General features: G+C 60.2%; 433 protein-coding genes and 12 pseudogenes. 194 read left to right on the top strand and 251 right to left on the bottom strand.

Annotated features, from left to right (window positions below):
• Window positions 1-130 precede the first annotated feature (130 nt).
• The 7 genes from pcaG to pcaR form a co-directional block, all read right to left on the bottom strand.
• Window positions 131-697: a protocatechuate 3,4-dioxygenase subunit alpha gene (gene pcaG / locus EXW71_RS08770; protein ID WP_123714963.1), complete on the bottom strand. Its 567-nt coding sequence runs from the start codon at window positions 695-697 to the stop codon at window positions 131-133.
• A gap of 1 nt (window position 698) precedes the next feature.
• Entirely contained in the window at window positions 699-1,403 is a 705-nt protein-coding gene (pcaH, locus tag EXW71_RS08775) for a protocatechuate 3,4-dioxygenase subunit beta (protein WP_134658033.1), read from the bottom strand.
• A gap of 24 nt (window positions 1,404-1,427) precedes the next feature.
• Window positions 1,428-2,633 (bottom strand): 3-oxoadipyl-CoA thiolase, encoded by a 1,206-nt coding sequence (gene pcaF, locus EXW71_RS08780; protein ID WP_177421588.1) that lies wholly within the window; start codon window positions 2,631-2,633, stop codon window positions 1,428-1,430.
• The gene (locus EXW71_RS08785) at window positions 2,630-3,409 is read right to left on the bottom strand and encodes a CoA-transferase subunit beta (protein ID WP_123714960.1); all 780 of its coding nucleotides are present in this window, start codon (window positions 3,407-3,409) and stop codon (window positions 2,630-2,632) included. The genes pcaF and EXW71_RS08785 overlap by 4 nt, the downstream gene beginning before the upstream one ends.
• Window positions 3,409-4,266: a CoA transferase subunit A gene (locus EXW71_RS08790; RefSeq protein ID WP_123714959.1), complete on the bottom strand. Its 858-nt coding sequence runs from the start codon at window positions 4,264-4,266 to the stop codon at window positions 3,409-3,411. Before EXW71_RS08790 ends, EXW71_RS08785 begins: the two co-directional genes overlap by 1 nt.
• Window positions 4,267-4,470: 204 nt before the next feature.
• Entirely contained in the window at window positions 4,471-5,811 is a 1,341-nt protein-coding gene (locus tag EXW71_RS08795; RefSeq protein ID WP_123714958.1) for an MFS transporter, read from the bottom strand.
• 144 nt (window positions 5,812-5,955) lie between these two features.
• Window positions 5,956-6,798, bottom strand: coding sequence for a pca regulon transcriptional regulator PcaR (gene pcaR / locus EXW71_RS08800; RefSeq protein WP_060753787.1), 843 nt, complete (start codon window positions 6,796-6,798; stop codon window positions 5,956-5,958).
• A 566-nt stretch (window positions 6,799-7,364) separates the two neighbouring features.
• Here pcaR and EXW71_RS08805 point away from each other — a divergent pair.
• Window positions 7,365-7,565: a hypothetical protein gene (locus tag EXW71_RS08805; protein ID WP_003172389.1), complete on the top strand. Its 201-nt coding sequence runs from the start codon at window positions 7,365-7,367 to the stop codon at window positions 7,563-7,565.
• 330 nt (window positions 7,566-7,895) lie between these two features.
• Window positions 7,896-9,371: an inorganic phosphate transporter gene (locus EXW71_RS08810; RefSeq protein WP_123714957.1), complete on the top strand. Its 1,476-nt coding sequence runs from the start codon at window positions 7,896-7,898 to the stop codon at window positions 9,369-9,371.
• 178 nt (window positions 9,372-9,549) lie between these two features.
• Here the strand turns inward: EXW71_RS08810 and ccoM are convergent, their stop codons facing one another.
• Both ccoM and EXW71_RS28765 read right to left on the bottom strand, forming a co-directional pair.
• Window positions 9,550-9,666, bottom strand: a complete 117-nt coding sequence (gene ccoM / locus EXW71_RS29215) for a cytochrome c oxidase subunit CcoM (protein ID WP_017137226.1) — start codon at window positions 9,664-9,666, stop codon at window positions 9,550-9,552.
• 143 nt (window positions 9,667-9,809) lie between these two features.
• Window positions 9,810-9,983: a hypothetical protein gene (locus EXW71_RS28765; RefSeq protein WP_167665837.1), complete on the bottom strand. Its 174-nt coding sequence runs from the start codon at window positions 9,981-9,983 to the stop codon at window positions 9,810-9,812.
• A gap of 132 nt (window positions 9,984-10,115) precedes the next feature.
• Between EXW71_RS28765 and EXW71_RS08815 the strand changes: the two genes are divergently transcribed.
• From EXW71_RS08815 to EXW71_RS08825, 3 genes are all read left to right on the top strand, one after another.
• Window positions 10,116-10,988, top strand: coding sequence for a LysR substrate-binding domain-containing protein (locus EXW71_RS08815; RefSeq protein WP_134658037.1), 873 nt, complete (start codon window positions 10,116-10,118; stop codon window positions 10,986-10,988).
• Window positions 10,989-11,078: 90 nt separating this feature from the next.
• The gene (locus EXW71_RS08820; RefSeq protein ID WP_134658039.1) at window positions 11,079-11,549 is read left to right on the top strand and encodes a RidA family protein; all 471 of its coding nucleotides are present in this window, start codon (window positions 11,079-11,081) and stop codon (window positions 11,547-11,549) included.
• The gene (locus EXW71_RS08825) at window positions 11,546-12,727 is read left to right on the top strand and encodes an aminotransferase class V-fold PLP-dependent enzyme (protein ID WP_134658041.1); all 1,182 of its coding nucleotides are present in this window, start codon (window positions 11,546-11,548) and stop codon (window positions 12,725-12,727) included. Before EXW71_RS08820 ends, EXW71_RS08825 begins: the two co-directional genes overlap by 4 nt.
• Here EXW71_RS08825 and EXW71_RS08830 read toward each other — a convergent pair.
• Window positions 12,724-13,065 carry an aspartate-semialdehyde dehydrogenase gene (locus EXW71_RS08830; protein ID WP_123714953.1) on the bottom strand — a complete coding sequence of 114 codons (342 nt, stop codon included), beginning with the start codon at window positions 13,063-13,065 and terminating at the stop codon, window positions 12,724-12,726. The genes EXW71_RS08825 and EXW71_RS08830 overlap by 4 nt on opposite strands.
• 219 nt (window positions 13,066-13,284) lie before the next feature.
• On the opposite strand from EXW71_RS08830, the gene rapA reads away from it, so the two are divergent.
• Entirely contained in the window at window positions 13,285-16,131 is a 2,847-nt protein-coding gene (gene rapA / locus EXW71_RS08835; RefSeq protein WP_134658043.1) for an RNA polymerase-associated protein RapA, read from the top strand.
• Window positions 16,132-16,278: 147 nt separating this feature from the next.
• Here rapA and EXW71_RS08840 read toward each other — a convergent pair whose 3' ends face one another.
• Window positions 16,279-17,625 (bottom strand): MFS transporter, encoded by a 1,347-nt coding sequence (locus EXW71_RS08840; protein ID WP_134658045.1) that lies wholly within the window; start codon window positions 17,623-17,625, stop codon window positions 16,279-16,281.
• Between the two features lie 253 nt (window positions 17,626-17,878).
• On the opposite strand from EXW71_RS08840, the gene EXW71_RS08845 reads away from it, so the two are divergent.
• The 3 genes from EXW71_RS08845 (at window position 17,879) to EXW71_RS08855 (ending at window position 23,046) form a co-directional block, all read left to right on the top strand.
• The gene (locus tag EXW71_RS08845; protein WP_134658047.1) at window positions 17,879-18,244 is read left to right on the top strand and encodes a YkgJ family cysteine cluster protein; all 366 of its coding nucleotides are present in this window, start codon (window positions 17,879-17,881) and stop codon (window positions 18,242-18,244) included.
• A 138-nt stretch (window positions 18,245-18,382) separates the two neighbouring features.
• Window positions 18,383-20,647, top strand: a complete 2,265-nt coding sequence (locus EXW71_RS08850) for a bifunctional diguanylate cyclase/phosphodiesterase (RefSeq protein ID WP_134658049.1) — start codon at window positions 18,383-18,385, stop codon at window positions 20,645-20,647.
• 203 nt (window positions 20,648-20,850) lie between these two features.
• Window positions 20,851-23,046 carry a hypothetical protein gene (locus EXW71_RS08855; RefSeq protein ID WP_134658052.1) on the top strand — a complete coding sequence of 732 codons (2,196 nt, stop codon included), beginning with the start codon at window positions 20,851-20,853 and terminating at the stop codon, window positions 23,044-23,046.
• Window positions 23,047-23,267: 221 nt separating this feature from the next.
• On the opposite strand, the gene EXW71_RS08860 is transcribed toward EXW71_RS08855, so the two are convergent.
• A complete protein-coding gene (locus EXW71_RS08860; protein ID WP_123714947.1) occupies window positions 23,268-23,570 on the bottom strand; it encodes a DUF2288 domain-containing protein in 303 nt (100 codons plus the stop codon).
• A gap of 354 nt (window positions 23,571-23,924) precedes the next feature.
• Between EXW71_RS08860 and EXW71_RS08865 the strand changes: the two genes are divergently transcribed.
• The 9 genes from EXW71_RS08865 to EXW71_RS08905 all read left to right on the top strand — a co-directional run bounded on the left by EXW71_RS08865 (window position 23,925) and on the right by EXW71_RS08905 (window position 31,605).
• Window positions 23,925-25,052: a branched-chain amino acid ABC transporter substrate-binding protein gene (locus tag EXW71_RS08865; RefSeq protein WP_123714946.1), complete on the top strand. Its 1,128-nt coding sequence runs from the start codon at window positions 23,925-23,927 to the stop codon at window positions 25,050-25,052.
• A gap of 228 nt (window positions 25,053-25,280) precedes the next feature.
• Window positions 25,281-26,204, top strand: a complete 924-nt coding sequence (gene livH / locus EXW71_RS08870) for a high-affinity branched-chain amino acid ABC transporter permease LivH (protein ID WP_123714945.1) — start codon at window positions 25,281-25,283, stop codon at window positions 26,202-26,204.
• Complete coding sequence (locus EXW71_RS08875; RefSeq protein ID WP_134658054.1) at window positions 26,201-27,454, top strand: high-affinity branched-chain amino acid ABC transporter permease LivM; 1,254 nt, start codon at window positions 26,201-26,203, stop codon at window positions 27,452-27,454. The genes livH and EXW71_RS08875 overlap by 4 nt, the downstream gene beginning before the upstream one ends.
• Complete coding sequence (gene livG, locus EXW71_RS08880; RefSeq protein WP_123714943.1) at window positions 27,451-28,218, top strand: high-affinity branched-chain amino acid ABC transporter ATP-binding protein LivG; 768 nt, start codon at window positions 27,451-27,453, stop codon at window positions 28,216-28,218. The genes EXW71_RS08875 and livG overlap by 4 nt, the downstream gene beginning before the upstream one ends.
• Before the next feature lies 1 nt (window position 28,219).
• Window positions 28,220-28,921 (top strand): ABC transporter ATP-binding protein, encoded by a 702-nt coding sequence (locus EXW71_RS08885; RefSeq protein ID WP_123714942.1) that lies wholly within the window; start codon window positions 28,220-28,222, stop codon window positions 28,919-28,921.
• A 221-nt stretch (window positions 28,922-29,142) separates the two neighbouring features.
• The gene (locus EXW71_RS08890) at window positions 29,143-29,448 is read left to right on the top strand and encodes a DUF2282 domain-containing protein (protein ID WP_123714941.1); all 306 of its coding nucleotides are present in this window, start codon (window positions 29,143-29,145) and stop codon (window positions 29,446-29,448) included.
• A gap of 26 nt (window positions 29,449-29,474) precedes the next feature.
• Complete coding sequence (locus EXW71_RS08895) at window positions 29,475-30,350, top strand: DUF692 domain-containing protein (protein ID WP_134658056.1); 876 nt, start codon at window positions 29,475-29,477, stop codon at window positions 30,348-30,350.
• Entirely contained in the window at window positions 30,347-31,123 is a 777-nt protein-coding gene (locus tag EXW71_RS08900; RefSeq protein ID WP_134658058.1) for a DUF2063 domain-containing protein, read from the top strand. The genes EXW71_RS08895 and EXW71_RS08900 overlap by 4 nt, the downstream gene beginning before the upstream one ends.
• Complete coding sequence (locus EXW71_RS08905) at window positions 31,120-31,605, top strand: DoxX family protein (RefSeq protein ID WP_123714938.1); 486 nt, start codon at window positions 31,120-31,122, stop codon at window positions 31,603-31,605. The genes EXW71_RS08900 and EXW71_RS08905 overlap by 4 nt, the downstream gene beginning before the upstream one ends.
• On the opposite strand, the gene EXW71_RS08910 is transcribed toward EXW71_RS08905, so the two are convergent.
• A complete protein-coding gene (locus EXW71_RS08910; protein ID WP_134658061.1) occupies window positions 31,596-32,510 on the bottom strand; it encodes a LysR family transcriptional regulator in 915 nt (304 codons plus the stop codon). The two genes, EXW71_RS08905 and EXW71_RS08910, sit on opposite strands and share 10 nt — an antisense overlap.
• Window positions 32,511-32,615: 105 nt before the next feature.
• On the opposite strand from EXW71_RS08910, the gene EXW71_RS08915 reads away from it, so the two are divergent.
• The 3 genes from EXW71_RS08915 to EXW71_RS08925 all read left to right on the top strand — a co-directional run bounded on the left by EXW71_RS08915 (window position 32,616) and on the right by EXW71_RS08925 (window position 35,703).
• Complete coding sequence (locus EXW71_RS08915) at window positions 32,616-33,215, top strand: short chain dehydrogenase (RefSeq protein ID WP_134658063.1); 600 nt, start codon at window positions 32,616-32,618, stop codon at window positions 33,213-33,215.
• Between the two features lie 96 nt (window positions 33,216-33,311).
• Window positions 33,312-33,983, top strand: a complete 672-nt coding sequence (locus EXW71_RS08920; RefSeq protein WP_134658065.1) for a COG3650 family protein — start codon at window positions 33,312-33,314, stop codon at window positions 33,981-33,983.
• A gap of 106 nt (window positions 33,984-34,089) precedes the next feature.
• On the top strand, window positions 34,090-35,703 hold the full coding sequence (locus tag EXW71_RS08925; protein WP_134658067.1) for an NAD(P)/FAD-dependent oxidoreductase: 1,614 nt from the start codon (window positions 34,090-34,092) through the stop codon (window positions 35,701-35,703).
• Between the two features lie 78 nt (window positions 35,704-35,781).
• Here EXW71_RS08925 and EXW71_RS08930 read toward each other — a convergent pair whose 3' ends face one another.
• Window positions 35,782-36,876 carry a PLP-dependent cysteine synthase family protein gene (locus EXW71_RS08930; RefSeq protein ID WP_123714933.1) on the bottom strand — a complete coding sequence of 365 codons (1,095 nt, stop codon included), beginning with the start codon at window positions 36,874-36,876 and terminating at the stop codon, window positions 35,782-35,784.
• 215 nt (window positions 36,877-37,091) lie between these two features.
• On the opposite strand from EXW71_RS08930, the gene nhaA reads away from it, so the two are divergent.
• The 3 genes and pseudogenes from nhaA to EXW71_RS29370 all read left to right on the top strand — a co-directional run.
• A complete protein-coding gene (gene nhaA, locus EXW71_RS08935) occupies window positions 37,092-38,267 on the top strand; it encodes a Na+/H+ antiporter NhaA (RefSeq protein ID WP_134658069.1) in 1,176 nt (391 codons plus the stop codon).
• Window positions 38,268-38,534: 267 nt separating this feature from the next.
• Window positions 38,535-39,299, top strand: a pseudogene (locus EXW71_RS29365) (MCP four helix bundle domain-containing protein); the annotation flags it as partial.
• A 258-nt stretch (window positions 39,300-39,557) separates the two neighbouring features.
• Window positions 39,558-40,157: pseudogene (locus EXW71_RS29370) on the top strand (methyl-accepting chemotaxis protein); the annotation flags it as partial.
• A 72-nt stretch (window positions 40,158-40,229) separates the two neighbouring features.
• Here EXW71_RS29370 and EXW71_RS08945 read toward each other — a convergent pair.
• The 6 genes from EXW71_RS08945 to dinG form a co-directional block, all read right to left on the bottom strand.
• The gene (locus EXW71_RS08945; RefSeq protein ID WP_060753814.1) at window positions 40,230-40,694 is read right to left on the bottom strand and encodes a glycine zipper 2TM domain-containing protein; all 465 of its coding nucleotides are present in this window, start codon (window positions 40,692-40,694) and stop codon (window positions 40,230-40,232) included.
• Between the two features lie 256 nt (window positions 40,695-40,950).
• Window positions 40,951-41,598 (bottom strand): pyridoxamine 5'-phosphate oxidase, encoded by a 648-nt coding sequence (gene pdxH / locus EXW71_RS08950; protein WP_123714931.1) that lies wholly within the window; start codon window positions 41,596-41,598, stop codon window positions 40,951-40,953.
• A 27-nt stretch (window positions 41,599-41,625) separates the two neighbouring features.
• On the bottom strand, window positions 41,626-42,804 hold the full coding sequence (locus EXW71_RS08955; RefSeq protein ID WP_134658073.1) for an OmpA family protein: 1,179 nt from the start codon (window positions 42,802-42,804) through the stop codon (window positions 41,626-41,628).
• A gap of 142 nt (window positions 42,805-42,946) precedes the next feature.
• Window positions 42,947-44,092 (bottom strand): serine hydrolase domain-containing protein, encoded by a 1,146-nt coding sequence (locus EXW71_RS08960; RefSeq protein WP_134658075.1) that lies wholly within the window; start codon window positions 44,090-44,092, stop codon window positions 42,947-42,949.
• An 82-nt stretch (window positions 44,093-44,174) separates the two neighbouring features.
• Window positions 44,175-46,472 (bottom strand): beta-galactosidase, encoded by a 2,298-nt coding sequence (locus EXW71_RS08965; protein WP_134658077.1) that lies wholly within the window; start codon window positions 46,470-46,472, stop codon window positions 44,175-44,177.
• Window positions 46,473-46,569: 97 nt separating this feature from the next.
• Window positions 46,570-48,714 carry an ATP-dependent DNA helicase DinG gene (gene dinG, locus EXW71_RS08970; RefSeq protein ID WP_123714928.1) on the bottom strand — a complete coding sequence of 715 codons (2,145 nt, stop codon included), beginning with the start codon at window positions 48,712-48,714 and terminating at the stop codon, window positions 46,570-46,572.
• Between the two features lie 99 nt (window positions 48,715-48,813).
• Here dinG and EXW71_RS08975 point away from each other — a divergent pair, with 99 nt between their 5' ends.
• Window positions 48,814-49,281 carry a CopD family protein gene (locus tag EXW71_RS08975; protein ID WP_123714927.1) on the top strand — a complete coding sequence of 156 codons (468 nt, stop codon included), beginning with the start codon at window positions 48,814-48,816 and terminating at the stop codon, window positions 49,279-49,281.
• Window positions 49,282-49,410: 129 nt separating this feature from the next.
• Here the strand turns inward: EXW71_RS08975 and EXW71_RS08980 are convergent, their stop codons facing one another.
• A complete protein-coding gene (locus EXW71_RS08980; RefSeq protein ID WP_123714926.1) occupies window positions 49,411-50,169 on the bottom strand; it encodes a collagen-like protein in 759 nt (252 codons plus the stop codon).
• Between the two features lie 141 nt (window positions 50,170-50,310).
• The gene (locus EXW71_RS08985) at window positions 50,311-51,006 is read right to left on the bottom strand and encodes an OmpA family protein (protein WP_134658079.1); all 696 of its coding nucleotides are present in this window, start codon (window positions 51,004-51,006) and stop codon (window positions 50,311-50,313) included.
• Between the two features lie 190 nt (window positions 51,007-51,196).
• Here EXW71_RS08985 and EXW71_RS08990 point away from each other — a divergent pair, with 190 nt between their 5' ends.
• The 4 genes from EXW71_RS08990 to EXW71_RS09005 are packed head-to-tail and all read left to right on the top strand — an operon-like array spanning window position 51,197 to window position 52,864.
• Window positions 51,197-51,694, top strand: coding sequence for a DUF6231 family protein (locus tag EXW71_RS08990; RefSeq protein ID WP_134658081.1), 498 nt, complete (start codon window positions 51,197-51,199; stop codon window positions 51,692-51,694).
• Window positions 51,695-51,698: 4 nt separating this feature from the next.
• On the top strand, window positions 51,699-52,169 hold the full coding sequence (locus EXW71_RS08995) for a YchJ family protein (RefSeq protein ID WP_123714924.1): 471 nt from the start codon (window positions 51,699-51,701) through the stop codon (window positions 52,167-52,169).
• Between the two features lie 21 nt (window positions 52,170-52,190).
• Complete coding sequence (locus EXW71_RS09000) at window positions 52,191-52,673, top strand: LEA type 2 family protein (protein ID WP_134658083.1); 483 nt, start codon at window positions 52,191-52,193, stop codon at window positions 52,671-52,673.
• On the top strand, window positions 52,670-52,864 hold the full coding sequence (locus tag EXW71_RS09005) for an SEC-C metal-binding domain-containing protein (RefSeq protein ID WP_134658085.1): 195 nt from the start codon (window positions 52,670-52,672) through the stop codon (window positions 52,862-52,864). The genes EXW71_RS09000 and EXW71_RS09005 overlap by 4 nt, the downstream gene beginning before the upstream one ends.
• A gap of 149 nt (window positions 52,865-53,013) precedes the next feature.
• On the opposite strand, the pseudogene EXW71_RS09010 reads toward EXW71_RS09005, so the two are convergent.
• Window positions 53,014-53,199, bottom strand: a pseudogene (locus EXW71_RS09010) (ATP-binding protein); the annotation flags it as partial.
• Window positions 53,200-53,203: 4 nt separating this feature from the next.
• Here EXW71_RS09010 and EXW71_RS29030 point away from each other — a divergent pair.
• The 12 genes and pseudogenes from EXW71_RS29030 to pdeM form a co-directional block, all read left to right on the top strand.
• Window positions 53,204-53,403: pseudogene (locus tag EXW71_RS29030) on the top strand (ABC transporter ATP-binding protein); the annotation flags it as partial.
• Window positions 53,404-53,508: 105 nt separating this feature from the next.
• Complete coding sequence (locus tag EXW71_RS09020; RefSeq protein ID WP_123714922.1) at window positions 53,509-54,153, top strand: glutathione binding-like protein; 645 nt, start codon at window positions 53,509-53,511, stop codon at window positions 54,151-54,153.
• 353 nt (window positions 54,154-54,506) lie between these two features.
• Window positions 54,507-56,948 carry a penicillin acylase family protein gene (locus EXW71_RS09025; protein ID WP_134658087.1) on the top strand — a complete coding sequence of 814 codons (2,442 nt, stop codon included), beginning with the start codon at window positions 54,507-54,509 and terminating at the stop codon, window positions 56,946-56,948.
• A gap of 131 nt (window positions 56,949-57,079) precedes the next feature.
• Window positions 57,080-58,084 carry a ligase-associated DNA damage response exonuclease gene (locus EXW71_RS09030; RefSeq protein ID WP_134658089.1) on the top strand — a complete coding sequence of 335 codons (1,005 nt, stop codon included), beginning with the start codon at window positions 57,080-57,082 and terminating at the stop codon, window positions 58,082-58,084.
• Complete coding sequence (locus EXW71_RS09035) at window positions 58,081-59,715, top strand: ATP-dependent DNA ligase (protein WP_134658091.1); 1,635 nt, start codon at window positions 58,081-58,083, stop codon at window positions 59,713-59,715. Before EXW71_RS09030 ends, EXW71_RS09035 begins: the two co-directional genes overlap by 4 nt.
• A 235-nt stretch (window positions 59,716-59,950) precedes the next feature.
• The gene (locus EXW71_RS09040) at window positions 59,951-60,730 is read left to right on the top strand and encodes a transporter substrate-binding domain-containing protein (protein WP_123714918.1); all 780 of its coding nucleotides are present in this window, start codon (window positions 59,951-59,953) and stop codon (window positions 60,728-60,730) included.
• Between the two features lie 59 nt (window positions 60,731-60,789).
• On the top strand, window positions 60,790-61,518 hold the full coding sequence (locus tag EXW71_RS09045) for an ABC transporter permease (protein WP_060754068.1): 729 nt from the start codon (window positions 60,790-60,792) through the stop codon (window positions 61,516-61,518).
• A complete protein-coding gene (locus tag EXW71_RS09050; RefSeq protein WP_134658093.1) occupies window positions 61,515-62,225 on the top strand; it encodes an ABC transporter permease in 711 nt (236 codons plus the stop codon). The genes EXW71_RS09045 and EXW71_RS09050 overlap by 4 nt, the downstream gene beginning before the upstream one ends.
• A 23-nt stretch (window positions 62,226-62,248) precedes the next feature.
• Window positions 62,249-63,367: a succinylglutamate desuccinylase/aspartoacylase family protein gene (locus EXW71_RS09055; protein WP_134658095.1), complete on the top strand. Its 1,119-nt coding sequence runs from the start codon at window positions 62,249-62,251 to the stop codon at window positions 63,365-63,367.
• A 13-nt stretch (window positions 63,368-63,380) separates the two neighbouring features.
• Complete coding sequence (locus EXW71_RS09060) at window positions 63,381-64,145, top strand: ABC transporter ATP-binding protein (RefSeq protein ID WP_123714915.1); 765 nt, start codon at window positions 63,381-63,383, stop codon at window positions 64,143-64,145.
• A gap of 55 nt (window positions 64,146-64,200) precedes the next feature.
• Window positions 64,201-66,681 carry a ligase-associated DNA damage response DEXH box helicase gene (locus EXW71_RS09065; protein ID WP_134658097.1) on the top strand — a complete coding sequence of 827 codons (2,481 nt, stop codon included), beginning with the start codon at window positions 64,201-64,203 and terminating at the stop codon, window positions 66,679-66,681.
• Window positions 66,681-67,331, top strand: a complete 651-nt coding sequence (pdeM, locus tag EXW71_RS09070; protein ID WP_134658099.1) for a ligase-associated DNA damage response endonuclease PdeM — start codon at window positions 66,681-66,683, stop codon at window positions 67,329-67,331. Before EXW71_RS09065 ends, pdeM begins: the two co-directional genes overlap by 1 nt.
• Window positions 67,332-67,347: 16 nt before the next feature.
• Here pdeM and EXW71_RS09075 read toward each other — a convergent pair whose 3' ends face one another.
• Both EXW71_RS09075 and dcd read right to left on the bottom strand, forming a co-directional pair.
• A complete protein-coding gene (locus tag EXW71_RS09075) occupies window positions 67,348-67,554 on the bottom strand; it encodes a hypothetical protein (RefSeq protein WP_060754062.1) in 207 nt (68 codons plus the stop codon).
• 107 nt (window positions 67,555-67,661) lie between these two features.
• The gene (dcd, locus tag EXW71_RS09080) at window positions 67,662-68,228 is read right to left on the bottom strand and encodes a dCTP deaminase (RefSeq protein ID WP_016973172.1); all 567 of its coding nucleotides are present in this window, start codon (window positions 68,226-68,228) and stop codon (window positions 67,662-67,664) included.
• A gap of 401 nt (window positions 68,229-68,629) precedes the next feature.
• On the opposite strand from dcd, the gene EXW71_RS09085 reads away from it, so the two are divergent.
• Window positions 68,630-68,839: a cold-shock protein gene (locus tag EXW71_RS09085; RefSeq protein WP_002554837.1), complete on the top strand. Its 210-nt coding sequence runs from the start codon at window positions 68,630-68,632 to the stop codon at window positions 68,837-68,839.
• A gap of 205 nt (window positions 68,840-69,044) precedes the next feature.
• On the opposite strand, the gene rpoS is transcribed toward EXW71_RS09085, so the two are convergent.
• The 8 genes from rpoS to EXW71_RS09125 form a co-directional block, all read right to left on the bottom strand.
• Window positions 69,045-70,049: an RNA polymerase sigma factor RpoS gene (gene rpoS / locus EXW71_RS09090; RefSeq protein WP_123714912.1), complete on the bottom strand. Its 1,005-nt coding sequence runs from the start codon at window positions 70,047-70,049 to the stop codon at window positions 69,045-69,047.
• Window positions 70,050-70,155: 106 nt separating this feature from the next.
• Entirely contained in the window at window positions 70,156-70,998 is an 843-nt protein-coding gene (locus EXW71_RS09095) for a peptidoglycan DD-metalloendopeptidase family protein (RefSeq protein ID WP_123714911.1), read from the bottom strand.
• Window positions 70,999-71,207: 209 nt separating this feature from the next.
• The gene (locus tag EXW71_RS09100) at window positions 71,208-71,843 is read right to left on the bottom strand and encodes a protein-L-isoaspartate(D-aspartate) O-methyltransferase (RefSeq protein WP_169850588.1); all 636 of its coding nucleotides are present in this window, start codon (window positions 71,841-71,843) and stop codon (window positions 71,208-71,210) included.
• Between the two features lie 41 nt (window positions 71,844-71,884).
• Complete coding sequence (gene surE, locus EXW71_RS09105) at window positions 71,885-72,634, bottom strand: 5'/3'-nucleotidase SurE (RefSeq protein ID WP_123714910.1); 750 nt, start codon at window positions 72,632-72,634, stop codon at window positions 71,885-71,887.
• Complete coding sequence (truD, locus tag EXW71_RS09110) at window positions 72,622-73,680, bottom strand: tRNA pseudouridine(13) synthase TruD (protein WP_134658101.1); 1,059 nt, start codon at window positions 73,678-73,680, stop codon at window positions 72,622-72,624. The genes surE and truD overlap by 13 nt, the downstream gene beginning before the upstream one ends.
• Window positions 73,677-74,150 (bottom strand): 2-C-methyl-D-erythritol 2,4-cyclodiphosphate synthase, encoded by a 474-nt coding sequence (gene ispF / locus EXW71_RS09115; protein ID WP_017844763.1) that lies wholly within the window; start codon window positions 74,148-74,150, stop codon window positions 73,677-73,679. Before ispF ends, truD begins: the two co-directional genes overlap by 4 nt.
• A gap of 53 nt (window positions 74,151-74,203) precedes the next feature.
• On the bottom strand, window positions 74,204-75,049 hold the full coding sequence (gene fghA / locus EXW71_RS09120) for an S-formylglutathione hydrolase (RefSeq protein ID WP_134658103.1): 846 nt from the start codon (window positions 75,047-75,049) through the stop codon (window positions 74,204-74,206).
• 88 nt (window positions 75,050-75,137) lie between these two features.
• Complete coding sequence (locus EXW71_RS09125) at window positions 75,138-76,250, bottom strand: S-(hydroxymethyl)glutathione dehydrogenase/class III alcohol dehydrogenase (protein ID WP_123714907.1); 1,113 nt, start codon at window positions 76,248-76,250, stop codon at window positions 75,138-75,140.
• 108 nt (window positions 76,251-76,358) lie between these two features.
• Between EXW71_RS09125 and EXW71_RS09130 the strand changes: the two are divergent.
• Window positions 76,359-77,255: pseudogene (locus EXW71_RS09130) on the top strand (LysR substrate-binding domain-containing protein).
• 67 nt (window positions 77,256-77,322) lie between these two features.
• Here the strand turns inward: EXW71_RS09130 and ispD are convergent.
• The 23 genes from ispD to rpsB form a co-directional block, all read right to left on the bottom strand.
• Window positions 77,323-78,030: a 2-C-methyl-D-erythritol 4-phosphate cytidylyltransferase gene (gene ispD, locus EXW71_RS09135; RefSeq protein ID WP_134658105.1), complete on the bottom strand. Its 708-nt coding sequence runs from the start codon at window positions 78,028-78,030 to the stop codon at window positions 77,323-77,325.
• Window positions 78,027-78,305: a cell division protein FtsB gene (ftsB, locus tag EXW71_RS09140; protein ID WP_057723188.1), complete on the bottom strand. Its 279-nt coding sequence runs from the start codon at window positions 78,303-78,305 to the stop codon at window positions 78,027-78,029. The genes ispD and ftsB overlap by 4 nt, the downstream gene beginning before the upstream one ends.
• Before the next feature lie 184 nt (window positions 78,306-78,489).
• Complete coding sequence (gene eno, locus EXW71_RS09145; protein ID WP_123714904.1) at window positions 78,490-79,779, bottom strand: phosphopyruvate hydratase; 1,290 nt, start codon at window positions 79,777-79,779, stop codon at window positions 78,490-78,492.
• A 157-nt stretch (window positions 79,780-79,936) separates the two neighbouring features.
• On the bottom strand, window positions 79,937-80,782 hold the full coding sequence (kdsA, locus tag EXW71_RS09150) for a 3-deoxy-8-phosphooctulonate synthase (RefSeq protein WP_134658107.1): 846 nt from the start codon (window positions 80,780-80,782) through the stop codon (window positions 79,937-79,939).
• A gap of 5 nt (window positions 80,783-80,787) precedes the next feature.
• Window positions 80,788-82,419, bottom strand: coding sequence for a CTP synthase (locus EXW71_RS09155; protein ID WP_123714903.1), 1,632 nt, complete (start codon window positions 82,417-82,419; stop codon window positions 80,788-80,790).
• Between the two features lie 273 nt (window positions 82,420-82,692).
• Window positions 82,693-84,012, bottom strand: coding sequence for a tRNA lysidine(34) synthetase TilS (gene tilS, locus EXW71_RS09160; protein ID WP_134658109.1), 1,320 nt, complete (start codon window positions 84,010-84,012; stop codon window positions 82,693-82,695).
• Between the two features lie 164 nt (window positions 84,013-84,176).
• The gene (locus EXW71_RS09165; RefSeq protein WP_060754049.1) at window positions 84,177-85,124 is read right to left on the bottom strand and encodes an acetyl-CoA carboxylase carboxyltransferase subunit alpha; all 948 of its coding nucleotides are present in this window, start codon (window positions 85,122-85,124) and stop codon (window positions 84,177-84,179) included.
• A gap of 128 nt (window positions 85,125-85,252) precedes the next feature.
• Entirely contained in the window at window positions 85,253-88,774 is a 3,522-nt protein-coding gene (gene dnaE / locus EXW71_RS09170; RefSeq protein WP_123714901.1) for a DNA polymerase III subunit alpha, read from the bottom strand.
• 76 nt (window positions 88,775-88,850) lie between these two features.
• A complete protein-coding gene (gene rnhB / locus EXW71_RS09175) occupies window positions 88,851-89,483 on the bottom strand; it encodes a ribonuclease HII (protein ID WP_134658111.1) in 633 nt (210 codons plus the stop codon).
• A complete protein-coding gene (gene lpxB, locus EXW71_RS09180; RefSeq protein WP_134658113.1) occupies window positions 89,480-90,619 on the bottom strand; it encodes a lipid-A-disaccharide synthase in 1,140 nt (379 codons plus the stop codon). Before lpxB ends, rnhB begins: the two co-directional genes overlap by 4 nt.
• Window positions 90,620-90,621: 2 nt before the next feature.
• On the bottom strand, window positions 90,622-91,398 hold the full coding sequence (lpxA, locus tag EXW71_RS09185; RefSeq protein WP_134658115.1) for an acyl-ACP--UDP-N-acetylglucosamine O-acyltransferase: 777 nt from the start codon (window positions 91,396-91,398) through the stop codon (window positions 90,622-90,624).
• Complete coding sequence (fabZ, locus tag EXW71_RS09190) at window positions 91,395-91,835, bottom strand: 3-hydroxyacyl-ACP dehydratase FabZ (protein ID WP_003172281.1); 441 nt, start codon at window positions 91,833-91,835, stop codon at window positions 91,395-91,397. The genes lpxA and fabZ overlap by 4 nt, the downstream gene beginning before the upstream one ends.
• A 111-nt stretch (window positions 91,836-91,946) precedes the next feature.
• Window positions 91,947-93,002, bottom strand: coding sequence for a UDP-3-O-(3-hydroxymyristoyl)glucosamine N-acyltransferase (gene lpxD, locus EXW71_RS09195; protein WP_134658117.1), 1,056 nt, complete (start codon window positions 93,000-93,002; stop codon window positions 91,947-91,949).
• A 3-nt stretch (window positions 93,003-93,005) separates the two neighbouring features.
• Window positions 93,006-93,509 carry an OmpH family outer membrane protein gene (locus EXW71_RS09200; RefSeq protein WP_003172279.1) on the bottom strand — a complete coding sequence of 168 codons (504 nt, stop codon included), beginning with the start codon at window positions 93,507-93,509 and terminating at the stop codon, window positions 93,006-93,008.
• A gap of 45 nt (window positions 93,510-93,554) precedes the next feature.
• Window positions 93,555-95,942 (bottom strand): outer membrane protein assembly factor BamA, encoded by a 2,388-nt coding sequence (gene bamA, locus EXW71_RS09205; RefSeq protein WP_123714896.1) that lies wholly within the window; start codon window positions 95,940-95,942, stop codon window positions 93,555-93,557.
• 74 nt (window positions 95,943-96,016) lie between these two features.
• Window positions 96,017-97,369: a sigma E protease regulator RseP gene (rseP, locus tag EXW71_RS09210; protein WP_134658119.1), complete on the bottom strand. Its 1,353-nt coding sequence runs from the start codon at window positions 97,367-97,369 to the stop codon at window positions 96,017-96,019.
• A gap of 53 nt (window positions 97,370-97,422) precedes the next feature.
• Window positions 97,423-98,613 carry a 1-deoxy-D-xylulose-5-phosphate reductoisomerase gene (gene ispC / locus EXW71_RS09215; RefSeq protein WP_134658121.1) on the bottom strand — a complete coding sequence of 397 codons (1,191 nt, stop codon included), beginning with the start codon at window positions 98,611-98,613 and terminating at the stop codon, window positions 97,423-97,425.
• Window positions 98,610-99,419 carry a phosphatidate cytidylyltransferase gene (locus EXW71_RS09220; RefSeq protein WP_134658123.1) on the bottom strand — a complete coding sequence of 270 codons (810 nt, stop codon included), beginning with the start codon at window positions 99,417-99,419 and terminating at the stop codon, window positions 98,610-98,612. The genes ispC and EXW71_RS09220 overlap by 4 nt, the downstream gene beginning before the upstream one ends.
• Window positions 99,420-100,175, bottom strand: a complete 756-nt coding sequence (gene uppS / locus EXW71_RS09225; RefSeq protein WP_134658125.1) for a polyprenyl diphosphate synthase — start codon at window positions 100,173-100,175, stop codon at window positions 99,420-99,422.
• A 17-nt stretch (window positions 100,176-100,192) separates the two neighbouring features.
• Complete coding sequence (frr, locus tag EXW71_RS09230; RefSeq protein ID WP_123714891.1) at window positions 100,193-100,750, bottom strand: ribosome recycling factor; 558 nt, start codon at window positions 100,748-100,750, stop codon at window positions 100,193-100,195.
• The gene (pyrH, locus tag EXW71_RS09235) at window positions 100,747-101,490 is read right to left on the bottom strand and encodes a UMP kinase (protein WP_047277210.1); all 744 of its coding nucleotides are present in this window, start codon (window positions 101,488-101,490) and stop codon (window positions 100,747-100,749) included. Before pyrH ends, frr begins: the two co-directional genes overlap by 4 nt.
• 211 nt (window positions 101,491-101,701) lie before the next feature.
• Window positions 101,702-102,565, bottom strand: a complete 864-nt coding sequence (tsf, locus tag EXW71_RS09240) for a translation elongation factor Ts (RefSeq protein WP_123714890.1) — start codon at window positions 102,563-102,565, stop codon at window positions 101,702-101,704.
• Window positions 102,566-102,767: 202 nt separating this feature from the next.
• Window positions 102,768-103,505, bottom strand: coding sequence for a 30S ribosomal protein S2 (gene rpsB / locus EXW71_RS09245; protein WP_003172263.1), 738 nt, complete (start codon window positions 103,503-103,505; stop codon window positions 102,768-102,770).
• 388 nt (window positions 103,506-103,893) lie between these two features.
• On the opposite strand from rpsB, the gene map reads away from it, so the two are divergent.
• The 3 genes from map to dapC all read left to right on the top strand — a co-directional run bounded on the left by map (window position 103,894) and on the right by dapC (window position 108,749).
• Window positions 103,894-104,676: a type I methionyl aminopeptidase gene (map, locus tag EXW71_RS09250; protein ID WP_060754035.1), complete on the top strand. Its 783-nt coding sequence runs from the start codon at window positions 103,894-103,896 to the stop codon at window positions 104,674-104,676.
• Window positions 104,677-104,739: 63 nt separating this feature from the next.
• On the top strand, window positions 104,740-107,442 hold the full coding sequence (locus EXW71_RS09255) for a [protein-PII] uridylyltransferase (RefSeq protein WP_134658127.1): 2,703 nt from the start codon (window positions 104,740-104,742) through the stop codon (window positions 107,440-107,442).
• Window positions 107,443-107,549: 107 nt separating this feature from the next.
• Window positions 107,550-108,749 (top strand): succinyldiaminopimelate transaminase, encoded by a 1,200-nt coding sequence (dapC, locus tag EXW71_RS09260; protein ID WP_134658129.1) that lies wholly within the window; start codon window positions 107,550-107,552, stop codon window positions 108,747-108,749.
• 12 nt (window positions 108,750-108,761) lie between these two features.
• Here dapC and EXW71_RS09265 read toward each other — a convergent pair whose 3' ends face one another.
• Complete coding sequence (locus EXW71_RS09265; protein WP_123714888.1) at window positions 108,762-110,405, bottom strand: Na+/H+ antiporter; 1,644 nt, start codon at window positions 110,403-110,405, stop codon at window positions 108,762-108,764.
• A 514-nt stretch (window positions 110,406-110,919) separates the two neighbouring features.
• Here EXW71_RS09265 and EXW71_RS09270 point away from each other — a divergent pair.
• Complete coding sequence (locus EXW71_RS09270) at window positions 110,920-111,249, top strand: hypothetical protein (protein WP_134658131.1); 330 nt, start codon at window positions 110,920-110,922, stop codon at window positions 111,247-111,249.
• Here EXW71_RS09270 and EXW71_RS09275 read toward each other — a convergent pair.
• The 31 genes from EXW71_RS09275 to EXW71_RS09420 all read right to left on the bottom strand — a co-directional run bounded on the left by EXW71_RS09275 (window position 111,230) and on the right by EXW71_RS09420 (window position 135,737).
• A complete protein-coding gene (locus EXW71_RS09275; RefSeq protein WP_134658133.1) occupies window positions 111,230-111,760 on the bottom strand; it encodes a lysis system i-spanin subunit Rz in 531 nt (176 codons plus the stop codon). The two genes, EXW71_RS09270 and EXW71_RS09275, sit on opposite strands and share 20 nt — an antisense overlap.
• A complete protein-coding gene (locus EXW71_RS09280) occupies window positions 111,757-112,290 on the bottom strand; it encodes a glycoside hydrolase family 19 protein (protein ID WP_134658135.1) in 534 nt (177 codons plus the stop codon). Before EXW71_RS09280 ends, EXW71_RS09275 begins: the two co-directional genes overlap by 4 nt.
• A 58-nt stretch (window positions 112,291-112,348) precedes the next feature.
• Window positions 112,349-112,909, bottom strand: a complete 561-nt coding sequence (locus EXW71_RS09285) for a tail fiber assembly protein (RefSeq protein WP_134658137.1) — start codon at window positions 112,907-112,909, stop codon at window positions 112,349-112,351.
• A 2-nt stretch (window positions 112,910-112,911) separates the two neighbouring features.
• A complete protein-coding gene (locus EXW71_RS28865) occupies window positions 112,912-113,673 on the bottom strand; it encodes a hypothetical protein (RefSeq protein WP_177421585.1) in 762 nt (253 codons plus the stop codon).
• 62 nt (window positions 113,674-113,735) lie between these two features.
• Window positions 113,736-114,434: a hypothetical protein gene (locus EXW71_RS09295; protein ID WP_134658139.1), complete on the bottom strand. Its 699-nt coding sequence runs from the start codon at window positions 114,432-114,434 to the stop codon at window positions 113,736-113,738.
• Window positions 114,435-114,768: 334 nt separating this feature from the next.
• Complete coding sequence (locus EXW71_RS09300) at window positions 114,769-118,698, bottom strand: phage tail protein (RefSeq protein WP_134658140.1); 3,930 nt, start codon at window positions 118,696-118,698, stop codon at window positions 114,769-114,771.
• Window positions 118,699-118,751: 53 nt separating this feature from the next.
• Window positions 118,752-119,339 (bottom strand): tail assembly protein, encoded by a 588-nt coding sequence (locus EXW71_RS09305; protein WP_134658142.1) that lies wholly within the window; start codon window positions 119,337-119,339, stop codon window positions 118,752-118,754.
• On the bottom strand, window positions 119,336-120,118 hold the full coding sequence (locus EXW71_RS09310; RefSeq protein ID WP_134658144.1) for a C40 family peptidase: 783 nt from the start codon (window positions 120,116-120,118) through the stop codon (window positions 119,336-119,338). The genes EXW71_RS09305 and EXW71_RS09310 overlap by 4 nt, the downstream gene beginning before the upstream one ends.
• 2 nt (window positions 120,119-120,120) lie before the next feature.
• Window positions 120,121-120,825: a phage minor tail protein L gene (locus EXW71_RS09315; protein ID WP_134658146.1), complete on the bottom strand. Its 705-nt coding sequence runs from the start codon at window positions 120,823-120,825 to the stop codon at window positions 120,121-120,123.
• Between the two features lie 54 nt (window positions 120,826-120,879).
• Window positions 120,880-121,224: a phage tail protein gene (locus tag EXW71_RS09320; RefSeq protein WP_134658148.1), complete on the bottom strand. Its 345-nt coding sequence runs from the start codon at window positions 121,222-121,224 to the stop codon at window positions 120,880-120,882.
• Window positions 121,224-124,223: a phage tail tape measure protein gene (locus EXW71_RS09325; protein ID WP_134658150.1), complete on the bottom strand. Its 3,000-nt coding sequence runs from the start codon at window positions 124,221-124,223 to the stop codon at window positions 121,224-121,226. Before EXW71_RS09325 ends, EXW71_RS09320 begins: the two co-directional genes overlap by 1 nt.
• A gap of 93 nt (window positions 124,224-124,316) precedes the next feature.
• Window positions 124,317-124,682, bottom strand: coding sequence for a hypothetical protein (locus EXW71_RS09330; protein WP_134658152.1), 366 nt, complete (start codon window positions 124,680-124,682; stop codon window positions 124,317-124,319).
• 80 nt (window positions 124,683-124,762) lie between these two features.
• The gene (locus tag EXW71_RS09335) at window positions 124,763-125,026 is read right to left on the bottom strand and encodes a hypothetical protein (protein WP_134658154.1); all 264 of its coding nucleotides are present in this window, start codon (window positions 125,024-125,026) and stop codon (window positions 124,763-124,765) included.
• 32 nt (window positions 125,027-125,058) lie between these two features.
• Window positions 125,059-125,394 (bottom strand): phage tail assembly chaperone family protein, TAC, encoded by a 336-nt coding sequence (locus EXW71_RS09340; protein ID WP_044275214.1) that lies wholly within the window; start codon window positions 125,392-125,394, stop codon window positions 125,059-125,061.
• A complete protein-coding gene (locus tag EXW71_RS09345; protein WP_134658156.1) occupies window positions 125,394-125,891 on the bottom strand; it encodes a phage tail tube protein in 498 nt (165 codons plus the stop codon). Before EXW71_RS09345 ends, EXW71_RS09340 begins: the two co-directional genes overlap by 1 nt.
• 64 nt (window positions 125,892-125,955) lie before the next feature.
• Window positions 125,956-126,321 (bottom strand): DUF3168 domain-containing protein, encoded by a 366-nt coding sequence (locus EXW71_RS09350; protein WP_134658158.1) that lies wholly within the window; start codon window positions 126,319-126,321, stop codon window positions 125,956-125,958.
• Window positions 126,321-126,803: an HK97-gp10 family putative phage morphogenesis protein gene (locus tag EXW71_RS09355; RefSeq protein WP_134658160.1), complete on the bottom strand. Its 483-nt coding sequence runs from the start codon at window positions 126,801-126,803 to the stop codon at window positions 126,321-126,323. The genes EXW71_RS09350 and EXW71_RS09355 overlap by 1 nt, the downstream gene beginning before the upstream one ends.
• Window positions 126,793-127,134, bottom strand: a complete 342-nt coding sequence (locus EXW71_RS09360; protein WP_134658162.1) for a phage head closure protein — start codon at window positions 127,132-127,134, stop codon at window positions 126,793-126,795. The genes EXW71_RS09355 and EXW71_RS09360 overlap by 11 nt, the downstream gene beginning before the upstream one ends.
• Window positions 127,134-127,610: a head-tail connector protein gene (locus EXW71_RS09365; RefSeq protein WP_134658164.1), complete on the bottom strand. Its 477-nt coding sequence runs from the start codon at window positions 127,608-127,610 to the stop codon at window positions 127,134-127,136. Before EXW71_RS09365 ends, EXW71_RS09360 begins: the two co-directional genes overlap by 1 nt.
• 2 nt (window positions 127,611-127,612) lie before the next feature.
• Window positions 127,613-127,873 (bottom strand): hypothetical protein, encoded by a 261-nt coding sequence (locus tag EXW71_RS09370; protein ID WP_134658166.1) that lies wholly within the window; start codon window positions 127,871-127,873, stop codon window positions 127,613-127,615.
• Window positions 127,874-127,923: 50 nt separating this feature from the next.
• Window positions 127,924-129,177: a phage major capsid protein gene (locus tag EXW71_RS09375; protein WP_134658168.1), complete on the bottom strand. Its 1,254-nt coding sequence runs from the start codon at window positions 129,175-129,177 to the stop codon at window positions 127,924-127,926.
• Between the two features lie 9 nt (window positions 129,178-129,186).
• Entirely contained in the window at window positions 129,187-129,888 is a 702-nt protein-coding gene (locus tag EXW71_RS09380; RefSeq protein WP_134658170.1) for an HK97 family phage prohead protease, read from the bottom strand.
• Complete coding sequence (locus tag EXW71_RS09385) at window positions 129,885-131,222, bottom strand: phage portal protein (RefSeq protein WP_134658172.1); 1,338 nt, start codon at window positions 131,220-131,222, stop codon at window positions 129,885-129,887. Before EXW71_RS09385 ends, EXW71_RS09380 begins: the two co-directional genes overlap by 4 nt.
• Window positions 131,215-131,379: a hypothetical protein gene (locus EXW71_RS28770; RefSeq protein WP_162834933.1), complete on the bottom strand. Its 165-nt coding sequence runs from the start codon at window positions 131,377-131,379 to the stop codon at window positions 131,215-131,217. The genes EXW71_RS09385 and EXW71_RS28770 overlap by 8 nt, the downstream gene beginning before the upstream one ends.
• A gap of 7 nt (window positions 131,380-131,386) precedes the next feature.
• On the bottom strand, window positions 131,387-133,114 hold the full coding sequence (locus tag EXW71_RS09390) for a terminase large subunit (RefSeq protein ID WP_134658174.1): 1,728 nt from the start codon (window positions 133,112-133,114) through the stop codon (window positions 131,387-131,389).
• Complete coding sequence (locus EXW71_RS09395) at window positions 133,114-133,599, bottom strand: phage terminase small subunit P27 family (protein WP_134658176.1); 486 nt, start codon at window positions 133,597-133,599, stop codon at window positions 133,114-133,116. Before EXW71_RS09395 ends, EXW71_RS09390 begins: the two co-directional genes overlap by 1 nt.
• 159 nt (window positions 133,600-133,758) lie before the next feature.
• Window positions 133,759-134,133, bottom strand: a complete 375-nt coding sequence (locus EXW71_RS09400) for an HNH endonuclease signature motif containing protein (RefSeq protein ID WP_134658178.1) — start codon at window positions 134,131-134,133, stop codon at window positions 133,759-133,761.
• Window positions 134,124-134,306, bottom strand: coding sequence for a hypothetical protein (locus EXW71_RS09405; RefSeq protein ID WP_134658180.1), 183 nt, complete (start codon window positions 134,304-134,306; stop codon window positions 134,124-134,126). The genes EXW71_RS09400 and EXW71_RS09405 overlap by 10 nt, the downstream gene beginning before the upstream one ends.
• A gap of 60 nt (window positions 134,307-134,366) precedes the next feature.
• Window positions 134,367-134,684, bottom strand: a complete 318-nt coding sequence (locus EXW71_RS09410; RefSeq protein WP_134658182.1) for a hypothetical protein — start codon at window positions 134,682-134,684, stop codon at window positions 134,367-134,369.
• Entirely contained in the window at window positions 134,684-135,055 is a 372-nt protein-coding gene (locus tag EXW71_RS09415; RefSeq protein WP_047711381.1) for a chemotaxis protein, read from the bottom strand. Before EXW71_RS09415 ends, EXW71_RS09410 begins: the two co-directional genes overlap by 1 nt.
• A gap of 118 nt (window positions 135,056-135,173) precedes the next feature.
• Window positions 135,174-135,737 (bottom strand): hypothetical protein, encoded by a 564-nt coding sequence (locus EXW71_RS09420; RefSeq protein ID WP_134658184.1) that lies wholly within the window; start codon window positions 135,735-135,737, stop codon window positions 135,174-135,176.
• 147 nt (window positions 135,738-135,884) lie between these two features.
• Here EXW71_RS09420 and EXW71_RS28775 point away from each other — a divergent pair, with 147 nt between their 5' ends.
• Complete coding sequence (locus EXW71_RS28775) at window positions 135,885-136,079, top strand: hypothetical protein (RefSeq protein ID WP_167665838.1); 195 nt, start codon at window positions 135,885-135,887, stop codon at window positions 136,077-136,079.
• Here the strand turns inward: EXW71_RS28775 and EXW71_RS09430 are convergent.
• The 7 genes from EXW71_RS09430 to EXW71_RS09460 form a co-directional block, all read right to left on the bottom strand.
• Entirely contained in the window at window positions 136,076-137,371 is a 1,296-nt protein-coding gene (locus tag EXW71_RS09430) for a site-specific integrase (protein WP_134658186.1), read from the bottom strand. The genes EXW71_RS28775 and EXW71_RS09430 overlap by 4 nt on opposite strands.
• Entirely contained in the window at window positions 137,368-137,670 is a 303-nt protein-coding gene (locus EXW71_RS09435) for a nuclease domain-containing protein (protein WP_134658188.1), read from the bottom strand. Before EXW71_RS09435 ends, EXW71_RS09430 begins: the two co-directional genes overlap by 4 nt.
• A complete protein-coding gene (locus EXW71_RS09440; RefSeq protein WP_134658190.1) occupies window positions 137,667-137,891 on the bottom strand; it encodes a DUF3310 domain-containing protein in 225 nt (74 codons plus the stop codon). Before EXW71_RS09440 ends, EXW71_RS09435 begins: the two co-directional genes overlap by 4 nt.
• Window positions 137,891-139,261, bottom strand: coding sequence for a replicative DNA helicase (gene dnaB, locus EXW71_RS09445; RefSeq protein WP_134658192.1), 1,371 nt, complete (start codon window positions 139,259-139,261; stop codon window positions 137,891-137,893). The genes EXW71_RS09440 and dnaB overlap by 1 nt, the downstream gene beginning before the upstream one ends.
• Window positions 139,254-139,955 (bottom strand): helix-turn-helix domain-containing protein, encoded by a 702-nt coding sequence (locus EXW71_RS09450; protein ID WP_134658194.1) that lies wholly within the window; start codon window positions 139,953-139,955, stop codon window positions 139,254-139,256. The genes dnaB and EXW71_RS09450 overlap by 8 nt, the downstream gene beginning before the upstream one ends.
• Window positions 139,952-140,176, bottom strand: coding sequence for a hypothetical protein (locus EXW71_RS09455; protein ID WP_134658196.1), 225 nt, complete (start codon window positions 140,174-140,176; stop codon window positions 139,952-139,954). Before EXW71_RS09455 ends, EXW71_RS09450 begins: the two co-directional genes overlap by 4 nt.
• 156 nt (window positions 140,177-140,332) lie before the next feature.
• Complete coding sequence (locus tag EXW71_RS09460; protein ID WP_134658198.1) at window positions 140,333-140,524, bottom strand: helix-turn-helix transcriptional regulator; 192 nt, start codon at window positions 140,522-140,524, stop codon at window positions 140,333-140,335.
• A 99-nt stretch (window positions 140,525-140,623) separates the two neighbouring features.
• On the opposite strand from EXW71_RS09460, the gene EXW71_RS09465 reads away from it, so the two are divergent.
• The 6 genes from EXW71_RS09465 (at window position 140,624) to EXW71_RS09490 (ending at window position 144,386) form a co-directional block, all read left to right on the top strand.
• A complete protein-coding gene (locus EXW71_RS09465) occupies window positions 140,624-141,265 on the top strand; it encodes a LexA family transcriptional regulator (RefSeq protein ID WP_256658207.1) in 642 nt (213 codons plus the stop codon).
• Between the two features lie 416 nt (window positions 141,266-141,681).
• Window positions 141,682-142,062: a LuxR C-terminal-related transcriptional regulator gene (locus EXW71_RS09470; protein ID WP_134658202.1), complete on the top strand. Its 381-nt coding sequence runs from the start codon at window positions 141,682-141,684 to the stop codon at window positions 142,060-142,062.
• A gap of 353 nt (window positions 142,063-142,415) precedes the next feature.
• Window positions 142,416-142,778, top strand: coding sequence for a hypothetical protein (locus EXW71_RS09475; RefSeq protein WP_134658204.1), 363 nt, complete (start codon window positions 142,416-142,418; stop codon window positions 142,776-142,778).
• Window positions 142,775-143,089 (top strand): hypothetical protein, encoded by a 315-nt coding sequence (locus tag EXW71_RS09480; RefSeq protein ID WP_134658206.1) that lies wholly within the window; start codon window positions 142,775-142,777, stop codon window positions 143,087-143,089. The genes EXW71_RS09475 and EXW71_RS09480 overlap by 4 nt, the downstream gene beginning before the upstream one ends.
• A gap of 91 nt (window positions 143,090-143,180) precedes the next feature.
• Window positions 143,181-143,528, top strand: a complete 348-nt coding sequence (locus EXW71_RS09485) for a hypothetical protein (protein ID WP_134658208.1) — start codon at window positions 143,181-143,183, stop codon at window positions 143,526-143,528.
• A gap of 42 nt (window positions 143,529-143,570) precedes the next feature.
• The gene (locus EXW71_RS09490) at window positions 143,571-144,386 is read left to right on the top strand and encodes a DUF2303 family protein (protein WP_134658210.1); all 816 of its coding nucleotides are present in this window, start codon (window positions 143,571-143,573) and stop codon (window positions 144,384-144,386) included.
• Between the two features lie 67 nt (window positions 144,387-144,453).
• On the opposite strand, the gene EXW71_RS09495 is transcribed toward EXW71_RS09490, so the two are convergent.
• Entirely contained in the window at window positions 144,454-144,942 is a 489-nt protein-coding gene (locus EXW71_RS09495) for a hypothetical protein (RefSeq protein WP_134658212.1), read from the bottom strand.
• An 83-nt stretch (window positions 144,943-145,025) separates the two neighbouring features.
• Here EXW71_RS09495 and EXW71_RS09500 point away from each other — a divergent pair, with 83 nt between their 5' ends.
• The 15 genes from EXW71_RS09500 to EXW71_RS09570 all read left to right on the top strand — a co-directional run bounded on the left by EXW71_RS09500 (window position 145,026) and on the right by EXW71_RS09570 (window position 154,675).
• On the top strand, window positions 145,026-145,883 hold the full coding sequence (locus EXW71_RS09500; protein WP_134658215.1) for a phosphoadenosine phosphosulfate reductase family protein: 858 nt from the start codon (window positions 145,026-145,028) through the stop codon (window positions 145,881-145,883).
• A 9-nt stretch (window positions 145,884-145,892) separates the two neighbouring features.
• Window positions 145,893-147,578, top strand: coding sequence for a DNA cytosine methyltransferase (locus EXW71_RS09505; RefSeq protein WP_134658217.1), 1,686 nt, complete (start codon window positions 145,893-145,895; stop codon window positions 147,576-147,578).
• Between the two features lie 44 nt (window positions 147,579-147,622).
• Window positions 147,623-147,934 (top strand): DUF4406 domain-containing protein, encoded by a 312-nt coding sequence (locus EXW71_RS09510; RefSeq protein ID WP_134658219.1) that lies wholly within the window; start codon window positions 147,623-147,625, stop codon window positions 147,932-147,934.
• Window positions 147,931-148,392, top strand: coding sequence for a hypothetical protein (locus EXW71_RS09515; protein ID WP_134658221.1), 462 nt, complete (start codon window positions 147,931-147,933; stop codon window positions 148,390-148,392). Before EXW71_RS09510 ends, EXW71_RS09515 begins: the two co-directional genes overlap by 4 nt.
• 46 nt (window positions 148,393-148,438) lie before the next feature.
• Window positions 148,439-148,828: a hypothetical protein gene (locus EXW71_RS09520; protein WP_134658223.1), complete on the top strand. Its 390-nt coding sequence runs from the start codon at window positions 148,439-148,441 to the stop codon at window positions 148,826-148,828.
• Window positions 148,825-149,226, top strand: coding sequence for a hypothetical protein (locus tag EXW71_RS09525; protein WP_134658225.1), 402 nt, complete (start codon window positions 148,825-148,827; stop codon window positions 149,224-149,226). The genes EXW71_RS09520 and EXW71_RS09525 overlap by 4 nt, the downstream gene beginning before the upstream one ends.
• A 49-nt stretch (window positions 149,227-149,275) precedes the next feature.
• On the top strand, window positions 149,276-149,611 hold the full coding sequence (locus EXW71_RS09530) for a hypothetical protein (protein WP_134658228.1): 336 nt from the start codon (window positions 149,276-149,278) through the stop codon (window positions 149,609-149,611).
• Window positions 149,612-149,674: 63 nt separating this feature from the next.
• The gene (locus tag EXW71_RS09535) at window positions 149,675-149,923 is read left to right on the top strand and encodes a hypothetical protein (protein WP_003215376.1); all 249 of its coding nucleotides are present in this window, start codon (window positions 149,675-149,677) and stop codon (window positions 149,921-149,923) included.
• A gap of 36 nt (window positions 149,924-149,959) precedes the next feature.
• Entirely contained in the window at window positions 149,960-150,187 is a 228-nt protein-coding gene (locus EXW71_RS09540; protein ID WP_134658230.1) for a hypothetical protein, read from the top strand.
• Entirely contained in the window at window positions 150,184-150,426 is a 243-nt protein-coding gene (locus tag EXW71_RS09545) for an excisionase (RefSeq protein WP_123365804.1), read from the top strand. The genes EXW71_RS09540 and EXW71_RS09545 overlap by 4 nt, the downstream gene beginning before the upstream one ends.
• The gene (locus tag EXW71_RS09550; protein WP_134658232.1) at window positions 150,407-151,510 is read left to right on the top strand and encodes a phage integrase Arm DNA-binding domain-containing protein; all 1,104 of its coding nucleotides are present in this window, start codon (window positions 150,407-150,409) and stop codon (window positions 151,508-151,510) included. The genes EXW71_RS09545 and EXW71_RS09550 overlap by 20 nt, the downstream gene beginning before the upstream one ends.
• A 50-nt stretch (window positions 151,511-151,560) precedes the next feature.
• On the top strand, window positions 151,561-151,923 hold the full coding sequence (locus EXW71_RS09555) for an ArsC family reductase (RefSeq protein WP_134658234.1): 363 nt from the start codon (window positions 151,561-151,563) through the stop codon (window positions 151,921-151,923).
• Window positions 151,924-151,955: 32 nt separating this feature from the next.
• A complete protein-coding gene (gene dapD, locus EXW71_RS09560) occupies window positions 151,956-152,990 on the top strand; it encodes a 2,3,4,5-tetrahydropyridine-2,6-dicarboxylate N-succinyltransferase (protein WP_123714887.1) in 1,035 nt (344 codons plus the stop codon).
• 69 nt (window positions 152,991-153,059) lie between these two features.
• Window positions 153,060-154,265, top strand: a complete 1,206-nt coding sequence (locus EXW71_RS09565; RefSeq protein ID WP_134658236.1) for an aminotransferase class V-fold PLP-dependent enzyme — start codon at window positions 153,060-153,062, stop codon at window positions 154,263-154,265.
• Window positions 154,262-154,675 carry a SufE family protein gene (locus EXW71_RS09570; protein WP_134658238.1) on the top strand — a complete coding sequence of 138 codons (414 nt, stop codon included), beginning with the start codon at window positions 154,262-154,264 and terminating at the stop codon, window positions 154,673-154,675. The genes EXW71_RS09565 and EXW71_RS09570 overlap by 4 nt, the downstream gene beginning before the upstream one ends.
• A 93-nt stretch (window positions 154,676-154,768) precedes the next feature.
• Here EXW71_RS09570 and tcdA read toward each other — a convergent pair whose 3' ends face one another.
• A complete protein-coding gene (gene tcdA / locus EXW71_RS09575; RefSeq protein ID WP_167665839.1) occupies window positions 154,769-155,578 on the bottom strand; it encodes a tRNA cyclic N6-threonylcarbamoyladenosine(37) synthase TcdA in 810 nt (269 codons plus the stop codon).
• 217 nt (window positions 155,579-155,795) lie between these two features.
• Here tcdA and EXW71_RS09580 point away from each other — a divergent pair, with 217 nt between their 5' ends.
• From EXW71_RS09580 to EXW71_RS09595, 4 genes are all read left to right on the top strand, one after another.
• A complete protein-coding gene (locus tag EXW71_RS09580) occupies window positions 155,796-158,387 on the top strand; it encodes a glycosyltransferase (RefSeq protein WP_123714883.1) in 2,592 nt (863 codons plus the stop codon).
• Between the two features lie 167 nt (window positions 158,388-158,554).
• A complete protein-coding gene (gene dapE, locus EXW71_RS09585; protein WP_123714882.1) occupies window positions 158,555-159,706 on the top strand; it encodes a succinyl-diaminopimelate desuccinylase in 1,152 nt (383 codons plus the stop codon).
• Window positions 159,706-160,515, top strand: a complete 810-nt coding sequence (locus EXW71_RS09590) for a putative RNA methyltransferase (protein ID WP_134658242.1) — start codon at window positions 159,706-159,708, stop codon at window positions 160,513-160,515. Before dapE ends, EXW71_RS09590 begins: the two co-directional genes overlap by 1 nt.
• Before the next feature lie 54 nt (window positions 160,516-160,569).
• Window positions 160,570-160,947, top strand: coding sequence for a hypothetical protein (locus EXW71_RS09595; protein WP_123714880.1), 378 nt, complete (start codon window positions 160,570-160,572; stop codon window positions 160,945-160,947).
• A 76-nt stretch (window positions 160,948-161,023) separates the two neighbouring features.
• Here EXW71_RS09595 and EXW71_RS09600 read toward each other — a convergent pair whose 3' ends face one another.
• Window positions 161,024-161,233, bottom strand: a complete 210-nt coding sequence (locus EXW71_RS09600) for a cold-shock protein (RefSeq protein WP_017844724.1) — start codon at window positions 161,231-161,233, stop codon at window positions 161,024-161,026.
• A 180-nt stretch (window positions 161,234-161,413) separates the two neighbouring features.
• Here EXW71_RS09600 and plsB point away from each other — a divergent pair, with 180 nt between their 5' ends.
• From plsB to EXW71_RS09615, 3 genes are read left to right on the top strand one after another with little or no spacing between them, the layout of a single operon-like run.
• Complete coding sequence (gene plsB / locus EXW71_RS09605; RefSeq protein ID WP_123714879.1) at window positions 161,414-163,918, top strand: glycerol-3-phosphate 1-O-acyltransferase PlsB; 2,505 nt, start codon at window positions 161,414-161,416, stop codon at window positions 163,916-163,918.
• Window positions 163,919-163,970: 52 nt separating this feature from the next.
• On the top strand, window positions 163,971-164,372 hold the full coding sequence (locus EXW71_RS09610; protein WP_134658244.1) for a YbaY family lipoprotein: 402 nt from the start codon (window positions 163,971-163,973) through the stop codon (window positions 164,370-164,372).
• A gap of 23 nt (window positions 164,373-164,395) precedes the next feature.
• On the top strand, window positions 164,396-165,085 hold the full coding sequence (locus tag EXW71_RS09615; protein WP_134658246.1) for a DUF4197 domain-containing protein: 690 nt from the start codon (window positions 164,396-164,398) through the stop codon (window positions 165,083-165,085).
• Between the two features lie 36 nt (window positions 165,086-165,121).
• On the opposite strand, the gene EXW71_RS09620 is transcribed toward EXW71_RS09615, so the two are convergent.
• From EXW71_RS09620 to EXW71_RS09635, 4 genes are read right to left on the bottom strand one after another with little or no spacing between them, the layout of a single operon-like run.
• A complete protein-coding gene (locus EXW71_RS09620) occupies window positions 165,122-165,715 on the bottom strand; it encodes a LysE family translocator (protein WP_123714876.1) in 594 nt (197 codons plus the stop codon).
• 48 nt (window positions 165,716-165,763) lie between these two features.
• Window positions 165,764-166,381, bottom strand: a complete 618-nt coding sequence (locus tag EXW71_RS09625; RefSeq protein ID WP_134658248.1) for a LysE family translocator — start codon at window positions 166,379-166,381, stop codon at window positions 165,764-165,766.
• A 22-nt stretch (window positions 166,382-166,403) separates the two neighbouring features.
• On the bottom strand, window positions 166,404-167,720 hold the full coding sequence (locus EXW71_RS09630) for a serine hydroxymethyltransferase (protein WP_256658208.1): 1,317 nt from the start codon (window positions 167,718-167,720) through the stop codon (window positions 166,404-166,406).
• Between the two features lie 32 nt (window positions 167,721-167,752).
• Window positions 167,753-168,517, bottom strand: a complete 765-nt coding sequence (locus tag EXW71_RS09635; RefSeq protein ID WP_134658252.1) for an ArpA protein — start codon at window positions 168,515-168,517, stop codon at window positions 167,753-167,755.
• A 165-nt stretch (window positions 168,518-168,682) separates the two neighbouring features.
• Between EXW71_RS09635 and EXW71_RS09640 the strand changes: the two genes are divergently transcribed.
• The gene (locus EXW71_RS09640) at window positions 168,683-169,138 is read left to right on the top strand and encodes an Lrp/AsnC family transcriptional regulator (protein ID WP_134658254.1); all 456 of its coding nucleotides are present in this window, start codon (window positions 168,683-168,685) and stop codon (window positions 169,136-169,138) included.
• Window positions 169,139-169,257: 119 nt separating this feature from the next.
• Here EXW71_RS09640 and EXW71_RS09645 read toward each other — a convergent pair whose 3' ends face one another.
• Together EXW71_RS09645 and EXW71_RS09650 are read right to left on the bottom strand one after the other, a co-directional pair.
• The gene (locus EXW71_RS09645; protein WP_134658256.1) at window positions 169,258-172,326 is read right to left on the bottom strand and encodes an efflux RND transporter permease subunit; all 3,069 of its coding nucleotides are present in this window, start codon (window positions 172,324-172,326) and stop codon (window positions 169,258-169,260) included.
• A 6-nt stretch (window positions 172,327-172,332) separates the two neighbouring features.
• Window positions 172,333-173,433 (bottom strand): efflux RND transporter periplasmic adaptor subunit, encoded by a 1,101-nt coding sequence (locus EXW71_RS09650; protein ID WP_134658258.1) that lies wholly within the window; start codon window positions 173,431-173,433, stop codon window positions 172,333-172,335.
• Between the two features lie 93 nt (window positions 173,434-173,526).
• On the opposite strand from EXW71_RS09650, the gene EXW71_RS09655 reads away from it, so the two are divergent.
• Window positions 173,527-174,162, top strand: coding sequence for a TetR/AcrR family transcriptional regulator (locus tag EXW71_RS09655; protein WP_134658260.1), 636 nt, complete (start codon window positions 173,527-173,529; stop codon window positions 174,160-174,162).
• Here EXW71_RS09655 and EXW71_RS09660 read toward each other — a convergent pair.
• Window positions 174,140-174,934: a class I SAM-dependent methyltransferase gene (locus EXW71_RS09660; RefSeq protein WP_134658262.1), complete on the bottom strand. Its 795-nt coding sequence runs from the start codon at window positions 174,932-174,934 to the stop codon at window positions 174,140-174,142. The genes EXW71_RS09655 and EXW71_RS09660 overlap by 23 nt on opposite strands.
• A gap of 96 nt (window positions 174,935-175,030) precedes the next feature.
• Between EXW71_RS09660 and EXW71_RS09665 the strand changes: the two genes are divergently transcribed.
• Window positions 175,031-175,651: an energy transducer TonB gene (locus tag EXW71_RS09665; protein ID WP_123714869.1), complete on the top strand. Its 621-nt coding sequence runs from the start codon at window positions 175,031-175,033 to the stop codon at window positions 175,649-175,651.
• Between the two features lies 1 nt (window position 175,652).
• On the opposite strand, the gene EXW71_RS09670 is transcribed toward EXW71_RS09665, so the two are convergent.
• The 6 genes from EXW71_RS09670 to ppc form a co-directional block, all read right to left on the bottom strand.
• Complete coding sequence (locus tag EXW71_RS09670; RefSeq protein WP_134658264.1) at window positions 175,653-176,480, bottom strand: oxaloacetate decarboxylase; 828 nt, start codon at window positions 176,478-176,480, stop codon at window positions 175,653-175,655.
• Window positions 176,481-176,506: 26 nt separating this feature from the next.
• On the bottom strand, window positions 176,507-177,367 hold the full coding sequence (locus EXW71_RS09675; protein ID WP_134658266.1) for a DUF72 domain-containing protein: 861 nt from the start codon (window positions 177,365-177,367) through the stop codon (window positions 176,507-176,509).
• Entirely contained in the window at window positions 177,367-177,669 is a 303-nt protein-coding gene (locus EXW71_RS09680; RefSeq protein ID WP_134658268.1) for a hypothetical protein, read from the bottom strand. Before EXW71_RS09680 ends, EXW71_RS09675 begins: the two co-directional genes overlap by 1 nt.
• 160 nt (window positions 177,670-177,829) lie before the next feature.
• On the bottom strand, window positions 177,830-178,516 hold the full coding sequence (tsaB, locus tag EXW71_RS09685; protein WP_134658270.1) for a tRNA (adenosine(37)-N6)-threonylcarbamoyltransferase complex dimerization subunit type 1 TsaB: 687 nt from the start codon (window positions 178,514-178,516) through the stop codon (window positions 177,830-177,832).
• Between the two features lie 90 nt (window positions 178,517-178,606).
• Window positions 178,607-179,254: an adenylate kinase gene (gene adk, locus EXW71_RS09690; protein ID WP_012722567.1), complete on the bottom strand. Its 648-nt coding sequence runs from the start codon at window positions 179,252-179,254 to the stop codon at window positions 178,607-178,609.
• Window positions 179,255-179,551: 297 nt separating this feature from the next.
• Window positions 179,552-182,179, bottom strand: coding sequence for a phosphoenolpyruvate carboxylase (ppc, locus tag EXW71_RS09695; RefSeq protein ID WP_134658272.1), 2,628 nt, complete (start codon window positions 182,177-182,179; stop codon window positions 179,552-179,554).
• Between the two features lie 184 nt (window positions 182,180-182,363).
• On the opposite strand from ppc, the gene EXW71_RS09700 reads away from it, so the two are divergent.
• From EXW71_RS09700 to EXW71_RS09710, 3 genes are all read left to right on the top strand, one after another.
• Entirely contained in the window at window positions 182,364-182,708 is a 345-nt protein-coding gene (locus EXW71_RS09700) for a pilin assembly protein (RefSeq protein ID WP_123714863.1), read from the top strand.
• Window positions 182,709-182,991: 283 nt separating this feature from the next.
• Window positions 182,992-183,417 (top strand): DUF4398 domain-containing protein, encoded by a 426-nt coding sequence (locus EXW71_RS09705; protein WP_123714862.1) that lies wholly within the window; start codon window positions 182,992-182,994, stop codon window positions 183,415-183,417.
• Window positions 183,418-183,473: 56 nt separating this feature from the next.
• Window positions 183,474-184,259, top strand: a complete 786-nt coding sequence (locus tag EXW71_RS09710; protein WP_134658274.1) for an OmpA family protein — start codon at window positions 183,474-183,476, stop codon at window positions 184,257-184,259.
• A 50-nt stretch (window positions 184,260-184,309) separates the two neighbouring features.
• On the opposite strand, the gene EXW71_RS28780 is transcribed toward EXW71_RS09710, so the two are convergent.
• The 15 genes from EXW71_RS28780 to EXW71_RS09780 form a co-directional block, all read right to left on the bottom strand.
• Complete coding sequence (locus tag EXW71_RS28780; protein WP_167665840.1) at window positions 184,310-184,450, bottom strand: hypothetical protein; 141 nt, start codon at window positions 184,448-184,450, stop codon at window positions 184,310-184,312.
• A 152-nt stretch (window positions 184,451-184,602) separates the two neighbouring features.
• Window positions 184,603-184,929 (bottom strand): hypothetical protein, encoded by a 327-nt coding sequence (locus EXW71_RS09715; protein ID WP_123714860.1) that lies wholly within the window; start codon window positions 184,927-184,929, stop codon window positions 184,603-184,605.
• Window positions 184,929-185,831: an alpha/beta hydrolase gene (locus tag EXW71_RS09720; protein ID WP_134658277.1), complete on the bottom strand. Its 903-nt coding sequence runs from the start codon at window positions 185,829-185,831 to the stop codon at window positions 184,929-184,931. Before EXW71_RS09720 ends, EXW71_RS09715 begins: the two co-directional genes overlap by 1 nt.
• Before the next feature lie 27 nt (window positions 185,832-185,858).
• On the bottom strand, window positions 185,859-187,136 hold the full coding sequence (locus tag EXW71_RS09725) for a flavohemoglobin expression-modulating QEGLA motif protein (protein WP_134658279.1): 1,278 nt from the start codon (window positions 187,134-187,136) through the stop codon (window positions 185,859-185,861).
• Between the two features lie 76 nt (window positions 187,137-187,212).
• A complete protein-coding gene (locus EXW71_RS09730; protein WP_123714857.1) occupies window positions 187,213-187,929 on the bottom strand; it encodes a TetR/AcrR family transcriptional regulator in 717 nt (238 codons plus the stop codon).
• 106 nt (window positions 187,930-188,035) lie between these two features.
• Complete coding sequence (gene lysS, locus EXW71_RS09735; protein ID WP_134658281.1) at window positions 188,036-189,538, bottom strand: lysine--tRNA ligase; 1,503 nt, start codon at window positions 189,536-189,538, stop codon at window positions 188,036-188,038.
• Window positions 189,539-189,632: 94 nt separating this feature from the next.
• Window positions 189,633-190,728 (bottom strand): peptide chain release factor 2 gene (gene prfB / locus EXW71_RS09740; protein ID WP_123714855.1). Its coding sequence is split into 2 segments (ribosomal slippage): window positions 189,633-190,655 and window positions 190,657-190,728, totalling 1,095 coding nucleotides; the frame shifts between segments, so codons are not numbered across the junction.
• 152 nt (window positions 190,729-190,880) lie between these two features.
• Entirely contained in the window at window positions 190,881-191,882 is a 1,002-nt protein-coding gene (locus EXW71_RS09745) for a PleD family two-component system response regulator (protein ID WP_123714852.1), read from the bottom strand.
• Between the two features lie 51 nt (window positions 191,883-191,933).
• Window positions 191,934-192,944 carry a chemotaxis response regulator protein-glutamate methylesterase gene (locus EXW71_RS09750; RefSeq protein WP_123714851.1) on the bottom strand — a complete coding sequence of 337 codons (1,011 nt, stop codon included), beginning with the start codon at window positions 192,942-192,944 and terminating at the stop codon, window positions 191,934-191,936.
• Window positions 192,941-195,196, bottom strand: a complete 2,256-nt coding sequence (locus tag EXW71_RS09755; protein ID WP_134658283.1) for a hybrid sensor histidine kinase/response regulator — start codon at window positions 195,194-195,196, stop codon at window positions 192,941-192,943. Before EXW71_RS09755 ends, EXW71_RS09750 begins: the two co-directional genes overlap by 4 nt.
• Window positions 195,193-195,894 (bottom strand): chemotaxis protein CheW, encoded by a 702-nt coding sequence (locus EXW71_RS09760; protein WP_134658285.1) that lies wholly within the window; start codon window positions 195,892-195,894, stop codon window positions 195,193-195,195. The genes EXW71_RS09755 and EXW71_RS09760 overlap by 4 nt, the downstream gene beginning before the upstream one ends.
• Complete coding sequence (locus EXW71_RS09765) at window positions 195,891-197,150, bottom strand: protein-glutamate O-methyltransferase CheR (protein WP_134658287.1); 1,260 nt, start codon at window positions 197,148-197,150, stop codon at window positions 195,891-195,893. The genes EXW71_RS09760 and EXW71_RS09765 overlap by 4 nt, the downstream gene beginning before the upstream one ends.
• A complete protein-coding gene (locus tag EXW71_RS09770; RefSeq protein WP_123714847.1) occupies window positions 197,147-197,659 on the bottom strand; it encodes a chemotaxis protein CheW in 513 nt (170 codons plus the stop codon). Before EXW71_RS09770 ends, EXW71_RS09765 begins: the two co-directional genes overlap by 4 nt.
• Window positions 197,659-199,281 (bottom strand): methyl-accepting chemotaxis protein, encoded by a 1,623-nt coding sequence (locus EXW71_RS09775; RefSeq protein WP_134658289.1) that lies wholly within the window; start codon window positions 199,279-199,281, stop codon window positions 197,659-197,661. The genes EXW71_RS09770 and EXW71_RS09775 overlap by 1 nt, the downstream gene beginning before the upstream one ends.
• 210 nt (window positions 199,282-199,491) lie before the next feature.
• Window positions 199,492-200,199, bottom strand: coding sequence for a tellurite resistance TerB family protein (locus tag EXW71_RS09780; protein ID WP_134658291.1), 708 nt, complete (start codon window positions 200,197-200,199; stop codon window positions 199,492-199,494).
• Between the two features lie 314 nt (window positions 200,200-200,513).
• Between EXW71_RS09780 and EXW71_RS09785 the strand changes: the two genes are divergently transcribed.
• Window positions 200,514-202,139 (top strand): glucan biosynthesis protein D, encoded by a 1,626-nt coding sequence (locus EXW71_RS09785; protein ID WP_134658293.1) that lies wholly within the window; start codon window positions 200,514-200,516, stop codon window positions 202,137-202,139.
• A 119-nt stretch (window positions 202,140-202,258) separates the two neighbouring features.
• Here the strand turns inward: EXW71_RS09785 and EXW71_RS09790 are convergent, their stop codons facing one another.
• The 3 genes from EXW71_RS09790 to EXW71_RS09805 all read right to left on the bottom strand — a co-directional run bounded on the left by EXW71_RS09790 (window position 202,259) and on the right by EXW71_RS09805 (window position 206,061).
• Entirely contained in the window at window positions 202,259-202,444 is a 186-nt protein-coding gene (locus EXW71_RS09790) for a hypothetical protein (protein ID WP_123714843.1), read from the bottom strand.
• A 482-nt stretch (window positions 202,445-202,926) separates the two neighbouring features.
• Complete coding sequence (locus tag EXW71_RS09800) at window positions 202,927-204,033, bottom strand: NADH:flavin oxidoreductase/NADH oxidase (protein ID WP_134658295.1); 1,107 nt, start codon at window positions 204,031-204,033, stop codon at window positions 202,927-202,929.
• A gap of 126 nt (window positions 204,034-204,159) precedes the next feature.
• The gene (locus EXW71_RS09805) at window positions 204,160-206,061 is read right to left on the bottom strand and encodes a potassium transporter Kup (protein WP_123714841.1); all 1,902 of its coding nucleotides are present in this window, start codon (window positions 206,059-206,061) and stop codon (window positions 204,160-204,162) included.
• Window positions 206,062-206,476: 415 nt separating this feature from the next.
• Between EXW71_RS09805 and EXW71_RS09810 the strand changes: the two genes are divergently transcribed.
• The 7 genes from EXW71_RS09810 to tsaA all read left to right on the top strand — a co-directional run bounded on the left by EXW71_RS09810 (window position 206,477) and on the right by tsaA (window position 211,310).
• Window positions 206,477-206,800 (top strand): type II toxin-antitoxin system RelE/ParE family toxin, encoded by a 324-nt coding sequence (locus tag EXW71_RS09810; RefSeq protein WP_134658297.1) that lies wholly within the window; start codon window positions 206,477-206,479, stop codon window positions 206,798-206,800.
• On the top strand, window positions 206,797-207,132 hold the full coding sequence (locus tag EXW71_RS09815; protein ID WP_134658299.1) for an addiction module antidote protein: 336 nt from the start codon (window positions 206,797-206,799) through the stop codon (window positions 207,130-207,132). Before EXW71_RS09810 ends, EXW71_RS09815 begins: the two co-directional genes overlap by 4 nt.
• Window positions 207,133-207,314: 182 nt before the next feature.
• The gene (gene rimO, locus EXW71_RS09825) at window positions 207,315-208,655 is read left to right on the top strand and encodes a 30S ribosomal protein S12 methylthiotransferase RimO (protein ID WP_123714838.1); all 1,341 of its coding nucleotides are present in this window, start codon (window positions 207,315-207,317) and stop codon (window positions 208,653-208,655) included.
• Window positions 208,656-208,765: 110 nt separating this feature from the next.
• Window positions 208,766-209,239 (top strand): GNAT family N-acetyltransferase, encoded by a 474-nt coding sequence (locus EXW71_RS09830; RefSeq protein ID WP_134658301.1) that lies wholly within the window; start codon window positions 208,766-208,768, stop codon window positions 209,237-209,239.
• A 71-nt stretch (window positions 209,240-209,310) separates the two neighbouring features.
• Window positions 209,311-210,021, top strand: a complete 711-nt coding sequence (locus tag EXW71_RS09835; RefSeq protein WP_134658303.1) for an rRNA pseudouridine synthase — start codon at window positions 209,311-209,313, stop codon at window positions 210,019-210,021.
• Window positions 210,022-210,091: 70 nt separating this feature from the next.
• Window positions 210,092-210,553, top strand: coding sequence for a DUF1456 family protein (locus EXW71_RS09840; protein ID WP_123714835.1), 462 nt, complete (start codon window positions 210,092-210,094; stop codon window positions 210,551-210,553).
• 61 nt (window positions 210,554-210,614) lie between these two features.
• Window positions 210,615-211,310: a tRNA (N6-threonylcarbamoyladenosine(37)-N6)-methyltransferase TrmO gene (tsaA, locus tag EXW71_RS09845; RefSeq protein WP_123714834.1), complete on the top strand. Its 696-nt coding sequence runs from the start codon at window positions 210,615-210,617 to the stop codon at window positions 211,308-211,310.
• A gap of 58 nt (window positions 211,311-211,368) precedes the next feature.
• On the opposite strand, the gene fpr is transcribed toward tsaA, so the two are convergent.
• Window positions 211,369-212,148 carry a ferredoxin-NADP reductase gene (fpr, locus tag EXW71_RS09850; protein WP_017529767.1) on the bottom strand — a complete coding sequence of 260 codons (780 nt, stop codon included), beginning with the start codon at window positions 212,146-212,148 and terminating at the stop codon, window positions 211,369-211,371.
• Window positions 212,149-212,272: 124 nt separating this feature from the next.
• Between fpr and EXW71_RS09855 the strand changes: the two genes are divergently transcribed.
• Window positions 212,273-213,199, top strand: coding sequence for a LysR family transcriptional regulator (locus EXW71_RS09855; protein WP_167665841.1), 927 nt, complete (start codon window positions 212,273-212,275; stop codon window positions 213,197-213,199).
• 3 nt (window positions 213,200-213,202) lie between these two features.
• Here the strand turns inward: EXW71_RS09855 and EXW71_RS09860 are convergent, their stop codons facing one another.
• From EXW71_RS09860 to EXW71_RS09870, 3 genes are all read right to left on the bottom strand, one after another.
• Complete coding sequence (locus EXW71_RS09860) at window positions 213,203-213,571, bottom strand: diacylglycerol kinase (protein WP_176159775.1); 369 nt, start codon at window positions 213,569-213,571, stop codon at window positions 213,203-213,205.
• Window positions 213,572-213,640: 69 nt separating this feature from the next.
• Window positions 213,641-214,291 carry a response regulator transcription factor ErdR gene (gene erdR / locus EXW71_RS09865; RefSeq protein ID WP_134658305.1) on the bottom strand — a complete coding sequence of 217 codons (651 nt, stop codon included), beginning with the start codon at window positions 214,289-214,291 and terminating at the stop codon, window positions 213,641-213,643.
• A 251-nt stretch (window positions 214,292-214,542) separates the two neighbouring features.
• A complete protein-coding gene (locus EXW71_RS09870) occupies window positions 214,543-215,262 on the bottom strand; it encodes a tRNA-uridine aminocarboxypropyltransferase (RefSeq protein ID WP_134658308.1) in 720 nt (239 codons plus the stop codon).
• Between the two features lie 178 nt (window positions 215,263-215,440).
• Here EXW71_RS09870 and EXW71_RS09875 point away from each other — a divergent pair, with 178 nt between their 5' ends.
• The gene (locus EXW71_RS09875) at window positions 215,441-215,881 is read left to right on the top strand and encodes a PA3611 family quorum-sensing-regulated virulence factor (protein ID WP_123714831.1); all 441 of its coding nucleotides are present in this window, start codon (window positions 215,441-215,443) and stop codon (window positions 215,879-215,881) included.
• 296 nt (window positions 215,882-216,177) lie between these two features.
• On the top strand, window positions 216,178-217,290 hold the full coding sequence (locus EXW71_RS09880; protein ID WP_134658310.1) for a TIGR00730 family Rossman fold protein: 1,113 nt from the start codon (window positions 216,178-216,180) through the stop codon (window positions 217,288-217,290).
• Between the two features lie 131 nt (window positions 217,291-217,421).
• Here EXW71_RS09880 and recX read toward each other — a convergent pair whose 3' ends face one another.
• The 29 genes from recX to EXW71_RS10015 form a co-directional block, all read right to left on the bottom strand.
• Window positions 217,422-217,889: a recombination regulator RecX gene (gene recX / locus EXW71_RS09885; RefSeq protein ID WP_134658312.1), complete on the bottom strand. Its 468-nt coding sequence runs from the start codon at window positions 217,887-217,889 to the stop codon at window positions 217,422-217,424.
• Between the two features lie 8 nt (window positions 217,890-217,897).
• Window positions 217,898-218,956: a recombinase RecA gene (recA, locus tag EXW71_RS09890; RefSeq protein ID WP_016970800.1), complete on the bottom strand. Its 1,059-nt coding sequence runs from the start codon at window positions 218,954-218,956 to the stop codon at window positions 217,898-217,900.
• A gap of 83 nt (window positions 218,957-219,039) precedes the next feature.
• Complete coding sequence (locus tag EXW71_RS09895) at window positions 219,040-219,540, bottom strand: CinA family protein (protein ID WP_134658314.1); 501 nt, start codon at window positions 219,538-219,540, stop codon at window positions 219,040-219,042.
• Window positions 219,541-219,622: 82 nt separating this feature from the next.
• Window positions 219,623-220,123: a lysis system i-spanin subunit Rz gene (locus EXW71_RS09900; RefSeq protein WP_134658316.1), complete on the bottom strand. Its 501-nt coding sequence runs from the start codon at window positions 220,121-220,123 to the stop codon at window positions 219,623-219,625.
• Window positions 220,111-220,668, bottom strand: coding sequence for a glycoside hydrolase family 19 protein (locus EXW71_RS09905; protein ID WP_134658318.1), 558 nt, complete (start codon window positions 220,666-220,668; stop codon window positions 220,111-220,113). Before EXW71_RS09905 ends, EXW71_RS09900 begins: the two co-directional genes overlap by 13 nt.
• A gap of 311 nt (window positions 220,669-220,979) precedes the next feature.
• Complete coding sequence (locus tag EXW71_RS09910; RefSeq protein WP_134658320.1) at window positions 220,980-221,837, bottom strand: putidacin L1 family lectin-like bacteriocin; 858 nt, start codon at window positions 221,835-221,837, stop codon at window positions 220,980-220,982.
• Window positions 221,838-221,846: 9 nt separating this feature from the next.
• Window positions 221,847-222,032 (bottom strand): Com family DNA-binding transcriptional regulator, encoded by a 186-nt coding sequence (locus EXW71_RS09915; protein ID WP_134658322.1) that lies wholly within the window; start codon window positions 222,030-222,032, stop codon window positions 221,847-221,849.
• Window positions 222,033-222,534: 502 nt separating this feature from the next.
• Entirely contained in the window at window positions 222,535-223,497 is a 963-nt protein-coding gene (locus tag EXW71_RS09920; RefSeq protein ID WP_134658324.1) for a hypothetical protein, read from the bottom strand.
• A 38-nt stretch (window positions 223,498-223,535) separates the two neighbouring features.
• Complete coding sequence (locus EXW71_RS09925) at window positions 223,536-223,694, bottom strand: Com family DNA-binding transcriptional regulator (protein ID WP_134658326.1); 159 nt, start codon at window positions 223,692-223,694, stop codon at window positions 223,536-223,538.
• An 87-nt stretch (window positions 223,695-223,781) separates the two neighbouring features.
• Complete coding sequence (locus EXW71_RS09930) at window positions 223,782-224,789, bottom strand: contractile injection system protein, VgrG/Pvc8 family (protein ID WP_134658328.1); 1,008 nt, start codon at window positions 224,787-224,789, stop codon at window positions 223,782-223,784.
• A 9-nt stretch (window positions 224,790-224,798) separates the two neighbouring features.
• A complete protein-coding gene (locus EXW71_RS09935; RefSeq protein WP_134658330.1) occupies window positions 224,799-225,011 on the bottom strand; it encodes a tail protein X in 213 nt (70 codons plus the stop codon).
• On the bottom strand, window positions 225,004-225,387 hold the full coding sequence (locus EXW71_RS09940) for a phage tail protein (protein WP_134658332.1): 384 nt from the start codon (window positions 225,385-225,387) through the stop codon (window positions 225,004-225,006). The genes EXW71_RS09935 and EXW71_RS09940 overlap by 8 nt, the downstream gene beginning before the upstream one ends.
• Window positions 225,387-227,054, bottom strand: coding sequence for a tail tape measure protein (locus EXW71_RS29040; RefSeq protein ID WP_256658210.1), 1,668 nt, complete (start codon window positions 227,052-227,054; stop codon window positions 225,387-225,389). The genes EXW71_RS09940 and EXW71_RS29040 overlap by 1 nt, the downstream gene beginning before the upstream one ends.
• A gap of 5 nt (window positions 227,055-227,059) precedes the next feature.
• Entirely contained in the window at window positions 227,060-227,185 is a 126-nt protein-coding gene (locus tag EXW71_RS29045) for a hypothetical protein (RefSeq protein ID WP_017844653.1), read from the bottom strand.
• On the bottom strand, window positions 227,182-227,754 hold the full coding sequence (locus tag EXW71_RS09950) for a phage tail assembly protein (protein WP_123714811.1): 573 nt from the start codon (window positions 227,752-227,754) through the stop codon (window positions 227,182-227,184). The genes EXW71_RS29045 and EXW71_RS09950 overlap by 4 nt, the downstream gene beginning before the upstream one ends.
• A gap of 178 nt (window positions 227,755-227,932) precedes the next feature.
• The gene (locus tag EXW71_RS09955) at window positions 227,933-228,439 is read right to left on the bottom strand and encodes a phage major tail tube protein (protein WP_134658334.1); all 507 of its coding nucleotides are present in this window, start codon (window positions 228,437-228,439) and stop codon (window positions 227,933-227,935) included.
• Window positions 228,439-229,605, bottom strand: a complete 1,167-nt coding sequence (locus EXW71_RS09960; protein WP_134658336.1) for a phage tail protein — start codon at window positions 229,603-229,605, stop codon at window positions 228,439-228,441. Before EXW71_RS09960 ends, EXW71_RS09955 begins: the two co-directional genes overlap by 1 nt.
• A 2-nt stretch (window positions 229,606-229,607) precedes the next feature.
• Complete coding sequence (locus EXW71_RS28785; RefSeq protein WP_167665842.1) at window positions 229,608-229,781, bottom strand: hypothetical protein; 174 nt, start codon at window positions 229,779-229,781, stop codon at window positions 229,608-229,610.
• 90 nt (window positions 229,782-229,871) lie between these two features.
• On the bottom strand, window positions 229,872-230,132 hold the full coding sequence (locus EXW71_RS09965) for a tail fiber assembly protein (protein WP_256658211.1): 261 nt from the start codon (window positions 230,130-230,132) through the stop codon (window positions 229,872-229,874).
• Window positions 230,133-230,750, bottom strand: coding sequence for a hypothetical protein (locus tag EXW71_RS09970; protein WP_134658338.1), 618 nt, complete (start codon window positions 230,748-230,750; stop codon window positions 230,133-230,135).
• 24 nt (window positions 230,751-230,774) lie between these two features.
• On the bottom strand, window positions 230,775-231,305 hold the full coding sequence (locus EXW71_RS09975) for a hypothetical protein (protein ID WP_134658340.1): 531 nt from the start codon (window positions 231,303-231,305) through the stop codon (window positions 230,775-230,777).
• Window positions 231,302-231,943, bottom strand: coding sequence for a phage tail protein I (locus EXW71_RS09980; protein ID WP_134658342.1), 642 nt, complete (start codon window positions 231,941-231,943; stop codon window positions 231,302-231,304). Before EXW71_RS09980 ends, EXW71_RS09975 begins: the two co-directional genes overlap by 4 nt.
• Window positions 231,940-232,935 (bottom strand): baseplate J/gp47 family protein, encoded by a 996-nt coding sequence (locus EXW71_RS09985; RefSeq protein ID WP_134658344.1) that lies wholly within the window; start codon window positions 232,933-232,935, stop codon window positions 231,940-231,942. The genes EXW71_RS09980 and EXW71_RS09985 overlap by 4 nt, the downstream gene beginning before the upstream one ends.
• A complete protein-coding gene (locus tag EXW71_RS09990) occupies window positions 232,932-233,264 on the bottom strand; it encodes a hypothetical protein (RefSeq protein WP_064450996.1) in 333 nt (110 codons plus the stop codon). The genes EXW71_RS09985 and EXW71_RS09990 overlap by 4 nt, the downstream gene beginning before the upstream one ends.
• A gap of 12 nt (window positions 233,265-233,276) precedes the next feature.
• Window positions 233,277-233,885: a phage baseplate assembly protein V gene (locus EXW71_RS09995; RefSeq protein ID WP_134658346.1), complete on the bottom strand. Its 609-nt coding sequence runs from the start codon at window positions 233,883-233,885 to the stop codon at window positions 233,277-233,279.
• Between the two features lie 3 nt (window positions 233,886-233,888).
• Window positions 233,889-234,404 carry a hypothetical protein gene (locus tag EXW71_RS10000; protein WP_134658348.1) on the bottom strand — a complete coding sequence of 172 codons (516 nt, stop codon included), beginning with the start codon at window positions 234,402-234,404 and terminating at the stop codon, window positions 233,889-233,891.
• Between the two features lie 22 nt (window positions 234,405-234,426).
• Window positions 234,427-234,765, bottom strand: coding sequence for a phage holin family protein (locus EXW71_RS10005; RefSeq protein ID WP_123714801.1), 339 nt, complete (start codon window positions 234,763-234,765; stop codon window positions 234,427-234,429).
• A 255-nt stretch (window positions 234,766-235,020) separates the two neighbouring features.
• Window positions 235,021-235,254: a hypothetical protein gene (locus tag EXW71_RS10010; protein ID WP_134658349.1), complete on the bottom strand. Its 234-nt coding sequence runs from the start codon at window positions 235,252-235,254 to the stop codon at window positions 235,021-235,023.
• Between the two features lie 118 nt (window positions 235,255-235,372).
• Complete coding sequence (locus tag EXW71_RS10015; protein WP_123714800.1) at window positions 235,373-236,107, bottom strand: XRE family transcriptional regulator; 735 nt, start codon at window positions 236,105-236,107, stop codon at window positions 235,373-235,375.
• Window positions 236,108-236,304: 197 nt separating this feature from the next.
• Between EXW71_RS10015 and mutS the strand changes: the two genes are divergently transcribed.
• Window positions 236,305-238,896, top strand: coding sequence for a DNA mismatch repair protein MutS (gene mutS, locus EXW71_RS10020; protein ID WP_134658351.1), 2,592 nt, complete (start codon window positions 236,305-236,307; stop codon window positions 238,894-238,896).
• A gap of 142 nt (window positions 238,897-239,038) precedes the next feature.
• Window positions 239,039-239,362 carry a ferredoxin FdxA gene (fdxA, locus tag EXW71_RS10025; RefSeq protein ID WP_123714798.1) on the top strand — a complete coding sequence of 108 codons (324 nt, stop codon included), beginning with the start codon at window positions 239,039-239,041 and terminating at the stop codon, window positions 239,360-239,362.
• Between the two features lie 491 nt (window positions 239,363-239,853).
• Here the strand turns inward: fdxA and apbC are convergent, their stop codons facing one another.
• Complete coding sequence (gene apbC, locus EXW71_RS10030; RefSeq protein ID WP_134658354.1) at window positions 239,854-240,948, bottom strand: iron-sulfur cluster carrier protein ApbC; 1,095 nt, start codon at window positions 240,946-240,948, stop codon at window positions 239,854-239,856.
• A gap of 171 nt (window positions 240,949-241,119) precedes the next feature.
• Between apbC and metG the strand changes: the two genes are divergently transcribed.
• From metG to EXW71_RS10050, 4 genes are all read left to right on the top strand, one after another.
• A complete protein-coding gene (gene metG / locus EXW71_RS10035; protein ID WP_134658356.1) occupies window positions 241,120-243,171 on the top strand; it encodes a methionine--tRNA ligase in 2,052 nt (683 codons plus the stop codon).
• Between the two features lie 167 nt (window positions 243,172-243,338).
• Window positions 243,339-244,493: an electron transport complex subunit RsxB gene (rsxB, locus tag EXW71_RS10040; protein WP_134658358.1), complete on the top strand. Its 1,155-nt coding sequence runs from the start codon at window positions 243,339-243,341 to the stop codon at window positions 244,491-244,493.
• A 102-nt stretch (window positions 244,494-244,595) separates the two neighbouring features.
• Window positions 244,596-245,234 carry an endonuclease III gene (gene nth, locus EXW71_RS10045; RefSeq protein WP_123714794.1) on the top strand — a complete coding sequence of 213 codons (639 nt, stop codon included), beginning with the start codon at window positions 244,596-244,598 and terminating at the stop codon, window positions 245,232-245,234.
• Window positions 245,235-245,341: 107 nt separating this feature from the next.
• Window positions 245,342-245,524: a PA3496 family putative envelope integrity protein gene (locus EXW71_RS10050; protein ID WP_134658360.1), complete on the top strand. Its 183-nt coding sequence runs from the start codon at window positions 245,342-245,344 to the stop codon at window positions 245,522-245,524.
• 82 nt (window positions 245,525-245,606) lie between these two features.
• On the opposite strand, the gene EXW71_RS10055 is transcribed toward EXW71_RS10050, so the two are convergent.
• The 3 genes from EXW71_RS10055 to EXW71_RS10065 all read right to left on the bottom strand — a co-directional run bounded on the left by EXW71_RS10055 (window position 245,607) and on the right by EXW71_RS10065 (window position 249,131).
• Window positions 245,607-246,239 (bottom strand): response regulator transcription factor, encoded by a 633-nt coding sequence (locus EXW71_RS10055; protein ID WP_060753953.1) that lies wholly within the window; start codon window positions 246,237-246,239, stop codon window positions 245,607-245,609.
• A gap of 624 nt (window positions 246,240-246,863) precedes the next feature.
• A complete protein-coding gene (locus EXW71_RS10060) occupies window positions 246,864-248,081 on the bottom strand; it encodes an argininosuccinate synthase (RefSeq protein WP_123714792.1) in 1,218 nt (405 codons plus the stop codon).
• A gap of 141 nt (window positions 248,082-248,222) precedes the next feature.
• Window positions 248,223-249,131 (bottom strand): OmpA family protein, encoded by a 909-nt coding sequence (locus EXW71_RS10065; protein ID WP_134658362.1) that lies wholly within the window; start codon window positions 249,129-249,131, stop codon window positions 248,223-248,225.
• A gap of 156 nt (window positions 249,132-249,287) precedes the next feature.
• Between EXW71_RS10065 and pyrC the strand changes: the two genes are divergently transcribed.
• Both pyrC and rnt read left to right on the top strand, forming a co-directional pair.
• The gene (gene pyrC, locus EXW71_RS10070) at window positions 249,288-250,334 is read left to right on the top strand and encodes a dihydroorotase (RefSeq protein WP_134658364.1); all 1,047 of its coding nucleotides are present in this window, start codon (window positions 249,288-249,290) and stop codon (window positions 250,332-250,334) included.
• Window positions 250,331-251,002: a ribonuclease T gene (gene rnt / locus EXW71_RS10075; RefSeq protein ID WP_060753949.1), complete on the top strand. Its 672-nt coding sequence runs from the start codon at window positions 250,331-250,333 to the stop codon at window positions 251,000-251,002. The genes pyrC and rnt overlap by 4 nt, the downstream gene beginning before the upstream one ends.
• Before the next feature lie 142 nt (window positions 251,003-251,144).
• On the opposite strand, the gene EXW71_RS10080 is transcribed toward rnt, so the two are convergent.
• Entirely contained in the window at window positions 251,145-251,747 is a 603-nt protein-coding gene (locus tag EXW71_RS10080) for a peroxiredoxin (protein ID WP_003172097.1), read from the bottom strand.
• Between the two features lie 244 nt (window positions 251,748-251,991).
• Here EXW71_RS10080 and EXW71_RS10085 point away from each other — a divergent pair, with 244 nt between their 5' ends.
• Together EXW71_RS10085 and bfr are read left to right on the top strand one after the other, a co-directional pair.
• Window positions 251,992-252,210 carry a bacterioferritin-associated ferredoxin gene (locus tag EXW71_RS10085; protein WP_123714789.1) on the top strand — a complete coding sequence of 73 codons (219 nt, stop codon included), beginning with the start codon at window positions 251,992-251,994 and terminating at the stop codon, window positions 252,208-252,210.
• 201 nt (window positions 252,211-252,411) lie between these two features.
• Complete coding sequence (bfr, locus tag EXW71_RS10090; protein ID WP_123714788.1) at window positions 252,412-252,882, top strand: bacterioferritin; 471 nt, start codon at window positions 252,412-252,414, stop codon at window positions 252,880-252,882.
• Window positions 252,883-252,973: 91 nt separating this feature from the next.
• Here bfr and grxD read toward each other — a convergent pair whose 3' ends face one another.
• Window positions 252,974-253,312, bottom strand: coding sequence for a Grx4 family monothiol glutaredoxin (gene grxD / locus EXW71_RS10095; protein WP_065906770.1), 339 nt, complete (start codon window positions 253,310-253,312; stop codon window positions 252,974-252,976).
• 86 nt (window positions 253,313-253,398) lie between these two features.
• The gene (locus tag EXW71_RS10100; protein WP_134658366.1) at window positions 253,399-255,507 is read right to left on the bottom strand and encodes a molybdopterin oxidoreductase family protein; all 2,109 of its coding nucleotides are present in this window, start codon (window positions 255,505-255,507) and stop codon (window positions 253,399-253,401) included.
• Window positions 255,508-255,944: 437 nt separating this feature from the next.
• On the opposite strand from EXW71_RS10100, the gene argF reads away from it, so the two are divergent.
• Both argF and EXW71_RS10115 read left to right on the top strand, forming a co-directional pair.
• Entirely contained in the window at window positions 255,945-256,865 is a 921-nt protein-coding gene (gene argF, locus EXW71_RS10110; RefSeq protein ID WP_123714786.1) for an ornithine carbamoyltransferase, read from the top strand.
• Entirely contained in the window at window positions 256,862-257,968 is a 1,107-nt protein-coding gene (locus tag EXW71_RS10115; protein WP_134658368.1) for an ABC transporter ATP-binding protein, read from the top strand. Before argF ends, EXW71_RS10115 begins: the two co-directional genes overlap by 4 nt.
• Before the next feature lie 7 nt (window positions 257,969-257,975).
• On the opposite strand, the gene ybaK is transcribed toward EXW71_RS10115, so the two are convergent.
• Window positions 257,976-258,446 (bottom strand): Cys-tRNA(Pro) deacylase, encoded by a 471-nt coding sequence (gene ybaK, locus EXW71_RS10120; protein ID WP_123714784.1) that lies wholly within the window; start codon window positions 258,444-258,446, stop codon window positions 257,976-257,978.
• 327 nt (window positions 258,447-258,773) lie between these two features.
• Between ybaK and EXW71_RS10125 the strand changes: the two genes are divergently transcribed.
• From EXW71_RS10125 to EXW71_RS10175, 11 genes are all read left to right on the top strand, one after another.
• On the top strand, window positions 258,774-259,628 hold the full coding sequence (locus EXW71_RS10125; RefSeq protein ID WP_134658370.1) for an MIP/aquaporin family protein: 855 nt from the start codon (window positions 258,774-258,776) through the stop codon (window positions 259,626-259,628).
• Between the two features lie 81 nt (window positions 259,629-259,709).
• Window positions 259,710-261,215, top strand: coding sequence for a glycerol kinase GlpK (gene glpK, locus EXW71_RS10130; RefSeq protein WP_123714782.1), 1,506 nt, complete (start codon window positions 259,710-259,712; stop codon window positions 261,213-261,215).
• 96 nt (window positions 261,216-261,311) lie between these two features.
• Window positions 261,312-262,067 (top strand): DeoR/GlpR family transcriptional regulator, encoded by a 756-nt coding sequence (locus EXW71_RS10135; RefSeq protein ID WP_123714781.1) that lies wholly within the window; start codon window positions 261,312-261,314, stop codon window positions 262,065-262,067.
• A gap of 273 nt (window positions 262,068-262,340) precedes the next feature.
• Window positions 262,341-263,879 (top strand): glycerol-3-phosphate dehydrogenase, encoded by a 1,539-nt coding sequence (glpD, locus tag EXW71_RS10140; RefSeq protein ID WP_134658372.1) that lies wholly within the window; start codon window positions 262,341-262,343, stop codon window positions 263,877-263,879.
• Window positions 263,880-264,195: 316 nt separating this feature from the next.
• The gene (locus EXW71_RS10145) at window positions 264,196-265,122 is read left to right on the top strand and encodes a glutamate/aspartate ABC transporter substrate-binding protein (RefSeq protein ID WP_134658374.1); all 927 of its coding nucleotides are present in this window, start codon (window positions 264,196-264,198) and stop codon (window positions 265,120-265,122) included.
• A gap of 194 nt (window positions 265,123-265,316) precedes the next feature.
• Entirely contained in the window at window positions 265,317-266,063 is a 747-nt protein-coding gene (locus EXW71_RS10150; RefSeq protein ID WP_134658376.1) for an amino acid ABC transporter permease, read from the top strand.
• Window positions 266,063-266,734 (top strand): amino acid ABC transporter permease, encoded by a 672-nt coding sequence (locus EXW71_RS10155; protein ID WP_134658378.1) that lies wholly within the window; start codon window positions 266,063-266,065, stop codon window positions 266,732-266,734. The genes EXW71_RS10150 and EXW71_RS10155 overlap by 1 nt, the downstream gene beginning before the upstream one ends.
• Window positions 266,731-267,465 carry an amino acid ABC transporter ATP-binding protein gene (locus EXW71_RS10160; RefSeq protein ID WP_060753935.1) on the top strand — a complete coding sequence of 245 codons (735 nt, stop codon included), beginning with the start codon at window positions 266,731-266,733 and terminating at the stop codon, window positions 267,463-267,465. Before EXW71_RS10155 ends, EXW71_RS10160 begins: the two co-directional genes overlap by 4 nt.
• Before the next feature lie 55 nt (window positions 267,466-267,520).
• On the top strand, window positions 267,521-269,422 hold the full coding sequence (locus EXW71_RS10165) for a sensor histidine kinase (protein ID WP_123714778.1): 1,902 nt from the start codon (window positions 267,521-267,523) through the stop codon (window positions 269,420-269,422).
• The gene (locus EXW71_RS10170; protein ID WP_123714777.1) at window positions 269,419-270,768 is read left to right on the top strand and encodes a sigma-54 dependent transcriptional regulator; all 1,350 of its coding nucleotides are present in this window, start codon (window positions 269,419-269,421) and stop codon (window positions 270,766-270,768) included. Before EXW71_RS10165 ends, EXW71_RS10170 begins: the two co-directional genes overlap by 4 nt.
• A gap of 10 nt (window positions 270,769-270,778) precedes the next feature.
• On the top strand, window positions 270,779-271,117 hold the full coding sequence (locus EXW71_RS10175) for a GlpM family protein (protein ID WP_123714776.1): 339 nt from the start codon (window positions 270,779-270,781) through the stop codon (window positions 271,115-271,117).
• A gap of 38 nt (window positions 271,118-271,155) precedes the next feature.
• On the opposite strand, the gene EXW71_RS10180 is transcribed toward EXW71_RS10175, so the two are convergent.
• The 6 genes and pseudogenes from EXW71_RS10180 to EXW71_RS10205 all read right to left on the bottom strand — a co-directional run bounded on the left by EXW71_RS10180 (window position 271,156) and on the right by EXW71_RS10205 (window position 277,516).
• The gene (locus EXW71_RS10180) at window positions 271,156-272,553 is read right to left on the bottom strand and encodes a sigma-54 dependent transcriptional regulator (RefSeq protein WP_134658380.1); all 1,398 of its coding nucleotides are present in this window, start codon (window positions 272,551-272,553) and stop codon (window positions 271,156-271,158) included.
• On the bottom strand, window positions 272,543-274,321 hold the full coding sequence (locus EXW71_RS10185; RefSeq protein WP_123714774.1) for a HAMP domain-containing sensor histidine kinase: 1,779 nt from the start codon (window positions 274,319-274,321) through the stop codon (window positions 272,543-272,545). Before EXW71_RS10185 ends, EXW71_RS10180 begins: the two co-directional genes overlap by 11 nt.
• A pseudogene (locus EXW71_RS29050) lies at window positions 274,318-274,451 on the bottom strand (GNAT family N-acetyltransferase); the annotation flags it as partial. The pseudogene EXW71_RS29050 and the gene EXW71_RS10185, both read right to left, overlap by 4 nt.
• Window positions 274,452-274,567: 116 nt before the next feature.
• Window positions 274,568-275,434 (bottom strand): carboxylesterase, encoded by an 867-nt coding sequence (locus tag EXW71_RS10195; protein ID WP_123714773.1) that lies wholly within the window; start codon window positions 275,432-275,434, stop codon window positions 274,568-274,570.
• The gene (locus EXW71_RS10200) at window positions 275,431-276,825 is read right to left on the bottom strand and encodes an aspartate aminotransferase family protein (RefSeq protein ID WP_123714772.1); all 1,395 of its coding nucleotides are present in this window, start codon (window positions 276,823-276,825) and stop codon (window positions 275,431-275,433) included. Before EXW71_RS10200 ends, EXW71_RS10195 begins: the two co-directional genes overlap by 4 nt.
• On the bottom strand, window positions 276,818-277,516 hold the full coding sequence (locus EXW71_RS10205) for an MtnX-like HAD-IB family phosphatase (RefSeq protein ID WP_123714771.1): 699 nt from the start codon (window positions 277,514-277,516) through the stop codon (window positions 276,818-276,820). Before EXW71_RS10205 ends, EXW71_RS10200 begins: the two co-directional genes overlap by 8 nt.
• Window positions 277,517-277,741: 225 nt before the next feature.
• On the opposite strand from EXW71_RS10205, the gene EXW71_RS10210 reads away from it, so the two are divergent.
• The gene (locus EXW71_RS10210) at window positions 277,742-278,512 is read left to right on the top strand and encodes a MipA/OmpV family protein (RefSeq protein WP_134658382.1); all 771 of its coding nucleotides are present in this window, start codon (window positions 277,742-277,744) and stop codon (window positions 278,510-278,512) included.
• A 3-nt stretch (window positions 278,513-278,515) separates the two neighbouring features.
• Here the strand turns inward: EXW71_RS10210 and EXW71_RS10215 are convergent, their stop codons facing one another.
• A complete protein-coding gene (locus EXW71_RS10215; protein ID WP_134658384.1) occupies window positions 278,516-279,169 on the bottom strand; it encodes a DsbA family oxidoreductase in 654 nt (217 codons plus the stop codon).
• 67 nt (window positions 279,170-279,236) lie between these two features.
• Complete coding sequence (locus EXW71_RS10220; RefSeq protein ID WP_134658928.1) at window positions 279,237-280,256, bottom strand: alpha/beta fold hydrolase; 1,020 nt, start codon at window positions 280,254-280,256, stop codon at window positions 279,237-279,239.
• 199 nt (window positions 280,257-280,455) lie between these two features.
• Between EXW71_RS10220 and EXW71_RS10225 the strand changes: the two genes are divergently transcribed.
• Window positions 280,456-286,071: a dermonecrotic toxin domain-containing protein gene (locus EXW71_RS10225; RefSeq protein ID WP_134658386.1), complete on the top strand. Its 5,616-nt coding sequence runs from the start codon at window positions 280,456-280,458 to the stop codon at window positions 286,069-286,071.
• 87 nt (window positions 286,072-286,158) lie between these two features.
• The gene (gene metR, locus EXW71_RS10230; RefSeq protein WP_034096103.1) at window positions 286,159-287,076 is read left to right on the top strand and encodes a transcriptional regulator MetR; all 918 of its coding nucleotides are present in this window, start codon (window positions 286,159-286,161) and stop codon (window positions 287,074-287,076) included.
• 49 nt (window positions 287,077-287,125) lie between these two features.
• Here the strand turns inward: metR and EXW71_RS10235 are convergent, their stop codons facing one another.
• Genes EXW71_RS10235 through EXW71_RS10245 form a run of 3 tightly spaced genes read right to left on the bottom strand, consistent with a single transcriptional unit; the run spans window position 287,126 to window position 289,349 of the window.
• Complete coding sequence (locus EXW71_RS10235; protein ID WP_134658388.1) at window positions 287,126-287,632, bottom strand: GNAT family N-acetyltransferase; 507 nt, start codon at window positions 287,630-287,632, stop codon at window positions 287,126-287,128.
• Window positions 287,629-288,039, bottom strand: a complete 411-nt coding sequence (locus EXW71_RS10240) for an NUDIX domain-containing protein (RefSeq protein WP_134658390.1) — start codon at window positions 288,037-288,039, stop codon at window positions 287,629-287,631. Before EXW71_RS10240 ends, EXW71_RS10235 begins: the two co-directional genes overlap by 4 nt.
• Window positions 288,036-289,349, bottom strand: coding sequence for an HD domain-containing phosphohydrolase (locus tag EXW71_RS10245; protein ID WP_134658391.1), 1,314 nt, complete (start codon window positions 289,347-289,349; stop codon window positions 288,036-288,038). The genes EXW71_RS10240 and EXW71_RS10245 overlap by 4 nt, the downstream gene beginning before the upstream one ends.
• A 253-nt stretch (window positions 289,350-289,602) precedes the next feature.
• Here EXW71_RS10245 and EXW71_RS10250 point away from each other — a divergent pair, with 253 nt between their 5' ends.
• From EXW71_RS10250 to EXW71_RS10280, 7 genes are all read left to right on the top strand, one after another.
• Window positions 289,603-291,477, top strand: coding sequence for a GGDEF and EAL domain-containing protein (locus EXW71_RS10250; RefSeq protein WP_134658393.1), 1,875 nt, complete (start codon window positions 289,603-289,605; stop codon window positions 291,475-291,477).
• Window positions 291,478-291,534: 57 nt separating this feature from the next.
• The gene (locus EXW71_RS10255; RefSeq protein WP_134658930.1) at window positions 291,535-292,461 is read left to right on the top strand and encodes a cytochrome-c peroxidase; all 927 of its coding nucleotides are present in this window, start codon (window positions 291,535-291,537) and stop codon (window positions 292,459-292,461) included.
• Window positions 292,458-294,272: a DAHL domain-containing protein gene (locus EXW71_RS10260; protein ID WP_134658395.1), complete on the top strand. Its 1,815-nt coding sequence runs from the start codon at window positions 292,458-292,460 to the stop codon at window positions 294,270-294,272. Before EXW71_RS10255 ends, EXW71_RS10260 begins: the two co-directional genes overlap by 4 nt.
• A complete protein-coding gene (locus EXW71_RS10265) occupies window positions 294,269-295,648 on the top strand; it encodes an ATP-binding protein (RefSeq protein ID WP_134658397.1) in 1,380 nt (459 codons plus the stop codon). Before EXW71_RS10260 ends, EXW71_RS10265 begins: the two co-directional genes overlap by 4 nt.
• A gap of 340 nt (window positions 295,649-295,988) precedes the next feature.
• Entirely contained in the window at window positions 295,989-297,608 is a 1,620-nt protein-coding gene (locus EXW71_RS10270; RefSeq protein WP_123714762.1) for an FMN-binding glutamate synthase family protein, read from the top strand.
• Between the two features lie 164 nt (window positions 297,609-297,772).
• Entirely contained in the window at window positions 297,773-298,903 is a 1,131-nt protein-coding gene (locus EXW71_RS10275) for an OpgC family protein (RefSeq protein ID WP_134658399.1), read from the top strand.
• A 128-nt stretch (window positions 298,904-299,031) separates the two neighbouring features.
• Window positions 299,032-305,481, top strand: coding sequence for an NEL-type E3 ubiquitin ligase domain-containing protein (locus EXW71_RS10280; RefSeq protein ID WP_134658401.1), 6,450 nt, complete (start codon window positions 299,032-299,034; stop codon window positions 305,479-305,481).
• A gap of 37 nt (window positions 305,482-305,518) precedes the next feature.
• Here EXW71_RS10280 and EXW71_RS10285 read toward each other — a convergent pair whose 3' ends face one another.
• Window positions 305,519-306,937 (bottom strand): amino acid permease, encoded by a 1,419-nt coding sequence (locus tag EXW71_RS10285; RefSeq protein WP_123714760.1) that lies wholly within the window; start codon window positions 306,935-306,937, stop codon window positions 305,519-305,521.
• A gap of 382 nt (window positions 306,938-307,319) precedes the next feature.
• Here EXW71_RS10285 and EXW71_RS10290 point away from each other — a divergent pair, with 382 nt between their 5' ends.
• From EXW71_RS10290 to EXW71_RS10300, 3 genes are all read left to right on the top strand, one after another.
• Window positions 307,320-310,403 carry a transglycosylase domain-containing protein gene (locus tag EXW71_RS10290; RefSeq protein ID WP_134658403.1) on the top strand — a complete coding sequence of 1,028 codons (3,084 nt, stop codon included), beginning with the start codon at window positions 307,320-307,322 and terminating at the stop codon, window positions 310,401-310,403.
• 130 nt (window positions 310,404-310,533) lie between these two features.
• Entirely contained in the window at window positions 310,534-311,472 is a 939-nt protein-coding gene (locus EXW71_RS10295; protein ID WP_123714758.1) for a tyrosinase family protein, read from the top strand.
• Between the two features lie 70 nt (window positions 311,473-311,542).
• Window positions 311,543-316,393, top strand: a complete 4,851-nt coding sequence (locus EXW71_RS10300) for an NEL-type E3 ubiquitin ligase domain-containing protein (RefSeq protein ID WP_134658405.1) — start codon at window positions 311,543-311,545, stop codon at window positions 316,391-316,393.
• Window positions 316,394-316,546: 153 nt separating this feature from the next.
• Here the strand turns inward: EXW71_RS10300 and EXW71_RS10305 are convergent, their stop codons facing one another.
• The 6 genes from EXW71_RS10305 to EXW71_RS10330 form a co-directional block, all read right to left on the bottom strand.
• Window positions 316,547-317,764: a hypothetical protein gene (locus EXW71_RS10305; protein ID WP_134658407.1), complete on the bottom strand. Its 1,218-nt coding sequence runs from the start codon at window positions 317,762-317,764 to the stop codon at window positions 316,547-316,549.
• A 67-nt stretch (window positions 317,765-317,831) separates the two neighbouring features.
• A complete protein-coding gene (locus EXW71_RS10310; RefSeq protein WP_134658409.1) occupies window positions 317,832-319,049 on the bottom strand; it encodes a hypothetical protein in 1,218 nt (405 codons plus the stop codon).
• Window positions 319,050-319,058: 9 nt separating this feature from the next.
• Window positions 319,059-319,547, bottom strand: a complete 489-nt coding sequence (locus tag EXW71_RS10315; RefSeq protein ID WP_134658411.1) for a CS1 type fimbrial major subunit — start codon at window positions 319,545-319,547, stop codon at window positions 319,059-319,061.
• Between the two features lie 22 nt (window positions 319,548-319,569).
• Window positions 319,570-320,310 carry a molecular chaperone gene (locus tag EXW71_RS10320; protein WP_134658413.1) on the bottom strand — a complete coding sequence of 247 codons (741 nt, stop codon included), beginning with the start codon at window positions 320,308-320,310 and terminating at the stop codon, window positions 319,570-319,572.
• 26 nt (window positions 320,311-320,336) lie between these two features.
• Window positions 320,337-322,859, bottom strand: coding sequence for a CS1-pili formation C-terminal domain-containing protein (locus EXW71_RS10325; protein ID WP_134658415.1), 2,523 nt, complete (start codon window positions 322,857-322,859; stop codon window positions 320,337-320,339).
• A 127-nt stretch (window positions 322,860-322,986) separates the two neighbouring features.
• Window positions 322,987-323,487, bottom strand: coding sequence for a CS1 type fimbrial major subunit (locus EXW71_RS10330; protein ID WP_123714752.1), 501 nt, complete (start codon window positions 323,485-323,487; stop codon window positions 322,987-322,989).
• 455 nt (window positions 323,488-323,942) lie between these two features.
• Here EXW71_RS10330 and EXW71_RS10335 point away from each other — a divergent pair, with 455 nt between their 5' ends.
• Together EXW71_RS10335 and EXW71_RS10340 are read left to right on the top strand one after the other, a co-directional pair.
• Window positions 323,943-324,485: a PadR family transcriptional regulator gene (locus EXW71_RS10335; RefSeq protein ID WP_123714751.1), complete on the top strand. Its 543-nt coding sequence runs from the start codon at window positions 323,943-323,945 to the stop codon at window positions 324,483-324,485.
• Window positions 324,482-325,249: a siderophore-interacting protein gene (locus EXW71_RS10340; protein WP_134658417.1), complete on the top strand. Its 768-nt coding sequence runs from the start codon at window positions 324,482-324,484 to the stop codon at window positions 325,247-325,249. Before EXW71_RS10335 ends, EXW71_RS10340 begins: the two co-directional genes overlap by 4 nt.
• Before the next feature lies 1 nt (window position 325,250).
• Here EXW71_RS10340 and EXW71_RS10345 read toward each other — a convergent pair whose 3' ends face one another.
• Complete coding sequence (locus tag EXW71_RS10345; protein ID WP_134658419.1) at window positions 325,251-325,874, bottom strand: Pr6Pr family membrane protein; 624 nt, start codon at window positions 325,872-325,874, stop codon at window positions 325,251-325,253.
• A gap of 4 nt (window positions 325,875-325,878) precedes the next feature.
• Complete coding sequence (locus EXW71_RS10350; protein WP_024073644.1) at window positions 325,879-326,112, bottom strand: VF530 family DNA-binding protein; 234 nt, start codon at window positions 326,110-326,112, stop codon at window positions 325,879-325,881.
• A gap of 212 nt (window positions 326,113-326,324) precedes the next feature.
• Between EXW71_RS10350 and EXW71_RS10355 the strand changes: the two genes are divergently transcribed.
• Window positions 326,325-328,343, top strand: a complete 2,019-nt coding sequence (locus EXW71_RS10355) for a TonB-dependent receptor (RefSeq protein WP_134658421.1) — start codon at window positions 326,325-326,327, stop codon at window positions 328,341-328,343.
• Between the two features lie 622 nt (window positions 328,344-328,965).
• On the top strand, window positions 328,966-331,383 hold the full coding sequence (locus tag EXW71_RS10360) for a glucose/quinate/shikimate family membrane-bound PQQ-dependent dehydrogenase (protein ID WP_123714747.1): 2,418 nt from the start codon (window positions 328,966-328,968) through the stop codon (window positions 331,381-331,383).
• A 63-nt stretch (window positions 331,384-331,446) separates the two neighbouring features.
• Here EXW71_RS10360 and EXW71_RS10365 read toward each other — a convergent pair whose 3' ends face one another.
• The 9 genes from EXW71_RS10365 to EXW71_RS10405 all read right to left on the bottom strand — a co-directional run bounded on the left by EXW71_RS10365 (window position 331,447) and on the right by EXW71_RS10405 (window position 341,673).
• The gene (locus EXW71_RS10365; protein ID WP_134658423.1) at window positions 331,447-333,783 is read right to left on the bottom strand and encodes a bifunctional diguanylate cyclase/phosphodiesterase; all 2,337 of its coding nucleotides are present in this window, start codon (window positions 333,781-333,783) and stop codon (window positions 331,447-331,449) included.
• Window positions 333,784-333,989: 206 nt separating this feature from the next.
• Window positions 333,990-335,165, bottom strand: coding sequence for a PotD/PotF family extracellular solute-binding protein (locus EXW71_RS10370; RefSeq protein ID WP_123714745.1), 1,176 nt, complete (start codon window positions 335,163-335,165; stop codon window positions 333,990-333,992).
• Window positions 335,162-336,136: a GTP-binding protein gene (locus tag EXW71_RS10375; protein ID WP_123714744.1), complete on the bottom strand. Its 975-nt coding sequence runs from the start codon at window positions 336,134-336,136 to the stop codon at window positions 335,162-335,164. The genes EXW71_RS10370 and EXW71_RS10375 overlap by 4 nt, the downstream gene beginning before the upstream one ends.
• Before the next feature lie 31 nt (window positions 336,137-336,167).
• Window positions 336,168-336,461: a hypothetical protein gene (locus EXW71_RS10380; RefSeq protein ID WP_134658426.1), complete on the bottom strand. Its 294-nt coding sequence runs from the start codon at window positions 336,459-336,461 to the stop codon at window positions 336,168-336,170.
• Between the two features lie 13 nt (window positions 336,462-336,474).
• Window positions 336,475-337,224: an SDR family NAD(P)-dependent oxidoreductase gene (locus EXW71_RS10385; protein WP_134658429.1), complete on the bottom strand. Its 750-nt coding sequence runs from the start codon at window positions 337,222-337,224 to the stop codon at window positions 336,475-336,477.
• A 46-nt stretch (window positions 337,225-337,270) separates the two neighbouring features.
• A complete protein-coding gene (locus EXW71_RS10390) occupies window positions 337,271-338,032 on the bottom strand; it encodes an SDR family NAD(P)-dependent oxidoreductase (protein ID WP_134658431.1) in 762 nt (253 codons plus the stop codon).
• A 10-nt stretch (window positions 338,033-338,042) separates the two neighbouring features.
• Window positions 338,043-339,383 carry an MFS transporter gene (locus EXW71_RS10395; RefSeq protein WP_134658433.1) on the bottom strand — a complete coding sequence of 447 codons (1,341 nt, stop codon included), beginning with the start codon at window positions 339,381-339,383 and terminating at the stop codon, window positions 338,043-338,045.
• A 68-nt stretch (window positions 339,384-339,451) separates the two neighbouring features.
• On the bottom strand, window positions 339,452-340,330 hold the full coding sequence (locus EXW71_RS10400) for a polysaccharide deacetylase (protein WP_134658435.1): 879 nt from the start codon (window positions 340,328-340,330) through the stop codon (window positions 339,452-339,454).
• Between the two features lie 11 nt (window positions 340,331-340,341).
• Window positions 340,342-341,673 carry an amidase gene (locus EXW71_RS10405; RefSeq protein WP_134658437.1) on the bottom strand — a complete coding sequence of 444 codons (1,332 nt, stop codon included), beginning with the start codon at window positions 341,671-341,673 and terminating at the stop codon, window positions 340,342-340,344.
• 336 nt (window positions 341,674-342,009) lie between these two features.
• Here EXW71_RS10405 and EXW71_RS10410 point away from each other — a divergent pair, with 336 nt between their 5' ends.
• The 6 genes from EXW71_RS10410 (at window position 342,010) to cmoB (ending at window position 348,555) form a co-directional block, all read left to right on the top strand.
• The gene (locus tag EXW71_RS10410; RefSeq protein ID WP_134658439.1) at window positions 342,010-342,999 is read left to right on the top strand and encodes a GntR family transcriptional regulator; all 990 of its coding nucleotides are present in this window, start codon (window positions 342,010-342,012) and stop codon (window positions 342,997-342,999) included.
• A gap of 157 nt (window positions 343,000-343,156) precedes the next feature.
• A complete protein-coding gene (lon, locus tag EXW71_RS10415; protein ID WP_123714736.1) occupies window positions 343,157-345,577 on the top strand; it encodes an endopeptidase La in 2,421 nt (806 codons plus the stop codon).
• 197 nt (window positions 345,578-345,774) lie between these two features.
• Window positions 345,775-346,164: a protease inhibitor I42 family protein gene (locus tag EXW71_RS10420; RefSeq protein WP_123714735.1), complete on the top strand. Its 390-nt coding sequence runs from the start codon at window positions 345,775-345,777 to the stop codon at window positions 346,162-346,164.
• A 1-nt stretch (window position 346,165) separates the two neighbouring features.
• A complete protein-coding gene (locus tag EXW71_RS10425) occupies window positions 346,166-346,822 on the top strand; it encodes a lysoplasmalogenase (protein ID WP_134658441.1) in 657 nt (218 codons plus the stop codon).
• A gap of 36 nt (window positions 346,823-346,858) precedes the next feature.
• Window positions 346,859-347,602 carry a carboxy-S-adenosyl-L-methionine synthase CmoA gene (gene cmoA, locus EXW71_RS10430; RefSeq protein WP_123714733.1) on the top strand — a complete coding sequence of 248 codons (744 nt, stop codon included), beginning with the start codon at window positions 346,859-346,861 and terminating at the stop codon, window positions 347,600-347,602.
• Window positions 347,599-348,555: a tRNA 5-methoxyuridine(34)/uridine 5-oxyacetic acid(34) synthase CmoB gene (cmoB, locus tag EXW71_RS10435; RefSeq protein WP_134658444.1), complete on the top strand. Its 957-nt coding sequence runs from the start codon at window positions 347,599-347,601 to the stop codon at window positions 348,553-348,555. The genes cmoA and cmoB overlap by 4 nt, the downstream gene beginning before the upstream one ends.
• A gap of 77 nt (window positions 348,556-348,632) precedes the next feature.
• Here the strand turns inward: cmoB and tadA are convergent, their stop codons facing one another.
• The 10 genes from tadA to lptF all read right to left on the bottom strand — a co-directional run bounded on the left by tadA (window position 348,633) and on the right by lptF (window position 359,146).
• Complete coding sequence (gene tadA / locus EXW71_RS10440) at window positions 348,633-349,130, bottom strand: tRNA adenosine(34) deaminase TadA (RefSeq protein WP_134658446.1); 498 nt, start codon at window positions 349,128-349,130, stop codon at window positions 348,633-348,635.
• A complete protein-coding gene (locus EXW71_RS10445; protein WP_134658448.1) occupies window positions 349,130-350,506 on the bottom strand; it encodes a multicopper oxidase family protein in 1,377 nt (458 codons plus the stop codon). The genes tadA and EXW71_RS10445 overlap by 1 nt, the downstream gene beginning before the upstream one ends.
• A 229-nt stretch (window positions 350,507-350,735) precedes the next feature.
• Window positions 350,736-351,479: a pyridoxine 5'-phosphate synthase gene (pdxJ, locus tag EXW71_RS10455; protein WP_123714729.1), complete on the bottom strand. Its 744-nt coding sequence runs from the start codon at window positions 351,477-351,479 to the stop codon at window positions 350,736-350,738.
• A 51-nt stretch (window positions 351,480-351,530) separates the two neighbouring features.
• The gene (gene recO / locus EXW71_RS10460) at window positions 351,531-352,214 is read right to left on the bottom strand and encodes a DNA repair protein RecO (protein WP_123714728.1); all 684 of its coding nucleotides are present in this window, start codon (window positions 352,212-352,214) and stop codon (window positions 351,531-351,533) included.
• Window positions 352,215-352,406: 192 nt separating this feature from the next.
• Window positions 352,407-353,309, bottom strand: coding sequence for a GTPase Era (era, locus tag EXW71_RS10465; protein ID WP_016978271.1), 903 nt, complete (start codon window positions 353,307-353,309; stop codon window positions 352,407-352,409).
• Entirely contained in the window at window positions 353,302-353,991 is a 690-nt protein-coding gene (rnc, locus tag EXW71_RS10470) for a ribonuclease III (protein WP_033902449.1), read from the bottom strand. Before rnc ends, era begins: the two co-directional genes overlap by 8 nt.
• A 152-nt stretch (window positions 353,992-354,143) precedes the next feature.
• Entirely contained in the window at window positions 354,144-354,998 is an 855-nt protein-coding gene (gene lepB, locus EXW71_RS10475; protein WP_123714727.1) for a signal peptidase I, read from the bottom strand.
• Window positions 354,999-355,003: 5 nt separating this feature from the next.
• Complete coding sequence (lepA, locus tag EXW71_RS10480) at window positions 355,004-356,803, bottom strand: translation elongation factor 4 (RefSeq protein WP_123714726.1); 1,800 nt, start codon at window positions 356,801-356,803, stop codon at window positions 355,004-355,006.
• 152 nt (window positions 356,804-356,955) lie between these two features.
• Window positions 356,956-358,035, bottom strand: coding sequence for an LPS export ABC transporter permease LptG (lptG, locus tag EXW71_RS10485; RefSeq protein ID WP_134658450.1), 1,080 nt, complete (start codon window positions 358,033-358,035; stop codon window positions 356,956-356,958).
• Window positions 358,028-359,146, bottom strand: coding sequence for an LPS export ABC transporter permease LptF (lptF, locus tag EXW71_RS10490; RefSeq protein WP_134658452.1), 1,119 nt, complete (start codon window positions 359,144-359,146; stop codon window positions 358,028-358,030). Before lptF ends, lptG begins: the two co-directional genes overlap by 8 nt.
• A 283-nt stretch (window positions 359,147-359,429) precedes the next feature.
• Between lptF and EXW71_RS10495 the strand changes: the two genes are divergently transcribed.
• The 5 genes from EXW71_RS10495 (at window position 359,430) to rlmF (ending at window position 366,027) form a co-directional block, all read left to right on the top strand.
• The gene (locus EXW71_RS10495) at window positions 359,430-360,920 is read left to right on the top strand and encodes a leucyl aminopeptidase (protein WP_123714723.1); all 1,491 of its coding nucleotides are present in this window, start codon (window positions 359,430-359,432) and stop codon (window positions 360,918-360,920) included.
• A 160-nt stretch (window positions 360,921-361,080) separates the two neighbouring features.
• Window positions 361,081-361,509, top strand: a complete 429-nt coding sequence (locus EXW71_RS10500) for a DNA polymerase III subunit chi (protein ID WP_134658454.1) — start codon at window positions 361,081-361,083, stop codon at window positions 361,507-361,509.
• Window positions 361,510-361,516: 7 nt separating this feature from the next.
• Window positions 361,517-361,903, top strand: coding sequence for a DNA polymerase III subunit chi (locus tag EXW71_RS10505; protein WP_134658456.1), 387 nt, complete (start codon window positions 361,517-361,519; stop codon window positions 361,901-361,903).
• 123 nt (window positions 361,904-362,026) lie between these two features.
• On the top strand, window positions 362,027-364,873 hold the full coding sequence (locus EXW71_RS10510; protein ID WP_134658458.1) for a valine--tRNA ligase: 2,847 nt from the start codon (window positions 362,027-362,029) through the stop codon (window positions 364,871-364,873).
• A gap of 134 nt (window positions 364,874-365,007) precedes the next feature.
• On the top strand, window positions 365,008-366,027 hold the full coding sequence (rlmF, locus tag EXW71_RS10515; protein WP_123714719.1) for a 23S rRNA (adenine(1618)-N(6))-methyltransferase RlmF: 1,020 nt from the start codon (window positions 365,008-365,010) through the stop codon (window positions 366,025-366,027).
• A gap of 79 nt (window positions 366,028-366,106) precedes the next feature.
• On the opposite strand, the gene EXW71_RS10520 is transcribed toward rlmF, so the two are convergent.
• Entirely contained in the window at window positions 366,107-366,388 is a 282-nt protein-coding gene (locus EXW71_RS10520) for an HU family DNA-binding protein (protein ID WP_005785131.1), read from the bottom strand.
• A gap of 398 nt (window positions 366,389-366,786) precedes the next feature.
• Here EXW71_RS10520 and yejK point away from each other — a divergent pair, with 398 nt between their 5' ends.
• Both yejK and EXW71_RS10530 read left to right on the top strand, forming a co-directional pair.
• Window positions 366,787-367,791, top strand: coding sequence for a nucleoid-associated protein YejK (gene yejK / locus EXW71_RS10525; RefSeq protein WP_123714718.1), 1,005 nt, complete (start codon window positions 366,787-366,789; stop codon window positions 367,789-367,791).
• Window positions 367,791-368,144 (top strand): glutaredoxin family protein, encoded by a 354-nt coding sequence (locus tag EXW71_RS10530; RefSeq protein ID WP_134658460.1) that lies wholly within the window; start codon window positions 367,791-367,793, stop codon window positions 368,142-368,144. Before yejK ends, EXW71_RS10530 begins: the two co-directional genes overlap by 1 nt.
• A gap of 101 nt (window positions 368,145-368,245) precedes the next feature.
• Here EXW71_RS10530 and EXW71_RS10535 read toward each other — a convergent pair whose 3' ends face one another.
• From EXW71_RS10535 to EXW71_RS29060, 3 genes are read right to left on the bottom strand one after another with little or no spacing between them, the layout of a single operon-like run.
• Window positions 368,246-369,223 (bottom strand): FecR family protein, encoded by a 978-nt coding sequence (locus EXW71_RS10535; protein WP_134658462.1) that lies wholly within the window; start codon window positions 369,221-369,223, stop codon window positions 368,246-368,248.
• Window positions 369,220-369,798 (bottom strand): RNA polymerase sigma factor, encoded by a 579-nt coding sequence (locus EXW71_RS10540; RefSeq protein WP_123714716.1) that lies wholly within the window; start codon window positions 369,796-369,798, stop codon window positions 369,220-369,222. The genes EXW71_RS10535 and EXW71_RS10540 overlap by 4 nt, the downstream gene beginning before the upstream one ends.
• 7 nt (window positions 369,799-369,805) lie before the next feature.
• Window positions 369,806-369,931: a hypothetical protein gene (locus EXW71_RS29060; RefSeq protein ID WP_256658214.1), complete on the bottom strand. Its 126-nt coding sequence runs from the start codon at window positions 369,929-369,931 to the stop codon at window positions 369,806-369,808.
• A 170-nt stretch (window positions 369,932-370,101) separates the two neighbouring features.
• Here EXW71_RS29060 and EXW71_RS10545 point away from each other — a divergent pair, with 170 nt between their 5' ends.
• The 3 genes from EXW71_RS10545 to fecA all read left to right on the top strand — a co-directional run bounded on the left by EXW71_RS10545 (window position 370,102) and on the right by fecA (window position 373,956).
• A complete protein-coding gene (locus EXW71_RS10545; RefSeq protein WP_134658932.1) occupies window positions 370,102-370,590 on the top strand; it encodes a sigma-70 family RNA polymerase sigma factor in 489 nt (162 codons plus the stop codon).
• Window positions 370,587-371,528, top strand: a complete 942-nt coding sequence (locus EXW71_RS10550; protein ID WP_134658464.1) for a FecR domain-containing protein — start codon at window positions 370,587-370,589, stop codon at window positions 371,526-371,528. Before EXW71_RS10545 ends, EXW71_RS10550 begins: the two co-directional genes overlap by 4 nt.
• A gap of 91 nt (window positions 371,529-371,619) precedes the next feature.
• Window positions 371,620-373,956: a TonB-dependent Fe(3+) dicitrate receptor FecA gene (gene fecA / locus EXW71_RS10555; RefSeq protein ID WP_134658466.1), complete on the top strand. Its 2,337-nt coding sequence runs from the start codon at window positions 371,620-371,622 to the stop codon at window positions 373,954-373,956.
• Here fecA and EXW71_RS10560 read toward each other — a convergent pair.
• Window positions 373,953-374,825, bottom strand: coding sequence for a LysR family transcriptional regulator (locus EXW71_RS10560; protein WP_123715209.1), 873 nt, complete (start codon window positions 374,823-374,825; stop codon window positions 373,953-373,955). The genes fecA and EXW71_RS10560 overlap by 4 nt on opposite strands.
• Before the next feature lie 106 nt (window positions 374,826-374,931).
• Here EXW71_RS10560 and EXW71_RS10565 point away from each other — a divergent pair, with 106 nt between their 5' ends.
• Window positions 374,932-376,440 carry an MFS transporter gene (locus EXW71_RS10565; protein ID WP_134658468.1) on the top strand — a complete coding sequence of 503 codons (1,509 nt, stop codon included), beginning with the start codon at window positions 374,932-374,934 and terminating at the stop codon, window positions 376,438-376,440.
• Window positions 376,441-376,492: 52 nt separating this feature from the next.
• Here EXW71_RS10565 and EXW71_RS10570 read toward each other — a convergent pair whose 3' ends face one another.
• Both EXW71_RS10570 and EXW71_RS10575 read right to left on the bottom strand, forming a co-directional pair.
• Window positions 376,493-376,903 carry an HPF/RaiA family ribosome-associated protein gene (locus EXW71_RS10570; RefSeq protein WP_134658470.1) on the bottom strand — a complete coding sequence of 137 codons (411 nt, stop codon included), beginning with the start codon at window positions 376,901-376,903 and terminating at the stop codon, window positions 376,493-376,495.
• Window positions 376,904-377,115: 212 nt separating this feature from the next.
• Window positions 377,116-378,063, bottom strand: coding sequence for a LysR substrate-binding domain-containing protein (locus EXW71_RS10575; protein WP_134658472.1), 948 nt, complete (start codon window positions 378,061-378,063; stop codon window positions 377,116-377,118).
• Between the two features lie 136 nt (window positions 378,064-378,199).
• Between EXW71_RS10575 and EXW71_RS10580 the strand changes: the two genes are divergently transcribed.
• The 3 genes from EXW71_RS10580 (at window position 378,200) to EXW71_RS10590 (ending at window position 381,541) form a co-directional block, all read left to right on the top strand.
• Window positions 378,200-379,576 carry an L-serine ammonia-lyase gene (locus EXW71_RS10580; RefSeq protein WP_134658474.1) on the top strand — a complete coding sequence of 459 codons (1,377 nt, stop codon included), beginning with the start codon at window positions 378,200-378,202 and terminating at the stop codon, window positions 379,574-379,576.
• Between the two features lie 61 nt (window positions 379,577-379,637).
• Complete coding sequence (locus EXW71_RS10585) at window positions 379,638-380,924, top strand: serine/threonine transporter (protein WP_134658476.1); 1,287 nt, start codon at window positions 379,638-379,640, stop codon at window positions 380,922-380,924.
• 299 nt (window positions 380,925-381,223) lie between these two features.
• Entirely contained in the window at window positions 381,224-381,541 is a 318-nt protein-coding gene (locus tag EXW71_RS10590; RefSeq protein WP_123714709.1) for a DUF3509 domain-containing protein, read from the top strand.
• Here the strand turns inward: EXW71_RS10590 and EXW71_RS10595 are convergent.
• The 3 genes from EXW71_RS10595 to EXW71_RS10605 form a co-directional block, all read right to left on the bottom strand.
• Window positions 381,538-382,026: a phosphate-starvation-inducible protein PsiE gene (locus EXW71_RS10595; protein WP_060755005.1), complete on the bottom strand. Its 489-nt coding sequence runs from the start codon at window positions 382,024-382,026 to the stop codon at window positions 381,538-381,540. The two genes, EXW71_RS10590 and EXW71_RS10595, sit on opposite strands and share 4 nt — an antisense overlap.
• A 168-nt stretch (window positions 382,027-382,194) precedes the next feature.
• Window positions 382,195-382,464, bottom strand: coding sequence for a type II toxin-antitoxin system RelE/ParE family toxin (locus EXW71_RS10600; RefSeq protein WP_123714708.1), 270 nt, complete (start codon window positions 382,462-382,464; stop codon window positions 382,195-382,197).
• Entirely contained in the window at window positions 382,454-382,642 is a 189-nt protein-coding gene (locus EXW71_RS10605) for an antitoxin (RefSeq protein WP_123714707.1), read from the bottom strand. The genes EXW71_RS10600 and EXW71_RS10605 overlap by 11 nt, the downstream gene beginning before the upstream one ends.
• Before the next feature lie 227 nt (window positions 382,643-382,869).
• On the opposite strand from EXW71_RS10605, the gene EXW71_RS10610 reads away from it, so the two are divergent.
• Window positions 382,870-383,130 (top strand): YebG family protein, encoded by a 261-nt coding sequence (locus EXW71_RS10610; RefSeq protein ID WP_003188807.1) that lies wholly within the window; start codon window positions 382,870-382,872, stop codon window positions 383,128-383,130.
• Window positions 383,131-383,185: 55 nt separating this feature from the next.
• Here the strand turns inward: EXW71_RS10610 and EXW71_RS10615 are convergent, their stop codons facing one another.
• Window positions 383,186-384,205, bottom strand: a complete 1,020-nt coding sequence (locus EXW71_RS10615) for a Glu/Leu/Phe/Val dehydrogenase dimerization domain-containing protein (RefSeq protein WP_134658478.1) — start codon at window positions 384,203-384,205, stop codon at window positions 383,186-383,188.
• 187 nt (window positions 384,206-384,392) lie between these two features.
• Here EXW71_RS10615 and EXW71_RS10620 point away from each other — a divergent pair, with 187 nt between their 5' ends.
• Window positions 384,393-385,196, top strand: a complete 804-nt coding sequence (locus EXW71_RS10620; protein ID WP_123714705.1) for a SirB1 family protein — start codon at window positions 384,393-384,395, stop codon at window positions 385,194-385,196.
• Here the strand turns inward: EXW71_RS10620 and EXW71_RS10625 are convergent.
• From EXW71_RS10625 to hmgA, 4 genes are read right to left on the bottom strand one after another with little or no spacing between them, the layout of a single operon-like run.
• A complete protein-coding gene (locus tag EXW71_RS10625) occupies window positions 385,193-386,560 on the bottom strand; it encodes an aromatic acid/H+ symport family MFS transporter (RefSeq protein ID WP_134658480.1) in 1,368 nt (455 codons plus the stop codon). The genes EXW71_RS10620 and EXW71_RS10625 overlap by 4 nt on opposite strands.
• Window positions 386,561-386,611: 51 nt before the next feature.
• A complete protein-coding gene (gene maiA / locus EXW71_RS10630; RefSeq protein WP_134658482.1) occupies window positions 386,612-387,256 on the bottom strand; it encodes a maleylacetoacetate isomerase in 645 nt (214 codons plus the stop codon).
• Between the two features lie 12 nt (window positions 387,257-387,268).
• Window positions 387,269-388,555: a fumarylacetoacetase gene (fahA, locus tag EXW71_RS10635; RefSeq protein WP_134658484.1), complete on the bottom strand. Its 1,287-nt coding sequence runs from the start codon at window positions 388,553-388,555 to the stop codon at window positions 387,269-387,271.
• Between the two features lie 3 nt (window positions 388,556-388,558).
• Window positions 388,559-389,842, bottom strand: coding sequence for a homogentisate 1,2-dioxygenase (hmgA, locus tag EXW71_RS10640; protein ID WP_134658487.1), 1,284 nt, complete (start codon window positions 389,840-389,842; stop codon window positions 388,559-388,561).
• Between the two features lie 120 nt (window positions 389,843-389,962).
• Here hmgA and EXW71_RS10645 point away from each other — a divergent pair, with 120 nt between their 5' ends.
• On the top strand, window positions 389,963-390,742 hold the full coding sequence (locus EXW71_RS10645; protein WP_123714701.1) for an IclR family transcriptional regulator: 780 nt from the start codon (window positions 389,963-389,965) through the stop codon (window positions 390,740-390,742).
• A gap of 1 nt (window position 390,743) precedes the next feature.
• Here EXW71_RS10645 and dacB read toward each other — a convergent pair whose 3' ends face one another.
• From dacB to EXW71_RS10690, 9 genes are all read right to left on the bottom strand, one after another.
• Entirely contained in the window at window positions 390,744-392,201 is a 1,458-nt protein-coding gene (gene dacB, locus EXW71_RS10650) for a D-alanyl-D-alanine carboxypeptidase/D-alanyl-D-alanine-endopeptidase (RefSeq protein ID WP_134658489.1), read from the bottom strand.
• A 52-nt stretch (window positions 392,202-392,253) separates the two neighbouring features.
• A complete protein-coding gene (locus tag EXW71_RS10655; protein WP_256658218.1) occupies window positions 392,254-393,294 on the bottom strand; it encodes a hypothetical protein in 1,041 nt (346 codons plus the stop codon).
• The gene (locus EXW71_RS10660; RefSeq protein ID WP_134658491.1) at window positions 393,294-395,708 is read right to left on the bottom strand and encodes a TonB-dependent receptor; all 2,415 of its coding nucleotides are present in this window, start codon (window positions 395,706-395,708) and stop codon (window positions 393,294-393,296) included. The genes EXW71_RS10655 and EXW71_RS10660 overlap by 1 nt, the downstream gene beginning before the upstream one ends.
• 108 nt (window positions 395,709-395,816) lie before the next feature.
• Window positions 395,817-396,752, bottom strand: coding sequence for a glutathione S-transferase family protein (locus tag EXW71_RS10665; RefSeq protein ID WP_134658493.1), 936 nt, complete (start codon window positions 396,750-396,752; stop codon window positions 395,817-395,819).
• A gap of 75 nt (window positions 396,753-396,827) precedes the next feature.
• A complete protein-coding gene (locus tag EXW71_RS10670; protein ID WP_123714697.1) occupies window positions 396,828-397,100 on the bottom strand; it encodes a GIY-YIG nuclease family protein in 273 nt (90 codons plus the stop codon).
• Window positions 397,101-397,136: 36 nt separating this feature from the next.
• The gene (locus tag EXW71_RS10675) at window positions 397,137-397,607 is read right to left on the bottom strand and encodes a nuclear transport factor 2 family protein (RefSeq protein ID WP_123714696.1); all 471 of its coding nucleotides are present in this window, start codon (window positions 397,605-397,607) and stop codon (window positions 397,137-397,139) included.
• A gap of 104 nt (window positions 397,608-397,711) precedes the next feature.
• Window positions 397,712-398,344 (bottom strand): DUF1120 domain-containing protein, encoded by a 633-nt coding sequence (locus EXW71_RS10680; protein WP_134658495.1) that lies wholly within the window; start codon window positions 398,342-398,344, stop codon window positions 397,712-397,714.
• A 210-nt stretch (window positions 398,345-398,554) separates the two neighbouring features.
• Window positions 398,555-399,181: a response regulator transcription factor gene (locus EXW71_RS10685; RefSeq protein ID WP_134658497.1), complete on the bottom strand. Its 627-nt coding sequence runs from the start codon at window positions 399,179-399,181 to the stop codon at window positions 398,555-398,557.
• Between the two features lie 183 nt (window positions 399,182-399,364).
• A complete protein-coding gene (locus tag EXW71_RS10690; protein WP_134658499.1) occupies window positions 399,365-400,198 on the bottom strand; it encodes a response regulator in 834 nt (277 codons plus the stop codon).
• A gap of 414 nt (window positions 400,199-400,612) precedes the next feature.
• Between EXW71_RS10690 and EXW71_RS10695 the strand changes: the two genes are divergently transcribed.
• The 10 genes from EXW71_RS10695 (at window position 400,613) to EXW71_RS10740 (ending at window position 409,581) form a co-directional block, all read left to right on the top strand.
• The gene (locus tag EXW71_RS10695) at window positions 400,613-401,254 is read left to right on the top strand and encodes a DUF1120 domain-containing protein (protein WP_134658501.1); all 642 of its coding nucleotides are present in this window, start codon (window positions 400,613-400,615) and stop codon (window positions 401,252-401,254) included.
• Window positions 401,251-401,892 (top strand): DUF1120 domain-containing protein, encoded by a 642-nt coding sequence (locus EXW71_RS10700; protein WP_134658503.1) that lies wholly within the window; start codon window positions 401,251-401,253, stop codon window positions 401,890-401,892. Before EXW71_RS10695 ends, EXW71_RS10700 begins: the two co-directional genes overlap by 4 nt.
• Before the next feature lie 27 nt (window positions 401,893-401,919).
• Window positions 401,920-402,543 carry a DUF1120 domain-containing protein gene (locus EXW71_RS10705; RefSeq protein WP_134658505.1) on the top strand — a complete coding sequence of 208 codons (624 nt, stop codon included), beginning with the start codon at window positions 401,920-401,922 and terminating at the stop codon, window positions 402,541-402,543.
• A 26-nt stretch (window positions 402,544-402,569) separates the two neighbouring features.
• Window positions 402,570-403,193 carry a DUF1120 domain-containing protein gene (locus EXW71_RS10710; RefSeq protein WP_134658507.1) on the top strand — a complete coding sequence of 208 codons (624 nt, stop codon included), beginning with the start codon at window positions 402,570-402,572 and terminating at the stop codon, window positions 403,191-403,193.
• A 32-nt stretch (window positions 403,194-403,225) separates the two neighbouring features.
• Window positions 403,226-403,846 carry a DUF1120 domain-containing protein gene (locus EXW71_RS10715; protein WP_123714689.1) on the top strand — a complete coding sequence of 207 codons (621 nt, stop codon included), beginning with the start codon at window positions 403,226-403,228 and terminating at the stop codon, window positions 403,844-403,846.
• Window positions 403,847-403,888: 42 nt separating this feature from the next.
• On the top strand, window positions 403,889-404,518 hold the full coding sequence (locus tag EXW71_RS10720) for a DUF1120 domain-containing protein (RefSeq protein ID WP_123714688.1): 630 nt from the start codon (window positions 403,889-403,891) through the stop codon (window positions 404,516-404,518).
• 2 nt (window positions 404,519-404,520) lie between these two features.
• Window positions 404,521-405,219, top strand: coding sequence for a fimbria/pilus chaperone family protein (locus EXW71_RS10725; RefSeq protein WP_134658509.1), 699 nt, complete (start codon window positions 404,521-404,523; stop codon window positions 405,217-405,219).
• A 120-nt stretch (window positions 405,220-405,339) separates the two neighbouring features.
• On the top strand, window positions 405,340-407,781 hold the full coding sequence (locus tag EXW71_RS10730; protein WP_134658511.1) for a fimbria/pilus outer membrane usher protein: 2,442 nt from the start codon (window positions 405,340-405,342) through the stop codon (window positions 407,779-407,781).
• 11 nt (window positions 407,782-407,792) lie between these two features.
• Window positions 407,793-408,920, top strand: coding sequence for a DUF1120 domain-containing protein (locus EXW71_RS10735; protein ID WP_134658513.1), 1,128 nt, complete (start codon window positions 407,793-407,795; stop codon window positions 408,918-408,920).
• Between the two features lie 10 nt (window positions 408,921-408,930).
• The gene (locus EXW71_RS10740) at window positions 408,931-409,581 is read left to right on the top strand and encodes a DUF1120 domain-containing protein (RefSeq protein WP_134658515.1); all 651 of its coding nucleotides are present in this window, start codon (window positions 408,931-408,933) and stop codon (window positions 409,579-409,581) included.
• A gap of 35 nt (window positions 409,582-409,616) precedes the next feature.
• On the opposite strand, the gene EXW71_RS10745 is transcribed toward EXW71_RS10740, so the two are convergent.
• Window positions 409,617-410,888 (bottom strand): CynX/NimT family MFS transporter, encoded by a 1,272-nt coding sequence (locus EXW71_RS10745; protein WP_134658517.1) that lies wholly within the window; start codon window positions 410,886-410,888, stop codon window positions 409,617-409,619.
• Window positions 410,854-411,063 (bottom strand): annotated as a pseudogene (locus tag EXW71_RS10750) (hypothetical protein); the annotation flags it as partial. The gene EXW71_RS10745 and the pseudogene EXW71_RS10750, both read right to left, overlap by 35 nt.
• Window positions 411,064-411,364: 301 nt before the next feature.
• Here EXW71_RS10750 and EXW71_RS10755 point away from each other — a divergent pair.
• Window positions 411,365-411,547 (top strand): annotated as a pseudogene (locus EXW71_RS10755) (methyl-accepting chemotaxis protein); the annotation flags it as partial.
• A 254-nt stretch (window positions 411,548-411,801) separates the two neighbouring features.
• Here EXW71_RS10755 and EXW71_RS10760 read toward each other — a convergent pair.
• The 4 genes from EXW71_RS10760 to EXW71_RS10775 form a co-directional block, all read right to left on the bottom strand.
• The gene (locus EXW71_RS10760) at window positions 411,802-412,566 is read right to left on the bottom strand and encodes an amino acid ABC transporter ATP-binding protein (RefSeq protein WP_134658519.1); all 765 of its coding nucleotides are present in this window, start codon (window positions 412,564-412,566) and stop codon (window positions 411,802-411,804) included.
• A gap of 10 nt (window positions 412,567-412,576) precedes the next feature.
• A complete protein-coding gene (locus tag EXW71_RS10765) occupies window positions 412,577-413,674 on the bottom strand; it encodes an amino acid ABC transporter permease (protein ID WP_123714681.1) in 1,098 nt (365 codons plus the stop codon).
• 10 nt (window positions 413,675-413,684) lie between these two features.
• Window positions 413,685-414,866, bottom strand: a complete 1,182-nt coding sequence (locus tag EXW71_RS10770) for an amino acid ABC transporter permease (protein ID WP_134658522.1) — start codon at window positions 414,864-414,866, stop codon at window positions 413,685-413,687.
• Between the two features lie 72 nt (window positions 414,867-414,938).
• Window positions 414,939-415,970 carry an amino acid ABC transporter substrate-binding protein gene (locus tag EXW71_RS10775; protein ID WP_053254520.1) on the bottom strand — a complete coding sequence of 344 codons (1,032 nt, stop codon included), beginning with the start codon at window positions 415,968-415,970 and terminating at the stop codon, window positions 414,939-414,941.
• 345 nt (window positions 415,971-416,315) lie between these two features.
• Between EXW71_RS10775 and EXW71_RS10780 the strand changes: the two genes are divergently transcribed.
• Complete coding sequence (locus tag EXW71_RS10780) at window positions 416,316-416,972, top strand: alpha/beta hydrolase (protein ID WP_123714679.1); 657 nt, start codon at window positions 416,316-416,318, stop codon at window positions 416,970-416,972.
• Between the two features lie 96 nt (window positions 416,973-417,068).
• Entirely contained in the window at window positions 417,069-418,538 is a 1,470-nt protein-coding gene (gene rhlB, locus EXW71_RS10785) for an ATP-dependent RNA helicase RhlB (RefSeq protein ID WP_134658524.1), read from the top strand.
• A gap of 60 nt (window positions 418,539-418,598) precedes the next feature.
• Here the strand turns inward: rhlB and moaE are convergent, their stop codons facing one another.
• From moaE to EXW71_RS10815, 6 genes are all read right to left on the bottom strand, one after another.
• Window positions 418,599-419,048 carry a molybdopterin synthase catalytic subunit MoaE gene (gene moaE / locus EXW71_RS10790; protein WP_134658526.1) on the bottom strand — a complete coding sequence of 150 codons (450 nt, stop codon included), beginning with the start codon at window positions 419,046-419,048 and terminating at the stop codon, window positions 418,599-418,601.
• A gap of 2 nt (window positions 419,049-419,050) precedes the next feature.
• A complete protein-coding gene (gene moaD, locus EXW71_RS10795; protein WP_134658528.1) occupies window positions 419,051-419,293 on the bottom strand; it encodes a molybdopterin converting factor subunit 1 in 243 nt (80 codons plus the stop codon).
• Window positions 419,290-419,763: a cyclic pyranopterin monophosphate synthase MoaC gene (gene moaC, locus EXW71_RS10800; protein WP_134658530.1), complete on the bottom strand. Its 474-nt coding sequence runs from the start codon at window positions 419,761-419,763 to the stop codon at window positions 419,290-419,292. The genes moaD and moaC overlap by 4 nt, the downstream gene beginning before the upstream one ends.
• Window positions 419,764-419,877: 114 nt before the next feature.
• Complete coding sequence (locus tag EXW71_RS10805) at window positions 419,878-423,597, bottom strand: autotransporter domain-containing protein (protein WP_134658532.1); 3,720 nt, start codon at window positions 423,595-423,597, stop codon at window positions 419,878-419,880.
• Between the two features lie 312 nt (window positions 423,598-423,909).
• Window positions 423,910-425,304 (bottom strand): PhoH family protein, encoded by a 1,395-nt coding sequence (locus EXW71_RS10810; protein ID WP_060753866.1) that lies wholly within the window; start codon window positions 425,302-425,304, stop codon window positions 423,910-423,912.
• A 347-nt stretch (window positions 425,305-425,651) separates the two neighbouring features.
• Window positions 425,652-426,776 carry a polysaccharide deacetylase family protein gene (locus EXW71_RS10815; RefSeq protein WP_134658534.1) on the bottom strand — a complete coding sequence of 375 codons (1,125 nt, stop codon included), beginning with the start codon at window positions 426,774-426,776 and terminating at the stop codon, window positions 425,652-425,654.
• Between the two features lie 120 nt (window positions 426,777-426,896).
• On the opposite strand from EXW71_RS10815, the gene yaaA reads away from it, so the two are divergent.
• The 21 genes and pseudogenes from yaaA (at window position 426,897) to EXW71_RS10925 (ending at window position 451,388) form a co-directional block, all read left to right on the top strand.
• Entirely contained in the window at window positions 426,897-427,676 is a 780-nt protein-coding gene (gene yaaA, locus EXW71_RS10820) for a peroxide stress protein YaaA (protein ID WP_134658536.1), read from the top strand.
• A gap of 824 nt (window positions 427,677-428,500) precedes the next feature.
• Window positions 428,501-429,817, top strand: coding sequence for a nucleotide sugar dehydrogenase (locus EXW71_RS10825; protein WP_123714671.1), 1,317 nt, complete (start codon window positions 428,501-428,503; stop codon window positions 429,815-429,817).
• A 103-nt stretch (window positions 429,818-429,920) separates the two neighbouring features.
• Window positions 429,921-431,390, top strand: coding sequence for a mannuronan synthase (gene alg8, locus EXW71_RS10830; protein ID WP_123714670.1), 1,470 nt, complete (start codon window positions 429,921-429,923; stop codon window positions 431,388-431,390).
• A gap of 37 nt (window positions 431,391-431,427) precedes the next feature.
• Window positions 431,428-432,594, top strand: coding sequence for an alginate biosynthesis protein Alg44 (locus tag EXW71_RS10840; protein ID WP_134658538.1), 1,167 nt, complete (start codon window positions 431,428-431,430; stop codon window positions 432,592-432,594).
• 8 nt (window positions 432,595-432,602) lie between these two features.
• Complete coding sequence (gene algK / locus EXW71_RS10845) at window positions 432,603-434,144, top strand: alginate biosynthesis TPR repeat lipoprotein AlgK (protein ID WP_256657117.1); 1,542 nt, start codon at window positions 432,603-432,605, stop codon at window positions 434,142-434,144.
• Window positions 434,141-435,628, top strand: coding sequence for an alginate export family protein (locus EXW71_RS10850; RefSeq protein WP_123714668.1), 1,488 nt, complete (start codon window positions 434,141-434,143; stop codon window positions 435,626-435,628). The genes algK and EXW71_RS10850 overlap by 4 nt, the downstream gene beginning before the upstream one ends.
• The gene (gene algG / locus EXW71_RS10855) at window positions 435,628-437,196 is read left to right on the top strand and encodes a mannuronan 5-epimerase AlgG (protein ID WP_134658542.1); all 1,569 of its coding nucleotides are present in this window, start codon (window positions 435,628-435,630) and stop codon (window positions 437,194-437,196) included. The genes EXW71_RS10850 and algG overlap by 1 nt, the downstream gene beginning before the upstream one ends.
• A gap of 11 nt (window positions 437,197-437,207) precedes the next feature.
• Window positions 437,208-438,656 (top strand): alginate O-acetyltransferase, encoded by a 1,449-nt coding sequence (locus EXW71_RS10860; RefSeq protein WP_134658934.1) that lies wholly within the window; start codon window positions 437,208-437,210, stop codon window positions 438,654-438,656.
• Between the two features lie 8 nt (window positions 438,657-438,664).
• Window positions 438,665-439,774 carry a mannuronate-specific alginate lyase gene (locus EXW71_RS10865; RefSeq protein ID WP_134658544.1) on the top strand — a complete coding sequence of 370 codons (1,110 nt, stop codon included), beginning with the start codon at window positions 438,665-438,667 and terminating at the stop codon, window positions 439,772-439,774.
• Window positions 439,775-439,929: 155 nt separating this feature from the next.
• Window positions 439,930-441,462 carry an MBOAT family protein gene (locus EXW71_RS10870; RefSeq protein WP_134658546.1) on the top strand — a complete coding sequence of 511 codons (1,533 nt, stop codon included), beginning with the start codon at window positions 439,930-439,932 and terminating at the stop codon, window positions 441,460-441,462.
• Between the two features lie 11 nt (window positions 441,463-441,473).
• Window positions 441,474-442,658 (top strand): alginate O-acetyltransferase, encoded by a 1,185-nt coding sequence (locus EXW71_RS10875; RefSeq protein ID WP_134658548.1) that lies wholly within the window; start codon window positions 441,474-441,476, stop codon window positions 442,656-442,658.
• Window positions 442,659-442,674: 16 nt separating this feature from the next.
• Window positions 442,675-443,331: an alginate O-acetyltransferase AlgF gene (locus tag EXW71_RS10880; RefSeq protein ID WP_134658550.1), complete on the top strand. Its 657-nt coding sequence runs from the start codon at window positions 442,675-442,677 to the stop codon at window positions 443,329-443,331.
• 120 nt (window positions 443,332-443,451) lie between these two features.
• Window positions 443,452-444,903, top strand: coding sequence for a mannose-1-phosphate guanylyltransferase/mannose-6-phosphate isomerase (locus EXW71_RS10885; protein ID WP_134658552.1), 1,452 nt, complete (start codon window positions 443,452-443,454; stop codon window positions 444,901-444,903).
• A 196-nt stretch (window positions 444,904-445,099) separates the two neighbouring features.
• Window positions 445,100-445,564, top strand: a complete 465-nt coding sequence (locus EXW71_RS10890) for a multidrug transporter (RefSeq protein ID WP_134658554.1) — start codon at window positions 445,100-445,102, stop codon at window positions 445,562-445,564.
• A 14-nt stretch (window positions 445,565-445,578) separates the two neighbouring features.
• On the top strand, window positions 445,579-446,391 hold the full coding sequence (locus EXW71_RS10895) for an SDR family oxidoreductase (protein WP_123714662.1): 813 nt from the start codon (window positions 445,579-445,581) through the stop codon (window positions 446,389-446,391).
• Window positions 446,392-446,399: 8 nt separating this feature from the next.
• Window positions 446,400-446,612 (top strand): annotated as a pseudogene (locus EXW71_RS29065) (MFS transporter); the annotation flags it as partial.
• On the top strand, window positions 446,609-447,010 hold the full coding sequence (locus EXW71_RS10905; RefSeq protein ID WP_134658556.1) for a DUF4440 domain-containing protein: 402 nt from the start codon (window positions 446,609-446,611) through the stop codon (window positions 447,008-447,010). The pseudogene EXW71_RS29065 and the gene EXW71_RS10905, both read left to right, overlap by 4 nt.
• 243 nt (window positions 447,011-447,253) lie before the next feature.
• On the top strand, window positions 447,254-448,600 hold the full coding sequence (locus EXW71_RS10910; protein WP_256657116.1) for an efflux transporter outer membrane subunit: 1,347 nt from the start codon (window positions 447,254-447,256) through the stop codon (window positions 448,598-448,600).
• Window positions 448,600-449,730 (top strand): FtsX-like permease family protein, encoded by a 1,131-nt coding sequence (locus EXW71_RS10915; protein WP_134658560.1) that lies wholly within the window; start codon window positions 448,600-448,602, stop codon window positions 449,728-449,730. The genes EXW71_RS10910 and EXW71_RS10915 overlap by 1 nt, the downstream gene beginning before the upstream one ends.
• Window positions 449,731-449,736: 6 nt before the next feature.
• Complete coding sequence (locus EXW71_RS10920; protein WP_134658562.1) at window positions 449,737-450,489, top strand: ABC transporter ATP-binding protein; 753 nt, start codon at window positions 449,737-449,739, stop codon at window positions 450,487-450,489.
• A complete protein-coding gene (locus tag EXW71_RS10925) occupies window positions 450,486-451,388 on the top strand; it encodes an HlyD family secretion protein (protein WP_134658564.1) in 903 nt (300 codons plus the stop codon). The genes EXW71_RS10920 and EXW71_RS10925 overlap by 4 nt, the downstream gene beginning before the upstream one ends.
• A gap of 35 nt (window positions 451,389-451,423) precedes the next feature.
• Here the strand turns inward: EXW71_RS10925 and EXW71_RS10930 are convergent.
• A pseudogene (locus EXW71_RS10930) lies at window positions 451,424-451,729 on the bottom strand (efflux transporter periplasmic adaptor subunit); the annotation flags it as partial.
• Window positions 451,730-451,866: 137 nt separating this feature from the next.
• Between EXW71_RS10930 and tnpB the strand changes: the two are divergent.
• Together tnpB and EXW71_RS10940 are read left to right on the top strand one after the other, a co-directional pair.
• A complete protein-coding gene (tnpB, locus tag EXW71_RS10935; RefSeq protein WP_256657115.1) occupies window positions 451,867-452,142 on the top strand; it encodes an IS66 family insertion sequence element accessory protein TnpB in 276 nt (91 codons plus the stop codon).
• 81 nt (window positions 452,143-452,223) lie between these two features.
• Window positions 452,224-452,703, top strand: a pseudogene (locus EXW71_RS10940) (IS66 family transposase); the annotation flags it as partial.
• Window positions 452,704-452,764: 61 nt separating this feature from the next.
• Here EXW71_RS10940 and EXW71_RS10945 read toward each other — a convergent pair.
• Window positions 452,765-453,097: pseudogene (locus EXW71_RS10945) on the bottom strand (transposase); the annotation flags it as partial.
• 205 nt (window positions 453,098-453,302) lie between these two features.
• On the opposite strand from EXW71_RS10945, the gene EXW71_RS10950 reads away from it, so the two are divergent.
• A complete protein-coding gene (locus EXW71_RS10950) occupies window positions 453,303-453,932 on the top strand; it encodes a dual specificity protein phosphatase family protein (RefSeq protein WP_134658566.1) in 630 nt (209 codons plus the stop codon).
• 115 nt (window positions 453,933-454,047) lie between these two features.
• On the opposite strand, the gene EXW71_RS10955 is transcribed toward EXW71_RS10950, so the two are convergent.
• Genes EXW71_RS10955 through EXW71_RS10970 form a run of 4 tightly spaced genes read right to left on the bottom strand, consistent with a single transcriptional unit; the run spans window position 454,048 to window position 458,823 of the window.
• The gene (locus EXW71_RS10955; RefSeq protein ID WP_134658568.1) at window positions 454,048-454,911 is read right to left on the bottom strand and encodes an HlyD family secretion protein; all 864 of its coding nucleotides are present in this window, start codon (window positions 454,909-454,911) and stop codon (window positions 454,048-454,050) included.
• Between the two features lie 10 nt (window positions 454,912-454,921).
• Window positions 454,922-455,122: a DUF1656 domain-containing protein gene (locus EXW71_RS10960; protein WP_060753889.1), complete on the bottom strand. Its 201-nt coding sequence runs from the start codon at window positions 455,120-455,122 to the stop codon at window positions 454,922-454,924.
• Window positions 455,112-457,301 (bottom strand): FUSC family protein, encoded by a 2,190-nt coding sequence (locus tag EXW71_RS10965; protein WP_134658570.1) that lies wholly within the window; start codon window positions 457,299-457,301, stop codon window positions 455,112-455,114. Before EXW71_RS10965 ends, EXW71_RS10960 begins: the two co-directional genes overlap by 11 nt.
• Window positions 457,302-457,311: 10 nt before the next feature.
• Window positions 457,312-458,823 (bottom strand): efflux transporter outer membrane subunit, encoded by a 1,512-nt coding sequence (locus EXW71_RS10970; RefSeq protein ID WP_134658572.1) that lies wholly within the window; start codon window positions 458,821-458,823, stop codon window positions 457,312-457,314.
• A gap of 183 nt (window positions 458,824-459,006) precedes the next feature.
• Between EXW71_RS10970 and EXW71_RS10975 the strand changes: the two genes are divergently transcribed.
• Window positions 459,007-459,975 (top strand): LysR family transcriptional regulator, encoded by a 969-nt coding sequence (locus EXW71_RS10975; protein ID WP_123714652.1) that lies wholly within the window; start codon window positions 459,007-459,009, stop codon window positions 459,973-459,975.

A 459,975-nucleotide genomic window follows, 5' to 3' on the forward strand; every position in this document is an offset into this window, starting at 1 on the left:
TGGGACTGCTGCGCAGTCCAACGGGAGCAAGCTCCCTCGCCACAAATACAGCGTTCACCCTTAACTGGCATTAGCCACAATCACCGCTTTTCCTTGAAGCTTGCAGCTTGTAACTCCCCACTGCTCCTGATCAATAATCGAAGAACACTGTTTCCTTGTCTGTGCCCTGCAAAATCACGTTCCACTGATGAACACCGTCTGCATCCTGCCGGGCAATCAAGGTACTGCGCCGTTCTTGCGGCACGCATGCCAGCAGCGGGTCATCGCCATTCATGACCTCGCCGTCAAAGTAAATCCGCGTCAGCAGGTGCTTCACCAACCCACGGGCAAACACCAGCACCACCAAGTGCGGCGCCTGGGTCGTGCCCTTCAGCCCGGGCACCGCGCCCGGCTTGATGGTGGTAAAGCGAAAGCGCCCTTCGGCGTCCACCGGTACCCGGCCGAAGCCTTCGAAGTTCGGGTCGACGGCTTTGTCCTGCTCGTCTTCCGGGTGGTCATATTTGCCCGCGGCATTGGCTTGCCATACTTCAAGCATGGCGTCGTTGACGGCATCACCGTTGCCGTCCACTACCTGCCCGCTGATCGCCACACGTTCGCCGAGGGTTGCCGGCACGGTCAGGTCTTCGCGGTTCAGCCAGGTCAGGCCGATGTGGTAATACGGCCCGACGGTGTGGGACGTGGTCGCGTTGAGTGTCATCTCATTTCTCCATCGGCGTAGCGTCGCGGCCGCGCAGGACGATGTCCCAGCGGTAGCCGAGGGCATAGGAAGGAATGGTTTTTTCCAGGTCAAAACGGGCGATCAGGCGCTGCTTGGCCGAGGTGTCCGGTACGCAGTTGTAGATCGGGTCGTATTCCAGCAACGGGTCACCCGGGAAATACATCTGCGTGACCAGCCGCGTCAGCACACTCGGGCCGAACAGCGAAAAGTGGATGTGCGCCGGTCGCCACGCGTTGTGGTGGTTGCCCCACGGGTAGGCACCAGGCTTGATGGTCTGGAACTGATACCAGCCATCGGCGTCGGTGACGGTGCGACCGGTTCCGGTGAAATTCGGGTCCAGCGGCGCGTCGTGCAGGTCGCGCTTGTGGTTGTAGCGCCCGGCGGCGTTGGCCTGCCAGATCTCCACAAGGATGCCCGGCACCGGCTGGCCGTTTTCGTCCAGCACACGGCCATGAATGATGATGCGTTCGCCCTGGGGTTCGCCTTCATGCTGGGCGGTGAGGTCGTTGTCCTTCGGGTTGATCCGCTCGGCGCCGATGGTAGGGCCGGTGATTTCCGACAAGGAATGGGGCAGGAACACCAACGGCTTGGACGGCGAACGCAGGTTCGTCGACTGGTAGGCCGGGTGCAGGTAATCAGGTTGAGTACCCGCTTGCGGGCGCCGGTAGCCGGGCTTGTCACTCATGGTGCAATCCTCTCTTATCAGATTTCAGATGCGTTCAATCGCCAGGGCCAAGCCTTGGCCGACGCCCACACACATGGTCGCCAGGCCTTTGCGCCCCCCGGTTTTCTCAAGTTGATGCAGTGCGGTCAGCACCAATCGCGCACCGCTCATGCCCAGTGGGTGGCCAAGGGCGATGGCGCCGCCGTTCGGGTTGACCTGGGGCGCGTCGTCGGCAATCCCCAACTCGCGCAACACCGCCAAGCCTTGGCTGGCGAAAGCTTCGTTGAGTTCGATCACGTCAAAGTCGGTGACCGCCAACCCCAGGCGCTCCACCAGCTTGCGCACCGCCGGCACCGGCCCGATCCCCATCACACGCGGCGCGACGCCGGCGCTGGCCATGCCCAACACACGGGCGCGCGCGGTGAGGCCGTGTTTTTTCACGGCTTCGGCGCTAGCCAGGATCAGCGCCGCGGCCCCGTCATTCACACCCGAGGCGTTGCCGGCGGTGACGGTCTTGTCGGGGCCGTTGACCGGCTTGAGTCTGGCCAGAGCTTCCAGGGTAGTGTCAGCTCGCGGGTGTTCATCCTGCTCGACGACGGTCTCGCCTTTTTTATGGGCGACGCGCACCGGCACGATTTCCTCGGCGAAGAACCCGGCGGCTTTTGCGACGGCGGTACGCTGCTGGCTGCGCAGGGCGAAGGCGTCCTGGTCGGCCCGGGACACCTGGTAGTCGTCGGCGACGTTATCGGCCGTCTGGGGCATGGCATCCACACCGTACTGCGCCTTCATCAACGGGTTGATAAAACGCCAGCCGATGGTGGTGTCTTCCAGTTTCATGTTGCGCGAAAACGCCGCATCGGCCTTCCCCATCACGAACGGCGCGCGAGACATCGACTCGACGCCACCGGCAATCGCCAACTCCATTTCGCCGCTGGCAATGGCGCGAAAGGCAGTGCCAATTGCATCCATGCCCGAGGCACACAAGCGATTGAGCGTTACCCCAGGGATACTCTCCGGCAGGCCCGCCAGCAACAGCGCCATACGCGCGACGTTGCGGTTGTCTTCACCGGCCTGGTTGGCGCAGCCAAGGAACACTTCATCCACTGCGGCCCAGTCCACCGACGGGTTGCGCTCGATCAAGGCCTTGATCGGCAGCGCCGCCAAGTCATCCGCGCGCACGGTGGACAGCCCACCGCCGAAACGGCCGATGGGGGTACGAATCGCGTCACAGATAAATACATCGCGCATCAGGCTTCTCCGGGTGCTTGGCCATGGGCGGCCGCCGTGCGTGCCTCAAGGTCACGCAGGGCGGTCAGCTCTGTATCAGTCGGTTCGGCAGTGGTGTCGACCTGGTCGGCAAAACGAACGGCCCAACCGGTCGCAGCCACTACTTGCTCACGGGTCACACCAGGGTGCAGCGCGGTGACCACGAATTCATGGGTGCCCTCTTCCGGTTCCATGATGCATAGGTCAGTAATAATTCCGACAGGCCCCGCACCCGGCAGGCCCAGGCGTTTACGCGAGTCGCCGCCTTCGCCATGGCCGACCGAGGTGATGAAATCCAGCTTGTCGACAAACGAACGCGCCGACTGCTTGAGGATGATCAACACGCTCTTGGCGGAACCGGCAATCTCCGGCGCACCGCCGGCACCTGGCAAGCGCACTTTGGGCTGGTGGTAGTCACCGACCACGGTGGTGTTGATATTGCCGAAACGGTCGACTTGGGCTGCGCCGAGAAAGCCTACGTCAATGCGCCCGCCTTGCAGCCAGTAGCGAAAGATCTCACCGGTCGGCACCACAGTGTCAGCGGTTTCCGCCAGCTCACCGTCACCAATCGACAGCGGCAATACCGAGGGCTTGGCGCCAATCGGGCCGGACTCGTAGATCAACACCACATCCGGCGACGAGGTCAGGCGCGCCAGGTTGGCGGCCTTGGACGGCAGACCGATGCCCACAAAGCAGACGGAGCCGTTCTTGAGACGGCGCGCGGCGGCGACGGTCATCATTTCATTGGTCGAGTAAGCCATTACTTGGCCTCCTGCGCGGTGGCCAGCTTGGCCTGGAATTCAGTGAAGTCGGCGGTACCGCGAATGTATTCATCGATCCACGCGGTAAAGGTCCCACGGTCGCGGGCGATTGGATCCCACGCTTGGTAGAAGCGGTTATCACGCTCGTTGTAGCCATGGGCGTAGGACGGGTGCGCACCACCGGGTACATGGCACACCGCAGTCAGGGCCCAGGTCGGCAAGACGCAGCTGTTCATCGGCGCGTTCAGGTCATCGACGATTTCTTCCACAGTGACGATGCAACGCTTGGCTGCCAGTGCCGCCTCCTTCTGCACCCCCAGAATGCCCCACAGCAACACGTTGCCCTTGCGGTCGGCCTTTTGTGCGTGGATCACGGTGACGTCCGGACGCACCGATGGCACCGCCGCCAGCACTTCCGCGGTGAATGGGCAGGTCACGGTCTTGATCAGCGGGTTGACCTTGGGCAGGTCGGAACCGGCGTAGGCACGCAGCACGGCGAACGGCAGGCCCGATGCGCCGGCGACGTAGGCATTGGCCAGGTCGGCATGACTGTGTTCTTCAATTTCCAGCGGTTGCGGCCATTGCTTTTCGACCGCATCGCGCAGCCGATGCAGGGAGCCCACGCCCGGGTTGCCGCCCCAGGAGAAAATCAACTTGCGGGCGCAGCCGGCACCGATCAACTGGTCGTAGATCAGGTCAGGCGTCATACGCACCAGCGTCAGGTCTTTCTTGCCCTGACGAATGATTTCATGACCCGCTGCCGTAGGGATCAGATGGGTAAAGCCTTCCAGAGCGACGGTGTCACCGTCGTTCACAAATTGCTTCACCGCGTCACGCAGCGCGAGAATTTCAGCCATGGGGTTAGGGCTCCCGATATGGATCGAAAAAGGCGCTGAGGTGGCGCCGAAGTGCTTGAAGATTAAGCCGGGAAAATACCCCGAACAATCCGATAATCGACTCAGCGTTCGATTATCGAACCAATTGTTACCTAGCTAATCTTTTCTGGCGCATCAACGAATGCGGGAGGGATCCACCCCTCCCCCATTTGGCCGGACCCGGACTCAGGTCGCGTCGGCGTGGCTGACCATGCCCTTGATCACTACAGCGGTGGTGGCCAATGCCGCCGGAATCACCAGGGCGGTCAGCACCTGCTCGAAGTTCCAGCCCAGGCCGAGCAAGGTCGCGCCCATCCACGCGCCGAGGATGGCACCGAAGCGGCCAATACCGAGCATCCATGACACGCCTGTGGCGCGCCCCTGGGTCGGGTAGAAACGCGCGGCCAGGGACGGCATCGCCGATTGCGCGCCGTTGACGCACATCCCGGCGATCAACACCAAGGTCGCCAGCAGCGTGATATTGCCCAGACTCTGCCCCACCGCGTAGGCAAACACCCCGGCCAACAGATAGAAAGTACCGATGACCTTGTGCGGGTTGAACCGGTCCATCGCCCAGCCCACACCGACAGCGCTCAGCACGCCACCGAACTGGAACAAAGCACCGATAAACGCCGCTTGCTCCATGCTGGCACCGCTGTCACGCATCAGGGTCGGCAGCCAACTGGTCAGCAGGTAAACAATCACCAGGCCCATGAAATAAGTCAGCCACAGCAATAATGTGCCGGCGCTGTAGGTGCCGGAGAAAATCACCGCGAACACGTTGCGCGCCTTGACGGTTTTCTGCTCGGGCACGCTAAAGCTGGTGGCCTGGGCGACCAGATGGGGCGCGATGGGAGACAAGGTTTTACGCACCTTGTCGCTGCCGCGATTGCGCACCACCAAGTAGCGCGCCGACTCGGGCAGCCATCTCCACAGCACGACCACCAGGATCAGCGGCAGGATGCCCCCCATCAGCAGCAGGCTATGCCAACCGAACGCCGGAATCAGCTTGGCCGAGATAAACCCGCCACCCGCCATACCCAGGTTGAAGCCGCAGAACATACTGGTCACCAACAGCGACTTGTGGCGTTCCGGGGTGTACTCGGACAGCAGCGTGGTGGCATTCGGCATGCCGGCACCCAGGCCCAGTCCGGTGAGGAAGCGCAATACCAGCAACTGGTCGACGTTGGTGCTGTAGGCCGATGCCAGGCTGAATGCGCCAAACACCAATACTGCGCCCACCAGCACCACCTTGCGCCCAAAGCGGTCGGCCAACGGACCGGAGCCCAACGCACCGAACACCATGCCGATCAACGCGGCACTCATCACCGGGCCGAGGCTGGCGCGGTCGATGCCCCAGTCCTGGGACAGCGCAGGTGCAATAAAGCCCATGGCCGCAGTGTCGAGGCCATCGAGGAAGACAATCAGGAAACACAGGATTACCACGCGCCACTGATAGCGTGACAACGGCTGGGCATTGATAAAGGACTGTACGTCCAGGTTAGTGCCGACAGAAGGCTGATTCATTATTGTTATTTCCACACCGATGGGCGGGTCAACGACCTGAGGCCGTCATTATTATTGGGGGCAGCGATAGCGCTGCCGCACATTAATAAGCCAAGGGAAATACCGTCAATTGATCAAGCCGGGATCTGTGCGGTCACCGAACACTTAGGCAAACAGCTGGGTGCTCAATTCGCGGCTGGCGCTGAGCATGCTCGGCAAGAAGCGCTGCTCCAACTCGTTGCGGCTGACCCGGCCGGCGTGGGTACTCACATTCAGCGCGGCCAGCACTTGGCCCGACGCGTCATACACCGGTACGGCAATGGAGCGCAGGCCCTGTTCCAGTTCCTGGTCGACAATGCACCAGCCCTGCTGACGCACTTGTTGCAGGCATTCCAACAAGGCTTGCGGTGTGGTCAGGGTACGGCTGGTCTTGGTTTGCAGGTCGGCGTGGTCGAGGTAGTCCTTGAGCGAGGAATCATCCAGCGCCGCCAGCAGGATGCGGCCCATCGAGGTGCAATAGGCCGGCAAGCGTCCTCCCACCGACAGGTCTACTGAGATCAAGCGCTGGGTGGTGGCCGAACGGGCGATATAGAGGATGTCGTCGCCCTCCAAGGTCGCCATGTTGCAGGCTTCGTGGAGTTGCTCGCTCATGCGGTCCAGATAGGGCTGGGCCGACACCGCCAAAGGCGTGGAGGATAAATAGGCATGGCCCAGGGTCAGCACTTTGGGCAACAGCGAGTAGGTGCGTCCATCCGTGGTGGCGTAGCCGAGTTTGATCAAGGTATGCAGGCAACGGCGCACGGCGGCGCGAGGGATTTCGGTGCGGTGACTGATCTGGGCGATAGTCAGGTGGCGTTTGCGCTCCTGGAACGCCTGGACCACGGCCAAGCCTCGGGCCAGGGACGTCATGAAATCCGGATCCCCCGTGAACGCCTGGATGCGCTTGGCCGGTGAGGCCACGATCGGCGGCGCCACTGATGCGAAGGAATTGCGCAATTGATCGTTCATTTCGAGGGCCCTTTATCTTTTTTAATCGCTGGGAGGGTTGGCTGCAATGAGCTATTACCAGCCGCGTGGCCCGATGCACAAGGTGGCCATGGCAACATTGGGCGATTATCGGACAACCAAGCGATTATCGCAATTTACCGGGTACATCAGTTCTTAACAGTGCGGGATGAATATGAAAGCCGCGCACTCGACAGGTATCTAGATGGCTGCAGATTTATAAAGCTATGTTTCGAAAAATCAGACGCAGACATGTAACAAAACTCTCACACGGCATAGCGTTTTTTTTAACTTCACAGTGATAGTGTTATTCGTACGCGTCGCTATAATGCAGCATGTACGGAGGTCAGCCCGGTAATGATGTCGGGATGGGAGCTCGTCAGGCGCTGCGGGTTGTATGCAGCGTCGGTAACCACAAGGTCACAACAAAAACAAATAGTCGCCAACAGATTCCGTCCTTTGGCCCTTCAAACTTGAACCGTCCTACTGTTCAAATTGACGTAGCCCGGGAACGACTTTCAGGTGCGACGTTGCACAACACATAAACTCAACTCAAATTAGGTAACACTGTGACGAAAGACGAACTGCGCGCGGAACTTGAGCGCCAGGAACAACGTTACAAGGACGTTTACGGCGGGGAAGTCACCACCTACGCCGCCCAACCTGAGCCGGAACGCAAGCCATGGCGCAAACGAGCCAGCCTGCTGGATCAGGCATTTGCCCAGGAAATTCAAAAGATTGAACAGGAGCTCAAAGCCGAAGAGCCATAAGCACTTCGACACGAGCTCTCAGGGTTTTGCTGTCTCCGCCGTTCTACCCGCGGCGGAGGGCACCCTCCTTCCTCCAATTGGTCAGGGTCCTGCTGCTGCCAACGAAATTTCATACAAATGTTTCAAACATGATATTTGCCTGAAAAAACCCGCCCTCGCCGACCTGTACTTTATAAATCAAAGACTTGCCAAGCCCCCGAAAACCCTGGGATGAACGCCCTTCTCGCGGTTTTTTTCAGTGAAGATTGTTACCGATGAGCAGCTAATGCATCGATTACCGAGGTTTTCTGGCATAATCGCGCCCCCTTACGACCGGGTCAGAAAACCTTCATGATCGATTTATTCAGCGGACTGGATGCTTGGGTTCTAGTGAGCCTGTTGCTCGCCCTGGCCTTTGTCCTCGCCTTCGAGTTCATCAATGGCTTTCATGACACCGCTAACGCGGTGGCCACAGTCATCTATACCAAAGCCATGCCGCCGCACCTGGCCGTGTTCTTCTCCGGGGTGTTCAACTTCCTCGGCGTATTGCTCGGTGGTGTCGGCGTCGCCTACGCCATCGTGCATTTGCTGCCGGTGGAATTGCTGATCAATGTGAACACCGGCCATGGCCTGGCAATGGTCTTCTCTTTATTGGCCGCGGCGATCACCTGGAACCTGGGCACCTGGTACTTCGGTATCCCGGCCTCCAGCTCCCACACCTTGATCGGCTCGATCCTCGGTGTCGGCCTGGCCAATGCCCTGATCAACGACATCCCCCTGGCCGATGGCGTGAACTGGCAGAAAGCGGTGGATATCGGCGCGTCCCTGGTGTTCTCGCCGATGGCCGGTTTCCTGGTCGCAGCCCTGGTGCTGATCGGCCTGAAGTGGTGGCGCCCGCTGTCCAAGATGCACAAGACCCCGGACCAGCGCCGCAAGCTGGATGACAAGAAGCACCCACCGTTCTGGAACCGCCTGGTGCTGGTGATTTCCGCCATGGCCGTGAGCTTCGTGCATGGCTCCAACGACGGTCAGAAAGGTATCGGCCTGATCATGCTGGTGCTGATCGGTATCGTGCCGGCACAGTTCGTACTCGACCTGGGCAGCACCACTTACCAGATCGAACGTACTCGCGACGCTACCGTGCACCTGAGCCAGTTCTACCAGCGCAACAACGCCACTCTCGGCGAGTTCCTGGCCCTGGGCAAAGGCGTGAAGGACGATCTGCCGGGCAAGTTCCAATGCAACCCGCAACAGACCGAGCCGACCATCAATGCCCTGATGGAAACCTTGAAAGGCGTCGCTGACTACCATTCGCTGACCGCCGAGCATCGTATTGAGGTACGCCGTTACCTGCTGTGCCTGGACGACACCGCGAAGAAAGTCGGCAAGCTGCCGGGCCTGGATGCGCGCGAGAAGTCCGACCTGGACAAACTGCGCAAAGACCTGACCGCCACCACCGAATACGCACCGTTCTGGGTGATCCTGGCCGTTGCCCTGGCCCTGGGCCTGGGCACCATGGTCGGTTGGAAGCGTGTGGTATTGACCATCGGCGAGAAGATCGGCAAGCAGGGCATGACCTACGCCCAGGGCATGTCGGCTCAGATCACCACGGCGAGCATGATTGGCCTGGCCAACATCTTCAGCCTGCCGGTTTCGACGACCCACGTATTGTCGTCGGGCGTGGCCGGGACCATGGTGGCCAACAAGAGTGGGCTGCAAGGCGGCACGGTGAAGACGATTCTGATGGCTTGGGTGTTGACCCTGCCGGCGACTGTGGCCTTGTCGGCCGGGTTGTTCTGGTTGGCGTCCAAGGCGCTGGGTAGCTGATCACCCGACGGTTGAAAAAGAAGGTGCGACCTCGATGAGGATCGCACCTTTTTTTATGGCCGTTCGATTGCGGGTATATCCGTCTTTGATAACGGACATGTACACAAACTAAAAAGCAAAAAAAAGGGCGACCGAAGTCGCCCAAAATGCCTTGCGTGCCCATGTAATCCAGAAAGACTTACGGTTCTTTACGCTTGTTAGCGTCTTTCCAGATAAAAATTCCAAACCCTACAAAGAACAACACCATGAGGCTTACAGTCAGCACTCCGGCAAACACCACATTATCGAAAAACATGACCGGCCTCCTGCTCGTGCCCTGTTGCGATAGGGCTAAGTTAAAGGAGAAGGCGAAGTGGAAAATTGACGGGGATCAATGTCGTACGCAACTGGGCGTAAAGGAGGGCAATAACTGACCTGCATCAACGGATGCCGGCCGTTTCAACGTTTTTTCGGATTATTCTTCGGCTTTTTCTTAACTTTTGGCTTTTTCAAGAGCAACGGCATCGCCTGTTCGAACGCCTGGCGAACTTCATTGAGGCGTTTATCATTCAGGTCATGTACACGTTTGGCACGTTCGGCATTCAGGTCGATCAGCTTGGCGTCTTCACTCATGGCTTGGCTTACGTCGTGGCGGGAATAGCTCAATAATGCGGCCTCCCCCGCTCCACGGCAAATCAACGGGCGACAAATGGCAGGTCATCGCCCAAAATCGACCCTTCCCCCAAGCCCCGGAGGCGTACCCAAGTGGCACTGCACAAGGACCTTCCGCCATTGCTGGCCCTGCGCGCGTTCGAGGCAGTGGCGCGACACTTGAGCTTTATCAAGGCGGCCAACGAGTTGTCGGTGACCCAAAGTGCCTTGAGCCACCAGGTACAGAAACTCGAACAGCACTTGGGCAAGCCTTTGTTTATCCGACGTACCCGTGCGATTGATCTGACTACCGACGGCGAGCATTACTACAACGAAATACGCCCCGCCCTGGACGCCATCGCCGCGGCGACCCGCACGCTACGGGTCGCCCCCAGCCACACCGTGTTACGCATCGGCCTGCTGGCCTCCTTCGCCACCCTGTGGCTGGCTCCACGCCTGGCCGATTTTCTCAACCGCCACCCGCACATTCAGGTGGAATTACTGCCCGCGATCCAACTGGCAAACGTCGCCGCCGCCGAGGTCGACCTGGCCATCCGCTATGGCAAGGGCGACTGGCCCGATGTGCACGCCGTGCGCCTGATGGATGAGGCGATCTCACCCGTGTGCAGCCCCGTATTCAAGGCCGGCCAACTGCGTAAAGGCCCGTTATTGATGGCCACTTCCCATCGACCGTTCGAATGGACCGATTGGTCCGCGCACTATCAGATCGAGCTCGCCGATCACCCCCGTGTCGTGCTGCATGACTACAACATCGTGGTCGAAGCCGCCGTGGCCGGCCAGGGGATCGCCATGGGCCGCCACCGTTTGATCGAGCGCAGGCTCCAGGACGGCAGCTTGGTGGAGGCGTTCGACTGGCCGCCTTATCGCAGCGACATCGGCTACTGGCTGATCACTCCCCACGGGCCCACCAGCGAAGCGGCCACGTGTTTCAGCCAATGGTTGAAGGAAGCCTGCGCACACGCATGAGCTTTTTCGATACGTCGAGTGAGATCTATCCGTTTGTCGCCCCTCGCCACGCCCCACATGCTGAAACCTCCCAATTCAAGAGGATTCACCATGAGCGACTCGATCCGCCAACGCGTGCACGCCCTCGGCCTGACGCTGCCAACGGCCAGCCAGCCGGCGGCCAACTACATCAGCCACGTCATCAGTGGGAATCAGCTGTTTGTCTCCGGACAAATTCCACTGATCGACGGCAAGCCCGCCTATGTGGGTCGACTCGGCGAATCCCTCAGCGACGAAGAAGGCACCCAGGCGGCGCAATTGGCGGCCCTGGGTCTGCTGGGGCAACTGAGCGACGCCCTCGATGATGACCTGTCGCGCCTGGCGCGCACTCTGCGCGTCGGCGTCTTTATCGCCGGCAGCGGCCACTTCAATCAGCAGAGTGCGGTAGCCAATGGCGCCTCGAACCTGTTGGTCAACGCCCTCGGCGACAAGGGTCGGCACGTGCGCACCGCGGTGGGTGTATCAAGCTTGCCGGCTGGCGTTGCCGTGGAGGTGGACGCCATTTTCGAGTTGCAGCCATGAGCCCGCTGGAAGTCCAGCACCTGCGGGACGAAACGCCGGGCTGCCAGTCGGGCATCGTGCACTTCAATCATGCCGGTGCCTCTTTGCCGAGCCGGGCGACCTTGGACGCGATCATCGACCAGTTACAACGCGAAGCCCGCGACGGCCCGATGGAAGCCGGCGAGCACGGCACAGTGCTGGTGGAAAAAGCCCGCCGCGCCGCCGCGCAATTGCTCAATGCACCGGCCTCCTCAATAGCGTTTGCCAGCAGCGGTTCGACCGCGTGGAGCATGGCGTTTCAAGCCTTGGGCGCCTGGCAACCGGGCGATCGCATTCTGGTAGGCCGACAAGAATGGGGTGGCAACCTCGCCAGCATGGATCTGGCCGTGCAAGCGGGTGCACGGGTGGAGGTCATCCCCTGCGATGAAAGCGGCGCGGTCTGCCCCGTAGCACTGGAGTCGATGATCGATTCAAACGTGAAGTTGATCGACCTGATCTGGCTTCCCGCCAACGGCGGTCTTATCAATCCCGCCCAGGCGATAGGAGTGGTGGCCAGGCGCCATGGCGTTCCTTACTTCATTGACGCAGGCCAGGCTGTCGGCCAGTTGCCGGTGGACGTGCAGGCGCTGCACTGCGATGTGCTCAAGTCGGCAGGTCGCAAACACCTGCGTGGGCCACGCGGTACCGCGCTGCTGTATGTACGACCGGACTTCCTGCAACGCTTGAACCCGGCTCAACGCGATGTGTTTTCGGCACCCTGGACCGCCAAAGGCTTCGACTTGCGCAACGACGCCCGCCGCTTTGAAACCAGTGAAGCGTCCTATGCCTTATTGGCGGGATTGGGCAATGCGCTGCAAGAAGCCAACCGTTTGGGTGTGGAGCGAACCTGGGAAAGGGTCTTACTACTCAGCAAGCAAATTCGTGAGGAACTGCGTGAGATCCCGCGCCTTTCCCTGCATGACTCAGGCACGGCTCATTCGGGTCTGATCGCCTTCAACCTCGCCGGCTGGGACGCCTTCGAGCTCAAGCGCCGCCTGGGTCTCAAGCGCATCAACATCGGCGCCAACGACGTGGCTTATACCCCTTTGGACATGCAGGCGCGCGGTCTGAGCAGCATTGCGCGAGTCTCGGTCAGCCCCCTCAACAACGAGCGCGACATCGAGTTGCTGATAGCGGCACTGCGAGAATTAAGCGACTAGACCTCGACGTCCACCCATAACCCCTGGCGCGGCGCATCTTCGATCAACGGGACGACCGGCACAGTGTTGTCGGCATTCAGTACATCGCCTGGAATCGCCAAGTGCTGTTCAGGATCTTCCTCGGCTTCGCGCCGACGCTTTTGTTGTTCTTGCTGGCGACGCTGTTCTTCGCGCAGCAGAAAGGTCGATTGCTCGGCATCGCCCTTTTTCAGGTCGATCGTGCTCTCGTTGGAGCCCGCTTGTACGGGCACCACCGGCGGGATATCCGGCTTCTGGCGCGCCGGATCGAGTTGTGACGTGACCGGCACAACACTGACGGGCAGCATGGGTGGCAACATAGGCTTTATTCTCCTGATCAACAGGCTGTCGGCGGGCTGCCGGGTGACTTGAGCACCCAGTCGCCAAGCTGTGACCCAGTCCACACTCGTGAGTGCCCGCCATCTGTCGATTCAACTTTCGAACCGCCGCTCAAACAGCGTAGTTTTTGTCAGAGTCCTTTGGCTGAGGGCTGTGTTCCGTTAAGATAGTCGGCTTTTTCACGGCGGGAGTCAGGCAGCATGGCGCAGCAGTATCAACCGGGGCAACGCTGGATTAGTGACAGCGAAGCAGAGCTGGGGTTAGGCACCGTTCTGGCACAGGACGGGCGCTTGTTGACCGTGCTCTATCCGGCCACTGGCGACACTCGTCAGTATGCGCTACGGAATGCGCCCCTCACTCGCGTGAGGTTTTCGCCGGGTGACACCATCACCCATTTCGAAGGCTGGAAAATGACCGTACAGGAAGTCGACGATGTCGACGGCCTGTTGGTGTACCACGGCCTCAATGGGCAGAACGAGCAGGTCACCCTCCCGGAAACCCAACTCTCCAACTTTATCCAGTTCCGCCTGGCCAGCGACCGTCTGTTCGCCGGGCAGATCGACCCGCTGGCCTGGTTCTCGCTGCGTTACCACACCCTGGAGCACACCAGCCGCCAATTGCAGTCCTCGCTGTGGGGCCTGGGTGGCGTACGTGCGCAACCTATTGCTCACCAACTGCACATCGCCCGTGAAGTCGCTGACCGTATCGCGCCACGGGTATTGCTCGCCGACGAAGTGGGCCTGGGCAAGACTATCGAAGCCGGCCTGGTGATCCACCGCCAACTGCTGTCCGGCCGCGCCAGCCGCGTGCTGATCCTGGTGCCGGAAAACCTGCAGCACCAGTGGCTGGTGGAGATGCGCCGCCGCTTCAACCTGCAAGTGGCGTTGTTCGACGAAGAACGCTTTATCGAAAGCGATGCGGCCAACCCGTTCGAAGACACCCAGCTTGCACTGGTCGCACTGGAGTGGCTGGTGGACGACGAGAAGGCGCAGAACGCGCTGTTCGCCGCCGGCTGGGACCTGCTGGTGGTCGATGAAGCTCACCACCTGGTGTGGCATGAAGACAAGGTCAGCCCGGAGTACGCGCTGGTAGAACAGTTGGCCGAGGTCATCCCTGGCGTGCTGCTGCTCACCGCCACCCCGGAACAACTGGGCCAGGACAGCCACTTCGCGCGCCTGCGCCTGCTGGACCCGAACCGCTTCCACGACTTGCAAGCCTTCCGCGCAGAAAGCGAGAACTATCGCCCGGTGGCCGAGGCGGTGCAGGAACTGCTGGACAAGGGCCGCCTCTCCCCGGCCGCGCACAAGACCATCCAGGGTTTCCTCGGCAACGAAGGTGAAGCCCTGCTCACCGCCGTCAACGATGGCGACACCGAAGCCAGTGCGCGCCTGGTGCGTGAACTGCTCGACCGCCACGGCACCGGCCGCGTGCTGTTCCGCAATACCCGCGCTGCGGTGCAGGGTTTCCCGGAGCGCAAGCTGCATGCCTACCCGCTGCCGAACCCGGACGAATACCTCGAGTTGCCGCTGGGCGAACACGCCGACTTGTACCCGGAAGTCAGCTTCCAGTCGCAGCCGGATGTCGAGGAAGACAATCGCTGGTGGCGCTTCGACCCACGGGTCGAGTGGCTGATCGATCAACTGAAAATGCTCAAGCGCACCAAAGTCCTGGTGATCTGCGCCCACGCCGAAACCGCCATGGACCTGGAAGACGCCCTGCGCGTGCGCTCCGGTATCCCGGCCACGGTGTTCCACGAGGGCATGAACATTCTCGAACGTGACCGCGCCGCGGCCTACTTCGCCGATGAAGAGTTCGGCGCCCAGGTGCTGATCTGCTCGGAAATCGGCAGTGAAGGCCGCAACTTCCAGTTCTCCCATCACCTGGTGCTGTTCGATCTGCCGTCCCACCCCGACCTGCTGGAACAGCGGATCGGCCGTCTGGACCGGATCGGCCAGAAACACGTGATCGAATTGCACGTGCCGTACCTGGAAACCAGCCCGCAAGAGCGCCTGTTCCAGTGGTACCACGAAGCGCTGAACGCCTTCCTCAACACCTGCCCGACCGGCAACGCCTTGCAGCATCAGTTCGGCCCGCGCCTGCTGCCGCTGCTGGAAAACGCTGACGACGCCGAGTGGCAGGCCCTGATCGACGAGGCCCGTGCCGAGCGCGAGCGCCTGGAAGAAGAGTTGCACACCGGTCGCGACCGCCTGCTGGAGCTCAACTCCGGCGGTGCGGGTGAAGGCGATGCGTTGGTGGAAGATATCCTTGAGCAAGACGACCAGTTCGCCCTGCCGATCTACATGGAAACCCTGTTCGACGCGTTCGGCATCGACAGCGAAGACCACTCTGAAAACGCGCTGATCCTCAAACCCAGCGAAAAAATGCTCGACGCCAGCTTCCCCCTGGGCGACGACGAAGGTGTGACCATCACCTACGACCGTAACCAGGCCCTGTCGCGCGAAGATATGCAGTTCATCACCTGGGAACACCCGATGGTGCAAGGCGGCATGGACCTGGTGTTATCCGGTTCCATGGGCAACACCGCCGTGGCGCTGATCAAGAACAAGGCGCTCAAGCCAGGCACCGTGTTGCTCGAACTGCTGTATGTCAGTGAAGTGGTAGCACCACGTGCGCTGCAACTGGGCCGTTACCTGCCACCGGCGGCCTTGCGCTGCCTGCTGGACGCCAACGGCAACGACCTGTCGGGCCGTGTGTCGTTCGAGACCCTGAATGACCAATTGGAAAGCGTGCCACGGGCCAGCGCCAACAAGTTCGTCCAGGCTCAGCGCGACCAGTTGACGCCACGGATCAACGCCGGCGAAGAGAAGATCGCCCCGCGCCACATCGAGCGCGTGGCCGAGGCCAAGCGTCGCCTGGCAGCGGACACCGAGGAAGAACTGGCACGCCTGACTGCGTTGCAAGCCGTCAACCCGACTGTACGTGACAGCGAACTGGTTGCCCTGCGTAACCAACGCGAGCAGGGCTTGGCCATGCTCGACAAGGCGGCGCTGCGACTGGAAGCGATCCGGGTACTGGTAGCGGGTTGATAGCCGTTTGAAGCAAAAAGAAGGCCCGCGCAATGCGGGCCTTCTTTCATTCGTCTTGAGGGGCTTATCGGGTGCAGGCCTCCTCCCACACATTGGAACCCATCCAATTGTGGTAGGCCGCGTACTCCCGATGGCGTTACCGCAGTATCAAACCGTGGCCGCCGAAGCCGGCACCTCAACCGCACTCAAGCCCTCTTTCATCCTCTTGGCATCCCGCACAAAGCTGCGCGAGGCCTGGAACAGAAACAGCATGGTCAGCAACAGCGCCACCGGGATCAGGTACATGGCGTCGTGCAGCCCCACCGCTTTATAAGCTTCGGTCATCTGCTGCGCCCCCGCAGCGTACATGGCCGAGTGGGCAAAATGGTCCGACAGGCCACCCACCACGATCGGCCCCATGCCACCGCCCAGCAAGTACAACCCGGCAAAGAACAGCGCCGTCGCCGTCGCCCGCAAACGTGGCTCGACCACGTCCTGGATCGCCGTGTACACGCACGTGTAGAAGTTATAGGCGAACAACCAGCCGACACTGAACAAGGCCACAAACACACCGATCTCGATGCGCCCGGCATGCAAGGCCCACGCGGTGGTCACGGTGGAAATGATCAGGCTGCACGCGGCAAACAACAGCCGACCGTTGGCGACTCGCTGATGGATCTTGTCGGCAATCCAGCCGCCCAGGGTCAGGCCCACCAGGCCGGTGAGACCGACAATCACCCCAGTGGCCACGGCCGCATCCTGCAATGGCATAAGGAAGTAGCGCTGCAACATCGGCACCAGGAACGAATTGCACGCATAGGTGGCGAAGTTGAAACACAGCCCGGCCAGCACCAGCCACAGGAAGGTCGGTACCGCCAGCACGCGACGGATAGGGCGATCAACACGCTCCTGGGAGACTTGTACGGTTTCCGCCGCGCCGCGCTTAGGCTCTTTGATATAGAACATAAACATCGCCAGGATCAGCCCCGGCACGGCTGCGATAAAGAACGGTGCGCGCCAGCTGTCGAAAGCCTTGACCATCGCGCCAATGGTGAAAAAGGCCAGCAGCAGGCCCAATGGCAGGCCCAACATGAAAATGCCCATGGCCCGCGCCCGACGGTGTGCCGGAAACAGATCGCCGATCAGCGAGTTGGCCGCGGGCGCATAGCTGGCTTCGCCGATGCCAATACCCATGCGCACCAGCAGGAAGGTCCAGAAACTACCGACCATGCCATTGATCGCGGTCAGCCCGCTCCAGGCGAACAGGCCCCAGCCCATCAGCTTGCTGCGTGAACCGGTATCGGCCATGCGCCCCAGCGGCAAGCCGGCGATGGCGTAGACAATGGTGAAGGCGGTGCCGATGATACCGAGCTGGAAGTCGCTGAGATGCCATTCCATGCGGATGGGTTCGATGATAATTGCGGGAATGGTACGGTCGAAGAAGTTGAACAGGTTGGCCAGGAACAGCAGGAACAGAATGCGCCAGGCATTCGCCGCTTGGGTCGAGTTCTGCATGGGTCCGTCTCTTTATTGTTATAGGAGCTGCGATGTCCGATGCATCCTGCTCAGGTACCTGCAACATAGTCAGGCTGGCCCTGGTTGTCTGTAATGATTCGTAAAGCTGATAGGGCATGATTTCGCCCGTGGCCATGGGACTTTGCCTACACAAAATATAAATGCGCCCCCTCTTCCCAACGGCTACGGCACGGATAGAATGGCGAGCCTTCCCCGAAACACCCTACTTCTACTTTTCTAATCGATGACGCCCATGTCCGAAGCCAGTCCGTGTCTGAATTGCGGTGCCTGCTGTTCATACTTTCGTGTGTCTTTCTTCTGGGGTGAGTGCGCCTCATCGGGGGGTACGGTCCCCGACGATTTGGTCGTACAGATCAACCCCACCCGCGTGGCGATGATCGGCACAGACCAGAAACCCGCACGCTGCTGCAGCCTCGAGGGTGAAGTGGGTAAAGAGACCCGTTGTACGATTTATGAACAACGGTCGAGCCCGTGCCGCGAGTTCGACGCATCGTGGAGCCAGGGTGAACACAATGTCGATTGCGACGCTGCCCGTGCGGCGTTCGGCCTGGCCCCACTGGAAGCACCTGTCGAGCAGGCGCTGCCCCTCAGCGCTTAGCATCAAACGCTATGGGTCAGATGCCAAAAAAATCAGAATCAAAGTGCCATTATCCATGGTGAATCCCTCGAAGCTTCTATACTCGCTTTCATAGGTCATCGCCTCAGGCTGTGACGTGACTCTATGACGGGACATGCTATGGAATGGCTTGGGTTGCATTTCTTTACCGACCTTCCGGAAAAAGGGCATTTATTACTCAATTGCAGTCATAACCCCTTTCTGGTGCTGTTGGCTTACCTGGTCGCTTGCGCGGCCGGGTTCGGCACGCTGGATATGGCCGAGCGGGTCGGGCATGTGGAAGACCCCACCGCCCGGCGGCATTGGCGCTGGCTGGGTGCCGGGTGCCTGGCGGGCGGAATCTGGTCGACCCACTTCATCAGCATGCTGGCTTTCCAGGCCCCAATCACTATTCATTACGATCTGATTCTGACGTTCGCCTCGTTGGCGATCGCCTTGATCGCTTCGCTATTCGCCATGCAAACCCTCAGTCACCCGCACCTGCGGTTCCATCAATACTTGCTGGCGTCGGCCTGGATGGGGCTCGGCATCGCCCTGATGCATTATGTCGGTATGTCAGCCATGCGCTCCCAAGCCCTGGTGTACTTCGAATCGGGGTTGTTCATAGCGTCGGTGGCTATCGCCATTGGCGCCAGCCTGGCCGCGTTGTTGTTGTCCAACTACCTGCGCAACGGCGCCGGCATGTTTCATCAATTGCTCAAGTACGCCGCCAGCCTGACGCTGGGCGCCGGCATTATCAGCATGCACTTCACCGGCATGGCCGCCATGCAGATGGTGATTCCCACTGGCGCTGATCTGTCGTCTCCGCTGGACAACAACCCCATTCAACTTGGCCTGTCGGTGGCGGTGATCACGCTGCTGGTCATCGGCAGCAGCATCAGCGCCGCCTTGGCGGACAAAAAACTGCAGCACAAGGAGCGCGACCTGCGCCGGGTCAACGCACTGCTCAGTGAACTCGACCAGGCGCGTGCGTCGCTGCAACAAGTCGCCCATTTCGACGCGCTGACCAGCCTGCTCAACCGCCGGGGGTTCAACCAGCTCTTCGCGGAGAAAGTCGCGGAAAAAACCGCAACCAAAGGCATGATGGCGGTGATCTTTCTGGATATCGACCACTTCAAGCGGATCAACGATAGCCTGGGGCACGATGCCGGCGACCAGCTGCTCAGCGTGTTGGCCGGGCATATCAAGGGCTCGGTGCGCAGTCATGAAGATGTGGTGGCGCGCTTTGGTGGCGATGAGTTCTGCATCCTGATCAACATCCACCACCGCGATGAAGCGCGCCACATGGCCCAGCGCATCATGCAAAAGATGAAAGACCCGATCGAACTGGCCGGGCGACGCATGGTAATGACCACCAGCATCGGCATCAGCGTGTTCCCCGATGATGGCCTGACCTGCGAAGAGCTGTTGAAAACCGCCGACCTGGCGCTGTACCAATCCAAGGATAGCGGGCGCAATAACCTGAGTTTCTTCAGTTCCAACCTGAAAACCCGCGCTTTCCTTGAGTTGCAATTGGAAGAGGAACTACGCACGGCCTTGCGTGCGCGCAACCAATTGGTGCTGTTCTACCAGCCGATCTTCGACATGAAGCTCGGCAAGGTCACTCGCCTGGAAGCCTTGGTGCGCTGGCAGCATCCGCAACACGGGCTGCTGGCGCCGGACCGTTTTATCGGCATCGCCGAAAGCAATGGGCTGATTGCCGAACTGGATCACTGGGTGCTGCGCCAGGCATGTCACGACCTGAGTTTGTTGTCCGACCGTGGCTACACCGGGCTGACCATGGCCGTGAACTGCTCAGCCTTGAATCTGGCCCGTGATGAATTGGCGGATGAGATCGAAGACGCCCTGCGCTTTGCCGGGATTGCCGCCAACCGCCTGGAGCTGGAGGTTACTGAAAATGCGTTGATGGGCAATATCAGCAGCACCCTGGCGCTGTTGCGGCAGATTCGAGCACTGGGTGTCTCCCTGTCCATCGATGACTTCGGCACGGGCTACTCATCCCTGGCCTACCTCAAGCGCCTGCCGTTGAACACCTTGAAGATCGACCGTTCGTTCATCCAGGACATTCCCAAATCCACCGCCGATATCGAGATCGTCCAGGTGATTATCGGCATGGCCCACACCTTGCACCTGCAGGTGGTTACCGAAGGCGTGGAAACCCAGGCGCAATTCGAACTGCTGCTCAAGCATGGCTGTGATTTCGTGCAAGGCTACCTGCTCAGCCCGGCGGTGCCTGCCAGTGACATCATCGGTGTGATGCAGGGCATCCAGATGCGCAACCCGCTCCACTCGCTTAGCGCGGAAGGTAACAAGGAGGCCCCCCCATCGAAAGAGCCCGCCCCGGGACGTACCGGCTCGACCTCTATCGTGAGGCCAATTCGCTGACGCCGACTATTTGGCATTTCGCCATCATTTGGTTAAAGAACGCCGACGAACGGCCGATTCATCAGAGTCCGGCCGGAATTCCCCTGTAAACACTTGGGCTCAACCTAGCCGCCCCGGACTCAGACGCACTGTAAAGTCGCGAACTCTCATTCCGTGATGGCTCCTCGATTTTTGCGGCCATCCGTCCAGGTACATGGCGCCCAATGACTTCCAAAAACAGCTCCGCCACCGTAATCCCCGACGTGTTGCCTACAGAGCCTGCGGAAAAGCCCGCCGGTTCCAAACCTGTGAACAGCGCCCGCCCGCTGGCCACCCAACAGTACTTGTACTTCACCGAGACCAATACCGATCGCATCCTCGACAACCTCGACGGCCTGCGCGACATGGTGTTCCCACGCCCGCCCCAGCAGGAAGGTGACGGTGCCCCGGGCCATGAGCAGGAATTCCCGTCGGCGTGCCTGATCGGCCTGGGCCGCTGCGGCTCGAACATTGCCTTGGACGTGGCGGAGTTGGTGTACAACGCGCGCAAGTTTTACTTGAACGAATTCAGTGCCGAGGATAAGCCTCAATTCAAAAAGAGCCCTGTAGACAAGGGTTACAGCCCAACCCAATGGATTCGCAACAACCTGCGCCTGGGCGGCGGCAAGACCACCAAGCCGGTCTTCCTGGTGGAACCCTTGGTGATGCTGGGCGACCTGGACAAAGACATTGCCGGGCGCATCCGTTTCTCGCGCAAAGGTGAGAAAAGCGGCTTTTTGCGCGACTACAGCAAGATGAAAATCATGGACCTGTCGGAAGTCCATGCCGGTGGCGCCGGTAACGCGCCGATCCTGGGCCAGTACCTGGCCAAGATCATCCTCAACAAAGACACCCAGCGTTTCTCCAGCCCCGACTGGAAGATGATTCACTCGTACCTGATCGACTCCTGCGGCATCAAGGCCAACCAGTCGCGCCTGTACTTCTCGATCTTCAGTGCCGGCGGTGGCACCGGCTCGGGCATGGCTTCAGAGTTCGGCCTGGCCCAGCAACACTCGTACATGAACAAGACGTTCGACACCAAGCCCGCCGACGAACACGACAGCAAGAGCGGCCATGCGTTTGTGTTCGAGCCGATCTTCACCAGTGGCATCTGTGTGCTGCCGAATATCTCCGACCACCGCAGCGAAATGTCCGAAGCCCTGCACATCAACGCCGGCCGGCTGCTGTGCAAGTATCTGTCAGAAGAGTGGGATTTCTCGTACAACTTCGCCAATGAAGACAGCAGCGAAGCCAGTGTGAAAGGTCGCATCCGCCCATGGAACGCAATGATGCTGATCTCCAACGACATCATGCGTTACGCCGAAGAGAGCGATGACGGCAATATCCAGAACATTGATGTCAATGCCATGGAAAAACATGCCAACCAGTACATTTCCCAACAGATCTTCAACATTCTCACCGCCCAGGCGGTGACCACCGACTACGACCAGAACTACTTCCGGCGCGCCGGGATCGACATCGGCGAGACCATTCGCCTGGATGCCAACGACCTGTTCATGAGCCTGGCCGGCCCGGTGGCGATTGCCTACGCCGAATCCGTGGTGCCGGAAACCCCGGTACCATCGAACGACAAGTTCAAGGTGTTCGACAAAGAGCCGCAGCGCCTGAACATCGATGACCTGTTTTTCCGCTCCATCGACCTGCCGCACTTCAACAAGGTCACCCAGGCCATCGAAGGCATCAGCCTGCTGCCGATTGAGTCCAAGCGTTATCGGGCGTCGCTTGAGCAATACAAGAATTCCGGCTATGACGCGGCGGCGCTACATGACCTGCACTTCTTCAAGAACTGCTCGTCGGTAGTCTCCATCGTATCGCTGCCCAAGGATTACAAGCTGTCCTACATGGACCTGAACCGGCTCAAGACCCATCTCAACAGCCTGTTTCCCAACACCACGCTCAAGCGCTATGCGTTGGTGATCGGCGCATCGGCCAACCTGTCGCTGACCACACTGATCGCCAAGAGCCCGTGCCTTTCGGATGACTTCCTGACGCTGATCGTCGCCTTTATCAAGCGCTGCTTTGCGCGTAATCCTTACCGCTTCGATGACACGCTGGACAATTCGATCCTGGACTTCATCATCCACGAGGACTTCGACGAAGACCGCATCGATGAGTTGCTCAATGAGTTCGAGAACCCAGCGAAAATCCTCGATACCAACTGGTATGCGATCAAGCCGATGTATGAGAAGAAATACCGCGAGTTGATCAACGACAAGGAAAAGTTCGTGTCGATCAACGACATTCGCCTGTCACGGGATTGCGTGAAAAAGGCAATCAAATATCTGCGTGAGATTTATCGTCACCGGATTGGCAAGACCAAGGTTATTTCGTTGAATAATCATACCGGCAAGACGGCTTAGGCTTTTGTGGTGAGGGAGATTGCTCCCTCACCACGATGATTTGCTCATCTTCTGAAACAATTCGCCCGGCACTCAGCCAGCGTCAAAACTGTTCCCGTGACGTTTACGTCACCCTCACCTGTGACCTTTCTCCACGGCAAGATGCCATCACCGTGTCAGCGGTTACTCGGCTACACACTTCACCCATGAAAAAACGCGCACCTTTTTCGTGCAGACTTTTCTTACGCCGCCCTTTCCTGGATCAGAATCCACGGCGAAACCACCACTGCCCACAAGCCCGGATCACGCGCGACCAGGTCCAATGCCCGCGTCGCAGACACTTCGCCCAGGCTCCCCGCAGCCAGCCAATCAGCGACTTTCTCGCGGTTATCCTCGGCCATTGCCTCGGCTGCCTCGATCAAATCCAGGCCTGCATCGACCCACAATAGGGCACCCTTGGCAAAGAACGGCTCAAGCTCCTTCCAGGAAATTTCGGCGGTTTCACCGAGCAGCTTGGCATAGAGGGTGCTAGGTTCTTGCGTCATGGGAATCCACCTGAAGAAAAAATCGGCGCAATCATAACGTCGTGCCTTTCGTATAAAAAGCCAGGTAGAAAAACCCAGTTGCAAATGAGGCATCGATAGAAAATGTCAGGAAAGCCAAGGATTGCCCGGAACTCTGGCATCACCGCGCCGCAATTCTGTCTTTTTCTTTCATTTAAGCGACACGCTCGAGCTTTGCCCCCAGCAGCCAGCTTTTCAAGCGATCAACCGGCGCTCTACACTGTACCGGTACAGTTGCCAGGGCACTGCCGGGGGATATTCGAGATATCCGATCCGGTTCTGCAGCTCACAAGGCCGCTAGAACTATAAAAAATACAACAGTAAGAGTGGAGCACTATGAATAAGGCTACTAAGCAGATTTCCAAACTGTTTGCCGCTATGGTCCTGGCTGGGGTTGCCGGCCATTCGTTCGCAGCCGACACCATCAAGATCGGCATCGCAGGGCCCAAGACCGGTCCGGTGACGCAATACGGCGACATGCAATTCATGGGTGCCAAGCAAGCCATCGCCGACATCAACGCCAAGGGCGGCGTAGACGGCAAAATGCTTGAAGCCAAGGAATACGACGACGCTTGCGATCCTAAACAAGCTGTTGCCGTCGCCAACAAAGTGGTCAACGACGGCGTCAAGTTCGTGGTCGGCCACCTCTGCTCCAGCTCCACTCAACCAGCCTCCGACATCTATGAAGACGAAGGCGTGATCATGATTACCCCGGCTGCCACCAGCCCGGAAATCACCGCCCGTGGCTACAAGCTGATCTTCCGCACCATCGGCCTGGACAGCGCCCAAGGCCCGGCAGCCGGCAACTACATCGCCGATCACGTGAAGCCGAAAATCGTCGCTGTACTGCACGACAAACAGCAGTACGGTGAAGGCATCGCCACCGCCGTTAAACAGACCCTCGAGAAAAAAGGCACCAAGGTTGCCGTCTTCGAAGGCCTGAACGCCGGCGACAAAGACTTCTCCTCGATCATCCAGAAGCTCAAGCAAGCCAACGTCGACTTCGTCTACTACGGCGGCTACCACCCTGAGCTGGGCCTGATCCTGCGCCAAGCCAAGGAAAAAGGCCTGAACGCCAAGTTCATGGGCCCAGAGGGCGTCGGCAACGACTCCATCTCGCAAATCGCCCAGGACGCTTCCGAAGGCCTGCTGGTGACCCTGCCTAAATCCTTCGACACCGACCCGGCCAACAAAGCCATCGTTGAAGAGTTCGCCAAGAACAAGCAGGACCCAACCGGTCCGTTCGTGTTCCCAGCCTACTCGGCCATTGAAGTGATCGCCGGCGGTATTACCGCTGCGAAGAGCGAAGACACCGCCAAAGTGGCAGCCGCCATCCACGCGGGCACCTTCAAGACCCCTACCGGCGACCTGAGCTTCGACGCCAAGGGCGACCTGAAGGACTTCAAATTCGTGGTCTACGAATGGCACTTCGGTAAACCAAAAACCGAAGTTTCCCCTCAGTAAGCCAGGCGTTACTGGTCCACAAGCCCACTGTGCAAGCAGTGGGCTTTGTTTTACGAGGTTTATGGGCCTGACACCCGCGATCCGGGCGCTGGCTCACCTGAAAATCTTAAAACCGTCACCAGCGGTTCGCTGGCAAACGCTCTGTGCAAATGTGCTCAAAGAACACAGCACGGGGCCGGAACATGACTCCACCAGTGAAATGCGTATCGGGTTTTTAGGAGCGCTGTAATGCCTGAGATCTATCATTTTTTCCAACAGCTGGTTAATGGCCTGACCATTGGCAGCACCTATGCCTTGATAGCCATTGGCTACACAATGGTTTACGGCATCATTGGAATGATCAACTTCGCCCATGGCGAGGTGTACATGATTGGTTCCTACGTGGCCTTTATCGCCCTTGCCGGGTTGGCCATGATGGGTATCCACTCCCTGCCGCTGTTGATGACCGCCGCGTTTATCGCGTCAATCGTTGTAACCAGTGCCTATGGCTACAGTATCGAGCGTGTTGCCTACCGTCCCTTGCGTGGCAGCAACCGCTTGATCCCACTGATTTCCGCCATCGGCATGTCGATTTTCCTGCAGAACACCGTATTGCTGTCCCAGGATTCCAAGGACAAATCCATCCCCAACCTGATCCCGGGGAGCATCTCCTTCGGCCCAGGTGGTGCGGAAGAAGTCTTGATTTCCTACATGCAGATCCTGGTCTTCATTGTCACCCTGGTGGCCATGCTGGGCCTGACCCTGTTCATCTCCCGCTCCCGTCTGGGCCGCGCCTGCCGGGCCTGCGCCGAAGACATCAAGATGGCCAACCTGCTGGGCATCAACACCAACAACATCATCGCCCTGACCTTCGTGATCGGCGCCGCATTGGCGGCTGTCGCGGCGGTACTGCTAAGCATGCAGTACGGCGTGATCAACCCCAACGCCGGCTTCCTGGTGGGGCTCAAAGCCTTTACCGCGGCGGTCTTGGGCGGCATCGGCAGTATCCCGGGCGCCATGCTCGGCGGGCTGGTGCTGGGTGTGGCCGAAGCCTTTGGCGCCGATATCTTCGGCGACCAGTACAAGGACGTCGTGGCGTTCGGCCTGTTGGTTCTGGTGCTGTTGTTCCGTCCGACCGGCATCCTGGGCCGTCCGGAGGTTGAGAAAGTATGAGCAGATATCTTAAATCGGCGTTTTTCAGCGCCTTGCTGGTATGGGCCGTGGCCTTTCCGGTACTCGGCCTCAAGCTGAGCATTGTCGGCATCAACCTGGAAGTGCATGGCACCGGTCCCGTGACGCTGAGCATCATCGCCCTGTGCTCGGTACTGATGTTCCTGCGCGTGCTGTTCACCCAGCAGGTCGGCGCCCTGTTCAAGGGCAACCGTGGGCCGTTGGTGTCGCCCAAGGTCAGCCAATTCCTGACCCTGCCGCGCACCCAACGCTACATCATCATCGGCCTGATCATCGCCGCCCTGATCTGGCCGTTCTTCGGCTCGCGCGGCGCGGTCGACATCGCCACCCTGATCCTGATCTACGTGCTGCTGGGCCTGGGCCTGAACATCGTGGTCGGCCTGGCCGGCCTGCTCGACCTGGGTTATGTGGGCTTCTACGCCGTGGGTGCCTACACCTACGCGCTGCTCTCGCATTACCTGGGCTGGAGCTTCTGGATCTGCCTGCCACTGGCGGGGATGGCGGCGGCGACATTCGGCTTCCTGCTGGGCTTCCCGGTGCTGCGTTTGCGCGGTGACTACCTGGCCATCGTGACCCTCGGTTTCGGTGAAATCATCCGGTTGTTCCTGCGTAACCTCACCGATATCACGGGCGGCCCCAACGGCATCAGCAGCATTCCCAAGCCGACGTTCTTCGGGCTGTCGTTCGACCGCACCGCGGCCGAAGGCATGCAGACCTTCCACGAGTACTTCGGGATCGACTACAACCCGGTGAGCAAAGTGGTGTTCCTGTACCTGGTCGCGCTGTTGCTGGCACTGGCGGCCCTGTTCGTGATCAACCGCCTGCTGCGCATGCCGATCGGCCGCGCCTGGGAAGCTTTGCGCGAAGACGAAATCGCCTGCCGGGCTTTGGGCCTGAACCCTACCGTCATCAAGCTTTCCGCCTTCACCCTGGGCGCCGCATTCGCCGGTTTTGCCGGCAGCTTCTTTGCGGCACGCCAAGGGCTGGTGACGCCCGAGTCGTTCACCTTCATCGAGTCGGCGATCATCCTCGCCATCGTGGTGCTGGGTGGCATGGGCTCGCAGCTGGGCGTGATCCTGGCCGCAATCGTGATGATCCTGCTGCCAGAAATGATGCGTGAGTTCAGTGAATACCGCATGTTGATGTTCGGCGCCCTGATGGTGCTGATGATGATCTGGCGACCTCAAGGCCTGCTGCCCATGCAACGTCCACACATGGAGCTGCGCAAATGAGCCGCGAGATCCTGAAAGTCGAAAATCTGAGCATGCGCTTTGGTGGCCTGCTCGCGGTCAATGGCGTGGCCCTGACTGTTAAAGAGAAACAAGTGGTAGCCCTGATCGGCCCGAACGGCGCCGGCAAGACGACGGTGTTCAACTGCCTCACCGGTTTCTACAAGCCCAGCGGCGGCAGCATCCTGCTGGATGGTCAGCCGATCCAGGGGCTGGCCGGCCACGAAATCGCCCGCAAGGGCGTGGTGCGCACCTTCCAGAACGTGCGGTTGTTCAAGGACATGACGGCGGTCGAGAACCTGCTGATCGCCCAGCATCGCCACCTGAACACCAACTTCCTGGCGGGTCTGTTCAAGACCCCGGCGTTCCGCAAGAGCGAGCGTGAGGCCATGGAATACGCGGCGTATTGGCTGGACAAGGTCAACCTCACCGAGTTCGCCAACCGCCCTGCCGGCACGCTGGCCTATGGTCAGCAACGTCGCCTGGAGATCGCCCGCTGCATGATGACCCGCCCGCGGATTCTCATGCTCGACGAACCGGCCGCCGGCCTGAACCCCAAGGAAACCGAAGACCTCAAGGCGTTGATCAGCGTGTTGCGTGAGGAAAACAACGCCACGGTGTTGTTGATCGAGCACGACATGAAACTGGTCATGAGCATTTCTGACCATATCGTGGTGATCAACCAGGGCACGCCGCTGGCCAACGGGACGCCGGAACAGATCCGCGATAATCCGCAAGTGATCAAAGCCTATCTGGGGGAAGCGTAAAATGCTGCAATTCGAAAACGTTTCCACTTTCTACGGAAAGATCCAGGCCCTGCACAGCGTCAACGTGGAAGTGCGCCAGGGTGAAATCGTCACGCTGATCGGCGCCAACGGGGCCGGCAAGTCGACCCTGCTGATGACCTTGTGCGGTTCGCCCCAGGCTCATAGCGGCAGCGTCCGCTACATGGGTGAGGAACTGGTGGGCCAGTCGTCGTCACAGATCATGCGCAAGAGCATTGCCGTGGTACCGGAAGGTCGCCGCGTGTTCTCGCGCCTGACCGTGGAAGAGAACCTGGCCATGGGCGGGTTCTTCACCGACAAGGGCGACTATCAGGAGCAGATGGATAAAGTGCTGCACCTGTTTCCCCGGCTCAAGGAACGCTTCAGCCAGCGCGGCGGCACCATGTCCGGCGGCGAGCAGCAAATGCTCGCCATCGGCCGGGCGCTGATGAGCAAACCCAAGCTGTTGCTGCTGGACGAACCCTCCCTGGGCCTGGCGCCGATCATCATCCAGCAGATTTTCGACATCATCGAACAACTGCGTAAGGACGGTGTGACGGTGTTCCTGGTGGAACAGAACGCCAACCAGGCGCTGAAGATCGCCGACCGTGCCTATGTGCTGGAAAACGGCCGGGTGGTGATGCAGGGTACTGGCGAGCAGTTGTTGACCGACCCGAAAGTGCGTGAGGCGTACCTGGGGGGTTAAGAAACGGCTCTGAATGTGGGAGTGGGTTTGCTCCCGATAGCGGTGTATCAGTCAATGCGCAACTGACTGAACCACAGCTATCGGGAGCAAGCCCACTCCCACTTTTTTTGCGCTGTCTGAAATTATTTTCGGCCGGCTTGTAACAAAAATCATTGTGCTACCTCTAGTGGAGTAAGCAGGCAATCAAGCCTGCCACAACCATCCACTGCTGGAGATACACCATGACCACCAAGACCCGTTCGCTGTCCGCCGCTACCCTCATTCTGGCCCTGGGCTCAGCCCTGAGCCTGTCCACCCTGGCCACCACCGCCCATGCTGCCGATGACATGCAGAAATGCTTCGGCGTCGCCGAAGCCGGCAAGAACGATTGCGCCGCGGGCGCCGGCACGACCTGCGCGGGTACCTCCAAAGTCAAGGATCAGGCCAATGCCTGGAAACTGGTCCCCGCCGGCACCTGCGCTAAAACCCCAAGCTCCACCTCGCCGACTGGTTTCGGCCAGGAAGCTGCATTCACCGCCAAGTCTTGAAACCCGCCACAACCTGAGTACGGACGATGACGCTTTCACACCAACACAGGGTCTCTCCCGCTCAGGTGCCCGGCCTTCCCCCCAAGGCCGGGCTGGGGCTGAAGAATGAGCATTTCATCGAAGTGCTCGAGACCTCGCCCGACATCGGTTTTTTTGAAGTACACGCCGAAAACTATATGGTGGCCGGCGGCCCGTTTCATCACTACCTGGGCTTGATCCGCGAGCAGTACCCACTGTCATTGCATGGCGTGGGGCTGTCCATCGGTGGCGAAGGCCCGCTGAACCGTGAGCACCTGGCACGGTTGGCCACGCTGATCGAGCGCTATCAACCCCACTCTTTTTCCGAGCACCTGGCCTGGTCCAGCCATGGCCCGGTGTTTCTGAATGACTTGTTGCCCCTGGCCTACGACACCGCGACCCTGAACCGGGTGTGCGAACACGTCGATCAGGTACAGAACGCTCTGAAGCGCCCCATGCTGCTGGAGACCCCGTCGACGTACGTGCAGTTCCAGCGTTCGACCCTGGACGAGGCGGACTTCATCAGTGAAATCATCCGTCGTACGGGCTGCGGCCTGTTACTGGACGTCAACAACGTCTACGTATCGTGCATCAATCACCAACGTGACCCGCTTGCCTACATCAACGCACTGCCGTTGCATGCGGTGGGTGAGATCCATCTGGCTGGTTTCGCCGAAGACACTGACAGCCTGGGTGATCGCCTGCTGATAGATGATCACGGCGCGCCCATCGATAACGCGGTGTGGCAATTGTATGAGCAGGTACTGACACGCACCGGCCCGATCGCCACGTTGATCGAGCGGGATAACCAGGTACCGGCCTTCCCTGTGCTGCTGGGCGAAGCGCAACAGGCCGAGTGGCATCTGTCGCAGGTCACCCCATGAGCCATCACGATGCGTTTACCCGTGCCCTGCTCTCACCGGACCTTGCCTGCCCGGATGGCCTGTTCAGCAGCAACGGCGCCGACCCGGCCAGCCGTTTTATGGTCTATCGCAACAACGTCCACAGCGCGTTGATCAACGCCCTGGTAACGGCTTACCCCGTGACGTTGCAATTGGTCGCAGAGGAATTCTTCCGTGCCATGGCCGGCCTCTTCGTGCAGGCGTGCCCTCCCACCAGTCCGCTGATCAGCGAATACGGCGGTGCGTTTGCCGCGTTCATCCAAGACTTCGGGCCGGCCGCCAGCGTGCCTTATCTGGCCGATGTCGCACGGCTGGAACGGCTACGGGTGCGCGCCTATCACGCCGCCGATGCCACGCCAATGGATCGACAAGCCATTTTGCTCGCACTGCAAGCTGAAACCGAATTGGGGAGCCTGCGTCTGCAACTGCATCCGTCCCTTGCCACTTTGGACTCTGCCTACGCCATTGTCGGCATCTGGGCAGCGCATCAGTCCGAAGAAGCTACTACCGACTTCAACCCCTGGCATGCCCAAAGTGCCTTGGTGTTACGCCAAGGGTTGTCAGTCAACGTGTTCGCCGTCGACCCAGCCACGGTCGCGTTCATCAACCATCTGAACCAAGGCGCGGAGCTTGAAACGGCAGTGGAATACGCCCTCGACGTGTCGGCCGAATTCGACCTGCACCAAAGTCTGAACCTGCTGATCAACCACGACGTCATCACTCATCTGCACACAAAAGAAAAGGGTTCGCCATGAACATATCCCCCTCGTGCCTGGTTAAACAGGTCATTGCGCTGTTCGAAAAAATCCCCTACAGCCTGATCGCTTTTCTCGCACGCTTCTCCATCGCTGCGGTGTTCTGGAAATCCGGGCAGACCAAAGTCGAAGGCTTTGCCATCGACCTGATCAGCGGCACCTTCCAGCTGGGCGAACCGCGCCTGGCCGCATCCACCCTGCCGCTGTTCCGCAGCGAATACCACGTCCCCTTGCTGTCGCCGGAGGTGGCGGCGCATATGTCTGCGTTTGCCGAACACTTCTTCCCGGTACTGATCCTGGTGGGTTTTGCCACGCGCTTCTCGGCGTTAGCGCTGATTGGCATGACACTGGTCATTCAGCTCTTCGTCTACCCGGAAGCCTATCCGACTCACGGCACCTGGATCGCGATACTGCTGTTGTTGGTCGCCAAAGGGCCAGGTCGCCTGTCCATCGACCACCTGATCGCCCGTCGCTACCGCTGAAGTCGATCCAGGGCCTGGCCGCTGCGCTTGAACCACTCCACCAGGTAATCGGCCAACACCTGGGTACGACGCGGCAGCCCGCCCTGGTAAGGATGAACCAGGTACATCGGCATACTGCGTGTCGAATAGTCACGCAGCAGCCAGCGTAAACGGCCGTCAGCTAATTCAGCAGGCAATACGTAGGACGGTAACCGCGCGACACCTGCCCCCACCAGGGCAGCCTTTTTCAGCAGGTTGTAGTGGTTGGAGGCGAAGGTGCCGCTGACCCGCACCCGCAACAGCTCGTGCTGCTGGTGGTACAACCATTCCTCACGCCCGCTGTAGTGGCTGTTGAGCAGGCAGGTATGTGTCGTCAGATCCGCTGGGGTCAACGGCTCACCATGCTGTTCCAGATAGGCCGGGCTGGCGCAGGTCATCTCGTGCCAGGCGAGCAAGGGCTTGGCCACCAAGCGTTCATTCTCGATGGCGCCCGAACGTACGCCCAGATCAAAACCGTCCCGGGCCAGGTCCCGATAGCTGTTGTTCAGTTCCAGCTCGATCTGCACCTGCGGGTATTGCTTGGAAAACTCCAGCAGCAATCCATCAAAGAAGGTTTCACCCAACGACACCGGAACCGTCATACGCACCGGCCCGGCAAGATCATCCTTGAGTCGCGCCAATGCCTGACGGGCGCGCTCCACTTGCACCACCAGCGCTTGAGCCTGCGGCAACAATGCCGCGCCGGCGGCGGTGAGGCTGAGCTTACGGGTGGTGCGATGCAGCAACACCACGCAAAACTGCGCTTCCAACTGGCTGATACGCTTGGACAGTTGGCCCTTGCTGCACCCCAACTGCTCGGCTGCCACGGTAAAGCTGCCGGCTTCGATCAGAACGGCAAACGCCGCCAGGTCATCCATCTCGCTCATGGATTGTTTCCATTTGAAAACCAAAGGTTGCCCATTAGCGCGTTTATCCACTCAAAAAGCCACACTAGACTGAACCTTCATTTATCTCCCCGGAGGAACAGCACGATGAAAATCCTATTGATTGGCGCCAACGGTACGGTCGGTTCAGCCGTCAAGGCGGAACTGGCGCAGCGTCACGAAGTGATCAGCATCGGTCGCAGCAGCGGCGACTTCCAGGTGGACATCAGCGACAGTGCGTCCATCCGCAAGCTGTTCGAGCAGACCGGCAAATTCGATGCGCTGGTCTGCGCCGCCGGCAGTGTGAGCTTCGTACCACTGGGTGAGATGAGCGAAAGCGATTTTGAACTGGGCCTGCGGGACAAGCTGATGGGCCAGGTCAACCTGCTGCTGATCGGTCGTGAATACGCCAACGACGGTGCCTCGTTCACCTTCACCAGCGGCATCCTCAACCGCGACCCGATCCGCACCGGAGCCTCGGCGGCGCTGGTCAACGGCGCACTGGATGCCTTCGTCAAAGCAGCCGCGATCGAATTGCCACGCGGCCTGCGCATCAACTCCGTCAGCCCGACCGTCTTGTTGGAAGCCATGGGCAGCTACGCGCCTTACTTCCGTGGCTACAAGCCGGCGCCTGGTGCAGATGTGGCACTGGCCTACGCAAAAAGCGTCGAGGGACTGCAGACGGGGCAGACGTTTATCGTCGGCTGATTTTCAGGTCTGTAAGAATCTCCTGAAGCAGGGCGCGGGACTTGTGATGCCGCCCCAGCCTGCGTAACGTGACGGCACTTGTCTGGAGACCCGATAATGCGCGCCGCCCGTACCCTCGCCCTGTTTGCCTTGCTTCCCCTGTTCGCCGCCTGCCAGATGTTCGAAAGCGAACCGGCCAAGCCGTCTACCGCCGGCCTGACCCGTATGCAGGGTGAATTGACGGCAGTAGACGGCAAGCTGTTGTTCCAGCCGTGCAACGACCAGCGCAACTATGTGGTCAATGACACCGGCGGTACCAGCGTGCTGCAGGAAGCCGCCTCGCTGGCCGGCCAGCAAGGTAAGCTGTTTGCCGACTTGCGCGGCAAGTTCTCCGGGGTTGCCAGCGGCACCCAGGGCTCGGTGGAACTGCAACAGCTCTATCGCGTCGAGCGCTCGACATCGGCCTGCAACGATCCGGATTTCAAACGCATGATCTTGCGCGCCAACGGCCATAAACCAGCCTGGGCCATGAACGTCACCGCCAAGGGCATGGTGCTTGAACGCGAAGGCCAGCCGCCCTTGGCGGTGCCTTATGTCGAAGAGCAGATCGGTGATGGCCGCTTCAACCTGATGACCGAAGCCAACAACCAGCACGTCGAACTATGGGTGGCACCGCAGCGTTGCGTGGACAGCGTCAGCGGCAGCCTGCAACACATGACCGCCGAATTGCGGGTCAACGGCCAGGTACAGCGGGGTTGTGCGGCGTTTGGTGGTTCGCGGGACGACTGATTCAGCCCTGCGCTGTTTTAACCTGACGGAAAACTGCCATTGGGGCTTATAATCGCCGGTTTGCAAAACAGCCGGCCTCCTTGCCCGCCGCCTACCGGACCCTGTCATGTTACGAATCACCGAACTCAAGCTGCCCATCGACCATCCCGAAGAAGACCTGCGGCTCGCCATCGTGCAGCGCCTGGGCATCGCCAGTGATGACCTGCTCGATTTCACCCTGTTCAAGCGCAGCTACGACGCGCGCAAGAAAACGTCGGAGCTGTGCTTCATCTACACCATTGACCTGAACGTAAAAGGCGAAGCCGCCCTGCTGCTCAAGTTCGCCGACGACCGCAACGTCAACCCGGCTCCGGACGTCAGCTACAAAATGGTCGGCCAGGCTCCACAAGACCTGGTCGAACGACCGATCGTGGTGGGTTTTGGTCCTTGCGGCATCTTCGCCGGCCTGCTGTTGGCGCAAATGGGCTTCAAGCCGATCATCCTCGAGCGCGGCAAGGAAGTCCGCCAGCGCACCAAGGACACCTGGGGCCTGTGGCGCAAAAGCGTGCTCAACCCTGAATCCAATGTGCAGTTCGGTGAGGGCGGCGCCGGGACCTTTTCCGACGGCAAGCTGTACAGCCAGATCAAGGACCCGAAATTCCACGGCCGCAAAGTGCTGCACGAGTTCGTCAAAGCCGGCGCACCGGAAGAAATCCTCTACGTCAGCAAGCCGCACATCGGCACCTTCCGCCTGACCGGCGTGGTGGAAAACATGCGCGAGCAGATCATCGCCCTGGGCGGTGAAGTGCGTTTCGAGCAGCGCGTCACCGACGTGTTGATCGAAAATGGCCAGTTGAACGGCGTGGTGATCGATGGCGGCGAGCAACTGCTCTCCAAGCATGTGGTCCTGGCCTTGGGTCACAGCGCCCGCGATACCTTCCGCATGCTCCACGAGCGTGGCGTTTACATGGAAGCCAAGCCGTTCTCCGTAGGTTTTCGCATCGAACACCCGCAGTCGCTGATCGATGCCGCGCGCCTGGGCAAATACGCCGGGCATCCGAAACTCGGCGCCGCCGACTACAAGCTGGTACACCACGCCAAGAACGGCCGTTCGGTCTACAGCTTCTGCATGTGCCCGGGCGGCACAGTAGTCGCAGCAACGTCCGAGCCAAACCGCGTGGTCACCAACGGCATGAGCCAGTACTCGCGTAACGAACGCAATGCCAACTCCGGCATCGTGGTCGGCATCACGCCTGAAGTGGACTACCCAGGTGGCCCGCTGGCCGGTATCGAGTTGCAGGAGCGCCTGGAGTCCCACGCCTACATCCTCGGCGGTAGCAACTATGAAGCGCCGGCACAGTTGGTGGGTGATTTCATCGCCGGCAAGCCCTCCACGGCCCTTGGCAGTGTGGAACCGTCCTACAAGCCCGGCGTAGCACTGGGTGATTTGGCCCTGGCCTTGCCGGACTTCGCCATCGAGGCCATCCGCGAAGCCTTGCCGGCATTCGAAAAGCAGATCAAAGGCTACTCGTTGCACGATGCGGTGCTGACCGGTATCGAGACCCGCACTTCGTCGCCGTTGCGGATTACCCGTAACGAGTCGTTGCAGAGCTTGAACGTAAAAGGCCTGTTCCCGGCCGGCGAGGGCGCAGGTTACGCCGGTGGGATTCTGTCGGCGGGTGTTGACGGCATTCGCATTGCCGAGGCGTTGGCCCTGGATATGTTGGCCAGCTCAGGCTGAAGTTGCGAGTTTTTAGCTGAAAGCTGCAAGTCAAAGCCGGTATTGAGCCTGTTCTTTCTTGCAGCTTTGCAGCCTTTCTCAGATGTTTGCGCGCAGGATGCTATCCGGCAACGGCTCGCCTCGCTCGACACTGGCCGCAACCGCGGCAATAAGCCCTTCCAATGCATATCCCTGGGCTGCCAGCCACGCTTGGTCGTAATACGTGGTGGCATAACGCTCTCCCCCATCGCACAAGATCGCCACGATCGACCCCGACTCTCCCGCCGCTTTCATCTGCTGCGCCGCCACCAGGGCGCCAACCAGGTTGGTCCCGCTGGAGCCGCCGACCCGACGCCCCAGACGCTCGGCCAGGTAATGCATGGCCGCCAGCGACAAAGCATCCGGCACCTTGACCATCGCATCAATCACCTTGGGCAAAAACGACGCCTCGACCCGTGGCCGACCAATCCCTTCGATCCGAGAGCCACAGTCCAGGCGCAAACTGGCGTCGCCACTTTGATAAAAGTCGAAAAATACCGAACGCTCGGCATCCGCGCACAGCACCCGCGTGCAATGCTGGCGGTAACGCACATAGCGTCCCAGCGTCGCGGTGGTGCCGCCGGTGCCGGGGCTTGAGATCAACCAGCTCGGTTCCGGGTGATGCTCGAAACGCATCTGCTGGAAGATCGATTCGGCAATGTTGTTATTCGCCCGCCAGTCCGTGGCCCGCTCGGCGTAGGTGAATTGGTCCATGAAGTGACCGCCGCTTTCCTTCGCCAGGCGTTCGGACTCGGCGTAGATCTGCGTCGGATCCTGTACCAAATGGCTTTTGCCACCATAGAAGGCGATCTGGGCGATCTTTTCCTGGGACGTGGTAGCCGGCATGACCGCAATGAACGGCAGGCCAAGCAGGCGGGCAAAATAGGCTTCCGAGATGGCCGTCGAACCGCTGGAGGCCTCGATCACCGGTGCGCCCGGCTTGAGCCAACCATTACACAGCGCGTACAGAAACAGTGACCGGGCCAGCCGATGTTTCAGGCTGCCCGTGGGGTGGCTGGACTCATCCTTGAAGTACAACTCGATACCCGGCAGCCCCGGCAATGGCAACGGGATCAGGTGCGTGTCGGCGCTGCGCTGGAAGTCCGCTTCAATGATGCGAATGGCTTCGCGGGCCCAGGTACGGTGGTCGCTCATAAGATGGTTCTCTAAAGATTTCAGCCGAATTCTAGGGGGTTTCCTACACTGCACACAGATACAGTGAGGACTCAATTAGACACACAATTGCTCGGCTTTGGCGCAGTACCGGTCCTGCCCCTCGCTTATAACAAATAAGAATATAACTTTTGTTTTAACAACTAACGGTACGGGTTAGGGTACCCACCTATTGACCCTTGGATTGGAGAGCAACCTTGCCTCTGCGTAGCACTTTCACCCGTTTCTTCCAGCTGGAAGCCGCCAGCGGCCTGTTGTTGATCGCCGCTGCCGCCTTGGCGCTGATCATTAACAACTCACCGTTGTCGCACCTGTATAACGCCTTTCTCGAGGTGCCGGTGGTGGCCCAGGTCGGCGCGCTGAAAATCGCCAAACCCGCCCTGCTGTGGATCAACGATGGCCTGATGGCCCTGTTCTTCCTGTTGATCGGCCTGGAAGTGAAACGAGAACTCCTCGACGGTCATCTGTCCAAGCCGTCGCAAGTGGTGTTGCCCGGTGCCGCGGCCATTGGCGGCATGGTAGTGCCGGCGCTGATCTACTGGGCGATCAACAAGGACTACCCTGCCGCCATGTCCGGCTGGGCGATCCCCATGGCCACCGATATCGCCTTTGCGCTGGGCGTCCTGGCGCTGCTGGGCAAGCGGGTGCCGGTGTCGCTGAAACTGTTCCTGATGACCTTGGCCATCATCGATGACCTCGGTGCCATTATCGTCATCGCATTGTTCTACTCCGCCGATCTGTCCGGTGCCTCACTGGCGGGCGCGGGCGCTTGCCTGATTGCGTTGATCGCGATGAACCGCCTGGGGGTGATCAAGCTGGGGCCATACTTGATCGTTGGCCTGATCCTGTGGGTGTGCGTGCTCAAGAGTGGCGTGCACGCCACGCTGGCCGGCGTGACCCTGGCATTCTGCATCCCGATGCGCACCAAAAATGCCGAACCCTCGCCCCTGCTGACCCTTGAACACGCCCTGCATCCCTGGGTGGCCTACGGCATCCTGCCGCTCTTCGCATTTGCCAATGCCGGTGTATCTCTCGCGGGCGTCAGCCTCGACAGCTTCACTCACCACGTACCCCTGGGTATTGCCGCAGGCTTGTTGATCGGCAAGACCCTGGGCGTGTTCGGCCTCACCTGGCTCGCCATCAAGACCGGCCTCGCCGCCCTGCCCAGCGGCGCCAACTGGGGCCAGGTATTCGGTGTGGCGATCCTGTGCGGCATCGGCTTCACCATGAGCCTGTTCGTCGGCTCCCTGGCGTTCGTGCCGGGCGCCAGCGAGTTCGCGGGTGAAGACCGAATGGGAATCCTGACTGGATCGATCCTGGCCGCCTGTATCGGCTATGCGGTGACGGCGATGGCCAGTCGCAAGAAAGCCTGAGCCCGTTGCAGGAGCCGGTAGCCGGCTCCTGCTCTCCACCTCTCCCCCCCTTCCGATCACATGTCCAGATGTTCACATAGCCCCGGTCGCGTGTTGTTTCACAAGGGCGCCGCGGCAACCTCGCACGATCTGCCGATGCTTTGCCTTTAAGGCCCTAAAGACTTCCCTCCTCCCGCCGACTATCTGATGTGGCGATCTTGCTGTTCCTCCCCGGGACACCCGCCCGACCCTGCTCTCCAACGCGTTTCCAGCCCGAGCGACAATCCCATGTTCCTGAGAAATATAAGAATCGCAGCCAGAGCCTTCATCAGCTTCGCTGCTATTGCGTCACTGAGTGTGTTTCTCGGCCTGTTCGCCCTCAAGCAGATCGGCGAAGTGCAGTCCCAGGCTGCCGACATACAGAACAACTGGCTGCAGCGCGTCCGACTGCTGGCCCTGGCCAATGCCTCGCTCGACCGTTTCCGCCTGGGGGAAATGGCGCACATCCTGTCCTCAAGCGATGCAGACATGCAGACCTACGAAGACAAATCCGCTGGGCGCCTGAAGGCCGTCAAGGAACAGTTGGCGCAATACGCGGGGCTCCTGAACACCGCCGAGGAGAAATCCCGCCTCGACGCTTTCAACCAGAGCCTGGAAGCGTATGCGAAGAACCACGCCGAGATGCTCAAGCGCTCACGTTCAGGCGACAAGGCCGGCGCCCGCGACTTTCTCAACAGCATCCGGGAAAGCTACGAGCACATGACCAAGAACTTCGACCAACTGATCGACCTCGCCAATAAAGGTGCGGAACAAGCGGGCTTGACCTCGGTTGACGCTTATCAACACGCCGTGAAGGGCATCGCACTCGTCATCCTGCTGGTGAGTGGCGGCACTTTACTGGTTGCCTGGCTGCTGACCCGCAGCATCACCAGCCCCATCAACGAAGCGGTGCTGGTAGCCGAAACCATCGCCAAGGGCGATCTCACCCAGCCCATCAACCCAACGGGCAATGACGAGGCCACTCGCCTGCTCAGGGCGCAGGAGACGATGCGTAACAACCTGGTGCAGACCTTGCGGCAAATTACCGGCTCATCCAGCCAACTCGCCGCAGCCGCCGAAGAACTGAATGCCGTGACCGCCGAAGGCAGCCGCGACTTGCGGCAGCAGCATGGCGAAATCGAACAGGCCGCTACGGCCGTCACCGAGATGACTAGCGCTATTGAGGAAGTCGCGAGGAACGCCGCATCAACTTCCGACCTGTCCCAGGAGTCGCGCAGCATTGCCTTGAAAGGCCAGCAACGCATGGTCGAAGCCCTGGATGCCATCCTGGCACTGACCCGTGGCGTTGAAGTCAGCTCCGAGCAAGTGGGTAGCCTGGCCGAACAGGCCAAGGATATCGGCAAGGTACTGGATGTTATCCGCACCATCGCCGAACAAACCAACCTGCTGGCGTTGAACGCGGCCATCGAAGCCGCCCGTGCGGGCGAGGCCGGTCGCGGTTTTGCAGTAGTCGCCGACGAAGTCCGCGCCCTGGCGCATCGCACCGCTCAGTCGACTCAGGAAATCGAACAGATGATCGGCAGTATTCAGTCCAACACTGCCAGCACCGTCAAGACCATGCTCGACAGCAGCAGCATGACCCAGCAAACCCTGTCACTGGCCGAGCTGGCACAACAGGCACTGGCGGATATTCTGGTAGCCAACAATGAGATCAACGACCGCAACCTGGTCATCACCACCGCTGCGGCCGAGCAAGCCGACGTTGCTCGGGCGGTTGACCGCAATTTGCTGAATATCCAGCAACTGTCGATTCAGTCCGCGGAAGGTTCGACCCAAACCACCAGCGCTTCGCAATCCCTCGCCAGCCTCGCGCATGAGCTGAATACGATGGTGAAACACTTTCAGGTTTGAAAGCGCGGCCCGCAAAACCAAAAAACCCCAACCGGTCACCCGGCTGGGGTTTTGTATTTCTGCAACCGGCGCTTACTGAGAAACGCGGCTTTGACCGTTAACACTCATGATGCGCACGCGTTGACCGATGCGGAAGATTTCATTCGGGTCAACGGCCTGGACGTAGGCGCGCATGCTGCCATCGTCTTCGCGAACGGTGATTTCGACGCCCTGGGTGCGGGTCAGGCCTTCTTCGGCAGCGGAACCCAGCAGGCCACCGGCAACCGCACCGATAACACCCGTGACGATACTGCCACGGCCACCGCCGATAGCACTGCCGCCAACGCCACCGACCACTGCACCGGCAACGCTGCCGATTGGGGTCTTGGTGCCTTCGATTTTCACTGGACGCAGGGATTCGATGGTACCCATGCGAACGGTTTGTACACGTCGCGCGTCATCACGGGAGTACGAGTCGCCGGTCAGACTCGAGGCGCAGCCACCCAACAGCAACGACAGGGTGGTAAAGCAGGCAACCAGTAAAACGGACTTACGCATAGCATCAACTCCAAAGGACAGGGTTTCATTAAACGCTGCGACTCGACGCCTGTCACGGCAAGCCCGGCAGAAAATTGCTTTCATTCAGCCCTAGTACAGACTGCCAGCACCATAAAAACCGACAAACGGTAGCAATTATCCTGTTCCAAGGAATGTCATGAAGGCGCGTTCATCAGTGTGGCTGCGCAGTCGCAAACACCTCAAGCCTCTTTAACCGAGGCTCAGGATGAAAGGGTAAACCCTCGGAACGGAGAGCTCAGGGAGCCAGGCGCTCACGCACCCAGTCGGTCCCTTGCAGGCGGTAATTCAGGCGGTCATGCAGGCGGCTGGCGCGGCCTTGCCAGAACTCGATGCGTTCCGGCAGCAAACGGTAACCACCCCAATGCTCCGGGCAATCGGGCTGGGTATCGCTGAAGCGCTGCTCGGTGACCTTGAGCAATTCCTGCAGTTCTTCACGGTCACGAATGACCTTGCTCTGCGGGGACGCCCATGCCCCCAGGCGGCTGCCCAACGGGCGAACCTGGTAATAAGCATCGGACTCTTCAGGCGTGACCTTCACCACCCGTCCTTCGATACGCACCTGGCGCTCCAGGGTCGGCCAGAAGAATGTCATGGCCGCGAAGGGCCGCGCCGCGAGTTGTTCACCCTTGGCGCTCTGATAGTTGGTGAAGAAGGTAAAGCCCTGTGCATCCAGGCCCTTGAGCAGCAGGATGCGACAGTGCGGGCGACCTTCCTGGTCAACCGTGGCCAAGGTCATGGCATTGGCCTCCACCGGTGGCTGCTCGGTCTTTACCGCCTCGCCGAACCACTGGTGGAACAAGGCAAACGGCTCGCCTGGGGCCTGGGCCTCACTCAAACCGTCCCTTGTGTAGTCACGGCGCATATCGGCCAGTGCCTGGGTCATGCGGCTTTATCCTTCTGGTTCACCGAATCAGTTCTTTGCCTGGTCGTTCGAAGCCGGTGCTGCGGCTTTGGCTGGGGCTGGCTTTTTAGCAGCGGGCTTGGCCGCTGCTTTCTTGGCAGCCGGTTTGGCAGCCGCTTTCTTGGCCGGAGCCTTTTTCGCCGGCGCTGCTTTTTTGGCCGCCGGCGCTACCGGTGCCGGAACGTCCTGCACAGCGATCATTTCAGCCTTCGGCGGGTTAGCCGAGTTGTACTTGCTCAACAACGCCAACATGGTGGTGCGCTGGGTGAACATGATTTCCATACGACGGTTCAGGGCGCGGCCCTGGTTGCTGTCGTTGGCGGCACGCGGCATCAGGTCACCCATGCCACGCAGCATGAGGCGGTCCTGCTTCAAGCCGCTGAGGCTGAAAATCGAGGCGATGGATTGTGCACGTTCCTTGGTCAGCGCCTGGCTTTGCGGTTCGGCACCGTTAGCGTCGACATGGCCCAGTACCAGCACGGCAGTCTTCGGGTCACCTTCAACGGCCTTGGCAACACGGGTGAACGGCCCCAGGGTCACCGGCAGCAACATGGCCGGGCGTTTCGGGTTATAGGAACCGTCCACCGGCGCGATGATCACCAACACGTTGTCGCGGCGCTCAAGTTGCAGGTTGCTGTCCTTGATCGCAGTGCGCAGGCGTGGCTCGTAGTCGTCGAGCCAGGCTTGGGTAATTTTCGGGTCAGGCATCGGCACGTTGGTCACATCGACCTTGGCCAGTGGTTTTGGCTTGCTTTCGAACGGCCACCACCAGTGAGCTTCGCTATCGGTCTTGGCGACGGCAGGTGCTGCAGCCGGCGTTGCTGTCGGCGTGGCGGCCTGCAGGTCGGCTTTCAGATCGGCCTTGGCATCGGCAGCTTTTTCATCGGCACTCTTGGAGGAGAACGGCCACCAGCTGGAACCCGTGTCGGCCTTGGCTACCGGGGCAGGCGTTGGCGCATTGGCTGCGGGGGCTGCAGGGGCTGCGGCGGCCACGGGTGCGGCAGGCTTGGCGCCAGCGGCAGGCTTGGCATCCGGTTTGGTTTCGGTTTGGGTCACTGCATCCTTGGTAGCGGCCTTGTCAGATCCAAATGACCACCAATGCCCACCTTCGGCATCATTTTGTGGAGTTTGTGCGCAGCCAGTAATAGTGAGGCACAGCGCCAGTGCCAAGGACTTGTTCGATAACATGAGATATCCACAAATGAGAAAAAACCGGAGGGTCTGGAGGACCCGTTAAACAGACACTTAAAGAACATTGAAGTTACTTCATTTCGTTCAGCGTCTTCTTATACATGCCTTTGTAACAAAAAATTGTGAAACAGCAAGCGGTTTACAGACAACCGGCCAATATTCCGACCAACTTCTGCGCACGCGGGTCCATAAGTACATAGGGGCCCAGCGTATTAGTCACAAAACCGAACGCTACATCATGTTCCGGGTCGGCAAAACCCACCGAGCCCCCTGCCCCAGGATGCCCAAACGCACGCGGGCCAAGGCCGAAGGTAGCGTTGGGCAACTGCGGTTGATCCAACATGCACCCCAGGCCGAATCGGGTTTGGGTCAATAAGGTTTTATCCGGCCCGATACTGTGTTCACGGGTCAATTGTTCGAGCATGTCGCTTTCCAGCAAACTACCGTCCAACAAACCGCTATAAAACCCTGCCAGGCTTCGTGCATTACCGTGACCATTTGCCGCTGGCTGCTGCATGCGTCGCCATTCAGGCTTATTAGTGCTGGTAAGAATAGACGGTGGATTGGCGAATGCGCGGGTCGTCATTGCCGCGGGTTCGCGCATCATTACTTGCAACAATCTTTGTGCCGCTTCGTCGCCCATGTTGCCTTTGCTGCGCGCTATATGGGCGACACGATAAAACTCTTCGTCCGCCAAACCTATATGGAAGTCCAGCCCCAGAGGCCGTGCAACCCGCGCCACGATGGATTCCCCAGGCCCGCGCCCGTCGGCACGGCGCAGCAGTTCGCCGACCAGCCAGCCATAGGTGATGGCTTCATAGCCATGTCCTTGGCCGGGCGTCCACCACGGGGACTCGGCCGCCAGGGTATCGACCATCAATTGCCAGTCGTACAGGGCCTCGGCAGGCAGCATTTCGCGGATCGCCGGCAAACCGGCCTGGTGGCAGAGCAACTGGCGCAACGTCACCGCGTCTTTTCCGGCGGCCGCAAATTCAGGCCAGTAGTCGGCCACGGGGGCGTCCAGCTTCAGCTTGCCTTCGGCCACCAGTTGCAAAGCCGCGACGGCGGTGAAGGTCTTGGTGCAGGAGAACAGGTTGACGATGGTATCGCTGTGCCAGGCCTCGGCCCCGTCCTTATCGGCGGTGCCGGCCCACAGGTCGACCACGGTTTCGCCACTGATCTGGATGCACAGCCCCGCGCCTCGTTCCTGCGGGTCATCGAACAACGCGGCAAACGCTTCGCGCACCGCTTCGAACTGGAGTTCGTAATGACCCTGAATCTGCACCTGAGCGCCCTCGAAAAACACTGTAAAAAGTGGCCGACATTGTTCCAGCCATTATGGGTTTTGTGAACCCGTCAACGCTCAATCAGTGACCATTTCCAGAGTGCCCGCCGGCATGCCCGGCGCCCTGCCCTGCACCTTTGCCCTCGTGCCCGGACTTGCCGCCTTCGCTTTCACGCACCGCGCTGTCCGCCTTGGCTTTCTGCGCCTCCTTGCCCAGTTGATCGACGGCCGCCAGGTTGCTTTTACGCACACTCTCGACAAAGCCCTGGTAGGGCACGTCAGTGATACCGACCAGGCCAAAATGGCCGTTCTCGCCGTCCAGCAAACGGCCGGTCACCGGTTGGTCCAGGTACTGGAACCAGTGCACACCGACGATCGACGGTTCGGCCATGGCCTGCTTGAGGAAGTTGCCGTACGCCGCGCCGCGATCGTCTTCCTTGGCCAGTTGCGTTACACCGCCCCAGAACGGACCACGGTCCGCCGAGCCGAAATTGAACTCTGTGATCAACACCGGCTTATCCAACGCACGCAAGGCGGCGAAGTCATAGCCGTCCTGGGGCTTGAGGGTGTACATGTTGAAACTCAGCACATCGCAATATTGCGCGCAGGACGCCACGGCTTCCGGCGTACTCACGGCGTAGCGACCGCCCAGCAGCAACTGGTTGGGGGCGTGCCATTTCAGCGAGTCGGAAATGGTCTTGAAGTAGGCGTCGGCGAAGGTCTTCTGGAAGTATTTGAAATCAGCTTCGATTTCCGGGTGTTCAGGGCTCGGCATCGGCGGTACGAAACCTGGGTCCTCCATCAGCTCCCAGCCGGTGAGGTGGATGCCCCAGGCTCTCGAAAGCCCCTCTTCGTTGCGATACTTGTCGCGCAATTGCTTGAGGAACGCGCGCTTGGCCGGCACGTCGGTGGTCAAGCGCAACGTGCCGTAGGCCAACGCGTAACGGGATTGCGGCGCATCTCCCGGGCCGGCCCAGGCCAGTTCGTTGTCGGCGAAGTAGCCGATCAACCAGGGGTCGTCACGATGATCACGTGTAGCAATGGCTACGGCACGTTCGGTGGCCATGGCGAAACGCGGGTCGAACGGGTCGGGCATACCGCCCCACCAGTCGGTGCCGGTGCTGATGCTGGCGTAATCGCCAACGATTGACAGCGGCAAGGTGTAAGGCACGCGATCAGCGGTGGCCAGGTCTGGATCGCTCCAGTTGCCTACGGTATTGAAGCCCCAGGCCTGCAGACGATCAAGGGTATGGCTGACCCAGCGCTTCTGGTCGAAACCTTCGGTGCCATAGGCACGTTGCAGGTTGGCACCATAGAAATCGTACCAACGCCCGGCAGCGAAGCCGCGGCCCTCACCCGATCCATTGGCGGTGCGGTTATCGCCGCGGCCGTAGTATTTGTCGAAGGGCTCGCCGGCCTTGGGCAAGGCGGCGAACATCCATTCACGACCGGCCACATAGGTCTGGCTGTTATCCGGCGCGACAGTGTTGACCCCCAAGGAGTAGAACGGGTGGCCTTCTGGCGTCACCAGATACCAGCGCCCGTCGCGTTTCTCCGTGCGGAAGAACCCACTGGCGTCGAATGTCGGGCCTTTGCTCCAGCCGCCATATTGGTCCAGGGAGGACTTGTCACGTTCCGCCAGCCACCCCTTGAGTTGCTGCTGCTCCCTGGCCACGGCGGCCTTGAGCTGTTCGTCGCTGCCGACCTTTTCCGGCCAGCGCGCACGGGTGGACTGGCCATAGGCATCCACCAGGTCACTGTAGGCCGCCTTGAGCACGGGCTCGCTGTCCTGCACGCCAAAACGTTCCAGCAGAATGCTCTGAGGCACATCGGGCTTGATCATCGACAGCGTCACCGATGCTACCTGGCTGCGGTCGATTTCGCCGGTACTGGCGGCCAGCAGCACACGCTGGCCATCCACGGTGATCGGCATCGGCGGGCCGGCCTTCATGCCCTGGCTCAGCGGCGAGTTGGCTTGCAGCGGGATCAACAAGGTCTGGGCTGGACCGGCCGGCAGATCAACGCGACTGACCAGGGTCTTGCCATCTGTACTCTGTACTTTGACGTAGAGCGTCAGTGCCCAGTCCATGGCACTTTGGATGCGCAGGCTCATGGCACTGTTCTGGGACCAGTCCCATACGCCGGCCTGTGGGCTGAGCACCAAACTCGGTTCCGCGACCGGGTTGAAGGTGATGCGGCGCAACACCTCGCCTTCGGGGGTTTGTTCGGCGTTGTATTGCGGCAGGCTGGCGTCCTGGGTCGCCACCTTGACCACATCGGCAGGACGGACGAAGTTGAACAGCGTTTGTTGCCCGGCAGGCGCGGCCATCAAAGGCGCAGCAAACAGCAGGGCAAAAAGGGCAGGCAGCGTGCGAATCATACGAACAAGACTCTCCAATCGGCCGGTGAATGGCCTGATGACTTAAATCGACAGCGTTGACATAGACCACGAAATGGGCGAATCCGCCCACAGTGGCTTAGGAAATTTCACGTCTGAACGGCGGTAAGGCATTCAGAATAGCCTTGCCGTAGCGCTGGGTGACCAGACGACGGTCAAGCAACGTGATGGTGCCCCGGTCCTGTTCCGTGCGCAGCAAGCGCCCGCAGGCCTGCACCAGTTTGAGGGAAGCGTCCGGCACCGAAATCTCCATGAACGGGTTGCCGCCCCGGGCTTCGATCCATTCGGCCAGCGCAGCTTCAACCGGATCATCCGGCACCGAGAACGGGATCTTGGCGATCACCACGTGTTCGCAGTAGGCGCCGGGCAAGTCCACACCTTCGGCGAAACTGGCCAGGCCGAACAGCACGCTGGAATCGCCGCCATCGACCCGTGCCTTATGTTTGTTCAGGGTTTCCTGCTTGGACAGGTTGCCCTGGATAAATACCTGCTTGCGCCAGTCGCGGTCGAGGCCGTCGAACACGTCCTGCATCTGCTTACGCGAGGAGAACAGCACCAGGGTGCCCCGTGAACCTTCTACCAGTTCCGGCAGGTCACGGATGATCGCGGCCGTATGCGCCGCCGCATCCCGTGGGTCAGCCTTGAGGTCAGGCACCCGCAGCACACCCGCGTCGGCGTGATGGAACGGGCTCGGCACCACTGCCGTGACGGCTTTTTTCGGCAGGCCGGCACGCATGCGGAAGCGGTCGAAGGTACCCAGGGCGGTCAGCGTGGCCGACGTCACCAGGCAGCCGTAGGCCACGTTCCACAGGTTGCGCCGCAGCATTTCGGCGGCCAGGATGGGGCTTGCGTTGACTTCGATATCGAACAAAGCGCCGCTCTCCGACAACGTCAGCCAACGGGCCATGGGCGGGTTGTCTTCCGGGTCTTCGACGGTAAAGGCGGTCCACAACTCCCAGTTGCCCTGGGACCGGGACAACAGGCTGCCAAACAGTGGGTACCATTCTTCGGCCTGGTTGCTGGCGATACCGATGTTGACTTCGCCGTCCATACCCTCCTTGAGCAAATCGGTCAGACGGGTGAACAGGTCTGTCAGGCGTGAGAAGCCCTTCTTCAGTTCGATGCCCATTTCGCGCATATGCTCGGGAACCAACCCGCCGACAAAACGATGGCGTGGCCGCTCACGACCTTCCACGTCTTCGCCGGGCTTGAAGTCGGCGACCTGTTCACAGGCGCTGAACATGAACTGCTGCTGGGTCTTGATCTCCCGCGCCAGCTCCGGCACCTGTTCGATCAACTTGCCCAGGTCGCCCGGCAACGGGTGCTGGGCCAGCAACTTGGTGAGGTTCTTGGCAGTGGTTTCCAGCCAATCGGCGGTGGAGCGCAGGCGCGTGTAATGGGCGAAGTGGCCGATGGCCTTGTCCGGCAGGTGGTGGCCTTCGTCAAAAACGTAGAGGGTATCCCGTGGGTCCGGCAGCACGGCGCCACCGCCCAAAGCCAGGTCGGCCAGGACCATGTCGTGGTTGGTAACGATCACATCGACCTTGCCCATGCCTTCGCGGGCCTTGTAGAAGGCGCACTGGCCGAAGTTGGGGCAATGGCGGTTGGTGCACTGGCTGTGGTCGGTGGTCAGGCGCGCCCAGTCGGAATCTTCCAGAGCGGTGGGCCAGCTGTCGCGGTCGCCGTCCCATTTATTACCGGCCAGTTTCTCGATCATGCTGGTGAACAGCTTCTGGCTGGCTTCATCGACTTCGATCTTGAAGCCTTCTTCTTCAAACAGTTGCGCGGTAGCGGTTTGTGCGTGACCTTCCTGCAATAACACGTCGAGCTTGGACAGGCACATGTAGCGGCCACGCCCCTTGGCCAAGGCGAAGGTGAAGCTCAGGCCGCTGTTGCGCATCAGGTCGGGCAGGTCTTTGTAGACGATCTGCTCCTGCAGGGCGACGGTCGCGGTGGCGATCACCAGGCGCTTGCCGGCGGCCTTGGCCGTGGGGATCGCCGCCAGGCTGTAGGCCACGGTCTTGCCGGTACCGGTGCCGGCCTCGACGGCCACGACCGCAGGCTCACCCTCGCGGCGACCTTCGTCGTCGGTGTCGATATCCCCGAGGACCTTGGCCACTTCGGCGATCATCAGGCGCTGCCCGTACCGCGGTTTCAAGCTCTTGGCTTCGAGAAAACGCGAATAGGCGCCCTGGATCGTGGTTTTGAGTTCAGTGCTGATCATGAATAGTCGGGCGCAAAAAACGCTGGATAAATTTTCAGTGGTTCGGTTCGGCCGCTATCATACCCCGCTAATTAATCCCGCGCAGAACGGAGTACCACAATGACCGTATTCAGCCTCACCTATACCCTGCATGTACTGGCCGCCCTGATCTGGGTCGGCGGCATGTTTTTCGCCTGGATGATCCTGCGCCCCGCCGCCATGGCGGCACTTGAGGGCCCCGCCCGGCTCAAGCTGTGGGCAAATGTGTTTCAACGTTTTTTTGTGTGGGTGTGGGTAGCGGTGCTGATTTTGCCGATCAGCGGTGTCGGCCTGCTGCAACTGCGCTTCAGTGGTTTTGAGACGGCGCCGCGTTATGTGCAGGTAATGATGGGGCTGTACCTGGTGATGACGGCACTGTTCATCCGCATTCAGGCGTTGAAGTTCCCGGCATTGCGCGCGGCGGTGGGCGCTGAGGACTGGCCGGCGGGCGCAGCGGTTCTGGGGCAGATCCGCAGGCTGGTGGGCATCAACCTGATAGTGGGGTTGGTGGTGGTGGCGATTGCTTCGGCCCGGCCGATGTTCCAGTGAGCAGGCTTGCTCCACGCGGGGATGCCTGGCGGCCCCAAACCCAGGCACCTCGAGCGTACTGAAACACCGCGGCGTCTGTGTTGGAGCGACTTCGCCACCCAGCGCGGGGCAACCGCGCTCACTACACCGTTACAGGCGTTGGATGGTCACAGAACCGGCCGGCCCAGCCGGCCCCGGTTGGCCTTCCAAGCCTGGACGGCCCTTCTCGCCGCCTTCGGCGCGGTACACCAGGCAGCCTTTGGATTGCCCGCCTTTGCCGGGTTTGCCTGCCGTACCGGCCGCACCGCCCGCCCCGCCATCCACCCAGACCTTGATCTGTTCCGCCGGGTAGCTTTGCGGCAGCTCAACACGCACCTGCGCACCCGCCGCACCCGGCAGGCCGTCGCCACCGTTATCACCATTGGCTCCACGCCCGGCCGAACCCCAAGTGCAACCCGGATCCACGCCGTTGGCGCCATCCAGGCCGACATAGCCCTGGGCTCCGGCGCCACCACGGGCATCCACCGACAACTCGTCGGCGGTCAAGGCATTGATGCGCAAGGTCAGGTCACGCCCCGCCTTGGCAGGACGCTCATGGGTGCCGGGGGCACCACGGGACGTGATCTGGCTGCCATGCTCCAGTTGCGCATGGCGCACCTGCAATTGCAGCCCGGTGCTTCCCGGTGCGATAGCGATACGCGCGTCACGTCCCAGATGCAGCTCATCCACGGAGACCTGGCTGATAGTGGCCGGAATCAACAGCGTGCCGTAGTCCGCCACATCCAGGCGTTCCAGCTGTAAAACGCTGGTGCTGCTGGGCAAACGCATCAATGAATTGGTTTCGACGCTGACGCTCTGGGCCAGAGCAATGGGGCTGGCCAACAGGGCCAACAGAAAAACCTTACGCATGAATGGCCTTCTTATTTTGTGCATGGACGCACGCACAGTAACGACTTCCACAGGCGATACGCCAGTGAAGGATAAAAAAAGCCGTGATTTCGGCGAAGATCGCCAGAGAAGCCCCTGTGGTATCCACAGGGGCAAGGGCCGTCAGCGGTTGATCTGGATTTCCACACGACGGTTCAAAGCGCGGCCTTCAGCAGTTTTGTTATCGGCCACCGGATGGCTTTCACCGGCACCGGTCACCGACACGAAATTGCCGCGAGGCACGCCCTGGCTGATCAGGTACTCAACCACCGAGTGGGCGCGTTTATCCGAGAGTTTCTGGTTGTAGGCGTCTTTGCCGACGCTGTCGGTATGCCCACTGACGCGCAGTTGCGCACCGGGGGCTTCTTTTTTCAGGCGAGTGGCGATGAGATCGAGCTTGGTTTTGTCCGCAGCGGTCAGCTTGGCCGAATCGAACTGGAAGTGCACATCACGGATCACGATGGTTTCTTCCTTGACGACGACCACCTCTTCCACCACGGCCGGCTGCGCGACAGGTGGGCAACCATTGGCATCGACCTTCACACCTTTAGGTGTTCCCGGGCATTTGTCGCGGCTGTCCGGCACCCCATCGCCATCTTCATCACCGTCGCCGTGTACCCAGCAATAGGCTCCCGCCATGCCGCCAACCAGCAGCGCACCGTAGCCTGCGTAGGTTGAACTTTGCGTCGCACCGATCGCCGCACCCGTCACACCGCCGACGGCGGCACACGTGGGCCAATCGGTCTTCTGCAAGCCTGCGCACCCTGTCAATACTCCGGTTAGCAGAACCAAGGGTAGAGCTGTCCGCATGATGCTCATCTGATTTCTCCTGAGGGGATCGGCGGGGGCCGATGGGTGGAGTAAAGACGGCTCTTTTCATCTGCGCCAGTACGTCGTACCCCCGTATTCATTGAAGATCACCGCACTTTCAGGGGTTTCAGCCCCCACCCGCTCTAGGCCCGCACGCTCAGCCGCGCTAGTCTCTACAGTCCTGATGTGAGGATCTCTGATGACCGCCGGTATTTCTTCCCGTACTCCCCAGCAAGCGTTGGCCGCCCTGCTTGACCTTCATGCTCCAAAACGCCTGTTGCTATTGGGGGCCAGTCAGTTCCCGGCGCTGGACGCCTTCAAGCAGGCGCATCCTGATACGCAGGTATTCTGCGCCGCTCCAGGGCCATTGCCGGAAGAACTGGCGGCGCAACGGTTTGACCTGGCCCTGGTGGTTGACTGCCTGGAGCACCTGTCAAAACCGCAAGGCCTGACCTTGCTCGGTGGCATTCGCAACCTCAATGCCAGCCGTATTGCGGTGCTGGCGGACCTGAGCGTCTGCGGCTGGAAAGAAACCGACTTTTTCTCCCTGGCCCTGCAGGCCAGCGAACGGTTCCAGCGCGACGAGCAGGAACTGATGCTGTTCACCTATGATCTGCTTGACTATAAACAGGTGCCGGACTGGCTCAACGCCCGCTTCTGGGCCAACCCGGAAAACTTCGGAAAGTACTGGTGGTAACGTCATGAGCACATCCATCTGCCCTTGCGGCAGCGGCAACCTTCTGGATGCCTGCTGCGGCCATTATCACGCCGGCCATCCGGCGCCCTGTGCCACTGCGCTGATGCGCTCGCGCTACAGCGCCTATGTGCTGGGCCTGGTGGACTACCTGGTAGCGACCACCCTGCCTGCGCAACAGGCCGGCCTGGACCGCGCGGCCATCGCCGCCTGGAGTGCCCAGAGCACCTGGCTGGGCCTCGAAGTGGAAAACTCCGAGGTCTTTGGCGGCCAGCCGGAACACGCCTTCGTGACCTTTACCGCACGCTGGCATGACAGCAATGGCGAACACAGTCACCGTGAGCAGTCCTCTTTCGTACAGAACGAGGGGCGCTGGTACTTCATCGACCCGACGGTTGAGGTGAAGGCCGGGCGTAATGATGTATGTTTGTGCGGCAGCGGACAGAAGTTCAAGAAGTGCTGTTCCAGCTACCTCTAATCACCTGACAGGGATAACGCCATGTTTCGGATCTGCAGCTTGTTGCTGGCGTTAACCCTGGGTCTCACCGGCTGCGCCTCCTGGTTCGAGGACGACTCACCACCGCCCCACGTAGCCCTGGTAAAAGTCGAAGTGGTGCGCGCCAAGTTGCTGGAGCAGAAATTCAAACTGTACTTTCGCGTGGATAACCGCGACGACGCCGACCTGACGGTACGCGGCCTGATCTACAAGGTCAGCCTGGGCGACTTCGTGCTGACCGAAGGCGAGTCCAACGAATGGCTGACGGTACCGCCGCGCAGCCACGGTTTTTTCCGGGTGACGGTGCGCACCAACCTCTGGCCACAGATTCGTGATGTGGTGCAAATGTTGAAAAACCCTACCAAGCCCGTGCCCTATCGGCTTGAGGGTGAGCTGAAAACCGGATTATTCATCGGTAATGACGTGCAGGTCGCCCACAATGGCGAGATAATCCCCGGCGATTTTATTCCGGAGCGACATCGATGACCCAGCAACCCCATGTCCATGGTCCTGACTGCAACCACGATCACCATGATCACGACCACGGCCATGTCCACGGTCCGAACTGCGGCCATGCCCACCAGGAGCCGGTGCGCAACGCCTTGAAGGACGTTGGTCGGAACGACCCTTGCCCGTGCGGCAGTGCGAAGAAATTCAAGAAGTGCCACGGGGCGTAAGCCACCTGACACCGTTTGAGCAGCACTGAAAACCCAATGCAGGGGGGTGGCCTGCTCCCGGCTGCGGTACGTCAGCCACCCGATGCGGTGGCTGTCACCCGGTAATCGGGCGCAAGCGCCCTCCTGCATTTTCAATCGCATTCCCCCACTCAGTATTTGCGTTGAAACTGCAGTTGCACCTCAAGCTCCCCACCCTCGCGATGACTCAAGCTCAACCGCCCCTCATGCGCCCGGGCAATCGTGTGCGCAATACTCAAACCCAGCCCATACCCGCCAGTCTCGGCATTGCGTGAACCCTCCACGCGGTAGAACGGCTCCTGGGGAATTCCCGGCCCACCGATGATGGTGCTGCACGACATCAACCTCGCCGCACGCTTTGCCGACCCTATCGCCTGCTCCGCCAGGGATGGTTATAGGCCAGTGGCACAGCGGATAACGTATGGGACCCGCTGATGTTCGCCGAGGTGTATGGCGTGCAGGCGCATATTGAAAGGTGTTCGCAGCAATCGTTACAGGGAGTGGTGGACAGAGCGGTATGAAAAGCTTCTAAGGGTATGCGCAAATGTTTCATTGAGTTTTCGTACGCCGAACATTACCTATACCTACAGGCATCCGCTCAAGCATCACCCACTTTGGAGAGCTTCATGATCGACCTGTACTACTGGACTACCCCCAACGGTCACAAAGTATCGCTGTTCCTGGAAGAAGCGGGCCTGCCCTACAAGGTGCATCCGATCAATATCGGCCAGGGCGAGCAGTTCAAGCCGGATTTCCTGAAGATCGCTCCCAACAACCGCATCCCCGCTATCGTCGATCACAACCCGACCGACGGTGGCGCGCCGATTTCGCTGTTCGAATCGGGTGCCATCCTGCTGTACCTCGCGGAAAAAACCGGTCAGTTCATTCCCAAAGACCTGCGCGGCCGTCAGGAAACGTTGCAGTGGTTGTTCTGGCAAATGGGTGGGCTGGGGCCGATGGCTGGGCAGAATCATCATTTCAGCCAGTTCGCAGCGGAGAAAATCCCCTACGCGATCAAGCGCTATGTGGATGAAACCGCCCGCCTGTATGGCGTGCTGGACCGGCGTCTGGCCGACCGTACTTTTGTGGCGGGAGAGGACTACAGCATCGCCGACATGGCGATCTACCCGTGGATCGCTTCCTACCAGCGGCAAAGCCAGCGCCTGGAAGATTTCCCCCATGTGCAGCGCTGGTTCAACAGCATCAAGGCGCGGCCCGCGACGGTCAGGGCCTATGAGCTGGTACAGAAGGTGAACCCGCCCACGGCATGACTTAAAGCCATACTCGCTCAAAATGTGGGTAGGTACTTACACCCGACTGGGGGTGAATCAGTCACAGAGTCATTGACTGAAACCCCTCTACCGCAAGCCAGCCCCCTGCCCTGATGCCAGTCAGTCAAGGCTTTTTGGTAGGAGCGAGCTTGCTCGCGAAAAACTCACAGGCGCCGCGTTCATTCAGACAACACGCGTTATCGTTGAGTTTTTTCGCGAGCAAGCCCGCTCCTACAGACAACACTGTGCAAGTTTCAAGATCTCACGCTTTACCAAAACTCCCGCTTGCGTCGTTTCGCCGCGCTCACTAACGTAGCGCCTTTACTGACGCTACCCCCCGCAGGAGCTTTGCCATGGCCTCGCCAGCCCTCTCACATTTTCTTCCCCGGTTCGGCGTTGCCGCGGCAGTGGCCAGTGCCTTGAGCCTGGCCGGTTGCCAACTCCAGAGCACCCAGGACACCCTGCCCCCGGCTGCCGGTGTGCAGCCGCTCAAGGGCCTCGCGCAGAATGTGTCGGTACGCCGCAATGCCCAAGGCATGCCGCTGATCGAAAGCAACACCTTTCATGACGCGCTGTTCAGCCTAGGCTACGTGCACGCCGGCGACCGCATCACGCAGATGGTCACCTTGCGCCTGCTGGCCCAGGGCCGTCTGGCGGAAATGTCCGGCCCTGAAGTGCTGGATGTCGACCGTTTCATGCGTGCGGTCAACCTGAAAAAAAGCGCCGGTGAGCTATACAACGCCTCATCGCCCCGCCTCAAGCGCTTCTTTGAGGTGTACGCCCGCGGCGTCAACGCCTACCTGTTCCGCTACCGTGACAAGCTGCCGCCGGACCTGGCGCAGACCGGTTACAAGCCCGAGTACTGGAAGCCGGAAGATTCGGCGCTGTTGTTTTGCCTGCTGAATTTCAGCGAATCGAGCAACCTGCAGGAAGAACTATCGTCCCTGGTGCTGGCGCAGAAAGTCGGCGTCGACAAGCTGGCCTGGCTCACCCCAAGCGCGCCGGATGAAGCCATTCCGACCGCAGAAGCCGAGAAACTCAAGGGGCTGAACCTGAGCCAGATCACCGGCCTCGCCGGGTTGGATGCGGTCAGCCAGCAACTGGGCAGCTTGAATGCGCTGGCCGTCACCACATCCAACAACTGGGCTATCGCCCCCCAGCGCAGCCGCAGCGGCAAAAGTCTGCTGGCAAGCGACCTGGCGGCCCAGCCACAAGCGCCATCGGCTTGGAGCTACGTGCAGATCCGTGCGCCGAAATACCAGGCCGTGGGCGCCTCGATCGCCGGCCTGCCAACGCTGCTGTCGGGCTTCAACGGCAAAGTCGCGTGGAGCATGAGCGCGGTGAAAGGCGATACCCAGGACCTGTTCCTGGAGAAGGTCAAACGCCAAGGCAACGCGTTGTACTACGAGAGCAACGGCAAATGGCTGCCCGCAGGCGTGCGCAACGAAACCTTCTTCGCCAAGGGCCAGCGGCCGATTCGCGAAGTGGTGTATGAAACTCGTCACGGCGCCCTGCTCAACAGCAGCCAGGCGCTCACCAGTGGTTTCGGGCTGGCCCTGCAGACCGCCGACCTCAAGGACGACAAGAGCCTGGATGCGTTCTTCGACCTGTCTCGTGCACAGAACGCCGGCAAGGCCTCGGATGCCACCCGGGAGATTCGCGCCATTGCGCTGAACATGATCTTCGCCGACGCCAGCAATATTGGCTGGCAAGTCACTGGCCGCTTCCCCAACCGTCGCGAAGGCGAAGGCCTGCTGCCTTCACCGGGCTGGGATGCGCGTTTTGACTGGGACGGCTACGCCGATGCGATGCTGCACCCTTATGATCAAGATCCGCTCCAAGGCTGGATCGGCACCGCCAACCAGCGCACCGCGCCCCGCGGCTATGGCATGCAATTGTCCAACTCGTGGGATGCGCCGGAACGCAGCGAGCGCCTGGCGCAACTGGCCAACGCCGGCAAGCATGACAGCCGCAGCATGATCGCCATGCAGTACGACCAGACCACCACCTTCGCCGCCAAGCTCAAGACCATGTTCCAGGCGCCGGGCATGGCCCAGCCACTGAAGCAGGCGATTGACGCGCTACCCGTCGCCGAGCGGGCCAAGGCGCGCGAGGCGCTGGATCGCCTGATGGCCTTCGATGGTCGCCTCACGGCCAGTTCCGCCGACGCGGCGATCTATGAATTGTTCCTGCAGGAAAGCGCCAGGCAGATCTTCCTCGACAAGCTCGGCCCGGAAAACAGTGCCACCTGGAAAGCCTTTGTCAGCAATGCCGGCCTGTCTTACTCGGCCACGGCCGATCACTTGCTGGGCCGCGAAGACAGCCCGTTCTGGGATGACACCCGCACGCCGCAAAAAGAAGACAAGCCGGCGATTCTCGCCCGCAGCCTCGCCGCCGCGATCAGCAGCGGTGACAGCCTGCTGGGTGGCGATCACAAAGCCTGGCAATGGGGCAAGTTGCACAGCACCACATGGAAAAACACCCATGGGCAGGTGATTCGCGGCCCGCTTGCCAGTGGTGGCGACCACAACACCTTGAGTCCGGCGCCCTACAGCTGGGGACAGGACTTCAACACCACCCAGGTGCCGGCGCTGCGCATGATCGTCGACTTCGGCCAGGCGGAACCGATGATGGGTCAAGGCGGCATCGGCCAGTCCGGCAACCCGGCCAGCCCGAACTATGCCAATGGCATCGACGCGTCGCTCAAGGCGCAATACCTGAGCTTCCCGATGCAACCGCAGAATTTTGACAAGGCCTACGGCAAAACCCGGTTGACCCTCACTCCCGGAAAATAACTGGAATAAACCGGCTCCAACCGTGGGAGGGTTTAGAACCCCCTCCCACCGTTGGGACGGTCTGCATTTAGATAGAACTTCTGTGCTGCGCCCCGCCTCCTACCTGATAAGCCCATTGCCCCGGCACGTCCATGGACCTTGTCATTGCCCGCCCCGAAGGTCTCTACTGCCCAGCCGGAGACTTCTATATCGATCCCTGGCGCCCGGTAGAGCGCTCCGTCATCACTCACGCCCACGGCGACCACGCCCGCACCGGTAACCAGCATTATCTGGCTGCCGCCCCCGGCGAAGGCATCCTGCGCTCGCGGCTGGGCCAGGACATCAATCTGCAAACCCTCGCCTACGGTGAGCAACTGGTGCACCACGGCGTGACCTTGAGTTTCCACCCGGCCGGCCACGTGCTCGGCTCGGCCCAGGTGCGTTTGGAATACCAGGGCGAAGTCTGGGTGGCGTCCGGCGATTACAAGGTCGAACCCGATGGCACCTGTGCGCCCTTTGAGCCGGTGCGTTGCCACACCTTCATCACCGAATCCACCTTTGGCCTGCCGATCTACCGCTGGCAGCCTCAGGCGCAGATTTTTGCCGGGATCAACGATTGGTGGCAGGCCAACATCGCAGCGGGTAAGGCCAGCGTGTTGTTCTGTTACTCCTTCGGCAAAGCGCAACGCATTCTCCATGGTATCGACGCCGGCATCGGCCCGATCCTCAGCCATGGCGCGGTCGAGCCGTTGAACCGGGTGTACCGCGAGGCCGGCATCTATATTCCCGAGACCCTGTATGCCGGCGATTTCAAAAAGACCGACCCACTCTTGCGTCAGGCGCTGATCATCGCCCCACCTTCCGCGGGTGGCAGCAGCTGGATACGCCGCTTCGGCGACTACAGCGATGCGTTCGCCAGCGGCTGGATGCGCCTGCGCGGCACCCGACGGCGGCGGGGTGTCGATCGGGGTTTTGTGTTGTCGGACCACGCCGACTGGCCCGGCCTGCTATGGGCGATCGAGCAAACCGGTGCCGAACGGGTGATGGTCACCCACGGTTCCGTAGACGTGTTGGTGCGCCACCTGAGGGAAAAAGGCCTGGACGCCCAAGGTTTCACCACGGAATACGGCGATGACGAAGAAGAGGCCACGGCATGAAAGCCTTCGCCGAGCTGTACACCCAACTCGACGCCACCACTTCCAGCAACGCCAAGCTCGCGGCGCTGCAAGCCTATTTTCTGCAGGCGCCACCGGAAGATGCCGCATGGGCCGTGTACTTTTTATCCGGCGGCCGACCACGGCAACTGGTGCCGACACGCCTGCTACGGGATTTGGCCACGCAAACATCAGGGATCGAGCCCTGGTTATTCGAAGAGAGCTACCAGTCGGTGGGTGATCTGGCCGAGACGGTGTCCTTGCTGTTACCCGAATACGCTTACAGCTCGCAGGACGGCCTGGCGACATGGCTTGAAGACAAGCTCCTGCCGCTGCGCGGCCTGCCACCCCAGGAACTGATGGAGCGCCTGCCTGCACTGTGGGCGCAACTGGATCAACCGAGCTTGATGGTGTGCATCAAGTTGATCACCGGCAGCTTTCGTGTCGGTGTGTCAAAGCTGCTGGTCACCCGTGCCCTCGCCGCCATGGCCGGCCTGGACAGCAAACGTGTGGCCCAGCGCCTGGTGGGCTATACCGACTTGTCCAACCGCCCGACGGCCGAAGGCTACCTCAAGCTGATCGCCGCCGAGTCTAGCGATGAACACGCGCAACGGGGCGGGCAGCCTTATCCGTTTTTTCTCGCCCACGGACTGACGCAACCGCTGGAGCAATTCGACGCGCTGCTCGGCTCGCCCGATGATTGGCAGGTGGAGTGGAAATGGGATGGCATCCGCGCGCAGTTGGTCAAGCGTGAGGGCCGGTTATGGATCTGGTCCCGGGGCGAAGAGCTGGTTACCGAGCGTTTTCCCGAGCTCAACAGCCTGGCTGGCAGCCTGCCGGATGGCACGGTGATCGACGGCGAAATCGTGGTATGGAAGGACACGGTGCAACCCTTTGCCCTGCTGCAACAGCGTATCGGGCGCAAAACCCTGAGCAAAAAAGTCCTCGAGGACGCGCCGGTCGCCGTCCTCGCCTATGACTTGCTCGAATACCAGGGCCACGACTGGCGCAACCACACCCAGGCCGAGCGGCGTACCCAACTTGAGCAGGTCATCGCCCAGTGCAACCGCCCCGTACTGTTGCCTTCGCCATTGCTGACGGCCACGTGTTGGACGGAATTGGCCAAGCAACGAGAAGACTCTCGCCGCCTCGGGGTGGAAGGCATGATGCTCAAGGCGCGTGACGGTTTGTATGGCGTGGGACGCACCAAGGACATGGGCGTGTGGTGGAAATGGAAAGTCGACCCGTTCAGCGTCGATGCGGTGTTGATCTACGCCCAGCGCGGCCACGGACGGCGTGCCAGCCTCTACAGCGACTACACCTTTGCGGTGTGGGACGGCCCGCCAGGCACAGAGCGCACGCTGGTGCCATTCGCCAAGGCTTATTCGGGGCTGACCGACGAAGAAATGCGCAAGGTCGACGCCATCGTGCGCAAGACCACGGTGGAGAAATTCGGCCCGGTCAGCAGCGTGACGCCCAGCATGGTGTTTGAACTGGGGTTTGAGGGGATCGCCTTGTCCAAACGGCACAAGAGCGGGATTGCGGTGCGTTTTCCCCGGATGTTGCGGTGGCGGCAGGATAAGTCGGTGGACGAGGCGGACACGCTGGTCACCCTGCAGGACTTGCTGAGCTGACAGGCAACCTCAGTTTTTATCTGCACGAGCCTCAAAATGGTGCACTGAAAAATCAGTGCCCATTTTCGGGCATCTCCTACACTCACAACTCCCCTGTCCTTCCTTTTAAAACGATCATTCGGAACTACATTCGGAACTATGGTGCAGAAATTGCTACTTGTGATCCGTCTGACACCGTTCAGTAACAGTCCTAAACGCGCCACAAGCGCTTATCTTGGTTTCCAGGGAATACATAATGAAAAAAGCATTGCTGACCCTTTCTGCACTGGCTCTGTGCATGGCTGCAGGTACCGCGCTGGCCAAGGAATACAAGGAATTGCGTTTTGGTGTCGATCCGTCCTACGCGCCATTCGAATCCAAGGCCGCCGACGGCAGCCTGGTGGGCTTCGATATCGACCTGGGCAATGCGATCTGCGCCGAGCTGAAAGTGAAGTGCAAGTGGGTTGAAAGTGACTTCGACGGCATGATTCCAGGCCTCAACGCCAACAAGTTCGACGGCGTGATTTCCTCCATGACAGTGACTGAAGCCCGTGAAAAGGCGATCGACTTCTCCAGTGAACTGTTCTCCGGCCCGACGTCGCTGGTGTTCAAGAAAGGCGCGAACTACTCCACGCCTGAGTCCCTCAAGGGCAAATCCGTGGGCTACGAGCAAGGCACCATCCAGGAAGCCTACGCCAAGGCGGTACTGGACAAAGCCGGTGTCACCACCAAGGCCTACGCCAACCAGGACCAGGTCTACGCTGACCTGACCTCCGGCCGTCTCGACGCGTCGGTGCAAGACATGCTGCAAGCCGAGCTGGGCTTCCTGAAGTCGCCGGCGGGCGCTGACTACGAAGTCAGCAAGGCCATTGATGACCCACTGCTGCCATCCAAAACTGCGGTCGGTATCAAAAAAGGTAACAAAGAGCTCAAGGCGCTTCTCGATAAAGGTATCAAAGCGTTACACGATGATGGCACCTACGCCACCATTCAGAAGAAACACTTCGGCGATCTGAACCTGTACAGCGGTAAATAACACCCTGGCGCCCACCGTTTTCAGGTGGGCGCTTTTTTATCGCCATAGGTCCTGAATTCATGTTTGAAGATCTTTTACAAACCCTGGGGCTGAGTGCCTTCAGTTTGAAGGGGTTCGGCCCGCTGTTGCTGCAAGGTACGTGGATGACCGTAAAACTATCGGTCGCCTCCCTGGCCGTCAGCGTCCTGCTAGGCCTGCTCGGCGCCAGCGCCAAATTGTCCAGCGTGCGCCTGCTGCGCATTCCCGCCCAGCTCTACACCACCCTGATCCGTGGCGTGCCCGACCTGGTGCTGATGCTGCTGATTTTCTACAGCCTGCAAATCTGGCTGACCGGCTTTACCGACTTCATGGAGTGGGACTACATCGAGATCGACCCATTCAGCGCCGGGGTCATCACCCTGGGCTTCATCTACGGTGCCTACTTCACCGAGACCTTTCGTGGCGCGATCCTCGCTGTGCCCCGCGGGCAACTGGAAGCGGCGACCGCTTATGGCCTCAAGCGCGGGCAGCGGTTTCGCTACGTGACCTTCCCGCAGATGATGCGCTTTGCCCTGCCGGGCATAGGCAATAACTGGATGGTGATGCTCAAGGCCACGGCACTGGTGTCGATCATCGGCCTGGCCGACCTGGTCAAGGCCGCACAGGATGCGGGCAAGAGTACCTATCAACTGTTCTATTTCCTGGTGCTTGCCGCGTTGATCTACCTGCTGATCACCAGCGCCTCCAACTTCGTCCTGCGTCGGCTTGAACGTCGCTACTCCGCTGGGTCCCGGGAGGCCGTGCGATGATCGAACTTCTGCAGCAATACTGGCGGCCCTTCCTGTATAGCGACGGCCAGCACATCACTGGGCTTGCGATGACAATGTGGCTGCTGAGCCTCTCGCTGGTGTTCGGTTTTGTGGTGTCGATCCCGCTGTCCATCGCCCGGGTGTCACGTAAGCGCTGGGTGCGCTGGCCGGTGCAGTTCTACACCTACTTGTTTCGCGGCACACCGCTGTATATCCAGTTGTTGATTTGCTACACCGGCATCTACAGCATCGCCGCCGTGCGGGCACAACCGGTGCTGGATGCATTCTTTCGCGATGCAATGAACTGCACCATCCTCGCCTTCGCCCTCAACACCTGCGCCTACACCACCGAGATTTTCGCCGGGGCGATCCGCAGCATGGCGCATGGCGAAGTCGAAGCAGCCAAAGCCTACGGTCTTACCGGCTGGAAGCTTTATACCTACGTGATCATGCCATCGGCCCTGCGTCGCTCGTTGCCGTATTACAGCAATGAAGTGATCCTGATGTTGCACTCGACCACGGTGGCCTTCACCGCCACGGTGCCCGATATTCTCAAAGTGGCCCGGGATGCCAACTCGGCCACCTACATGACCTTTCAATCGTTTGGTATCGCTGCGCTGATCTACTTGACGGTGACGTTTGCCCTGGTGGGCCTGTTTCGTCTCGCGGAGCGCCGTTGGCTGGCCTTCCTGGGGCCAAGCCATTAAGCCGTTTTCATGTAGGAGCAGTCATGCGACATCAGGTACATGATCTGATCGCACCGGTGCCAGGCACGGCGCGACAGATTCACAGCTTTCACTTCGGCCCGGATCAGGCTGAAGGCAAGATCTACATCCAGTCATCGCTGCATGCCGATGAACTGCCGGGCATGCTGGTGGCCTGGCACCTGAAAGCGCGCCTGGCACAGTTGGAGGCGGCCGGCCGCCTGCGCAGCGAGATCGTGCTGGTGCCCATTGCCAACCCGGCAGGCCTGGAACAAGTGTTGATGGACACTCCGCTGGGCCGCTACGAACTGGAAAGCGGGCAGAACTTCAATCGCCGGTTTGTCGACCTCAGTGAAGAGGTGGGTGACCGGGTCGAGGATCTGCTCGGGGACGAGGCGCAGCACAACGTCGACCTGATCCGCACCGCGCTGTTCAACGCGCTCGCCGCGCAGACGGCCGACACACAGCTGCACTCCCAACGCCTGGTGCTGCAACGCCTGGCCTGCGATGCCGACATGGTGCTCGACCTGCATTGCGACTTCGAGGCCGTGGCGCACCTGTACACCACACCCGAAGCGTGGCCGCAGGTGGAGCCGTTGGCGCGCTATCTCGGCTCGGAAGCCAACCTGCTCGCCACCGATTCCGGCGGGCAATCCTTCGATGAATGTTTCACCCTGGTGTGGTGGCAGTTGCAGCAACGTTTTAGCGAGCGCTTTCCAATTCCCATGGGCAGCTTCTCGGTGACCGTCGAGCTGCGTGGGCAGGGCGACGTCAACCACGGCCTGGCGGCCCTCGACTGCCAGGCAATGATTGATTATTTGATTCACTTCGGTGCGATTGAAGGCGACATCGCGCCATTGCCCGAGCTGCCTTACCCGGCCACCCCGCTGGCGGGCGTGGAGCCTGTGGCCACTCCAGTCGGCGGCTTGCTGGTGTTCACCGCCCTGCCCGGTGAGTACCTGGAAGCCGGGCAGCTGATCGCCGAAATCATCGACCCCATTACTGACCGCGTAACACCCGTGCATTGTAAAAGCGCCGGCCTGCTTTACGCCCGTTCGCTACGGCGCATGGCCACTGCCGGGATGGTAATCAGCCATGTCGCTGGCACAGAGGCCTACCGCAGTGGCTACCTACTTTCGCCTTGAGGATGCACGCTCCATGTACAAATTGACTGTTGAAGGCCTGCATAAAAGCTATGGCGACAATGAAGTGCTCAAAGGTGTTTCGCTCAAGGCCAGGACCGGCGACGTGATCAGCCTGATCGGCGCCAGCGGCTCTGGCAAGAGCACCTTTTTACGCTGCATCAATTTCCTTGAAACACCCAATGACGGGGCCATGACCCTGGACGGTCAACAGATCCGTATGGTCAGCGACCGCCACGGCATGCGCGTGGCCGACGACGCCGAACTGCAGCGCTTGCGCACGCGTTTGGCGATGGTGTTCCAACACTTCAACCTGTGGAGCCACATGAGCGTGCTGGAAAACATCACCATGGCCCCGCGCCGGGTGTTGGGCTGCAGCAAGAAGGACGCCGAAGACCGCGCCCGTCGCTACCTGGATAAAGTGGGGTTGCCGGCACGTGTGGCCGATCAGTACCCGGCGTTCCTGTCCGGCGGCCAACAGCAACGGGTGGCCATTGCTCGTGCCCTGGCCATGGAGCCCGAGGTGATGTTGTTCGACGAACCCACCTCGGCCCTCGACCCGGAGCTGGTCGGCGAGGTGTTGAAGGTGATTCAGGGCTTGGCCGAAGAAGGCCGCACCATGATCATGGTGACCCATGAGATGAGCTTTGCGCGCAAAGTGTCGAGCCAAGTGCTGTTCCTGCACAAGGGCCTGGTGGAAGAGCAAGGCGCGCCCGAAGACGTGTTGGGCAACCCGAAGAGCGAGCGCTTGCAGCAGTTCTTGAGTGGCAATTTGAAGTAAACCTTTGCAGCACCTGGAGGGTCTTTGACTTAGAGCCTCCAGAGCACCTGCCCCCATGGCAAAACCCCTCGACTTCGCCAAGACATGGTTTGCCGCCAAGGGCTGGAAGCCGTTTACCTTCCAGAAAGACGTATGGGCTGCCGTCAAGGCGGGCCAATCGGGGTTGCTGCACGCCAGCACCGGCGCCGGTAAAACCTACGCGTTGTGGTTCGCCGCGCTCAATCGCTTCGCGATGGTGCGCCCGCCCGCCACTGGCAAACGCAAAGTGCCCGCGCAGCCGCTGACCGTACTCTGGATCACGCCGATGCGCGCCCTGGCCGCCGATACGGCGCGCGCCCTGGAAGCGCCGCTGGAAACCTTGCAGATTCCCTGGAGTGTCGGCCTGCGCACCGGCGATACCAGCAGCAGCGAGCGTGCACGCCAGACCCGACGCCAGCCCACGTCGCTGGTCACCACCCCAGAAAGCCTGACCCTCATGTTAGCCCGCGCCGACAGCGAAACGAGCCTGGCGCATGTGCGCATGGTGGTGGTGGACGAATGGCATGAACTGATCGGCAACAAGCGCGGCGTGCAGCTGCAACTGGCGCTGGCGCGGTTGCGCCGTTGGCATCCGGAATTAATGGTGTGGGGGATCTCGGCGACTTTGGGTAATCAGGCACACGCGCTTGAGGTGTTGGTCCCACAAGGCAACGGGATCAATGTGCAGGGGCAGACGGCTAAGCAACTGAAGGTCGACACCCTCTTGCCTCCCATTGCCGAACGCTTTCCCTGGGCCGGGCATATCGGCCTGAAAATGCTTCCGCAAGTGGTCGCCGAGGTCGACACCAGCAGCAGTTGCCTGGTGTTTACCAACACGCGGGCGCAGTCGGAGATCTGGTATCAGGCGTTGCTTGAGGCCCGCCCGGACTGGGCCGGTGTGATTGCCCTGCACCACGGCTCGCTGTCCCGGGAAACCCGTGACTGGGTAGAGCGAGCCTTGAAGGACGGCCAGCTCAAAGCAGTGGTGTGCACCTCCAGCCTGGATCTGGGCGTGGACTTTTTGCCGGTGGAACGCGTGCTGCAAATCGGCTCGGCCAAAGGCGTGGCGCGCCTGATGCAGCGAGCCGGGCGCTCCGGCCATGCGCCGGGAAGGCCATCGCGGGTAACGCTGGTGCCCACCCACAGCCTCGAGCTGGTGGAAGCCGCCGCCGCGCAGGATGCGATTGCAAAACGCCGTATCGAAGCGCGCCAATCGCCTGAAAAGCCTTTGGATGTGCTGGTGCAGCACCTGGTGAGCATGGCCCTGGGCGGAGGCTTTACGCCGCACGCCTTGTTGGCGGAAGTACGCGGCGCCTGGGCTTACCGCAACCTGACCGACGCTGACTGGGCCTGGGCCTTGGGCTTTGTGCGCCATGGCGGGCTGTCGCTGACGGCATATCCGGATTACCGCCGGGTGGAGCCGGATGAGCACGGCATCTGGCGCGTTCCGGACGCGCGCCTGGCGCGTCGGCATCGTATGAGCGTGGGGACCATCGTCAGTGACGCCAGCATCCAGTTGAAGTTCTGGAGCAAGGGCGGCGGCGGCAAGAACCTGGGCAGCGTTGAAGAGGGCTTTATTGCACGGCTCAAACCGGGGGATGGCTTCCTGTTTGCCGGGCGGCTTCTGGAGTTGGTGCGTGTGGAAAACATGACCGCCTATGTCAAACGCAGCACGGCCAAAAAAGCCGCGGTACCGCGCTGGAATGGTGGGCGCATGCCGCTTTCCAATGAGCTCGCCCAAGCCGTGATCGAGCGCTTCGATGCGGCGGCGCACGGGCATTTCGACGGGCCGGAAATGCAAGCGGTACAACCCTTGCTGCAAACACAGCTGCGCTGGTCGGGCCTGCCGACACGCAATCACCTGCTGGCAGAGGCGCTGAAGTCACGCGAGGGCTGGCACCTATTTCTCTATCCCTTTGCCGGGCGCCAAGTGCATTTGGGCTTGGCGAGCCTGTTGGCGTGGCGGGTCAGCCGGCAACAGCCGGTGACGTTCTCGATTGCGGTCAATGATTATGGGCTGGAACTGTTGAGTGCAACGCCGCTGGATTGGCCAGCCTTGCTCACCCCGGCCTTGCTGAGCCCGCAAAACCTGTTGACGGACGTGGCGGCCAGCCTGAATGCAGGGGAACTGGCCCTGCGCCGCTTTCGCGAGATCGCGCGCATCGCCGGGCTGGTATTTGCCGGCTATCCCGGTGCGCCAAAAAGCACGCGACAGGTGCAGGCTTCCAGCGGTTTGTTCTTCGAAGTGTTCAAGCAATATGACCCGCAGAACCTGCTGCTGACCCAGGCGGGGGAAGAAGTCCTGCGTGATGAGTTGGATATTCGTCGACTGGAAGAAACGTTGCTGCATCTGTCCGAGTTGGAACTGGACATGTACCGGATCGAACGGCCAACGCCCCTGGCCTTTCCCCTGTTGGTTGAGCGCATGCGCGAAAGCATGAGCTCGGAGAAGCTATCGGAGCGTATTGCGCGGATGGTCAAGGATCTGGAAAGGGTCGCAGATAACGGGAAGCGCTGATGGTTTGCTCGATAACGCTTGAGAAAGAAGAATTGTGGCTGTTGGCTGACAAAGCGATTTACTGGCCCGCACGCCGGTGCCTGTTGATTGCCGATGCGCATTTTGGCAAGGCGTCGGCTTATCGCAGCCTCGGCCAGCCGGTGCCGCAAGGGACAACCCGAGAGAACCTGACAAAACTGGAGCACTTGCTGGCAACCTTTGCCTGTGAGCAGGTGATCTTTCTAGGCGACTTCCTCCATGGACCAGGCTCACACGCCAGCGGCACACTGGGTGCGCTCAGAGCCTGGCGTGAGCGCCATCCCCACCTGTCCATGACGTTGATTCGCGGTAATCACGATAAACGCGCGGGTGACCCACCTGCCGACCTGCGGATCGAAGTGGTCGCGGAACCCCTGCTGATGGGCCCGTTTGCCCTGCAGCACGAACCCGACGCCCACGCCAGCCACCATGTATTGGCGGGGCATGTGCACCCGGTGTATCGCTTGCGGGGGAAAGGCCGACAAAGCTTGCGCCTGGCGTGTTTCAGGATCGGCAGGCGAATCAGCCTGCTGCCGGCGTTTGGCGCATTTACCGGCGGGTATTCAGTGACGTCGAGCGACGATGAGCAGGTTTTCGTAATAGCCGATCAGAACGTATGGCCAGTTCGTTGAGAGCTGGCCACAAGGCTCAGGCCACCGGTACGGGTGGAGGCTCATCGTGAGGTGGAACTCCAGCAGGCTCGTTAGGCTCATCAGGCTGCGGAGAGTCTGGATCAGGTTGGCCAGGGATACCGCCCGCATAAGCAGGGTCGGCCATCAGGGACCAGGCTAGAACGCCAATCTGGTTGGGCTCAAGCCGGGCGAGTTCGGCGCTGATTCGCGGGTCGATCTTCATAAAGCACTCCTCAAGCATGGCCCGACGTGTTTCACACACGCCGAGGCTGTACACCTAATAGAGTCGATTCCCGCAGACTAATTCCCTTTACGTGTAAGACCTTTCGATCAAGCGCGTGGGAGAGTAACGCCGCGCTGGCCCTGGTACTTGCCTCCACGGTCCTTGTAAGACACTTCGCAGGCCTCGTCGGACTGCAGGAACAGCATCTGCGCCACGCCTTCGTTGGCGTAGATCTTCGCCGGCAAGGTGGTAGTGTTGGAGAACTCCAGGGTGACGTGCCCTTCCCACTCAGGCTCAAGCGGCGTCACGTTGACGATGATGCCGCAGCGGGCGTAGGTGCTTTTGCCCAGGCAGATGGTCAATACGTCGCGTGGGATGCGGAAGAACTCCACGGTGCGCGCCAGGGCGAAGGAGTTGGGCGGGATGATGCAGACGTCGCTCTTGATGTCGACGAAGCTTTTTTCATCGAAGTTTTTCGGATCGACGGTGGCCGAATTGATGTTGGTGAACACCTTGAATTCATCGGCGCAACGCACGTCGTAGCCATAGCTGGAAACCCCGTACGAGATCAGGCGTTCGGCGCCTTCGCCACGCATCTGGCGCTCTACGAAGGGCTCGATCATGCCGTGCTCTTGCGCCATGCGGCGAATCCACTTGTCCGATTTGATGCTCATGGCGGGTGTCCTGAATAGCGAGGTGGAAAAATTCTGTTGGGCATCTTACCGGGGCCGGCCTAAGGGTTCAAAGGGCGTGGGGCTTTTCTTGCTGATGCCCTTCCTTACGTGCTGGCCTGTATAAAGCCAATGCCAGCCGGACTGGGGCCTGAGTAGGCGCCGCAGGTGACCGTAAATACCACCGCCAGTCACGAAAATAGAGAAACCTAAGGAAATATCATTGGCACGTTCCAGAAAAAGGGTTAAGGTGACGTCACTGTGTTGCTTGTGTCACTGAGAATCTCTACACGATATGTTGAATTTCGATCCAACCATCTCCAAGAATTTTTCCTGCTCTTTGCACTCAGTCTCGGCCAGGGCATTTCCTGAGTCGCAGTTAACTTTGTCCAAGGAGATACACCATGTCTAATCGCCAAACTGGTACCGTTAAGTGGTTCAACGATGAAAAAGGCTTCGGCTTCATCACTCCACAATCCGGTGACGACCTGTTCGTTCACTTCAAAGCTATCCAATCCGACGGCTTCAAAAGCCTGAAAGAAGGCCAACAGGTTTCTTTCATCGCTACCCGCGGTCAGAAAGGCATGCAAGCTGAAGAAGTTCAAGTTATCTAACTTGTACTGACTTAGTCGAAAAAACCCCGCCCTCAAAGCGGGGTTTTTTTATGCCTGCCATTTGGTGCTGCCGCCGATGCAATGGCCAGGCATAAAAAATGCGGGAGCGGGCTTGCTCGCGAATGCGGTGGGTCAGTCTCTACGTATCTCGACTGACACTTCGCATTCGCGAGCAAGCCCGCTCCCACATCAGGTGCTGCGTCGCTTATTGAAACAACGACTCACTCGACAAGCCATTCTTCTCAAGGATCTCACGCAAGCGCTTGAGCCCCTCCACCTGGATCTGCCGCACCCGTTCACGGGTCAGGCCGATTTCCAGGCCTACATCCTCCAGGGTACTGCTCTCGTGACCGCGCAGGCCAAAGCGGCGAATCACCACCTCGCGCTGCTTGTCCGTGAGCTCCGACAACCACTGGTCAATGCTTTGGGAAAGATCATCGTCCTGCAACAGCTCGCAAGGATCTGTAGGACGATCATCCGTCAGGGTGTCCAGCAGGGTTTTATCCGAATCCGGACCCAGCGAGACATCGACCGAAGACACGCGCTCGTTCAGGCCGAGCATGCGCTTGACCTCCCCTACCGGCTTTTCCAGCAGGTTGGCGATCTCTTCAGGCGAAGGTTCATGATCGAGTTTTTGTGTCAGCTCACGCGCCGCCCGCAGGTAGACGTTGAGCTCCTTGACGACATGGATCGGCAAGCGGATCGTGCGGGTCTGATTCATGATCGCCCGCTCGATGGTCTGGCGAATCCACCAGGTAGCGTAGGTAGAAAAACGGAACCCCCGCTCGGGATCGAACTTCTCCACCGCCCGGATCAAGCCCAGGTTGCCTTCCTCGATCAGGTCCAACAGGGACAAGCCACGATTGACGTAGCGTCGGGCGATCTTCACCACCAGGCGCAGGTTGCTTTCAATCATGCGCTTACGCCCAGCCGGATCACCCTTTTGCGACAAGCGCGCAAAATGGACTTCTTCTTCGGGAGTCAGCAGAGGGGAAAAGCCGATTTCATTGAGGTACAGCTGGGTCGCATCGAGCGCCCGCGTGTAGTCAATGTACTTGTGTTGCTTCAACGCGGTGGAGTTCTTGGATTTGGTGCGAACTGAAGGTGCAGACCCTTCATAATTCGACATCGATTCCGTATCGATGCTGGACTCCATAAGGAGAACCTCATCGTCGATGTCAAACTCCGGCGCTTCTTTACTGAGAGCCATTGTTATAGTCCTTTGGTGAGTTCGACCTCAAGCTCAAGCGACGCCTTTATCCTTGGCAACGCTGGAGCCTGTTCCTTCTACGTGAGGGAACAGGCTGTGCAACACATCAACGACGGGGCAGGAATTGCAGCGGATCTACAGGTTTCCCTTGGCGGCGAATCTCAAAGTGCAGTTTCACCCGGTCTGTACCAGTTGATCCCATTTCGGCAATTGTCTGTCCGACTTTGACTTGCTGCCCCTCCCGAACCAACAGCCTGCGGTTATGACCGTAGGCACTGACGTAGGTATCGCTGTGTTTGATGATGACCAGCTCGCCGTAGCCCCGTAAACCACTCCCGGCGTACACCACTGTCCCATCAGACGCAGCTAAAACAGGCTGTCCCAAATCCCCGGCGATATCAATGCCTTTATTCAAACTACCGTTTGAAGAGAATTTTCCAATCAACACGCCGTTCGAGGGCCATCCCCAACCCGTTGGCGCAGGGCCTGGAGGTGGCAGCGGTGCGGGCGCCGGTTTGCTCGCAACCGTAGGCGCGGCGCTGCCTGCAGGCCGGGTGATGATGGTTGTCTTGCTCGAAGAAGATGGTGAAGATCCGGTGTTTGTCACAACTGTCGTAGGCGCAGAGCCCGTGCGACCATCGAAACGGATGGTTTGTCCCGGATGTATCGTATATGGCACAGGAATACTGTTACGAGCGGCGAGCGCTTTGTAGTCCCAGCCGTAACGGAAGGCGATCGAGAACAAGGTGTCGCCCTTTCGTACGACATATTGCCCGGTGGTAACCATCGGTTTTTGCGGCACTGAACTTGCGTTAGTACGGTCGACAACCCGCGCACCACTTGACGGTGAGCTTGAACAGCCCGCCAACAAGGAACTCAAGACAAGGCCAAGCACCAGTCGCTGAAAACTTGTTTTACTCATACGCTGCGCAAGACCTGTGAGACTCACCCGCCGCTCCCTTTGTGGTGGCTGAATATTAACGCCTGTATCAGGCCTGAAATATGACGCAATTATAACTGGGCACTGGATTTTTACCGGCAGACGGATAAAACGAAAAACCCATCATGTTTAATTCCGGCTTCCGATCATGTTGACACGATAGACCCCGCCGTAAGACACATCGCCACCAACAGAATTCACTGCCAGCGAATAAATGATCAGGCCAGCGGGCCATTGAGCAAGGGTACAAAGCGCACGGCACCCAATACATGCCGAGAAAAGCCTTCGTCTTCTCGAATAATGAGCATCAATTGTTGCACTTCACCGGAGCCCACGGGGATGACCAACCGCCCGCCAGGCGCCAGTTGATCGAGCAAGGCTTGCGGCACATCGGTGGCCACCGCGGTGACAATGATGCCGTTATACGGCGCCAGGGCCGGCCAGCCTTCCCAACCATCGCCCCAACGAAACACCACGTTGCGCAGGTTCAGTTCCACCAGGCGTTCCTTTGCGCGGTCCTGCAGCACCTTGATGCGCTCCACCGAGAACACCCGCTCTACCAATTGAGACAGCACCGCCGTCTGGTAGCCCGAACCGGTGCCGATCTCCAGCACCTTGTCCAGCGGCCCCGCCGCCAACAACAGTTCGCTCATGCGCGCAACCATATAAGGCTGGGAGATGGTCTGGTTGTGGCCAATGGGCAATGCCGTATCTTCATAGGCACGGTGCGCCAGGGCTTCATCGACAAACAGATGCCGAGGCGTACGCCGGATCACCTCCAGCACCTGGGCATTGGACAAGCCCTCTTCGTACAGGCGCTGGATCAAACGCTCGCGGGTACGCTGGGAAGTCATCCCGATACCACGGCGCAACAGGTCGTCTTGTTCACGCGCCATCAACGCAGCCCCTCGAGCCAACCGTCGAGGCTACTGAAGGCATCACTGAAGGTGCGATCAAGTTGCAACGGAGTAATCGAAACATAACCTTGCATCACCGCATGAAAGTCCGTGCCGGGGCCACCGTCTTCGGCATCACCGGCCGCAGCGATCCAGTACCCTTCCTTGCCACGCGGGTCGACCACCTTCAAGGGCGCCGCCGCACGGGCACGATGGCCCAGACGGGTGAGCTGAATGCCACGAATATGATCGAGCGGTAAATTGGGCACATTGACGTTGAGCACGGTACGCGGCGGCAACGCCAGGGAACCGTGGGCCTCCACCAGCTTGCGTGCGAAGTAGGCGGCGGTCGCCAGGTTATCCAACTGCCGCGAGGCGAAGGAAAAAGCGAACGACGTCCGGCCGAGAAAGCGCCCCTCAAGGGCCGCTGCCACGGTGCCGGAATACAGCACGTCATCCCCCAGGTTTGCACCGAGGTTAATGCCCGAAACCACGAGATCCGGCTCTTGATCCAACAAACTGTTGATCGCCAGGTGCACGCAGTCGGTGGGAGTACCGTTTACGCTGATAAAGCCATTGGCCAGAACCTGCGGGTGCAACGGACGGTCGAGCGTCAGCGAACTGCTGGCGCCGCTCTTGTCCTGATCCGGGGCGACCACCACGCACTCGGCGTAATCCTGCAGCGCAGCATAGAGCGCGGCAAGACCGGGTGCGGTGGCACCGTCATCGTTTGATATCAGAATACGCATGGGTTGTCCGTCGGCCCCACCGGCACCAGATCAACAAGCTCGCGCACCAAGACAGTGGCGAAGCATCCGGCCGGCAGGACGAATTCCAATTGCAGAATGTCAGGTCCGGGATAATGCCACGTCAACCCGCCAATGGGCAGTCGCAGAATGCGACGTTCCTGGCTCATACCGGCCTTCACCAGCCAGTCACGCAGATCGGCTTCACTGGCGGCGACCGCCTGTTCCAAGGCATGAGTGGCCCCCGTGGCGGGCGAGTCACCCTCGCCCCACTGCGGCCCGGTCGGGTGCAGGTCCAGGATGGCCAGGCGCGGATCGCTGCATTCGGCCTCCCCCGCCGGAAAAAAACTGCGGCTGTCGGTAAACGCCAGCAGGTCGCCCACTTGGGCACGCTGCCAGGAACCGTCGGCGACGCGCGCGGCCAGCACTTTGTTGAACAGGAAGCTGCGCGCCGTGGACAACAGCCGCGAACGCACATTGCGCTGCTCCGGCAAGGCTTTACGCGCCGCCCATTCACGGGCGTCCACCACGTTGCCGCCGTTATGACCGAAACGCTGGGCGCCGAAGTAGTTGGGAACGCCGTGCGACGCAATCAATTGCAAGCGTGCATCAATGGCGGCCGTATCGCCTTCCAGTTGCGTCAGGCGCAATGTAAAGCCGTTGGCCGAATGTGCGCCGCGTTGCAGCTTGCGCTTGTGGCGGGTCATCTTGAGAATCTTGAGGGTGTCGTTTTCCGCACCGCTCATGTCCGGGTCGGCCTTCCCCGGCAGTTGCACGCTGAACCACTGGCGAGTCAACGCCTGACGGTCCTTGAGGCCGGCATAACTGACGGTGCGCAACGGCACGCCGGCAGCCTTGGCAATGCGCCGGGCAGCCTCTTCCGTATTCAGGCCGCGTTTTTCCACCCATAGCCACAGGTGCTCACCGTCACCGGTCAGCGGGATATCCAGCACTTCGTCGACCTGGAAATCTTCAGCCGTCGCCTTCAGCACAGCGCGGCCCAACGCGTCGCCGTAGGCCCGCGGGCCCAGCAGTTGCAGGTCATTCATGCGCGCAGCAACAAGGCAACGGAGTGCACTGCGATGCCCTCTTCACGACCGGTAAACCCGAGTTTTTCGGTGGTGGTGGCTTTCACGTTCACTTGATCCAATTCAATGTGCAAGTCAGCGGCGATCAACGCTCGCATCGATTCGATATGCGGGGCCATTTTCGGTGCCTGGGCGACGATGGTGTTGTCGACGTTGCCGACCTTCCAGCCCTTGGCGTGAATCAGGCCGACCACGTGGCGCAACAAGACACGGCTGTCCGCGCCCTTGAACGTCGGGTCGGTGTCCGGAAAATGCTTGCCGATGTCACCCAGTGCCGCAGCGCCAAGCAGGGCATCGCTCAAGGCGTGCAGCAAGACATCGCCGTCGGAATGAGCCAGCAACCCATGGTGGTGCGCGATCCGCACGCCGCCCAAGGTGATGAAATCGCCTTCGGCGAAACGGTGCACATCGTAGCCATGGCCAATACGCATAAAAAAACGCCCGATTTAATTCAGGGCGTGATTCTACCTACTTTTGCCTCACTTTAACCGAGCAAAGCACGACCATGATGTCGCAAATGGTCTTCGATGAAGCTGGCGATGAAAAAGTAGCTATGGTCGTAGCCAGGCTGCAGGCGCAACTCCAGTGGGTGGCCGGCGGCCTTGGCGGCTTGTACCAGGGCCTCAGGCTTAAGCTGTACGGCGAGAAAATCGTCACGGTCGCCCTGATCCACCAGCAATGGCAGCTTTTCAGTCGCTTCACCGATCAGCACGCAGGCATCCCATTCGCGCCACTTTGAGCGCTCCTCACCCAGGTAACGCGAGAACGCCTTCTGGCCCCAGGGGCAATCCATCGGATTGTTGATCGGCGAAAACGCTGACACCGACTGGTAACGTCCCGGATTGCGCAACGCACAGACCAACGCACCATGCCCCCCCATGGAGTGACCGCTGATGCCACGTTTATCCGATGCGGGGAAATGCGCTTCAACCAGCGCCGGCAATTCCTGCACCACGTAATCATGCATCCGATAGTGCTTGGCCCAAGGTTCCTGGGTGGCATTGAGGTAGAAGCCCGCGCCCAGGCCGAAATCCCAGGCGTTATCCGGATCGCCCGGCACACCCGGCCCACGGGGGCTGGTGTCCGGCGCGACGATGATCAACCCCAACTCGGCGGCTATGCGCTGGGCACCGGCCTTCTGCATGAAGTTCTCGTCGGTGCAGGTCAGGCCGGACAACCAGTACACCACCGGCAGCTTAGTGCCCTGCTCGGCTTGTGGCGGCAGGTAGACAGCGAAGGTCATGTCGCAGCCGAGCACGTGGGAGTTGTGTTTGTAGCGTTTGTGCCAGCCGCCGAAACTCTTTTGGCACGAGATATTTTCCAGGGTCATGGGAGTGCTCCCAGTTACAAGCGGCACGCTCCAAGCTGCAAGTAAGGCGCGCTCACTGTCAGCTTGTAGCGTGTAGCTTGCAGCTGCTTCAAAAATGGATGACGGTACGAATGCTCTTGCCTTCATGCATCAGGTCAAACGCTTTGTTGATGTCTTCCAGACCCATGGTGTGAGTGATGAACGTATCCAGCGGAATCTCGCCGGTCTGAGCCATCTCCACGTAGCTTGGCAGTTCGCTGCGGCCACGCACGCCGCCGAAGGCCGAACCACGCCAGACGCGGCCGGTGACCAGTTGGAATGGACGGGTGGCGATTTCCTGACCAGCACCGGCCACACCGATGATCACCGACTCGCCCCAGCCTTTGTGGCAGCACTCAAGGGCGGCACGCATCAGCTGTACATTGCCGATGCACTCGAAGGAAAAGTCCACACCGCCGTCGGTCAAGTCGACGATGACGTCCTGGATCGGGCGATCATAGTCTTTCGGGTTGATGCAGTCGGTGGCACCCAGTTGCTTGGCGATTTCGAATTTGGCCGGGTTGATGTCGATGGCAATGATGCGACCCGCCTTGGCCTTGACTGCACCGATCACTGCCGACAGGCCGATGCCACCCAGACCGAAGATCGCCACGGTATCACCCGGCTTGACCTTGGCGGTGTTGATCACCGCACCGATACCGGTGGTGACGCCGCAGCCTAGCAGGCAGACTTTTTCCAGCGGCGCTTCTTTTGGGATCTTGGCCACGGAGATTTCCGGCAACACGGTGAACTCGGAGAATGTCGAGGTGCCCATGTAATGGAAAATTTCCTGGCCCTTGTAGGAGAAACGCGTGGTGCCGTCGGGCATCAACCCTTTGCCTTGGGTGGAGCGGATCGCCTGGCACAGGTTGGTCTTGCCCGACAGGCAGAACTTGCACTTGCCGCACTCCGGCGTGTACAGCGGGATCACATGGTCACCCACGGCCACCGAGGTCACACCTTCACCGATCGCTTCAACCACCGCACCGCCTTCGTGGCCGAGGATCGATGGGAAGATGCCTTCCGGATCAGCACCCGACAGGGTGTAGGCATCGGTGTGGCACACGCCCGAGGCGACCACCCGCAGCAGCACCTCGCCGGCCTTGGGCATGGCCACATCCACTTCAACGATCTCAAGGGGCTTCTTGGCTTCAAAGGCTACGGCGGCGCGGGACTTGATCATCCGGGTTTCTCCATGGGTTAAAAACTGAGGGAGTGAGTGTAAAACATGGCTCATTGATAAATAATCCAGGCAAAAGCAAAACTTTATTGCCGTACAGGGATAATCAACATGCTGGAAAACCGCTGGGAAGGCATCGATGAGTTTGTCGCCGTCGCCGAATGCAACCAGTTCACGGCAGCAGCTGAACGCTTGGGCGTATCGTCGTCCCACATCAGCCGGCAGGTGGCACGCCTGGAAGAACGTCTGCAGACGCGGCTGCTGTATCGCAGTACGCGCAAGGTGACCCTGACCGAAGCCGGCCAGACCTTCCTGCAGCACTGCCAGCGCTTGCAAGACGGGCGCGAAGAAGCGTTGCGCGCTGTGGGCGACCTCACCAGTGAACCCAAGGGCATGTTGCGCATGACTTGCGCAGTGGCTTACGGCGAGCGGTTCATCGTGCCGCTGGTGACACGGTTCATGGCGCTGTATCCGCAATTGCGCGTGGATATCGAACTGACCAACCGCCCACTGGACCTGGTGCACGAAGGGCTCGACCTGGCAATTCGATTGGGGCGCCTGCAAGACTCGCGCATGGTCGCCAGCCGGCTGGCCCCCCGCCGCATGTACCTGTGCGCGTAGCCGTCCTACCTTGCCAGGTATGGCAGGCCACATAGTTTGTCGGAATTGAGCCGGCATAACTGCCTGATCGGCAGCTCGGATATCTGGCAACTGGCTCAGGACGGGCGGGAATTTTCTCAACGTGTACAGGGTAACTGGCGTTGCAACAGTGGCCAGGCGGTGCTGGATGCGGCACTGCAAGGGGTCGGGTTATGTCAGTTGCCGGATTATTACGTGCTTGAGCATTTGCACAATGGCGCGCTGGTGTCGTTGCTGGAGGCGCATCAGCCGCCGAACACAGCGGTGTGGGCGTTGTATCCGCAGCAGCGGCATTTGTCGCCGAAGGTCAGGAAGCTGGTGGATTTCTTGAAGGCGGGGCTGGCCGAAAGGCCGGAGTACATCAGTTGATTGAGCAGTGATTGACTCTACCGCCATCGGGAGCAAGCCCCCGATGGCGTCGATGCGGTGTCATTGGCTATCTGCGATTCGCCCAGCGCAGCCGCAACCACTCCAAATCCTCTGGACGGGTTACCTTGATATTGTCCGAACGCCCTTCAATCAAGCGTGGCGCCTGGCCAGACCATTCCATGGCCGAGGCTTCGTCGGTGATCACAGCGTCGGCCACCAGGCTGTCGGCCAGGGCACGGTGCAACGCCCCCAGGCGAAACATCTGCGGCGTGTAGGCCTGCCAGATCAGGCTGCGGTCGACGGTTTCCATCACCCGGCCATGCTTGTCGACACGCTTGAGGGTGTCCCGGGCCGGTACGGCCAGCAGGCCGCCAACCGGGTCATCCGCCAGTTCAATCAAGAGTTTGTCGAGGTCGTCACGGCTCAGGTTGGGACGCGCGGCATCGTGCACCAACACCCAATCGTCGTCGCCGGCGCCCAGGGCATTGAGTTGCAACAGTGCATTGAGCACCGAACCCGAACGCTCCAGGCCACCGTCCGCACGATGGATACGAGCGTCAGCAGCACACGCCAGCCCGGGCCAATAAGGATCATCAGAAGCAAGACTGACCACCAGGCCCTTGAGCGATGGATGGTCGAGAAAACAGCCAAGGCTGTGTTCGAGAATTGTGCGCCCGCCCAGTTGCAGGTATTGCTTGGGACGGTCAGCGGCCATACGGGCACCGACGCCCGCGGCAGGAATCACGGCCCAGAAGGCCGGTAAGCAGTAACTCATTGGGCCAACTGGTAGAGGGTTTCACCCTCCTTGACCATGCCCAACTCATGACGAGCCCGCTCTTCAACGGTCTCCGTACCTTTTTTCAGCTCAAGCACTTCGGCATCCAGGACGCGATTACGCTCCAGCAGACGTTCGTTTTCGGCGTGCTGGTCGGCAATCTGCTGGGTCAGTTCTTCTACCTGTGCAAAGCTGCCATTACCCACCCATAGGCGGTACTGCAGGCCAGCCAGCAACAAGAGCAAGACGAGGAACAACCAATTGGGACTGCGCATCGAAATCCGGGTATCCAGTGAAAAAAGCCAGCCATGTAGAACTTTTGCAGCAACTGATAGCACGAAGCCTGGAAGAACCAGGCTTGTGCTAGATAGCCATCAGATTAGCGTCGAAATACACACTGTCGTGTTTTTTCCGACGCAACCCGACGACTTTTTACCATGCTTTACCATCAAGTAGCGATCAGCCGCGAAACTCACCGCGACCGTTGTACTTGGCTTTACCTGCCAGTTGCTCTTCGATACGCAGCAATTGGTTGTACTTGGAAACACGGTCGGAACGGCACAGGGAACCGGTCTTGATCTGGCCCGCCGAGGTGCCCACAGCCAGGTCGGCAATGGTCGAATCTTCGGTTTCGCCGGAACGGTGGGAGATCACGGCGGTATAGCCTGCCGCCTTGGCCATCTGGATGGCTTCCAGGGTTTCGGTCAGGGTGCCGATCTGGTTGAACTTGATCAGGATCGAGTTGGCGATCTTTTTGTCGATGCCTTCTTTCAGGATCTTGGTGTTGGTCACGAACAGGTCGTCGCCCACCAGTTGGATTTTCTCGCCGATCTTGTCGGTGAGGACTTTCCAGCCAGCCCAGTCGGACTCATCCAGGCCGTCTTCGATCGAGATGATCGGATAGCGCTCGGTCAGACCTTTGAGGTAGTCGGCAAAACCTTCGGAAGTGAATACGTGACCTTCGCCGGACAGGTTGTATTTACCGTCCTCATAGAACTCGCTGGCCGCGCAGTCCAGGGCCAGGGTCACGTCGGTGCCCAGTTTGTAGCCAGCGTTGGCCACGGCTTCGGAGATCACTTTCAGTGCATCTTCGTTGGACGCCAGGTTCGGTGCGAAACCACCTTCGTCACCCACGGCAGTGCTCAGACCACGGGCCTTCAGTACAGCTTTCAGGTGATGGAAAATCTCGGTGCCCATGCGCAGGCCTTCGGAGAACGTCTTGGCGCCAACCGGCTGCACCATGAACTCCTGAATGTCGACGTTGTTATCGGCATGCTCACCACCGTTGATGATGTTCATCATCGGCACCGGCATCGAATACACGCCCGGCGTGCCATTCAGGTTGGCGATATGGGCGTAAAGCGGAAGATCCTGGTCCTGGGCGGCAGCCTTGGCAGCAGCCAGGGACACGGCGAGGATGGCGTTGGCGCCCAAGCTGCCTTTGTTTTCAGTGCCGTCGAGCTTGATCATCGCGTGGTCCAGGGCTTTCTGGTCCAGCGGATCCTTGCCCAGCAACAGGTCACGGATCGGGCCGTTGATGTTGGCTACAGCCTTCAGTACACCTTTGCCCAGGTAACGGCTCTTGTCGCCATCACGCAGTTCCAGCGCTTCGCGCGAACCGGTGGAAGCACCGGACGGCGCGCAGGCGCTGCCGATGATGCCGTTATCGAGAAGCACGTCGGCCTCGACGGTGGGGTTGCCACGGGAGTCGAGAACTTCACGACCTTTGATGTCGACGATTTTTGCCATTGTTGTAAACACTCCAAAGTTGACGAAAACGACGCAGCTGAAGGAAAACTTTTGACCGACCGCAAGGGTGGAACAACGGGGCAGGCTTGCAGACGACAAGGCTCAGGCCCACAGGCCTGAGCATAAAACGAGGGAAAGTCTACCGGAGAAACGATGCTTACGCGGTTTCTACTGTCGGAAAACTCTTGACCAGTTCGTCCAATTGCTTGAGCTGGGCCAGAAACGGCTCCAGTTTGTCCAGGCGCAGGGCGCAAGGACCATCGCACTTGGCGTTGTCCGGGTCCGGGTGGGCTTCCAGGAACAGGCCGGCCAGGGACTGGCTCATGCCCGCCTTGGCTAGGTCGGTGACCTGGGCACGACGCCCACCGGCGGAGTCGGAGCGCCCACCAGGCATTTGCAGCGCGTGAGTCACGTCGAAGAACACCGGGTATTCGAACTGTTTCATGATGCCGAAACCCAGCATGTCCACCACGAGGTTGTTGTAGCCGAAGCTCGAACCACGCTCGCAGAGGATCAACTGGTCGTTACCCGCCTCCACGCACTTGCTCAGGATGTGTTTCATTTCCTGGGGCGCGAGGAACTGGGCTTTCTTGATGTTGATCACGGCACCGGTCTTCGCCATCGCGACGACCAGGTCGGTCTGGCGCGACAGGAAGGCCGGCAATTGGATGATTTCGCACACCTCGGCGACCACGGCAGCCTGTTCAGGCTCGTGGACGTCGGTGATGATCGGCACGCCGAAGGCTTGCTTGATGTCCTGGAAGATCCGCATGCCTTCTTCAAGGCCCGGGCCGCGGTAGGAGGTCACGGACGAACGGTTGGCCTTGTCGAAGCTGGCCTTGAACACATAGGGGATACCCAGTTTCTGGGTGACCCGCACGTACTCTTCACAAACCTGCATCGCCATGTCGCGGCTTTCCAGCACGTTCATGCCGCCAAACAACACCATGGGCTTGTCGTTGGCAATCTCGATGTCGCCTACGCGAATGATCTTCTGGGCCATCAGGGTTACGCCTTCTTCTGATGTTGCGTCAGTGCCGCCTTGACGAAACCGCTGAACAACGGGTGACCGTCGCGCGGGGTCGACGTGAACTCAGGGTGGAACTGGCAAGCGACGAACCATGGATGATCCGGAGCTTCCACCACTTCAACCAGCGCGCCGTCACCGGAACGACCGGAGATTTTCAGGCCGGCTTCCTTGATCTGCGGCAGCAGGTTGTTGTTCACTTCGTAGCGGTGACGGTGACGCTCGACGATCACGTCCTTGCCATAGCAGTCGTGAACCAGGGAACCCGGCTCCAGCAGGCAGTCTTGCGCGCCAAGGCGCATGGTGCCGCCCAGGTCGGACGTTTCGGTACGGGTTTCAACGGCGCCGGTGGCATCCGCCCACTCGGTGATCAGGCCGACGACCGGATGGCCGCTGGTGTGATCGAACTCAGTGGAGTTGGCGTCTTTCCAGCCCAGCACGTTACGGGCGAACTCGATAACGGCCACTTGCATGCCCAGGCAGATGCCCAGGTACGGCACCTTGTTCTCACGAGCATATTGCACGGCGGTGATCTTGCCTTCCACGCCACGCAGGCCGAAACCGCCTGGAACGAGGATCGCATCAACACCTTCGAGCAGCGCGGTGCCCTGGTTCTCGATGTCTTCGGAGTCGATGTAGCGCAGGTTGACCTTGGTACGGTTGCTGATACCGGCGTGGCTCATCGCTTCGATCAGCGACTTGTACGCGTCCAGCAGTTCCATGTACTTGCCGACCATCGCGATGGTGACTTCGTGCTCAGGGTTGAGCTTGGCGTCAACCACAGCATCCCACTCGGACAGGTCCGCGCCGCCGCACTGCAAGCCGAAACGCTCGACCACAAAATCATCCAGGCCTTGCGAATGCAGGATGCCCGGGATCTTGTAGATGGTGTCGGCGTCTTCCAGGGCAATCACCGCACGCTCTTCAACGTTGGTGAATTGCGCGATCTTGCGACGCGAGGAAATGTCGATCGGGTGATCGGAACGGCATACCAGCACGTCCGGCTGCAGGCCGATGGAACGCAGTTCCTTGACCGAATGCTGGGTAGGCTTGGTTTTGGTTTCGCCGGCAGTGGCGATGTACGGCACCAGGGTGAGGTGCATCAGCATCGCACGCTTGGCGCCGACTTCGAAACGCAGCTGGCGGATGGCTTCGAGGAACGGCTGGGATTCGATGTCACCCACGGTGCCACCGATCTCGACCATCGCCACGTCGGCATCGCCTGCACCCTTGATGATGCGGCGCTTGATTTCGTCGGTGATGTGCGGGATCACCTGGATGGTTGCACCCAGGTAGTCACCACGGCGCTCCTTGCGCAGCACGTGCTCGTAGACACGGCCGGTGGTGAAGTTGTTGTTCTGGGTCATGGTCGTGCGGATAAACCGCTCGTAGTGGCCCAGGTCCAGGTCGGTCTCGGCGCCGTCGTGGGTAACGAACACTTCACCGTGCTGGAACGGGCTCATGGTGCCTGGGTCAACGTTGATGTACGGGTCCAGCTTGAGCATGGTGACCTTAAGTCCCCGCGCCTCCAGGATGGCCGCCAATGAAGCGGAGGCAATGCCTTTCCCCAATGAAGAAACAACACCGCCCGTGACGAATATGTAGCGCGTCATGAAAAACCCTAGAAGTCTGCGTTAAAGCGGTCCGAGCCGCCGGGGAAAGCGAAGGAAGGCCGAAGCCCCCGATCACCTGCATTAATCACAGTGCACCTTTCAAAAAAACCGCCGCGTGGTGACAGACCAGCAATGAAACACCGGTACGTTGATCGCTACACATTTTTTGGAATCGCCCAGCAAAGACTGCTTGGTAATCGGCAACTCCTGCGATTCAGGCGAATCCACAGAAGTTGTATCAAGAAGGGAGCGTAGTCTACCGGAAAGGCTCTATCAGCTCAAACCTTGATCGCAGTTCTGTGGCAACCAATGTAATTGCCAGCCGTCCACCTTGCTGGACCATAGCCCCGCAAGGGTTGGGACAGCCAGCAATTGCTCACCCCGATACAGCAGCGGCAATCTGCCACGCACGAACTCCGGCAAACCACTTTCGTTAAGCAGGCGCTTCAGGTCGCGCCGACCGCGACCTGGCACTTCCATGATTTCACCGCCGCGACGATAGCGAACCTCCAACAGGCCTTCAGGCACCGCGCCAATAAATTTCAGCTGACCGTTGCCGGGTAACTCTAGTGGGTTTTGCGGGTGTGACCACCTCACCGTTGCATCGGAAAAAGCCTGCCAAGCGACGGGCAACCACCAGACGCGCTCACCACAGCGGCGAAGTTGGCCGTCGGCCAGGCGCCACAACGGTTGTGCGTCGCCCTTGGCATCGCGCAAGGAGCACCAGCCGGCCCAATGATCGCTATCGGGCAAGCGCGTCAGCGGCGCCAGCCAGTGGCGCAGGGCGTTGCGTTGACGAGCGTCGGACAGCGCACGAAGTGGCGCCAGGGCCAGTGATGGCAAGGGCAGCCAGGGAAATGCCGAAGGCTGGTCGGCAGCCTGCAGGTCCATCTGCGCCAACTCATCCAGCAAGCCCTGTGCTTCATCAAGATGCTCGGCGGTGCGGGCCAAGCTTGAAACGGCCTGCGGCCAACGCTCTGTCAGCATCGGAAATACGCGGTGGCGCAGGTAATTACGGGAAAACCGCGAATCCGCGTTGGAGGGATCTTCGATCCACTTGAGCTGCTGATCATGGGCATAGGCTTCCAACGTTTCACGCGAGAGACCCAGCAGCGGCCGTAACAAATACCCCTTCGCCAATGGACGCTGGACGGGCATGGCCGCCAACCCTCGCACCCCGGCCCCACGCAACAGGCGAAACAACAGGGTCTCAGCCTGGTCGTCGCGGTGCTGGCCCGTGAGCAGCACCTCCCCTACCCCAGTCACTTCGGTAAACGCCTGGTAACGCGCATCGCGGGCGGCACGCTCATGGCTCGCGCCGGGCTGGACGTGCACGCGCATGACACTCAAGGGTACGCCAAGGCTGTCACACACCGATTGGCAATGGCTGGGCCAGGCGTCGGCGACAGCCTGCAAGCCGTGGTGGACATGGATGGCATAGAGCGGCGGGAACGTTTCGGTTTTTGCCAGAGCGGCCAAAAGGTGCAGCAGAACGGTGGAATCAAGTCCACCTGAGAAGGCGACGTGCCAGGCCGGGGCGTTGCGCCAGGGGGCCAGCATTTGCAGGAGTTCAGCGGCCAGCGTTGCTTTCATCACAGGTTACCGCCGCACATCTGGAATACGTTCGGCAAGAATACACAAAGCAAAAGCGGGAGGGGCGTGCTCCCGATTGCCGAGTATCGGTCAACGCATCGGGTGACCGACCCACCGCTATCGGGAGCAAGCTCCCTCCCACATTTTCAGTATTACGGCGACTTTTAGAGACCGTAGCTCATCAGACGCTCATAACGACGGGTCAGCAACGCTTCGTTATCCAGCTTCTTGAGCATCGCCAGTTGCGAACCCAGTTCGGCGCGGATGGTCGCAGCGGCGGCAGCCGGGTCGCGGTGAGCGCCGCCCAATGGCTCGGCGATCACTTTATCCACGATCCCCAGACCTTTGAGGCGATCGGCGGTAATGCCCATGGCTTCGGCAGCGTCCGGCGCCTTTTCTGCAGTTTTCCAAAGGATCGAGGCGCAACCTTCCGGCGAGATCACCGCGTAGGTCGAATACTGCAGCATGTTCAGTTGGTCGCAGACACCAATGGCCAGTGCGCCGCCGGAACCGCCTTCGCCAATCACGGTAGCGATGATCGGGGTTTTCAGGCGAGCCATGACGCGCAGGTTCCACGCAATCGCTTCGCTCTGGTTGCGCTCTTCAGCGTCGATACCCGGATAGGCGCCCGGCGTGTCGATGAAGGTCAGGATCGGCATTTTGAAGCGCTCGGCCATTTCCATCAGGCGGCAAGCCTTGCGATAGCCTTCCGGACGCGGCATGCCGAAGTTGCGGCGTACTTTCTCGCGCACTTCACGGCCTTTCTGGTGACCGATCACCATGACCGGCTGATCATCCAGGCGAGCGATACCGCCAACAATCGCGGCGTCATCCGAGAAGTGGCGGTCGCCATGCAGCTCGTCGAACTCGGTGAAGATGTGCTGGATGTAGTCCAGGGTATACGGGCGGCGCGGATGGCGAGCCAGGCGCGCGATCTGCCAGCTGGTCAGCTTGCCGAAGATGTCTTCGGTCAGCGTCTTGCTCTTGTCTTGCAGGCGGGAGATCTCATCGCCGATATTCAGCGAATTGTCATTGCCGACCAGGCGCAGTTCTTCAATCTTGGCTTGCAGGTCAGCGATCGGCTGTTCGAAATCAAGAAAATTCGGGTTCATAAGCGTCCGTCTTGGGTCGACGGCCAAGGAGTGCCTGGCCAGCCGGTTGTCTATTCGCGCCCTACCTTAAGGGAGAGGCGCGTTTAGGTCGAGATTAAATGTTCAGCCGAGGTCAGGTGTTCTGACCGTCAGCGGTATTGGAGGAAGACGTTGTCTCGCCCGAACTGGTCACGCAAAGCTTGAATCAAGCCATCCGCGGGATCAATTCGCCACGTCTCGCCGAATTGCAACATCGCCTTGGCGTCATTGCCGGTGTATTCCATGGTCACAGGGCAAGCGCCACGGTGACGCTTGAGCAGGTCCCCCAACCAGCGTAGCTGATCGCCCTTGAGCGCCTCGGTCTTGACCTTCAAACGCAGGCTTTCCGCCAGGTTGGTGCGGGCATCTTCCATACTCATGACCCGTTTGATCCGCAAGCGCAGGCCACCGGAGAAGTCATCGTTGCTGACCTCCCCTTCCACCACCACCATGGCATCGGTCTGCAGCAGCGATTGCGCAGAGTGGAACGCATCGGCAAACAGCGACGCCTCGATCCGCCCCGAACGGTCGTCGAGGGTGATGAAGCCCATCTTGTCGCCCTTCTTATTCTTCATCACCCGCAGGGCGATGATCATGCCGGCAACGGTCTGGGTGTCGCGGGCGGGCTTCAGGTCGATGATGCGCTGACGGGCAAAACGACGGATTTCCCCTTCGTATTCGTCAATCGGGTGACCGGTAAGGTACAAGCCCAACGTGTCTTTCTCACCCTTGAGACGCTCCTTGAGGGTCAACTCCTTGGCCTTGCGATGGTTCGCGTACACATCCGCGTCCGCTTCGACGAACAGCCCACCAAACAAGTCCGCGTGCCCACTGTCGTGCGTGCGGGCCGTCTGTTCGGCGGCCTTGATCGCCTCTTCCATGGCGGCCAGCAGCACCGCGCGGTTACGGTCGATATTGGCCTGGTAAGCCTTCGGCTCATCATGGAAATAGGGGCCGAGACGGTCAAGTGCGCCACTGCGGATCAGGCCGTCCAGGGTGCGTTTGTTGATGCGTTTGAGGTCAACCCGGGCGCAGAAGTCGAACAGGTCCTTGAAGGGCCCATCCTGACGTGCTTCGGTGATCGCTTCCACCGGGCCTTCGCCGACTCCCTTGATCGCGCCCAGGCCATAGATGATGCGCCCTTCGTCGTTTACCGTGAACTTGAACTCCGAAGCGTTCACGTCCGGTGCGTCGAGGCGCAGCTTCATGGTGCGCACTTCCTCGATCAAGGTCACGACCTTGTCGGTGTTGTGCATGTCCGCCGAGAGTACCGCAGCCATGAACGGCGCCGGGTAGTGGGCTTTCAGCCAGGCGGTCTGGTACGACACCAGGCCGTAGGCAGCGGAGTGGGATTTGTTGAAACCATAACCGGCGAACTTTTCCACCAGGTCGAAAATGTTACCGGCCAGGTCGGCATCGATATTGTTGGTGGCGCAACCTTCAATGAAACCACCGCGCTGCTTGGCCATTTCCTCGGGCTTTTTCTTACCCATGGCCCGACGCAGCATATCCGCACCACCGAGGGTGTAACCGGCCATTACCTGAGCAATCTGCATCACCTGTTCCTGATACAGGATGATGCCGTAGGTCGGTGCCAGTACTGGCTTGAGGCCCTCGTACTGATAATCGGAGTGCGGGTATGCCAGCTCGGCACGCCCGTGCTTGCGGTTGATGAAGTCATCCACCATGCCCGATTGCAACGGGCCCGGCCGGAACAGGGCCACCAGTGCGATCAAGTCTTCCAGGCAGTCGGGCTTGAGCTTTTTGATCAGCTCCTTCATGCCCCGGGATTCAAGCTGGAATACCGCCGTGGTTTCGGCTTTTTGCAGCAACGAATAGGTCGGTTTGTCATCCAGCGGGATGAACGCGATATCCAGCGGCTCTTCGCCAGCCTTGGCGCGGTCGCGGTTGATCGTCTTGAGCGCCCAATCGATGATCGTCAGGGTCCGCAGGCCCAGGAAGTCGAACTTCACTAGGCCGGCCGCTTCCACATCATCCTTGTCGAACTGAGTAACCAGGCCGTCGCCTTCTTCATCGCAGTAGATCGGCGAAAAGTCGGTGAGCTTGGTTGGCGCGATAACCACGCCACCGGCATGTTTACCAACGTTACGCACCACACCTTCGAGCTTGCGGGCCATGTCCCAGATTTCGGCAGCTTCTTCGTCGACCTTGATAAAGTCGCGCAGGATTTCTTCCTGCTCGTAGGCTTTTTCCAGGGTCATGCCGACTTCGAAAGGGATCATCTTCGACAGGCGATCCGCCAGGCCATAGGACTTGCCCTGAACCCGCGCCACGTCGCGGATTACAGCCTTTGCCGCCATGGAACCGAAAGTGATGATCTGGCTTACCGCGTTGCGGCCATATTTCTCGGCCACGTACTCGATCACGCGGTCTCGGCCGTCCATGCAGAAGTCGACGTCGAAGTCGGGCATGGAAACCCGTTCCGGGTTCAGGAACCGCTCGAACAGCAGGTCATACTCCAACGGGTCAAGGTCGGTGATCTTCTGTACATAGGCTACCAGCGAGCCGGCACCCGACCCCCGGCCAGGGCCAACCGGTACGCCGTTGTTCTTGGCCCACTGGATAAAGTCCATCACGATCAGGAAGTAACCGGGGAACCCCATCTGGATAATGATATCCAGCTCGAAATTCAGCCGATCCACGTAGACCTGACGCTTGGCGTCGTAATCCTCGGTGGTGTCCTTGGGCAGCAGAACAGCCAATCGCTCCTCAAGGCCATCGAACGACACCTTGCGGAAATACTCATCGATGGTCATGCCATCGGGAATCGGGAAGTTGGGCAGGAAGTGCTTGCCCAGTTTCACTTCAATGTTGCAGCGCTTGGCGATCTCGACGGAGTTTTCCAGGGCCTCGGGCAGGTCGCTGAACAGCTCGGCCATCTCCTCGGCGCTTTTGAGGTATTGCTCTTCGCTGTAGTTTTTCGAGCGGCGCGGGTCATCCAGGGCCCGGCCTTCGCCGATGCACACGCGCGTTTCGTGGGCCTCGAAATCTTCTTTCTTGATGAAGCGCACATCATTGGTCGCCACCAAAGGTGCGCCCAACTTGTCGGCCAGTGCCACTGCGGCGTGCAGATGCTCTTCGTCGTTTGCTCGATTGGTACGCTGGACTTCCAGGTAAAAACGGTCGGGAAAGACCTTCATCCACTCACTGGCCAGCACTTCGGCTTCCTGGGGATTGCCCCCCAACAGCGCAATGCCGATCTCGCCTTCTTTGGCGGCCGACAGCATTATCAGCCCTTCGCTGGCCTCCGCCACCCACTCGCGCTCGATAATGATCGAGCCATTGCGCTGGCCGTCGATAAAACCACGGGAAATCAGTTCGGTGAGGTTGCGATAGCCCACGCCGTTCATCGCCAACAGGCTGATGCGGCTCAGGGGATTATCCGGGTCCTTGTTGGCCAGCCACAGGTCGGCACCGCAGATCGGCTTGATGCCGGCGCCCATGGCGTTCTTGTAGAACTTGACCAGGGAACACATGTTGTTCTGGTCGGTAACCGCCACCGCAGGCATGTTCATGCCTACCAGGGTTTTGACCAGCGGTTTGATCCGTACCAGGCCGTCGACCAGGGAGTATTCAGTGTGCAGGCGTAGGTGAACGAATGAAGCCGGCATAGTGATCCTGTCTAGATACGTGGAAACAACAAGGCCCGGATTGTACCGGGCCTTGAGCAAAACATCAGCCTCACGACTACACCTCGGTGAGGCTCTCCCGTGCCTCGTAAGCCAGGCGCACCGGGGCGAACGAGCGACGGTGGATCGGCGTAGGGCCGAGACGGGCCAAGGCTTCCAGATGAACGGGTGTGGGGTAGCCCTTGTGACCACCCATGCCGTAGCCTGGGTAGATCAATTCGAAAGCCGCCATTTCACGGTCGCGACTGACCTTGGCCAGGATTGAAGCCGCTGCAATAGCAGGCACCTTGCTATCACCCTTCACCACCGCTTCCGACGGCATCGCCAATTTCGGGCAGCGATTACCATCAATCATCGCCATCTTGGGCGTGATGTGCAGGCCTTCTACCGCACGCTGCATGGCGAGCATGGTGGCGTGCAGGATGTTCAACTCGTCGATTTCTTCGACCTCGGCACGGGCGATATACCAGCTCAGGGCTTTCTCACAGATCTCGTCGTAGAGTTTTTCGCGGCGCGCTTCGGTCAGTTTCTTCGAGTCATCAAGCCCGAGAATCGGACGGTTCGGGTCAAGAATGACTGCCGCCGTAACGACTGCGCCGCACAGCGGCCCGCGTCCTACTTCATCAACACCGGCCACCAGCTCATGAGCTTGGGCAACCAGGCTGAAGTCCAGACCCATCTGCGTGGTCATAGGTTTTCCTGTTTGTGGCCGATCAAGGAGAGTACGGCATCCGCCGCCTGGTTCGACGCATCACGGCGCAACGTGCGGTGAATATCGTCAAAGCCACGGGTCTGCTCTTCGCCGCCATCGATCAAGGGCAGCACGGTTTGCGCCAAAGCTTCAGGGGTCGCATCGTCCTGTAGCAACTCTGGCACCAACAGACGCTGGGCCAGCAGATTGGGCAAGGAGATGTAGGGGCTTTTGACCATGCGCTTGAGAATCCAGAACGTCAGCGGCGCAAGACGATAGGCCACGACCATTGGTCGCTTGTACAGCAAGGCTTCAAGAGTCGCTGTGCCCGAGGCAATCAGCACCGCATCACAGGCCGCGAGCGCCAGGTGCGACTGGCCATCCAGCAGCGTCACCGGCAAGTCACGGCCGACAAGCAGTGCCTCGGCCTGAGCACGACGTTGCGGGCTGGCGCACGGCAGTACGAAACGCACACCGGGTTTCAGGACCATCAAACGCTCGGCGGCATCAAAAAACAACGCGCCCAACCGCCCGACTTCACCGCCGCGGCTGCCTGGCATCAATGCCACCAGCGGGCCATCGGCCAGGCCCAACTCGGCACGCGCTGCTGCGCGATCGGCTTGCAGAGGGATGGTGTCGGCCAATGTGTGACCCACAAAGCGTACCGGCACGCCCTTCTCTTCATAGAATCGGGCTTCGAATGGCAGCAAGGTCAGCATCAAGTCGCAGCCTTCGCGGATCTTCAGCACGCGCTTCTGCCGCCACGCCCACACGGACGGGCTGACGTAGTGCACGGTCTTGATGCCGGCCTGACGCAATTTGAGTTCGATGTTGAGGGTGAAGTCCGGAGCGTCGATGCCGATAAAGACGTCGGGCTTTTCTTCAATAAGTGTCTGGATCAGCAGTTTGCGGCGAGCCAGCAGCTCTCGAAGTCGCCCCAGCACTTCCACCAACCCCATGACGGACAAACGCTCCATGGGAAAATAGGACGTGAGGCCCTCGGCCTGCATCAACGGCCCACCCACTCCAATAAACTCCACGGCAGGGTGCTGGACCTTGAGCGCACGCATCAGGCCAGCCCCCAGAATATCGCCGGAAGCTTCTCCGGCCACCAGCGCTACACGCAGATTGGCCATGATTAACGGGTGATGCCGCGAGTCGACGCCTGGATCGAGTCCCGGAACACCGCCACTTCCGGAAACTGGGCAGCCGACTCGGCCAGTTCGATCAACGCCTGTTCAACCGTCAGCCCTTGGCGGTATACCACTTTGTAGGCGCGACGCAGGGCATGAATCTGGTCTTCGCTGAAACCACGACGGCGCATGCCTTCGAAGTTCATGCTGCGAGCCTCGGCCGGGTTGCCGAATACCGTGACGAATGCCGGAACGTCCTTGCCGATCGCAGTACCCATGCCGGAAAAGCTATGGGCGCCGATGTGGCAGTACTGATGGACCAGTGTGAATCCGGACAGAATCGCCCAGTCGCCAACATGCACATGGCCCGCCAACGCAGTGTTGTTGACCAGGATGCAGTGGTTGCCGATCACACTGTCATGGCCGATGTGCGCATAGGCCATGATCAGGTTGTGATCACCCAACGTGGTCTCGGCACGATCCTGCACGGTGCCACGGTGAATGGTCACACCTTCACGGATGATGTTGTGGTCACCGATTACCAGGCGTGTCTCTTCACCCTTGTACTTCATGTCAGGGGTGTCTTCGCCTACCGAGGAAAACTGGTAGATACGATTGTGCTTACCAATGCGGGTCGGACCTTTAAGGATCACGTGCGGCCCGATGACAGTCCCCTCGCCGATTTCAACACCTGCGCCGACGATCGACCAAGGGCCGACCTCAACGTCGGCGGCCAGGACGGCCGACGGATCGATGATTGCGCGAGGGTCAATCAAACTCATAGTTTGCGTTCCGCACAGATGATCTCAGCCGAGCACACCGGCTTGCCATCCACCGAGGCCTGGCATTCGAACTTCCAGATCTGGCGTTTGCAGCTGATGAACTTGGCTTCCAGGATCAACTGGTCGCCCGGCGTGACCGGATTGCGGAAACGCAGTTTGTCGGAGCCCACGAAATAGTAGAGCGTGCCATCGGCAGGCTTGAGGTCGAGCATTTTGAAACCAAGGATACCGGCAGCCTGGGCCATTGCTTCAATGATCAGCACACCTGGCATGATTGGATGCGCGGGAAAGTGGCCGTTGAAGAAAGGTTCGTTGATGCTGACATTCTTGTAGGCACGAATGCGCTTTTCCTCGACATTGAGGTCCACTACGCGATCCACCAGCAGGAACGGGTAACGGTGAGGCAGGTATTCGCGAATCTCGTTGATGTCCATCATTTCGGGGGGAAGCCTGTAATAAAGATTGGGGGCGGGCGGACTAAAAGCACGCCCCGCTAGCAAATCAAGGAGGCCGTCCAACGGCTGCGCACACTTGATATGGAAATGGTATCAGCCTTCTGATGAAGCATTACCGTCAGGGGTCACGTCCCCAACACGCTTTTCAAGCTGTTTGAGGCGTCGGGCCATGTCGTCAAGCTGCCTCAAGCGCGCTGCACTTTTACGCCACTCAGCCGCCGGTTGCATGGCGGTACCGGAAGAGTAGGCACCTGGCTCGGTAATCGAGTGGGTGACCATGGTCATGCCGGTGATGAAAACGTTGTCGCAAATGTCGATATGCCCCACCAGCCCTACGCCACCGGCGAGCATGCAATGCTTGCCGATTTTGGTGCTACCGGAGATACCGACGCACGCCGCCATGGCGGTGTGATCACCAATCTGCACGTTGTGGGCAATCTGGATCTGGTTGTCGAGCTTCACGCCGTCACCGATCACGGTATCGGCGAGCGCCCCGCGGTCCACGGCGGTGTTGACGCCGATTTCCACGTCATCACCAATCAAAACACCGCCAACCTGGGCAATCTTGTGCCAAACACCCTTGGAATTGGCAAAGCCAAAACCTTCACCGCCGATCACGGCACCCGACTGAATAACCACGCGCTCACCGATACGCACGTCGTGGTAAAGGGTGACACGCGGAGCCAGCCAGCCATCGGCACCGATTTCACAGCGCGCACCGATAAAGCAATGGGCACCCACGGTGACGCCCGCGGCAATGCGCGCGCCACTCTCGATCACGGCAAACGCACCAATGTTGGCCGCAGGGTCAACCCGGGCATCATCGGCAATCACGGCGGTGGGATGAATACCGCCGGCCGCCTTGGGTTTTGGATCGAAAAGGTGCGACGCCTTCGCATACGACAGGTACGGGTCGGCCACCACCAGCGCATCCCCGGCGTAACCCTCAGCATCGGCAGCCTTCAGCAAAACAGCTGCGGCCTGGCAACCGACCAGGTATTTACGGTATTGAGGATTTGCGAGGAAGCTCAACTGAGCTGGGCCAGCCTCCTGCAAGGTGGCTAGCCCAGTGATTTCCTTCTCCGGGGAGCCGTGCAAGACGGCCCCCAGGAACTCGGCCAACTCGCCGAGCTTGATAGTCGCGGTCATGGCTTACTTCAGCTGGTTCATGCGCTCGATCACCTGGCGGGTGATGTCGTATTGAGGCTTGACGTCGATTACGGCGCCACGCTCGAACACCAGGTCAAAGGCACCTTTCTTGATGACTTCTTCCACAGCGCTGTCGAGTTTCGGCTTGAGCTGCTTGAGCATTTCACGGTCAGCAACGGCCTTGGCTTCGTTCAGTTCCTTGGACTGGAACTGGTAGTCACGGGCCTTTTGCTTGAACTCAAGCTCCAGGCGCTCGCGCTCGCCCTGCTGCATCTTGTCGCCACCGGCTACCAGACGATCCTGAATGCCCTTGGCACTGCTTTCCAGGGTCTTGAGCTTGGTCAGTTGCGGACCGAATTTTTTCTCGGCATCCACTGCGTATTTCTTGGCCGCATCGGATTCCAACAGGGCCATCTGATAGTTCAGGACGGCGATTTTCATTTCGGCGAAGGCCGGGGTGGTTACCAGCACAGTTGCCAGCAGGACCAATTGAGTCAACTTACGCACGATGCACTCCTACAGAATCCGTTGTCGTTATCTTGGGTCAGACGCTTAGAACGTCTGGCCGAGGGAGAATTGGAAAATCTGGGTTTCAGCGTTATCCGGTTTCTTGACCGGCATGGCCAGAGCAAAGCTCAACGGGCCCAGTGCAGTCACCCATGTCACGCCAACACCAACGGAGCTCGCCAGGTTGCTGAAGCTCACGTCGTTACACTGCGTATTGGACTTCGAACCATTCGGGTTGGTGACCTGCTCGCACTTGGAGTCGAACACGTTACCCACATCCCAGAAAACCGAGGTACGCAGGGAGCGCTGGTCCTTGACGAACGGCAGCGGGAACAGAATCTCCGCACCACCCTGGATCAGTACGTTACCACCGAATGGCAATGGCTTATCGTCGGTATCTTTCTGAGTCCCCACGTTACCCGTTTCTAGGACGCCACGGCTCGGGGTACCGCGCGGGCCAAGAGTACTGTCCTTAAAGCCACGTACGGAGTTGAAACCACCTGCATAGTAGTTCTCGTAGAACGGCAGACCACTGGTGGAACCATAACCATCGCCATAACCCAGCTCAGTGTGCAGGCGCATGGTGTAGTTATCGCTCAACGGCTGGAACAACTGGCCACGGTAGTCGAGCTTGAAGAACGACAGGTCGCTGCCCGGCGTAGTGGCTTCCAGCGTCAAGCTCTGGGAGTGACCACGGGTCGCCAGAACGCCTTTGTTCAGGGTCGACTCGGACCAGCCCGCCGATGCCTTGAAGTTCAGGAATTGATCGCCTTCCCTACGGGTAAAGTCAAAGATCTCATCCACGGTGTACACACCGGTCTTGATCTTGTCCTGTTGCGCGGTCAGGCCGAAGGTCAGACGCGAGGTCTCACTGATCGGGTAACCAATGTTGGCGCCCACACCCATGCTGTCGATTGCATAGCTAGCAACGTCGACGTCGAGGTCTTTGTAGTCGGTGGTGCGATAGAAGGCGTTGTAGCCCAGGCTCACACCGTCGGCAGTCCAGTAGGGGTCGGTGTAACTGAAGTTATAACGGCTCTGGTATTCGCTTCGGGTCAGGCCGACAGACACACGGTTACCCGTACCGAGGAAGTTGTTCTGCGTGATCGAGCCACCCAGGATCAGACCGGCGCTCTGTGCAAAACCGACGCTGGCGGTAATCGAACCCGAAGCTTGCTCTTCAACGGCGTAGTTCACGTCAACCTGGTCGTCCACACCTGGGACAGCCGGGGTTTCGACGTTGACTTCCTTGAAAAAGCCCAGACGTTCAAGACGGGTCTTGGACTGGTCGATCAGGTAGGTCGACGCCCAGCCACCTTCCATCTGACGCATTTCACGACGCAGCACTTCGTCCGCAGACTTGGTGTTGCCGCGGAAGTTGATGCGGTTCACGTAGGCGCGCTTACCCGGGTCGACCACGAAGGTAATGTCCACGGTGTGGTCATCATCATGCGGGGTCGGTACGCCGTTGACGTTGGCAAAGGTATAGCCTTCGTTACCCAGGCGACGGGTAATCAGTTCGGAAGTGGTGGTCATCAGCTTGCGCGAGAACACCTGGTCTTTCTGCACCAGCAACAGGGACTTCACCTGGTCTTCAGGCACTTTCAGGTCGCCGCTGAGCTTGACGTCGCGAACCTTGTATTTTTCGCCTTCGTTGACGTTGACGGTGATGTAGACGTGCTTCTTGTCCGGGGTGATGGACACCTGGGTGGAAGCGATGTCCATGTTGATATAGCCACGGTCCAGGTAGTAGGAGCGCAGACGCTCCAGGTCACCGGACAGTTTTTCACGGGCGTACTTGTCATCGTTCTTGAAGAACGACAACCAGTTGGTGGTTTTGAGTTCGAACAGGTCGATCAGGTCGTCGTCAGCAAACTTGGTGTTGCCCACCACGTTGATATGCTGAATGGCCGCCACCGTGCCTTCGTTGATGTTGACCTTCAGGCCGACACGGTTACGAGGCTGGGGGATGACTTCGGTTTCCACGGTCGCGGAGTAGCGGCCCTGGGCAACGTACTGACGTTGCAGTTCGTTACGCACACCCTCGAGGGTTGCGCGCTGGAAGATCTCGCCCTCGGCCAGGCCGGACTGCTTGAGGCCTTTCATCAGGTCTTCAGTGGAAATCGCCTTGTTACCCTCGATCGCGATGCTGGCGACGGAAGGTCGTTCGACGACCGTGATGACCAGGACGTTGCCTTCGCGACCCAGCTGGATATCTTGAAAGAACCCGGTTTTGAACAGCGCACGAGTGGATTCCACCAGGCGACGATCATCAGCCTGTTCCCCGACGTTCAACGGCAAGGCACCAAAGACGCTACCCGCGGAAACCCGCTGGAGGCCGTTGACGCGAATATCGGAGATAGTGAAGGACTCGGCGTGAACTTCGGCGATCATCAATACGGTGAGAACCGCAGTTAGCAGCAGACGTTTCATGAAGTCCTTTCTTATTCCAACTGGCAATAAACAAACTGCCGCAAAATGCGGCAGATTCGCAATTCAGCGAAGCGTTACAGACGTCCCAGATCGTTGACCAGAGCTAACAACATCACTCCAACCACCAAGCTGATACCGATCTGTATCCCCCAACCCTGCACCCGATCCGACAAGGGGCGACCACGCACCCACTCGACCAGATAAAACAACAGATGCCCCCCATCCAATACAGGAATAGGCAGCAAATTCAGAACCCCAAGGCTAATACTCAGATAAGCCAGGAAATTCAGGAAATCCGCGACACCCGACTGGGCAGAAGCGCCCGCCACTTTAGCAATGGTTATCGGTCCACTCAAGTTTTTTACCGAGAGCTCGCCGAACAACATTTTCTTGAGGGATTCGAGGGTCAGCACGCTCATGGTCCAGGTGCGTTTCGCGCCTTCGCCGATTGCGGCCAGCGGCCCGAAGCTGACCTCTCGCACCATCGATGCTGGCCACTCGAAACCCTTGACCCCAGCCCCCAGATAACCCCCGGCGGCTTTGGCCTCCCCGCGAACCGACAAGGTGACGGGGACGTCGATTTGAGCACCATCACGTTCAATTTTCAGCACAATTTTGGTATCGGGCCGCACACGAACCAGATCGACCACTTGCTGCCAGTCACCGAGTGGCTGGCCATCCAGGGCCAACAGGCGATCTCCGGCTTTCAGGCCTGCGGCCTGGGCCGGACCTTTCGGATCCAGCTCCGCCAGCACGGGCGGCAACGCCGGCCGCCACGGGCGAATCCCCAGGGACTTGATCGGGTCAGGCTCATCCGCACCCTTGAGCCAATGATCCAGGGCCAGTTCACGCGCCGTCTCAATAGTGGAGTCCTGATCGCGGACCCCAACACTGACGGTACCGCTCTCCCCCAGACGCCGCACCAGTTGCAAGTTGACCGCGCCCCAACCGGTGGTTGGTTCGCCATCAATGGAAACAATTTCCTGACCTGCGACCAGACCAGCCTTGGCCGCCATGCTATCCGCTTCGACCGCACCGATAACCGGACGCACCTGCTGGCTGCCCAGCATGGCGAGAACCCAGAAGAACACCATCGCCAACAGGAAGTTGGCAATCGGACCGGCGGCGACAATTGCGATACGCTGACGAACGGTCTTGCGATTGAAAGACTGGTCCAACTGGTCCGCAGGCACTTCCCCTTCGCGCTCGTCGAGCATTTTGACGTAGCCACCCAGTGGTATGGCTGCAATCACGAACTCAGTGCCACGACGATCATGCCAGCGCAGCAAGGGCATGCCGAAACCGACTGAAAAGCGCAGTACCTTGACGCCGCAACGACGCGCCACCCAAAAGTGGCCGAATTCGTGGAAGGTCACCAACACACCCAGAGCAACCAGGGTGCCGACAATCATGTAGAGCGCACTCATCTAATTTCTCCGCCTTTCAATCCAGTGCCTGAGGACTCAACTCCACCTGCAGGCTAACGCGCGTTGCGGTTCAACCATTGCTCGGCCAGGCCTCGGGCCTTCATATCCGCTTCAAACACAGCGCCCAAGTCGTTAACAGCGACCACAGGCTCCAGACTCAGGACATCCTCGATAATACTCGCGATCTGCGGAAAGCGGATGCGCCGCTCAAGAAACGCCGCTACCGCCACCTCATTGGCTGCATTGAGCATCGCCGGCGCACTGTTACCCGCCTGCGCCGCCTGACGCGCCAGGCGCAGACAAGGAAAGCGCTGCTCGTCCGGCGCTTCGAAGTCCAGACGGGCAATTGCAAACAGGTCCAATGGCGCCACACCGGAATCAATACGTTCCGGCCAAGCCAGGGCATTGGCGATGGGCGTACGCATGTCCGGGTTGCCCAACTGCGCCAGCACCGAACCATCCACGTAATCGACCAGGGAATGAATCACACTTTGCGGATGAACCACCACCTCGACCTGATCCGGCCGGGCATCAAACAGCCAGCAAGCCTCAATCAGTTCCAAGCCCTTGTTCATCATGCTCGCCGAATCCACGGAGATTTTGCGCCCCATGGACCAGTTCGGGTGCGCACAGGCCTGATCCGGAGAAACATGTTCCAGCTCAGCCAGAGGCGTCTGCCGGAACGGCCCACCGGAGGCCGTCAACAGAATCCGGCGCACACCGACCTGGCTCAAGCCACGCGCAAAGTCACCCGGCATGCACTGGAAAATCGCGTTATGTTCGCTGTCGAGGGGCAGCAGTACCGCGCCACTCTTGCGCACCGCCTGCATAAAGAGCGCGCCAGACATGACCAACGCTTCTTTATTGGCCAGCAGAATCTTCTTGCCCGCATCGACCGCCGCCAGCGTCGGGCGCAAACCCGCCGCACCGACAATTGCAGCCACGACGGTGTCCACCTCGGCATCGGCCGCCACCTGGCACAACCCCGCCTCGCCCACCAACACCTGAGTGGCCAGGCCGGCAGCCCGCAGGTCGTCCTGCAGACCACGCGCCACCGCCGCCTCGGGCACCACAGCAAAACGTGGCGAGTGGCGCACGCACAGCGCCAGCAACTCGCTCAGCCGCGTAAAACCGGTCAGGGCAAATACTTGATAGCGATCAGGATGACGAGCAATCACATCCAAGGTGCTCAGCCCCACCGAACCGGTCGCGCCCAGTACGGTGACTTGCTGTAGACGGCTCACGAGGCAGTCATCCACAACAACACGGCAAAGATCGGAATCGCCGCCGTGAGGCTGTCGATACGATCCAATACACCACCATGACCTGGAAGCAGGTTACTGCTGTCCTTGATACCGGCCTGGCGCTTGAACATGCTTTCAGTGAGGTCACCCACCACCGAAACGAACACGACAATAGCGGTGCCCAGCAGCGCCAGGAAGATTTCCTTCACCGACCAGTTGCGCACAATGCCGACCACCAGCGTAATCACCAGGGTCAATGCCAGGCCGCCGTAAACACCTTCCCAGCTCTTGCCCGGACTGACAGCCGGCGCCAGCTTGCGCTTGCCGAACGCCCGACCGGAGAAGTAGGCACCAATATCAGCCCCCCAGACCAACACCATTACGGCCATGATCAACCAGTTACCCATGGACGAATTCTTGATCTCCACCAGGCCTTGCCAGGCGGGCAGCAGGATCAACAAGCCAATCACCAGCTTGCACGCCACACTGGACCACTGGCCGCTGGTACGTGGATAGCTGAGCACCAGGAATGTCGCCAGCGCCCACCACAGCACCGCCGCTCCCAACACCCAAGGCACGATGATGCTCGACAGGGTATGCATCAGGAACAGTGACAGCGCCACGAATGCCGCATACACCACTCGCGGCATTTGGGCATTGAAACCTGCCAGGCGCGCCCATTCCCAGGCCCCGAGCGTCACGACCACGCCGATGAACAGCGCAAAGCCGGAACCGTCGAGCAGGAAAAAACCGCACAAGGCGATTGGCAGCAGGATCAGCGCCGTGATGATTCGTTGTTTAAGCATTTAAACCCGGGCTCCAGCTTCGATCTGCTCGCTCGTTTTACCAAAGCGACGCTGACGGGAAGCGAAATCGGCCAGTGCGTTACGCATGGCATCGTGTTTGAAGTCCGGCCAGAACAGGTCGGAGAAGTACAATTCGGTGTAGGCCAACTGCCACAGCAGAAAATTGCTGATGCGGTGCTCGCCACCGGTACGGATACACAAGTCCGGCAACGGCAGGTCGCCGGTCACCAGGCAGGTTTGCAACAGTTCGGGCGTAATGTCGTCCGGCCGCAGATGGCCGGCCTGCACTTCGCGGGCCAGGCGTTGCGCAGCCTGGGCAATATCCCACTGACCACCGTAGTTGGCTGCAATCTGCAGCACAAAACGGTTGGCACCGGCAGTCATCGCCTCGGCTTCGCGCATGGCCGCTTGCAGCTCCGGATGGAACCGCGAGCGATCACCAATGATGCGCAGACTGATGTTGTTATCGTTGAGGCGCTTGGCCTCACGCCGCAGCGCCTTGAAGAACAGGTCCATCAGGGCCGTGACTTCATCGGCGGGCCGCTGCCAGTTCTCGCTGGAGAAGGCAAACAGCGTCAACACTTCAACCTTGGCCTCGGCGCACACCTCAATGACGGCGCGCACCGCATCGACACCCGCTTTATGCCCGGCAACACCCGGCATAAAGCGTTTTTTCGCCCAGCGATTATTCCCATCCATGATGATCGCGACATGGCGCGGTACCACGGAGGGCACAGTCTGCTTGGTCTTTTCCATGAAGGCGTCCTGACCCCTTATACGGCCATCAGGTCCTTTTCTTTTTCGTCAGTCGCCTTGGTGATCTGAGCCTCGGCGTCTTTGGTCAACTTGTCGATATCGGCGACGGCGCGACGCTCTTCGTCTTCGCTGATTTCTTTGTCCTTGACCAGCTTCTTCAGATCACCCAGCGCATCGCGACGGATGTTGCGCACGGCAACACGCGCGTCCTCAGCTGCGCTACGGGCCTGCTTGGTGAAGCCCTTGCGGGTTTCTTCAGTCAGGGCAGGCATGGAGATCAACAGCAACTCGCCCAGGTTGGTCGGGTTGAGGTTCAAGCCGGCGCTCTGGATGGCTTTGTCGACGGCAGCGAGCATGTTGCGCTCGAACGCCACGACTTGCAGGGTACGCGAGTCCTTGACCGTTACGTTGGCCACGCTGCTCAGCGGGGTGTCGGCGCCGTAGTAAGGCACCATGACGCTGCCCAGGATGCTCGGGTGCGCCTTGCCAGTACGAATCTGGCCAAATGCGTGGCTCAGAGACTCCAGGGATTTCTGCATACGCGCTTGGGCGTCTTTCTTGATTTCGTTGATCATTGTTGGCCTTCCTCGATCAAAGTCCCTTCCGCGCCGCCGTGTACGATATTCAGCAGGGCGCCGGGCTTGTTCATGTTAAATACGCGCAGCGGCATCTGGTGGTCGCGGCACAGGCAGATTGCTGTCAGGTCCATCACGCCCAGCTTGCGATCCAGCACTTCATCGTAGGTCAGATGATCGAACTTCTCGGCATGCGGGTCTTTGAATGGGTCCGCGGTGTATACACCGTCCACTTTGGTTGCCTTGAGCACCACGTCGGCATCGATTTCGATAGCGCGCAGGCACGCAGCCGAATCGGTCGTGAAGAACGGGTTACCCGTGCCGGCAGCAAAGATCACCACTTCCTTGGCGTTCAGGTGACGCATGGCTTTGCGACGATCATAGTGATCGGTCACGCCGACCATGGAAATAGCCGACATCACGATAGCCGAGATATTGGCACGCTCCAGGGCATCACGCATGGCCAGGGCGTTCATCACAGTGGCCAGCATGCCCATGTGGTCGCCAGTGACCCGATCCATGCCGGCCGCACTCAGCGCCGCACCACGGAACAGGTTGCCACCTCCAATCACCAGGCCGACCTGGACACCGATACCGACCAATTGGCCGACTTCAAGCGCCATGCGATCGAGCACCTTGGGATCGATCCCGAACTCTTCCGAGCCCATCAGGGCCTCGCCGCTAAGCTTGAGTAGAATGCGTTTATAGCGAGCCTGATAACCACTGCCCTGCTGAGCCATTGCGAATCTCTCCTGCGGCGTATTTTTAAAAAATTCTTGGCGAGCCGTTTACGGCTTGCGTTCACTCTAGCTGGACGCTATCACAGCGCCATCGGAACACGGCTTTGTAAGCCAGTTCCGAAAGGAAACCAAATAAAATTGGCCTTCCCATTTGAAAAGAGGCTGCGCGCGTGAGCGGGCAGCCTCTTTCGGGCGACAGTTGAAAACTGTCTTATTGCTTGGCGGCAGCCAGCTGGGCAGCAACTTCTTCAGCGAAGTTGTCGACCGGCTTCTCGATGCCTTCGCCTACTTTGAAGTAAGTGAAGGAAACGATTTCAGCACCGGCTTTCTTGGCCAGTTCGCCAACCTTGATTTCAGGGTTCTTGACGAACGCTTGCTCAACCAGGCTCGCTTCAGCCAGGAACTTGCTGATACGGCCTTTGACCATGTTCTCAACAATGTTTTCTGGCTTGCCGGCGATTTTGTCGGCGTTCAGGGTCAGGAACACACCCTTCTCACGTTCGATCGCTTCAGCGGAAACTTCCGATGGCAGCAGGAATTCAGGGTTGGTCGCCGCTACGTGCATAGCGATGTCTTTGGCCAGCTCAACGTCGCCGCCCTTCAGAACAACAGCTACACCGATCTTGTTGCCGTGCAGGTAACCACCAACAACATCACCTTCCACGCGGGTCAGGCGACGGATGTTGACGTTTTCGCCAACTTTGCCGACCAGTACCAGGCGATCAGCTTCTTGAGCTTCGATCAGAGGCTCAACGGTGGTCAGCTTGTCGTCAAATGCTTTCTTGACGCTGGCAGCAACGAATGCCTTGAAGTCATCTTGCAGAGCCAGGAAGTCGGTCTGCGAGTTCACTTCCAGCAGAACTGCGGCTTTACCGTCTTCAACCAGAGCGATTGCGCCTTCAGCAGCGACGTTGCCTGCTTTCTTGGCAGCCTTGATGGCGCCGGAAGCACGCATGTCGTCGATGGCTTTTTCGATGTCGCCGCCAGCCTTGGTCAAGGCCTTTTTGCAATCCATCATGCCTTCGCCAGTACGCTCACGCAGTTCTTTAACCAACGCTGCAGTAATCTCTGCCATTTCAAAATCCTCTTGGATAGGTTTTCAACCATTCCACCCGATCAAACGGGCGTTCAATTCTTCCCGAATCTTCCTTGTAGGCTGCCGCACGTTACAGAGCAATGATGCGCTGCCACAAGTGAGCGCCAACAAATGGTTTTCGAGGTGGCAAAAAGGGGGCCAAGCCCCCTTTTTGCTTACTGAGTCAACGCCAGGGCGTCAATTACTCAGCGGCAGCTACCGGAGCTTCTTCAGCGAACTGCTCGGTACCACCAGCAACGTGGTTGCGACCACGGATTACAGCGTCAGCCATCGAACCCATGTACAGCTGGATAGCGCGGATTGCGTCATCGTTGCCTGGGATGATGTAGTCAACGCCTTCCGGGCTGCTGTTGGTATCGACTACGCCGATAACAGGGATGCCCAGCTTGTTGGCTTCGGTGATCGCGATGCGCTCGTGATCAACGTCGATTACGAACAGTGCGTCAGGCAGACCGCCCATGTCCTTGATACCACCCAGGGAACGATCGAGCTTTTCCAGGTCACGGGAGCGCATCAGCGCTTCTTTCTTGGTCAGCTTGGCGAAAGTACCGTCTTCAGCTTGCACTTCAAGGTCACGCAGACGCTTGATGGAAGCACGGATGGTTTTGAAGTTGGTCAGCATGCCGCCCAACCAGCGGTGATCGACGTACGGCGAACCGCAACGTGCTGCTTCTTCAGCAACGATCTTGCCAGCGGAACGCTTGGTGCCGACGAACAGGATCTTGTTTTTGCCCTGGGCCAGACGCTCTACGAAAGTCAGAGCTTCGTTGAACATTGGCAGGGTTTTTTCAAGGTTGATAATGTGGATCTTGTTACGCGCGCCGAAAATGTACTTGCCCATTTTCGGGTTCCAGTAACGGGTCTGGTGACCGAAGTGCACACCGGCCTTCAGCATATCGCGCATGTTGACTTGGGACATGATAGTTCCTTAATAAGTCGGGTTTGGCCTCCACGTATCCCAATGACCAACCAGCGGCATCAAGGCCTCCGGCACCCAGGTCATCGTGTCGACACGTGTGTGGATTTAAGCTTCACGGGGCATCCCCGGAAAGCGGCGCATTTTATACCACAAGAAGTCAAAAAACGAAACCCGCAATGACATTTGCCGCCCGCTGCCTTTGCCTGAGCCTTTGAATAGCGCCAACATGGCCCAACCTTATAGAGAGAAGCGATCATCAGAGGCTCATGATTTGACGCCATCGTCTGCTAGAATCGCGTTTTTTGGGGTTTGTGCGTTTTTTGTAACCTTTATTGCCGCACACCGTGAACCGTATTGATTTCAGCGCATCGCGCTAGAGAGAGCCTGTATGACCGTTACCTTGAAAACCGCCGAAGACATCGCAGGCATGCGCGTTGCCGGCAAACTGGCTGCCGACGTGCTGGAAATGATCGCCGAACACGTCAAGCCCGGCGTTACCACCGAGGCGCTGGACCGTATCTGCCACGACTATATTGTCAACGTCCAAAAGGCCATCCCTGCCCCGCTCAACTACAAGGGCTTCCCCAAGTCGATCTGCACCTCGATCAACCACGTGGTCTGCCATGGCATTCCAGGCGACAAACCGTTGAAGGACGGCGACACCCTGAACATCGACGTCACCGTGATCAAAGACGGCTACCACGGTGACACCAGCCGTATGTTCCACGTCGGCAACGTGCCGGTCTGGGCCGAGCGCCTGTCCCAGGTCACCCAGGAATGCATGTACAAGGCCATTGAGATCGTCAAACCCGGCTGCCGCCTGGGCGACATCGGCGAAGTGATCCAGAAGCACGCCGAAAAGAACGGTTTCTCGGTTGTCCGCGAGTTCTGCGGCCATGGCATCGGCAAGGTGTTCCACGAAGAGCCACAGATATTGCACTACGGCCGCGCCGGTACCGGCATGGAGCTCAAGGCAGGCATGACCTTCACCATCGAACCGATGATCAACCAGGGCAAGGCCGATACCAAGGTCCTGGGCGACGGATGGACGGCTATCACCAAGGACCGCAAGCTTTCCGCCCAGTGGGAACACACCTTGCTGGTCACCGAAACCGGTTACGAGATCTTCACCTTGCGCTCGGATGACACGATTCCGCGCCTTTCGGCATAAAGCCCGGTTTGGTTTTCCCAAACGCTGTGTGACTGACTGATAGATAGAAAGGAAAGCCAATCGATGCCCCAGGTGGACCCCGAACTCTTCGACCGTGGCCAGTTCCAGGCTGAACTGGCATTGAAGGCAAGCCCCATCGCCGCCTTCAAAAAGGCTATCCGCCAGGCCCGCGAGGTGCTCGATGAGCGCTTTCGCAACGGCCGGGATATCCGTCGACTGATCGAGGACCGCGCCTGGTTCGTCGACAATATCCTGCAGAAGGCCTGGGAGCAGTTCAGCTGGAGTAAAGATGCCGATATCGCCCTGGTGGCGGTCGGCGGCTACGGTCGTGGCGAACTGCACCCCTACTCCGACATCGACCTGTTGATCCTGCTGGACAGCGCCGACCACGAGACCTTTCGCGATTCCATCGAGCGCTTTCTGACGTTGCTGTGGGACATCGGCCTGGAAGTTGGCCAGAGCGTGCGCTCGGTCGACGAATGCGCCGAAGAGGCCCGCGCCGACCTGACGGTGATCACCAACCTGATGGAAAGCCGCACCATCGCCGGTCCCGAACGCCTGCGCCAGCGCATGCTGGAAGTCACCAGCACCGAAGACATGTGGCCGAGCAAGGACTTCTTCCTGGCCAAGCGTGCCGAGCAAAAGGCCCGGCACCACAAGTACAACGACACCGAGTACAACCTGGAGCCCAATGTCAAAGGCTCGCCGGGCGGCTTGCGTGATATCCAGACGATTCTGTGGGTCGCCCGCCGCCAATACGGCACCCTCAACCTGCGGGCACTGGCTGGCGAAGGCTTTCTCGTAGAGAGTGAAAATGCACTGCTGGCTTCGTCCCAGGAATTCCTGTGGAAAGTGCGCTACGCCGTGCACATGCTCGCCGGACGCTCTGAAGACCGCCTGCTGTTCGACTATCAGCGCTCCATCGCCACCCTGTTGGGTTTTGAGGGCGAAGACGCGAAGACCAGCATTGAAAGCTTCATGCAGCAGTACTACCGGGTAGTCATGAGCATTGCCCAGCTCAGCGACCTGATCATCCAGCACTTCGAAGAAGTGATCCTGGCTCCCGAAGATGAAGCGCCGCCGCAACCGATCAATGCACGCTTCCAACTGCATGATGGCTATATCGAAGCACGCAACGACAACGTATTTCGCCGCACCCCGTTCGCCATGCTGGAAATCTTCGTGCTGATGGCCCAGCAGCCGGAAATCAAAGGCGTACGCGCCGACACCATTCGTCTGCTGCGCGAAAACCGTCACCTGATCGACGACAACTTCCGCAACGACATCCGCAACACCAGCCTGTTTATCGAGCTGTTCAAGTGCAAGATCGGCATCCACCGCAACCTGCGCCGGATGAACCGTTACGGCATTCTCGGACGCTATCTGCCGGAGTTCGGTTTTATCGTCGGGCAGATGCAACACGACCTGTTCCACATTTACACGGTGGACGCCCACACCCTGAACCTGATCAAGCATCTGCGTAAATTGCAGTACACCCAGGTATCCGAGAAATTCCCGCTGGCCAGCAAGCTCATGGCCAAGCTGCCCAAACCAGAGCTGATCTACCTGGCCGGCCTGTACCACGACATCGGCAAGGGCCGGCATGGCGATCACTCGGAAATTGGCGCAGTGGATGCCGAAGCCTTTTGCCAGCGTCACCAGTTGCCGCTGTGGGACAGCCGCCTGATCGTCTGGCTGGTGCAGAACCACCTGGTGATGTCGACCACCGCCCAACGCAAGGACTTGTCCGACCCACAGGTGATCCACGACTTCGCTGGGATCGTTGGCGATGAAACTCACCTCGACTACCTGTACGTGCTGACCGTCTCCGACATCAACGCGACCAACCCCACGCTGTGGAACTCGTGGCGCGCCAGCCTGCTGCGCCAGCTGTACACCGAGACCAAGCGCGCTCTGCGCCGCGGCCTGGAAAACCCGGTGGATCGCGAAGAACAGATCCGCCGCACCCAAAGCGCGGCCCTGGATATCCTGGTGCGTGGCGGCAACGACCCCGACGATGTCGAGCAGCTCTGGTCGCAACTGGGCGATGATTATTTCCTGCGCCACACTGCCGGCGATGTGGCCTGGCACACCGATGCCATCCTGCAGCAGCCGGCCGACGGCGGCCCGCTGGTGCTGATCAAGGAAACCACCCAGCGCGAATTCGAAGGCGGTACGCAAATCTTCATTTACGCACCCGACCAGCACGATTTCTTCGCCGTGACGGTGGCCGCCATGGACCAGCTCAACCTGAACATCCATGACGCCCGGGTCATCACCTCCAGCAGCCAGTTCACCCTCGACACCTACATCGTGCTCGACACCGACGGCGACTCGATTGGCGATAACCCGGCGCGGGTGAAAAAGATCCGAGAAGGCCTGACCGAAGCCCTGCGCAATCCCGACGACTATCCGACGATCATCCAACGCCGGGTGCCGCGCCAGCTCAAGCATTTTGCCTTCGCGCCCCAGGTCACTATCTCCAACGACGCCCAGCGCCCGGTTACCGTACTGGAGCTCAGCGCACCGGACCGCCCCGGCCTGCTGGCACGTATCGGCGGGATTTTCCTGGAGTTCGACCTGTCACTGCAGAACGCCAAGATTGCAACCCTCGGCGAACGCGTGGAAGACGTGTTCTTCATCACCGACGCCGACAACCACCCACTGTCCGACCCTGAACTGTGCCTGCGCTTGCAGGAAGCGATCGTCCAGCAGTTGAGCGTAACCCAGGAGCCCGGTGTCGAGCTGACACGCCTGACGATTTGAACGGGGCTTATGCGCGGGGGGCGGTGCGACGATTCGCACTCGCCCCTCCCACACTTGGTTCTGCTGCCCCGGCAGACCGCGTTACCAACGAATTGAACGAGATACCCATGAACAACGCCCTGAACCAGTTGCAGCCCTACCCGTTCGAGAAACTGCGCGCCCTGCTGGGCAGCGTCACGCCGAACCCGGACAAGCGCCCGATTGCGTTGTCCATCGGTGAACCCAAGCACAAATCCCCGGAATTTGTGGCCAAGGCCCTGGCTGACAACCTCGACCAGATGGCGGTCTACCCGACCACCCTGGGCATCCCGGCCCTGCGCGAGGCCATCGGCGCCTGGTGCGAGCGTCGCTTCAACGTGCCCAAGGGCTGGCTGGACCCGGCGCGCAATATCCTGCCGGTGAACGGCACCCGTGAAGCGCTGTTCGCCTTCACTCAAACCGTGGTCAACCGTGGCGACGACGCCTTGGTAGTCAGCCCGAACCCGTTCTACCAGATCTACGAAGGCGCGGCGTTCCTGGCCGGTGCCAAACCGCATTACCTGCCGTGCCTGGACGCCAACGGTTTCAACCCGGACTTCGATGCCGTGACGCCGGACATCTGGAAGCGCTGCCAGATCCTGTTCCTGTGCTCGCCCGGTAACCCAACAGGGGCGCTGATCCCCGTCGACACCCTGAAGAAACTCATCGCACTGGCCGACGAATACGACTTCGTCATCGCCGCCGACGAGTGCTACAGCGAGCTGTACTTCGATGAACAAACCCCACCGCCGGGCCTGTTGAGCGCCTGCGTCGAACTGGGCCGCCAGGATTTCAAGCGGTGCGTGGTGTTTCATAGCCTGTCCAAGCGCTCCAACCTGCCGGGCCTGCGCTCCGGTTTCGTGGCCGGCGACGCCGACATTCTCAAGGCATTCCTGCTGTACCGCACTTACCACGGCTGCGCGATGCCGGTACAAACCCAGCTGGCGAGCATTGCCGCCTGGCAGGACGAAGCCCACGTGCAGGCTAACCGCGACCTGTATCGCGAGAAATTCGATGCCGTGCTGGCGATTCTCAAGCCGGTGCTGGATGTGCAAAGCCCGGATGGCGGTTTCTATCTGTGGCCGAATGTGAACGGCGACGATGCTGCGTTTTGCCGTGACCTGTTCGCAGAAGAACACGTGACCGTGGTGCCGGGTTCGTACCTGTCGCGGGAAGTGGAAGGCTTGAACCCCGGCGCCGGCCGTGTGCGCATGGCGCTGGTTGCGCCGTTGGCGGAGTGCGTGGAAGCCGCTGAACGGATTCGTGCGTTCATCCAGCGTCGACGCTAAGCGTTGCCTGGGTCATTTCACATGGCCCAGGTTCGCCTCACTCATATCCAGATCCGCCAGTACCTCTCTCAATACGTCATCACCTATCTGGTGATGCCGGCTCAAGCTGTAAAGCTCCAGGCGTTGCGCCCGCAAGGCCTTGAGCCGCAACTTGCGTTCCAGCAAGTCCATCTGCTGCGCCAACGCCTGGGCTTCGGCTGAGTCGTTGAAGACCTCCAACTGGTGGCGATACTCCGACATCAACCGCGCCTTGAGCTCCGTCGCCAGTGCCGCCTGGGCAGCGTCGGGGGCCACGGCGTCTAAGGGTTCCTCGGCTTCCAGCGCGTGAATCGCCGCCACGGCGGTCTTCTTCCAAGCCTCGCGCACTTCGCGGTGGCGCTTTTCATCGGGGCTCTGCTCGATGCCGCGCAGCAACAACGGCAAGGCAATGCAGGCAGCCACCAGTGAGAGCAGGATCACTCCGGCGGCGATGAAGATCAGCAGGTCACGCTCAGGGAAGTCCTGCCCCGGCGCCAGCAGTAAAGGCACCGACATCACACCGGCCAAGGTCACGGCTCCGCGCACACCGCCCACGGTCAGCAACCAGCAGGAGCGGGCCGTAGGCACCAGGGTCAGTTCGCTTTTCCCACGCAGCCTGCGCAACAAGCCCGACAACCGCCAGATGCTCTGCACCCAGATAAAACGCAGTACCACCAACACCAGAAAGATCGCAACCACATCCAGGCAGCGATACAGCAAGGTCGGCCACAGCGTCGGTTCATGGCTCACCACCGCCTTGATGATGTCCGGCAGCTGCAGGCCCAGCAGCAGAAAGATCAAGCCGTTGAAGGCAAACTCCAGCAGCGACCAGACGCTTCGATTGAGCAAGCGGGTGCTGGTCTGACGCGGCAACAGGTCGAGCCAGCTTTGCATCATGCCCGCCGCCACCGCCGACAGAATGCCCGACGCGCCCAGTCGCTCGGCCAGCACATAGGCAGCAAATGGCAGCAACAACATGAACACCACATGGGTAGCCGGGTCATCCCAACCGCGCGCGATCATCCAGGCCCGCAGGCGCCCCACCAGCCAGCTCAACGCTACACCTATCGCCAGGCCACCCACGGCCACCAGGACGAACGTCAGGCTGGCATCCGCCAGGGAAAACACCCCAGTCAACGCGGCCGCCAGGGCGAATTTGAACGTCACCAGACCCGAAGCATCATTCATCAAGGCTTCGCCCTGGAGCATGTGCATCAGTGGCTTGGGTAAACGGTTCTGGGAAATGGCCGACACCGCCACGGCATCCGTCGGCGACAACACGGCCGCCAAGGCGAAGGCCACCGGCAACGGGATCGTAGGTAATATCCAATGAATGAAGTAGCCGGCACCGACCACGGTAAACAGCACCAGCCCCACCGCCAACGTGAGGATCGGGCCGCGCAGCTGCCACAACTCACGCTTGGGCATGCGCCAGCCGTCGGAAAACAACAACGGCGGCAGGAACAGAAACAGGAACAACTCGGGGTCCAGTGCCACGTGCAACCCAAGCGTAGGCCAGGCGAGCAGCGCTCCCGCGGCAATCTGCACCAAGGGTAACGGCAGAGGAATGACACGTCCGACAAGACGCGAAACGCTGACCAGCATCAGCAGGATAAGAACGGTGTAGGCGGTTTGCATAACGCGGGGTTCCCGGACAATCGACTTGCAACGACACACATCAGGCAACAACTCGCCGTTGAAGTGCCATATTAGCTGCCTATGCTGCCCGCTGGCATTGGCACATAAGTCGCACTTAGTCGCATGCCATCACGACGAGCGGCACCCTTGCCTGCTGGTCGTGGCATAATCCCGACCTTTGGTTTTTCATCGGCACACGACATCAGATCAGAGGGGGGCAATTCCTTGACCGTTTCAAGCAAAACGTTGCACCTTTTCGGCATCAAAGCCTGGGATGCCGAATAAGAAACGCTCAAGGCCTTTAATATCAAGGCCTTGACCCTAAAAACACCTTACAAAAACACCCACTTTTGCGACTCTTCTAAAACCAATAAACATTGGTCCAAACGGTTGCGTTTTGGGGAACAAACTTCAACGCGAAATCCCGCCACCGGCGTCCTGCCGACGAACACCACTCCCCAAACCTGTACCACCTCGATTACTGTATACGCATACAGTATTTGAGTTTCCCAGCATGAACATCGACGAAGACACCTGCGAGTGGCTTGGCCTCCCCACGCCTCTGGAAATGTACAAACAGCACTGCCTGATCCTGGAGAATGAGATCAAGGAACTAAATCTGCAGCTTCGCAAAGCCAGGGCAGATGTGTTCTGCATCAGCCAGACGCTACTTGATGTCCAGGCGAAGAACGCCGAATTCGCTGGATATCTCCGAGAGCGCGGCGCCGAGGCTGCCGCAATGCGAAAGGAGATCGCTGAACTCACCACCTCGAAAAACTTCGACCGGCGCGAGCTGGCTGAACTTAGACAGCGGGTCGGCCGGCCTACCGTGAAATTGTCCTGACGTAATCCTGGCACGCCCGCAGCGCGATCACGGCGTTATCCCCGTCGTCGGTGATGGCGATAATTCTTTGAGCATGCGCTGGGTCAAGTTGGGCTCGACGGGTTGCATGAACCACGCCGGAGGCGCCGGGGGTGGAAGGCACGTTGCAGCCACTGGCTGAATCCGCTGAGTCGAGAAGGACTGACAGCCGGACATCAGCAGTGGCAAGACGATCGCGCAGAAGAGCTTGTTTGCGTTGGGCATCGGATAATTCCTGAGCGTGTTGTTGGTCCTGCGCAGCGATCTGCTGCTCGATGGCCAGGCGCTTGCTCTGCTCGGCCTTCTGCTGACGCCAGGCCTCGTTGGTGATGGCGTCGAGCTGACCCTGGTGCGCGGCGCTCTGCGCTGATAGCTGTTCAGACAGCTGCTTGCCCAGGCGCCAGTTCTGAATCTGCCAGGCGCCGCCGGCGGCACTGGCCATCAGCACCAAAATCATCACGACCAGGCCGGCCAGCTTCTGCACCTGCGTCATGCCAGCACCTTCAACGCCTTCTCGTATAGCGCCTGGCGATCGGCCAACCCATTCACGCCGCCGTTGATGCGCCGCGTGATCTTCACGAACTCGCCCTGATCGGCCAGTGTGTTCAGGCCCTTCGTCGACCAAAACCAGGCAGCCGACATCGCGGCGTTCTGCGGAAGCTCCAGCAGCGCGGGCTCGTTGACCAGATCCAGGCCAAGCGCTTCACCGCACGCGGCATAGTTCGCCCGGCCGGTGATTTGGATCAGTCCACGACCCCGGTACTTGGAACCGTCGCCGCTAACGGTGTTACCCAGGTCGGCGCGGCCTTCGTAGCCGGCCTGCTGCGCCGTCGGGCCCCAGATCTCGCGCACGTACCGCAGCTGGCCAGACTCATGCCCGATCTGGGCGATGAACGCAGCAGCCCGCGGCGGACCAATGATGGAGTAGCGATTCATCGCCGTGTTTAACGCAGAAACGAAAACGCCAGCTTGGCGGCCGGCGTTCGGGAGGATCTGCAGCAACTGCTGCTCGGTGATCGGCATACTTTTCTCCAGACGAAAAAAAGCCCGCTCAGGGCGGGCATCGGTAAACGATTGGGCCTTAGGCAGGAGCCTGTGGCCACTCGACGGAATCTGGGTATTCGATTTGGTCGGTCACACGACTCAGCGCAACTCGGTACTTCTTCCAGGCTTTGAGCGAGGCAACCTCCGCATCCGTGGCTTCATCGACATCCACTGCGTCTTGCAGCGGGGCAATGGCGTAGTCAGCGATGGACCGCAGCCGTGCAATCTCGGAATTTGCAGACTCAATAGGGTCTGGAATAATCGGTTGGGCTGGCTGAATTTCTTGCGGAGGCAGATCTGGAACAAGGATGTGAAGGGTGATCATTGTCTTTAGGTCGTAGGGCTCTCCGTTCATTGTGACCGTCACGGTGAGAAGACCTTCAGAAAAGGTCGCATCTACCTTGGCCGTGTTCTCCGACGGATGCAGCGAGTATCCCCAGCCCTGGTCTATTGGTGGAAACGGGACCAAGCCCAAGGAGCCAGTCACGCAGTAAATGCCGACGTCTTTACGGTAGCTGTCCACCTCGCGGCTTCCCAGCGACGTCAGATCGAATATCTCGCCAGTGATGCCAACTATATTAATTGCTGCTCTTGCCATGGTCAGATCGCCTTCAAGGTGCCGTCTTGGGCACGAGTGGTATTGCCTGTGTGATAAAGCTCAATTTCTGGCGTGAAGGCGCCGTTGTAGATCGAGCGCATTTTTATGGTGCCAGTGTTGCCAGAAACACCATATGGCCAAGCAATCATTAGGCGATTGCCTGTGGTGCCGTACTGAATAGTCTGCCGGTAGTAGAGGCCGCTGCCACCCTGTGGGTTGCCAGGGAAATCAGCAGACGCAAACACCTTATTGTCGACGCCTGGATTGATCTCGGCCGTCCACGACACAGTCGACTGGCTACCCACATAGCCAATCATTTCCGTAGTGGGCACGTTTCCTGGCGCGCGCCCTGTGTTCAACGTGGCAACATTCCCCAGCCCGAGGTTAGTTCTTGCTCCAGCCGCGCTTGTCGCACCTGTCCCGCCATTGATGATCGGGGCAATGGTTGCGCTAGACAGTGGGCCCAGGCCAGCCAGAGTTGAGCCCCACTGCTGAACCAGCAGATTGACCGCATCAGCCAGGGCCTTTGGGTAGCCATTCACCGGGACAATGCCGTAGGAAGCGCCAGCGGCGGTTGCTCCGCGATAAACCGGTGAAATCGAGATCGCCGTATCGCTTGTCGGGTTGATCACTTGGTAGATGCCGTTATCTGGGCCGACGAACATGTCACCGGATCGACAGTTTGAAAATTTTGTACCCACACCAGTTACAACAGCGTTGCCGTTCGTAACGGTTACGGTCCCCTCTGAAAACCAAGAAGCCATTTTCATTCTCCAGGCAAAAAAAGACCCGCGCGACGACGGGCTATTTGGTGGTTAAATTTTGTTTAAGACGTCATTCGTGCAACGACGATAGTTATGCCCATGTATGTGGCGTTATACCCAGAAATACCTATAGCCGCGACCGTAATTACTCGCCCAGGGTAGTTCCAAATAAAACCAATTTGCCTATTTGTTTCGACACCTATTGTGTTAACTCCAACGCCCATGTTGTTTATCAACACATACTCTTCTTCCGCCATAGTAAAGGGCGCCTGAAAATACGTAATAGTTTGACCTTGCCCAGTCTGCCCACTGCCCGTGTACGTCCAGCTGTTGGTCGCCCTTACGAAAAGTGCTGCCGGGGTGCCGGTGTCGAAAATCAATTTCTGTCCTGCCCCCCAGATTCGAGCCCCAAATTCTGCAACTGAAGCACTGCCAAACACGCCAGCAAACCATCGACCCACTGGCTTGATTGTGTAGTTGTTAAATATCCGAATGCGGAATCCGGTCCAGTTACCCGGACTGCCGTACACCTCTATATTCGCCATACCGATATTTCCAGCGGCACTGTCCGGGCGTATAAAAATTAGAGGTTGTTCCTGGGTTGTAAACGGAGTCGGGAAATAGGTCGTAGAAGAATTTCCACTTTCCTCAGTGCCGACATACCTGCCTTTGTGGATAACCATTAACCGGAAAAATTCCGAGTCAATAATTACACGATCATCAGGCGGGGCGGTGAAAGACAGACCATACGAGTCGGCCATTATTTGAACCTCACTACAAACAATCGCATAACCGTAGAAGATCTCCCTGAGTTCCCCCAGGGATCTCCTCTCAACGTTTTCCAGACCCTTACAACTCCATTGAGCACCTCGGGCTCAAGTTGTTTGTCATTCAGAGGTGACGCGGCTTGAGCGAGCACGCAGAACGCTGATGCGTTGTCGGGGGTGACGCCCGCAACGGCAATATCAAGGTATTTGACAGCCCCCCATGTCGCAGGTGAGAGAACCGCGGTATACACAGTTCTCATGGTGAAGGAACTGGGTGTAATTTCAGGAACGTTTCCAGGCCCCCAAGTCCACATACCGTACTCTTCCATCAGGACTGTCTCCCCACCATTACGCGCTTATCTTCATTTCCATCAAACACAGTCAGGCCATCGTTATTGAGCAGCGACGACCCACCGGTTCCAGAGCTGCGCAGGGTTAGCGTTCCCGCTGGGATGTTGATTTCCAGCAGCGGACGGCCTTTTGAATCCACCGCAGGCGACCGCAAGACCATCCCCAGGACGATTTCCTGAATGATCGCTTTGCTGATGATCGCTGTGTTGAAAACGGCCTGGCCGTTCTCGATGACGAACATCGGATCAACCTTGCCGTTCACCTCATTCACTACGCCGAACCGCTGGGCAAAGATCAGAAATTCCGACTGATCACCGTTTGCCCCGAAGGCCAATCCAGATACAACCCTTCGGCCATCGACAATTGTCTGAGCCTTCATAGTTGTCTGAGCCAGCACCTTGCCGTTGAGTTGCACAACCGTCTCGCTCACCGTTTGCACTGACGCACTTGTCTGGCCGATGCTCGACTGCAGCGTTTCCGAAACCTTGGCCTGAGCCTCAATTTCAGATGCTCGCACACGTTTTTCGGTGCTGATAGCTGCCGTGGAGTCCCAAGCTTTGAGAGCGCCAGCCAGGTCGCCGGAGCCATCATCTCCGCGAACGGATGCCCGCAGCGCCTCATTGCTCGAAGCTTGTGATGTGATCTTCCCGTCCAAGTTGGTGACCTTGGTGTCCAGGCTTGTGATCGCTTGAGCATTGCCGATCGCCTTTTGGTCGACGGCAGACAGATCGCTTTTCAGCTGGTTGATTTGAGCTGCTGAAGTCTCGCGATTGCTGGCCACCACCTGCTCCAGAACGGTCAGCGACGACTTGTTGTCACCTACCTGGGCACCCAGGGTGAGAAGTTGCTGAGCCAGCGCATCGGTCTCGGTCGCCCGGGTTTTACGTTCGACGGCAAGATCTGCGGTGGACGTCCACCCTTTGATTGCGTCTGCCAGATCGCCAGCGCCGTCATCGCCACGGGCAGCAGACCGTAACGCCTCAACCGATGTGGCGGTGGCCAACACCTTGCCGTCGATTTCCTCGATCTTGGCTTCGATGATATGGACCTGGGACACCAGTGCATCAGTGGTCTCAAGAATGGTGCCGATATCGATCCAGTAATCAGCGTTGGGAGGCGCGGCGCCCACCGGCACCGGCCCTTTGGCTTGGTAGAGGCGCTGATCAAGCCGAACAATGTCACCCTTCAAATATGGCTTCGCCGGGTCGTAGGCAAGCGCGTCGCTCACCTGCTTGATCAAATCCTCCAGCTCTTTCTTGGCCTCCTCAAGCCGCTCATTTACAGAGCCTGGCCCATCACCTGAAATCATCTCGATCTCTTCACGCAAGCTCTGATATAGGGCGCCCTTGCCAATCTTCTCCGCGTAGTACGCCTCATAATCACTCTGCTTGGTGCTGGCCTGGCCATTGACGGCGCCGGGCACCGGAAAAAACGGGCCAACGTTGCCAGTGCGGTCCACCAAGCGCGCCCAAAAGAACAAGCTCGCGCCGGCCAATAGGCTGTGCATTTCGTGAGATGCTTGGGGGTAGCTGAAGTCGCTCAGCTTGGTCGCCGTCGTCAAGTCGGCCGACTCGCTGTACCAGAGCTCCGTCCGTTGGGTGTCCTCAGCACCTGGTGGGAATCCCCACTCGATGCCGATGCCATGGACCAGGCTGGTGGTTGTCAGAAACGACACCGCCGGCGGCTTACCTGCCTTGCCTTCGAGGTTGGTCAACACCGAGGTTGTAGGGATCGACGACACGTTGAGTGCGCTCACCGCGCGTACCCTGGCCATGTACTGGCCGGAGTAGATCCCCCGCACGTCAACCATAAGTTCGCCGGTGCGCGGCACCGTGATCCATTCTCGCGCGCCCCACTTCCACTCAACGTCATAAGCCACGGCGCCGGGCGCTGCATCCCACGCGATGGACATGACCGTCACGGCTATGCCCTGCTCGATGACCACGTTCTGGCTGAGCATGACGCGAGCCGGCGCGTCCTGGCTGCCAACCGGAATGCCGGTGATTGGCCGGGTGTCTACCACTGCGCCATTGTCGATCGCATCGAACTTGCTGGGGTCGTGCTGGATCACCTCGAGCTGGAACTGGTGCCACTCTGGACGCGTGACATTGCGGACGTAAAACTGCATCAGTTTCAGGTCTTCATAGTCGAGAATCCAGCCGCATTCGGCCTGTGGCTGCTCGCTGAAGTCGGCCATTAGAGTTACCTTGCGACCGGCGACCGACTTCACCACGCGCCCCTCTGACTTGCCGCTGGGCAGGTTAACCATCAGGCGCGCGCCCACCGGTACAGCGGTGTCACGGTCAAGCGTCACTACGCGGCCAGCGGCTGCAGCGATTCGCCCACCGTTGTTCCGACCAACCAGCATAGGGTCGGCGACGGCAATGACCTGACCAGGCTTCGGAATATGGCCGTCCAGGCCGACACGAAACACGCCGCCCTGGGTCTGTAGCTTCTCGGTGAGAGCCGCCCACTGCCCGGCACGCTGCGCTTGCCCAAGGGATGTGCACCCGATCGCGCCAATAGCGGTATCGCGCACGATGCCGCCCAGCTCGACCATGGCTTCATCATCAAACACGGGCTCCTTGTCCGTCTCAAAGCCTTGGTCTGGGTTGTCCCAAGAGACCATGAACTGTGTATGCCGGTCACGCGCGCGGGTGCCTTCGTACTTGATGGCCCCGGAGTTGAGGATCTGGGTTTGGTTGTAGGTGTAGACCGGGTCACCCGGCATATCGGCATTGACCACAATCTGGCTGCCGTCCCAGTAGGCCAAGCCATGGAAGATCGAGGCCAGGTCCTGCAGCACGGCATAGGCTTCGGCCTGCTTCTGGAAGTACAGATTGCAGGTGAAGCGCGGTTCCTGGCCGCCCTTCCCGTCCGGCACCATCTGGTCGCAGTACTGCGCGATGCGATAGAGCGCCCAGCGATCAACCATTGTGGCGTCGATCCGGTCGCCCAATCCGTAGTAAGGGTGCAGCACCAGGTCGTAGAAGATCCACGCCGGATTATTGGTGTAGGCCTCTTTGAAGGTGCCGTCCCAGATGCCGTTGCTTGTGCCGGTGCCTGACGTTGCGTAGGTGCGGGTTTCGGGGTTGTAGTTGGTCGGCACACGAATGATGCGCCCGCGCATCAGCACGGCAATCTTGGCGATATCACCGCCGAACGTCTGCGCGTCGTATTCGAGGCAGCCGACAGCCGTGAGTGGATACTCCTGGTCGCTGTCGACCACCTCAGCAATCGCCTTGACGATCATCTGATCTACGACCAGGTCGGAGTTAGCATTCGGGGTCAGGCGACGAACACGAATGGTCCAGCGACTACCAGCAGGCAGATCAAGCCGGTGCGCACGTTCGTACTCCGTGATGTTCTTGCGATCCACAGCCGACGCCAGCACTTGCACGTAGGGACCGTTGTCGGTGGAGATGTCCACCGCGTAATCGATGCGTACGCCATTGATGTTGCCGGAGGCGTCCTGACTGCGAAGCGTTGGCCAGCTCAGGCGGATGCGCACGGCGTCGATCATCGAGTTGGTGATGCTGTGCAACCAAGGTGTGCCGAAGACCAGCTCTTTCTTTACGTCGATCTCGTTACTGGATTCTTGTATGCCCTCGAGGCGCTGCTGATTCAGCTCGCCGTTGCGGAACTGCCACTTGGCGCTGGGATAATTGATCGTGCCGTCCGGCGCCTGGATTGCAGTTCCGTTCAACTTGACCGAGCGCAAGCCATCAACCGGGCCAACAATCGGGCCCCAGCTCCACAGGTAGGTAATGCGCGCAGTAGAGATCGACGGCACGCTGTTCGAGGCGATGCTGGGCTGTTTCTGCTTCGCCTGGCCACCCTTGCTACCGATCACTGCCCGACGCTTGCGAGGTGCTGCGCGGCGCGCCTTCTTTTCTACTGCGCTCATGCGCCCTCCAGAATGCAAAAACCCGCCGAAGCGGGTTGGTTGTGTTTGCTGAATCAGCTGTTGTCTTGGGTGTAGATCCCGCCAGACTCAACCGCGCCGCCGATCTCGCGCTCGCCGTACAGCAGTGGGTAGGGGTTGCCTTGGGCGATCGTGGTGATCGCTCCGCCGAATCCGTAGCTGGGGTTGTTGCCGTCGTCGTTCTTGCCCTCGGCGCTGGCCTTGGTGGTCGGCGATAGCATTTGCACCACGCCGCCCAGGCCAACAGCAGCGCCGGCGGCGAGAAGGCCCATGCCCAGCGTGGAGGTGGTGCCGCCAGTGAACAGGCCCGCCACGATCAGCACCACCCCCAGCAGGGTTTGGAACATGCCTGCCTGCTTGGAACCCTGCACGATCGGCTGGATACGGATGTCACCCTCGGCACGCCCCACCAGCTCCAGCTCCTGCTCGCTGACATTTCGCTCGTCGACGAACACTGCGAAGACCATGCCGCGCTCATGAGCTGTCCGCATGAACTTCTCAAAGCCCGGCTTCATCGCGCACAGCGCCGCCGTGGCGTCGTGAACGCCGTACAGATCGAGGTGGTATTCCTTACCGAACTTTTTGCCCAGCACCCCGCCGAGTTTGATGGTGCGCATCGTCATGGGCGGTAGTCCTTGTGCCGGAGAATGAGTTTGACGCGGTTGGCCATCGACCAGCCGTAGATCTCGCGGGCAGCCAGGCGCCCGGGCATGTGGTGGTAAATAAACGGGCCAGACCCGCCAAGCTTCGGCGCCGGCTCACTGGTGAGCGCCGGCTCGTCGCCCAAGTAAATCACCGCATGATTGGGGAAGTAGCACTCCCGGCCCGGCGTTGGGATTTGCAGGACAAGCATATCGCCGCGCTGCGCCTCGTTGACCTGGTAGAAACCGGTGGCCGCGAAGTTGTCCTCGTAGAGGCTTGGCCCGTCTTTCTGCTCCCACCACATGTCGGCGCGCTCGAAGTTCGGCAGTTCCAGACCAGCCTCGCGCGCGTACCAGTCGCGGCACGCTGCCCAGCAGTCAAGCAGCCCATGGGAGAAGTCCCGGCCCAGCAGCGGCGCCTGGAAGCCCGAAGGCTTGAACCACTCAAAGTCACCGCCGGGCCAGCCGACAATGCCCCAGGGCAATTCGTGCAACTCGCAGCTGACGCGGTCGGCCATGCTCGGCGTCGGCGCCTTGTCGGGGTGGCTGTGGATGATCGCCAGCACCTCACCACGATCTTCCGCCCGGGCCATGTCCTTGTGATCGATCTGGAAGTGTTCGCGCGGCGTGGTGGCCAGGTTCCCACAGGGCACGTACTCACGCCCAGTGGCAGACTTGATCAGGACACCACAGGCTTCGGCAGGGTAGGCCTGCTCGGCGTGCGCGCGGATCTCGTCCTGTAATTTTTGATTGATGCGCATCGCTACCTCGAACTTGCGATAAGGCTCGCGCCCATGGACCCACCAAACCGGCGAGTATTGCCCCGAAGCTTGCAGCTGCTCCACCAACCGCCGCAGCGGTCCAGTGCCGGGTTGTCGGTGGGCTGGTTCTTCTTGTCGAACATCGCTGTGCCGGTGTAGGCGCAGGCCTCCTGCCGGTACCCGCCACGGCAGGCCCACCGGCAAAGCTTGGTGATCTGCTGCGCCGGCAGCATCTGGCCTTCCATGTCCGTGGGGCTCGACAGCGAGAACGTGACCGAGATGCTGGGTAGCGCCTCGGTCTTCTGTTCGATAAACCAGAGGTTCGTTTTCGATTGGTTGCTGGCTTCCGGGTTGCCGTCGGGGAAGTTGGCGGCATCCAGGAAGTGGCGGAACGTCTCGATCACCTTCACCCGAGCGCCGGCCAAGTCGCGGAACTGGAAACACAGGGCGGTGATCGCCCCGCGCACGCCGCCGAGTTCGTCGTCCACCTGCAGCGTTGGTGTGGCCGGTCGGCCATCCCCGCGAATGTCGAAGCCTTTGGCCTCGATCTGGAGCGGCGAATACAACTGGCCCTGCCAGATGATGTCGCCCTCGTGGGCATGGCCGTGGAAGCGCCAAACCGTTGCCCCCAGGTGCGTAGCGTCCAGCTGGTACAGCCGGATCTGGTTACCCGGCTCGAGCTTTTGAATATCGGTGTTGTAATTCATAGGGCCCCAGAAACAAGAAACCCCGCACTTGGCGGGGTCTGGTGAGGTTTGCGGTTAAGGCGTGTAGGTCTGCTTGAAGGTAAACGAGAGCGTCCACAGGCCAGCGCCGAGCGGTTTGGACTTGTAGCCCTTGCAGCGGTATCGCCCCTGGGTTCCGCCCGGCGGCGTCCAGATAAACGCCTTGTAGCCTTCGTGCCGGTCGATGAAATCTCGCACCTTCAGCAACTCCTCACCGGGAGCCATGACGCCAGAGTGCGTCAGGTTCCAGTTCTCGCTTTTGGTGTTGATGCCGATGCCGCCAGCCTGGGTATAGCCGTCGCCGAAATCGTTCTCCCATGTGCGCTGGTCAGTCTCTCCGTCGCCGCCCAGTTGAACGCAGTAGCTGAATGTTTCCGCCATCAGACTCGCCTCCAGAGCATGCCGCCCTGCCCCATTTCACCTTGAAGCACTCGCCGGATTTCCGAGACCAGACCCTGGCCCATCGCTTCGCCCTGCTTGCGAGCATCATCCCCGCTCATGCCAGGCTGAGCCTGCACGCTAACTGGGGCGCTGATGTGAATACCTCCACCACCACCGCCACCAGAGTTTGCGCGCAGCTGATCAAGCGTCTTGTCCAGCTTGGCACTAGTCTCCGCCGTGGTTACCCGCTCGCCCTTTTGAAGCAGCCAGGTTCCCGTCTCCGGTACCGCATCGATGCCGTCGTGCGCCATACCTGCAAGAGCAGCACTGGCAACGCCAGCCACCATTGGAGCAGTGGCAAGAGCCGCAGATGCCGCCGCTGCAGGCGCAGCAGCCGGGCCAATGATTGGGATTGCAGCGGTCGAGGCGTAGGCCGCAAGACTTGCTTGGGAGGCGGTAGCCTGAGCGTTCGCAATTAGCATCGGCGCTGCACTTGCCTGGGTGGACTTACCCACCAAGAGCTGCACCGCCTGATACACCAGCCACTGCGCAGCCATGTCAGAAAGCGCTTGCAGCGTGGACTTCGCGAAGTTCGCCACCAGGTCGCCGAGCGCATTGTCGGCAGATTCGGCGCCGCTGATCACATCAGACAGGAAATTGCTTAACCCTCCCTTGGCGCTATCCAGTATCGAGGATGTGGCATCGGCAGCCATTGCTGTGTAGTTGGTCGCAGCATCGACGTAGTTCTGCCAGGCATCACTGACCCCGTCCATCCAGTTGGCTTGGGCTTTATCCTGCTGGTTGTAGTGGTCCTGCTGGATGACCATGCGCTCGGCAAGGGCCTCCTCGAGCAGAGCGGTTTCCTTGTCGTAGGTGTCCTTGGCGTCAGGGTCGCCCAGCAGTTCGGCTTCCTTGTACTGTTTGTACATCTCGGCGCGCTGCTTGGCGTAGTCCTGCTGGATCGCCAGGTCTTCCTTGAGGCGCCCCCTGAGCTTTTCCCCGGAGCCTGCGCCAGCCAACTCCATGTCGAAGCCCTGCTTCACAATGGTGTTGCTGTCCTTGAGGTTGGCGGCCAGGGTCGCCAGCTTCAGGTCTTGCTCGTTCTGCTTCTTGAGTTTGACCTTCGAGTCCAACTCAGCAGCCAGGTCCTTCAGCACCTTCTGCCGCTCAACGCTGACGCCCTTCAGCTTTCCGGTTTCCAACTCGAAGGCGAGCTTTGCGACTTCGGTCGCCTTGCCCTGCTTGCCGGTAGTCTCATCGATGAGCGTGATTTGACGGCGGTAGTTTTCCTCAGCATCAACACCGCGTTTTGCCAGGGCTTCGGCAGCTGACTTGGCTGACGCCTTGGCGGAATCGTCTGCCTTCTTAGTTGCCTCGGCGGCTTTAATCGCTGCATCCGCACGTTTCTGGGAGGCGACAAGCAAGTCCCCTTCGCCAGCCTTAAGGCCCTCGACAAGACCGGCTTTGATTCGCGCCGCTAGCTTGTCGGCTTCACTGCTTTTACCTGCGAGAAGGATTTGCTCCTGAATCTTTTTTGACATCTCCTCGTAGACTTTTGAACCGATCGTCGTATCTGGCGCCTCGATACGGCTCGTGAGCGAAGCCATCTGCACGCCAAGCGCGGAGAAGCTTTGCTTCAAAGTATCAAGAACTGCGGACTGCTCTATCAGCCCCTCATTCCACTCGCGAACCCTGTCGTCCTTAGGAAAGGCCTTCAAGTTCATCTGGTATTGGCGCACCCTGGTTTGCGCAGAATCAATCGCATAACCCTGTAAGCGATATTCCTCGCTGATTCCTGCGAGCGCCGCCTTTGCCTGGTTCTTGGTAAATCCATCAAATGACTTATTGAGCCAGTCAACCTTGTCAGCCAATGCCCCCGCACTTTCTTTCGCGTCGTTGCTGGTGGACATGAAGTAAGCAAGCGCCGCAGCTGCCGTTATGACGATACCCACGGGACCGCCAAGCAAAGCCATTGCCGCGGACGCTGCGCGGGCCGCAACTCCAATTCCGACCAGGCCTGCAGCGGCAGCCGTTGACACCCCAGCCATTCTGGCGAGTGCCAGTTGATAGCGAACGGCTTCAACCGACGCGGCAGCAAATGAAACGGCCGTCGCAGCTGCTGCGCTGGCTAGCCTTGCAGCCAATACGACCGCTAGAACTCCAGCAGCCTTTCCTAACGCATCGACTGCTGCCTTCGCGCCAGGTGTAGAAAGTGCTTCGTTAAGCGAGCTAACCGCGCTCTTCGCCGAGTCAAGACTTCCGTCTCCGGTGAGTAAGCCTGAGATGGTGTTTTGCAAAGCATCAAGAGATCCGCCAAAAGTGTCTCGGGCAGCAGCGGCCGCACCGCCATATGATTCTTCCAGAGACTTGAGAATTATGCCCTGAGCACCAGCGATATCGCCGGTAGACTCCATGGCTACGGCCATTTTCTTCTGCTCTTCGGTGAATCGAAAACCCTGCTTGCTTAGAGAGGTAAGCCCCTCCGAAGGTACATCAAGGGCCCTACCGATTGTCTCTGCTGCATCTTTCACCGATACACCGGTTCGTGCAGCCATATCGGCAGCGGACTGGAGAGCGCGATTGAACTGATTCCCAATAACGCCGGTGAAAGCAAGTAGAGTCGTCTGGGCTTGGCTGATATCGCCACCAGAAAATGTTGTCGCACGCTGCATAGCGTCCGCCATGGCGTTCAACTGATCACGATTAAACCCAGCCGACTCACCAGTAGATCGAAGAACTGCGCCTAGCTGAGCCTGCTCTCTTTCAGCACCCTTTGTTTCTGAAATAAACCGACCGAAAATAGTTGCGACCGAAAAACCAGCCACCACGCCTGCGGCAACCTCGCCAAGTGCGCTCCAAGCCAAGGAAGCTTCATTTGCCGAATCAGCAATCTCTTTAGACGATCTTTTTGCTGCTCTTCCGGCCTGATCCATTGGGCCGGTGAAGCCGCCAATCTTGGCAATCAGGTCTAGGGTTAGAGTGCCAAGTGATCCTGCCATACTTTCCTCCGGCAAAAAAAAGACCCACCAGATGGTGGGCCTTGTATTAACTGAAAGACTTAACAGTTAAGTACTTTTTATAAACTTCACAAATCAGAAACAGCTACTGCTTGGAACTCCTGAAAACTTAGAGCAGTTCCACAAGATCCTATTTAGCCCAGTGTTTTTATTTTTATTGTATGTCGCAATCTCTACCTCAACCTCGCTATCACTCAGAGGAAAGCCCTTTGGCGCAGCAGTTCCGGTTAGATAAAAATGAGCAATGCAAACAGGCTTGTCTGCGCAAAACCTCTCTGCAGTGTTGAGAATGTAAACTTTGTCTGACGCCCAAGGATTAGACATCGTGAAAAAGAAGTTAACCCCCTGGCTACCAGTAAGCTTTAAGTCAGTCTTTTCAGCGTGCGCGCTCATCGCACCGAGCAAAAAAACTGCTGCCGCAACCAACTTGAAAATTCTCACAATGCATCTTCCTCTTCCATGGTTAAGCGTGAAAAAATCACACCTAGAGTTAAAAAGAGAAAGACTATCATTGCTCGCCGTCAGGCCCAAACCGCGAGCGCCTCCTCCAGCGACTCGATACGAGGATCCATGTGAGGTGCGAAGTCCTGCTGATACAGCCTCGGCGCGTCCTTGCCGGTTTTCGAATTCACGTAGAACGCCTGGAACTGCGCCAGAGCCATCTCGACCCGCATGCCCTGGTGCAGCGATCCGCGCTTGGCGCGAAACTTCATCCAGACCACAAACTCGGAATAGGTCATGCGCTCCTGCGCTTCGGCAATGGTGCGGCCGCCGATTCCATTCATGACCAGCTCGCACCACAACTCATCCGAAGGGTCTAGCGCTTCTTCTTTCCCGAGTTCTGCACCTCGCCGATGGCGATCAGCAGCAGGTTGGTCAGGTCAGGGTCGAGGGCGCCCTTCTCCGGATCTGCCTCACCGGTGATGTCGGCCACGGTAAACACTGCCTTGCCCTCTGCATCACAGATGCTCGAGGCAATGCGGCAGGCCAGCGGGTCAGCGCCACGGTGGGCAGCGATGTCGCCCACGGCAGTCTGGTACGACAGGGGCCGGACGTAGCAGGTGAACTTGGCGCCTTCCCACTCGATTTCCTTGGCCACAGGCCGGGCGGTGAACGCCTTCGATTTCTTCAGGTTCGCGATGTTCAGTTCCATTATGCGGAGGCCTTACGAATCCAGGCGGAACCGCCCGAGCGCTGGATCGACACTGTCGATGCAACTACGGCGTTCTGCGCGAAAGTGAATGGGAAGTCGGCCACGTAGCCCTGGAAAGCGAACCAGGTGCGGGTCGGTGGCAGATCGAAGTCGTCGCCTTCAGTGCTGATCGTCGGAACGATGTCTTTGCCGTCCGACCAGCCCACTACCCACTTGATGGTCGTATCACCGTTAGCTTCGGAGAGCTGATGCAGGCGAATATGGCTCGCGTTGTTTGGATCAGCGTTGAGGCCGAGCGAAGCCTGGCCCGGAGTGCGCAAGCCTTTCTTGTAGCTGCGCTCGTCGGCGGACAGGCAGGTGTCCTCGATCTGTTCGGCCGGCGCACCGCCCGGGTCGAAGCTGGTAGCGCACTCAACTTCCATGACGGTCATAGGCCCGGTGCCGGAAAGCGGCGGGACCAGCGCGTAGATCTGGGTTCCTTGGGAAAGGATCGACATGGCGTTCTCCAAATGTCGGGCATAAAAAAACCCGCACTCGGCGGGGTTGGTGTGGGTTGAAGCGTTATCGAGGAACGAGCCAGCTCACGTCGAAGCTGTACCGGTAATTCTTTGTCGAAGGGTCGCGGCTTTCTCCGCCCCAGCGGATGATGTAGGCCTTCAGCTCAATTGCGTCCCTGATTGCCCTGGCAACGGCCCGGGCATCCTTTCCAGTCGTGGCGTACACATCGACCTGCAACGTGTAGCCGTCGGTGTCTGGGCGCCCAGCCAGGTAGTTCTCGGGGTCACCACCGATGGTCTGCCATACCGCGTAAGGCTTTTGCCCATCTTGTGGTGCGTCGCCGAATGGATAAAGGCGCTGCGGGGTTGAGCCCAGGACTGCGATGACCCCAGCGTCCAGGGCGCACACGGCGTTGATTGGTGCGAACATCAGCTGCTCCTGGCCTTCTCGGCCCGACGTATTGCCCTGTCGAGGCCTTTCTCGAACTGAGTGGCGAACTCATTGGTGACTTCGCCGATATGATCTTCCAGGGCTGGGCGGGCCACAGGGTCAGCAGCGATATGCTCGGTACCGAACTCAAGCAGACGCCAATGCGGTGTCGGTGCGCTTTTCTCGGTGCTGCCGTTTTTGACCAGCACCGCGCCGTGCAGCACGCCAACGCGAAAGCCCAGGTCACCAGTACGGCGAAACAGCCGTCCGTTCCAACGCAGGACGATGTTGTCCGCAATAGAGCGCCCAGTGTCCGGATCATCCCAACGCCGGGCACCTTCTTTGAAGTTCTTGGCAACCATCTCAGCAGCACGCCGAAGCGCGGTGCGGCCGGTCTTGCGCTTAACCTCATCGTTCACGGTGGACAGCTTTCCGAGCAGACTGTCGATGCCGATCAAACTGAACTTGACTTCATCGACCATCGTTTACGCCCTTGCTGACCGGCAGCGTCAAATACTCAAGGCCTGAAACGTTGTCCGGCAGTGCGCCGGCGATGTTGTAAACCTCACCGCGATGGATGATACGCATCGTGGGGAGCAAGCCCGCGCGGTACCGAACAACAATCTTGGCTGTCACCTCGGACTGAGTAGCCTGGGCCGCCAAGAACTCCCTTGCGCTCAAGGGCTCAACCGACGCTGGGCAACGCTCCCAGACGGTTTCCCATCTCACGGGAAGTTCTGTGTTGTCTTCTGGGTCGCGCTCCACCACCGGCTTCTGGATATCGATGCGGTGCCGCAACCGACCGGCGCGCATTACACACCCATCCGGATGCGATACGGCATCAGCAGGGACTTGCTGGTCAGTGGCAGCTCGGTGGCGATGGTCCCCGTCACCACCTCTTCACGATTCGCGAACAGGTGCCCAAGCTTGAGCAGGCACGCCGCCTGGATACCCTTATTGATCACTATCCCGAATTCGTCCATGTCGATAGCCTCGAAGGCGTCCGCCAGAGTTTGGCGAGCACGCTCACGCAGCCGGCAACGGTCGTCAGAGTTTTCAGGGGCATCAGCCACAATCAGCGCGGCGCGGTAAGTGGCGCGCGCCGCCTGGGTCCGCTGAAGAGTGGTGGACTTTGCGAGATCCACAGAGGCCTGATCGGCAAAGAACCGGCGCTGAAGGAACTGCTGAGCAGCCTCCTCGGCGCCGTCCAATTGCGACTGCACCAGGTCCTGGTCCTCAGGCTCCGCGAGCAGATGCTTCATGGCCAGTTCGATGTCGATCACGCTCATAATTATTTAGCCTTGTTTTTCAGCTCGGGTTTCGGCTTTTGGCTGGCTTCTGGGGCGGTTTTGTTATCCGCTTCCTTAGCCTGTTTGTTTTCGGGTTCGGGCGCCTGCTTCACGTCGTATTCCTCGATCAGGCCATTACGGCGGAGATCGCGGGCCACCGATTCATCCACGGTGAATTCCGCACCACGCTTTACATACTTTTCGCCTGAATCCAGGCCGTCGGCATTGAAGCCCTTGATCGCTTTTACAGTGATGTCTGGCATCGGTGTTCGCACCCGGTTTCCCGGGCGCGCTCCTATGAGGTGTCGAAGCCTTACGGCGCGTCGAATTCACCGTGGACGAAGGATTCTTCACGGTACACAGCCATAGCCAGGCGCTCTTCCGCGCGAATCGTGACCATGTTGGTACGGAAGTTGTCGCCGTCTTCAGTCGAAACTTCGACGGCCGCCTCTTCGCGGTCGAAAATCTGAGCCGCGATGTTCATGGCGCCCACCAGGAATTCACCCTCTGGAACAGCGTTGCTATCCACAACAGGCAGTTTCCACAGACGTTGTGCGCCGCCTTCCTGGACGTTGACCCAGATGTAGGAGCCAGTGCTGTCCTTGGTCAGCTCGATGTCAGCCCAGTCGACGGGGTTGAGTGCGATCGCCGAGGCGCGGTATTCGGCGATCCGTACCTGCAGGATGGCGCGACGCAGCGTATCGATCTTGGTATCGCCGGCTTTGCGAAGGGCATTGTTGAAAGCGGATGCCTGAGGGATCAGGCCGAGCATGTTCCCACCCACGCCGTTACCGGCGAGGATCTGCTCTTCTTCCTTGTACTTCAGGCCGTAGATCGCGCGACCGTTGATGTAGCTCTGCAACAGCGGGATATCGGACAGAACCTGCTTGGAGGCGCGAAACCAGTGCGCGATGGTCACCACGTTGGTGGTTTTCATAGCGAACGAGATATCCGACTGGGCTTTCGCTGCGCCTTCAGTGGCCTGGATCGCCGCCATGTTCTGGAAGCCGCTTTCTTGCACGAACTCGACAGCGTTGGAGCCGGTCCGGCCGGGCATGATCAAATCGCGGATGACGAATTGACGCTCCGGATCTGCAACGATGCCAGGAACCCGCGTGGGCTGGATGCCAACGCCCACGCCGCCAGTACCGGTGGTTGCGCTGGTGATGTTGGTGACGGCCTTGCGACCAATGCGGGCGATGCCACGGCCGCGAGTTTGCAGGGCCTTGAAGTCCTCCGAGTCGGACAGCTCTTCGCCTACCGACTTGGCGTCAGTTGGATCGTTCGCCGCAAAGCGGCGAGCCAGCTTCTGCTCGATGTCCTGCAGGCGATCCTGCAAGCCCAGGCCATCCTTTACCAGGCCGTCGAGAACGGTCTTGGTATCGGCCAGAATGGTGCCGTGCTCTTTGATTTCTTTGTTCGCCTTCTCGGCGAACGCTTTGATTTCCTGGTCGCGCTGGTCCAGCAGGTCGGTTACCGCTTTCAGTTGGACCTTGTCGTCGGAGTGCTCTTTGCGTTGCATCTGACGGTTTTCGGCGCGAGCCTGGTTGCTCATGGCGTTATGCATGGTGAATCCTCAAAACGATGGGAGAGTCAGTGTCGGGCGCGATTTGATCGCCTCGACGAGTTCAGCTTCAGCCAGGTCGCCCGCGGACTCGCTCCGGAGCAGGTGTTGCAGTCCACGGTTGGCAATCACCGTTGACTGGTTTTTCGAGAATCCTGCCTCGCGCAAGAGCAACTCGAATTCTTTAAGGGAAGGAAGGCCGCCATGTGCCAGCTTCGACTTGATGGTGTCGGTGCGCGCCTCATCGTTGGCCGGTACCGTCACAATAGAAATTTCCACCAGGTCAAGCTTGGTGAGCGTGCGGATGCGGGTCTTCTCGTCGAAGCTCGATTCGCGCACGTAATAGCCGATGGAAAGACCAGTGATGGATCGGGACTTCATGCCGCGCATTGCGATGCGGGCATACGGCGCATCGGCAAGCCAGAGCTCGCCATCACCGAACAAGCCCTTGGTGTCCTCTTTCAGGGTATCCATGGACCAGGAACCGATTGGCTCGGCGGTGCGGTGCTGCCAGAGGACTGGTAAAGACCTGCCTTTCGCCTTGAGGTCGGCGATCGAATCAAGAAACGCCCCGGGCGCAACCACCTCGTTGTAACTGTCGACGACACCGAACACCGATCCGTAGCCAGAAAAAAGGCCGTCATCGCTGACAGCCTTCACGTCGTAATCAAATGAGCGGTACTTCACCGCCAAGGACTGGTCTTTCCGTTTCATTCCTGGTTCCCCTTGGGGGTTTCGTTGAGCCAGTCCAACAGCGCGGAACGGGCTTGCTGGGCATCGCCCGAGCCCTCGCCGAGCTTGTCGATCGGCAGCATGTTGGATTGAACGGTGAGCTTCGCTGCGTTACCGCCCATGGGTGCAAGGTTTTCCTTGATCCGGCAATCGTCGCGGGTATAGATGCCGTTTTGCGTCATGGAGCTGTAGAACGCGGCACGCGCAGCGCTGTCGGCGCGGAGCAGGCCCTCTGGGTTGAACTTCGCGTAAAACCGCCGCCGCTCATCGGGCCGCAGAAGGCGACGATTAATGCTCTGCTCGATTCGCTTCATCCAGGGAAGCAACGTAAAGCTCAGGAACCCAAGCATCTGCTGTTCCATGCCGGTGCCCCAGCTCGTGCTATTCGACGTGTGGCCCACCATCCAAGGAGGCACACGAAACCACCGGCAGATCTCTTCGACGTTGAAAGCTCGGGTTTGGAGCATTTGGGCATCTTCGGGCGTCATGGACACCTGCTGATATTTCATGCCAGCTTCCAGTACCATCGTCTTGCCGGTGTTCACCGCGCCGGCGAACTTGGCAGCCATGTCCTCTCGGATGTCCTCCCGCTGGGCTTTGTTGAGAATCTGGTCCGTGGACAGAACGCCGCCGAGTTTCATCCCGTTGGCAAACATCTTGCTGGCCGACTCATCGGCAGCCATAGCAGCCCCGAATACATTGCGACCCATGGCAAGCGGGCTCAGGCCGCACATGGGATCGGTCCCGAACCCACGCGTGTGCATCATTTGCTCATCGAGTAGCGTATGAGGCTTTCCCTCGCTGTCGATGAACCGGTATTCGATCGCGCCGTTGCTAGTGCGCCGAGGCGGAGAAACCGACTGAGGGAGGATAAACTCCAACGAAGACAGGTCGCGCCCCACCAAATGAGGCTCATTAAAACTGTTGCCGCTGAGCAGCAAGCTGGCAACCACACATTCCCAGAACTCAACAGGGGTTTGGTCGGCGTTCGGCTGCTGGCTGATCACCCGGTGCACGGGGTGCGAAGTGGCCACCTCTGGCACACCGTTCTTGTCTTCGTAAAGTGCGATCGGGAGGGTGGCCAGGGTTTCGGCGATGAGGCGTACGCAAGCCCACACCGTCGACAGCTGGAGCGCTGTCTGCTGGCTCACCGTTTTTCCCGACGCGGAATCAGTGCCGTAGTAACCATTCCAGAATGAAGCGTCACCCAGGCCAATGCGCCGACCTACCCAGCCAGCAAGCGAGGACTTAACAAACCCAGGCTCGGCGGATTTGAATAGGGCCTGGCGCAGGACTGACTTGATAGGTTTATTCACCAGTCAACCCCTTACGGATGAATCCAGCCGCAGCTAAGAAAGAAGCAGCGCAGGCGATGAGTGCCCAGCCTAGCCCTACCAAAACAAATACCCCGGCGACAAACAGGCACAGCGCGGCCACGGCCGCCACAATAAATAGAATCAGGCCTGTATCCATGGTTGTGTTATCCAACAATGATTGGTTTCGAAAAGAAGTCGCTAATGTTGCCGCTGCTGTCGTTGACCAGAATGAGGACCCTGCCAACTGCCATGATTGATGCCACGGCACCGTCGATCTTGTTGTCTTCACCCTGCTTGATTGGGCGAACAACGTCGTCGTTTCCTGGCAGGTTTTTGCCAATCACGTTACCGATGCACCAGGTCATGATCGGGTTACCGTCATGGTGGAACCGGCCGGCGGTGATAGCCGCCTCCAGTTCTTTCATGGGGTCCGACATGTTGGTGTAGTTCTGGGTGGTGGTTATCGGATTGAAACCCTCGTCATCGAGGTCGTGACTCAGGCCCGTAGCGCCGTGGGGGTCGATTGGTGACTCCCGCAGCGGTGCATGATGATTGGCCTCTTTCGTGTCCTCGAGAATCTCGCGATAGTCGATCTCTGCGCCGTCGGTGACCTCCAGATGCCCTGAGTTGATCCACGCCTGGAATCGCTCCGACATCCGCTTGTTATCGGTGTTGTAGGCGGTGTCGTATGGAACCCAGAACTTCGGGGCCACGCTGTAGTAATGAGTCTTGCCGTCGATGATCCGCCAAAAAATACGCGCGCGGGAGTTCATGTCCAGCTTGCGCGCTAGGTCGAAGCCTGCAATCCATTCCTGACCTTCGAACTGCTCCAGGGTCAGCGTGGTGTCTTCGCACGCCTTCCAGTCTTCCATGTTGAAGAAGCCGGCCTTCGCGCTGACCCACAGATTCAGGTGCTTGGTCTTGAACGTGTTGGTGAAGCGTGCCGAGCGAATTGCCCGGGCCTGCTGGCTTTCCAGGTATTCCTGGAACACCGACACTCCGTGGTTGGGGTTGGCCTTGGCCAACATTTTCGGGTCGGTCCAGTCATCGCCCTCATCCAGCGTCCAGATCCAGCCGAATAACTCATCGTCGGGCACCGTGCCCTCAAGCATTTCTATCACCTGGCGGCGCTTGTCGTAGCAAGGGCCTTCGATATCGGCGCCTGCTGTGGTGATGATGAACATCAACGGCTGCCGCCGGGCTCCCATACCAGTAAGCATGGTGTCGTACTGCGCCGAGGTCGGATGCTCGTGATATTCATCGACGATCGCGCAGCTTGGGGAAGCGCCGTCGCCAGGATTGCCGATCAGCGGCTCGAAGCGGCTGAAGTCTGACGGAATGTTCATGTTCGAGGCATTGACCTCAATGCCTGCGGCCTGAATCAGCATGGGCGACTTGCTCACCATCAGCTTGGCCGGGCGGAAAACCTCCCACGCTTGCTTCTCGGTGGTCGCGCCGGAATAGACCTCTGCACCGAACTCACCGTCGGCAACAAACATGCTGATGCCAACGCCGCCAGCCACGACTGACTTGCCATTCTTACGCGGAACTTCCCAGTAGCTTTCGCGGAACCGGCGGTGGCCACCCTTCTTTTTGACCCAGCCGAAGGTCACCGCCAGGCCGAAAAGTTGCCAAGGTTCCAGCGTGATCAGCTGACGCTTGAAGGCCCACTCACCCTTGGTGTGCGGCAGCAGCTGGATCAGTTTGAGTTTCTTCTCGGCCTTCGCAGGGTCGAACTTGAAACGGAAGCCGCGCTTGCGGCTTGCTGCCAGATCGTCGAAGTGGCGCTGCACCGCCAGGTGGATATACCGGCACGCCGGAACCTTGCCGCGCAACAGAGACCTTCCCCACGCCATTGCCTTGTCGACATTGGGGTGGGCAGATTTGGTCATCAGGTTCTCAGCAGATTGGCAAATTCGTTGGTTTCTTTCTCCTTGTTGCCGCCTATAAGTCGTGTGCGGCTGGCAGGGTCCAGGCCAAGCATCGACCCGAACGTCACCATTTGGCGCATCGTTTCATTGGCCGCCGTCAGCGCGGGGTTCTTCATCGGCCCTCCCATAGCACCAGTGACGACGATGCCGTGCTCGGCAATGGACTCCTGTGCCATGCGCCAGTTGTCATAGGCCGAGCAGAAGGCTTCAACGTTGTGCAGGTCCGTGATCGCCACCACGTTTTCGCGCAGCAGCTCCGGGACAATCATGTTCCACATGGTGGCGGCCCGAGGGCTGAACCACTCAGGTGGGTCGATTTGGGTGATCTTGGAAAACTGTGGCTCAGCTGTATTCAGCGCACGCTTGCCAGGGTTTCCGGCGAGTGCTTTTTTGGCCGTTGGCTTGGGTTTGCGACCACGGCCGGCGACCGTGGCGGTGCCTCCCATCGCGCAACTCCTGATTTTTTAATTTCGCGGGTGTAAAAAAACGATTGAGGGCGCGGTCTAGAAGCGAAAAGGCCCAAACTTTCGACCCTCCCCCTCCCCTTCTGCGCGAATCGTTCTCATTTGATCGATTTTCGCTGGTTTTTCTGTGATTTTTTGCTTTCAGCGCCGGGAATTGCCGAAACCGCCATCCTCGGAGGCTGTTTTACTGGAGTGGCATGGGCCACACAGGCTCTGCCAGTTGTCCCGATCCCAGAACAGGGTCATGTCACCCTTGTGAGGAATGATGTGGTCAACATCAGTCGCCGCGACCACCTTGCCTGCCTGCTCGCAGCACCTGCACAACGGGTGCTTGGCCAGCCAACCTGCCCGGGCCTGCTGCCACTTGTAGTTGTAGTGGCGCTTGGTGCTGCTCTCTCGAGGCTTGGCCCAGGTCGAACTCTTGAGTAGGTGGGCATGTTCATCGCAGTACCGAGAGTTGCGTGTCAGCGTGTTGCAGCCCTGGGCATTGCATGGCTTCTGCGGCCTCAGCGGCACGGTGAGCCGTCCATGTAAGTCAGCGGCCGGGCATCAGGGTCTTGCTCTGCCTGGTCCTCCGCCAGAGCCTGGATCAGCATCGCCTGATGCTTCTCCATCCGCTCCAGCAGTGCGGTTTGCTTCTTCAGCTCGGCCAGCATCTCGACCTGTAAGCAGTTCGCTTGCTCGCTCATATGCCAGCCTCGTCATCTTGTTGATCCATTCGCGCCGGGCGGCGCATCCACTGCAAGCCATCACTGACCTACTCGGTTGAGGGCTTCATCTGCCTTGTCGGCTGCCTGGGCTGCGGTAGTCGCCGCCCTCGATGCCTTGTCAGCAGCGGTGCCAGTCTTGCGGGTCAGCTCTTCAAGGCGCTTATCCCGCTCTTCCATGGCTGTGTCGTAGGCCTTGCGAATGTCTTCGACCTGCTTGCCCTGCTTATCTGCGAGCGACCAGTAGCTGACCTGGTAGCCAAGCACAGCACCACCACCAACCAGCAGCACGGCAATGGCCCAGACCTCGGCCCGCCTCCACCACCGGCGGGCAATGAATTCCAGTGCGCATCTGTCCATCAGGCGATACCTCCAAGCTTGGTGCGCAGGCGGTGGATCTCTTCGCTCTGCAGCGTGACGCGCTCGGTAAGTTGGCCGACCTGGCTGGTGAGGGCTTCGATCTTCCCTTCCATCCTGCCAACTGCCGCGGCGAGATCGTTCCGCTCTTTCGCGAACTGATCGGCGCGGGCCTCGGCTTCTTTACGGGCTGAGCGCTCTTGGTTCAGCAGCTCATTGAGCCGGCGCAGCGTACCGATATCGGCGTTATCCATGGCCCGATCGGTCGCGTCTTTAGATAGGAACTTGCGAAGCCAGAGCAGTCCGCCCAGCACGACAGTGGCACTACCGCCCAGCCAGGTAGCTGTGCCTGGCCCGAGGTCAGTAGGATCCATCCGATACTCCAGAAACGAAAAAGCCCCGCACAGTGGCGGGGCTCAGAATTTTTGGTCGTCTCTCATAACGCGCAAGATCGACATGATGGGGTTAATTTACGGCCAGTCGGCCAATGGGTCAAGCGGCATCTACAAAGATTTGTTCGCTGTCGAATATCTCGGTCGCATGGATCACGGCCTGCTCTTCGAGCTTCTCCAAACGTTTGTGGATTCCGCCTCGCCAATTGCGGCGTGTGCGCTCCGGGGAGCCAGCCAGATCCCAGGTGTTCATGTCGTAGAACTCGGCGGGCAGCACTATCATGTCAGTGGAGCGCTTACCAGCCTGCACGCCCTTCAGCTTCGGTATGGCCCATGCCGTCAACGCCTTATAGATGAACAGTTGAGGCGCCGGTGACACCATGCGGGCCACCAGCCTGCCGATGGCGCCGACCTTGTTGGCCTTGTGTGTTGAGTACTTGGCCACCAGGACATCCCACTGCGCAGCGTCCAACTGACGGTGCAGCAGCGCATACAGGCAGCAGTCATAGTCGAACTTGTCACGCACTGACAGGGTGCTGCCGGTACCGCCCTGGCGCAGATCGGCGTCGATCAGCTTCTGCCATGACTGCTTGGTGCTGTTGTCGATGTTGTCTGCTGCCAGCACCCGAACCAGGGTGCCCATCACGTCCTTATACATAGCCATGGCTCAATCCCCTGTGAAGTTGGTGGCGCCTGGGCCACGGCGGTTGTTCTGTTCGTAATAGCTGCTGACATCGGTGGATCGAACCGGTCCTGGCTGGACGCGCATACCGTTGGCCTGCTGACACGCAGCAGTGAGGGCGGTGCCCAATTGAAACACCAGATCCTGAAGCGCCAAAGCCTGGCCATCATCGAAGCGAACCCAACCGGACGCATTGCACTGAGAGCAGTCAATCTGGTGAAAAACCCCACTGACGAAGGCCTTCCCTTTGCAGGCTGGACAAGAGGCCAGCGGGACTATTTCCTTCTTGAAGGCGGGGCCATGCTGCTTTTTCATCATTTTTAAACCTCGCCTATGGTTGATTCTTGAACGGCCTTGCAGCCCTTGATTTCCGTGGCTTCCAGCGAATTACCGGAATCTCCGGATCTAACGGCGGTCAACCCGTGAATCAGTGCAAAACCACGCTGGTCTAGATGCGCGTGCCACTTCTCCAGGGCATCGCGCTTGCGGCCCATCACATTCGACTGGATGTATACCTTCACGTTGTGGCCCATGGCGTGGTTGATCAGCAGCTCGCCAATCAGGTGGTCGATGCCGATGTCTGCCCAACCGGTCCTGGCTACCTTGCGCAAGTCGTGACTGGTCCACTCACCTTGGCCCAGGCGCGTGAAGACGGCGCTGGCCTGGCCTTCGCTCAGTGACTTGCCATTGCGCGCCGGGAACACGTACTGGCCGTCATAGCCATTGGCGTACTGCCAGTCGCGGTAGCGCTTAAGGATCTCGCACATCTGCTCGGTCAGCGGCAGGTGATGCTCGACGCCCGTCTTGGTGTGGTCGCCAGGAATGAACCATTCGCGCTCGGCCAGGCTGACGTGCGGCCATTGCGTCAACCGGCTTTCACCGATGCGCGTGCCGTGGCAGAGCATCAAAAGGGCCAACATGGCGTCACGCGGCGTCGATACGAACACGTCCGCCAACTGCTCGAGCAAGTCAGGCAACTGGACGCCGCGCAGTCGAGACGGCTTGATCCCGACCTTGGCCTTGGAGAAGTCGCTGAACTTGATGCCGGCCATGGGGTTGGAACCGATCAGCTCAAGCTTGAATGCCTGGCGAAAGGCCAGAGCCAGTAGCTGGAACACCAGTCGCACGTAGTCGATAGATAGCGTCTCCTGCAACGGCCACATCAACTGGCTGTCGAGCGCAGCCTTGTCCACGCTGGTCAACGGCAACTCGCCAAGGCGCGGGATCAGATGGCACTTGATCGCTGAAGCGCCGGTCTTCTTGCGCTTGCTGGACAGATTACGATCCCTCGACATGCGCTCCGCGTACCAGCCCAGCAACTCACCCACCGTCACCCATTGCGAGATGGCGGCTCCATGCTCTGCCCCAACACGCAAGCGTATCGCCGGAAGCTCTGCGATCACCTGCTTGGTGTTCAGTTCGGGGAAGGTGCCGATGCGGTACCAGTGGCGTTTGTTCACCAAGTACCAGGAGCCTCGGGCACGATTCTTGGCGAACCGAAAGTGCAGCGCCGGGTGACTGGCGTCCCGCAGGTCACGCACATGCTCAAGCTTGGCATTGCGGTGAATCTCCGCGTCCGAGAGCTTCACCGTCAGGGTTTTGATCTGGGTGTTCACGCGGACACCCCCTGGACTTTGAGCAAGCCCTTGCCGATCCAGTGCAGCTGGGTCTCGGCCAATGCGCGCAGCAGGTCAGCCACTTCAAACTCACCACGCTTGCGGCCGTCGATGATCGAATGGCAGCTATCGCACGCAAAGCAGGCAATCACGTCAGGTCCTTTCATGCCTATCCCCTTCTGCCCGCAGGGGATGTGTGCCAGAACGATGGTGTCATCATCATAGCCGCAACCAGCCAAGCGTAATGTGCAGGCCTGGCCACGAGCAGACTCGCGGAGCTTCTTGGACTCGACTCTCATTCCTGCTCCCCGGCGGTTTTCCGCTCCAGCTCGATCAGCAACTCAAGAAAGTGCTTCGCCTTCTCCAAGTCAGCCAGGCCACCCTTCTCACGCCAGCGGGTCACGTATTTGATGACACTGCCCTCGGCGAAAGGAATGCTGTTCGCGTGGATGTATTCAATTGGCTGGATTTTTAGCGCCTTGTAATGATCACCAGACACCTGCTTTTCGAGTGCGCTCATCAGTGCTTTTCCTTTGTTTTGTAGCGATCGGCCATGCTGGTGACCTTCGCGGCTCGGGGTGGCTCAACCCATCCCGCTGCAAGTTGTTCGAACCGGCTGTACTGACCGAGAAACGCAGCGCGGACAGTGCCACCTGCGATGTCGCGACCTTTGCCGATGATGATCTCGGCAATACCTTTTGCCTCGGAGTGCTCGTGATAAACCTCGTCGCGGTAGACGAAGAGGATGATGTCGGCGTCCTGCTCAATAGCGCCGGATTCGCGCAGGTCGGAGCACATTGGGCGCTTGTTCGGACGCTCTTCGCACTTACGCGAAAGCTGGCTAAGCAGGATCACCGGGATACCCAACTCGCGAGCCATGAGCTTCGCGGTGCGGGTCATATGGCTGACTTCCTGCTCGCGGCTGAACGTGCGTGAGTCGGAGTCGACCAACTGCAGGTAATCGATCACCATCAGGTCAAGGCCGTAACGGCGCTTGTGACGACGCGCAGCGGCGCGCATCCGGTTCATCGACATCGATGCGCGGTCAGACAGGTACAGATTGGAATGCTTGAGCTTTGCAGCGGCGCCCATGAGCTCAGCGCCGTAGTCGTGTGGAGCCTTGCCGTTCTTGATCAGTTGAAGCGGGATACGGCCTTCGGACGCCATGAATCGATCCATCAGACCGGTGTTATCCATTTCGAGACTGAACGCCATTACGCTCTTGCCTTCGCGGATAGCTGCGTTGGACGCAATGTTCATCGCCAGGGTGGTTTTACCCATGGCAGGACGCCCGGCTATGATGATCAGCTGGCCAGGCTTCAAACCTTGGAGCTTTTCGTCCAAATCGGGAATTCCGGTGGATAAGCCGTCAATCTCATCTCCTCGGTCAGCGCGAGCCTGAAGCACCTCGATGTAGTCATCCAGGATGTCCTCAGCCTTGATCACCTCGGACGTGGCCGACTGACTGTCAACCGCCTGGGCCTCAGCCTGTACTGCGGCGACCTTGTCCGCTGTAGGCTGATCGCCATAGGCGATGTCGTTGATCCGGACGCTCAGCTCAATCAGCGATCTGTCTAGGCTTCGCTCACGGACGGTTCCGGCGTAGGAAGCAGCGTTCGCAACGCTGGGGGTGTTCCGGGCAATCTCGGCGGCATATGCGAAGGATGGAGAACCACACGGTAGGTCACCGACGCGAGCGCCAATAGTGACAATGTCCACAGGCTGGCCAGCGCCGTGCAAGTCCAAAATGCCGCGGTAGATTGCGGCGTTGTCCGCGTAATAGAAATCTTCGACGGCCAGGTCAGCGCTGAGCAAGTCGATCAGCTCGGGGCGTAGGAACATTGCGCCCAACACACCGTGTTCGGCTTCGAGGCTGTAGGGGTCACGCATTGTAATTACCCTCCACGACCTTGACGAAACCAGAAGGCGAAATCAGGAAATCGAACGTTGCACGAAAAGGCGTTGAGCCCGGCTTTGCAGTCGAGCGCCCCATCAGGAAGTCCGATTGAGCGACGATGCCGAAGTAATCAACCCAGAAATCCAGGCACTGGTGAACATCGCTCTGGTTCCATCGGGCACGAATTTGTTTCTTGCGAGTATCGGATACGAGAACTACCGCTGGCAGCGATGGAGTGAGCAGCTTGTTGAACAAATCAACGATGTCCTGAATCGGGCAAGACGGCGACCTAGGAACGCGGTTGCCATCCTGTGACGGTTCACTTGATGGTTCTATTACGGTTCTGGGTGCGGCTGCTGCGGGGGGGGTGTGCTTCTCCTGCGGGGGTGGTGGTGCATCTGCTGCGGGGCGCACCTCCTGCGGGGGTGCATATGCTGCGGGGGTCAGGGTGTACATAGTCGAGCGACCCATACGCTCGCGAAATGACAGAATCCCGGAGACGCCAAGCCACTTGATTGCCGATTGAACCGTGCGCTCTCCCAAGCAAGTGCGCTCAGCGATTCGAGCAACTGAAGGCCAGCACACACCCTCGTCGTTTGCATTGTCAGCCAGCGATATCAAGACAGCCTTCTGCGGGCCACTCATGCCTTGCAACGGCCAGCACAGGCTCATGATGATGGTGCTCATGCGGAAACATCCTGGGCATGTGCCAGAGATGCCTTCAAGTGATTGAGGCATGCCCGGCGGAATTGAGATTTGGATACCTGCGAGTATTGGCCGCCAATCAGAAGGGCGGCATTCATCGCGGCAGACTGGTTCACGTCGTGGTGTCGCGACACCTTTTCAGGCTCTACGGAAAGTGTCGCGACACCCCCATAACTATTGACTGCGGTGGCGTTATTGGTCATTATTCACCTCGAAATGAAGCTGTACTGAACCGCCCTGCCAGGCGGTTTTTTTATGTCTGCGATTTGGGCACTGTATGAATTAACAGCTGCCCTAATTCACTATCGGTTTATGCTGTGCGGTCGGATAATTGCCGCCACTGCCAATTTCTGGGCACCTCAAGCAGCCTTGCGCTTTGCCTTTGCTACTTTTTTGTGGAGGGCCACGATGGCAGTCCCAACCTCGTAGCTAACAGTGCTGCCCTTGGTGATTCTGAAAATCGTGGGCTGAGTCGTGCCGCACTGCTTAGCGATGCGCTCCTGGCTCCAGCCTTGCTCAGTCAAATAGCCGAGCATCTCTGTAATGGTCATAAGGGCCTACTAATGCGATTTGTAATATCTGCGATAATACGCAACCGAATTACATCAAGCAATACACTTCGACCTCCTTTAATACGCCGGGTCGAAACGATGACGATCGCAGTGCGTCTGCGCACGAAAATGATGGAAAAGGATTTATCGGAAAACGAGCTGGGCCGCAGATCGGGAGTGCCTCAGCCAACAATTCATAGAATCTTGAACGGCGATAGCACCACTCCACGAAAGGCAACTCTTGAAAAACTCGCCAGGGCTTTGGGGGTTACGCCTGAATGGCTGTTGTTTGGCCCTGCCCACGGGAATGTGTTATCTGTTGCGCAACCCTACAAGGAAGCCAAGGAGTATCCTTTGATAAGCTGGGTAGCTGCAGGTGCGTGGGCAGAGTCTTGTGATAACGGGCATCCTCATGAAAGGATCGCAAGCGACGTAAATGCTGGTCCAAACGGCTATTGGCTTGAGGTCCAGGGGGATTCAATGACGCCTGTCCAGGGGAATGGCTTCACTCCAGGAATGCGGGTGCTTATCAAGCCGGAAGACTTCGATCTGGTGAGCGGCAAGTTCTACATCGCCCGCCTACGGCGCGACGGCGAGAAAACGCTCAAGCAATATGTGAGAGACGCCGGTGTCGGATATCTGAAGCCGCTTAATCCCGACTACCAAATGCTCGTAATGGATGACTCTGTGGAGATTATCGGTCGTGTAGTGGATGTGAAGTACCCAAATTCCTTCCTGTAGCTGCTTACCCTCCTCAATGCGAAATCCCGCCAAGCTGCGGGATTTTTTTTGGTTCGATCAAAAATCTATTCGCTTTTGCATTAATACAGCTTGACCCTTTTAATTCGCTTCCGTATTGTTCGCTCCATCGCCGGATAACAACCGGCCAGGTGGAAGGCAGCGATGAACCGGCCTCAACGGTTCAGAGGGTTGGCAACTGACCCGGGCGTGCAGCGTAAAGCGCCAAGACAGTTATCCAGCGGGGTAAGCCGCGGCTGGAGGAACAATTTGATGGGGCCGGCGACCACGCCAGCAGCGGGAAACTGGCCAACATCGCTGACGCAACAAACCCGACCTGTCGCCAGTAGCGAGGTCGGGGTTTCACCGACTGGCCTTGGCGACAGGACCAGACGGGAAACCAACCGGGAGTCACAACGATGGACGAAATCATCAGCGGCGCATGGAAGGGTCATCTCGGACGCGGCCTTGCGCCAAAAGAAGTTCAGTACCTACTCGGCACTGCCCAGGGCATGACGGCCAAGGAGATTGCCCGCCAGTTCGACGTGGCGGCCTGCACCGTGGCCAAGCGCCTTTCTTGCGCAATGTTCAAGCTTGGCGTGACCCGCCAGACCGCCGCTGTTGCCGAGGCCATGCGCCGACAAATCATCTCACCAGTGTGCTTTGTTCTGGCCAGTCTGATCGCCATGCACTCAATGATCGGTGACGACGCTATGCGCCGTGATCGCCGAACGCCAGAGCGCCGTACCGCCCAGGTACGAATGGTGCGCCAGGCTGAACGACCAACGCTCACCGCCTAAACGAAAGCATCACCTCTGCCCATTCGTTGAGTGGGCTTTGGGATGCGGACGCCAACCCAGCAGACGCTGGACACCTGCATGCAACAAACCTTTAGAGCGGTGGCCACTGCCAACCCAGTGAGCGAACAACGGAGGATTGGCAGCCATGTAAAAGCACAGATTCCGGCGCTGCCCAGATGGCACTGCTGGCTTGTCACGTACGGCGGCGTTCGTGACAGAACGAAAAAGCCCGGTTCCGACCGGGCTTTTTTTCGCCTCGCCTTTATCCGTCAGCACCCTCCCCTGCGCCCAACAGCAACCGGCAGGTGGTCAGGGTGCTGACGAATAAACGCAACCCACCATAAGGAGTCGTGATGAACCAAGTCATTCGCCAAAAACAAGCGGTCCGGCAGGCGTTGCGGGATCGGTTTGCACTGTCCACCTCGGAGATGTACGTGATAATCGGTCGCGAAGAACCTGTGAAGGTGCCCCGCTTCAACGTGGTGCCGCTCGTCAAGAACCTATTCGACGTGGTCGAGCGCTCCACCGGCGTTTCTCGTGGCGCCCGCACCGGCCATGACGGCGCCTGCCAGTATGCCGACCAGCTTGAGGGCAACGCGGACTTCTTCGAGGCGGCCAAGGCCACGTCAAAGCGTTTCGGGTGGCGCATGGTGCGCTGGACAGCCGGTTTCGCGGCCATGTTGGTGTTGTTCGCCTACTTCGGTGCACAGCCATGATCGGCGAACCGATGCCCAACCCGAAGGACGCAGTGATCGCGGATCTCAATCGTCAAATGGATGCCTTCTTCGGCGCCGGGCGAAGCGTGCAGGAAGTCGCCCAGGGCGTAAGTGGCGTGAAGGATGGCACCTACGGCGGTGGTCACAGCAGCAAGCTGCGCGCCGAGCGTGATCGTCTTGCGCCTGGGCTCAAGCAGTTGGCTGAGATCGGCACCTCGATCAACAAGGCCGCAGCAGCAATTGGTATCGACCACAAGCGCGCCAGGCTTATCGCCCGTGAGAACGGCTTCAAGTTCAGCGACAACCCATGAAGCGAATCAGTAACCAGGTGCGCCAGCGCCTTCGTCAATCGCAATTCAACCTCCCCCCAAGCGGCCTGTCGGCCATCCCGGAGAAACAGCCATGTCCACAGCAACCAATACCGCCGAGTTCCTCGAAGAGCTTAACGGCGGCGCTTTCGCCAGCCAAATCGGCCACGCCATCTCTGAAGTAGCCGGCGGCGTTGTTGACCACGGCAAGGCCGGCAAGCTGGTCATCACCCTCGACTTCAGCCAGATCGGCGAATCCCATCAGGTAAAGATCAAGCACAAGCTCGACTACAAGGTGCCGACCAAGCGCGGTACCCGAAGCGAAAACACCAGCCTCGACACGCCCATGCACGTGGGCACCGGTGGCCGCGTGACGCTGTTCGCCGAGAAGCATGACCAGCTCTTCACCCGCGAAGACGCGCCAATCCCAAAGCGCACCTGAACTACAGACCACCCTCCCCTCCGCAATCCAAGGAAATAACCGATGTCACTTACCAAAGATGCACTTCAGCTCATCAACGCGAATGCCCTGGACGCCGCCGGCAAGACTCTGGCGACGCTGATCCCGACTGTGGTGCTGTCGGAAGATGCGAAAATAGTCGATCTGGAACGCTTCCAGGACGGGCGCAGCCGCTTCCGTGGCACCTACAGCACCCACTCGCTGGCAGACTTCAGCGCCTACGTGGTTGAGCGTGCAGCGCTTGGCGCGCGGGGCTTTATTGACCAAGACGCAATGAGCTGTGTCCTGCTGTTCAACCTGGGCACCACCGGCGAACCCGGCCACGCCGATGACCGCGCCGTGCTCAAGCTGAAGCCAACCGCCGGCTACACCGCCGCCCAGCAAATCGGCGGGCGCGGCATCAGCCAGAAAGACCTCAGCGATTGGATCGAAGACTGGCATCAGTACCTCACCCCAGTTGATGAGGCAGGCGACCCAATCCCGGTGGCCAAGGCAATCGCCGCCGTGCGCACCATCACCATCAAGGCTTCCAGCGAATCGGAAACCACAGTTGGCGAGACCGGCGCCAGCCGCAGCGCGATGGACCAAATCGAGGCCCGCAGCAAAGAAACCCTGCCGGTCTCCCTGCAGTTCAGCACCATCCCGTTCGAGGGTCTGACCGAACAAGTCATCACGCTGCGCCTGTCGGTCATCACCAGCGGCTCGCAACCAGTGCTGAAACTGCGCTGGGTTGGTGAAGAGGTTCAACGCGAAGACATCGCGCAGGAGTTCAAGGCGGTTCTTCAGGAAAAAATCGGCGAGGCTGCCGTCCTGTCGCTGGGCGCGTTCGATCCGAAGTAACAATCAGGCCGGGAGACCGGCCTGCCTCCCACCCTACTCGCTGCATCCGGTCACCGGAGGGCGGCGCCTACTTCATGAGAACGTGAATTTCATACCCTTTACCATTCGGCCAATCATCGCGAAGAACATTAATTACTCCCGAGCCAGCTTCGGACGTCGCCGGCTGCCCCGACATAATAGCCTTCGTGATGACGACAGGAAGTTTCGCTCCCAATGCCTTTTGAGAAAGGACGCTTGATGCCGAAACCAGTGCTTTCGTTGCAGCATCCTTTGATTTTGGTTTGAAGTAGTTCAGCACGAGATAAACCTGGGTAGGCGAGACGACGCTTCCCTCCACGTAATACGCAAGGTTGTTCGGTAATGGATTTCCAGAGCCGATATCCAGGTAATCACTTGAGCACCCCCAAGTCCCATCTTCTAGATCGCGCCACGTTCCGCCAGACAGTGAAGATCCAGACAGCAACGAACATGCTTGAGACGGGCTGCTCACTTTCAGGTCTGCAAAACAGTTGACTGACGCCAGCAGCAATAACGGCGCGATTATCAGCTTCTGCATGAACCTTCTCCTTGATCCGGCTCCATGCCGGTCACCCGTAATACCCCATATCAACGAATCACGCCAGCCGGCGAGGATCCCCTATGCCTCCCTACAAATTGTCCGGGACGACGGTCGTCAGCTTTTCCGGCGGACGCACCAGCGCCTACATGCTGCGCCAGGTGCTGGACAACAACGAAGACCTGAGCGATCTGGTCGTCACCTTCGCCAATACCGGAAAGGAACACCCGGCCACTCTGGAGTTCGTTCGGGAATGCGCCGAGCGCTGGGCCGTGCCGATTGTCTGGCTGGAGTTTCGCGACGATGACGCAGGATATTCGGTAGTGGATTACGTCACTGCCAGCCGCCAGGGCGAACCGTTCGAAGCCCTGATCCGCAAACGCAAGTACCTGCCCAACCCTGTGACCAGGTTCTGCACCATCGACCTCAAGATCCGCATCATCCACAAGTATCTCCGCAGCCTGGGCCTTTCGACCGAGGAAGCGCCGGTGGACATGATGACCGGCATTCGCGCCGACGAGCCGCGCCGGGTGGTGAAGATCAGGCACCGAAAAAGTACCAGCGAAAGCAAGTGGGCCACGATGGTGATGCCGCTGGCTGACGCTGGTGTCGGCGTCCAGGACGTGACCGACTTCTGGGCCGGCCAACCCTTCGACCTGATGCTACCCACCATCAACGGCAGAACGCTGGAAGGCAACTGCGACCTTTGCTTCCTCAAAGGCGCCAAGCAGGTCTATTCGATCATCGCCAGCGACCGGCCCAAGGCCGAGTGGTGGGCGCGCATGGAGAGCTCAGTGGTGTCCGGCGGCAAGTTCACCGGTGACGGGGCCAGATTCCGCACTGACCGCCCGAGCTACCAGCAGATGCTCGACTACTCCGATACCCAATTCGACATGTTCGCCGATCACGACGAGGCAATCGACTGCTTCTGCGGCGACTGAGGATCCCCTATGCCCGATATCACCTACGGCTCTGTGTGCAGCGGCATCGAAGCCGCGACACAGGCCTGGCACCCGCTGGGCATGCGCGCCGCCTGGTTCGCCGAGATCGAACCGTTCCCCTCGGCGGTCCTGGCCCACCACTACCCCGACGTGCCGAACCACGGCGACATGACCAAGCTGGCCGCCCTGGTGCGGGCCGGAAAGATCCCGGCGCCGGACGTGCTGGTCGGCGGCACCCCGTGCCAGGCCTTCAGCGTTGCCGGTATGCGGGAAGGCCTCACCGACCCACGCGGCGCCCTCACCATCAAATACGTGGAGCTTGCAGATGCAGTTGACTATGTTCGCGCCGGCCAGCGAAAGCCCGCCAGCGTCATCGTCTGGGAAAACGTCCCCGGCGTCCTCAGCGACAAAGGGAACGCCTTCGGATGCTTTCTTGGCGCGCTTGCTGGGGAAGACTGCGAGCTGCAGCCTCCAGGGAAGAAATGGCAGGACGCTGGTTGTGTGTATGGACCCAAAAGAACAATCGCGTGGCGGGTCCTGGACGCCCAATATTTCGGCCTGGCCCAACGACGCCGTCGTGTGTTCGTTGTCGCAAGTGCTCGAGACGGGTTCGATCCCACCGAGGTACTTTTTGAGCGCGAAGGCGTGCGCCGGGATACTGCGCCGCGCCGAGGCGAGGGGCAAGACGTTACCGGAACAGCTCCTTTCGGCCCTGCACTCCAGTGCGGATGTGGATCCGTCTTCGCTGAATCCCTAGGCCAATACGGCTGCCCGAACTGCGAAGGCGATGAAGGGCCGGCGGTGTCAATGTTCGGCGGGATACCGGCGTTCGGCGGTCACGGCCTGGAAGGATCAGTTGAGCGATCCGCCACGCTTACCGCGAAGGACACCCGCCTGGACGTGGAAAGCGAAACGTTCTTCGTGGCGCCGACACTCGCTGGCGGCGGACGCAAGTCCGGAGGGTACTCGCTCGACGACATTCCAATCACTGCCCCGACACTTCGCGCCCAAGCACAAAGCAGCCACCGAGCCGACTCTGAAGCATTCATCGTGGCTGGCACACTGCAGGCCAGTGGCAAGGCGGCCGGAAGCGCCACTCAGCAGGATGCCGAATCGGGCCTGCTGGTCGTGCACGGCACGCAAGACCCTGGCATCAGCGACAAGCTCGCCTTTGCCCTGGGCCGAAACAACGGCCAGGAAAACGCTGTGCTGGCCTTCTCCTGCAAGGATCACGGCGCCGACGCTGGGGAGATCGCCCCCACCCTGCGCGCCATGAATCACTCGGGTAGCCACGCCAACGCAGGCGGCCAGATCGCCGTCTGCATCACCGGCGACATCACCCATACGCTGAAAGCTGAAGGGTTCGATGGGAGTGAGGACGGAACAGGCCGCGGGCAGCCGATAGTCGCATGCCGCGACGTAGCCCAGACCTTGACCAGCAACTACGGCAAGCAAGTCGACAACACAGACTCATCCCTGGGCCCCAACGTTGTGTCTTCCACCAGTTCTGTCCGTCGACTCACTCCCCGCGAGTGCGAACGCCTTCAGGGCATGGCCGACGATTACACCCAGATCCCCTGGCGCGGCAAGCCAGCCAGTGAGTGCCCGGACGGACCCCGCTACAAGGCGATCGGCAACAGCAAGGCCGTCACCGTGGTTCGCTGGATCGGCCGGCGCCTTCTGCAACAACTCTGAACTCCCCCACTCCACCGCCCGGCATGGCCCGGCAAGGACTCCCCGTGAAACGGATTTACCTAAGCGGCCCCATGACCGGCCTGCCCGGCCTCAACTTCGCCGCCTTCCACGCGATGACCACCAACCTGCGCGCCGGCGGCCACACAGTCACCAACCCTGCCGAGATCAACCCCGACGGCGGCACCTGGAACGACTGCATGCGCCGCGACATTGCCGCCCTGATGGACTGCGACACCGTGGCCACCCTGCCCGGCTGGGAGCATTCAAAGGGCGCCCGTCTGGAAGTCCTGATCGCCGAACGCCTCGGCATGACGGTTGTGAATGCCCATGACCTGGTAACGAGGGAGGCTATATGACCGCCAACCAAACGATTGACGGCGTGCCGCGTGAGCTGCTGGACAAGGCTTTTCTCGATGCTCAGCGAGTGCGATTCGACACAGATAAGCAGGTGATCGAGTTGCGCGACCCGCTGGATAAGCCTGGACCCTGCTCGCAAGAATGGACTGACGACGGCGAGTTCACTCTGACATGTACCAAGTGCGGAAAGACAGAAAACCATGAGCCGTACGGCTGGGTGCAGACGCGCGGGAACGCGATCAATCACTTCACGCAGGAATGGGATGTGGTCGAATCCTGGGAAGATCAAGGCTTTGAATACAAGGCGATGTTCGACCACGCCGAGCATCCCGCGCCGGTATCGGTGGTTCTGCCTGAGCGCCAGCCGGGCGACGATGGTGTATGCACCGAATCGCATTACGCATCGGGCTGGAATTCCTGCATCGACGAGCTGAAACGCCTCAACCCCTCTCTGTAATTCCTCCCCCTTCAAAGTCAGCCGCTATAGCGGCAAGGACGAAGTCATGCCTGAAGAAAACAAACAAGACCTGGCTGCAGCTGATCGCAAGCTACTCATTCAGGCCGCGCACTCCGCCCGCATCGATATCGAACCGTGCACTTGCAGCGATCCTAAGTGGCCTTTCCGGCTGGCTGGCAAGTCGGGCGTCCGTGGACACTGGAACCCGCTCATCAATGACGGGGATGCGCTGCGCTTGGCGGTGGTCATGGGCCGCATGGAGCGCCTGGGCGTAGCCATCCACATAGTCGAGCCATTCGACGGCGACACCGGGCCGTATACCTACGTGGATGCTGAGCGCTTCGGCGAACACACCATGTACCACCACGCCGATCCGTTCGGGGCAACTCGCCGCGCAATCGTCGAAGCCGCAGCTGAAATCGGGAGAGGGTCATGAGCCGGAGCGGATACAGCGACGATTGTGGTGGGTGGGATCTGATCTGCTGGCGGGGCGCTGTGAATTCGGCGCTCAGGGGAAAGCGCGGACAGGCTTTCCTGGTCGAGTTGCGCGATGCTCTGGACGCCATGCCTGAAAAGCGCCTGGTGGCAGACACGCTCGAAGCAGACGGCCAGTTCTGCACCCTCGGCGTTCTCGGTGCAAAGCGCGGTGTGGACATGAGCACCATCGATGCGCATTGCCGAGAGACGGTGTCGGAAGCTTTCGGAATTGCGCCAGCCATGGCCGCCGAAGTCGTGTTCGAGAACGACGAATGTGGGTGGAACGAAACTCCAGAGCAGCGCTGGCAGCGGATGCGGAAATGGATCGACAGCCATATCAAGCCGGTGACGCCATGATCGCCACCCTCTGGTTCGCCTACGCCTTCATCTACAAGGGGCCAAGGCCATGACCGAACAAAATACCAAAGAATTTTACTCTGCCGAGCAAGCCTCTCAGCAGGCCGTCGACTGGTGCAAGCGCCATCCCGCCTGGCGCCGGATCTGTGATATCCCGGATCACTCTGTGTTCGTGAAAACCTACGACGAGATCCCCAAACGCGAACGCGCCTACTGGGACGAGAACGGTGGCGAGGAATGCTGGCGAGAATTCGGGATCGCAGGAAACAAGGTGCCTACCGGATTCATCTCTGGAAAAGGCGAGTTCTTCGACCACGTTCTCAAAGTCCCCCTCCATCACAACCTCATGATGGTTTTTCGCGTCGGCAAAAGCTGGAAACCGTAAGCCTTTAGCCCTAACCCCAATCCCCCTACATGCCTGCCGGTGAGCGGCGGGCGAGGTATTCCTATGCCCGAATTAACGTACGAACAAAAACTGGTCGATTACGCGACAGCGCCGAAAGCCACCGCTGGAATCATCAGCCAGATCGAAAACGGCAACTTCGTCAATCACTGGTGCGGAAAGCTACGCGGGAAGTTTGTGCAAATCGGTCCGACCTGGAAGGCATCCACGAAGCAGCAGGCCACGGAGTCCGCTCGGCAGTTCCGAGCGCAGTGCCTGGCAGAAGCGAAGGCCAAAGGCCTGCTCCCCTCCTAACCCACCTTCTGCCGCCCAGCGCGGCAAGGACACCCCATGTTCGCAACGAAACTCACCCTGATCCTGCTGGGCGCTTTGCTGTACCTGGTAGGAACACTCGGCTGGTTCTTTTGGGCCGGCCCAGACCTTGTGGGCACGGGAACCACCGAGGCACTGCTCTACGCCTTCGCTGGCACCTGTGCCTGGCTGCTGATCAGCTTCGCCCTGGCAATTCAAATCATCAAGACAGCGCGGCCCACGGCGGCCGGCGGGAGCAACCCATGAGCAAAGTCACCCTGGATGAATGGGCGGCGGCCGAGTTCAAGACGCCGCCAAGCCCCAACACCCTGCGCAAATGGGCTCGAGAGGGCCGAATCGCGCCGGTACCGGTCAAGCACGGGCGCAACTACTATGTAGAGTCCGACGCCCACTACCAAGAACCTGATCAGCAGCCCGTACGTATCGTCGGCGGGAGCCTGATCAGCAGAATAGAGAGAGCACGCAATGGCGCCCAGGCCGCGTAACACCGGGTCAAAGGATCTTCCGCCCAATCTCTACCGCAAGACTGACGCCCGCAACGGCGTCACTTATTACACCTACCGCGATCCGGTCAGTGGTCGCGTATTCGGCCTGGGCAAGGACAAGGAGGCGGCGATCCGTGAGGCCGTCGCCGCCAACCACGCAGACGCGATCAAGCCAACGCTTGCAGAACGCATCAGTACGCCGGCGCCAGCGCCTGGAAAATTGTTCTCGGAATGGCTGGACGAGTACCGCGAGCTGTTCGCTGAGCGGAAGTTGTCAGCCAGCAGCAATAAAAACGTAGGCATGCGGATAAACCGACTGACGGCGGTATTCGGCTCCAAGGGGATTAAGGACATCACAACGATGGATGTGGCTGATTACCTGACTGGTATGGCCAAAGAGGGAAAGGCGCAGATGGCCAGGGCAATGCGTTCGCTGTTGCGAGACGTGTTCGCCGAGGCTCAGGCGCGGGGGTGGGCAGACGCCAACCCGGTCGAAGTGACCAAGGCCGCGCGGGTGAGCATCAAGCGCGAACGGCTGACGCTGGAACTGTGGAAGGCAATCTATGAGGAAGCCAAGAAACCATGGCTTCGCAGGGCAATGGAGCTGGCGGTGCTGACTGGCCAGCGCCGGGACGATATAGCCTCGATGCTTTTCAAGGACGTGCACGACGGCTTCCTTCATGTCGTTCAGTCCAAGACCGGGGCCAGGCTGCGTATCAGCACCGCGCTTCGCCTCGAGTCGGTCGGCCTGGATCTGTCCACCGTAATTAAGCAATGCCGCGACCGCGTTCTGTCACAACACCTGGTGCACCATGCACAAGCTTCGGGCCGCGCAAAGGCTGGCCAGCCATTGGTGCTGGACACGCTGAGCTCTGCATTTGCCGAAGCGCGCGACAAGGCCGGCGCGAAGCTGGGTATAAGTTTTGGGCGCCAGCCACCGTCCTTTCACGAACAACGCTCGCTGGCTGCACGCCTTCATGAGCTTGAAGGCCGTGACGCCCAGAAACTACTCGGTCACCGTTCGGCCACAATGACCGATCTGTACCGCGACAGCCGAGGCGCTGAGTGGATCGACGTGGCATAATCGACGGCTGAATTTTTGGGCGATATTGGGGAAGTTTTGGGGAGGATTTTATGCCCAAGGAAATCAAGCAGTTACAGCTTTACGGCATCAAAGCCTGCGACACCATGAAAAAAGCCCGCACCTGGCTCGACGAGCACGGGGTGAGCTATGAGTTCCACGATTACAAAACGGCCGGTATCGACCGCGAACACTTGACCCAATGGTGCAACGAGCACGGTTGGCAGGTGGTTTTGAACCGTGCGGGCACCACCTTTCGCAAACTCGAAGACGAACGCAAAGCCGATCTCGATCAGTCGAAAGCCATTGAATTGATGCTCGCACAACCCTCGATGATCAAGCGCCCGGTGCTGGATCTCGGAGACAGAACCCTGATTGGCTTCAAGCCAGATAGTTATTCGGCGGCCCTGAAGTAGGCCAGCCCTTCCATTTTTGTAGAGGTAACAGCATGTCCAATTCCCTGTTCAGCCTGGGCTTCGGCGTCGGCACCCAGAACCGTCAAGGCGCCTGGCTGGAAGTGTTTTACGCACAGCCGCTGCTCAACCCATCGGCCGAAATCGTCGCCGCCATCGCGCCGATCCTGGGTTACACCGAAGGCAACCAGGCCATCCCCTTTACCATCAACCAGGCGCTGCAGCTGGCTGATGCACTCAAGAATGTCGACGCTGCCCAAGCCGCGCTGCTCAACCGCCTGGCGGAAAGCCACACCCCGCTGGTCGCCACCCTGCTGGCCGAAGACGCTGCGCTGACATCGACGCCTGAGGCTTACCTCAAGCTGCACCTGCTGTCCCACCGCCTGGTCAAGCCCCATGGTCTGAACCTGGCGGGCGTGTTCCCACAGTTGCCGAACGTGGCCTGGACCAGCCAGGGCGCCATCGACATCAACGAACTGGCCGAACGCCAACTGGAAGCGCGCCTGCGTGGCGAGCTGCTGGAAGTATTCTCGGTGGACAAGTTCCCGAAAATGACCGACTACGTGGTGCCGAGCGGCGTGCGTATCGCTGATGCGGCACGTCTGCGCCTGGGCGCCTACGTGGGCGAAGGCACCACCGTGATGCACGAAGGTTTCGTCAACTTCAACGCCGGCACCGAAGGCCCGGGCATGATCGAAGGCCGTGTCTCGGCAGGCGTATTCGTCGGCAAAGGCTCGGACCTGGGCGGCGGTTGCTCGACCATGGGTACCCTGTCGGGTGGCGGCAACATCGTGATCAAGGTCGGCGAAGGTTGCTTGATCGGCGCCAACGCCGGTATCGGCATCCCGTTGGGTGACCGCAACACCGTGGAATCGGGCCTGTACGTGACCGCCGGTACCAAGGTTGCCCTGTTGGACGAGCAGAACCAACTGGTCAAGGTGGTCAAGGCACGCGAACTGGCCGGCCAGTCGGACCTGCTGTTCCGCCGCAATTCCGAGACCGGTGCCGTGGAGTGCAAAACCCACAAGTCGGCCGTCGAACTGAACGAAGCGCTGCACGCTCACAACTAAGCAGCCACTCGATGCCCCTAGCGGGCCGCACCTGCGGGTTGCGGCTCGCTTATACGAGTCTTGAACACCATGCTTGTGCCCTCTCCCTGGCGCGCCGATTTCCCGGCCATCGCCGCCCTGCAACGGCAAGACCAGACCTATCTGGACAACGCCGCCACGACACAAAAACCCCAGGCCTTACTGGATGCCATCAGCCATTACTACGCCAACGGCGCAGCCAATGTGCACCGCGCCCAGCATTTGCCGGGCGCCCATGCGACCCAGGCTTTCGAAGACAGTCGCAGCAAAGTCGCGCAGTGGCTGAACGCAGGTGACAGCGGGCAAATCGTATTTACCCACGGCGCGACGTCTGCGCTGAACCTCCTGGCCTATGGCCTTGAGCATTTATTCACTGCCGGCGATGAGATTGTCATCAGCGCCCTGGAACACCACGCCAACCTGCTGCCCTGGCAGCAACTGGCCAAACGCCGTGCACTCACGCTGGTGGTGTTGCCGCTGGGCGATGAGGGCGTCATCGACCTGCAAGCCGCCGCCGAACTGATCGGCCCACGTACGCGGCTGCTGGCGGTAAGCCAACTGTCCAACGTGCTCGGCGTCTGGCAGCCGCTGCAAGCCTTGCTGGCACTCGCCAACACGCACGGTGCGTTGACCGTGGTGGATGGTGCCCAAGGTATCGTCCATGGCCGCCATGACGTGCAGGCGCTGGGCTGCGACTTTTACGTATTCTCCAGCCACAAGCTGTACGGTCCGGACGGTGTCGGCGTGTTGTTTGGCCGCAACGAAGCCCTCCATCACCTGCGTCACTGGCAGTTCGGTGGCGAGATGGTGCAACAGGCGGACTACCACAGCGCCAGCTTTCGCAGCGCGCCGCTGGGCTTTGAAGCGGGCACGCCACCGATTGCCGGCGTGATCGGCCTGGGCGCCAGCCTGGATTACCTGAGTTCGTTGGATCAACAGGCAGTGCTCGCCCATGAAGCCGCGTTGCATGACTACCTGTTGCGCGGGTTGAAAGCGCGAAACGGCGTGCGAGTGCTCGGTTCGCCGCAGGTGGCGCTGGTGAGCTTTGTGGTGGACGGCGTCCATAACGCCGATCTGGCTCACCTGCTGACCGAGCAAGGTATTGCCGTGCGCGCCGGGCATCATTGCGCGATGCCGCTGCTCAAGGCGATGCACTTATCCGGGGCGATCCGTGTGTCCCTGGCGCTGTACAACGACTCTGATGATCTGGAGCGCTTTTTTGATGCGTTGGACCAGGCACTGGATATGTTGCGATGAGCATGCCGACCGATGCGCTTGCAGCGCTGCAAGCCTTTCAGTCAGTAGGCAGCTGGGAACAGCGCGCCCGCATGCTGATGCAATGGGGCGAGCGGCTGCCCGCATTGGCAGATGAGGATAAGGTCGACGCCAACCTGGTGCAGGGCTGTGAAAGCCTGGTGTGGTTGGTGGGCCGTTTGGAGGACGGCCATTGGCAGTTTGCCGCGAGCAGCGACGCGCGGATGATTCGTGGCTTGGTGGCATTGCTGCTGGTGCGGGTCAATGGGCTGCCGGCTGCTCAATTGCAGACGGTCGACTTGCCTGACTGGTTCAATCAGCTCGGGCTTTCCCGACAGTTGTCGCCGTCTCGTAGCAACGGCCTCAATGCCGTCTTACAGCGCATGCGCGAATTGAGCCGAACACAAAACTGAATGTGGGAGTGGGCTTGCCCTAATACTCTTCAATTAAGCGTAAGCCACCGCCTGTAGGAGCAAGCTTGCTCGCTCCTACAAACGTTCTGAGATTCAGGTGGGCTTGACCCGCTCGGAAGGCCGGCGCACCCCGGCCACGATCTTATCCACCGCCTTGGTCGCCGCCACCATGCCGAACGTGGCGGTGACCATCATCACCGCGCCAAACCCACCGGCGCAGTCCAGCTTTACCCCATCCCCCACGAAACTCTTCTGCAGACAGATGCTCCCATCCGGCTTGGGATAGCGCAGTTGCTCGGTGGAAAACACGCAGGGCACGCTGTAATGGCGAGTCACGGTACGCGAGAAACCATAGTCGCGACGCAAGGTGGAGCGTACTTTCGAGGCCAGCGGATCGTTGAATGTACGGTTCAAATCGCACACCTGGATCAACGTCGGGTCGATCTGTCCGCCGGCGCCACCGGTGGTGATGATCTGGATCTTGCGACGCTTGCACCAGGCAATCAGCGCTGCCTTGGCGTTGACGGCGTCGATGCAGTCGATCACGCAATCGATATCCACTGTGATGTATTCGGCCATGGTGTCGCGAGTCACGAAGTCGGCCACCGCATGCACCCTGCAGTCGGGGTTGATACCGCGCAGGCGCTCGGCCATCACTTCGACCTTGGGCTTGCCCACAGTGCTGTCCAAGGCATGCAACTGGCGGTTGCTGTTACTCACGCAGACATCGTCCAGGTCAAACAGCGATATTTCGCCCACCCCGCAGCGGGCCATGGCTTCCGCCGCCCAGGAGCCCACGCCGCCGACGCCGACGATTGCCACATGGGCCGCCTTCAAGCGCTCCAGGCCCTCAATGCCATACAAGCGGGCGACGCCTGCAAACCGCGGATCTTCTGTACTCATGACCATTACCCCAAAAACCGGCGCGCATTATGGACTACGAAGCGACAAGTTCGAAGCGACAAGCTACAAGTAAAGAACTTAGAGGGTCTTTCGCTGACTAATGTCCGGCTTTTCTCTGTCTGCTATACGCTCAGGGAAGTGCCAGTGTAGGATGCGCGCCGTTCGGCGTTGGCCGACACCTCTTTTCGTTCCACACCCTTTGGAACCCGAAACCGCCATGTCATCGCGTAAATTTGGACTCAACCTGGTGGTAGTGCTGGCAATTGCCGCGCTGTTCACCGGCTTCTGGGCGCTGATCAACCGCCCGGTCACTACCCCCAACTGGCCTGAACAGATCTCAGGGTTCTCTTACTCGCCGTTCCAGCAAGGCCAGTTCCCACAGAAAGACCAGTATCCGACCGACGACCAGATGCGTCAGGACCTGGCGATCATGAGCAAGCTGACGGACAACATCCGTACTTACTCGGTCGATGGCACCCTGGGGGACATCCCCAAGCTGGCCGAAGAGTTCGGCCTGCGCGTGACACTGGGGATCTGGATCAGCCCGGACCTGGAGCGTAACGAACGCGAAATCCAGCGCGCCATCGAGATCGCCAATAGCTCACGCAGTGTCGTGCGCGTAGTGGTCGGTAACGAGGCATTGTTCCGCGAAGAGATCACCCCGCAAGCACTGATTGCGTTGCTGGACCGGGTACGCGCCGCCGTGAAAGTGCCGGTGACGACCTCCGAGCAATGGCACATCTGGGAAAAGAACCCGCAACTGGCCAAGCACGTCGACCTGATCGCCGCGCACATCCTGCCTTTCTGGGAATTTATTCCGATGGACAAGGCCGGCCAGTACGTACTCGACCGTGCCCGGGACCTGAAGAAACTGTTCCCGAAAAAACCGCTGCTGCTGTCGGAGGTTGGCTGGCCGAGTAACGGACGCATGCGCGGCGGTAACGAAACGTCCCCGGCAGACCAGGCCATCTACCTGCGCACACTGGTGAACAAGCTGAACCGCCAAGGCTACAACTACTTCGTGATCGAGGCATTCGATCAGCCGTGGAAAGTCAGCGACGAAGGTTCGGCGGGCGCCTATTGGGGCGTTTATAACGCCGCACGCCAGCAAAAATTCAACTTTGAAGGCCCCGTCGTCGCAATCCCGCAATGGCGCGTACTGGCTATCGGCTCGGTGGTGCTTGCGCTGCTGTCCCTCACCCTGCTGATGATCGATGGCTCGGCCTTGCGCCAGCGCGGCCGTACCTTCCTGACCTTTATCGCGTTCCTGTGCGGTTCGGTGCTGGTATGGATCGGCTACGACTACAGCCAGCAATACAGCACCTGGTTCAGCGTGACCGTCGGTATCTTGCTGGCACTCGGCGCCCTCGGCGTGTTTATCGTGTTGCTGACCGAGGCCCACGAACTGGCGGAAGCGGTATGGACCCACAAGCGTCGGCGTGAATTTCTGCCGGTGGAGGGGGATTCGGACTACCGCCCGAAAGTATCGATCCATGTGCCTTGCTACAACGAGCCACCGGAGATGGTCAAACAGACCCTCGACGCCCTGGCCGCCCTCGATTACCCGGACTACGAAGTCCTGATCATCGACAACAACACCAAAGACCCGGCCGTGTGGGAACCGGTGCGCGATTACTGCGAAACCCTCGGCCCGCGCTTCAAGTTCTTCCATGTCTCGCCCCTGGCCGGTTTCAAGGGCGGTGCACTGAACTACCTGATCCCGCACACCGCCAAGGACGCCGAAGTGATCGCGGTGATCGACTCGGACTACTGCGTGTCGCCGAACTGGCTCAAGCACATGGTGCCGCACTTCGCCGACCCGAAAATCGCCGTGGTGCAATCGCCACAGGATTACCGCGACCAGAACGAAAGCACCTTCAAGAAGCTCTGCTATGCGGAATACAAGGGCTTCTTCCATATCGGCATGGTTACCCGTAACGACCGTGACGCGATCATCCAGCACGGCACCATGACCATGACCCGCCGCTCGGTGCTCGAAGAGCTGGGCTGGGCCGACTGGTGCATCTGTGAAGACGCGGAACTGGGCTTGCGCGTGTTCGAGAAAGGGCTGTCGGCGGCGTATTACCACGACAGCTACGGCAAGGGCCTGATGCCGGACACCTTCATCGACTTCAAGAAACAGCGTTTCCGCTGGGCCTATGGCGCGATCCAGATCATCAAGCGCCACACCGCCAGTCTCTTGCGCGGCAAGGACACCGAGCTGACCCGTGGCCAGCGCTACCACTTCCTCGCGGGCTGGTTGCCGTGGGTGGCGGACGGCATGAACATCTTCTTCACCGTCGGCGCGCTGCTGTGGTCCGCAGCGATGATCATCGTACCAACGCGGGTCGACCCACCGTTGCTGATTTTCGCGATCCCGCCGTTGGCGTTGTTCGTGTTCAAGGTCGGCAAGATCATCTTCCTCTACCGCCGTGCGGTGGGTGTGAACCTCAAGGACGCGTTCTGCGCCGCCCTCGCTGGCCTGGCGCTGTCCCACACCATCGCCAAGGCGGTGCTGTATGGTTTCTTCACCACCAGTATTCCGTTCTTTCGCACACCGAAAAACGCGGATAACCACGGCTTCTGGGTCGCAATCTCGGAAGCACGCGAAGAGATGTTCATCATGCTGCTCTTGTGGGGCGCGGCGCTGGGGATCTACCTGGTGCAGGGCCTGCCGAGCAATGACATGCGCTTCTGGGTGGTGATGCTGCTGGTGCAGTCGCTGCCGTATGTGGCGGCCTTGATCATGGCTTTCCTGTCTTCGTTGCCAAAACCTGCGCCGGAACCGGAACCCGCGCCTGCCGCGTAAAAACTTGCGCAAAGCACTAAACGGCGGCCTCTGGCCGCCGTTTTGCTATAAGATAACGGCCATTTTGTTGGACCAGGCAAGCTCGCCGCCAGATTGGATCTGCGCCGTTTCAAGATTTGTATTCCACATTCGCCCAGCACCCATTACATGCTTTCCGGAGTTTTCCCATGACGGCCCATGCCGACCTTTCGCCGACCCTTCAACTCGCTATCGACCTGATCCGTCGCCCCTCGGTCACGCCGGTCGATGCCGACTGTCAGAAGCTGATGATGCAGCGCCTGGGCGACGCCGGTTTCAAGCTTGAGCCGATGCGCATTGAAGACGTGGATAACTTCTGGGCCACCCATGGCAAGCACGACGGCCCGGTGCTGTGTTTTGCCGGCCACACCGATGTGGTGCCGACCGGTCCGGTGCAGGCCTGGCAGAATGATCCGTTCGATGCACTGATCGACGAAAACGGCATGCTGTGCGGCCGTGGCGCGGCGGACATGAAAGGCAGCCTGGCGGCCATGCTGGTGGCATCAGAGCGTTTCGTCGCCGACTACCCGGACCACAAGGGCTCGGTGGCCTTCCTGATCACCAGTGACGAAGAAGGCCCGGCGCACCACGGCACCAAAGCCGTGATCGAACGCCTGGCGGCACGCAAGGAGCGCCTGGACTGGTGCATCGTCGGCGAGCCGTCGAGCACCACGCTGGTGGGCGATGTGGTCAAGAACGGTCGTCGTGGCTCCCTCGGCGCAACCCTCACCGTACGCGGTGTGCAAGGTCACGTGGCGTACCCGCACCTGGCGAAGAACCCGATTCACCTGGCGGCTCCGGCCCTGGCCGAATTGGCCGCCGAGCATTGGGATGACGGCAACGCATTTTTCCCACCGACCAGCTTCCAGATTTCCAACCTCAATTCCGGCACCGGTGCCACCAACGTGATCCCAGGTGAGCTGACGGCAGTGTTCAACTTCCGCTTCTCCACCGAGTCCACCGTCGAAGGCTTGCAACAGCGCGTTGCGGCAATCCTCGACAAGCACGCTCTGGACTGGCATGTGGACTGGGCCTTGTCGGGCCTGCCGTTCCTGACCGAACCGGGTGCACTGCTGGATGCGGTGTCCGCCAGCATCAAGGCGATTACCGGGCGCGAAACCAAGGCGTCCACCAGTGGTGGCACTTCGGACGGTCGCTTCATTGCGACGCTCGGCACACAAGTCGTCGAACTGGGTCCGGTCAACGCCACCATTCACCAGGTCAACGAGCGCATCCTGGCCAGTGACCTCGATGTGCTGACCGAAATCTATTACCAGACCCTGATCAAGTTGCTCGCCTGATGCTCGCCTGCCCCATTTGCAGCGCACCGCTCAACGCGGTGGACAATGGCGTGGTATGCCCGGCCGGGCACCGCTTCGACCGCGCGCGCCAGGGTTACCTGAACCTGCTGCCTGTGCAGCACAAGAACAGCCGCGACCCCGGCGACAACCTGGCGATGGTCGAGGCGCGCCGCGACTTCCTCAATGCCGGGCACTACGCGCCGGTGGCCAGGCGCCTGGCCGAGCTGGCCGCCGAACGTGCTCCACAGCGCTGGGTGGACATCGGTTGCGGCGAGGGTTACTACACCGCGCAAATGGCTGAGGCCCTGCCCCATGCCGACGGTTATGCGCTGGATATCTCCAAGGAAGCGGTCAAGCGTGCCTGCAAGCGCAACCCGGCACTGACCTGGTTGATCGCCAGCATGGCCCGCGTGCCGCTGGCCGACGCCAGTTGCCAGTTCCTCGCCAGCGTGTTCAGCCCGTTGGACTGGCAGGAAGCCAAACGCTTGCTCAGCCCTGGCGGCGGCCTGATGAAAGTCGGCCCGACCAGCGGCCACTTGATGGAGCTGCGCGAGCGCCTGTACGACGAAGTGCGCGAGTACACCGACGACAAGCATCTGGCCCTGGTGCCGGCGGGCATGAGCCTGGCACACAGCGAAACCCTGACGTACAGCCTGAGCCTGGCCGAGCCCAGGGACCGCGCCAATCTGCTGGCCATGACGCCCCACGGCTGGCGCGCCAGCGCCGAGCGCCGCGCACAGGTGATCGAGGCGGCCGAGCCGCTGCTGGTAACCGTGTCGATGCGCTACGATTATTTCGTGCTTCAATAACCGACTTTTAAGTATCCGCGAATGGATTTTCGAATCCCGCAACGAGGAATATCCATGCGCCAACCTGATATCGAGATTTACCTGAAGGACGCCGACGTCGACCACAAGGCCATCGCCGCCTGGCTGGGCGCCGCCCTGGGCCCGTGCACCGACTGGGTCCAGAAAGGCCAGACCTACAAGTGCAAAGCCGGCAATGTACCAGTTACCTGGCTGCCCAAGGCCGTGGGCAAGTGGAACAGCCTGTACCTGGAGAGCGACCAGACGCCATGGGACGACGACATCGCCTGCGCCCGCGCAGCCTTTGCCGCGCTGAACGTGGAAGTGCGCTGTGCACCGGGTACCTGGGTCGAAGAGGAAGGTGAAGAAAGCGCCGACACCTGGATTCGCATCAGCGCGGACGGTGAAGAGCAGATCACCTGGAGGACGGCTTAAAGACAGCTGCAAGCTTCGAACGGCAAGCGGCAAGTCAAAGCACTTGCAGCTTGCCGCTCCAAACTTGCAGCTCGGCCTACAGGCCGACCACATCCTCCGCCTGCAAACCTTTCTCGCCGCTCACCACCGCATATTCCACCTGCTGGCCTTCAGCCAGGGAGCGGTGGCCTTCACCACGAATAGCGCGGTAGTGCACAAACACATCCTTGCCATCTTCGCGTTGGATAAAACCATAGCCCTTTGCATCGTTGAACCACTTCACATTGCCGGTTTCGCGCGTTGTCATCTGTTTTTCTCCCACATGCTTTTTATTGTTGAGTCAGCCGCATGGAACTGCCGAGTATATGGCAGGTTCAAAAAGCTTCAACTCAAGTTTATTTAGCCGCTTTTTGCCGATTTTCGGCGAATACGGCACACTACCCGCCCGAGCAACTGCTCGGTTTTTTCCACTTGAAGCAGCACGCCTATGACCCGCTCCCCGTTCCGCCGTCTGGTGTTTGGCACCTTGCGCCGACTGTTGTACCTCTGGGTTCGCTCGGAGACGATCAACCAGTCGTCCCTAACCCTCAACCTCGACCGCAGCCGGCCGGTGTTCTACGTCCTGCAATCGCCTTCCCTCACCGAATTGGCCGTGGTTGACGCCGAGTGCACCAAAGCCGGTCTGCCGCGTCCGGTGCTGCCGGTATCGGTAGGCCCACTGATGGAACCTGCCGCGTTCTTCTACCTGACGCCGGACCCCGACTGGCTTGGCCGCCAGGACAAGCGCGGCGCGCCGCCGACCCTGACCCGCCTGGTCAATACCCTGAGCGAACACGCCGAAGAGAATGCACAAATCATTCCGGTCAGCGTGTTCTGGGGCCAATCGCCCGAGAGCGAGTCCAGCCCGTGGAAACTGCTGTTTGCCGACAGTTGGGCAGTCACCGGGCGTCTGCGCCGGTTGTTGAGCATCCTGATCCTCGGTCGCAAGACCCGTGTGCAATTCTCTGCGCCAATCAACCTGCGTGAATTGATCGAGCACAATAAAGGCCACGAACGTACCGTGCGCATGGCTCAACGCATCCTGCGTGTGCACTTTCGTAACCTGAAGACCGCCGTGATCGGCCCCGACCTGTCCCACCGCCGCAACCTGGTGAAGGGCCTGGTCAATATGCCCTTGGTACGCCAAGCCATTGCCGAAGAAGCCGAACGGGAAAAAATCTCCCCGGAAAAAGCCAAGGCGCAAGCCCTGCGCTACGGCAACGAAATCGCCTCGGACTACACCTACACCGCGATCCGCTTCCTCGAAGTGGTGCTCAGCTGGTTCTGGAACAAGATCTACGACGGCATCAAGGTCAACAACATCGAGGGCGTGCAAAAGGTTGCCCAGGGCTACGAGGTCATCTACGTACCTTGCCACCGCAGCCATATCGACTACCTGCTGCTGTCGTACCTGCTGTTCAAGAACGGCCTGACCCCGCCGCACATCGCCGCCGGTATCAACCTGAACATGCCGGTGATCGGCAGCCTGTTGCGCCGTGGCGGTGCGTTTTTCATGCGCCGCACCTTCAAGGGCAACCCGCTGTACACCTCGGTGTTCAACGAATACCTGCACACCTTGTTCACCAAAGGCTTCCCGGTGGAGTACTTCGTTGAAGGCGGACGCTCGCGCACCGGACGCATGCTGCAACCGAAGACCGGGATGCTGGCGATCACCCTGCGCAGCTTCTTGCGCTCTTCACGCATGCCGATCGTGTTCGTGCCGGTGTACATCGGCTATGAGCGCGTGCTCGAAGGCCGCACCTACCTCGGTGAATTGCGCGGTGCAAGCAAGAAGAAAGAATCGATCTTCGATATTTTCAAAGTGGTCGGCGCGCTCAAGCAGCGCTTTGGCCAGGTCGCCGTCAACTTCGGCGAGCCGATCAAGCTGGCCGAGTTTCTCGACGCCGAGCAACCGGACTGGCGCGCCCAGGAATTGGGCCCGAACTACAAACCGGCGTGGCTCAATGAGACCACCAACCGCCTCGGCGAACAGGTGGCGCGCCACTTGAACGAAGCCGCGGCGGTGAATCCGGTAAACCTGGTAGCCCTGGCACTGCTGTCCACCACGCGCCTGGCCCTGGACGAACAAGCCATGGCACGCCAGTTGGACCTGTACCTGGCGCTGCTGCGCCGCGTGCCCTACTCGCCTCATACCACCTTGCCCGAAGGCGACGGACTGGCGCTGATCAAGCACGTCAAGGACATGGACCTGCTGTCGGAACAAAGCGACGCTCTGGGTAAGATCCTGTACCTGGATGAGCAGAACGCCGTCCTGATGACCTACTACCGCAACAACGTGCTGCACATTTTTGCCCTGCCGGCGCTGCTGGCGAGTTTCTTCCAGAGCAGCTCGCGGATGAACCGCGAGCAGATCCTGCGCTACACCCGCGCGCTCTACCCCTACCTGCAATCGGAGCTGTTTATCCGCTGGTCGCTGGAAGAGCTGGACACGGTCGTCGACCAATGGCTGCAAGCATTTGTGGAACAGGGCCTGCTGCGCTTCGAGAACGATGTGTACCTGCGCCCGGCCCCGAGTTCACGGCACTTTGTATTGCTTACGCTGCTGTCCAAGAGCATTGCCCAGACCCTGCAGCGTTTCTACATGGCCATCTCGCTGCTGCTCAACAGCGGCCAGAACAGCATCAGCGCCGAAGAACTGGAAGACCTGTGCACGATCATGGCCCAGCGCCTGTCGATCCTGCATGGCCTGAACGCTCCGGAATTCTTCGACAAGAGCCTTTTCCGACATTTTATCCAGACATTGCTGGAGCAAGATGTGCTGCGCCGTGACGAGGCCGGTAAATTGAGTTACCACGACCTGCTTGGCGAGTTGGCCGAAGGCGCAGCGAAACGCGTGCTACCGGCAGAGATTCGCTTGTCGATCCGGCAAGTGGCGCTGCATCGGGTTGATGGCGCGGCCGAGGCAGCGGTCGAACCTCAAGAAACCCGCTAGATTGAATCAGGCGCCGGGAGGGTTTCCGGCGCCGTTGAAAAGGAGCTGCACCGTGAAAAAAATCATCCTCCTGGGCCTGACCGCCCTGCTCGGAGCTTGCCAGTCCATGACCCCAGCCCCCAAGGCCAGCCTCGACGGCGAAGTGTTCTACCTGCAACGCATTGCCCTGCCGCCTGCGGCCACTTTGAGCGTGAGCCTGCAAGACGTGTCCCTGATGGACGCCCCGGCCGTGACGCTCGCCGAACAGAAAGGCCCGGTCAAAGGCCAGGTACCGCTGCCCTTTCACCTGAGCTACGACCCTGCGCAAGTCAAGCCGGGTCACAGTTACTCGGTCAGCGCTCGCATCGAACTGGATGGCAAGCTACTGTTTGTCACCACCGAACGGCACTCCGTACAGCTCAACGGCCAGGCTCAACCACCGCTGCGCCTGCGTGTTGATGCGGTCGCCCACTGATTCACGAACTCAAGGAAGCGTCCATGCTCCGTAACTCCCTTCGCCTTACCGCCCTGTGTGCCGGCCTCCTGCTCGGTGCCAACGCCATGGCGCTCGACCTTGGCAGCCTGTCTCAGGGTGACGCCAACGGCGGCCTCAAGGACGCACTGACCCAAGGCGCACAGATCGCCGTGAAACAGCTGGGCGTGCCCGGCGGTTTCAGCAACAACCCCGAAGTGAAGATCGGCCTGCCGGGCAAACTCGGCAAAGTCGCCGACAAGCTGAAAATGTTCGGCATGGGTGACCAGGTCACCCAACTGGAAGACAGCATGAACAAAGCGGCTGAAACGGCCGTGACCCAGGCGCAACCGATCCTGGTCAATGCGGTGAAGAACATGAGCGTGACCGACGCCAAAGGCATCCTCACCGGCGGCCAGGATTCGGCGACTCAATACCTGAACAAAAGCAGCCGTGACCAGATCCGCGCCAAGTTCCTGCCGATCGTCAAGGCCGCTACCGACAAGGTGGGCGTAGCCCAGCAGTACAACGCCCTGGCCGGCAAGGCCGCAGCCTTCGGCGCGCTCGATGCCAAAAGTGCCAACGTTGAAAGCTATGTGACCGAACAGGCGCTGGACGGGCTGTTCAAGATGATCGCGCAGCAGGAAGAAACCATCCGCAAGAACCCGGCGGCGGCGGCCACCAGTTTGGCGAAGAAGGTCTTCGGCGCACTGTAAAGCCTGGACGGATCGCTCCCTGCAATGGGGAGCGATCTAATGAATGACCGAATCAGCCAGGCGGCCCAACATCAGCGTGGAAAAGCAGCCAACGGCGATCGAAGTAACACGGTTGATCCTCAGCGGCGTCATCCAGGTCTTGTTTACCCCGGTAATCCGGCTACCGAACAGAATCCACGCCGACCCCACCGGAATGATGACCAACGCCAGCGTACTCATGAAGGCCGCATACCCCTGCAAGGTAACGAAGGCATCCATCGGCGCGATAAATGAAACGATCAACAAGCCCTTGGGGTTCATCACTGTCAGCAAAAAGAAAGACCGTCCCGAAAAACGGTCGGGGCTTGGGCCGACCACGCTGTTCTTGCGCTGCCACAAGGTGCAGGAAAGAAACAACAGGTAGCAGGCAGCAGCCAGTTGCGTCGCTTTAATCGCCCACGGCGACCAGGTTGACAGGTAAAGCAGCGCACCGCCCCACACCGATACCTGAAGCAGATAAGCCACGCATTCGATATACGCCAGGCGCCAGGAAGCGGCAAAGCCAAACAACACTCCGGCGCGCAACAACAGGGTGTTGGTCGGGCCAGGCACTACCAGCAACAACACCAATGCAGAAACGGTCCCAAACATGAGTTTATCCCCGGTCGGAAATGATCAAACGCCTTTCCACCGATAGCCCTACTGCGTCAGCGTGAATGACCAGGCGACCGTCGCTATCATCAAAATCGCAAAGCTTACGTTAAGTACCCGGCTCCAAGTGGGATGGATGAACAAGCGGCGCAATTTGCTGCCCGCAAACAACCACAGGAAGTCGAACACCACGCAGACCAACAGACAGATCAGCGCCTTCGTCGCTTGTTCCCAGGCTGGCGACGTACCCAGGGTGAAACTGCCCAGTAGCGCGGCAAACGCGGCATACGCCTTGATGTTCGCGGCGCCCAGCACGAACCCTGCGCTCCAGCCGGGAGTGACGATTGGCTGCTCATCCTTGATCGGCGGCGCAGTGCCGATGCGATAAGCCAACGACAAAATATAAAGGATGGAAATGACCGCCAGCACCGTCGCCACTATCGGAAAGCTGTGCAGCACTACATACAGCCCCGAGGCTACCAATGTCATGGCAATCACCAGGCCCAACGTAATGCCGATGAAAAACTCAACTGAACGTTTCAGGCCATAAGCGGCGCCGCTCGCCGCCAGTGCCAGGGTCGCCGGACCGGGACTGGCAAGCAACGCGATGGCGGCGACGGCAAACGTCAGTGTCGCCTGGTAAACGGAAACGACGGTATCGGGCATAGGGGTCTCCTTTGAGAATGACTTAGCGAGGCAGCCCGTTTTCATGGCAGTAATAGACCGTTCTGTAGTTCTTCATGAAATCGATCACACCGTTGGCGATCGCCATTGGGTCCTCTTTATGCAGCAGCACCTTGGCAATCTGATCGGCTATCCACGCCATTTCCCGCTCTTTCATGCCCAACCGGGTGACTTCGACCGTCCCCAGTCGAATGCCCGATTCCTTGTAGGGGTCCGTATCCCACGGCAGCGGCATTTCGTTGGCGATGATGTTGGCCGCTTCCAGGCGCTGAGCCGCCTCACGGCCGCTGGCAAAGGGTTTTGAATCGATGACAATCTGATGGGTGCGGGTGTAGCCCTGCTCCCTGTAAAAGGCGGTCACGCCCCTGCGATCCAGATGCATGGCCAGCGTCTGCGCGTTACTCACGACCTGCTTCATGTAGGCCTGCCCGTACTCCAGCATCTCGGTGGCGGCCACTGCGAGTGCCGCCACCCGGTTGATTTGGTGGCTACCGGTCAGGGTAGGGAAAATCGCTTCATGCACAGGTGCAGTCAACGCAGCGTCGTTCCACAGGATCACACCGCCCTGGGGACCGCTGAACGTCTTTCCGGAAGAGCCGGTCATCAGGTCCGCCCCCTCCGCCAGCGGGTCCTGGAACAGCCCCGCACTGATCAGGCCCAATTGGTGGGCGGCGTCGAAGTAGACCTTTCCACCCCAGGGTGAAACGATGCCTTTGATATCCGCCACCGGCAGAGGAAACAGGGTCAGTGTCATGCCCAGGCCAATCACGGCAGGCTTCAGGGTTTGGGCAACTTCGCCAAAGCGCGTGAGATCGATGTCCGCCGTCTTATGCACGAAGGGAATGTCCCAGACCTTGAGCCCACGCACACCGGGCGGGCCATTGGTTCGATTGCTGGTGTCGCCTCCCCTGATCACCGGTACGGTCATGACATTATCCTGGGGGCGGGTCAGCGCCGTGTACGCCGCCAGTACGGCTGCCATGCCGCCCATCAGGCGATGATCGGCTTGCTGGGCGCGCAAGGTGATTTTCAATAATTCCACGCAGAGCGATTCCAGCTCGTCGATATTCTTCATGCCGGAGAAAAACCGGTTGTCGCGCCCGATATGCCCACCCGAAGCACGCATGCCGACCTCGCTGGACAGCAGAGCGCGCACGGACGGGCTGGTGGGTGACTCGGCGGCCACAAGGTTGATGCACTGCTGCCCGCGCCACTGTTCGTTACGAACCACCGCCGCCCGAACCAGATCAGCCATGGCAGCGTGCGATTGCGCCTGTTTGAGTAATGTATTGGCGTGCTGCAAGCAGTGAATATCGTGCATAGCTATCATCCCGTGGGTGCATTTGCGGTGTTCTATGCCAGGTTTTTTGCGGCCTCTGCGTGCTGGTCTTCCCACCAACGGTCATTGCCGTGCAGGTTTCTGGACAGATCTTTTTCAGCCGCCCACGTCATGTTGAGGATGATGCGCGTGGCGTCTTCATTCAGTGGGATCGTGCGGTGCAGGGTGGTGTCCGTGCGCAGGAAATAGATATCTCCTGTCTTGAAGCCATAGGTGGCAATCGGATTACTGCACAGCAATTCATGAATCCTGGGGTTGGATTTATCCCATGAGGTATGCGGCACACATTGCAACATGCGGCCCTTGGCGATAGGAGGCGTCTCGATAATCCAGATCAACGCGAAACTGTAGTCACCCCAATGCCAACCATGGGTATCGCCTTTGCGTTCCTGCCTGGTAATCAGGTATTCCTCGTCCTGGGACACGGACGCGACGATCTGCGTGTCGGCGATCAACGACAAGGTGCCGAGCAGCACTTCGGATTTGGACAGCGCACCGATCAATGGGCTGTTCTCAGCAATAAACTCACTGCGCACCACACTCATATAGCGCGGTGTGTTGTCGGTCGTCGCCAGGTGCAGATCGCGGCGTTCGAGTTGACGGTCGATCAAGCTGTGGACATCTGCGGTGATTACTTCGCGCAATGAATCATCGACAATATCGCGCAACTTTATAAAACCATTACGCGAAAACTCATTACGCAGCGCGAACACTCTTTTTTCAGAAAAGTTATCAGCATGGTGTTGTTGCAGGCGTGCTTCATCAAGTACGTAGTTCATTTCAATCCCTCGACAATAGAACAATTTAAAACAACAGCACAGTACTGCGCATGACTGCACGCAAAAACCACAGACAAGATATTTTAAAAAAACCATTCTTTTCTTAAGGATCTATGGTATGTAAGATTCTTCACGCTATTCTTCACTATTCGTAAGGTCAAACTAATGAAAAAGCTTACAAAGAGCGGCCAGACGTTAGACCCTATTGATAGCGCTCTGATTGTTGCTCTTCATCAGAACGCACGTACGTCCATACGCGCGCTGGCCCGCCAGGTAGGCCTGTCCGCACCGGGTTGCAGCGAGCGCATGAAGCGCCTGGAGCAGGCAGGCATCATTGTCGGGTTCAGTGTAGAGCTCGGCGCCGAGGCATTGGGGTATGCGTTGCAGGCGTTAGTCAGAGTTAAACCATTGCCGGGGAAGTTTCAGGAAGTGGAACAGCTACTCGCAGACATGACTGAATGCGTGGTGTGCTACAAAATAACCGGAGAAGACAGTTTTGTTTGCCATCTTTATACCGATTCGGTAGGCCATTTGGACCTGACATTGCAGAAAGTCACACCACTGGCCGACACAAACACATCAATTATTAAAACTGTCGTCAGGAAGCTGCCCACTCTCTAAATAAATTGGGTGACATTCAGGCTTTGCAGGCAACTAGCGAATTTCAGATATCCCCCACTTTTCCCAACCGTCATCAGGCGCATGTTTATTACATACGCCCAATAACCGCCGCCCTCGCGTTATTGCCGGGCTTCGTTCTTGATACGAAACCATGCCGCATACAGTGCTGGCAGAAACAATAAGGTCAACGCCGTCGCCACAATCAACCCGCCCATGATCGCCACCGCCATCGGCCCGAAGAACACGCTGCGCGACAGCGGGATCATCGCCAGTACCGCCGCGAGTGCCGTAAGGACAATCGGGCGGAAGCGTCGGACGGTGGCTTCGATAATCGCTTGCCACGGTGCCAGGCCGGCCTTGATGTCTTGTTCGATCTGGTCCACCAGGATCACCGAGTTACGCATGATCATGCCCGACAAGGCGATAGTGCCGAGCATGGCCACAAAGCCGAAGGGCTGGCGGAACACCAGCAGGAACAGCGTCACACCGATCAATCCCAGCGGAGCCGTCAGAAACACCATGGCAGTGCGTGAGAAGCTGCGCAGTTGCAACATCAGTAAGGTCAGCACCACCACGATGAACAATGGCACACCGGCCTTCACCGAGTTCTGGCCACGGGCGGAGTCTTCGACGGTGCCGCCCACTTCGAGCAGGTAGCCATCCGGCAGTTCGGCGCGTACTCCTTCAAGGGTCGGCAGGATTTGCTGGACCAGGGTCGCCGGTTGTTCCTTGCCATAGATGTCGGCGCGAATGGTCACGGTCGGCAGGCGGTTACGGTGCCAGATAACGCCCTCTTCAAAGCCGTATTCAAGGGTGGCGATCTGTGACAACGCGACACTTTTGCCGTTGTCGGTCGGTACCGCCAGGCTTGGCAACAGCGACAGCTCGGTGCGCTCATGCACGGTGCCGCGCAGGAGGATTTCGATCAACTCGTTGTCCTCGCGGTACTGGCTGACGGTGGAGCCGGTCAGTGAGCTCTGCAGGAACTTCGACAGGTTGGCGGTGCTTACGCCGAGCGCTCGGGCGCGGTCCTGGTCGATGTTGAGGTAGACGATCTTGCTCGGTTCTTCCCAGTCCAGGTGCACGTTGACCACGTGGGTATTTTCACGAACCTTGGCGGCGACTTTGCGCGCCAGCGCACGCACTTCCTCGATGTGCTCGCCCGTCACGCGAAACTGTACCGGGTACCCCACGGGCGGGCCGTTCTCCAGGCGCGTGACCCGCGAGCGCAGCTCGGGGAATTGTTCGTTGAGGGTTTCGATCAGCCACGTGCGCAGGCTTTCGCGCTCTTCAATGGTGTTGGCCAGCACCACAAATTGCGCAAAGCTGGCCGCAGGCAATTGCTGGTCCAGCGGCAGGTAGAAACGCGGCGAGCCGGTGCCGATATAGGCCACATAGTTGTCGATACCCGCGTGGTCCTTGAGCAAGGCTTCCAAGCGTTTGACCTGGTCGGCGGTGTTACTCAGGGACGCGCCTTCGGCCAGTTTCAAGTCAACCATCAACTCCAGGCGACCCGAAGCCGGAAAGAACTGCTGCGGCACAAAGCGGAACAGCGCGACCGAGCCGATGAACAACAGCAACGTCAGCACGATCACGGTTTTGCGCCGACGCACACACCATTCGACCAAACCTCTTACACGCTGGTAGAAGGGCGTGCCGTAGGGATCCGGACCATCGGCGCCGTGTTTGGCTGCATGAATCTTCGCCAGGTCCGGCAGGAGCTTTTCCCCCAGGTACGGCACAAACACCACGGCGGCCACCCATGAGGCCAACAGTGCGATGGTCACCACCTGGAAGATCGAGCGGGTGTATTCCCCTGTGCTCGACTGCGCCGTGGCAATCGGCAGGAAGCCGGCCGCCGTGATCAGCGTGCCGGTAAGCATCGGAAACGCAGTGCTGGTCCAGGCGAAGCTCGCCGCCTTGAGCCGGTCGTAGCCCTGCTCCATTTTGATCGCCATCATTTCCACGGCGATGATCGCGTCGTCAACCAGCAAGCCCAGGGCCAGTACCAAAGCGCCAAGGGAAATCTTGTGCAGGCCGATACCCAGGTAGTACATGGTGGCAAACGTCATCGCGAGCACCAGCGGAATCGCCAGGGCCACCACCATGCCGGTACGCACACCCAGGGAGAAGAAGCTCACCAACAAGACGATGGCCAATGCCTCAGCCAGCACCTGGACGAATTCGCCGACGCTGGTCTTCACCGCCGCCGGTTGATCCGACACTTTGCGCAGTTCCATGCCCGCCGGAAGGTTCTTCTGCAGACGTGCGAACTCCCCTTCAAGGGCCTTACCCAATACCAGAATGTCGCCGCCGTCACGCATGGCCACGGCCAGGCCGATAGCATCGGCGCCCATGTAACGCATGCGCGGCGCCGGTGGATCGTTGAAGCCGCGGTGGATGTCGGCTACATCACCGATGCGCAAAGTCCGGTCACCGACGCGAATCGGGAAGTTGCGGATCTCCTCCACGGTTTTGAAGTTACCCGACACCCGCAGTTGCACGCGCTCGGTCGGGGTTTCAAAGAAGCCTGCGGTGGAAACGGCGTTCTGCTCCTGCAAGGCTTGCTGCACGGCCGCCAAGGGCACGCCGAGGGTGGCCAGCTTGAGGTTGGACAGCTCGATCCAGACTTTCTCGTCCTGCAGGCCCAGCAGCTCGACTTTGCCCACGTCCGGCACGCGCTGCAGTTGAATCTGGATACGGTCGGCGTAGTCCTTGAGCACGGCATAGTCAAAGCCGTCGCCGGTGAGGGCGTAGATGTTGCCGAAGGTGGTGCCGAATTCGTCGTTGAAAAACGGCCCCTGGATATCCGGCGGCAAGGTCTGGCGAATGTCGCTGATCTTCTTGCGCACCTGGTACCACAAGTCAGGAATTTGCGCAGAGTGCATCGAGTCGCGGGCCATGAAGGTGACCTGGGATTCGCCGGGGCGCGAGAACGAGACAATGCGCTCGTAGTCGCCGGTCTCCATCAGTTTTTTCTCGATGCGCTCGGTCACTTGCCGCGAAACTTCCTGGGCCGTGGCCCCAGGCCAATTGGTCTTGATCACCATGGCCTTGAAGGTAAACGGCGGGTCTTCGCTTTGCCCCAGTTTGGTGTAAGACAAAGTGCCGACCACTGCCAGCAGGATCATCAGGAACAGTACGATCTGGCGATTACGCAACGCCCATTCGGAAAGATTGAAACGCATCGGGGACTACTCCTTGGCCGCCAGATTCACAACGCGGTTGGAGCGGTCCACCGGGCGCACTTGCTGGCCCTCATGGAGGACATGCACACCCGCTGCAATTACCCAATCGGTAGGGGCCAAGCCTTCCAGCACGGGCACGGTTTTTTCGCCGAAGGCGCCGATACGCACCGGGGTACGCTTAAGGGTGTTATCGGATTGCACGCGCCAGACGTAGGCGGCGCCGTTCTCCGCACTGAGGGCCGACAGCGGCACCGACAGCGCAATCGCACCTTCGGTCTGTATGAAAACGCGGGCGCTCTGGCCCAGCTCAGCCGGGACTTTGCCGCCGGTGAAGGCAACGCGGGCGGCGAAGGTACGCGACTTGGGGTCTGCTGCGGGGGACAGTTCGCGGATGTGCCCGGTAAAGCGTTGGTCCGGCTGGCTCCACAATTCGACCGACACCGGTTGGCCGACCTTGAACCGACCGAAGCCCTGCTCAGGCAGGCTGATCAACACTTCCCGCTCGCCGTCGGCGGCCAGGGTGAACACGGTTTGCCCGGCTGCCACCACTTGTCCGACTTCCACCGCACGCTTGGCGACCACACCGTCTTGGGGCGCGCGCAACACGGCATAACCGGCCTGGTTACTGGACACATCGAACTCGGCCTTAATCTGCTTGAGGCGCGCTTCACCGGATCGGTAGAGGTTTTCGGAATTGTCGTACTGCGAACGGCTGACCATCTGACGATCCATCAGGGTCTTGTAGCGATCACGCTCGGCGCGCACCAGGTTCAGGTTCGCCTCGGCGGCGGCCACTTGGGCGCGGGTGGCTTCCAGTTGCAGGCGCACGTCCTGAGGGTCGAGTTCGGCCAGGGGTTGATTGGCCTTGACTCGATCGCCCTCCTCCACCAGACGCTTACTGACTTTACCGCCGATGCGAAAGGCCAGGTCCGGCTCATAACGGGCGCGCACTTCGCCAGGATAACTGTCCATCGCCTGCGCCGACGGTTGTGGTTGCACCACCATGGCCGGGCGGATGGTGGTTTGGGCCGCTTCCTCATGGCCGCAGGCGGCCAGTAGGAAGACCAGGCTGGCAGGCAACGCAAGGGGCAGGAAAGTGCTGCGCATGCTGAAGGACCTTTCGCAAATGGAGCTAGGAATAATTATACTGGCCAGTATGTTATTAATACCAAACTCACCAGTCCAGTATTAAAGGTGAAAATGTCCGACAATCTTGTGAACACCAATAGCCCCGGGCGTCCCAAGGACATGGCAAAACGCCAGGCAATCCTCGAAGCAGCGAAAACCCTGTTTTTGAGCAATGGCTACGCCAGCACCAGCATGGATGCCGTGGCCCTTGAGGCAGGGGTGTCGAAACTGACCGTGTACAGCCACTTCACCGACAAAGAGACCCTGTTCACCGCTGCCGTGGTGGCCAAGTGCGAAGAACAGTTGCCGGTGATGTATTTCGAGCTGCCTGAAGGTGTGCCCGTGGAAACCGTACTGCTGAATATCGCACGGGGCTTTCATCGGCTTATCAACAGCACGGAATCGGTGAACCTGCACCGCCTGATGATGACCACCGGCAATCAGGACGTGAAACTCTCACAGATCTTCTTCGAAGCCGGCCCCATGCGCATGCTTCAGGGGATGGAGCGCCTGCTCGGCAAGATCGATCAGAGCGGCGCCCTGAGCATCGACAAACCGTTTACGGCAGCCGAACATTTCTTCTGTCTGCTCAAGGGCACGGCAAACTTCTGTTTGCTCTATGGCTGCGGTGGGCAACTGAGCGAGGAAGACGCCGAAGCCCACGTGCAGGAGGTGGTGGGGTTGTTTATGCGGGCTTATCGGCCTTGAGCGCTTTCTTGGGATAGATGTCATACCGGCTGGACTTGCCATCCAACGCGTGGCTCGGCTTTGGCCCTTCGATGCACGGCGCCTTGCGCGGGCGCTTCACCACCACGCGGTGGCTGGCCAGGGCCAGGGCCGCTGCGAGCAACGCCGGGGCGTCCGGATCGTCACCCACCAATGGACGGAACAGGCGCATTTCCTTCTTTACCAGGGCGGTTTTCTCACGATGAGGAAACATCGGGTCCAGGTAGATCACCTGGGGCGGCTCACCTTCCCAGTTGAGCATCACGTCGATGGAGTTGCCCTTGAGCAACTTCATGCGCGCCACAATCGGCGCCACCTCGAAATCATCCGCACCGCGTGCCAGGCCGTCTTCGAGCAACGCGCCGATCAGCGGTTGGCGCTCGATCAGGCTCATCTCGCAGCCCAGGCTGGCCAGTACGAACGCGTCCTTGCCCAGGCCTGCCGTGGCATCCAGCACACGTGGGCGCACGCCCTGGGCAATGCCCACGGCCTTGGCAATCATCTGCCCGCTGCCACCGCCGTATAAGCGCCGGTGCGCCGCGCCGCCTTCGACAAAATCCACGCGCACCGGCCCCGGTGCGTCAGGCCCAAGCTGTTGCAGTTGTAGCCCTTGTTCCCCGACTTGCAGTGAAAAATCCGCCGCCTCCAGCTGTAACGGCAGCCCAAGCTGTTCAGCCCATTGCTCGGCACGCGCCTGGAAACCTTCGGCCAAGGCCTCGACCCGAATGCGGCTGGCCGCTGGTTGTTCGCTCATCAATTGCTACGCTCAAAAATATTAAGGATCGGCCAACAGTGGCCGATAAAAACAACAGTCAGGTATTTTGCCAGAGCTGAGCGTCGACCGAGAAAAATGTCAGACATTCTTCCCCTAACCATCGGTGTACTGCCGACCCACAACCATTACGGCCTGCGCAATACTCAAGCGCTGGCCGGGGTGAGTCATGTGTGGCAGGACTTCTTCGCCCGTGCGTTGGCCGAACAGCTCGGCGATTCGCCGGACGCGCTCGCAGCCAAGGCGCCTGCACTGCTGGACCCAGCGGTAGAACCCAGTGAAGGATCCGACCTGCTGTCGCAGATCCTCACCCAGCGTGAATGCGACGTGAAAGACACCGAGATCGCCCCGCCTGAACCGCTGTTCCTGCCCATTGCCGAATTCGAACCGGACCTGCTGCCACCACCGGCCACGCCGTTCCCGCCTGAAGAAATTGTCGCCCAACAGCGCCAGCAGAATTTCGAAAGCGGCTGGGTTCGCCCGATCGTGTTGAACGCCGGCCAGCCGCTGCCCGAACCCGGCCCTGCACCGCAACCCTACCCGCTGCACCTGCCTATCGCCGAGTTCGAACTGGACCTGCTGCCACCGCCTGCCACGCCGTACCCAGCTGAAGAGCTGGTGGCCCAACAGAAGGCATTGGACTTCGACTATCACTGGGCGCGCCCGCTGATCCTCAACAACCTGCGCCTGGCCGCCTGACTCACCGCTTGAAAAACCCATTGGCCTGGCTGAACGGCATCTTGCGTTCGGTGAAGTCGAACGTGCCCGACTCATACACTTCCTGCGCCGCCCGGTAGAATTCGCCATACGCCGCCAGGGCGAAAGCCGAGCCGACGCTGATGCGCCGCACCCCGATCTCGCCCAACTGCGCCACGCTCAAGTTCAAGCCACCGGACATCAACACGTTCACAGGCTTGGGCGCGACCGCCTTGACCACGGCCACCACTTCTTCGGCATTGCGCAAAGCCGGCGCATACAACACGTCTGCACCCGCTTCGGCGTAGGCTTGCAGGCGGCGAATGGTGTCGGACAGATCCAGGCGGCCATGCAGGAGGTTTTCTGCGCGGGCTGTCAGCGTGAAGGCAAAAGGCAAACTACGCGCAGCCGCGACAGCGGCTTCAACGCGCTCAACCGATAAGTCAAACGGATAGATCGGGTCAGCCGCGATGCCTGTGGCGTCTTCGATGGAACCACCGACAATGCCGGTGGCCGCCGCCCGCAAAAGGGTGTGGGCGCAGCCTTCGGGGGTGTCGCTGAAGCCGTTTTCCAGGTCGGCCGCCACCGGCAGCGAGGTCGCCCGGACGATCGTTGAGGCATTGCCCAACGTCTCCTCCAGCGATAGCGCGCCTTCAGCATCCGGCCGCCCCAGGCTGAACGCAAACCCGGCGCTGGTAGTGGCCAAGGCTTCAAAACCAAGACTGGCAAGCATGATGGCGGAACCGGCATCCCACGGATTGGGCATGACGAACGCGCGATCACGTTCATGCAGGGCCTTGAAGGTTTCGCCGCGCAGGGTTTGTGCATCCATGACTCACTCCTGTCAGAAAGGGAGCCTTAGAGTAAACCCAATTGCTCCGCTACAGGTTCTCGATGCAACGTCGGCAAGGGTGGTAAACCTGGCAGGCGTGCCATCAGTTTGTCGTGAAACCGCAGCGCCAGTTGCGCGGCCAAGCGATTATCCGAGGTGTGCAAGAACACGTAGGGCGTGCGCCCTTCCTCGATCCAGCCGGCGATCTTTTCCACCCAAGGGAGCAGGAACGGATCATTGGCTTCCAGTTCCGGGTGGCCAATAAACCGCACTTGAGGAAATTGGGTGAGCGCCGCGGGGCGTGGCGGTACCTTTGGCTTTTTCGATTGGGCATGCAGCACCGCGGCCGAGGTGGACGTACAGCTGAACAGGGCGCGGGGATCGAGACAGATACGCTCGACCCCCCGGTCACGCAGCAAGCGGTTGAGCATCCGTTCGGCATCGCCCTTGGCGAAGAATTCCGAATGACGAACCTCAACCGCCAGCGGGCGCTCCAGGCCATCAATGAAACCGGCCAGCTCACCCAGGCGCGGTGGCGAAAACGTCGCCGGCAATTGCAGCCACAACGGCGAAATACGCTCGCCCAGCGGGCTCATCAAACCGATAAAACTTTCCGCCGCCGGCAGTTGCTCGCGCAAGTCACCGCCGTGACTGATGTCGCCGGGGAACTTGGCGGTGAACCGAAAATCCGCAGGCATGATTTCAGCCCAGCGCTGCACGGTGGCGGCCGAGGGGCGGGCATAAAATGTGGTGTTGCCTTCAACGGCGTTGAAAACCTGGGAATACAGTGCAAGGTAATCGCCGGAACGGGCGTCGGCCGGGTACAGGTATTCGCGCCAGGCGTTTTCGCTCCAGGAGGGACAACCGATGAAGTAAGGCAGGCGCATTAGATGTGGATATCGAGACCCAGCACTTCCATATCCCATTCGACAAAGCCGGCGGTGGTCAGGTAGCTGGCCAGGGCGGTGGCGACGCTTTTGCTCATGGAACGCGGGAAGACCATGTCTTGCTGGCGGGCGGGAAGACCGCCGATACGCGCGCCTGCCGAAGCCTGGGCGTTGGATGGCGAGTCGGACTGCACCTCGATGAAGTCCGGCGAATCTTCGACGGACTCGTCTACCGTGACGCTCGCCTTACGCGGCTTGCGCTTGATGGGGTAGGACTGTGAGGAAAAACCGTCTATACGCATACATGCAGACTCGGTATCAATGATGGCAATTTAGCGGCACTTTCCATGGCGCGCAAATGCTCTGGTGATAACTAGAACACATAATTTGTAAAAGGTTTAGAAACCTGGGCAAATTCTGACGGTTGGCGAAATTTGTCGCCAAATTCCCGCATTTTTGGCGTCAAATAATCCCGCGTTCGGCCTTGGTCTGCGCCACTTTATCGCGCAAGTAAACCGGTGCCGCCTGATCGGCCGGAATCGCTTCGCCGCGTCCGTAAGCGAAGCGCGCCAGGTTCAGCAAGTCTTGTGCGTGGGGCAACATATCGGCCGCCTGGCCGACGGTTTTCACGCCGATGCGCTCACCATAACCCCAGCCGGTGCCGGCACCGAACCAATCGCCCGTGGCATCGTCGGGCAATACGGACGCCTCTGGCGCCTGAACCGCCTCGGCCCCCACCAGACGCATTTCCCCGGCGGTTTCGCGGTAGCACCCCCAGTAGACTTCATCCATCCGTGCATCAATGGCTGCCGCGACCTGAGTGGCACCCTGCTCACGCAACGCACGCTGGGCCAGCACCGCCAGGTTGGAAACCGGCAACACCGGGCACTCCAGCGCAAACGCGAGGCCCTGTACTACGCCGATGGCGATGCGCACGCCGGTGAACGCGCCGGGGCCACGGCCAAACGCGATGGCATCCACAGCAGAAAGCGTGGTGCCCGCCTCCTCAAGCAACTGCTTGATCATCGGCAACAGCTTCTGCGCATGCAGGCGCGGGATCACCTCGTAGTGGCTCGTTACCTTGCCATCGTGCAGCAGGGCAACGGAGCAAGCTTCAGTCGCGGTATCCAGGGCCAGCAGGGTGCTCATGGGTGTGGGTGTCCAAGTCGAAAAAAAGTGCGCCAGTATAAACAACAACGGCCCGCAAGCGGGCCGTTGTACGTGAAGCTGATCGCTGAATCAGCTCAGAGCCTGCAACACCTTGGCGGTGATGGCTTCTACCGAACCGACGCCAGGGATGTGGCTGTACTTCGGTTTGCCCTGCGCAGCGGACAACTTCTGGTAGAAATCCACCAGCGGTTTGGTCTGGGAATGGTAGACCGAGAGGCGATGGCGCACGGTTTCTTCGGTATCGTCCTTACGCTGCACCAGGTCATCGCCAGTGACATCGTCCTTGCCTTCAACCTTCGGCGGGTTGTAGACGGTGTGGTACACGCGGCCCGAGGCTTCGTGAACGCGACGACCGGCGATACGTTGAACGATCTCTTCGTCCTCAACAGCGATTTCAACCACCGCGTCCAGCTCTACGCCGGCTTTCACCAAGGCTTCAGCCTGGGGAATGGTGCGCGGGAAGCCATCGAACAGGAAACCGTTCTTGCAGTCTTCCTGACTGATGCGCTCCTTGACCAGGTTGATGATCAGGTCATCGGAAACCAGGCCGCCGCTGTCCATCACGCTCTTGGCGATCAGGCCCAGCTCGGTGCCGGCCTTGACGGCGGCACGCAGCATGTCGCCGGTGGAGATTTGTGGAATACCGAACTTTTCAGTAATGAACTTTGCCTGAGTACCTTTACCGGCCCCGGGAGCTCCCAGCAGAATGACGCGCATCGATGTGCTCCTCAATTTTTTATAGAGATGGTGCCCGGATTCGCCGCGTAGGGGCAAATCTCGTAGAAATATGGCTCGTAAATATGTGGGTCCAGGCCGAATCAAACGGCCAAAGGCTGATCAAGATACACAGCGGGCCGTCACCATACAAGCCGCCAAAAGTCGCAGGAACCCGCGCCGGGTATGCGTCATAGGTAGGGTATGCCTGAGTGCAACCCGTCGGCACAAACGCCGACCGCCCGTTTCCGAGCGGCCGTCGAGGTTTATCCGCAAGCCGTTGAGAACACTTGGAAAACTTCAGCCGGTGTTGCGCAAGCCGGCGGCAATACCCGCCACGGACACCAGCAGCGCCTGTTCCAGAGGGCTGTCTTGCGCGGCCTCCTGTTGACGCGAGCGTGCCAGCAACTCGGCCTGCAGCAGGTGCAGAGGGTCCAAGTAGGTATTACGCAGACGGATGAACTCCAAGGTGTCCGGGCTATGGGCCAGCAGTTGCGACTGCCCGGTCAGGCCAAGCACCACGCTGCACGCCTGCGACAATAGGTCGCGTAAGTGCGCACCCAATGGCAGCAGGTCAGGCTGCACCAGACGCTCGTCATATAGACGGGCAATGTCGGCATCGGCCTTGGCCAGCACCATTTCCAGCATGTCGATGCGCGTACGGAAGAACGGCCACTGTTCGCGCATCTGCCCCAGCAACTCACCTTCGCCGCGTTCCAGCGCCTTGCTCAATGCCGCTTCCCAGCCGAGCCAGGCCGGCAACATCAGGCGGGTCTGGGTCCAGCCGAAGATCCATGGGATAGCACGCAGGCTTTCAATGCCACCCGCACGCCGTTTGGCCGGGCGACTGCCCAGTGGCAGACGCCCCAGCTCCTGCTCCGGCGTGGATTGGCGGAAATACTCGACGAACTGTGGGTTTTCCCGCACTACGGCGCGGTAGGCGCTGACACCGTCTGCTGCCAGTTCATCCATCAAATGGCGCCAGGCCGGCTCGGGTGGTGGCGGCGGCAACAGTGTGGCCTCCAGTACGGCCGCCAGGTAGAGGTTGAGGTTTTGTTCGGCGATGTCCGGCAAACCGAATTTGAAGCGGATCATCTCCCCTTGCTCGGTCGTGCGAAAACGCCCCGCCACCGAACCGGGTGGCTGCGACAGAATCGCCTCGTGAGCCGGGCCGCCGCCACGGCCGACGGTGCCGCCCCGACCATGGAACAACAGCAGTTCCACCTGTTGCTCACGGCAGATATCCACCAGCCGCTCCTGCGCCCGATACTGCGCCCAGGCAGCGGCGGTGGTGCCCGCGTCCTTGGCCGAGTCCGAGTAACCAATCATCACTTCCTGCGGGCCTTGCAGGCGTGCCCTGTACCCCGGCAACTGCAACAGTTGCTCCATCACCGGCCCGGCGTTATCCAGGTCAGCCAGGGTCTCGAACAGCGGCACCACACGCATCGGGCGTTGGACGCCTGACTCCTTGAGCAGCAATTGCACCGCCAATACATCCGACGCAGCGCCGGCCATGGAAATGACATAGGAGCCCAGCGACGCGGCCGGGGCAGCAGCGATTTCCTTGCAGGTGTTCAACACTTCAGCGGTATCCGCCGACGGCTTGAAGTAACCCGGCAGCAAGGGCCGGCGATTGGCCAATTCCTTCATCAGGAAGGCAATACGCGCCTCTTCGTCCCAGTCTTCATAACGGCCAAGGCCAAGGTAATCGGTGATTTCGGTCATGGCCGCCGAATGACGACTGGAATCCTGGCGAACATCGAGGCGCACCAGGAACAAGCCGAATGTCACCGCGCGTCGCAGGCAGTCGAGCAACGGTCCATCGGCGATCACGCCCATGCCGCACTCGTGCAGCGACTGGTAGCACAGCTCCAGCGGCTCCAGCAGGTCACGGTTGTTTTGCAACACCTCGGCGCTGGCCGGCGTAGCAGCCGTCAGCGAGGTGTGCGCCCATTGGCGCGTGGCGCGCAGACGCTCGCGCAGTTGCTTGAGCAAGGCGCGATAGGGTTCGACGCTGTCACCGACCTTGGCTTGCAATGCCGGGCTGGCTTGCTGCATCGACAGCTCCGAGGCCAGATGATCGACATCGCGCAAATACAGATCGGCCGCCATCCAGCGTGCCAACAGCAGCACTTCACGGGTGACCGGTGCCGTGACGTTGGGGTTACCGTCGCGGTCTCCGCCCATCCACGAGGCAAAGCGAATCGGTGCCGCCTCCAGAGGCAGGTGCAATCCGGTAGCGGCGAACAACGCCTTGTCGGCCTTACGCAGGTAATTGGGAATGGCGTGCCATAACGAATGCTCGATCACCGCAAAGCCCCATTTGGCTTCATCCACCGGGGTCGGCCGCACGCGACGGATTTCTTCGGTGTGCCAGGCTTCGGCGATCAGCCGCTGCAAGCGCTCGCGGATCTGCTCACGCTCGGCCGTGGTCAGGTCACGGTGATCCTGCAGGGCCAGTTGCGCGGCAATCGCGTCGTATTTCTGGATCAGGGTGCGGCGGGCCACTTCGGTGGGGTGGGCCGTGAGCACCAGTTCGATCTCCAACCGCGCCAACTGGCGCGCCAGGGACTCGTTGCTGTGGCCTTCGCGTTGCAGCCGGGCCAGCAATTGCGGGAGTACCCGGGCCTCGAAGGGCGCCGGCTGCGACTCATCGCGCCGATGGATCAACTGGTACTGCTCGGCGATGTTGGCCAGGTTAAGGAACTGGTTGAAGGCTCGCGCCACTGGCAGCAGTTCATTTTCCTGCAACTGGTTCAGGCTGGTGCTCAATTCATCGCCAGCCCCTCGCCGGTCGGCCTTGGCGCCTTTACGGATCTGCTCGATCTTGTCGAGAAAATCATCACCGTACTGCTCTCGAATGGTGTTGCCCAACAGCTCACCCAGCAGGTGAACATCCTCACGCAAGCGTGCATCGATATCACTCATCAGCCAATCTCCAGCCAGAAATCCGGGACGCGCAGGGGTTCCAGAGTGCCGCCGACGTCGGTTTCTGACAAGGCTTTAAACCTTGTGAGTTGCAGCTAGTCTCAACTATTGAGTCGCGGCGTTATCCACGCCAGCGACCGGTCACTCATCAGCGCCTGCAACCAGCGGGCATATTGAGGTTGCCATGAAAATCCGAGAATTGGCCCAGCATTGGGAAGAAACCGCCAAGGGTCGCATGACCAAAACCGAATACGCGATCCATTTGGACGTGGAATCCGCCGCGAGGCTGGCGGCCATTGCCGAGATGTACCCAAAGCGTAATACCGAAGAATTGCTCGGTGAACTGATCGGCGCCGCCCTTGAAGAGCTGGAAGCCAGCTTTCCATACATCAAGGGCCAACAGGTGATTGCCACCGATGAAGAGGGCGATCCGTTATACGAGGACGTTGGCCCTACCCCACGTTTCCTCACATTGTCCCGACGCTATCTGCATGATTTATCGGCCAGTGCCGATGAACAGAAGCACTGATAACTACTTATAAATTCCTTCAATGTCCCGGTATTCCGGGCCCCTCAGGGGCTCGGGGTACCGCTGTGCGCGACGAAAGTTCCACCTCAAAGGCGCTGACCAATCAGTCAGATATTTTTTTAGGCAAATCGCCATCTTCTCTGAACTTTTGAAAAAAGCCTCGGGTCACAGCCAGTAAGCCATCAACTTGGAACGGCCGTTTGAAAGGGCATCTGGTGCTTTACCGCCGGGCCCCAACCGCTGACCAACGAAGTGGATTTTGATGTTTTTCAGGAGCTATCCAATGGAGTTGAAGACGATGAAAACCAGCACTGCCAAATCCTCGTTTAACCACCTGCGCGGGCTCAAATTGGCCGCGCTGGCAATCGGCACCAGCTTCGTACTGGCGGGTTGCGCAGGTAACCCTCCGACCGAGCAATACGCGGTGACTCAATCGGCTGTTAACAGTGCAGTCAGCGCCGGCGGTACCGAGTTCGCTGCCGTGGAAATGAAATCGGCCCAAGACAAGCTCAAAGAAGCCGAAATCGCCATGCACGACAAGAACTACGACAAAGCTCGTCAGTTGGCCGAACAAGCCGAATGGGACGCTCGCGTTGCAGAGCGCAAGGCCCAGGCTGCCAAAGCCCAACAGGCCGTGAAGGACTCCCAGAAAGCTGTTCAGGAGCTGCGTCAGGAAGGCATGCGCCCGGCTGTTATCCAACAGCAATAAGCCGCTGCCACCTGATTGCATTGCACCCGAAATCGAATTGAAAGGACGACACGATTATGCGTAAACAAATGATGATCCCTGCCCTGTTGGCAATGAGCGTTGCTCTGGCGGCCTGCTCCACCCCGCCCAACCAGAACCTGGAAAACGCCAAGACCAACTTCTCGGCTTTGCAGGCGAACCCGCAAGCCACCAAGGTAGCGGCCCTGGAAACCAAGGACGCCAGCGAATGGCTGGACAAGGCTGAAAAAGCCTACCGTGACAAAGAAGACGAGAAAAAAGTCGACCAGTTGGCCTACCTGACCAACCAGCGCGTTGAAGTCGCCAAAGACACCATCGTGTTGCGCGAATCCGAAGCCAAGCTGAAAAACGCCGGTGACGAACGTGCCCGCGCCCTGCTGCAAGCCCGTGATGCACAGATCAAGCAACTGCAAGACAGCCTGAATGCCAAGCAGACCGACCGTGGCACCCTGGTGACTTTCGGTGACGTGCTGTTCGCCACCAACAAGTCCGACCTGAAATCCAGCGGCCTGGTCAACATCACCAAGCTGGCGCAGTTCCTGCGCGATAACCCGGACCGTAAAGTGATCGTCGAAGGCTACACCGACAGCACTGGTTCGGACTCGTACAACCAGTCCCTGTCCGAGCGTCGTGCCGCTTCGGTACAACGTGCACTGGCGCAACAAGGCGTGGATATCTCGCGCATCGTGACCCAGGGTTACGGCAAGGAATACCCGGTTGCCGACAACGGCAGCGTATCGGGCCGTGCCATGAACCGTCGCGTTGAAGTGACTATCTCCAACGACAACCAGCCAGTCAAGCCTCGCTCCAGCATGGCTAACTGATTGATTGAAGCTGGATAAAAAAACCCACCGGAGACGGTGGGTTTTTTCGTTCAGTACTGGATCTGGCGTTTATTGTCGTCGGCGCCGACAGCATCAAACTCCGACTGGCGCTTCAATTCGTCTCGCGTCCCTTGGGACGGCTCAGCGTCGCACTCGCTGCACTCATCCAGAATCTGCTGCGCCCGGGCCATGTCCAACATCCTATTGATCGCACCGATATTCACCGTGACTTCCCCCCTGGCTGACTATTCGTAAGTTACCCATCAGCACCGCTGACTGGGCACTGAGTGGTTTCTTACGTAATTCGGTTCCAGATATTTCAGAAACGCTGATTTGAAGCGATTTACTGCTGAAGTTGCGGTGTTTCCTGGCCCAGGCAACGCACAGCCTGTTTCTTGTTGTTCACCAGCACACCGCTGAGGCCCTTCTGTTCGGTGTCGAACATCACCAATACACCATCAATGCACTGCGCCACTTGCGCGGCCGGGGTCAGGGATATCTTGTAATCCTCACCGGGTACGGTCTTGAGCAGGGTGAAGTCGCTCAGAAGCAATGCATCCTCCGGCTTGGCAAAATGCAGGTAGCCGTAGAACCACAGGCAACCGACGGTACCGATGATGGTGCCGATGCCGGTGAGAATCAGCGGGATCATGTTGCGTTCTTCACTCATTAAGGGCTCTCTGATGAATCAACTTTAGGAATCGGATAATTCGGAATCTCGCCCAGGCGGCGCAGACCGTTGAAGTGCTGCGGGTCGTCCAGATAGCGCAGCATCACGGTTTGCCAGTTCTTGTCGGCAAAGGTCTGCACATGATCGCCACGGGTCAGTTGCAACACCCGCGGCGGCGGCGCGGCCTGATACAAGCGGATGCCGTTGGCCAACGGCACTATCGGGTCATCCAGGCTATGGAACAGCAACTTGGGCACACCCGTGAGCGCTGGCATGGCGTTGATCGCACTGTCGGCGTCGGGCACCAGCCAGGACAGCGGCACCTGGAACGGCCATGTTAACCAGGAGGTGCTCAAGGCGAATTGCCCTACGTCACGATAACTGGCGGGCACGCCATCCAGTACCAAGGCCTTGAGCCGGGCCTGGCGCTCCGGGTGTGCGGCCAGGTAATGCACCGCCAGCGCACCGCCCAGGCTTTGCCCAAGGACAACCAGCGGTTGGCCCTGGGTTTCAGGCGCTTGATCGAGCCAATGCAAGGCCGCGTCGATATCCTGGTAAATCGCCGGCAACGACGGTTTACCCTCGGATAGCCCGTAGCCACGGTAATCCAGCATCAACACTTGATAGCCCTGTTCCGGCAACCACCAACTGCCACCGAGGTGCCAGGCCAGATTGCCGCCATTACCGTGCAGGTGAAGCACAGTACCCTTGAGCGGCACACCAGGCTTGGCGGGCAACCACCAGGCGTGGAGTTTTACACCGTCAGCGGCAGTGAGCGTGACGTCCCGGTATTGCAGGTGTGCTTTTTCCGGCGTGAACGGCAGGCCGGGTTCGGGATAGAACAACAGCGAGCTGCAGCCGTTCAATGTCAGTAACAGGCATAAAATACCGAGGACTCTCATCCGTTAAAGCCTCCACATGCCAATACCCTAGAGGATATTGGAGTAATCGGCCTCGATCCGGTCCAGGCTCAGGTGGTTGAGGAAGTTGGAGAAGCACATCCACGCCGCCAACGCGTTCATATCGCGAAACTGCTCAGGCAGGTATTTGGGTGGCACCACCAGACCTTCGTCGACCAGTTGGCGCAAGGTGCGCATATCTTCCAGGGTGGTCTTGCCGCAGAACAGCAGCGGGACCTGTTCCAACTTGCCCTTGCGCACGGCGAGCTGGATGTAGTTGTAGACCATGATAAAGCCCTTGAGGTAGGACAAATCCTTGGTAAACGGCAAACCGGTCGGCACTGAACCTCGGAACACCCGGCTGGCGTTGCCATAGCTTTCGGCCATCTCAAAGCCCTGCTCGCGGAAGAACTCGAACACCTGCAGGAAGTCGGCGCCCTCCTCTACCATATGGATGGCGCGGGTGCGGTTGGTCAATTTACGCAGGCGGCTCGGGTAAGACGCGAAGGTGATGATCTCCATCAAAATCGCCAGGCCTTCCTGAGTCACGGTGGATGACGGTGGGCCTTTGGACAGGAACGTGCAGATGGGCTGGTTCAGACCGTTAAGGGTGGTGCCGACATGGACCAGACCTTCATGCACCTCAAGGGCGCGCACGTCACGCTCGTTGAACATCGCGTCGGCGCGGATCTTGATGTAGTCGGCACCCGCCGCAGCGTCCGCGACGATGCCGTCTGACTCGAATACACGGATGGTTTCCTCCGCCTCGCCAAACACTTTGTTCAAGCGGGTTTGCAGCAAGGCGACGGCATCCTTGGCCGTCAGGGTCTTGGCTTCGTCCTTGAGGTCGCCACGGCCGTCGATATTGTTCAGATAATCGGAAAGCATCAGGCCGAGGTCCGCCAGAGTCGGGTCGCCGGCATGAAACGCATCGGAGGCGGCGCCGTACAGCTCCTGGGAAATCAGGCCGAAATCCTCGGTGCCGCGGGCCTCGAGCATGCGCACTACCATGCGGTACTCACGGCACATGCGGCGCATGATCTGCCCTACCGGGCTGAACTGGCCGAGGCGGCGGGTGATGTCGCGCTCAATGTTCTGGAATTCAAGCTTCACGGCGCTGGAATCGAACGACAGCGGTCGGTTGAGGTAGTAATCACGGTCCACGGCAGGCATGGCCTTGCCCTTGGCCTTGAGAAACCCCTGGCGAATGTTGTCGTCCCACTTCACGGCGTCGAGGACGCGAATCGGTGTTTGCGCCAGCACAATGCGATCAGACAAGGTGCGTATCGTCTGCTGGTAATCGTCCACCTGGTGCTTCCTCTTTGAACGTTATCGGCCCGCGCGCTGCAAGCGCACGGTGAGCCTCACCTGTAGGAGCGTAGTGTCAGACCGAGGCCAACACCAAATGCATGTAGCGCTTGAGTATCTCAAGCATCTCTTCACCGGTCAGCGGGTCCAGACCGCCAAGCAGGCCCTGATACTCCATCCGACCGATAATCGCCGTCAACACTTTGGCATCCTGTTGCGGCTCGCGGGAGCCCAATACCTGGAAAAACTGCCCGGTGCCCTGCAACAGAATCTGCTGATGGGAACGCACCAGTTCGGCCAGGCGCGGGTTGAGCAAGGCTTCCTGACGAAACGCCTGCTCCGCCATCAGGTACTCGCGACGATTGGTCAGCTGACGCATGACGTAATCGGCGGTCAGCCGCGCAATATCGTCGGCCAGTTGCGAACGTGACTCAGGGCTGCCATCACCGTAAGCGACCATCTCGCGCAGCAGGCCCTCATTGCGCACCCACAGCTTGCCCATGAACGCCGCGCTGCGCTCCACGTATTGGGCGAAGGTGTCGGTGAGCAGGTCATCGATATCCTTGAAGTAATAGGTGGTGGCCGACAACGGCACGCCCGCCTCCGCCGCCACTGCGCGATGGCGCACCGCACGCACGCCGTCACGCACGACGATGCGCATCGCCGCATCGAGAATGTCTTGCCGGCGTTGCTCGCTGCCCCGGCGACTGGCCTTGCGGCCCTGGTACTGGACACTTTCAGCCACGGCAGCAGCAATGCCGGCGGCGCCTTCTTGAGCCATTACGCGGTTCACCACACACATCCTTGAATAGATCAAAATCTGGCGCTGTTCGCTTGACGCTTATTTACGCCCCATAAAAAAGCCGCCTTATAAAAGGCGGCTTCGGACTTCGCTACGGTTACGCTTGTGGCCGCATGTGCGGGAACAAGATCACATCGCGGATCGACGGCGAGTTGGTCAATAACATCACCAGACGGTCGATGCCGATACCCTCACCCGCCGTCGGCGGCATACCGTACTCCAGAGCACGGACGAAGTCGGCGTCGTAGTGCATGGCTTCGTCGTCGCCGGCATCCTTGTCGGCCACCTGGGCCATGAAGCGCTCGGCCTGGTCTTGTGCGTCGTTAAGCTCGGAATAAGCGTTGGCGATTTCGCGGCCACCGATGAACAGCTCGAAACGGTCAGTGACGTTCGGGTTTTCGTCGTTGCGACGGGCCAGCGGCGACACTTCGAACGGGTACTGGGTGATGAAATGCGGCTGTTCCAGCTTGTGCTCCACCAGCTCTTCGAAAATCATCACCTGCAGTTTGCCCAGGCCTTCGAAGCCTAGCACCTTGGCACCGGCTTTCTTGGCAATGGCACGTGCCTTGTCGATGTCGTTCAGGTCGTCAGCGGTCAATTCAGGGTTGTACTTGAGGATCGAATCGAACACCGACAGGCGCACGAACGGCTCGCCGAAGTGGAACACCTTATCGCCGTACGGTACGTCGGTGCTGCCGAGGACCAACTGCGCCAGCTCGCGGAACAGTTCTTCGGTCAGGTCCATGTTGTCTTCGTAGTCGGCGTAAGCCTGGTAGAACTCCAACATGGTGAATTCCGGGTTGTGACGGGTCGAAACGCCTTCGTTACGGAAGTTGCGGTTGATCTCGAACACTTTTTCGAACCCGCCCACAACCAGTCGCTTGAGGTACAGCTCGGGCGCGATGCGCAAGAACATTTCCATGTCCAGCGCGTTGTGGTGGGTTTCGAACGGCTTGGCTGCGGCGCCGCCAGGAATGGTCTGCAGCATCGGCGTTTCGACTTCGAGGAAGTCGCGTTTCATCAGGAAGCTGCGGATATGCGCGATGACTTGCGAACGTACGCGGAAGGTCTGGCGCACGTCTTCGTTGACGATCAGGTCAACGTAGCGCTGGCGGTAGCGCTGTTCGGTGTCGGTCAGGCCGTGGTGCTTGTCCGGCAGTGGGCGCAGGGACTTGGTCAGCAGGCGCACGTTGGTCATTTCAACGTACAGGTCACCCTTGCCGGAACGGGCCAGGGTACCTTCGGCGGCGATGATGTCACCCATGTCCCAGGTTTTCACCGCGGCCAGGGTTTCTTCGGACAACGTCTTGCGGTTGACGTAGACCTGGATGCGCCCGGTCATGTCCTGGATCACCAGGAACGAGCCACGGTTGAGCATGATGCGACCGGCAACCTTGACCGGGATCGCAGCCTCTGCCAGCTCTTCCTTGGTCTTGTCCGCGTACTGTTTCTGCAGGACATCGCAGTAGTTGTCGCGGCGGAAGTCGTTGGGGAAGGCATTGCCCTTGGCGCGCTCGGCAGCAAGCTTTTCCTTGCGCAGCGCGATCAGGGAGTTTTCTTCCTGTTGCAGGGCTTGCGGGTCGAGTTGTTGGTCGCTCATGTCTTTAGATTTTCCATCAGGTTCGTTGTCCCCGGCCCGCGGCCGGGGATCGCCGGGCAAGGACTAGACGTCCCCCCGGCTCCTACAAAGGCTGTTACAGGCCCGATTTCAGGCTGGCTTCCAGGTATTCGTCAATGTCACCGTCGAGCACCTTGTCACAGTCGCTGCGTTCGATGTTAGTGCGCAGATCCTTGATCCGCGACGCATCGAGCACATACGAACGGATCTGGTGGCCCCAGCCGATATCCGACTTGGTGTCCTCCAGCGCCTGGGAAGCGGCGTTGCGTTTCTGCATTTCCTGCTCGTACAACTTGGCCCGCAGCATTTTCATGGCGGTGTCCTTGTTCGCGTGCTGGGAACGTTCGTTCTGGCAGCTGACCACGGTGTTGGTCGGTACGTGGGTGATACGTACGGCCGAGTCGGTGGTGTTTACGTGCTGACCACCGGCACCGGAGGAGCGATAGGTATCGATCCGCAAGTCGGCCGGGTTGATCTCGATTTCCACCTTGTCATCGATCTCTGGCGAGACGAATACCGCAGAAAACGAGGTATGGCGGCGGTTGCCGGAGTCGAACGGGCTCTTGCGCACCAGGCGGTGCACGCCGATCTCGGTACGCAGCCAGCCAAAGGCGTATTCGCCCTTGATGTGCACGGTCGCGCCCTTGATACCGGCGACTTCACCCGCCGACAGTTCCATGATGGTTGCGTCGAAACCGCGTTTGTCGGCCCAGCGCAGGTACATGCGCAACAGGATGTTGGCCCAGTCCTGGGCTTCGGTGCCGCCGGAACCGGCCTGGATATCCAGGTAGGCGTTGTTCGGGTCCATTTCGTGACTGAACATGCGGCGGAATTCGAGCTTGGCGAGGTTTTCCTCGAGACGGGCCAGCTCGGCGACGACATCGCCCACTGCGCCTTCGTCGTTCTCTTCGACGGCCATGTCCAACAGGTCACGGCAATCGGCCAGACCGCTATTCAATTCGTCGAGGGTGTCGACGATCTGCGCCAGCGCAGCGCGCTCGCGGCCCAGTTCCTGGGCGTATTCAGGTTTGTTCCAGACACTCGGATCTTCAAGCTCGCGATTGACTTCCGTCAGACGCTCATGCTTTTGATCGTAGTCAAAGATACCCCCGAATAGTTTCGGAGCGCTCGGACAGGTCCTTGATGGTGTTAAGGATCGGGTTGATTTCCATGGCGGGCAGCACTCGTTGGCGAACTTTTGAAAGCCGGCGAGTATAACGGCAAACGGGCCGAAACGGCAGCCCGCTTGGCGAAAAGGCGGCCTTTGTACACGACCCGACACCCAAGGAAGATCCAATGTGGGAGCGAGCCCCCTGCCTAAGGATTATTCGATACCGACCTGATTGCGCCCATTATGTTTGGCCGTATACAACCCCTTGTCCGCCGCCATGATGAGTTGCCGATAATCCGTGCCCTGCATCGGCGTCAGGGTCGACAGGCCGATGCTGATGGTCAGGCTCGACCCCTCGGTCGGCGCAATGTGCGGGATTTTCAGCGCCGCCACCGCCATGCGCAGCTTTTCGGCCACCAGTCGGGCACCGCCCGGCGAGGTGTTCGGCAGCACCAGGGCAAACTCTTCACCGCCATAACGCGCCGGCAAATCCGAAGGGCGGCTGCTGGCCTCACGAATGGTGGCAGCGACCTTGCGCAGGGCTTCATCGCCTTCGACATGGCCGAAGTTGTCGTTGTAGCGCTTGAAGAAGTCCACATCGATCATCAGCAGCGAGAGCTGAGTCTGGTCACGCATGGCACGGCGCCACTCCAACTCCAGGTATTCGTCGAAGTGACGGCGGTTGGACAGCCCGGTAAGGCCATCGGAGTTCATCAGGCGTTGCAGCACCAGGTTGGTGTCCAGCAACTGTTGCTGGCTGACCCGCAGCGCACGGTAGGCCGCATCCCGTTGCAACAGGGTCATGTAGGAACGCGAGTGATAGCGAATGCGCGCCACCAGCTCGATGTTGTCCGGCAGTTTCACCAGATAATCGTTGGCACCCGCGGCAAAGGCAGCGCTTTTGATCAGCGGGTCTTCCTTGGTCGACAGCACGATGATCGGGATATTCGCGGTGGCCGGGTGGTTGCGGTATTCGCGAACCAGGGTCAGGCCGTCCAGCCCGGGCATCACCAGGTCTTGCAGGATCACCGTGGGCTTGATGCGAATCGCCTGAGCGATCGCCTGGTGCGGATCGGCGCAAAAGTGGAAGTCGATGTTTTCTTCATGGGCCAGGCCACGTCGCACGGCTTCGCCGATCATCGCCTGGTCGTCAACCAGCAACACCATGGCGGCATTTTCATCGGTTTTGAAGTCGTCGAGCTGTAAATCATTCATGTGCAGTCACCTGAATTACCACCTGCAAGCCAGCAGCACGGGAGGTCTTGATCATTTTGCAAAGACCTCCAGCAATCGGGGCGCAATTCTATCCAGTGGGCGAATTTCAACAGCGGCATCAATCGCCGCCGCAGCTTTGGGCATGCCATACACCGCCGAACTCTGTTGGTCCTGGGCGATGGTCAAATATCCTTGGTCACGCAGTAATTTAAGCCCCTGGGCGCCATCGCGGCCCATGCCGGTCAGCAATACGCCGACGGCATCGCCGTTCCAGTGGCTGGCGACGCTCTCGAAAAACACGTCGATGGAAGGTCGGTAAATCTCGTTTACCGGCTCGGCGGTGTAGGCCAATGTGCCGTTTTTCAGCAGCCGGATGTGGTGGTTGGTCCCGGCCAGCAATACCACGCCGCTTTGCGGCGGTTCACCCTCGCAGGCCAGGCGCACCGGCAAGCCGGACGCACTGCTCAGCCACTCGGCCATACCGGCGGCGAACACCTGGTCCACATGCTGCACCAGCACGATGGCAGCGGGAAAGTCCCGCGGCAAGCCCTTGAGCAGAGTTTCCAGGGCCGCCGGCCCTCCCGCCGATGACCCGATGGCCACCAGGCTCTGGCGCTTGCCGGTAGCACGTTGGGGCGTGGTTTCGGCGCGCACGCGACTGCCGCGCTGACCGATCAGCCAGCCGATATTGAGGATCTTGCGCAGCAACGGCGCCGCTGCATCCTTGGGGTTTCCTACGCCCAGCGCCGGCGTGTCCACCACATCCAGGGCCCCATGGCCCATGGCTTCGAACACGCGGCTGACGTTGGCCTGGCGGTCCACCGTGACGATCAGGATCGGGCACGGTGTTTCGGCCATGATCTGACGGGTGGCTTCCACGCCATCCATCACCGGCATGATCAGGTCCATCAGGATCAGGTCCGGGGTCAGTTCGGCACAACGTTGCACGGCCTCCAGACCGTTGCCGGCCACCCACACCACTTCATGGGCAGGCTCGAAACCCAGTGCACGGCGCAGCGCCTCCACCGCCAGGGGCATGTCATTGACGATCGCAATCCTCATGCCCGGGCCCCTCCAATCAGTTCAACCACGGCGTCGAGCAAAGCGTCATCATGAAAACTGGCTTTGGCCAGATAATAGTCGGCGCCGGCGTCCAGTCCACGGCGCCGGTCTTCTTCGCGGTCCTTGTACGACACCACCATCACCGGCAACGATTGCAGGCGACTGTCACGGCGCAGGAGTGTGACCAATTCAATACCGTCCATACGAGGCATATCAATGTCAGTGATAAGCAGGTCGAAGTCTTCGGAGCGCAGTGCGTTCCAGCCGTCCATGCCGTCGACTGCGACGGCCACTTCATATCCGCGGTTCAGTAACAATTTACGTTGCAGTTCACGCACGGTCAGCGAGTCGTCCACCACCAGCACCCGCTTGCGTGGGGCTTCAGTGGCCTGTTGACTGCGCCTCGCGATACGCTCCAGGCGGCCGGTGTTGAGCAGTTTGTCCACCGAACGCAGCATGTCTTCGACGTCGACGATCAATACCACCGAACCATCATCCAGCAAGGCACCGGCGGAGATGTCCTGGACCTTGCCCAGGCGATCATCCAGCGGCAACACCACCAGGGTACGCTCACCGATGAAACGCTCCACCGCAATGCCATACACCGCATCGCGTTCGCGTATGACCACGACTTTCAAGGTCGCGTCATTGCTTTGCGCCGCCGGGCGCTGCAACAACTGGCTGGCAGCAACCAGGCCGACGTGCCGCCCCTCATGCCAGAAATGCTGACGGCCTTCCAGCTGGACGATGTCGTCCGGTGACAGGTCGCACATGCGCTCAATATGCGCCAGCGGGAAGGCGTAGGCTTCGTCGCCGACTTCCACCACGAGGCTGCGCACTACCGACAGGGTCAACGGCACTTCCAGATGAAAGCGACTGCCCTGCCCCGCCGCCTGCTCCAGCACCACCGCGCCGCGCAATTGCCGGACCATGTGCTGCACCGCATCCAGGCCCACGCCGCGGCCGGACACTTCGGTCACTTTGTCGCGCAGGCTGAAACCGGGCAGGAACAGGAACGTCAGCAGTTCCTCCTCGCTCAAGCGCAGGGCGGTTTCCGGCGGTGACAGGTGTCGGTCGACGATAGCGCCGCGCAGGCGCTCAAGGTCGACCCCATTGCCGTCATCGCTCAGTTCCAGCACCAGCAAACCCGCCTGATGGGAGGCACGCAGGCGGATCAGACCTTCAGCCGGCTTGCCCGCCAGGATACGCTGCTCGGGCATTTCGATGCCGTGGTCGACGGCATTGCGCAGCAAATGGGTGAGCGGCGCTTCAAGCTTTTCCAGCACGTCGCGGTCGACCTGGGTCTTTTCCCCTTCGATTTCCAGGCGCACCTGCTTGCCCAGGCTGCGGCCGAGGTCGCGGACCATACGCGCCTGCCCGGCCAGCACGTCGGCAAATGGTCGCATGCGGCAGGCCAGCGCCGTGTCGTAAAGCACCTGGGCGCGCTGCCCGGCCTGCCAGCCGAACTCATCCAGTTCGACGATCTTTTCCGCCAGCAGGGCCTGGGCTTCGCTCAGCAAACGGCGGGTATCGGCCAGCGCCTCCTGGGCCTCAAGGTTCAAATCCAGGGCCCTGAGCTGACCGTCCAGCGCATCCAGTGCGCGTGCGCCGTTGCTCTGGATGCGCTTGAGGCGCTGCATGCTCACCAGGTAAGGCTTGAGCCGCTGGGTTTCCACCAGGGACTTACTGGACAGGTCCAACAGACTGTTCAGACGCTCGGCGGTCACGCGCAGCACGCGCTCACCACCCTCGGTCATGGGTTTGCTCTGGCGCGGCAACGCTGGCTCAGGGTCGGGGGCAAGCTCTTCAAGTATTGGCGCCGGGACAGGTTCGGGCGGTGGCGCGACCTTGGCAATCGGCTGCGACGGATCGAGCAGGCGCTCCATCAACGCCACATAGGCGTCTATATCCGCCGCCCCCACGTCATTGCCGGGAGTGGCGATGCGCATCAGCAAGTCGGTGCCCTGCAGGAGTGCGTCGATATGCTCGGGTTGCAGGTACAGCCGGCTTTCCTGGGCGCTGACCAGGCAATCCTCCATGACGTGGGCCACGCTGACCCCGGCGTCCACTCCGACGATGCGCGCCGCGCCCTTGAGCGAATGGGCGGCGCGCATGCAAGCTTCAAGCTGGTCGGCCTGGGTCGGGTTACGCTCCAGGGCCAACAGGCCCGCGCTCAATACCTGGGTCTGCGCATCGGCTTCCAGGCTGAACAGCTCCAGCAATGAGGCATCGCGCATCTGATCGGGGGTCATGTGAGGCTCCGGGTCACGGCAGACAGCAATTGCGCCTCGTCCAGCCACCGCAGGCTGCGGCCCTTCCACTGCAACACACCCTGGGTGTAGCGCCCACTGGCCTGGGTGCCGGAGGCGGACGCCGCCTTCAGGGCGCGCTCATCGATGGCGTGGATGCCGTCGACTTCATCCACCGGCACCACCACCGGCCCGTCCTGCGCGGCGATGATCAACATGCGCGGCATGATGCGCCCGCCCGGCGCGCCATTAGGGGTGACGTCCAGGCCGAGCAGTTCCACCAGCGACAGGCACGCCACCAGCGCGCCGCGCACATTGGCCACGCCGAGCAGCGCACGTGAGCGCTGGTGCGGCAGGGAATGGATCGGTTGCAGCGGTGCCACCTCCACCAGGCAACGAGTGGCGATGCCCAGCCATTCTTCGCCGAGGCGGAACATCAGCAGGGAGCGGGTCACCACTTTTTCGTCGACTGCGACGGCGGCCATCGCATGACGATCGTCCTGCTGCAAGGCATAGCGGTCGAGCAAGCGCGTGGCGGCGGCGGAATACACCGAGCAGTTACGGCAGTGAATATGTTCGGCCAGCAGGGGGCACGACTTGTCGCCATGGATGCCGATACGGTTCCAGCAATCGTCGATGGCCTGGGTGTCGGTCAGCGTCAGGTCAAGGCCTACGGTATCGAGCGCATCAGGGGTACTCATCGTTTGGACTCACTGTCAGCTCGCTCGCTACGGGCGGCCCGCGCCTGCAAACGGCGCGCCCCCGCACTGTCACCCTGGGACTCAAGCAACGCGGCCAGGTGCATCAGGGCCTGCGGATGCTGCGGTTCCAGGTATAGGGCTTTTCGATAATACCCCTGGGCCTCCAAGGCGCTGCCGGCCACATCACTGAGCAACCCCAGCCAATAGAACACTTGGGCGGCCGGTGGGTGGTTGCTCAAATAGTGTTCGCAGGCAGCGCGGGCTTCAGTGCTTTTGCCCTCGTTGGCCAGGGTGGCGATCCGGTTGAGCAAATCGCCTGCGTCTGTCTGGGGTGCCTTGATCGGCAGCGCCGGGGCAGTGACCGTACTGAACGGGCGCGGTTTGGGTGGGACCGGGACTGCGCGGCGTTGCGGCACCGGCACCGACACGGGCACAAAAACGGGCTCCGGCGCGACCGGCCCCACGTGCCGGCTGAAGGCAAAGGACTGTGGTACGCCAATCGACCGCATACCGTGGCGCCCCAGCAAGCTGCCTTCAGCCGGGCCGATAAACAGCACGCCATCCACATGGGTCAAGCCCTTGAGCACATCGAAGACCTGCTTCTGGGTCGGCTGGTCGAAGTAGATCAGCAAGTTGCGGCAGAACACGAAGTCGTAGGTTGGCTCATTTGCCAGCAACGCAGGGTCCAGCAGGTTTCCGACTTGCAGACGCACCTGTTCACGCACCCGATCGGCAATGTGGTAACCGTCGGCCTGCGCAACGAAGTGGCGTTGGCGAAACTCCAGGTCGCCTCCTCGAAAGGAATTCTTTCCATACACCCCGCGCCGCGCCCGCTCTACCGATAACGGGCTGACGTCCATGCCCTGTACCTTGAACTGGTGCGGGGCCAGGCCGGCATCGAGCAAGGCCATGGCAATCGAATAGGGTTCTTCGCCGGTTGAACACGGCAGGCTGAGAATGCGCAATGCGCGCAGTTGGTTGATCTCGACCAGGCGCGCCTTGGCCAGGCGGGCCAAGGTGGCAAATGACTCGGGGTAACGGAAAAACCACGTCTCGGGGACGATCACCGCCTCGATCAACGCCTGCTGTTCTTCATGGGAGCGTTGCAGTTGCTGCCAGTAGTGCTCCAGCGTGGCCGCCTGCACGGCCTGGCTACGCTGGCGCACGGCGCGCTCGATAATGGCCTCGCCCACCGATGCGACGTCCAGGCCAATGCGTTCTTTGAGGAAAGTAAAGAAACGTGGGTCGCTGCTCATAGGCTCAGCTCGGCAGAAAATAGCAAAGCGCGGACCTCAGCGGTCAACAGGTCGTCCACACCAATCCACTGCGTCAAGCCCTGGGCGTCTTCACGCACCGGCCCCAAGTAAGGCGCCTGCCGATTGTCGAGGCCGTAAGGCTGGAATTCGGCAGGGTCGCAACGCAGCGTATCGGTGGCTTGCTCCAGGATCAGCCCCAGCCAACGTGGCTCGATCCAGGGCTGCGGCTGGTAGTTGACCAGCACCAGCCGAGTGCTGGTCCGCGCCTGGGCTGCGGTGCCGAAGGTCAGCGCACTGAGGTCGATCACCGGCACCAGCGCCCCGCGATGGGCAAATATGCCTGCCACCCACAGCGGCGCATGAGCGATGGGCTTGAGTGGCAGGCGCGGCAGCACCTCGGCCACTTCCGTGGCCTTGAGGGCATAACGTTCATTACCGATGTGAAACATCAGGAACAACGCCTTTTTCGCTGCCGGGACGGCGCCGCGTTTAGCCGCGAAGTCGCTCATCAGACTTTGAAACGCGATACGCCGCTGCGCAGACCGACCGCAACCTGGCTCAATTCATCAATGGCGAAACTGGCCTGGCGCAGAGATTCGACCGTCTGGCTACTGGCATCGCCCAGTTGCACCAGCGCGTGGTTGATCTGCTCAGCACCGGTGGCCTGGGCCTGCATGCCTTCGTTGACCATCAACACCCGCGGCGCCAGGGCCTGTACCTGGTGGATGATCTGCGACAGCTGTTCGCCGACCTGTTGCACTTCGAACATGCCACGGCGCACTTCTTCAGAGAACTTGTCCATGCCCATCACGCCCGCCGACACCGCCGACTGGATCTCGCGCACCATCTGTTCGATGTCGTACGTGGCCACGGCGGTCTGGTCAGCCAGACGGCGCACTTCGGTGGCAACCACAGCAAAGCCGCGTCCGTACTCACCGGCTTTCTCGGCTTCGATGGCCGCGTTGAGCGACAACAGGTTGGTCTGGTCGGCAACCTTGACGATGGTCACCACCACCTGGTTGATGTTGCCGGCCTTCTCGTTGAGGATCGCCAGCTTGGCGTTGACCAGGTCAGCGGCCCCCATCACCGAGTGCATGGTTTCTTCCATACGCGCCAGCCCTTGCTGGCCGGAGCCGGCAGCGACTGAAGCCTGGTCGGCGGCAGTGGACACTTCGGTCATGGTACGGACCAGGTCCCTGGACGTTGCGGCGATCTCGCGGGAGGTCGCGCCGATTTCAGTGGTCGTTGCAGCCGTTTCAGTGGCGGTCGCCTGTTGCTGCTTGGAGGTCGCGGCGATCTCGGTCACCGAGGTGGTCACCTGCACCGACGAGCGCTGGGCCTGAGACACCAGGGCCGTCAGCTCAGTCATCATGTCGTTGAAGCCGGTTTCGACTGCGCCGAACTCGTCCTTGCGCTCCAGGTTCAGGCGTTTGCTCAGGTCACCGTCACGCATGGTGCCCAGGATCGAAACAATGCGCTGCATCGGCGCCATGATCGCGCGCATCAACAGCAGGCCACAGAGGGCGGCAGCGAGAATGGCCAGCGCCAGCGACACGAACATACTGATTTTCGCGGCCGCTACGGCGTCATCAATCGCGTTGGTTGCATGGTCGGCGACATTTTTGTTTTCGGTAATGATGTCATTGAGCTTCATGCGGCCTGCGGTCCAGGCCGGGGTCATTTCGGTGTCGAACAGCTTGCGCGCAGCGGCGACATCATTGTTTTGCAAGCGCTCAACTACCGTGGCCAGGGCCTTGTTGTAAATCTGGTGCTCGGCTTCGAATTTATCGAACTCGGCCTGATCGTCACCCCCGTTGACGGTGGCCTGATAGTTGGCCATCTGTTGCAGGATGCGCGCTTCGAAGGACTTGAAGGCAGCCTTGTCGGCGTCGGTCAGCCCCTTGTTTTCACGCAAGCCGATGATTTCCAGGATATGCAGGTAACTGTCGACCCAGGCACTGCGAATCATCGAACTGAGGTAAACCCCTGGCACCGCGTCGTCACGAACCGCGACTTCACTGGTTTCGATCTTCAGCAACCGTGAATAGGAGACCACAACCATTAACAGCATGATGGCGATAATGACCGCAAAGCTAGCCAAAATCCTTTGGCGCAAGGTCCAGTTCTTCACAGTAATTCCTCGAAGGCCCATTCAAATGCAGGGGAGTATAGCTGAGCAGATGCCGGCGTTTATCAACAGCTTGTGATGACGTGTCCACAGAATGCACATGCGGAAGGGGGCCTGCTTGCGAGCGTGGTGGGTCAGTTCCGGATAATCCGACTGACACGCCACACTTGCAAGCAAGCCCCCTCCCCCAGTTTGATCGGTGCCTGCTGGTATTTATGCGTTCAGCCGCACCTGCTTTTCCAACTCAGCCTTCAAGCCTGGCTCAAGTTTCAATTGGCGGGCCAGTTCGTCGAGGTAGGCTTTTTCCATGAAGTTTTCTTCGTCGACCAACATCACACTGGCGATGTACATCTCCGCGGCCATTTCCGGCGTGACGGCCGAGCGGGCGACGTCGGTAGGATCGAGCGGTTTGTTGAGCTCGGCGTGCAGCCAGCTTTGTAGCTCGGCGTCGTTATCCAGCCTGGTGAATTCCCCTTCGATCAGCGCCCGCTCGCGCTCATCGATATGCCCGTCGGCCTTGGCGGCCGCGACCAATGCCTTGAGGATGCCCTGGCTGTGCTGCTCGACCTGGGCCGGCGGCAGGCGATCGATGGTTTGCGGTTCGGTTTGCGGTGCGCCGGCCTGCTGCGCCTGCCAGTTACCGTAGGCCTTGTAGGCAATCACACCGAGCGCCGCCAACCCTCCGTAGGTCAAGGCCTTGCCGCCAAACTTGCGGGCTTTTTTGTTCCCCAGCAACAGGCCCATGGCGCCCGCCGCCAGGGCACCACCGCCCGCGCCACCCAGCAGGCTGCCAAGGCCACCACCGCCGAGCAAACCGCCCAGGGCACTTTTATTGTCCTGTTGACGTTGGCCACCAGCCTTGTTTTGCAACATATCCTGGCCAGACTTGAGCAACTGATCGAGCAATCCACGGGTATTCATTCGCAGCCTCCAGACATTTGGGTTCGTAGCACCAATAGGCTCACAGCGTAAAACTAAGTACCAAAAAGCCACGAGCTAGAGTGCTTCCAGATGTAACGCCAGATACAAAGAGAGCGGCACCGCAGAAACGCTTTGTTTCACATGCAAAGCCATCATCCAGCCATCAATCAATTTTCCTGGCTCATCGAACCGCTTAAGCTATCCAGCGTCTGTTTATTGTCCGTAGCGTTTGGCCGAAGGCATGTCCGAACCGTTATTTCTAATCCAGCACGCGCCAGGGCCGGCGCGGGATTTGCTCACGACAGGTTGTCTCTATGCTCCGCAGGAATTTGCTCAAAGCATCCATGGCCATTGCGGCTTACACCGGTTTGTCGGCCAGCGGCCTGATGGCCGCCCAGGCTTGGGCCGGCAACCGCGCGGCCGATGGCAAGGCCGTGGCCTTCGATTTCGAGTCGCTCAAGGCCCAGGCCAAACAACTCGCCGGGGCTGCCTACAAAGACACCAAACAGGTGCTGCCGCCGACCCTGGCGACCATGACGCCGCAGAATTTCAACGCCATCGGCTACGACGGCAACCATTCGCTGTGGAAGGAATTGAACGGCCAGCTCGACGTGCAGTTCTTCCACGTCGGCATGGGTTTCAAGACCCCCGTGCGCATGCACAGCGTTGATCCCAAGACCCGTGAGGCCCGCGAAGTGCATTTCCGCCCTTCGCTGTTCAACTATTCCAAAACGTCTGTGGACACCCAACAGTTGACCGGTGACCTGGGCTTCTCCGGTTTCAAGCTGTTCAAGGCGCCCGAACTGGACCGGCATGACGTGCTGTCGTTCCTCGGCGCCAGCTACTTCAGAGCTGTGGACTCCACCGGCCAATACGGCCTTTCCGCACGCGGACTGGCGATTGATACCTACGCGAAAAAGCGCGAGGAATTCCCCGACTTCACGCAGTTCTGGTTCGAAACGCCGGACAAGGACGCCACGCGCTTTGTGGTCTACGCCTTGCTCGACTCGCCGAGCGCCACCGGGGCCTACCGCTTCGATATCGACTGCCAGGCCAACCAGGTGGTGATGGCCATCGATGCGCATATCAATGCGCGCACCAGCATCGAACAACTGGGCATCGCACCGATGACCAGCATGTTCAGTTGCGGCACTCATGAGCGCCGGATGTGCGACACCATTCACCCGCAAATCCATGACTCGGACCGCCTGGCGATGTGGCGCGGCAACGGTGAGTGGATCTGCCGCCCGCTGAACAACCCGGCCAAACTGCAATTCAACGCATTTGCCGATACCGATCCGAAAGGTTTCGGCCTGGTCCAGACCGACCATGAGTTCGCCAGCTACCAGGACACCGTGGACTGGTACAGCAAGCGTCCGAGCCTGTGGGTCGAACCCACTACGCAATGGGGTGAAGGCTCGATTGACCTGCTGGAAATCCCCACCACCGGCGAAACCCTGGACAACATCGTGGCCTTCTGGACCCCGAAAAAGCCCGTCGCCGCCGGCGACTCGCTCAACTATGGCTACAAGCTCTACTGGAGCGCCTTGCCACCGGTAAGCACACCGTTGGCGCAAGTCGACGCCACACGCTCAGGCATGGGTGGTTTTACCGAGGGTTGGGCACCGGGCGAGCACTACCCTGAAGTGTGGGCACGTCGGTTTGCCGTGGACTTCAAGGGTGGCGGCCTGGACCGATTGCCGGCCGGCACCGGAATCGAGCCGGTGGTGACCTGCTCCCACGGGGAAGTGAAAGACTTCAGCGTGCTGGTGCTCGACAACATCAAGGGTTACCGCATTCTGTTCGACTGGTACCCGACCAGCGACAGCGTGGAGCCGGTGGAACTGCGCCTGTTTATCCGTACCCAGGACCGCACCTTGAGTGAGACCTGGCTGTATCAGTACTTCCCGCCGGCACCGGACAAGCGCAAGTACACCTGACACCGAGGCCCCAGTGTGTGCGGGCTTGCTCGCGAACGCAGTGGATCAGTCACCGGCTGTATTGACTGATAGATCACATTCGCGAGCAAACCCGCTCCAACGCGGTTCCATTGTGTGGCTCAGAACCGCGACACACTCTTCATCGCGCCTATCAAGTACCGCATCGCCACCTGATCGCTCTCGGTCAGGGCGCGGTACTGCTCCAGCAATTGGGCCTCATCCGAGCTCAACCTTTGACCACGCAAAGACATCTTGCGGGTCAGAAAACACACCACCGCACCCGCAACACCATAGGACTTGGCCATGGACTGTTTCTCCTGATATCGATCTAAGACGCTTGGCGCCCATCACCCGCCTTCCCTGGGGCGCAATGCCCTCACGAACAAGCCGACTGACTCCCTGGGCCAGAAATCAGACTTACCTTAAGCGTAGAAACAATCTGCCCCCGTGTGGGATTTTTTTAGAGTAGTAACTTAAATAAATCGCTTCGGTAACAAAGACCTACAGCCCTTTCTCAGGTAATGGCCGATAGAGATGAATGTCGCGCGGCTCCTGCGCAAACAATTCAGGGTCGGGCTGTATCAGCAACAGGCAACCAGGACGCGGGTAAGCGTCCCAAGGTTCAGGCTTGCGTTAAACACGGACAACAAAAAACCCACCGGGTCAGGGTAACGGCAGTCAGTTAAGGCTTTTTGCAGGAGCGAGCTTGCTCGCTCCTACAGATGGCACTTACGTTAACTGACTGGCATTACCGGGCGAGGGTGGGTTTCGGTAGATCAGGTATGGATCAATCCCTCAGATCAGACTCATGGATCGGCTGATCGCGATGGGTCGCCCGTTGGTACTGCGCCGGCCAAGTCGCCTTGCGCCCGCCCAAGTCATCATCGGCATGCAGCGGCCAGTACGGGTCGCGCAGCAGCTCACGGGCCAGGAAGATGATGTCGGCCTGGCAGGTGCGCAGGATATGCTCGGCCTGGGCCGGCTCGGTAATCATGCCAACGGTGCCGGTGGCGATGCCCGACTCTTTGCGCACACGCTCGGCAAAGCGCGTCTGGTAACCGGGGCCGGTGGGGATCTCGGCGTTGGCGGCGGTGCCGCCGGAAGACACGTCGATCAAGTCCACGCCAAGGTCTTTGAGGCGACGCGCCAGCTCCACGGTTTCATCGGGGTTCCAGCCGTCTTCCACCCAGTCGGTGGCCGACACCCGCACAAACAGCGGCAGCTCCTGAGGCCAGACTTCGCGCACGGCCTTGGTCACTTCGAGTACCAGGCGAATGCGGTTTTCAAACGAGCCACCGTAGTGATCCTGACGCTGGTTGCTGATGGGTGACAGGAATTGATGCAGCAGGTAACCGTGGGCAGCGTGGATTTCGACCACTTCAAAACCGGCGGTCAGCGCACGTTTGGCGGCAGCAACAAAGTCGGCGATCACCTGCCGGATCTGTGCTTCGTCCAGTTGCTGGGGCTGCGTGTGATTAGGGTCGAAAGCTATCGGCGATGGGCCTACCGGCACCCAGCCGCCCTCGTGTGGCTTCACGCTACCGTGCTTGCCGATCCACGGCCGGTGCGTGCTGGCTTTGCGCCCGGCATGCGCCAACTGGATGCCCGCTACCGCGCCTTGGGCGGCAATAAACCGCGTGATGCGTTGCAGGGGTTCGATGTGTTCATCCTTCCACAGTCCCAGGTCCTGGGCGGTGATGCGGCCATCGGCCGTCACGGCGGTGGCCTCGGTGAAAATCAGCCCGGCACCGCCGACGGCGCGGCTGCCGAGGTGCACCAGGTGCCAGTCATTGGCCAAGCCGTCCTCCGAGGAGTACTGGCACATCGGCGACACCGCAATACGATTGAGCAGAGTTAATTGGCGCAGTGTGTAGGGTTCGAGCAACTGACTCATGGCGCACCTCTTCTGGGTTCTGTGGGCACTATTCAAACAGTGCTTAGAGCCTAGTCGACAACGGTGGCTTGCATAGGGTTCAGAAGGAAAACGGGAGCCGATTGCCGGCTCCCGTGTCGCAGCAACTTACATTTCGACCTGGGTGCCCAGCTCGATCACCCGGTTCACCGGCAGCTTGAAGAAGCGCAGGTTGCCGTTGGCGTTCTTCAACATGAAGGCAAACAAGCTTTCGCGCCACCGGGCCATGCCCTTGATGCGCGAGGCGATCACCGTCTCGCGGCTGAGGAAGTAGGTGGTGCGCATCGGGCTGAAATCCAGGTCGTCCAGATGGCACAGTTTCAGGGCTTCGGGCACGTCCGGTTCATCGGTAAAGCCGAAATGCAGGATCACCCGGAAGAAGCCTTCCCCGTAGGCGTCCACTTCAAAACGCCGCGATGCGGGCACACGCGGGATATCTTCGTAGACCACCGTCAGCATCACCACCTGCTCATGCAACACCTGGTTATGCAGCAGGTTATGCAACAGCGCATGGGGCACCGCGTCGGGCCGCGCGGTGAGGAACACTGCCGTGCCTTGTACGCGATGAGGCGGCTGCACGCGGATACTGCTGATAAAAATCGGCAGCGGTAGCCCCCCTTCGTCGAGGCGGTCCATCAGCAGCTCTTTACCGCGCTTCCAGGTGGTCATCAGGATAAATAGCACGATCCCCGCCAGCACCGGGAAGGCACCGCCCTGGACGATCTTCGGTACGTTGGCGGCAAAGAACAGGCCGTCCACCAGCAGGAAACCGATCAGCACCGGAATCGCCAGCACCGGAGGCCACTTCCACAGCAGCAGCATCACCGCCGACACCAGGATGCTGGTGATCAGCATCGTACCAGTCACCGCCACCCCGTAGGCCGAGGCCAATGCGTTGGAGGACTCAAAGCCCAGCACCAGCAGGATCACACCGACCATCAGCGACCAGTTCACCGCGCCGATATAGATCTGGCCTTGCTCGGCGCTGGAGGTGTGCTGGATATGCATGCGGGGGATGTAGCCCAATTGGATCGCCTGGCGGGTCAGGGAAAATGCCCCGGAAATCACCGCCTGGGACGCAATTACCGTGGCCAGGGTCGACAGCGCGACCAGTGGGATCAACGCCCAGTCCGGCGCCAGCAGGTAGAACGGGTTACGCGCCGCCTCGGGGTTTTCCAGCAGCAACGCGCCCTGGCCAAAGTAGTTGAGCACCAGCGCCGGCAGCACCAGGGCAAACCAGGCGCGGGCGATCGGCTTACGGCCGAAGTGGCCCATGTCGGCATACAGTGCTTCGGCACCGGTCAAGGCCAATACGACGGCGCCGAGAATTGCCACGCCCATGCCGGGATGGGACACAAAGAAACGCACGCCCCACGCCGGATTCAGCGCATTGAGCACTTCCGGGTGTTGTGCGATGCCGTGGATGCCGAGCCCGGCCAACACCAGGAACCACACCACCATCACCGGCCCGAACAGCTTGCCGATGCGGTCGGTGCCGTGCTTCTGGATCAGGAACAATCCCACCAGCACCACCAGCGACAGCGGCACCACCCAGCGTTCCAGGCCGTCAAAAGCCAGTTCCAGGCCCTCGACCGCCGACAACACCGAGATCGCCGGGGTGATCATGCTGTCGCCGTAGAACAGCGCCGCGCCGATCAAACCGAGGATCACCAGCACCGAGCGCAGTTTCGGATACGGCGACGCCGCCCGACGCGCCAGCGCCGTCAGGGCCATGATGCCGCCCTCGCCCTGGTTGTCGGCGCGCAGGATGAACAGTACATATTTGATCGAGACGACCCAGACCAGCGACCAGAAGATCAGCGCCAGAATGCCGAAGACCCCGTCATGATTGACCTGAACCCCGTAACCGCCAGTGAACACTTCTTTAAGGGTATAGAGCGGGCTGGTACCGATATCGCCGTAAACCACCCCGACCGCCGCCACCAGCATGCCAATCGGCTTTGCGTTGGAATGCCCGGCACCTGCTGCCTGACTACTTGCCTGACCCATCAACCACTCCTGCCCTTTGACCTGAGGTCTCTTATAAACAGCGCATCTAAGCTGACCCTAGCATGCGCTGATTTATTTCTTGTAACAGACGTTTTATTGACCCCGGGGTTTTACCCGTGCGCAACGGCGCGAAGCATAGCGCAGCACTCGTTGTATTTCCCTGCTCAAGTGATTCGAGTGTCTCTTTATGCAGTCTTTATATAGACGTCACTGCAGTTTTGAGCCTTTTTGCCTGCATTGATCACCTTTACGGCCACCCGTATATTTTCGGCCCGGCTCAGTAGTGCTGCCTCAGTGGTCTAAGCGAGAACTCCTTGGCCAACGTACCTGATCAATAAATGCTGATCCCGCATGGCACGCGCCGTCGATACAAAAAATTCAATTATCGACCTGTCTCTTTTAAGGTACATTTCTCATGTACGAAGTGAAACACGTACTGTCAGCCAATGGCGTGGATATCTATCAAGCTTGGCTAGACACCGTGCAAGACACGCGTTCAAAAGCAAGAATCACCACCAGAGTGGATCGAGCGTCCCTTGGTCACTTTGGCATTACCGAGCCCGTAGGCGATGGAGTTTTTGAGATGAAGCTCGATTTCGGACGAGGGTTTCGCGTGTATTACGCAATTCAGGACCGGAAAATTGTTTTCCTGTTGGGCGGTGATTCCAAGACCAGACAGCAAAACGATATCGATCAGGCCAAGGCTCTCTGGAAATCTTACAAGGTGCAGCAAAAATGACCATTCGTACTCGCCCTCATGAAGACAGCGTTCTCGAGATGCTCCGAAACGACGAAGCATTTGCTCTCGAGTATCTATCTGTAGCACTTGAGGAAATCGATGAAGCAGGGGGTGAGGACGCCTTCCTTGTCGCAATCCGCCGAGTGGCGGAGGCTCGTGGTGGGATGCTCAGCTTGTCGCAGAATACGGGGCTCAATAGAGCCAATCTCTACAGATCCATCGCTATCGGTGGCGACCCAAAGCTCTCCACGCTCTTGAAGGTGCTTCAAGCTTTAGGTGTGGGCATGTCTAAAGTTGTTGCACACCGCGCAGAGCAAGACGCACGGGCTTAAGAGCATGGTAAGGGCTGTACGAATTCGCCCAATACAGCACTCGTCGTATTTCCCTGTATAAAGCTGGTCAAGTGCGTTGCCCGTCGCTAGAATTGCGCACTTTTTGATCAGAGGCGCCCCAAGCGCCCGTCTACCGCCTTGTCGCGCCCGACTGGCGGCGTCATTCAATACCGAGGTTAGACATGTCCACCACTCCCGCGACGGCCAATCCCAAGGTCGGCTTTGTTTCCCTGGGTTGCCCGAAGGCGCTCGTAGACTCCGAGCGCATCCTGACGCAACTGCGTATGGAAGGCTATGACGTAGTGTCCACTTATCAGGACGCCGACGTGGTGGTGGTCAATACCTGTGGTTTCATCGACTCGGCCAAGGCTGAGTCCCTGGAAGTGATCGGCGAAGCCATCAAGGAAAACGGCAAGGTTATCGTGACCGGCTGCATGGGCGTGGAAGAGGGCAACATCCGCAACGTGCACCCAAGCGTACTGGCCGTGACCGGCCCGCAGCAGTACGAGCAGGTGGTCAATGCCGTGCACGAAGTGGTGCCGCCCCGCCAGGACCACAACCCGCTGATCGACCTGGTGCCGCCGCAAGGCATCAAGCTCACTCCGCGCCACTACGCCTACCTGAAGATTTCCGAGGGCTGCAACCACAGCTGCAGCTTCTGCATCATCCCCTCGATGCGCGGCAAGCTGGTCAGCCGCCCGGTGGGCGACGTACTCGACGAAGCCCAGCGCCTGGTCAAATCCGGCGTGAAAGAGCTGTTGGTGATCTCCCAGGACACCAGCGCCTACGGCGTCGACGTGAAATACCGCACCGGTTTCTGGAACGGTGCGCCGGTCAAAACCCGCATGACCGAACTGTGCGAAGCCCTCAGCAGCCTGGGCGTGTGGGTGCGCCTGCACTACGTTTACCCGTACCCGCACGTCGACGAACTGATCCCATTGATGGCCGCCGGAAAAATCCTGCCGTACCTGGACATCCCGTTCCAGCACGCCAGCCCGAAAGTACTCAAGGCGATGAAACGCCCGGCCTTCGAAGACAAGACCCTAGCGCGCATCAAGAACTGGCGCCAGATCTGCCCTGAACTGATCATCCGCTCCACTTTCATCGTCGGCTTCCCTGGCGAAACCGAAGAGGACTTCCAGTACCTGCTGGACTGGTTGACTGAAGCGCAGCTGGACCGCGTCGGTTGCTTCCAGTACTCGCCGGTCGAGGGTGCCCCGGCCAACCTGCTGGACCTGGCCGTGGTGCCGGATGACGTCAAGCAGGACCGTTGGGAGCGCTTCATGGCACATCAACAGGCCATCAGCTCGGCGCGCCTGCAACTGCGCATAGGCAAGGAAATCGAAGTACTGATCGACGAAGTCGACGAACAAGGCGCGGTAGGCCGTTGCTTCTTCGATGCGCCCGAGATCGACGGTAACGTATTTATCGACGATGCCAGCGGTTTGAAACCGGGCGACAAGGTCTGGTGCACCGTGACCGACGCCGACGAATACGATTTGTGGGCTGAAAAGCGCGACTGATCAGCGTCTTCGAAATATTTTGAAAAAGCCCCGCCTCTGGACAAGATGCGGGGCTTTTTTAGGTCTATCGTTTGCCCATCGACGCCGATCATCGGCAAGGGGCAGCGGGCATGCGTCAGCATTCGGTTATCCACACACCCAAAAGCAGCGACTACACACACCTGGCGCAGATCTGGGAAGACTCGGTGCGAGCGACCCACGATTTCCTGCCGGACAGTTACATCGTATTACTCAAGGAACTGGTGCTGACGCGCTACCTCGACTCGGTGATGCTGATCTGCACCAAAGACCTGCGCCAACGCATCACCGGGTTTGCCGGAGTGGCGTGCGGCAAGGTCGAGATGCTGTTTATCGCCCCCCAGCACCGCGGCCAGGGCCTGGGCCGCCAGCTGTTGCAATATGCGGTCGAACACCTGAATGCCGACGAATTGGACGTCAACGAGCAGAACCCGCAGGCCCTGGGCTTTTACTTCAAACAAGGGTTCGAGGTGATCGGACGTGCAGAGCATGATGGCCTGGGCCAGCCGTATCCTTTGCTGCGCATGCGTTTGCGTCAGGTGCAGCAACAAGCGCAGCAAGGCTAAATGAAATGGAGCCGGGATTAACCGCGCCCACACAGGTACAATAGCCGCCCCCTTTTGTTACGGCCCTTGTCATGACTGACCCCATACGCCTCTCCAAACGCCTTATCGAACTGGTCGGTTGCTCCCGTCGGGAGGCTGAACTGTTTATCGAAGGCGGCTGGGTCTCGGTGGACGGTGAAGTGATCGACGAACCGCAGTTCAAGGTCACCACCCAAAAGGTCGAACTCGACCCCGAGGCCAAGGCCACCGCCCCGGAGCCGGTAACCATCCTGCTGCACGCCCCTGCCGGCGTGGACACCGAGACGGCCATGGCTTCGATCAGCGCCGAAACCTTGTCAGACGAACACCGCTTCGGCAAACGCCCGCTCAAGGGCCACTTCCTGCGCCTGAGCGCCAGCGCCGACCTGCAAGCCAAGGCCAGCGGCCTGCTGGTGTTTACCCAGGACTGGAAGATTCTGCGCAAGTTGACCGCCGATGCCGCCAAGATCGAGCAGGAATATGTGGTGGAGGTCGAAGGCGACATGGCTGCCCATGGCCTTAACCGCCTGAACCACGGCCTGACTTACAAAGGCAAAGAACTGCCAGCGGTCAAAGCCAGCTGGCAGAACGAAAACCGCTTGCGTTTTGCAATGAAAAACCCGCAACCGGGCGTGATTGCACTGTTCTGCGAAGCGGTCGGCTTGAAAGTCATCGCCATCCGGCGCATCCGCATCGGCGGTGTGTCCATCGGCAAAGTGCCGGTGGGCCAATGGCGTTACCTGTCCGGCAAAGAGAAGTTCTAAGCCGTCGCCCCCTTTCTCGACATCGCCCCATGGCGGCGATGTCCTCAGTTGAATACCAGGATTGCCTACCATGATTCACAACGACGTACTGCGCAGCGTGCGCTACATGCTCGACATCAGTGACAACAAGATGGTCGAGATCATCAAGCTCGGCGGCATGGACGTGACCAAGGACGATTTGCTGACCTACCTCAAGAAGGACGAGGAAGAAGGCTTTGTGTTCTGCCCGGACGACGTCATGGCTCACTTCCTTGACGGCCTGGTGATCTTCAAGCGCGGCAAGGACGAAAGCCGTCCGCCGCAGCCAATCGAAACCCCGGTGACCAACAACATCATCCTTAAGAAACTGCGCGTGGCCTTCGAATTGAAGGAAGACGATATGCACGCGATTCTCAAGTCCGCCGAGTTCCCGGTGTCCAAACCGGAGCTGAGCGCACTGTTCCGCAAGTTCGGCCACACCAACTACCGCCCGTGCGGCGACCAGTTGCTGCGTAACTTCCTCAAGGGCCTGACGCTGCGCGTCAGAGCTTAAGGCAGCCATAGCCACAAGCTGCTAGTCAAAAGCTTGCGGCTTGTAACTTGAGGCTCCAGAAATGGCCTACAACGTCTCCCCCGTCGGTTTTGTGCGCTCCTGCTTCAAGGAGAAGTTCGCCATCCCGCGCCAACCGCAACTGGCGCCAGCCGCCCGTGGCGTGCTGGAGTTGGTGGCACCGTTTGACGGCGGTGAGGCGGTGCAGGGCCTGGAACAGGTCAGCCATGTGTGGCTGCTGTTCCTGTTCCATCAGGCCCTGGAAGACAAGCCACGCCTGAAAGTTCGTCCACCGCGCCTGGGCGGCAACACGTCCATGGGTGTGTTTGCCACCCGCGCGACTCACCGGCCGAACGGCATCGGCCAATCGGTGGTGAAGCTGGACAAAGTGGAGCCGGGCCGGCTATGGATTTCCGGAATTGATCTACTGGATGGCACGCCGGTATTGGATATCAAACCCTACGTACCGTACGCCGACATCATCGACACGGCCACCAACAGCATCGCCAGCGCGGCGCCGCAGTTGATTGGCGTGCAGTGGCTCAAGACTGCGCTGCAACAGGCACAAGAGCATGCCCAGCGCCTGGAAGAGCCGCTGGTTGAGTTGATCGAGCAATGTCTGGCACAGGATCCGCGGCCGGCGTATCAAGTGCCGACGTCGGAACGGGAATACGGGGCGCAGTTCTGGGATGTGGATGTGCGCTGGCACTATCCCGAGCCCGGGATGATTTGTGTGTTGGAAGTGGTTGCCGCGCAGTAAATCGCAGCCATAAAAAAACCGCGCGCCCCTTCGGGCTGCGCGGTTTTTTTTGCGCCGCTTATTTCTCGACGAACGCACGCTCGATCAGGTAATCACCCGGCTCACGCATGCGTGGCGAAACTTTCAGGCCGAAGCTGTTCAGCACTTCACTGGTTTCATCCAACATGCTTGGGCTGCCGCACAGCATGGCGCGGTCGTCTTCAGGGTTGATCGGTGGCAGGCCGATGTCGCGGAACAGCTTACCGCTGCGCATCAGGTCGGTCAGGCGGCCTTCGTTTTCGAACGGCTCGCGGGTCACGGTCGGGTAGTAGATCAACTTGTCACGCAGCGCCTCACCGAAAAACTCGTTCTGCGGCAGGTGCTCGGTGATGAACTCGCGGTAGGCGACTTCGTTGACGTAACGCACGCCGTGGCACAGGATCACTTTTTCGAAACGCTCGTAGGTTTCCGGGTCCTGGATCACGCTCATGAACGGAGCCAGACCCGTACCCGTGCTGAGCAGGTACAGATGCTTGCCCGGCTTCAAATCGTCAAGCACCAGGGTGCCTGTCGGTTTTTTGCTGATGATGATCTCGTCGCCTTCCTTCAAGTGCTGCAATTGGGAAGTCAGCGGGCCATCGGGCACTTTGATGCTGAAGAATTCCAGATGCTCTTCCCAGTTCGGGCTGGCAATGGAGTAAGCACGCATGAGTGGGCGGCCGTTGGGCTGTTGCAGGCCGATCATCACGAACTGACCGTTCTCGAAGCGCAAGCCCGGATCGCGGGTGCACTTGAAGCTGAACAGAGTGTCGTTCCAGTGATGAACACTGAGGACACGCTCGTGGTTCATGTTGCTCATGTACGGGGAACTCCTGGAGATGGATCTGCACCGAAAGATAGATGCGCAATTGCACCGTATTCTAATGGCGGCGACAATATCTGTTAACTGGATTATTAAGATAAGGGTTATCGGTTATATCGATATGCGATTTACTCTCCGTCAACTGCAAGTCTTCGTTGCCGTCGCCCAGCAGGAAAGCGTCTCGCGCGCTGCTGGCCTTCTGGCCTTATCTCAATCCGCCGCCAGCACTTCGATTACCGAGCTGGAGCGTCAATCCAGCTGCCAATTATTCGACCGCGCCGGTAAGCGCTTGAGCCTCAACGCCCTCGGGCATCAGCTATTGCCCCAGGCCGTCGCGCTTCTGGACCAGGCCAAGGAGATCGAAGACCTGCTCAACGGCAAGTCCGGTTTCGGCTCCCTGGCGGTTGGTGCCACCCTGACCATCGGCAATTACCTGGCCACACTGCTGATCGGCAGCTTCATGCAGCAACACCCCGAGAGCCAGGTGAAACTGCACGTGCAGAACACTGCACATATCGTGCATCAGGTAGCGCACTACGAAATTGACCTGGGTCTAATCGAGGGCGATTGCAGCCACCCGGACATCGAGGTGCAAACCTGGGTGGAAGATGAGTTGGTGGTGTTTTGCGCACCGCAACATCACCTGGCCAGGCAGGGCATGGCGACCATGGAAGAGCTGACCCATGAAGCGTGGATCTTGCGTGAGCAAGGTTCGGGCACACGCCTGACGTTTGACCAAGCCATGCGCCATCACCGCAGCGCGCTGAATATCCGCCTGGAGCTGGAACATACCGAGGCGATCAAACGGGCGGTGGAGTCCGGGTTGGGAATTGGCTGTATCTCCCGGCTTGCGCTGAGGGATGCATTCCGCCGTGGCAGCCTGGTACCGGTAGAGACCCCGGACCTGGACCTGGCCCGGCAGTTCTACTTCATCTGGCATAAACAGAAGTACCAGACTTCCGCCATGCGCGAGTTCCTGGAACTGTGCCGCGCCTTCACCGCCGGGGTTCAGCGCAGCGACGAGATCGTACTGCCGAACATAGCCTGATCCTTAGATCAGGATCACGGCCCACACCAGGGTGATCATGGTCAGCGCCACAAATTGCGCGGCGCTGCCCATATCCTTGGCGTTTTTCGACAAGGGGTGACGATCCAGGGAAATCCGGTCAATGGCGGCTTCCACCGCCGAGTTGAGCAATTCGACGATCAACGCCAGCAGGCACACAGCGATCAGCAAGGCACGTTCAACCCGACTGACATGCAGGAAGAAGCTCAACGGAATCAGGATGACGTTGAGCAGCACCAGTTGGCGGAACGCAGCCTCGCCGGTGAAAGCCGCACGCAGGCCATCCAGGGAATAGCCCCCTGCGTTGAAGATACGTTTGATACCGGTTTGACCCTTGAACGGCGACATAGATATAGGCAACTGAACCAAAGAAGTGGGGAAACTAGAGCACGCAAAGTCAAAAAAGCGTGAATAGGTTACATCTTAATGCTGTGAAATTGACTCAAGTTGTTGCAAGAGCAACGCCGCCTGGGTGCGCGTGCGCACGCCCAGCTTGCGAAAGATTGCAGTTACGTGAGCCTTGATGGTCGCTTCCGACACATTCAACTCGTAGGCAATCTGTTTGTTCAACAGACCTTCGCAAACCATGGTCAGCACCCGGAACTGCTGGGGTGTCAGGCTGGCCAAGCCATCACGTGCGGCTTTAGCTTCGTCGGATACGTTGATCTCTTCAAACGCTTGTGGCGGCCAGGACACATCGCCATCAAGCACCTTGCGCACCGCGGCCTGGATCTCTTCCATGGCACTGGACTTGGGAATGAACCCGCTGGCACCGAACTCCTTGGAGCGCACCACCACATCGGCTTCTTCCTGGGCGGACACCATGACCACCGGGATCTGCGGGTATTGCCCACGCAGCAATACCAAGCCAGAGAAACCATAGGCACCGGGCATGTTCAGATCGAGCAACACCAGGTCCCAGTCGGATTTTTCGGTAAGGCGGGATTCCAGCTCGGCAATGCTGGCCACTTCGACCAGCCGGACATCGGGGCCAAGGCCCAGGGTTACGGCCTGATGCAGTGCACTGCGAAACAGCGGATGGTCATCGGCTATCAGGATTTCGTATGTGGCCATTGGTTAAATGATCCTGTTTTTTAAGGGAACCCTGATGGGTTCAGGGTTCGCCAATGCACAAGGCAACGGCCAGACAGCCATCGCCACAGGGCAGGTCCAGCGTCAAGGATGCTTGAAACAACGCTGGAAACTCACGGTTACGCCCCAATCGGCGCTCAGCATGCCCAGCGTAGCCTGGGGGGTCAAGCACTGGCCCTGGGGCATTTTAGCGGGGGATGCGGCTACGGTGCCATCATGCAAACGTCGTCTGGTCATACCGCCGGAATATAGGGCGCCAGGCGTGTGTGAACGATGTCTCCCAGGTCCAGGGGCATCTGGAACTTGGCGGCCAGGTAATGGGTGCTGAATACATCAAGGTAGGCATCCAGCACTTCGCTCGCCGCTTGATCGGCAGCCAGCTCCAGGCACAGTGCCGCGACCTCTGCGGTACAGAAATGATCATCGCGCTTGGAGCGACGCAGCTTGTAGCGCGATAGCTGTTCCGGGGCAAGGCTCAGCACCGGCAGGTGTTCCAGATAGGGACTTTTGCGAAACATCTTACGCGCCTCACTCCAAGTGCCGTCCAGCAAGATGAAGAGCGGACGCTTGCCCTCCTCCACCTTGACCTCGCTGACGACCCGTTCAGGCGCGACGAACTCGCCGGGAAACACGATATACGGTTGCCATTGCGGATCAGCCAGCAACGTGAGCAATTGGGGGTCGACTTCGGTACGCGACCAGGCGAATGCGGTGGTGTCATCGACCACATCGGCGATCAACCAGCCGGTGTTACTGGGTTTCATTGGCTCGACGTCGTGCATCAGCAGGCACATCGCGGACTTGGCCTGCACTTTCGGCCGCCAGGCGCACAGGCAATACTCGGGAATAACCCGGCAGCCGGGGCATCGCTCGGCACGGGAACCGCGATTGAGGAACGGCCTGACAGCACGTGCCAGACGTTCGGAACGCAGGCGGGAGACGGCGTGGCTCATGAAATGCGCCGCGAAGCGGGATAAATCGACACAGGAGAACTCGATGAAGGCTTAAGTGGCGGCAGTTTACCAGCGATACGCCTGGCTGTAGTGGCAAGGGCTCACCTATAATTGCGCGCCACTGAACGCACAGCGCAGTGGCTGGTCTATGCACCAGTAACCGAATCAGGAGAGTTTCATGCTGCGTTCCATGCTGCGCCTTGTCGCCCCATCCGTCGCCCTTGCGTTGGTCTTGCCCGTGGGCGCCCATGCGGCCTCGCTGCTGGAGGCCCAAATGAACAGGAAGCTGCAAAGCGTCGCGGCCGAAAGCAACAAGGACCTGCCCCGGGAAATCGATGAAAAAACCCTGGAAGTGGCCTACACCGTTGAAGGCATGCAACTGATCGATCACCTGAGCGTGCAACCTGATCGGGCGCAGCAGATGCGCGATAACCCTAAAGCCGTGTATTTCCAATTGGGACAAAGCGTGTGCCTGAACGAGGGCTACCGCGAACTGATGGCCAAGGGCGTAGTGATGCGCTACGAAATCACTGAAAACAAGACCAACCGCCCCGTGGCGTCGGTCAAGTTCGTAGAAGCCGATTGCCCTGCACCGGCTGCGGCCAAGAAGAAAAAGTAACCGTCGCCTGCTCTCCGCGCGCTGCTGTCCAGCGGTGCGCACTTCCCCCTGCTTCAGTTCCCGCCACCCGCTAAACTCCATGCTGAATAACCAATAAGCGGTTGCCAGCCAAGGGTTTTTCGGCCCATGATCAAGTCATCCCTTCATTTCGTTCGCAGCAGTTTCCCCTGCTGTTCTGTAACATTTTCAGGGCAAAAGAGGCCTGCCTTCCTGCGGCATGTCATGACACATGCAGTGTCGTGGCCCCCGACGATACGTTCGTCGACTACCCAGGCCCTGTAAAAAGGAGAAGTTGAATGCCTTATGAATCGAATGATCGCCTGCTTCGTCATTTTGAAGAAAACGGGACTGACCTTACCCAGCAGGTCGACGCGCAGCTCCAGCTGATAGCCCCCAACAGCCCGAATATCCCCCTCTATCGCGACATGATTCTCACCGTTTTGCGCATGGCTCAAGACGACCGCAACCGCTGGAACGCTAAAATCACCTTGCAGGCAATCCGTGAGCTGGATAACGCCTTCCGCGTATTGGAGCAATTCAAGGACCGCCGCAAGGTGACTGTATTCGGCTCGGCCCGCACTCCCGTCGAAAGCCCGCTGTATGCCCTGGCCCGCGAAGTCGGTGCGATGCTGGCCCAGTCGGACCTGATGGTAATCACTGGCGGCGGCGGCGGCATTATGGCGGCAGCGCACGAAGGCGCAGGCCTGGAACACAGCCTCGGCTTCAACATCACACTGCCATTTGAACAGCACGCCAACCCCACCATCGATGGCACCGAGAACCTGTTGTCATTCCACTTCTTCTTCACCCGCAAGCTGTTCTTCGTCAAGGAAGCGGATGCGTTGGTGCTCTGCCCGGGAGGCTTCGGCACCCTGGACGAAGCGCTGGAAGTGTTGACGCTGATCCAGACCGGCAAGAGCCCACTGGTACCGGTGGTGTTGCTGGATGCACCAGGAGGTGGGTTCTGGCAAGGAGCACTGGACTTTATCCGCAGCCAGCTGGAAGCCAATCGCTACATCCTGCCCACCGACCTTAAATTGGTGCGTCTGGTGTACAGCGCAGAAGAAGCGGTGGAAGAGATCAACCGGTTTTATGCCAACTTCCATTCCACGCGCTGGTTGAAGCGCGAGTTTGTGGTGCGCATGAATCATCCGTTGAGTGATCGCGCATTGGCCCACTTGCAGAGCGAGTTCGCCAGCCTGCGTCTAAGTGGCGAGTTCCAGCAGCTTGCCTACACGGGCGAGGACCATGACGAGCCGAGGTTCAGCCATTTGACACGACTGGTGTTCAACTTCAATGGACGAGATCAAGGCAGGTTGCGGGAGTTGGTGGACTACATCAATTTGCCGGAAAACTGGGCGAAGGCCCAAGGCAAGACGCAACAGCGGGCTGCGCCGGAAACGGCTTGATTTTTGAGCAAAAAAAAGGCCCACTATTTCATAGTGGGCCTTTGGGTATTTAAAAATGAACGGGGTATCGAAATTGCGACTGTTTCGCAGCGCAGCGCGAGACAAACCCGCATGCGACAACAACCCATTGTTCAGTCGTCCATATCCCGACCACTTAACAACCGGCTGATCATTTCCATCGAAAACCCGCGATAGCTCAGGAAACGCCCCTGCTTCGCACGCTCCTTGGCATCAATTGGCAGATGTCCGGAGAACTTACGTCGCCAGGTGTCTTCCAACTGCGCTTGCCAACTGATACCGCTCTCACGCAGGGCGAGGTCAATATCAGCGCGTTGCAGGCCGCGTTGGCCCAACTCTTCACGTATTCGCGCAGGGCCGTAACCGGAACGGGCTCGGTATGAAATAAAACTTTCGAGATAACGCGATTCAGAAAGCAGCCCCTCTTCCGTCAAACGGTCGAGGGTGATTTCGATCATCTCAGGCTCCGCGCCGCGCTGACGCAGTTTACGCGTCAGCTCGACTCGACCATGCTCGCGGCGAGCGAGCAGGTCCATCGCAGTACGCCTAACGGCGACAAGTGTATCCAGTACAACAGTCATCGTTTGCTTCAGATATCAGTATCGACTTCTTCCATCTCGTCAACCGGTTCACGGTTGGCGGCAGCTTTCACATCAGGCGCTGCGGTCAGCAGCTTGTCGCGGATCTGCTTCTCAAGCGTGGCGGCGATATCCGGGTTATCCGCCAGGAACTTGGCCGAGTTGGCCTTACCCTGACCGATTTTGCTGCCGTTGTAGGCATACCAGGCACCGGACTTCTCGACGAAGCCGTGCAGCACGCCCAGATCGATCATCTCGCCGTTCAGGTAGATCCCCTTGCCGTAGAGAATCTGGAATTCAGCCTGACGGAATGGCGGAGCCACCTTGTTCTTCACGACTTTAACGCGGGTTTCGCTACCGACAACCTCGTCACCTTCCTTCACCGCGCCAGTACGGCGGATATCCAGACGGACCGAAGCGTAGAACTTCAACGCGTTACCACCCGTGGTGGTTTCCGGGCTACCGAACATTACGCCGATCTTCATACGGATCTGGTTGATGAAGATCACCAGGCAGTTAGCGTTCTTGATGTTACCGGTGATTTTACGCAGCGCCTGGGACATCAAGCGGGCTTGCAGGCCCACGTGCATGTCGCCCATTTCGCCTTCGATTTCGGCCTTGGGTACCAGGGCAGCCACGGAGTCGACCACGATCACGTCGATGGCGTTGGAGCGCACCAGCATGTCGGTGATTTCCAGGGCTTGCTCACCGGTGTCCGGCTGGGAAACCAGCAGGTCGTCAACGTTGACGCCCAGTTTGCCGGCGTATTCAGGGTCCAGAGCGTGCTCGGCGTCGACGAACGCGCAGGTAGCGCCCATTTTTTGCGCCTGGGCAATCACCGACAGAGTCAGGGTAGTTTTACCGGAAGATTCAGGACCGTAGATCTCAACGATACGACCTTTTGGCAAGCCGCCAATGCCGAGCGCGATGTCCAGACCCAGAGAGCCAGTGGAAATAGCTGGGATCGCCTGACGGTCATGATCGCCCATACGCATTACGGCACCCTTGCCGAATTGACGTTCGATCTGACCCAGGGCCGCAGCCAAGGCTTTCTTCTTGTTGTCGTCCATTAAAGTCCTCACGTAATCAATAAGGCCTGGCGGCCAACACCTGTATAAGTAGACAGTATTGTTCCACAAAGATCCGAGATCGCCTACCCCTGATTTTCTATTTCTGCTGCAGCTCGTCGCATCAAGCCTTCCAGCGCGGCCTTTACCGTTTGTCGGCGGACCTCATCCCGGTTGCCGGCGAAGTGCGCCAGCTCGGCCGTCACCTCGTCGCCGACGCCGAACGCCAGCCATACCGTGCCCACCGGCTTGTCCCGCGAACCGCCATCCGGCCCCGCCACCCCGCTGACCGCCACAGCAAAGCGCGCCAGGCTTTTCTCCTGGGCACCACGGACCATCGCCTCCACCACTTCCTGGCTGACGGCGCCGACTGTGCGGAACAATTCTTCCGGCACATTCAACTGCCAGGTTTTCTGTCGATTGGAGTAGGTGACATACCCCGCCTCGAACCAGGCCGAACTGCCCGGTATCCGCGTGATGGCTTCGGCAATACCGCCACCGGTGCAGGACTCGGCGGTGGTGACGTGGGCATTGAGCACTTGCAAGCGGCGGCCCAGTTCAGCGGCCAGTTGAGTGATTTCCTTCACGGTCGTCTCCAGGAATGGGCGGGGGGTTCACCTACCCTACAGGAGCCCATCGGCCATGCAAGTTACAGCGTGCATCAAGAAACTACCGTGCGACGGCATGCACATATGCCTGGCAGGCGCGCAAGGCAATCAGGGCGTTATCTCCGTCGTTGGTGATGCTGATAATTCGTTGAGCATGCGCTGGGTCAAGTCGGGCTCGCGGGGCTGCATGAACCACGCCGCCGGAGGCGGCGGTGGTCGGCATTGCACAGCCGTTGGCGGGATCGGTGGCGTCGAGAAGGACTGACAACCGCACATCAGCAGTGGCCAAGCGGTCGCGCAGAGCAGTTTGGTTGCGTTGGGCATCGCTTAACTCCCGGGTGTGTTGTTGGTCGCTGGTGTTGAGTTGTTGTTCGAGGGCCAGCCGTTGTTCCTGCGCCACCACCAGCTGATGCGCAAGGGCCTGGCTTTGCTGATTGAGTGCATTGGCATGCAGTTCCTCCTGATGCTCGAGCTGCTCACCGTAGCGCCAAGCCTGCACCTGCCAAACGACCGCCATCAGCAGGAAAACACCGATCAGGCGCAAGACGGTCAAGTAACGCATAACACCGCCTTCGCCCGCGCCCACAACTGCAAACGGTCCTCCATGCCATTGAGCCCGCCGTTAATGCGCTGGGTGATGGTGGTGAACTGGTTCTTGTCAGCCAACTCGTTCAGGCCATTGTTTTGCCAGAACCAGGCTGCAGACTCACATGCCCATTGGGGCTGCTCCAGCAGTTCAGGTTGTTGCAGCAGGCGATCATCGCCAAAAAGTGCCTGGCTGCACGCCTGGTAATTGCGCCGGCCGGTGATCTGGATCAGGCCCCGCCCGCGATACTTCTGGCCATCACCATCCGCTTCGGGCGTGTTGCCCAGGCGGGCGGCCAGGGAGCCGGTGTCGTATTTACTCAGGTATTGGTCGCCGCCCAGTTCGCGAACGTAGCGCAGTTGGGCGGACTCGTGGCCTATCTGCGCGAGAAACGCAGCTAGGCGTTTGGGGCTGGCGATCTCAAACCTGGCGATGGCAGTGTTCAGCCCTGACAAAAAAAGGCCCGCTCTGGGGCGGGCTGCGGGCAACACTTGAATAAGCTGGGAAAGTGTTATCGACACTGACTTGCACTCCTCAAACAGGGTTTACCGGGCAATAAAATCTGTGGATCGAGCAGGCGCTGTAATAACTCCATGCGATCTACTCTGTGGACATGTTTGAAATTAGTCGGCTCCAGCAACATTCCCGACTCAGAGCGAAGGGCGCAGCGTGGCCGAAAGAGAAACGGGCTCAATCAACACCAAGCCGTGAAATGAATGCGAGACTCCTCGCATTAACAGGGTCGCCAGGCAAGCACGACCCTTTTGCTACTCCCGCTTTATATAAGCGGGCCGAACCCGGGCATTACGCCGCTAGCTCGCGAGGGAAGCGATTAGAACTCCCAACCGATATGGCCATAGGTAGGGTATGGCGCGGTACCGTTATGTTCGGGACTGGTGGTATCGGGGTAGTAGACCTTACGTCGACGTACCGTCGGCGTGTAGCCAAAACGAGCCCAGACCGGGCTTTCCTGAATAACAGCCAAGTTGCCATTTGGCTGTAGGCGCAGAGTGGCCCCAGGATGCCCACCCGTGCCCGAATTCCAAAGCGGGACGTCGTTCGCCGCGTACACCACGAAATTACCATCCGCCTGAAAGACGGCTTTAACTGCACCCTTGTTTTGGGTGTAGCTAGCCCAGCGCACACTCCAGTTCGGCCCGTAGTTCACGACGTTGCCATCACCTTGAAAGATCAGCGCACCATCACCGGCGAAGTAAGGAGTCCCCATCTGCAGTTCGGATGGGCCTCCGAACAGAATTGCACCGGAAGTCGGATCAAGCGGAATGGAAGGGGTGCCACTCCAGATCGCCTGAGAATCAATCAGCACGATGTTACCGTCGTCCTGCAACGACATATGAGTTCGGTTCCACTGATCTTCGCTGGTGTACGATGAATTGTTTGTCAGCCAGGTACGAGCCCGAATCGGATCGTCGAGAAATGCGCCATATTGGACGTAGAGTTGCACCGGCACGTTGTATCGCAACGGAACAGTGGAAGAGTAAGGGGTGGTTTCATTGGCGATCCAAACCACTGCGCCATTGTCCTGCAATGCCAGGTTGCCGTCGGTTTGAAGCAACAGTTTGAATCGGCCGTTGGGCGAAAGAAGGAACTGCCCCGGGGACATGGTTTGATAAGCAGGGAGAATCGAAGTACCGCTACGTTGAAACGGAGTACGTGTACGTCCAGCCATCTTGTTCACCTATTGAGTCGAATGATTTGTTGCGGAGTCATCCGCTTTCATGTCGCTCAAAGGCGATTGCTCCAGGCTCGTGGCCTTCACATGATTCAGCGTCCCACATCGGGAACATTTGATCTGGAGCTCTGTAAACCCACCCGTGCGGGCGAGAAGTCTTTTGCAGTTACCGCATCTGCATTCTTTTAACATCTGCAAGTCCTTTGTTTTTCTGCTAGGTTCCGTCCCGCTCGCGCGAGCAGTGAGGTCCTTGACTGGCTTGCAGGCTCTATCTGCGATCTGGCGTCTCTTTTAGGTGTTCGCGCACCTTCTGGATTCGCCCTCTCTTTTCTCCGAGCCAACAAAAAAGCCCCGATCATGTCAGGGCTTTTTTTGTTTCTGGCGGGTTTAAAAAAGCCCGTGCAATCGCAGAGGCCCTGAATAGGTGCGCTCGTCTTTCCGAGCTGTCCGCCAAAGGCCTTCTCAACGTCGACGCCCCTATGCATCGATCTCGCTGATCCAGTCTCGCGCCACCCCGAAAGCAAGTTTGAGGTCAGGGGTGCGCGGGCTGCCGGTGTTTTCTTGCATCGCAGCACTACCGGCTTATCCGCGTCCAGGCATCCCCCGAAGGGCCAGCCAGGCTGTGGCGAGCCTGGATCAGAAATGAAAAAGCCCAGCGCGACGGCTGGGCTCTATTACGCAAGGAGATGGATGATCATGGAGTCCAGTAAGCAATCTTGCCGCCTGCACCAACAGCTATAAACTTGCCGTTGCCGTAGGCGACGCTCCGGATATCGGTTCCTGCGAAAGTGTTGGGTTGCTGAACCCAGCCGATCCCATCCTCGGAAACGGCTGTCTTGCCGCCGTCGCCGACAGCTACATACTTGCCATTACCGTAAGCAATGTCGCGGATGATGGTTCCACCGAAACTGGCATCTTCAACAGCAGTCCAGCTAAGCCCATCGGATGAATATGCCATCTTGCCATCCGCACCAACGATAAACATTTTCCCATTGCAAAGCTTCATGGAAAGGATGGTACTAGTGCCGAAGGTGCTGGTTCTGGTCGTGAATGTTTGCGGATTATCCGTCGCCATCTTCACACCGCTAAGCAGCTTCCCATTCGATCCCGCAACCAACACAAAACTGCCAATGACGTTGACGCAGTACACAGTCTCGCTAGAAGTGAAGGTCGTAGTGCGCTCCACCTGGCCTGACCAATCGCCATAACGGGAAAAGACTTTACCGTTAGACCCAACCAGTATCCAGGTCGTGTTTTCGCCGAAAATTGGCTGATAATACACAATGCCTTGCAAGTCTGCGGACGCGCGAACAGTTGCCGTAAGGTCTGTCCAAACCCTTTCAGGGCGGTCTGCGTTGCCGTTGATCAGATTGCCGGATTGAGAAAGGGCTTGAAGCGATACCCCAAGACCGTTCCAGTACAGCTCGTTGAGGACCTTTCCGCTATCAGAGGTGATGGCGCCCTTCAGCTTGGTCCAAGCTGTACCAGTTGCGCCTCCGATGACGACCTGAGTGGTTGTGGGAAGACCGTTGCCACCAACCGCATAAAACTTACCTTGCGCAAAAACCACGCGCCTAAGCATGCCGGTGTTATCCACCGGTTGTACTTGGGTCCAAAGATCTTGCAAGGTTTGAGACGCTGAGTTTGCGTTTTCCATTTTAAACTCCGTTACTGAGCTGATTTAAGTTCAGGCCTCTATATTGGGCGTATGGCGCTCATGGACGATTGCTCGAGGCTTGCGGCCTTCACATGATTCAGCGTCCCACATCGGGAACATTTGATCTGGAGCTCTGTAAACCCACCCGTGCGGGCGAGAAGTCTTTTGCAGTTACCGCATCTGAATTCTTTCAACATCTGCAAATTCCTTTTGCTGGCATCCCCCTTCCATGGGCGGCAAAACCCGCGCAAAAACACGCGGGTGAAGGGCTTCAACGGCTCGGTCTACTCCGCGGCGGACAACCCACTCGCATTGATCGTGCATCGATAGCTGTCTTTGCGCTTGCCACTGGCGGTCACGGTATTGATCGACCAACGCCCCTGCATAAAGCCTGGCCATGACTCATCCAACAGCAACAGACCTTCAGCAGCGAACAGCGGGTTTCCGGGGCAAATCACATCGACCTGCATCCCTTCACGCCCCACACGGCGCATCTCCCCCTCCGCGGCAGCGCGGGCTTCTGCTTCATTCTGGTAACGCTGCATGACCTGTTTAAAAGGCTCGATACCGACCCGCACGATGCGTTTTTTACCGGCCGATGCATCCCACCATGAGGCTTGTGCACCGGCATATTTGGCGCGGCTGCCCTCAGTAAACCTGGCACTGATAAACGCGCGCTCGCCCGGACGATTGTCGCGTGTGAGCGACAGTCGCACGTCCGGCAGAGCCTTGCCCGATAGCGAGGTGAGCTGACCTTTTCGGCCCAGCACATAGAGTTCATCGACCGGTTTGGCGACTGCGTCGAAACGTTTGGCCAACCTCGTCAGGAAGGCCATGTCGCTTTCATTGGTCTGGTCAATGTGCGTGATCTGCTTGCCCTCGAGGTCTGGCGCCACCCGTGGTGAATAACCGTAGCGCACCGTCAATTGGCGGAACAATGTACCCAAGGTAATCGGCCCATGACTGGCGGTGCGTCGTTGTTTAAACCTGTCCTGGTCAAACGGCGCCGCCGTGGCCTCCAGCACCAGGCGCATCGGAAACAGTGACGGCGTGCGCTTGGTTATCTTGAACTGCCCCTTGTCCACCAGGCCGGACTCCAGGTAGCCCACGCGCAAGCCGATTTTCCCTCCCAGGTCGGGCAACCCCTCAAGCCCCTCTATATCGAGGGTCAACTTGAGATGATCCGAAACGAAACCGGCCGCGTCGGTATGCTCCCACTCCAATAGTCGCTCATTGAGCAGCGCGGCATTGGCCCCGTAGATCTCCACCACCGGCGTATATCCAAGTGTCATGGTCGCTCCTTAATCCCAGGCCGAGATTGGCTTCGTCGCGATAGGCTGCCTGTCCAGTTCAGGCACGATCACACTGATACCTGCCGGCAATACTGCACCCTGCTCGGCCAACGTCGGATTCAACAGCCACAGCATTTCCTCGGCGGCATCATCACAGCGACCGAGCTCGCGATACAGCAACAGGTTCACCGAATCGCCGGCAATACTTCGAACCCTACGCATTAACGAACTCCTCCAGTACCAGCGACCAATGGATGACCATCGCAGTGCCATCGTCGATCACATTGGATTGTTTTTCGCTCACCGACTTGATGGTCCACAGCCCCCAACTGAGACCCACGCCATCAACCAGAGGCAACGGCGCACGAAGGGCTTGCAGCGCGCGTAGCTCATCCAGCCGAGTCATGCCCGTTGCACGTGCGGCCTTACCGCCGAAGGTCAGCGTTTCAAGCCCCTGGCCGACCTGGCTGGACTTGGGTTTACCGGCAACGATAGGCAGCCCTACCCAACCGCCCGTGCTGGCACGGTCCAGGGTGTCGTAGGCGAACCCACGGGACAGCCCGAAAATAAACGTGCCCAATGCCATCTGTTGTCGCATCACACCCCTCCAATATCGGTCAATGCCGCATCACGTCGCGACCCCAGCAAGTCGTTCATCGACAGCGGCGAAAACTGCGCTTCGATCTGTTGCACCACCAACTCTGCCAGCTGTTGATGGCTGGCCGGCTCCGGCGCGTTGATGGTGATTTGCGGGGCAAAGTTGATTTGACGGTTATCAGCTTGAGCGCTGTTCAGGTTTTTGCTGACGTCTGCGGGCGCAGGCAGGCGATCACTTGGCCCAAACAGCTTGTCACCCAGCCAACTGCCCGCCTCGCTGCCAAGCAAGCCACCAATTGCACCGCCGACCGCCGTGCCGACACCGGGGAAAATCATCGTGCCGATCGCCGCACCGGCAGACGCCCCCGCCCAAGCGCCACCGGCAGTGCTGAGGCCGGCGCCGACGGCTTTAGCGTCACCGTTGCGTACGCCCTGGACGACATCGATGGCGGTGTCGACATACTTCAGCGGGCCGAGGCGACGGGCGGCGGCCGACTCGAGACGAGTCAGGGTGCCGATGGCAGAGCCGGCAGACGCTCCCGCCAATGCGCCACCGGCGGTACCGAGGCCGGCGCCTATGGTTTTAGCGTCACCATTGCGTATGCCCTGGACCACATCGACGGCAGTGTCCATAAACTTCAATGGGCCGAGGCGACGGGCTGTGGCCGATTCCGGTTTGGCTAATACGTCCAACAGCCCCGTCACCCGGCCCTTGGTTGTGCGACGGGCCGTGGGGCGGGCCGTCGAAGCTGCTGCGTAGGTGGCAAACGTGTTGCCGGGCAGGCTGGTCGAGCCTTTGCTCGCCAGTTTGCTGTCGAACGCAAGCAACGGCTGGCCCATGACATTGAGCGGGCGCGAGACCGACGCTGATACGCCAGTACGTTGCGACTTGAGATCGGCCTGCTTTCTGACGACGCTGGTTTTAATCGACCGTGATGTTGCCTGGCGGGTCTTGTAACGCTTGCCGCGCGGCGCCTTCGAACTGGTTTTTGGGCTTGGCTTGCCTTTGCCGTGGTCTTTCTCCCGGGCGGTTTCACCGACACGTTCAGGCAACTCGGCGGTCGCCGGATCCAGCGGGCCACGGATGCCGGCAGGCAGAGCTCCCGTACAGCAGCACTCCTTGTCCGCCTTGCCACCCTTGTCCTTATCGTCCTTCTTGAGCCACTTGGCAGCAGTTGGAAACTTGTCAGCCACGGCATCAAGCGCCTTGTCCGAAACCCGTTCCTTGGCTTTATCCCACAGGCTGGTGAGCAGTTCCTTGCCGACAAACTTACCGGCATCCGTTGCGCCTTGCAGGCCTTTGTCCACCCAGGTGGCCGAAGCTGGAGCAGGTTCTTTCGGCTGACTTTTGGCGGGCTCGCCACTGACCTCAACCGTCTTGGTTGCCAGCGTATTACCGGTAATGAACAACGTGCTGGTGAGCGTTTCCAACGCCTCGCGCAGTTGCACTTGCTCCAACGTCAGCGCGTTGATATCCACGCTGACGGTTACCAATGCCGAGGTGAGCACCGACTGCGGATCCTGTTGTGGCTGTGGTGCCGTATCCAGGCTTACAGGCGCTGCTAGGCTTGCGGAAAACGGTGCCAGCACGCTGCCAAGGTCCGCGTCATCAAGCAGCCAGCGTTTGTCTTCCTGGGCGAGCCTCATCCCAAATTGAGTCTCTTGCATCCCGCTTACTCCTGTTTAACGCCAAGGCGGGTGATCGCGATGTCGTAGCGGCGCAATGCTTTGCCGGCGTCCCAGTCGAGGATCTCCGCCTCATTGACCGAGTAGATCAGCGGCACCACATCGAGGATCACTTCGATGTCGCGCTCCGAAAGAAGTCCGCCGGTTGATTTAAAAAATCGTCGATGCGCTCCTGCAGTTCCGTCCAGTCGGGCACGGTCAGGTTGGCAAGATCCGGGATCATCAGGCCGGTGCAGTGAGCCGTGATGAACTCGGCGCGCTCTTTGTTGGTGGCGAGTTTTTTCATCACTTTGGTGGCACGCAGCGCCGGCATTTCCAGGGGCAGCTCGGCCAGGGAGCGACCTGCGGCATCGAGCGGTAACAGCAGTTGGACGGGTTGGTCGTGGCTGGCTTTTTCGGGCGCTTTCAAGAAGAACGACGCAGGGAGCGTCGACATTTCGTGTACGTACTGCGCAATGCTTACGTAGTCCGGACGCTTGAGTTGATCCAGTTCTTTTTCCGACAGGCCGGTGGCGAGTTTCGCCAGTTCGAAGAACTGGTCGTCCTCATCATCACCGGCCCGGGCCAGCGCGTCTTTTTGCGCCGCGTAGAACAGTGGCTTGAGTTGAATCCGCTCGATCGTCGCGCCGGTGTCGGCAGTGATCGGCGAGAGCAGCAGGTGCAGCGGTGGCATCCAGGCCATGAGGCAATTCCTTGGTCAAACGGGGTTGAAAAACGCGTTGAAGATGAACGCGATCAACGTGGGAGCCGGCTTGCCTGCGATGGCATCGCCTCGGTACACCAGGTACACAGAGTCGCCCGCAACGCGGGCAAGCCCGGCTCCCACATTTGACCGCGCCCACTTCAGCTCACGGTTTCTCTTAAGGCATCAGCACGGCGCGGCGGGCGTCGCCGAGAATGTCTACGCCATTGAGCACGAACTTCTGGGTGCGCACGTCGATGTCGATCACCGGAATGCCGTTTTCCAGGCGGTTGTAGGTGCGGCAGGACAGTTCCAGGGTGGTCAGTGCCTTGTCGCCCATTTTCAACTTCGCCTCAGCCAGGGATTTGAGCTTGCCGCCGACAGTGTGGTAGGTGAAGTAGGTCTTGCCGTCCTGGTCCTGGCCGGCTTCACGCACGTTCAGCAGGATGTCGTCACCCAGGCGCACGCCCAGGGCCAACATGATTTCCGGGCCGGCGCCTTGCAGCACCAGCGTAGCGTTGAGCACCTTGCCGCTCTTGGCCATTTCTTCGGCGATGAAACGCCCGCCGGACATGGGCTCCATTTCGAACTCGATCTTCGGTGGGGTGAACTCTTCCACGGTCGCGGACAACGGCAGGCCTTGAAGGGTGGCCGCAATGGCCTGTCTTACACGGTTGGTAAACATTAGAGAACGTCCTCCAGGAACTGCTCGATGATTTCATCGCGGGCGTTGAGTTGATAAATCATGTGTTCGTTCGGCGCATAGCGGCCGTAGTCGATGACGATGAACCAGGTACCGTTCTTGTACTTCTCGACACTGTTGAGTTCCGGGTGCAGGTACACGCTGCCGCCAGGGATGGTTTCGTCGGCGACCAAGGTTTGCAGCCAGTCGTTGATGCGCTTGACCTCCTGGTCCATGAAGGACTTGGTGAGGTTCTTGGCCATGGCTTTCTGGCCGGCCTCGACCAACTTGCGGCTGATGGCATCTTCCAGGCCGACGTAGCTGATGAACTTGCCGGTGATGGAACGGTTACCCAGCAGCGAGAAACCACCGAGGATGGTGCGAGCGTAGTAACTCACGCCGTAACGGTTGAGCAGGTCGCCTTCAGTGGAAGTGTCGAGGATGTTGTACTCGACCACGCGGGAAACGTCCTCGGCGAATGTCACCTGGTTACCTGGGCTTTCCCATTGCTTGACCTTGGCCAATGCGGCGATGGCCAGAGAGGATGGCGACAGGAACACGTTCTTCTTCGCGGCCTTGGAGTACACCGACGGCATGTTGTGTACCAGCAGGCAACGGTCGAAACCGAGGTCGGCACCGCCTAGTTCGCCGCTGTAGGTCACTTGATCGGCGACGGACGCGTCCTTGCCATCCAGTACTACGCGGGCCTTGATGCGTTTGCCGAAGGCAGCGAACTCACCGGCCACGGCCTTGGTGCCGGTAAAGCCAGGCGCACCGATGATAGTCAGGTCTTCCGGCACGCTGCTCAGGGCCGCCAGGCCCAGCTTACGACCGGTGACGGGGTCATTGCCGCCGATCACATTGTTGACGGTGTCGGCCGGGGTTGCGCCCTCTTCCACGATCACCACATAGACCGGCACCTTCACCACTTTGAGGATCTGGTACACCGCGTGAAACAACGTGCCCGACTCAGTACCGGTAGGGTCCAGCAGCGCCTGAGTGGTAAAGCTGTTGATGCGGAACGGGGCATTTTTCGGGATCGACGCATGGGCGTTCGGCGCGGTGCCGACCAGACCGATGACGTTGTCGCCCAGGCCACCCATGGCCTCGGGGGATTCGGTGGCATTCACGGTGATGCCGTTATGCTCGAAGTTCAAAACCTCAGCCATGATTAGTCAGCCTTCTTGGGGGTGGAGTTGAGGACGCTGGTCAGTTCCAGTCGGCCGGCGGTGCGCAGGGCGGATGCTTCGACGTCCAGCAGTTCCAGCTCCTCGCCGGCGGTGGACCAATGGCCACCTCCGGTGGGGAATGGGATAAGGACGGTGTAGGTTTGGCGGTTTTGCATAGGTTGAATTCTCCGGGGTCAGAAACGCCAAAGCCCCTGCGGGGAGGGGCTTTGGGTTGGCGAAAAAAAACCGCTTTCGCGGTGCAATGATTATTTGAGGAAATCTGGCTTTTCTGGCCACACAACCGTGAACGGGTCTCCTACATCTTGCGGGACATCCCTCAACAATTTGCGGTATGCAGCAGCCTGAGCACGCTGGGCATCACTCAAGGGGCTATCCTGGACTTGGGTATGATCGGTTTCACGCAATAATCGATCTCGACGAACGCGAATGGAAGACCACTCCAAGAATTCCAAACCTTCTTTGCTTGGAATGAGCGATGGAACAACATCGATAAAAATTTCTGTCATTTAGAAAACTACCGTTGGCGAGAGAGAGAGTTGAGAACTAATTTCTCCGAGTTTAATCGGCCGGTAACGACCAATTTGCATCGTATCAATTCGTAGAGAGGTCACATAGACATTGGGTATCTTGATTCGGCAAACAGCGTTACCAGCGCTATCAGCATATATAGCTGGATCAAATTTACCAAAGCACGACTGGTTAATGACAGCACGTTGCGGGGAATACACATAGCCCGCAAATGTTTCGTCCAACACCAAGGAACTTCCGTAACTATATCCGCGAATGTTCAGCCAAAACATCTGATCATCTTTATTGATAGAAAATGGGAGTTTGAAATGAGCATATACATTCATAGATGATCCCAGATCCGTAGCCACCATTCCGCCAGTCGCGCCGACGTCGTAAGGTGCACCAGTCCCCCAGATCAACCCTTGAAAGACGCTCATCAGCAATGTTCCAGGTGCTCCAGCTTCACCTACAACATCTTTCAGAGCACGAAACTGATCGAACTCTGCTCGCGCCTGATCCATTCGTGCATCGATGGCACCGATTTTTCCATTTACAGCGCTGGTCAGGTTATTTGAAGCCTGAACCAAATTTGCAATCTGCGTTTCCGTACTCAAAATAATTCTCCTTGGACTCTATATTTACTTCTGTTCAAGTTTCATAACACGAAATAACACACTGACATGACGAGCCATATTATCGATATTGGCAGTTGCCACAGATGCCAACTCTTCGGCCATGAGAATATTCAAACTCTCAGCACCCACCACGATCGTCACGCTATCCGCCGGCAACGGCGATACATCCAACGTAAACTTCTGCAGCACCCGCGCCGCCGCCGCTTTATACGTCAGCAACTTACCCGCAACGGAATACACCGCCAGCAACGTCCCACTGGCGAGGTAAAAACCGAACTCGCCAATTTCATATTCAGCCTCGCCATCGAACAGCGCAGCCATCCTGAGTTGGTGATCGCCGAGGTCTTCGTAGTCCACAATGGCGACCCGCTGACGTTCGTCACGCAAGGCCACTTCCGTGCCGTCCGGGTTGTAACGGCCGGTACCGGCGCCGATGTGGGTGATTTCGCCTTTCAGGCCCTGGTTCTTTGCCTGCAGCACTTCATCCAAACCTTTGGAGGTGAAGCGCACCAGGCGCGTAATGTCATCTGTCATGGCTGCGCCCTGAGGTCGTAGTCGTTAATGGTGTAGTGCTGGGCAACCCCGGCACTGTTAAGTCGAGCAACCAGCGCCAATTCCGGCAATGCCCCATCCAAATAAAGCTCGCCGTCGCTTAATGGGGCATGGAGTACCTGTGTGAACGCGAGCTGGCCTTCGGTCTCATGAACCACCGTGATCGTCGCCTGGTCACGCTCGCTCTGCGCCGCATTGATGCGACGGATCAGCCGGTTATGGTCGCCACTGGACCAACTGCGCCCGATGATCGCCTGGACATCGAAGGTGTAAGGCGCACCCAGCGGACGCTGTTGATACCAGGCGCTGATGTTGGGGGTGAACCCCAATGACTCCACCGCGTAGCTCAAGGCCTTGGGCGTACCCGCCTGGCGCTGGATCTGCCAGGACAGGGCCACCGTGAGGCGCTTTTCGGTTTCGCTGGCGTCGGCATCCCATTCGCTGACGCCACGGTCGGCAGCCAGGTAGGGCAGGAATTCGGTAGGGGTTTGCAGCGGGGTCATCAACGCCGGAAACGGCGGCATGACCCGGTCGAGCAACGTCCCGAACCCCAGGTCCAAGGCTTTTTCCAGCGGTGAGCTGTTGGCCGGCAACAGGCTCGCTTTGGGTTCCTCACTCATAGCGTACGCACCTCAACCTCGACGCCCGTGCAATACGGAGCCTGGAACGCGGTGCAGATAATCGGCTGCAACGGTTCGAGGATTTGCAGTTGCGCCGCCCCTGCGCTGTGGATGGCGTAGTCGATCCAGCTGGGGTCCACCCGCCCCTCCAGGCGATGGCAGGAGTCTGCATAGGTTTGCAGCAGTTTCTGGGCGGCGACTTGAGTGAGCCCGGAGTCAGGTCCGGCGTTGATCCTGGCCACCACACGAATCTTGTAGGGCTGAATCTGTGCGCCCTGGACGGTGACCAGATCGGTCTCCGGTCTCACATCAGGCCGTGCGAAATGGCGCCGCACACCGTCAAGCAAATCGGCGGATGGCGTGCCGTCGCCTTCTCGTGAAAGCACAGTGACCATCACTTCACCCGGCGCAGTCCGTCGACCGTTGCCATCCTTGACCTGGGCGGCATAGCCGTCCGGGTCGAAGGTGTAGCTGACGGTCACGACGCCCGGCGTTGCACTTTGCACTTTCACCGCAGGGCGTTCACCCAGGGTGAAGACCTCGCGGCGATACTGCATGCGTGAGCCTGCCGCCGGCGCATGGGGTGCCAGGTAGTAGCGCAGTCGGGCGTCGTCGTCGCTCTCCAAGGTCGGCGGCACCGGTGGGAAAGCGGCCGGGTCGCCGGGGTCGAGTACTTGTCGTTCCAGGCCCATGTCGGCCAGGCGCGCATCCAGGTTACTGCCGGTGGCCCACCACGCCAGCATCTGCTTGATGCGGGCGTTATATTTGCGTTCGTGGGTCTGCAGGCGCACACAAAAAGCTTCCAGGGCCAGGGTCAACAGTTCGCTTTCGTTGTCGAGGCTGACCTTGAGTTTCGCCGCGCTTTGCGGCGCTCGGGTGGCGACGTAGTCGACGACAAACGCCTTGAATTCGGCCAGCAGCGGTTCGAATTCATCCACCGCAATAATGGCCGGCTCCGCCAGTTGGTTCTGGCCAGGGATCAGCATGCTCATGTCACGACCTCGAAGGTTTGTTGGCGGTTTTTCCAGGTACCAGCGAAACGCAGCAGCAGGCCGGCACCCTGGCGTGTGGCGACGATGACCTGGGGTTGAAAGTCGCCAATGCCGTTCTGGGTGTTGTAGAACGCCTGGGCAGCATGGCTCTGGGCGAGGATCAGCAAGTCATCGCCGAGGTTCTGACCCAGCAGTTGCGGGATCATCGAACCGTACAGCGGGCGCTTCTGGCGAGTGCCTACGGGAGTGGTCAGCGCTCGGGTGGCGCGCTGCACAAATTGCAGCCAGTCATCGACGGCTGCCCCGGTGTTTCGATCGATGCCGATCATGGGATGTCCTTATCACGGGCTGATGACTCGACCTTGGTGGTCCACCACCGGGCCGCTGAAGTGCGCGCCGCCGGCATCCAGCACCAGGCGAGTGCCGCCGATTTGCAGGATGATGCCTTGGGCGTTGAGGGTCAGGCTGGCGACACCGACCTTGACGTCGACTTGCTCGCGGGAACCGCTGAACGCAGTGGGACCGTTGACCCAGTTGAAGGTGTGGCTGGCGTCGTCGTAATCGCTTTGGGTGCCGTCTTGATGCCGACGCCGGGTCAAACTCGCAATGCTGGAAACCGACGGGAAGCGATCACTGTTCAAACCGAACAAGGCCACGGACTGCCCCCCACCTTCCCCGCCGCCATAGTTGAACAGCAGGCATTGTTCGCCCACGGAGGGGATGCGGGTTTCAGTCTGCGCACCGGCGCTGGGGTTGAAAAAGCGTATGGCCGGGGTGAGCAACTCACCGTGGCTGACCTTGCAGGTATTACTGGCAGCGTCGACCTCCTGGCACACGCCGATGCGACAGAAACTTTCGGCGCGACGATAAAGGTCTTCGAGCTGGGCTTCCATTTCCGCCAGGCGCTCGACAATCGGCCCCAGTTGCATGCGTAACAGCGCGTCGAACATGGGCTACTCCGACAAGGGTTTGTATTGAGCGGGGTCGTCGATGTTCGAGACGTCCCAGGTGCAGGCAAACAGCGGTTGGCCTGTGGGATCGTTGAGCAACACAGGCCCGATATAGAGTGTTTGGGTGAAAGACACAGTCCAGGTGTCGTAGTCCGTCCCTGCGGTAGCCCGGGGCGTGGGAGCGGCGACGATGTTCGTCGGCAGATCACACTGTAATTGGGGCAGGTTCCACCGGTTATCCAGCACCAGATCCATGAGCCGGCTGGCCAGGTCGCAGGCATCAAATGGCAATGCACCTGGCGCGACCATGGCCTTGAGCGAAATCACCAAGGCGTGAGCCTTGCGTCCTTCGCGGGAGCGGATGCCCGGGCCGTTGCCCTCGACCGTAATCATCACACCGGTTTCGCCACCTGTGCCCTGGAAGTCCTGATGACTGCCAACCCTCAGGTCAGGGAAGGCAACGTGCAGCGCCTCACCGATGGCTTGGGGCAGTTGAGAGGGTTTTTCGATAAGCGTCATTTAAGTTGCGTCCTTGCAGCGGTTACTGCGGATCCTGGCGGGACCCTTCATTGATCCCGATGCGCTTGGCTGCCCACCGCTCATAAAGGCCGATGGCAACGTCGGCACCGGCCATGGCGGTCAAGCAACCAATGGCACCGGCGGTCCAGATTGACATGCCGGCCGCATAGCACAGCATCAGGGCCGAGACCCCGCAGACCATGCAGGCTCCAGAGCGCAGGGCCAACCGGCGGACCAGTGACCACCCACGGGCACCCTCCTTGTCAGCGCGCCACATTTCGCCGGATACACCGCCAATCACTGCCAATACGATGACCAGCCAGATGGGCATTTCCGCTAACGCTTGTTGTTCATTTGTCATGTCACGCCTCCTGGCTGAGCACTAGATAGTCCGTTTTTCATTTACACATGCTTCGTTAGGTAGGCATTCCAAAAAGCCCGGTCGCCCGGGCTTTTCAGTAATGATTTCCTCGAACTTTCGGCGCTACTGGCGCGGTACGGTTCTTTCCTCAATGTTTTTCCGACCACGATCCCTGTCTGCCGGATAACTGCTTCTGGTGCTTTACGCTGCACACCCGGGTCAGTTGCCAACCCTCTGAACCGTTATTAGGCCGGTTCATCGCTGCCTGTTTTGTGCTTCATGTTCCTGAAGCAGGTTGAAACTAAAGAGCGCGGCATCCTTGCCGGTGTTGCCTGGCATCCCTGCCATCACTTCGATGGCGTCCTTGCCGATGTTGCGTGCCTTCCTTGTCTTCCTTGGCGGCATCCTTGCCGCCTCCACCAGACCTTGTTGGCTGGCTTGAGATGAAGAATATGCATGTATGCATATACAGTCAATGCGTAAATGCATTTATTTTTGCCGATCAAATGCACAAATGCATTCCAGGCCTTGCAGGCAAAGGGTTTGGCGATTTTCTGTGGGCGAAAAAAAGCCCGCACAGTGGCGGGCTTTGTCTTACGTAAGAGGGTTAACGGGCGTACATGCCCCACCAGAACACATGACCGAGGATGCTGATCTGCTCATCCTGGATATCCTGGAAGCTGTAGTCCTCGTCCGGATGCTCATCTCGGTTGAAACTGCGCAGGCGAATCCCGGAAGGCAGGCGATAGAGCTGCTTCACCCGCAGCTGGCCGTTGTGATTGATGGCATACAGATCGCCATCGACTATATCGCCGATGCCGCTCTTGCCCGCATTCACCCCCACCGTGGCGCCGTCGCGCAGCACCGGCAGCATGCTGTTGCCACGCACCGTCACACACTTGGCCTGGTCGAACTGCACACCGTTATGCCGCAGGCTGCGCTTACCGAAACGCAGGCTGGCCTTCTCGCTTTCCTCGATGACGAATCTTCCTGATCCAGCAGCCAATTCAACCTCGCGCAGAAAGGGGATCGACACCTCGTCATCATTAACGGGCGTGTCGTCGTCCCACAGGCTTATGTCCTTGAGTTCCGAATGCATCGGGTCGCGCCCCTCCTCCCGCGCAATGCCCACCGCTACGCGTCCGCGCAGTTGGTCGGTGCTCACGCGAAAATACTCGGCAATACGGGAGATGTGCTTGTCCGACGGATCAACGATCTTGCCGCTGAGAATCCGGGACAATGTGGATTGAGGCACGCCGGTACGCCGGTGAAGCTCCGTAGGGGAGATCCGGTCGCGGTCCAGCAGCTCTCTTAAGACGATAGAAACGTTGCGTTTTTGCATAGCGCGGATATTGACGGGAGTTTTAAGGGTTGGCAAATGCTAATTTGCATATTTTATGCATTAGCCATGCCTTTTACCTGCCCACTTATGACCTGCGAAGCTCCAACTTCGCGTGTTAACCTTGCGACCATTGCAAAATCAGCCGGGCCAGTGCCCCACCTTTGCCCCACTCCTTCAACGAATTTGCCAACTATCTGATGAGTAAAAACACTTCCGATCTGTCCTCCCACACCCCGATGATGCAACAGTACTGGCGCTTGAAAAACCAGCACCCGGATCAGTTGATGTTCTATCGCATGGGCGACTTCTACGAGATCTTCTATGAAGACGCGAAGAAGGCCGCCAAGTTGCTGGACATCACCCTGACAGCGCGTGGGCAGTCGGCGGGGCAGTCGATTCCGATGTGTGGGATTCCTTACCATTCGTTGGAAGGCTATCTGGTCAAGCTGGTCAAGCTGGGCGAGTCGGTGGTGATCTGTGAGCAGATCGGCGATCCGGCCACCAGCAAAGGGCCAGTTGAGCGCCAGGTGGTACGGATTATCACGCCGGGGACGGTGAGTGATGAGGCGTTGCTCGATGAACGACGCGACAACCTGATTGCCGCGGTGTTGGGCGATGAGCGCTTGTTCGGCCTTTCCGTATTGGATATCACCAGCGGCAACTTCAGCGTTCAGGAAATCAAGGGCTGGGAGAACCTGCTGGCGGAACTGGAACGTATCAATCCGGTGGAGTTGTTGATCCCGGACGACTGGCCGAAGGATTTGCCTGCCGAAAAGCGCCGTGGGACAAAACGTCGTGCACCGTGGGATTTCGAGCGCGATTCGGCGCTGAAAAGCCTGTGCCAGCAGTTTTCGGTGCAAGACCTTAAAGGCTTCGGCTGCGAGACCTTGACCCTGGCCATCGGTGCCGCCGGTTGCTTGCTCAGCTATGCCAAGGAAACCCAGCGCACCGCCCTGCCACATTTGCGTAGCCTGCGCCATGAGCGCCTGGACGACACCGTGGTGCTCGATGGCGCCAGCCGTCGCAACCTGGAGCTTGATACCAACCTGGCCGGCGGGCGCGACAATACTCTGCAATCGGTTGTGGACCGTTGCCAGACCGCGATGGGCAGCCGCTTGCTGACTCGCTGGTTGAACCGTCCGCTGCGGGACCTGAGCGTACTGCAAGCACGCCAGTCTTCGATTACTTGCCTGCTGGACGGCTATCGCTTTGAAAAGCTGCAGCCGCAGCTGAAGGAAATCGGCGATATCGAGCGCATCCTGGCGCGGATCGGCCTGCGCAACGCGCGGCCCCGTGACCTCGCGCGCCTGCGCGATGCCCTCGGCGCGCTGCCGCAACTGCAAGTGGCGATGACCGAATTGGACACGCCGCACCTGCAACAGCTTGCGGTCACCGCGGGCACGTACCCGGACCTTGCGGCCCTGCTGGAAAAAGCCATTATCGACAACCCGCCGGCGATTATCCGCGACGGCGGCGTGCTGAAAACCGGCTACGACAGCGAACTGGACGAGTTGCAGTCCCTGAGCGAAAACGCCGGGCAGTTCCTGATTGATCTGGAAGCCCGCGAAAAAGCCCGCACTGGCCTGGCCAACCTGAAGGTCGGTTACAACCGCGTGCACGGCTACTTTATCGAGTTGCCGAGCAAGCAGGCCGAGTCGGCGCCGATCGATTATCAGCGTCGCCAGACCCTCAAGGGCGCCGAGCGCTTCATCACACCAGAGCTTAAAGAGTTCGAAGACAAGGCACTGTCGGCCAAAAGCCGCGCCCTGGCTCGGGAAAAGATGCTCTATGAAGCCTTGCTCGAAGACCTGATCAGCCAACTGGCACCGTTGCAAGACACCGCAGCCGCCCTCGCGGAGCTGGATGTGCTGAGCAACCTGGCCGAACGCGCACTGAATCTCGACCTGAACTGCCCGCGATTCGTCAGCGAGCCGTGCATGCGCATCGTACAGGGCCGCCATCCTGTGGTTGAGCAGGTACTGACCACACCGTTCGTGGCGAACGACCTGTCGCTGGACGACGATACCCGCATGCTGGTGATCACCGGTCCGAACATGGGCGGTAAATCCACCTACATGCGCCAGACCGCATTGATCGTATTGCTGGCTCACATCGGCAGCTTTGTTCCAGCAGCGAGTTGCGAGCTGTCGCTGGTCGACCGCATTTTCACGCGGATCGGTTCCAGCGATGACCTGGCCGGTGGCCGTTCGACCTTTATGGTGGAAATGAGCGAAACCGCCAACATTCTGCACAACGCCACCGAGCGCAGCCTGGTGCTGATGGACGAAGTGGGCCGTGGCACCAGCACCTTCGACGGCCTATCCCTGGCGTGGGCGGCGGCTGAGCGGCTGGCACACCTGCGTGCCTATACGCTGTTCGCCACCCACTATTTCGAACTGACCGTGTTACCGGAAAGCGAACCGCTGGTCGCCAACGTGCACCTCAACGCCACCGAGCACAACGAGCGCATCGTGTTCCTGCACCACGTGCTGCCAGGCCCGGCCAGCCAGAGCTATGGTCTGGCTGTGGCACAGTTGGCCGGCGTGCCGAACGATGTGATCACCCGCGCCCGTGAACACCTCAGTCGCCTGGAAACCACGGCCCTGCCCCACGAAACCGTGGTCGTAAGCACCGCCAAGGCCACCAGCAAGCCCAACACACCTCATCAGAGCGACATGTTCGCCAGCCTGCCCCATCCGGTGTTGGATGAGTTGGCTAAACTTGACGTGGACGACTTGACGCCGCGAAAAGCGCTCGAAATGTTATATGCACTGAAGACTCGGATATAACGCAGACGCTTGCAAGCTGGTAGACTCTCGCGCGGTTTGGGATGCTGCAGGCTTTTAGCCTGGCCTGCAGACTATCGCTCCCGAACCTCGCGAGCCCTGCCACAAAGGGTTTCGCTGCCGCCGCCTGAGGAGAAAATTAGAAATGACCTTCGTCGTCACCGACAACTGCATCAAGTGCAAGTACACCGACTGCGTAGAAGTGTGTCCGGTGGACTGCTTTTACGAAGGCCCGAACTTCCTGGTCATCCACCCGGATGAGTGCATCGACTGCGCCCTGTGTGAACCAGAATGCCCGGCCGTCGCCATCTTCTCCGAGGATGAAGTACCGGCAGAGATGCAGGAATTTATTCAGTTGAACGTCGAGCTGGCGGAAATCTGGCCGAACATCACCGAACGCAAAGATCCGATGCCGGATGCCGCGGAGTGGGATGGCAAAAAAGGCAAGATCGCAGACCTCATACGCTGATAGCGTCGTCGTCCCAAAAGGCCCCTTGCGGGCCTTTTTGCGTTTGCGGATGGCGAATTCTTTTCTACGGGCAAAAAAAAGGGGCGGTTTGACCCGCCCACATTTTTTCCCTAGTCCCTGTATTCCTTTTCATCATCCTGATGAATCGCATCCTGCGACATTCCTTAAAACCATCGTTCCTTGATGGCTGTGTCAATCCGTGGACACAGGGCTGATGTTAGAGAGTTCCAATAGAAGTTCAACGGGATGCGACTAACAGCCCCGCAAACATCCACACCCGAAATACGATAAATAATTCTTATATTTCAACTGGTTAGAAAAGTCTCTCGTCAATTAGAGACGCCCCTGCCCGGCAAAAAAACCAAATACTTACGAAAACGTAAGCGAATGCTTACACGTACAATTGCGTAAAAGGGCAAACACGCTCTATTGACGGTACTGCGGACAAGAAAAAGCCCCGACAAGTCGAGGCTTCTTTCCCTTCAACACGCTCAGTCGTCGCTGACGGTAATCGTCGGCATTGCTGGCGCGTCGGCTTCCTGCAGGACAATCCGCGCGCCCACATGGCGAGCCAGTTCCTGATAGATCATCGCGATCTGGCTGTCCGGCTCAGCTATCACGGTAGGCCTGCCACCATCGGCCTGCTCACGAATCACCATAGACAGGGGCAACGAGGCCAGCAGTTCGACGCCATACTGAGTCGCCAGCTTCTCGCCACCACCTACACCAAACAGGTGCTCGGCATGCCCACAGTTGGAGCAGATGTGCACCGCCATGTTTTCCACGACGCCGAGTACCGGGATGTTGACCTTGCGGAACATCTCCACACCCTTCTTTGCGTCGAGCAGCGCCAGGTCCTGGGGGGTGGTCACGATCACCGAGCCGGCTACCGGGACTTTCTGCGCCAGGGTCAGCTGGATATCTCCGGTGCCGGGCGGCATGTCGATCACCAGGTAGTCCAGGTCGCCCCAGGCGGTCTGGGTAACCAATTGCAGCAGCGCACCGGACACCATCGGCCCGCGCCAGACCATCGGCGTATTGTCATCGGTGAGAAAGGCCATGGACATCACTTCCACGCCCAGGGACTCGATAGGCACAAACCACTTCTGGTCCTTCACTTTCGGTCGCGTACCTTCGGCAATACCGAACATCACGCCCTGGCTGGGGCCATAGATATCCGCATCGAGAATACCGACGCGGGCGCCTTCCCGGGCGAGGGCCAGAGCGAGGTTGGCCGCCGTGGTGGATTTACCCACGCCACCCTTGCCGGACGCCACCGCCACCACGTTCTTGACGTTGGCCAGCCCCGGGATTTGCGCCTGGGCTTTGTGGGAGGCAATCACACACTGAATATCGACCTTGGCGGAACGTACGCCGTCGAGGCCCTCGATGGCCATTTGCAGCATCTGCGCCCAGCCACTTTTGAACAGGCCGGCGGCATAGCCCAACTCCAGCTGGACCGATACGTGGTCGCCCTGGACCTCAATGGCACGCACACAACCGGCACTGACCGGGTCCTGGTTCAAATAGGGGTCGGTGTACTGGCGAAGAACGGCTTCCACCGCTGCGCGATTGACGGCGCTCATGGGCTACTCCCGAAAAAGACTGACTGAAACAGGCGGCTATCCTAACCGTTCCCGCCGCCCAACGGCATGCTTTCGAACGCCAGGATGATTTTGAAACAACGCCACGGGGTGAAATATATTTCCCGGCGCTTTATAGTGGCCGACCTCCGTTTCATCAAGTAGCCGAGCCCCATGTCCGAGCCACGCAAGATCCTCGTCACCAGCGCCCTGCCCTATGCCAATGGTTCCATCCATCTTGGCCATATGCTTGAGTACATCCAGACCGATATGTGGGTGCGCTTCCAGAAGCATCGCGGCAATCAATGCATCTATGTCTGCGCGGACGACGCCCACGGTTCGGCCATCATGTTGCGCGCCGAAAAGGAAGGGATCACTCCAGAGCAACTGATCGACAATGTGCAGGCTGAACACAGCGCCGACTTTGCCGAGTTCCTGGTGGATTTCGACAACTTCCACTCGACCCACTCCGAAGAAAACCGCGAGCTGTCGAGCCAGATCTACTTGCGCCTCAAGGAGGCCGGGCACATCGACCAGCGTTCGGTCACCCAGTATTTCGACCCGGAAAAGAAAATGTTCCTGGCCGACCGCTTCATCAAGGGCACCTGCCCGAAATGCGGCTCCGAAGACCAGTACGGCGACAACTGTGAGAAATGCGGTGCCACCTACGCACCCACCGACCTGAAAGATCCGAAGTCGGCTATTTCCGGCGCCACCCCGGTGCTCAAGGACTCCCAGCACTTCTTCTTCAAGCTCCCGGACTTCCAGCAGATGCTGCAAGCCTGGACCCGCAGCGGCACCCTGCAGGACGCCGTGGCCAACAAACTGTCCGAATGGCTCGACAGCGGCCTGCAACAGTGGGACATCTCCCGCGATGCGCCGTACTTTGGCTTCGAGATCCCGGGCGAGCCCGGCAAGTATTTCTATGTATGGCTGGACGCGCCGATCGGCTACATGGCCAGCTTCAAGAACCTGTGCGACCGCACTCCGGCGCTGGACTTCGACGCGTTCTGGGGCAAGGACTCCACAGCCGAGCTGTACCATTTCATCGGCAAGGATATCGTCAACTTCCACGCCCTGTTCTGGCCGGCGATGCTTGAAGGTTCGGGCTACCGCAAGCCAACCGGTATCGCAGTACACGGCTACCTGACGGTCAACGGCCAGAAGATGTCCAAGTCCCGTGGCACCTTTATCAAGGCGCGAACGTACCTGGACCACCTGTCGCCGGAATACCTGCGTTACTACTACGCCTCCAAGCTGGGCCGTGGCGTCGACGATCTGGACCTGAACCTGGAAGACTTCGTGCAGAAGGTCAACTCGGACCTGGTCGGTAAAGTGGTCAACATTGCCAGCCGTTGTGCCGGTTTTATCCACAAGGGCAACGCCGGTGTACTGGTAGCCGATAACGCCGCGCCGGAACTGACCGATGCCTTCCGGGCTGCCGCGCCAAGCATCGCCGACGCCTATGAAGCCCGCGACTTCGCCCGCGCCATGCGCGAAATCATGGGCCTGGCCGACCGCGCCAACGCCTGGATTGCCGACAAGGCACCGTGGTCGCTGAACAAGCAGGAAGGCAAGCAGGCTGAAGTCCAGGCGATCTGCGCCACGGGCGTCAACCTGTTCCGTCAGTTGGTGATCTTCCTCAAGCCGGTGCTGCCACTGCTGGCGGCCGACGCAGAAGCGTTCCTGAACGTTGCGCCGCTGACCTGGAACGATCACTCCACCCTGCTCAGTAACCACCAATTGAATGAGTTCAAGCCGCTGATGACCCGCATCGACCCGGCCAAAGTCCAGGCCATGACCGACGCATCTAAAGAAGACCTGACTGCCAGCCAGACCGACACCGGCGAGTCCGCTGCGACCGGCAACGGCGAGTTGGCCAAGGACCCGATTTCCCCGGAAATCGAGTTTGACGCTTTTGCGGCCGTGGACCTGCGTGTTGCGCTGATCGTCAAGGCCGAAGCTGTAGAGGGTGCCGACAAGCTGCTGCGCCTGACCCTGGACATCGGTGACGAGCGACGCAATGTGTTCTCCGGGATCAAGAGCGCTTATCCGGACCCGTCCAAACTCGACGGGCGCCTGACCATGATGATCGCCAACCTCAAGCCACGGAAGATGAAGTTCGGCGTTTCCGAAGGCATGGTGATGGCGGCAGGCCCTGGCGGCGAAGAAATCTACCTGCTCAGCCCGGACAGCGGTGCGAAGCCGGGCCAGCGCATCAAGTAACCTGCCAGCGCCTGTAGTGCGCGGGCTTGCCCGCGCAGGGGCGCGCAACGGTCTTGGCCCCGTTTCTGTCTGAAGGGCACGCGGCGACTTCAGGGTCGCCTCGGGCTTCGACACGGGGCAAGCCCGCTCGCTCCAGCAAGCCCTGTTTGTTTAACCGGCATGCAATCATGAACCTGATTCAACGTATCGACGCGCTGTTGCCGCAGACCCAATGCGGCAAGTGTGGGCATCCGGGCTGCAAGCCTTACGCCGAGGGCATCGCCCTTGGCGAGGCGATCAACAAATGCCCTCCCGGCGGGCAGGAAACCATCGCAGGCCTGGCGCAATTGCTACAAGTACCGGTCCTGGAGCTGGATACCAGTCGAGGCGAAGCCCCGGCCCAAGTCGCCTATATCCGAGAAGCCGAATGCATCGGTTGCACCAAGTGCATCCAGGCCTGCCCAGTGGACGCGATCGTCGGCGCCGCCAAATTGATGCACACCGTCATCATTGATGAGTGCACAGGTTGCGACCTTTGTGTCGCGCCCTGCCCTGTCGATTGTATTGAGATGCGCCCAGCAGCCTCTGTGCTGCCGATTGTGGGCGGCCTGGCGGCTAATGACCACCAGCGTCATGAACGCGGCCTGAAGCGTGATCGCGCACGGCGACGCTTTGAGCAACGCAATGCACGTCTGCAACGGGAAGAAGCCTGCAAGCTCGCCGAACGCCTGGCGCGTTCCAAGCGCTTGTCGCCGGTCACCCCCATGCCGACCGATTCTGCCCAGGATGCAGCGGTCAAAAAAGCCAAGATCACGGTCGCCATGAGCCGCGCTCAGCTGCACAAATCCTTGAAAGCCTTTGGTCACCCACCGACCTTCGAGCAACAGTCGCAACTGATCGTGTTGCAACAGCAGTTCGAAGCGGCGGAACAGGCCCTGGCAGCCCTGGAAGTTACCAGCCCGACAGCGCCGCCGACTCAAAAAGACCCGGCGCTCAAACGCGCAAAGATCCAACTGGCCATGCGCCGCGCCGAACTGAAAAAAGCTCAGGACCTGAACGCTGACCAACAGCAACTGGCAGCGTTGAACGCAGCGCTGGTCAGTGCCGAGCAAGCCCTGCACGACGCCGAAAATGACAGTGAACAACCCAGGCCCGAATTGCAGCGCGTGGAAAAACGCCCCATCGACGCCCAACTGCGCCAGTTGAAAACTGCCTTGGCTTACGCACGGGCCGAGCTCAGCAAGCTGCAACGTCAATCCGGCTGCAGCGTAATTGAACTGGACGCCGCACAGCGCAAACTGGACGAAGCTCAGCGCCAGGTGGACGCTCATACCGGCGCTTGAGCCGCGACAGACGCTGCCGGGTTGCTGGCGATGGTTTATCCTGCAAAGCCCGGCCCTACTTTTGAACACTACGTTGACTGCCTGCAAGGAAACGCCTGCCCCATGAATGCTGCGAAACGCTTGGAAATTTTCCGCAGGTTTCACGAAGACAATCCCGAGCCCAAAACCGAGCTGGCCTACTCTTCGCCGTTCGAGTTGCTGATAGCGGTGATCCTGTCGGCGCAATCCACGGACGTTGGGGTCAACAAGGCCACGGCCAAACTGTATCCGGTTGCCAATACGCCGGAAGCCATCTACGCACTGGGTGTGGATGGACTGTCGGAATACATCAAGACGATCGGCCTGTACAACAGCAAGGCCAAGAACGTCATTGAGACCTGCCGCATGCTCATTGAGCTGCATGGCAGTGAAGTGCCACAAACCCGAGAAGCACTGGAAGCACTCCCCGGTGTAGGCCGAAAAACCGCTAACGTGGTACTCAATACTGCGTTCCGGCAACTGACCATGGCGGTGGACACGCATATTTTCCGCGTCAGCAACCGCACCGGCATTGCTCGCGGCAAGAACGTGGTGGAGGTTGAAAAGCAATTGATGAAGTTCGTGCCCAAACCGTATTTGCTCGATTCCCACCACTGGCTGATCCTGCATGGGCGGTACGTCTGCCAGGCCCGCAAACCTCGCTGCGGGAGCTGCCGCATTGAAGACCTGTGTGAATACAAGGACAAGACGTCTGACGATTGAGTGCTCATTAGCTTTTCCGATCAACCGATTGAAAAAATCTTTTTTACCCGTTCACGGATTATCGTTATAAGGAGCGCCAACGGCAGTCTTAGCCTGGAGTTAACCTTATGAGCACTGGCAAAGAACAACTGGATGTAGAAGACGACCTTATTGTGGAGTCGGATGACGATGGGGACGCCCCTGTTGTAGAGGTCGCCAAGACCAATTTGAGCAAACGCCGCACTATCGACAATCTTCTGGAAGAGCGACGCTTGCAAAAACAGCTGGCCGATTACGACTTCGATTTCTGATCGACTCGTTAACGACCGGAAGCCTCCCTGACGGAGGCTTTTTGCCGGTTGTGCGGGTATTCTGGCGGTGGAATGCCTTACCTCATACCAGCCCGTTACGTTGGGCCAGCTCAATCAGGTCAACGAGGGAGCGGGCATTGAGTTTGAGTAACAAGCGGGTCTTATAGGTACTGACCGTCTTGTTGCTAAGGAACATACCGTCTGCAATCTCCTTGTTGGTTTTGCCCCGCGCAAGTTGCTGCAGCACCATCATTTCTCGCCCCGACAAGCGCTCGACCATGTCAGCCTCACTGGCGTTGCCCATGGTGGAGCGTACCGAGTTGAGTGCCTGGTTCGGAAAATAGCTGTAACCGGAAAGCACTGCCTTGATGGCACTCAACAACTCGGTCAGGTCCTGCTGCTTGCACACATACCCGGCCGCCCCCGCCTGCATGCAACGCATGGAAAAATGCCCCGGGGCCTGGGATGTCAGTACCAGCACCTTGAACGGTGCAGGTTGTTTGGTTGAAGCCAGCCGACAAATAACTTCCAGGCCATCGAGCTTGGGAATTCCGATATCCAGTATGACAATGTCCGGCGTGTGTTCCCGCGCAAGTTGCAACGCATCGACACCGTTATCAGTCTCGGCAACGACCTCATAACCATGACGCTCCATCAGCATGCGCACAGCAAGACGAATGACGGGATGATCATCCACGATCAGCACTTTATTCATGAGAAAGTCCAATTTCGCTGTTCGAATTATTTAGAGCACGCACAATAGCCTAGTCGTTTCATAGTTGGCATAGCATTCCCCCCCGAGCAACAGCAAGCAGAGACCCAACCCACAACGATATAAGAATTAACCTACAAAAAACCGCCAACTTGGATGTGTCCAGTTTTATAAAACCTTTCAGACCTTTCCGGGCTTGTACATATTTTGAGTGAAATCTCCAGCGGCTACAGGGCCTGTGGTAAACGTGACGCACATATCTTTCAGCAAATGCCCCTTGCCTCTTGCCCACACAAGGTAAAGCCGGCATAAAAAATTCGGCTGCTTTAGTTCCGCTTAACATATTTTCTTACACCCAAAATTCCTACAGACGTTTCAGCATCTAATGGCTTCGCTGTACTTTTGTGAGTGAATCTTCTGTAAGGCTAGTTCCTACCCAGGTGTAAAAAATTCATTCTCCCTACAAAATCCAATCGTCATTTAACCAAAAAATTTCAACACATATTGCCTGCTACAAAACTATCAACAGGTGTTTAATAACTTTAAACATTTCACTCCCATTCAAATACTCAGGCAAAAAAAATGCCCCCTTGAACAAGGGGCCATTTTTCACATCGGGCGAATCACTCAGAACAACGAGCGACCTTTGTTGGCCGCAATACGCATGCGCAGTGCATTCAACTTGATAAAGCCTGCTGCGTCCGCCTGATTGTAGGCGCCGCCGTCTTCTTCGAAGGTGGCGATGTTCGCGTCGAACAGCGATTCATCGGACTTGCGACCAGTGACGATCACATTGCCCTTGTACAGCTTCAGGCGCACGACGCCATTTACGTGGGCCTGGCTGGCGTCGATCATCTGTTGCAGCATCAGACGCTCAGGGCTCCACCAGTAGCCGGTGTAGATCAGGCTGGCGTACTTGGGCATCAGCTCATCTTTGAGGTGTGCCACTTCACGATCCAGCGTGATGGACTCGATGGCGCGGTGAGCGCGCAGCATGATGGTGCCGCCTGGGGTTTCGTAGCAACCACGGGACTTCATGCCCACGTAGCGGTTCTCAACGATATCGAGTCGGCCAATACCATGTTCGCCGCCGATACGGTTCAGGGTCGCCAGCACGGTGGCCGGGGTCATTTCGACGCCGTCCAGCGCGACGATGTCGCCGTTGCGGTAGGTCAGTTCCAGGTACTGCGGCTTGTCGGGTGCGTTCTCCGGGGAGACGGTCCAACGCCACATGTCTTCTTCGTGCTCGGTCCAGGTGTCTTCCAACACGCCGCCTTCGTAGGAGATGTGCAGCAGGTTGGCGTCCATCGAGTACGGGGATTTCTTCTTGCCGTGACGCTCGATCGGGATTGCATGCTTTTCAGCGTAATCCATCAGCTTTTCACGGGACAGCAGGTCCCATTCGCGCCAAGGAGCAATCACTTTTACGCCTGGCTTGAGCGCATAAGCACCCAGTTCGAAGCGGACCTGGTCGTTGCCTTTGCCGGTGGCGCCATGGGAAATGGCGTCGGCGCCGGTTTCATTGGCGATCTCAATCAGGCGCTTGGCGATCAGCGGACGTGCGATGGAAGTACCCAGCAGGTACTCGCCTTCGTAGACGGTGTTGGCGCGAAACATCGGGAATACGAAATCGCGGACGAATTCTTCGCGCAGGTCGTCAATGTAGATCTCTTTCACGCCCATGGCTTGCGCCTTGGCACGTGCAGGTTCGACCTCTTCGCCCTGACCCAGGTCAGCGGTGAAGGTCACCACTTCACAGTTATAAGTATCCTGCAGCCACTTGAGGATCACCGAAGTGTCCAGGCCGCCGGAATACGCGAGAACGACCTTGTTTACGTCGGCCATGCCATCACTCCACGGGGTTGTACGGAAAGGCGTCGATTCTACCGACCAAAACCGCGAATTTACAGAGGCGCGACAGCAAATGAAGATAAAGCGACAGATTATGTCGAACGGGCGACCGATGGTCGCACCTTATGAAGCGCCCTATGAAATATGCGCGGGGTTGCTCGGGCCTGTGGCTGAAGGCGCTGGTTTCTCGGGGGCTGCTACCCGTTCAAGTTGGATGTTGACGCGACGGTTGCGCGCTCGATTGGCCGCATTGGTGTTGGGAGCCAACGGGTAGCTTTCGCCATAGAAACGCATGGTGATTTGCGACTCTGGAATACCATTGGCCTTCAAGTAGTCCATCACGGCCAGCGCACGACGCCGCGAGACATCACGGTTGGCCAGACGATTGCCGCTGTTATCGGAATGACCGTTCAACTCGACATGGTTGACCGTGGGGTCGGCTTTCATGAATGCGATGATCACCGACAGCTTTTTCTTGGCGGCGGCATCCAGTTCGATGCCGCCGCCCGGAAACCCGACCTCGGTCTGTTTGACCTGATCGTAATTCATCGGCAGCAGCTTGGTGGTGCACACCTGATAATCGTTGTAGGCCTTGTTGAACTTCACCGGCAGCAGGCGTATCTCCGAATAGCCACCCTCACGCGCGTAATGCCGCACGGTTGGACTACGCCCCTCCAGCAAACCATTGAACAGGCGACTGGCTTGGGCTTGGGAGCTGTTGAACAGCACATCGCCACTGCCCACACGCACGGCACCGAGATTGATATCACCCCGGCCGGGTTGCCAAGGGGCGGCGGCGGCCAACAAGGTGGCCGAACCTGCGCCGAGCGAGCCGTTGTAGGCTTTCAGACGAAACGTCGCCTGCTCGCCGGCGCGGCGCACGAACTCTCCGGAACCGAAATCGGTGATCGGTTGCGCCAGACGGCACTCGAACTGATCGCCCTCCACCTTCCACTCAATATTCTCCAGGCGCGTCTGGAACGTGAGGGCCATCACAGGCAGGCTGGCGAACACACTGAGCAGGGCTAGATAATGCTGGCGCACGGGAGGCTCCACTGGTTTCTACAACACTTCAAAGCGTCATACATCGTTAAGGCATACCCGGGGATATCGGTCGCATCCTGCAAAACTTGATAGCGAGTGCCTGCAAGTGTCTTTTCCGGTAGCATTCCCACCAGATTGACCCGCCTGGAATCCCCAATGTCCGACCGCCTGACCCTGCTGCGTCCCGACGACTGGCATATTCATCTTCGCGATGGTGCTGCGTTAACCCAAACTGTGGCCGATGTTGCGCGCACGTTCGGCCGCGCCATCATCATGCCTAACCTGGTACCGCCGGTCCGTAATGCCGCCGAAGCCGACGCCTATCGCCAGCGTATCCTCGCTGCACGGCCGGCCGGCAGCCGCTTCGAACCGCTGATGGTGCTCTACCTGACCGACCGCACCCAACCTGACGAAATTCGCCAGGCCAAAGCCAGCGGTTTCGTGCATGCCGCCAAGTTGTACCCGGCGGGCGCGACCACCAACTCAGATTCCGGCGTAACCAGTATCGACAAGATCCTGCCAGCCATCGAAGCCATGGCCGAAGTCGGCATGCCGTTGCTGATCCACGGTGAAGTCACCCGTGGTGATGTCGACGTATTCGATCGTGAAAAGATCTTCATCGACGAGCATATGCGCCGTGTGGTCGAGCTGTTCCCCACCCTCAAGGTGGTGTTCGAGCACATCACCACAGCCGATGCCGTGCAGTTCGTCACCGAGGCCTCGGCCAACGTCGGCGCGACGATCACCGCACATCACCTGCTCTACAACCGCAACCACATGCTGGTGGGCGGGATTCGGCCGCACTTCTATTGCCTGCCGATCCTCAAGCGCAACACCCATCAGGTGGCCTTGCTGGACGCGGCAACCAGCGGCAACCCGAAGTTTTTCCTCGGCACCGACTCCGCCCCCCACGCCCAGCACGCCAAGGAAGCCGCATGCGGCTGCGCCGGTTGCTACACCGCGTATGCGGCGATCGAGTTGTACGCCGAAGCGTTCGAACAGCGTAACGCCCTGGACAAACTCGAAGGTTTCGCCAGCCTCAACGGCCCACGTTTCTACGGCCTGCCGGCGAATACCGACCGCATTACCCTGGTCCGCGAAGACTGGACCGCCCCTGCCAGCCTGCCGTTCGGCGAGCTGACCGTCATCCCGCTGCGCGCCGGTGAGACACTGCGCTGGCGCCTGCTGGAGGAAAGCAAGTGAGTGAAGATCATTTCGACGACGAACACGAGCACAGTGGTGGCGGCTCCCGTCACCCGATGGCCGAGCGGTTTCGCGGTTATCTGCCGGTTGTCATCGACGTAGAGACCGGTGGTTTCAATTGCGCCACCGACGCGCTGCTGGAAATCGCCGCTACTACCATCGGCATGGATGAACAGGGCTTCGTGTACCCGGAACACACCCACTTCTTTCGTGTCGAGCCATTCGAAGGCGCCAACATCGAGGCGGCGGCCCTGGAGTTCACCGGGATCAAGCTGGACCACCCCCTGCGCATGGCCGTGAGTGAAGAGGCGGCACTGACCGATATCTTCCGTGGCGTGCGTAAGGCACTGAAGGCCAATGGCTGCAAACGTGCGATCCTGGTGGGACACAACAGCAGCTTCGACCTGGGGTTCCTGAACGCGGCCGTGGCTCGGCTGGACATGAAACGCAATCCGTTCCATCCGTTCTCCAGCTTCGACACGGCCACCCTCGCCGGCCTGGCTTATGGCCAGACGGTATTGGCCAAGGCGTGCCAGGCAGCGGGTATCGACTTCGACGGTCGCGAGGCCCACTCGGCACGCTACGACACCGAGAAGACCGCCGAGCTGTTCTGCGGCATCGTAAACCGCTGGAAAGACATGGGCGGCTGGGAAGACTTCAACGACTGAAAGGGCTCTGCGGTGAGCGGGCTTGCCCTGACTTTTTCGTAGGACGGCATTTACGCTTATTGCCCCGCTCACTACAGGGGCATCGCCCAGGCATAAAAAAACCGGCCTTCTCAGGCCGGTTTTTTTGTACCGCGATTCTGGCTTACAGCTTGCCAGCGTTCTCGGTCAGGTAAGCCGCAACGCCTTCTGGCGAAGCGTTCATGCCCTTGTCGCCTTTTTTCCAGTTGGCAGGGCAAACTTCGCCGTGCTCTTCGTGGAATTGCAAAGCGTCGACCAGACGGATCAGTTCTTCCATGTTACGGCCCAGCGGCAGGTCGTTGATGATCTGCGAGCGCACAACGCCCTTGTCGTCGATCAGGAACGCGCCACGGAATGCCACGCCGCCTTCGGACTCGACGTCGTAGGCTTTGGCGATGTCGTGCTTCATGTCGGCAGCCATGGTGTATTTGACTTTGCCGATACCGCCATCATTGATGGCAGTGTTGCGCCAAGCGTTGTGGGTGAAATGAGAGTCGATGGAAACGGCTACCACTTCAACGTTGCGCGCCTTGAAATCGTCCATGCGATGGTCCAGAGCGATCAGCTCCGAAGGGCAAACGAAGGTGAAGTCCAGCGGGTAGAAGAACACCAGGCCGTATTTGCCTTTGATGGCTTCAGACAGTTTGAAGCTGTCTACGATTTCGCCATTGCCGAGGACGGCAGGTACGTCGAAATCCGGGGCTTGTTTACCGACGAGTACGCTCATTGGGTATCTCCTGATGCAGGGGTGACGATTGAAGTAAAAGGACCGGCCCTTGAGTTTGCCGCATTCCGGCGACAACCCTGTGACGCAGTCACGCTTCGTAAAGACCGACCATCATACACTGAAAAAACCGTTCGTCAGTGCGGGCGCAGTGCCAGCAACTACCCTACGAATCCACTTTGACAATCATTCTCGTTAACATTAAGATCCACCGCACTTAAGTCTTAAACCTGCGACGGTTCTCCTTATGTATGTCTGCCTCTGCACTGGCGTCACCGACGGACAAATCCGCGAAGCAATCTACGAAGGTTGCTGCAGCTACAAGGAAGTGCGTGAAACCACCGGTGTTGCCAGCCAGTGCGGAAAATGTGCTTGCCTGGCCAAACAAGTGGTACGGGAAACCCTGACACAGTTGCAGACCGCACAGACAGCGCTCCCCTATTCTGCAGAATTTACACACGCTTAAATCAGCGTGTTTTGAAGAACCGGACTTGGTGTCCGGTTTTTTTATGCCTGCAATTCAACTAGTTAGCGTCAAAACGCGGAACACAAACATTCTTATTCCTATTAATTTTCATTTATTATTCAATAACTTAGGTTTGACACCCAGTATTTCGCCGCTCAAACTCCGCCCTATACACAGCAATTACAGGGCAGGACCCCAGTCATGAAAGGCGACATTTCAGTCATCCAGCAACTCAACAAAATCCTTGCCAATGAACTGGTCGCGATCAATCAGTACTTTCTGCATGCGCGCATGTATGACGATTGGGGCCTGGAAAAGCTGGGCAAGCGTGAATACAAAGAATCCATCAAGGCCATGAAGGACGCGGACGCCCTGATCAAGCGCATCCTGTTCCTGGAAGGCCTGCCGAACGTGCAGGACCTGGGCAAGCTGAATATCGGCGAACACTCCCAGGAAATGATCAGCAGCGACCTGAAGTTCGAACACAAGAGCCACAGCGACCTCAAGGCCGCCATTGCGCATTGCGAAAGCCAGGGCGACTTCGGCAGCCGTGAACTGCTGGAAGATATCCTGGAAGATCAGGAAGAGCATATCGACTGGCTGGAAACCCAACTGGGCCTGATCGACAAAGTCAGCCTGGAAAACTACCTGCAATCGCAGATGGGTGAATAACCCCGAAACGCAGGTACAAAAAAGCCCCGCTCTCTTGGAGAAGCGGGGCTTTTTATTGCGGGGCTTTTTTACAAAAGCACCTTAACAAGCATCAAGCGTCAGTCTTGGCAGCGGCGTTTGCCGCGGCTTCCTTGATCAGCGCTTGCAGCGAGCCATCAGCCGCCATCTCAACGATGATGTCGCTACCGCCGACCAGTTCACCGGCTACCCACAGTTGTGGGAAGGTAGGCCAGTTGGCGTATTTCGGCAGGTTGGCGCGGATTTCAGGGTTTTGCAGGATATCCACGTAAGCGAATTTCTCGCCACACGCCATGATGGCCTGGGAAGCTTTCGCGGAGAAACCGCACTGAGGAGCGTTTGGCGCGCCCTTCATGTAAAGCAGAATGGTGTTGTTGGCAATCTGCTCTTTGATCGTTTCGATGATATCCATGGAACACCTCTGCAGGAACTTCGCGACTCACAGGTCGGCACGGTGACGCATTGTAACGCAAAATTCCCGCGCGGTGCTCAGGCAGCTTATGCCGCCGCAACCCGTACGGGCACCCCGTTCAGCGCGGCATTCCCGGATAACTCATCTAACTGCCGTTCATCGGTCAAGTCATTCGCACTGGCCCCCGGCTGCCCGCTGGCAATGGCCATCTGCACGCCTGGCCGGCCATGGCCCCAACCGTGGGGCAGGCTGACCACGCCCGGCATCATGTCCAGACTGGCGAGCACCTCCACCTCGACCATGCCGATACGCGAACTGACGCGCACCCGCTGACCGTCACTCAACTGACGCCGGGCCAGGTCTTCGGGGTGCATCAACAGCTGGTGGCGAGGCTTGCCTTTCACCAGACGGTGATAGTTATGCATCCAGGAATTATTGCTGCGTACGTGCCGGCGACCGATCAGCAACAGCTCATCGTCCTTGGGTACCGGTTGCACCGCGAAGCGCGCAAGATCCGCCAAAATCACCGCGGGCGCCGCCTGCACCTGGCCATTGGCCGTTTTCAGGCGTGCCGCAAGATTGGGCTTGAGCGGCCCCAAGTCCACGCCATGGGGATGATCGGCCAACATCGCCACTGACAATTTGTGACTGGAGGCATCGCCATAGACGCCGGCGCGCAACCCGAAATCAATCATCTTCATGGGTTCCATCGTGGGCTTGAGCGCCACGCCGGTCAGCGTGGCAAACGCCTTGGCCAGGCCGACGAAAATCTCCCAATCGTGCAACGCACCCTCAGGCTTTGGCAGGATCGCGCGATTGAAACGAGTGACGTTGCGCACGGCGAACATATTGAAGGTGGTGTCGTAGTGGTCGTTCTCCAGCGCCGAGGTGGACGGCAGGATCAGGTCGGCATAGCGCGTGGTCTCGTTGATATAAAGGTCGATGCTGACCATGAACTCCAGGCCATCCAACGCCTGCTCCAGCTGGCGGCCATTGGGCGTCGACAGCACAGGATTGCCCGCCACCGTCACCAGCGCCCGGATCTGTCCGTCACCTTCGGTCAACATTTCTTCGGCCAATGCCGACACGGGCAACTCACCGCCATACTCCGGACGCCCGGAAACCCGACTTTGCCAACGATTGAAATGCCCACCGCCGGTTGACGCCACCAGGTCCACCGCCGGTGTGGTGCACAACGCACCGCCGACACGATCCAGATTACCGGTCACCAGGTTGATCAGTTGCACCAGCCAATGACAAAGGGTGCCGAAGGCCTGCGTCGAGACCCCCATTCGTCCATAGCACACGGCCTTGTCGGCGGCGGCAAAGTCTCGCGCCAATTGACGAATCTGCTCGGCGGGCACCGCACATTGGCGGCTCATCGCATCGGCGGTAAACCCGGCGATCGCCTGCCTCACATCCTCAAGACCTTCAACCGGCAAATGACTGGCGCGGGTCAGGTTCTCGCTGAACAACGTGTTGAGTACCCCGAACAACAGCGCGGCATCCCCTCCCGGGCGCACGAACAGGTGTTGATCGGCCATCGCGGCCGTCTCGCTGCGTCGTGGATCGACCACTACCACTTTGCCCCCACGGGCCTGGATGGCTTTCAGGCGCTTCTCCACATCCGGCACCGTCATGATGCTGCCATTGGACGCCAGCGGGTTGCCGCCAAGGATCAGCATGAAATCGGTGTGGTCGATATCCGGGATCGGCAACAGCAAGCCGTGGCCATACATGAGGTGACTGGTGAGGTGGTGGGGCAATTGGTCCACCGAGGTCGCCGAGAACCGATTGCGCGTCTTGAGCAAGCCGAGGAAGTAGTTGCTGTGGGTCATCAGCCCGTAGTTGTGCACGCTGGGGTTGCCCTGATACACCGCCACCGCGTTCTGCCCATGGCGCGCCTGGATATCGGCCAGCCGCTCGGCGACGTGTGCGAATGCATCCTCCCAGGGGATCGGCTGCCATTCGCTGCCCACTCTCAGCATCGGTTGGCGCAGACGGTCCGGGTCATTCTGGATATCTTGCAGCGCCACGGCCTTGGGACAGATATGCCCACGGCTGAACGTGTCCTGCGGGTCCCCCTTGATCGAGGTAATCGCCAGGTGGCCGTCGTCGGCCAGGGTGGTTTCCAGGGTCAGGCCGCAGATGGCTTCACACAGGTGGCAGGCTCGGTGGTGGAGAGTCTTGGTCATGGCCAGTCTCTTTTATAGGGGCTTTGGCCCAGACTATGGACCCAGCCCCGCGGAGTCGCCAGCACCGTTCGCCTTGTGAATCGATGGCTATCAGGCCAAGCCATGTGGCTAAGCATGAGCAAATGTTTCAGACGTTTCCCACACGGTCTCTGAAACCGACACAGCCTGGCCTGGGCCCGCCCTCGCGCATTGCAAAAGGTTGCAACGCCAGTGTACAAATGCCCCGCTGCCGCCAGGAATCAGTCTTCAAAAGCGCCCTCGTGCCCTTCTTGAACACCCTTAAAATCGTAGCCCTATTGGTAAGACGCGACATTTAGTGTCAATATCGCGCCTTCCCCTATTTCGTCGCCCCGTGCGGCTTTCGCCGCAGGTCTCGCCCGTTGTCACAATAAACAAGGCTTTGAGTATCTGCGGTCTGTTGCAAAAGGTAGTTAATGATGAGCGCAAGGCACTTTCTCTCCCTGATGGATTGCACGCCCGAAGAGCTGGTCAGCGTGATCCGTCGAGGCATTGAGCTTAAAGACCTGCGTAACCGCGGCGTACTGTTTGAGCCTTTGAAAAACCGCGTGCTCGGGATGATCTTCGAGAAGTCCTCGACCCGCACCCGCTTATCGTTCGAAGCCGGCATGATCCAGCTGGGCGGCCAGGCGATCTTCCTGTCACCGCGCGATACCCAACTGGGTCGGGGTGAGCCGATCAGCGACTGCGCCATCGTCATGTCGCGCATGCTGGATGCGGTGATGATCCGTACGTTCGCCCACAGCACATTGACCGAATTTGCCGCCAACTCGCGCGTACCGGTGATCAACGGCCTGTCCGATGACCTGCATCCCTGCCAATTGCTGGCCGACATGCAAACCTTCCTTGAGCATCGCGGCGCGATCCGAGGCAAGACCGTGGCCTGGATCGGCGATGGCAACAACATGTGCAACAGCTATATAGAAGCGGCGATCCAGTTCGATTTCCAACTGCGCATCGCTTGCCCCGAGGGCTATGAGCCCGAGGCGCGCTTCCTGGCGCAGGCCGGTGACCGCGTCACCGTGGTGCGCGACCCGCGCGATGCCGTGATCGGTGCGCATCTGGTGAGCACCGACGTCTGGACCTCCATGGGCCAGGAAGAAGAAACCGCCCAGCGTCTGGCCTTGTTCGCACCGTTCCAAGTCACCCGCGCGCTGCTCGACCTGGCCGCGCCGGATGTCTTGTTCATGCACTGTCTGCCAGCGCATCGTGGCGAAGAAATCAGCCTCGACCTGCTGGACGACCCGCGCTCGGTCGCCTGGGACCAGGCCGAAAACCGTTTGCACGCGCAGAAGGCCCTGCTCGAGTTCCTGGTAGAGCCGGCGTATCACCACGCATGAGTCATGCTCTTCTGCTGAACCTGCGCAATCTGGCATGCGGCTATCAAGATCAACGGGTGGTGCAGAATCTCAACCTGCACCTCAATGCCGGCGACATCGGCTGTCTGCTGGGGTCCTCGGGCTGCGGCAAAACCACCACCCTGCGTGCAATTGCCGGGTTTGAACCGGTGCATGAAGGCGAAATCAGCCTGGCCGGCGAAGTCATCTCCAGCGCAGGTTTCACCCTGGCGCCAGAGAAGCGCCGGATTGGCATGGTATTCCAGGATTACGCTCTGTTTCCTCATCTGAGCGTGGCCGACAACATCGCCTTCGGCATTCGCAAACACCCGCAAAAAGACCGCGTGGTCGCCGAGTTACTCGAACTGGTCAACCTGAAGAACCTGGGCAAGCGCTTTCCCCACGAGCTTTCCGGCGGCCAGCAGCAACGTGTCGCCCTCGCTCGCGCCCTGGCGCCGGAGCCGCAACTGTTGCTGCTCGACGAACCGTTCTCCAACCTCGACGGCGAACTGCGGCGCAAGCTCAGCCATGAAGTGCGTGACATCCTCAAGGCGCGCGGCACCAGTGCGATCCTGGTGACCCATGACCAGGAAGAAGCATTCGCCGTCAGTGATCAGGTAGGGGTTTTCAAAGAGGGTCGCCTTGAGCAATGGGACACGCCCTACAACCTCTATCACGAGCCGCAGACGCCTTACGTGGCGAGCTTCATCGGCCAGGGCTATTTCATTCGTGGCCAGTTGAGTTCGCCGGAATCGGTCAGCACCGAACTGGGCGACCTGCGCGGTAATCGCGCCTACACCTGGCCTATAGGTGGCGCGGTGGACGTGTTGCTGCGCCCGGATGACATCGTTTATGCACCGGACAGCGCCTTGAAAGCGCGGATTGTCGGCAAGACCTTCCTCGGCGCATCTACCTTGTACCGCTTGCAGTTGCCAACGGGCGCTCAACTGGAGTCGATCTTCCCCAGCCATGCCGATCATCAGGTCGGGGCGGACGTCGGCATTCGCGTTGCGGCTGAACATCTGGTGCTGTTCCAGGCATCAGGCAGCGTTGCAGCGCACCTCCCTCACGCCGACTCTGGCGTACGCCGCAGCAACCCGGCATAAGCACCTATCAGGCCCGGCCAATTTCCGCGAATTTGGCCTGGGTATGTTCAGCCAGCACGGCCGCCGGCAGCTCAACCTCCAAACCCCTCCTCCCCGCGCTGACAAAAATCGTCGCAAACGGTTGTGCCGTCACATCGATGAACGTGCGCAAACGCTTCTTCTGACCCAGTGGGCTGATACCGCCCAACAAATAACCCGTGGCGCGTTGCGCCGACAACGGGTCGGCCATCTCGACTTTTTTCACCCCTGCCGCCTGGGCCAGGGCTTTTAGATCCAGACTTCCGACGACCGGCACGACCGCCACCAGCAACTCACCTTTTTCGCTGCTGGCCAGCAGCGTCTTGAACACCTGCGCCGGGTCGAGCGCCAGTTTTTCCGCCGCCTCCAAGCCATAAGACGCCGCCTTGGGGTCGTGTTCATAACTGTGAATACGATGTTCGGCGCGAACTTTTTTCAACAGGTCCAATGCGGGGGTCATGAGCGCTCCAGGCTGGGCAAACTGATGGCCAATTCTAGGCCAAGTGCGCACAAAACGCTCTAGTGCAACCCTTGGATAACCGTCACGCAATGCGCATCGCATGATCATTCACCACACCAATAGTTCGAAAATGACCAATGGTTCACTTTCGACCTTTGACAGGCGCCATTCTTGTCTATATTTTTTCGTTTCCGAATACTGTAGGAATAACCCCTGCAGCACTCGAGCAGTAAACCGTGGGCCAGGATGGGGATCCTTTCCACGGTGAAAGTCGACGCTCGCCCTTTGCGACGAGACAACAGACAACAACAAAAACAGAGGTTTTCCATGACAACTGCTCTTCAACAGCCTTCACTTTCGAGCCAATGCATGGCCGAATTCCTGGGGACTGCGCTCCTGATCTTCTTCGGTACCGGTTGTGTGGCTGCGCTCAAGGTCGCGGGTGCCAGCTTCGGGTTATGGGAAATCAGTATTATCTGGGGGGTCGGCGTAAGTATGGCGATCTACCTGAGCGCCGGTATTTCCGGGGCTCACCTCAACCCGGCAGTCAGTATCGCCCTGTGCATTTTCGCCGATTTCGAAAAGCGCAAACTGCCCTTCTATATCCTTGCCCAGATCGCCGGTGCGTTTTGCTCCGCAGCACTGGTCTATACGCTCTACAGCAACCTGTTTTTCGATTACGAACAAACTCACCATATGGTTCGCGGCTCCCAGGCCAGCCTTGAGTTGGCGTCGGTGTTCTCCACCTACCCCCATGCGCTGCTGAGCACCGCCCAGGCGTTCCTGGTAGAGATGATCATCACCGCTATCCTGATGGGCGTGATCATGGCCCTCACCGACGACAACAACGGTCTGCCGCGCGGCCCGTTGGCGCCCCTGCTGATCGGCCTGCTGATTGCAGTGATCGGTAGCGCCATGGGCCCGCTGACCGGCTTTGCGATGAACCCGGCGCGTGACTTCGGCCCTAAGCTGATGACCTTTTTCGCCGGTTGGGGTGAAATAGCCTTCACGGGTGGTCGCGATATTCCTTACTTCCTGGTGCCGATTTTCGCTCCGATCATCGGCGCATGCCTCGGCGCTGCAGCCTATCGCGGGTTGATTGCCCGTCACCTGCCGAGCGCCGCACCGGCTGCTTCTGAAACAACTGACACCTCCGTCAACGGCAAGACGCATATTTCCTGATCGCGCCAGCCTGGCGCCCACTGCCCTTTTAGCGGCCCAGGCTGATTACTGACTTCCTTACTTCCGTCCAAGGCAATCGACATGACCGACATTCAGAACAAGAACTACATCATTGCCCTTGATCAGGGCACCACCAGTTCGCGGGCGATCATTTTTGATCGGGACGCCAACGTGGTATGCACCGCCCAGCGTGAATTCGCTCAGCATTACCCGCAGGCTGGCTGGGTCGAACATGACCCGATGGAAATCTTCGCCACCCAGAGCGCAGTGATGGTCGAGGCCCTGGCCCAAGCCGGCCTGCACCATGACCAGGTTGCCGCCATCGGCATCACCAACCAGCGTGAAACCACTGTGGTGTGGGACAAAGTCACCGGTCGCCCGATCTACAATGCGATCGTCTGGCAGTGCCGCCGTAGCACGGAGATCTGCCAGCAGCTCAAGCGCAATGGCCATGAGCAATACATCAGCGACACCACGGGCCTGGTTACCGACCCGTACTTCTCCGGCACCAAGCTCAAGTGGATTCTCGACAACGTCGAAGGCAGCCGCGAGCGTGCGCGCAACGGCGAGCTGCTGTTCGGCACCATCGACAGCTGGCTGATCTGGAAATTTACCGGCGGCAAGACCCACGTTACCGACTACACCAACGCCTCGCGCACCATGCTCTTCAACATCCACACCCTGGAGTGGGATGCGAAAATGCTGGAGATTCTCGACATCCCTCGGGAAATGCTCCCGGAGGTGAAGTCCTCCTCCGAAATCTACGGCCGCACCAAAAGCGGCATCGCCATCGGCGGCATCGCCGGTGACCAGCAGGCCGCCCTGTTCGGCCAGATGTGCGTCGAAGCGGGCCAAGCCAAGAACACCTACGGCACCGGTTGTTTCCTGCTGATGAACACCGGCGACAAAGCCGTGAAGTCCAAGCACGGCATGCTCACCACCATTGCCTGCGGCCCGCGCGGCGAAGTGGCCTACGCCTTGGAAGGCGCGGTCTTCAACGGTGGCTCCACCGTGCAGTGGCTGCGTGATGAGTTGAAAATCATCAATGACGCCCACGACACCGAGTACTTCGCCGGTAAGGTCAAGGACAGCAACGGCGTATACCTGGTGCCGGCGTTCACCGGCCTGGGCGCTCCGTACTGGGACCCCTACGCCCGTGGCGCGCTGTTCGGCCTGACCCGCGGCGTTCGCGTGGATCACATTATTCGTGCAGCCCTGGAGTCTATTGCCTACCAGACTCGCGACGTCCTCGACGCCATGCAGCAGGACTCGGGCGAACGCCTCAGGGCTCTGCGTGTAGACGGCGGTGCAGTGGCCAACAACTTCCTGATGCAATTCCAGGCCGACATCCTCGGTACTCAGGTCGAGCGCCCGCAAATGCGCGAAACCACGGCCCTCGGTGCGGCTTACCTGGCGGGTCTGGCGTGTGGCTTCTGGGGTAGCCTGGAGGAGTTGCGCGGTAAAGCAGTGATCGAGCGCGAATTCGAACCACAGCTCGATGAGGCAGCCAAGGAGAAGTTGTACTCAGGCTGGCAGAAAGCGGTCAGCCGCACCCGCGACTGGGAGCCCCACGAAGGCGCCGAATAAGCCAACTGCCGGATCCATATCGGGTTGTAACTGGCGGGGAGCCGCTTGCTGCGTCATCATGGGCCACTTTTTGTATGGCAGCCCAAAGGACGCCCCATGAATCTGCCTCCCCGCCAACAACAAATCCTCGAACTGGTCCGCGAACGCGGCTACGTCAGTATCGAGGAAATGGCGCAGCTGTTCGTTGTCACCCCGCAAACCATCCGCCGCGATATCAACCAACTGGCGGACGCCAATCTGTTGCGCCGCTACCATGGCGGCGCGGCCTATGATTCCAGTGTCGAGAACACGGCATACGCCATGCGTGCCGACCAAATGCGCGATGAGAAACAGCGCATCGGTGAAGCCATCGCCGCACAAATTCCCGACCATGCCTCTTTGTTCATCAATATCGGCACCACCACCGAATCCATCGCCCGTGCGCTGCTCAATCACAACCACCTGAAAATCATCACAAACAACCTCAACGTCGCCGCCATGCTCAGTGCCAAGGACGACTTCGATGTGTTGCTGACCGGCGGCAATGTGCGCCGGGACGGCGGTGTGGTGGGCCAGGCCAGCGTCGACTTCATCAACCAGTTCAAGGTCGATTTTGCCTTGGTGGGCATCAGCGGCATCGACGAAGACGGCAGTCTGTTGGATTTCGATTATCAGGAAGTAAGGGTTTCCCAGGCGATCATCGCCAATGCACGCCAAGTTATCCTGGCGGCGGACTCCAGCAAGTTCGGGCGCAACGCCATGATTCGCTTGGGGCCGATCAGTCTGGTGGATTGCCTGGTGACCGACCAGCAGCCGGTACCGGCGTTGGTGCAGTTGCTCAACCAGCACAAAGTTCGCCTGGAAGTCGTTTAGCGACTGTCCGGCCGTGATCGGAGCAGGCCTCCTCCCGCATTGACTGTGCTCCCTTGCTGGAACCCGGTTGAATGAGGGAGGGGCCAGCTCCGGTGTGCAGCCCTTATCCTTAAGCCCGCCCCGGGGTTCATGTTCACAAATTTTCCTTTTTCCGCCCTTCGATGAGTTTTTTCAATCGAAGTTGGGTGGCTGTGGGCGTGTTTATCAGCTACCATTTTCGCAAATGAACATTAATGTTCGAATTCAAAGACGAAAAGATCGCGAGGCCAGCCGATGACCCCTTCCACCTTGCCTGCTCCACCGCTTGCCGAAGTCTATGACGTTGCCGTAATCGGTGGCGGGATCAATGGCGTCGGCATTGCAGCAGACGCAGCCGGGCGCGGGTTGTCGGTATTCCTTTGCGAAAAGGACGACCTTGCCAGCCACACGTCTTCTGCCAGCAGCAAGCTGATTCACGGCGGCCTGCGGTACCTGGAACATTACGAGTTCCGCCTGGTGCACGAAGCCCTGGCCGAACGTGAAGTGCTGCTGGCCAAGGCCCCGCACATCGTCAAGCCGATGCGTTTCGTGTTGCCGCACCGTCCGCATCTGCGTCCGGCATGGATGATTCGCGCCGGCCTGTTCCTGTACGACCACTTGGGCAAGCGCGAGAAACTTGCAGGCTCCAAAAGCCTCAAGTTCGGCCCTGACAGTCCGCTGAAAAGCGAAATCACCAAAGGCTTCGAGTACTCCGACTGCTGGGTCGATGACGCCCGCCTGGTGGTACTCAACGCCATGGCCGCCCGCGAGAAAGGCGCACATATCCATACCCAGACCCGTTGCGTCAGTGCACATCGCAGCAACGGCATGTGGGAAATGAACATGGAGCGCGCCGATGGCAGTCTGTTCTCGATCCGCGCCCGGGCGCTGGTGAACGCCGCTGGCCCCTGGGTCGCCAAGTTCATCAAGGATGACCTGAAGCTGGATTCGCCCTACGGCATCCGCCTGATCCAGGGCAGCCATCTGATCGTGCCGAGGCTGTACGAAGGCGCCCACGCGCACATCCTGCAGAACGAAGACCAGCGCATTGTCTTCACCATTCCGTATCAGGACCACCTGACCATCATCGGCACCACTGACCGTGAATACACCGGCGACCCGGCTAAAGTGGCGATTACCGAAGGTGAAACCGACTACATGCTCAATGTAGTCAACGCCCACTTCAAGAAGCAGCTGAGCCGCGACGACATCGTCCACACTTACTCCGGTGTACGCCCGCTGTGCAACGATGAGTCGGATAACCCATCGGCCATCACCCGCGACTACACCCTGGCACTGTCCGGCGGTAACGGTGAAGCGCCGATCCTGTCGGTATTCGGCGGCAAGCTGACCACCTACCGTAAGCTGGCCGAGTCGGCGATGGCACAGCTAGCGCCGTTCTTCACCCAAATGCGTCCAAGCTGGACCGCAACAGCCAGCCTGCCCGGCGGCGAAAACATGACCACACCACAAGCCCTGGCCGACGCCATTCGCAGCAAATTCGCCTGGGTACCGCGCGAAATTGCCCAGCGCTGGGCGACCACGTATGGCAGCCGCACCTGGCGCCTGCTGGAAGGCGTGCAATCGCTGGCTGACCTGGGCGACCACCTGGGTGGGGGCCTGTACACCCGTGAAGTCGATTACCTATGCGCCGAAGAATGGGTGACACAACCGCAGGACGTGTTGTGGCGCCGTACCAAACTGGGCCTGTTCACCACCCCGCAGGAACAGGAAAACCTGCAGCGGTACCTGTCCAAGGTGGAACAGAACCGCGCCAAGATCGAAGCAGCCTGAGCCGTAACCCGATCGCCGAAGCCCCTGCACCCTAAGGTCCAGGGGCTTTTTTATAGCCCCATGCCCATTCGGTTTTCCGAACAGCATCCCCTGCACCATTCGGTTTACCGTATTGCGCCGGTGTAAAACCGCCGTCATACAAATTTAATATCCATGTAAATCAGTCAGTTAACCTTTTACTTCGGGTATGGCACGAGTCATGCTCTACACTTCCTGACGATTGCCTGAGACGCCTCAGGAGCCGTTACAGGCATTCGCTGTACAAGAGAGCCGTCTAGCCGGCTTCATAAAAAAAACAAATGTCGAGGAAGTATTGATGCGCATCGTTCCCCATATTCTGGGCGCAGCTATCGCTGCTGCTCTGATCAGCACTCCAGTTTTCGCCGCCGAGCTCACCGGCACGCTGAAGAAGATCAACGATTCCGGCACCATCACGCTCGCACACCGCGACAGCTCCATTCCGTTTTCCTACATCGCGGATGGTTCGGGCAAACCTGTCGGCTACTCCCACGACATTCAAGTGGCTGTCGTCGAGCAACTGAAAAAAGACCTGAACAAGCCCGACCTGAAGACCAAGTACAACCTGGTCACCTCGCAAACCCGTATCCCGCTGATCCAGAACGGCACTGCGGATCTTGAGTGCGGTTCCACCACCAACAACGCCGAACGCGCCCAGCAAGTTGATTTCACCATCAACATCTTCGAAATCGGCACCCGTCTGCTGGTCAAGAAAGACAAGGATGGCAAGCCGAGCTACGCCGACTTCGCCGACCTGAAAGGCAAGAACGTCGTGACCACCGCCGGCACCACTTCCGAGCGCATCATCAAGGCGATGAATGCCGACAAGCAGATGGGCATGAACGTCATCTCCGCCAAAGACCACGGCGAATCCTTCCAGATGCTGGAAAGCGGCCGCGCCGTCGCCTTCATGATGGACGACGCCCTGCTCGCCGGTGAAGAAGCCAAGGCCAAGAAGCCGGACGACTGGGTCATCACCGGTACTCCACAATCCTTCGAAGCCTACGCCTGCATGGTTCGTAAAGACGACCCAGCCTTCAAGAAAGCTGTCGATGACGCCATCGTTGCCCTGTTCAAATCCGGCGAAATCAACAAGATCTACAGCAAATGGTTCGAAAGCCCGATCCCACCTAAAGGCCTGAACCTGAAATTCCCGATGAGCGACAAGGTCAAGGAGCTGATCGCCAACCCAAGCGACAAGCCAGCGCCTGACGTAAAAATCTGAGACCTGACTAAGCTTATCTCCTGAGGGGGCCAACGCTCCCTCAGGCGTCTGTTACTACCTGCTGGCTTTAATTTGGAACACTCGACCTGGCGGTTTTCGAGCCGATCGCGTGTGCCTGACGTTCACTGTCAGGCGGGAAAGGATCTTCCCCAAGCGGGTGCTTGTACATCGATCGATCTCGAGGGGAGACCCTAATGAATTACAACTGGGACTGGGGCGTATTCTTCAAGTCCACCGGCGTGGGCAGCGAGACTTATCTCGACTGGTACATCGCCGGCCTGGGCTGGACCATCGCCATCGCTGTCGTGGCATGGATTATCGCCTTGCTGCTGGGCTCCATACTGGGGGTCATGCGCACCGTGCCAAACCGTCTCGTATCGGGCATCGCGACCTGCTACGTGGAACTGTTTCGTAACGTGCCGCTGCTGGTTCAGCTGTTCATCTGGTACTTCCTGGTACCCGACATGCTGCCGCAGAACCTGCAGGACTGGTACAAACAAGACCTCAACCCGACCACCTCGGCCTACTTGAGTGTTGTCGTGTGCCTGGGCCTGTTCACCGCCGCTCGAGTGTGCGAGCAGGTGCGCACCGGCATCCAGGCGCTGCCACGCGGCCAGGAATCCGCCGCGCGCGCCATGGGCTTCAAGCTGCCGCAGATCTACTGGAACGTGCTGCTGCCCCAAGCCTACCGGATCATCATTCCGCCGCTCACCTCGGAATTCCTCAACGTCTTCAAGAACTCCTCCGTGGCGTCCTTGATCGGCCTGATGGAGTTGCTGGCGCAAACCAAGCAGACCGCCGAGTTCTCGGCCAACCTGTTTGAAGCTTTCACCCTGGCCACATTGATCTACTTCACCCTGAACATGAGCCTGATGTTGCTGATGCGTCTGGTCGAGAAGAAAGTCGCCGTGCCCGGCCTGATCTCCGTGGGGGGTAAATAATGGACTTCGATTTCAGCGGCATCATCCCCGCCATCCCCGGCCTGTGGAACGGCATGCTCATGACCCTGCAACTGATGGTCATGGGCGTGGTCGGCGGCATCGCGCTGGGTACGATCCTCGCGCTGATGCGCCTGTCGTCCAACAAACTGCTGTCGCGCCTGGCCGGCGCTTATGTGAACTACTTCCGCTCGATCCCGCTGCTGCTGGTGATCACTTGGTTCTACCTGGCGGTACCGTTCGTGTTGCGCTGGATCACAGGCGAGGACACCCCGATCGGCGCGTTCACATCCTGCGTCGTGGCCTTCATGATGTTCGAAGCCGCGTACTTCTGTGAAATCGTGCGGGCCGGCGTGCAGTCGATCCCCAAGGGCCAGATGGGCGCAGCCCAAGCGATGGGCATGACCTATGGCCAGACCATGCGCCTGATCATCCTGCCCCAGGCGTTCCGAAAGATGACCCCGTTGCTGCTGCAACAGTCGATCATCCTGTTTCAGGACACCTCGCTGGTCTACACCGTGGGCCTGGTGGATTTCCTCAATTCCGCCCGTTCCAACGGCGACATCATTGGCCGCTCCAATGAGTTCCTGATCTTCGCCGGTGTCGTCTACTTCATCATCAGCTTTTCCGCCTCGCTGCTGGTCAAGCGTCTGCAAAAAAGGTTTGCCGTATGATCTCTATCAAGAACATCAACAAGTGGTATGGCGACTTCCAGGTGCTCACCGATTGCAGCACCGAGGTTAAAAAAGGCGAAGTGATCGTGGTGTGCGGGCCATCGGGCTCGGGCAAATCCACCCTGATCAAATGCGTCAACGCGCTGGAACCGTTCCAGAAGGGCGACATCGTGGTCGACGGCACCTCCATCGCCGACCCGAAGACCAACCTGCCGAAACTGCGCTCGCGCGTGGGCATGGTCTTTCAGCACTTCGAACTGTTCCCGCACCTGACCATCACCGAAAACCTGACCATCGCGCAGATCAAGGTGCTCGGCCGCAGCAAGGAAGAAGCCACCAAGAAGGGCCTGCAACTGCTTGACCGCGTTGGCCTGTCGGCTCACGCCCACAAGCATCCGGGCCAACTGTCCGGCGGCCAGCAGCAACGGGTGGCGATTGCTCGCGCCCTGGCCATGGACCCGATCGTCATGTTGTTCGACGAACCCACTTCGGCCCTCGACCCGGAAATGGTCAACGAAGTGCTCGATGTGATGGTGCAACTGGCACAGGAAGGCATGACCATGATGTGCGTGACCCACGAAATGGGCTTTGCCCGTAAAGTGGCCGACCGCGTGATTTTCATGGATGCCGGCAAGATCATCGAAGACTGCCCGAAAGAAGAGTTCTTCGGCGATATCAGCGCGCGCTCCGAACGCGCGCAGCACTTCCTCGAAAAAATCTTGCAGCACTAAAAAGCAACTCGCTCCTGCAGTCGGGGGGAGAAGTAGCTGACCCAAGGCATCTGTGATGAAATGCGACCCCAACCAATTTCGCGCCGCACCGCCATCACTTGCCGTGAAACCACGTCTGATTCGCCAACTGTTCCTGCCGCCGTTGATCATTGCCCTGATGATCGGCCTGGGCTACATCGGCTTCTGGGTCAGTGAGTTCTATGGCATCCGCACGCTCAGCGACAATGGCGAACGCCAGTTGGAGCTGCACGCCCGCACCGTCGAAAGCGAACTGAGCAAATACACCTACCTGCCCAGCCTCCTTGAGTTGGAGTCCAGCGTTTCCCAACTGCTGGCCGATCCGAATCAGGAGACGCGCAAAACCGTCAACGATTACCTGGAGGGCCTGAACCGACGCAGTCGCAGCCGGGCCATCTACGTGATGGACACCACCGGCCGTGTACTGGCCACCAGTAACTGGCGCGATGCCGACAGTTACCAGGGTGAAGACCTGTCCTTCCGTGCCTATTTCCAGAACGCCGTGCGTGGCCAACCCGGCCGTTTCTACGGCATCGGCAGCACCAACGGCGAACCCGGCTATTACCTGGCCCATGGCCTGGAAGAGCACGGCAAGATCATCGGCGTGGCCGTGGTCAAAGTGCGTCTCGAAGCCCTGGAAGAACGCTGGCAACGTGCACGCCTCGAAGCGTTTGTCAGCGATGAAAACGGCATCATCATCCTCTCCAGCGACCCGGCCCGCCGTCTCAAGGCCGTGCGCCCACTGAGCGATGACACCAAGGAGCGCCTGGCCCACAGCCTGCAATATTACTGGGCGACCCTGAACGAGCTGCAACCCCTGGCCCGCGAGCGCCTCAACGAAGGCACCGAGAAACTCACCTTTCCGGCCAACAGTGAAGTGGTGAACGATGAGCATGCGGTCAGCTACCTGGCACAAACCCGTCCGCTCAACGACACGCCGTGGAATTTCACCTTGTTGACGCCGCTCAATGACCTGCGCCGCGCGGCAATCAATCAAGGCATCCTGGTGGCCGTCGCCTTCGGCCTGGTGGCCTTTCTGCTGATCGCCTGGAACGAACGGCGCAAGGTCATCGCCACCCGCCTGGCGGCCCGCGAAGCCTTGCAGGAAGCCAATAGCCAGTTGGAGCGGCGGATTGCCGAACGCACCGCCGACCTGCGTGCCAGCAACGAACGGCTCAAGGGTCAGATCCGCGAACGGCGCCAGGCCGAAGAAACCCTGCGCCGCGCCCAAGATGAACTGGTACAGGCGGGCAAGCTGGCAGCCATCGGGCAGATGTCCACCAGTATCGCCCATGAATTGAACCAGCCGCTGGCGGCCCTGCGCACGCTGTCGGGCAACACCGTGCGTTTCCTTGAGCGCGGTGCCCTAGACACCGCCAGCGCGAATCTCAAAACCATCAACGAACTGATCGACCGCATGGGCCGCATCACCGCCAGCTTGCGCTCGTTTGCCCGACGCGGTGACGACCAGGGCGAAGCCAACCTCGGCAAAGCCGTGGACGCCGCGTTCGAGTTGCTGGGGGCGCGTCTGGACGGCTTGCCGATAACCCTTCATCGCAACTTCGCCAACGCCCAGTTGCAGATCGACCAGACGCGCCTGGAACAGATCCTGGTCAACCTGATCGGCAATGCCCTTGACGCCATGCAGGCACAGCCGGCGCCGGCACTGTGGCTGGACGGCCACAGCGCCGACGGCAAATACCGCCTGCAAGTGCGCGACAACGGTCACGGTGTCGACCCCGAGGCACGCAAACATTTGTTCGAACCGTTCTTCACCACCAAGCCAGGCGAACAGGGCCTGGGCCTGGGCCTGACCCTTTCGGCCAGCCTCGCGGCGGCCACCGGCGGCAACCTCGCCGTGGAACACCCGGCCACTGGTGGTACCGCCTTTGTCCTGTGCTTGCCGCTGGCAGGCGCTCAAACAGCTGAGTCGACATGAATACAGACGCCACAGTCCCCAAGGACGACCTCACCGTCCTGATCGTCGAAGACGACCCCCATGTATTGCTCGGCTGCCAACAAGCCCTGGCACTGGAAGATATCCACAGTGTGGGCGTAGGCAGTGCCGAAGAAGCGCTCAAGCGCATCGGCGAGAATTTTGCCGGCATTGTGATCAGCGATATTCGCCTGCCGGGCATCGACGGCCTGGAGCTGTTGACCCGCCTGAAGGCCCGGGATAAAAGCCTGCCGGTGGTACTGATCACCGGCCATGGCGATATCTCCATGGCGGTGGGCGCCATGCGCAACGGCGCCTACGACTTCATGGAAAAACCCTTCTCCCCCGAGCGTCTGGTCGATGTGGCGCGCCGCGCCCTGGAGCAACGCGGCCTGGCACGGGAAGTATGGGCGCTGCGCCGTCAGTTGGCTGAGCGCGACTCCCTGGAAGGCCGCATCATTGGCCGCTCGCCGGCCATGCAGCATCTGCGCGAACTGATCGCCAACGTCGCCGACACCTCGGCCAACGTGCTGATCGAAGGCGAAACCGGTACCGGCAAGGAACTGGTCGCGCGTTGCCTGCACGATTTCAGCCGGCGCCACGCCCATCAGTTCGTCGCGTTGAACTGCGGCGGCCTGCCGGAGAACCTGTTCGAAAGCGAGATTTTCGGTCACGAAGCCAACGCGTTTACTGGTGCCGGCAAGCGACGCATCGGCAAGATCGAACATGCCCACGAAGGCACGCTGTTCCTCGATGAAGTGGAAAGCATGCCGATCAACCTGCAGATCAAATTGTTGCGGGTGTTGCAGGAGCGTACGCTCGAACGCCTGGGCTCGAACCAGAGCGTGGCGGTGGATTGCCGGGTCATCGCCGCCACCAAAGCCGACCTCGACGAGTTGAGCCGCGCCAGCCAGTTCCGCAGCGACCTGTACTACCGCCTCAACGTGGTGACCCTGGAATTGCCACCGCTGCGCGAACGCCGCGAAGACATCCTGCAACTGTTCGAACACTTCCTGCAGCAGTCGTCCCTGCGTTTCGACCGCGCCGCGCCGGAGCTGGATAACCAGACCCTCTCGAGCCTGATGAGCCACGACTGGCCCGGTAACGTGCGCGAACTGCGCAACGTCGCCGAACGTTTCGCCCTGGGCCTGCCCGCCTTCAAGAAAAGCGGCGCCAGCAGCGGCAATCAGGGCCTGGCCTTCACCGAAGCGGTTGAAGCCTTCGAGCGCAACCTGCTCAACGACGCCCTGCAACGCAGCGGCGGCAACCTGACACAAGCCAGCCAGGAGTTGGGGATGGCCAAGACCACCCTGTTCGACAAGGTCAAGAAATATGGCTTGAGCCACTAAGGAGCGCACAGTGGATCTGCTATTGAAAGCCGCATTGGGCGCGGCGGTGGTGTTGATTCTGGCCGCACTGGCCAAGACCAGGAATTACTACATCGCAGGGCTGGTGCCGCTGTTTCCAACCTTTGCACTGATCGCCCATTACATCGTGGGAAAAGGCCGGTCGTTGGACGACTTGAAGACCACGATCCTGTTCGGGATGTGGTCGATCATTCCGTATTTTGTGTATTTGGCGACATTGTACGTGATGGTGGATCGGCTGCGTCTGGAAGCCTCTTTAGCCGTGGCAGCGGTCGCATGGCTGATCGCAGCGACGGTGTTGGTGAGCATCTGGGTACGCATGCACACCTGACACGCGCCCCAACACAAGGTCCAGGCTACCCAGGAAGATCAGCGGATAATTTTTTCCACCTGGATGCCCAGCTTTTTCAGGCGATACCAGAAGCTTCTTTCGGAAATCCCGATCTTCGACGCCGCCGCGGCCTGTACTCCGTTGCTCTCTTGCAAGGCCGCCAGGATGTAGGCTTTCTCCACCTCCGCCAGCGCCGCATCCAGGTCCTGAGGTACACCGGGGCCTTCGCTGAGAATCGTGCTCACGCCACCCTCGGCGGGTTTGGAAGCGAACAGATAAGCCGGCAGGTCGATGTCTTCAATCACCGGTTTGGCCGCCACAATGGTCGCCCGCTCCACGCAGTTCTGCAGTTCACGGATATTGCCCGGCCAGTTGTAGGCCGCCATGGCCTGCAACGCTTCCGGGCTGAAGCCGGTGATGCGTTTGCCGGCAGTAGCGCTCAGGGTCTCGGCGAAGTGCCGGGCCAGAGGCACGATGTCTTCGACACGCTCACGCAGGGGCGGCAAAGGAATCGGGAATACATTGAGGCGGTAATACAGGTCTTCGCGGAATTCTTTATTGGCCACCGCATCCAGCAGGTTCTTGTTCGTCGCGGCAATCACGCGCACATCGACCTTGCGCTCGCGCGGGTCGCCCACCGGCTCGATCACCCGCTCCTGCAACGCCCGCAGGATCTTGGCCTGCAGGGCCAGGGGCATGTCGCCCACTTCGTCCAGGAACAGCGTGCCCTTGTCCGCCTGCATGAAGCGTCCGACCCGGTCACTCACCGCGCCGGTGAACGCGCCTTTGCGATGGCCGAACATCTCGCTTTCCAGCAAGCCTTCGGGGATCGCCGCGCAGTTGACCGCCACGAACGGTTTGTCGGCACGGCTGCCATGCTTGTGGATGGCACGGGCGACCATTTCCTTGCCGGTGCCGCTTTCGCCGGTCAGCAGGATGGTTGCATTGCTGTCGCGTACCGAGTCGATCGAGTGCAGCACCTGGCGAAAGGCCGGGCTTTCGCCCACCAGGCTGTCGAATTGTGCATGGTGATCCAGCTCGGCACGCAGCCGCGCGTTATCGCGCAGGATGTCGCGAAACTGCAAGGCCTTGGCCACGGTGATATCCAGCTCGTCGATGTCGAACGGCTTGGCGATGTAGTCATAGGCGCCATTGCGCATCGACTGCACGGCGTTTTTCACGGTGCTGTAGGCCGTCATCACGATCACCGGCAGGTCCGGGAAGCGCACCTTGATCTCGGCCAGCAGCGCGGGACCATCCATGCCCGGCATGCGCCAGTCACTGATCACCAGATCGATGTCTTCCTGCTCCAGCACTTTGAGCGCATGCAGGCCATTGCTTGCGGTGAACACCTGAATACCATTCTGGCTCAAGGCAGACGACAGCAAGTCACACAGCTTGGGCTCGTCGTCGACTACCAACACGTTATGCGTCATGACCTTCCTCATCATCACCGTCGTCTTCACCCTGCGCCGGAATGTACAGGGTGAAGGTAGCGCCGGCATCTTTCTCACTGGCACATTCAATGCTGCCGTCGTGACTTTCCATGATCGAATAGACTTTAGCCAGCCCCAGGCCTGTGCCCGACGCCTTGGTGGTGACGAATGGCGTGAAGATACGCTCAATCATATCCGCCGGGATGCCCTGGCCCGTGTCGGCGATGCTGATCACGGTGTAGCCGCCCGTGCTGGCGATGCCCAACGTCAGGCGCCCGCCTTCGGGCATCGCATCGACGGCATTGAGAATCAGGTTGAGGCACGCCTGCTTGACCTGTTTGGCATCGGCGTAGAGGGTCGCGCCAGGGGCCTGGTCGATGATGTGCGCATCAATGTTGTGGGTGGCCAATTCCGGTCCGCAGAACCCCAGGATTTCTTCTACCACCGGGCGCGCCGCCTGCAACACGCGCAACGGCGGGTTGGGTTTGGCGAAATCGAGAAACTCGGTGATCAGGTCGTTGATGCGGCTGACTTCGCTGATCACGTATTCCAGGTGGCGCTTGTCGGTCTCCGCCAAGTCGGCGCGGCGATGCAACAACTGGGTGGCGGTCTTGATGATCCCCAGCGGGTTGCGGATTTCGTGGGCCAGGCCCATGGCGACCTCGCCGAGGGCGTGCAAGCGGTCACGGCGGCGCAACTGGGCTTCCAGGTGGTGCAGCTCGCCCAGGCGCTCGGTCATGTGGTTGAAGGTGCTGCTCAACTGCGCCAGTTCGTCGCCGCCACTGACCAGCACACGGTGCTCATAATTGCCGGAGATCACCGCGTTCACGCCTTGGGACAAGTCCCGCAGCGGTTTGGTCAGGCGCCGTGAAACCAAGACCCCGGCGCCCAGGGACAACGCCGAGCTGAGCAGGAAAATCAGCAAAAACAGGTTGCTCTGGTTCACCAGCCCGACGAGGCTGGTGTGGCGCAGCAAGCCACTGAAGATCACGCCTTGCAAGTCGCCGGCGTCGTTGAAGATCGGCCAATACAACCCGCTGTAATTGTTGGTGAACTGCTCACTCGGCTGTTTGGTGGCACGCATGGCCGTCTCGACACTCTTCGGAATGCGCGAAGGGTGATCATCAAAACGCTGGGTCGAGAATATCTCGGAAAACCCGGACGGGTTGGCCAGGTACAGGCGCAGGTCGAGGGAGTGAACATCCGCCACGCTGGTGAGGAAACTGCTGTCCAGGTAGGTGGCGACCAGAAGCAGGTAATCTTCCCCCTCCTGCGTCGTCTCGAACGTCGAGACCACCAACCCTGTGGTCACGCCGGCGACCTGCACAGTCTGCAAGACGGCGTTGCTGGTCAGGTTGATCTGTTTGACCACATCGTCAGACGCCGTACTGAACACTATCTTGTGGTCGCTCGCGCGAACCAACGCAACCACGTCGATGTCGGTGGCGCTGGCAATGTCGGCGGTAAGCCGGTCGTGCCTGGCGGCCTGCTTGCTTGACGGCGGGCTGGTGTAGCGCATGAACAGCTTGGCCATGCGCGCGTTGTCATGGAGGATGTTGCCGACCTCATCCTTGACGATCTTGGTCGACTCTTGCAGCCAGATGCGCACGTTGCTGTCGAAGATCTGGGACAGCGTGGTAGCCGCCAATTCAGCCGCAATCATGGTAGGAATGACGCTGACCAGCCAGAACGCCAGCACCAGCTTACGCTGGACGCTCCAGCGCGAGATGGCAAAGGGGCGGGCTTTTGGGCGGGTTTTGGTGATCATCGGGTTTCGCTTATCACAGCAGCCATGGCAGGGTCGGAACGATCCGGTCGAAGAAACATTTTCGCGAGTTTAGGCAGCCCGTTCGCCCCCCATCATGATGGAGGAAGAACAGGCTGTTGCACTGGAGCTCGCTCGTCCGCCCAGTCAAGGACACAGACCGCGCTTTCTTCCAGCCGTTCCAGGCCCGGCGCAGGATGATTCAACGCCCAAGACGGCTTGGGCGATGATCACCTCACGCCCCCAGGCTTATGCCCGCTGGCGGTAATCTACGGGCGCCTGGATAGCGGCGGAATGTTGTTCGATGAACTCGGCGCTCAACTCGATCACCCGGCGGTATTGCAGGTCGACGGTGATCATGTGATAGCAGTTGTCCAGCAAGATCTTGGTCACGGGCCCACCGAGATGGCGCTCCACGTAATCGGCGTTCCAACGGCTGGTGATGTCGTCCTCGATGGAATGCAGCACCAGCGCCGGCACCTTGACCTCAGGCATGCGTTTCTTGACCACAGCGTTCATGCGGTGCAATTCGCGCACCGTGATGCCCTCCATGGTCAGCAAACCGGCCTCGCTGCTCTCCCCTTCCTTCATCTGCCGTTCGACGATCGAGCGCAGGCGCTCGTTCTTGATGCCGTAAGGCGGCTTCTCTTCGAAGCGGCAAATGTGCACGCCGAATGGAATCTTCATCAGCAATGGCGTCAGGAACGCCAGTTTGTTAATGCTCCAGCCGTCGTACTTCAAGGTGGTGGAGTACATCAGCAGCCCGGCCACTTGCCCTGGGTGTTCGGCGGCCACATACATCGACATCACCGCGCCCATGGACAAGCCACCGACAAACACCTGCTCGTGGCGCTGCTTGACCTGCGCAAAAGTCTTGCGCACGCCTTCATACCAGTCCAGCCAGCCAGTGGCCTGCAAGTCGCTGTTATCGCCGCAGTGTCCAGCCAGAGTGGGCACGTACACCGTGCAGTTGCCCACCTTGGCCAACCCCTTGGCGACCTGGCGCAACTCCGTCGGGGTGCCGGTCAGGCCGTGGATCAACAGAATCCCGACCGGGCCTTCACCCAGAATGAAGCCGGCGTCACCCTCACCGAGGTCGACTCCGATGCTGTTCACCGTTTGGTCGCTCGCACCAGCAGTTGCTCCAGGAGTTTCAGGCCCAGGTCGATTTCCGGGTAGCTGATTTCCAGGGACGGGGCCAGGGTGATCACGTTTTTGTAGTAGCCGCCCACGTCGAGAATCAAGCCGAGTTTCTGGCCATCAACCACCATGTCGCCCTTCATGCCTTCTTCGACCATGTAGTCCAGGGTCGCCTTGTCTGGCGTGAAGCCATCCGGGCCGCAGATTTCGCAGCGCAGGGCCAGGCCCAGGCCATCAACGTCGCCGATGATCGGGAAACGCTTCTGCAGGTCTTGCAGACCTTCCAGGAAGTACTTGCCCTTGGCCATGACCATGGCGCCGTAGTCGACTTCGCTGGTCATCTTGAACATTTCCAGACCTACCGCCGTACCCAATGGGTTGGAGGCAAAGGTGGAGTGGGTCGAACCTGGTGGGAAGATCTTCGGGTTGATCAGCTCTTCACGGGCCCAGATGCCGCCCAGTGGGTTCAGGCCGTTGGTCAACGCCTTACCGAAGACGATTATGTCCGGCTGCACGTCGAAGTGTTCGATCGACCACAGCTTGCCGGTACGGTAGAAGCCCATCTGGATTTCGTCCGACACCATCAGGATGCCGTGTTGATCCAGTACGTGCTTGAGTTCGCGGTAGAAGTTCATCGGTGGGATCACGTAGCCGCCGGTGCCCTGGATCGGCTCGACGTAGAACGCTGCGTATTCGCTGGAGCCGACTTTCGGGTCCCACACACCGTTGTATTCGGTCTCGAACAGACGGGCGAATTGCTGCACGCAGTGGCTGCCGTACTCTTCCTTGGTCATGCCTTTAGGGCCGCGGAAGTGGTACGGGAACGGGATGAACTGCGCGCGCTCGCCGAAGTGGCCGTAACGGCGACGGTAGCGGTAGCTGGAAGTGATCGACGACGCGCCGAGGGTACGGCCGTGGTAGCCGCCTTCGAAGGCGAACATCAGGCTCTTGCCGTTACTGGCGTTACGCACGACTTTCAGGGAGTCTTCGATCGACTGCGAACCGCCGACGTTGAAGTGCACGCGACCATCGAGGCCGAATTTTTTCTTGGCGTCGACTGCGATCATTTCCGACAGCTCGATCTTGCCTTTGTGCAGGTATTGGCTGGCGATTTGCGGCAGCGTGTCGATCTGCTGTTTCAGCGCGTTGTTCAGGCGCGGGTTGGCATAGCCGAAGTTAACGGCCGAGTACCACATTTGCAGGTCGAGATAAGCCTGGTCTTCGGTATCCCACACGTAGGAGCCTTCGCAACGGCTGAAAATACGCGGTGGCTCAATGTAGTGAACGGTGTCGCCGTAGGAGCAATACTTGGCTTCTTTATCCAGAAGAACCTGGTCTTCGGCGGTAGCGATACGGATATCAGACATGGTGGAAGAGTTCCTGATTTTCAGCTGTAAAGGTGGTGGCGTTGGCGGCGATGCCCATCGGCAGCTTGGCCAGCAACGCAGGCAGTTCGGCAAAGGTGTCGAAGCGCGCGTGAGGGATGTCGTTGGCTTCGCAGTATTTAGCGAGGCTGCCTTTGGCGAAGACGAAGTCGGCGGTGGAAGCCACGCACATGTCGGACTTGCCGTCGCCAATCACCAGCACGCGCTTGTTGCGCGGAGTGGATTTGCACTTGCAGTTGCCGGCAGCGGCACGACAGGCGTCGCTGGAATACGGGAAGTCGATGCGCCAGCTGTTCTGGTCGACCTGGCGCAGGCGGTTGGCAAGGATCGGCAGCAGGGTCACGTAGTTGCGCGACAGGATGCGCGCGATGCCCTGTTCGATGCCATCGCTGACCACCTCGATGGTGGCGCCCAGGCCCATGACGTGATCGACGAAGTCCGGGAAGTCCGGATCGATTTCGACGCTATCGAAGTACGCCAGCAACTCTGCCGGGGTCGCTTTGATCAGCGCCAGTTGACGGCTCAGGCATTCGCGGGAACCGATATGTCCATCCAGCCATTCCTGTTCGATGGTTTCCCACTCGGGGCCGGCGAAGCGTTGGAGGACGTTGTCGATGACATCGGTGGGGGTGATGGTCCCGTCGAAGTCACACACGATATGCCACTGGATCATTGCGTTTACCTTGATGGAGCGCGCTGTATGCGCTTGCCACCGAGGTATAGCAGAGAATGTGCCAACTGGCTGAAAGCCAGCGGGGCTGGGGTTTTGGCTGAGACGTGTGGTTATATGTGTCGAGCAAGCTACAATTTTTGTAGCTTGCTACAAACAAGATGAGTGCTTGCGCGGCGGGCACCCTTCGCGCGTGAATGCGCGCCAGTCCTGTAAGGAATTCGCTTAATGTTCAAAGTCACTTGCACTGTACTCACCGGTCTGCTCGGTTTGCTGGGCGTTTCCAGCACCGTGTGGGCCGCCGGTATCACCGGCCAGGTGGGTGCCGGTGTCAGCTATCAGCCCCGCGACCCCACCGCCAGCAGCTACGAAGTCAAGCCGGTGCCTTACCTGGATCTGGATTGGGGTAATGTCAGCCTGGGTACGGACGACGGCCTGACCTGGAGCGCACTCAATACCAACGGCTTTACCGCCGGTCCCTATATCAATTACCTGCAGGGCCGCACTGCCAACGGGTCTCTGCGCGGCTTGCGTGATGTGCCGGACATGGCCGAGGTCGGTGGCTTCATCCAATACGCCCCGGCCGATTTCTGGCGCGTCTACACCCAGGTCGGCCAAGCCGTCGGCGGCGCACGCAATCGAACCGGCATGCTGGGCAAACTCGGTGGCGAACTGGGTTACCCGCTGGGTGGCAACATCATCGGCAGCACGGGCCTGATGGCGTACTTTGCCGACGCCCGCCAGACCCAGGCCTTCTTCGGCGTCGACGCCAAGGAATCCGCCGCCTCAGGTATTCGCGCTTACAACGCCGGCGCCGGCTTCCAGAACCTGACGTTGACCCAAAGCTTTGAGTTCCCGCTGGCGAGCCATTGGTCGTTAATGACCAGCGCCAGTTGGACGCACCTGGTCGGTTCGGCGGCCAACAGCAGCATCGTCAAGAAAACCGGTGACGTGAACCAGGGCCAGGTGCAGACGGCGATCAGCTACAAGTTTGACTGAGGCTCAGCCTTTCGCTTCGCTGATGATCTGACGAATGGCCCCGATGAAGGCTTCCGCCGGCTGGCCACCGCTGACCGCGTACTGGTCGTTGAACACGATGGTCGGTACCGAGGTCACGCCACGGGACACCCACAATTGCTCCTGCTCGCGCACCTCGGCGGCGTACTCGTCGCTGGCCAGGATCTGGGCCGCGCGCTTGATGTCCAGCCCTACGCTTTCGGCGACGATCGCCAGGGTCGCGTGGTCGGACGGGTCCTGGCCATCGCTGAAATAGGCCTTGAACAGCGCTTCCTTGAGGTTGTACTGCAAACCTTCCAATCCGGCCCAATGCAACAGGCGATGGGCGTCGAAGGTGTTGTAGATGCGGCTCTGGCCATCGGTGCGGAAGGCGAAGCCCAACGCCGCGCCCATGTCGCGGATGCGTTCACGGTTGGCCTGGGATTGCTCAGCGGTAGAACCATATTTTTCGCTGATGTGCTCAACGATGTTTTGCCCGCCGGCGGGCATGTTCGGGTTGAGTTCGAACGGCTGGAAATGAATCTCTGCCTGCACCTCGCTGCCCAGTTGATCGAGCGCTTCGGTCAAGCCGCGCAGACCAATGATGCACCAGGGGCAAGACACGTCGCTGACGAAATCGATTTTCAGGGGAGTACTCATGACAGGCAACCTCGCAGGCGTTCTTGTTGGCGCTGACGCGCCGTAAAGGTTGCACGATACACCAAGTTCACAGCACCTTCGAAGCCTCACCCGAGTCGATCCGTGCCCAGTGCGCGGCATCTTCGCGATGGGCTTGCAGGTACGGCAGCACTGCCGTCAGCAACGGTGCCTTGAAGGCTTCCTGGAAGCGATGGGCCATGCCCGGAATCAGTTTCAGCTGGCTGCCCTGGATATGCGCGGCCAGGTGCACGCCGTGCATCACCGGCAACAGTGGATCAGCGGTGCCATGCACAACCAGTGTCGGTACCCGCAATTGATTGAGCAACGGCACGCGGCTGGGCTCGGCGAGGATTGCCATAATCTGGCGCTTCACGCCATCCGGGTTGAACGCACGGTCATAGGACAGCGCCGCCTGCTGCAGTAATACCTGACGATCATCTTTCACTCGCGGGCTGCCCAGGGCCGCCAGCAAATCCGCTTGCTGCTCCAGCGCCACCTCGCGATTGGGCGCGCTGCGCCGCGACAGCAATTGCACCAGCGCCGCACTGGGAGCCGGCAGGCCTTCGGCGCCGGAACTGGTCATCACCAACGTCAGGCTTTCCACCCGCTGCGGCGCCATGGCCGCCAGGTGCTGGGCGATCATGCCGCCCATGCTCGCGCCCAGTACGTGGAATTGCCGGATCTGCAAGGCATCCATCAAACCCAGCGCATCATCGGCCATATCCGTCAGCGTATAAGGTGCCGCCACCGGCAGGCCAAGCTTGTAGCGCAGCACTTCGAAGGTCAGGTTGGCGCTGGCCGGAGCCTGACGCCAGGTGGACAGGCCGACATCACGGTTGTCGTAGCGAATCACCCGGAAGCCCTGCTGACACAGGGCGACCACCACTTCGTCCGGCCAGTGGATCAACTGCCCGCCCAGGCCCATCACCAGCAGCAACGCAGGATCGGACGCACGGCCGATACTCTGGTAGGCGATGCTGACTTTTTCCAGGTCGACCATTTGGGTCGGGACATTGACATCACATCGAGAAGCCGCAAAAGACGGCAGGCCGAACAATAGAGCGGCCAGTAGAAAAAACACGCGCATGAAAAACACCGAAACGCAGAACCCCAGTAGAGCGCGAGTCTGATGAAGTTTGTTCAAGCGCGCTGCCACAGTTCCATGACAGTTTGATGAAGAGTGCCCAGCGGTCAGGTCTACACATGTAGCGCCACCTCGCCGGCGCAGGTGCGTTCAATGGGCGGATGCCGGAAACCATCGGCCTTTTGCCCAAGGAAGCCCCATCATGCCCGACCTGCCTGCGTCAGTACTTGCTGACCTGCCATTGCCGAACTTTACCCCTTCGCATACGGCCCTGGCGTTGAACCAGGACGAGAACCTGCTGCTGCACGCCGAGCAACGCTTGCGTGACTGCCGTAGAGACATGCTCGAACTGATGACCAATGCGCCGACACTGAGAGCGACCATCAATGACACGCTCAAGCAACAACTGGACCTGGACGGTAACCAGGTGGGGCTGCGAAGCCCGCCCATAGGCGAGCACCTGGCCAGCCGCTGCTCCCTGACTGAGGCTTGTGCGTTTCTGCTCAAATACCCTGCCACGGACACCGCGACGCTGAGCGATGTGCAGGTACTACAGCTAGCCGCCAGCCATCGACTGGCCACGCTGGCGGCGCCGCAACTGTTGGACCAGGTCCACAAGCTGGATATCAGGGCCGCCCTCACGCTGGCCTGGAACCGCTATTGGGCGGGCCGGGCACCGCAGACTCCGGTCAGTCGACGCCAACGCGCCGCACAGTTGTATCGCGAGCATTTCGAGGCGACGGGCTTATGGCTCAAGGCCCAGGACATTGGGCGGGCCACCCCGCTCACACCACTGTTCGTACTGCTTGAGCCGACGCAGGACGTACCGTCAGTGAACGGCCAGAGAATATTCACCGAACAACTGATGCTCAAACCTGCCGACGGCAGCCTGCATTCACTGCCGGGCGCCTGGGTGGTCACCCTGGATGGGGAACAGCCTGTCAGCCAGCTTTTATACGTGCCGTTTCATCAGCCGGCCTGGCAGGTTTTCAGCCAACGTGCGGGGATGGAGGGTTGGGTACTGGGCCACCAGCGCGAACTGTTCGGTGTCGAAGATCCCTTGGCGACCCTCCACTACCCCCTACAGACGCAGCCCTTGACCAACGGCATCGAGCAATGGCTGGCATGGCTGGTCGATGCTCAATGGCAGAGCCTGGGCACCGCACCCGATCACCCGGTTTTTCGCGAGGGCGCCCCTCTGGCACTGCTGCACAGTGACGAACTGGACCAGCAACGACGCACGCGCCCTCTGTTCTCTGCCGCGCCGCCCTGGCAAGCCCCGGCGGCCGAAGAAGTCGAACTGGACTCACCACCGCCCTTCGGCTGGCTGGGTGCCGACCTTGACCCCGGCCATCGCCGAGCGATGATCCGGCAACAACGCATCGCCATCGAAGCCTTGCAAGGCGATGAGCCGCGCCTGAACGCCTTCAGGCAAGCACGTGCCGAGCTGCATACCCAGCAATTGGCGGCAGTCGCCGCCGCTGTGGCGATGCTGGGCAGGCGGCCGCTGGACACCACGACCCTCAACACCCAATACACAGCGCTGTACACCGCCAGGCGCGAAGGTTTGAGAGCCGAGGCCAGGCTGCAACGGAACCTGGAGCAGATTAACCAGCACGAACTGACCCGCCTGGAAACGGTGCTCGACCAGCCGTTGCGCGCTTCGCGCAACGAGCAGGCGTGCGTCGCTTCGCTGTGGCTGTCGATCACCCGCCAGCGCAATGCCACGACCACCGTCACCACCACCGAACTCAAAGGCCCGCTGGTCATTACCTCCGCGCTCGCACTGGCCGACACACCCGACGCCCTTCACAGCCTGTTGTTGTACTGGCCTGGCACCGCAGGCGGCCTGCAGCGGTTCGACTCACGCCAGGCCCTGGCCTCCTCGGTATTACGCCTGATGCCCGAGGAGCAGGCGCTTTCCATGCAGTTCAAGGAACTGACCGTCGATCCACTCGACTACAGCCTCAACCTGCAGCATGCCGCGTTCGAGGAACAGGCCGCGCAGATACGCGCCGATTATCCCGCACCACCCGACGGCCGCCGACGTGCCGCCGAACTGGAAAAACTGCGCCTGCAGACACTCCAGAATCTGCGGGTGCCGGTGCATGAAGCCCGAGACCTGGCCTGCCTGCAGGTACTCGAACAAGACAACGGCGCCCACCTGGCCGAACAGCTCCCACAGTGGCTGCGCAACCAGACAGCCGAGCAACGTGCACGCCTGACACCGCTGATGCAGGCTTACCCGCCGGCCATCGAACGTGCGCAAGCGTTGTTCGACCAGTCATTGCCCGCGCGGGACGACTTTGTACGGCGGCATATCGCTGCGCGTCTGCGCAAGGATTTCGTCCTTGAGCAAGGGTTTTCGGTCTCCGTGGATCTGCCGGATTCGGTACAACAGCAACGCGACATCGTCCCCGGCGGCAATATCGGCGGCACGCCGACGCGCCTGGTGGATGTCCCCAGTCGCCAACGCAGCAGCCTGTCCCTGGAACAACTGGCATTGGCCAACATCGACAGCGCAATGAGCCTGCGCCTGGGTTTTATGCAGGTAAAAGTGACCAGCGACGTCCCCGAGGAAGGTCAAGCGTTGCAGGCCGGGCTCACCGCTGGCTACCTGAGCACGATGGTGCGGGACCTCAACCTGGCGAAGAAATACGAAGAACATATCTACGCCACGTTCCGGGGTCACCCGGAAGAGTCGACCTTTGAACAGCAATACCGCCGCGAAGTGCTGATCAAACCCTGGCGCCTGCTCTTGCAGTTGCAAGGGCGCTACGCACGGCTGCAAAACCAACTGACGGACGCGGAACTGCAACTGCTCGACATCGCCATCGATGCCGACACGGCCACGGCCTGGGACTCAGGGACACGGCGCATCCGCCTGCTACCGGCGCATCTCTTGACGGGAGGGCGTGATACCCGTGGCGAGCAGAGAATCACGTTGTCGGGAATCACGTTCATTCACGATGAAGCCAGCGGGCTGACCTTGCTGTACCTGCCCGACGCGCCCGACGAACGTTTTTTACGGCGCTATGACAGCCTGGACCAGGCTCGCAAAGGCCTGTTCGATCTATGCCGACTGGACAAGATGGTGCAGTACGTCGCCGGCCGCGCCATCACGGGCGATGTGCGTGCGCACATCCGCCGGATCGACCAGGCCCGGCAAAAACTCTTCACGGCCATGATCGGCGTGGGCGAACGCTGGCCGGCCACCACCTCACTGTCGGCGCATCTGTTGGATGCGCACATGGGGCGGCTGATCGAGGCCAACCGCAATGACGCCCGCTCCAACGAGAACCTTGCGCTGGAACGCTACGCGCTGCGCAGCGGGCACCTGTTCAATGGGATCAAGATCGCCTTGGGGTTCGTGCCTTTTGTCGGCACGGCGGTGTCGCTGATCGATGGCGTCACCCAACTGGCCGGCGCCGTCGACGCGCTGCGCCAGGGTGAAACGCACGCCGGCATTGAACAACTGGCGTCGGTGTTCGAGTGCCTGTTGTTCGCCGCCATGGATAGTGTGCCGATGGCCGCCGTACCTGCGGTGCGGGCCGATGCGGCGCGCCAGTTGATGCGCTTGCGGCAATCGGCACAAGCCCACGTCAGTCACGGCGCATGGCGCTCCCTGGCATCGCACAGCCGAGCAAGCATCCTGGCTCGGTTCGACGGATATGCGTATGAAAAACCGCTTTCACTGGCGGGCCTGCAGCCGGACAAGCAGGGCATTTACCGGCAGGTCTATCGCCACCCCGCGGGCGATTTCATCCTCAACCAGGGCCAGATCTTCCAAGTAGAGTTCGACAAGGCTTACCAAACCCTGCGACTCAGCGGCACCCGTAAAAAATCCTACAAGCAGCCCATCGGGCTGGACGACACCGGCCAATGGGATACCCATGGCGCCCTCTACGGCACCTTGGTGGATGGCGGGCTACCGGGGGGCGGCAATGTGATGGGTGCCGTGGCCGACCGCCTGGACCCGCTGTGGCCGGCGATGATTCGCCAATGGCTGCCGCGCTGGTGGACCGATCATGCCTTGCGCCAGCAGCGCAGGTTGACGTCGCGGATCGGCACGGCGTTGCAGTCCATAGACGCCAGCGGCGCAGAGGTCAATCGACTGCTGCCGCGCTACCAGGCCGATGATCTCTCCGTAATCCCGGAGCTAGAACGCGCGACGGGCAACCTCACCGCACAGGCCCTGAAAATGGATGAGGAACTGGTAGCACTCTCACGCTATTTGCGGGGGAACCGCAGCCACATGTTGAGAAACGCCCGCGGCGGCGTCGCCGATAACGTGTGCCTGTGCACGCAACTGCAGGTGAAGGTTGGCCTGCAACAAGTCCTGAAATACGCCGATGAAGCCGCCGTCCTCGACACCCGCCTTCAGGCCCTGCCCTTTGAACAGGTGTCCGACAGGCAAGCCCTCAGGGCACAGATTCGCGGCCTGCATATCCAGACATTTGACTGCTACCAGCGCATCGACGCTGCGGTTGAACTGATGAACCAATGGCTGCCCCTGGTCCCTGCAACCAATCGAAAAAACCTGGCCACCGCTGCCGAGGTCATCAACCGTCATTATTCCGAACTTGAACGCGCACGCTTCAAGACCGAGGCATTGACCGACCTCATCGCGCATCGCAAGCCCGGCCACGACATCGCCTGGCACTACCTGCAGGCTCCGCTGAAAAACGCCGAGAACGCCTTGATATGGGCGCTGTACCTGCAACGTCATCTGCTTGAGGCAAGCCCCAATCCTGGCCAGCGCAACCGAATACTGCAGCACTGCATCAACACCTATGAAACCTATCAGCGCCAACTGAACAGTTGGATGGCCGGTGCACCGCAATTGTTTGATGACACCTATGTCGCGCAGATGCATCACCAACTCGCCGCCCTGCGAGTACGTGCTGAAAAAGCCATGACCACCACCACGTCCAAGGTTTCGGGCACACCTGGCAAACGGGTATTCGAGACCGACGACAACCTGCTGCTGATTGGTGAAGCCGATAACACTTCAGCCGCCCAAAAACAACGCTACACCCTCACGGGTAAACGGGGCGAGGAGCATGTCTGGGAACAGGGCAACGACGGCAAATTCCGCCGCGTGGGCGAAGTGAGCCTCAGCCCTTGGCAACCCACCGCCCGCGACCTGAACGCCTTGACCCAGGACGCCAGAAGCCGTTTGCAGAACCTTGCCGCCCACAAGGCGCGAGTCGACGGCTACGGTCGCCAGAACATGCTCCCGCCCGACCTTGAGTTCATGATGACCAGCGAGGCAGACACCCTCGACCTGCAAGCCCGTCATATCGGGGAATTGGCGGGGGATGCAGCATTGGTCCGGCAATTGCGCCAAGCGGCCACCGAACTGCGCGAACAAGGCCGGCTGTTACGGGTTAACCAGTCAATCAACAGCCAGACACCCACTGAGGGCTACTTGGACTATTTGCTCAGTCAGCAGTTGGATAACAAGCCGCTTGTCGAGATCCGCAAGATAGGCGCCATGGAGGACCTGGGGAAGCGCCAGGATGGCAGGCCGGACTTCATGCAGGAATATGAAATCCGCGATGTCCGCCAGGCTACGCCCAAGCCATTGTGGTACGCGCACTTTCACTACGAATCGGCTACGCCCAGCCAGCTCGACCTCTTTGTCAAAGGCCACCTTAAACTGCCCGCCCAGCGTCGTCTGGGGCTGAAATGGCAACACGCTCAAGCCCGCGACAGTGCAACGGGCGACGTGGCATCGATCTGGAGGGGCGACATCAATAAACCATTGGCAAGGCAGCATTTCCAGGCGGCGTGGCAAGGCCCATCCCAGTCGTAACGGCACACCGGCTTGTCCGGGAAGGGAACATGAGACAAACTCAACTTAACTAACGTGTCAGCAAGTTTTACTCATGGAGCCCTCCTGGTGCTGGAAATTCGTCACCTCAAGACCCTGCACGCTTTGCGCGAAGCCGACAGCCTGGTGGAAGCCGCCGAGCGCCTGCACCTGACGCAGTCTGCGCTGTCCCACCAGTTCAAGGAGCTGGAAGAGCGCCTGGGCATGCCGCTGTTTGTGCGCAAGACCAAGCCGTTGCGCTTCACCAGCGCCGGCTTGCGCCTGCTGCAATTGGCCGACGCCACCCTGCCCTTGTTGCGCGGGGCCGAACGCGATATCGCACGGTTGGCAGGCGGCACCGCCGGGCGCTTGCACATGGCAATCGAGTGCCACAGTTGCTTTCAATGGCTGATGCCGACCATCGACCAGTTCCGCGACGCCTGGCCGGAAGTCGAGCTGGATCTGGCCTCGGGCTTCGCCTTCGCCCCGCTGCCGGCCCTGGCTCGGGGTGATCTGGACCTGGTGGTGACGTCCGACCCGCTGGAACTGCCAGGCATCACCTATGTACCACTGTTCACCTACGAAGCCATGCTGGCGGTCGCCAACCAGCATGCGCTGGCGAACAAGTCCTACATCGTGCCGGAAGACCTGCTCAGCGAAACCCTGATCACCTACCCGGTGGAGCGTGACCGCCTGGACATCTTCACCCGCTTCCTCGAGCCAGCCGACGTCGAACCGGCCCAGGTACGCACCTCGGAACTGACGGTAATGATGATGCAACTGGTGGCCAGCGGCCGTGGTGTATGCGGCATGCCCCATTGGGCGCTGCATGAGTACAGCTCGCGGGGTTACGTGAAGGCCAAGCGCCTGGGCGAGAAAGGTTTGTTTGCGACGCTGTATGCAGGCATTCGCGCCGACATGCTGGACGCGCCCTACATGCGCGACTTCTTGCTGACGGCCAAGGACACGTCGTTTTCTACCCTGGATGGCGTCAGCGCGGTTCGATAAACGACACGAGAAAACTGTGCAAGGGGCTTTCCCCCTTCCACAGGGGATATCACTGACCTTTCAATTCACGCCACATGTGGATTTTGTCGAAATACTCGATGCCCACCCGCACCGCCAACGGCTCCAGGCCGTATTGGATAAACCCGCAGCGCTGGTACAACGCAAAGGCCGCGTCGTTGCCGGCGGTGACGGTCAGTTGAATCACTTTGAGGCCCGGCTGGCGGCGCGCTTCATCCAGCGCCGCTTCCACCAGCTGGCGGCCAAGCCCCTTCTGCTGATGCGCCTCGGTCACGTACATACCGAACAAGGTGACTTTGTGCCTGGCCTTCTCGCGAGGCTCGAACGCAAGGCCGACGATCCCGGCCAATTCCTCGCCCGCGAACGCACCGAGCAAACGATCCAGCGGGCCGGCCACGCGCTTTTCCCACCAGTTCAACGACATCGCTGCACGCTCGGCCACGCTGGAGGTGAACGCCTGTGGGTAGGCGCCATAGGCCTCAAGCATCAACGCGCGATACGCCGCGGCGTCGCCGGCCACCAGCGTACGGATCATCACGCCGTCAGCGACTGGCGATAGAACGGCAGGATCAGGTCACGCGTCAGTGGCGCCAAGTGCAGGCCGCCGTCGCCCATGGGGTCGATCCAGCGCACTTCCTCGATTTCCGCAGCAGGCAGCACCGCGCCATCGATGTGCACCTGAAACAACTCGGCGTGCACGGTAAAACCCGGCTCGTTGGCGGCTGGGGCCGAAAACTGGCCCAGGTAAATGGCCTGGCCTGGATCGATGTGCAGGTTGAGTTCTTCGTGCAGCTCGCGAGCCAGGGCCTGGGCAGGTTGTTCACCGGCATCGATCTTGCCGCCCGGTTGCATGAACGCCTGGGTGCCGCGCTTGCGCACCAGCAGGGTCTGGCCGTCGCGGCCGATCAGGAGGGCGGCGGCAATGCGGATCGTTGAAATGCTCATGAAAGAATCGGGGTCTCTTCGGGGAGTTTGATAAATACGCTGTATTTCGCGCCTTCCATCGCTTCGAACGCGATCAGCTTGTCCACCAGCGGCAGGTTCAATACCTTGCCGGCGTTGAGCAGCAACATGCCGTTGTCAGCATTGAGGTTGCGCGCCAGGACCATGCCGGCTTCCAGCTCTCGGGTGGAAAGGACTTTGACGCGAGGGTCGCCCAACGTCACATCGCTTAAGAAAGCGGCGCAGGCTTGAATGAAGTCTTCCACCAACGCGGGGTCGTACAGGCGCCCGGCGTACTTGCGGATATACAGCAGCGCTTCGTCGCTGTTCAAATACCGCTCAAGGATCAAGCCCTTCTGTAGCTCGATGAAGTCCACCGCCAGCTTCAGCAGGCGCGAGCCAAATGGAATCGCCTCTTCCTTGAGATGGTCGGGGAAGCCCGTACCGTCCCAGCGTTCCTGGTGATGACGAATGATCCGCGCCGCATCCTTCATCGGCTCCAGGGTCATCAACAACGATTCGCTTTGCGTCGGATACTCGCGATACAGCGCACGGTCGGTGCTGTGCAGCTTGTCCGACGGCGCGACCATCATGCCGTCGCTCCAGCTCAGCTTGCCGATGTTGTACAGCGCGGCCGCCATCGTCAGGTCACGGGTACTGGCTTCATCCATCGCCTGGGTGGCGCAGTACACCCGAATCAGCTCGATCAAGGCGCGGTTGGTCTGCTTGTCCTTGGGCAGGCGCAAGTTGGCCAGCAGCGAGAACACTTCAGTGCCCGTCACGTAGCTGCGCTTGAGCTCTTCGTAGGCCAGGTCGAGCATGTCGGCGGTCTGTTGCAGCTCGGAAGTGCGCGCCGCCACGCGTTTTTCCAGCGTGCTGTTAAGCACTTTGAGCTGGTCATTCTGCTCCCGGGTCAGGCGTTCCAGGCGCTGGTGCTCGAGGCATTGGCTCAGGACCAGCTGCAATTCGTCGTCATTCCAGGGTTTGCTGATGTAGCGATGAATCTGGCCTTCGTTGATCGCCTTGATGATGGTTGTCACGTCTGCGTAACCCGTCAACAGGATGCGACTGGTGGCGGGATACAAGCGATGCACCTCGGCCAGGAGCTGCGCGCCATCCATTCCGGGCATACGCGCATCGCTCATCACCAGGTCGACGTGCCGGCCTGCCAGGATCTCCAGCGCCTGGGCACCACTGCCGGCCAGCACTACTTCGTAGGACTGAGTGCGTAACAGGCGACGCAAGCTGTTGAGGATCGATTCTTCGTCGTCGACCAGCAAAACGACGGGTTTCGTAGCGAGTTGTTCATCCATGGTGACTCTGCCTTCAAATAAAACAAAGTTGAGCTAAATTAACCCATCGTGTCGTACCTTGTTCCTTCGCTTGTAGGCAAGGCCGACTTACTGCTGCAGGTCATCGTGCGGGAACGCGGTAATTTGACGCCAACTGGCCGTCGATATCAAGGGAGCTCGACTATGCTTCTCTAGCAATTGGCACCCCACTCATAGGTGAAACCAAGGAAGGAATGATTATGCAATCGAGCCTTTTGCCTGTGCGGAGCGCGCCATGAACATCGACGCGGGACGGGCCAACCGTCGCATCCTGATCGTCGATGACACGGCCTCGATCCACGAGGATTTCCGCAAGATCCTGTGCGCCGAAGCACAGGGTGAGAAGTCTCTGGACAGCCTCGAAGAAACCCTGTTCGGCACCGCCGCGCCCGTGCGCCAGGCCTTTGTGCTGGACTCCGCCTATCAGGGCGAAGAAGCCCTTGAGCTGGTGAACAAGGCCCTGGCGCAGCAATCCCCCTACGCCATGGTGTTTATCGACATGCGCATGCCACCGGGCTGGGACGGCCTGCAAACCATTGAAGAGCTATGGAACGTCGATCCCAACTTGCAGATCGCGCTGTGTACCGCCTATTCGGACTATTCCTTCGAGGCCATCGAAGCGCGGCTGAAGTACAACGACCAATTACTGATTCTGAAAAAACCCTTCGATCACCTGGAAATCCGCCAGATGGCCAGCGCCCTCACCTGGAAATGGCAACTGGCCCAGGACGTCGCCCTCAAAGTCATCGACCTGGAGCGCACCATCGAAGAGCGGGTGCAGGAATTGCTCAAGGTTTCGCACCTGTTGCAATACGACGCTCTCACCGACCTGCCCAACAGCACCCTGCTGGGTGACCGTCTGTCCCAGGCGATCGCCCTGGGCCGACGGCACGAGACCCAACTGGCGGTGATCTTTATCGGCCTGGACCGCTTCAAACGCATCAACAGTGCCTTGGGCTATCCGGTGGGTGATGAAGTGCTTCAACAGGTCAGCCAAAGCCTGATGGAGGCTGTGCGGGAATCGGACTCAGTGTTCCGGTATGGCTCCGACCAGTTTGTGATCCTGCTCAACGATATCCAGCATCTCCAGCAAACCCAGCATATTGCGCAAAAATTGCTCAATGCCATCAACGTCACCCGGCATGTGGCCGGGCATGACCTGAGCGTCACCGCCAGCCTGGGCATCAGCGTTTACCCCAACGACAGCGGCTCGGCGGTGGAGTTGATCAAGCATGCTGAAACCGCCATGCATAACAGCAAGGAACAGGGTCCGAACGACTTCCGTTTTTACACTGAAGACATGAACCTGCACGCGCAACACCAACAGGGCCTGGAAAGTGCCATCCGCCAGGCATTGGAACGCGATGAGTTTGTACTGCATTACCAACCCAAACTGGACTTGAAGTCCGGGCGCATCGTCGGCGCCGAAGCGTTGATACGCTGGTTTCAGCCGCGCTCGGGCTGGGTCGGCCCCGCCGAGTTCATTCCGGTGGCCGAAGACAGCGGGCTGATTGTGCCCCTGACTCAATGGGTGCTGCGTCGCGCCTGCGAGCAGGCGCAAGCCTGGAGTGAGATGGGCCTGCCTCCCCTGTGCATGTCGGTGAACATCTCGTCGATCGACTTCCGCCAGCGTGACTTCGTTGAAAACCTGGCAGCCATCCTCAAACAGACCGGGCTGCCGCCGACCCAGCTGGAACTGGAAATCACCGAAAGCGTGTTGATGCAGAACGTCGACGCCACCGTCATTACGCTGAACCGGATCAAAGCCATGGGTGTCCGCCTGGCCCTGGATGACTTCGGCACCGGTTACTCCAGTCTCAGCTACCTGCGGCGCTTCCCTATCGATGTATTGAAAATCGACCAGTCATTCATTCACGGCCTGAGTGTGAACAACCAGGACGCGCAGTTGATCAGCGCGATCATCGGCATGGGTAAAAGCCTGGATTTGAACATTATCGCGGAAGGGGTAGAGTCCCTCGAACAGCTGAAATTCCTACAGGCTGAACGGTGCGAGGAAGGCCAGGGCTTCCTGTTCAGCAAGGCGGTGCCCTCCCAGGATTTCGCATTATTGTTGCAGGCGGGCCAAGCCAGCCTGATGCCCGATCATTAGCCGACTGCAAGGAGCGCTCGCTTGAGAGAAGTGTCAACCTATGGGTTTATCCTGACGATGTGGCTGGGCATGAGCGCGCCGTCATTGGCTGCGCTGCTGGACGAAGCGCTCAAACCGCTGCCGCCGGTACCCACCCTGGACCCGGCCAAAGTCGAGCTGGGCCGTCAGTTGTTCAACGAGCCACGCCTGTCGGGGAATAACACATTGTCCTGCGCCAGTTGCCATCGCCTGGAAACCGGAGGGGCCGATAACAAAGCGTTCTCCTCAGGCTCCGACGGCAAGCCGCTCACCATCAACACCCCGAGCGTGTTCAACGCCAGCCTGAACTTCAAGCAGTTCTGGAATGGCCGGGCGGATACCCTGGAAGCCCAGGTCGAACAAGTGGTCACCAGCCCGGTGGAAATGAGCAGCGATTGGAAAACCGTGGTGCAGAACCTGTCGGCCATGCCCCTCTACCAATCGGCCTTTACCCAGGCCTACCCCGATGGCATCACCGCCGCCAACGTGCAAAATGCCCTGGCCACTTATGAGCGGACGCTGCTCACCCCCAATTCGCGGTTTGATCAATACTTGCAGGGCAACACCGAACTGTTGACGATCCAGGAAAAGTACGGTTACCAGCGGTTCAAGGATTACGGCTGCATAGCCTGCCACCAGGGCGTGAATATCGGCGGCAATATGTTCCAGAAGTTCGGCGTGATGGGCGATTACTTCAAAGCCCGCGGCAACCCGGTCGAAGCGGACCTGGGCCGTTACCTCGTGACCAAGGATGAAGAGGATCGTTACGTGTTCAAGGTGCCCAGCCTGCGCAATGTTGCAGTCACCGCGCCGTACTTCCACGACGCCTCGGCCAAGACCCTGGAGGAAGCGGTCGATGTAATGTTCAAGTACCAACTGGGGCGCATTCCCTCCCAGGAAGATAAAGACCTGATCGTCCAGTTTCTCAAGACTCTGACCGGCCAATGGGCGGGCAAGCCACTATGACCCTGTCCCGCCGGCACGCCAGTACACTGTTGCTCGCCCTGATGACCCTGTTTCTGGCCTCGACGCTGCTGTTTCTGTACCTCAAGTCTTCCCGCGACCAGACGGCCACTTACACCCAGTCGCGGGACCTGATCCGGCACCTGCAGCAACTCAATGCCCAGTGGGACAGTGAGGTGCTCAAGGCCAGGATCTCGATTACCCGCAACTACGACCCACTGGTCGCACCTTTGCTGGAAATGACCCAGTTATGGGCCGATCTGAAAAGCCGTGATTCTTACCACGAATCCGCCGACCTGCCTGGTTGGCAAGCCAGCCAGCGGGCATACGAAGAAGCCGTCCAGGAAAAAGCCCGGCTGGTGGACCAGTTCAAATCCCACAACGCGGTGCTGCGTAACTCCCTCGCGTTCCTGCCGACCGCCGAAGACGATATCCAGGCCCAATTCAACCGCGTTGATGATGAAGGCAAGCTGCACCTGCAAAGCTTGGCCACCGACACCTACGACCTGCTGCTCAGCAGCCTGGAGTTCGCCCAGGTCACCAGCGATGATCGGGCTGCCGATATTCTGGTGGGCCTGGGCAAACTGGCGATCAACAAGGAAAACATGCCCATTGAGTTTCAGACGCCCGTCGACATCCTGAGCAATCATATTTCACTGATCCTGCGCGAGCAGCCGCTGGTCAATAGCTTGCTTGAGCACATTGCCGCAGTTCCCGTTGCCGAAAGCCTCGACCAACTGACCACCCATCTCGACCTGGACCAGCAGGCGGCTGACCGGGTCGATCATCAATACCATCGCTACCTGCTGATCTTCTCGACCTTGCTGGTGGTGATGCTGCTCTATCTGGCGGTGCGTCTGTTACGCAGTTTCGCCGAGGTCAACCGGGTCAACCGCGCCTTGCAGGCGGCCAACGAAACCCTGGAGCAACGCGTGGAACGGCGCACCCAGCAGCTCAAGGATGCCCAGAGCGAGCTGATGGACAGCGCCCGCCAGGCTGGCATGGCCGAAATCGCCACCAACGTGTTGCACAACGTCGGCAACGTGCTCAACAGCGTGAATATCTCCGCCGACCTGGTCACGCGCAAACTGCGCAGCAGCAAAGCCCAGGGCCTGGGCAAAGCCATGCAACTGATCAATCAGCATCCCCACGACCTGGGCACCTTCCTGAGCGAAGATGAAAAAGGCAAGTTGCTGCCCAGTTACTTGAACCAACTGGTGGACGCCATTGCCGTTGAACAGCAAGGCATGGCCGAGGAGCTGGCGCAACTGAGCAAAAGTGTCGATCACATCAAGGACATCGTTTCCACGCAGCAATCCTATGCCGGTGCCTCAAGCCTGCTGGAGCCGGTCGAGATCGGCACCTTGATGGAAGATGCCTTGCGCATGAACGCCGGTGCGCTCAGCCGTCACCACGTCACGGTGGTCAAGGACTTCGCGCCGGTGCCGCAGGTGCTCGGTGACAAACACCGGCTGTTGCTGATCATGGTCAACCTGATCAGCAACGCCAAGTACGCCATGTCCAACCTCAGTGACCGGCCACGGCAAATGACCCTCGCGGTCCGGCAGCAGGGTGATGACATGTTGGAGATCAGTGTAAAAGACGAAGGCGAAGGCATACCGGCCGAAAATATGACGCGCATCTTCACCCACGGCTTCACGACCCGCAAGGAAGGCCATGGTTTCGGCCTGCACAGTTGCGCCCTGGCCGCCGTCGAGATGAACGGCCAGCTCACTGCCCACAGCGATGGGCCAGGCAAAGGCGCAGTCTTTACCTTGAAAATTCCTCTCACCCCTGCCGGAAACCCCGCATGAACCAGCCTCCCAACCGGCGCATCCTGTTGATTGATGACACGCCGTCGATTCACGAAGATTTCCGCAAAATCCTGATGCCGCAGGAACAATCCAACCAGGCGCTGGATGACATGGAGTCGGCGTTGTTTGGCGAAACGAGCAAACCCCAGGCGCAGGCATTCGAGCTGCATTCGGCGTATGGCGGCGAAGAAGGCCTGGCGCTGCTGACAACGGCCATGGCGCAAGAGCGACCCTACGCACTGGCCTTTGTCGACATGCGCATGCCCCAGGGCTGGGACGGGGCAAAGACCATCGAAGAACTCTGGAAGGTCGCCCCCGGCCTGCAAGTGGTGGTATGCACGGCGTATTCGGATTATCCATGGGAAACGTTGCTGGAGCGCCTGCATGGCCATGACCGTTTGCTGATCCTGAAAAAGCCCTTCGACAACATCGAAGTCCAGCAGATGGCCAATACCCTGGCCAACAAATGGGACATGGCCCGACGCGCCTCGCTGCAAACCGCCCATCTGGAACAGTTGGTGGAACAACGCACCCAGGCACTGCAAGTGGAAATCGCCGAGCGCAAGCTCCTGGAAAGCCAGTTGGTGCAGTCGGAAAAACTCGCGTCGCTGGGGCAACTCGCGGCCGGCGTGGCCCATGAGATCAACAACCCGGTGGGCTTTATCTCCTCCAACCTCAGCACACTCGACAGCTACTTCAACCAATTGCAACAGATGCTGGATGCCTACCAACACGCCGAAAGCCATCTGCCGCCGGGGGAACCACTGGAACAACTGAGGGCATTACGCACGAAGCTGGAGCTGGACTTTCTCAAAGAAGACGTGCCCATCCTGATCCGGGAGTCCAAGGACGGCATTGGCCGCGTGGTACAGATCGTCAAGGACCTGAAAAACTTTTCCCGGGTGGATACCGATCAGACCTGGCAATTCGCCAACCTGCAACAAGGCATCGATTCCACGTTGAACATCGTCGCCAGTGAGCTCAAATACAAGGCCGACGTGGTCAAGCATTACGCGCCCTTGCCGGACATCGAATGCCTGGCCTCGCAGCTCAATCAGGTGGTGATGAACCTGGTGGTCAACGCGGCGCAAGCCATGGGGCCGGAGCGCGGCACCATTACCATCAGCAATGGCGTGGAGGGCGAGAACATCTGGCTGGAAGTCGCAGACAACGGCTGTGGAATTCCCCCGGAGACCGTGCAGAAAATCTTCGACCCGTTCTTTACCACCAAGCCGGTGGGCGAAGGCACAGGGCTGGGGTTGTCACTGTCCTACGGCATTATCAAGAAACACCGGGGCAATATCTCCGTCAGCAGCGAAGTGGGCAAGGGTACGACGTTCCGGGTAGTGCTGCCGATCCGGCAGACGGCGGCATAGCGATTCCCGTGGCGAGGGAGCTTGCTCCCGCTGGACTGCGTAGCAGGCCCGGTCTTCTAAAACCAAATGCTGGGGGCCGCTTCGCGGCCCAGCGGGAGCAAGCTCCCTCGCCACAATGACGATGCGTCTCCTGACTGACGGGCATCAGGGCCTGCTATTTGATGCCCGGCGGTTGCTCCAGCAAGGAGATCGCTCGTAAGCTTCAAGGCTCTGTAAACCGTGAAAGTCCATAAGAAATACCCGTACAGCACACTGGGGAGCCAATCCCAGCGCAGCTGTGCTCGATTTTTCTTCAGGCGCAAAACGCCTGGCCGATGAGTCCGAACCCAAGGAACCCCGTATGAGCCTGTCGTTACTAAGCCGTTACGCCTTCTTTGCCGTGTGCGTCATTTTCACCCTCGCCAGCCTCCCTTTTATCGAGCACGAAGGGTTGTGGCCGTTTACCGTGGTTACGGGTGTATTGAGCCTGATCGGTATTTTCGACCTGCTGCAAAGCCCCCACGCCGTGCGCCGCAACTACCCGATCCTGGGCAACATCCGTTATCTGGTGGAAACCATCCGCCCGGAAATACGCCAGTACCTGCTGGAATCCGACAGTGACGCCCTGCCCTTCTCCCGGGCCCAGCGTTCGCTGGTGTACTCGCGCGCCAAGAATGAAACCTCCGACAAACCCTTCGGCACCCTGATCGATGTGTACCAGTCGGGCTTTGAATTCATCGGCCACTCCATGCGCCCGGCTCCGCTGAGCGATCCCAGCGCGTTCCGCGTGATGGTCGGCGGCCCTCAGTGCACGCAGCCCTATTCGGCATCGGTGTTCAATATCTCGGCGATGAGTTTCGGGTCCCTGAGTGCCAACGCGATCCGTGCCCTCAACCAGGGCGCCAAGCTCGGCAACTTCGCCCATGACACCGGTGAAGGCAGCATCAGCCCCTATCACCGTGAGCACGGCGGCGACCTGACCTGGGAACTGGGCAGCGGCTACTTCGGTTGCCGCACCAGCGACGGCCGCTTTGACCCGGAGCGCTTCGCCGCGCAGGCGCAGAACCCGCAAGTGCGCATGATCGAAATCAAGATGAGCCAGGGCGCCAAGCCCGGCCATGGCGGGATTCTGCCCAAGCACAAGGTGACAAAAGAAATTGCCGAGACGCGCGGCATCATGATGGGCGAGGACTGCATCTCACCCTCGCGCCACAGCGCCTTCTCTACGCCCATCGAAATGATGCATTTCATCGCCCAGCTGCGTGAACTGTCTGGCGGCAAACCCGTGGGCTTCAAGTTTTGCCTGGGCCACCCATGGGAGTTCATGGGCATCGCCAAGGCCATGCTCGAAACCGGCATTCTCCCGGACTTCATCGTGGTCGACGGCAAGGAGGGCGGCACGGGCGCCGCACCGGTGGAGTTCACCGACCATATCGGCGTGCCGCTGCGTGAAGGCCTGCTATTCGTGCATAACACCCTGGTGGGCCTGAACCTGCGCGACAAGATCAAGCTCGGTGCCAGCGGCAAGATCGTCAGCGCGTTCGATATTGCCAGCGTGCTGGCCATCGGCGCCGATTGGGCCAACTCGGCGCGTGGCTTCATGTTCGCCATCGGCTGCATCCAGTCGCAAAGTTGCCATACCAACAAATGCCCGACCGGCGTCGCCACCCAGGACCCGCTGCGCCAGCGTGCATTGGTGGTGCCGGACAAGGCCCAGCGCGTGTTCAACTTCCACCGCAGCACCCTCAAGGCCCTGGCGGAGATGCTCGCGGCCGCGGGTCTCGAACACCCTTCGCAACTGTCGGCCAAGCACCTGGTGCGCCGCATGTCAGCGACTGAAATCAAGCTGTTCTCGCAGTTGCATGTGTTTCTCAAGCCTGGGGAGCTGCTGACGGGTGAGGTGAACGGCGAGTTCTATTCACGGATGTGGCAGATGGCACGGGCAGACAGTTTCGAGCCCCACGAAGTCGAAGCCGCATAACCTCCTGAAGCCTGCCCGAGACCGGGCAGGCTTTACATTCAGTAATACCCCTCCTTTGCAATTCCTTACAAATATCGCCACCCTGCGCCCGCCCGACGTGCGGCGTACGACAACACGCGCATTCGCCTGTCTTCACTAAACCTATTGTTCAAGAGCCCGCTGCCATGCTGAACGGACGCGACCCGCGCATCGATTTTTTTCGGGGCCTGGCGTTGATCTTCATTTTCTGGGATCACGTCCCCCACAACCCACTCGGCCAGATCACCTTGCGCAACATCGGCTTCAGCGACGCAGCGGAAATGTTTGTGTTCCTGGCCGGCTACGCCGCCGTATTGGCCTACGGCAAGATCCTGCAACGCGATGGTTACTGGTTTGCCTCGCTGAAAATCCTGCGCCGAGCCTGGGTGCTGTATGTGGTGCATATTTTCTTGCTGGCAATGCTGATGGGCATCGTGTTCTTCGCCAACAGTCATGTGGAAACCCGCGACCTGGTCCAGGAGATGGGCCTGACGCATTTCATCACCCATCCGCAACAGGCACTGACCGACGAGCTGCTGCTGCGCTTCAAACCCAACCTGATGGACCCCTTGCCGTTGTACATCGTGCTGTTGGCAGGCCTGCCGCTGGTCCTGCCGCTGATGCTGCGCCGAACCTGGGCCGTAGTGGGCCTGTCGGCCACGGTGTACCTGCTGGCGCCGTGGATGGGCTGGAACCTGCGGGCTATTGCAGACGGGGTGTGGTATTTCAACCCGGTAACCTGGCAGTTCCTCTTCGTACTGGGCGGCGCGGCGGCGCTTTACAGCCAAGGGCCGCGACCCAATCACGTCCGACCGCTGTTGCATCAGCCCGTATTTCTGGTGGCGGCGTCGTACGTGCTGCTGGCGGGCGTTCTGACCGTGTCCTGGCGCTGGCCCCAGGTGCACGATGCCTGGATGCCTTCAGCCCTCAGCGAACTGATCTACCCCATCAGCAAGACCGACCTGTCACCCGTGCGTCTGGTGCATTTCCTGGCCCTGGCCTATGTGACCGCCAAGCTGCTCCCCACGGCCGGCTGGACGCGCAATTGGCCGGCCGAACAGGTTTGTCGCATGGGGCGTTATTCCCTCGAAGTGTTTTGCCTCGGCGTTTTGCTGGCGCCGTTGGCAGACATGCTCAACGCACTCACGGGCGACACGCTGATCATGCAACTGCTGACCGCCATCATCGGCATGCTGCTGATGGGAGGTCTGGCCGCCTGGATGGAATTCAACAAGCGCCTGGATCAACGGCCGCTCACCCAGGCCCGCGCAGCGTAGCCCGCTTCCAGCCGTTCGCGCTTTGCTGCGGGTGGTCCCGCGGACCGCGCACCCTATATAGGTAGCCCCGGCGAACGGCACGGGAATGCTTCCATTGGCCTTCCACTTAACAGTGAAAGGAAATGGCGATGCCAACCCATCAACCGCTCAATGCATTGTCGGGCGACCTGCAATCCGGCGAATCCTGGGCTCGCCAAGAAGCCCTGGAAATGCTCCGCGAAACCTTCGCACGCTCCATGGCCAGCTTGAGTCATGAGCAACAACGCGACTACGTCAGGCTGCAGCGCGAAACCCACAAGGCCCTGCTGGCTGTGGATACGCAAAACGCTGCACTGATCAGCGAATTCAAGGTTCGCGGCCTGGCCCAGTTGCGCAACCGGATCGGCGGCCAAGACCCTGAGAAGGCCTACTTACATACTCGCTATATGGAGGAGTTGGTGGCTCCCCTTCCGTGGGAACCCCGCACCAGTGCAATGAACAATGCACCAGGTGCACGCCGCTTTCGCCGGGCCTACGATACGTGGAAATACCGCGCCCACCATTCCACCCTGTCGCTGTGGGATGCCGCCTGTCTCAACTTTGATTTCACCACCGGCAATTCGCCAAAGGCCGGGCAAACCTTTGTTGATGCATCGTCTCTGAGTGGCGTGTATGACCCGAACCTGACCGTCGAGAAATTCATCCAGATCAGCCGCGACCTCGACCTCGGCGGCCAACTGCAAACCACACTCGACAAGGCCCTGCGCAAGGGCGGAAAACTGCGGACGTTGCTGCAGGCCAGCACCCGCGCAAGCCTGTCGTTCGAAGCCCTGGAGGCGTACCGCAACCGCGCCATCACCGGTGTGACCCGTGAGCTCTACGACAAGCTGACCCAAGCCATTGACGGCAGCGGCCCGGCGCTTGAATTCGAGACCTTCGGCATGCACACCGGTGAAACTGTTTCATTACCCTTGCTGATCATTCGTGTGTCCAGTCTGGGCGTCATATCCTATTTTCCGTTTCGACCCGACGGCGCATTACGTTTTCACACGGATGCCAGTAATGCCAAACAGACTTTTACGCAGCAACTCAAGGACAGCCATCGCAAGGGCGACCTGGGCTGGTTCGCACGGCAATTGCCCACATCCGAACTTCGCGGATTCCAGGCGCTGCTCAAGGATGAACCGCGCCCACCCGGTCTCAGCCCAGTGGCGGGGTTTCTGTATGACACCTTTCATCGTCTGTTCCCCGAACGTACCTTAGATAGCCTGCGCTTTACGGCTGACCCCAAGCAAAACCGCAAACACACCTTGGTTGAAGCTATCACCCTCCGCCAGGTGAAACGCTACCAGGCCAACCTTTCGACCCTTGCCACCAGCCGCTCGGAACGCGACCTTCAAGCAGTGATCGATGGGGCGGCGGCAATTGCCGATGAAATCCTGGAACTGCTGCTGACCCCGGTGCCTGGAGGCGTCAGCGGGTTGAATCGGATCATGCAGGTAGTGGTATTCGGCAGCCTGGCCTACAGCCTGATCACCGGCATCAACGAAGCGGCTAAAGGCGAAGCCAGCAACTTTGCGGCGGCACTGGGCGACGCGGCCGACCTCGCGGTCAACGGCTTGTTGATCAACACCGCCGGGCGTGTGCACCAACAGCGCCTGGAGCAATTGATCCAGCGACTGGGCCAGCCACGCAAAGTCATGCGCAGCGACAATACCTATGAACTGTGGACACCCGATATCCGCCCTTACGCCGTACCTGACCAGAACATCCTCAATGGCCAGCTCATCAGCTCACAAGGCACTTATGGGATCAATGGTCATCAGTACGCCTGGCTCAAGCAGAACGGGCAACAGCAAGTGGTGGAAGTCAACTATGACGCTCGGGCCATGCGCTGGAAAATCAAGCATGGCGACGGCAATGGCTACGCCCCGACGATCGTCTTCGAGCCGACGCAACAGGTGTGGGTACTGGACCTGCAAGATGCCCATACGCTCTCGGACAGCCAATTGATCAAGCGCATGCTGCCCAACGGGGCTGATGCGCTGACCAATGCCGACGTGCACACGCTGCTGCGCAGCACTTCGACTACGCGCGCCGTCCTGGACAGCGTGTGGTCGGGCAACCCTGCCCCCATCAACCTGACCGAAGGCGTACGTCGCCTGCAGGCGGACCAGTTGATCAATCAACTGATCAACCACTTTCACCGGCGCGGCCACATGCCGCCTTATGCCGACAGCCTCGTGCTGTGCCTGCTGACCCAACTGCCGCAGTGGCCGGCGCAGGTACTGATCGACGTGTACGACCCTCCCGGCACACTGCTCGAAACCTACGCCAAAAGCGACCCTCCGCCTGCCACGTCACAGCGCATTAGCCTTACGCGAAGCGATGATGGCACCTACGGCACCTCGGCCGACACAAGCGCCGCCGCGACCCAGGAGCATTTATTTGAATTGATCCTGCGTGAGCAACCCGCCGCCTCGACGCTGGGCAAAGAGGGCAGCAGCACCGTCACCGAAGCCCAGCGCATCGCGCGGATACGCCTGCAGGTCAGTGAACTGGCGCAGGCCCGGCGCGTCGACCTGTTCAGTGCCCTGTCACGCTACGCCGGCTTCGCCCGTCATGAGGTCGCAGCCACCGATACCGCCAGGGTGTTCGTGCCGGTCAAGGCCGCGCCCTCGCAGGTGGAGGTCACAACGGTGTTGAAACGGCTGCGTGAAATTTACCCACCATTGACCCCGGCCAACCTTGATCAACTGCTACGCGCCAAGCATTTCAACAGCACCGAACGAGCGCAGTTTCTGCAGGATGGCACCCTGCCCAATGTGCTGCGTGAACACCTGGAAAACCACCGCACTGCCCTGCGGATCGACGCCGCGATCGATGGTCTTTACCACGCCAGGGCCTTTAATGCGGACACCGATCTATGGGCGCGAGAGTTTGCCTCGAGCCTGATCCGCAACACACTCAAGCGCCACTTTGTGATTACCGAGAGACACGACGCTCCTTATGTCACCAGCGGCCCTGACGACACGACCGTGGAGTTGCGGCACCACGGCAACGGTCACTACCAGGCATACGACATGCGCAATGGGGGCCTGATCCAGGTGTCGCCGATAGTCGACAGCTTCTACCTGGCGATCGGCTCGGTGCTGCAACCCCACGAACGGCTGAAACTGGGCATGACCTCAGACACCGATGCCCAGGGCCTGCGCAACACCCTCGGCGACCTGATGAGCGCACAACGCAGCCCCAGCGGCTATATCACCCTGCTCGATCAGTCATTGGGCCAGTACGCGCAAAGCGTGGTACTGCCAGCCAACCTGGTAGCCAACGCCCTGGGCCTGTACGAACTCGACGGGCAACATCTGGTGCCCCTGTATGGCTCGCTGTACCCCGTAACCTATGACAACAACCGGCTCAAATGGCGGCTCAGGCACCCGAAAAAAGTCGGTGTCGACACCCCCTACCTGGAGCACAATCGTCGCGGCGCCTGGCGGCTGTCCAGTGAAAACCCGCTGTCGTGGGACGACCATTACCTGCTCTATCGCCTCGGTGGCGAGGACTTCAACGTCGACAAACCCACCGCGCAACACATCCTCAAGCTCACCGGCACCCCAGCGCGGGCCCTGCGCGAAGTGCACAGTGCCGGCCTCGCCCCGCCCCCGTTGCTGGCCGATACCAGCAAGCGCTTTCGCATCGATCGCGAGATCCTGCACTTCATCCGCGCCATGACCACCTACACGGCCAACCGCAGTGCGCGGGCTTCGCTGCAATTGCTGTTGGTCAGCGCCTTACCGGGATGGCCGCGCAGCCATGCCCTGGAAGTCGTCGACAGCCACGGTAAGGTGCTCGGACAGTACCCGCGCCAGCTCAACCACGACGTCGAGAAAGTCCGTCTCTCCGAGGCCGACAGTCACGGCCCCGAGCCGCTGAAAAATATCGTGTTGAACAACGCCTTGATCGAGGCGCTGCTGGGCGAGAGGCCGGCCACCCAGCAGGAAGGCCTGTTCAAACTGGCGAAGAAAATCGCCGAGCATGCTCATCAGGAACGCGCTCAGCTATTCGATATTCTCTACCGCCAGAGCGAACAGAGCGCCACGCGTCTGGAAAAACGTTTGCAGAACCATCACCCGGCCCTGCCCGCCAGCGCGGCCAAGGCGATTCTGGAGCGCGCCAGCCCCAAGGAACGCAAACGGTTGCACGACCATGACGAGGTCGGCCTGCGCCTGGCCGAACAGGCGCGCCTGACCGCCAATGATGTGCGCCTGAACCGTGCCTACGAGGGCCTGTACCTCACCACCCTGGCCAACCCCGACAGCGAAAAAATCATCCTGCATTTACTCAAAACCGTATCCGGCTGGCCGACGGCACTGCGCCTGGATATCCACGCGGGCAAGCCCGAAGGGCGCCTGCTGGAGCATGCGGGGAACCTCGCCGGCAGTGATCATCGGGTTCTGGTCAAGATGGACAATGGCTATCGGGCCTACGACAACATGGGCCAGCCGCTCGGTGAAACCACCGATCTGCTCGGCAGTGTCGCCGACCTGCTTACCGAAACCGAGCGCCAGGCCCTGGGCGTTGACGACAGTGGAGACCTCACCCCGCTGCGGCATCGAATCGCCGACCTGGCGTTGGGCCAACGTGTGGCGATCAAGGCCCTGCTCGATCTGCCGCATCTCCCGTACTGGTTGCAGCCGCCGATGGCGGTCAACAGTTCATTCACCGCCTACCCATTTACCTTGAGTGACCTATGGCCCTTCCATGCCCACCAACCGGTGGATCTGGTGAGCAAGGTTCGCGAAATCTATACCAGTTTCAACGTGGCCAGGGCCCACGCCCTGATCGATAATCTGGGCATGAGCGAACCCGCCGCGCTGATCGAGCTGGAGCGCCGCAAGGCCGAATACCAGGCCATGGATTACGGCCTCACCCGCTGGGCGGAGTCCCCTCACGCCAACGACGACCCCGTCACCGACCCACTAGGCATGAACTTAGGCCAACGCCGCTATCTGGCCGAACAGATTCGCCAGGCCTGGCGCCAGGAAACCCGTGCAGCGTATGTCAACGGTATGTTCGACGTGCACGTGCTCAAGCTGCAACTGGGTGACAACGACTTGCCCGATCCCGACTTTATCTTCGGCACTCAAGGCTTTGCACATATCGAATATCTGCACATTGCCGGCGATTCGTTCCCGGCGACCGGCAATCCATTTCTGAGCAAGTTCAGCCACCTCAAGTATCTGAAACTCGACTGCACGCTGACTGAACTGCCCTCCAACCTCTCCACGATGACGCAGTTGGAAAGCCTGCATCTGTCAGACAACAGTATCGTGCTGACCGAGCAATCCATGCAGTACCTGGCCGCTCTGACTCATCTTGAAGAACTGCACCTGGATAACAACCCGCTTGGCCTGGCACCGGATATCACCACGATGACGAGGCTGAAGGTTCTGTCGCTGCGCAATACCGGCCTCACCCAATGGCCGACGGGTGCCGAAACCCGTACCGACCTGAGCATGTTGATGCTCCAGGAAAATAGCATTACCACGCTACCCGACGCGTTGTTCGACACCACGATGGTCAACACCAATCGAAATACCCTGTTGCACGACAACCCATTGGACGCCGATACGCTAAGCCGGTTACAGGACTACTACACCCAGACCGGCGTGCGGCTGGGCGGCACATTGCCGGGCATCCGGCATCAACAGAGCGTGCCGGACGGCTTGAACGATTGGCTCACCGGCATCTCACCTGCCGAACAGCCGGCCAGCAAAAAACTGTGGATCGCGCTGAAGAACAACGAGGGCGCGCGCTCCGACGATGCGTTTCGCGTATTGAGTGACCTGACCAAGTCGTATGCGTATGTGAAGAATGAGGCCTCGAAAAAAGCCCTGACTCAACGGGTGTGGCACCTGTTGAACGCTATGGGCGAGTCCACCGAGTTACGCAACGACGTATTCCTCAACACTTACCTGGCGGGAACCTGTGGCGACGGGGCGATTCTGGCCTTTATCGATATGGAGATTCGCCACCTGCGCTACATGGCCAAGGCGCAACCGAGCAGTGCCATGGCCGACCGCGAACTGCTGGCCTTGGCGCAAAGCCTGTTCTACCTGCGCGCACTCGACCAGTTCGCCGAAGACCACCTGAAAACCTTGTACCAGGCCGGAGTCGAGCCTGACGATGCCGAGGTCAAGTTGTACTTGCGCATGAGCCTGGCAAAGGACTTCAGCCTGCCGGTGCATCAGGAGGAGTTGTTGTATTCGGCACGGGAGTGGGTCAAGCCCAGAGATATTGCCGCCGCCCGGCAAAAGCTGCAGGACATCGGCAAGACCGACGCACCGCAAACCTCGTTACTGCAAGAAGACTTCTGGCTCGAGTACCTGGCCCGCAGCTATCCGGAGCCTTTCAGCACCATTGACACAGTCACCCGGCAGCAGGTGAATGCGTTGAACCAGGAAGTGAAGGACAAACGCTCCGACACCTACCTGGATAGACGTCAGTCGATTACCGACCAGGAAATTGCCGAACGTGAACGAGTGGTCCGTCAGCTGACCCAAGCGGCACAACTGGCCAACCAAAGACGCAGCTAAACCCAGGGGAGCGAGCGAAGTCGCTCCCCAAACCCCGCTAAGCAGAGCGTGGCACACCCTCACCCGCGTCAGCCGGCTTCAATTTGAAGACATAGAACACCACCGTCAGCAGTACCAGGAACACCGGCCCCACATACAGCGCCACGCGGGTGTCCGGGAAGTACGCCATCAACCCCACCACCAACACCAGGAACGCCAGCGCCAGGTACGAACTGACCGGGTACAACCACATGCGGTACTTCAACCCGGCCTGTTCGGCAGCGCTCAGGCTTTTACGGAATTTCAGCTGGGCCAGCAGGATCATCAGCCAGGTCCAGATCGCGCCAAAGGTGGCGATGGAGGTTACCCAGACAAAGACTTTCTCCGGCACCAGGTAGTTGAGCAACACACCCAGCAGCAGCGCGAAGATCGACAACAGCAAGGCGCGACGCGGCACGCCGTTGTTCGAGGTCTTGGCGAAGGTCGCCGGGGCCTGGCCGTTCTGCGCCAGGCTGTAAAGCATGCGCCCGGTGCTGAAGATACCGCCGTTGCAGGACGACAAGGCCGCGGTGATCACCACAAAGTTGATGATGCCGGCGGCGGTCTTGATACCCAGGCGTTCGAAGGTCATCACAAACGGGCTGCCCTGGGTGCCGATGGCATTCCACGGGTAGATCGACAGAATCACGAACAGCGCCCCCACATAGAACAACAGGATGCGCCAGAACACCGAGCCGATTGCGCTGGGAATGGTCTTCTGCGGGTTCTTCGCTTCACCGGCGGTCAAGCCGATCATCTCCACGCCCAGGTAAGCGAACATGACCATTTGCAAGGACATCAACACGCCCTGCACGCCGTTGGGCATGAAACCGCCATGGGCCCACAGGTTGGATATGCCCAGGGCCACGCCATCGTTGCCGAAACCGAACGCTATGATGCCGACGCCGCCGATGACCATCGCAATGATCGTGACGATCTTGATCAGAGCAAACCAGAACTCGAACTCACCAAACGCCTTGACCGCGATCAGGTTGATGCTGCCCATGCTGATCAGCGCCGCCAGGGCCCAGATCCAGCGGGGCGTATCGGGGAACCACACGCCCATGTACACCGCCACCGCGGTGATCTCCGCGACGCAGGTCACCAGCCACAGGAACCAGTAGTTCCAGCCGGTCAGAAAGCCCGCCAGCGGGCCGAGATAATCCTGTGCGTAACGGCTGAACGAGCCGGCGACCGGGTTGTGCACGGCCATCTCGCCGAGGGCGCGCATGATCACCAGGATCGCCAGGCCGCCGATGATGTACGACAGCATGATCGCCGGCCCCGCCATTTCAATGGCCTTGGCCGAACCCAGGAACAGGCCGACACCGATACAGGCGCCGAGCGCCATCAAGCGAATATGCCGCTCACCGAGTTCGCGTTTGAGCGGGCCGCCTTGAGCGGTCTCGCCATGGGGCAGGTGGTTGCCGACTGGCATAGGGATACAACCTCATCTTGTTATTGGATGGACCGCCGCGCTCCACACGCCCTGCCGGTCAGGCCAGGCGTGAATCGAAACCGGGGCCATCTCATGAACAGCCCCGCCTTGCGACGCAAGGACGATGGGGCCTGCAGTATAAAAAGCCTCGACCAGTGCCTTTCACTGTAAAAGCCAGGCAATTTAGTGGAAGTGCCCACCATAACGGCATTTTACGGGTGCATATGACCTGCACCCGGCGACTAATCGTCGCAGTCAACGCCGGTCTCCCGAGGCAGATTCAGAAGTCTCCCACGCAAAAAACACAATTTCCTCACGCCGAGCCCACACCGTCTAAGCTTCAAGCAAGTCCGATCAATCTGCGTGAATGGATCAATCGACTATGGGCGCACTGTGGCAAACCGAATCGACCAAGGCTGCGAAACTACAAGGCAGTTCGGAACCAGCGCCTTTACCCGAAAATAAACCCAGGCCCCGCTACGGGCGTCGTCTGTTCTGGCTGATCGTGCTGATGGCCTTGGTGGCCCTGGGCTTTGCCGCCGCCAGAGAGATGCGCACGTCGCGCCTGCAAGCCGAGCAATTAAGCAGCCTGGCCAGCCAACTGACTTACCGGATGGCCGACGGCCCCAGCGATGCCATCGTGTACCCGGGGCCGGGACCGTTTGACCGACGCCTGGGCTACAGCGACCTCGACGACTTCCTGGCCCGCCTGCTCAAACGTGGTTACGTAGTGCAGTCCCAGACGCGCTTTTCACCCCAATTGATGGATTACACCCACAAGGGACTGTTCGTGCCCTACGCGGAAAAGATCCAGGCCGGTTTGTCACTCACCGATTGCCAGGCTCTGCCGCTGTACCAATACACCTACCCACAACAGCTCTACGCCAGCTTCGCGGCCATTCCGCCGCTGGTGGTCAACAGCCTGTTGTTTATCGAGAACCGCGACCTGCTCGACCCTGCCGCCCCCCAGGCCAACCCTGCGGTCGACTGGCCGCGCTTTGCCAAAGCGGCATGGTCGCAAGTGGCCAAGACCCTGCACCTCCCCGGGCAGAGCGCCGGCGGCAGCACCCTGGCGACCCAGTTGGAAAAGTACCGGCACTCCCCCGATGGCCTGACACTTTCCGGCATGGAAAAACTGCGGCAGATGTTTTCCGCCGGGGTGCGGGCTTATCAGGCAGGGCCTGACACCGCCATCGCACGGCAGAATATCGTGCGCGACTACCTCAACAGCGTGCCGCTATCGGCCGTGCCCGGGCATGGTGAAGTACACGGCATGGCCGAAGGTCTGCGGGTGTGGTTCGGTGCCGATTTCAACCAGGTCAACCAGGCGCTGAGGGGCAACGACCTGGCAGCAAAAGCGCAGGCATTGCGCGAGGTACTGGCGCTGATCATCGCCCAGCGCCGCCCTTCACATTACCTGGTCAAGGGCCGGGACGAACTGGCGCAATTGACCGACAGCCACCTGCGCCTGCTGGCCCAGAATGGCGTGATCGATGGCGCATTGCTCAACGCCGCCCTCACCGCGCAGATCAGCTACCGCGACTGGGTGCAGCAACCCACCGTGCAACCGATCGAAACCAACAAGGGCATCAGCGTCGCGCGCAGCCGGGTTGCCGCGCTACTCAACCGCCCGCTGTACGACCTCGACCGTCTCGACCTGTCCGCCACCAGCACCTTGCAGGGCCAGTTGCAAACCCAGGTCAGCGACTATCTCAAGCGCCTCGCCGACCCGGATTACGCGCGCCAGATCGGCCTGCTCGGCGAACGCCTGCTGACCCCGGCCAGCACTCCGCAGGTGCGCTACAGCTTCACCCTGTTTGAACTGACATCCGACGGCTCACGCGTGCGGGTGCAGACCGACAACACCGATCAACCCTTCGACATCAACGAAGGCAGCAAACTGGAACTGGGCTCCACCGCCAAGCTGCGGGTGCTGACCACCTACCTGCAAATCATCACCGAGTTGCACGACCAATACGGCGCCCTTACCCCGGCCGCGCTGAAGAAAGTCGAGGTGAACGAGCAGGACCGCCTGAGCCGCTGGGCCGTCGACTATCTGAGCCAGACCCCGGACAAAAGCCTGGCGAAAATGCTCGACGCCGCGCTGGACCGCACCTACTCGGCCAACCCCGCCGAAGGATTCTTTACCGGTGGCGGCATGCACCACTTTCATAATTTTCGCAGCCAGGACAATGGCCGCAGCCCGACCCTGCGCGATGCCCTGCGTGAGTCGATCAACCTGCCGTTCATTCGTCTGATGCGTGACGTGGTGCGCTACACCACTTACGCCGGGCCCAACAACAGCGCGCAACTGCTCAAGGACGACAACGACCCGCGGCGCCAGGAATACCTGGCCAAATTCGCCGACCGCGAGGGCACCGCGTTCCTGCTGCGCTTCTGGAAGAAGTACCAGAAGAAAGACACCCAGGCGCGCCTCGACACCTTCCTCGACAGCATCCGCCCGACGCCGATCCGCCTGGCGGCGGTGCATCGCTACCTGTTGCCCGACGCGAGCCAGGACAGCTTCAATCGCTTCGTGCGCTCGCACCTGGCAGGGACCAAAGATGTCGGCAAGCTCAGTGATGAACGCCTGGCCAAGCTCTATCAAGACTACCGTCCCGGCAGCTATGACTTGCCCGACCAGGGCTTTATCGCCAAGGTCCATCCGTTGGACCTGTGGCTGCTCGGCTACCTGCTCAACCACCCCGACGCGACCTTCGGCGAAGCGGTGAAGGCCAGCCAGTTCGAGCGCCAGGAAGTCTACAGTTGGCTGTTCAAGAGCCGCCACCAAAGCGCGCGCGACAGCCGTATCCGCACCATGCTCGAGATCGAAGCGTTCCTCGATATCCACCAGCGCTGGCAAGCCGTGGGTTACCCGTTCGATCATCTGGTACCGTCCCTGGCCACCGCCATCGGCAGCTCCGGCGACCGCCCGGCGGCATTGGCCGAATTGATGGGTATCATCCTCAACGGTGGTGTGCGCTCCAAAGTGCTGCGCATCGACAGCCTGCATTTCGCCGCCGACACCCCGTACGAAACCCGTGTGATCAACGACCCGGCCCCCGGCAAACGCGTGATGCCGGTAGAAGTCGCCGACGCCCTGCGCGGCGCCTTGTCCCAAGTGGTGGATGCCGGCACCGCCAAGCGCGTCTCCGGCAGCTTCAAACTGGCCGACGGCACGCCACTGGCCATGGGCGGCAAAACCGGCACCGGCGACAATCGCATCGAAGCCATCGGTGCCGGCGGGCGCGTGATCAGCTCCAAGTCGATCAACCGCACCGCGACCTTTGTGTTCTACCTGGGCGACAGCCATTTCGGCACCCTGACCGCCTTCGTCCCAGGCCGCTCGGCGGAACACTTCACCTTCACCTCCGCCCTGCCGGTGCAAGTCCTCAAAGGCATGGCCCCGATCCTGATGCCCTACCTGCAACCGGGTGGGCACACCCAATGCACGCCCGCCCTCTGAGTGAAAGTCGCGGCAGGCCTACCGCCCTCGTCTTAACCCTCTCACCTCCACCGCCGCCTTTTTTGATAGACCCCGCACAACCGCGTTTCCTAAAGTCTGGAAACCTCTGAACCTATGGAAACTCAAGCATATGGACATCCGCATCAACCACCGCCACATGACCCGCGAACAGAAAAATGCCTTCATCGCCGCCATCCTGCACCTGAAAAACAACGTCGACAGCGTGCTGCGCCCCGGTCATCAAAGCCGCTACGACGACTTCGTCCAAGTGCACAAGAACGCCATGGGCGGGCCGCAGCAGTTCGCGCCCATGCCGCATCGCACGCCGTTGTTTTTTCCCTGGCACCGCGTGTTCCTGCGCCAGTTCGAACTGGCGCTGCAAGCGGCGGCGAATGACAACACCATTACCCTGCCTTTCTGGGACTGGTCCCTTGCGGGACCCAACGATCCGTTCACCCCAGCCTTCATGGGCGGCAATGGCGACAGCGACCAGAACAACCACGTCACCTCCGGCCCGTTTGCCTATCGGGGGGGAAATTTTGCAATACGCATCTGGGACCTGGACCTCGGCGACCCCGGTCTGCGCCGTGAATTCGGCGCCGGCGACGGTGCGCATTTGCCCACTGCCGATCAAGTGCTCACCGCGCTGACCAAGGTGCCTTACAACCCCGGCCCGGAGAGTTGGGTGAATTTTGCCGAGGGCATATTGCATGACCCGGTACACCGCTGGATCGGCGGCAATATGTCGTTCCCCACCTCACCCAATGACCCGATCTTCTTCCTGCATCACTGCCACCTCGATCTGCTGTGGGAACGCTGGAAACGCCAGCACCCCAACACGGCGCCCTACTTGCCCGTTGCGGGCCAGCCTGGCTACAACCTCGACTCCAGGCTGGTGTTCAACGCCGAAGGGTTTCCCGCGCCGTGGGCCGGCAGTTGGAGGGTGGGACAAGTGATCGCCAGCGAAGACCTGGATTACACCTACGGCCTGTTCACCGCCGTGCCGTCCACTTGTCCGTCACTGCCCCCGGCCTGCGCCGTACCGGTGGAGAACGCCGAACCGGCCTAACTATCTAACTCCCGCCACGCGGGTGGCCCCATAGGCTGATGGCCTTGTCCATCAACCCAGGTCACCCGCCATGTCCAACCCCCATTACCAACTGATCCAGGAAAACACCCCGCCGTGGCTGCGGGAGATGTCCTGGACCAAAGCCCAGGCGCTGCGCGATACCCCTCTCACGCTGGCGCCCTGGTACCGCCGCGCCAGCGTGACGGACCATCAGCACCTCAAGGCCGCCAACGCCCACGCCTGGACCACCCAGAATGCCGTCGACCGCTACCTGAGCCAGGTGCAGGACCTGTACGCATTTGCCGAACCGCTGCTGGTGCAGGCGCTGAAAAACCAGTACCAGATCGACGACAGCGTGCGCGAAACCTACCTGTTGCTGCACATCCCCACCGGCACCGTGCTCCGGGGCACCACCAGCCGCACGCTGTCGCTGCTCGATGCCGCGTTGCACAACTTCGCCGGCAACGAGCGTTTCAGCGACAGCTCCACCTACATCACCCGCCCCGACGCACGCGGGCATTTCGATACCAAGCCGCTCAAGCGGCGCATGAGCATCCAGCAGTTCATCAGCCTGTGCCGTCGACTCGACCTCGGCGCGCACTACCAGCGGCACTTGCAACGCTACCTGCTGCCGCAGCAGCCGGCGGACAAACAGCGCCTGGCCACACAGGTAATCGCCAGCCAGCAAGCCGCGCTCAAGGTCGCTGCCCGTATCGCCTTCCACAAACAGGACATCGGCGCCGCGACGCTGCGACAACTGCGCTACACCCTGCGCGGCGAGCGCGGTAACGCACAGTGTTATCAACTGCGCCTGCTCGACACCCTGCTCAGCGGCATCATGATCATTGCCGCCGACCTGGACACCGCCACTGAAGCGACGAGCCTGGTGGTCTACATCCCCCACGACAATCAAAGCCCGCTCAAGGATTACCCCAACCCCCAGGTCTTCATGAGCGAGCTCAGCGATAAACTGCGCGACCCGGCCTACCGCCAGTTCTTCAGCCGTTTCGTCGACCAGAGCGAACGCACAGGTTTTTTCAGCCGCCTGGACCAGCCGCGCCTGACGTTCGCGGCGGTGCGTATCGACTGTGACTTATGGCCGTATCTGTACCAACAGAGCCTCAACAAGATCCTCAACGACGCACGGGAACTGGCGGTGCCCACGGCCGACCGCGACAGCCGCGCACGCTGGGCCTGGTGGGATCATTTCAGCAAAGTGGCGCAGGGTATTTTCAACGCCGCGCTATTGGTGATCACCCCCTTCGTGCCGCTGCTGGGCGAATTGATGCTGGCCTACACCGCTTACCAATTGCTCGATGAAATGGTCGAAGGCGTGGTCGACCTTGCCGAAGGCCACGCCAAGGACGCGGCCAAGCATCTGCTGGGTGTGGTCAGTGAAGGCGTGCAACTGGCAACCTTTGGTGCCGGGGTGGAGCTGTCCAAACTGCTGCCGTCGGCGTTCGTCACGCAGTTGATCCCGGTGCGAGTCAATAACCGGTTGCGCCTGTGGAACCCCGATCTGCGCCCCTATGCGCAAAAGGACGTGACACTGCCCGGCACGTCGCAACCGGACGCCCTCGGCCTGCATACGCATCAAGGCCAGACGCTGTTGCCGCTGGATGGCGAGCACTACGCGGTGAAGTTCGATACGGCCACCGGCGTGCATCGCATCCAGCATCCCGTGCGCGCCGATGCCTACGCCCCGCCGGTGCATCATGACGCTCGCCCGCAGGCGCGCAGCGACAGCCAATTGTTACGCGAGCTGGCACCCACCCTCGACGATGCGCAACTGGACCAGGTGCAGCGCATCAGCGGCGTCGAGCCTGGCGTGTTGCGCGCCACCCGAGTCGAAAAAAGACCGCCGCCCGCGCTGCTGGTCGACAGCCTCAAGCGCTTTGAACTCAACCAGCAGGCCCAGCGCCTGCCCGAACGTATCCGCAGCGGCGCCGCTGCGGATGAGCACACCTACTGGAGCCCGCATATGGCCTGCGAGCTGCCGGGCTGGCCGGCCGACAGGGCCATCGATGTGTACGAAAACCCTTATCTGAACGGCACGCCTTCGCGGTTTGGCGAAACCACCGCGACCCAGGTGCTCGCGATCAGTCGCGAGGACCTGAACGCCGGCCAGCTGCCGCAACGCCTGGTGGAGTTTCTCGACAAACCGCAACTGGAAAGCCTGCTCGGCACGCCCGCCGACGACCCGGTCAACGCCTTGCGCCAGCGCCTGGCCGAGCATCTGGCGCAGCGTCAGGCGTCGGTATTCGATTACTTGTACGCCAACAGTGAATACGTCAGCAGCGCTGACGGGCTGCGGGTGCGCGAGGTATTCCCGGCCTTGCCCGAGAGCCTGGTCCGCGACGTGTTGGCCCGCGCCCGACCGGATGAGCTGAAGGTCATGCGCGACGAACACCGACTGCCGTTGCGCTTGAAAAACCTCGCCCGCGAGTGGCAACTGCAAGCCCGTGGCAGCCACGCTTACGAAGGTTTTTTCGACCCGACGCGGCTGACGGCCGACAGCGAAACCATGCTTCTCAATACCTTGCGCCTGCACAGCGATACCCTCGGCGAGCTGCGTATCGAGGTGCGTAAACACACGCTCAATGGCGAAATCCGCGCCCAGGCGGGGCCAGGGGATGCCAGGCACTCGCGTCAGTTAGTCAGGACCGACACCGGCGTGTATCAAGCCTACGACCATCAACAAGCACTGCTCCCTGCCCCTGCCGACCTCTACAGCGCGCTGCTGCAGGCCCTGCCCGCCGAGCAGCGCATGGCCCTGGGCAACGCCGGCAAAACCAGCGCGGCCTTGCGCGCCTGGCTGCTCGAACGGATCAACACGCCCCAGGCGCGCCGCACGCTGCTGCAAGCACCACTGCGTGAGGCGCCGGCCCCGGACACCTTGGTGTTGACGCAAAAACCCTTGCGCCGCGCGTTCCAATGGACCGTGCCACAGATGCCACGGCCCTTGAGTGAACGCATCCAGCGTCTGTATCCGAACGCCACGCCAGAGGAACTCGAAGCCTTGCGCCTGCGCGTGGAGACCCCTGCGCATAGGCGCCGTTTCGAAACGCTTGAGTTCGAAAAAGCACGGCTGCAGGATGACCTCAACCACTGGGTCAACACCCGCGTGGCCGGCGAGCCGACCGGTGCCGGCCGTACCCGCCTCGAGCTGTCCCAGGCGCTGGTCAGGACCTGGGAACACAACCTGCACGCGGACGTCCAAGGAGTCGGCCTGACGTTCGACAGCTTGCCGCTCAAAGGCCTGCTGGCCAACATGCCGACCCTGCGCGCCAACTTCGAACACGTGCAGCAGTTGAACCTGTTGGACACCGGCCTGTTGGACGCCGACTGCAGCTTCCTCGACAACTTCATGCATCTGAACCACCTGAGCCTGAAGAGCAACCTACTGACCCGCCTGCCCCGGGCAGTCACCCGCATGCGCGGCCTGACCGACCTGGACCTGGCCGACAACCCGATCCAGTGGGACCCGGCCAGCCTGGAACACGTGGCGTCGATGGGGCAGCTCAGGCAATTGTCGCTGGCCGATAATCGCGCCCTGACCCAAGCGCCGGACATTGGCAACCTGCCGCACCTGCGCTCCCTGTCATTGCGCCACACCAGCGTCAGCGAGTGGCCGCCGGGGCTGTTTGCCCAACCGCGCCCGGATAACTTCCAGCTCGACCTGCAAGACACGCGCATCACCGGCGTGCCGCAGTTCCTGCCCTGGCAACCCGAGGCACAATTGATTGCCTTCGTGCGCCTGGACCGCAGCCGCCTGAGCCTGAGCGCCGAGGAAAACCTCGTCAGCTACCGCCTGGCCAACGGACTCGATCCCTACCGCAGCTACCCGCCCAAGGGCGAGGTCGAGTTCTGGCTGCACCGACAGCCTGTGACACAGCAACCGCAGCTGGCCGAGATGTGGCACGACCTGGAGAAAGAACACGGCTCCCAGGGCTTTTTTGAAGTGATCAAAAGCCTCGAACAGCCGGACGTGTTTGAAGACCCGGAGGACCAGTTGCGCTACGCCGAAGGCCGTGAGGCGTTGACCGACAAGGTCTGGCGCATGCTGCAAGCGATGTCGGGCGACGAGCCGCTGCGCAAGCGCCTGTTCCTGATGGCCAGCCACCCGGTGACCTGCGCCGATGCCGGGGCAAACACCTTTAATGCGATGGGGTTTGAGGTGGAGCTGTTCGAGATCAAGCGCAACCCACCGGGCCTGCACCGCAACATGGCCCTGACCCGCCTGGCCCGCGGCAAAGCCCGCCTGGACCGCCTGAATAAACTGGTGCGCAAGGACATCGCCCAACGCCTCGCCCCACGCAACCGCGGCGGCCAGGGCTTACACCTCAGCACACAAATGATCAATGGCCGGCCTGGGCTCGTCGACGAGGTGGAGGTGTACCTGGCGTACCAGAGCGAATTGCAGGCACGCCTGGATTTGCCCTGGATTTCGCCACACATGACCTATCGCGGCACCGCCAATGTCAGCGATCTGCAGATCAATCACCTCTACAGCACCGTGCTCTTGCAGGAGCGCGGCGATGGCCTGGTGGACAAAATGCTTGAACAGCCGTTCTGGGACGAACACCTGCGCAGCAGCCATGCCAAGGCGTTCCGCGCCAGCATGGCGCGTGACAGCGCGGTCGGCGAAAAAATCGACGACCTGCTGTTCGCGCAAAAAGCCTGGGCGCAGGCCGACGCCCAGGCACGCCCGGCGCTCAGCGCCAGGTTACTGGCCCTGGCGGACGAACTGAACGTGCCCCACGCCGAGGTGCTGACCGGCGATGAAATGAGCGCCCAGACCTACGAACACATTCTCGAAAACGCCGACACCGGCCGCGTGCCCAGCGAAAAAAACCTGGCCCGGCGTTATACCCGTGAAGCCTTGCTGCGGCTGGCGCAACAGGTTTCGACGCAGCTCTAAGGCGGTGCATCTGGCCGATCACGGTCGGCTGGCGGGCCGTCACGGGAGCAAGCTCCCTCGCCACGGTAGGTCAGGCTCAGGCTCAGCCTCAGCGCATTGTGCGGGTGTACATCACGCCAATGGTGGGAGGGCGGTGGGTCAGGCAGATCTCGGTTACACCTCCGAGTCCCACACCACTGTGGCCGTGCCTGAGTAGGTATTGCCACCTCCGTGGTCGAGCATCTGCGACACGCCGTCGGCGTTGATCTCGAAGTGCAACGTACTTGGCCTGCGGTCGATATAGCGGGTCAGTTGGAACAGCTGGGTGCCCACGCCATCCAGGCGTAATGGCAGGCGATTAACCGGGCGCCCGACGCTGTCAGTGAGGCCGGTGGGCAGGGTCACGGCCACGTCCAGCGGCACTTGGTGGCCGGCCGCGTTGCGCACGCTGCAGGTGTTGCCCATGGGCTCGCCGCACTCCAGGGTCATCTTGAACTGGGTGCTGGTCCACAGGTTGACGCTCTGGTCGCGAAACAGCCGCGTCGGTTTGCGCCCGTTCTGCAACCAGGCTTGCCAGCCGCCCTGGGGTTCCAGCTGGATGCGGTTGCCGCCGGGCGGGACTTGGACCTTGAGGTGGTGGTCGACGTCGAGGGTAAAGTTGAAGGTCATCAGGTTGTCGTTGGGCACCATGATGTCGCCGAAATCGACATCGCCACCCGGTCCTACCGAGTAGCTGACAGCGCCCGTGTACAAACCACTTTCCATGGTCAACGGATTCGGCGTCTTGAGTTCGTAGGAGTACTCGAACACCGGGTATTCCAACGCCGGAATGTCCTTGATCGCAAACATCGCACAGGCACCCGCGTTAGCCGGTACGATCCAGGACCACAAAAATATCCGGCTGTTGCCCGTGCCGTAGCCGGTCCCGAGGCACGGCGCGGTGGGATAGATCCAACCCAGGACGCCGCGGGTCCATACCGAGTGATTGATGCCCAGCGGCAAGTCCCATCGACCGCCAATCCCGGCCAGACGCATTTTCACCGTTTCGGCCTTGCCGGTCTCGGCATGATTGACGATCACCTCCCGCCACTCGCTGGGCACCTTGAACATAGCGCCTTTGCGTGGATCGGTATGGCCGGCCTGGATCGGCGTGCTGGAGTAAAAACGGATGTCTTCGGTACGGATACTGAAGATCCCCAGGGCCTTGCAACGCTCCGGAATGTGCCAGGGACAGATGCCGCTTTCGGGGGTGGTATTGACGAACTTATTGGCCAACGGGTTGGACGGATCGGGCCGGAAAATCGCGGTAATGTCCTGGGTCAGAGCCTGCGCCGCCAGCGGCAGCATCAGGGCTGCGGCGCACAGGGTCTGCGCACACGTCGTCAACTTCATAAATAACAAACCTTAATAATCTGGGCGCAGTCGCGCGCCGCCGCATGAAACGGTTGCGATAAAAACATCAGACCTCCGAATCCCAAACCACCGTGGCCACGCCTGAATAGGTATTGCCACCACCGTGCTCGAGCATTTGTGAAACGCCATCGGCATTGATTTCAAAGTGCAAGATGCTGGGCTTGCGATCGATGTAGCGCGCCGGTTGAAACAGTTGCGTACCACTGCCGTCCAACCGCAAAGGCAGGCGATTGACCGGGCGCCCGACGCTGTCGCTCAGGCCGGCGGGCAGGGTCACGGCGATGTCCAGCGGCACCTGATGGCCCGCCGTATTGCGCACGCTGCAGGTATTCCCCTGTGGAGTGCCGCACTCCAAAGTCATTTTGAATGGGGTACTGGCCCAGATGTTCACGCTCTGGTTGCGGAACACACGGGTGGGCCGGCGACCATTATTCAACCAGGCTTGCCAGCCGCCCTGGGGTTCCAATTGAACGCGGTTGCCGCCCGGCGGAACTTCAACCTTCAGCAGGTGCTGCACTTGCAGGTTGAAGTTGAACGTCAAGAGGTCGTCGGTGGGCATCATGACGTCACCAAAGTCAAAATCGCCACCGGGCCCGATCGTGTAAGTCAGCGAGCCGGTGTACATGCCGCCGTCCATGGTCAGGGGGTTTGGCGTATTCAGTTCATAGGTGTATTCGAAGTAGGGATAGTAGAGGGACGGGATGTCCTTCGCGGCTTGGTTTGAGCACGCGCCGATGTTCACCGGGACCATCCAGGACCACAAAATGGTCGAGTCATTGCCGACGGTGTAACCAGTTCCCACACAGGGTGCGGGCGCATAGAGCCAACCCAGGCTACCCCGTGCCCATACCGTACGATCCAGACCGGGAGGCAGGTGATAACGGCTGCCGATACCGGAGATACGCATCTTCAGCGTCTCGGAGCGCAGGGTTCCGGCATGAGTCACGGTGACATCCCGCCACTCACTGGGCGCCTTGAATGTAGCGCCCTTGCGCGGGTCCGCATGCCCTCCCAGGATCGGCCCGTTGGAGTTGAACTGAATGCCACTGGTACGAATGCTGAAAATCCCCAGGTCCTTGCAGCGTTGTGGCATGTAAATAGGACATACCCCGCTTTCCGGCGTGGTGTTGACGAACTTGTTGTCGGACGGGTTGGACGAGTCCGGACGAAAGAGCGCCGTGATTTCCTGGGTTAACGCATGCGCCGTCATCGGCAGCATCAGCGCCAGGGCGCCGATTGCCCACGCATATTTCATCTCTTTCATAGGTGCCCCTCAAATGCCGGGCGCTGTGGCGTCGAATATCAGGCTTACCGTCCCGTAATAACTTCCGGGTCGATAGTCGCCAGAGGGCTTGATCGCGGCAATTTCCAGGGCCACCCGTTTCCCTGGCTTGGCATCGGTGGAAGACACCACTTCAGTGCGCTCCAGACCCAACTCCTGTTGATTGAAGGTCACCCGCAGATCGATGCGATTCCAGCCGTTGTACAAAAACGGCAGTTCCTCCAGCCGCGCACCGATGGCGCCGCCGATATTTTTCACCTCGAACTGCGCACGTAACGGGCTCAGCTCCGACGACACCGGGTTGTAGGGCAGGCTCTGCTCGCGCTGGACCACCTGCGGGTCCACCGGCAGCACATAAAAGTCCGCCGTGGGGATTTGTACGAAGACCTCAAAGGTTTCCCGTTCCACGGCGCTCCAGGCGTGGGTCGCCGTCAGCAGGCACACGGTGCTCAGCGCGGCGCCGGTCAGTGTCTTGATCATTGTTGTTCACCTGTGCGAGGCATCAGCCCTTGATCTCGATGGATTTTTTCGCGGCACCTTCGATCAGGTTGAAGCGGTATTCACGCCCCGGTTGCTTGTCGAAGCTGAAGCTGCGTCCGGCCATGATGTGGTGCTTGACGGTGGGCCGGCAGTCGCGCGGGTTATCCACCAGGCAGTCCTTGAACTCGTCGACCACCACCACGCTGTTGCCGTTGTTGCGCAGGGCATAGCGGTTAGCGGTGTTGTCGACCTGAGTATCGAAACGGGTGTTTTTCGGGCGCACGAAAAATACCGTGCCGTAACCTGCCAGCACCCGCACACCGGCGGCGAGGCTGTCTTTGTACTCGCCGCGCTCTTCGTCGGTGAGAGCGAACTCATCTTCGCTCTGGGGCACCACGGGCACGAAGCGCACGCGGAAATACCGTTCCTTGTCGCGGTTGCCCATAAACAGCAGCCGCGTGCCCTGGGTGCCGTTGGCCGGCACGATCAGCCGCGCCGGGCTGGCCATCAGGCCGTCGCGGGCGCTGCTGCCGACCTGATCCTGCAACGGCACTTCGCGGTAGCTGCCGTCCTTGTCGTAGAGCATTTCGAGGATGTTGACCTTGACGAAAGCCGTGGACGTGCCGCCATTGAACACGCGCTTCATGTAGGTACTTTTTTCCGCATCCAGGTAGTCGTAGACCACCCCGACATTGATCTGCGGGCCGGCGTGTGCGCCCAGGGAAAACAGCGTGGCGCCCAAGAGCATCCAAAAACGTTTCATTGCAAAAACCTCAACGGGTAAAGGGGTCAACCGGCGATTTGCGTGCCATGCACTGCGTCGGCCAGGGTGTCCGGCGTGCAGCGCAGGTCGCCGATCATCAGCACATCGCCTTCGCGGCGAGCGGTGTCCGGGTCCAGGCTGAACTGGCAGAGCAGCTGATTGGCGAAGCGCACTTCGAGAGTCGGCATGCGGGCGTGCATTTCCATGGAGAAGAACCCGTCCACTTCGCTGACCCCGCGGCTGGCGTGGTTGATCACATGGTGGCCCTTGAGCGGTTGGCCCTGGGCATCCAGCAACCGGCCGAGCACAGTGACGGTTTGCATCACGCTGATCTTGCGGTAGTCCACACCGCCCTTGTTCAGGTGGTAGTTGCTGCGCGCCGGCTGAATGCTGGCGGCCGGTGGATGGTTGCCGTCGAAGTCGAAACTCAAGGTGCTGCGCTTGTAGGCAGTGATCGGTACGAAGTTGCGCCCGGGGCGCAGGCTGGCGCTGCCGCCGGCCAGGTCGTCTGCCCGCAGAGTAATGTCGTCGAGATCGGTCTCGACATCCACGATCATCCCGGCGCCGCCGTTGTGGTACTGGCTGCTGAGCACCATTTTTTGTGCGCCCACCGCGAGCGTGCTGTTGAGGTTCAGGCCGCCGCTGAGTTTCTCGTTGAACGACGAACGCTGCAGGAATGCATCGCCATACAACGCATCGTTCTGAAAACTGCTGCGGCCGGACAGCCCGACACCGTAGGTGTCAGCGGTCGCCGTGCCCGAGACGCTTTGCAGGAAGTGATCGTCCAACGTGCGCTGGTAGGTCAGCGAGCCATTATTGTCGCGGCTGCCATCCCGTGCGGTGCGCGTGCCGATGCTGGCCGACCACTGCTCGCTGGGGCCGCCGAGGGCCAGGCTGACGCTGACGTCGACCCCGCGATTGCGCTTGTCACCGGTACTGGCCGTGGCCGGGCGATCGAACACCGATACGCGCCAGTTGGCATCGCTGCCCAGCAGGGTGCCGCGCTGGCTCCAACCCAGGTCCAGGCCAAACCCTTCGATATTGCCCTGGCTGTAGGACAGCCGTGAATTGAGCGAACTCTTGTTGCTCAAGCGATGGTTGACCGACAGCGAGGAGTTGCTGGTCTGCCCGACAAAAGTGCTGCGCGGCCGCACGCGGGTGCCGTCGGGCAGAACTTCATAGGTGCGACGGGTGTCGAGCCAGCTGCGGTTGTGGCTGACGACGAGGCTGCCGTGGCCATAGCTGTACAGGCCCTGCACGTCCATGCCGGTGCCGTGGTCCTGGGTCTGGTAGACATTGGCATAGAGGCTGGTGGCGTTGGCCAGGGTCCAGTCGACGGACACGCCGTTTTGCAGTTTCTCGCGGACCTTGCGCGTCGACATCCCGAGAATCACCCGCGGGTGCGCGAGGTAGTTGAGGCTGGCGCCGTAGGTCATGAAGCCCGAGGCCTGTTCCTCCCAGTTGCTCAGCAGTTTGCTCTCGCGCCCGAGAAAGGTGCTGTAGCGCCAGCGCTCGTCGGCGTTGCGCCAGTTGTTGGGTTTGTACACCAGCTCCTGGGTGGTGGAGGTGGTGCGGCCGTCTTCGATCAGGCGCACTTCCACTTCGTAGATACCGCCGGGTAATGGCCGGGTGTCGAGGGTCTGCAGGCCGGTGGCCACCGCCTGGCTGTTGAGCAACAGGCCGTTGCGGTAAATCTCCACCGACGCCTGGCGGCTGGCCGTGACGTAGATTGGGTACACGCTGGGCTTGGGGTTGTTGATCAGCAGGCTGTCGGAGCTGCCATACATCAGGCCCACGGCGGTATCGGGGTTGGCGCCGAACGCGCGAATCTGGCGCGTGAGGCCATCGGAACCCGGGGTGAAATAACCCAGGCGCAGGAACTGGCCTTCCAGCTCGCGCTGGGTGTAGAGCTCATGTACCGCGTGATACAGGCTGGTGTCGGTGCCGCCCAGGCGCGATACCTGCAGGTTCAGCGCCTGGGTCCAATTGCCGATACTGGAAGTCGCCTCCAGGCCGTAACGCCCACCCAGTTCCTCATTGGCGCCGCCATTGAGGTTAAGTTGGTTATTCAGGATCAAACCGAGGCTGCCGACTTCCGGCTGATCGTAATAACGCTTGATCTCGGCATTACGCTCGACGTTTTCAGTGAGAATCGACACCAATGAATTTTCAATGCTGTAGTGCACGGCCAGTAATTGCGCAGGGCAACTTCGCTCGCAACTTCCCAAGGGCATGCCCTGCTGCAGTATTTGCTCCCAGCGGCCGCGTTCGGCGGTCGAGAACGTGCTGTCGGCAAGGTCGGTGAATTCCAGCAGGGTGATCTGATCATCGCGGCCAAGGACAATCATGGCCTCGCCCAGCAACTGCTGATCGAGTTCGACGCGCACGGCCAGCGGCACATCGAAGAAGTGTTGTTCAAAGTCGGCCGGCAATCCCTTGGACTGTGACAGCAGGCTGCCCGGCGTCGTGCCAGGCGCGGTCGGCGCTGCCAGGGCGCTCGCGCACAGCACTAGCGCCAGCGCACCCGCAATAGGCGTCATCGAAAACATGAACGGAGTACTCGCTTTTACGAACAGTCAGGGCTGTAAAACAGGGCGGCGGCCAGGACAGGCCGTCGCCCCTTTATAAACGCCCGGCGCTTGTCGCACGCGTCGGGCGTTCCACCACACTGGGGTCTTAGAGGGCCGGAGAGCGCGGCACGGCGTCAAAGATCACGGTGTAGTTGGCGGTGTACAGGCCGTTCTGGTTGTCCGCCGGTTTGGCCGGAGTGATCACCAGGTCAGCCTGGGTGCCCGGGGTGGATTGAGGATCATCCACCACTTCTTGAGGTGAAGCGGTCAGCACGACGCCGTTGAACGTATTGGTCAGCGCGATGCTGTTACTGCCGTTGTACAGCGCGGCGGCTGTAGGGCCACCTTCAATGTAGGCGTGCACGGAACCGTCGGTGTGCTTGACGTTGAAGGTTGCACGCAGCGAGCTCAACTCACCGCTGACCGGGTTGTAGTTCATGACTTCGTCTTTACCGAAGTTCGGGTCCAGCGGCTGGGCGTGGAACTGCTTGGTGGGAATGTCCGCCTTGATCTGGATGGAAGTGCGCGCATCATCCGCGGCAAACGCCAGGGACGAACCCAGCACAACGGCGACCAGTGGCGATGCAATGGCGATTTTTTTCAACATGACTGAATACCTGTCTTCAAACTTAAAGGAGTTGGCGTTACGGAACACGCCTCGGCGTTTTCCAATAAAGTGCATTGACAACTGCGAAAGTTTCAACGCGGCACAAGTATCCCGTGAGTTATCCAACACGTAAGCAGGTTGTTTCTTCGTATTCAGTAGCCCGAGAACGATTAAGCCAATAGGAAAGATATGGCATTTTGCCAAAACTTATTAATTAACTGTAAGAAGAAGACTACGTTCAATTAAACGAGGATGTTTTTTAAAGGCTCGGTCCGTCAGAACAATATTACAACTACGCACTTATACAACTAACAGAGTTCTTTCCAGATATGAATTCGTCTCGGTTTCACGCCTGAGGGGGGGCAATGGTGACAGGTGCGCCATTCGTCCGAAGGAGTTGCGCCGGACAAAAGATATATCTTACGTTATATCTAACCAAAACGGAGAGTACACACATGAGAGAGCACCACCCCCATCCCCACCCTCATCACGATGGTTTCGAAAAACGCCCTGGACGCGAACGCGGCGGCCGTGGGCCCCGTGTATTTGCACCGGGCGATCTGAAATTGCTGCTGCCGGCGCTGATCGCTGAGCAGCCGTGCCATGGCTACGACCTGATCCGCCAGATAGAAGCTCTGTTCGATGGCGCCTATAGCCCAAGCCCGGGGGTGATTTACCCGACACTGACCTTCCTCGAGGAAAGCGAGCTGATCACCGGCGATACCGAAGGCGGAAAAAAACGCTACACAATTACCGACGCCGGTCGTCTCTTCCTAAGCGAGCAAGCCGTTGCGCTGGAAGGTGTACGCATGCGCCTCGACGTCAGCAAACGTTCGCTTCGCGGCCATGACCGCCCGCCGGAAATCCACGAAGCGGTGCACAACCTGCGCCATGCCTTGCACTCGCATCACGGGCGCTGGAGCCCGGAAGAAATCGTTCGTGTCGCGGCGCTGCTCAACGGCACCGCCCAAGCCATTGCCGACGGGAAAGCTCAATGAATACTCAAGCCATCCATCGCGTTACTCACGAAATCAAACGTCGCCGCCTGCAGGTATTGAGGGTGGTGGATATCACACCGCGCATGCGGCGCATCACGCTGGGCGGCCCTGAACTGGAGGGGTTCGTCAGCCTGGGCAGTGACGATCACATCAAGCTGCTGTTCCCACAGAACGCCGCCGAACAGGCGGCGCTGGAAAGCCCTGCATTCAACATCAAGGGTGACGGCCCACAGCCCGCCATGCGCGACTACACGCCGCGGCGCTTCGACCTGAGCATCGGCGAGCTGGACATCGATTTCGTGCTTCACGGCGACGGCCCCGCCTCCACCTGGGCAGACCAGGCACAGGTCGGCCAGCACCTGTATATCGGCGGGCCACGGGGTTCGATGATCGTGCCGGATATTTTCGACAGCTACCTGTTGATCGGCGATGAAACCGCCCTGCCCGCCATCGCCCGCCGCCTGGAAGAACTGCCCGCCGGGCGCCAGGTGTTGGCGGTGATTGAAATCGCCGATGCGGCGGAACGGCAGCTCCTGCAGAGTGCCGCCGATGTGGAAGTGATCTGGGTGATCCGTGGCCAGGATGACTTGCTGGACACCGTGCGTACGCTGACGCTGCCGAGCGGTTCGCTGTACAGCTTCGTGGCGACCGAAAGCAAACTGTCGCGCCAGGTGCGTCGTGTCTTGCTCGACATCCACCAGGTCAATGAAGAGTTCCTCAAGGCCGTGGGCTACTGGCGTGCCGAGGGCAGCGACGAGGAGTGAGTCAGGCGCGGGGCTTGATGATTCTGTCCAGCCCCACGACCGCCAGCGCGATCGCGACAAACCCCGCCAGAATCCCCCCTGCGTTCACAAACACCTGTGGATAACCCAGGGTGCCAACATCGATGAACGGGTACTGATACTGCCCGAGCAAATCCCCACGCAGCAGCACATAGCCGAAATACACCAGCGGGTAGATCACCCAGGCGCCGATGTGCCTGAGGCGCAAATGCCCCTTGGGCACACACCGCCACCAATAGATCAAAAACAGGATTGGCATCACGTCATGCAGCAATTCATCGGCAATGAATTGAAAACCTGTCGGGCTCCACAAATGCCGCAGCAACAGGTTGTAGGCCAGGCTTACCACGACGATGCTCGCGGCGATTGCACTGCTGACCGTGGGTGCCAGGAAAAAACGCCTGGCCGCTGAGTCGCGATTGACCAGCGCATAGCTGAGCACCACGACCACCAGGGTATTGGTCAGTACCGTGAAGAAACTGAAAAAGTTGATCAACCCGCCCATCAGGCTGGCGCCGGTGAACCAGCGCGAATAGAGAATCAGGTACTGCTGAATCGCCAACCCGACCCAACCGGCCAGTGCCGCCGCGGCCACAAAACACTTCATGGAATCAATCCAGCGGGCGTTTGGTGCGCATCAGTTTCACGTACAACCCTTCGACTTTCTCCCGCGCCCAAGGGGTTTTGCGCAGGAATGTCAGGCTCGACTTAATACTCGGATCGCTCTTGAAACAGCGGATATCAATGCGTTCGGCCAAGCCCGCCCATTCGTAATGTTCCACCAGGGTGGTGAGGACGTGTTGCAGGGTCACACCGTGGAGCGGGTCGTTGCTTGTCGCGGTCATGCCGGGCCTTTTTGCAAAAAGAGGAAACACAGCCGCGCACCTTAGCCGACGGGGCGTACAGGTGGAAGCACTGCATTGAATATAGACCTTGAGGAAAAGTTCCCCTATTCAGCGAAAAAAGAGATGTTATATTGTAACGACAAATATCAAATATGACCGGTTCGATACCGTCTTGAGCCTGCTCTTTTCGCCGTTTTGCCAAGGAATGTCCGATGTCCCGCTCTTCTCTCCGGCGCTTGACCCCACTCGCCGCCGCCTTGCTGATCTGCTCCGAAGCCCACGCCCTGGAACTGCAACCTCAAGTCATCACTGCCAACCCGTTGGGTAGCGAACAACTCGCGTCGCCGACTACCGTGCTCGAAGGCGATGACCTGACCCTGCAACAAAAAGGCAGCCTGGGCGAAACCCTGAACAAGCAACCGGGTGTGTCGTCGTCGTATTTTGGCCCCGGTGCCAGCCGGCCGATCATTCGCGGCCAGGATGGCGATCGTATTCGCATCCTACGTAATGGTGTGGGTGCGCTGGATGCCTCGTCCCTGTCCTATGACCACGCCGTGCCGCTGGACCCGATCAACGTTGATCGCATCGAGATCGTACGCGGCCCTGCCGCACTGCTATACGGTGGCAGTGCCATTGGTGGCGTGGTCAACACGTTCGACAACCGCATCCCCACCGAGGCCATCGAAGGCATCCACGGTGCCGGTGAATTGCGCTACGGCGGCGCCGACACCACCCGTAGCAGCGCGGGCAAACTGGAGGCCGGTAATGGCACCTTCGCCTTGCACCTGGATGCCAATGCGCGGGAATTCAACGACCTGAAAATCCCTGGCTATGCACGCAGCCGTCATGCTGCAGAAAGTGAAAACGGCCCAGGCAAAGATGGCCGACTGGGTAACAGCAGCGGGCGCCAGGACGGCGGCGCGGTGGGGGGCTCCTACACCTGGGATGACGGTTATGCCGGTCTGTCCTACAGCAACTACGACAGCAATTACGGCTCGCCCGCCGAGCAGGACGTGCGTATCCGCATGAAGCAGGATCACTATGCCTTTGCGTCCGAGCTGCGCAACCTGCAAGGTCCGTTCAGTTCGGTGAAAGTCGACGCGGGTTATACCGACTACCAGCACCGGGAGATTGAAGGCGGCGAAACCGGCACCACCTTCAAGAACAAAGGCTACGAAGCGCGGGTCGAGGGCCGTCACCTGCCTATCGGCCCGTTTGAAGGTGTGGTCGGTGCCCAAGTGAGCCGCAACGAGTTCTCGTCCCTCGGCGAAGAGGCCTTCGTGCCGCAGACCGATACCAACGCCGGTGCGCTGTTCATCCTCGAAGAAATGCAAGCCACCGAGCGCCTGAAACTCAGCCTCGGCGGGCGCCTGGAGCACACCCGCATCGACCCGGACGCCAAGGGCAACGCGCGTTTCGCCAATGCCGACACATCCAATGACTTCACCGCCGGCAGCCTGTCGTCAGGCGCGGTATATAGCCTCACGCCGGTATGGTCCCTGGCCGCCACCCTGGGCTACACCGAGCGCGCTCCGACGTTCTACGAGCTGTATGCCAATGGCGCCCACGTCGCCACCGGCACTTACGAGGTGGGCGATGCCAACCTGTCGAAAGAAAAAGCCGTGTCCAGCGACCTGGCCCTGCGCTTTGACAATGGCACCCACAAGGGCAGCTTTGGGGTGTTCTACAGCCGTTTCTCCAATTACATCGGCTTGCTGGGCAGCGGGCGCACCTTGAACGATGAAGGTGAAGAAGATGCCGGCGGGATCCCCGAGTACAAATACTCTGGCGTACGTGCACGTTTCGCCGGCTTCGAAGCACAGGATCACTGGAAGCTGGGCGAAGGCGCCTACGGTAAGTTCGCATTGGAACTGTCGGGCGACTACACCCGCGCCACCAACCTGGACACCGGCGAAGCCTTGCCACGTATCGCGCCGCTGCGTTTGAACAGCGGTTTGCTGTGGGAACTGGACCGCTGGCAGGCGCGCATTGATGTGGAACACGCCGCAGGCCAAGGACGTGTGCCGGATAACGAAAGCGGCACCGATGGCTACACCACCTTGGGCGCCAGCGCGGGTTATCGCTTCAATGTGGGCGGCAGCCAGTGGCTGGCGTTTGTCAACGGCGAAAACCTGACTAACCAGACTGTGCGGTATGCCAGCTCGATTCTGCGAGATATCGCGCCGGCACCGGGGCGCAGTGTGCAGTTCGGCATCCGCACCACTTTCTAAAAAACACAGCCAATCCCCAAATGCCGGTCAGTTAAGAAAGAGAAAGGCTAAAAAGTAACCTGTGGCGAGGGAGCTTGCTCCCGTTGGACTGCGCAGCAGTCTCATGCTTTTTAAACAAAGAGCGGGGCCGCTTCGCGGCCCAACGGGAGCAAGCTCCCTCGCCACACATACAGCGTTCACCCTTAACTGACTGGCATTAGCCAATCCCCTGCCCCTGTTCCCGATGGCGACATGTCGGCAATGTAGCGCTTGACTGAGCCATCGCCTGTGAGAGCCAGCCTTTTCACACTCGTTCTTCGCAGCGACACTTTGTCACTGTTACCAATTATGAAACGATGCATCTTGCGATTCGTGCTTTCTCTTGGTGCGCCGGCGCATTATCCTTGCCCGCAATAAACTGAAACGTTTCACGCCTGCGGTCGACCTCATCTTGCCGATTTTTTCCCTGCTTAAAGACAGCGCTGTCTTGCACCTGACTGCGCCTGGGAATAAATCGCCCACCTGTGGATAACCCCGCCAGCCCCAGAAAAACCAAAAACAACGATGAACCAAGCCCGCGCCTAATCGTCATCTACAGTGAAGCACGGGGTTACATAATTCCAACGTAACGGAGAAACACACTATGAGCACTGATGGTGCCTCAAGCCCAAGCCGCCTGCTGCCCAGGTTGCTAGGCGTCTTGCTGCTGATCATGGGCCTGGCCTTGCTGGCCGGTGGCGTCAAGCTGAGCATGCTCGGCGGGTCGCTGTACTACCTGCTGGCCGGTATCGGTATTGCCCTGACCGGCGTGCTGCTGCTGGCGACTCGCCGTGCTGCACTGGGTCTGTACGCACTGGTGCTGTTCGCCAGTACCGTGTGGGCACTCTGGGAAGTCGGCCTGGACTGGTGGCAGTTGGTGCCACGCCTGGCGCTGTTGTTCGCTCTGGGCATCGTCATGTTGCTCCCGTGGTTCCGCCGTCCGCTGCTGCGTGGCCAAGCGGCGCCGCTGGGCACCGCGGCACTGAGCGTGGCCGTGGTACTGGCCGGCGCTACGGCGGTTGCCAGCCAATTCACCAACCCGGGCGAGATGGTCAAGACCGGCCAATTGGACCGCGACGCCGTGCCTGGCATGGCCAGCGCAGCACCGAGCCAGGCCGATGGTGAATGGAACTCCTACGGCCGTTCGGCCTTCGGTGATCGTTACTCGCCACTGGCGCAGATCACTCCGGAAAACGCCCACAAGCTGGTGCCGGCCTGGACTTACCGTACCGGTGACATCCCTGGCCCAGGCGACCCCGGTGAAACCACCGCGGAAAACACCCCGCTGAAAGTCAACGGCATGCTCTACGTGTGTACACCGCACAGCCAGGTGATTGCCCTGGACCCGGACACCGGCAAGGAAATCTGGCGTTTCGATCCGAAGCTGAGCACCGAAGGTGCGGCAAACTTCAAGGGTTGGGCGCACATGACCTGCCGTGGCGTGTCGTATCACGATGACGCCGTATACGCTTCCGAGCAGAGCCCTACCGGCAGCGCGAGCCCGGCGCCCGCCAGCGCCGTATGCCCGAAACGCATTTTCGTGCCGACCGCCGACACCCGCCTGATCGCCCTGAACGCCGACACCGGCAAGATGTGCGAAGACTTCGGTGACAAAGGCCAGGTCGACCTGCGTGCCAACATCGGCAGCTTTGCCCCAGGCGGTTACTACTCCACATCGCCTCCGGCCGTGACCAAGAACCTGGTCGTGATCGGCGGTCACGTGACCGATAACGTTTCCACCGACGAGCCGAGCGGTGTGATCCGCGCGTTCGACGTGCACACCGGCAAGCTGGTGTGGAACTGGGACAGCGGCAATCCGGACGACACCACCCCGTTGGCCGAAGGCAAAACCTACACCCGCAACTCGCCGAACATGTGGTCCATGTTCAGCGTCGATGAAAAACTCGGCATGCTGTACCTGCCGATGGGCAACCAGATGCCCGACCAGTATGGCGGCGACCGTACCCCCGACTCTGAGAAGTACAGCGCCGGCCTGACCGCACTGGACATCGACACCGGCCATGTGAAGTGGACCTTCCAGTTCACTCACCATGACCTGTGGGACATGGACGTGGGCGGCCAGCCAAGCCTGATCGACATCAAGACCGCCGACGGCGTCAAGCAAGCGGTGATGGCATCGACCAAGCAAGGCAGCATCTACGTGCTGGACCGTACCAACGGCCAACCAGTGGTGCCGATCAACGAAATCCCTGTACCGCAAGGCGCAGTGGCCGGCGATCACACCTCCCCGACTCAACCGAAGTCCGACCTGAACTTCATGCCACCGCCCCTCAAGGAGCGTGACATGTGGGGCGTGACGCCGTTCGACCAACTGATCTGCCGGATCGACTTCAAGTCGATGCGCTACGACGGCCCGTTCACCCCGCCATCGCTGCAAGGTTCGATCGTGTACCCAGGTAACTTCGGCGTGTTCGACTGGGGTGGTATCTCCGTCGATCCGGTCCGCCAGATCGCGTTCGTGAACCCGAGCTACATGGCGTTCAAATCGAAACTGATCCCGGCTGCCGACATCGCCAAACAAGGCCCACGCGTCAGCGAAACCGAAGGCGTACAGCCAAACAAAGGCGCGCCGTACGGCGTGATCCTCGAAGCCCTGCTGTCGCCGATGGGCCTGCCGTGCCAGGCGCCGGCCTGGGGTTACGTGGCAGCGGTCGACCTGACCACCCACAAAACCATCTGGATGCACAAAAACGGCACCGTGCGCGACAGCTCGCCGGTTCCGGTTCCACTGACCATGGGCGTGCCGAGCCTGGGTGGTACGTTCACCACGGCCGGTGGCGTCGCCTTCCTCAGCGGCACCCTGGACCAGTACCTGCGTGCCTATGACGTGAAAAACGGCAAGCAACTGTGGGAAGGCCGCCTGCCTGCAGGCGCGCAAACCACACCGATGACTTACACCGGCAAGGACGGCAAGCAATACGTGCTGGTCATGGCCGGCGGTCATGGCTCCCTGGGCACCAAGCAGGGTGACTATGTGATGGCGTTCAAACTGCCGGAATAAGCAATCCCGGCGGCAAAACAAAGGCGGCTACCCATGGGTAGCCGCCTTTTTTTGTGCCCGCCGCTAGAGCAGAAAATGCTCACGCCGCATCCACATCTCGAACGCCATGGCGTTCAGCGGCCGGCCGATCAGGTAGCCCTGGGCGGTGTCGCATTTCCACTGCTTGAGCAATTTCAGGCTGGGCTCGAACTCCACACCCTCGGCCACCACCCTGAGCCCCAGGTTGTGGCTCATTTCGATGGTCGAGCGCACGATCACGCCGTCACCGGTGGTGCTGTCGAGGTTACGCACAAACGATTGGTCGATCTTCAACTCCTGCACCGGCAGGCGCTGCAATTGCGCCAACGAGGAATAACCGGTGCCGAAATCATCCACCGACAGGCTGATGCCACAACCGCGCAATTGTTCCAGCACCCTCAGGGCCTGCTGCGGGTTGTGCATGATCGCGCTTTCGGTGATTTCAAAGATCAGTTGCTCGGCCGCCACCTCGTATTGGATCAGCAAGGCGGTCACACGAATAGCCAGGTCATCATCGGCCAGATCATCCACTGAGATATTCACCGACAACTGGATATGCAAATCCCGTTGCCCCCATTCGGCGATTTGCCGGATCGCCTCTTCAATGACCCACAGGGTCAGGCCCCCCATGCTGCCGGTGCGCTCGGCCAGGGGGATGAACTCGCTGGGTGACACTTGGCCCAGGGTTGGATGCTGCCAGCGCAGCAGCGCTTCCGCCTGGCGCACGTGCCCATGGTTGAGGTCGAGCTTGGGCTGATAACACAGGAACAATTCGTCCTCGATCACCGCGCGGCGCAGGTCGCGGATCAGGGTGATCTGGCGCTGGTGGGCCAGATCGCGGTCCTGCTGGTAGACCTGCAAGTGGCCCGGCGAGGTCGCCGCATCATGCCGGGCGATGGTGGCGCGGCTGATCAACTCTTCCACCTGCTGGCCGTCGGCGGGGTAGGCGGCGATGCCAATGCTGACTTCATGGCGCACTTCGTCATGGCCGATGCGCTGGGGCTCGGTGAGCAGTCCATACAGGTGATCGGCACGGGCCACGGCACGGTCGATCTCAGTGTTTTCCAACAGCAGCAGAAACTCGCTGCCGGCAATGCGTGCGGCAGTGTCGCCGGCCAGCAGGCTCATGGACAAACAGCGGCTGGCTTCGCGCAGCATGTCCTCGACTCCTTCAGGGCCGAAGCCTTCGTTGATCACCCGGTAATTTTCAATGCCGATGTACAACAACACCACCGGGCGTTGTGCGCTGATCGCGCTGCCCAGGCGCTCCATCGCCAGGGCGCGATTGGGCAGGCCGGTGAGTGGGTCATGCAAGGCATTATGGGCCAACTGCCGTTCACGCACGGCGATGCCGCTTTGCATCGCATTGAAGGCACGGGCCAGCAAGCCGAATTCATCGTGGCCGCGCACCTGCACGGGCGTGCGATAGTCACCGGCACCAATCCGCCCGGCCGCCGCCACCAAGGCATCAAGGGGCCGCGATACACGGCGAGCCATGAGCAGCGCTGCCGCCAGCGCAACCAGCAACACGGCCAAGGCAATCCCGAGAAATTGCCGGTCCAGCGGAGCAAAGGATTCCAGTGCATGGTCCAGCGGGCTTTGCAGCAATACGCGCACCTCATCGCCATCGCCGGTATTGGCCAACGGCAGGACCTGGCTGAGTACACGCTTGCCATGAAACACACCCATCTGCGCTTCGGGGTTCAAGTGCTCGTCACGCAGCCGCTCGATGATGCCGGCCTGGTACTCGTAGGGTTGAGTGGTGAACAGGCGTCCGACCTGGCCGTTCTGCACGCTGAGGAACGATACCTCCAGGTTGCTCATGGAGCGCAGTTCATCGGCGAACAGCGTATCCATGGGAAACCCCATGACCACTCGGGCGATGGGCTGCGGATCGAGGACCACATCCTGCACCAGCAAGTAAGGCTGCCCGTCCATGGCCACGATCAACATTTGCAGGCCATTGCGCAGCGCCTGGCGCAATGCATGGTCATAGGGAAACGGCTGGCCACGGGTGAGTATCGGCAAAGTACTGACCATGACCTGCCCCTTCAGGTCCAGCACAAAAACCTCGCTGGAACTGATGCCGGCGCTATGACGACGCAGCTCGGCCAGGATAGGTTCGGCGCCGCTATCGGCGACGGCGCGTATGAAAGGGCCATCGACGGTGAGCCAGTCCAACCCGTATTGCAGCCGGCGCCCACGCAGATCCAGCAGCCGCTCGAATACTTGGCGGCCGGTTTCCAACTGCACTTCGGCCTGGTTCTCTACCGCGCGGGTGGTGGCGGCCTGGACAGCAAAATAGGTGGCCGCAACGACTACCAGCAGCAACAGCGCCAAGACCCCGGCAACACGGGTCTGAAAAGTGTGACGCCACTTCATCGCAGTGCCCTCGGGCAGTATTCGCCGCTCTCTGCCAAGCCGTCCCTGTGTCATGCGCCTCCCTGGCGACTGCTGATCTGGCGTCAAAAAAACATCCATTTTGCTCGGATGTTCTGTTTTAGCAGATTAGCTGGGACCTGAGATAAGTACACCCATAGAAGCTGGAACGTTCGCGTCACTTTATTGGCGCTTGAGGATTGTCCGGATTAAGCGCTGCGTGCGCGCATGAAGTCCCCCCAGCGGCGCACCAGGTAGTTGTGCTCATCCATCACCGAATTCCACACCGCGACATTCCCCATGCGCTGCTCATAGGAACCGCCATCGCGCACATCGCCCACATCGATCAGGGGCAAGCCATCGCTGCCCATCAGTTCCTCCCGTGCAGGCTTGCCGGCGTACCAGTAATCCCACTCGGCGCGGGTCAGGTGATCACGGCTGCGTGCCGGGTTACCGATGTAGTAACCCTGGCGCGCCATCACCGCCCCGGGCCAGCCGGACAACCACCAATTGAGGTAGGCATAGGCCGCATCCAACACCGGCCCCTGGGCATAACGTGACAACGACAAGCCGCCAAACCAGGCGCGATAGCCTTCGCGGGGCACCGCCAGGCGGTATTTCACACCGGCGCGGTGCAGGCGCATCAAGGTCGGCGACCACAGGCTCTGGATATCGATACTCGGGCTGAGCATCAGTTGCGCAGCTTCTTCATCATCCGACCAGAATGCGGCGAAATGCCCTTCCTTCTGTTTGCGTACCAGAATATCGGCGAGCACATCGATCTCTTCGATGCTCATGTTGCCGATGTCCTTGAACTGCGCCAGCCCTGCCCCCTGCACCGCCAGTGCCGCGTCGAGGGCGCCGATGGCGGCGTCACTTTGCAGCGCGGTGCGCGCGCGCCACGCCGGGTCCAGCAGCCAGCCCCAGCTTTCATTGCCGTGGCTGAAGCCGTCGGGCAAGCGCTCGGGACGATAGGCGAAACTGTCGGCATTGTGGGTCAGCGGCAGCATGCTGATGCGCTCGGTCACCGTGCTGCCGAGGCTGCCGTCGTGCTGCACGAACAGGCGCTCGCTCGGCACGCTGCCACTGCCGAGGCGGTCATTGGCCGATAGACGACCGCGCTTGGGCAGGTCATTGATCTCGTGCCACAGCGCAATACGCCGGGTGTCGATGGGCTGGATCGCCCGCGCCGGCCACACGAAGTCGACGTTGTGGAACCACTGGTCGTACAGGTCATAGCTGTCGGGTTGCATCACGGCAATGCGCTGGGCCTGTTCGACATCGTGCACCTGGTACACCAGGCGAATGCCCAGCTCCTGTTCGGCACGCACACGCAAGCATTCGAGCAGGGTCACGGACGTGCCCAGGACACGTAGGGTAATCATGCCGCGAACCGCCGTGAGAACACTTCAAAGGAGCGACGCAACAGCGCCGGGTCGAGGCCGCGCAGGATAAATACCAGGCGCGATTGCCGATCGCTGCCCGGCCATGCAGGCAAGTGAACCGGGGCATGCAGGCAATGCTGCACGCCATGAATGACGATAGGGGCCGAGCTTGCGTTCACGTTGAGCAGTCCTTTGACGCGAAGGATTCGTTCGCCATGGCATCTTAACAGCATCGATAACCACACCCCGAAACCGACCCAGTCCAGCGGCTGCTCGAAGGTCAGGCAACACACCCGCGCCGCGCCGTGGGAAGCGGGGGTGGTTTTATGCAATTGCCAGCGATTGACTTCCACAGCGGGTTCGGCGCTGCGCAAACCCTCGCCGAGCAGCAGTTGATCGCCGCTATGGATGTCCTGAGTCGTGAGGATAGGCGTACCGGCGTTGAGTGCCTGCAAATGCGCGCGCAACGCATCGCAGTCGCCCATCACGTCGGTTTTGCTCAGCAGCAGCCGATCCGCTGCGGCGACCTGAGCCAGCCATTCGGGGTGCAAACGCTCCTGCAGCGCGGCGTGGCTGGCATCCACCAAGGTGACCACCAAGCCGATATGGAAGCGCCCACGCAGTTGCATGTCGTTATTGAGCGTGGCGAGGATCGGCGCCGGATCGGCCAGGCCAGTGGTCTCGAGGATCACCCGTTTGAACGCCGGGATCTCACCCCGATCGCGACGTTGCAACAGGCCGAGCAACGCCTCTTTCAACTCACCGCGAATCGAACAGCAGACACAGCCGCTGGGCAGCAGCACGGTGTCCGGCGCGACCTCTTCCACCAGCAGATGATCAATGCCGACATCGCCAAACTCATTGATCAGCAACGCCGTGTCGCCAAGACTTTCGCCTTGCAGCAGGCGCTTGAGCAAAGTGGTTTTGCCGCTGCCGAGGAAGCCGGTGATCACATTCAGGGCCATGCTCATAGTCGTTTCCGTACTTATCAATGTGGCGGATTCAGTGTTCCAGATACTCAAGCAGCGTTGGATCAAGCGGGTCCAACGGTCGCCCGAGCATGCTTTCAGCCACCTGCCACAGTTGATCCAGGCCACTGGCCAACGCCTGTTTGCCGGTGGCGCCCAGCAGCAGATAAGAGGCACCCTGAAAGTCCTCGACCTTGAGTCGAAACACTGCCAGCACCTGATTGATCGCCGCGATCCGACGCAAGCGTTCGCGGCGCCTGGGCAGTTCATCGCCCAACGGATCGCTCCAGTGCAGGTCTTCGCCGAGCAAGCCGCAGAGTCCGCACATCGCTACACCCCGCTCATGGCATGACATCGCCGGAGTTCGGGCCGAGGGTCTGGCCGACGAACAGATTGCCGCCTGGCTCGCTGGCCAACAGCACGGCCGTGGGTGCCACTTCGTCAGCCAAACCGAAGCGCCCCAGGGGCAACTCGGCGGCCTTGGCGCGTTTCCAGGTGTCGCTGATACCGCCCACCAATGGCGTTTCGATCGGGCCGGGGGCGATGGCGTTGACCAGCACATTGTCCTTGGCCACTTCCAGCGCCAGGGACTTGGTGAACCCGATCACCCCCGCCTTGGCCGCCGCGTAATGGGTCAGTTCGGCGCCCCCCTTGATGCCCAGTTGCGAGGCCACGTTGAGGATCCGCCCCCACCGCTGCGCGAGCATATGAGGCAAGGCGCGCTGGCTGGCGACGAATACGCTGGTGAGGTCGACGCGCAGCATGTCGTTCCACATTTCAAGGGTGAGGTCGACGCAGCGCGCCTGGGTGAGCATGCCGGCGTTGTTCACCAGGATATCAATGCCACCGAAATGCTCGACACAACGGTCGACACTGGCCTGGGCGCCTTCGACGCAGCCGACATCGGCCAGGCATTCGACGACCTCGGCGCCGAGGTTGCGGCAGGTGATTGCGGTTTCGGCAAGGCTGGCGGCATTGCGGTCGGCCAGCAACAAGCGGGCACCCTCGCCGGCGTAGGCGCGCGCGATGGCGGCACCGATGCCACTGCCGGCGCCGGTGATCACTGCGCGGCGGTTAATGAGTTGGGGCATCTGAAATTCTCCTGTTAAACACCGTTCCCCTGTGGGAACTGGCTTGTCAGTCAGGCCAGCGTACGGTCAGGCCGCCGTCGATGACGATACTTTGCCCGGTCAGATAACTCGACGCGTCGCTGGTCAAAAACTGCACCAGCGACGCCACTTCATCCGCCCGTCCTACCCGGCCCAACGGGATCGCACGCGCCGCTTTCGCCAAGCCTTGCGGCCCCAGCGAGTTCTTTGCGTCCAACGACTGCGGCGTCTCGATCAGCCCTGGGATCACCGCATTGCAACGAATCCCCCTGGCCGCCAGCTCCACCGCCAACGAACGGCACAAGCCCGGCACGCCCGCCTTCGCCGCCGCGTAGTGACTGTGCTCCTGCCAGCCATACACGCCGCCGGCAATCGACGAAATCGCCACCAGCGCACTGCCCTCGCCCATGTACCGAGCCGCTGCGCGGAAGGTGCGCATCACGCCCGTGAGGTCGACATTGAGCATCTCGTTCCACAACTCATCGGTCATCTCCAGCAGCGGCGCACGGCGTAGCAAGCCGGCATTGGCCACGGCGTAATCCAACCGCCCGAAATGCTTGACGGTCTGCGCCGCGAGCGCGTCCACCGAGGCGGTGTCGCCCACGTCGAGCGGCAACATCAAGCACGCGCCGCCCGCCTCCTCTACCAGGGTAATCGTGGCCTGCGGGTCATGTGGATCGGCCGGGTAATACCCGCCCGCCACCGCTACGCCGCTGCGCGCATACGCCACGGCGAGCGCTTGCCCGATGCCGCTGGCGGCACCGGTGATCAAGGCAACTTTAGGGTTCATCGAACACTCCTCACTGAACGGTTTCCGGGCGCACATGCCGCGCGGCAAACATCAGGGCACCGGACAAAAAGCACGGCAGTGCGCCGAACCACAGCGCGGCGGTCTGCCAGTCACTGCCGGCGGACAACACCTGGGTGGCGCCGAAACCCGCGACCACTGCGCCAATCGGGCCCATGGCATGGATGATCGCGCCACCGGTGGCGCGGATGCTGGTGGGAAAACTTTCACTGATAAAGAACAGCGCCGCCGAGTACGGCCCGATCAGGAAAAACAGACCCAGGCTGTACAGCCCCACCACCATCGGCATGTTGCTCGGCCCGAACAGCATGCCGGCAAACGCCAACCCACCGAGCATCCAGCCCAGGCCGATGACATTGCGGCGGCCGATCTTGTCGCCCATCCAGCCGTGGCTGAGGTAACCGCAATACCCCACCAGGTTGGACAGCACGAGGATGATCAGCGAGTTCTCAAACGAGATGTGGTGCACGCTGACGATCACCGACGTGCCGAGCACGCTGAACACCTGGATCGCTGCCCAGTTGAGCAGCAGCGCGGCACCGATCACCAGTGTGGCGCGACGGGCCGGGCCACGGAATGCAGCTTTGAGGCCGGCTTTGCTGTGTTCGTCGTAATCCACACCGTAGGTCATGGCGACGTTTTGCGCTTCGCTCACCGCGCCGTTTTTACGCAGTTCGCTGATGCGTTGGTGGATCTGGAACTGCGGGCTTTCCTTGAGCTTGCGCGCCATGATCGCGATCACGATGGCCGGGATCGCAGCAAAGATGAAACAGCCCTGCCAACCGATGACCGGCAGCAACAACGCGGTCAACCCGGCGGCGATCAACGCGCCCACAGGCCAGCCGCCTTGCACCAGGCTGTAGATGAAGCCACGACGCTTGGTCAGCCGGGGATCTTCCGAGGCCCCGTACAGTTCACTCAGGTAAGTCGCGTTAACGGTTTCCTCGGCATAGCCCAACCCGCCCAACGAACGGATAAGAATCAGTGGCGACTTGCCCCAAGCCCCACCGATGGCCGTCAGTGCCGAGCACAGCGCAGACCCGGCCACGGTGAAAATAATGCCTTTGCGTCGCCCCAACTTATCGACGACCGGGCCGATGGCAAAGGCGACCACCGCCGTGCCCACCGCCACCCAGGTGGCTATTTCAGCTTGCTCCACTTCACCCCAGCCAAAATGCCGGCCGATCTCCGGCAGCAAGGTGCCGAACAGAATGAAGTCGTACACCGCAAACACCCAGGCGAAAAACGCGATCCAGGTAGCGAAGCGGACTTCCTGGGACGTCAGTTGCCGGGGTTTCCAGCCAGTCAGGTCAAGCTTGTTGTAGATGGACATAGTCGCGCCTCGGGAGGTGGAGTGGGCTTTCTGTAGGAGCGTGCTTGCTCGCTCCTACAGGGTTGGGGTCAGGTACGCGGTTGGCGGCGGATAAAGTCGTCGGCGATTTCGTCGAAGGTGACGAAGCGCACCCCGGCATGGCGCTGGATGTGCTCGATCAAACGCTCAAGCATCAACAACACTTGCGGGCGACCGGACACGTCGGGGTGGATGGTCATGGTGAACACCGCGTGTTCGTGTTCGCGGTAAACCCAGTCGAACTGGTCGCGCCACATTTCTTCCAAGTGACGCGGGTTGACGAAGCCGTGGCTGTTGGGGGCTTTTTTGATGAACATCATCGGCGGCAGGTCGTCGAGGTACCAGTTGGCGGGGATCTCCACCAACTCGGTTTCTTCGCCGCGCACCAAGGGCTTCATCCAGGTATCGGGATGCTGGCTGTAGTCGATCTTGGTCCAGCTGTCGCCCTTGCGCACGTAGTAGGGGTGGAAGTCGTTGTGCATCAGGCTGTGGTCGTACTTGATGCCTTTTTTCAACAGCAGCTCGTTGGTGACCTTGCTGAACTCCCACCACGGTGCGACGTAGCCGGTAGGCCGTTTGCCGGTGACTTGGGTGATCAGCTCGATGGACTTGTCGAGTACGATTTCTTCCTGCTCGGCGGTCATCGCGATGGGATTTTCGTGGCTGTAGCCGTGCACGCCGATTTCATGGCCGGCGTCGGCGACCGCCTTCATCTGCTCGGGGAAGGTTTCCATCGAGTGGCCGGGAATAAACCAGGTGGTGCGCAAACCGTAGCGCTCGAACAATTTGAGCAGGCGCGGCGTGCCGACTTCACCGGCGAACAGGCCACGGGAAATATCGTCGGGCGAGTCTTCACCGCCATAGGAACCGAGCCAGCCGGCGACGGCGTCAACGTCGACGCCAAATGCACAAAGGATGTCTTTAGCCATGGTGTGTCTCCTTAAATAGTCAGTACGGATTCGACGGCCAACGCCGCCCGCAACAAGCGCGCGTCTTCGCCCATCGGGGCGCTGAGCAACAGCCCGGTGGGCAAGCCCAGGGCATCGCGGCCGCTGGGCAGGGTGACGCCGGGCATATCCAGCAAACTGCCGGGCATGGTCAGGCGCAGGGTGGCGAGGTTGGTTTGTACGAACAGCTCGTCGTCGGCCTCCAGCGGTGCCAGGGCAGGGGCGCCATGGGCGACGGTGGGCGTGATCAGGATGGCGCCGTCGAGGTCGTCGCTCAGTTGTTGTTGCAGGTGCCGACGCGCATCGAGCAGATGGATCAGCTGGCTGGCCGGCAAGCCGCGTGCGGCTTCGAGGCGACGGCGTACGCGGGGGTCGAGCTGCTCGGCATCGGCGCTGTCGAGCAACGCTTCATGCAGGGCGAACGCTTCGAATGCGCCGAGCCAGCCTTGGTGCTTGATAAGGTCCAGCGTGGCCTGGAACGTCACGGACGGGCGCACAGTGATCATCGCCCCGGCGGTTTTCAATTGGTCTGTCGCACGCAGCAGGTTATTGCGCACGGCGGGCTCGATGTCCTCCAGTGCGCCCTGCTCCACTACAAAACGCTGGCCCTTGAGGCTGCGCGGAAGGTGCTGTTGCACGCGGCCGTTGAGCAGGTCATCGATGGCAAGCGCATCGCGCACGCTGCGGGTCAACGGGCCGAGACTGTCGAGGGTGCGAGCCAGCGGGAAGACGCCGTCGCGGCTGTAGCGACGGCTGCTGCTGCGGTAACCCACCACACCATTGAGGGCAGCGGGGATGCGGATGGACCCTGCGGTGTCGGTGCCCATGGCAATCGGCACGATCCCGGCGGCGACGGCCACCGCCGAACCGGAAGACGAACCACCAGGAATACGTGGCTGGTCCGTGCCATGGGGATTGTATGGCGTGCCGAAATGCGGGTTCAGGCCCAGGCCGGAATACGCCAGTTCGCTGAGGTTGGTCTTACCCAGGCTGACCATCCCGGCACGACACAGCAGCCCCACGCTCGGTGCATCGAGCAAGGCGGCAGGTGCATTGCGACGGTAGGCGGCGCCAGCAGTAGTGACACTGCCGGCTACATCGAACAGGTCCTTCCAGGCCAGGGGCACACCGTCGAATACGCTCAAGGGCTGCCCGGCACGCCAGCGCGCGGCGGCAGCTTCGGCCTCGCGACGGGCGCGTTCGACGGTCAGGGAGATAAACACGCTGGGGGCCATGCTTGCATGGACCAGCGCCTGTTCGAGCACCTCTACCGGATCGCTGCGGCCGCTGGCGAAAGCCTCCGCCATTGCAGTGGCGTCTGACATGGTAACGATCCTCATAAAACGTACTTATTAATAAAATGTACATTTTACAAAGGCAGATTCCGTGCCAGTCTTTGTAGACGCCTTTTGTGCGTCGTTCAGGTTCTGCGCCAATAACCACGGGATAGAGAGTTTGGAAGGAAGCAAAAAAGCCAAACGAGGCCTCTTGGACAATCCAAGGACCTAATAATGTATGTTTTACAAACAAGTACATTTTGGTGCAGAAAAGTAACATTCCTGCTGTCACGGCCCCAGAAGGGTGCCTCCGCCGGGGTGCAGAGTGACAGCCGTAACTGTGAGAGAATCCCCAGCCACCGCCCTACCTGTCCAGAGAACGCGATGAAAGCAGTGCCCGCCTCGGCCTCCCGCTACGCGATGATTTACCAAGTGTTGCGTGACGCGATCGTCAGCGGTACCGCCCGCCACGGGCTGGTTCTGCTGGAAGCGCCACTCGCCGAATTGTTCGGCACCAGTCGCGTACCGGTGCGCAAGGCGCTGGACCTGCTGCATGCCGAAGGCTTGATCTGCCGCTTCAACGGTCGCGGCTATCTGATCAACCCCGAAGGCCTGGCCATGGAGCCGCTACGCCTGCCCTTGAGCCATGCGCACCTGGGGCTCGATGACGAAGTCGAGTTGGTGGACACGCGGCCACTGGGCGAACGCATCGTCGAAGAAATCGGCGCGGCGCTCTCCACGTGCATCGCCTTCGGCCACTACCGCCTGGATGAACAGGCCGCCGCCGACCATTACGGCGTCAGCCGCGCCGTGGTACGTGAAGCGCTGATGCGCCTGCGCGACCGTGGCCTGGTGGAAAAGGAGCCCTACTCACAATGGCTGGCGGGGCCTTTGACCGCGCGCGAAGTCACCGAAGACTACGAACTGCGCGCCTGCCTGGAGCCCGAAGCCCTGCGCCAGAGCGCGCCCCACCTTGATCGCGGGCGGCTTGAAGCCATGCTGCAGCGCGTGCTGGACGCCCAGAACGCCCCCCACTGCAGCCTGGAAGCCATCGAGCAGATCGAAGAGGACTTGCACCAGCACTGCCTGGCCGGCCTGCAAAACCGTAAGATTGCCGCGCTGATCCGCCAGGGCCAGAGTCCGATGATCATCAGCCGGATCTTCTACCGTTTGCTGGGGATCGGCGCCGATCCGGCGATGTTGGCCGAACATCGGTTGATTCTGGAGTTGCTGCTGCACGGCGCGTTCGATGCGGCGGCACTCAACCTGCGTGAGCATCTGCAACGCGCCCGTCAGCGGATGTTGCAGCGTCTGAAAGTGCTGTCGGTGCTGCCCGAGCAGCCATTGCCCGCCTATCTGCACAAAATCAGCTGACCCGACATAACCCAAACGTGGGAGGGGGTTCGCCCGTGCCACCTCGCCCGAGGTCGATACAATAATTTCATGCAATTTGTTGCTAACGGCTGCCCGCCATTGAAACCACCGCTACCCCGCCCCATCTAACCTGCATACTTACTGATGCAGGTGCCCCATGAGCGACCAGCAAGCCTTCCCTGATTACGATATCAACGACTACGCCGACCCCGAAAACGCTGAAACACCGTCGTCCAACACCGGCCTGGCCCTGCCTGGGCAGAACCTGCCGGACAAGGTCTACATCATCCCGATCCATAACCGGCCGTTCTTCCCGGCGCAGGTGTTGCCGGTGATCGTCAATGAAGAGCCGTGGGCCGAAACCCTGGAGCTGGTGAGCAAATCCGAGCACCACTCACTGGCCCTGTTTTTCATGGATACGCCGCCCGAAGATCCACGTCATTTCGATACCTCCAGCCTGCCGCTGTACGGCACCCTGGTGAAGGTGCATCACGCCAGCCGCGAGAACGGCAAGCTGCAGTTCGTCGCCCAGGGCCTGACCCGCGTGCGCATCAAGACCTGGCTCAAGCACCACCGCCCACCGTACCTGGTGGAAGTTGAATACCCCCACCAGCCCAGCGAGCCGACCGACGAGGTCAAGGCCTATGGCATGGCGCTGATCAATGCGATCAAGGAGCTGTTGCCGCTCAACCCGCTGTACAGCGAAGAGCTGAAGAACTACCTCAACCGCTTCAGCCCCAACGACCCATCGCCACTGACCGACTTCGCCGCTGCGCTGACCTCGGCCACCGGTAACGAACTGCAGGAAGTGCTGGACTGCGTGCCCATGCTTAAACGCATGGAAAAAGTGCTGCCGATGCTGCGTAAAGAAGTGGAAGTCGCACGCCTGCAGAAAGAGCTTTCTGCCGAAGTGAACCGCAAGATCGGCGAGCACCAGCGCGAGTTCTTCCTCAAGGAGCAGCTCAAGGTCATCCAGCAGGAACTGGGGCTGACCAAAGATGACCGCAGTGCCGACGTCGAGCAGTTCGAGCAGCGCCTGGAGGGCAAGGTGTTGCCGGCCCAGGCCCAGAAACGCATCAGCGAAGAAATGAACAAGCTGTCGATCCTGGAAACCGGCTCGCCGGAATACGCCGTCACGCGTAACTACCTCGACTGGGCGACGTCGGTGCCATGGGGCGTGTATGGCGAGGACAAGCTCGACCTGAAACACGCGCGCAAGGTGCTGGATAAGCACCATGCGGGCCTGGATGACATCAAGAGCCGTATCCTCGAATTCCTCGCGGTGGGTGCCTACAAAGGCGAAGTCGCCGGCTCCATCGTGCTGCTGGTCGGCCCGCCGGGCGTGGGCAAGACCAGTGTGGGCAAATCCATCGCCGAATCCCTGGGCCGGCCGTTCTACCGCTTCAGCGTCGGCGGCATGCGTGACGAGGCCGAGATCAAGGGCCACCGCCGTACCTACATCGGTGCCCTGCCGGGCAAGCTCGTGCAGGCATTGAAAGATGTGGAGGTGATGAACCCGGTGATCATGCTCGACGAGATCGACAAGATGGGCCAGAGCTTCCAGGGCGATCCGGCTTCAGCCCTGCTGGAGACCCTCGACCCGGAGCAGAACGTCGAATTCCTCGACCACTACCTGGACCTGCGCCTGGACCTGTCCAAGGTGTTGTTCGTGTGCACCGCCAACACCCTGGACTCGATCCCCGGCCCCTTGCTGGACCGGATGGAAGTAATCCGCCTGTCGGGTTATATCACCGAAGAAAAAGTCGCCATCGCCAAGCGCCACCTGTGGCCCAAGCAGTTGGAAAAAGCCGGCGTGGCAAAAAACAGCCTGACCATCAGCGACGGCGCACTGCGCGCGTTGATCGACGGTTATGCGCGAGAAGCCGGGGTGCGCCAGCTGGAAAAACAGCTGGGCAAACTGGTGCGCAAGGCGGTGGTCAAGCTTCTGGACAAGCCGGATTCGGTGATCAAGATCGGTAACAAGGACCTGGAAAGCTCCCTGGGCATGCCGGTGTTCCGTAACGAGCAAGTGCTGTCCGGCACCGGGGTGATCACCGGGCTGGCCTGGACCAGCATGGGCGGCGCGACCTTGCCGATCGAGGCGACACGTATCCACACGCTCAATCGCGGCTTCAAGCTCACCGGGCAATTGGGTGAAGTGATGAAGGAATCCGCGGAAATCGCCTACAGCTACATCAGTTCGAACCTGAAGTCGTTTGGCGGTGACCCGAAGTTCTTCGACGAAGCCTTCGTGCACCTGCACGTACCGGAAGGCGCCACACCGAAAGATGGCCCGAGCGCCGGCGTGACCATGGCCAGTGCGCTGTTGTCGCTGGCGCGTAACCAGCCACCGAAAAAAGGCGTGGCGATGACGGGTGAGCTGACGTTGACCGGGCACGTGCTGCCGATTGGCGGGGTGCGCGAAAAGGTTATCGCGGCGCGGCGTCAGAAGATCCATGAACTGATCCTGCCGGAGCCGAATCGCGGAAGCTTTGAAGAACTGCCGGAGTATTTGAAGGAAGGCATGACCGTGCACTTTGCCAAGCGCTTTGCGGATGTGGCGAAGGTGCTGTTCTGATAGTGATATAGCGCCTGAGCTGGCCCTTTCGTGAGCAAGCCCGCCCCCTATTTGACCCAGTACATCCTTTGGAATACGGCCGAATCTGGGAGCGGGCTTGCGAAGAAGCCCGTCCAACCGACACAAAACCGCGCCTTGTCACACCTTGTCTCATCTTCGGTTATGCTCGCCGTTCGTCGTAAATGAACGGAGCCTCCATGACCGCTGCCCGCCTGCTACTCCCCTTGAGCCTTGCTCTGCTCGCCGCGTGTGCCAGTGCGCCGAAGCAAAATGTCACCGTGGACAATCAGGGTGCCTGCCCGCTTCAGCTTAAATCCGGGCAAAACCTGATCCTCACCCTGCCAAGCAACCCCACCACCGGCTACCGCTGGGCCATCCAGGACTCCGCCGGCGGCGTGCTGCGCGCCCTGAGCCCGGAGGTCTACAGCAGCGCGGAATCCGGCGTGATCGGCGGCGGCGGCCAGTCCACTTGGCGCTTCCAGGCTTTTGCAGCAGGCCAGGGCCGTCTGCGCCTGACCTCCCAGCAACCTTGGGAACCGGAAGCCGAACCCGCTGAAACGTTCGACTGCGCCATTACGGTGAACTGATATGCCATGGCTGATTCTTGCGCTGATGGGCGCCGGCACCTTTATCTACGGCTTGACCACCCACGCGACGTTATTGTGCCTGCTGGTCAAACCCATGCCGGTGCTCGCACTGCTGGGCTGGCTGCATGATGCGCCGCCCACCGACTATCGACGCTGGATCAGCCTGGGGCTGATTTTTTCCCTGGTGGGCGATGTGTTGCTCGCCTGGCCGGGCGACTTGTTTATCTTTGGCCTCGGCGCGTTTCTATTCGCGCACCTGGCGTATCTCAAGGCCTATTTCAGCGATTGCCGCCGCTTGGCGCTGCTGCCGTTGATCTTGGCGCTGGGTGTGGGGGTTGTGTTGTTGAGCATCCTGATTGCCCACGGTCTGGGGGAGTTGCTGATACCGGTGGTGGTTTACGCAACGGTGATCAGCGCCATGCTCTGGCGTGCACTGGCACGCCTGGGCAGCGACGTGCCGAAACGCTCGGCACTGCTGGCAGCAGCAGGGGCGGTGTCATTTGTGTTTTCCGATACGCTGATTGGCATCAATCGGTTCGTCGTGTCGTTTGAGGCGGCGCCGTATCTGTTGATCGTCACTTACTGGCTTGGCCAGTGGGGCATCACGGCATCGGCTTTCCATCAGACAACCCGCGCACACGAGGGCCAACTTGGCTAAAATGCCGGCCTTTCCCCTATCGTCGCCGGAACAACCGTGAGCAAAGAACCCGATCGCCTATTCGCCCAGCCCCTGCCCCAGGTGCCGGACTTCGCCTTCAACGAGGACGTGGTGCGGGTGTTCCCGGACATGATCAAGCGCTCGGTACCGGGTTACCCGACCATCGTCGAAAACCTCGGCGTGCTCGCCGCGCAGTTTGCCCAACCCAATAGTGTGCTCTACGACCTGGGCGCTTCCCTCGGAGCGGTGACCCAGGCCCTGCGCCGCCATGTGCGCACCGACGGTTGCCGGGTGATCGCTGTGGATAACTCGGCGGCAATGGTCGAGCGCTGCCGCGAATACCTCAATGGCCAGGACTCGATGTTCCAGGAACTGCTGCCGGTTGAAGTCATCGACGGCGATATCCTCGCGCTGCAGTTCCAGCCGGCCTCGGTGGTGGCGTTGAACTTCACCCTGCAATTTATCGACCCCGCCGAACGCCTGGCCCTGCTCACGCGCATCCGCCAGTCGCTGCTGCCGGGCGGCGCGCTGATCCTTTCAGAAAAGCTGCGCTTCAACGATCCTGAAGAACATGCGTTGCTCACCGACCTGCACATCGCGTTCAAACGCGCCAACGGCTATAGCGAACTGGAAATTGCCCAGAAGCGCAGCGCCATCGAAAACGTCATGAAGCCCGACAGCCTCGAAGAACACCGCGAACGCCTGCTGGCCGCCGGGTTCTCGAAAGTCGTGCCGTGGTTCCAGTGTCTTAACTTTGCCTCGTTGATTGCCTTGCCATGATTGATCTGTCCTCCCTCGCCCGCCATCTGGTCGGCACTCCCCTGGCCGTGTGGGCCCAGGGCCTGCAAGCGCAACTCGATAGCAAGATGGAAAAGGGTCATGGCGACCTGGAGCGTTGGCAGAGCGCATTGGATGCGTTGCCTGCCATCCAGCCCAGCGAAGTGGATTTGCTCAATGGCCTGACGCTCGACACCGACTGCGACGACGCCACCCGTGCGCAGATGCGCACCGCGTTGATGGGCTTGAGCCCATGGCGCAAAGGCCCGTTCCATCTGTTCGGCGTGCATGTGGACACCGAATGGCGTTCTGACTGGAAGTGGTCGCGGGTTGCACCGCACCTGAATCTGAAAGGCAAGCGCATCCTCGATGTCGGCTGCGGCAACGGTTACTACATGTGGCGCATGCTCGGTGCCGGGGCCGACAGCGTAATAGGCGTGGATCCCAACTGGTTGTTCTTCTGCCAATTCCAAGCGGTGCAGCGTTACTTGTCCGAACCCAAAGCGTGGCATCTGCCCTTCCCGTTCGAGGACCTGCCGGCGAATCTGGAAGGCTTCGACACGGTGTTCTCCATGGGTGTGTTTTATCACCGCCGCTCGCCGATCGAGCATTTGCTGGCGCTGAAGGACACCTTGGTCAAAGGCGGTGAATTGGTCCTGGAGACCCTGGTGGTGGAAGGCGATCAGCAGCAGGTGCTGGTGCCGGAAGATCGCTACGCGCAGATGCGCAACGTCTGGTTCCTGCCATCGGTACCGGCATTGATGCTGTGGTTGCGACGTGCCGGGTTCACTGATGTGCGCTGTGTGGATGTCAGCGTGACCACCGTGGAGGAACAGCGCGGGACGGAGTGGATGAAGTATCAGTCGTTGAGTGATTTCCTCGATCCGCAGGATCACAGCAAGACCATCGAAGGGCTGCCTGCGCCGATGCGCGCGGTAATCATCGCCAGGAAGTAAGCCCGGCCCGCTTGAATAACTGAAGACCGACATGTGCAGGGGGCTTGCTCCCTTCCACATTAGACTTCAGGTATCGGCTAAATCTGAGGTTTGGCCCGGCGGGCCTTGAAGAATTCGCTGAGCACGGTACCGCACTCCTCCGCCAACACCCCACCTTCAAACAACACTCGATGATTCAAAAAGCCCTGGGTAAAAAACTGCCCCTGGCTTTGCACGATTCCCGCCTTGGGTTCCAGCGCACCGTACACCACCCGCGCAATGCGTGAATGCACGATCAGGCCGGCGCACATGCTGCATGGCTCCAGGGTCACATACAGGGTGCTGCCGACCAGCCGATAGTTGCTGATCGCCCGCGCAGCGGCGCGGATGGCGACCATTTCGGCGTGGGCACTGGGGTCGTTGCCGCTGATGGGGCAGTTGAAACCGCGACCGATGACTTCACCGTCCTGCACCAGCACCGCGCCTACCGGCACCTCACCCAGTGCTGCGCCTTGAGCGGCGAGGGCCAGGGCCTCGCGCATGAAGTCCTGGTCGCGGCTGCGGTCGATAATCGCTGCGGGGCGAATCTGGCGCATTACGCCACCTCGATAGCGGCCATCAGGCCGGTTTCCATGTGGTCGATCACGTGGCAGTGGAACATCCACACACCCGGGTTATCCGCCACCAATGCCACACGGGCACGCTCATTCTTGCCTAGCAGGTAGGTGTCGGTGAAGTATGGGATCACCTTGTGGCGGTTCGAAGCGATCACCTTGAAGCTCATGCCGTGCAGGTGGATCGGGTGCTGGTACTGGGTCATGTTCTTCAATTCAAAAATGTAGCTCTTGCCCTTTTCCAACTTGGCAATCGGGCGGTCGGCGCAGGTCTTGTCGGTGATGTCCCAGGCCTTGCCGTTGATCTGCCACAAGCTCGGTGGTTTACCGTCATCCACCGACACGGTGCCAACCCACTCGAAATTGAAGTTGAGTTTCTCAGCGTTGGCCAGGTCCGGCTCGCTGATCGGGTTGGCAGGCAAGGCCGGTGGCCACTCGGTCGGCGCGTCGGTGTTGGCCACCGAGCGGAAGGTGCCGAGGCGCACCGGGCCGTTGCGGATGGACAGTTCTTCACCCGCCGCAGGCGCCTTGATCGCCAGGCAAATCCGCATACCAGGACCCAGCCAGTACTCCTTGCCCAGCGGGCGCGGCTCGATGGGGTTGCCGTCCAGCGCGTAGATCTGCGCTTCGGCATCGGGAATATTGAGCCGGTAGGTCAGGGTGTTATCAAGATTGAGCAAGCGCACGCGGGTGATCTGCCCCGCCGGCAAATCGATCACCGCCTGGGCTACGCCATTGATGGTCGACAAGCGCCCGGCAGTGCCGCCGCGCGCCGCCTCACGCGGCACGCTGAAGGCAACAAAGGCACCCTCTTCGTCTACGTGCCAGCTTTTCAGGCTCAGGGTGCGTTCGTGCTTGAAGCCGGTGGGCTCGCGTTCTTCGATGATCAAGGGGCCGACCAGGCCACGGCCGAGTTCTTCGCTGCTGTTCACGTGGGGGTGGTACCAGTAGCTGCCGGCGTCGGGTACGCGGAATTTGTAGTCGAAGTATTCACCCGGCAACACCGGCAGCTGAGACACGTACGGCACGCCGTCCATTTCCAGCGGCAGGCGAATGCCATGCCAGTGGATGGTGGTAGCGACCGGCAGGTGGTTGATAAAGCGCACCCGCAGCCATTCGCCCTGGCGCACGCGCAACTCGGTGCCCGGTGCCGAAGGGCCGAACGCCCAGGCTTGGGTCTTGTGCCCCGGTACCAGTTCCACGTCCAGGGGCGCTGCGATCAGCTCGTAGTCGTGCCCTGCCTCAGCCTCGGCGACTTTCCCCAGCCAGTAGCGGTAGGCGCCACCGGCGCCCACACCGACTACGGCCAGGCCTGCAAGGCCACCCAGGATTTGTCGACGGGAAAAGGATCGGGACACAACAACCTCACGTATCTGCCACAGGCCAGGGGCCTGCAAAGGGCAGATACGATACACCTGCAGGGTCTAAACAGTAAGACTTCGCATTGCCGCATGGCCGAAACGCGGGTGAAACCTGTAGGAGCGAGCTTGCTCGCGAAAGACCCGAGGACAACTCGGGGAGCTAGACTTCCCGCGTCATCGTTAACGACCTTCGCGAGCAAGCTCGCTCCTACAGGGTGATCGGCGGTCAGGCCTTGGCGGCGCCCAGGATCAAGGCTTTCATCTCGGCCACGGCACCCTTGAAGCCGACGAACAGCGCATGGGCCACCAGGGCGTGGCCGATGTTCAACTCGTTGATGCCCTTGATTGCGGCCACCGCTTCGACGTTGTGGTAGTGCAGGCCGTGGCCGGCGTTGACGATCAGACCTTCCTTGAGGCCGCAGCTCACGCCGTCAATGATGCGTTGCAGTTCGTCGGCCACTTCGGTCGGCGTGGTGGCATCGGCATAACGGCCGGTGTGCAGTTCGATCGCCGGTGCACCCACACGCCGTGAGGCTTCGATCTGGCGCTCGTCGGCGTCGATGAACAGTGAGACTTCGCTGCCGATCTTCGACAGGCGCTCCACGGCAGCCTTGATCCGTGCTTCCTGGCCGGCCACGTCGAGGCCACCTTCGGTGGTCAGTTCCTGGCGGGTTTCCGGCACCAGGCAGATGTGCGCCGGACGGATGCGTTCGGCGAACTGCATCATTTCTTCGGTGACGCCCATTTCGAAGTTCATGCGGGTTTGCAGCACGTCCTTGAGCACCAGCACGTCACGCTCCTGGATATGACGGCGGTCTTCGCGCAGGTGCACGGTGATGCCGTCGGCGCCCGCTTCTTCAGCGTCCAGCGCGGCCTTGACCGGGTCAGGGTAACGGGTGCCCCGGGCCTGGCGCAGAGTGGCGACGTGGTCGATGTTGACGCCAAGAAGAATGCGGTTGCTGGTGGTCACGGAAGCGCTCCTGAAAAGGGAAAGAAACGCCGCACAGCATACACGGGGTTGTCAGGGCTTTCGAAACAACTCGCGACTGACCAGTGGCCGTCCACCCAGGTGCACGGCCAGGGCCTGGCGCATCAGGCGCTTGGCCGCAGACAAGGCGCCGGGGGCGCTCCAGTCGGCTTCGCTCATGGCCAGCAGTTCGGTGCCCTGAAACAGACCGGGTTGCAGCAGGTACACACGCTCAAGGCCGGCGTCGACTTGCAGGCGGTACATGCCGTCGGCGGCAATGGGTTCTCCGTGCAGGTCGTTGGCGAGTGCAAAGCCGTAGCCCAGGTCGTCGAGCAGACGCCATTCGAAGGCGCGCAGCAGCGGCTCGAGGGGACGCCCTTCGCCGAGCGCCAATAAGGTCGCGGCATAGTGATCGAAGACCGTCGGGTGCGGGTCTTCAGCGGGCAGCAGGCGGATCAGCAGTTCATTGAGGTAGAGGCCGCTGAACAGCGCTTCGCCGTTGAGCCAGGCCGAGGTGCCCAGGCTCTCCATGCGGCCGACGTTCTTCAACTCGCCCTTGCCGCGAAACTCCACGTCCAGGGCCACGAATGGCCGCGCCAATGTGCCCGCCTTACCTCGTGCGCCGCGCAATACCGCGCGCAGGCGACCTTGGGGCGTGAGGAAATCCACCAGGGCGCTGGTTTCGCGGTAGGCGCGGCTGTGCAGGACGTAGGCGGGTTGGCTGGTGAGCTGGGACATGAGACGGGGAATCTCTGAAGAAGGAGAGGCTTCTGTGGCGAGGGAGCTTGCTCCCGCTGGGCTGCGAAGCAGTCCCTTATAGCAGCCACCGAGTCATACCTGAAATAACTCGTCGACCTTGTTGGGGCCGCTTCGCGGCCCAGCGGGAGCAAGCTCACTCGCCACAGCAAGCCCGCCAATCACTACGCCCCTTTACAGGTCGCCGTAGCCCAGGGAACGCAGGGCGCGCTCATCATCGGACCAACCACCCTTCACCTTCACCCACAGGTTGAGCATGATCTTGGAGTCAAACAGCAACTCCATATCCTTGCGCGCTTCGGTGCCGATGCGTTTGATGCGCTCGCCCTTGTCGCCGATGATGATTTTCTTCTGGCCATCACGTTCAACGAGGATCAGCGCATGGATGTGCAGGGTCTTGCCCTGCTGCTTGAACTCTTCGATTTCCACGGTGATCTGGTAGGGCAGCTCGGCACCCATCTGGCGCATGATTTTCTCGCGCACCAGTTCGGCGGCGAGGAAACGGCTGCTGCGGTCGGTAATCTGGTCTTCCGGGAAGAAGTGCTCGTTCTCCGGCAGGTGCTCGGCGATCACACGCTCCAGTGCATCCAGGTTATGACCGTGCTGGGCCGAGATCGGGATGATCTGGGCGTTCGGCAGTTGTTCCTGCAGCCAGCTCAGGTGCGGCATCAGCTCGGCTTTGTCTTCGATGCGGTCGGTCTTGTTCAGGGCGACGATCAACGGGCCGGTGACATACTGCACACGCTCAAGAACCATCTGGTCTTCGTCGGTCCACTTGGTGCGGTCGACCACGAAGATCACCACGTCGACGTCTTTCAACGCAGCCGAGGCGGTCTTGTTCATGTAGCGGTTGAGGGCTTTCTCGCCGCCCTTGTGCATGCCGGGGGTGTCGACGTAGACCGCTTGCACGTTGCCTTCGGTCTTGATGCCCAGCATGTTGTGGCGGGTAGTCTGCGGCTTGCGCGAGGTGATCGCGAGCTTCTGGCCGAGGATGTGGTTCAGCAACGTGGACTTGCCCACGTTCGGGCGGCCAACGATGGCAACATAGCCACAGCGTGTTGCGGTTGAATCAGTCATGGCCATTCTCCACGCCCAGGGCAATCAGTGCTGCAGCGGCCGCTACCTGTTCGGCAATACGACGGCTCACACCCTGGCCTCGGCTTTTTTCGTTCAGTAAGGTGATTTCACATTCCACGAAGAATACGCGGCAATGGGGCTCACCCTGGATATCCACCACTTCGTAGCGTGGCAGTTCGCAACCGCGCGACTGCAGAAACTCCTGCAAGCGGGTCTTGGGGTCTTTGTTGGTGTCGACCAGCGTCAGGCTCTCGATCTCGGAGGTCAGCCAGGCAGTGACGCGCTCCTTCGCCGCTTCCATGCCGGCATCGAGGTAGATCGCACCGATCAACGCCTCAAGGGCATCGGCCAGGATCGACTCGCGGCGGAAACCGCCACTTTTCAATTCACCGGAACCCAGGCGCAGGTATTCACCCAGGCCAAAACCACGGGCCAGCACGGCCAGGGTTTCGCCTTTCACTAGTCGTGCGCGAAGACGCGACAGCTGGCCTTCACGGGCTTGCGGGAAGCGCTCGAACAGCGCCTCACCGGCAACGAAATTGAGGATGGCATCACCGAGGAATTCCAGGCGCTCGTTATTACGCCCTGCAAAGCTGCGGTGTGTGAGGGCAAGGACCATCAATTCCTGGTCCTTGAAGGTGTAGCCGAGCTGGCGCTCGAGACGACTTAGAGAAACGGTCACGGTTTATCCATATCTAGTTGGTGGCACCGGCGGCCATCGACGATTGACGCAGTGTTCAAATTCAAATCCTGATTGGTATTGCATGAGGCCGGGCCAATGATTGTCCCAACCCCAGAAAAGCATTCGGCGCTGTGTGAACAGCGCCGCCTGTATTACTTGATCAGCCCGACCCGCGAGAAGTTCGGCAGGTGGCTGAGTTTGGGTTCCGGCCAACTCATCCAGACCGCAAAGGCCTTGCCGACAATGTTTTCGTCGGGAACCATGCCCAGCAAGTCCTTGGGAATGCTGGGGTCATCCCAGTAGCGGCTGTCGTTGGAGTTGTCCCGGTTGTCACCCATCATGAAGTAGTGACCGGCCGGCACTTTCCACTGGCCATCAGGCATCGCACGGTAGCGGCTCATTTCCTTGCGGATTTCGTGCTCCACCGTACCGAGCTTTTCCTGGTACAGCTCGGCGCTGCCCAAGGTATTCGGCTCGGTGCCGATCAGCTTCTCGGCCACCGACTCACCGTTGACGAACAGGCGCTTGTCGCTGGTGTAGCGAATCACGTCGCCCGGCAGGCCCACTACACGCTTGATGTAGTTGACGTTCGGGTCGCTTGGGTAGCGGAACACCATGACATCGCCGCGCTGCGGATCACCCACCTGGATGACTTTCTTGTCGATCACCGGCAGGCGGATCCCGTAGGAAAACTTGTTCACCAGGATGAAGTCGCCGACATCCAGGGTAGGTTTCATCGACCCCGACGGGATCTGAAACGGCTCCACCAGGAACGAGCGCAACACCAGCACGATGAACAGCACCGGGAAGAACGATTTGCCGTATTCAACCAGCAAAGGTTCTTTGTTCAACTTTTCGACCACCACCGCATCGGGCTGGCTGACGCTACCCTGATAGGAGGCGATGGCCGCCCGCCGACGCGGGGCGAAGAACACCAGATCGAGCAACGCCAGGAGACCGCAAACGGCAACGGCGATGACCAGCAACAGCGGGAAATTTAGCGACATAGGACCTAACTATCCAACCTGAGCACCGCAAGGAAGGCTTCTTGTGGAACTTCCACGTTACCTACTTGCTTCATGCGTTTTTTACCGGCCTTTTGCTTCTCAAGCAGCTTGCGCTTACGGCTTACGTCACCGCCGTAGCATTTGGCCAGTACGTTCTTTCTGAGAGCCTTGACGGAGGTCCGCGCAATGATCTGCCCGCCGATGGCGGCCTGGATCGCGACGTCGAACATCTGGCGCGGAATCAGTTCTTTCATCTTCTCGGTCAACTGCCGACCTTTGTAATGCGCATTATCCTTGTGCACGATCAATGCCAGTGCATCTACCTTGTCGCCGTTGATCAGCACATCCAGTTTCACCAGATTAGCCGATTGGTAACGATCGAAATGGTAATCCAGCGAAGCATAGCCACGACTGGTGGATTTGAGGCGGTCGAAGAAGTCCAGGACCACTTCGTTCATCGGCATATCGTAGGTCACTTGCACCTGGGTACCGAGGAACAGCATGTCGCGCTGGACGCCACGCTTCTCGATGCACAACGTGATGACGTTGCCCAAATGCTCCTGCGGAACCAGGATATTGGCCCGCACGATAGGCTCGCGCATGTCTTCGATCGCCGACAGATCCGGGAGCTTGGACGGGTTGTCGACGTAAATCGTTTCACCGGTTTTCAGCAACAGCTCAAAAATAACGGTGGGCGCAGTGGTGATCAGGTCCAGGTCGTATTCGCGCTCGAGGCGCTCCTGGATGATTTCCATGTGCAGCATGCCCAGGAAGCCGCAACGGAAGCCGAAGCCCAGGGCGTCGGAGCTTTCCGGGGTGTACTGCAAGGACGAGTCGTTGAGGGTCAGCTTTTGCAGGGCTTCGCGGAAATCTTCGAAGTCGTCGGAGCTGACCGGGAACAGACCGGCGTAGACCTGTGGCTGAATGCGCTTGAAGCCCGGCAGCACGTCGACATCCGGCGTGCTGCTCAAGGTCAGCGTGTCACCCACCGGCGCACCGTGGATGTCCTTGATGCCGGCGATGATGAAGCCTACTTCACCGGCTTTCAGATCGACGGTCGCGGTGTGTTTCGGATTGAATACACCGACGCTGTCCACCAGGTGGATCTTGCCGGTGGACTTGACCAGGATCTTGTCACCCTTCCTCACGCGACCGTGGCGAACGCGGACCAGGGAAACGACGCCCAGGTAGTTGTCGAACCAGGAGTCGATGATCAACGCTTGCAGCGGATCTTCGATGTTGCCGGTCGGGGCGGGAATGGTCTGCACCAGGCGTTCGAGCACTTCGTCGACACCCAGGCCGGTCTTGGCGCTGCAGGTGACGGCGTCGGTGGCGTCGATGCCGATGATCTTCTCGATCTCTTCCTTGACGCGTTCAGGCTCGGCCTGGGGCAAGTCGATCTTGTTCAGCACGGGCATGACTTCCAGGCCCTGCTCGATTGCGGTGTAGCAGTTGGCAACCGACTGTGCTTCAACGCCCTGGCCGGCGTCGACCACCAGCAAGGCACCTTCACAGGCCGCCAGGGAACGGCTGACTTCGTAGGTGAAGTCGACGTGGCCTGGGGTGTCGATGAAGTTCAACTGGTAGGTAATGCCGTCTTTGGCCTTGTAGTACAAGGTAACGCTGTGGGCCTTGATGGTGATCCCGCGCTCGCGTTCGAGGTCCATGGAGTCCAGTACCTGGGCTTCCATTTCACGCTCGGCAAGGCCGCCGCACATCTGGATGAATCGATCGGCCAGCGTCGACTTGCCATGGTCAATGTGGGCGATGATGGAGAAATTGCGGATATGACTCAAATCACTCACGGGTCAACACTCAAAAAGGCTGCAGGCAGATTGCCCGCTGAAAAATAGCCGGGAATTGTACCTGATGCTCAGGCCAGACGTCATCTTTGCTGACCAGAACAAAAATGCCCCGATCTACCGAACGGGGCATTTTTTTGTTCATATGCGCGGTATCAACCAGCCCGTCGCAGCAGCCAGAACCCGGCCACGGCGCAGATTGCCGTCGGTACCAGCACCGCAAACAGCGGAGAAAAGCCGAACACCAGGCTCGATGGGCCAAGCAGATCCTGGGCGATACGGAACGTGAAGCCTACCAGCACGCCGGTGAATACCCGCTGACCAAGGGTCACGGAACGCAACGGACCAAAGATGAAGGAAATCGCCATCAAGACCAACGCAGCGGTGACCACCGGTTGCAGCACCTTGACCCAGAACGCCAGCCAGTAGCGGCCGTTATTGAGGCCCTGGTCCTTGAGGTAGTGGATATAGCTCCACAAACCGGAGATTGGCAGGGCTTCCGGGATCATCACCACGGTATTGAGCAATTCCGGCTTCAGAGCGATATCCCATGGCTCGGAGGCCACATTGATCACTTCGGTGCTGGCCTTGGTGCCTTGGCCCACATTGCGGAAATAGGTAGTAGTGACCTCACTCAACTCCCACTTCTCGGCACTGTACTGCGCACGCTTGGCAAAGCTGGAGGTCAGCATGTGCCGCTCTTTGTCGAACGTATAGCGCGTCACGCCAATCAGCAGGCCGCCCGGCTGCACGGCGTTGATATGGATGAATTCATCACCCTGGCGATGCCACAGGCCGTGCTTGGCGCTCTGTGCATCCCCCGAGCCCTGGGCCAGGGCGCGGTTGGCCTGGGCGGTGGCTTCGGCCGGTGGCGCCACGTATTCGCCGACAAGCACGCTGCAAGCCATCAGCAGGAGCATGGGCTTCATCACCGCCCAGACGATACGGCCGATGGACACACCGGCGGCGCGCATGATGGTCAGTTCGCTGCTGCTGGCCAGGCCACCCAGACCAATGAGGCAGCCGATCAACGCGGCCATCGGCATCATGTCGTAGACACGACGAGGCGCGGTCAGTGCCACGTAGCTCAATACGTCCGTGACGGTGTAGGTATCGGTGACGTTGCCCACTTCATCGATGAAGGCAAACAACGAGGCCAGGCCAAGGATGATACCCAATACCGCCAGAATGGCGATCAGTACGCTGCTACCTATATAGCGATCAAGCTTAGCCACGGGCCAACTCCTTCAGGCCACGACGGCTCTTCATTTTCAAACGGATAGGCTCCCAGTAGAGCAGTCCCAGGCCGATGACCAGGAATATCCCGTGCACCCACCACAAGCCCAGGACGGGCGACAACTTGCCCTTCTCCAGGGAACCACGGGCGGAAATCAGGATAGTCAGGTAGGCCATGTACAGCAGGATCGCCGGCAACAGCTTGAGGAAGCGGCCCTGGCGCGGATTGACCCGCGACAGCGGCACGGCCATCAAGGTCACGATGAACACCAGCAGCGGCAGGGAAATCCGCCATTGCAACTCGGCGATGGAGCGCAGCTCCTGGCTGCCGAGCAGCGACGAGGTCGGCAGCGCATCGCGGTCGGTCACTTCTTCACTGATTTCAGGCTTGGCCAGCATCACACCATAAGTGTCGTACTTGATCGCACGATAATTCGCCAGGCCAGGGCTGCCGTCATAACGATAGCCATTTTCCAGGATCAGGTAGCGGCTGCCATCAGGACGTACTTCCTGGTGCCCGCTGTTGGCCACCAGAATCGAAATGCCACGGTCTTTCTGGTTCTCACCGAGGTTTTTCTGGGAAATGAACACCCCACCGAGATTGGAACGGTCATCGGTCATGGTTTCGGTATAAGTCACCCGCGTACCGTCGTTGAGCGCCTGAAAGCGCCCGGGTTCCAGGGTGTCGAACTCGGTCATCGCGTCCTGCTTGTTCAGCAGCAACTGGAACTGCATGGCGCCCTGGGGAGCAAGGCTCATGCTCAACCATGCCACCACCAGGGCGACGCTGGCGGCCGGCACCATGGTCATGGCCAGCAGACGTTGCTGGCTCATGCCGGTGGCCGAGAGTACGGTCATTTCACTTTCGAGGTACAACCGGCCGTAGGCCAGCAGAATGCCGAGGAACAGGCCAAGCGGCAGGATCAGTTGCAAGAAACCCGGCAGGCGAAAGCCCATGATCAGGAACAACGAGCCCGGGTCCAAAGCACCCGAAGCGGCCTGGGCCAGGAATTTGACGAAACGACCACTCATGGTGATGACCAGCAAGACCGCACTCACGGCACTCAGGGTCAACAGGACTTCGCGGGACAGATAACGGAAGACGATCAAACCAGACACTCCAGGGTTGTCAGGCTAAGGCGGCCAAACAAGCAAGCATAACGAGTCGACCCGTTTACACGGGCCGGCTAAAAAGATTGCGCATTATCCTGTGATTGACCGCGCCTGTCACTGAGCTTGCTCATGCGCGTGCACAAAGCACATGGCAAGGGTTGTCAGGTTCCGTCGGCGAGGTTCAAACTGCGGCCTTTGCCGCTGGCGGTTTACAAAGCCGCCAGGCTTTAAAGCCTGTGTACAGACCTCAGGCTCACAGACCTTCATAAGGGACCCGAAAATGGAATTGGTTGTAAAAAGCGTTAGCCCCGAAACGTTGAAAACCGCCACCCTCGTGGTCGCTGTCGGCGAAGGCCGCAAACTCGGCGTCGCCGCCAGGCAACTGGACGAATTGAGCGGTGGCGCCATCAGCGCCGTGCTCAAGCGCGGCGACCTGGCCGGCAAAGTCGGCCAGAGCCTGCTGCTGCAAAGCCTGCCCAACCTCAAAGCCGACCGCGTCTTGCTGGTAGGCGTGGGCAAGGACGCCGAACTGGGCGACCGTCCGTTCCGCAAGATCATCAGCGGCATCCTCTCCACCCTCAAGGGCCTGGGCGGCAGCGATGCGGCACTGGCACTCGATGAAATCGTCGTCAAAGGTCGCGACAGCTACGGCAAGACGCGCCTGCTCGCCGAAACCCTGGTCGACGGCGGCTACCTCTTCGAACAGTTCAAGAGCCAGAAAGCCGAACCCCGCGCCCTGAAGAAAATCACCCTGCTGACAATCAAGGCCGCCCAGGCTGAAGTCGAGCGCGCCGTGACCCACGCCCAGGCCATTGCCCATGGCATGTCGTTCACCCGCGACCTGGGCAACCTGCCGCCGAACATCTGCCACCCGACATTCCTCGGCGAACAGGCCAAGGCATTGGGTAAAGAGTTCAAGGGCCTGAAAGTCGAAGTGCTCGACGAGAAGAAGATCAAGGAATTGGGCATGGGCTCGTTCTATGCCGTGGGCCAGGGCAGCGACCAGCCGCCACGCCTGATCGTGATGCAATACAACGGCGGCAAGAAGTCCGAGAAGCCTTACGCCCTGGTCGGCAAAGGCATCACCTTCGACACCGGCGGCATCAGCCTCAAGCCAGGCCTGGGCATGGATGAGATGAAGTACGACATGGGCGGCGCCGCCAGCGTATTCGGTACCCTGCGTGCCGTGCTGGAGCTCAAGCTGCCGATCAACCTGGTGTGCATCCTGGCCTGTGCCGAGAACATGCCGAGCGGCGGCGCATCCCGCCCGGGCGACATCGTCACCACCATGAGCGGCCAGACCGTCGAAATCCTCAACACCGACGCCGAAGGCCGCCTGGTACTGTGCGACGCCCTCACCTACGCCGAGCGTTTCAAGCCGCAGGCCGTGATCGACATCGCCACCCTGACCGGTGCCTGCGTGGTGGCCCTGGGCGCCCACACTTCGGGCCTGCTGGGCAACAATGATGAGTTGATCGAGCAACTGCTCAGCGCCGGCAAGGCTGCCGACGACCGCGCCTGGCAACTGCCGCTGTTCGACGAATACCAGGAACAGCTGGATAGCCCGTTCGCCGACATCGCCAACATCGGCGGCCCGAAAGCCGGCACCATCACCGCGGCCTGCTTCCTGTCGCGTTTCGCCAAGAACTTCAACTGGGCCCACCTGGATATCGCCGGCACCGCCTGGACCAGCGGCGGCAAGGACAAGGGCGCCACTGGCCGCCCGGTACCCTTGCTGACCCAGTACCTGCTGGATCGCGCCAAGGCATAACCGTGTAGGAGCGAGCATGTCGTGGCGAGGGAGCTTGCTCCCGCTGGACTGCGCAGCAGCCCCCAGCTTTTCTGGAGGCCGCTTCGCGCCCCGGCGCAAGCAAGCTTGCTCGCCACACTACGCTCGCTTTTATCCCGGTTGAGGCCGCTCAGGAACCGCAATGACCCAAGTCGACTTCTATATATTGCCCAGCGCCGACCCGCTCGCGCGCCTGGACTTTGCCTGCAAACTCACCGAAAAAGCCTGGCGCATGGGGCACCGCATCTACCTGCATTGCAGCGATGCCGACCAACGCACCGAGCTGGATGCCCGCCTGTGGCGCTTCAAGGGTGAGAGCTTCGTGCCTCACGGCCCCGCCGAGTCAGAGCCCGACGGCCTGGTTGTACTGGGATTGGGCGACAGCTGCGGCGCTCACAATGACCTGCTGGTCAATCTGGACTTGAAAGTACCGCCCTTTGCCAAGGCGTTCGCCCGCGTAGCGGAAGTGGTGGTGGAGGATCCGGCTATTCGTCAGGCCGCGCGGGAGAGTTTCCGTTTCTACCGCGAACAGGGCTATCCTCTGCAAGATCACCGGCTACAACGACTTTGAGTAAATGATGGACACTCCCAACCCTCTAAAAAAAGACGACCACCTGCTGGACGACCTGGAGTCGATCCGCAAGCTGCTGGGTGATGATGACTTGCAACCGCCGCTGTTGACCGAGACGGTCGAAGGCGAGGTACAGATTCCACTGTTGTTCGACATGGTCGGCGGCAAACCTGCCGCGCCGGAGCCTGTTGCCGAAGCGCCCGCCGCCGAGCCAGCGCCCGCCGAAAAAGCGCCGGACGCGCTGCTGCTGCACCTGGACAACGAACTGCGCGCCGCCGCGCAATTGATCATGCAAGACGTGATCGACGACTTTGCCCCCCATATCGAGACCGAGATCAAGCGCCGGCTGGATGCGCGCATGGAGAGGCTGATCGCCGCAGCCACAAGTAACTAGTTTCAAACTGCAAGTCAGAGCACTGCGATCAACTTGCAGCTTGTCGCTTGTAGCTTGCAGCTGCTCCCCCCCGCTATACTTGTCGGCTTTCCTGAATTAATGCCAACTAGGGTCCCGCCGCGCATGGATAAGACCTACCAGCCGCACGCCATCGAAACTTCCTGGTACAACACCTGGGAATCCGAGAATTATTTCGCCCCGCAAGGCGCGGGCGATTCCTACACCATCATGATTCCGCCACCGAACGTCACTGGCAGCCTGCACATGGGCCATGGCTTCAACAATGCGATCATGGACGCGTTGATCCGTTTCCGCCGCATGCAGGGTCGCAACACCCTGTGGCAGCCGGGCACCGACCACGCCGGTATTGCCACCCAGATGCTGGTGGAACGCCAACTCGAAGCCACCGGCCAGAACCGTCACGACCTGGGTCGCGAGAAATTCCTGGAAAATATCTGGGAGTGGAAAGACCAGTCCGGCGGCAATATCAGCCGTCAGATCCGCCGCCTCGGCTCGTCCGTAGACTGGAGCCGCGAGCGCTTCACCATGGACGACGGCCTGTCGGAAGCCGTGAAGGAAGCCTTCGTACGCCTGCACGAAGACGGCCTGATCTACCGCGGCAAGCGCCTGGTCAACTGGGACACCAAGTTGCACACGGCAATTTCCGACCTTGAAGTGGAAAACCACGACGAGAAAGGTTTCCTGTGGAACCTCAAGTACCCGTTGGCCGACGGCGCCAAGACCGCTGAAGGCAACGACTACCTGATCGTCGCCACCACCCGTCCGGAAACCATGCTCGGCGACGCCGCCGTGGCCGTTAACCCGAACGATGAGCGCTACCAGGCGCTGATCGGCAAGTTTGTCGAGCTGCCGCTGGTGGGTCGTCGCATCCCGATCATCGCGGACGATTACTGCGACCCTGAATTCGGCACCGGCTGCGTGAAGATCACCCCGGCCCACGACTTCAACGACTACGAAGTCGGCAAGCGCCACAATCTGCCGCTGCTTAACATCTTCGACAAGAATGCCGCCGTATTGCCGGCCTGCCAGGTATTCAACCTCGACGGCACGCTGAACGACAGCATTGACGGCAAGATCCCGGCTGAATACGTCGGCCTCGACCGTTTCGAAGCGCGTAAGCAGATCGTTGCCGCCTTCGATGCCGCCGGCCTGTTGGTCAGCGTTGACGACCACGGCCTGAAAGTGCCGAAGGGCGACCGCTCGGGCACCGTGATCGAGCCGTGGTTGACCGACCAATGGTACGTCTCCACCAAACCGCTGGCAGAACCTGCCATCGCCGCCGTGGAAGATGGCCGCATCCAGTTCGTGCCCAAGCAGTACGAAAACATGTACTTCTCGTGGATGCGCGACATCCAGGACTGGTGCATCAGCCGTCAACTGTGGTGGGGCCACCGCATTCCGGCCTGGTACGACGAGTCGGGCAAGGTCTATGTAGGCCGCGACGAAGCCGAGGTGCGCGCCAAGCACAACCTGGGCGCAGACATCGCGCTGCAACAGGACAACGACGTGTTGGACACCTGGTTCAGTTCGGGCCTGTGGACGTTCTCCACCCTGGGCTGGCCGCAGCAGACCGAGTTCCTGAAGAAATTCCACTCCACCGACGTACTGGTCACCGGCTTCGACATCATTTTCTTCTGGGTTGCCCGGATGATCATGCTGACCATGCACTTGGTGAAGAACGAAGACGGCACACCGCAGGTACCGTTCAAGACCGTGTACGTGCACGGGCTGGTACGTGATGGCCAGGGCCAGAAGATGTCCAAGTCCAAGGGCAACGTACTGGACCCGCTGGATATCATCGACGGCATCGACCTGGAAACCCTGGTGCAGAAACGCACCTCGGGCCTGATGCAGCCGAAATTGGCGAAAAAGATTGAAAAGCAGACACGCGACGAGTTCGCCGACGGCATCGCCAGCTACGGTACCGACGCCCTGCGCTTCACCTTCTGCTCGCTGGCGTCCACCGGTCGCGATATCAAGTTCGACATGGGCCGCGTCGAAGGGTATCGCAACTTCTGCAACAAGATCTGGAACGCGGCGCGCTACGTACTGGATAAAGGCGAAGATTGCGGCCAGAACGGTGAAGCCGTCGAACTGAGCCTGGCCGATCGCTGGATCATTTCCCAGTTGCAACGCACCGAAGCCGAGGTAACCCGTCAGCTCGACCAGTTCCGTTTCGACCTGGCCGCACAGGCCTTGTACGAGTTCATCTGGAACCAGTACTGCGACTGGTACCTGGAACTGTCCAAACCTGTGCTGTGGGACGAAAACGCGCCGATCGAACGCCAGCGCGGCACCCGCCGTACCCTGGTGCGCGTGCTGGAAGTGGCACTGCGCCTGGCACATCCGTTCATGCCGTTCATCACCGAAGAAATCTGGCAGCGCCTGGCGCCGCTGGCCGGTATCGAGGGCAAGACCATCATGCTGCAGCCTTGGCCGGTGGCCAACGAAGCGCGCATTGATGAGGCGGCCGAAAGCGATATCGAATGGCTCAAGACCCTGATGCTCGGCACGCGCAATATCCGCGCCGAGATGAATATCGGCCCGGGCAAGCCCCTGGCCGTATTCGTCAAGAACGCCAGCGCCGAAGACCAGCGTCGTCTCAGCGAGAACGATGCACTGCTCAAGAAGCTGGCGAAGCTGGAGTCCATCACTGTCTTGGCTGACGGCTCTGAAGCACCGCTGTCCGCCACCGCACTGGTCGGCGACATGGAAGTATTGGTCCCGATGGCCGGCTTGATCGACAAGGGCGCCGAACTGGCCCGCCTCGATAAGGAAATCGCACGCCTGCAAGGCGAAGTGCAGCGGGTGGGCGGCAAGTTGTCCAACGCGGCATTCGTCGACAAAGCGCCGGCCGAAGTGATCGAGAAGGAACGCGCCAAGCTGGCCGAGGCCGAACAGGCCCTGGGCAAGCTGGCTGAGCAGCACGCGCGGATCTCCAGCCTGTAAGGTGGACCGTGTGTAAGAAAGAGGCCTTCGGGCCTCTTTTTTTTGGGGCTTTGAAAACCCAATCACCGGGGTCAACTTCGGAATGTGTGACAATACCCACCACTTTTGAAGCAACCCCAGAATCGACGTAGCCCATGACCGCCCCCAGCACGCCAAAACCTCCGCGCAAGAAGCCTAAAACCGCAGCCACGGCCAAACCCGTCACGCCGCGCAAAGAGGCCACCTTGCATCCGCGCAACCGCCACACAGGCCGTTACGACTTCCCGGCGCTGATCAAAACGACGCCGGAACTGGCGAAATTCGTGATCATCAACCCCTATGGCAAGGAAAGTATCGACTTTGCCAGCCCGGACGCGGTGCGGGTCTTCAACCGGGCGCTGCTGAAAGCCTTCTATGGCATCCAGCATTGGGATATCCCAGCCGACTACCTGTGCCCACCCGTGCCGGGGCGTGCCGACTATGTGCATTTCCTCGCCGACCTGCTGGCCAGCGTCAACGACGGCAAGATTCCGCGCGGCTCTATCGTCAAGGTGCTGGACATCGGCATGGGCGCCAACTGTGTCTATCCGTTGATTGGCTACATGGAGTACCGCTGGAACTTCCTCGGCTCCGAGGTTGACCCTATCGCCGTGGCCGCGGCCAAGGCCATCGTGCAGTCCAATGACCTGAGCAAGGTCATCCAACTGCGCCAGCAAACCAACCCCAAGCAAATCCTGTTGGGCCTGCTGGAGCCGGGCGAGCGCTTTGACCTGACCATGTGCAACCCGCCGTTCCACGCGTCCATGGACGAAGCCACCAAGGGCAGCGAACGCAAGTGGCGCGCGCTGGGCAAGGCCGATCCCAAGCGCAAGTTGCCGGTCCTGAACTTCGGCGGGCAATCGGCGGAGTTGTGGTGCGAAGGCGGTGAAGCACGCTTCGTCACGCAGCTTATCGCTGAGAGCGCGCATTTTGCCCACAAGGTGCTGTGGTTCAGCACATTGGTGTCAAAAGCGTCGAATTTGCCGGCGATTGAGACAGCACTCAAAAAAGCCAACGCGCTGGAAAGTCATGTGGTGGAGATGTCCCAGGGCCAAAAGCAAAGCCGTTTCGTGGCCTGGACCTTCCAGACCAAGAACGAGCAGCAGATCTGGCGTCAACGCTGGGTTCGCGACTAGCCCTTCATCACAGTAAAAATTGCAGGCAATAAAAAACCGTGCCCGGATCGCTCCGGAGCACGGTTTTTTTTGCCGCGTCTTACTTGTTAACAGCGTCGGTCAGGCCTTTGGCCACAACCAGCTTGATAACTTTCTTGGCAGCGATTTCGATGGCAGCGCCGGTCGAAGGGTTACGGCCAGTACGGGCAGGACGCTCGGTCACTTTCAGCTTGCCGATACCTGGCAGAGTGATTTCGCCGCCGTTTTCCAGCTGATCAGCAACGATCTGGCCCAGTTGGTCCAGCGCTGCGCGCGCGGTGGTTTTTGGCGCGTCGATAGCTTCAGCGATATCAGCGATCAGTTGGTCTTTAGTCAAAGCCATTGTGGTGTTCCTTCCCTATCAAATTCATATGGATATTGCAGAGTGCAGTGTCAGCCGTCGAGCCTGACCGTCTAGGCCTGGCACCCCCGGCTATAACCACGGAGATCGGGGTTATAGATGCTTGAAACGGGGATTGGTTCGACCTGACAGATGCTGAATGCACGCTTAACGCCGATACTTGGCGTAAGACGGGGCAAAACTAGCACAGAGACGGGGAAATATCCGCCTCTACCTAGCCATTTGGTCAGCTTTATCGCTCTAAAGCGTGAAAAAAAGGCATATGCCCCGTCAGAGAGCATCCAAAACAGCCTTCGGAGCGTGTCTTGACCAATGGGTGCGGTACACTGGGCGACTTTTCGGGGAGGCCACCAGCTCCCCTTCAACCAGCCGAGAAGCCTATGCCGATCCGTCATTGCATCGTCCACCTGATCGACAAAAAACCCGACGGCACACCCGCAGTTCTCCATGCCCGCGATACGGAGCTGTCCGAATCCGCCGCCATCGAGAACATGCTTGCCGACCTCAACGAGAGCTACAACGCCAAACAAGGCAAGGCCTGGGGGTTCTTCCATGCCGAGTCCGGCGCGCACCCGTTCAGCGGCTGGTTGAAGGAATATTTCGACGGTGGCCAGGATTTCACCACCTTCAGCCGCATGGCGGTCGAGCATCTGCAAAAGCTGATGGAAGAGTCCAACCTTTCCACGGGTGGCCATGTTTTATTTGCCCACTACCAGCAAGGCATGACCGATTACCTGGCCATTGCCCTGCTGCATCACAGTGAAGGCGTGGCAGTGACCGAAGAGCTGGATGTGACCCCGTCGCGCCACCTGGATCTGGGCCAACTGCATCTGGCGGCGCGAATCAACGTGTCCGAGTGGCAGAACAACAAGCAATCCAAGCAGTACATCTCGTTCATCAAGGGCAAGAACGGCAAAAAGGTCTCGGAGTACTTCCGCGACTTTATCGGCTGCCAGGAAGGCGTCGACGGCCCAGGCGAGACCCGCACCCTGCTCAAGGCGTTCAGCGACTTCGTTGAAAGCGAAGACCTGCCGGACGAGTCCGCCCGCGAGAAAACCAAGACATTGGTGGATTACGCCAGCAGCCAGGCCAAGCTCGGCGAGCCCATGGGCCTGGAAGAACTGTCGGGCCTGATCGATGAAGATCGGCCGAAAGCGTTCTACGACCATATCCGTAACAAGGACTACGGCCTGTCGCCGGAAATCCCGGCGGATAAGCGCACCCTCAACCAGTTCCGCCGCTTCACCGGCCGCGCCGAAGGCTTGTCCATCAGCTTTGAAGCCCACCTGCTGGGCGACAAGATCGAATACGACGAAGCCGCCGGTACCTTGATCATCAAGGGCCTGCCGACCCAACTGACCGACCAGCTCAAGCGTCGTAACTGATGCTTGGCGGGGTGTTCAAGAAAGTCCTGCTGGTGTTGCTGGTCGTGGTGGTGATTCAAAACTGGGGCAAGATCGAGCGGGTGTTCAACCCATCGCAGGTGGTTTCGGAGCAGGTACGCGCCTCGGCGCGCGTGGTGCTCTATTCCACCGAGTGGTGTGGCTACTGCAAGCAGATCCGCCGCTTCCTGGACCAGAAAGGCATTCCATACCAGGCATTCGACATCGAGAAGGACGCCCAGGCACGCAAGGCGTATGAAGCGTTGGGCGGTGGCGGGATTCCGTTTGTAGACGTGAATGGCACATTGATTCGTGACTACAACCCGGACGCGATCATGGCCGCGTTGAATCGGTAAAACACAGTAGAACACGGGTGGGAATCGTGCTCGGCGCCAGCCCGTTCACCGGTGCAGACCGAACAGACGAGCGAAAGAGGTAGAGTCGGCGTGATGTGTATCTAACGCAACACAATCATCCGACCAAAAACACGCTGCTGTTCAAACCCGAGCACGGCCTGCAAGGCATTCAACACCGCTTGCGGGTCTTTGCTCGGAAAGCTGCCGCTCACACGTTTGCCGGCCATCTCGTCGTTGAGCAACAGAATGCGCCCGGGGTAGTAACGCCCCAGATCCTCGATCACATCGGCCAACGGCGCCTTGTAGTAATTGAGCCATCCGTCGCGCCAGGCCAGGCGCGACTCGCCGTCAACCGGGTGCATGGGTTCGGCGATACCGTCGGCGTAGGCCACTTGCTGGCCGGCCGTCAGAATCTGCTGCTGCCCCTGCCTGGACGCGGTGACGCCCACCCGCCCGGACAACACCGTGACCTGCGCACCGGCCGGTTGCAGCCGCACTTCGAATTGCGTACCCAGCACCCGCGCTTCACCGCTGCCTGCTTCCACCACGAAGGGCTGGCCAGTGTGGGTCACGCTGAAAAAACCGGCGCCGCGACGCAGCTGGATGTGGCGCTCGCCATGGCTGAAATCCACGGCAATGGCGCTGTCGGCATCCAGGGTCACTTGGGATTGATCGGCCAGGGTGACGGTCCTCACCTCGCCGGGCGCGGTCACGTAGTCGGCGCCGAAATCATCGACCCAGCGCGACGGCTGCCAGCCGAGGCCCATGCACACCATCAACAGCAGGCACGCGGCCATGGCCAACGCGCCGGCCCCACGCACCACCCGTGAACGCCTTGCCGTGTTCATTGCAGTGAGGTAGCCCTGCAAGGCCAGAGCCTCTTCGTCCGCCAGCTTGCGCGCCGGCACTTCACTCAACTCCCACAGCACCTGCGCCTGGGAATAGGCCTCGACGTGCGCAGGGTCGGCGCGTAACCAACGGCTGAAGGTAACCTGGTCGCCACTGCTGGGCTGGTTGTGCAACAGGCTCAACCAGTCGAGAGCGGCCTGCTCTTGAGCGGGCGTGGGGGTAACGTTCACGGTGCTTTCCCTGGCGAGCGTGGAGGCAGTGGTTCACGAAGGCTGGCCTTACAGGCTTCGAGGGCACGCATCATATGTTTTTCCACGGCACTTTGGGACAAGCCCATGGCCTTGGCGATGTCCGCGTACTTGCGGCCATGGATGCGGTTAAGCAAGAAAATCTGCCGGGTGCGCTCCGGCAGACTGCGCAGGGCGGCTTCTACATGGCGCAAATCATTACCCGCCTCGAGTGCCGCCTGGGGTTCACTGCCCTGGTTATCCTGCTGCTCCGGCAACCAGCCTTCGTTGCTGCGCACCCGCGCGCCTTCACTGCGCAGATGGTCGATGGCGATGTTGCCGGCGCAGCGCAACAGGTAAGTGCTGAGTTCTTCGACCTGCACCAGCGGCCGGCGCCAGAAGCGCAGGAACAGGTCCTGCACCAGGTCGGCCGCCGTGGCGCGGCAACCCACGCGGCGGCTGACCAAGGCTTCCATCTGCGAACGCTGGGACAGGAACACCTGCAAAAAATGCGCACGCCCACCGGCCGCATCCGGGTGCGGGTTGTCTTGGGATTCCGGTGGAGTGCTGATCATCATGGCAGGCTCAGAATAAGGCGAAGGCCGCAACAGAACGGGTCAGCAGAACGACGCCCGCCAGGGTGGCAAACGACGCACCGCGCGATGTCACGCCTGGTCGATAGAAAGCAGGCAACGGGGTTTTGCTTTTCATGCGGGAAGCACCAGGTTCATCAGTGCGCGATATTAATGATAAATATTCTCATAAGCAAAAGAGAACGGATGAATCACCTGCCCCGGCGGATTGCCGAACCTTGTCATGCGCCCTACAATGCGAACAATTCTTGTTCTCTGACGCACACCAATGTCCGTGGAGTGATCGCGTTGCAGCCGTCCAACACCGTCGAAGTCCTGTACCACGACCATCACCACTGGCTCACCGGCTGGTTGCGACGCAAACTCGGCTGCCCTGAAAGTGCTGCGGACCTGGCGCAAGACACCTTTATCCGGGTGCTGACCGCACGAGAAACCCCAACGCTGATCGAACCCCGCGCTTTCCTCACCACCGTGGCCAAGCGCGTGCTGTTCAACTATTACCGCCGCCAGGACCTGGAACGCGCCTACCTCGATGCCTTGGCGCAACTGCCCGAGCACGTGGCGCCTTCGGAAGAAGACCGCGCCATCATCCTACAAACCCTGGTCGAGCTGGACCAACTGCTCAACGGCTTGCCCGTCCAAGTCAAACGGGCCTTCCTGCTGGCCCAGCTCGATGGGCTGACCTATGCGCAAATCGGCGCAGAACTGGGCATCTCCATTGCCACCGTCAAACGCCACCTGAATAAAGCGGCCATGCGCTGCTACTTTGCCCTATGAACTTCTCGACCCACGTCGCCGAACAGGCCGTGCACTGGCTGATGGAAATGCAGCAAGGTGGCCTCAACCCGCGCCAGCAAGCGGCTTGGCAACAATGGCTGGCGGCCCACAGCGAACATCAGCGTGCCTGGGACCATATCCAACGTATCAACCAACGCCTGCGCGGCATGCCCTCGCCCCTGGCGCATGCAACGTTGAACGCAGCGAAGTCCAGCAGCCGGCGCCAGGCGCTGAAATTGCTGCTGATCCTCGGTGCGGGTTCGGCTGCGGCCTGGGGCCTGCGCCAGCAGCACGTCCTGCCGCCGCTGAGCGCCGACTACCGCAGCCCCGTGGGCCAGCGTCGAAAGGTGCAATTGGCCGATGGCAGCCAGTTGCAGCTCAACACCGGCAGCGCGGTGGATGTACACATTGATGGCCAGCAGCGCTTGATCCGTCTGCTCGAAGGCGAAATCCTGCTGACGGCCCAAGCGGGCCATTCGCCCCTGCGCGTGCTGACCGGCCAGGGCCTGCTCAGCAGCCAGGCGGCGCGCTTGAACGTGCGCCAGTTCAATGACCGCACCCAACTAGCGGTGCTCGACGGCCATGTCGAGGTCATGCCCAACCACTACAACGGCCTGCCGCTGATCGTCGAAGCCAACCGCCAGGTGAATTTCACCCGCAAAGGCTGGGACACCCCGCGCCCTGTCGACGCCAACAGCGGCGCCTGGGCCGATGGCATGCTGATGGCTGCCCACATGCGCCTGGAAGATTTCCTCGCCGAGCTGGGCCGCTATCGGCGCGGCCAGCTCAATTGCGATCCGCAGGTGGCCAACCTGCTGCTGTCCGGCAGTTACCCGCTGGATGACAGCGAGCGCATTCTCGACCTGTTGGAAGTCAGTTTGCCGGTCAAGGTTCGACGCTTTACGCGCTACTGGGTGACCGTGCAGGCACGCGCCTGAAAATATTCTCGATAACCGTGAGCCGTTTTCCAGCCCTCGCGTGACAGAGAAGGAAAGCCACCTTGATCCTTCCTTCTCAGGACCGCCCTTCATGCCCCAGCACCCCACCCTTCTCGCCCGTACCCTGCGCCAGCTACTGCTCGGCGCCAGCCTGAGTTTCACCGTGCTGCCCCAGGTAATGGCGGCCGAAGCCAAGCCCTATCACATCGCCCCGGCATCGCTGGAAACGGCCTTGAACCAATTCGGACGCGAAGCGGGCGTACTGATTTCCTTCGGCTCCGACCTCACGGCAGGCCTGCAGAGCCGCGGTTTATCCGGCAACTACAGCGCCGCCGATGGGTTGCAACAACTGCTGGAAGGCTCCGGCCTGCAAGCCCGCCCCGAGGGCAACAACGCCTACAGCCTGCAACCGGCCAACGCCCCCACGACCGTCGAACTGCAAACCTCAAACGTCGTGGGCGACTGGCTCGGCGATGCGGAACAAACCAACGTGTTCGAACACCCCGGCGCCCGTGACGTGATCCGCCGCGAAACATTCGAACGCCAGGGCGCCACCCAGGCACGTGACGTGCTCAACCGCATCCCCGGCGTCAATGCCCCGGAAAACAACGGCACCGGCAGCCATGACATGGCGCTGAACTTCGGCATTCGCGGTCTCAACCCACGGCTGGCCTCGCGCTCCACCGTGTTGATGGATGGCATTCCGGTGCCCTTCGCGCCGTATGGTCAACCACAGCTTTCATTCGCTCCGATCAGCATGGGCAACATGGATGCAGTTGACGTGGTACGCGGCGGCGGCGCCGTGCGCTACGGCCCGCAAAACGTTGGCGGCATCGTCAACTTCGTGACCCGCGCAATCCCGGACGCACCGACGGTCAAAGGCGGCTTGCAGACCGAAACCAGCCCGTCTTCCAGCCATGATGGCTTCAAGACCACCGGTAACCTGCTGGCTGGCGGCACCGCCGACAACGGCCTGGGCGGCGCGATTCTGTACTCCGGCACCCGTGGCGGCGACTGGCGCGAAAACAGCAATACGCGCATCGACGACCTGATCCTCAAGGGCAACTACCAGCTCGACGACGCCAATAGTTTCAACACCATGGCGCAGTACTACGAAGGCCAGGCCGATATGCCTGGGGGCTTGAACGTGAAGGACTACAAGGCTGATCCGTACCAGTCCACCCGCCATTACGACAAATTCTGGGGCCGCCGTACGATGTTCAACGCCGGTTATCGCTACCAGGAAGACCGTCGCGAATTCACCGCCAATACCTTCTTCACCACCACCTTGCGTAACGGCTATCTGGACCAAGGCAACTTCCTTTCGCTGTCGCCGCGCGAATACTGGGTACGCGGCCTGGAAACCCGCTTCGCCCAAGGCTTCGACCTCGGCCCCACCCGCCATGAAGTCGGCGTCGGCTACCGTTACATCAACGAAGCCGGCCACGAAATGCGCTATCGCACGCCGATCACCGCCAACCAGCAAATGCCCAACACCGATAGCCGCAACGACCGCGACACCCGTGGCGCCACCGAAGCCAATGCATTCTTCGTCGACGACCGCATCGACATCGGCAAGTGGACCATTACCCCCGGTGTGCGCTACGAGATGATCGAGTCCCAACAGACCAACAACCTGACCAACGTCAAGTACAAGGGAGACTACAACACCGCGCTGCCGGCGTTGAACGTGCTCTATCACGTTACCGAAGACTGGAACCTCTACGCCAACACCGAAGGCTCGTTCGGCAGCGTGCAATACAGCCAGATGCCCAACCGTATAGCCAGCGGTGAAGTGAAGCCGGAAAAAGCCCGCACCTGGGAACTCGGCACGCGTTACGACAACGGCACCCTGCGCGCGGAAATCGGTGCGTTCCTGATCAACTTCGATAACCAGTACGACAGCAACCAGACCAACGACACCGTGATCGCCCGTGGTGAAACGCGCCATCAGGGCATCGAATCGAGCGTCAACTACGCCCTTGACGGTTTGAGCCCGGCGCTCGCGGGTTTTGACGTGTACGCCACTTATGCCTACGTCGATGCGACCATTCGCGAAGACGGCCCGAACAAAGGCAACCGCGTGCCCTTCTCGTCCAAGCACAAAGGCACACTGGGCGTGGGTTACACCGAAGGTCGCTGGAAGCTCAACCTGGACAGCAGCTACCAGAGCAGCCAGTTCGCCGACAACGCCAATACCCAGGCGGAAAGCGCCGACGGCGCCAACGGACGCATCCCCGGCTACATGCTGTTCAGCAGCCGCGCGGCGTATGACTTCGGCCCGCAGCTGTCGGATTTGAACGTGGCGGTCGGTGTGAAAAACATCTTCAACAAGCAGTACTACACCCGCTCGTTCGACGACAACAACAAGGGCAAATACGTCGGCGAGCCGCGCACGGTCTACGTGCAAACCTCCATCGCGTTCTAACTGCCCGCCAGGCAACTGGGAGTGCCCGCCACCAAAGCGTCGATGGCGCAGCGCACTTTGGCGGGCATACGGGCAGCCGTCGGCCAGATCACATGGATCGGCGCAGGCTGCGCGCGATGGCTCGGCAGCACGGCTTCCAGTTGCCCACGCAGCACGTAATGCGCAATCAACCAGCTCGGCAACCAGGCCAGGCCGACGCCCGCAATCGCGGCATCGGCCACGGCCTGGAGGTCGTCGAGCATCAATGGCGAGGTCACCCCGGAGCGCAGGGACGTACTGCCCCGGTAGGCAATGCCTCGGTGACCGGCGAGGTCATCGATCCCCTCAATCGGCCCGACACGCCGCAAGTACGCCGGTGAAGCGGCCAACCCCACCGACTGTTCACCCAGGCGGCGCGCGCTGAGGCGGTCGGTGTCCGGTAGCGGGCCGATACGCACGGCGACATCGAAGCCTTCCTGCACCAGGTCCGTGAGCCGGTCCGAGAATGAAATCTCGATCTCCAGTTCCGGGTAACGGTCCATCAATCCCCACAGGGCAGGCGCCGCATAATGGTGGCCGAAAGCCAATGGCAAGCTTGCCCTTAAACGCCCGCGCGGCTGTTGCCGGCCGCTTTCGAGTACCGACTCGGCGGCCTCCAGTTCGGCCAGGGCGCGCAGGCAATGCTCGTGGTACGCCTGCCCATCTTCGGTCAGACGCTGGCGGCGCGTGGAACGCTGCAACAGGCAAGTGCCCAAGCGTGCCTCCAGCCGCGCCAAGCCCTTACCCACGGCAGAGCGCGTCAGGTTCAGACGTTCAGCGGCTGCGGTCAGGCTGCCGCTCTCGACGATGTGCAGAAACAGTTCAACGCCGTCGAAACGTGGAATGGCCATGATTTTATTGTCGCCCTGGAATCCCTTATCAACGGAAAACTTATCACGAATAAAGAATTCAGTTCCCGCGAGAATGAAACCTTCATTCAATCCAAAGGAACATCCCATGCCGCCCGCCACTGCCGTATCGGCCGTCAGCGTCTCGCGTACCGCCAGAGATGGCCTCGCCCTCACCGCCGTGTGCCTCGTTGCTCTGATGTTCGGCCTGGAGATCTCCAGCGTGCCGGTCATCCTGCCCACCCTCGAACAACAATTGGGCACGGGCTTCCAGGATGCGCAATGGATCATGAACGCCTACACCCTGGCCTGCACCAGCGTCCTGATGGCGGCAGGCACGCTGGCCGATCGCTTTGGTCGGCGGCGCATGCTGGTGTTGTGTTTGTGGCTGTTCGGCGTGGCCTCGCTGGCCTGTGGGTTAGCCGATACGGCGTCGACACTGATCGCGGCGCGTTTCGTCCAGGGTGTGGGCGCCGGGGCAATGATGATTTGCCAGTTCGCCATTCTTTCGCACCAGTTCCGGGAGCCGGAGGGGCGTGCACGAGCGTTCGCGGTATGGGGCGTGATCGCGGGCGTGGGTCTCGGATTCGGGCCAATGGTGGGCGCGTTGATCCTGGCGATAGCGGATTGGCGCTGGGTATTTCTGGTGCACGTGCCACTCACCTTGCTGACCCTGGCGTTGCTGCGGGCCAGCGTGCAGGAATCCCGCGACCCGGCCGGGCATCGCCTGGACATCGCCGGGATGCTCACCCTCACGCTGTCAGTGTTCGCGCTGGTGTACTTCATCATCCAGGGCAGCGAGAACGGCTTCGGCACACCGGCCATGCTCGGTTGGGCAGGTTTGTCGCTGGTCGGGTTGCTGTTGTTCATTGTCATCGAGCGACGCAGCGCACATCCGATGTTTGATTTCTCGGTGTTGCGCATCCAGCGTTTCAACGGTGCATTGATGGGCTCGATCGGTATGAACTTCAGTTTCTGGCCGTTCATGATCTACCTGCCGCTCTACTTCCAGGCGGGCCTGGGCTACGACACCCTGACCAGCGGCGGCGCCCTGCTTGCCTACACCTTGCCCACCCTGCTGGTGCCGCCGCTGGCTGAACGCCTGGCACTGCGTCATGGCGCCGAACGGATTATCCCCATAAGCCTGGGTTTGATGGGCGCCGGGTTTATCGCCATGGCCATCGTCAATGGTACCGAGCAGCCGAGTATCGTGCTGGTGCTGTGCAGTTGCGGCATCGCGGGCGTGGGTTTGGCGCTGACTAATTCACCGACCACCAACACCACCACCGGCTCGGTCTCGGCCGACCGTGCCGGCATGGCGTCGGGCATTGATCTCAGTGCACGGCTGATCACCCTGGCGCTCAATATCGCGCTGATGGGGCTGGTGCTGTTGCTCGGGATCAGCCATCAACTGGCCAGCCTGCTGCCCGCCTCCACGGCGGTGAATTGGCCCGTCATCAGCCAACACATTGCGGCGGGCAAGCTGGAAGGGCTGGGGTTGACCACCCAGCAAGCCCAGGCGGCACTGCGCCATGGCGCCGGTTGGGCAATGCTCTTTGCCGGTATCGGCGCGGGCGGGCTGGCGCTATTGAGCCGGTATTTCTTCCGACGCCGGTAAACGAAAACGGGCCTGCGTATGCAGGCCCGTTCGGGTAGGGATGAAAGAGCTGTCAGCTGTTAATCGCTGCCTGCAGGTTTTCTTCAAACTCCGCTTCGAGCGCACCCTCATTCACTTTGTTGGCCGGCAGACTTTTCCCGGCAGCGCGTGGCTTGCCTTGCAGTTTGCCGAACAGATGTTCCAACGCATGCTCCAGCTTGATAGCCGCACCGTCGATCGCCTGTTCAAGCGTATCGGCCTTATCGCAGACCGAGATCGGTTGATGGCCTTTTGGCCGCGCTTCCAGGCGGCAACTCAAATCATGGGGGCCTGGCTTGTCGCCGTTCTCATCCCGCAGGTAGACCTCAACTCGGGTCAGGTGCTCTTCATAACGTTCGAGCGTGCTCTCAATGGTCGTACGTACCCACTCCTCCAGTCGGATGCTGCTTTCAATATGGTTATCGCTATTGACTTGGATTTGCATAGTTCTTCCCTTATTTCAGCTAGCTCGCGGGAGGCCACGACTGCAACACCGGTGCGGTGAAACCATGACCTCTTGATTACACAATTGAGCACTCAGCGAAACATTTCAACCCCTTTGCAAAGATAAATCCCACATTACAAATTAAGTCTGACTACGAGCAAAAACGCTGTTAGGGTGGGGAGTTAGTTACATCTTCCTACGCCTTGCGAACCTTACAATTGCCCCTCTCCCAGCGGGTGCAATCCGCGAAAAACCGCTGCTTCCTCCACCAACCAGTCATGCACCGCCCGCACGCCCGGATGGCTCAACGCGCCTGGTGCATACAGCAGCACGTAGCGTTTGTGGTTGGGCACGGCTACGCCGAATGGCACGATCAAGGTGCCACGCTCCAGCTCATCATTGAGCAGGGTGCGCCGGGCAATCGCCACGCCCATGCCGGCGATGGCAGCTTCGATGGTCAGATGGTTGCGGTTGAAGGTGTGCCCACGCCGCACATCGGCGTGGTGATAGCCGATGGCATTCAGGTAAAACTCCCACTCGGCGTACTCATAACTCCCACGCCAGGCCGTAATGTCGTGCAACAACGGAAAGTGCACCAGATCCGCCGGGCCATGTAACGGCGGACGGCCGCGCAGCAGGCCAGGCGCGCACACCGGGAATATCTGCTCATCCAACAGGGCTGTGGATAACAAGCCAGGGTAGCTGCCGTCGTTGAGGTCAATCGCCAAGTCAAAGTCACCCTCATGCAGGGCAATGCTGCTGTCTTCGGCCACCATGCGCAGTTGGATATCCGGGAAGCGTTGCTGTAAACGCGGCAACCGCGGCGTCAGCCACTTGCCCAGAAACGACGGAATGGAACGCAGGCGCAGGGTGCCGCTGATCATGCCGGCGTCCAACCGCTGTAACTCGGCATCGATGCTGCCGTAGGCCTCCCCCACCGTCGTCGCCAACCGCTGCCCCTCGGCACTGAGTTCAACCCCGCGCGCCCGGCGATGGAACAGTCGAAACCCCAACCGTTCCTCCAACTGGCGGATTTGCTGGCTCACCGCCCCCGGTGTGATGTGCAGTTCTTCAGCGCAGCGGGTGAACGACAAATGCCGTGCCGCGCAGGAAAAAACGTGCAACCAGACGTACGTCTGGCCATGGAGGGGGCGGGTCATAGGGTTTAGTCCTGCTAAAGGGTGTCTTAGGATAATTCGTTGGTCAGTGCCGATCCAGAGGATCAGTATCGCGCCAATTGCGCTCGGCCTACAAAAATGGCAGCGATTCCTACTCCATTGCTTGTAAGGCTTTAGCATGGCTATCAGTGTTTTTGATCTATTCAAAGTGGGCATCGGCCCTTCCAGCTCTCATACCGTCGGCCCCATGCGGGCAGCGGCGAGCTTTGCCCAGGCACTGGCCGACCAACAGGTGCTGAGCGACACGCGCCGGGTCGAAGTGCGCCTGTACGGCTCGCTTTCCGCCACCGGGGTCGGCCACGCCACCGACCGGGCCTGCGTCATGGGCCTGATGGGCGAATGGCCGGATCAGGTCGACCCGACCTCGATCAACGCCCGCATCCAGCAGTTGCGTGAGTCCGGCCGGCTGTTGCTCGCCGGCACCCAGGACATTGCCTTCAATTGGCACTCCGACCTCCTGCTGCTGGACGAAAGCCTGCCCTACCACCCTAACGCCATGTCGCTGCACGCCTACGGTGAAACCGGCCTGCTGAGCGAGCAAACCTATTATTCGGTGGGCGGCGGCTTCATCATCGACGCAGCTGAGGCAGCTTCGGGCAATGCGCCGACCAGCGATGTGCACTTGCCTTACGACTTTTCCAGCGCAGTCGAACTGCTGGCCCTGTGCAATAAGCACGGCCTGCGAGTTTCGGAGCTGATGATGGCCAACGAACGGGCGTGGCGCAGCGACGCAGAAATCCGTAGCGGCCTGCTGCATATCTGGTCAGTGATGCGCGAGTGCGTGGAACAGGGCCTGCGCGACGAAGGCATCTTGCCGGGGGGCTTGGATGTGCCGCGTCGCGCCGCGAAACTGCACCGCAGCCTGCTGGAAATCGGCAAGCCGAATGTCATCACCTCGACCCTGTCCGCGATGGAATGGGTCAACCTGTTCGCCCTCGCCGTCAACGAAGAAAACGCCGCCGGCGGACGCATGGTCACGGCGCCGACCAACGGCGCGGCGGGGATCATCCCGGCGGTGCTGCATTACTACATGAAGTTCAATGCCAACGCCTCTGACGACGATGTGGTCAATTTCTTCCTGGCTGCGGCCGCTGTCGGCATTCTGTGCAAGAAAAACGCCTCTATCTCCGGTGCCGAAGTCGGCTGCCAGGGCGAAGTCGGCTCGGCCTGCGCCATGGCGGCCGCCGGGTTGGCCGAGATTCTTGGTGCAACCCCTGAGCAACTGGAAAACGCCGCCGAAATCGGCCTGGAGCACAACCTCGGCCTGACCTGCGACCCAGTCGGTGGCCTGGTGCAAGTGCCGTGTATCGAGCGCAACGCCATCGCCGCCGTGAAGGCGATCAACGCCACGCAAATGGCTCTGCGCGGCGATGGCAAACACTTCATTTCCCTCGACCGGGTGATCCGCACCATGCGCGATACCGGCGCCGATATGCACGACAAGTACAAAGAAACTTCACGGGGCGGCCTGGCGGTCAGCTGGGTGGAGTGCTGATCGGAGCACTGCTACCCGCCCCAACGTGAGCCCGCGCAAAAATAATAACGAGGCAATATCGATGACTGATGTACGTACACCTGCCGTAGAAAATCCTGCCGTAGAAACGACCGTGACCACGGGCTGGACCCCACACGACACCACCTGGATGCTTGGCCTCTACGGCACCGCCATCGGCGCGGGCACCTTGTTCCTGCCGATCAACGCCGGCGTCGGCGGCTTCTGGCCGCTGATCGTGCTGGCGCTGCTGGCTTTCCCGATGACCTTCTTCGCCCACCGTGGGCTGACGCGCTTTGTGCTGTCGGGAAAATCCGGCGACATCACCGAAGTCGTCGAAGAACACTTCGGTATCGGCGCAGGCAAGCTGATCACCCTGCTGTATTTCTTTGCGATTTTCCCGATTCTACTGGTGTACAGCGTGGCCCTGACCAACACCCTGGGCAGTTTCATGCAGCACCAGTTGCACATGACGCCGCCGCCCCGGGCGATTCTGTCGCTGGTGCTGATCCTCGGCTTGATGGCCATTGTGCGCTGCGGCCAAGGCGTGATCGTCAAAGCCATGAGCGTGCTGGTATACCCGTTCGTTGCCGCCCTGTTGCTGCTGGCGTTCAGCCTGATTCCCAATTGGAACGGCGCGTTCTTCGCCTCGGCCGGTGACGGCATGCCAATGCCATTGTTCTTCAAGACCCTGTGGCTGGCTATTCCGGTGATGGTGTTCTCCTTCAACCACTCGCCGATCATCTCTGCATTTGCCGTCGACCAGAAGCGCGTGTATGGCGCCCAGGCCGAACGCAAAAGCGGCGGTATCCTGGCTACCGCCCACGGCATGATGGTGCTGACAGTGATGTTCTTCTGCTTCAGTTGCGTGCTGGCCCTGTCGCCGGCCGACTTGGCGGCCGCCAAGGCGCAGAACATTTCGATCCTGTCGTACCTGGCCAACCACTTCCAAACGCCGGTCATCGCCTACGCCGCACCGTTGATTGCGCTGGTGGCGATAACCAAATCCTTCCTGGGCCACTACATCGGTGCCAGCGAAGGCTTCCAGGGTTTGATCGTCAAATCCCTGCGTGGGCGTAACCGCTCGATGTCGTCCAAAGCGCTCGAACGCTGCACCGTATTGTTCATGGTGCTGACCTGCTGGGCCGTGGCGACCTTCAACCCGAGCATCCTGGGCATGATCGAAACCATGGGCGGGCCGATCATTGCCTGCCTGCTGTTCCTGATGCCGATGTACGCGATCCGCCGCGTGCCATCGCTGCGCCAGTATTCGGGCCAGTTGTCGAATGTGTTTGTGGTGGTGATCGGGTTGATTGCGCTTTCAGCGATCGTTTTTTCCGTTCTGCCCTGAAACGGGTCGCCCACCTCAAGAACACTACAGCGCTCATGTGAAAAGGGGCTTGCTCCCGATAACGGTACATCAGCCAATAAATACTCGGCTGAATGACCGCCATCGGGAGCAAGCCCCCTCTCACATCAAGCCCACAGCGCCTGGTAGGCCCGTGTACGGCACGGCCCTTGCTGTACAGCTTGCGAGGTAAACGGACTTTGTAAAACCTCAGCGACGGAGTGGCCGGTGGTCAGGCAACGCGAACTATTCCCGACACCGGTCGTCAATGACTGCATGTTCCTATCAGGCGGTAACGCACCATGGACAATCCTTTTCAGATCATCACGGACACTTTCACCCCCCAGTACCGCGTCAACCTGAGCATCCAACGGCTCGACGGCAGCATCATGCTCACGCTCTCGAATGAAACGGGCGTGGTGGCCAAGCGCATGATCAGCGCCGAACAACGCAACGATCCGCAACGGCTCAAACGGCTGGTACAAAGCATTCAGTTCGGCATCGCTATCGAGCAGGGCCATAGCGCCATGGAGATCCTGGCGATGATGACGGACGGTGACGGCCACAAACTCCTGCAGCGACCGCCCACGCCCAGCCTGCCCTTCAGCGTCGGGCTTTAAAGCTCGCCCTTCTCGGTTTCCTGGCTCGCCTCGCCTTTGCGACGCGGGCCTTCAACCTTTACCGACGGGAATGCCGACGAGGCGTACCGAACGACCATAATCGAGAACGCCAACAGCAGAATACCGCCGCACAGGTAGATGATGCCGATGTCCGGCGGGTTGTGGTGCGATACGTTGGAGATCAACAGGCGCGTCAACGCGGTGATCGCCACGTAGATCAGGAAGCGCACCGGCATGTGGTTGGTCTTGAAGTAAATCCCTACCATCGCGCCCAATTCCAGGTAGATGAACAGCAGCAAGATGTCATCGATCTTGATATGCCCGTTCTCCAGCATCCCCAGAAACTCCATCACCGCCGCCCAGGCGGTCACCGCGCCAATGGCGAACAGCGCCAGGTAGTGGAATGTCTCGACGAACAGATTGCCCAGGGACTCGGCGAGACCATGTACATTCTGGCGCAGCCTTTCAGCCCAGTTGATTTTCACGATGATGCTTCCTTAGGTCGGCTCGACCGGATAATGCGAGGTGGACGTGACGATTGTTCTGCATGCAGAAAAAAGGCCAGCAGCCGGTATAAGATGATGGCAGGGTGATATGAGACACGTATGAGGATGAGCAGAGCAGATGCTTTGTTCGGCTGAGAAGCGAATCTATCAAGGGTATAGCTGGCGCGCGTGTAAAACCGAGAGAACCCGAATGTTATCGGTCACCTGATAGACAACCAGATAATTGGGATGCACCACCATCTCTCGCGTACCGATGACACGTCCAGGGCGGTAAAGGTGGGGTCTACGAGAGAGAGCCAGTACCGAGGCGTCTATTGCTCGGGTTAACTCAAGAGCTGCTACGGGATTGCGGTCGCTGAGATAATCAACAATTTTTCGAAGTTGCGCCCGCGCTGCGGGAGCCCATTCAATCAGCATCACCTGTCTTGCGTTTGGATTCGATCAGCGCCTGCATTTCGGCCACCACTTGGTCGTGAGGAATGCCAGGGCTCGGGTCATCAAGAGCGGCTTGCACCTTGGCGCGAAACCAATGGTCATAGCTGTCGGTGTGTTCTTCGGCATCCAGGGGGATACCAGAGGAAGAGGAAGTATCCATAAAAGCCTCCGTTGTCGATGAGGAAGGAGTCTAGTCGCTGCAGTTTTTACTGTCGTGCTCCAAGCGATGAAGTGAGTAACAGAAAAAATCAAAGTCCATGCGATGGCTATTTCCCGACTACATTAAAAAACTGCTACCCAAACCCCACGGTTTGGCTTACCCTTTTAGCTGTATATAAATACAGTAGTCGCAAAAGACAACTATCGTGAAGGCATGTGAGGTGGTGAATGGCCGTCGAAGTGGTATACCGCAGCAGCCGAGATCTGGAGCGTTTGTTCATGGATAAAGCCGAAGCTGACCGTCATGACAAGATGCTTGAACTCGCTGAGTTGCTGGCAGAAGTGTTGCAAAAAGCCGTGCCGTCCCTGAGCGAGCAGCAAGTGGAAGAAGCCGGGATCTACATGGCGAAGAACCGCGATGTATTTGCCAAGGCGTTCAAGAGCCAGCCGGACGCGTTGTCCGAATTGCTGAACCCGGCAGCGGAATAAAGCCCGAATTGAACAGGCCCTGAGTCACTGACTCAGGGCCTTTTTAATGCCTGGGCTATTTGTACAGCAGCCGCTCGGCGAGCTCGTCGGCGACCCGTGCCGGGGAACGTTTTTCGGCCTGGGCGTGGGCGAAGATTTCGGTCAGGCGCCTGCCTATGTTTGACAGATGAGCCGTGATGTCCGCCAACTCCGCACCGCCATGCTTGAGGGCGACATAGATCAAGCCGCCGGAGTTGATCACGTAGTCTGGCGCATAGAGTATGCCGCGTCCTTCCAGTTGGTCGGCGATCTCCAGGTTGGTCAGTTGCGCGCTGGCGGAGCCGGCCACAGCGGCGCAACGCAGTTGGCCGACCGTATGGCGATTAAACACCGCGCCGACGCCGCAGGGCGCGAGGATGTCGCAGGGGGTGCTGAGCAAGGCATCGTTGGCGATGGGGTGCGCGCCGAGTTGCTCCATGGCCAGTTGAACCTTGCCGTGATCGATATCGCTGACCAACAGCTCGGCACCGGCTGCATGCAGTTGCTCGGCCAGGGCATAGCCCACGTTGCCCAGCCCCTGCACCGCTACGCGCAAGCCTTCGAGGTTGTCGCTGCCAAGGCGGGCCATGGCGGTGGTGCGGATACCGGTGAACACGCCCATGGCGGCATGGGGCGCTGGGTCGCCGGCGGCGGTGGTGCTGGTGACGAAGCGGGTGTGCTGGGCGATGCAGTCCATATCGGCAACCGAGGTGCCGCTGTCGATGGCGGTGATGAAGCGGCCGTCGAGTTTCTCGATGCAGCGACCAAAGGCTTCGAACAAGGCGGCGCGGCTTTCCACGTGCACGGGGCGGATGATCACCGCCGTACCGCCGCCCACCTGCAGGCCGGCCAGGGCAGCTTTGTAGCTCATGCCTTGGGCCAGGCGCGCGGCGTCCGCCACGGCACTTTGATCGTCGGGGTAACTGAGGTAGCGACAGCCGCCCAAGGCTGGCCCCAAGCGACTGTTGTGGATGGCGATGATCGCCTTCAGCCCCGTCACCGGGTCGACGCTCAGGTGCAGCGATTCAAGGCGGGTGCTGTGCATGAGCGCAAACATCAATGAGCTCCCGAATCACTTCTGGTAGTGGCCCAAGTATAGGCTTGCGGTAGAAAAATGCTGGACTGCGCTGGAATAAGGCTCCCGGTTTTGCAGGCCCTAAGACATAAGGCGGCAGGATATTTCTCAAGACGCTGGACGAAAATTCACAGCAAGGCTAAAACGGGGGCATCTGCCGGAGAACGCAATGAATCCCCGCCAAGCCTTTTTTGCCTGCCTGGACCGTTCACCCCCCGCGCTGTTTGAAGCTGCGCTGTGGATTGCCGCCGAGCACGATCCTGCCGTACAGCCGTTGCAGATCCTGCAAGACTTCACTTTGTTGCAACAACAGGTCGCGCTTGGCCTGCCGATGTTGCCGGCTGACGAACTGGGCCAACCCCTGTTACGCCGCTTGAACGACCTGGGGTTCGCCCAGGACGACTTCACCCCGCTGCGCCCCGCCGCCGCCCTGTTGGACAAGGTACTGCAACGCAAGCGCGGGCAACCTTTGGCCATGGCGCTGATTGCACTGGAAATGGCGCGACGCCTGGACATCCCTCTGGTGGGCGTGAATTTTCCGGGGCATTTTCTGTTACGGGTGCCCGGCGCCGACCACCTGCTGGACCCCTGTGGCGGTCGGCGTCTATACCCCAATGACTGCCGCGAATTGCTGCAGCGTCAATACGGGCCGAACCTCAAGCTGCAGGCCGACCACCTGCACACCGCCGAACCACGCTCGATCCTGCAACGGCTATCACGCAACCTGCGCCAACTGCACCTTTCCAATGACGCCCCACTCGACGCATTGATCGATGCCGAGCGCGTACTGGAACTGGGCAATGCCAGCGCCGCCGACTATTTGGCCCGGGCCAGCCTGTATCAACGCCTGGACTGCCCGAACGCCGAGCGCTTTGACCTGGAACATGCCCTGCTGCTCAGCGAAGACCCGATCCAGCGCCTGCGCCTGACCGAGCGGCTGGGGCATCTGCCGCCCAATACTGTCGTGCATTAAGCCTGCGGCGCCTTGAGGATATCGGTCTGCAACGGGCTCTTCGGCGTGCTGACGACAGGCGAACGCACCTGAATAATCAGCAACGCCGCAATCACTGCCGGAATCGCGCAGAAGAAGAAAATCTGCTGCACCGGAATATGCATCGCCAACAGCGCGCTGCCAAACAGTGGCCCCAGGATCGAGCCGAATCGCCCCACACCCAAGGCCCAGCCGGTGCCGGTGGCGCGCACGTGAGCCGGGTAGAAGTTGCTGGCGAAGGCGTTGAGCGTAAGCTGGCCGCCAATAATGCAGAAACCGGCGGCGAACACGCAGGCCACCAGGTAGCGCGGGTTGTCATGGTTCAGCCCCAACAGGACGGTGCACAGGGCAGCGGCCGTCAACACACCGGACAACAGCCGCACTTTGCTTTTCAGGCGGTCGGCGAACCAGGCCATGCCGATGGCACCCAGGGTGCCGGCAAACAGAAACATCGACGTCACCAGATTGGCCTCTTTCAAAACCAGGCCGCTTTCCAGCAGCAGCGACGGCAGCCAACTGATCATGAAATACAGCAGGATCAGGCTGACGAAAAAAGTCGCCCAGATCAGTACGGTCGGGCGCGCGTAGCCGTTGCGGAACAACTCCAGCACCGTCAGCCGGCTGCCCTGCTCCTGCCGGTTTTCGGCCTCGGTGGCCAGTGGCGGTTGCCAGTCGGGCAGCATGCGTGCCGTAACCTTTTGCAGGCGCGCATAGGGCGGTGCATCACGCAACAGACGCGGCAGGGATTCGGGCAGCAACCCCACCAGGAAGGGGAACAGCAACAACGGCGTGACGCCGCCCGCCAGGAAAACTGCCTGCCAGCCATAGCTTTCGATAAAGCCCGCCGCTACGAACCCACCCGCCGCGCCGCCGAACGAGAAGCCGCACGCCGCCAGCGTCACCATCAAAGTGCGCAACCGGGGCGGCGAGTATTCCGACATCAACGCCATGGCGCTCGGCATCGCACCTCCCATGCCAATGCCGCAGATAAAGCGCGCGACCATCAGTGTGGTCAGGGAGTTGGCGAATACCATCAGTACGGTAAGGCTGGCGTAGATCAGCACGCAGCCCAGCAGGATGCGCCGCACGCCAAACCGGTCGGCCAGGGGTGTCACCAGCAGCGAGCCCAACGTCAGGCCCAACAGGTTGGCACTGAATACCGGGCCGAACGCGGCTTTTTCCAAGCCCCAATCCTTGGCCAATGCCGGCACTACGTAACCCAGTACCTGAGCGTCGTAGCCGTCGGTCACCAGCAGCAGCGCCAGCAACAGGAGGATCAACCACTGATAGCGCGACACCGGACGGGCATCGAGTGCCGCGCGAAAGCTGGCAATCTGATTGTGCATCGCAAGGTACCTTGATTATTTTTATTTGAATAACGCCCCTCCCACATGGATTCAGGGTGTAGCAGGGGTATCCGGCTGGTTGGCGGGATGCGCTTGCACAAACGCCGGATGCCGTGCCGCCAGCGCCGCCACCCGCCCAATCCGCGGGAATGCCGCCAACGGCACCTTGAAGCGCTCCGCTGCATACAGCTGGGGGATCAGAAACGCATCCGCCATCCCCGGCTGCTCGCCAAAGCAAAAACCTTCATCGCCAATCAACTGCTCCACCGCGCCCAACCCCTGGCTGATCCAATGGCCGATCCATTCCAGCAATTGCGCCTCGTCATGTCCCCACTGTCGCAGCAGGTTCTGGGTGCTGGAGTTGTGCAACGGGTGAATATCGCAACCAATGATCGACGCCACCGCACGCTCATGCGCACGGGTGGCGATATCCCTGGATAACAGCGGCGCCTGTGGATAACGCTCGTTCAGGTATTCGATGATCGCCGTCGACTGAATCAACAGCTCACCATCGTCCGTGCGCAACGCCGGTACACGGCCCTGCGGGTTGATTGCCAGGTATTCCGGCTGGCGGTTGGCGCCGCCCGCCGGGACCAGCAGGTTGATCGGCACGGCAGTAAAATCCAGCCCTTTGAGTGCCAGCGCGATACGCACTCGGTATGACGCAGTGGAACGGTAGTAGGTATAGAGCTCCATCGCCCGGCCTCCTTAATGCGCCGCAACCACGGTGCCACGGCACTCGCCGAAGCCGATGGAGGCAAACCCTTCGCGGCGGCACCGCGCGCGCAGGATGATTTCGTCGCCGTCTTCAAGGAACTTGCGCACCTCGCCGGAGGCCAGCTCGATCGTTTTTTTGCCGCCTTCGGTGATTTCCAGCAGGCTGCCGAACTGCCCCGGCTGCGGCCCGGACAAGGTACCCGAGCCGAACAGGTCACCGGCCTGCAACTGGCAGCCGTTGACGCTGTGGTGCGCAACCATTTGCGCCGCTGTCCAGTACATATGCTGGGTGTTGCTCAGGGCCAGGCGATGGGCCGGCAGGTTCTGCTCACGCATCGACGCGGTGGTCAGCAATACCTCCAGTTCGATGTCTAGGGCGCCCGCGTTCTGATCGCGGTTATCCAGTAGGTACGGCAGCGGCTGCGGGTCACCCTCGGGACGCGCCGGTTGCGCCTTGCGGAACGGCTCCAGCGCCTCAGCCGTAACTACCCACGGTGAGATGCTGGTGATAAAGCTCTTGGACAAAAACGGCCCCAGAGGCTGGTACTCCCACGCCTGGATATCCCGTGCGGACCAGTCGTTGAGCAGGCAGAAACCGGCGATATGCTCGGCCGCGTCGCCAATGGCAATCGCGTCGCCCATGGCGTTGCCCGGACCGATCCAGATGCCCAGTTCCAATTCGTAGTCCAGGCGCGCGCAGGGCCCGAAGGTCGGCTCGGTCTGGCCGGCCGGCAGGGTCTGGCCTTTAGGGCGACGGACTTCAGTGCCCGATGGGCGAATGGTCGAGGCGCGCCCGTGATAGCCGATCGGCACGTACTTGTAGTTCGGTAGCAAGGGGTTGTCGGGGCGGAACAGTTTGCCGACGTTCTGCGCGTGTTCGATGCCGACGTAGAAGTCGGTGTAATCGCTTATTTTCGCCGGCAGGTGCATCTGGCAATCGACAGCACGGTGCAGCACCTGCGCCTCGCGGGTTTGCAGCTTGCTGCCTTCGGCCAGCAGTTCCAGCAGGCGTTCGCGCAGGGCCACGCGCGGGCCACGGCCCAGTTCGAAAAAGCTATTCAACTGGCCACCGGCGGTGGCTTCTACGGCGCGGCGCGCCTCACCCTCAAACTCGTCCAAAGCGGCGTGCAAGTCGAGGATCGAGTCGCCAATCGCCACGCCGCTGCGTGGTGCCGAGCCGTTGATGCTGAACACCCCCAGCGGCAGGTTTTGCAGGGGAAAGTCGCGGTGACCGTTGGCGGAGGCCACCCAGCTGCGGGTTAGCGTCGGTTGAGTCATGGGTTATCTCCGGTTCGGGTTGAAGGTGGCGGGCAGCGCGGCCCAGCACGCGTCATAGGTGTTTTGCAGTTGCGGGCATTCAAGGGCGAACTGTGTGGGACGCAGCACTTGGCTGGTCTCGAACATGAAGGCCATGGTGTTATCGATTTTGTGCGGCGCCAATTCCACGTTGATGGCTTTGGTGCAGGTCTCGCCGTCCGGGCCGTGGGCACTCATGCAGCTGTGCAACGACGCACCGCCGGGCAGGAAACCTTCGGCCTTGGCGTCGTAGGCGCCCTGGATCAGGCCCATGTATTCGTTCATCAGGTTGCGGTGGAACCACGGCGGGCGGAAGGTGTTCTCGGCCACCATCCAGCGCGGCGGGAAAATCACGAAGTCGAGATTGGCCAGGCCGTGAGTGCTGGTGGGCGAGGTCAACACCGTGAAGATCGATGGGTCCGGATGATCGAAACTCACCGTACCGATGGTGTTGAAACGACGCAGGTCATATTTGTACGGCACGTTGTTGCCATGCCAGGCGACCACGTTCAACGGCGAATGGTCCAGCTCGCAGGCCCACAGCTCGCCAAGGAATTTCTGCACCAGGGTGGTCGGTTGCTTGAGGTCTTCGTAGTGCGCGACCGGCGTGAGGAAATCGCGCGGGTTGGCCAGGCCGTTGCTGCCGATAGGCCCCAGGTCCGGCAAGCGCAGCGGTGCGCCATGGTTCTCGGCGACGTAGCCACGGGCCTCGGCATCCAGCAGTTCGACACGGAATTTCAGGCCGCGCGGCAGCACGACGATTTCCAACGGTTCCACGTCCAGCACGCCCAATTCGGTAGCAATGCGCAGGCGCCCCTGCTCGGGCACGAGCAACAGTTCGCCGTCGGCATTGAAGAACACGCGCTCCATGGAGCGGTTGGCGCGGTAGTGGTAGATGCTGATGCCAGAGGGCTTTTGCGCACCCGAGTTGGCCACCATGCCTGCGAGCCCATCGATAAAGTCCGTCGGTTCGCTGGGAATATCCAATGGATTCCAGCGCAGGCGATTTGGTGTCACCGCGCCCAGAGTCCCGCCGGCCAATTGCCGCTCCACCTTTACAAATGCCGGATGATTGGCCGATGGCTGAATACGGTACAGCCAGGTTCGGCGCGCTTCGCTGCGTGCCATGGTGAACGCCGTGCCGGAGAACAGTTCGGTGTACAGCCCGTAGGGCGCTTTTTGCGGGGAATTCTGGCCGACAGGCAGCGCGCCTGGCAGGGCTTCGCTGGCGAATTCATTGCCGAAGCCCGATTGATATTCGAGGTGCATGGATCATCCTCTGTGTGGAAGTTGTTTTTATCGTAATCCAGTTACGCATAACGTAATTTGATCACCATCGACCGTCAAGCTATAAAGACGCCCATTCATCTCTCGGATTCTCGCCCTTCCATGGAAAAGCCCCGCGACACCGGTAAACAGAAAGTCCGCTCGGCCGAAGTGGGCACCGATATCCTCAAGGCCCTGGCCGAACTGTCACCCGCCACCTCGCTGTCGCGCCTGGCCGAACACGTGCAAATGCCCGCAAGCAAGGTGCATCGTTATTTGCAGGCGTTGATCGCCTCAGGCTTTGCCGAACAGAACACCGCCACCAACCACTATGGCCTGGGCCGCGAGGCGTTGCGCGTGGGCCTGGCTGCATTGGGCAGCATGGACGTGTTGAAAGTCGGCGCGATGCCGCTGGCCGAACTGCGCGATGAATTGAATGAAACCTGCTTTCTGGCGGTGTGGGGCAACCAGGGTGCCACCGTGGTGCATATCGAGCCTGCGGTGCGCGCCGTCACGGTAGTGACGCAGCTGGGCTCGGTATTGCCGCTGCTCGGTTCGTCCACCGGCCTGGTGTTCAGCGCTTATTTGCCGCCGCGGGAAACCGTGGAATTGCGTGAACGTGAGATACAGGCCGGAATCGCCCACGCCCTGGCCGACGATCAGGCCTACGCCACCGTCTGCGAGCAGATTCGCAGCCGTGGCCTGCACTTTGTGCACGGTTTGCTGATGCCTGGGGTGGATGCGTTGTCGGCGCCTGTGTTCAACGCCGTCGGGCAAGTGGCGGCGGTGATGACCGTGGTCGGCCCCACCTCATTGTTCCACGCCGATGAAAATGGCCCGGCGGCGCAACACCTGCTGGCAGCGACCCGGGCCGTGAGCTGGCGAATGGGCTACCAACCCTGAATCAATCGTCCCAGCGTGACAGCGCTTCTACCACACGGTTTTCCACGCCTTTGACCTGGGCGCCCGCCACCACATAGTTATTGCTGATCATGGAGAACACCAACCGCCGCCCGTGGGTATCGGTGATGTAACCGCTCAAGGACGAAACGCCGCCCATGGAGCCGGTCTTGGCATGCAGATTGTTTTCTGCGGGCGTGCCCTTGAGGCGATAACGCAGACTGCCACCGGCCATGCGGTCGGGATTGCCGGCAATCGGCAGCGCGTTGTACCAGGCGTCGAACCACGGCTGTTTACTCGCGGCCAATAGCGCATCCGTAAGGTTCTGGGACGACACCAGGTTACGTCGCGACAAGCCCGAACCATCCACCTGGCTCAGCGTCGCGGTATCCAGGCCCTGACGCTTGAGAAACCCGGCCACCGCCACCGCGCCGGCCGCCGCCGTGCCGCTGTTGGCGGTCTGGCGGCCCATGGCTTTGAGCAAGGCTTCAGACATATTGTTGTTCGAGAGTTTGAGCAACGGCGTGATCAACGTCTGCAGCGGTGCCGATTGGTGCTCGGCCAGCACGGTGGCCGTGGCCGGGCTCGCGCCGCCCATCACGCGACGCCCTGACACGCGGATGCCCTGCTGTGCCAGCGCCTGCTCAAACAGGTTGGCGACCAGTTGCGTCGGCTCCCACACACTGACCAGTTGCTCGCTCTGCCTGCCCGGCGCGACCGCACCGCTGAGCTGCAACAGGTTGGTGCCATGACGGCGATTGATCCCATAGGTGTTGCCCGGTCCACTGACGGCACGGTTGCTCAGTTGCAGGTAATCGGTGGGCGGGTAGATCTCGACGCTGACCGGCTGGCCGGCGCGCACCGGCGCCTTGGCCGTGACCAGAACGCTGCCCGCATCGAAATCCATATTGGGGGATACGGTCAGCGCTGAAATCTGCGCGCCGTAGTAGGTGGTTTCATCATCATGGGACCAGTCCACCCCCAACCGCTCCGCGTCGAACCAGGTGTCGTCGAACACCAGGTCGCCCTGCACCTGGCGTATGCCCTGGCTGGCCAATTGCGCCGCCAGTGCCTGGTAGTCGGCAAACTGGATGGTCGGGTCGCCGAGGCCACGCAGGTACAAGTTACCGGTGAGGCGATCACCCTGGCGTATACCGTTGCTCAGCAATTGCGTGGAGAAACGGTATTGCGGCCCCAGCACATCCATCGCCGCCGCCGTGGTCAACAGTTTGAGGTTGGACGCCGGCACCAGCCGCGTGCGCGGGTTGTGCTGATAAAGCGTGGCGCCACTGCTGGCATCACGCACCATCAGGGACACGCTGGCGCCGTGCAGCGCCGGATCGGCCAGCAGTTGGTCCAGGCCATGCCCGCCCGCCGTCTTCGACGGCGTGGCGCAACCACTGAGCAGCAGCCCAAAACCCAGCGCCATCGCGCCGGCGTGTATCCATCGTCCCCACTGCATAAACCGCATTCCTGAATCTACGAGAGTGCGCAGCTTGGTTAATTCACGGCCCTCAATCAAGTGCCAGGGTCGTGATGGAGAACGTACCGGCCTGAAACTGCGGGTCGGGCTTGGGTTCGGCTTGGCTCGGCGCGGGTTGGTTGAAGTCCATCGCCGGCAGGTAAACCCGCTGGCGCTGCGCGTCGAAGGCCATGTTATAGGCCATCGGCACGGTGCTGAAGGTGGTCGCCAGTGCGTAATGATCGGCATCACTTTGCTCGATCACCCTGACGTTCGCGTCCACGCCGCTGGGGATCAGCAAGCGACGATGTTGCGCATCGTAGGCCAACGCATTGACGTCATGCCCAATCGGCAGCTTCGCCTTGACCTCGCCGCTTTCACGATCCGCCACGATCAGCACCGGCGCGTCGCCCCGACATGCCACAAACAAGCGCTGGCGCTCGACATCCTGGGCCAGCGCACTCGGTTTGGGGCAGTCGGTGAATTGCCAGGTATCGAGCACGGTAAAGGTGTCGGCCGCATACCGCGCAACCTTGCCCTCATCCCGCATCGGCAGGAAGAAACTGCCATCGCCCTTGAGCAGCAGGGGGTCGATCTTCTTCACCGCGAGTTCATGGGCGCCGGTGATGCGTTCCTGCTTGGGATCGAACTCAAACAGCGTCGAGCGATCCGCCCGGCGACCGCTGACGATGATCACCTTGCCGGTGGACGGCTCGTACACCGCGCTGTTGAGGTTGCTTTGCGCCACAGCAATACGCTTGAGCGGCTTGAGTGTGGATAACTGCACCACACTCAAGCTGCCGTCGGTATTGAGCACGAACACGCGATCCAACTCGGGCACGAACACTACGCCGTTGGCGCCATCGGACCGCGCCACGGTCTTGACCGCACGTTGGTGCTGGACATCAAACACGGTCAAACCGTTTTCGCGGCGCGCCACGAACAGATAGGGACGCGTCGGATCGAGGCCGACGAAACCCCAACTGTGCCCGCTGCCGGGCAAGGTCACCCGGTGTTCGCGATGGATAGCACCGGTGTCTGCTGCCGCTGCGGTGCCGATGAACAGGGCCAATAGCCAGGCGGACTTTTTCATCAGAAGGTCAACGTACTGGAAACCGACACCTGCCGTGCATCGCCGATGGACACAAACTGCGTGTTCACCGAGGAGGTGTAGTAGGTGCGGTCGAACAGGTTCTTCACGTTGAGCTGGAACTTGACCTTTTGCCCATCGATTTTGGTGTCATAGGTGGCAAACGCATCGGCCACGGTGTAGCTCGGCAGGTCGAAGCTATTGGCGGCGTCCCCTGCCCGCTCGCCCACATAGCGTGCACCGGCACCGACCCGCAACTGATCGCCGCCCAGGATGCTGCCGAAGTCATACACCGCCGACAACGAGGCGGTGTTCTTCGCCACGTTCTGCAGGTCGTTGCCTTTGTACTTGCTGTCCTCGACCACGACCGCATCGGTATAGGCGTAGCTGCCGATCAAGCTCCAGTTGTCGCTCAACTGCCCGCTGGCGTCCAGTTCCAGGCCACGCGAGCGCACCTTGCCGGCCACGCTGTACACCGAGGCCAGGCCGTCGCCCACCTGCACCAGTACGTTGCGCTTTTCGATGTTGAACAACGCCGCGCTCGCGGTGATGCGCCCCGGCATATCGAATTTGGTCCCCAGTTCCCAGGCCTTGGACTGTTCCGGCTCGAGGCTGCCGTCCAGCACGGTTTTGTTGGCCAGCGGCGCAATGGTTGAGTTGGGTTTGAACGACTCGGTGTAGCTGCCATAGAACGACAGTTGGTCGGTGTAGCGGTACACCAGGCCGGCACGTGGCACCCATTTCTGGCCATTGCCGTCGGTGTTGGCGGTGAACGGCACACCTTTGCCGGCGTACTGGTCGTACATCTGGTAGCGCGCGCCGCCCACCAGAATCCACTGGTCGTTGAGGTGGATGGCATCCTGGAAGAACAGCGAATCGCTACGCAACAGGTCGGTCTGGTTACTGTCCGGGGCGCTGACGGTGGTGCCCGCCACTTCTCTGCCATACACCGGGTTGTTGTAGTTGAACACGCTACGCGGCGCCTGGCGGATCAGGTCGGCGCGGTAGATCTTGCGGTATTCGTCGTCCAGGCCGAATACCAGGTCGTGCTGCATGCCGGCCACATTCACCTTGCCTTCGAGGCTGGCGGTCGCGAAGCGGTCGGTCGTCAGCGCGCCCTGGGTGCCGTCCATGCTGCGGGTCAGGGTGCCGTTGGTGTTGACCTTGACCACGCGCACTTGGCTGGCGTCGTAGGTCTCGCGGTTCCAGCTGTAGCCGAAGTGAGCTTTCCAGTCGTCGTTCAGGTCGTGGTCGACTTCCAGGCGATACAGGTCGGAGCGACCTTCCATGTTGTTGAACGGCTCATCCAGGCGACGGGTCGCGGGGATGTTCAACGGGTGGTTGGTTTTGGGGTCGATGGCGGTGCCACGGTCGAATGGCGAAAGGAATTCGCGGTGTTCATAGGCGAAGACCACCTTGGTGGTATCGCCATACCAGGCCAGGGATGGCGCCACCAGCGTCTCGCGGTGGGTGCCGAAATTGCGCCAGTAATCTTCGTCTTCATGATCGACGATCAGACGGTAAGCCAGGCCGCTGTCACCAATCGGGCCGGTGGTGTCAAGGTTGCCGCCGCTGCCGTTCTTGCCATCGCCGAAGGTCGAGCCGCGTGCCGTCAGGGAAGTGGACTGCACCAGCTCGGGCTTTTTGCTGACGATATTGACCACGCCGCCCGGGTCCTGGATGCCGTACAACAACGACGACGGGCCTTTGAGGACTTCGACCCGGTCAGCCGTGGCATTCAACGCGCGGCCCTGCACCAGTGGCATGCCGTCCTGCATGATCGAACCGTTACGGTTGTCGCCGAAACCGCGCAACATCACGGCGTCCTGGGTGCTGCCGAGGGTATTGGCCTGGGTGATGCCGCTGATGTTGCCCAGGGCGTCGTCCAGATTGCGCGGTTGTTGATCACGCAATACCTGAGCGGGCACGACGTTGACGGTCTGCGGGGTTTCCAGCAACAGGCCGTGGGAGCGCATCACTGAGCTGGTGGGCGGTGGCTGATAGCTGGTGGTGTCCTGGGCTTGGCTGGCACCGTTGATGGTGGTCGCGCCGAGGTTGACCGCACCTTCGGTGGGCACGGGTTCGAGGGCCAGGGTGCGGGCATCGATCTGGCGGAAGGTGAAGCCGGACTGGCTCAGCAGGCGTTGCAGGGCCTGGGTCGCGCTCATCTGGCCGCTCACCGCCGGAGCGCTGAGGCCGTAGGGCGCTTCATCGGTGTAGATCACACTGATACCGGTGACCCGGCTGAAATCACTCAGGGCCTGGGGCAGCGGTTTGGCTGCCAGGGCAAAGTTGAACTGGGTGCTTTGCTGCTCCTGCGCCTGTGCCACGGCCATGGGCAGCAACGCCAGCCCCGACACCGCCAATACCGAGGCTCCCAGCCACTGTTTAACCAAACCGCCCGCCATCGACTTCATGCTGTGAGAACCCGTGTAGAAAACGCTGTTAATGCGAATAGATCGCAGTTTCAAGCACTACACGGATGGGCCGTCGGTTTACCTCACTGCTGTTCACAAATAATTTTTTTATTGCGCCTGGATGCGAAAGCCAAAGCGTGGGAAATGCACATGCACGGTGCCGGCGCGTTCGTCAGTGCGGCGCAGGATCAGCTCTTCACGGCCGGCGAACACCAGTTCCCCCGCTACCGGGTCAACGCCATAGTCAGTGGCCGCAATAGTGACCTGCTGGCCCGCCTTGAAGCCGTTCAAGTCCGCGAACACTTCATCGGGCAGCGCCGCCGGGGCCGTATTGCGCGCCACCTCCAAGGCGTCTGCGGCGCTCATCTCGCTGGCGGTGCCATGCCCGAAACTCAGCACCCGCGCCAACCAGGTGCTGACGGCGGGATAGGCATCAACCAACGGCGCCGTCACCGACGACCCCTTGAGGAACCACAACGGGTGGGCCAGGGCAAAGTCGGCAATCGAAGGCTCGCCGAACAGGAAATCCCCCGCTTCGTGGCGCAACTGCTGATCGATGCGGCTGATGATCGCCGGCCACTGGTGCTTGGCCTGATCCAATTGCAGACGGGTTGCCGCACCGCCGCTGAACAGCTTGGCACGGTCAGCCACCAATATATCGAGCATCGCCGGTGGCACTTTGGCGAATTTGACCGCCAGGGATTCCGGCTGGAACACCAGCGCCACGGCGTGAGAGAACACCACCGAATCGGCCCAGGCGCTGAAGCCTTGGGTCACCAGTTCCTGGCCAAGAGGGAACAGTGCCGGCGAAGCTTTTTCCTGCTCCAGGCGCCGGGCTATCAAGGCAGTGTCGCAGTAGATATCGGCACCGACTTGCAAAACCGGCGTCTTGCGATAGCCGCCGGTCAGTGCGGTGAGGTCCGGCTTGGGCATCACCGGCGAGATCATGACCGAACGCCAGGACAACCCCTTGAAACCCAGCAGCAGCCGGGCTTTTTCAGCAAATGGGGACTGCGGGTAGTGGTGGAGGATCAACTCAGACATGCCAGGCTCCGCTCAAGAAGTGAGCCGCAAGCTTAGCCTGCAAACGCCCGTATGCGACTGATGGAAACTTATCAGTCAGCGTGATGAACCGCTCGCCGCCAGGCATTCCTTCGCACTTTTTTTGAGTTTCTTGATCAGCCGCTCCTGGCGCAAGGCTTCGGCTTTGCTGGCACATACCTCGGTGTACACCAGGGCCACGGCGGGGCTGGAGAGAAAAAACCGTGCGCCTTTGCCGCTCTGGTGCATGGCAAATCGGCGCACCGGGTCGTTGCTGATGCCGCAATACAACGCACCATTGGCGGCGCGTACCAGATAGACAAACCAGGGTTTGGGGTCAGGCGTGTTCACAGATGAGTTCGGCAATGCAAGGAAGCACCCAGCTTATCAACGACTGGCCTGGAATGCCTTCAAGCCTTTGAGGGCCTGGGCACGCACGGCGTTTTTCACCAATGGCGTCCAGCCCAGCAACAGGCCCTTGGTGCCCAGGGCCTGGCGCGACCAGCGCCACAGGTCGAAGTGGTCGTGGTGCTCGCAGATCTTGCCATCACGAAACACGAAACGCGCCTGGATGTCGTTGATCACCGTGTTGCCGGTGGCACTGAACAGATACGTCGCCACCCAATGTGCTGCGCCGCTGTGCTCATCGCTGCGCACGTTGTCGAAGGTCAGGGAGAAATCCTTGGCGCGGGTGGTGAGCATGCGCCACATGTCGCCGGCATCCCGGCCATGCAGTTCGCCGAAGGCCGGGTCGCTGAACACCACATCATCGGTGTAGCAGGCGGCCATGGCCTCGGCGTCCAGGCGTTGGAACGCTTCGTAGAACCGGGTGATCAACGCGGTGTGGGCATCACTCATGTGCAGCTCCCTGAATCGTTGTTGTTGATAGGAGCGCACGATAATCCGCGCGGCGGGGGAAAGCCAAGGTCATTCGCCAGGGGCATGAGTGAGGTGTGCGCCGATTACAGGTAGACGACGTCCAGGGTGGCGCTGCCGTCGATCAGGACTTCTTCCGCCGCCGGCAGGGTGCTTTTTTCCCTGATCCAGGTGATGAAGTCCAGGTCGGCCTTGAAGGCCTGCATCGGCAACGGCGCATAGGAGCCGGTCGCCCCGTTCAGCGAGCGCATCCAGTTCGGTTGCCAGGTGCTACCCGCGTACAGCCAGGTCTTGCCGTCGACAGACTCGATCACTTCTCCGGGCACGCCGTCGGCCGTGGCGTTGTTCATCTGCACTTCGTACCAGCCGATTTTTTTATTATTGGAAGCGAGCCCAAGCCCGAAGGAAGAGACGACACCGTCGTGATAGGCGGAGGTGCCAAAGCGGTTGTCGGTGATCTTGATGGCCATGGTGGTGGCCCCCACGCAATTGACCTCCAGCGCCAGCGTGGCATTTGGCAACTGGGTATTGCCCCTGGGGTTAAGGTCCTGCACCGATATCTTGCCGTGGTCGACGGTGCCGCCCCTGGACAACGACGGCGTACACGCTGCCGGGGTGATCTTGCCGGTGACGCTCAGGTCCACACTTGAGGCGGCCGATACAGTAGAGACACCGGCCAACATCAGCGCGGCGGCAATAACAAGTTGAGACTTTTGCATATCAATGCTCGCTTGCGGTCGATTATCAGCAGGGCAACTACACGTGCGTCGCCACCCTGCAAGTTCGACTCAATTAATAGACTAGGGATGTCAGATTCCCAACACACTAGTGATGAGAGGACACGCGCACTCTAGAGCACAGACTAGTTAAACCAAATACAAGTAATACGAATACAATAAACACACCAAAATCATAAAACACCGCAACTATCAGGGCACCATTCCCGCTTCACGAGCATAAGCAAACAAATCCACATCCGTGGAAATGCACAGTCGGTGCATGGCCGTGCTTTTCTGCTTGCTGATCGTGGAAATACTGCGATTGACCCGTGCGGCAATCTGGCTGACGGTCATGCCGCTGGCGAGCATGCGCACCACTTCCTGCTCCTTGCCGGACAGCCTGGGAGTTTGCGCAGGTTGCGCCTGCTCAAGCTGGGCACGCAGACATTCACTGACAAACGTACGCCCCTGCACCACGGTTTGCAGGGCCTGCGGCAGTTCCCTGGCCGAGGCGCTCTTGGCCACCACGGCCTTTGCGCCATGGGACAACGCCGTGCGCAGGGTCGCGACATTGGCAAACATGGTCACCAGTATCACCGGCAACCTGGGGTATTGACGGTGCAATAACCCGAGCAATCCATAACCATCGGCCTGCTGGTCGCCGGGCATTGCAAAGTCCGTCACTATCACATCACAGGGGACACTGCCCACTAACGCCAGTAATTCGTCTGGCCCATTGGCCTCGCCCACAACCTTGCACTTACCACTCGCCTCAATCACCACTTTCTGCCCTACGCGAACAATAGGGTGATCGTCAGCAATAATTATGCGGAGCATCGGTAATATCCATGATGGCAAATAAGTAGCAGCCAAAATACCTCGCCCTGCCGCAGGCAACAACCGTCAATAAACGCTCTTGACAGGCTATTGCCCCATACTTCTGGAGGCCGGCATTAACACCTACACAATTAAAAGAAAATACATACAGAAAAGGACTACATAACAGAATGGAAAACTCCTTCATTTATCAAGTCGAAGTTTTCCCAAGTACTGTAGGTAACGTTCCACATCCTTATGAAACATCGCCAGCGCCATACGGCAGGTTGCTACGCCCGAACGCTGCACGTTGTCCATCAGCCACACCGCCTGGGGCTCAAGCTCCGTCGCACCGAGAAATGCCACGCCCCCCACCAGACGGTGCAGGTGATGGACCGTCAGTGCGGCATCCAGGCTTGCCTGGGCCTGGGCCAGACCTGCGAGGTCCTCATGGGCTTCGTGGATCAGGCTGGACAACAGCGGCTCGACAACCTCCCAGGTGCCGAACGAGGCCAGCAGGCTGGCGCGGGTCGGGCGCCGTTCGCGCGGAGGGCTCGCGTGCCGGGGTGGGGCTTGGCGAGCATGCAGGCATGTATCCGACAACCAGTGCCTCAGCAGCTCGCGCAACCGCGCCAGGGACACCGGCTTGACCAGCCAGCCGTCCATTCCACAGGCCTGGCAAAGACGGATGTCCTCGGGCTCCAGCCGCGCGGTCAAGGCAAGCACCGGCACTCGCTCACGGCCAGCCTCGCGCTCGCGACGTCGCAACTCGCGGGTCATGGTGTAGCCGTCCATAACCGGCATGCGGCAATCGCTGATGACCAGATCGAACACATCGGTGGCCAGGATTTGCAGTGCCGCCTGACCATCGTTGACCAGCCGGTGAGCAACACCGAGCTTGTCCAGCAACGCGCTCATCAGCAGCCGATACGTCGCGTGATCGTCGACCACCAATACCCTGGCATCCTGCCAATGGCTGGGCAGATTGTCCGCCGGCAATGCCGTAGGCGGCCCTCCGCCTGGTTTATTGCCCCGCATAGTGACCTCATGCAGAGCGATAAGCTCACCTGGCTTTGCCCGACGCCAGGAGCCGACGATACATCGTCGGCTTTTCTGACAACTGCACTGGAACTTCTCGCTCAGAAAGTTTCGCCACCCGTTGAACTTGAGTAAAGGCGAAAAAAGCGCGAAACGTATCCAAATGAACCTGCCAAGGCGATACAACAACTACGACAACGGCGTTTTTTTTCGAATAAAGGCGCCCTCTTCGAACGGCATTACAGGGTTGCTCGCACTATCGTAAAAGTTGCATTCACCCTGCACGGCCCCGGCGATAAATTCCCTCCCGCTTTACCAACAACAGCGCGTGCCCCTCGATAACCCTAAATCCAACGGGCAACTTCCCCGCGCACCCCATCTGTCCCTGAACCCTTGCACAGGAATACGTATTCCATGAAAGCCTCTTTCGTTGCCCTTGCGGGTACCGTGCTGTTTGTCACTTGCCCTTGGGCGTCGGCGGCCAGCAGTGTCGACCTGGCGGTCAAAGGCACCATCACGCCGAGCGCCTGCATGCCAAGCCTGTCCCAGGGCGGCAAGATCGATTACGGCAAGATTTCCGCCAAAGACCTCAACCAGAACAATATGACCGGATTGCCCATCGTCACCCTGCAAGCCGCGGTGAACTGCGAAGCGCCGACCCTGTTTGCCCTGCTTACCCAAGACAATCGCCCCGAACGCCCCGTGCCGGTCAATCCGACCTTGTATGGCCTGGGGGTCACCACCCACAACGAATTGATCGGCACTTATTTCCTCGACATCCGCCAACCACCACTGGCCGATGGCGTGCCGGTCACTCCACTCAAATCCGAGGACGGTGGCCAGACCTGGAATGGCGCGGGTATTGCCCAGCCTTGGCCGCCCAATACTTTCACTGGCTTTGGCAACAAGGCGACCGGCATTACGGCGCCGATCCCGATCCAGGTGCTCACATTCAATATCGAAGTGTCGCCCGCCCTGATGCCGGCCAAGGACTTGACCCTTACCGAAGAAGTGTCGATAGACGGCTCCGCCACCCTGGAGCTGCGCTACCTGTGAAGCGATCCACGGTCAAACGCAGCGTGCTCAGCCTGCTCGCGGCACTGGCGCCCTGCGCCGTTGCCGCAAGCAGCGTCGACCTGCAAGTCCAGGGCCTGATTATCCCCGCAGCCTGCACGCCGTCCCTGAGCCAGGGCGGCACGGTGGACTACGGCAGGCTCGCGGCCCGAGACCTGCTGCCCGATACCTCCACCTGGTTACCGCCAGCGATTATGCAACTGGCGGTGACCTGCGACGCGCCCACCTTGTTCGCCCTGCGCGGTCGCGATAACCGCCCCGGCACCGCGCACAAGGACGACGGCTATGGCTACGGCCTCGGGCTGATCAACGGCGACCAGAAGCTCGGCACCTACCTGCTGACGTTGCGTAACCCGGTGTCGGACGACGGCCCGGTGCAAACGCTGATGTCGACCACCAACGGCGACACCTGGTGGCTGGTCCCCGAAGGCACCTGGCTGGTGGCGCACCAGCTCGCCGCGTTCGGCAACAGCGACAGCGGCACACCGGCGCCGAGCCCGCTGCAAACGGTCACCGCCGAGTTGCATATCGAGCCGAGCATCGCCCCGGCCAATAGCCTGACATTGACCGAGGAAGTACTGCTGGACGGTGCCGCGACGGTCGACGTGATCTACCTGTAACCCACCCCACCACAAGGACTTGTGCCCATGCAGAGATACACCCTCACTACCCTGGCCATATTGTTGATCGCCGCGGCGCCCGGCACTCAGGCCGCGAGCCATACCGACCTGAGCGTCAGCGGAACCATCGTCCCCAGCGCCTGCACACCGAGCCTGTCCAGTGGCGGCGTGGTCGACCACGGCAAGCTGACCGGACGCGACCTCGACCCGGACCTGCCCACACGCCTGCAACCGGGTGAACTGCAGCTTGATATTCATTGCGAAGGTGCCACGTTCTTCACCCTCACCACCGTCGACAACCGCGCCGGTACCTCGGCGATCAACCCGGCGCATCACGGCCTCGGAATGGTCAATGACAACCAGAAATTGGGCAGCGTGGCCCTCGGGGTATTCGAACCCATCGCGGACAACGTGGCGGTGCAGACCATCATGTCCCGCGACGGCGGTGCCAGTTGGGGCCCGTCCTCGTACCTGGGCCATATGGCGCTGACGTCGTTCGCCGTCGCAACAGACACCAGCACCCCCATCGCCCTGCAAGACCTGAGCGCGCGCCTGCGGGCCTTCACCGTGATTGCGCCGGCCAGCAGCCTGACCCTGCTCGATGAAGTGCCCATCGATGGCCACGCCACCCTGCAACTGAAGTACTGGTAACCCCCATCTTTCCCAGGAGCCCGACCATGAACCTGCTACCCAAAGCCCTGACCGCCGCACTGCTACTCAGCGGTATCGGCCCCGCCTTCGCCGCCTCCAGCGTGGACCTCACCGTCAAAGGCCTTATCACGCCGAGCGCTTGTACCCCCTCCCTGTCCAATGGCGGCGCGGTAGATTACGGCAAGATTTCGGCCAAGGACTTGAATGTCGCCCAGTCGACCTTTCTCGAACAACAAACCCTGCAACTGACCGTCACCTGCGACGCCGCGACCCTGATGGCGCTGGAAGGCAAGGACAACCGCGAGGGCACGGACTACGGCAATGACTTTATGGAATATGGCCTGGGGTTGATCAACGGCACCGAAAAACTCGGTGCCATGACCCTGCGCCTGCTCTCGCCGATGGCCGACGGTGTGGCGGCACGCACCATTGCCTCCAGTGATGGCGGCAACACCTGGTTCAGTGATCGCTACTTCATGCGCGACAACATGGTTTCCGTGGCCGACACCGCGACCGTCGCACCGATGCCGGTGCAGGTGTTCACCGCGGACCTCATCGTGAGTCCCGAGATCGCCCCCGCCAGCAGCCTGACCCTGACCAACGAAGCTGCGATCGATGGCTCGGTCACCCTGACCGTGCGCTACCTGTAAGTCTCCCCTGAACCCAAGGATCTGAAACCGCCATGAAATCTCTACCCGGCTTACTGTTGACCACTCTGCTGCTGGCAGCCGCCCATCACGCATCCGCTGCGTCGAGCGTCGACCTGACCGTCAAAGGCTTGATCGTCCCAAGTGCTTGCACCCCCGGCCTGTCGCAGAACGGTATGGTCGACCACGGCAAGGTCTCCGCCAAGGACCTGAACCAGGACTCCGGCACCTTGCTCGAAGACCGCACACTGAGCTTCACCATGAGCTGCGACGGGGCCACGTTGATGGCTATCCAGGCGATCGATAACGCCGCCGAGTCTTCGCCGGAGCCCACCGACAGCTTCGGTCTCGGTTTGCTCAATGGCGAAAAGTTGGGATCGTTCACGCTTCGGATGAGCAACGCCATCGCCGATGGAGCAGTCGTCCAGACGATTGCTTCCGATGACATGGGCAAAACCTGGTTCGCCGAACCCACCATGATTCCTTTGTCCTACCAGTCAGTGGGTGCGGTGTCCGACGCCACCACGCCGATTCCGGTGCAGAACCTGCAACTGGATCTGCGGGTACGCACCTATATCCGGCCGGCGCGGAACTTCGACCTGAGTAACGAAGTTGATCTGAAAGGGTCCGCGACCCTGCAGGTCGTGTACCTGTAACCGCCCTCCCTCGATAACCCGGTACCCGGTGAAAGACACGCCATGAAGAACGCGACGCCACACCTGCTTGCCTGGCTCTACCTGCTCAGCGTCGGTGCTCCGGCACTGGCGGGGTCCAGTACGGAGCTGACGGTCTCGGGCCTGATCACCCCGAAAGCCTGCACCACGACCTTGTCGGCCGACGGCATCGTCGACCACGGCAGGGTCCCCGCGCGCAGCCTCAACCAGTATGAGTTCAGCAAGTTGCCGGCCCAGACCCTGGACCTGAGCGTGAGCTGCAACGACCCGGTGCTATTCGTGCTGGTGGGTGTGGATAACCGCGCCGAATCTTCACTTGGACCGGGGTTCTACTACGGCCTGGGCACCAACGCGCATGTGCCCACCGAGCGCCTGGGTACGGTGTCCCTGGCGATTCGCAACGCGGTGGGCGACGGCCAGCCGGCGCTGGTGCTGGCCTCCAGCAATAAGGGCCTGACCTGGTTCCCCGAGTCCAACGCCTACCCGGACAACTACATGGGCTTTGCGCAACCCGGCACGTTGGTGCCGGAGCCCCATCGCCTGGTCACCGCCACCCTGCACGTCAATACATCAATCAACGCAGCGGCCTACCTGACCCTTAACCAGGAGGTGCCGCTGGACGGCTCCATCGTGCTTGACCTGAGGTACCTCTAGCTATGTTCCCTCTCCCTGCTTTCCCCCTGATCGGCGCCCTGGCCGTGTTGTTTTGCAGCCCCGCGCTGGCTGACGGCATGGTGCCGGACACGTCTGTCGTGATCGTCAACGAAGCCGACGGTGAAGCCTCGGTGTCGGTGACCAACACCGACAGCAAACTGGCGCTGCTGCATGTCACCCTCGAGGACATTCCCGAAGACCCGGCCAAGCTGGTGTTCGTTACGCCGCCCCTGGCGCGGGTCGAACCGTCCAAGAGCCAACTGATCCGCTTTATCCTGCAAACGCCGGAGCCGCTGACCACCCAACGCCTGAAACGGGTGATTTTCGAAGGCATGCCCCAAGGTCGCTCGGAAGCCCAGGCCGGCCATGCTCGGGTCGGTGTGACGGTGCGCCAGAACCTGCCGGTGATCCTGCATCCCAAGGGCCTGGCCCCCAACCGTACGCCATGGACGGGGCTGGTCTGGAACCTGAAGAACAACCAGTTGAGCGTGCATAACCCGTCGCCCTATGTGGTGCGCCTGGCCCAGGAGTTGCGATTGCTGCCGGGTGACTCGGCGGCCTTGTTACCGCGCACTTATGTGCTGCCGGGGGAAACCCTGACGGTGGACACCCACGCCCCCGGCGCAACCCGCGTGCAACTGCAGCCGGCCACCGTCTACGGCTTTGCCGTGGCGCCCTACGAAGCACCGATCACCCTTTGATCGCCGGGCGCCAATGGACGGCGCCCTCATAAAAACGAAGTGGCCTACTTGAAGGCCACCGGATGCGGCCCCGACGAGTAAAGGTCGGCGCGCACGCTTCCCGTATGTGAGAACGACCTTGTGAGCACAGTAAACACTGACCGCGACGGCGAAGCCGTGCCTGGCGTTTGCCTACGCAGGATCCTGGCCGGCCTGGCGCTGACCCTCGGCGGCGGCCTCGCGGCCAACGATGCCATGGCCGAAGGCGCCTTCGACCCCCAGACGCTGGCCCAACGCGGTATCGACCCGGAGCTTGCCAACCTGCTGTTGGAAGCACCGCGGTTCACCGCCGGGCGGCATGCCGTCTACCTGTACGTCAACGGTCAACGGCGCGGTCGCGTGGACGTGGCGTTCGATCGCCAGGGCGCATTGTGTTTCGACCGCGCCCTGCTGGACGCGGGAGACCTGAGAGTTCCGGCGGATAACCCTGACGGCAGCGCGTGCCTGGATTTTATCGGCGACTATCCGCAAACCGTCATCGAACAGGACCCCGCCAGCCTGAGCCTGTCCCTGGTGGTGCCCACTGAAGCCTTGCGGCCGGTGGTGCGGGATATCTCGGGCTACCAGACCGGCGGCTTTGCCGGCTTGCTCAACTACGACGTGACCGGCCTGTACAACACGTTCGGCGATGACAACAGCCGCTTCGCGTCGGCCAACACCGAGGTCGGTTTCAATTCCGGCGACTGGATCGTGCGCAGCCGCCAGGTGCAGACCTGGCAAGACAAGGTGTCGCGCACCACTCACCTGGACGCCTATGCCCAGCGCACCTTCGCCGAACAACAGGCGGTGTTCCAGGGTGGGCAGATCAGCCTGTACAACCCGGTGCTGGCCGGCACGCAAATCACCGGCGCCCAGGTGTTGACCGAAACCGCCTTGCAGGACCAGAACCAGGGCGCAACGATCAATGGCATCGCCAACAGCCCCGCCCAGGTAGAGATACGCCAGAACGGCACACTGATTCATTCCACGGTGGTTCCGGCAGGCCCTTTTGCCCTCACCGATGTGCGCCGTTTGAACAGCCGCTCGGACGTGGAAGTCACGGTCAAGGAAAGCCTCGGCGAGGAGCGGCGCTTCACCGTGCCGGCGGCGATGCTGGGCCTGGGCCTGCCCGCACCGGGCTACTCGGTAGCGGCCGGCCGCGTGCGCCGGATCGGTGACAGTGACGGCGCCGAACCCTGGGTGGTCAGCGGTGGCTGGAGTGGGGCCTTGCACCCCCAGGTCAGCGTCGGCGGCGGGCTGCTGGTGGCTGACCAATATCGCTCGGCAGGCATGAACCTGGGCTGGCTGCCCTGGCAGGACAGCCAGTTGCAGTTCTCGGGGCAGGCCGCCGAAGCCAGCCGGAACGGCCAGGAGCGGGGCGTGCAAACCGACCTGTCGTGGTCCCAGCGTCTGAACGATAACTGGGCCATCACCACCGCCGCGTCCTGGCGCAGCCTGGATTACCGCGACCTGGAAGAGTCCACCCACACCCGCTATACCCGCGAGCAGGAGCGTTCGCGCTATCGCGACCAACAAAGTGTCACGGCCTCCTGGGCCCATCCCTGGGTGGGGGCACTCAGCGCCGGGGTGTCGCGCTCGGCGTCCTATGCCGGTTTCAGCAGCAGCCGCGCTTTGGCGTCCTGGGGCACGAGCATCGGCGGGGTGTCGATTTCCGCCAGTGCCGAATGGCAGGTGGGCGGCCGCCAGCAGAGCGATGACAGCATTTACCTGACCATCAGCATGCCACTGGGCGAAAGCCGCCGAGGCCGCGCCTGGGCGCGCAATACCGGCGGCGAGCATCGCATCGGCAGCGGCTTGAGCGAACAGCTCAACGACCAGCTCAGTTATCGGCTCGGCGTGGAGCGCGACAGCCGTGACCGTGAGGTGGAAACCTCTGTCGGTGTGTCCGCCCTGCCCTGGTACAGCCAGCTGGACCTGAACTACACCCGCTCCGACGCTGAACGCTCGAGCTACCAGGGCGGTGCGCGCGGTGGCGTGGTGGTGCATGGCGACGGCGTGACGTTTTCGCCTTACCCGGTGCGCGATACCTTTGCCGTGATGTCGGTGGGTGAAATGGCCGGGGTCAAAGTCACTACCCCCAGTGGCCCGGTGTGGACTGACTGGCAAGGCCAGGCCGTGGTGCCGCAGCTCAGCGCCTATGGCCGCAGCCCGGTAGAAGTGCAAACCCGTTCGCTGCCGCGCAATGCCGACATCAGCAATGGCCTGGCGGTTATTTCAGCCGGGCGTGGGGCGGTGGACAAGGTGCACTTCGGCGTTGCCGTGACGCGCCGCGCCCTGCTGACCGTGACCGACCAAGACGGTTTGCCCCTGCCCCGAGGCGCGGCGGTGAGCACCGGCGACGGTGAGTTCGTGACCCTGGTCCAGGAAGGCAGCCAGGTATTCCTGCCCAGTGTGCTCGACACCCGCCCCCTGTGGATCAAGGCGCCGGGGCAACCGCGCTGCCGTCTGGACTTCGCACTGCCGAAAGACGGCGATCCCGATGTGTATTTCGAAACCGCACCGGCCCGGTGCCGACCACTATGAGGACTCTCGCCATGGGCCTGAAACCTGTCTTACTGGCAGCCGTGCTGCTGCTGGCCAACCCCGCCTGGGCCACCGAAGAATGCCGGCTCAACCTGAGCGAATCGCGCCTGGATTTCGGCCTGATGAACCGCGCCGTGGCACTTGTGCCCGCGCCCGAGCGCCTGCTGGGCGAGCGTCGCTTCAGCCTCAACCTGAACTGCCCGCAGGCCACCGACATGACCCTGCTCTACCGTGGTTTGGCGGCCACCGTGGAGCGCTTTCGCTTCACCGAGCGCGGCAGCTATGACCTGCAAGCCAGTGACGCCGTGCTGGACGGGCAACCGGTGGAACTGGGCCTGGTCGCCGGCATCGGCCAGGCGCCTGGTGCGGTCGCCACCAGCCTGCGTTGGCGCCCGGGGCACGGCATCGTGCCGATGCGCGCCGGGGTGCCGGTCATCGGGCGCAGTTTGTCGGTGCAACTGCAGGCCAGCGCCTGGGTCGGCGAAGACGCAGCCCGCGTGAGCGATGCGGTGACCTGGGAAACCAGCGGGCTATTCGATGCGGTCAACGCTGGGCGGTCGCGCGAGTTGAGCTTGCTGGCGCGCTTCGCGCCGGCCGCCTGCACGCCCACCCTGTCCAACGGCGGCCATGTGGCACTGGGCAAACTCTCGATCAGTGACCTGAGCCAGACTCAGGACACCCCGCTGCCACCACGCCCGGTGGTGCTCAACGTGGCCTGCGATGCGCCGACCTATTTCGCCGTGCGCATGCAGGACAACCGGCCAGGCTCGGCCACCGGTGACGTCGATGCGAGCGCCTACGGCCTGGGCCTGGACGCGCGCCAGCAAAAAATCGGCCGCTACCGCCTGGCCTTCGATCCGAACCAGGCCAGCGCCGACGGTCATGCCCAACTCTATCGCACCGACTCCGCCACTGGCGGCTTGCCATGGAGCAGCGCCAGCAGCAGCCCGCTGGCCGTCGCGGCTGACCGCTACCTGGGCTTCGGCACTGGCGCCGGCAGCACCAGCGGCCCCGTTGCGATCCAGAACCTCAGCGCCACGGCCAGCCTGGAAGCGCTGATTGCGCCGCTGAGCGGCCTGGACCTGGGCAGTGAGGTACGGCTCGACGGCGCGGCCACCCTGGAAATCCATTACCTTTAGGAGCTATCCCATGAAGCGTTCCCTGATGCACCTGTTCGCCCTGCCCCTGCTGTGCGGCGCAGCCCTGACACATGCGGCGTCCACCGTGGAGCTCACGGTCAGCGGCCTGATCACGCCCATGGCCTGCACCCCGGTATTTTCCGGCGGCGGCATGATCGACTTCGGCAAGATTTCCCGGCAAGACCTCAACCTGACCAATGGCACGCGCCTGCCGCTGAAGTACTTGACGCTGACCGTCAGTTGCAACGCACCTGGCCGTTTCGTACTCCTCATGCGTGACAACCGCGACGGCACCGCCCACGTCGACAGTGAGATCTACTATGGGCTGGGTCTGGACAATGGCGGCAACAAGCTCGGCGTGTATTCGCTGAGTTTCGACCCCAGGCAGACCGTGGTCGACGACCTGGCGGTGGTCTACGGCACCGAGTCCACCACGGGCGGCGTGGCCTGGCGTACCTCCAACAGCAACCCCATCAACATCGGCTCGCGCAGCCTGCTGGGCTTTACCGAACTGGAGGGCAGTACCGCAGGCCCTTCAGCGATCAAGAACCTGACCAGCACCGTCACGCTGGAAGCGGTGATCAATGCCAGGCAGAACCTGGACCTGAGCGCGGAAACCCGCCTGGATGGCTCCGCTACATTGGAGGTGATGTACCTGTAAACACCGTCAACAGGGGCGGAGCCGGCCAGCCCGCATCAAGGCGAGACTTTCTCGCTGCGCACGTTCACATACCGCGCACGCCCCGCCCCGCAGCCGGTGATGATGGCACCTGCGCCGATCACTGCGAAGACCCAGCCGGTCGCGCCCCAGCCGCCGGTCCAGTCGTGGAGCACGCCCACCGCCAGCGGCCCCATGGACGCCAGGGTATAGCCCACACCCTGGGCCATGCTCGACAGGTTGGCGGCCACATGGGAATCGCGCGAGCGCAAGACGATCAACGTCAGGGCCAGGCTGAACGTCCCGCCCTGCCCCAACCCCAGCAGAATCGCCCATCCCCACAATCCTTCCAGCGGCGCAAACAGGCAGCCGAACAAACCCGCCAGCGTCAGCAGCATCACCACCACGATGGCCAGGCGTTGGTCCTTGCCACGCGTGGCCAGCCACGGTGCGGCAAGGGCGCTGAACAACTGCACGATGATCGAACCGGACAGCATCAGTCCGGCTTCAGTGGCACTCAGGCCCCGATCGATCAGAATCGACGGCACCCAGCCAAACACGATATAGGCAAGGGACGACTGCAGGCCCATGTACAAGGTCACTTGCCAGGCCAGCGGGTCGCGCAGCAGACCCTTCACGCGATAAGCCACCGGGTGTGCGCCATGGGGCTGCCGGACCTGCGGCAACCAGAACAGCGCCGCCACCAGCGCGGGCAGGATCCAGAAGCCCAGGCCGATGTTCCAGCTGTCGCCAAAGTAATGGCTGATGGGCACCGTCGCCCCCGCCGCCAGCGCCGCCCCCAGGCACAGCGCCATGGTGTAGACGCCGGTCATGGTGCCTGCCTGCCGGGCAAAATCGCGCTTGACGATGCCCGGCAGCAACACGCCGATGATGCCGATACTCGCGCCGGCCATGATGCTGCCCGCAAACAGCCCGAACTCGCCGAACGCACTGCGCAGAATGATCCCGGCAGCCAGCGTCAGCAGAATCCCCAGCACCACCCGCTCCGCCCCGAAACGCCGCGCCAGGATCGGCGCCAACGGCGCAAACAGGCCCAGGCACAGCACCGGCAAGGTCGTCAGCAGACCGGCCTTGGCTGCCGACAATCCCAGGCTGGCGGACACATCACGCAGCAGCGGCGACAGGCTCGACAGCGCCGGGCGCAGGTTCAACGCCACCAGGACCAGCCCCAGCAGCAACAACCACGCGCGGCTGACCACGGGTGGGCTGTGTTGCACCATGTCGTCGTCGGCTTCGGCGTCAATCAACAGTTCTTCAAGTTCGGAGGGGCGCTTGGCTTTGAGGTTCATTGATCAACTGCCGGCAGAGGAGTTTGGCGCATTCAGGGTCTTGCTGCGTCACCGCATCGAGCAGGGCGATATGCAGGTCGAAGACCGCCTGGCGACGGGGCGAAAGGTTGAGGGTCTGACGTAACCGGGCGCCGACGATAGCGCAAAAGTGCGGGTACAGCTCGCTCAGCGCCGGTTGCGCGCGGTGCCCCACAGCCTATGCAGAGTTGCCGGCAAAGGCAACGCACCTGGGTTTCCCCGCAGGCAAAAATAAACCCGGCACCAGGCTAATGCCAGTCAGTTAAGAAGGAGAAAGGCTGAAAAGTAACCTGTGGCGAGGGAGCTTGCTCCCGTTGGACTGCGTAGCAGTCCCATGCTTTGTAAACAAAGAGCGGGGCCGCTTCGCGGCCCAACGGGAGCAAGCTCCCTCGCCACAAATACAGCGTTCACCCTGACTGGCATTAGGGCTTGCTCCCTCGCACATTTGGATCCGCACGATGATCGCCAGCGCAGCGGAAGAACAGGCCCAGGTGGCGCATGAAGTGGACCGTAACCTGGTGAATATTCGTGATCTGTCGGCACAGTCAGCGACCGGTGCCAGCCAGACCAGCACGGCAAGCAGTGAGTTGTCGCGCCTGGCGGTGGATTTGAATGGGATGGTGGGGCGGTTCCGCCTCTAACACACCACTCGCTCAAAAATATGCAGGGGGCTTGCTCTAATGCCAGTCAGTTAAGAAGGGGAAAGGCTGAAAAGTAACCTGTGGCGAGGGAGCTTGCTCCCGTTGGACTGCGCAGCAGTCCCACGCTTTGTAAACAAAGAGCGGGGGCCGCTTCGCGGCCCAACGGGAGCAAGCTCCCTCGCCACACATACAGCGTTCACCCTTAACTGACTGGCATCAGGCACCAGGGCCGGGTTTATCTGTTCAAACGTCGATCAATGCAAAATCTGGCTCAAGAACAACTTGGTCCGATCATTCTGCGGGTTGTCGAAGAAGTCATTCGGCGCCGCCTGTTCCACGATCTCACCCTTGTCCATGAAGATCACGCGGTTGGCCACGGTGCGCGCAAAGCCCATTTCGTGAGTCACGCACAACATGGTCATGCCGTCTTCGGCCAGGCCGATCATGGTGTCGAGTACTTCCTTCACCATTTCCGGGTCGAGGGCCGAGGTCGGCTCGTCGAACAGCATGATTTTCGGCTTCATGCACAGCGCACGGGCGATGGCCACACGCTGTTGCTGGCCGCCGGACAACTGCCCCGGAAACTTGTGGGCCTGCTCCGGAATACGCACACGCTCCAGGTAGTGCATGGCGATTTCTTCGGCCTTGCGCTTGGGCATCTTGCGCACCCACATCGGCGCCAGCGTGCAGTTCTGCAGGATGGTCAGGTGCGGGAACAGGTTGAAGTGCTGGAACACCATGCCGACTTCGCGGCGGATCGCTTCGATCTGCTTGAGGTCGTTGGTCAGTTCCACACCGTCGACCACAATGCGACCCTGCTGGTGTTCTTCCAGGCGGTTGAGGCAGCGGATGGTGGTGGACTTGCCCGAACCCGACGGACCGCACAGCACAATACGCTCGCCCTGCTTGACGTTGAGGTTGATGTCTTTCAACACGTGGAACTGGCCGTACCACTTGTTGACGCCCTGCATCTGGATAATGCCTTCAGGGCCTACAGGCTTTTTGTTTGCTTCGCTCATAAAAGAACTCCTAACGCTTGTGGCCTGTGTCGAGCTTGCGTTCCAGATGCATGGAATAGCGCGACATACCAAAACAGAAAATCCAGAACACCAGGGCGGCGAACACGTAGCCTTCAGTGGCCATGCCCAACCATTTCGGGTCGGCGGCGGCTTGCTTGACGCTGTTGAGCAGGTCGAACAGGCCGATGATGATCACCAGGCTCGTGTCCTTGAACAACGCGATAAACGTGTTGACGATGCCCGGGATCACCAGCTTCAAGGCTTGAGGCAGGATCACCAGGCCCATGCTGCGCCAGTAGCCCAGGCCCATCGCCGCAGCCGCTTCGTATTGCCCCTTGGGAATCGCCTGCAGACCGCCGCGCACCACTTCGGCCACGTAGGCCGACTGGAACAGGATCACACCGATCAGCGCCCGCAGCAGCTTGTCGAAGTTCATGCCTTCAGGCAGGAACAGCGGCAGCATCACCGAGGACATGAACAACACCGTGATCAACGGCACGCCGCGCCAGAATTCGATGAAGGTCACGCAGACCACGCGAATCGCCGGCATGTTCGAACGCCGCCCCAACGCGAGCATGATGCCCAGCGGCAACGCGCCGGCGATACCGACGGTGGCGATCACCAGGGTCAGCATCAGGCCGCCCCATTGGCTGGTCGCCACGTTGGTCAGGCCGAAGACGCCGCCATGCAACAGGAAGTAGGCAATGATCGGGTACAGCACCAGGAAGCTCAGGCCGTAGACCGCCTTGCGTTGAAAACGCGAGATGAACAACGGCGCCACGCCCACGACGGCCAGCCACACGGTCAGGTCTACTCGCCAGCGCAGGTCGGCGGGATAGTAGCCGTACATGAACTGCCCGAAACGCTGTTGGATGAACACCCAGCAGGCGCCTTCCTTCGTACAGTCGGCGCGTGTAGTGCCGACCCAATTGGCGTCCAGAATCGCCCAGTGCAGAATCGGTGGCACCACCAGGTACACCAGGTAAATCGCCAGCAAGGTCAGCAGGGTGTTGAGCCAACTGGAAAACAGGTTGGCGCGCATCCATGCCATCGGCCCGAAGACCTTGTTCGGCGGCGGCATGTCAGGTTTGAAAGTATGAGAACTCATGTGCGTTTCCTCACCGCTCGATCAGCGCAATGCGCTTGTTGTACCAGTTCATCAGCAGGGAAATGCTGATGCTGATCGCCAGGTACACGCTCATGGTGATGGCAATGACTTCGATGGCCTGGCCGGTCTGGTTGAGCACCGTGCCGGCAAACAGCGAAACCATTTCCGGATAACCGATACCGGCGGCCAGGGACGAGTTTTTCGCCAGGTTCAGGTATTGGCTGGTCAACGGCGGGATGATCACCCGCAGGGCTTGCGGGATGATGACCTTGCGCAGCGTCGGCCCCGGGCGCAGGCCCAGGGAACGCGCGGCTTCGGTCTGGCCATGGCTGACGGACTTGATGCCCGAACGCACGATCTCGGCGATAAACGCTGCCGTGTAGACGGTAAGCGCCAGGGTCAGTGCCAGTAATTCAGGGATGAGTACCCAGCCACCGACAAAGTTGAACCCCTGCAACTTGGGCATTTCCCAGTGCAGCGGCGCGCCGAAGATCAACGCGCACAACCCCGGGATCGCGATGAACAGGGCCAGGCCCGCCCAGAACTTATGGAACGGAACACCGGTCGCTTCGAAGCGCTTGTTGGCCCAACGCGTCATCAGCACGATTGCCACGATGGCGACAACGATGCTGACCACGAACGGCCAGAAACCGTCAGCGGCAATCGCTGCAGGCATGTTCAGGCCACGGCTGCTGACAAAGAAGGTATCGCCGAAGTTATGGCTGTTACGCGGTCCCGGCATGGTCAGGAACACGGCGAAATACCAGAACAGGATTTGCAGCAGCGGCGGAATGTTGCGGAACACTTCCACATACACCGTCGCCAGCTTGTTGATCATCCAGTTGGGTGACAGTCGCGCCACGCCGATGAGAAAACCCAGCAGGGTGGCCAGGACCACGCCGATCCCGGTTACCAGCAAGGTATTGAGCAGACCGATCACGAAGACCCGGGCATAGCTGTCCGATTCGGTGTAGTCGATCAGGTGCTGAGCGATGCCGAAGCCGGCACTGCGCTCAAGAAAGTCGAAACCCGAGGTAATGCCCCGGTGCTGAAGGTTGGTTTGGGTATTGTTGAAGAGGTACCAGCCCAGCGAGACCACCGCCACAACCGTGATGATCTGGAAGAGCCACGCACGCACTTTGGGATCGCTGAAGCTGAGCTTCTGCTTTGGCGCGCCGATTTGATTTTGCATGAAGTGCCCCGGAAATAATGGAACAGAACATCACCCGGCGGTTGGCCCACCGGGTGACAGAACCATCAGCGATCAGCGCACAGGTGGTGCGTATTGAATGCCGCCGTTGTTCCACAGTGCGTTCAGGCCACGGTCGATTTCCAGCGGGGTGCTCTTGCCCAGGTTGCGCTCGAACACTTCACCATAGTTACCGACTTGCTTGACAATCTGTACAACCCAGTCTTTCTTCACTTTCAGGTCTTTGCCGTATTCGCCGTCAGCACCGAGCAGACGCGCAACGTCCGGGTTCTTGGTGGACTTGGCTTCAGCTTCAACGTTTTTCGACGTGATGCCGGCTTCTTCAGCGTTGAGCATGGCGTAGCCTACCCAGCGCACGATGGCCAGCCACTCGTCGTCGCCGTTACGCACGACCGGGCCCAGCGGCTCCTTGGAAATGGTTTCCGGCAGAACCACGTAGTCCTTCGGCGAGGCCAGCTTGCTGCGCTGGGCGAACAGTTGGGACTTGTCGGAGGTCAGTACGTCGCAACGACCGGATTCCAGCGACTTGGCGCTTTCATCGGAGGTGTCGAAGGTGATCGGGGTGTATTTGAGGTTGTTGCCGCGGAAGTAATCCGAAACGTTCAGCTCGGTGGTGGTACCTGCCTGGATGCAGATGGTCGCACCGTCCAGTTCCTTGGCACTTTTCACGCCCAGCTTGTTGTTAACCAGGAAGCCGATGCCGTCGTAGTAGGTAATGAAGCCCGGGAATTTCAGGCCCATACCCGCGTCGCGGGAGCTGGTCATGGTGGTGTTGCGGGACAGGATGTCGACTTCGCCGGACTGAAGCGCGGTGAAACGCTCCTTGGCGTTCAACTGGCTGAACTTGACCTTGGTCGCATCACCGAACACGGCAGCGGCCACAGCACGACACACGTCAGCGTCGATCCCGAGGATCTTGCCGCTGGCATCCGGCACCGAGAAACCCGGCAGGCCATCACTCACGCCACATTGCACGAAGCCTTTCTTCTGCACGGCGTCCAGGGTGGCGCCGGCCTGGGCGAACCCGCTGACACCCAAAACAGCGGCCGCGGTGACGATGGCCAGGGTGGATTTCAATACCTTCATTCAAACCTCCAATTGCTCTTGTTGTGTCGGAGCTCGAACTTCAGCGCACCCTTTTGAGGCGATATCGACCCGTGTTGGTTTTTTTTGGGGTCAAGCGGCATGAAGTCGTCGCGGTAATTCCAGCTGCTATCCCACAAGCGGCAGTCACTGATAGTGTTACCGTCTGCGGATAGTTCTGACATCGACCTACACATAGCAAGGCGCGTACCAGAGTGCCGGCTGAGTCGTTTCAGCCCACATGCAATAGAAAAAGATTCAACCTTGCGACATTCTCTTAACAGATCGACCTTTTACGCACCGTTCCGACGCACCCAATCGGAGCGCACGCACACAGATGGAGCAGACATGACCGAACCCTTGATTCTTCAGCCCGCCAAGCCCGCAGACGCCTGCGTAATCTGGCTGCATGGCCTGGGCGCCGATCGCTACGACTTCCTGCCGGTGGCCGAAGCGTTGCAGGAAAACTTACTGACAACCCGCTTCGTTTTGCCCCAGGCGCCGACCCGTCCGGTGACGATCAATGGCGGCTACGAGATGCCCAGTTGGTACGACATCAAGGCCATGAGCCCGGCCCGCTCCATCAGCCTGGAAGAGCTGGAAACGTCGGCCAGAATGGTCACCGACTTGATCAAAGAACAAAAAAGCAGCGGAATAGACGCTTCGCGGATTTTCCTTGCCGGTTTCTCTCAAGGCGGCGCCGTGGTGTACCACACCGCGTACTTGAAATGGCAAGGCGCCCTGGGTGGCGTGATCGCCCTCTCCACCTACGCACCGACGTTCGACAATGAACTGGAATTATCCGCCAGCCAGCAGCGCATTCCGGCGCTATGCCTGCATGGTCACTACGACGACGTGGTACAGAACGCCATGGGCCGCAGTGCCTACGAGCACTTGAAGACCCGTAGTGTCACCGTGACATGGCAGGAATACCCAATGGGTCACGAAGTGTTACCAGAAGAGATACGCGATATCGGTAACTGGTTGAGCGCTCGGCTGGGCTGAAACCTGCTGTTTATGTAGCCGTATGACAGACGCACTACGCCGCGCCCGTTTCTTGCATTACACTGGCCGGCGTACATTCCTTAACCAATTAATGAGATCACCGTGCTCAAAGCACTTAAGAAGATGTTCGGCAAAAGCGAGGCTGAGCCGCTCGCGCCTGTTTCCAGTGCTCCTGTCCCCACGTCCGGCAGCCGCAATGACGGTAAACAGCCCGGCCGGACCGCAGCTGCCGCCCAGCCGAAGAAGCCGACGGTGACGCCACCTGAACAGGCAAAACCGCTCGAGGCCACGCCTGCACCCGCTGCGCCCAAGCCACGCCGCGAACGTGCGCCAAAACCGCCGGTCACACCATGGAAACTCGAAGACTTCGTCGTCGAGCCCCAGGAAGGCAAGACCCGCTTCCACGATTTCAAGCTCGCCCCGGAACTGATGCACGCCATCCAGGACCTGGGCTTCCCTTACTGCACGCCGATCCAGGCGCAAGTACTGGGTTTCACCCTGGCCGGCAAAGACGCCATCGGCCGTGCGCAGACCGGCACCGGCAAGACCGCCGCGTTCCTGATCTCGATCATCACCCAGCTGCTGCAGACTCCGCCGCCGAAAGAACGCTACATGGGCGAACCGCGCGCCTTGATCATTGCCCCCACCCGGGAACTGGTGGTGCAGATCGCCAAGGACGCCGCCGACCTGACCAAGTACACCGGCCTCAACGTGATGACGTTCGTGGGCGGCATGGACTTCGACAAGCAGCTCAAGCATCTCGAAGCCCGCCACTGCGACATCCTGGTGGCCACGCCGGGCCGCTTGCTGGACTTCAACCAGCGCGGCGACGTGCACCTGGACATGGTCGAAGTGATGGTGCTGGACGAAGCCGACCGCATGCTCGACATGGGCTTTATCCCGCAGGTACGTCAGATCATTCGCCAGACTCCGCCGAAAACCGAGCGCCAGACCCTGCTGTTCTCCGCGACCTTCACCGATGACGTGATGAACCTCGCCAAGCAATGGACCACTGACCCGTCCATCGTCGAGATCGAGTCTGAAAACGTCGCCAACGTCAACGTCGAGCAGCACATCTATGCCGTAGCCGGGGCCGACAAGTACAAATTGCTCTACAACCTGGTCAACGACAACGGTTGGGAGCGCGTGATGGTCTTTGCCAACCGCAAGGACGAAGTTCGCCGCATCGAAGAACGCCTGGTGCGTGATGGCGTCAACGCCGCGCAGCTGTCAGGTGACGTGCCGCAACACAAGCGCATCAAGACCCTGGAAGGTTTTCGCGAAGGCAAGATTCGCGTGCTGGTGGCCACCGACGTGGCGGGTCGCGGGATTCACATCGACGGCATCAGCCATGTGATCAACTTCACCCTGCCGGAAGTGCCGGACGACTACGTGCACCGCATTGGCCGTACCGGCCGTGCCGGCGCGGCGGGCGTGTCGATCAGCTTCGCCGGTGAGGATGACTCGTATCAGTTGCCGTCGATCGAGGCGCTGCTGGGCCGCAAGATCAGCTGCGAGACGCCGCCGACGCACCTGTTGCGGGCCGTGGAACGCAAACGCCCGTAAGCTCAAAGGCGATAAAAATGTGGGAGCAAGCCCGCTCCCACATTTGGTTTTGCAGCAAGCTTACTTCCAGCGATCCGCCGCTGCGTGATCGCTGCCCCGCCCTTCCACCCAACGCGGGCCTTCCGGCGTGTTCTCTTTCTTCCAGAATGGCGCGCGGGTCTTCAAGTAGTCCATCACAAACGCACAGGCATCAAACGCCGCCTGGCGATGTGCGCTGGCAGCAGCCACGAAAACAATCGGCTCGCCCGGTTCAAGAGCGCCGATCCGGTGCAGCACCTCAAGCTTGAGCAATGGCCAACGCTGTTCGGCCTCGACAGTTATCTTGGCCAAGGCTTTTTCGGTCATGCCCGGATAGTGCTCAAGGAACATCCCCGACACATCGCGACCGTCATTGAAGTCGCGTACATAGCCGACAAAACTCACCACCGCGCCCACGCCGACATTCGCCGCGTGCATCGCGTTGACTTCAGCACCGGGATCAAACGCCTCGGTTTGCACGCGAATCGCCATGCTCAGCCTCCGGTCACAGGCGGGAAAAACGCCACTTCGTCGCCGGCCTGCACGGGCTCATCAAGGCTGCACAGTTCTTCGTTGCGTGCACACATCAGGCTGGCCTCGTTGAGCACGGCAAACTCGGGGTCAGTGGCGAGCGCCTGGCGCACCGCATCAACGGTGGCAAAATCGCCTTCCATCTCCAGCGAATCAAAGCCCACCGCTTCGGCGTAACGCGCAAAAAACAATACATTGATGCTCATGCCTGGTCCGCCTTGAAATGCCCGCTCTTGCCGCCGAGCTTTTCCAGCAGGCGAATACTTTCGATAGTCATACCGCGATCCACCGCTTTGCACATGTCGTAGATCGTCAGCGCCGCGACGCTGGCGGCGGTCAGGGCTTCCATCTCCACGCCGGTCTGGCCGCTGAGTTTGCAACGCGCCAGGATGTGCACCGCATCCACACCCTCGGCGCGCAGTTCGACCTTGACGCCGGTAAGCATCAACGGGTGGCACAACGGGATCAGATCACTGGTTTTTTTCGCGGCCTGGATGCCGGCAATACGGGCCACGGCAAACACGTCGCCCTTGGGGTGGGCGCCGTCGACAATCATTTGCAGGGTCTCGGGCAGCATGCGCACCCGCGCTTGGGCCACAGCCTCACGGAACGTCACGGCTTTGTCGGTGACGTCGACCATATGGGCGCGACCTTGGGAATCGAGATGAGTCAGCACAGGGTTACTCCTGATCAGGAGCGGCAATTGTAAACCTGTGAGTCAAATTGCGCAGGGCTGTTTATCCCAGGCAAGAAGGGGCGCAGTGCGCCCCTTCCCATACAACAGCCAGGGTCAGAAGCGGAAGGTAAACCCGGCATTGATCCCGTTGTTGTTACCGCGGTTGGACAACAGGCCGCTGTAGCTCAAGGACACCAGCGTGTCCGGGGTCAGGGCCATTTCCGCACTGGCCTTGATCACCGCGCCATCGCGGGCCACGGGCACACTGTTGACCGCAAAGGCCGTGTCGCTGCCGGCGAACTTCAGCGAGGCTTCACGATCGGTATCGCCAAACTGATGCTCCCAACCCAACTCACCGCGCAACGTGACCGCCGACGTCGAGCTGATCGGCAATTGGGTATGCGCGCGCAGGCCCAGTGTCGAGAGCGTGGCGTCCTGGCTTTGCTTGCTGGCATGCAAGGCCGCAGCGCCGCCTTTCTCCTTGAACGAATCGCTCTGGTAGTTCAGGTACGTCAGGTTGGCGAAGGGTTCGAACTGGCTCCATTGGGTGTAGCCGATCTCGCCGAACACTTGGTCGGTGCGGGCGTTGTAGTCGGCTTTGTCATAGTCCGACTGGTTGGCGTAAGCCACGCGGCGCGAGGCATCGATACGGTGCCACGTGGTGGCGCCCCCCAGGCGCAGGGCGATCGCGTCGAAACGTTTTCCGCCGTAGACCGACAGGTGATAGTTGTCGCTGTCTGCCGAAGCCGAAGTGCCATTGAGGTGGCTCTGGGTGTAGCCGGTGGCTGCGCCCACACGCCAGCCGTCGCCGACCTCGGTGTCCAGGCCCAACAGCACGCCGCTGGTGGACGAGGAATAACCGCTGGCGTTGTTGTCGCCGCTGACGTTATTGCGTCCCCCCAACAGTTGCACCCAGCCGCCATTATCGTGGGTCTCGATCTGCGCACTGGAATCCAGCGCCTGCGCCTGTTGCAGGCGGCCGTTGACCGCTTCACGCAGGTAACGGCTGTCTGCCATCTGCGCCGCCGCCACGTCGGAGTGCAGCTGCCCCGAGAGTTGCTTGAACGCAGCTTGCGCCTGGGCGGCCGAGTCTGAAGCGAGCAGGCTTTCATACACTGGGCTACCCGCGCCCAATGCCTCGGCCGCCGTCGCCACGGCGCGCTCGTTGCGCGTTTGCGCAATGCTGGCAAAGGTCGTCTGGTTGCGTTCTATGGCCAGGGTCAGCGAGTCAGGCTGGTAATTAAGCCGAGTCCCGATGAACAGATAATCAGGCGAGATCGCCGCAAACTGTCCGTTGATACCCTGGGTGGCGGTGAGGATATTGAACGGCTGGCCCAACAGGCTGCGCGCCTCGGTGGCGGACAACAGGTTAGGGCTGTTCTCCAGAGACACCGTCACCACACCGCCATTGAGGGTGGCGACGCCGCTGCTCTGGATCTGGTCGCTTCGCCCGTCAGGGCCGACTTCGACGGCATACACCGAGCCCGGGTTGAAGGTCACGTCGCCGGTGTGCAGCGTGCCAATCGAGTGGCCCGGTGCTACACGGCCACCGCTGTTGACGGTCAAGGCACCCACCGTACCGTTGCCGGCCAGCGTGCCGCCCAGCGTGGTCATCACGCCGTTATCGGCATTGCGCGTGCCCACGGCGCTGCCATCCACAGTTACCGCAGACGTCAATGAACCGTCCACCGACAGCTTGCCGCCGCGCACCCAAGTGCTGCCGGAGTAGGTGTTCTGGCCTTCCAGCACCAGTTCGCCGTCGCCGGACTTGGCCAGACTGCCGACATAGGTATTGCCGGTGAGCAAATCCTTGCCGCGTGCCAGCGTTGCCTGTTCGCGCGCATGGCCGATTTCATATTCAAACTGATCATCGTCAGAGGCATTCGCCGGCAAACCATTGAGCCAGCCCTTTTGTTGCTTGGTGGCCGCCCAGGTCGCCTGCTCGGTGGCGTCTTCTACGCGGCGGGCGCGGATCGCCTCATCGGAAATCGGGTTAGCCCAGATATCGCGTGTGCCGGCAGGCAATGCCACCGCCACCGAACCGAGGAACTGCCCCGGCCCCTGCATGGCTTTTTGCAGGTTGGGCAGGCCCCAGCCGCTGACCACACCCGGCACTTGCGGTGTGCCCGGCGCGGCATCGTGCACCGGTTGCAAGTTGTCGTAGGTGCGGCCACCGGTCAGGGTGCCCACGGGTGTGTCCGGCCCATCCGGCGCTTGCAGGCTGGAGGTGGTGAGCAACACATCCCGGGCCTGGCTGGCGGTCATATAGGGAAAGCGCTGGAGCACCAGCGCCAGCGCGCCGGAAACACTCGGTGCTGCAGCGGAGGTGCCGTTGGCGTTGGGGATGATTTCACCTTCGGGCCCGGTGGACGGAATCCCCGAAACGCCCATCACGCACCACCATTTCGAGGTGCCGCAACGGTTGTAGACCTGCGCGCTGGTCTCGTCATAACCGGTGATCGAGAGGAATCTGGCTTCGATATCCGGCTTGAAAAACGGCAGGTTGGCATTGGTGTCCGGGTTGGCGCCGTGGCTGTCGTTGCCCGCCGAGATGATCTGGATGAAGGTGTTTTGCCGGGCAGCGTCGGCCATGGCGTCCATCCAGGTTTTCTGGCCGGCGTGGGCCTTGTCCCAGAATGGACGATAGGCGGCGGTCATGTCGCGCAAGTTGTCGGCCGCGCTGTCGCCGACATTGCCGAAATGGTTTTCGACGTCATTGCGCGAGTTCTGCCCCCAGCTCTGATTGACGATCGACACGTTCTTGGCGGCCAGGGCGTTGTAGCTGGCCATGAACGCGTTGTAGTCCAGATCGTTGGAGCCCTGGAAACGGTTGTCGTCGGTACCGCCGGTGTTAGCGACAAAAATGTTCGCGTCAAAGGCAATGCCGTGCATGCCGGTGCCATTGCGGCTGGCGCCCAGCACTCCAGACATTTCCGTGCCATGGCCGTCGTTGATGGTCGGGTCGTACTCACCGGAAATACTGAAGTGCTCGCCTTTTTGAAATTCGCCGTCCGGGGTGTCATGGATATAGCGCGGATGGGTGGCGTAGTACTCACCCGTGGACGTCACCGCCTGTACACGGTCCTGGCCCTGGGCATTCTTGCCCTGGAACTCAAAGTGTTCAGTGAGAATGCCGGAGTCGAGCACGCCGACATTCACGCCCTTGCCGGTCATGCCCAAGGCATAGGCGAAATAGGCGTTGGTGCGATCCAGGCCGGAGTTGACCTGGGCTTCCGGGGTCTTCCAGGTTTGCGCGTTGGCGCTCCAGTCACGGGTGGCGGTGGCCCAGGACTGGCCGGCGTTGAGTTGCCCATTGAGGTTGCTGCTGACACCCGGCTCGACATAGGTGTAAGGCTTGGCTGCCGGCAGGTTGGCGATGATGGCCTTGGAGAAATCGAGAATATTGGTGGTGTAGCGGCCGCTGTTGCTGAAGAGCCGGCTGCGGTAGTAATCCAGGCGTGAGGTGTAGTCCAGCGGCCGCTTGGTGTCACCGAGCATGGCGCCGATGGTCAGGTTTTCCGGTTGCAACTCGTAGTTTTGCTTGAGAGCCGAATCGAATTTGGCGGACTGGCCGGCAAAGTCCTTGGCTGCAAGATCGACGATATCGGCATAGGCGAATCGCAGATTTTTATACACATCGGTATTCGGGCCAAACGACGCCACCGCTTTGCGAAATGCCGACTCCAGCACCTGGGCGGTGTAAGGGTTGCTGTCGTCCGCCCAGGCCGTTGGGCCGTGACCGAGCCATAAGGCCAGGCCGAGTGCGATGGGTGTCAGGGGTATCGATTTGCGCTTGCGATAAAACACAGTGGAGCCATTACCTGCTACGTCCATTTTCCTTTCCCTTTGGATATGTGCGTCGTCAATGAGCGATGTATCGGGCTTTTTGTAATAGGCAGGGTCACGCAGAAAACCCAAGGGGGTTTTCAAGATTTCGTCGAATGAATGAGGTGGTTTTCCGACGGGGTCACGCGGTGTTCTTATTGTTTTTGCAGCGGCAAAAAATGTAACAAAATAATTACAAAGACCACAAGCACCCTGGGCGCATTAACGAAGACAAATGTCGCCCACAACAAAAACCCCGGATTTCGTGAAAAATCCGGGGTGGTTCGTGGCATTTAGCCACCAACTATCACAGGTGTGTTTTTACAGGTGCGACTCGGCGTATTCGGCCAGGATCGAACGAGGCACCCCTTGCAGCGCGATGTGCACGCCGTTGGGGAAGTCTTTGAAGCGTTCCGTCAGGTAGGTCAGCCCGGAGCTGGTCGCGGACAGGTAAGGGGTGTCGATCTGTGCCAGGTTGCCCAGGCACACCACTTTGGAACCGGCGCCGGCACGGGTGATGATGGTTTTCATCTGGTGCGGCGTAAGGTTCTGGCATTCATCGATCAGAATCAGGCTTTGCTGGAAACTGCGACCTCGGATGTAGTTGAGGGATTTGAACTGCAACGGCACTTTGCTGAGGATGTAATCGACGCTGCCATGGGTGTTTTCGTCATCCATGTGCAAGGCTTCGAGGTTGTCGGTGATCGCCCCCAGCCACGGCTCCATTTTTTCCGCCTCGGTGCCGGGCAGGAAACCGATCTCCTGGTCCAGGCCCTGCACACTGCGGGTGGCGATGATGCGGCGATAGCGCTTGGTAACCATGGTTTGTTCGATGGCGGCAGCCAGGGCGAGGATGGTTTTCCCCGAACCTGCGGCGCCCGTCAGGTTGACCAGGTGGATATCCGGGTCGAGCAGCGCATACAACGCCAGGCTCTGGTAGATATCGCGCGGTTTCAGGCCCCAGGCTTCCTGGTGCAACAGGGGTTCCTGATGCAGGTCGAGGATCAGCAGCTTGTCGACCTGGATCTCTTTGATCCAACCCACGAAGCCCTGTTCGTCGACGATAAACTCATTGATATGCACGGCCGGCAGGTTGTCGATCAGTTGTACCTGATGCCAGGTGCGGCCGTGGTCCTGACGGGTTTCGACTTTGCTGACGCGGTCCCAGAACGAGCCGGTCATCATGTGATAACCACGGGACAGCATCGACACGTCGTCGACCAGTTGGTCGGTACTGTAGTCCTCGGCAGCGATCCCACATGCTCGTGCCTTGAGGCGCATGTTGATGTCTTTGGTGACCAGCACCACGCGCAGCTCCTTGTCGCGTGCGTGCAAGTCGATCAACTGGTTGATGATTTTGTTGTCGTTCAGATTCTCCGGCAGCAGGCTGTTGGGCTCGCTGCGCTTGCTCATCAGAATCGACAGCAAGCCCTTGGGCCCGCCTTTGCCACGCTGGATCGGCACGCCGACCTCAACGTCTTCGGGTGAAGCTTCACCCAGGGTCTTGTCGATCAGGCGAATCGCCTGGCGGCATTCGGCGGCCACGCTGTGGTGCCCGCTTTTGAGTTTGTCGAGCTCCTCAAGCACGATCATCGGGATGGCGACGTGGTGTTCTTCGAAGTTAAGCAGTGCGTTTGGATCGTGGATCAATACGTTGGTATCAAGCACATAAAGGATTGGCTGGTCGGAAGAAGGGTTACGTCCATGATCATCCATACTCGGTCACCTTTGTGGGAGCCATTCGACGCAATACCTGGGCGGTGCTGCGCCTCGATTCGACCACCGACCGCACCTGAGTGACGTCAAGCGCGGTGCCCACATGAGGAGTCTTGTAAGACGCCACCTGTGCTGCAGGTTTCGGCGATCTGACTTCGTAATACCGCAAAACCCATGACAGGAAAAAGCACTTTGACGCTTTTTTGAAGTTTATTTTTCAGGATGACGAATAGCACTAGCCGAGTGCCAGGTACCCCGTTAAAGTCGGAAGTCCGCCTGCATCGATTTGTCGCACAAAATCACCCAAAAAATGCTTGAACCCCAACAGGGCCGGGCGTTTCATCTTTTCAACGAAAAGCTTCCCGGCAGTCCTGCCAGCCCAGGCCACTCTGCGCCGTAGCCTGCAACAACAGCGGCAATGCCACCCGCGCCTTGTCCTGAGTGTCGTGGAACACGATCATCCCTCTGCGCCACAGCAACATCAGCGTCAGCACCCGCTGCGCCGATTCATCGGCCTTGAGCTGGCCCGGCTCATCCTGGGAGTCGATATCCCACAACGCCACCTGCAGACCTTGCGCCTGGAAGAAACCCTGGCTGTCCGCGCGACGCTGGCCGTACGGCGGGCGAAACAGCGGCACGTAGTTTTCCGGCATCAGGTTTTGCGTCAGTGACGCACTGCGGGTGATGGAGCTTTGCCAGTCGACCCAGTGGCTATGGGACCGGTATTGCCAACCCTGAGTCCCCACGCACTGGCCTTGGTACAGCGCCTGCACATCGCTGGCGGAACTGCGCTCCAAGCGGGTTTGCAGGCTGCTGCCGAGGGCGAAGAAAGTGGCGTTCATCTTCTGTTTGCGCAAATAGTCGGTGAGCCAGTCGGTATTGCCGTTGAGCGGTGCCGGGCCACCGTCGAAGGTCAGCAGGAACATTCGGTCGTTGAGCTCGTCGCCATTGCGTTCATGGTCACCAAAACGCGCCACTTCGCTGCTGATCTGCGGGAACAGCGCGGCCTTGCGCAGCAGCTCATCGAGGTAGCGCTCATGGAAGCGGTGGCTCGGCCCCGCCCAGCCTATATAGAAAGAATTTTCACTGACCTCGAACTTGCCGGCCTGCTCGCGCAGGTCATCCATGTTCTCCACCAGGTAGCAAAACGAGGCATCTTCCTCGCAACTCTGCTGGGCGAAGGTGTAGTTCTCCAGCAGGCGCTGCCAGAGCTGGCGACGCATGTCGTTGATGGATGCCAGGTTGATGATCTTCAGGCCCAGCCGTTGCTTGAGCACGGTTTCATCCTGGGCCTCGCTGGCCAACAGGCTGTGGGCGAACATCAGGATTTCCGCACGCGAGGCCACATCGAACAGCGCCGGGCTGCTGAGCTTTTCGGGCCAGGTGCCGCGATCCAGGCTCGCCAGATCCACCGACGCGGCCTGGGCATTCAGGCATAACAGACAAGCCGAGATTAAAAGCGCGATTCGCACACAGGGTCTCCCTCTCCAGAGTCACCGGGCATCATAGCGGATCGCGACTATCGCCATCATAGGTGGAGTCAAAACGCTGCACCCCCTAGAATCGCCCCCACGATTTAAGGAGACGACTTCATGCTGATGGTGATTTCCCCCGCCAAGACTCTCGACTTCGAGACGCCGCCGGTAACCCAGCGCTTTACCCAGCCGCAGTACCTGGACCACTCCCAGGAACTGATCGAACAATTGCGCGGACTGAGCCCGGCACAAATCAGCGAGTTGATGCACGTCTCCGACAAGATCGGCGGCCTCAATGCTGCGCGCTTCGGCAGTTGGACGCCCGCCTTCACCCCGGCCAACGCCAAGCAGGCGCTGCTGGCCTTCAAGGGTGACGTGTACACCGGCCTGAACGCTGAAACCTTCACCGATGCCGATTTCAGCTACGCCCAGGACCACCTGCGCATGCTCTCGGGCCTGTATGGCCTGCTGCGCCCCCTGGACCTGATGATGCCGTACCGCCTGGAGATGGGCACCAAGCTGGCCAACGCCCGTGGTAAGGACCTCTATGCGTTCTGGGGTACACGCATCAGCGAGTGGCTCAATGAAGCCCTGGCCGAACAAGGCGACGATGTCCTGCTCAACCTGGCTTCCAACGAGTACTTCTCTGCGGTCAAGCGTACGGCCCTGAACGCACGCATCATCAATACCGAGTTCAAGGACCTGAAGAACGGCCAGTACAAGATCATCAGCTTCTACGCCAAGAAGGCCCGGGGCATGATGAGCCGCTTTGTGATCGAACAACGCATCAACAACCCTGACCAGCTCAAGCAGTTCGACGTGCAGGGTTATCGCTTCAACGCGGAGCAGTCCAAACCGGATAATCTGGTGTTTTTGCGCGATCACGCACCGGAATAAGGCCGCACCTCTTTTTCAGACAACGGAATCCAGAGGTGGGTGGGGGCAACCCCCCCACCCTTTCTGCGTGCTTTTCACACCTCAAAACAGTCATTTATTTGACGCCAAAAAACAGTCTGAAACATCTCTAACTTTTTTTTCACTCGACATTTCCGATTTTTTTTCGTAGTGGCACCAATTTTTAAAATCACTAGTGGCACAAAACTATCCCCGCGCGTCAACTACCTGTAACTACTAGGCCAAATAGCAAGTGCTATCAATATAGTACCAGTGCCATCTTTTCCCATATTTCAAGAAATTTCCGGAAACAGGATGAGCGGCCCGGAACTTCGTCCTAAAGCACCGCTCATACCACCGGTAACGAAATTCTCTGGTTCTGTAGGAGATGACTTACATGGCAGACCAACGGAAGTAGCGAAGTTGTCATATTAAACTTCGACTCAGTGGTCATATTACCAATCGATCAGTAGAGAGCGGCGATAAGGATCCATTGCCACGAACTATAAGGCCAAGGCTGTGCTTACCCTAATGGGTCAGTGATAAAACCCAAGGCATTGATAATTAAAGGCTTAAAGCCTCTATCAAGGCTCTGCGGCACTGGCGCCAAGCCCTTCTCCCAGGAAGGCTGGCTGCATTTCAGGGCAAGCCCCAATAACAAGGCCAAGTTGCGCACAACTTGAGTGCAATAATTAGTCACTCGTTATTCAACATGCCTGCACGCGGCTAGTCGGCGTCTATTCGCCTAACTTTCGCGGCACTTGTGACGCTTGCAAACATGAACTCCAGCCATCTAATGGCATGATTTAAATACAGAGGTAATTGCGATGCGCATCAGCATATTTGGTCTAGGTTACGTTGGCGCAGTATGTGCCGGTTGCCTGTCTGCCCGTGGCCACGAAGTGGTCGGTGTAGATATCTCCAAGGAAAAGATCGACCTGATCAACGCTGGCAAATCGCCAATCGTTGAACCAGGTCTGGGCGAACTGTTGAGCCAGGGCATCGCAAACGGTCGCCTGCGCGGCACCACCAACTTTGCCGAAGCCATCCGCGACACCGACCTGTCGATGATCTGCGTTGGCACGCCGAGCAAGAAGAACGGCGACCTGGAACTCAACTACATCGAATCGGTGTGCCGCGAAATCGGTTTCGTCCTGCGTGACAAGACCACCCGCCACACCATCGTGGTGCGCAGCACCGTGCTGCCGGGCACCGTCGCCAATGTGGTGATCCCGATCCTCGAAGACTGCTCCGGCAAGAAAGCCGGCGTCGACTTCGGTGTTGCGGTCAATCCGGAGTTCCTGCGTGAATCCACCGCCATCGCCGACTACGACCAGCCACCGATGACCGTTATCGGCGAGTTCGACACAGCTTCCGGCGACGTGCTGCAGTCGCTGTACGAAGAGCTCGACGCACCGATCATCCGCAAGGACATCGCCGTCGCCGAGATGATCAAGTACACCTGCAACGTGTGGCACGCCACCAAAGTCACCTTTGCCAACGAGATCGGCAACATTGCCAAGGCCGTCGGTGTCGATGGCCGTGAAGTGATGGAAGTGGTGTGCCAGGACAAGACCCTCAACCTGTCCCAGTACTACATGCGCCCAGGCTTCGCCTTCGGTGGCTCGTGCCTGCCCAAGGATGTCCGCGCGCTGACCTACCGCGCCGGTTCCCTCGACGTGGAAGCACCGCTGCTCAACTCGCTGATGCGCAGCAACGAGTCGCAGGTACAGAACGCTTTCGACATCGTTTCCAGCCACGACAAACGCAAAGTCGCCCTGTTGGGCCTGAGCTTCAAGGCCGGCACCGACGACCTGCGTGAAAGCCCATTGGTGGAACTGGCGGAAATGCTGATCGGCAAGGGCTACGACCTGAGCATCTACGACAGCAACGTCGAGTACGCCCGTGTACACGGTGCGAACAAGGACTACATCGAAGGCAAGATCCCGCACGTGTCGTCCCTGCTCAACTCGAACTTCGACGACGTGATCAACAACTCCGACGTGATCATCCTCGGCAACCGTGACGAGAAATTCCGTGCCTTGGCGCAGAACGCTCCGGACGGCAAACAAGTGGTCGACCTGGTGGGCTTCATGTCCAAGGCCACCTGCGCGACAGGCCGTACCGAAGGCATTTGCTGGTAAGGAGCAGCGGCTAGTTTCAAGCGGCAAGCTGCAAGTTAGAAGCGATGTTTTTCAGCTTGTAGCTTGCGGCTTGTGGCTCTACTCCCTCGTGACGGATACAAATATGCGACGGTTAAACCAAGCGACTGGCTGGCTATTCTTTCTGGGGCTTTTAGCGCTTCTAGCTCTGGCTCTGCCAGCCAGCACCTTCGACTCCGAGTCGAAGAATTTTATTTTCCTGATTGGCGCCGTCGGTATCTGGCGCTACTCCATGGGTGCTACGCATTTCTTTCGCGGCATGCTGTTCCTGTACGTGGTCTACCCGCACCTGCGGCGCAAAGTACGCAAGCTGGGCAAGGCCGCCGACCCGTCCCACGTGTTCCTGATGGTCACCAGTTTCCGCATCGATGCACTGACGACCGCGCAGGTCTACAGCTCGGTGATCCGCGAAGCCATCGAATGTGGCTTCCCCACCACCGTGGTCTGCTCGCTGGTGGAGATGTCCGATGAGCTGCTGGTCAAGAGCCTGTGGGAAAAGATGAACCCGCCCGCTCACGTCAAGCTCGACTTCGTGCGCATCGCCGGTACCGGCAAGCGTGACGGCCTGGCCTTCGGTTTCCGCGCCATCTCCCGCCACCTGCCGGATGACCGCGCCGTGGTTGCCGTGATCGACGGCGACACCGTGCTCGCAGAAGGCGTGGTGCGCAAGACCGTGCCGTGGTTCCAACTGTTCGGCAATGTCGGCGGCCTGACCACCAACGAGTTCTGCGAAGTCCGCGGTGGCTACATCATGAGCGAATGGCACAAGCTGCGGTTCGCCCAGCGCCACATCAACATGTGCTCCATGGCCCTGTCCAAGCGCGTGCTGACCATGACCGGGCGCATGTCGGTGTTCCGTGCCAGCGTTGTGACCGACCCGGGCTTTATCGCCGACGTGGAAAGCGACTCGCTGCAACACTGGCGCCTGGGCCGTTTCAAGTTTTTGACCGGTGACGACAAGTCCAGCTGGTTCAGCCTCATGCGCCTGGGCTACGACACCTTCTACGTGCCGGATGCCGCGATCAACACGGTGGAACACCCGCCGGAAAAGAGCTTCATCAAGGCCAGCCGCAAACTGATGTTCCGCTGGTACGGCAACAACCTGCGCCAGAACTCCCGGGCCCTGGGTCTCGGGGTACGCCGCCTGGGTCTGTTTACCAGCATCGTGCTGTTCGACCAGCGCGTGTCGATGTGGACCTCGCTGCTCGGCCTGACCGTAGCCTTCATCGCGACCTTCAAATACGGCGGCGCGTTCATCCTCGCGTACCTGCTGTGGATCGGCATCACTCGCCTGATTCTCACCCTGTTGCTGTCGTGTTCCGGGCACAAGATCGGCCCGGCCTACCCGGTGATTCTCTATTACAACCAGATCATGGGCGCACTGGTGAAGATCTACGTGTTCTTCCGCCTTGATCAACAGTCCTGGACCCGCCAGGACACCAAACTGACCCGCGATTTGGCCAGCTTTCAACGTTGGTTCAACACCTGGTCGTCTCGGACCATGACCTTCTCCGCCGGGAGCATTTTTGTCGCCGTGCTTTTGATGATGGTCTGACCCTGCCAAGCCTGAATTAACTAGGAAATCGAACAGTATGAACAGCCCAGTAAACGCCAATGTTGTCCACGAATCCGAAGCCCAGCGCCAACATGCCCGAGTCAAGATTCCGGCCAAGTTGCGCTTCTTCAACACTGACCACGCACCGACCGAAGCACGGGTGCTCGACTTGTCTGCCGGGGGCCTGGCATTCACCGCCACCCAGCCGCTGACCGTCGGCGCAGTGCACAAAGGCCGCCTGCAATTTGTCATCGACAACCTCGGCCTGGCGATGGACGTGGAGCTGCAGATCCGCTCCTACGACCGCCAGACCGGCCGCACCGGTTGCCAGTTCCAGAACCTGGAGCCGCAAGACATTTCCACCCTGCGCCACCTGATCACCTCACACTTGTCCGGTGACATCGTGACCATGGGCGACGTGCTCGCCACCCTGCAACGGGATAACTTCACCAAGGCGCGCAAGGTCAAGGACAGCGGCAGCGGCATGACCGCGTTCGGTCGCCTGCGGGCAGTGACGTTCAGCGCCGGGATCTTCATCGTCGGCCTGGCGGCATTCGGCTTCATCTTCAAATCGCTGTACGGCATGTACTTCGTCAGCCACGCCCAGGCCGGCCTGGTCAGCGTACCCGGCATGAACGTGACCATGCCCCGCGACGGTACCGTGCAAAGCCTGCTCAAAGGTGATGCGGTCGCCGCCAAGGGCGCGCCACTGGCGACCTTCAGCACCAGCATGCTCGACGTACTCAAGGGCCACCTGGACGAAGACCAATTGCAACCGGCCAAGGTTGAAGAACTGTTCGGTAAGCAAATGACCGGCACCCTGACGTCGCCATGCGATTGCGTGGTCGCCCAGCAACTGGTCGCCGACGGCCAGTACGCCAGCAAGGGCGATGTGATCTTCCACCTGGTACCTCGCGGCAGCCAGGCCAACGTGGAAGCACGCTTCACCTATCGCCAGTTCGCCGACGTCCGCCCAGGCACCCCGGTGAACTTCCAGGTGGCCGACGAGGAACAGGTACGCACCGGCACCATCGTCAGCAGCACCAGCCTGAACAGCGCCGACCTGTCTTCCGATATCCGTGTGCAGATCAAGCCTGACGCCCCGCTGGACAGCACCTACGCCGGTCGTCCGGTGGAAGTGTCGAGCGACCGTGGCCCATCGCTGAACTGGCTGATCGATAAAGCCATGGCCCACGGTCTGTAAGCGAGGACATGCCTGTGACGACTCATTTGAAAACACCGCAATCCCTGAGGGAGCGGGCTTACTGTGGCGAGGGAGCTTGCTCCCGTTCGACAGCGCAGCTGGAGCCCGCTTTTGGGGGCGGTGCGCACCCCAGCGGGAGCAAGCTCCCTCGCCACAAAAGCAGTTCCCACTTGGGTACAGTCGCGTTGCTGGCGCTTGCAGTCAGCCTGGCCGGTTGTGCCGGTCTGCCCGACCAGCGCTTGGCCAATGAAGCTCTCAAGCGCGGCGACACCGTGACTGCCCAGCAGAACTACCAGCAGTTGGCCGACCTCGGTTACAGCGAAGCCCAAGTCGGCCTGGCCGATATCCAGGTCGGCACCCGCGATCCGGCGCAGATCAAACAGGCAGAAGCCACTTACCGTGCGGCGGCGGACACCTCGCCGCGGGCCCAGGCGCGCCTTGGCCGCCTGCTGGTGGCCAAGCCCGGTGCCACCGAAGCCGAGCACCACGAAGCCGAAGCCCTGCTGAAAAAAGCCTTTGCCAATGGTGAAGGCAACACCCTGATCCCGCTGGCGATGCTGTACCTGCAATACCCGCATAGCTTTGCGAACGTGAACGCCCAGCAGCAGATCAGCCAGTGGCAAGCGGCAGGTTATCCGGAGGCCGGCCTGGCCCAGGTGCTGCTGTATCGCACCCAGGGCACCTACGACCAGCACTTGGATGACGTAGAACGCATCTGCAAGAGCGCACTGAACACCACCGATATCTGCTACGTCGAGTTGGCCACGGTCTACCAGAAAAAAGCCGAGCCGGAAAAACAGGCGCAGTTGCTCAAGCAGATGGAAGCAGGCTACAGCCGTGGCACTGTCACCGCACAGCGCGTCGACAGCGTCGCCCGTGTGCTCGGCGACGCCAGCCTCGGCACGCCGGACGAAAAAACGGCCCAGGCGCTGCTGGAGAAGATCGCCCCCGGCTACCCCGCTTCCTGGGTCAGCCTGGCACAGTTGCTCTACGACTTCCCCGAACTGGGCGACGTCGATCAGATGATGAAGTACCTGGACAACGGCCGCGCCGCCGACCAGCCGCGTGCCGAGCTGTTGCTGGGCAAGCTCTACTACGAAGGCAAGTGGGTACCGGCCGACGCAAAAGCCGCCGAAGCCCATTTCGAAAAAGCCGTGGGCAAGGAAGTGGCCGCCGATTACTACCTCGGCCAGATCTACCGCCGTGGCTACCTGGGCAAGGTCTACTCGCAAAAAGCCCTGGACCACTTGCTGACCGCTGCGCGCAACGGCCAGAACAGCGCCGATTTCGCCATCGCCCAGTTGTTTTCCCAAGGCAAGGGCACCAAGCCCAACCCATTGAACGCCTATGTCTTCAGTCAATTGGCCAAGGCCCAGGACACACCTGAGGCCAATGAATTGGCCACGCAGCTCGAAGCCCCGCTGACGCCAGAGCAGCGCGCCGAAGGCCAACGCCTGGTGCAACAAGAGCTGGCCACCCGCGGCACCCTGGCCCAGAGCACGCTGCAACTGCACGCCCTGCAAGAAGAAGACGGCGAGGAATCCCTATGAAGCTCAACCCATTCGTCAAGGCCGGTATTGGCCTGACCTTCGCCCTGCTATGGTCGTGCCCGACCCTGGCCGCGCTGACCGAAGCCAAGAACTTCGGCCTGGAAGTGAAAATCACCGGGCAGTCCGAAGACGACCGCGACCTGGGCACCAAGCCCGGCGGCGACGTCAACGGCATCGGCCTCGACCTGCGCCCGTGGGTCTATGGTGAAAGCGGCGCGTGGAGCGCCTATGCCATGGGCCAGGCCGTGACATCGAGTGACATCATCGAGACCGACACCCTGCAACAGTCCTCCGATGACGCCACCGAGCAGTCGAGCAATGACGACCGCAAAACCAAGAAAAACTACCTCGCCCTGCGCGAGTTCTGGGTCGGCTACAGCGGCTTCACGCCCTACCCCGGCGAGCTGCTCAAGTTGGGTCGCCAACGCCTGCGCAATGACGACGGCCAATGGCGCGACACCAATATCGAAGCGCTGAACTGGACGTTCGACACCACCTTGCTCAAGGCCAACGTCGGCGCCGCCGAGCGTTTTAGCGAATACCGCACCGACCTCAAGGAACTGTCGCCCAAGGACAAGGACCGCCAGCATTTCTACGCCGATGCGTCCTACCAGTGGACACCGGGCCAGTGGATCGGCCTGCGCGGCCACCATACCCATGACGACGGCAAGCTCGACTACGCCGAACCCGGCGTCGCCAGCGACCCATTGGACAAGCGCGAAAACGGCGACCTGACCTGGCTCGGCATCGAAGCCAACAGCGACGCCTATAACTGGCGCAACACCAACACCGTCAACTACTGGGCCAGCATCACCGGCATGCAGGGCAACCGCGACACGGTCAACGCGTTGAACGCCGATGGCACCCGCCCGAGCAACGCCAAGCGCAGTGATGACGTGAATGGCTGGGCCACCGATATCGGCGTGCGCTTGCGCCTCGATCCGCAATGGCAAGTCGGTGCGGCCTACTCCCGCGCCAGCGCCGAATACGAGCAGAACGGCCTGCAGAGCAACCGCTCGAACTGGACCGGCACTCAGTCCCGCGTGCACCGCTTCGGCGAGGCGTTCCGTGGCGAGATGAACAACATGCAGTCGATGAGCCTGTTCGGTTCCTGGCAACTGCGCGAGGACTATGACGCCAGTCTGGTCTACCACAAGTTCTGGCGTGTGGACGGCAACAAGCCGGTGGGCAGCAACGGTATCGACGCCGTGCAGAACAATACCGACGACGTGACCGGCGCGATCCTGTCCAGCACTTCCCTGCCCCTTGAAGACGGCAAGAAAGACCTGGGCCAAGAGATGGACCTGGTGGTCACCAAGTACTTCAAGAAGGGTCTGCTGCCGGCCGCGCTGAGCCAGTCGATCGACGAACCCTCGGCCCTGGTGCGCTTTCGCGCAGGCGTGTTCAAACCGGGCGATGCCTATGGCAGCCAGGTCGACTCGTACATGCACCGCGCCTTTGTCGACGTGATCTGGCGATTCTGATGGGAGCCTGTGCAATGAACGCTCAAAGCCTACTCGTCGCGGCAATGCTGCTGGCCAGTGCCACGGCCTCTGCCGATCAGGCGGCCAAGGCGCCGACCATCGCCAAAGGGCTGCAACAGGCCAAGACCTACACCATTTCCAGCCCGCCGACGGCGCCGCTGGAAATGGCCAAGCCGGCCCTGCCTGACCTGTCGGGCTACACCGCCGCGGCGATGGAAAAAAAGATCGTAAGAACCAAGCCGGGCAAAATCAGCATTCGCCGCATGATGCAGGAAGATGCGCTCAAGGACTTTATCGGCGGTGACAACAAGATGGCCGAATGGGTGGTGCGCCAGCATGGCATTCCCCAGGCGATCTTCGTCGATGACGGTTACATGAACCTCAAGGACTTGCTCGGCAAAGTGCCCAAGCAGTACTTCAGCGAGGCCTCGCCGGGCGTGTTCCTGGCCAAGCTGCCGATCGTGGTCGGGCGTAAAGGCATCCTGGAAATCGACAAGAAAACCCAGGAACTGCGCCTCTCCCAGCAAGCCGGTTCGTTCCTGATCAACGATGGCCAACTGTTCGTGCGTGATACCAAAATCACCGGCTGGAACGAAAAGACCAACGGGCCGGCGCTGTTCCAGTCACCCAAGGAATTCCGTCCGTTCCTGCTGGCCTGGGGCGGTACCGAGACCTACGTCGCCAACAGCAAGATGGCCAGCTTCGGCTACGCCAACAGTAAGTCCTATGGGGTGAGTATTTCCCAGTACACGCCGAACATGGCCAAGGTGCTCAAGCGTCCCGAGCCCACCGGCTGGATCATCGACTCCGAGTTCTCGGACATGTGGTACGGCTTCTACTGCTACGAAACCACGGGGTTTGTGCTCAAGGGCAATACCTACAAAGACAACATCGTCTACGGCATCGACCCCCACGACCGTTCCCACGGCCTGATCATCGCCGACAACACCGTGTACGGCACCAAGAAGAAGCACGGCATCATCATTTCCCGTGAGGTAAACGACAGCTTCATCTTCAACAACCGCAGCTACGACAACAAGCTCTCGGGCCTGGTGATCGACCGTAACAGCGTGAACAACCTGATCGTCGACAACGAGATCTACCGCAACCACACCGACGGCATCACCCTCTATGAGAGCGGCGACAACCTGCTGTGGGGCAACAAGGTGATCAGCAACCGTCGCCACGGCATTCGCGTGCGCAACAGCGTGAACATCAAGCTGTACGAGAACACGGCCATGGCCAACGGCCTGACCGGCGTGTACGGCCACATCAAGGACCTGACCGACACCGACCGCGACATCGCGCTCGACCCGTTCGACGCCAAGGTGTCGCTGATCGTGGTCGGCGGTGAGCTGGCGGGTAACGGCAGCGGGCCACTGTCCATCGACTCGCCATTGAGTATCGAGCTGTACCGCGTGTCGATGCTGGCACCGACCAAATCCAGCGGCATCAGCTTCTCCGGCGTCCTAGGGGATCGCCAGGAAGAGATTCTCGACCTGCTGGTACGCCAGCAGAAAGCCGTGCTGATCGACCCTGTCGAACGCCAGACCGAAATGCAGGATTGAGGATGACCCTTATGCACCCACACATGATCAAACTGCTGAGCCTATCGGGTCTGACCCTCGGCCTGCTCGCGGCCAGCCAGGGCGTACGCGCCGATGAAGTGAAAGCCCCGACCTTCACCGCCGAACCGTGCTGCAGCCTGTGCCCGGCCGCCCACGACGCGAAAAACTACACCACGCGTTACCAGCAGAATTTCACCACCCTGGTGCAGGCCCAGGGCGACTGGCTGTTCCGTACCCAGGAAGATTTGCGCACTGAATTCGACACCAGCCCCGCCGGCTACAAACGCATGCAGCAACTGCACGATGCCTTCAAGGCCAAGGGCGTGGAACTGGTGGTGGTCTACCAGCCGACCCGCGGCCTGGTGAACCGCAACAAGCTCAACCCTGAGGAAAAAGCCAAGTTCGATTTCGACAAGGCGCTGGCCAACTACAAGACCATGCTCGGCCGTTTCGCCAAGATGGGCTTTGTGGTGCCGGACCTGTCACCGTTGACCAATGAGCAACTGCCCGATGAATTGCCGGCCCACGACTTTTACTTCCGTGGCGACCAGCACTGGACGCCCTACGGCGCCCAGCGCACCGCGAAAATCGTCGGTGCCAAAGTACGTGCGATGCCTGAGTTCGCGGATATTCCCAAGCGTGAATTCGAAACCAAACGCTCCGGGCGCATGGGCAAGACCGGCACCCTGCACAATATGGCCGGGCAACTGTGCGGCACCAGCTACGCGATCCAGTACATGGACCAGTTCACCACCGAGCCCAAGGGCGAAGCGGGCGACGGCGACCTGTTCGGTGATTCGGGCAACCCGCAGATCACCCTGGTGGGCACCAGCCACAGCGGCAAGAACTACAACTTCGCCGGCTTCCTGGAAGAGGAAATCGGTGCCGACATCCTTAACGTCGCCTTCCCTGGCGGTGGCCTGGAAGGTTCGATGATCCAGTACCTGGGCAGCGATGAGTTCCAGAAGAGCCCGCCGAAGATTCTGATCTGGGAGTTCTCGCCGCTGTATCGCCTGGACCAGGAAACCATCTACCGCCAGATGATGGCGCTGCTCGACAACGGCTGTGAAGGCAAGCCCGCGCAGATGAGCGCCAGCACCACGCTCAAACCGGGCAAGAACGAACTGCTGGTCAACAGCTCGAACAAAGACCTGCGTAACAGCAGTCATCAAGTGGATATCCGCTTCGCCGATCCGTCGGTGAAAACCTTGCAAGCCACCCTCTGGTACATGAACGGGCGCCATGAGGACATCAAGATCGAGAAACCCGAAACATCCGATACAGATGGGCGTTTCGCCTTTGAACTGCGCACCGATGAAGACTGGGCCTCGCAGAACTTGCTGGCTGTGGAAGTGCAGGGTCCCGAAGCGGGCGCTGCCGCGCAAAAGGTCGAAGCGAAAATTTGCACACGCAACGTATTCCCAAGCGGTGGTCAGCAGACCGCCCAACTCGGGAAGTGAGGTGACTTATGCAAAAACTATGGATTCCATCGTTGCTCGGCCTGGCGATCTTCGCAGGTTCAGTCAACGCCGCCGCCCCGCTGCGGCCACCCCAGGGCTACTTCGCACCGATCGAAGCGTTCAAGACCGGCGACTTCAAGGAAAACTGCGACACCATGCCGACGCCCTACACCGGGCCTCTGCAATTTCGCAGCAAGTACGAAGGGTCGGACAAGGCTCGCGCCACGCTGAACATGAAGTCCGAGCAGGCCTTTCGCGACAGCACCGCCGATATCACCAAGCTGGAAAAAGACACCAGCAAGCGGGTGATGCAGTTCATGCACGACGGCCGCCCGGAGCAGCTCGAGTGCACGTTGAACTGGCTGGTGTCGTGGGCCAAGGCTGACGCATTGATGTCCAAGGACTTCAACCACACCGGCAAATCCATGCGCAAATGGGCGTTGGGCAGCATGGCCTCGGCCTATGTGCGCCTGAAGTTCTCCGACTCCCACCCGCTGGCCAACCATCAGCAGGAATCGCAGTTGATCGAGGCCTGGTTCAACAAGCTGGCCGATCAAGTCGTCAGCGACTGGGACAACCTGCCGCTGGAAAAAACCAACAACCACTCCTACTGGGCCGCCTGGTCGGTGATGGCCACGTCCATCGCCACCAACCGTCGCGACCTGTTTGATTGGGCGGTGAAGGAATACAAGGTCGGCGTGAACCAGGTCGACGACCAAGGCTTCCTGCCGAATGAACTCAAGCGTCAGCAACGCGCATTGTCCTACCACAACTACGCGCTGCCGCCGCTGTCGATGATCGCCAGTTTTGCGTTGGTCAACGGCGTAGATCTGCGCGAGGAAAACCATGGTGCGCTCAAGCGCCTGGGCGAAAAGGTGCTGGCCGGGGTGAAAGACCCGAGCATCTTCGAGCAGAAGAACGGCAAAGAACAGGACATGAAGGACTTGAAACAGGACATGAAATTCGCCTGGCTCGAACCTTTCTGCACCCTCTACACCTGCGCCCCGGATGTGATCGAGCGCAAGCACGGGATGCAGCCGTTCAAGACGTTCCGCCTGGGCGGCGACCTGACCAAGGTCTACGACCCGACGCATGAAAAAGGCAAAAAAGGTTCCTGAGCGAACCCGGTAAAAAAATGTGCGTGGGGCAAGCCCCCACCCACATTTTCAAGCCGGTTTCATCAGTAGGAATGTAGTACCGCCTCCCCGAATTCGTGGGGGGGTTTGGGGGGGCCGTTGGCCCTTGACTGTTGGTTAAACATGGAGAGATCGGGATGGTTTTCTCGTCCAATGTGTTCCTGTTCCTGTTCTTGCCGATCTTTCTCGGCTTGTACTATTTGAGCGGGCAACGCTATCGCAACCTGCTGCTGCTGATTGCCAGCTATGTGTTCTACGCCTGGTGGCGAGTGGACTTCCTGGCGCTGTTCGCCGCCGTGACGCTGTGGAACTACTGGATCGGCCTCAAGGTCGGTGCAGCCGGCGTGCGCACCAAGCCGGCTCAACGCTGGCTGCTGCTCGGCGTGGCGGTCGACCTGTGCATCCTCGGCTACTTCAAATACGCCAACTTCGGCGTCGACAGCATCAATGTGATGATGAAGTCGATGGGGCTGGAGCCGTTCATCCTCACCCACGTGCTGTTGCCGATCGGGATCTCGTTCTACATCTTCGAGTCCATCAGCTACATCATCGACGTGTACCGCGGCGACACACCGGCCACCCGTAACCTCATCGACTTCGCGGCGTTCGTGGCGATCTTCCCGCACCTGATCGCCGGCCCGGTGCTGCGCTTTCGCGACCTGGCCGACCAGTTCAACAATCGCACCCACACCCTCGATAAATTCTCCGAGGGCTGCACGCGGTTCATGCAGGGTTTCATCAAGAAGGTGTTTATTGCCGACACCCTCGCGGTGGTGGCCGACCATTGCTTCGCCCTGCAAAACCCCACCACGGGCGACGCCTGGCTCGGTGCGCTGGCCTACACCGCGCAGCTGTACTTCGACTTCTCCGGCTACAGCGACATGGCCATCGGCCTGGGCTTGATGATGGGTTTTCGCTTCATGGAAAACTTCAAGCAGCCTTACATCAGCCAGTCGATCACCGAATTCTGGCGGCGCTGGCACATCAGCCTGTCCACCTGGCTGCGTGATTACCTGTACATCACCCTGGGCGGTAACCGCAAAGGCACGCTGACCACCTATCGCAACCTGTTCCTGACCATGCTGCTCGGTGGCCTTTGGCACGGCGCGAACATCACCTACATCGTGTGGGGTGCGTGGCATGGCATGTGGCTGGCGATTGAAAAAGCCATCGGCCTCAACACTTCCCCGCGCAGCTTCAACCCCGTGCGCTGGGCGTTGACCTTCCTGCTGGTGGTGATGGGCTGGGTGATCTTTCGCGCCGAAAACCTGCACGTCGCCGGCCGTATGTACGGCGCGATGTTCAGCTTCAACGAATGGTCGCTGTCGGAACTTAACCGCGCCAGCCTCACCGGCCTGCAAGTGGCGACCCTGGTGGTGGCGTACGCAACCCTGGCGTTCTTCGGCCTGCGTGACTTCTACAGCAACCGCCCCGCCGAGAAAGCCAAGCCGGCCGACCCGAGCCTGATCAAGGCGGTACCGGGCGACAACCCAGGCAGTATCCATGAGCCAGGCTTCACCGTTGGCCGGGATGCCGCCGTGCAACCGGCCTACTGGACCGCTGACTGGCCACGCTACGCCATGCGCGCTGCGGTGCTGCTGCTGTTCGTGGCGTCGATTCTCAAACTGTCGGCGCAGAGTTTCTCGCCGTTCCTTTACTTCCAATTCTGAGGGAGCCGACCATGACCCGTTCATTCCGCATCCTCTATATCGGCCTGTTCCTGGCGCTGCTGCTGGCCCTGGGCGCCTGGTCGCTGCGCAGCTTCTTCGGCTTCAGCACCAATGCCGACGCGACCGTACTCAACGGTCGCTGGACCAAGGCCGTCGAGACCCACTACGACGAAGAGTTCCCGATCAAGCGCCTGGGCACCAACCTCTGGGCGGCGCTGGACTACAAACTGTTCAATGAAGGCCGCAAGGGCGTGGTGCTCGGCCGCGATCACTGGTTGTACAGCGACGAGGAGTTCAACCCTACCGCCAACGAAGACCAGAACCTGCAAGACAATTACGCACTGGTCGAAGGCGTACGCCAGAAGCTCAAGGCCCAAGGCATTCAACTGGTCATGGCGATCGTGCCGGCCAAGGTGCGCCTGTACCCGGAACACCTGGGTGAGGTGAAACCGGCGAGCATCCACGCCAACCTGTACCAGGACTTCCACGCCCGTGTGGCAGCCGACAAGATCATCGCTCCCGACCTGCTTGGCCCGCTGCAACAGGCCAAGCTCGGCGGCAAGCAGGTGTTCCTGCGCACCGACACCCACTGGACACCGGACGGTGCCGAAATCGCCGCCAAGCAAATTGCCAAGGTGATTGCCGACAAGACGCCCTTGAGCGGCGAGCCGCAGCGCTTTGTCACCGAGGCCGAAAAAACCGAGCCGCATAAAGGCGACCTGCGCCTGTTCCTGCCCCTGGATCCGCTGTTCGAAAACCTGATGCCGCCCAAAGAGCCGCTGCAAAAACGCGTCACTCATCTGGCTGAAACTAAAGGTGACGATGCGTTGTTCAGCGACAGCGAACACCCGGTGGCCCTGGTTGGCACCAGCTACAGCGCCAACCCCAACTGGAACTTCGTCGGTGCACTCAAGCAAGCCTTGCACAGCGACGTCATCAACTACGCCGAAGACGGCCACGGCCCGATCCTGCCGATGCTCAGCTACCTGAAAAGCGATGACTTCAAGAACAGCCCGCCACAAGTGCTGATCTGGGAGTTTCCTGAACGTTATCTGCCCGTGAACAACGAAATCGGTGACGCCGACCCCTCGTGGGTTGCGCAGCTTAAACAAGCCGGTTCGCGCCAACAGAACATGGCACTGAACACCCCAGTTAAAAACCAAAAATCCGAGACGCCCGACCGGGCGCAAAACTGAAAGAGAGGTAACTCACATGACTTTCACTACAACTCCTCGTCGTCTCGCTAAAACCCTGGCTATCGCGGCCGGCTTGAGCTTCGTATCGATGTCGGCCTTCGCCGGTGGCGACGCCGCGCTCTACGGCCCGACCGCGCCAAAAGGTTCAAGCTTCGTACGGGTCTACAACGCTTCCAACCAGGAAGTCAGCGCCACCGTCGGCGCCACCAACCTGAGCGACGTAGCGCCACTGGCCAGCAGTGACTTCAGCTTCATGCCAGGGGGTGACTACAGCGCCAAGATCGGCAGCCAGACCGTGCCGGTCAAACTCGCCCCGGACCACTACTACACCCTGGTCAACAGCGGCAGCGGCCAGCCACAGTTGATCGAAGAACCACCGTTCAAGAACAAGCAGAAATCCCTGGTACGCGTGCAGAACCTCAGCGACAAGGCCCTGACCCTGAAAACCGCCGACGGCAAGACGGACGTCGTCCAGTCGGTGGCCGCCAAAGGCCGTGGCGAGCGCGAGATCAACCCGGTGAAAGTCAGCCTGGCGCTGTATGACGGCGACAAGAAAGTCGGCGACGTGAAGCCGGTCGCGCTGGAGCGGGGTGAGGCCGCGGTGCTGTACGTCACCGGTTCCGGTTCGAGCCTGTCGCCAGTGTGGGTAAAACGCCCCGTGTCGACCCGCTAACTATTTTCCGGACTGACTACCCACTGTAGGAGCGAGTGGTCAGTTCGGACCGAGACAAAAACAAGAGTGAAACGACAAACCTTCGTAGCTCTGACCCATATCGATTCAAGGAGAAACAGCATGATCCCAGTAATCCTTTCCGGTGGTAGCGGCTCACGTCTTTGGCCGCTTTCCCGTAAACAGTTCCCTAAACAATTCCTGGCCCTGACCGGCGAGCACACGCTGTTCCAGCAAACCCTGGAACGCCTGGTGTTCGAAGGCATGGACTCCCCGATCGTGGTCTGCAACAAGGACCACCGTTTCATCGTCAACGAGCAACTGGCCGCGCGTAAGCTCGAATGCCAGCGCATCCTGATGGAACCGTTCGGCCGCAACACCGCGCCGGCCGTGGCCCTCACCGCGATGATGCTGGTCAATGAAGGCCGCGACGAATTAATGCTGGTGCTGCCGGCCGACCACGTGATCGATGACCAGAAAGCCCTGCAACGCGCCCTGGCCCTGGCCACCGTGGCCGCCGAGCGTGGCGAGATGGTGCTGTTCGGTGTACCGGCGACCCGTCCGGAAACCGGCTACGGCTATATCAAGTCCACCAACGACTCACTGCTGCCCGAAGGCGTAAGCCGCGTGCAACAGTTCGTGGAAAAACCCGATGAAAAACGTGCCGTGGAGTTTGTCAAAAACGGCGGTTACTTCTGGAACAGCGGCATGTTCCTGTTCCGCGCCAGCCGCTTCCTCGAAGAGCTGAAAAAGCACGATCCGGACATCTACGACACTTGCGTGCTGACCCTGGAACGCAGTGCACAGGATGCCGACACCGTGACGTTCGACGAAGCCACCTTCGCCTGCTGCCCGGACAACTCCATCGACTACGCTGTGATGGAAAAAACCCAGCGCGCCTGCGTAGTGCCGTTGAGCGCCGGTTGGAGCGACGTGGGTTGCTGGGCCTCGCTGTGGGCGGTCAACGATAAGGACGCCAACGGCAACGTGAGCAAAGGCGACGTGGTGATCCAGGACAGCCGCAACTGCATGGTGCATGGCAACGGCAAGCTGGTGTCGGTGATCGGCCTGGACAACATCGTGGTGGTGGAAACCAAGGACGCGATGATGATTGCCCACAAGGACAAGGTCCAGGGCGTCAAGCAGATGGTCAACACGCTGAATGAGCAAGGCCGCAGCGAAACCCAGAACCATTGTGAAGTCTATCGTCCGTGGGGTTCCTACGACTCGGTGGACATGGGCGGACGCTTCCAGGTCAAGCACATCTCGGTCAAGCCGGGCGCATGCCTGTCGCTGCAAATGCACCACCACCGCGCCGAGCACTGGATCGTGGTCAGCGGCACCGCTGAAGTCACCTGCGACGAGAACGTGTTCCTGCTCTGCGAGAACCAGTCCACCTACATCCCGATTGCCTCGGTGCACCGCCTGCGCAACCCGGGCAAGATCCCGCTGGAAATTATCGAAGTGCAATCGGGCAGTTACCTGGGTGAAGACGATATCGAGCGGTTCGAAGATATCTACGGGCGCTCGACCCCGATTGAACGTGGCGTTTCGGTGAAAACTATCGCGCAGTAAAACAGTCGTACAAGAAGCCCTCGTCCAGCCGACTGCGTCCCCTATCCGCAGCCGGTTGGGCGGGGGCTTTTTCTTTGGGCTTTGCGTCGACGGCGAGGGCCAAATCGGCAGCAAACCCAGGCAACACCTGTTTCAAGCTGGCCAATCCCACCTACGCTTAAGTTAGGATGCTCGTTCCCTACTTGAGGTGGTCTCCATGTTCTTCGGCGTTCTCCTGATCATCACTTGGCTGATCCTGCTGCTGCGCTACCCCGCCAAGGCGCTGCCGGTCTCCCTCGCCGCCGCTGTCGGCCTGGGTTTCGTGGCGATCTGGGTGGTGTGGCTGGATAACCGCGAAGCCTCGCAACTGGCGCGTCTCGAGCTGCGTATCCTCTACGCGCCACAAGACTGCCAGGCTGACCGCCCGTTGAAGCTGACCTTGAAGAACACCAACGACGTCCCCCTGACGGAGTTGCGCTGGCGCGTGGCCGCCTATGCACCCGGCGATACGGTCAATCTGGCCGACAACGTCTACGCCGCTCCACGCTATCGCGGCCCCGGCGAGCTGCAGGCCGGTGAGACCTGGGAAGATTGCCTGCCCACACCACCGCTACGTCCCGGCTACCGCCCGCAAACCCTGGAATTTCGCGCCGAGCACCTGCAAGGCAGTTTCTCGGACTGACAAAGGACTGATCCATGCCCAACGTACTTATCACCGGTTGCTCTAGCGGCATCGGCCGCGCCCTCGCCGACGCATTCAAAGCCGCAGGCTACGACGTGTGGGCCAGTGCCCGCCGCCAGGACGATGTGGCCGGACTATCCGCTGCCGGCTTCAATGCCGTGCAACTGGACGTCAACGACAATGCCGCCTTGCAGCGCCTGGCCGAACAACTGGGCGAGTTGGACGTGCTGGTGAACAACGCGGGTTATGGCGCTATGGGCCCCCTGCTCGATGGCGGCACGGACGCGATGCAACGCCAATTCGAGACCAATGTATTTTCCATCGTCGGCGTGACCCAGGCCCTGTTCCCGGCCCTGCGGCGCAGCAAAGGACTGGTGGTGAATATCGGCAGCGTTTCCGGGGTGCTGGTGACACCGTTTGCCGGTGCGTACTGCGCATCAAAAGCCGCCGTGCATGCCCTGAGCGATGCACTGCGCATGGAATTGGCGCCATTTGGCGTGCGGGTGATGGAAGTCCAACCGGGCGCGATCAACACAAGCTTTGCCAAAAATGCCGGCGCCCAGGCGGAGCTGTTAATCAACGAACAATCGCCGTGGTGGCCGTTGCGGGACGGCATTCGCGCGCGCAGCCAGGCCTCCCAGGACAAGCCGACCCCCGCCAACGTTTTCGCGGCGGATGTGCTCAAGGCGGTGCAACAAAAAGAACCTGCGCGCCTGTTGCGTTCGGGCAATGGCAGCCGGGCGTTGCCGTTGATGGCTGCGTTGTTGCCCAAGGGCTTGCTGGAGAAGGTGTTGAAGAAGCGCTTCGGGCTGTCCGGTTCCCTCTAGCCCTTCATGGCCATGCCAGTGCCCTGTGGAATATCAATCGGCAAGTCAGCTTCTGCCTCGGCGCCGCCGCACTCAGTGCGCTGTTGTCGGCCTTGGATTGTTTCGCTACAACCTTCACGATAGCCGCAGCCTTGACCGTGCTGCCCTTCTTTGCAGTGTTACGCCTGGATACCTCCAGGGTCCGCGCACTGCTTCATCCTGCCAACGAGCGACAGCCATGAATGATTACAGTGTTTTTTTCGACGAAGTGATCCACACCCATATCCAGATCGAGCAATGGTTTGCCGGGGTTGCGCCTGAAGGCACGTTACAGAGCCTGCTCGCGCGTTTCTCGCCCGAGTTCAGCATGGTCGCACCCGCGACCGGCGCCAGGGTGAATGCCGCCGGGGTCAATGCGCTGTTCACACGCCTGGGCGGCATGCGCCCGGGTTTGAAAATCACCTTGAGCGAGATGGTCGGGATCGATCAACACGCGAACGGTGCGACTGTCACTTATCGCGAACATCAGATCGATGACAGCGGCACACAGACGGACCGCCGGGCCACGGTGGTGTTCGAGAAGCAGGCCGGTGGCGCGCTGCTATGGCGCCACCTGCACGAGACTTACTGCCAGCCGTGACCCTGCGGTCATTCATTACAGAGCAATACAATTTCGCTACAAACTTGAACGGGCGCATTGCGTAAAGTTGCGCCCTGATTCTTGACTCAACAATCACCTCGCTCCTATCCGGCTGGTCGTTGATCGAAGTCCGCGTCGATCCTCTAAAGCAGTCCTGGTACCTTCTGGGTGAACCTTATCAAGCCTTTTAACCAATCGCGCTCTTGCCGGACGCTATGCACATTGTCACTGGTGTTGATAGCGGTGACCGGCTGTTCAGTCGACCCGTTGCCCGCATTGAAGCCCACCCCACCCGAAGCCTGGCGCAATGCGCCGCCTCCCGGGTCGCCACTCAAACCCGACCTGAGCCAGTGGTGGCGCGCATTCAATGATCCCCAGCTCGATGCGCTGGTGGAGCGGGCACTGCAGAACAACCTGGATGTGGCCGCCGCCGTCGAGCGCCTGCGGGCCGCGCGGGTCTTGCGCGAGCATTCGCAATCGCCCTATCTCCCCACGCTGGGCATCAAGACGTACGATGCGATAAGCCCTGACACCAGCACGTCGTACTTCCTGATCGGCTTTGACGCGCAGTGGGAACTGCCGCTTTTTGGCGCCGGACAAAGCGCTGACCGTGTCGCCCAGGGCAATCAGGCGCTGGTCGTAGCCGACTTGCGCAGCGTCCAGGTGTCGTTGGTGGCTGAAGTGGTGCGCCAATGGATCGAACTGCGTTCGGCGCAACAGGCTGAACACGCCCTGATGACCCTGCGCGACACCCAGCGTGAAAAGCTGCAACTGTTGCAGGTGCGTGAGCAGCTCACCCTGGCCCCCCGGGTTGACGTGGCCGGCGCCGAGGCTGAACTGGCGCAGGCCGACATGCTGCTGACCGAGCCACGGCAACGGATCAACAGCCATGCGCAACAATTGGCGCTACTGACGGGGCAACCGGAACCCGACGCACACTGGCTGCAACCCGGCTCCCCGCCCACGCTTGGCCAATGGCAACTCAACGGCCTGCCGGCGGACCTGTTGCGCACACGTCCGGAGATTGCCGGCGCCGAGGCCAATGTATTGATAGCCGCCGGTGAACTGGGGCTGAGCCAAGCCGATATGTACCCGCACCTGAGCCTGGGCGCCTCGTTGCAGTGGTCGCTGAACATTGCCAGCAATCGCAAGCGCACGCCCAGCGGCAACAGCATTTTCTCGGCCGGGCCGGGGATCAGTATCCCGCTGTTCGACTGGGGCCAGCGAGCCGCCGCCGCCAAAGCCAGCAGTCATCAGATGCAGGCCGCCGTGCTGGCTTATCGGCAGGCGGTGCTGCAAGGCGTCGCTGAGGCCGAAATCGCGCTGGGTGACCTTGAGCAACTGCGTCTGCGCGAGCAATCGGCGAAACAGGTCTATGCCGCGCAACGGACACGCCTGGAGGCGGCACAACAGCGCGTCGACCTGGGTTTGATGAGCCCGCTGGAACTGACGGGCGCCCAGGTGGAAACGCTGCGTGCCCAGCAACAGGCCGACAGCGCGACCACCCAACGGGATGTCGCCTACGTCGCACTCTACAAGGCGCTCGGCGGCGCGCCTTTACCGGCGACAACGTTGAAGGATGCTGACTGATGGTGGCTCTTGCCCGTCTGACACTGGTCCATGAGTGGCGCCGCTTCCTGCCCGCGATGATCGCGGTAGGCTTCGCCGGTTTGCTGCAGTTGCTCCAGACGGCCCTGGTACTGGGCATCTTCGGCAGTGCCAGTGTGTATATCACCGGCTCCACGGCAGACCTTTGGGTCGGTTATCCCGGCACGCAAAGCGTCAACCTCGGGCGGCCGATCAATGCCGATGTAGAAATGCGCCTGCGCATGGATGCCGATATCCAGCGGGTGGAGTCGTTCCGCTGGGTGGATGCCGATTGGCGCGGTGCACGCGATACCGGTGGTGTGTCGGTCTACGTCTGCGGCATTGATGCCGGCCCCCACGGCCTGATGTTTGAACGGACCTTGCCCCCCCTGTTGCGTGCCCGCCTGGATGAGCCCGGCGCCGTGATCGTGGACCGCGCCGACCTGGACAGCCTGGGCGTCAAGCTGGGGGATAGCGCAATCATCAACGGCCAGCGCGTGCATGTGGTCGGCGTCACCAGCGGCATGCGTGCGCTGGGCGGGGTCAACGTGCTGGCATCGCTCTCCACGGCACAACAACTCGACGCCACCGCCACGGCGGACCGCATGACGTACCTGGTCGCCAAAGTGCGCGACCCGAGCCAGGCCGAAGCCGTTGCCGCGCGCCTGGGCGGCGGTGCCGGGTTCGGCAACTACGCAGTCTGGACCGCCCAGCAGTTCGCCCAGCGCTCGCAGATGTACTGGATGTTCGACACGGGCGCCGGTGCAGGCGTGTTGTTTCTGGCAGGCATCGTCTTTCTGGTCGGCGCCGTGATCACCAGCCAGACGCTGGTGGCCGCCATCATCGGTTCGATCCGCGAGTACGCAACCCTGAATGCCCTTGGCGTGGGGGTCAATGCCCTGCGCAAAGTGGTGATGGAACAGGCGTTCTGGGTCGGGGCGCTGGGGCTGCTCGGCAGTTCGGTGCTGGCGGGGCTGTTCTTTGTCATGGCGGCGCACTACAACGTGCCGTTGCAACTTTCGCCCAGCGCGGCTCTGGCGTGCGTGCTGCTGAGCATGATCCTGGCACTGGTGTCGGGCCTCGCGGCCATCCGCACGTTACGCCACGCCGACCCGGCAAGCCTTCTGAGATAACTGCCCATGAGCCTCTCGACATCGGCAACCGCCATCACGCTTCAAGCCCGCGGTATCAGCAAGTCGTTTACCTCGGGCCGGATCGTGACGCCTGTGCTGCACGATATTTCCCTGGCGATACGGCCAGGGGAACTGACCCTGATCTCAGGCCCGTCCGGTTGCGGCAAAAGTACGCTGCTGGCGATCCTCAGTGGTTTGCAACGCCCCGACCAGGGCAGCGCCACCGCATTGGGGCAGGACCTGGCAAGCCTGGATAACCAGGCACTCGAGCGTTTTCGCCTCAAGCACACCGGCTTTGTGTTCCAGGGTTTCAACCTGTTCCCGGCCCTGACCGCACTGCAACAGGTCGAACTGCCGTTGAGCTACCTGGGCCTGCCCCACCAAGAAGTACGCCAGCGCGCCATCACGGCCCTGGAAGAAGTCGGGCTCGGTGCGCGCATGAAGCTGCGCCCGGCCGAATTGTCCGGTGGCGAAAAGCAACGTGTCGCCATCGCCCGTGCCGTGGCCAAAGAGCCCGAACTGCTGTTCGCCGACGAACCCACCAGCGCGCTCGACGCCGCCAACGGCCATATCGTGATCGACATTTTGCACAGGATCGCACGCACACACGGGACCACGGTGCTGTGTGTCAGTCACGACCCGCGTCTGATCAACAGCTCCGACCGCGTGCTGAGCATGGAAGACGGCCGCATCCTGAACGATCACTTCCAACCCTTCCCACCCGCCGGACTGGCCGGTGCCCAGGAACATTCCGTATGAACTCGCGTTCGCTTCGCCCATGGCTGGTTCTGAGTAGCGCACTGTTGTTGCTCGCAGGTTGCTCCCGTGAAGATCAACCGGCAAACCCCGCCGCATCGGCCCCCAGCTACCTGGCGGTCGCCCGTGGCCGCATTGACGTGGAAGGCGGCCTGCTCAAGCTCGGCTTCACTTCCGACGCGGTGGTTAATGAGATCAAGGTAAAAGAAGGCGAGCAGGTCAAAAAAGGCCAACTGCTCGCTACCCTGGACAGCGAGCTGCAACAACTGGCGGTGGGTGCTGCACTGACCGGGCAACAACAGGTGCAGGTGCAAGCCAAACAACTGGCCAGGCAGCTCAAGTTCGCCGAACAGAAGGCCAAGCGCCTGACATTGGCCGCCGGAGCAGGCGCCGGCGACCAACAAAGTGCCGATGAGGCCCACGAAGCGGTCGAGCGGCTACGTGACGAGAGCGAAACCAATAAGGTGCAAGCCGACATCGCGACGAGAAAGCTCAACGCCGCACGCTACGAACTGACCCGGCGCAGCCTTCGCGCGCCCATCGATGCCGAAGTGGTCCGTCGCCTGATCCAGCCCGGCGCGGCGGTCTCCGCGCAGTCCGGTGCGGCCTTCGTATTGCTACCGAACCAGCCGCGTATCGTACGTGCCGAGCTGAATGAATCATTCGCCGGCGTGGTCACTCCAGGAATGAAGGCCGAAGTGACGGATGACGGCGGCAATGGTTCGGCACCGCTGTCTGCCCATGTGGTGCGCATCAGTGCGGTACTGGGCAACAGCACCCTTGAAGACGACGCCCAGGTGCGGGCCAACATGCGTACGGTCGAATGTATCCTGGCGTTCGACCAGCCCCCGCCGGCGTCACTGCGGGTCGGTCAACGCATGCTGGTGCGGTTCGGCCCGTAGGCGTGTGCCTGGGCAGGCCGTGCAACGCGGCCTGCTCAACGGGTCGTCGGGTTGACGATCACCGTGCAGGTGATGCCTGCCGCCAGCAGCACGCCTTGGGGCACCTCATCGATATGAATGCGCTCCGGCACCCGCTGGGCCAATCGTACCCAGTTGAAGGTCGGGTTCACATCGGCAATCAACTCGCGACTTTCGGGGTTGTCACGGTCATAGATACCCCGCGAGATGCTTTCCACGTGGCCCTTGAGCGTCTCGCCACTCATCAATTGCATATCGGCTTTGTCACCGACTTTGACGTGGGGCAGCTTGGTTTCTTCAAAGGTAAGCGCTCCATAAACCCCACATTCAAAACGCTTAGCGGATCCCGGATGCTGTGCTCCGATTCTCTCAGGAACCAGCTCGCCATGATGAGACCCGATGCCAAAGCCAAAAGTACCCCAAGCCGGCCGACTTCCGAAAATCCATCGGAGGCTTGGCTGTGCTGGTTGAGCTAGATATTAAAGTCGCAGTATTTGGCCCCGTGCTTTTCGTCCTCCTCAACAAGCCTCGAAACCGAGTGAAGATTCTGTATTGGGAGCGCAACAGCTTCTGCCTTTGGCTCAAGCTCCTCGAGTCCGAACGATTCAAAACATCGCCTGACGTCACCGACGAGGCGATCGTTCTGACCGTCCAGGAACTCAACTGGATGCTCGATGGCTTTGACCTCTGGCGCAACCGTCCTCATCAAGTTTTGACGCCGCGATTAGTAGCCTGATTCGGGATAATCCAGGGCATGAATTCCTTGCCCGAAAATCTTCCAGACGATCCCGTTCTGCTCAAGCAAATACTTGGGTAGCTGCTCGACGGTCGTCAGTTGGATAAGGGAAAGATTGTTCGGCTAGAAGAACAGAATGCCCTCCTGCTTCAGCGTCTGTTCGGACGTAATTCCGAGCAAACAGCTGATGCACCAGCACCGCAACTAGCCCTCGTCAATGAAGAAGAAAGCGTCGTCGAGCCTGTGGAGAAGCCTCTGATGAAGAGCTCGCTGCCCCGACCAGGCGCCGAGGCAAACGAAAGCCACTGCCCGCCGATCTGCCTCGCATTGAGATCATCCACGAATTTCCCGAACATGAACTGACGTGCATCTGCGACTGCCACAAACACACTATTGGCGAGGAAGTCAGCGAGCAGCTTGAAATCGTGCCGATGCAGATCCACGCCGGTCAGTGCTGACAAGCCGACTCAACTGATTGAAAAAAGCATGGCCAGCCCCAGTGTTCTGGCGATGCTGCTGACCACCAAGTACGTCGATGGACTGCCGTTTCACCATTTCGAAAATGGTAGCTGAGCGCACCACCCATATTGAAGTCGGTGGGGTTTATGGAGCGCTTACGTGTCTCCAACAAGCAACGGAAGTTGAGAATGGTAGTTTCGTCCGGGATTCGCTCCAGGCCCAATCCTGAAAACTGACGCAGGATGGTCGTCTCATACAGCGCTTCTTCCATTGCCGGGTCGCTGTAACCGAACCAGTTCTGCATCAGGTGAACACGCAGCATCGCCATCAGTGGATAGGCCGGACGACCGTCTTCACCCTTTGGATAATGTAGCTCGACCAGGGTAACCAAGCCCTTCCAGAGCACTACCTGATCCATCTCGATCAGGAACAACTCCTTACGGGTTTGCTTGCACTTACTGGCGTACTGGGCGTCAGCGAAGGTCATCTGTTTCATCATCGAAAAGCCCGGCAACTGGTGTTCGGAGATTTTGCCAAATTAGAAAGTCTTTTTCAGAGTGTCTCTAGATGCACTATCAAAGATCTACCACTCATCGGTTCTCCCCTCCTACCTGTCAACTTTGACAGTAGACGCCACCGGCACACTCATTAATATCTGAGCTGTAACTGAGCTGTTAAAAAATTCTCACTGGAGAAACAATATGAACAAGCCTGCCAGCGGTCTTCCCGGATACACACAAAACTTACCTCAAACTGGAAATGCAGTATTCAATAACTGGGTAACCCTTGATCCTCAAGGTACACGAGTTTTTAGAAGCTCACAGCCTTACTACAATGGTAATGTCGACACTCCTCCTTACTGGGACAGTGCTGCAGTTGCGATTTTACAACAATATGCTATAGCACTAGTAATCAGTCTAAACCACAATGCCCCCTATACTTTATTGGGATGTCTCGAACTGACCAACGCTGGCGTAATTCATGTTCATTTACCCGTTATGGACTTCGGAACTCCAACTAACCACGATCTGATCCTCGGCTGCACGGCGATCCAGGATGCGATAGCGAAAGGGCATAACGTTTTAATTCATTGTGGATTTGGTGAGGGTAGGACAGGCACCATGTGGACCGCCTGGCAAATTTACAACCTTCCCAGGAACGAGAGTTCGCGAGCGGAACTAAATGCTTTAATCGAAGCATCTACAGCAGAAACTGCCGGACAAGAAACGAGACTACGCCTATTCGCAAAAGAACTCGGCGTAGGCGAACCAGAACTTCCCGACCCAACCGACATAACACTCCCGCCCCCAGGAGGCAAGCCTGAGCTTTAGACTACATTACTCAAAACCCACACCCTAAACCTTTATACAAAAACAAACTTGCACATAACTAAAATTTATCTATAAAACATTAGAGTCGACGCCCTCCCCCATTATAATCGGCCGATCAATATCGGCCATTTTCTCGAACAATCACTGTGCAAGTAATCCCCGCCGCCAGTAACACTCCCTCCGGTACTTCATCAATATGAATCCGCACCGGCACCCGCTGGGCCAATCGCACCCAGTTGAAGGTCGGATTCACATCAGCAATCAACTCGCGACTTTCGGGGTTGTCACGGTCATAGATACCCCGTGAGATGCTTTCCACGTGGCCCTTGAGCGTCTCGCCGCTCATCAACTGCATATCGGCTTTGTCACCGACTTTGACGTGGGGCAACTTGGTTTCCTCGAAGAAGCCATAGACCCAGAACGAGTTCATATCCACCACGGCCATCTTGGCTTCGCCGATGCGCGCATAGTCGCCCCGATGCACATTGAGGTTGGTGACATAACCGTCGACGGCCGCGACCACTTGAGTGCGCTTCAAGTTGAGTTCGGCGGCTTCCAGTTGCGCCAATGCGTGCTGGTAATCGGCCAATGCCGAGTCGGCAATGTTGCTGGCGTCGTCACGGTTTTCCTTGGAGATCACCAGGGCGTCGAGGTCGGCACGGCGGTGGGCATTGACCTTGCGCATTTCCCAGGTGGCTTTACGCGAGGCCACCAGCGATTGCGCCTGTTTGACCGCGATGCGGTAATGCTCGGGGTCAATCTGCATCAGCAGGTCGCCCTTTTTAACCAGTTGGTTGTCACGCACCGGCACGTCCACCACTTCGCCGGTCACGTCGGCGGCGACGTTGATGATATCGGCGCGCACACGGCCATCGCGGGTCCACGGGGTTTGCATGTAGTGCACCCACAGCGTGCGGCCAATCCAGATGGCCAGGGCCAACACCAGCAAGGTCGCAAGCAGACTGAAAAACTTTTTCATCGGGGCATTCTCAACGGTAGACGGTCAGCGCCAGGGCGCCGAACAGGCAAACGAACAGGCTCAGGCGCAACAACGCCGGGTGCCAGAAAAAACGGTACAGGTCGAACCCGGCCAGGAAGCGGTCCACGCCCCAGGCCAGCCCCGCCGCGATCAGGAACATCAGGGTCATGGTCGGCATGTAGAGGCCGTGGAACGCGATTTCACGGGGCATGCGTGGCTCCTTGCGTGGCGCCTTTGAGCGCCGCCAGTGGTGATTGCGGGTCCAGCAGCGAGGTGCGGATAAAGTGCAGATAGCTTTTCACCCGGCGCAGGGCCGAGGTGTCGAAGTGCGGGGCGAAGGGTTCGTCGGTGGCTTGCACGCGACTGATGGCGTGGTCGACGGCAACCAGGCCACGCTCCAGGTTGCTCGCGCTGGGTTGCAGGAACAGTCGCACCAGCGAGCGGCCCATCACGCGTATCGCTTGGCGCCACGGCTGGGATTGGGCATACGCCGGGTGCACCGGCAGGATCGCCTGTTCCTTGCGCAACTCGATGATCGCGTGGCCGACTTCCAGCACCACGAACATCCAGCGCAGCAGGTCGCGCTGCACCTGCGGCTGACCGACAGCAAGGCCGTACGCCTGATGCAGCAGGTCACGGGTGCGGCTTTCAAAGCTCGACGCCAGGCCCTTGAGCTTGCCGCTGATCGCATACACCACTTGCTCGCGCAGGTCCTGCTCCAGGCGGCGCCACAGCCAGCGGCTGTTGGGCGGCAGAATGATCGCCCCCGCCGCCGCGCACACCAGCATGCCGATGACCATGGCGATGTAGTCGTTGATAAAGGTGTAGGGGTTGTAGATCGTGAGGTTGTCCGGCACCGAGCCGGTGCTGAAGAAGATCAGCAGGCCCACGCCCACGCCGGCGTATTGCGGGCGTGAAGCGAGGAACGCGCCGAAGATGATGACGGGGGCGAGCATCGTGCACAGCAGCGGGAAGCCGTCGATCCACGGGAATACGAAAAACATTTCGACGAAGCCCACCAGCGCACCGATCAAGGTGCCGCAGGCCATCTGGAAAGCCATGCGTTTCGGGTTGGGCGTGGCCGCGGACAGCCCGACCGTGGCGGCGGCGATCAAGGTCATGGTCGCGCCGCTTGGCCAGGCGGTGGCCACCCAGTAACTGCCGAGCACGACGAGAATGAACGACGCGCGAATTCCCGAGGCGGCGCAGGCCAGCCAGTTGGTTTTCGGCGTGTAGGGCTCGTCCCAGTCTTCCCGCGCGTGGCGGTGGTCGGCCAGGGAGGCGTGGGTCAACGCGTAGTTGTGCAGATCATCGACGAAGCGGTACAGCAACTCGTAGGCGGTGTGGAAATCCAACTGCTCGGCCTCAGTGGGTTCGCCCTCCTGGAAGGTCGCGCGCAGGCTGCGTACCTTGGCCGGCAGGCCGTCCTTATAGGCGCTCAGTTGGTTGGCCAGGCGAGCGGCGTCAGGGCTGGTAAGGGCGCGACCGGAAAAACCGTCGAGCACTTCGGCCAGGTCCTGCAAACCCGGCTTGATCGCCGCCACAACGTGATCGGCCTCATCCGTGCGCAGCCGCTCCAACAATTGGTGCAAGGCGTTAAAGCGAGTGGTGATGCTCATGAATTCGCTGTTGAGGCGGCTGAGGCGACCATTGCGCCGGCGCATATGCGGGTCTTCGAACACGGTGACGCTGCGCAGCCCCTCCAGGCCTACCGCTTCGGCGATAAAACGCACGTTACTGGCCTCGAAGCCTTCGCGCTGGCTGCGCCCACGCAGGCCATCGGTGACGAACAAGGCGAAAACGCCGAAACGCTGGTACAGGGCATTGCGCATCGCCGCGCTGGAGGTTTGCGGCAGGAACGCCGCGCTGACCAGCGTGGAACATAGAATGCCCAGGGAGATTTCCAGTACACGCCACACCGCCGCCATGAAGGCGCCTTCCGGATGGGCCAGGGCGGGCAAACCGACCATTGCCGCCGTGTAGCCCGCCAACACGAAACCATAGGCGCGAAAATTGCGGTTACGCGTCGCACCGGCGGTACAGATGCCGACCCAGATCGCCAAGGCGCCGAGGAACAGTTCGGTGTTCTGCGCAAACAGCGCGATCAGCAAGACCATCACCGCTGACCCCGCCAGGGTGCCGAGGAAACGGTAGAAGCTCTTGGCGAACACCTGGCCGCTTTGCGGTTGCATCACAATGAAGACGGTGATCATCGCCGTGCGCGGTTGCGGCAGTTCCAGGCGCATGGCCAGCCATAACGTAAGGAACGCGGCGATCAGTACCTTGAAGATGTAGACCCAGGTCACGCCGTCGCTGCGTGCCCAGTCGAAGAAACCACGGCGCCACTCAAGGGAATGCAGCCAGCGCAACGGTGCAGGCAAAGGAGTCATCACATCCTACTCAGTGGTCAAACACGGCGAGCGCCGCCGGGGTCTTGCTCGGGAGGGTTTTGGCCGGTTGCGGCACGTCGCCGCCAGCGCCGAGGCCGCCGCCCAGGGCGGTCACCAGTTCGGCGTGAGCACTCAAGCGCGCGGCCTGCACCTGTTGCTCGACCTGTTGCTGGCGGAACAGCAGGGTCTGGGCGTTCAGCACGTTGAGGTAATCCGTGAGGCCGCGCTGGTAGGCGATCATCGCGATGTCGTAGGTTTTCTGCGCCGAAGCCACCGACTGCGCGGCGAAGGCCGCCTGCTTGTCCATGGACTCGCGGCGGATCAACTGGTCGCTGATGCCTTTGAGCGCATTGACCAGGGTCTGGTTGTACCTGGCCACGGCGATGTCATAACCGGCGCTCGCCTCGCCCAATTGCCCACGCAGGCGACCACCGTCGAAGATCGGCAAGGTGATCGCCGGGCCGACGGTGTAGTTGAATTTCTGCCCACTGAGAAAACCCAGCATCGTACCGCCGGTGGCCATGTAGCCGAGGCTGCCGACCAGGTCGACGTTGGGGTAGAAACCGGCGTGGGCCACATCAATACCTCGAGCCTGGGCCGCGACCTGCCAGCGGCTGGCGACCACGTCGGGGCGCTGGCCGAGCAATTGCGCGGGCAGCGTGGACGGCAGTTTCAGCGGAGCGGCGAGGGACAGCGTCGGGCGCTGCAACGTCGCGCCCTCTCCCGGGCCTTTGCCGGCCAACGCCGCCAGTTGGTTACGGCTCAGGGCGATTTCTTCGTCCAGGGCGTCCAGTTGGCGGTGGGTTTCCGGCAGTGGGGTTTCGGCCTGGCTGACGTCGAAGTGCGTGCCGATGCCCGCGTTCAGGCGTTTGTTGGCCAACTCCAGGATTTGCTGTTGCTGGGCTAGCGTGGCGGCGACGATATCGCGGTTGGCGTAGTGCAGCGACAGCTGGATATAGGCGCGCACCACGTTGTTCTGCAGTTCGAGCTGGGCCTGGCGCGCCTCGGCGGCGCTCATGTGGGCCAGGTCGACAGCGCGTTCCGTGGTGTTGCTTTCACGGCCCCACAGGTCGAGCGCATAGCTCAGGCCCAGGGTGGAGCTGTTGTCCCAGGTGTTCGCGCCACTCAATTCGCCCGGGCCATAGAATTGATCCTTGGGCCAGTTGTGGCGCTTGAGGGTGGTGTCGCTGTTGATCTGCAACGATTCGGCCGACTCCGCCACCCCCGCCATGGCCCGCGCTTCACGCACCCGCGCGGCAGCCATGGCCATACTCGGGCTGTTTTGCGTGGCGAGTTCGACCCAACGGTTCAGCTGCGGGTCGTTGTAGGCTTGCCACCAATGGGCGGTGGGCCAGTGGGCGTCCTCGGCGGCGCTTTGGATGGCTTCGTCGGTGGCCAGGGTATTGGCATTGAGGACCTGGCCTTGTGGGGCGATTCCTCCGGTTCCGATGCAGCCGCTGATTGCTAACGATAAAGCCAAAACACTGAGAGTCTTCAGCTCTCTGCTGATGCGGCACGGCACGGCAAGCGAATTCCTGAGGTGGGTGATGCGGGGAAGGTGGCGCAATTCTAGGCGGCGGCATGCAGGACGATAAGCTGGCATTCCTGTGAATCTTTGTTACCGTTCAGGCGATAATCCGTTGGTAGGGATCACTGGACGGCGCAACTTTCTGTCACAATTTGTCATCTCCCTTGAGAACACTCCATGGACACTTTGCAAAACATGCGCGCTTTCAGTTGTGTCGCCGAAGCCGGCAGCTTTACCGCCGCCGCCGCGCAACTGGATACCACCACTGCCAACGTCTCGCGCGCGGTCTCCAACCTTGAGGCCCATCTGCAAACCCGCTTGTTGAACCGCACTACCCGTCGCATCGCGCTGACCGAAGCCGGCAAGCGCTATTTGCTGCGCTGCGAGCAGATCCTCGCCTATGTAGAGGAAGCCGAGGCCGAAGCCAGTGACGCCCACGCGCGCCCCGCCGGGCAGCTGAAAGTGCACACCATGACCGGCATCGGCCAGCATTTCGTGATCGACGCCATTGCCCGCTACCGCCGTACCCACCCTGACGTGACCTTTGACCTGACCCTGGCCAACCGTGTGCCGGACTTGCTCGACGAGGGCTACGATGTGTCGATCGTACTGGCCAGCGAGCTGCCGGATTCAGGCTTTGTGTCCCAACGCCTGGGCATCACCTACAGCATCGCCTGTGCCTCGCCGGATTACGTCAAGGCCAAGGGTTGCGCGCAACGCCCCCAGGATTTGCTCAACCATGCCTGCCTGCGCCTGGTCAGCCCGGTGATCCAACTGGATAAATGGACCTTTAATGGCCCCGAAGGCCAGGAAAGCGTGGCGGTCAACACCTCGCCGTTCCTGGTGAACTCGGCCGATGCGATGAAAACCGCGATCACCAGCGGCATGGGCGTCGGCCTGCTGCCGGTGTACGCCGCCATCGAAGGGCTGCGCAACGGCACGTTGGTACGGGTGATGCCGACCTACCGCTCGCAAGAGCTGAACCTGTACGCCATCTACCCTTCGCGCCAATACCTGGATGCAAAGATCAAGACCTGGGTGGAATACCTGCGCGGTTCGTTGCCGGAGATTCTCGCGGCGCATCAGGCGGAGTTGGCGGCGTACGAGTTGAGCGGCAGTGTGGGCGGTGTGCGCCTGGCGAACTGA

This window comes from Pseudomonas sp. BCA17, assembly GCF_004519405.1.
Classification (GTDB): domain Bacteria; phylum Pseudomonadota; class Gammaproteobacteria; order Pseudomonadales; family Pseudomonadaceae; genus Aquipseudomonas.

Bases quoted from the DNA above. Each gene is read 5' to 3' on its own strand.
- EXW71_RS09650 (WP_134658258.1), bottom strand. From the start codon at position 173,433: ATGCGCAGCACTTTCCTGCCCCTTGCGTTGCCTGCCAGCCTGGTCTTC.
- EXW71_RS10705 (WP_134658505.1), top strand. From the start codon at position 401,920: ATGCAGAGATACACCCTCACTACCCTGGCCATATTGTTGATCGCCGCG.
- hmgA (WP_134658487.1), bottom strand. From the start codon at position 389,842: ATGCACCTCGAATATCAATCGGGCTTCGGCAATGAATTCGCCAGCGAA.
- uppS (WP_134658125.1), bottom strand. From the start codon at position 100,175: ATGGAAAAGACCAAGCAGACTGTGCCCTCCGTGGTACCGCGCCATGTC.
- EXW71_RS09340 (WP_044275214.1), bottom strand. From the start codon at position 125,394: ATGGAACTGAACATCGCGAACCTGAAGAAATCGAAGGCGTTCACCGCC.
- EXW71_RS10320 (WP_134658413.1), bottom strand. From the start codon at position 320,310: ATGAAACGTTTTTGGATGCTCTTGGGCGCCACGCTGTTTTCCCTGGGC.
- EXW71_RS09220 (WP_134658123.1), bottom strand. From the start codon at position 99,419: ATGCTTAAACAACGAATCATCACGGCGCTGATCCTGCTGCCAATCGCC.
- EXW71_RS09275 (WP_134658133.1), bottom strand. From the start codon at position 111,760: ATGACGCAGGTGCAGAAGCTGGCCGGCCTGGTCGTGATGATTTTGGTG.
- EXW71_RS09595 (WP_123714880.1), top strand. From the start codon at position 160,570: ATGCGCCAACCTGATATCGAGATTTACCTGAAGGACGCCGACGTCGAC.
- EXW71_RS09380 (WP_134658170.1), bottom strand. From the start codon at position 129,888: ATGAAACGGAAAGACCAGTCCTTGGCGGTGAAGTACCGCTCATTTGAT.
- lpxA (WP_134658115.1), bottom strand. From the start codon at position 91,398: ATGAGTTTGATTGACCCTCGCGCAATCATCGATCCGTCGGCCGTCCTG.
- lysS (WP_134658281.1), bottom strand. From the start codon at position 189,538: ATGAGCGACCAACAACTCGACCCGCAAGCCCTGCAACAGGAAGAAAAC.
- EXW71_RS09880 (WP_134658310.1), top strand. From the start codon at position 216,178: ATGCCTTATGAATCGAATGATCGCCTGCTTCGTCATTTTGAAGAAAAC.
- ispD (WP_134658105.1), bottom strand. From the start codon at position 78,030: ATGAGTTACTGCTTACCGGCCTTCTGGGCCGTGATTCCTGCCGCGGGC.
- EXW71_RS09255 (WP_134658127.1), top strand. From the start codon at position 104,740: ATGCCCCAGGTGGACCCCGAACTCTTCGACCGTGGCCAGTTCCAGGCT.
- EXW71_RS09705 (WP_123714862.1), top strand. From the start codon at position 182,992: ATGGAGTTGAAGACGATGAAAACCAGCACTGCCAAATCCTCGTTTAAC.
- EXW71_RS10620 (WP_123714705.1), top strand. From the start codon at position 384,393: ATGAATCCCCGCCAAGCCTTTTTTGCCTGCCTGGACCGTTCACCCCCC.
- EXW71_RS10950 (WP_134658566.1), top strand. From the start codon at position 453,303: ATGAACAAGCCTGCCAGCGGTCTTCCCGGATACACACAAAACTTACCT.
- EXW71_RS10380 (WP_134658426.1), bottom strand. From the start codon at position 336,461: ATGTGCGGACTCTGCGGCTTGCTCGGCGAAGACCTGCACTGGAGCGAT.
- pcaG (WP_123714963.1), bottom strand. From the start codon at position 697: ATGACACTCAACGCGACCACGTCCCACACCGTCGGGCCGTATTACCAC.
- EXW71_RS08930 (WP_123714933.1), bottom strand. From the start codon at position 36,876: ATGAGCGACCACCGTACCTGGGCCCGCGAAGCCATTCGCATCATTGAA.
- dnaB (WP_134658192.1), bottom strand. From the start codon at position 139,261: ATGCGTGACCCCTACAGCCTCGAAGCCGAACACGGTGTGTTGGGCGCA.
- EXW71_RS10135 (WP_123714781.1), top strand. From the start codon at position 261,312: ATGAATCTGCCTCCCCGCCAACAACAAATCCTCGAACTGGTCCGCGAA.
- pcaH (WP_134658033.1), bottom strand. From the start codon at position 1,403: ATGAGTGACAAGCCCGGCTACCGGCGCCCGCAAGCGGGTACTCAACCT.
- EXW71_RS10715 (WP_123714689.1), top strand. From the start codon at position 403,226: ATGAAATCTCTACCCGGCTTACTGTTGACCACTCTGCTGCTGGCAGCC.
- EXW71_RS10610 (WP_003188807.1), top strand. From the start codon at position 382,870: ATGGCCGTCGAAGTGGTATACCGCAGCAGCCGAGATCTGGAGCGTTTG.
- EXW71_RS09985 (WP_134658344.1), bottom strand. From the start codon at position 232,935: ATGAGCATGCTGATCCCTGGCCAGAACCAACTGGCGGAGCCGGCCATT.
- EXW71_RS10215 (WP_134658384.1), bottom strand. From the start codon at position 279,169: ATGAGTACTCCCCTGAAAATCGATTTCGTCAGCGACGTGTCTTGCCCC.
- EXW71_RS10850 (WP_123714668.1), top strand. From the start codon at position 434,141: ATGAAGCTCAACCCATTCGTCAAGGCCGGTATTGGCCTGACCTTCGCC.
- EXW71_RS10880 (WP_134658550.1), top strand. From the start codon at position 442,675: ATGACTTTCACTACAACTCCTCGTCGTCTCGCTAAAACCCTGGCTATC.
- EXW71_RS09435 (WP_134658188.1), bottom strand. From the start codon at position 137,670: ATGAGAGTCGAGTCCAAGAAGCTCCGCGAGTCTGCTCGTGGCCAGGCC.
- EXW71_RS09450 (WP_134658194.1), bottom strand. From the start codon at position 139,955: ATGAGCACCATCATCATGAGCCTGTGCTGGCCGTTGCAAGGCATGAGT.
- EXW71_RS10645 (WP_123714701.1), top strand. From the start codon at position 389,963: ATGGAAAAGCCCCGCGACACCGGTAAACAGAAAGTCCGCTCGGCCGAA.
- EXW71_RS10005 (WP_123714801.1), bottom strand. From the start codon at position 234,765: ATGACAAATGAACAACAAGCGTTAGCGGAAATGCCCATCTGGCTGGTC.
- EXW71_RS09045 (WP_060754068.1), top strand. From the start codon at position 60,790: ATGTTTGAAGATCTTTTACAAACCCTGGGGCTGAGTGCCTTCAGTTTG.
- EXW71_RS09830 (WP_134658301.1), top strand. From the start codon at position 208,766: ATGCGTCAGCATTCGGTTATCCACACACCCAAAAGCAGCGACTACACA.
- EXW71_RS10840 (WP_134658538.1), top strand. From the start codon at position 431,428: ATGAACAGCCCAGTAAACGCCAATGTTGTCCACGAATCCGAAGCCCAG.
- EXW71_RS10305 (WP_134658407.1), bottom strand. From the start codon at position 317,764: ATGAAGTTGACGACGTGTGCGCAGACCCTGTGCGCCGCAGCCCTGATG.
- EXW71_RS08965 (WP_134658077.1), bottom strand. From the start codon at position 46,472: ATGATTCGCACGCTGCCTGCCCTTTTTGCCCTGCTGTTTGCTGCGCCT.
- EXW71_RS09910 (WP_134658320.1), bottom strand. From the start codon at position 221,837: ATGGCTGGACGTACACGTACTCCGTTTCAACGTAGCGGTACTTCGATT.
- EXW71_RS10315 (WP_134658411.1), bottom strand. From the start codon at position 319,547: ATGATCAAGACACTGACCGGCGCCGCGCTGAGCACCGTGTGCCTGCTG.
- ppc (WP_134658272.1), bottom strand. From the start codon at position 182,179: ATGAGTGATATCGATGCACGCTTGCGTGAGGATGTTCACCTGCTGGGT.
- EXW71_RS09025 (WP_134658087.1), top strand. From the start codon at position 54,507: ATGGCCTCGCCAGCCCTCTCACATTTTCTTCCCCGGTTCGGCGTTGCC.
- fahA (WP_134658484.1), bottom strand. From the start codon at position 388,555: ATGACTCAACCGACGCTAACCCGCAGCTGGGTGGCCTCCGCCAACGGT.
- nth (WP_123714794.1), top strand. From the start codon at position 244,596: ATGAATGCTGCGAAACGCTTGGAAATTTTCCGCAGGTTTCACGAAGAC.
- EXW71_RS10100 (WP_134658366.1), bottom strand. From the start codon at position 255,507: ATGACCAAGACTCTCCACCACCGAGCCTGCCACCTGTGTGAAGCCATC.
- EXW71_RS10500 (WP_134658454.1), top strand. From the start codon at position 361,081: ATGACCCAAGTCGACTTCTATATATTGCCCAGCGCCGACCCGCTCGCG.
- rnhB (WP_134658111.1), bottom strand. From the start codon at position 89,483: ATGACCACGCAGATGGGTCTGGACTTCAGCCTGGTTGCCCAAGCTCAT.
- glpK (WP_123714782.1), top strand. From the start codon at position 259,710: ATGACCGACATTCAGAACAAGAACTACATCATTGCCCTTGATCAGGGC.
- EXW71_RS09055 (WP_134658095.1), top strand. From the start codon at position 62,249: ATGCGACATCAGGTACATGATCTGATCGCACCGGTGCCAGGCACGGCG.
- EXW71_RS09645 (WP_134658256.1), bottom strand. From the start codon at position 172,326: ATGCGTTTCAATCTTTCCGAATGGGCGTTGCGTAATCGCCAGATCGTA.
- EXW71_RS29040 (WP_256658210.1), bottom strand. From the start codon at position 227,054: ATGCAAGAGACTCAATTTGGGATGAGGCTCGCCCAGGAAGACAAACGC.
- EXW71_RS10410 (WP_134658439.1), top strand. From the start codon at position 342,010: ATGAAAGCAGTGCCCGCCTCGGCCTCCCGCTACGCGATGATTTACCAA.
- EXW71_RS10000 (WP_134658348.1), bottom strand. From the start codon at position 234,404: ATGACGCTTATCGAAAAACCCTCTCAACTGCCCCAAGCCATCGGTGAG.
- EXW71_RS10390 (WP_134658431.1), bottom strand. From the start codon at position 338,032: ATGAACCCTAAAGTTGCCTTGATCACCGGTGCCGCCAGCGGCATCGGG.
- EXW71_RS08980 (WP_123714926.1), bottom strand. From the start codon at position 50,169: ATGCGTAAGGTTTTTCTGTTGGCCCTGTTGGCCAGCCCCATTGCTCTG.
- EXW71_RS10015 (WP_123714800.1), bottom strand. From the start codon at position 236,107: ATGCAAAAACGCAACGTTTCTATCGTCTTAAGAGAGCTGCTGGACCGC.
- EXW71_RS09310 (WP_134658144.1), bottom strand. From the start codon at position 120,118: ATGCGCATCAATCAAAAATTACAGGACGAGATCCGCGCGCACGCCGAG.
- EXW71_RS10250 (WP_134658393.1), top strand. From the start codon at position 289,603: ATGAACATCGACGCGGGACGGGCCAACCGTCGCATCCTGATCGTCGAT.
- EXW71_RS10590 (WP_123714709.1), top strand. From the start codon at position 381,224: ATGGACAATCCTTTTCAGATCATCACGGACACTTTCACCCCCCAGTAC.
- EXW71_RS08860 (WP_123714947.1), bottom strand. From the start codon at position 23,570: ATGACGCAAGAACCTAGCACCCTCTATGCCAAGCTGCTCGGTGAAACC.
- EXW71_RS09715 (WP_123714860.1), bottom strand. From the start codon at position 184,929: ATGAGTGAAGAACGCAACATGATCCCGCTGATTCTCACCGGCATCGGC.
- EXW71_RS09360 (WP_134658162.1), bottom strand. From the start codon at position 127,134: ATGCGCGCCGGTCGGTTGCGGCACCGCATCGATATCCAGAAGCCGGTG.
- EXW71_RS10895 (WP_123714662.1), top strand. From the start codon at position 445,579: ATGCCCAACGTACTTATCACCGGTTGCTCTAGCGGCATCGGCCGCGCC.
- EXW71_RS10865 (WP_134658544.1), top strand. From the start codon at position 438,665: ATGCAAAAACTATGGATTCCATCGTTGCTCGGCCTGGCGATCTTCGCA.
- lpxD (WP_134658117.1), bottom strand. From the start codon at position 93,002: ATGACCGCGACTATCAAGCTCGGCGAGTTGGCCGAGTTCCTGGGGGCC.
- EXW71_RS09570 (WP_134658238.1), top strand. From the start codon at position 154,262: ATGAGCATGCCGACCGATGCGCTTGCAGCGCTGCAAGCCTTTCAGTCA.
- EXW71_RS10145 (WP_134658374.1), top strand. From the start codon at position 264,196: ATGCGCATCGTTCCCCATATTCTGGGCGCAGCTATCGCTGCTGCTCTG.
- EXW71_RS08785 (WP_123714960.1), bottom strand. From the start codon at position 3,409: ATGGCTTACTCGACCAATGAAATGATGACCGTCGCCGCCGCGCGCCGT.
- EXW71_RS10580 (WP_134658474.1), top strand. From the start codon at position 378,200: ATGGCTATCAGTGTTTTTGATCTATTCAAAGTGGGCATCGGCCCTTCC.
- tsaA (WP_123714834.1), top strand. From the start codon at position 210,615: ATGGCCTACAACGTCTCCCCCGTCGGTTTTGTGCGCTCCTGCTTCAAG.
- tsaB (WP_134658270.1), bottom strand. From the start codon at position 178,516: ATGAGCACCCTGCTGGCCCTGGATACCGCGACTGAAGCTTGCTCCGTT.
- EXW71_RS09755 (WP_134658283.1), bottom strand. From the start codon at position 195,196: ATGACCCCCGATCAGATGCGCGATGCCTCATTGCTGGAGCTGTTCAGC.
- EXW71_RS09375 (WP_134658168.1), bottom strand. From the start codon at position 129,177: ATGCATAACGCCATGAGCAACCAGGCTCGCGCCGAAAACCGTCAGATG.
- EXW71_RS09350 (WP_134658158.1), bottom strand. From the start codon at position 126,321: ATGTTCGCACCAATCAACGCCGTGTGCGCCCTGGACGCTGGGGTCATC.
- fabZ (WP_003172281.1), bottom strand. From the start codon at position 91,835: ATGATGGACATCAACGAGATTCGCGAATACCTGCCTCACCGTTACCCG.
- EXW71_RS08825 (WP_134658041.1), top strand. From the start codon at position 11,546: ATGAGCCCGCTGGAAGTCCAGCACCTGCGGGACGAAACGCCGGGCTGC.
- EXW71_RS10565 (WP_134658468.1), top strand. From the start codon at position 374,932: ATGCCGCCCGCCACTGCCGTATCGGCCGTCAGCGTCTCGCGTACCGCC.
- EXW71_RS09100 (WP_169850588.1), bottom strand. From the start codon at position 71,843: ATGACTTCCCAGCGTACCCGCGAGCGTTTGATCCAGCGCCTGTACGAA.
- EXW71_RS09925 (WP_134658326.1), bottom strand. From the start codon at position 223,694: ATGTTGAAAGAATTCAGATGCGGTAACTGCAAAAGACTTCTCGCCCGC.
- EXW71_RS09870 (WP_134658308.1), bottom strand. From the start codon at position 215,262: ATGAGCCACGCCGTCTCCCGCCTGCGTTCCGAACGTCTGGCACGTGCT.
- EXW71_RS09915 (WP_134658322.1), bottom strand. From the start codon at position 222,032: ATGTTAAAAGAATGCAGATGCGGTAACTGCAAAAGACTTCTCGCCCGC.
- EXW71_RS10605 (WP_123714707.1), bottom strand. From the start codon at position 382,642: ATGGATACTTCCTCTTCCTCTGGTATCCCCCTGGATGCCGAAGAACAC.
- EXW71_RS09630 (WP_256658208.1), bottom strand. From the start codon at position 167,720: ATGCACGATATTCACTGCTTGCAGCACGCCAATACATTACTCAAACAG.
- rlmF (WP_123714719.1), top strand. From the start codon at position 365,008: ATGACCGCCCCCAGCACGCCAAAACCTCCGCGCAAGAAGCCTAAAACC.
- EXW71_RS09580 (WP_123714883.1), top strand. From the start codon at position 155,796: ATGTCATCGCGTAAATTTGGACTCAACCTGGTGGTAGTGCTGGCAATT.
- EXW71_RS08850 (WP_134658049.1), top strand. From the start codon at position 18,383: ATGGAATGGCTTGGGTTGCATTTCTTTACCGACCTTCCGGAAAAAGGG.
- pcaR (WP_060753787.1), bottom strand. From the start codon at position 6,798: ATGAACGATCAATTGCGCAATTCCTTCGCATCAGTGGCGCCGCCGATC.
- EXW71_RS10660 (WP_134658491.1), bottom strand. From the start codon at position 395,708: ATGAAGTCGATGGCGGGCGGTTTGGTTAAACAGTGGCTGGGAGCCTCG.
- metG (WP_134658356.1), top strand. From the start codon at position 241,120: ATGTCCGAGCCACGCAAGATCCTCGTCACCAGCGCCCTGCCCTATGCC.
- EXW71_RS10810 (WP_060753866.1), bottom strand. From the start codon at position 425,304: ATGGATGATCATGGACGTAACCCTTCTTCCGACCAGCCAATCCTTTAT.
- EXW71_RS09515 (WP_134658221.1), top strand. From the start codon at position 147,931: ATGACCGCCAACCAAACGATTGACGGCGTGCCGCGTGAGCTGCTGGAC.
- EXW71_RS08810 (WP_123714957.1), top strand. From the start codon at position 7,896: ATGATCGATTTATTCAGCGGACTGGATGCTTGGGTTCTAGTGAGCCTG.
- EXW71_RS10780 (WP_123714679.1), top strand. From the start codon at position 416,316: ATGACCGAACCCTTGATTCTTCAGCCCGCCAAGCCCGCAGACGCCTGC.
- cmoB (WP_134658444.1), top strand. From the start codon at position 347,599: ATGATTGATCTGTCCTCCCTCGCCCGCCATCTGGTCGGCACTCCCCTG.
- EXW71_RS10770 (WP_134658522.1), bottom strand. From the start codon at position 414,866: ATGCAAAATCAAATCGGCGCGCCAAAGCAGAAGCTCAGCTTCAGCGAT.
- recO (WP_123714728.1), bottom strand. From the start codon at position 352,214: ATGTCCCAGCTCACCAGCCAACCCGCCTACGTCCTGCACAGCCGCGCC.
- EXW71_RS29060 (WP_256658214.1), bottom strand. From the start codon at position 369,931: ATGAAAAGCAAAACCCCGTTGCCTGCTTTCTATCGACCAGGCGTGACA.
- EXW71_RS10385 (WP_134658429.1), bottom strand. From the start codon at position 337,224: ATGCCCCAACTCATTAACCGCCGCGCAGTGATCACCGGCGCCGGCAGT.
- argF (WP_123714786.1), top strand. From the start codon at position 255,945: ATGAGCGCAAGGCACTTTCTCTCCCTGATGGATTGCACGCCCGAAGAG.
- EXW71_RS28865 (WP_177421585.1), bottom strand. From the start codon at position 113,673: ATGGCTTCTTGGTTTTCAGAGGGGACCGTAACCGTTACGAACGGCAAC.
- EXW71_RS09660 (WP_134658262.1), bottom strand. From the start codon at position 174,934: ATGAGCGAACAACCAGCGGCCAGCCGCATTCGGGTCGAGGCCTTGGCC.
- EXW71_RS10520 (WP_005785131.1), bottom strand. From the start codon at position 366,388: ATGGCTTTGACTAAAGACCAACTGATCGCTGATATCGCTGAAGCTATC.
- EXW71_RS10720 (WP_123714688.1), top strand. From the start codon at position 403,889: ATGAAGAACGCGACGCCACACCTGCTTGCCTGGCTCTACCTGCTCAGC.
- fghA (WP_134658103.1), bottom strand. From the start codon at position 75,049: ATGACCCTGGAAAATATCTCGTGCCAAAAGAGTTTCGGCGGCTGGCAC.
- mutS (WP_134658351.1), top strand. From the start codon at position 236,305: ATGAGTAAAAACACTTCCGATCTGTCCTCCCACACCCCGATGATGCAA.
- EXW71_RS09420 (WP_134658184.1), bottom strand. From the start codon at position 135,737: ATGGCTATGTATAAGGACGTGATGGGCACCCTGGTTCGGGTGCTGGCA.
- EXW71_RS09800 (WP_134658295.1), bottom strand. From the start codon at position 204,033: ATGAGTCAGTTGCTCGAACCCTACACACTGCGCCAATTAACTCTGCTC.
- EXW71_RS08975 (WP_123714927.1), top strand. From the start codon at position 48,814: ATGACCGTATTCAGCCTCACCTATACCCTGCATGTACTGGCCGCCCTG.
- EXW71_RS09875 (WP_123714831.1), top strand. From the start codon at position 215,441: ATGCTGCGTTCCATGCTGCGCCTTGTCGCCCCATCCGTCGCCCTTGCG.
- EXW71_RS09505 (WP_134658217.1), top strand. From the start codon at position 145,893: ATGCCCGATATCACCTACGGCTCTGTGTGCAGCGGCATCGAAGCCGCG.
- EXW71_RS10695 (WP_134658501.1), top strand. From the start codon at position 400,613: ATGAAAGCCTCTTTCGTTGCCCTTGCGGGTACCGTGCTGTTTGTCACT.
- EXW71_RS10245 (WP_134658391.1), bottom strand. From the start codon at position 289,349: ATGGATGAACAACTCGCTACGAAACCCGTCGTTTTGCTGGTCGACGAC.
- ccoM (WP_017137226.1), bottom strand. From the start codon at position 9,666: ATGTTTTTCGATAATGTGGTGTTTGCCGGAGTGCTGACTGTAAGCCTC.
- rpoS (WP_123714912.1), bottom strand. From the start codon at position 70,049: ATGGCTCTCAGTAAAGAAGCGCCGGAGTTTGACATCGACGATGAGGTT.
- moaD (WP_134658528.1), bottom strand. From the start codon at position 419,293: ATGAGCATCAATGTATTGTTTTTTGCGCGTTACGCCGAAGCGGTGGGC.
- EXW71_RS10600 (WP_123714708.1), bottom strand. From the start codon at position 382,464: ATGCTGATTGAATGGGCTCCCGCAGCGCGGGCGCAACTTCGAAAAATT.
- EXW71_RS09960 (WP_134658336.1), bottom strand. From the start codon at position 229,605: ATGGCTGAGGTTTTGAACTTCGAGCATAACGGCATCACCGTGAATGCC.
- EXW71_RS10805 (WP_134658532.1), bottom strand. From the start codon at position 423,597: ATGGACGTAGCAGGTAATGGCTCCACTGTGTTTTATCGCAAGCGCAAA.
- EXW71_RS08845 (WP_134658047.1), top strand. From the start codon at position 17,879: ATGTCCGAAGCCAGTCCGTGTCTGAATTGCGGTGCCTGCTGTTCATAC.
- rimO (WP_123714838.1), top strand. From the start codon at position 207,315: ATGTCCACCACTCCCGCGACGGCCAATCCCAAGGTCGGCTTTGTTTCC.
- EXW71_RS09155 (WP_123714903.1), bottom strand. From the start codon at position 82,419: ATGACGCGCTACATATTCGTCACGGGCGGTGTTGTTTCTTCATTGGGG.
- EXW71_RS10325 (WP_134658415.1), bottom strand. From the start codon at position 322,859: ATGTTTTCGATGACGCCTATTGCGGGTGCGCTGGCGCTAGTGCTGTGC.
- EXW71_RS10860 (WP_134658934.1), top strand. From the start codon at position 437,208: ATGCACCCACACATGATCAAACTGCTGAGCCTATCGGGTCTGACCCTC.
- EXW71_RS09365 (WP_134658164.1), bottom strand. From the start codon at position 127,610: ATGAGCGTGATCGACATCGAACTGGCCATGAAGCATCTGCTCGCGGAG.
- pyrC (WP_134658364.1), top strand. From the start codon at position 249,288: ATGTCCGACCGCCTGACCCTGCTGCGTCCCGACGACTGGCATATTCAT.
- ftsB (WP_057723188.1), bottom strand. From the start codon at position 78,305: ATGCGCAGTCCCAATTGGTTGTTCCTCGTCTTGCTCTTGTTGCTGGCT.
- EXW71_RS09940 (WP_134658332.1), bottom strand. From the start codon at position 225,387: ATGCGACAACAGATGGCATTGGGCACGTTTATTTTCGGGCTGTCCCGT.
- EXW71_RS10085 (WP_123714789.1), top strand. From the start codon at position 251,992: ATGTATGTCTGCCTCTGCACTGGCGTCACCGACGGACAAATCCGCGAA.
- EXW71_RS10260 (WP_134658395.1), top strand. From the start codon at position 292,458: ATGACCCTGTCCCGCCGGCACGCCAGTACACTGTTGCTCGCCCTGATG.
- fpr (WP_017529767.1), bottom strand. From the start codon at position 212,148: ATGAGCAACATGAACCACGAGCGTGTCCTCAGTGTTCATCACTGGAAC.
- EXW71_RS10960 (WP_060753889.1), bottom strand. From the start codon at position 455,122: ATGCCCCGTGAAATCGCGTTCCACGGCCTCTACATGCCGACCATGACC.
- EXW71_RS10550 (WP_134658464.1), top strand. From the start codon at position 370,587: ATGAACTTCTCGACCCACGTCGCCGAACAGGCCGTGCACTGGCTGATG.
- EXW71_RS09520 (WP_134658223.1), top strand. From the start codon at position 148,439: ATGCCTGAAGAAAACAAACAAGACCTGGCTGCAGCTGATCGCAAGCTA.
- EXW71_RS08875 (WP_134658054.1), top strand. From the start codon at position 26,201: ATGAGCAGATATCTTAAATCGGCGTTTTTCAGCGCCTTGCTGGTATGG.
- EXW71_RS08985 (WP_134658079.1), bottom strand. From the start codon at position 51,006: ATGAGCATCATGCGGACAGCTCTACCCTTGGTTCTGCTAACCGGAGTA.
- EXW71_RS10915 (WP_134658560.1), top strand. From the start codon at position 448,600: ATGGTGGCTCTTGCCCGTCTGACACTGGTCCATGAGTGGCGCCGCTTC.
- EXW71_RS09370 (WP_134658166.1), bottom strand. From the start codon at position 127,873: ATGCCAGACATCACTGTAAAAGCGATCAAGGGCTTCAATGCCGACGGC.
- plsB (WP_123714879.1), top strand. From the start codon at position 161,414: ATGACCCGCTCCCCGTTCCGCCGTCTGGTGTTTGGCACCTTGCGCCGA.
- algG (WP_134658542.1), top strand. From the start codon at position 435,628: ATGGGAGCCTGTGCAATGAACGCTCAAAGCCTACTCGTCGCGGCAATG.
- EXW71_RS09440 (WP_134658190.1), bottom strand. From the start codon at position 137,891: ATGAGCGCACTCGAAAAGCAGGTGTCTGGTGATCATTACAAGGCGCTA.
- apbC (WP_134658354.1), bottom strand. From the start codon at position 240,948: ATGAGCGCCGTCAATCGCGCAGCGGTGGAAGCCGTTCTTCGCCAGTAC.
- EXW71_RS10665 (WP_134658493.1), bottom strand. From the start codon at position 396,752: ATGTCTGAGTTGATCCTCCACCACTACCCGCAGTCCCCATTTGCTGAA.
- pdeM (WP_134658099.1), top strand. From the start codon at position 66,681: ATGGTTTGCTCGATAACGCTTGAGAAAGAAGAATTGTGGCTGTTGGCT.
- EXW71_RS10740 (WP_134658515.1), top strand. From the start codon at position 408,931: ATGAAGCGTTCCCTGATGCACCTGTTCGCCCTGCCCCTGCTGTGCGGC.
- EXW71_RS10775 (WP_053254520.1), bottom strand. From the start codon at position 415,970: ATGAAGGTATTGAAATCCACCCTGGCCATCGTCACCGCGGCCGCTGTT.
- EXW71_RS10570 (WP_134658470.1), bottom strand. From the start codon at position 376,903: ATGCAAATCCAAGTCAATAGCGATAACCATATTGAAAGCAGCATCCGA.
- bfr (WP_123714788.1), top strand. From the start codon at position 252,412: ATGAAAGGCGACATTTCAGTCATCCAGCAACTCAACAAAATCCTTGCC.
- EXW71_RS09295 (WP_134658139.1), bottom strand. From the start codon at position 114,434: ATGGCCGACTCGTATGGTCTGTCTTTCACCGCCCCGCCTGATGATCGT.
- EXW71_RS09790 (WP_123714843.1), bottom strand. From the start codon at position 202,444: ATGGCCAAGTCCTATGGTGTTGCGGGTGCGGTGGTGTGTTTTCTGACC.
- EXW71_RS09060 (WP_123714915.1), top strand. From the start codon at position 63,381: ATGTACAAATTGACTGTTGAAGGCCTGCATAAAAGCTATGGCGACAAT.
- EXW71_RS08840 (WP_134658045.1), bottom strand. From the start codon at position 17,625: ATGCAGAACTCGACCCAAGCGGCGAATGCCTGGCGCATTCTGTTCCTG.
- EXW71_RS10540 (WP_123714716.1), bottom strand. From the start codon at position 369,798: ATGATGATCAGCACTCCACCGGAATCCCAAGACAACCCGCACCCGGAT.
- EXW71_RS10420 (WP_123714735.1), top strand. From the start codon at position 345,775: ATGACCGCTGCCCGCCTGCTACTCCCCTTGAGCCTTGCTCTGCTCGCC.
- recX (WP_134658312.1), bottom strand. From the start codon at position 217,889: ATGACTGTTGTACTGGATACACTTGTCGCCGTTAGGCGTACTGCGATG.
- EXW71_RS09030 (WP_134658089.1), top strand. From the start codon at position 57,080: ATGGACCTTGTCATTGCCCGCCCCGAAGGTCTCTACTGCCCAGCCGGA.
- EXW71_RS09305 (WP_134658142.1), bottom strand. From the start codon at position 119,339: ATGACGATGCGCACCATCAAACTCGGCGGGGTGCTGGGCAAAAAGTTC.
- rseP (WP_134658119.1), bottom strand. From the start codon at position 97,369: ATGAGTGCGCTCTACATGATTGTCGGCACCCTGGTTGCTCTGGGTGTG.
- dcd (WP_016973172.1), bottom strand. From the start codon at position 68,228: ATGAGCATCAAATCGGACAAGTGGATTCGCCGCATGGCGCAAGAGCAC.
- EXW71_RS09590 (WP_134658242.1), top strand. From the start codon at position 159,706: ATGCTCGCCTGCCCCATTTGCAGCGCACCGCTCAACGCGGTGGACAAT.
- EXW71_RS08945 (WP_060753814.1), bottom strand. From the start codon at position 40,694: ATGCGTAAGTCCGTTTTACTGGTTGCCTGCTTTACCACCCTGTCGTTG.
- EXW71_RS10875 (WP_134658548.1), top strand. From the start codon at position 441,474: ATGACCCGTTCATTCCGCATCCTCTATATCGGCCTGTTCCTGGCGCTG.
- era (WP_016978271.1), bottom strand. From the start codon at position 353,309: ATGACTGATTCAACCGCAACACGCTGTGGCTATGTTGCCATCGTTGGC.
- EXW71_RS10825 (WP_123714671.1), top strand. From the start codon at position 428,501: ATGCGCATCAGCATATTTGGTCTAGGTTACGTTGGCGCAGTATGTGCC.
- lon (WP_123714736.1), top strand. From the start codon at position 343,157: ATGAGCGACCAGCAAGCCTTCCCTGATTACGATATCAACGACTACGCC.
- EXW71_RS10680 (WP_134658495.1), bottom strand. From the start codon at position 398,344: ATGCAAAAGTCTCAACTTGTTATTGCCGCCGCGCTGATGTTGGCCGGT.
- EXW71_RS09405 (WP_134658180.1), bottom strand. From the start codon at position 134,306: ATGAGCGAGCAAGCGAACTGCTTACAGGTCGAGATGCTGGCCGAGCTG.
- EXW71_RS09680 (WP_134658268.1), bottom strand. From the start codon at position 177,669: ATGCGTATAGACGGTTTTTCCTCACAGTCCTACCCCATCAAGCGCAAG.
- EXW71_RS28770 (WP_162834933.1), bottom strand. From the start codon at position 131,379: ATGGATACAGGCCTGATTCTATTTATTGTGGCGGCCGTGGCCGCGCTG.
- EXW71_RS09000 (WP_134658083.1), top strand. From the start codon at position 52,191: ATGTTTCGGATCTGCAGCTTGTTGCTGGCGTTAACCCTGGGTCTCACC.
- EXW71_RS10350 (WP_024073644.1), bottom strand. From the start codon at position 326,112: ATGACCGCGACAAGCAACGACCCGCTCCACGGTGTGACCCTGCAACAC.
- EXW71_RS10735 (WP_134658513.1), top strand. From the start codon at position 407,793: ATGGGCCTGAAACCTGTCTTACTGGCAGCCGTGCTGCTGCTGGCCAAC.
- EXW71_RS09085 (WP_002554837.1), top strand. From the start codon at position 68,630: ATGTCTAATCGCCAAACTGGTACCGTTAAGTGGTTCAACGATGAAAAA.
- EXW71_RS10905 (WP_134658556.1), top strand. From the start codon at position 446,609: ATGAATGATTACAGTGTTTTTTTCGACGAAGTGATCCACACCCATATC.
- EXW71_RS08910 (WP_134658061.1), bottom strand. From the start codon at position 32,510: ATGAGCGAGATGGATGACCTGGCGGCGTTTGCCGTTCTGATCGAAGCC.
- frr (WP_123714891.1), bottom strand. From the start codon at position 100,750: ATGATCAACGAAATCAAGAAAGACGCCCAAGCGCGTATGCAGAAATCC.
- EXW71_RS10885 (WP_134658552.1), top strand. From the start codon at position 443,452: ATGATCCCAGTAATCCTTTCCGGTGGTAGCGGCTCACGTCTTTGGCCG.
- EXW71_RS09345 (WP_134658156.1), bottom strand. From the start codon at position 125,891: ATGTCGATCCTTTCCCAAGGAACCCAGATCTACGCGCTGGTCCCGCCG.
- EXW71_RS09780 (WP_134658291.1), bottom strand. From the start codon at position 200,199: ATGAATACCCGTGGATTGCTCGATCAGTTGCTCAAGTCTGGCCAGGAT.
- EXW71_RS09280 (WP_134658135.1), bottom strand. From the start codon at position 112,290: ATGCCGATCACCGAGCAGCAGTTGCTGCAGATCCTCCCGAACGCCGGC.
- pdxH (WP_123714931.1), bottom strand. From the start codon at position 41,598: ATGACCCAGGCACTGGCCGATATGCGCCGTGACTACACAAGGGACGGT.
- rapA (WP_134658043.1), top strand. From the start codon at position 13,285: ATGGCGCAGCAGTATCAACCGGGGCAACGCTGGATTAGTGACAGCGAA.
- EXW71_RS09615 (WP_134658246.1), top strand. From the start codon at position 164,396: ATGCTCCGTAACTCCCTTCGCCTTACCGCCCTGTGTGCCGGCCTCCTG.
- EXW71_RS10080 (WP_003172097.1), bottom strand. From the start codon at position 251,747: ATGAGCGTACTCGTCGGTAAACAAGCCCCGGATTTCGACGTACCTGCC.
- EXW71_RS09565 (WP_134658236.1), top strand. From the start codon at position 153,060: ATGCTTGTGCCCTCTCCCTGGCGCGCCGATTTCCCGGCCATCGCCGCC.
- EXW71_RS28785 (WP_167665842.1), bottom strand. From the start codon at position 229,781: ATGCAAAACCGCCAAACCTACACCGTCCTTATCCCATTCCCCACCGGA.
- kdsA (WP_134658107.1), bottom strand. From the start codon at position 80,782: ATGGCCCAGAAGATCATTCGCGTAGGCGACATCGAGATTGCCAACGAC.
- EXW71_RS10180 (WP_134658380.1), bottom strand. From the start codon at position 272,553: ATGACGCATAACGTGTTGGTAGTCGACGACGAGCCCAAGCTGTGTGAC.
- EXW71_RS09500 (WP_134658215.1), top strand. From the start codon at position 145,026: ATGCCTCCCTACAAATTGTCCGGGACGACGGTCGTCAGCTTTTCCGGC.
- EXW71_RS10710 (WP_134658507.1), top strand. From the start codon at position 402,570: ATGAACCTGCTACCCAAAGCCCTGACCGCCGCACTGCTACTCAGCGGT.
- EXW71_RS09620 (WP_123714876.1), bottom strand. From the start codon at position 165,715: ATGTTTGGGACCGTTTCTGCATTGGTGTTGTTGCTGGTAGTGCCTGGC.
- EXW71_RS10115 (WP_134658368.1), top strand. From the start codon at position 256,862: ATGAGTCATGCTCTTCTGCTGAACCTGCGCAATCTGGCATGCGGCTAT.
- EXW71_RS10495 (WP_123714723.1), top strand. From the start codon at position 359,430: ATGGAATTGGTTGTAAAAAGCGTTAGCCCCGAAACGTTGAAAACCGCC.
- EXW71_RS10400 (WP_134658435.1), bottom strand. From the start codon at position 340,330: ATGGCTAAAGACATCCTTTGTGCATTTGGCGTCGACGTTGACGCCGTC.
- EXW71_RS09840 (WP_123714835.1), top strand. From the start codon at position 210,092: ATGATTCACAACGACGTACTGCGCAGCGTGCGCTACATGCTCGACATC.
- tilS (WP_134658109.1), bottom strand. From the start codon at position 84,012: ATGAAAGCAACGCTGGCCGCTGAACTCCTGCAAATGCTGGCCCCCTGG.
- EXW71_RS08890 (WP_123714941.1), top strand. From the start codon at position 29,143: ATGACCACCAAGACCCGTTCGCTGTCCGCCGCTACCCTCATTCTGGCC.
- livH (WP_123714945.1), top strand. From the start codon at position 25,281: ATGCCTGAGATCTATCATTTTTTCCAACAGCTGGTTAATGGCCTGACC.
- EXW71_RS09335 (WP_134658154.1), bottom strand. From the start codon at position 125,026: ATGAATGGAATCGGCGGCCGCACCATTGCCGAAGCGCAGGAGCGCATG.
- EXW71_RS09470 (WP_134658202.1), top strand. From the start codon at position 141,682: ATGGACGAAATCATCAGCGGCGCATGGAAGGGTCATCTCGGACGCGGC.
- EXW71_RS10160 (WP_060753935.1), top strand. From the start codon at position 266,731: ATGATCTCTATCAAGAACATCAACAAGTGGTATGGCGACTTCCAGGTG.
- glpD (WP_134658372.1), top strand. From the start codon at position 262,341: ATGACCCCTTCCACCTTGCCTGCTCCACCGCTTGCCGAAGTCTATGAC.
- adk (WP_012722567.1), bottom strand. From the start codon at position 179,254: ATGCGCGTCATTCTGCTGGGAGCTCCCGGGGCCGGTAAAGGTACTCAG.
- EXW71_RS10290 (WP_134658403.1), top strand. From the start codon at position 307,320: ATGGGCGCACTGTGGCAAACCGAATCGACCAAGGCTGCGAAACTACAA.
- EXW71_RS10355 (WP_134658421.1), top strand. From the start codon at position 326,325: ATGTCCCGCTCTTCTCTCCGGCGCTTGACCCCACTCGCCGCCGCCTTG.
- EXW71_RS09815 (WP_134658299.1), top strand. From the start codon at position 206,797: ATGACCATTCGTACTCGCCCTCATGAAGACAGCGTTCTCGAGATGCTC.
- EXW71_RS10615 (WP_134658478.1), bottom strand. From the start codon at position 384,205: ATGTTTGCGCTCATGCACAGCACCCGCCTTGAATCGCTGCACCTGAGC.
- EXW71_RS09670 (WP_134658264.1), bottom strand. From the start codon at position 176,480: ATGGATGCACAAACCCTGCGCGGCGAAACCTTCAAGGCCCTGCATGAA.
- map (WP_060754035.1), top strand. From the start codon at position 103,894: ATGACCGTTACCTTGAAAACCGCCGAAGACATCGCAGGCATGCGCGTT.
- ybaK (WP_123714784.1), bottom strand. From the start codon at position 258,446: ATGACCCCCGCATTGGACCTGTTGAAAAAAGTTCGCGCCGAACATCGT.
- EXW71_RS09675 (WP_134658266.1), bottom strand. From the start codon at position 177,367: ATGCGCCTGCCTTACTTCATCGGTTGTCCCTCCTGGAGCGAAAACGCC.
- EXW71_RS09410 (WP_134658182.1), bottom strand. From the start codon at position 134,684: ATGGACAGATGCGCACTGGAATTCATTGCCCGCCGGTGGTGGAGGCGG.
- EXW71_RS09165 (WP_060754049.1), bottom strand. From the start codon at position 85,124: ATGAACCCGAATTTTCTTGATTTCGAACAGCCGATCGCTGACCTGCAA.
- EXW71_RS10375 (WP_123714744.1), bottom strand. From the start codon at position 336,136: ATGAGCATGGCCCTGAATGTGATCACCGGCTTCCTCGGCAGCGGCAAA.
- EXW71_RS10955 (WP_134658568.1), bottom strand. From the start codon at position 454,911: ATGAAAAAGTTTTTCAGTCTGCTTGCGACCTTGCTGGTGTTGGCCCTG.
- eno (WP_123714904.1), bottom strand. From the start codon at position 79,779: ATGGCAAAAATCGTCGACATCAAAGGTCGTGAAGTTCTCGACTCCCGT.
- dapE (WP_123714882.1), top strand. From the start codon at position 158,555: ATGACGGCCCATGCCGACCTTTCGCCGACCCTTCAACTCGCTATCGAC.
- EXW71_RS08790 (WP_123714959.1), bottom strand. From the start codon at position 4,266: ATGGCTGAAATTCTCGCGCTGCGTGACGCGGTGAAGCAATTTGTGAAC.
- lpxB (WP_134658113.1), bottom strand. From the start codon at position 90,619: ATGGCCAATCTGCGTGTAGCGCTGGTGGCCGGAGAAGCTTCCGGCGAT.
- alg8 (WP_123714670.1), top strand. From the start codon at position 429,921: ATGCGACGGTTAAACCAAGCGACTGGCTGGCTATTCTTTCTGGGGCTT.
- EXW71_RS09005 (WP_134658085.1), top strand. From the start codon at position 52,670: ATGACCCAGCAACCCCATGTCCATGGTCCTGACTGCAACCACGATCAC.
- EXW71_RS10625 (WP_134658480.1), bottom strand. From the start codon at position 386,560: ATGCACAATCAGATTGCCAGCTTTCGCGCGGCACTCGATGCCCGTCCG.
- EXW71_RS08955 (WP_134658073.1), bottom strand. From the start codon at position 42,804: ATGTTATCGAACAAGTCCTTGGCACTGGCGCTGTGCCTCACTATTACT.
- EXW71_RS10340 (WP_134658417.1), top strand. From the start codon at position 324,482: ATGAATACTCAAGCCATCCATCGCGTTACTCACGAAATCAAACGTCGC.
- EXW71_RS10205 (WP_123714771.1), bottom strand. From the start codon at position 277,516: ATGATCCAGTGGCATATCGTGTGTGACTTCGACGGGACCATCACCCCC.
- EXW71_RS10870 (WP_134658546.1), top strand. From the start codon at position 439,930: ATGGTTTTCTCGTCCAATGTGTTCCTGTTCCTGTTCTTGCCGATCTTT.
- EXW71_RS09075 (WP_060754062.1), bottom strand. From the start codon at position 67,554: ATGAAGATCGACCCGCGAATCAGCGCCGAACTCGCCCGGCTTGAGCCC.
- EXW71_RS10890 (WP_134658554.1), top strand. From the start codon at position 445,100: ATGTTCTTCGGCGTTCTCCTGATCATCACTTGGCTGATCCTGCTGCTG.
- EXW71_RS10975 (WP_123714652.1), top strand. From the start codon at position 459,007: ATGGACACTTTGCAAAACATGCGCGCTTTCAGTTGTGTCGCCGAAGCC.
- EXW71_RS08820 (WP_134658039.1), top strand. From the start codon at position 11,079: ATGAGCGACTCGATCCGCCAACGCGTGCACGCCCTCGGCCTGACGCTG.
- EXW71_RS08990 (WP_134658081.1), top strand. From the start codon at position 51,197: ATGACCGCCGGTATTTCTTCCCGTACTCCCCAGCAAGCGTTGGCCGCC.
- EXW71_RS10510 (WP_134658458.1), top strand. From the start codon at position 362,027: ATGGATAAGACCTACCAGCCGCACGCCATCGAAACTTCCTGGTACAAC.
- EXW71_RS09765 (WP_134658287.1), bottom strand. From the start codon at position 197,150: ATGAGCAGCGACCCACGTTTCTTTACTTTCCTCAAAGAACGCATTGGC.
- EXW71_RS09395 (WP_134658176.1), bottom strand. From the start codon at position 133,599: ATGGGAGGCACCGCCACGGTCGCCGGCCGTGGTCGCAAACCCAAGCCA.
- dnaE (WP_123714901.1), bottom strand. From the start codon at position 88,774: ATGCCGGCTTCATTCGTTCACCTACGCCTGCACACTGAATACTCCCTG.
- EXW71_RS09050 (WP_134658093.1), top strand. From the start codon at position 61,515: ATGATCGAACTTCTGCAGCAATACTGGCGGCCCTTCCTGTATAGCGAC.
- lepB (WP_123714727.1), bottom strand. From the start codon at position 354,998: ATGTCGCTAAATTTCCCGCTGTTGCTGGTCATCGCCGTTGCCGTTTGC.
- EXW71_RS09320 (WP_134658148.1), bottom strand. From the start codon at position 121,224: ATGGCGGAAACATTCAGCTACTGCGTTCAACTGGGCGGCGACGGAGAG.
- EXW71_RS10155 (WP_134658378.1), top strand. From the start codon at position 266,063: ATGGACTTCGATTTCAGCGGCATCATCCCCGCCATCCCCGGCCTGTGG.
- EXW71_RS10675 (WP_123714696.1), bottom strand. From the start codon at position 397,607: ATGAGTGATGCCCACACCGCGTTGATCACCCGGTTCTACGAAGCGTTC.
- EXW71_RS10575 (WP_134658472.1), bottom strand. From the start codon at position 378,063: ATGACCCGCCCCCTCCATGGCCAGACGTACGTCTGGTTGCACGTTTTT.
- tsf (WP_123714890.1), bottom strand. From the start codon at position 102,565: ATGGCAGAGATTACTGCAGCGTTGGTTAAAGAACTGCGTGAGCGTACT.
- EXW71_RS09475 (WP_134658204.1), top strand. From the start codon at position 142,416: ATGAACCAAGTCATTCGCCAAAAACAAGCGGTCCGGCAGGCGTTGCGG.
- EXW71_RS09810 (WP_134658297.1), top strand. From the start codon at position 206,477: ATGTACGAAGTGAAACACGTACTGTCAGCCAATGGCGTGGATATCTAT.
- EXW71_RS10010 (WP_134658349.1), bottom strand. From the start codon at position 235,254: ATGCATTTACGCATTGACTGTATATGCATACATGCATATTCTTCATCT.
- EXW71_RS10530 (WP_134658460.1), top strand. From the start codon at position 367,791: ATGCTTGGCGGGGTGTTCAAGAAAGTCCTGCTGGTGTTGCTGGTCGTG.
- algK (WP_256657117.1), top strand. From the start codon at position 432,603: ATGCCTGTGACGACTCATTTGAAAACACCGCAATCCCTGAGGGAGCGG.
- dapC (WP_134658129.1), top strand. From the start codon at position 107,550: ATGAACAACGCCCTGAACCAGTTGCAGCCCTACCCGTTCGAGAAACTG.
- dapD (WP_123714887.1), top strand. From the start codon at position 151,956: ATGTCCAATTCCCTGTTCAGCCTGGGCTTCGGCGTCGGCACCCAGAAC.
- EXW71_RS10395 (WP_134658433.1), bottom strand. From the start codon at position 339,383: ATGTCCATCTACAACAAGCTTGACCTGACTGGCTGGAAACCCCGGCAA.
- EXW71_RS08895 (WP_134658056.1), top strand. From the start codon at position 29,475: ATGACGCTTTCACACCAACACAGGGTCTCTCCCGCTCAGGTGCCCGGC.
- EXW71_RS10920 (WP_134658562.1), top strand. From the start codon at position 449,737: ATGAGCCTCTCGACATCGGCAACCGCCATCACGCTTCAAGCCCGCGGT.
- EXW71_RS09270 (WP_134658131.1), top strand. From the start codon at position 110,920: ATGAACATCGACGAAGACACCTGCGAGTGGCTTGGCCTCCCCACGCCT.
- EXW71_RS08995 (WP_123714924.1), top strand. From the start codon at position 51,699: ATGAGCACATCCATCTGCCCTTGCGGCAGCGGCAACCTTCTGGATGCC.
- EXW71_RS09455 (WP_134658196.1), bottom strand. From the start codon at position 140,176: ATGACCAATAACGCCACCGCAGTCAATAGTTATGGGGGTGTCGCGACA.
- EXW71_RS10745 (WP_134658517.1), bottom strand. From the start codon at position 410,888: ATGAACCTCAAAGCCAAGCGCCCCTCCGAACTTGAAGAACTGTTGATT.
- EXW71_RS10170 (WP_123714777.1), top strand. From the start codon at position 269,419: ATGAATACAGACGCCACAGTCCCCAAGGACGACCTCACCGTCCTGATC.
- EXW71_RS09490 (WP_134658210.1), top strand. From the start codon at position 143,571: ATGTCACTTACCAAAGATGCACTTCAGCTCATCAACGCGAATGCCCTG.
- EXW71_RS10255 (WP_134658930.1), top strand. From the start codon at position 291,535: ATGTGGCTGGGCATGAGCGCGCCGTCATTGGCTGCGCTGCTGGACGAA.
- EXW71_RS09325 (WP_134658150.1), bottom strand. From the start codon at position 124,223: ATGGCAGGATCACTTGGCACTCTAACCCTAGACCTGATTGCCAAGATT.
- EXW71_RS10330 (WP_123714752.1), bottom strand. From the start codon at position 323,487: ATGTTGAAAAAAATCGCCATTGCATCGCCACTGGTCGCCGTTGTGCTG.
- EXW71_RS10560 (WP_123715209.1), bottom strand. From the start codon at position 374,825: ATGGCCATTCCACGTTTCGACGGCGTTGAACTGTTTCTGCACATCGTC.
- bamA (WP_123714896.1), bottom strand. From the start codon at position 95,942: ATGAAACGTCTGCTGCTAACTGCGGTTCTCACCGTATTGATGATCGCC.
- EXW71_RS09995 (WP_134658346.1), bottom strand. From the start codon at position 233,885: ATGTTCGACGCGCTGTTACGCATGCAACTGGGGCCGATTGTCGAGCGC.
- EXW71_RS10150 (WP_134658376.1), top strand. From the start codon at position 265,317: ATGAATTACAACTGGGACTGGGGCGTATTCTTCAAGTCCACCGGCGTG.
- EXW71_RS10055 (WP_060753953.1), bottom strand. From the start codon at position 246,239: ATGAATAAAGTGCTGATCGTGGATGATCATCCCGTCATTCGTCTTGCT.
- EXW71_RS10760 (WP_134658519.1), bottom strand. From the start codon at position 412,566: ATGAGCGAAGCAAACAAAAAGCCTGTAGGCCCTGAAGGCATTATCCAG.
- EXW71_RS09065 (WP_134658097.1), top strand. From the start codon at position 64,201: ATGGCAAAACCCCTCGACTTCGCCAAGACATGGTTTGCCGCCAAGGGC.
- erdR (WP_134658305.1), bottom strand. From the start codon at position 214,291: ATGGCCACATACGAAATCCTGATAGCCGATGACCATCCGCTGTTTCGC.
- EXW71_RS10240 (WP_134658390.1), bottom strand. From the start codon at position 288,039: ATGAGCATTTCAACGATCCGCATTGCCGCCGCCCTCCTGATCGGCCGC.
- EXW71_RS10360 (WP_123714747.1), top strand. From the start codon at position 328,966: ATGAGCACTGATGGTGCCTCAAGCCCAAGCCGCCTGCTGCCCAGGTTG.
- EXW71_RS09485 (WP_134658208.1), top strand. From the start codon at position 143,181: ATGTCCACAGCAACCAATACCGCCGAGTTCCTCGAAGAGCTTAACGGC.
- EXW71_RS09480 (WP_134658206.1), top strand. From the start codon at position 142,775: ATGATCGGCGAACCGATGCCCAACCCGAAGGACGCAGTGATCGCGGAT.
- EXW71_RS10925 (WP_134658564.1), top strand. From the start codon at position 450,486: ATGAACTCGCGTTCGCTTCGCCCATGGCTGGTTCTGAGTAGCGCACTG.
- EXW71_RS10685 (WP_134658497.1), bottom strand. From the start codon at position 399,181: ATGCTCCGCATAATTATTGCTGACGATCACCCTATTGTTCGCGTAGGG.
- dinG (WP_123714928.1), bottom strand. From the start codon at position 48,714: ATGATCAGCACTGAACTCAAAACCACGATCCAGGGCGCCTATTCGCGT.
- EXW71_RS09035 (WP_134658091.1), top strand. From the start codon at position 58,081: ATGAAAGCCTTCGCCGAGCTGTACACCCAACTCGACGCCACCACTTCC.
- tcdA (WP_167665839.1), bottom strand. From the start codon at position 155,578: ATGAGTACAGAAGATCCGCGGTTTGCAGGCGTCGCCCGCTTGTATGGC.
- EXW71_RS09040 (WP_123714918.1), top strand. From the start codon at position 59,951: ATGAAAAAAGCATTGCTGACCCTTTCTGCACTGGCTCTGTGCATGGCT.
- fecA (WP_134658466.1), top strand. From the start codon at position 371,620: ATGCCCCAGCACCCCACCCTTCTCGCCCGTACCCTGCGCCAGCTACTG.
- recA (WP_016970800.1), bottom strand. From the start codon at position 218,956: ATGGACGACAACAAGAAGAAAGCCTTGGCTGCGGCCCTGGGTCAGATC.
- EXW71_RS10405 (WP_134658437.1), bottom strand. From the start codon at position 341,673: ATGTCAGACGCCACTGCAATGGCGGAGGCTTTCGCCAGCGGCCGCAGC.
- EXW71_RS10270 (WP_123714762.1), top strand. From the start codon at position 295,989: ATGAGCCTGTCGTTACTAAGCCGTTACGCCTTCTTTGCCGTGTGCGTC.
- EXW71_RS08885 (WP_123714942.1), top strand. From the start codon at position 28,220: ATGCTGCAATTCGAAAACGTTTCCACTTTCTACGGAAAGATCCAGGCC.
- EXW71_RS09745 (WP_123714852.1), bottom strand. From the start codon at position 191,882: ATGAATGATTTACAGCTCGACGACTTCAAAACCGATGAAAATGCCGCC.
- EXW71_RS10285 (WP_123714760.1), bottom strand. From the start codon at position 306,937: ATGCCAGTCGGCAACCACCTGCCCCATGGCGAGACCGCTCAAGGCGGC.
- EXW71_RS09415 (WP_047711381.1), bottom strand. From the start codon at position 135,055: ATGGATCCTACTGACCTCGGGCCAGGCACAGCTACCTGGCTGGGCGGT.
- EXW71_RS09710 (WP_134658274.1), top strand. From the start codon at position 183,474: ATGCGTAAACAAATGATGATCCCTGCCCTGTTGGCAATGAGCGTTGCT.
- EXW71_RS10585 (WP_134658476.1), top strand. From the start codon at position 379,638: ATGACTGATGTACGTACACCTGCCGTAGAAAATCCTGCCGTAGAAACG.
- EXW71_RS09535 (WP_003215376.1), top strand. From the start codon at position 149,675: ATGCCCGAATTAACGTACGAACAAAAACTGGTCGATTACGCGACAGCG.
- EXW71_RS10335 (WP_123714751.1), top strand. From the start codon at position 323,943: ATGAGAGAGCACCACCCCCATCCCCACCCTCATCACGATGGTTTCGAA.
- EXW71_RS09955 (WP_134658334.1), bottom strand. From the start codon at position 228,439: ATGTTTACCAACCGTGTAAGACAGGCCATTGCGGCCACCCTTCAAGGC.
- EXW71_RS08920 (WP_134658065.1), top strand. From the start codon at position 33,312: ATGCGCGCCGCCCGTACCCTCGCCCTGTTTGCCTTGCTTCCCCTGTTC.
- EXW71_RS09545 (WP_123365804.1), top strand. From the start codon at position 150,184: ATGAGCAAAGTCACCCTGGATGAATGGGCGGCGGCCGAGTTCAAGACG.
- EXW71_RS10370 (WP_123714745.1), bottom strand. From the start codon at position 335,165: ATGATTACCCTACGTGTCCTGGGCACGTCCGTGACCCTGCTCGAATGC.
- EXW71_RS08830 (WP_123714953.1), bottom strand. From the start codon at position 13,065: ATGTTGCCACCCATGCTGCCCGTCAGTGTTGTGCCGGTCACGTCACAA.
- EXW71_RS09390 (WP_134658174.1), bottom strand. From the start codon at position 133,114: ATGACCAAATCTGCCCACCCCAATGTCGACAAGGCAATGGCGTGGGGA.
- ispF (WP_017844763.1), bottom strand. From the start codon at position 74,150: ATGCGTATTGGCCATGGCTACGATGTGCACCGTTTCGCCGAAGGCGAT.
- EXW71_RS09460 (WP_134658198.1), bottom strand. From the start codon at position 140,524: ATGACCATTACAGAGATGCTCGGCTATTTGACTGAGCAAGGCTGGAGC.
- pyrH (WP_047277210.1), bottom strand. From the start codon at position 101,490: ATGGCTCAGCAGGGCAGTGGTTATCAGGCTCGCTATAAACGCATTCTA.
- EXW71_RS09600 (WP_017844724.1), bottom strand. From the start codon at position 161,233: ATGACAACGCGCGAAACCGGCAATGTGAAGTGGTTCAACGATGCAAAG.
- moaE (WP_134658526.1), bottom strand. From the start codon at position 419,048: ATGGCGATTCGCGTGCAAACCGAGGCGTTTGATCCCGGTGCTGAAGTC.
- EXW71_RS09465 (WP_256658207.1), top strand. From the start codon at position 140,624: ATGACGATCGCAGTGCGTCTGCGCACGAAAATGATGGAAAAGGATTTA.
- EXW71_RS10505 (WP_134658456.1), top strand. From the start codon at position 361,517: ATGGACACTCCCAACCCTCTAAAAAAAGACGACCACCTGCTGGACGAC.
- EXW71_RS09990 (WP_064450996.1), bottom strand. From the start codon at position 233,264: ATGATCGGCATCGATCGAAACACCGGGGCAGCCGTCGATGACTGGCTG.
- EXW71_RS09265 (WP_123714888.1), bottom strand. From the start codon at position 110,405: ATGCAAACCGCCTACACCGTTCTTATCCTGCTGATGCTGGTCAGCGTT.
- EXW71_RS09770 (WP_123714847.1), bottom strand. From the start codon at position 197,659: ATGAGCGACTTCGCGGCTAAACGCGGCGCCGTCCCGGCAGCGAAAAAG.
- EXW71_RS09525 (WP_134658225.1), top strand. From the start codon at position 148,825: ATGAGCCGGAGCGGATACAGCGACGATTGTGGTGGGTGGGATCTGATC.
- EXW71_RS09720 (WP_134658277.1), bottom strand. From the start codon at position 185,831: ATGAGAGTCCTCGGTATTTTATGCCTGTTACTGACATTGAACGGCTGC.
- EXW71_RS09975 (WP_134658340.1), bottom strand. From the start codon at position 231,305: ATGACAGATGACATTACGCGCCTGGTGCGCTTCACCTCCAAAGGTTTG.
- EXW71_RS10060 (WP_123714792.1), bottom strand. From the start codon at position 248,081: ATGGCCGACGTAAACAAGGTCGTTCTCGCGTATTCCGGCGGCCTGGAC.
- EXW71_RS09785 (WP_134658293.1), top strand. From the start codon at position 200,514: ATGCTCCGCAGGAATTTGCTCAAAGCATCCATGGCCATTGCGGCTTAC.
- livG (WP_123714943.1), top strand. From the start codon at position 27,451: ATGAGCCGCGAGATCCTGAAAGTCGAAAATCTGAGCATGCGCTTTGGT.
- EXW71_RS08865 (WP_123714946.1), top strand. From the start codon at position 23,925: ATGAATAAGGCTACTAAGCAGATTTCCAAACTGTTTGCCGCTATGGTC.
- EXW71_RS09300 (WP_134658140.1), bottom strand. From the start codon at position 118,698: ATGAGCGCAGTAGAAAAGAAGGCGCGCCGCGCAGCACCTCGCAAGCGT.
- EXW71_RS09750 (WP_123714851.1), bottom strand. From the start codon at position 192,944: ATGAGGATTGCGATCGTCAATGACATGCCCCTGGCGGTGGAGGCGCTG.
- EXW71_RS10050 (WP_134658360.1), top strand. From the start codon at position 245,342: ATGAGCACTGGCAAAGAACAACTGGATGTAGAAGACGACCTTATTGTG.
- EXW71_RS09555 (WP_134658234.1), top strand. From the start codon at position 151,561: ATGCCCAAGGAAATCAAGCAGTTACAGCTTTACGGCATCAAAGCCTGC.
- EXW71_RS10295 (WP_123714758.1), top strand. From the start codon at position 310,534: ATGGACATCCGCATCAACCACCGCCACATGACCCGCGAACAGAAAAAT.
- EXW71_RS10300 (WP_134658405.1), top strand. From the start codon at position 311,543: ATGTCCAACCCCCATTACCAACTGATCCAGGAAAACACCCCGCCGTGG.
- EXW71_RS08855 (WP_134658052.1), top strand. From the start codon at position 20,851: ATGACTTCCAAAAACAGCTCCGCCACCGTAATCCCCGACGTGTTGCCT.
- EXW71_RS10280 (WP_134658401.1), top strand. From the start codon at position 299,032: ATGCCAACCCATCAACCGCTCAATGCATTGTCGGGCGACCTGCAATCC.
- EXW71_RS09980 (WP_134658342.1), bottom strand. From the start codon at position 231,943: ATGAGTGAGGAACCCAAAGCGAGCCTGTTGCCGGCCAACAGCTCACCG.
- EXW71_RS09935 (WP_134658330.1), bottom strand. From the start codon at position 225,011: ATGCGTAGGGTTCGAAGTATTGCCGGCGATTCGGTGAACCTGTTGCTG.
- EXW71_RS09665 (WP_123714869.1), top strand. From the start codon at position 175,031: ATGTCAGACATTCTTCCCCTAACCATCGGTGTACTGCCGACCCACAAC.
- EXW71_RS10185 (WP_123714774.1), bottom strand. From the start codon at position 274,321: ATGATCACCAAAACCCGCCCAAAAGCCCGCCCCTTTGCCATCTCGCGC.
- EXW71_RS09285 (WP_134658137.1), bottom strand. From the start codon at position 112,909: ATGGCAAGAGCAGCAATTAATATAGTTGGCATCACTGGCGAGATATTC.
- EXW71_RS09855 (WP_167665841.1), top strand. From the start codon at position 212,273: ATGCGATTTACTCTCCGTCAACTGCAAGTCTTCGTTGCCGTCGCCCAG.
- yejK (WP_123714718.1), top strand. From the start codon at position 366,787: ATGCCGATCCGTCATTGCATCGTCCACCTGATCGACAAAAAACCCGAC.
- EXW71_RS09835 (WP_134658303.1), top strand. From the start codon at position 209,311: ATGACTGACCCCATACGCCTCTCCAAACGCCTTATCGAACTGGTCGGT.
- EXW71_RS09355 (WP_134658160.1), bottom strand. From the start codon at position 126,803: ATGGTCGATGAAGTCAAGTTCAGTTTGATCGGCATCGACAGTCTGCTC.
- EXW71_RS09020 (WP_123714922.1), top strand. From the start codon at position 53,509: ATGATCGACCTGTACTACTGGACTACCCCCAACGGTCACAAAGTATCG.
- EXW71_RS09635 (WP_134658252.1), bottom strand. From the start codon at position 168,517: ATGAACTACGTACTTGATGAAGCACGCCTGCAACAACACCATGCTGAT.
- tadA (WP_134658446.1), bottom strand. From the start codon at position 349,130: ATGCGCCAGATTCGCCCCGCAGCGATTATCGACCGCAGCCGCGACCAG.
- EXW71_RS09495 (WP_134658212.1), bottom strand. From the start codon at position 144,942: ATGCAGAAGCTGATAATCGCGCCGTTATTGCTGCTGGCGTCAGTCAAC.
- EXW71_RS09550 (WP_134658232.1), top strand. From the start codon at position 150,407: ATGGCGCCCAGGCCGCGTAACACCGGGTCAAAGGATCTTCCGCCCAAT.
- fdxA (WP_123714798.1), top strand. From the start codon at position 239,039: ATGACCTTCGTCGTCACCGACAACTGCATCAAGTGCAAGTACACCGAC.
- EXW71_RS10265 (WP_134658397.1), top strand. From the start codon at position 294,269: ATGAACCAGCCTCCCAACCGGCGCATCCTGTTGATTGATGACACGCCG.
- rpsB (WP_003172263.1), bottom strand. From the start codon at position 103,505: ATGTCCCAAGTCAACATGCGCGATATGCTGAAGGCCGGTGTGCACTTC.
- EXW71_RS08905 (WP_123714938.1), top strand. From the start codon at position 31,120: ATGAACATATCCCCCTCGTGCCTGGTTAAACAGGTCATTGCGCTGTTC.
- EXW71_RS09950 (WP_123714811.1), bottom strand. From the start codon at position 227,754: ATGGCCTGGATGCCACCGCTGCACCTGCTGCTCTCGCCGATCACTGCC.
- maiA (WP_134658482.1), bottom strand. From the start codon at position 387,256: ATGGAGCTCTATACCTACTACCGTTCCACTGCGTCATACCGAGTGCGT.
- EXW71_RS09655 (WP_134658260.1), top strand. From the start codon at position 173,527: ATGTCCGACAATCTTGTGAACACCAATAGCCCCGGGCGTCCCAAGGAC.
- EXW71_RS09125 (WP_123714907.1), bottom strand. From the start codon at position 76,250: ATGATCAAGTCCCGCGCCGCCGTAGCCTTTGAAGCCAAGAAGCCCCTT.
- EXW71_RS09930 (WP_134658328.1), bottom strand. From the start codon at position 224,789: ATGACACTTGGATATACGCCGGTGGTGGAGATCTACGGGGCCAATGCC.
- EXW71_RS10165 (WP_123714778.1), top strand. From the start codon at position 267,521: ATGAAATGCGACCCCAACCAATTTCGCGCCGCACCGCCATCACTTGCC.
- EXW71_RS10690 (WP_134658499.1), bottom strand. From the start codon at position 400,198: ATGCGGGGCAATAAACCAGGCGGAGGGCCGCCTACGGCATTGCCGGCG.
- EXW71_RS10125 (WP_134658370.1), top strand. From the start codon at position 258,774: ATGACAACTGCTCTTCAACAGCCTTCACTTTCGAGCCAATGCATGGCC.
- rsxB (WP_134658358.1), top strand. From the start codon at position 243,339: ATGAACCTGATTCAACGTATCGACGCGCTGTTGCCGCAGACCCAATGC.
- dacB (WP_134658489.1), bottom strand. From the start codon at position 392,201: ATGCAGTGGGGACGATGGATACACGCCGGCGCGATGGCGCTGGGTTTT.
- EXW71_RS10365 (WP_134658423.1), bottom strand. From the start codon at position 333,783: ATGAAGTGGCGTCACACTTTTCAGACCCGTGTTGCCGGGGTCTTGGCG.
- EXW71_RS09640 (WP_134658254.1), top strand. From the start codon at position 168,683: ATGAAAAAGCTTACAAAGAGCGGCCAGACGTTAGACCCTATTGATAGC.
- EXW71_RS09315 (WP_134658146.1), bottom strand. From the start codon at position 120,825: ATGAATTACAACACCGATATTCAAAAGCTCGAGCCGGGTAACCAGATC.
- EXW71_RS10655 (WP_256658218.1), bottom strand. From the start codon at position 393,294: ATGAAAAAGTCCGCCTGGCTATTGGCCCTGTTCATCGGCACCGCAGCG.
- yaaA (WP_134658536.1), top strand. From the start codon at position 426,897: ATGCTGATGGTGATTTCCCCCGCCAAGACTCTCGACTTCGAGACGCCG.
- EXW71_RS08795 (WP_123714958.1), bottom strand. From the start codon at position 5,811: ATGAATCAGCCTTCTGTCGGCACTAACCTGGACGTACAGTCCTTTATC.
- EXW71_RS10275 (WP_134658399.1), top strand. From the start codon at position 297,773: ATGCTGAACGGACGCGACCCGCGCATCGATTTTTTTCGGGGCCTGGCG.
- EXW71_RS10965 (WP_134658570.1), bottom strand. From the start codon at position 457,301: ATGACTCCTTTGCCTGCACCGTTGCGCTGGCTGCATTCCCTTGAGTGG.
- EXW71_RS09805 (WP_123714841.1), bottom strand. From the start codon at position 206,061: ATGGGTCAGGCAAGTAGTCAGGCAGCAGGTGCCGGGCATTCCAACGCA.
- EXW71_RS08900 (WP_134658058.1), top strand. From the start codon at position 30,347: ATGAGCCATCACGATGCGTTTACCCGTGCCCTGCTCTCACCGGACCTT.
- grxD (WP_065906770.1), bottom strand. From the start codon at position 253,312: ATGGATATCATCGAAACGATCAAAGAGCAGATTGCCAACAACACCATT.
- EXW71_RS09920 (WP_134658324.1), bottom strand. From the start codon at position 223,497: ATGGAAAACGCAAACTCAGCGTCTCAAACCTTGCAAGATCTTTGGACC.
- truD (WP_134658101.1), bottom strand. From the start codon at position 73,680: ATGAATGACCTGCAACTGCTGGGCCCGCGGGCCTACGGCGACGCGTTG.
- EXW71_RS09540 (WP_134658230.1), top strand. From the start codon at position 149,960: ATGTTCGCAACGAAACTCACCCTGATCCTGCTGGGCGCTTTGCTGTAC.
- EXW71_RS09700 (WP_123714863.1), top strand. From the start codon at position 182,364: ATGAAAATCCGAGAATTGGCCCAGCATTGGGAAGAAACCGCCAAGGGT.
- EXW71_RS10345 (WP_134658419.1), bottom strand. From the start codon at position 325,874: ATGAAGTGTTTTGTGGCCGCGGCGGCACTGGCCGGTTGGGTCGGGTTG.
- EXW71_RS10210 (WP_134658382.1), top strand. From the start codon at position 277,742: ATGTTCAAAGTCACTTGCACTGTACTCACCGGTCTGCTCGGTTTGCTG.
- EXW71_RS10765 (WP_123714681.1), bottom strand. From the start codon at position 413,674: ATGAGTTCTCATACTTTCAAACCTGACATGCCGCCGCCGAACAAGGTC.
- EXW71_RS08925 (WP_134658067.1), top strand. From the start codon at position 34,090: ATGTTACGAATCACCGAACTCAAGCTGCCCATCGACCATCCCGAAGAA.
- EXW71_RS10310 (WP_134658409.1), bottom strand. From the start codon at position 319,049: ATGAAAGAGATGAAATATGCGTGGGCAATCGGCGCCCTGGCGCTGATG.
- EXW71_RS09760 (WP_134658285.1), bottom strand. From the start codon at position 195,894: ATGAGTACCCCTGATGCGCTCGATACCGTAGGCCTTGACCTGACGCTG.
- EXW71_RS10225 (WP_134658386.1), top strand. From the start codon at position 280,456: ATGCCCGACCTGCCTGCGTCAGTACTTGCTGACCTGCCATTGCCGAAC.
- EXW71_RS10200 (WP_123714772.1), bottom strand. From the start codon at position 276,825: ATGTCTGATATCCGTATCGCTACCGCCGAAGACCAGGTTCTTCTGGAT.
- surE (WP_123714910.1), bottom strand. From the start codon at position 72,634: ATGCGTATTCTGATATCAAACGATGACGGTGCCACCGCACCCGGTCTT.
- EXW71_RS09965 (WP_256658211.1), bottom strand. From the start codon at position 230,132: ATGACAGAAATTTTTATCGATGTTGTTCCATCGCTCATTCCAAGCAAA.
- EXW71_RS08915 (WP_134658063.1), top strand. From the start codon at position 32,616: ATGAAAATCCTATTGATTGGCGCCAACGGTACGGTCGGTTCAGCCGTC.
- EXW71_RS09625 (WP_134658248.1), bottom strand. From the start codon at position 166,381: ATGCCCGATACCGTCGTTTCCGTTTACCAGGCGACACTGACGTTTGCC.
- EXW71_RS28765 (WP_167665837.1), bottom strand. From the start codon at position 9,983: ATGAGTGAAGACGCCAAGCTGATCGACCTGAATGCCGAACGTGCCAAA.
- EXW71_RS10725 (WP_134658509.1), top strand. From the start codon at position 404,521: ATGTTCCCTCTCCCTGCTTTCCCCCTGATCGGCGCCCTGGCCGTGTTG.
- EXW71_RS28780 (WP_167665840.1), bottom strand. From the start codon at position 184,450: ATGGCCCGGGCGCAGCAGATTCTGGATGAGTGCAGCGAGTGCGACGCT.
- EXW71_RS10220 (WP_134658928.1), bottom strand. From the start codon at position 280,256: ATGCGCGTGTTTTTTCTACTGGCCGCTCTATTGTTCGGCCTGCCGTCT.
- EXW71_RS09900 (WP_134658316.1), bottom strand. From the start codon at position 220,123: ATGCGTTACTTGACCGTCTTGCGCCTGATCGGTGTTTTCCTGCTGATG.
- EXW71_RS10425 (WP_134658441.1), top strand. From the start codon at position 346,166: ATGCCATGGCTGATTCTTGCGCTGATGGGCGCCGGCACCTTTATCTAC.
- EXW71_RS09530 (WP_134658228.1), top strand. From the start codon at position 149,276: ATGACCGAACAAAATACCAAAGAATTTTACTCTGCCGAGCAAGCCTCT.